The sequence below is a fragment of the Luteibacter sp. PvP120 genome (assembly GCF_054055715.1).
This window is the reverse complement of the sequence record NZ_JBSRXP010000003.1, coordinates 1-460,434: the sequence shown is the minus strand read 5'-3', so window position 1 is coordinate 460,434 and position 460,434 is coordinate 1. Positions and strand designations below refer to the sequence as shown.

Annotated in this window: 384 protein-coding genes, 1 tRNA gene, 1 other RNA gene, 5 pseudogenes and 1 riboswitch (1 of these 392 only partly in view); of the genes and pseudogenes, 241 read left to right on the top strand and 150 right to left on the bottom strand. The window is 64.0% G+C overall.

What is annotated here, in order from left to right; all coding sequences use genetic code 11:
- Window positions 1-1,167 carry the 3' portion of a porin gene (locus ACVKN3_RS09300; RefSeq protein ID WP_354514081.1) on the top strand. It extends 297 nt beyond the left edge of the window, so 1,167 of the gene's 1,464 nt are visible here — the last part of the coding sequence; its start codon lies off the left edge, out of view; its stop codon occupies window positions 1,165-1,167.
- A 156-nt stretch (window positions 1,168-1,323) separates the two neighbouring features.
- Here the strand turns inward: ACVKN3_RS09300 and ACVKN3_RS09295 are convergent, their stop codons facing one another.
- Window positions 1,324-3,054, bottom strand: a complete 1,731-nt coding sequence (locus ACVKN3_RS09295) for a M28 family metallopeptidase (RefSeq protein ID WP_354514083.1) — start codon at window positions 3,052-3,054, stop codon at window positions 1,324-1,326.
- Between the two features lie 116 nt (window positions 3,055-3,170).
- On the opposite strand from ACVKN3_RS09295, the gene ACVKN3_RS09290 reads away from it, so the two are divergent.
- The 3 genes from ACVKN3_RS09290 to ACVKN3_RS09280 all read left to right on the top strand — a co-directional run bounded on the left by ACVKN3_RS09290 (window position 3,171) and on the right by ACVKN3_RS09280 (window position 6,776).
- Window positions 3,171-4,547, top strand: coding sequence for an Hsp70 family protein (locus ACVKN3_RS09290; protein WP_354514085.1), 1,377 nt, complete (start codon window positions 3,171-3,173; stop codon window positions 4,545-4,547).
- Between the two features lie 198 nt (window positions 4,548-4,745).
- Entirely contained in the window at window positions 4,746-5,726 is a 981-nt protein-coding gene (locus tag ACVKN3_RS09285) for a helix-turn-helix domain-containing protein (protein WP_036142334.1), read from the top strand.
- Window positions 5,727-5,822: 96 nt separating this feature from the next.
- Window positions 5,823-6,776: an LD-carboxypeptidase gene (locus tag ACVKN3_RS09280; RefSeq protein ID WP_354514088.1), complete on the top strand. Its 954-nt coding sequence runs from the start codon at window positions 5,823-5,825 to the stop codon at window positions 6,774-6,776.
- On the opposite strand, the gene ACVKN3_RS09275 is transcribed toward ACVKN3_RS09280, so the two are convergent.
- Window positions 6,773-7,114: a hypothetical protein gene (locus tag ACVKN3_RS09275; protein ID WP_036142332.1), complete on the bottom strand. Its 342-nt coding sequence runs from the start codon at window positions 7,112-7,114 to the stop codon at window positions 6,773-6,775. The two genes, ACVKN3_RS09280 and ACVKN3_RS09275, sit on opposite strands and share 4 nt — an antisense overlap.
- 213 nt (window positions 7,115-7,327) lie before the next feature.
- Between ACVKN3_RS09275 and ACVKN3_RS09270 the strand changes: the two genes are divergently transcribed.
- The 3 genes from ACVKN3_RS09270 to ACVKN3_RS09260 are packed head-to-tail and all read left to right on the top strand — an operon-like array spanning window position 7,328 to window position 9,675.
- Window positions 7,328-8,566: a sensor histidine kinase gene (locus ACVKN3_RS09270; RefSeq protein ID WP_285402486.1), complete on the top strand. Its 1,239-nt coding sequence runs from the start codon at window positions 7,328-7,330 to the stop codon at window positions 8,564-8,566.
- Window positions 8,559-9,329 carry a LytR/AlgR family response regulator transcription factor gene (locus ACVKN3_RS09265; protein ID WP_354514090.1) on the top strand — a complete coding sequence of 257 codons (771 nt, stop codon included), beginning with the start codon at window positions 8,559-8,561 and terminating at the stop codon, window positions 9,327-9,329. Before ACVKN3_RS09270 ends, ACVKN3_RS09265 begins: the two co-directional genes overlap by 8 nt.
- A 16-nt stretch (window positions 9,330-9,345) precedes the next feature.
- Window positions 9,346-9,675 (top strand): hypothetical protein, encoded by a 330-nt coding sequence (locus ACVKN3_RS09260; protein WP_354514092.1) that lies wholly within the window; start codon window positions 9,346-9,348, stop codon window positions 9,673-9,675.
- Window positions 9,676-9,732: 57 nt separating this feature from the next.
- Here ACVKN3_RS09260 and ACVKN3_RS09255 read toward each other — a convergent pair whose 3' ends face one another.
- The 3 genes from ACVKN3_RS09255 to ACVKN3_RS09245 all read right to left on the bottom strand — a co-directional run bounded on the left by ACVKN3_RS09255 (window position 9,733) and on the right by ACVKN3_RS09245 (window position 12,731).
- The gene (locus tag ACVKN3_RS09255) at window positions 9,733-11,748 is read right to left on the bottom strand and encodes a CocE/NonD family hydrolase (protein ID WP_354514095.1); all 2,016 of its coding nucleotides are present in this window, start codon (window positions 11,746-11,748) and stop codon (window positions 9,733-9,735) included.
- 305 nt (window positions 11,749-12,053) lie between these two features.
- Complete coding sequence (locus ACVKN3_RS09250; RefSeq protein WP_285402481.1) at window positions 12,054-12,512, bottom strand: heme-degrading domain-containing protein; 459 nt, start codon at window positions 12,510-12,512, stop codon at window positions 12,054-12,056.
- A gap of 51 nt (window positions 12,513-12,563) precedes the next feature.
- Complete coding sequence (locus ACVKN3_RS09245; RefSeq protein ID WP_285402479.1) at window positions 12,564-12,731, bottom strand: hypothetical protein; 168 nt, start codon at window positions 12,729-12,731, stop codon at window positions 12,564-12,566.
- 200 nt (window positions 12,732-12,931) lie between these two features.
- Between ACVKN3_RS09245 and ACVKN3_RS09240 the strand changes: the two genes are divergently transcribed.
- A complete protein-coding gene (locus tag ACVKN3_RS09240) occupies window positions 12,932-13,384 on the top strand; it encodes a hypothetical protein (RefSeq protein ID WP_285402478.1) in 453 nt (150 codons plus the stop codon).
- Between the two features lie 28 nt (window positions 13,385-13,412).
- On the opposite strand, the gene ACVKN3_RS09235 is transcribed toward ACVKN3_RS09240, so the two are convergent.
- Both ACVKN3_RS09235 and ACVKN3_RS09230 read right to left on the bottom strand, forming a co-directional pair.
- Window positions 13,413-14,369, bottom strand: coding sequence for an MASE1 domain-containing protein (locus ACVKN3_RS09235; RefSeq protein ID WP_354514098.1), 957 nt, complete (start codon window positions 14,367-14,369; stop codon window positions 13,413-13,415).
- A 126-nt stretch (window positions 14,370-14,495) separates the two neighbouring features.
- Window positions 14,496-14,960, bottom strand: a complete 465-nt coding sequence (locus tag ACVKN3_RS09230; protein WP_354514100.1) for a MerC domain-containing protein — start codon at window positions 14,958-14,960, stop codon at window positions 14,496-14,498.
- A gap of 116 nt (window positions 14,961-15,076) precedes the next feature.
- Here ACVKN3_RS09230 and ACVKN3_RS09225 point away from each other — a divergent pair, with 116 nt between their 5' ends.
- The 5 genes from ACVKN3_RS09225 to ACVKN3_RS09205 are packed head-to-tail and all read left to right on the top strand — an operon-like array spanning window position 15,077 to window position 20,434.
- Window positions 15,077-15,703 carry an ABC transporter ATP-binding protein gene (locus ACVKN3_RS09225; RefSeq protein ID WP_285402573.1) on the top strand — a complete coding sequence of 209 codons (627 nt, stop codon included), beginning with the start codon at window positions 15,077-15,079 and terminating at the stop codon, window positions 15,701-15,703.
- Between the two features lie 5 nt (window positions 15,704-15,708).
- The gene (locus ACVKN3_RS09220) at window positions 15,709-16,959 is read left to right on the top strand and encodes an ABC transporter permease (protein WP_456991631.1); all 1,251 of its coding nucleotides are present in this window, start codon (window positions 15,709-15,711) and stop codon (window positions 16,957-16,959) included.
- Entirely contained in the window at window positions 16,956-17,681 is a 726-nt protein-coding gene (locus tag ACVKN3_RS09215) for a DUF3299 domain-containing protein (protein ID WP_285402471.1), read from the top strand. The genes ACVKN3_RS09220 and ACVKN3_RS09215 overlap by 4 nt, the downstream gene beginning before the upstream one ends.
- Window positions 17,678-18,460, top strand: coding sequence for a hypothetical protein (locus ACVKN3_RS09210; RefSeq protein WP_354514103.1), 783 nt, complete (start codon window positions 17,678-17,680; stop codon window positions 18,458-18,460). Before ACVKN3_RS09215 ends, ACVKN3_RS09210 begins: the two co-directional genes overlap by 4 nt.
- 27 nt (window positions 18,461-18,487) lie before the next feature.
- Window positions 18,488-20,434 (top strand): CocE/NonD family hydrolase, encoded by a 1,947-nt coding sequence (locus ACVKN3_RS09205; protein WP_354514105.1) that lies wholly within the window; start codon window positions 18,488-18,490, stop codon window positions 20,432-20,434.
- Window positions 20,435-20,535: 101 nt separating this feature from the next.
- Here the strand turns inward: ACVKN3_RS09205 and ACVKN3_RS09200 are convergent, their stop codons facing one another.
- On the bottom strand, window positions 20,536-21,240 hold the full coding sequence (locus ACVKN3_RS09200; protein WP_354514107.1) for a helix-turn-helix transcriptional regulator: 705 nt from the start codon (window positions 21,238-21,240) through the stop codon (window positions 20,536-20,538).
- A 2-nt stretch (window positions 21,241-21,242) separates the two neighbouring features.
- Complete coding sequence (locus tag ACVKN3_RS09195) at window positions 21,243-22,112, bottom strand: NAD(P)-dependent alcohol dehydrogenase (protein WP_354514109.1); 870 nt, start codon at window positions 22,110-22,112, stop codon at window positions 21,243-21,245.
- A gap of 499 nt (window positions 22,113-22,611) precedes the next feature.
- On the opposite strand from ACVKN3_RS09195, the gene ACVKN3_RS09190 reads away from it, so the two are divergent.
- Both ACVKN3_RS09190 and ACVKN3_RS09185 read left to right on the top strand, forming a co-directional pair.
- Window positions 22,612-23,619: a hypothetical protein gene (locus ACVKN3_RS09190; RefSeq protein ID WP_185754436.1), complete on the top strand. Its 1,008-nt coding sequence runs from the start codon at window positions 22,612-22,614 to the stop codon at window positions 23,617-23,619.
- Between the two features lie 678 nt (window positions 23,620-24,297).
- On the top strand, window positions 24,298-26,193 hold the full coding sequence (locus ACVKN3_RS09185; RefSeq protein WP_354514111.1) for a hypothetical protein: 1,896 nt from the start codon (window positions 24,298-24,300) through the stop codon (window positions 26,191-26,193).
- A gap of 47 nt (window positions 26,194-26,240) precedes the next feature.
- Here ACVKN3_RS09185 and ACVKN3_RS09180 read toward each other — a convergent pair whose 3' ends face one another.
- Window positions 26,241-26,612: a DUF3253 domain-containing protein gene (locus ACVKN3_RS09180; RefSeq protein WP_456991629.1), complete on the bottom strand. Its 372-nt coding sequence runs from the start codon at window positions 26,610-26,612 to the stop codon at window positions 26,241-26,243.
- Here ACVKN3_RS09180 and ACVKN3_RS09175 point away from each other — a divergent pair.
- Window positions 26,611-28,692, top strand: a complete 2,082-nt coding sequence (locus ACVKN3_RS09175) for a catalase (RefSeq protein ID WP_354514113.1) — start codon at window positions 26,611-26,613, stop codon at window positions 28,690-28,692. The two genes, ACVKN3_RS09180 and ACVKN3_RS09175, sit on opposite strands and share 2 nt — an antisense overlap.
- Before the next feature lie 210 nt (window positions 28,693-28,902).
- Here ACVKN3_RS09175 and ACVKN3_RS09170 read toward each other — a convergent pair whose 3' ends face one another.
- The gene (locus tag ACVKN3_RS09170; protein WP_285402460.1) at window positions 28,903-29,277 is read right to left on the bottom strand and encodes a response regulator; all 375 of its coding nucleotides are present in this window, start codon (window positions 29,275-29,277) and stop codon (window positions 28,903-28,905) included.
- Between the two features lie 313 nt (window positions 29,278-29,590).
- Here ACVKN3_RS09170 and ACVKN3_RS09165 point away from each other — a divergent pair, with 313 nt between their 5' ends.
- From ACVKN3_RS09165 to ACVKN3_RS09115, 11 genes are all read left to right on the top strand, one after another.
- On the top strand, window positions 29,591-31,420 hold the full coding sequence (locus ACVKN3_RS09165; protein ID WP_354514115.1) for a putative bifunctional diguanylate cyclase/phosphodiesterase: 1,830 nt from the start codon (window positions 29,591-29,593) through the stop codon (window positions 31,418-31,420).
- Between the two features lie 163 nt (window positions 31,421-31,583).
- Window positions 31,584-33,080 carry an ATPase domain-containing protein gene (locus tag ACVKN3_RS09160; RefSeq protein WP_354514117.1) on the top strand — a complete coding sequence of 499 codons (1,497 nt, stop codon included), beginning with the start codon at window positions 31,584-31,586 and terminating at the stop codon, window positions 33,078-33,080.
- On the top strand, window positions 33,043-35,115 hold the full coding sequence (locus ACVKN3_RS09155; protein WP_456991597.1) for an ATP-binding protein: 2,073 nt from the start codon (window positions 33,043-33,045) through the stop codon (window positions 35,113-35,115). Before ACVKN3_RS09160 ends, ACVKN3_RS09155 begins: the two co-directional genes overlap by 38 nt.
- A 129-nt stretch (window positions 35,116-35,244) precedes the next feature.
- Window positions 35,245-36,816: a methyl-accepting chemotaxis protein gene (locus ACVKN3_RS09150; protein ID WP_354514121.1), complete on the top strand. Its 1,572-nt coding sequence runs from the start codon at window positions 35,245-35,247 to the stop codon at window positions 36,814-36,816.
- A gap of 115 nt (window positions 36,817-36,931) precedes the next feature.
- Complete coding sequence (locus ACVKN3_RS09145) at window positions 36,932-37,783, top strand: hypothetical protein (protein WP_354514123.1); 852 nt, start codon at window positions 36,932-36,934, stop codon at window positions 37,781-37,783.
- A gap of 2 nt (window positions 37,784-37,785) precedes the next feature.
- Complete coding sequence (locus ACVKN3_RS09140; RefSeq protein ID WP_354514125.1) at window positions 37,786-39,174, top strand: M48 family metallopeptidase; 1,389 nt, start codon at window positions 37,786-37,788, stop codon at window positions 39,172-39,174.
- Window positions 39,171-40,049 (top strand): hypothetical protein, encoded by an 879-nt coding sequence (locus ACVKN3_RS09135; RefSeq protein WP_354514127.1) that lies wholly within the window; start codon window positions 39,171-39,173, stop codon window positions 40,047-40,049. The genes ACVKN3_RS09140 and ACVKN3_RS09135 overlap by 4 nt, the downstream gene beginning before the upstream one ends.
- A gap of 68 nt (window positions 40,050-40,117) precedes the next feature.
- Window positions 40,118-40,552: a pyridoxamine 5'-phosphate oxidase family protein gene (locus tag ACVKN3_RS09130; RefSeq protein WP_036142283.1), complete on the top strand. Its 435-nt coding sequence runs from the start codon at window positions 40,118-40,120 to the stop codon at window positions 40,550-40,552.
- Window positions 40,553-40,698: 146 nt separating this feature from the next.
- Window positions 40,699-40,827: a tryptorubin family RiPP precursor gene (locus ACVKN3_RS09125; protein WP_285402445.1), complete on the top strand. Its 129-nt coding sequence runs from the start codon at window positions 40,699-40,701 to the stop codon at window positions 40,825-40,827.
- A 114-nt stretch (window positions 40,828-40,941) separates the two neighbouring features.
- Window positions 40,942-41,997: a cytochrome P450 gene (locus ACVKN3_RS09120; RefSeq protein ID WP_354514130.1), complete on the top strand. Its 1,056-nt coding sequence runs from the start codon at window positions 40,942-40,944 to the stop codon at window positions 41,995-41,997.
- A gap of 34 nt (window positions 41,998-42,031) precedes the next feature.
- On the top strand, window positions 42,032-43,633 hold the full coding sequence (locus ACVKN3_RS09115; RefSeq protein ID WP_354514132.1) for a carboxylesterase/lipase family protein: 1,602 nt from the start codon (window positions 42,032-42,034) through the stop codon (window positions 43,631-43,633).
- Window positions 43,634-43,635: 2 nt separating this feature from the next.
- Here the strand turns inward: ACVKN3_RS09115 and ACVKN3_RS09110 are convergent, their stop codons facing one another.
- Complete coding sequence (locus ACVKN3_RS09110) at window positions 43,636-44,838, bottom strand: MFS transporter (protein WP_354514134.1); 1,203 nt, start codon at window positions 44,836-44,838, stop codon at window positions 43,636-43,638.
- Window positions 44,839-45,205: 367 nt separating this feature from the next.
- Here ACVKN3_RS09110 and ACVKN3_RS09105 point away from each other — a divergent pair, with 367 nt between their 5' ends.
- The 4 genes from ACVKN3_RS09105 to ACVKN3_RS09090 all read left to right on the top strand — a co-directional run bounded on the left by ACVKN3_RS09105 (window position 45,206) and on the right by ACVKN3_RS09090 (window position 50,775).
- On the top strand, window positions 45,206-46,906 hold the full coding sequence (locus ACVKN3_RS09105) for a methyl-accepting chemotaxis protein (RefSeq protein ID WP_354514136.1): 1,701 nt from the start codon (window positions 45,206-45,208) through the stop codon (window positions 46,904-46,906).
- Window positions 46,907-47,075: 169 nt separating this feature from the next.
- A complete protein-coding gene (locus ACVKN3_RS09100; RefSeq protein ID WP_354514138.1) occupies window positions 47,076-48,098 on the top strand; it encodes an alginate lyase family protein in 1,023 nt (340 codons plus the stop codon).
- A 135-nt stretch (window positions 48,099-48,233) separates the two neighbouring features.
- Window positions 48,234-49,901: a methyl-accepting chemotaxis protein gene (locus ACVKN3_RS09095; protein WP_354514140.1), complete on the top strand. Its 1,668-nt coding sequence runs from the start codon at window positions 48,234-48,236 to the stop codon at window positions 49,899-49,901.
- Between the two features lie 76 nt (window positions 49,902-49,977).
- Entirely contained in the window at window positions 49,978-50,775 is a 798-nt protein-coding gene (locus ACVKN3_RS09090) for an alpha/beta hydrolase (RefSeq protein WP_354514142.1), read from the top strand.
- A gap of 42 nt (window positions 50,776-50,817) precedes the next feature.
- Here the strand turns inward: ACVKN3_RS09090 and ACVKN3_RS09085 are convergent, their stop codons facing one another.
- From ACVKN3_RS09085 to ACVKN3_RS09065, 5 genes are all read right to left on the bottom strand, one after another.
- Window positions 50,818-51,105 carry a hypothetical protein gene (locus ACVKN3_RS09085; RefSeq protein ID WP_285402429.1) on the bottom strand — a complete coding sequence of 96 codons (288 nt, stop codon included), beginning with the start codon at window positions 51,103-51,105 and terminating at the stop codon, window positions 50,818-50,820.
- Between the two features lie 140 nt (window positions 51,106-51,245).
- Window positions 51,246-51,626, bottom strand: coding sequence for an ANTAR domain-containing protein (locus ACVKN3_RS09080; RefSeq protein ID WP_354514144.1), 381 nt, complete (start codon window positions 51,624-51,626; stop codon window positions 51,246-51,248).
- Between the two features lie 104 nt (window positions 51,627-51,730).
- Entirely contained in the window at window positions 51,731-52,075 is a 345-nt protein-coding gene (locus ACVKN3_RS09075; protein ID WP_354514146.1) for a hypothetical protein, read from the bottom strand.
- A gap of 53 nt (window positions 52,076-52,128) precedes the next feature.
- Window positions 52,129-52,935: a BPL-N domain-containing protein gene (locus ACVKN3_RS09070; RefSeq protein WP_354514148.1), complete on the bottom strand. Its 807-nt coding sequence runs from the start codon at window positions 52,933-52,935 to the stop codon at window positions 52,129-52,131.
- A gap of 44 nt (window positions 52,936-52,979) precedes the next feature.
- On the bottom strand, window positions 52,980-54,092 hold the full coding sequence (locus ACVKN3_RS09065) for an ATP-binding protein (RefSeq protein WP_354514150.1): 1,113 nt from the start codon (window positions 54,090-54,092) through the stop codon (window positions 52,980-52,982).
- Window positions 54,093-54,293: 201 nt separating this feature from the next.
- On the opposite strand from ACVKN3_RS09065, the gene ACVKN3_RS09060 reads away from it, so the two are divergent.
- Complete coding sequence (locus tag ACVKN3_RS09060; protein ID WP_354514152.1) at window positions 54,294-54,977, top strand: response regulator; 684 nt, start codon at window positions 54,294-54,296, stop codon at window positions 54,975-54,977.
- Window positions 54,978-54,981: 4 nt separating this feature from the next.
- Here ACVKN3_RS09060 and ACVKN3_RS09055 read toward each other — a convergent pair whose 3' ends face one another.
- Both ACVKN3_RS09055 and ACVKN3_RS09050 read right to left on the bottom strand, forming a co-directional pair.
- Window positions 54,982-55,518, bottom strand: coding sequence for a hypothetical protein (locus ACVKN3_RS09055; RefSeq protein ID WP_354514154.1), 537 nt, complete (start codon window positions 55,516-55,518; stop codon window positions 54,982-54,984).
- A 282-nt stretch (window positions 55,519-55,800) separates the two neighbouring features.
- On the bottom strand, window positions 55,801-56,025 hold the full coding sequence (locus ACVKN3_RS09050) for a hypothetical protein (protein ID WP_354514156.1): 225 nt from the start codon (window positions 56,023-56,025) through the stop codon (window positions 55,801-55,803).
- A gap of 377 nt (window positions 56,026-56,402) precedes the next feature.
- On the opposite strand from ACVKN3_RS09050, the gene ACVKN3_RS09045 reads away from it, so the two are divergent.
- Entirely contained in the window at window positions 56,403-59,621 is a 3,219-nt protein-coding gene (locus ACVKN3_RS09045) for an ATP-binding protein (RefSeq protein WP_354514158.1), read from the top strand.
- A gap of 1 nt (window position 59,622) precedes the next feature.
- Here the strand turns inward: ACVKN3_RS09045 and ACVKN3_RS09040 are convergent, their stop codons facing one another.
- Entirely contained in the window at window positions 59,623-60,261 is a 639-nt protein-coding gene (locus tag ACVKN3_RS09040) for a response regulator transcription factor (RefSeq protein ID WP_354514160.1), read from the bottom strand.
- Window positions 60,262-60,425: 164 nt separating this feature from the next.
- Between ACVKN3_RS09040 and ACVKN3_RS09035 the strand changes: the two genes are divergently transcribed.
- A complete protein-coding gene (locus tag ACVKN3_RS09035; RefSeq protein ID WP_354514161.1) occupies window positions 60,426-62,384 on the top strand; it encodes a YadA family autotransporter adhesin in 1,959 nt (652 codons plus the stop codon).
- Window positions 62,385-62,583: 199 nt separating this feature from the next.
- Entirely contained in the window at window positions 62,584-63,429 is an 846-nt protein-coding gene (locus ACVKN3_RS09030; protein ID WP_354514163.1) for an N-acetylmuramoyl-L-alanine amidase, read from the top strand.
- 245 nt (window positions 63,430-63,674) lie between these two features.
- Here ACVKN3_RS09030 and ACVKN3_RS09025 read toward each other — a convergent pair whose 3' ends face one another.
- The 3 genes from ACVKN3_RS09025 to ACVKN3_RS09015 form a co-directional block, all read right to left on the bottom strand.
- Entirely contained in the window at window positions 63,675-65,369 is a 1,695-nt protein-coding gene (locus ACVKN3_RS09025; protein ID WP_354514165.1) for a YadA family autotransporter adhesin, read from the bottom strand.
- 343 nt (window positions 65,370-65,712) lie between these two features.
- Window positions 65,713-67,383 carry a serine hydrolase gene (locus tag ACVKN3_RS09020; protein ID WP_354514167.1) on the bottom strand — a complete coding sequence of 557 codons (1,671 nt, stop codon included), beginning with the start codon at window positions 67,381-67,383 and terminating at the stop codon, window positions 65,713-65,715.
- A 399-nt stretch (window positions 67,384-67,782) separates the two neighbouring features.
- Window positions 67,783-68,043, bottom strand: coding sequence for a hypothetical protein (locus ACVKN3_RS09015; protein ID WP_285402418.1), 261 nt, complete (start codon window positions 68,041-68,043; stop codon window positions 67,783-67,785).
- Window positions 68,044-68,141: 98 nt separating this feature from the next.
- Between ACVKN3_RS09015 and ACVKN3_RS09010 the strand changes: the two genes are divergently transcribed.
- The gene (locus tag ACVKN3_RS09010) at window positions 68,142-68,585 is read left to right on the top strand and encodes a hypothetical protein (protein ID WP_354514169.1); all 444 of its coding nucleotides are present in this window, start codon (window positions 68,142-68,144) and stop codon (window positions 68,583-68,585) included.
- Window positions 68,586-68,618: 33 nt separating this feature from the next.
- Here the strand turns inward: ACVKN3_RS09010 and ACVKN3_RS09005 are convergent, their stop codons facing one another.
- The 3 genes from ACVKN3_RS09005 to ACVKN3_RS08995 form a co-directional block, all read right to left on the bottom strand.
- On the bottom strand, window positions 68,619-69,557 hold the full coding sequence (locus ACVKN3_RS09005) for an MASE1 domain-containing protein (RefSeq protein WP_354514171.1): 939 nt from the start codon (window positions 69,555-69,557) through the stop codon (window positions 68,619-68,621).
- A 401-nt stretch (window positions 69,558-69,958) separates the two neighbouring features.
- Window positions 69,959-70,633 (bottom strand): alpha/beta fold hydrolase, encoded by a 675-nt coding sequence (locus tag ACVKN3_RS09000; RefSeq protein ID WP_354514173.1) that lies wholly within the window; start codon window positions 70,631-70,633, stop codon window positions 69,959-69,961.
- 143 nt (window positions 70,634-70,776) lie between these two features.
- Complete coding sequence (locus ACVKN3_RS08995) at window positions 70,777-71,697, bottom strand: AraC family transcriptional regulator (protein ID WP_036144633.1); 921 nt, start codon at window positions 71,695-71,697, stop codon at window positions 70,777-70,779.
- Between the two features lie 122 nt (window positions 71,698-71,819).
- On the opposite strand from ACVKN3_RS08995, the gene ACVKN3_RS08990 reads away from it, so the two are divergent.
- Window positions 71,820-72,518: a DUF2306 domain-containing protein gene (locus ACVKN3_RS08990; protein ID WP_285402385.1), complete on the top strand. Its 699-nt coding sequence runs from the start codon at window positions 71,820-71,822 to the stop codon at window positions 72,516-72,518.
- A gap of 104 nt (window positions 72,519-72,622) precedes the next feature.
- On the opposite strand, the gene ACVKN3_RS08985 is transcribed toward ACVKN3_RS08990, so the two are convergent.
- Together ACVKN3_RS08985 and ACVKN3_RS08980 are read right to left on the bottom strand one after the other, a co-directional pair.
- On the bottom strand, window positions 72,623-73,210 hold the full coding sequence (locus ACVKN3_RS08985) for a hypothetical protein (RefSeq protein ID WP_285402383.1): 588 nt from the start codon (window positions 73,208-73,210) through the stop codon (window positions 72,623-72,625).
- Window positions 73,211-73,306: 96 nt separating this feature from the next.
- Window positions 73,307-73,637, bottom strand: a pseudogene (locus ACVKN3_RS08980) (hypothetical protein); the annotation flags it as partial.
- 115 nt (window positions 73,638-73,752) lie between these two features.
- On the opposite strand from ACVKN3_RS08980, the gene ACVKN3_RS08975 reads away from it, so the two are divergent.
- A complete protein-coding gene (locus tag ACVKN3_RS08975) occupies window positions 73,753-74,196 on the top strand; it encodes a GNAT family N-acetyltransferase (RefSeq protein WP_354514176.1) in 444 nt (147 codons plus the stop codon).
- Window positions 74,197-74,356: 160 nt separating this feature from the next.
- Here the strand turns inward: ACVKN3_RS08975 and ACVKN3_RS08970 are convergent, their stop codons facing one another.
- Entirely contained in the window at window positions 74,357-74,968 is a 612-nt protein-coding gene (locus ACVKN3_RS08970) for a TetR/AcrR family transcriptional regulator (RefSeq protein WP_354514178.1), read from the bottom strand.
- Window positions 74,969-75,443: 475 nt separating this feature from the next.
- Between ACVKN3_RS08970 and ACVKN3_RS08965 the strand changes: the two genes are divergently transcribed.
- Genes ACVKN3_RS08965 through ACVKN3_RS08945 form a run of 5 tightly spaced genes read left to right on the top strand, consistent with a single transcriptional unit; the run spans window position 75,444 to window position 79,175 of the window.
- Window positions 75,444-75,947, top strand: coding sequence for a paraquat-inducible protein A (locus tag ACVKN3_RS08965; protein ID WP_354514180.1), 504 nt, complete (start codon window positions 75,444-75,446; stop codon window positions 75,945-75,947).
- Window positions 75,947-76,567: a paraquat-inducible protein A gene (locus ACVKN3_RS08960; protein WP_456991627.1), complete on the top strand. Its 621-nt coding sequence runs from the start codon at window positions 75,947-75,949 to the stop codon at window positions 76,565-76,567. The genes ACVKN3_RS08965 and ACVKN3_RS08960 overlap by 1 nt, the downstream gene beginning before the upstream one ends.
- Window positions 76,564-78,231, top strand: coding sequence for a PqiB family protein (locus ACVKN3_RS08955; RefSeq protein ID WP_354514184.1), 1,668 nt, complete (start codon window positions 76,564-76,566; stop codon window positions 78,229-78,231). The genes ACVKN3_RS08960 and ACVKN3_RS08955 overlap by 4 nt, the downstream gene beginning before the upstream one ends.
- The gene (locus ACVKN3_RS08950) at window positions 78,228-78,863 is read left to right on the top strand and encodes a PqiC family protein (protein ID WP_354514186.1); all 636 of its coding nucleotides are present in this window, start codon (window positions 78,228-78,230) and stop codon (window positions 78,861-78,863) included. The genes ACVKN3_RS08955 and ACVKN3_RS08950 overlap by 4 nt, the downstream gene beginning before the upstream one ends.
- A gap of 36 nt (window positions 78,864-78,899) precedes the next feature.
- On the top strand, window positions 78,900-79,175 hold the full coding sequence (locus ACVKN3_RS08945) for a hypothetical protein (protein WP_354514188.1): 276 nt from the start codon (window positions 78,900-78,902) through the stop codon (window positions 79,173-79,175).
- A gap of 305 nt (window positions 79,176-79,480) precedes the next feature.
- On the opposite strand, the gene ACVKN3_RS08940 is transcribed toward ACVKN3_RS08945, so the two are convergent.
- Window positions 79,481-80,347 carry an NmrA family NAD(P)-binding protein gene (locus tag ACVKN3_RS08940; protein ID WP_354514190.1) on the bottom strand — a complete coding sequence of 289 codons (867 nt, stop codon included), beginning with the start codon at window positions 80,345-80,347 and terminating at the stop codon, window positions 79,481-79,483.
- A 159-nt stretch (window positions 80,348-80,506) separates the two neighbouring features.
- Here ACVKN3_RS08940 and ACVKN3_RS08935 point away from each other — a divergent pair, with 159 nt between their 5' ends.
- Entirely contained in the window at window positions 80,507-81,415 is a 909-nt protein-coding gene (locus ACVKN3_RS08935; protein WP_354514192.1) for a LysR family transcriptional regulator, read from the top strand.
- A gap of 52 nt (window positions 81,416-81,467) precedes the next feature.
- Here the strand turns inward: ACVKN3_RS08935 and ACVKN3_RS08930 are convergent, their stop codons facing one another.
- The 5 genes from ACVKN3_RS08930 to ACVKN3_RS08910 all read right to left on the bottom strand — a co-directional run bounded on the left by ACVKN3_RS08930 (window position 81,468) and on the right by ACVKN3_RS08910 (window position 85,632).
- Complete coding sequence (locus ACVKN3_RS08930) at window positions 81,468-81,683, bottom strand: hypothetical protein (protein WP_354514194.1); 216 nt, start codon at window positions 81,681-81,683, stop codon at window positions 81,468-81,470.
- Entirely contained in the window at window positions 81,680-81,991 is a 312-nt protein-coding gene (locus ACVKN3_RS08925) for an MFS transporter (RefSeq protein WP_354514196.1), read from the bottom strand. The genes ACVKN3_RS08930 and ACVKN3_RS08925 overlap by 4 nt, the downstream gene beginning before the upstream one ends.
- 198 nt (window positions 81,992-82,189) lie before the next feature.
- A complete protein-coding gene (locus tag ACVKN3_RS08920; protein ID WP_354514198.1) occupies window positions 82,190-82,867 on the bottom strand; it encodes a hypothetical protein in 678 nt (225 codons plus the stop codon).
- A 579-nt stretch (window positions 82,868-83,446) separates the two neighbouring features.
- Window positions 83,447-84,751 carry a peptidoglycan-binding domain-containing protein gene (locus ACVKN3_RS08915; protein ID WP_354514200.1) on the bottom strand — a complete coding sequence of 435 codons (1,305 nt, stop codon included), beginning with the start codon at window positions 84,749-84,751 and terminating at the stop codon, window positions 83,447-83,449.
- Window positions 84,752-84,792: 41 nt separating this feature from the next.
- Window positions 84,793-85,632 carry a DUF4189 domain-containing protein gene (locus ACVKN3_RS08910; protein WP_354514202.1) on the bottom strand — a complete coding sequence of 280 codons (840 nt, stop codon included), beginning with the start codon at window positions 85,630-85,632 and terminating at the stop codon, window positions 84,793-84,795.
- Between ACVKN3_RS08910 and ACVKN3_RS08905 the strand changes: the two genes are divergently transcribed.
- From ACVKN3_RS08905 to ACVKN3_RS08855, 11 genes are all read left to right on the top strand, one after another.
- Window positions 85,625-86,185 (top strand): hypothetical protein, encoded by a 561-nt coding sequence (locus ACVKN3_RS08905; protein ID WP_354514204.1) that lies wholly within the window; start codon window positions 85,625-85,627, stop codon window positions 86,183-86,185. The two genes, ACVKN3_RS08910 and ACVKN3_RS08905, sit on opposite strands and share 8 nt — an antisense overlap.
- Window positions 86,186-86,375: 190 nt before the next feature.
- The gene (locus tag ACVKN3_RS08900) at window positions 86,376-90,929 is read left to right on the top strand and encodes an RHS repeat-associated core domain-containing protein (protein WP_354514206.1); all 4,554 of its coding nucleotides are present in this window, start codon (window positions 86,376-86,378) and stop codon (window positions 90,927-90,929) included.
- A complete protein-coding gene (locus tag ACVKN3_RS08895) occupies window positions 90,929-91,357 on the top strand; it encodes a hypothetical protein (RefSeq protein ID WP_456991580.1) in 429 nt (142 codons plus the stop codon). The genes ACVKN3_RS08900 and ACVKN3_RS08895 overlap by 1 nt, the downstream gene beginning before the upstream one ends.
- Before the next feature lie 40 nt (window positions 91,358-91,397).
- Window positions 91,398-91,652, top strand: coding sequence for an RHS repeat-associated core domain-containing protein (locus tag ACVKN3_RS08890; RefSeq protein WP_354514210.1), 255 nt, complete (start codon window positions 91,398-91,400; stop codon window positions 91,650-91,652).
- A 392-nt stretch (window positions 91,653-92,044) separates the two neighbouring features.
- Window positions 92,045-92,644, top strand: a complete 600-nt coding sequence (locus ACVKN3_RS08885; RefSeq protein ID WP_354514212.1) for an ankyrin repeat domain-containing protein — start codon at window positions 92,045-92,047, stop codon at window positions 92,642-92,644.
- Between the two features lie 321 nt (window positions 92,645-92,965).
- Window positions 92,966-93,280, top strand: coding sequence for a hypothetical protein (locus ACVKN3_RS08880; protein WP_354514214.1), 315 nt, complete (start codon window positions 92,966-92,968; stop codon window positions 93,278-93,280).
- A gap of 160 nt (window positions 93,281-93,440) precedes the next feature.
- Window positions 93,441-94,376: an ADP-ribosylglycohydrolase family protein gene (locus ACVKN3_RS08875; protein WP_354514216.1), complete on the top strand. Its 936-nt coding sequence runs from the start codon at window positions 93,441-93,443 to the stop codon at window positions 94,374-94,376.
- Between the two features lie 660 nt (window positions 94,377-95,036).
- The gene (locus ACVKN3_RS08870; RefSeq protein WP_036142142.1) at window positions 95,037-95,948 is read left to right on the top strand and encodes a hypothetical protein; all 912 of its coding nucleotides are present in this window, start codon (window positions 95,037-95,039) and stop codon (window positions 95,946-95,948) included.
- A complete protein-coding gene (locus ACVKN3_RS08865) occupies window positions 95,941-96,399 on the top strand; it encodes a hypothetical protein (RefSeq protein ID WP_456991577.1) in 459 nt (152 codons plus the stop codon). Before ACVKN3_RS08870 ends, ACVKN3_RS08865 begins: the two co-directional genes overlap by 8 nt.
- Window positions 96,396-98,450 carry a hypothetical protein gene (locus ACVKN3_RS08860; protein ID WP_354514220.1) on the top strand — a complete coding sequence of 685 codons (2,055 nt, stop codon included), beginning with the start codon at window positions 96,396-96,398 and terminating at the stop codon, window positions 98,448-98,450. The genes ACVKN3_RS08865 and ACVKN3_RS08860 overlap by 4 nt, the downstream gene beginning before the upstream one ends.
- Window positions 98,451-98,917: 467 nt before the next feature.
- A complete protein-coding gene (locus ACVKN3_RS08855) occupies window positions 98,918-100,339 on the top strand; it encodes an SEFIR domain-containing protein (RefSeq protein WP_354514222.1) in 1,422 nt (473 codons plus the stop codon).
- 254 nt (window positions 100,340-100,593) lie between these two features.
- On the opposite strand, the gene ACVKN3_RS08850 is transcribed toward ACVKN3_RS08855, so the two are convergent.
- The gene (locus ACVKN3_RS08850) at window positions 100,594-101,505 is read right to left on the bottom strand and encodes a hypothetical protein (RefSeq protein WP_354514224.1); all 912 of its coding nucleotides are present in this window, start codon (window positions 101,503-101,505) and stop codon (window positions 100,594-100,596) included.
- Between the two features lie 1,066 nt (window positions 101,506-102,571).
- Between ACVKN3_RS08850 and ACVKN3_RS08845 the strand changes: the two genes are divergently transcribed.
- The 7 genes from ACVKN3_RS08845 to ACVKN3_RS08815 all read left to right on the top strand — a co-directional run bounded on the left by ACVKN3_RS08845 (window position 102,572) and on the right by ACVKN3_RS08815 (window position 111,973).
- Window positions 102,572-103,102 carry a hypothetical protein gene (locus ACVKN3_RS08845; protein ID WP_354514226.1) on the top strand — a complete coding sequence of 177 codons (531 nt, stop codon included), beginning with the start codon at window positions 102,572-102,574 and terminating at the stop codon, window positions 103,100-103,102.
- Window positions 103,103-103,140: 38 nt separating this feature from the next.
- The gene (locus tag ACVKN3_RS08840) at window positions 103,141-104,484 is read left to right on the top strand and encodes a hypothetical protein (protein WP_354514228.1); all 1,344 of its coding nucleotides are present in this window, start codon (window positions 103,141-103,143) and stop codon (window positions 104,482-104,484) included.
- Between the two features lie 50 nt (window positions 104,485-104,534).
- A complete protein-coding gene (locus ACVKN3_RS08835) occupies window positions 104,535-105,683 on the top strand; it encodes a hypothetical protein (RefSeq protein WP_354514230.1) in 1,149 nt (382 codons plus the stop codon).
- Window positions 105,684-105,828: 145 nt separating this feature from the next.
- Window positions 105,829-109,581 (top strand): NACHT domain-containing protein, encoded by a 3,753-nt coding sequence (locus ACVKN3_RS08830; protein ID WP_354514232.1) that lies wholly within the window; start codon window positions 105,829-105,831, stop codon window positions 109,579-109,581.
- Entirely contained in the window at window positions 109,578-110,738 is a 1,161-nt protein-coding gene (locus ACVKN3_RS08825; RefSeq protein ID WP_354514233.1) for a hypothetical protein, read from the top strand. Before ACVKN3_RS08830 ends, ACVKN3_RS08825 begins: the two co-directional genes overlap by 4 nt.
- Window positions 110,739-111,129: 391 nt before the next feature.
- Window positions 111,130-111,528 carry an ankyrin repeat domain-containing protein gene (locus tag ACVKN3_RS08820; protein ID WP_036142112.1) on the top strand — a complete coding sequence of 133 codons (399 nt, stop codon included), beginning with the start codon at window positions 111,130-111,132 and terminating at the stop codon, window positions 111,526-111,528.
- 190 nt (window positions 111,529-111,718) lie between these two features.
- Window positions 111,719-111,973 (top strand): hypothetical protein, encoded by a 255-nt coding sequence (locus ACVKN3_RS08815; protein ID WP_185754417.1) that lies wholly within the window; start codon window positions 111,719-111,721, stop codon window positions 111,971-111,973.
- Window positions 111,974-112,359: 386 nt separating this feature from the next.
- Here the strand turns inward: ACVKN3_RS08815 and ACVKN3_RS08810 are convergent, their stop codons facing one another.
- A complete protein-coding gene (locus ACVKN3_RS08810) occupies window positions 112,360-113,880 on the bottom strand; it encodes a site-specific integrase (RefSeq protein ID WP_354514236.1) in 1,521 nt (506 codons plus the stop codon).
- Between the two features lie 279 nt (window positions 113,881-114,159).
- Window positions 114,160-114,798 (bottom strand): DUF6988 family protein, encoded by a 639-nt coding sequence (locus ACVKN3_RS08805; RefSeq protein WP_354514238.1) that lies wholly within the window; start codon window positions 114,796-114,798, stop codon window positions 114,160-114,162.
- A 422-nt stretch (window positions 114,799-115,220) separates the two neighbouring features.
- Here ACVKN3_RS08805 and ACVKN3_RS08800 point away from each other — a divergent pair, with 422 nt between their 5' ends.
- Together ACVKN3_RS08800 and ACVKN3_RS08795 are read left to right on the top strand one after the other, a co-directional pair.
- On the top strand, window positions 115,221-119,885 hold the full coding sequence (locus ACVKN3_RS08800) for an RHS repeat-associated core domain-containing protein (protein WP_354514240.1): 4,665 nt from the start codon (window positions 115,221-115,223) through the stop codon (window positions 119,883-119,885).
- Window positions 119,885-120,337 (top strand): hypothetical protein, encoded by a 453-nt coding sequence (locus tag ACVKN3_RS08795; protein WP_354514242.1) that lies wholly within the window; start codon window positions 119,885-119,887, stop codon window positions 120,335-120,337. Before ACVKN3_RS08800 ends, ACVKN3_RS08795 begins: the two co-directional genes overlap by 1 nt.
- A gap of 444 nt (window positions 120,338-120,781) precedes the next feature.
- Here the strand turns inward: ACVKN3_RS08795 and ACVKN3_RS08790 are convergent, their stop codons facing one another.
- On the bottom strand, window positions 120,782-121,066 hold the full coding sequence (locus ACVKN3_RS08790; RefSeq protein WP_354514244.1) for a hypothetical protein: 285 nt from the start codon (window positions 121,064-121,066) through the stop codon (window positions 120,782-120,784).
- A gap of 111 nt (window positions 121,067-121,177) precedes the next feature.
- On the opposite strand from ACVKN3_RS08790, the gene ACVKN3_RS08785 reads away from it, so the two are divergent.
- The 5 genes from ACVKN3_RS08785 (at window position 121,178) to ACVKN3_RS08765 (ending at window position 126,631) form a co-directional block, all read left to right on the top strand.
- On the top strand, window positions 121,178-122,014 hold the full coding sequence (locus tag ACVKN3_RS08785; protein ID WP_354514246.1) for a hypothetical protein: 837 nt from the start codon (window positions 121,178-121,180) through the stop codon (window positions 122,012-122,014).
- Window positions 122,015-122,100: 86 nt separating this feature from the next.
- Complete coding sequence (locus ACVKN3_RS08780) at window positions 122,101-123,024, top strand: DUF2971 domain-containing protein (protein WP_456991570.1); 924 nt, start codon at window positions 122,101-122,103, stop codon at window positions 123,022-123,024.
- 211 nt (window positions 123,025-123,235) lie between these two features.
- Entirely contained in the window at window positions 123,236-124,249 is a 1,014-nt protein-coding gene (locus ACVKN3_RS08775) for a restriction endonuclease (RefSeq protein WP_354514250.1), read from the top strand.
- A gap of 78 nt (window positions 124,250-124,327) precedes the next feature.
- Complete coding sequence (locus ACVKN3_RS08770) at window positions 124,328-125,422, top strand: nucleotide-binding protein (RefSeq protein WP_354514252.1); 1,095 nt, start codon at window positions 124,328-124,330, stop codon at window positions 125,420-125,422.
- A 228-nt stretch (window positions 125,423-125,650) separates the two neighbouring features.
- Window positions 125,651-126,631 (top strand): phospholipase D family protein, encoded by a 981-nt coding sequence (locus ACVKN3_RS08765; RefSeq protein ID WP_354514254.1) that lies wholly within the window; start codon window positions 125,651-125,653, stop codon window positions 126,629-126,631.
- A 368-nt stretch (window positions 126,632-126,999) separates the two neighbouring features.
- On the opposite strand, the gene ACVKN3_RS08760 is transcribed toward ACVKN3_RS08765, so the two are convergent.
- Window positions 127,000-127,695: a hypothetical protein gene (locus tag ACVKN3_RS08760; RefSeq protein ID WP_354514256.1), complete on the bottom strand. Its 696-nt coding sequence runs from the start codon at window positions 127,693-127,695 to the stop codon at window positions 127,000-127,002.
- 416 nt (window positions 127,696-128,111) lie between these two features.
- On the opposite strand from ACVKN3_RS08760, the gene ACVKN3_RS08755 reads away from it, so the two are divergent.
- Together ACVKN3_RS08755 and ACVKN3_RS08750 are read left to right on the top strand one after the other, a co-directional pair.
- The gene (locus tag ACVKN3_RS08755) at window positions 128,112-128,747 is read left to right on the top strand and encodes a hypothetical protein (RefSeq protein WP_354514258.1); all 636 of its coding nucleotides are present in this window, start codon (window positions 128,112-128,114) and stop codon (window positions 128,745-128,747) included.
- A gap of 306 nt (window positions 128,748-129,053) precedes the next feature.
- Window positions 129,054-129,290 carry a hypothetical protein gene (locus tag ACVKN3_RS08750; RefSeq protein WP_354514260.1) on the top strand — a complete coding sequence of 79 codons (237 nt, stop codon included), beginning with the start codon at window positions 129,054-129,056 and terminating at the stop codon, window positions 129,288-129,290.
- A 314-nt stretch (window positions 129,291-129,604) separates the two neighbouring features.
- Here ACVKN3_RS08750 and ACVKN3_RS08745 read toward each other — a convergent pair whose 3' ends face one another.
- On the bottom strand, window positions 129,605-131,335 hold the full coding sequence (locus tag ACVKN3_RS08745; RefSeq protein WP_354514262.1) for an ATP-binding protein: 1,731 nt from the start codon (window positions 131,333-131,335) through the stop codon (window positions 129,605-129,607).
- Entirely contained in the window at window positions 131,332-132,567 is a 1,236-nt protein-coding gene (locus ACVKN3_RS08740; protein ID WP_354514264.1) for an SIR2 family protein, read from the bottom strand. The genes ACVKN3_RS08745 and ACVKN3_RS08740 overlap by 4 nt, the downstream gene beginning before the upstream one ends.
- Before the next feature lie 545 nt (window positions 132,568-133,112).
- On the opposite strand from ACVKN3_RS08740, the gene ACVKN3_RS08735 reads away from it, so the two are divergent.
- Entirely contained in the window at window positions 133,113-134,789 is a 1,677-nt protein-coding gene (locus ACVKN3_RS08735; protein WP_354514266.1) for a MobA/MobL family protein, read from the top strand.
- Window positions 134,790-135,531: 742 nt separating this feature from the next.
- A complete protein-coding gene (locus ACVKN3_RS08730; RefSeq protein WP_354514268.1) occupies window positions 135,532-136,485 on the top strand; it encodes a hypothetical protein in 954 nt (317 codons plus the stop codon).
- Between the two features lie 37 nt (window positions 136,486-136,522).
- Here the strand turns inward: ACVKN3_RS08730 and ACVKN3_RS08725 are convergent, their stop codons facing one another.
- Window positions 136,523-136,669 (bottom strand): hypothetical protein, encoded by a 147-nt coding sequence (locus tag ACVKN3_RS08725; RefSeq protein ID WP_354514270.1) that lies wholly within the window; start codon window positions 136,667-136,669, stop codon window positions 136,523-136,525.
- Window positions 136,670-137,534: 865 nt separating this feature from the next.
- Between ACVKN3_RS08725 and ACVKN3_RS08720 the strand changes: the two genes are divergently transcribed.
- Window positions 137,535-138,743: a hypothetical protein gene (locus tag ACVKN3_RS08720; RefSeq protein ID WP_354514272.1), complete on the top strand. Its 1,209-nt coding sequence runs from the start codon at window positions 137,535-137,537 to the stop codon at window positions 138,741-138,743.
- A 189-nt stretch (window positions 138,744-138,932) separates the two neighbouring features.
- Here ACVKN3_RS08720 and ACVKN3_RS08715 read toward each other — a convergent pair whose 3' ends face one another.
- Window positions 138,933-139,685, bottom strand: a complete 753-nt coding sequence (locus ACVKN3_RS08715; protein WP_354514274.1) for an ATP-binding protein — start codon at window positions 139,683-139,685, stop codon at window positions 138,933-138,935.
- Window positions 139,678-141,153, bottom strand: a complete 1,476-nt coding sequence (gene istA / locus ACVKN3_RS08710) for an IS21 family transposase (protein ID WP_354514276.1) — start codon at window positions 141,151-141,153, stop codon at window positions 139,678-139,680. The genes ACVKN3_RS08715 and istA (ACVKN3_RS08710) overlap by 8 nt, the downstream gene beginning before the upstream one ends.
- Window positions 141,154-141,585: 432 nt before the next feature.
- Between istA (ACVKN3_RS08710) and ACVKN3_RS08705 the strand changes: the two genes are divergently transcribed.
- Window positions 141,586-143,670 (top strand): hypothetical protein, encoded by a 2,085-nt coding sequence (locus tag ACVKN3_RS08705; RefSeq protein ID WP_354514278.1) that lies wholly within the window; start codon window positions 141,586-141,588, stop codon window positions 143,668-143,670.
- 200 nt (window positions 143,671-143,870) lie between these two features.
- Window positions 143,871-144,377, top strand: coding sequence for a hypothetical protein (locus ACVKN3_RS08700; RefSeq protein ID WP_354514280.1), 507 nt, complete (start codon window positions 143,871-143,873; stop codon window positions 144,375-144,377).
- Window positions 144,378-144,431: 54 nt separating this feature from the next.
- On the opposite strand, the gene ACVKN3_RS08695 is transcribed toward ACVKN3_RS08700, so the two are convergent.
- From ACVKN3_RS08695 to ACVKN3_RS08670, 6 genes are all read right to left on the bottom strand, one after another.
- Entirely contained in the window at window positions 144,432-145,061 is a 630-nt protein-coding gene (locus tag ACVKN3_RS08695) for a hypothetical protein (RefSeq protein ID WP_354514282.1), read from the bottom strand.
- A gap of 169 nt (window positions 145,062-145,230) precedes the next feature.
- On the bottom strand, window positions 145,231-146,430 hold the full coding sequence (locus tag ACVKN3_RS08690; RefSeq protein ID WP_354514284.1) for a hypothetical protein: 1,200 nt from the start codon (window positions 146,428-146,430) through the stop codon (window positions 145,231-145,233).
- 428 nt (window positions 146,431-146,858) lie between these two features.
- Window positions 146,859-148,238, bottom strand: a complete 1,380-nt coding sequence (locus tag ACVKN3_RS08685) for a peptidoglycan-binding domain-containing protein (RefSeq protein WP_354514286.1) — start codon at window positions 148,236-148,238, stop codon at window positions 146,859-146,861.
- Window positions 148,239-148,298: 60 nt separating this feature from the next.
- A complete protein-coding gene (locus ACVKN3_RS08680) occupies window positions 148,299-148,706 on the bottom strand; it encodes a lysozyme inhibitor LprI family protein (RefSeq protein WP_354514288.1) in 408 nt (135 codons plus the stop codon).
- A 239-nt stretch (window positions 148,707-148,945) separates the two neighbouring features.
- Window positions 148,946-149,605, bottom strand: a complete 660-nt coding sequence (locus ACVKN3_RS08675) for a hypothetical protein (protein ID WP_354514289.1) — start codon at window positions 149,603-149,605, stop codon at window positions 148,946-148,948.
- Window positions 149,602-150,384 carry a hypothetical protein gene (locus ACVKN3_RS08670; protein WP_354514291.1) on the bottom strand — a complete coding sequence of 261 codons (783 nt, stop codon included), beginning with the start codon at window positions 150,382-150,384 and terminating at the stop codon, window positions 149,602-149,604. Before ACVKN3_RS08670 ends, ACVKN3_RS08675 begins: the two co-directional genes overlap by 4 nt.
- A gap of 183 nt (window positions 150,385-150,567) precedes the next feature.
- Here ACVKN3_RS08670 and ACVKN3_RS08665 point away from each other — a divergent pair, with 183 nt between their 5' ends.
- A complete protein-coding gene (locus ACVKN3_RS08665) occupies window positions 150,568-150,870 on the top strand; it encodes a helix-turn-helix domain-containing protein (RefSeq protein WP_354514293.1) in 303 nt (100 codons plus the stop codon).
- A gap of 23 nt (window positions 150,871-150,893) precedes the next feature.
- Window positions 150,894-151,139, top strand: a complete 246-nt coding sequence (locus tag ACVKN3_RS08660) for a hypothetical protein (protein WP_354514295.1) — start codon at window positions 150,894-150,896, stop codon at window positions 151,137-151,139.
- Window positions 151,140-151,250: 111 nt separating this feature from the next.
- Here ACVKN3_RS08660 and ACVKN3_RS08655 read toward each other — a convergent pair whose 3' ends face one another.
- The 5 genes from ACVKN3_RS08655 to ACVKN3_RS08635 all read right to left on the bottom strand — a co-directional run bounded on the left by ACVKN3_RS08655 (window position 151,251) and on the right by ACVKN3_RS08635 (window position 155,900).
- Complete coding sequence (locus ACVKN3_RS08655) at window positions 151,251-152,063, bottom strand: hypothetical protein (protein WP_354514297.1); 813 nt, start codon at window positions 152,061-152,063, stop codon at window positions 151,251-151,253.
- A 185-nt stretch (window positions 152,064-152,248) separates the two neighbouring features.
- Window positions 152,249-153,829 carry a site-specific integrase gene (locus ACVKN3_RS08650; RefSeq protein WP_354514299.1) on the bottom strand — a complete coding sequence of 527 codons (1,581 nt, stop codon included), beginning with the start codon at window positions 153,827-153,829 and terminating at the stop codon, window positions 152,249-152,251.
- 192 nt (window positions 153,830-154,021) lie between these two features.
- Entirely contained in the window at window positions 154,022-154,549 is a 528-nt protein-coding gene (locus tag ACVKN3_RS08645; protein ID WP_354514301.1) for a hypothetical protein, read from the bottom strand.
- A 26-nt stretch (window positions 154,550-154,575) separates the two neighbouring features.
- A complete protein-coding gene (locus ACVKN3_RS08640) occupies window positions 154,576-155,742 on the bottom strand; it encodes an Arm DNA-binding domain-containing protein (protein ID WP_354514303.1) in 1,167 nt (388 codons plus the stop codon).
- Window positions 155,694-155,900 carry an excisionase gene (locus ACVKN3_RS08635; protein WP_354514304.1) on the bottom strand — a complete coding sequence of 69 codons (207 nt, stop codon included), beginning with the start codon at window positions 155,898-155,900 and terminating at the stop codon, window positions 155,694-155,696. Before ACVKN3_RS08635 ends, ACVKN3_RS08640 begins: the two co-directional genes overlap by 49 nt.
- Before the next feature lie 362 nt (window positions 155,901-156,262).
- On the opposite strand from ACVKN3_RS08635, the gene ACVKN3_RS08630 reads away from it, so the two are divergent.
- Window positions 156,263-156,799 carry a hypothetical protein gene (locus ACVKN3_RS08630; protein ID WP_354514306.1) on the top strand — a complete coding sequence of 179 codons (537 nt, stop codon included), beginning with the start codon at window positions 156,263-156,265 and terminating at the stop codon, window positions 156,797-156,799.
- Between the two features lie 112 nt (window positions 156,800-156,911).
- Here the strand turns inward: ACVKN3_RS08630 and ACVKN3_RS08625 are convergent, their stop codons facing one another.
- The 3 genes from ACVKN3_RS08625 to ACVKN3_RS08615 are packed head-to-tail and all read right to left on the bottom strand — an operon-like array spanning window position 156,912 to window position 158,241.
- Window positions 156,912-157,736, bottom strand: coding sequence for a hypothetical protein (locus tag ACVKN3_RS08625; protein WP_354514308.1), 825 nt, complete (start codon window positions 157,734-157,736; stop codon window positions 156,912-156,914).
- Window positions 157,733-157,978: a hypothetical protein gene (locus ACVKN3_RS08620; protein WP_354514310.1), complete on the bottom strand. Its 246-nt coding sequence runs from the start codon at window positions 157,976-157,978 to the stop codon at window positions 157,733-157,735. The genes ACVKN3_RS08625 and ACVKN3_RS08620 overlap by 4 nt, the downstream gene beginning before the upstream one ends.
- On the bottom strand, window positions 157,975-158,241 hold the full coding sequence (locus ACVKN3_RS08615) for a hypothetical protein (protein ID WP_354514312.1): 267 nt from the start codon (window positions 158,239-158,241) through the stop codon (window positions 157,975-157,977). The genes ACVKN3_RS08620 and ACVKN3_RS08615 overlap by 4 nt, the downstream gene beginning before the upstream one ends.
- Window positions 158,242-158,375: 134 nt before the next feature.
- Between ACVKN3_RS08615 and ACVKN3_RS08610 the strand changes: the two genes are divergently transcribed.
- The gene (locus tag ACVKN3_RS08610) at window positions 158,376-159,026 is read left to right on the top strand and encodes a hypothetical protein (protein ID WP_354514314.1); all 651 of its coding nucleotides are present in this window, start codon (window positions 158,376-158,378) and stop codon (window positions 159,024-159,026) included.
- Window positions 159,027-159,343: 317 nt separating this feature from the next.
- Here the strand turns inward: ACVKN3_RS08610 and ACVKN3_RS08605 are convergent, their stop codons facing one another.
- Genes ACVKN3_RS08605 through ACVKN3_RS08595 form a run of 3 tightly spaced genes read right to left on the bottom strand, consistent with a single transcriptional unit; the run spans window position 159,344 to window position 160,612 of the window.
- Complete coding sequence (locus ACVKN3_RS08605) at window positions 159,344-159,970, bottom strand: phosphoadenosine phosphosulfate reductase family protein (protein WP_354514316.1); 627 nt, start codon at window positions 159,968-159,970, stop codon at window positions 159,344-159,346.
- Window positions 159,967-160,188, bottom strand: a complete 222-nt coding sequence (locus tag ACVKN3_RS08600; protein WP_354514318.1) for a hypothetical protein — start codon at window positions 160,186-160,188, stop codon at window positions 159,967-159,969. The genes ACVKN3_RS08605 and ACVKN3_RS08600 overlap by 4 nt, the downstream gene beginning before the upstream one ends.
- A 1-nt stretch (window position 160,189) precedes the next feature.
- Window positions 160,190-160,612 (bottom strand): hypothetical protein, encoded by a 423-nt coding sequence (locus tag ACVKN3_RS08595; protein ID WP_354514320.1) that lies wholly within the window; start codon window positions 160,610-160,612, stop codon window positions 160,190-160,192.
- A gap of 39 nt (window positions 160,613-160,651) precedes the next feature.
- Between ACVKN3_RS08595 and ACVKN3_RS08590 the strand changes: the two genes are divergently transcribed.
- Genes ACVKN3_RS08590 through ACVKN3_RS08580 form a run of 3 tightly spaced genes read left to right on the top strand, consistent with a single transcriptional unit; the run spans window position 160,652 to window position 161,798 of the window.
- Window positions 160,652-161,002: a hypothetical protein gene (locus ACVKN3_RS08590; RefSeq protein WP_354514322.1), complete on the top strand. Its 351-nt coding sequence runs from the start codon at window positions 160,652-160,654 to the stop codon at window positions 161,000-161,002.
- Window positions 161,002-161,355, top strand: coding sequence for a helix-turn-helix domain-containing protein (locus ACVKN3_RS08585; protein WP_354514324.1), 354 nt, complete (start codon window positions 161,002-161,004; stop codon window positions 161,353-161,355). The genes ACVKN3_RS08590 and ACVKN3_RS08585 overlap by 1 nt, the downstream gene beginning before the upstream one ends.
- Window positions 161,352-161,798: a hypothetical protein gene (locus ACVKN3_RS08580; protein WP_354514326.1), complete on the top strand. Its 447-nt coding sequence runs from the start codon at window positions 161,352-161,354 to the stop codon at window positions 161,796-161,798. Before ACVKN3_RS08585 ends, ACVKN3_RS08580 begins: the two co-directional genes overlap by 4 nt.
- On the opposite strand, the gene ACVKN3_RS08575 is transcribed toward ACVKN3_RS08580, so the two are convergent.
- Complete coding sequence (locus ACVKN3_RS08575) at window positions 161,780-162,178, bottom strand: hypothetical protein (RefSeq protein ID WP_354514328.1); 399 nt, start codon at window positions 162,176-162,178, stop codon at window positions 161,780-161,782. The two genes, ACVKN3_RS08580 and ACVKN3_RS08575, sit on opposite strands and share 19 nt — an antisense overlap.
- A 95-nt stretch (window positions 162,179-162,273) precedes the next feature.
- Between ACVKN3_RS08575 and ACVKN3_RS08570 the strand changes: the two genes are divergently transcribed.
- Window positions 162,274-162,720, top strand: a complete 447-nt coding sequence (locus ACVKN3_RS08570) for a nuclease domain-containing protein (RefSeq protein WP_354514330.1) — start codon at window positions 162,274-162,276, stop codon at window positions 162,718-162,720.
- Window positions 162,721-162,728: 8 nt separating this feature from the next.
- Here the strand turns inward: ACVKN3_RS08570 and ACVKN3_RS08565 are convergent, their stop codons facing one another.
- Window positions 162,729-163,064, bottom strand: coding sequence for a hypothetical protein (locus ACVKN3_RS08565; RefSeq protein WP_354514332.1), 336 nt, complete (start codon window positions 163,062-163,064; stop codon window positions 162,729-162,731).
- Between the two features lie 68 nt (window positions 163,065-163,132).
- Here ACVKN3_RS08565 and ACVKN3_RS08560 point away from each other — a divergent pair, with 68 nt between their 5' ends.
- The 4 genes from ACVKN3_RS08560 to ACVKN3_RS08545 are packed head-to-tail and all read left to right on the top strand — an operon-like array spanning window position 163,133 to window position 164,430.
- Window positions 163,133-163,444, top strand: coding sequence for a hypothetical protein (locus ACVKN3_RS08560; RefSeq protein WP_354514334.1), 312 nt, complete (start codon window positions 163,133-163,135; stop codon window positions 163,442-163,444).
- A complete protein-coding gene (locus ACVKN3_RS08555; RefSeq protein ID WP_354514335.1) occupies window positions 163,441-163,668 on the top strand; it encodes a helix-turn-helix domain-containing protein in 228 nt (75 codons plus the stop codon). The genes ACVKN3_RS08560 and ACVKN3_RS08555 overlap by 4 nt, the downstream gene beginning before the upstream one ends.
- Window positions 163,665-163,919: a hypothetical protein gene (locus tag ACVKN3_RS08550; RefSeq protein ID WP_354514336.1), complete on the top strand. Its 255-nt coding sequence runs from the start codon at window positions 163,665-163,667 to the stop codon at window positions 163,917-163,919. Before ACVKN3_RS08555 ends, ACVKN3_RS08550 begins: the two co-directional genes overlap by 4 nt.
- Before the next feature lie 40 nt (window positions 163,920-163,959).
- Window positions 163,960-164,430, top strand: coding sequence for a hypothetical protein (locus ACVKN3_RS08545; protein WP_354514338.1), 471 nt, complete (start codon window positions 163,960-163,962; stop codon window positions 164,428-164,430).
- 75 nt (window positions 164,431-164,505) lie between these two features.
- Here ACVKN3_RS08545 and ACVKN3_RS08540 read toward each other — a convergent pair whose 3' ends face one another.
- Entirely contained in the window at window positions 164,506-164,838 is a 333-nt protein-coding gene (locus ACVKN3_RS08540) for a hypothetical protein (protein ID WP_354514340.1), read from the bottom strand.
- 178 nt (window positions 164,839-165,016) lie between these two features.
- Between ACVKN3_RS08540 and ACVKN3_RS08535 the strand changes: the two genes are divergently transcribed.
- From ACVKN3_RS08535 to ACVKN3_RS08470, 14 genes are all read left to right on the top strand, one after another.
- A complete protein-coding gene (locus ACVKN3_RS08535; RefSeq protein WP_354514342.1) occupies window positions 165,017-165,508 on the top strand; it encodes a glycoside hydrolase family 24 protein in 492 nt (163 codons plus the stop codon).
- The gene (locus ACVKN3_RS08530; RefSeq protein ID WP_354514344.1) at window positions 165,508-165,846 is read left to right on the top strand and encodes a phage holin family protein; all 339 of its coding nucleotides are present in this window, start codon (window positions 165,508-165,510) and stop codon (window positions 165,844-165,846) included. The genes ACVKN3_RS08535 and ACVKN3_RS08530 overlap by 1 nt, the downstream gene beginning before the upstream one ends.
- Complete coding sequence (locus ACVKN3_RS08525) at window positions 165,827-166,321, top strand: hypothetical protein (RefSeq protein WP_354514346.1); 495 nt, start codon at window positions 165,827-165,829, stop codon at window positions 166,319-166,321. Before ACVKN3_RS08530 ends, ACVKN3_RS08525 begins: the two co-directional genes overlap by 20 nt.
- The gene (locus tag ACVKN3_RS08520; protein ID WP_354514348.1) at window positions 166,281-166,511 is read left to right on the top strand and encodes a hypothetical protein; all 231 of its coding nucleotides are present in this window, start codon (window positions 166,281-166,283) and stop codon (window positions 166,509-166,511) included. Before ACVKN3_RS08525 ends, ACVKN3_RS08520 begins: the two co-directional genes overlap by 41 nt.
- Window positions 166,508-167,272 (top strand): hypothetical protein, encoded by a 765-nt coding sequence (locus ACVKN3_RS08515; RefSeq protein ID WP_354514350.1) that lies wholly within the window; start codon window positions 166,508-166,510, stop codon window positions 167,270-167,272. Before ACVKN3_RS08520 ends, ACVKN3_RS08515 begins: the two co-directional genes overlap by 4 nt.
- Complete coding sequence (locus ACVKN3_RS08510) at window positions 167,238-167,378, top strand: hypothetical protein (RefSeq protein WP_354514352.1); 141 nt, start codon at window positions 167,238-167,240, stop codon at window positions 167,376-167,378. Before ACVKN3_RS08515 ends, ACVKN3_RS08510 begins: the two co-directional genes overlap by 35 nt.
- Window positions 167,379-167,417: 39 nt before the next feature.
- Window positions 167,418-167,609 (top strand): DUF2158 domain-containing protein, encoded by a 192-nt coding sequence (locus ACVKN3_RS08505; RefSeq protein WP_456991552.1) that lies wholly within the window; start codon window positions 167,418-167,420, stop codon window positions 167,607-167,609.
- Between the two features lie 43 nt (window positions 167,610-167,652).
- Window positions 167,653-168,279, top strand: a complete 627-nt coding sequence (locus ACVKN3_RS08500; RefSeq protein ID WP_354514356.1) for a putative metallopeptidase — start codon at window positions 167,653-167,655, stop codon at window positions 168,277-168,279.
- 809 nt (window positions 168,280-169,088) lie between these two features.
- The gene (locus ACVKN3_RS08495; RefSeq protein ID WP_354514358.1) at window positions 169,089-170,222 is read left to right on the top strand and encodes a phospholipase D family protein; all 1,134 of its coding nucleotides are present in this window, start codon (window positions 169,089-169,091) and stop codon (window positions 170,220-170,222) included.
- Between the two features lie 117 nt (window positions 170,223-170,339).
- Complete coding sequence (locus ACVKN3_RS08490; protein ID WP_354514360.1) at window positions 170,340-171,713, top strand: hypothetical protein; 1,374 nt, start codon at window positions 170,340-170,342, stop codon at window positions 171,711-171,713.
- Window positions 171,714-171,987: 274 nt separating this feature from the next.
- Window positions 171,988-172,608, top strand: a complete 621-nt coding sequence (gene lexA, locus ACVKN3_RS08485) for a transcriptional repressor LexA (RefSeq protein WP_354514362.1) — start codon at window positions 171,988-171,990, stop codon at window positions 172,606-172,608.
- The gene (gene imuA / locus ACVKN3_RS08480; protein ID WP_354514364.1) at window positions 172,608-173,231 is read left to right on the top strand and encodes a translesion DNA synthesis-associated protein ImuA; all 624 of its coding nucleotides are present in this window, start codon (window positions 172,608-172,610) and stop codon (window positions 173,229-173,231) included. Before lexA (ACVKN3_RS08485) ends, imuA (ACVKN3_RS08480) begins: the two co-directional genes overlap by 1 nt.
- Before the next feature lie 12 nt (window positions 173,232-173,243).
- A complete protein-coding gene (locus tag ACVKN3_RS08475) occupies window positions 173,244-174,644 on the top strand; it encodes a Y-family DNA polymerase (RefSeq protein WP_354514366.1) in 1,401 nt (466 codons plus the stop codon).
- The gene (locus ACVKN3_RS08470) at window positions 174,641-177,724 is read left to right on the top strand and encodes an error-prone DNA polymerase (protein ID WP_354514368.1); all 3,084 of its coding nucleotides are present in this window, start codon (window positions 174,641-174,643) and stop codon (window positions 177,722-177,724) included. The genes ACVKN3_RS08475 and ACVKN3_RS08470 overlap by 4 nt, the downstream gene beginning before the upstream one ends.
- Before the next feature lie 202 nt (window positions 177,725-177,926).
- Here ACVKN3_RS08470 and ACVKN3_RS08465 read toward each other — a convergent pair whose 3' ends face one another.
- Entirely contained in the window at window positions 177,927-178,973 is a 1,047-nt protein-coding gene (locus ACVKN3_RS08465; protein WP_354514370.1) for a hypothetical protein, read from the bottom strand.
- Window positions 178,974-179,263: 290 nt separating this feature from the next.
- Here ACVKN3_RS08465 and ACVKN3_RS08460 point away from each other — a divergent pair, with 290 nt between their 5' ends.
- On the top strand, window positions 179,264-179,470 hold the full coding sequence (locus ACVKN3_RS08460) for a hypothetical protein (RefSeq protein ID WP_354514372.1): 207 nt from the start codon (window positions 179,264-179,266) through the stop codon (window positions 179,468-179,470).
- Here ACVKN3_RS08460 and ACVKN3_RS08455 read toward each other — a convergent pair.
- A complete protein-coding gene (locus tag ACVKN3_RS08455) occupies window positions 179,444-180,448 on the bottom strand; it encodes an SOS response-associated peptidase family protein (RefSeq protein WP_354514374.1) in 1,005 nt (334 codons plus the stop codon). The genes ACVKN3_RS08460 and ACVKN3_RS08455 overlap by 27 nt on opposite strands.
- A 295-nt stretch (window positions 180,449-180,743) precedes the next feature.
- On the opposite strand from ACVKN3_RS08455, the gene ACVKN3_RS08450 reads away from it, so the two are divergent.
- The 6 genes from ACVKN3_RS08450 to ACVKN3_RS08425 all read left to right on the top strand — a co-directional run bounded on the left by ACVKN3_RS08450 (window position 180,744) and on the right by ACVKN3_RS08425 (window position 185,433).
- A complete protein-coding gene (locus ACVKN3_RS08450; protein WP_354514376.1) occupies window positions 180,744-181,025 on the top strand; it encodes a hypothetical protein in 282 nt (93 codons plus the stop codon).
- A 213-nt stretch (window positions 181,026-181,238) separates the two neighbouring features.
- Window positions 181,239-181,937 carry a hypothetical protein gene (locus ACVKN3_RS08445; RefSeq protein ID WP_354514378.1) on the top strand — a complete coding sequence of 233 codons (699 nt, stop codon included), beginning with the start codon at window positions 181,239-181,241 and terminating at the stop codon, window positions 181,935-181,937.
- Between the two features lie 136 nt (window positions 181,938-182,073).
- Window positions 182,074-182,217, top strand: a complete 144-nt coding sequence (locus ACVKN3_RS08440; RefSeq protein WP_354514380.1) for a hypothetical protein — start codon at window positions 182,074-182,076, stop codon at window positions 182,215-182,217.
- Between the two features lie 353 nt (window positions 182,218-182,570).
- Window positions 182,571-183,827: an AAA family ATPase gene (locus tag ACVKN3_RS08435; protein ID WP_354514382.1), complete on the top strand. Its 1,257-nt coding sequence runs from the start codon at window positions 182,571-182,573 to the stop codon at window positions 183,825-183,827.
- Complete coding sequence (locus ACVKN3_RS08430; protein ID WP_354514384.1) at window positions 183,814-184,650, top strand: DUF4435 domain-containing protein; 837 nt, start codon at window positions 183,814-183,816, stop codon at window positions 184,648-184,650. Before ACVKN3_RS08435 ends, ACVKN3_RS08430 begins: the two co-directional genes overlap by 14 nt.
- 216 nt (window positions 184,651-184,866) lie before the next feature.
- Complete coding sequence (locus ACVKN3_RS08425; protein ID WP_354514386.1) at window positions 184,867-185,433, top strand: hypothetical protein; 567 nt, start codon at window positions 184,867-184,869, stop codon at window positions 185,431-185,433.
- A 280-nt stretch (window positions 185,434-185,713) separates the two neighbouring features.
- Here ACVKN3_RS08425 and ACVKN3_RS08420 read toward each other — a convergent pair whose 3' ends face one another.
- Window positions 185,714-186,235: a hypothetical protein gene (locus ACVKN3_RS08420; RefSeq protein ID WP_354514388.1), complete on the bottom strand. Its 522-nt coding sequence runs from the start codon at window positions 186,233-186,235 to the stop codon at window positions 185,714-185,716.
- A gap of 551 nt (window positions 186,236-186,786) precedes the next feature.
- Here ACVKN3_RS08420 and ACVKN3_RS08415 point away from each other — a divergent pair.
- Both ACVKN3_RS08415 and ACVKN3_RS08410 read left to right on the top strand, forming a co-directional pair.
- A complete protein-coding gene (locus tag ACVKN3_RS08415) occupies window positions 186,787-188,496 on the top strand; it encodes a MobA/MobL family protein (RefSeq protein WP_354514390.1) in 1,710 nt (569 codons plus the stop codon).
- Window positions 188,497-188,905: 409 nt separating this feature from the next.
- The gene (locus tag ACVKN3_RS08410; protein ID WP_354514392.1) at window positions 188,906-189,397 is read left to right on the top strand and encodes a hypothetical protein; all 492 of its coding nucleotides are present in this window, start codon (window positions 188,906-188,908) and stop codon (window positions 189,395-189,397) included.
- Between the two features lie 613 nt (window positions 189,398-190,010).
- Here ACVKN3_RS08410 and ACVKN3_RS08405 read toward each other — a convergent pair.
- The 4 genes from ACVKN3_RS08405 to ACVKN3_RS08390 all read right to left on the bottom strand — a co-directional run bounded on the left by ACVKN3_RS08405 (window position 190,011) and on the right by ACVKN3_RS08390 (window position 194,122).
- Window positions 190,011-190,817 (bottom strand): ATP-binding protein, encoded by an 807-nt coding sequence (locus tag ACVKN3_RS08405; RefSeq protein WP_354514394.1) that lies wholly within the window; start codon window positions 190,815-190,817, stop codon window positions 190,011-190,013.
- Window positions 190,792-192,336, bottom strand: a complete 1,545-nt coding sequence (gene istA / locus ACVKN3_RS08400) for an IS21 family transposase (protein WP_354514396.1) — start codon at window positions 192,334-192,336, stop codon at window positions 190,792-190,794. The genes ACVKN3_RS08405 and istA (ACVKN3_RS08400) overlap by 26 nt, the downstream gene beginning before the upstream one ends.
- A gap of 216 nt (window positions 192,337-192,552) precedes the next feature.
- Window positions 192,553-193,227, bottom strand: a complete 675-nt coding sequence (locus ACVKN3_RS08395; RefSeq protein WP_354514398.1) for a DNA N-6-adenine-methyltransferase — start codon at window positions 193,225-193,227, stop codon at window positions 192,553-192,555.
- A gap of 97 nt (window positions 193,228-193,324) precedes the next feature.
- Window positions 193,325-194,122 (bottom strand): hypothetical protein, encoded by a 798-nt coding sequence (locus tag ACVKN3_RS08390; protein WP_354514400.1) that lies wholly within the window; start codon window positions 194,120-194,122, stop codon window positions 193,325-193,327.
- Window positions 194,123-194,737: 615 nt separating this feature from the next.
- Between ACVKN3_RS08390 and ACVKN3_RS08385 the strand changes: the two genes are divergently transcribed.
- Window positions 194,738-195,151, top strand: coding sequence for a hypothetical protein (locus ACVKN3_RS08385; RefSeq protein ID WP_354514402.1), 414 nt, complete (start codon window positions 194,738-194,740; stop codon window positions 195,149-195,151).
- A gap of 150 nt (window positions 195,152-195,301) precedes the next feature.
- Here ACVKN3_RS08385 and ACVKN3_RS08380 read toward each other — a convergent pair whose 3' ends face one another.
- On the bottom strand, window positions 195,302-196,105 hold the full coding sequence (locus ACVKN3_RS08380; protein ID WP_354514404.1) for a hypothetical protein: 804 nt from the start codon (window positions 196,103-196,105) through the stop codon (window positions 195,302-195,304).
- Between the two features lie 1,302 nt (window positions 196,106-197,407).
- Between ACVKN3_RS08380 and ACVKN3_RS08375 the strand changes: the two genes are divergently transcribed.
- From ACVKN3_RS08375 to ACVKN3_RS08345, 7 genes are all read left to right on the top strand, one after another.
- A complete protein-coding gene (locus ACVKN3_RS08375; RefSeq protein ID WP_354514406.1) occupies window positions 197,408-202,081 on the top strand; it encodes an RHS repeat-associated core domain-containing protein in 4,674 nt (1,557 codons plus the stop codon).
- Entirely contained in the window at window positions 202,078-202,620 is a 543-nt protein-coding gene (locus tag ACVKN3_RS08370; protein WP_354514408.1) for a hypothetical protein, read from the top strand. The genes ACVKN3_RS08375 and ACVKN3_RS08370 overlap by 4 nt, the downstream gene beginning before the upstream one ends.
- Window positions 202,621-202,889: 269 nt before the next feature.
- A complete protein-coding gene (locus ACVKN3_RS08365; protein ID WP_354514410.1) occupies window positions 202,890-203,177 on the top strand; it encodes a hypothetical protein in 288 nt (95 codons plus the stop codon).
- A gap of 441 nt (window positions 203,178-203,618) precedes the next feature.
- Window positions 203,619-205,373: a bifunctional sulfate adenylyltransferase/adenylylsulfate kinase gene (locus ACVKN3_RS08360; RefSeq protein ID WP_354514412.1), complete on the top strand. Its 1,755-nt coding sequence runs from the start codon at window positions 203,619-203,621 to the stop codon at window positions 205,371-205,373.
- A 63-nt stretch (window positions 205,374-205,436) separates the two neighbouring features.
- A complete protein-coding gene (locus ACVKN3_RS08355; RefSeq protein ID WP_354514414.1) occupies window positions 205,437-206,195 on the top strand; it encodes a Fic family protein in 759 nt (252 codons plus the stop codon).
- A 1,323-nt stretch (window positions 206,196-207,518) separates the two neighbouring features.
- On the top strand, window positions 207,519-208,190 hold the full coding sequence (locus ACVKN3_RS08350) for a hypothetical protein (protein ID WP_354514416.1): 672 nt from the start codon (window positions 207,519-207,521) through the stop codon (window positions 208,188-208,190).
- Window positions 208,191-208,193: 3 nt separating this feature from the next.
- Window positions 208,194-208,991 carry a Stf0 family sulfotransferase gene (locus ACVKN3_RS08345; protein WP_354514418.1) on the top strand — a complete coding sequence of 266 codons (798 nt, stop codon included), beginning with the start codon at window positions 208,194-208,196 and terminating at the stop codon, window positions 208,989-208,991.
- Window positions 208,992-209,130: 139 nt separating this feature from the next.
- On the opposite strand, the gene ACVKN3_RS08340 is transcribed toward ACVKN3_RS08345, so the two are convergent.
- From ACVKN3_RS08340 to ACVKN3_RS08320, 5 genes are all read right to left on the bottom strand, one after another.
- Entirely contained in the window at window positions 209,131-209,427 is a 297-nt protein-coding gene (locus ACVKN3_RS08340) for a hypothetical protein (RefSeq protein ID WP_354514420.1), read from the bottom strand.
- A gap of 71 nt (window positions 209,428-209,498) precedes the next feature.
- Window positions 209,499-209,897, bottom strand: coding sequence for a hypothetical protein (locus tag ACVKN3_RS08335; protein WP_354514422.1), 399 nt, complete (start codon window positions 209,895-209,897; stop codon window positions 209,499-209,501).
- The gene (locus tag ACVKN3_RS08330) at window positions 209,894-210,490 is read right to left on the bottom strand and encodes a hypothetical protein (RefSeq protein ID WP_354514424.1); all 597 of its coding nucleotides are present in this window, start codon (window positions 210,488-210,490) and stop codon (window positions 209,894-209,896) included. The genes ACVKN3_RS08335 and ACVKN3_RS08330 overlap by 4 nt, the downstream gene beginning before the upstream one ends.
- A 55-nt stretch (window positions 210,491-210,545) precedes the next feature.
- On the bottom strand, window positions 210,546-211,325 hold the full coding sequence (locus ACVKN3_RS08325) for a hypothetical protein (protein ID WP_354514426.1): 780 nt from the start codon (window positions 211,323-211,325) through the stop codon (window positions 210,546-210,548).
- Window positions 211,322-211,615 (bottom strand): hypothetical protein, encoded by a 294-nt coding sequence (locus ACVKN3_RS08320; RefSeq protein WP_354514428.1) that lies wholly within the window; start codon window positions 211,613-211,615, stop codon window positions 211,322-211,324. The genes ACVKN3_RS08325 and ACVKN3_RS08320 overlap by 4 nt, the downstream gene beginning before the upstream one ends.
- Window positions 211,616-211,756: 141 nt before the next feature.
- On the opposite strand from ACVKN3_RS08320, the gene ACVKN3_RS08315 reads away from it, so the two are divergent.
- Window positions 211,757-212,077, top strand: coding sequence for a helix-turn-helix domain-containing protein (locus ACVKN3_RS08315; protein ID WP_354514430.1), 321 nt, complete (start codon window positions 211,757-211,759; stop codon window positions 212,075-212,077).
- 616 nt (window positions 212,078-212,693) lie between these two features.
- The gene (locus tag ACVKN3_RS08310; RefSeq protein ID WP_354514432.1) at window positions 212,694-212,876 is read left to right on the top strand and encodes a hypothetical protein; all 183 of its coding nucleotides are present in this window, start codon (window positions 212,694-212,696) and stop codon (window positions 212,874-212,876) included.
- On the opposite strand, the gene ACVKN3_RS08305 is transcribed toward ACVKN3_RS08310, so the two are convergent.
- The 7 genes and pseudogenes from ACVKN3_RS08305 to ACVKN3_RS08275 all read right to left on the bottom strand — a co-directional run bounded on the left by ACVKN3_RS08305 (window position 212,873) and on the right by ACVKN3_RS08275 (window position 220,569).
- Window positions 212,873-213,511 carry a hypothetical protein gene (locus ACVKN3_RS08305; RefSeq protein WP_354514434.1) on the bottom strand — a complete coding sequence of 213 codons (639 nt, stop codon included), beginning with the start codon at window positions 213,509-213,511 and terminating at the stop codon, window positions 212,873-212,875. The two genes, ACVKN3_RS08310 and ACVKN3_RS08305, sit on opposite strands and share 4 nt — an antisense overlap.
- An 85-nt stretch (window positions 213,512-213,596) precedes the next feature.
- A complete protein-coding gene (locus ACVKN3_RS08300; protein ID WP_354514436.1) occupies window positions 213,597-214,526 on the bottom strand; it encodes a TIR domain-containing protein in 930 nt (309 codons plus the stop codon).
- Window positions 214,523-215,059 carry a Mov34/MPN/PAD-1 family protein gene (locus tag ACVKN3_RS08295; protein WP_354514438.1) on the bottom strand — a complete coding sequence of 179 codons (537 nt, stop codon included), beginning with the start codon at window positions 215,057-215,059 and terminating at the stop codon, window positions 214,523-214,525. The genes ACVKN3_RS08300 and ACVKN3_RS08295 overlap by 4 nt, the downstream gene beginning before the upstream one ends.
- Window positions 215,056-216,774 (bottom strand): ThiF family adenylyltransferase, encoded by a 1,719-nt coding sequence (locus ACVKN3_RS08290; protein ID WP_354514440.1) that lies wholly within the window; start codon window positions 216,772-216,774, stop codon window positions 215,056-215,058. Before ACVKN3_RS08290 ends, ACVKN3_RS08295 begins: the two co-directional genes overlap by 4 nt.
- Window positions 216,761-218,320, bottom strand: coding sequence for an adenylate/guanylate cyclase domain-containing protein (locus ACVKN3_RS08285; RefSeq protein WP_354514441.1), 1,560 nt, complete (start codon window positions 218,318-218,320; stop codon window positions 216,761-216,763). Before ACVKN3_RS08285 ends, ACVKN3_RS08290 begins: the two co-directional genes overlap by 14 nt.
- 694 nt (window positions 218,321-219,014) lie before the next feature.
- Window positions 219,015-219,710, bottom strand: coding sequence for an adenylate/guanylate cyclase domain-containing protein (locus tag ACVKN3_RS08280; protein ID WP_354514444.1), 696 nt, complete (start codon window positions 219,708-219,710; stop codon window positions 219,015-219,017).
- A gap of 2 nt (window positions 219,711-219,712) precedes the next feature.
- Window positions 219,713-220,569: pseudogene (locus tag ACVKN3_RS08275) on the bottom strand (TIR domain-containing protein).
- 249 nt (window positions 220,570-220,818) lie between these two features.
- Here ACVKN3_RS08275 and ACVKN3_RS08270 point away from each other — a divergent pair.
- Entirely contained in the window at window positions 220,819-221,820 is a 1,002-nt protein-coding gene (locus ACVKN3_RS08270; RefSeq protein ID WP_354514446.1) for a hypothetical protein, read from the top strand.
- A 174-nt stretch (window positions 221,821-221,994) separates the two neighbouring features.
- On the opposite strand, the gene ACVKN3_RS08265 is transcribed toward ACVKN3_RS08270, so the two are convergent.
- The 3 genes from ACVKN3_RS08265 to smpB all read right to left on the bottom strand — a co-directional run bounded on the left by ACVKN3_RS08265 (window position 221,995) and on the right by smpB (window position 224,617).
- Window positions 221,995-223,539 (bottom strand): site-specific integrase, encoded by a 1,545-nt coding sequence (locus tag ACVKN3_RS08265; RefSeq protein ID WP_354514447.1) that lies wholly within the window; start codon window positions 223,537-223,539, stop codon window positions 221,995-221,997.
- 102 nt (window positions 223,540-223,641) lie between these two features.
- Window positions 223,642-224,034: a transfer-messenger RNA gene (gene ssrA / locus ACVKN3_RS08260) on the bottom strand.
- An 82-nt stretch (window positions 224,035-224,116) separates the two neighbouring features.
- Window positions 224,117-224,617, bottom strand: a complete 501-nt coding sequence (gene smpB, locus ACVKN3_RS08255) for an SsrA-binding protein SmpB (RefSeq protein WP_036112483.1) — start codon at window positions 224,615-224,617, stop codon at window positions 224,117-224,119.
- A 79-nt stretch (window positions 224,618-224,696) separates the two neighbouring features.
- Between smpB and ACVKN3_RS08250 the strand changes: the two genes are divergently transcribed.
- Both ACVKN3_RS08250 and ACVKN3_RS08245 read left to right on the top strand, forming a co-directional pair.
- Window positions 224,697-225,125, top strand: coding sequence for a type II toxin-antitoxin system RatA family toxin (locus ACVKN3_RS08250; RefSeq protein WP_285402292.1), 429 nt, complete (start codon window positions 224,697-224,699; stop codon window positions 225,123-225,125).
- On the top strand, window positions 225,118-225,396 hold the full coding sequence (locus tag ACVKN3_RS08245) for an RnfH family protein (protein WP_354514450.1): 279 nt from the start codon (window positions 225,118-225,120) through the stop codon (window positions 225,394-225,396). The genes ACVKN3_RS08250 and ACVKN3_RS08245 overlap by 8 nt, the downstream gene beginning before the upstream one ends.
- Before the next feature lie 26 nt (window positions 225,397-225,422).
- Here the strand turns inward: ACVKN3_RS08245 and ACVKN3_RS08240 are convergent, their stop codons facing one another.
- The gene (locus ACVKN3_RS08240) at window positions 225,423-225,890 is read right to left on the bottom strand and encodes an outer membrane protein assembly factor BamE (protein WP_036142103.1); all 468 of its coding nucleotides are present in this window, start codon (window positions 225,888-225,890) and stop codon (window positions 225,423-225,425) included.
- A 72-nt stretch (window positions 225,891-225,962) separates the two neighbouring features.
- Here ACVKN3_RS08240 and fur point away from each other — a divergent pair, with 72 nt between their 5' ends.
- On the top strand, window positions 225,963-226,376 hold the full coding sequence (fur, locus tag ACVKN3_RS08235; protein WP_036142099.1) for a ferric iron uptake transcriptional regulator: 414 nt from the start codon (window positions 225,963-225,965) through the stop codon (window positions 226,374-226,376).
- A 414-nt stretch (window positions 226,377-226,790) separates the two neighbouring features.
- On the opposite strand, the gene ACVKN3_RS08230 is transcribed toward fur, so the two are convergent.
- Complete coding sequence (locus tag ACVKN3_RS08230; protein WP_285402290.1) at window positions 226,791-228,410, bottom strand: MASE1 domain-containing sensor histidine kinase; 1,620 nt, start codon at window positions 228,408-228,410, stop codon at window positions 226,791-226,793.
- Between the two features lie 86 nt (window positions 228,411-228,496).
- Between ACVKN3_RS08230 and ACVKN3_RS08225 the strand changes: the two genes are divergently transcribed.
- Window positions 228,497-229,126, top strand: coding sequence for a response regulator transcription factor (locus ACVKN3_RS08225; protein WP_036142093.1), 630 nt, complete (start codon window positions 228,497-228,499; stop codon window positions 229,124-229,126).
- A gap of 50 nt (window positions 229,127-229,176) precedes the next feature.
- Here ACVKN3_RS08225 and recN read toward each other — a convergent pair whose 3' ends face one another.
- A complete protein-coding gene (recN, locus tag ACVKN3_RS08220) occupies window positions 229,177-230,847 on the bottom strand; it encodes a DNA repair protein RecN (protein ID WP_354514453.1) in 1,671 nt (556 codons plus the stop codon).
- Window positions 230,848-230,981: 134 nt separating this feature from the next.
- On the opposite strand from recN, the gene hrcA reads away from it, so the two are divergent.
- The 6 genes from hrcA (at window position 230,982) to ACVKN3_RS08190 (ending at window position 238,116) form a co-directional block, all read left to right on the top strand.
- On the top strand, window positions 230,982-232,043 hold the full coding sequence (gene hrcA / locus ACVKN3_RS08215; protein ID WP_285402288.1) for a heat-inducible transcriptional repressor HrcA: 1,062 nt from the start codon (window positions 230,982-230,984) through the stop codon (window positions 232,041-232,043).
- Between the two features lie 87 nt (window positions 232,044-232,130).
- A complete protein-coding gene (gene grpE, locus ACVKN3_RS08210) occupies window positions 232,131-232,667 on the top strand; it encodes a nucleotide exchange factor GrpE (protein ID WP_036142085.1) in 537 nt (178 codons plus the stop codon).
- Window positions 232,668-232,758: 91 nt separating this feature from the next.
- A complete protein-coding gene (gene dnaK, locus ACVKN3_RS08205) occupies window positions 232,759-234,687 on the top strand; it encodes a molecular chaperone DnaK (protein WP_036142082.1) in 1,929 nt (642 codons plus the stop codon).
- 127 nt (window positions 234,688-234,814) lie between these two features.
- Window positions 234,815-235,951 (top strand): molecular chaperone DnaJ, encoded by a 1,137-nt coding sequence (gene dnaJ / locus ACVKN3_RS08200; RefSeq protein WP_354514456.1) that lies wholly within the window; start codon window positions 234,815-234,817, stop codon window positions 235,949-235,951.
- Between the two features lie 54 nt (window positions 235,952-236,005).
- A complete protein-coding gene (gene dapB, locus ACVKN3_RS08195; RefSeq protein WP_354514458.1) occupies window positions 236,006-236,800 on the top strand; it encodes a 4-hydroxy-tetrahydrodipicolinate reductase in 795 nt (264 codons plus the stop codon).
- Window positions 236,801-236,895: 95 nt separating this feature from the next.
- Window positions 236,896-237,089, top strand: a riboswitch (yybP-ykoY riboswitch).
- A 19-nt stretch (window positions 237,090-237,108) separates the two neighbouring features.
- On the top strand, window positions 237,109-238,116 hold the full coding sequence (locus tag ACVKN3_RS08190; RefSeq protein ID WP_354514460.1) for a sodium:calcium antiporter: 1,008 nt from the start codon (window positions 237,109-237,111) through the stop codon (window positions 238,114-238,116).
- On the opposite strand, the gene ACVKN3_RS08185 is transcribed toward ACVKN3_RS08190, so the two are convergent.
- On the bottom strand, window positions 238,113-238,796 hold the full coding sequence (locus ACVKN3_RS08185) for a 2OG-Fe(II) oxygenase family protein (protein WP_354514462.1): 684 nt from the start codon (window positions 238,794-238,796) through the stop codon (window positions 238,113-238,115). The genes ACVKN3_RS08190 and ACVKN3_RS08185 overlap by 4 nt on opposite strands.
- Before the next feature lie 216 nt (window positions 238,797-239,012).
- Here ACVKN3_RS08185 and carA point away from each other — a divergent pair, with 216 nt between their 5' ends.
- The 3 genes from carA to greA are packed head-to-tail and all read left to right on the top strand — an operon-like array spanning window position 239,013 to window position 243,917.
- Window positions 239,013-240,152, top strand: coding sequence for a glutamine-hydrolyzing carbamoyl-phosphate synthase small subunit (gene carA / locus ACVKN3_RS08180; protein WP_354514464.1), 1,140 nt, complete (start codon window positions 239,013-239,015; stop codon window positions 240,150-240,152).
- A 58-nt stretch (window positions 240,153-240,210) separates the two neighbouring features.
- Window positions 240,211-243,438 (top strand): carbamoyl-phosphate synthase large subunit, encoded by a 3,228-nt coding sequence (gene carB / locus ACVKN3_RS08175; RefSeq protein ID WP_354514466.1) that lies wholly within the window; start codon window positions 240,211-240,213, stop codon window positions 243,436-243,438.
- Window positions 243,435-243,917, top strand: a complete 483-nt coding sequence (greA, locus tag ACVKN3_RS08170; RefSeq protein ID WP_285402281.1) for a transcription elongation factor GreA — start codon at window positions 243,435-243,437, stop codon at window positions 243,915-243,917. The genes carB and greA overlap by 4 nt, the downstream gene beginning before the upstream one ends.
- A 207-nt stretch (window positions 243,918-244,124) precedes the next feature.
- On the opposite strand, the gene ACVKN3_RS08165 is transcribed toward greA, so the two are convergent.
- Both ACVKN3_RS08165 and ACVKN3_RS08160 read right to left on the bottom strand, forming a co-directional pair.
- Window positions 244,125-246,566, bottom strand: coding sequence for a sulfite reductase flavoprotein subunit alpha (locus ACVKN3_RS08165; protein WP_354514468.1), 2,442 nt, complete (start codon window positions 246,564-246,566; stop codon window positions 244,125-244,127).
- Window positions 246,567-246,570: 4 nt separating this feature from the next.
- Window positions 246,571-248,676, bottom strand: coding sequence for a TonB-dependent receptor (locus ACVKN3_RS08160; protein WP_354514470.1), 2,106 nt, complete (start codon window positions 248,674-248,676; stop codon window positions 246,571-246,573).
- Between the two features lie 183 nt (window positions 248,677-248,859).
- On the opposite strand from ACVKN3_RS08160, the gene ACVKN3_RS08155 reads away from it, so the two are divergent.
- From ACVKN3_RS08155 to ACVKN3_RS08145, 3 genes are read left to right on the top strand one after another with little or no spacing between them, the layout of a single operon-like run.
- Window positions 248,860-250,470 carry an OFA family MFS transporter gene (locus tag ACVKN3_RS08155; RefSeq protein ID WP_354514472.1) on the top strand — a complete coding sequence of 537 codons (1,611 nt, stop codon included), beginning with the start codon at window positions 248,860-248,862 and terminating at the stop codon, window positions 250,468-250,470.
- A 15-nt stretch (window positions 250,471-250,485) separates the two neighbouring features.
- Window positions 250,486-250,923, top strand: coding sequence for a hypothetical protein (locus tag ACVKN3_RS08150; RefSeq protein ID WP_354514474.1), 438 nt, complete (start codon window positions 250,486-250,488; stop codon window positions 250,921-250,923).
- Entirely contained in the window at window positions 250,871-252,769 is a 1,899-nt protein-coding gene (locus ACVKN3_RS08145) for a tetratricopeptide repeat-containing diguanylate cyclase (RefSeq protein WP_354514476.1), read from the top strand. Before ACVKN3_RS08150 ends, ACVKN3_RS08145 begins: the two co-directional genes overlap by 53 nt.
- Before the next feature lie 306 nt (window positions 252,770-253,075).
- Here ACVKN3_RS08145 and ykgO read toward each other — a convergent pair whose 3' ends face one another.
- The 4 genes from ykgO to ACVKN3_RS08125 all read right to left on the bottom strand — a co-directional run bounded on the left by ykgO (window position 253,076) and on the right by ACVKN3_RS08125 (window position 255,916).
- Entirely contained in the window at window positions 253,076-253,201 is a 126-nt protein-coding gene (gene ykgO, locus ACVKN3_RS08140; RefSeq protein WP_029213509.1) for a type B 50S ribosomal protein L36, read from the bottom strand.
- An 88-nt stretch (window positions 253,202-253,289) separates the two neighbouring features.
- On the bottom strand, window positions 253,290-254,204 hold the full coding sequence (locus ACVKN3_RS08135) for a LysR family transcriptional regulator (RefSeq protein ID WP_354514479.1): 915 nt from the start codon (window positions 254,202-254,204) through the stop codon (window positions 253,290-253,292).
- Between the two features lie 346 nt (window positions 254,205-254,550).
- Window positions 254,551-255,186, bottom strand: coding sequence for a 3-oxoacid CoA-transferase subunit B (locus ACVKN3_RS08130; RefSeq protein ID WP_354514481.1), 636 nt, complete (start codon window positions 255,184-255,186; stop codon window positions 254,551-254,553).
- Window positions 255,187-255,196: 10 nt separating this feature from the next.
- On the bottom strand, window positions 255,197-255,916 hold the full coding sequence (locus ACVKN3_RS08125; RefSeq protein WP_036142040.1) for a CoA transferase subunit A: 720 nt from the start codon (window positions 255,914-255,916) through the stop codon (window positions 255,197-255,199).
- 188 nt (window positions 255,917-256,104) lie between these two features.
- Between ACVKN3_RS08125 and gspD (ACVKN3_RS08120) the strand changes: the two genes are divergently transcribed.
- A complete protein-coding gene (gspD, locus tag ACVKN3_RS08120; protein ID WP_354514484.1) occupies window positions 256,105-258,459 on the top strand; it encodes a type II secretion system secretin GspD in 2,355 nt (784 codons plus the stop codon).
- Window positions 258,460-258,486: 27 nt separating this feature from the next.
- Here gspD (ACVKN3_RS08120) and ACVKN3_RS08115 read toward each other — a convergent pair whose 3' ends face one another.
- Window positions 258,487-258,915, bottom strand: a complete 429-nt coding sequence (locus ACVKN3_RS08115; protein ID WP_354514486.1) for a hypothetical protein — start codon at window positions 258,913-258,915, stop codon at window positions 258,487-258,489.
- A gap of 188 nt (window positions 258,916-259,103) precedes the next feature.
- Here ACVKN3_RS08115 and ACVKN3_RS08110 point away from each other — a divergent pair, with 188 nt between their 5' ends.
- The 14 genes from ACVKN3_RS08110 to ACVKN3_RS08045 all read left to right on the top strand — a co-directional run bounded on the left by ACVKN3_RS08110 (window position 259,104) and on the right by ACVKN3_RS08045 (window position 288,800).
- Window positions 259,104-259,814, top strand: coding sequence for a secretin and TonB N-terminal domain-containing protein (locus tag ACVKN3_RS08110; protein WP_354514488.1), 711 nt, complete (start codon window positions 259,104-259,106; stop codon window positions 259,812-259,814).
- A 2-nt stretch (window positions 259,815-259,816) separates the two neighbouring features.
- Entirely contained in the window at window positions 259,817-260,353 is a 537-nt protein-coding gene (locus ACVKN3_RS08105) for an RNA polymerase sigma factor (RefSeq protein WP_285402260.1), read from the top strand.
- A gap of 5 nt (window positions 260,354-260,358) precedes the next feature.
- Entirely contained in the window at window positions 260,359-261,324 is a 966-nt protein-coding gene (locus ACVKN3_RS08100) for a FecR family protein (RefSeq protein WP_354514490.1), read from the top strand.
- Window positions 261,325-261,464: 140 nt separating this feature from the next.
- A complete protein-coding gene (locus ACVKN3_RS08095) occupies window positions 261,465-263,069 on the top strand; it encodes a ShlB/FhaC/HecB family hemolysin secretion/activation protein (RefSeq protein ID WP_285402258.1) in 1,605 nt (534 codons plus the stop codon).
- A gap of 37 nt (window positions 263,070-263,106) precedes the next feature.
- Window positions 263,107-264,882: a DUF2341 domain-containing protein gene (locus ACVKN3_RS08090; protein ID WP_354514492.1), complete on the top strand. Its 1,776-nt coding sequence runs from the start codon at window positions 263,107-263,109 to the stop codon at window positions 264,880-264,882.
- 9 nt (window positions 264,883-264,891) lie between these two features.
- Complete coding sequence (locus tag ACVKN3_RS08085) at window positions 264,892-265,299, top strand: ExbD/TolR family protein (protein ID WP_036142026.1); 408 nt, start codon at window positions 264,892-264,894, stop codon at window positions 265,297-265,299.
- A gap of 4 nt (window positions 265,300-265,303) precedes the next feature.
- Window positions 265,304-265,990: an energy transducer TonB family protein gene (locus ACVKN3_RS08080; RefSeq protein WP_354514495.1), complete on the top strand. Its 687-nt coding sequence runs from the start codon at window positions 265,304-265,306 to the stop codon at window positions 265,988-265,990.
- 56 nt (window positions 265,991-266,046) lie between these two features.
- Window positions 266,047-267,753 (top strand): putative porin, encoded by a 1,707-nt coding sequence (locus ACVKN3_RS08075; protein WP_354514497.1) that lies wholly within the window; start codon window positions 266,047-266,049, stop codon window positions 267,751-267,753.
- A gap of 9 nt (window positions 267,754-267,762) precedes the next feature.
- Entirely contained in the window at window positions 267,763-268,389 is a 627-nt protein-coding gene (locus ACVKN3_RS08070; RefSeq protein WP_354514499.1) for a hypothetical protein, read from the top strand.
- A gap of 102 nt (window positions 268,390-268,491) precedes the next feature.
- A complete protein-coding gene (locus ACVKN3_RS08065; protein WP_185754413.1) occupies window positions 268,492-268,869 on the top strand; it encodes a ribonuclease III domain-containing protein in 378 nt (125 codons plus the stop codon).
- Window positions 268,866-282,548 carry a filamentous haemagglutinin family protein gene (locus tag ACVKN3_RS08060; RefSeq protein WP_354514501.1) on the top strand — a complete coding sequence of 4,561 codons (13,683 nt, stop codon included), beginning with the start codon at window positions 268,866-268,868 and terminating at the stop codon, window positions 282,546-282,548. Before ACVKN3_RS08065 ends, ACVKN3_RS08060 begins: the two co-directional genes overlap by 4 nt.
- 270 nt (window positions 282,549-282,818) lie before the next feature.
- The gene (locus ACVKN3_RS08055; protein ID WP_285402242.1) at window positions 282,819-284,084 is read left to right on the top strand and encodes a substrate-binding domain-containing protein; all 1,266 of its coding nucleotides are present in this window, start codon (window positions 282,819-282,821) and stop codon (window positions 284,082-284,084) included.
- A 662-nt stretch (window positions 284,085-284,746) separates the two neighbouring features.
- A complete protein-coding gene (gene gspD / locus ACVKN3_RS08050) occupies window positions 284,747-287,053 on the top strand; it encodes a type II secretion system secretin GspD (protein ID WP_354514503.1) in 2,307 nt (768 codons plus the stop codon).
- A gap of 70 nt (window positions 287,054-287,123) precedes the next feature.
- The gene (locus ACVKN3_RS08045) at window positions 287,124-288,800 is read left to right on the top strand and encodes a putative bifunctional diguanylate cyclase/phosphodiesterase (RefSeq protein WP_354514505.1); all 1,677 of its coding nucleotides are present in this window, start codon (window positions 287,124-287,126) and stop codon (window positions 288,798-288,800) included.
- Here the strand turns inward: ACVKN3_RS08045 and ACVKN3_RS08040 are convergent.
- Entirely contained in the window at window positions 288,710-289,417 is a 708-nt protein-coding gene (locus ACVKN3_RS08040) for a hypothetical protein (RefSeq protein ID WP_285405335.1), read from the bottom strand. The two genes, ACVKN3_RS08045 and ACVKN3_RS08040, sit on opposite strands and share 91 nt — an antisense overlap.
- Window positions 289,418-289,566: 149 nt before the next feature.
- On the opposite strand from ACVKN3_RS08040, the gene ACVKN3_RS08035 reads away from it, so the two are divergent.
- From ACVKN3_RS08035 to sodC, 4 genes are all read left to right on the top strand, one after another.
- The gene (locus ACVKN3_RS08035; RefSeq protein ID WP_354514507.1) at window positions 289,567-291,120 is read left to right on the top strand and encodes a protein adenylyltransferase SelO; all 1,554 of its coding nucleotides are present in this window, start codon (window positions 289,567-289,569) and stop codon (window positions 291,118-291,120) included.
- A gap of 49 nt (window positions 291,121-291,169) precedes the next feature.
- Complete coding sequence (locus ACVKN3_RS08030) at window positions 291,170-292,234, top strand: class I SAM-dependent methyltransferase (protein ID WP_354514509.1); 1,065 nt, start codon at window positions 291,170-291,172, stop codon at window positions 292,232-292,234.
- Window positions 292,231-292,932, top strand: coding sequence for a pseudouridine synthase (locus ACVKN3_RS08025; protein ID WP_285405341.1), 702 nt, complete (start codon window positions 292,231-292,233; stop codon window positions 292,930-292,932). Before ACVKN3_RS08030 ends, ACVKN3_RS08025 begins: the two co-directional genes overlap by 4 nt.
- An 81-nt stretch (window positions 292,933-293,013) precedes the next feature.
- Window positions 293,014-293,541: a superoxide dismutase [Cu-Zn] SodC gene (sodC, locus tag ACVKN3_RS08020; protein ID WP_285405343.1), complete on the top strand. Its 528-nt coding sequence runs from the start codon at window positions 293,014-293,016 to the stop codon at window positions 293,539-293,541.
- Here the strand turns inward: sodC and ACVKN3_RS08015 are convergent, their stop codons facing one another.
- Both ACVKN3_RS08015 and ACVKN3_RS08010 read right to left on the bottom strand, forming a co-directional pair.
- Window positions 293,542-294,609, bottom strand: a complete 1,068-nt coding sequence (locus ACVKN3_RS08015) for a GGDEF domain-containing protein (RefSeq protein WP_285405345.1) — start codon at window positions 294,607-294,609, stop codon at window positions 293,542-293,544.
- 262 nt (window positions 294,610-294,871) lie between these two features.
- On the bottom strand, window positions 294,872-295,849 hold the full coding sequence (locus ACVKN3_RS08010; protein ID WP_354514512.1) for a CorA family divalent cation transporter: 978 nt from the start codon (window positions 295,847-295,849) through the stop codon (window positions 294,872-294,874).
- 103 nt (window positions 295,850-295,952) lie between these two features.
- Here ACVKN3_RS08010 and ACVKN3_RS08005 point away from each other — a divergent pair, with 103 nt between their 5' ends.
- The 4 genes from ACVKN3_RS08005 to ACVKN3_RS07990 all read left to right on the top strand — a co-directional run bounded on the left by ACVKN3_RS08005 (window position 295,953) and on the right by ACVKN3_RS07990 (window position 303,308).
- Entirely contained in the window at window positions 295,953-296,246 is a 294-nt protein-coding gene (locus tag ACVKN3_RS08005) for a GNAT family N-acetyltransferase (RefSeq protein WP_036142000.1), read from the top strand.
- A gap of 82 nt (window positions 296,247-296,328) precedes the next feature.
- On the top strand, window positions 296,329-298,407 hold the full coding sequence (locus ACVKN3_RS08000) for a S9 family peptidase (RefSeq protein ID WP_354514514.1): 2,079 nt from the start codon (window positions 296,329-296,331) through the stop codon (window positions 298,405-298,407).
- A gap of 256 nt (window positions 298,408-298,663) precedes the next feature.
- A complete protein-coding gene (locus ACVKN3_RS07995) occupies window positions 298,664-300,214 on the top strand; it encodes a putative bifunctional diguanylate cyclase/phosphodiesterase (RefSeq protein ID WP_285405352.1) in 1,551 nt (516 codons plus the stop codon).
- Window positions 300,204-303,308 (top strand): ligand-binding sensor domain-containing protein, encoded by a 3,105-nt coding sequence (locus ACVKN3_RS07990; RefSeq protein WP_354514517.1) that lies wholly within the window; start codon window positions 300,204-300,206, stop codon window positions 303,306-303,308. Before ACVKN3_RS07995 ends, ACVKN3_RS07990 begins: the two co-directional genes overlap by 11 nt.
- 1,001 nt (window positions 303,309-304,309) lie before the next feature.
- Here ACVKN3_RS07990 and ACVKN3_RS07985 read toward each other — a convergent pair.
- The gene (locus tag ACVKN3_RS07985; RefSeq protein WP_036141993.1) at window positions 304,310-304,792 is read right to left on the bottom strand and encodes a YajQ family cyclic di-GMP-binding protein; all 483 of its coding nucleotides are present in this window, start codon (window positions 304,790-304,792) and stop codon (window positions 304,310-304,312) included.
- Between the two features lie 80 nt (window positions 304,793-304,872).
- Between ACVKN3_RS07985 and ACVKN3_RS07980 the strand changes: the two genes are divergently transcribed.
- The 3 genes from ACVKN3_RS07980 (at window position 304,873) to ACVKN3_RS07970 (ending at window position 307,365) form a co-directional block, all read left to right on the top strand.
- Complete coding sequence (locus tag ACVKN3_RS07980; RefSeq protein ID WP_354516531.1) at window positions 304,873-306,048, top strand: BaiN/RdsA family NAD(P)/FAD-dependent oxidoreductase; 1,176 nt, start codon at window positions 304,873-304,875, stop codon at window positions 306,046-306,048.
- Window positions 306,049-306,060: 12 nt separating this feature from the next.
- The gene (locus ACVKN3_RS07975; protein WP_354516533.1) at window positions 306,061-306,942 is read left to right on the top strand and encodes an NAD(P)-dependent oxidoreductase; all 882 of its coding nucleotides are present in this window, start codon (window positions 306,061-306,063) and stop codon (window positions 306,940-306,942) included.
- A 141-nt stretch (window positions 306,943-307,083) separates the two neighbouring features.
- Window positions 307,084-307,365 (top strand): hypothetical protein, encoded by a 282-nt coding sequence (locus ACVKN3_RS07970; RefSeq protein WP_036141984.1) that lies wholly within the window; start codon window positions 307,084-307,086, stop codon window positions 307,363-307,365.
- Between the two features lie 87 nt (window positions 307,366-307,452).
- Here the strand turns inward: ACVKN3_RS07970 and ACVKN3_RS07965 are convergent, their stop codons facing one another.
- Together ACVKN3_RS07965 and ACVKN3_RS07960 are read right to left on the bottom strand one after the other, a co-directional pair.
- Window positions 307,453-307,905 carry a YaiI/YqxD family protein gene (locus ACVKN3_RS07965; RefSeq protein ID WP_456991520.1) on the bottom strand — a complete coding sequence of 151 codons (453 nt, stop codon included), beginning with the start codon at window positions 307,903-307,905 and terminating at the stop codon, window positions 307,453-307,455.
- 2 nt (window positions 307,906-307,907) lie between these two features.
- Window positions 307,908-308,783: a PhzF family phenazine biosynthesis protein gene (locus tag ACVKN3_RS07960; protein ID WP_354516535.1), complete on the bottom strand. Its 876-nt coding sequence runs from the start codon at window positions 308,781-308,783 to the stop codon at window positions 307,908-307,910.
- Window positions 308,784-308,920: 137 nt separating this feature from the next.
- Between ACVKN3_RS07960 and ACVKN3_RS07955 the strand changes: the two genes are divergently transcribed.
- From ACVKN3_RS07955 to ACVKN3_RS07935, 5 genes and pseudogenes are all read left to right on the top strand, one after another.
- Window positions 308,921-309,526, top strand: coding sequence for a rhomboid family intramembrane serine protease (locus tag ACVKN3_RS07955; RefSeq protein WP_036141978.1), 606 nt, complete (start codon window positions 308,921-308,923; stop codon window positions 309,524-309,526).
- 167 nt (window positions 309,527-309,693) lie between these two features.
- A pseudogene (locus ACVKN3_RS07950) lies at window positions 309,694-310,377 on the top strand (histone H1-like repetitive region-containing protein); the annotation flags it as partial.
- A gap of 189 nt (window positions 310,378-310,566) precedes the next feature.
- Window positions 310,567-311,004, top strand: coding sequence for a hypothetical protein (locus tag ACVKN3_RS07945; protein WP_354516716.1), 438 nt, complete (start codon window positions 310,567-310,569; stop codon window positions 311,002-311,004).
- A gap of 111 nt (window positions 311,005-311,115) precedes the next feature.
- A complete protein-coding gene (locus ACVKN3_RS07940; protein ID WP_285405367.1) occupies window positions 311,116-311,778 on the top strand; it encodes a hypothetical protein in 663 nt (220 codons plus the stop codon).
- A gap of 143 nt (window positions 311,779-311,921) precedes the next feature.
- Window positions 311,922-314,285, top strand: coding sequence for a DNA internalization-related competence protein ComEC/Rec2 (locus tag ACVKN3_RS07935; RefSeq protein WP_354516538.1), 2,364 nt, complete (start codon window positions 311,922-311,924; stop codon window positions 314,283-314,285).
- A gap of 20 nt (window positions 314,286-314,305) precedes the next feature.
- Here ACVKN3_RS07935 and ACVKN3_RS07930 read toward each other — a convergent pair whose 3' ends face one another.
- The 4 genes from ACVKN3_RS07930 to ACVKN3_RS07915 all read right to left on the bottom strand — a co-directional run bounded on the left by ACVKN3_RS07930 (window position 314,306) and on the right by ACVKN3_RS07915 (window position 317,203).
- On the bottom strand, window positions 314,306-315,070 hold the full coding sequence (locus tag ACVKN3_RS07930; RefSeq protein ID WP_354516540.1) for a hypothetical protein: 765 nt from the start codon (window positions 315,068-315,070) through the stop codon (window positions 314,306-314,308).
- Window positions 315,067-315,609 (bottom strand): hypothetical protein, encoded by a 543-nt coding sequence (locus ACVKN3_RS07925; protein WP_354516542.1) that lies wholly within the window; start codon window positions 315,607-315,609, stop codon window positions 315,067-315,069. Before ACVKN3_RS07925 ends, ACVKN3_RS07930 begins: the two co-directional genes overlap by 4 nt.
- A 329-nt stretch (window positions 315,610-315,938) precedes the next feature.
- The gene (locus ACVKN3_RS07920) at window positions 315,939-316,673 is read right to left on the bottom strand and encodes a hypothetical protein (RefSeq protein ID WP_354516544.1); all 735 of its coding nucleotides are present in this window, start codon (window positions 316,671-316,673) and stop codon (window positions 315,939-315,941) included.
- Complete coding sequence (locus tag ACVKN3_RS07915; protein WP_354516545.1) at window positions 316,670-317,203, bottom strand: hypothetical protein; 534 nt, start codon at window positions 317,201-317,203, stop codon at window positions 316,670-316,672. Before ACVKN3_RS07915 ends, ACVKN3_RS07920 begins: the two co-directional genes overlap by 4 nt.
- A 290-nt stretch (window positions 317,204-317,493) precedes the next feature.
- On the opposite strand from ACVKN3_RS07915, the gene ACVKN3_RS07910 reads away from it, so the two are divergent.
- The 5 genes from ACVKN3_RS07910 to lpxK all read left to right on the top strand — a co-directional run bounded on the left by ACVKN3_RS07910 (window position 317,494) and on the right by lpxK (window position 324,742).
- Window positions 317,494-320,814: a GH92 family glycosyl hydrolase gene (locus ACVKN3_RS07910; RefSeq protein ID WP_456991625.1), complete on the top strand. Its 3,321-nt coding sequence runs from the start codon at window positions 317,494-317,496 to the stop codon at window positions 320,812-320,814.
- 81 nt (window positions 320,815-320,895) lie between these two features.
- Entirely contained in the window at window positions 320,896-321,555 is a 660-nt protein-coding gene (locus ACVKN3_RS07905; RefSeq protein WP_285405381.1) for a MotA/TolQ/ExbB proton channel family protein, read from the top strand.
- Window positions 321,556-321,558: 3 nt separating this feature from the next.
- The gene (locus ACVKN3_RS07900; protein ID WP_036141963.1) at window positions 321,559-321,987 is read left to right on the top strand and encodes an ExbD/TolR family protein; all 429 of its coding nucleotides are present in this window, start codon (window positions 321,559-321,561) and stop codon (window positions 321,985-321,987) included.
- Window positions 321,984-323,759 (top strand): lipid A export permease/ATP-binding protein MsbA, encoded by a 1,776-nt coding sequence (msbA, locus tag ACVKN3_RS07895; RefSeq protein WP_285405384.1) that lies wholly within the window; start codon window positions 321,984-321,986, stop codon window positions 323,757-323,759. Before ACVKN3_RS07900 ends, msbA begins: the two co-directional genes overlap by 4 nt.
- 2 nt (window positions 323,760-323,761) lie before the next feature.
- Window positions 323,762-324,742, top strand: coding sequence for a tetraacyldisaccharide 4'-kinase (lpxK, locus tag ACVKN3_RS07890; protein ID WP_354516550.1), 981 nt, complete (start codon window positions 323,762-323,764; stop codon window positions 324,740-324,742).
- A 159-nt stretch (window positions 324,743-324,901) separates the two neighbouring features.
- Here lpxK and ACVKN3_RS07885 read toward each other — a convergent pair whose 3' ends face one another.
- On the bottom strand, window positions 324,902-325,351 hold the full coding sequence (locus tag ACVKN3_RS07885; protein WP_285405388.1) for a glycine zipper 2TM domain-containing protein: 450 nt from the start codon (window positions 325,349-325,351) through the stop codon (window positions 324,902-324,904).
- Between the two features lie 118 nt (window positions 325,352-325,469).
- Between ACVKN3_RS07885 and ACVKN3_RS07880 the strand changes: the two genes are divergently transcribed.
- The gene (locus ACVKN3_RS07880; RefSeq protein ID WP_354516552.1) at window positions 325,470-326,909 is read left to right on the top strand and encodes a cryptochrome/photolyase family protein; all 1,440 of its coding nucleotides are present in this window, start codon (window positions 325,470-325,472) and stop codon (window positions 326,907-326,909) included.
- Here the strand turns inward: ACVKN3_RS07880 and ACVKN3_RS07875 are convergent.
- The gene (locus ACVKN3_RS07875) at window positions 326,848-328,332 is read right to left on the bottom strand and encodes an MFS transporter (RefSeq protein ID WP_354516554.1); all 1,485 of its coding nucleotides are present in this window, start codon (window positions 328,330-328,332) and stop codon (window positions 326,848-326,850) included. The genes ACVKN3_RS07880 and ACVKN3_RS07875 overlap by 62 nt on opposite strands.
- A 102-nt stretch (window positions 328,333-328,434) precedes the next feature.
- Between ACVKN3_RS07875 and ligA the strand changes: the two genes are divergently transcribed.
- Both ligA and epmA read left to right on the top strand, forming a co-directional pair.
- Window positions 328,435-330,822, top strand: coding sequence for an NAD-dependent DNA ligase LigA (gene ligA, locus ACVKN3_RS07870; RefSeq protein ID WP_354516556.1), 2,388 nt, complete (start codon window positions 328,435-328,437; stop codon window positions 330,820-330,822).
- Window positions 330,819-331,772: an EF-P lysine aminoacylase EpmA gene (epmA, locus tag ACVKN3_RS07865; RefSeq protein WP_285405394.1), complete on the top strand. Its 954-nt coding sequence runs from the start codon at window positions 330,819-330,821 to the stop codon at window positions 331,770-331,772. The genes ligA and epmA overlap by 4 nt, the downstream gene beginning before the upstream one ends.
- A gap of 286 nt (window positions 331,773-332,058) precedes the next feature.
- On the opposite strand, the gene ACVKN3_RS07860 is transcribed toward epmA, so the two are convergent.
- Both ACVKN3_RS07860 and sbcB read right to left on the bottom strand, forming a co-directional pair.
- Window positions 332,059-332,745, bottom strand: coding sequence for a DUF2461 domain-containing protein (locus ACVKN3_RS07860; RefSeq protein WP_354516558.1), 687 nt, complete (start codon window positions 332,743-332,745; stop codon window positions 332,059-332,061).
- A 6-nt stretch (window positions 332,746-332,751) separates the two neighbouring features.
- Window positions 332,752-334,176, bottom strand: coding sequence for an exodeoxyribonuclease I (gene sbcB, locus ACVKN3_RS07855; protein ID WP_354516560.1), 1,425 nt, complete (start codon window positions 334,174-334,176; stop codon window positions 332,752-332,754).
- 76 nt (window positions 334,177-334,252) lie between these two features.
- On the opposite strand from sbcB, the gene orn reads away from it, so the two are divergent.
- From orn to ACVKN3_RS07830, 5 genes are all read left to right on the top strand, one after another.
- Complete coding sequence (gene orn, locus ACVKN3_RS07850) at window positions 334,253-334,825, top strand: oligoribonuclease (protein WP_285405397.1); 573 nt, start codon at window positions 334,253-334,255, stop codon at window positions 334,823-334,825.
- Window positions 334,822-335,721 (top strand): dihydropteroate synthase, encoded by a 900-nt coding sequence (gene folP, locus ACVKN3_RS07845; RefSeq protein ID WP_354516562.1) that lies wholly within the window; start codon window positions 334,822-334,824, stop codon window positions 335,719-335,721. The genes orn and folP overlap by 4 nt, the downstream gene beginning before the upstream one ends.
- A gap of 77 nt (window positions 335,722-335,798) precedes the next feature.
- Complete coding sequence (glmM, locus tag ACVKN3_RS07840) at window positions 335,799-337,202, top strand: phosphoglucosamine mutase (RefSeq protein ID WP_285405399.1); 1,404 nt, start codon at window positions 335,799-335,801, stop codon at window positions 337,200-337,202.
- 16 nt (window positions 337,203-337,218) lie between these two features.
- Window positions 337,219-338,154, top strand: a complete 936-nt coding sequence (locus tag ACVKN3_RS07835) for an isopenicillin N synthase family dioxygenase (protein ID WP_354516564.1) — start codon at window positions 337,219-337,221, stop codon at window positions 338,152-338,154.
- 71 nt (window positions 338,155-338,225) lie between these two features.
- Entirely contained in the window at window positions 338,226-338,408 is a 183-nt protein-coding gene (locus ACVKN3_RS07830) for a hypothetical protein (RefSeq protein WP_285405401.1), read from the top strand.
- A 107-nt stretch (window positions 338,409-338,515) separates the two neighbouring features.
- Here ACVKN3_RS07830 and ACVKN3_RS07825 read toward each other — a convergent pair whose 3' ends face one another.
- The 5 genes from ACVKN3_RS07825 to ACVKN3_RS07805 all read right to left on the bottom strand — a co-directional run bounded on the left by ACVKN3_RS07825 (window position 338,516) and on the right by ACVKN3_RS07805 (window position 344,554).
- Entirely contained in the window at window positions 338,516-339,412 is an 897-nt protein-coding gene (locus ACVKN3_RS07825; protein ID WP_285405402.1) for a DMT family transporter, read from the bottom strand.
- 71 nt (window positions 339,413-339,483) lie between these two features.
- Window positions 339,484-341,622 (bottom strand): AsmA family protein, encoded by a 2,139-nt coding sequence (locus ACVKN3_RS07820; protein ID WP_285405403.1) that lies wholly within the window; start codon window positions 341,620-341,622, stop codon window positions 339,484-339,486.
- 136 nt (window positions 341,623-341,758) lie between these two features.
- Entirely contained in the window at window positions 341,759-342,523 is a 765-nt protein-coding gene (locus tag ACVKN3_RS07815; protein ID WP_354516567.1) for a siderophore-interacting protein, read from the bottom strand.
- On the bottom strand, window positions 342,520-343,140 hold the full coding sequence (locus ACVKN3_RS07810; RefSeq protein WP_081916663.1) for a PadR family transcriptional regulator: 621 nt from the start codon (window positions 343,138-343,140) through the stop codon (window positions 342,520-342,522). Before ACVKN3_RS07810 ends, ACVKN3_RS07815 begins: the two co-directional genes overlap by 4 nt.
- A 448-nt stretch (window positions 343,141-343,588) precedes the next feature.
- Window positions 343,589-344,554 (bottom strand): thioredoxin family protein, encoded by a 966-nt coding sequence (locus ACVKN3_RS07805; protein ID WP_285405405.1) that lies wholly within the window; start codon window positions 344,552-344,554, stop codon window positions 343,589-343,591.
- A gap of 117 nt (window positions 344,555-344,671) precedes the next feature.
- On the opposite strand from ACVKN3_RS07805, the gene ACVKN3_RS07800 reads away from it, so the two are divergent.
- The gene (locus tag ACVKN3_RS07800; RefSeq protein WP_354516568.1) at window positions 344,672-346,189 is read left to right on the top strand and encodes a fumarate hydratase; all 1,518 of its coding nucleotides are present in this window, start codon (window positions 344,672-344,674) and stop codon (window positions 346,187-346,189) included.
- Window positions 346,190-346,370: 181 nt separating this feature from the next.
- On the opposite strand, the gene ACVKN3_RS07795 is transcribed toward ACVKN3_RS07800, so the two are convergent.
- The 4 genes from ACVKN3_RS07795 to ACVKN3_RS07780 all read right to left on the bottom strand — a co-directional run bounded on the left by ACVKN3_RS07795 (window position 346,371) and on the right by ACVKN3_RS07780 (window position 352,025).
- Complete coding sequence (locus tag ACVKN3_RS07795) at window positions 346,371-347,423, bottom strand: acetate/propionate family kinase (protein ID WP_354516570.1); 1,053 nt, start codon at window positions 347,421-347,423, stop codon at window positions 346,371-346,373.
- Window positions 347,420-349,789, bottom strand: coding sequence for a phosphoketolase family protein (locus ACVKN3_RS07790; protein ID WP_354516572.1), 2,370 nt, complete (start codon window positions 349,787-349,789; stop codon window positions 347,420-347,422). Before ACVKN3_RS07790 ends, ACVKN3_RS07795 begins: the two co-directional genes overlap by 4 nt.
- A gap of 124 nt (window positions 349,790-349,913) precedes the next feature.
- Entirely contained in the window at window positions 349,914-350,810 is an 897-nt protein-coding gene (locus tag ACVKN3_RS07785; RefSeq protein WP_354516574.1) for a restriction endonuclease, read from the bottom strand.
- Between the two features lie 171 nt (window positions 350,811-350,981).
- Entirely contained in the window at window positions 350,982-352,025 is a 1,044-nt protein-coding gene (locus ACVKN3_RS07780) for an HDOD domain-containing protein (RefSeq protein ID WP_354516576.1), read from the bottom strand.
- A gap of 80 nt (window positions 352,026-352,105) precedes the next feature.
- On the opposite strand from ACVKN3_RS07780, the gene ACVKN3_RS07775 reads away from it, so the two are divergent.
- Both ACVKN3_RS07775 and ACVKN3_RS07770 read left to right on the top strand, forming a co-directional pair.
- Window positions 352,106-352,972, top strand: a complete 867-nt coding sequence (locus ACVKN3_RS07775; protein ID WP_354516578.1) for a pseudouridine synthase — start codon at window positions 352,106-352,108, stop codon at window positions 352,970-352,972.
- Between the two features lie 42 nt (window positions 352,973-353,014).
- Window positions 353,015-354,412, top strand: coding sequence for an MFS transporter (locus ACVKN3_RS07770; RefSeq protein ID WP_354516580.1), 1,398 nt, complete (start codon window positions 353,015-353,017; stop codon window positions 354,410-354,412).
- Window positions 354,413-354,562: 150 nt separating this feature from the next.
- On the opposite strand, the gene aat is transcribed toward ACVKN3_RS07770, so the two are convergent.
- Genes aat through trxB form a run of 3 tightly spaced genes read right to left on the bottom strand, consistent with a single transcriptional unit; the run spans window position 354,563 to window position 357,406 of the window.
- Window positions 354,563-355,273: a leucyl/phenylalanyl-tRNA--protein transferase gene (gene aat, locus ACVKN3_RS07765; protein WP_354516582.1), complete on the bottom strand. Its 711-nt coding sequence runs from the start codon at window positions 355,271-355,273 to the stop codon at window positions 354,563-354,565.
- Complete coding sequence (locus ACVKN3_RS07760; protein ID WP_354516584.1) at window positions 355,270-356,403, bottom strand: GNAT family N-acetyltransferase; 1,134 nt, start codon at window positions 356,401-356,403, stop codon at window positions 355,270-355,272. The genes aat and ACVKN3_RS07760 overlap by 4 nt, the downstream gene beginning before the upstream one ends.
- 40 nt (window positions 356,404-356,443) lie before the next feature.
- On the bottom strand, window positions 356,444-357,406 hold the full coding sequence (trxB, locus tag ACVKN3_RS07755) for a thioredoxin-disulfide reductase (RefSeq protein ID WP_285405415.1): 963 nt from the start codon (window positions 357,404-357,406) through the stop codon (window positions 356,444-356,446).
- 228 nt (window positions 357,407-357,634) lie between these two features.
- Here trxB and ACVKN3_RS07750 point away from each other — a divergent pair, with 228 nt between their 5' ends.
- The 4 genes from ACVKN3_RS07750 to lolA all read left to right on the top strand — a co-directional run bounded on the left by ACVKN3_RS07750 (window position 357,635) and on the right by lolA (window position 362,316).
- A complete protein-coding gene (locus ACVKN3_RS07750) occupies window positions 357,635-358,699 on the top strand; it encodes an alanine dehydrogenase (RefSeq protein ID WP_354516586.1) in 1,065 nt (354 codons plus the stop codon).
- A gap of 32 nt (window positions 358,700-358,731) precedes the next feature.
- The gene (locus ACVKN3_RS07745; protein WP_081916661.1) at window positions 358,732-361,077 is read left to right on the top strand and encodes a DNA translocase FtsK; all 2,346 of its coding nucleotides are present in this window, start codon (window positions 358,732-358,734) and stop codon (window positions 361,075-361,077) included.
- A gap of 7 nt (window positions 361,078-361,084) precedes the next feature.
- Window positions 361,085-361,513, top strand: a complete 429-nt coding sequence (locus tag ACVKN3_RS07740) for a hypothetical protein (RefSeq protein WP_036141897.1) — start codon at window positions 361,085-361,087, stop codon at window positions 361,511-361,513.
- Between the two features lie 152 nt (window positions 361,514-361,665).
- On the top strand, window positions 361,666-362,316 hold the full coding sequence (lolA, locus tag ACVKN3_RS07735; protein WP_285405418.1) for an outer membrane lipoprotein chaperone LolA: 651 nt from the start codon (window positions 361,666-361,668) through the stop codon (window positions 362,314-362,316).
- Between the two features lie 642 nt (window positions 362,317-362,958).
- Here lolA and ACVKN3_RS07730 read toward each other — a convergent pair.
- Window positions 362,959-363,105 carry a hypothetical protein gene (locus ACVKN3_RS07730; protein ID WP_285405420.1) on the bottom strand — a complete coding sequence of 49 codons (147 nt, stop codon included), beginning with the start codon at window positions 363,103-363,105 and terminating at the stop codon, window positions 362,959-362,961.
- On the opposite strand from ACVKN3_RS07730, the gene ACVKN3_RS07725 reads away from it, so the two are divergent.
- The 19 genes and pseudogenes from ACVKN3_RS07725 to ACVKN3_RS07635 all read left to right on the top strand — a co-directional run bounded on the left by ACVKN3_RS07725 (window position 363,104) and on the right by ACVKN3_RS07635 (window position 380,288).
- Entirely contained in the window at window positions 363,104-365,578 is a 2,475-nt protein-coding gene (locus ACVKN3_RS07725; RefSeq protein WP_354516587.1) for a DUF2339 domain-containing protein, read from the top strand. The two genes, ACVKN3_RS07730 and ACVKN3_RS07725, sit on opposite strands and share 2 nt — an antisense overlap.
- Window positions 365,568-366,926, top strand: coding sequence for a DUF3999 family protein (locus ACVKN3_RS07720; protein WP_285405424.1), 1,359 nt, complete (start codon window positions 365,568-365,570; stop codon window positions 366,924-366,926). Before ACVKN3_RS07725 ends, ACVKN3_RS07720 begins: the two co-directional genes overlap by 11 nt.
- 56 nt (window positions 366,927-366,982) lie before the next feature.
- Window positions 366,983-368,311 carry a replication-associated recombination protein A gene (locus tag ACVKN3_RS07715; RefSeq protein WP_354516588.1) on the top strand — a complete coding sequence of 443 codons (1,329 nt, stop codon included), beginning with the start codon at window positions 366,983-366,985 and terminating at the stop codon, window positions 368,309-368,311.
- A gap of 231 nt (window positions 368,312-368,542) precedes the next feature.
- The gene (locus tag ACVKN3_RS07710; RefSeq protein ID WP_354516590.1) at window positions 368,543-369,196 is read left to right on the top strand and encodes a response regulator transcription factor; all 654 of its coding nucleotides are present in this window, start codon (window positions 368,543-368,545) and stop codon (window positions 369,194-369,196) included.
- Window positions 369,197-369,313: 117 nt separating this feature from the next.
- On the top strand, window positions 369,314-369,874 hold the full coding sequence (locus tag ACVKN3_RS07705) for a glycoside hydrolase family 108 protein (RefSeq protein WP_354516592.1): 561 nt from the start codon (window positions 369,314-369,316) through the stop codon (window positions 369,872-369,874).
- Window positions 369,875-369,877: 3 nt separating this feature from the next.
- Window positions 369,878-370,399 (top strand): DUF2589 domain-containing protein, encoded by a 522-nt coding sequence (locus ACVKN3_RS07700; protein WP_354516594.1) that lies wholly within the window; start codon window positions 369,878-369,880, stop codon window positions 370,397-370,399.
- 68 nt (window positions 370,400-370,467) lie between these two features.
- A pseudogene (locus ACVKN3_RS07695) lies at window positions 370,468-371,085 on the top strand (DUF2589 domain-containing protein); the annotation flags it as partial.
- Window positions 371,086-371,220: 135 nt separating this feature from the next.
- A complete protein-coding gene (locus ACVKN3_RS07690; RefSeq protein WP_285405434.1) occupies window positions 371,221-371,481 on the top strand; it encodes a hypothetical protein in 261 nt (86 codons plus the stop codon).
- Window positions 371,482-371,486: 5 nt separating this feature from the next.
- Window positions 371,487-371,927 carry a hypothetical protein gene (locus ACVKN3_RS07685; RefSeq protein WP_354516596.1) on the top strand — a complete coding sequence of 147 codons (441 nt, stop codon included), beginning with the start codon at window positions 371,487-371,489 and terminating at the stop codon, window positions 371,925-371,927.
- Entirely contained in the window at window positions 371,927-372,094 is a 168-nt protein-coding gene (locus tag ACVKN3_RS07680) for a hypothetical protein (protein ID WP_285405437.1), read from the top strand. The genes ACVKN3_RS07685 and ACVKN3_RS07680 overlap by 1 nt, the downstream gene beginning before the upstream one ends.
- 37 nt (window positions 372,095-372,131) lie before the next feature.
- Window positions 372,132-372,524, top strand: a complete 393-nt coding sequence (locus ACVKN3_RS07675; protein WP_285405439.1) for a hypothetical protein — start codon at window positions 372,132-372,134, stop codon at window positions 372,522-372,524.
- Window positions 372,525-372,543: 19 nt separating this feature from the next.
- Entirely contained in the window at window positions 372,544-372,873 is a 330-nt protein-coding gene (locus ACVKN3_RS07670; protein WP_036141873.1) for a hypothetical protein, read from the top strand.
- Window positions 372,870-373,187, top strand: a complete 318-nt coding sequence (locus ACVKN3_RS07665) for a hypothetical protein (protein ID WP_354516599.1) — start codon at window positions 372,870-372,872, stop codon at window positions 373,185-373,187. The genes ACVKN3_RS07670 and ACVKN3_RS07665 overlap by 4 nt, the downstream gene beginning before the upstream one ends.
- Before the next feature lie 321 nt (window positions 373,188-373,508).
- On the top strand, window positions 373,509-374,780 hold the full coding sequence (locus ACVKN3_RS07660) for a cation:proton antiporter (RefSeq protein WP_354516601.1): 1,272 nt from the start codon (window positions 373,509-373,511) through the stop codon (window positions 374,778-374,780).
- 86 nt (window positions 374,781-374,866) lie between these two features.
- The gene (serS, locus tag ACVKN3_RS07655) at window positions 374,867-376,147 is read left to right on the top strand and encodes a serine--tRNA ligase (RefSeq protein ID WP_354516603.1); all 1,281 of its coding nucleotides are present in this window, start codon (window positions 374,867-374,869) and stop codon (window positions 376,145-376,147) included.
- A 294-nt stretch (window positions 376,148-376,441) separates the two neighbouring features.
- Window positions 376,442-376,531, top strand: a tRNA-Ser gene (locus ACVKN3_RS07650).
- A gap of 83 nt (window positions 376,532-376,614) precedes the next feature.
- Window positions 376,615-378,102 carry a site-specific integrase gene (locus tag ACVKN3_RS07645; protein ID WP_354516605.1) on the top strand — a complete coding sequence of 496 codons (1,488 nt, stop codon included), beginning with the start codon at window positions 376,615-376,617 and terminating at the stop codon, window positions 378,100-378,102.
- Between the two features lie 24 nt (window positions 378,103-378,126).
- The gene (locus ACVKN3_RS07640; protein WP_354516607.1) at window positions 378,127-379,902 is read left to right on the top strand and encodes an ATP-dependent nuclease; all 1,776 of its coding nucleotides are present in this window, start codon (window positions 378,127-378,129) and stop codon (window positions 379,900-379,902) included.
- Window positions 379,903-379,913: 11 nt separating this feature from the next.
- Window positions 379,914-380,288 (top strand): hypothetical protein, encoded by a 375-nt coding sequence (locus tag ACVKN3_RS07635; RefSeq protein ID WP_354516609.1) that lies wholly within the window; start codon window positions 379,914-379,916, stop codon window positions 380,286-380,288.
- A gap of 33 nt (window positions 380,289-380,321) precedes the next feature.
- On the opposite strand, the gene ACVKN3_RS07630 is transcribed toward ACVKN3_RS07635, so the two are convergent.
- Entirely contained in the window at window positions 380,322-380,588 is a 267-nt protein-coding gene (locus tag ACVKN3_RS07630; RefSeq protein WP_354516611.1) for a hypothetical protein, read from the bottom strand.
- A gap of 85 nt (window positions 380,589-380,673) precedes the next feature.
- Between ACVKN3_RS07630 and ACVKN3_RS07625 the strand changes: the two genes are divergently transcribed.
- Both ACVKN3_RS07625 and ACVKN3_RS07620 read left to right on the top strand, forming a co-directional pair.
- Entirely contained in the window at window positions 380,674-382,056 is a 1,383-nt protein-coding gene (locus ACVKN3_RS07625; RefSeq protein ID WP_354516613.1) for an RES family NAD+ phosphorylase, read from the top strand.
- Between the two features lie 190 nt (window positions 382,057-382,246).
- Window positions 382,247-386,791 carry an AAA domain-containing protein gene (locus ACVKN3_RS07620; RefSeq protein ID WP_354516615.1) on the top strand — a complete coding sequence of 1,515 codons (4,545 nt, stop codon included), beginning with the start codon at window positions 382,247-382,249 and terminating at the stop codon, window positions 386,789-386,791.
- 103 nt (window positions 386,792-386,894) lie between these two features.
- Here ACVKN3_RS07620 and ACVKN3_RS07615 read toward each other — a convergent pair whose 3' ends face one another.
- A complete protein-coding gene (locus ACVKN3_RS07615; protein WP_354516617.1) occupies window positions 386,895-388,001 on the bottom strand; it encodes a hypothetical protein in 1,107 nt (368 codons plus the stop codon).
- 378 nt (window positions 388,002-388,379) lie between these two features.
- Here ACVKN3_RS07615 and lexA (ACVKN3_RS07610) point away from each other — a divergent pair, with 378 nt between their 5' ends.
- Genes lexA (ACVKN3_RS07610) through ACVKN3_RS07590 form a run of 5 tightly spaced genes read left to right on the top strand, consistent with a single transcriptional unit; the run spans window position 388,380 to window position 395,255 of the window.
- Window positions 388,380-389,000: a transcriptional repressor LexA gene (lexA, locus tag ACVKN3_RS07610; RefSeq protein ID WP_354516619.1), complete on the top strand. Its 621-nt coding sequence runs from the start codon at window positions 388,380-388,382 to the stop codon at window positions 388,998-389,000.
- Complete coding sequence (gene imuA, locus ACVKN3_RS07605; protein ID WP_354516621.1) at window positions 389,000-389,623, top strand: translesion DNA synthesis-associated protein ImuA; 624 nt, start codon at window positions 389,000-389,002, stop codon at window positions 389,621-389,623. Before lexA (ACVKN3_RS07610) ends, imuA (ACVKN3_RS07605) begins: the two co-directional genes overlap by 1 nt.
- A 12-nt stretch (window positions 389,624-389,635) precedes the next feature.
- Window positions 389,636-391,033 (top strand): Y-family DNA polymerase, encoded by a 1,398-nt coding sequence (locus ACVKN3_RS07600; protein WP_354516623.1) that lies wholly within the window; start codon window positions 389,636-389,638, stop codon window positions 391,031-391,033.
- The gene (locus ACVKN3_RS07595) at window positions 391,030-394,119 is read left to right on the top strand and encodes an error-prone DNA polymerase (protein WP_354516625.1); all 3,090 of its coding nucleotides are present in this window, start codon (window positions 391,030-391,032) and stop codon (window positions 394,117-394,119) included. The genes ACVKN3_RS07600 and ACVKN3_RS07595 overlap by 4 nt, the downstream gene beginning before the upstream one ends.
- Window positions 394,120-394,169: 50 nt before the next feature.
- Window positions 394,170-395,255 carry a DUF3800 domain-containing protein gene (locus ACVKN3_RS07590; protein WP_354516627.1) on the top strand — a complete coding sequence of 362 codons (1,086 nt, stop codon included), beginning with the start codon at window positions 394,170-394,172 and terminating at the stop codon, window positions 395,253-395,255.
- A 102-nt stretch (window positions 395,256-395,357) separates the two neighbouring features.
- On the opposite strand, the gene ACVKN3_RS07585 is transcribed toward ACVKN3_RS07590, so the two are convergent.
- The 3 genes from ACVKN3_RS07585 to ACVKN3_RS07575 form a co-directional block, all read right to left on the bottom strand.
- Window positions 395,358-395,660 (bottom strand): hypothetical protein, encoded by a 303-nt coding sequence (locus ACVKN3_RS07585; protein WP_354516629.1) that lies wholly within the window; start codon window positions 395,658-395,660, stop codon window positions 395,358-395,360.
- Window positions 395,661-395,817: 157 nt separating this feature from the next.
- Complete coding sequence (locus tag ACVKN3_RS07580) at window positions 395,818-396,810, bottom strand: SOS response-associated peptidase family protein (protein WP_354516631.1); 993 nt, start codon at window positions 396,808-396,810, stop codon at window positions 395,818-395,820.
- Between the two features lie 192 nt (window positions 396,811-397,002).
- The gene (locus ACVKN3_RS07575; protein WP_354516633.1) at window positions 397,003-398,022 is read right to left on the bottom strand and encodes a hypothetical protein; all 1,020 of its coding nucleotides are present in this window, start codon (window positions 398,020-398,022) and stop codon (window positions 397,003-397,005) included.
- Window positions 398,023-398,211: 189 nt separating this feature from the next.
- Between ACVKN3_RS07575 and ACVKN3_RS07570 the strand changes: the two genes are divergently transcribed.
- The 6 genes from ACVKN3_RS07570 to ACVKN3_RS07545 all read left to right on the top strand — a co-directional run bounded on the left by ACVKN3_RS07570 (window position 398,212) and on the right by ACVKN3_RS07545 (window position 405,552).
- Window positions 398,212-399,924: a MobA/MobL family protein gene (locus tag ACVKN3_RS07570; RefSeq protein WP_354516635.1), complete on the top strand. Its 1,713-nt coding sequence runs from the start codon at window positions 398,212-398,214 to the stop codon at window positions 399,922-399,924.
- 325 nt (window positions 399,925-400,249) lie between these two features.
- A complete protein-coding gene (locus ACVKN3_RS07565; RefSeq protein ID WP_354516637.1) occupies window positions 400,250-401,410 on the top strand; it encodes an HNH endonuclease in 1,161 nt (386 codons plus the stop codon).
- Window positions 401,407-402,654 (top strand): nucleotidyltransferase domain-containing protein, encoded by a 1,248-nt coding sequence (locus ACVKN3_RS07560; protein WP_354516639.1) that lies wholly within the window; start codon window positions 401,407-401,409, stop codon window positions 402,652-402,654. Before ACVKN3_RS07565 ends, ACVKN3_RS07560 begins: the two co-directional genes overlap by 4 nt.
- On the top strand, window positions 402,647-404,392 hold the full coding sequence (locus ACVKN3_RS07555; protein ID WP_354516641.1) for a ThiF family adenylyltransferase: 1,746 nt from the start codon (window positions 402,647-402,649) through the stop codon (window positions 404,390-404,392). The genes ACVKN3_RS07560 and ACVKN3_RS07555 overlap by 8 nt, the downstream gene beginning before the upstream one ends.
- A gap of 44 nt (window positions 404,393-404,436) precedes the next feature.
- Window positions 404,437-404,901 (top strand): Mov34/MPN/PAD-1 family protein, encoded by a 465-nt coding sequence (locus ACVKN3_RS07550; protein WP_456991623.1) that lies wholly within the window; start codon window positions 404,437-404,439, stop codon window positions 404,899-404,901.
- Between the two features lie 192 nt (window positions 404,902-405,093).
- A complete protein-coding gene (locus ACVKN3_RS07545; RefSeq protein WP_456991495.1) occupies window positions 405,094-405,552 on the top strand; it encodes a hypothetical protein in 459 nt (152 codons plus the stop codon).
- Window positions 405,553-405,750: 198 nt separating this feature from the next.
- On the opposite strand, the gene ACVKN3_RS07540 is transcribed toward ACVKN3_RS07545, so the two are convergent.
- Entirely contained in the window at window positions 405,751-406,134 is a 384-nt protein-coding gene (locus tag ACVKN3_RS07540; protein WP_354516645.1) for an abortive infection family protein, read from the bottom strand.
- On the opposite strand from ACVKN3_RS07540, the gene ACVKN3_RS07535 reads away from it, so the two are divergent.
- Window positions 406,129-406,485 carry a restriction endonuclease subunit S gene (locus tag ACVKN3_RS07535; protein WP_456991493.1) on the top strand — a complete coding sequence of 119 codons (357 nt, stop codon included), beginning with the start codon at window positions 406,129-406,131 and terminating at the stop codon, window positions 406,483-406,485. The two genes, ACVKN3_RS07540 and ACVKN3_RS07535, sit on opposite strands and share 6 nt — an antisense overlap.
- Window positions 406,486-406,839: 354 nt before the next feature.
- Here the strand turns inward: ACVKN3_RS07535 and ACVKN3_RS07530 are convergent, their stop codons facing one another.
- Both ACVKN3_RS07530 and ACVKN3_RS07525 read right to left on the bottom strand, forming a co-directional pair.
- Window positions 406,840-407,274: a hypothetical protein gene (locus ACVKN3_RS07530; protein ID WP_354516647.1), complete on the bottom strand. Its 435-nt coding sequence runs from the start codon at window positions 407,272-407,274 to the stop codon at window positions 406,840-406,842.
- Window positions 407,275-407,406: 132 nt separating this feature from the next.
- The gene (locus ACVKN3_RS07525; RefSeq protein WP_354516649.1) at window positions 407,407-407,562 is read right to left on the bottom strand and encodes a transposase; all 156 of its coding nucleotides are present in this window, start codon (window positions 407,560-407,562) and stop codon (window positions 407,407-407,409) included.
- A gap of 274 nt (window positions 407,563-407,836) precedes the next feature.
- Here ACVKN3_RS07525 and ACVKN3_RS07520 point away from each other — a divergent pair, with 274 nt between their 5' ends.
- Together ACVKN3_RS07520 and ACVKN3_RS07515 are read left to right on the top strand one after the other, a co-directional pair.
- Window positions 407,837-412,291 carry an RHS repeat-associated core domain-containing protein gene (locus ACVKN3_RS07520; protein ID WP_354516651.1) on the top strand — a complete coding sequence of 1,485 codons (4,455 nt, stop codon included), beginning with the start codon at window positions 407,837-407,839 and terminating at the stop codon, window positions 412,289-412,291.
- A 667-nt stretch (window positions 412,292-412,958) separates the two neighbouring features.
- On the top strand, window positions 412,959-413,411 hold the full coding sequence (locus ACVKN3_RS07515) for an SEL1-like repeat protein (protein WP_354516653.1): 453 nt from the start codon (window positions 412,959-412,961) through the stop codon (window positions 413,409-413,411).
- A 106-nt stretch (window positions 413,412-413,517) separates the two neighbouring features.
- On the opposite strand, the pseudogene ACVKN3_RS07510 reads toward ACVKN3_RS07515, so the two are convergent.
- The 5 genes and pseudogenes from ACVKN3_RS07510 to ACVKN3_RS07490 all read right to left on the bottom strand — a co-directional run.
- Window positions 413,518-413,958, bottom strand: a pseudogene (locus ACVKN3_RS07510) (integrase core domain-containing protein); the annotation flags it as partial.
- A gap of 230 nt (window positions 413,959-414,188) precedes the next feature.
- Window positions 414,189-414,398, bottom strand: a complete 210-nt coding sequence (locus tag ACVKN3_RS07505) for a hypothetical protein (protein WP_354516655.1) — start codon at window positions 414,396-414,398, stop codon at window positions 414,189-414,191.
- Between the two features lie 8 nt (window positions 414,399-414,406).
- Window positions 414,407-418,876 carry an RHS repeat-associated core domain-containing protein gene (locus tag ACVKN3_RS07500; RefSeq protein WP_354516657.1) on the bottom strand — a complete coding sequence of 1,490 codons (4,470 nt, stop codon included), beginning with the start codon at window positions 418,874-418,876 and terminating at the stop codon, window positions 414,407-414,409.
- Between the two features lie 753 nt (window positions 418,877-419,629).
- A complete protein-coding gene (locus ACVKN3_RS07495; protein WP_354516659.1) occupies window positions 419,630-420,532 on the bottom strand; it encodes an XVIPCD domain-containing protein in 903 nt (300 codons plus the stop codon).
- Window positions 420,533-420,643: 111 nt separating this feature from the next.
- Entirely contained in the window at window positions 420,644-421,210 is a 567-nt protein-coding gene (locus ACVKN3_RS07490; RefSeq protein ID WP_354516661.1) for a hypothetical protein, read from the bottom strand.
- Window positions 421,211-421,550: 340 nt separating this feature from the next.
- Here ACVKN3_RS07490 and ACVKN3_RS07485 point away from each other — a divergent pair, with 340 nt between their 5' ends.
- Window positions 421,551-421,688, top strand: coding sequence for a hypothetical protein (locus ACVKN3_RS07485; RefSeq protein WP_354516663.1), 138 nt, complete (start codon window positions 421,551-421,553; stop codon window positions 421,686-421,688).
- 225 nt (window positions 421,689-421,913) lie between these two features.
- On the opposite strand, the gene ACVKN3_RS07480 is transcribed toward ACVKN3_RS07485, so the two are convergent.
- The gene (locus ACVKN3_RS07480; RefSeq protein ID WP_354516665.1) at window positions 421,914-422,819 is read right to left on the bottom strand and encodes a LysR family transcriptional regulator; all 906 of its coding nucleotides are present in this window, start codon (window positions 422,817-422,819) and stop codon (window positions 421,914-421,916) included.
- 122 nt (window positions 422,820-422,941) lie between these two features.
- Between ACVKN3_RS07480 and ACVKN3_RS07475 the strand changes: the two genes are divergently transcribed.
- Window positions 422,942-423,355 (top strand): (R)-mandelonitrile lyase, encoded by a 414-nt coding sequence (locus tag ACVKN3_RS07475; RefSeq protein ID WP_354516667.1) that lies wholly within the window; start codon window positions 422,942-422,944, stop codon window positions 423,353-423,355.
- 44 nt (window positions 423,356-423,399) lie between these two features.
- Window positions 423,400-423,729 carry a carboxymuconolactone decarboxylase family protein gene (locus ACVKN3_RS07470; RefSeq protein WP_354516669.1) on the top strand — a complete coding sequence of 110 codons (330 nt, stop codon included), beginning with the start codon at window positions 423,400-423,402 and terminating at the stop codon, window positions 423,727-423,729.
- Window positions 423,730-423,971: 242 nt separating this feature from the next.
- Here ACVKN3_RS07470 and ACVKN3_RS07465 read toward each other — a convergent pair whose 3' ends face one another.
- A complete protein-coding gene (locus tag ACVKN3_RS07465; protein ID WP_354516671.1) occupies window positions 423,972-424,520 on the bottom strand; it encodes a TetR/AcrR family transcriptional regulator in 549 nt (182 codons plus the stop codon).
- A 154-nt stretch (window positions 424,521-424,674) separates the two neighbouring features.
- Between ACVKN3_RS07465 and ACVKN3_RS07460 the strand changes: the two genes are divergently transcribed.
- Window positions 424,675-425,907, top strand: coding sequence for an MFS transporter (locus ACVKN3_RS07460; RefSeq protein ID WP_354516673.1), 1,233 nt, complete (start codon window positions 424,675-424,677; stop codon window positions 425,905-425,907).
- Window positions 425,908-426,125: 218 nt separating this feature from the next.
- On the opposite strand, the gene ACVKN3_RS07455 is transcribed toward ACVKN3_RS07460, so the two are convergent.
- Complete coding sequence (locus tag ACVKN3_RS07455) at window positions 426,126-428,705, bottom strand: TonB-dependent receptor (protein ID WP_354516675.1); 2,580 nt, start codon at window positions 428,703-428,705, stop codon at window positions 426,126-426,128.
- Window positions 428,706-429,015: 310 nt separating this feature from the next.
- Between ACVKN3_RS07455 and ACVKN3_RS07450 the strand changes: the two genes are divergently transcribed.
- Window positions 429,016-429,297: a DUF3320 domain-containing protein gene (locus ACVKN3_RS07450; protein WP_354516712.1), complete on the top strand. Its 282-nt coding sequence runs from the start codon at window positions 429,016-429,018 to the stop codon at window positions 429,295-429,297.
- Here the strand turns inward: ACVKN3_RS07450 and ACVKN3_RS07445 are convergent.
- Together ACVKN3_RS07445 and ACVKN3_RS07440 are read right to left on the bottom strand one after the other, a co-directional pair.
- Window positions 429,265-429,675, bottom strand: a complete 411-nt coding sequence (locus tag ACVKN3_RS07445; protein ID WP_354516677.1) for an ester cyclase — start codon at window positions 429,673-429,675, stop codon at window positions 429,265-429,267. The two genes, ACVKN3_RS07450 and ACVKN3_RS07445, sit on opposite strands and share 33 nt — an antisense overlap.
- A 207-nt stretch (window positions 429,676-429,882) precedes the next feature.
- A complete protein-coding gene (locus ACVKN3_RS07440) occupies window positions 429,883-430,746 on the bottom strand; it encodes a class I SAM-dependent methyltransferase (RefSeq protein WP_354516679.1) in 864 nt (287 codons plus the stop codon).
- Window positions 430,747-431,404: 658 nt separating this feature from the next.
- Between ACVKN3_RS07440 and ACVKN3_RS07435 the strand changes: the two genes are divergently transcribed.
- Entirely contained in the window at window positions 431,405-431,857 is a 453-nt protein-coding gene (locus ACVKN3_RS07435) for a hypothetical protein (protein ID WP_354516681.1), read from the top strand.
- 177 nt (window positions 431,858-432,034) lie between these two features.
- Here ACVKN3_RS07435 and ACVKN3_RS07430 read toward each other — a convergent pair whose 3' ends face one another.
- Complete coding sequence (locus tag ACVKN3_RS07430; protein WP_456991486.1) at window positions 432,035-433,261, bottom strand: glycoside hydrolase family 30 beta sandwich domain-containing protein; 1,227 nt, start codon at window positions 433,259-433,261, stop codon at window positions 432,035-432,037.
- 323 nt (window positions 433,262-433,584) lie between these two features.
- Here ACVKN3_RS07430 and ACVKN3_RS07425 point away from each other — a divergent pair, with 323 nt between their 5' ends.
- Window positions 433,585-434,172 (top strand): hypothetical protein, encoded by a 588-nt coding sequence (locus tag ACVKN3_RS07425; RefSeq protein WP_354516683.1) that lies wholly within the window; start codon window positions 433,585-433,587, stop codon window positions 434,170-434,172.
- A 583-nt stretch (window positions 434,173-434,755) separates the two neighbouring features.
- Complete coding sequence (locus tag ACVKN3_RS07420; protein ID WP_354516685.1) at window positions 434,756-435,061, top strand: helix-turn-helix domain-containing protein; 306 nt, start codon at window positions 434,756-434,758, stop codon at window positions 435,059-435,061.
- 90 nt (window positions 435,062-435,151) lie between these two features.
- On the opposite strand, the gene ACVKN3_RS07415 is transcribed toward ACVKN3_RS07420, so the two are convergent.
- The gene (locus tag ACVKN3_RS07415; RefSeq protein ID WP_354516687.1) at window positions 435,152-437,905 is read right to left on the bottom strand and encodes a glycoside hydrolase family 3 C-terminal domain-containing protein; all 2,754 of its coding nucleotides are present in this window, start codon (window positions 437,903-437,905) and stop codon (window positions 435,152-435,154) included.
- Window positions 437,906-438,029: 124 nt separating this feature from the next.
- Here ACVKN3_RS07415 and ACVKN3_RS07410 point away from each other — a divergent pair, with 124 nt between their 5' ends.
- The gene (locus ACVKN3_RS07410) at window positions 438,030-439,055 is read left to right on the top strand and encodes a LysR family transcriptional regulator (protein ID WP_354516689.1); all 1,026 of its coding nucleotides are present in this window, start codon (window positions 438,030-438,032) and stop codon (window positions 439,053-439,055) included.
- A gap of 10 nt (window positions 439,056-439,065) precedes the next feature.
- Here ACVKN3_RS07410 and ACVKN3_RS07405 read toward each other — a convergent pair whose 3' ends face one another.
- Window positions 439,066-439,650, bottom strand: coding sequence for a fasciclin domain-containing protein (locus ACVKN3_RS07405; RefSeq protein ID WP_456991483.1), 585 nt, complete (start codon window positions 439,648-439,650; stop codon window positions 439,066-439,068).
- Between the two features lie 174 nt (window positions 439,651-439,824).
- Here ACVKN3_RS07405 and ACVKN3_RS07400 point away from each other — a divergent pair, with 174 nt between their 5' ends.
- Window positions 439,825-441,138: an acetamidase/formamidase family protein gene (locus ACVKN3_RS07400; RefSeq protein WP_354516691.1), complete on the top strand. Its 1,314-nt coding sequence runs from the start codon at window positions 439,825-439,827 to the stop codon at window positions 441,136-441,138.
- 40 nt (window positions 441,139-441,178) lie between these two features.
- On the opposite strand, the gene ACVKN3_RS07395 is transcribed toward ACVKN3_RS07400, so the two are convergent.
- Window positions 441,179-442,045, bottom strand: a complete 867-nt coding sequence (locus ACVKN3_RS07395) for a VOC family protein (protein WP_354516693.1) — start codon at window positions 442,043-442,045, stop codon at window positions 441,179-441,181.
- A gap of 57 nt (window positions 442,046-442,102) precedes the next feature.
- Complete coding sequence (locus ACVKN3_RS07390) at window positions 442,103-442,843, bottom strand: hypothetical protein (RefSeq protein WP_456991480.1); 741 nt, start codon at window positions 442,841-442,843, stop codon at window positions 442,103-442,105.
- Between the two features lie 331 nt (window positions 442,844-443,174).
- Between ACVKN3_RS07390 and ACVKN3_RS07385 the strand changes: the two genes are divergently transcribed.
- The 4 genes from ACVKN3_RS07385 to ACVKN3_RS07370 all read left to right on the top strand — a co-directional run bounded on the left by ACVKN3_RS07385 (window position 443,175) and on the right by ACVKN3_RS07370 (window position 455,407).
- The gene (locus ACVKN3_RS07385) at window positions 443,175-449,582 is read left to right on the top strand and encodes a beta-1,3-glucanase family protein (RefSeq protein WP_354516695.1); all 6,408 of its coding nucleotides are present in this window, start codon (window positions 443,175-443,177) and stop codon (window positions 449,580-449,582) included.
- 143 nt (window positions 449,583-449,725) lie between these two features.
- Window positions 449,726-452,611 (top strand): adhesin, encoded by a 2,886-nt coding sequence (locus tag ACVKN3_RS07380; protein WP_354516697.1) that lies wholly within the window; start codon window positions 449,726-449,728, stop codon window positions 452,609-452,611.
- Window positions 452,612-452,667: 56 nt separating this feature from the next.
- Window positions 452,668-454,599, top strand: coding sequence for a S8 family serine peptidase (locus tag ACVKN3_RS07375; RefSeq protein WP_354516699.1), 1,932 nt, complete (start codon window positions 452,668-452,670; stop codon window positions 454,597-454,599).
- A gap of 115 nt (window positions 454,600-454,714) precedes the next feature.
- Window positions 454,715-455,407 (top strand): response regulator transcription factor, encoded by a 693-nt coding sequence (locus ACVKN3_RS07370; protein WP_036141795.1) that lies wholly within the window; start codon window positions 454,715-454,717, stop codon window positions 455,405-455,407.
- Here ACVKN3_RS07370 and ACVKN3_RS07365 read toward each other — a convergent pair.
- On the bottom strand, window positions 455,386-456,714 hold the full coding sequence (locus ACVKN3_RS07365; protein WP_354516701.1) for a sensor histidine kinase: 1,329 nt from the start codon (window positions 456,712-456,714) through the stop codon (window positions 455,386-455,388). The two genes, ACVKN3_RS07370 and ACVKN3_RS07365, sit on opposite strands and share 22 nt — an antisense overlap.
- An 88-nt stretch (window positions 456,715-456,802) precedes the next feature.
- Between ACVKN3_RS07365 and ACVKN3_RS07360 the strand changes: the two genes are divergently transcribed.
- The 3 genes from ACVKN3_RS07360 (at window position 456,803) to ACVKN3_RS07350 (ending at window position 460,281) form a co-directional block, all read left to right on the top strand.
- Window positions 456,803-458,899 (top strand): phosphocholine-specific phospholipase C, encoded by a 2,097-nt coding sequence (locus tag ACVKN3_RS07360; protein WP_354516703.1) that lies wholly within the window; start codon window positions 456,803-456,805, stop codon window positions 458,897-458,899.
- Window positions 458,900-458,973: 74 nt separating this feature from the next.
- Window positions 458,974-459,492, top strand: a complete 519-nt coding sequence (locus tag ACVKN3_RS07355; RefSeq protein WP_354516705.1) for a hypothetical protein — start codon at window positions 458,974-458,976, stop codon at window positions 459,490-459,492.
- 36 nt (window positions 459,493-459,528) lie between these two features.
- Complete coding sequence (locus ACVKN3_RS07350; RefSeq protein ID WP_354516707.1) at window positions 459,529-460,281, top strand: DUF72 domain-containing protein; 753 nt, start codon at window positions 459,529-459,531, stop codon at window positions 460,279-460,281.
- Window positions 460,282-460,434: the final 153 nt, after the last annotated feature.

Here is a 460,434-nt window from a genome sequence, read left to right as displayed (position 1 = left end):
ACGGGCCACGCGAAAGCGCCTTCGTCCGCGAAGGCCTGGTACGACCGCATCGGCATCCGTGGCTACGTGCAGATGCGCTACAACCAGGAGCTCGGCGACGACGCGAAGGACCTGAAGTCACCCGGCGACCGTTACATCGGGCGTGAGCAGGGTTTCGGCATCCGTCGCGCCCGCGTGGTCATCAGCGGCGATGTCACCGACCGGATGTCGATCTACATCCAGCCCGACCTTGCCAGCACGCCGTCGGGTTCGAGCACCGGCAACTTCGCCCAGCTGCGCGATGCCTACGCGGATCTGTGGCTCGACAAGGACAAGACCTTCCGCATCCGCGCGGGCCAGTCGAAGATCCCCTACGGCTGGGAAGACCTGCAATCAAGCCAGAACCGCCTCGCCCTGGATCGCGCCGATGCGCTCAACTCCGGCGTCCGCGACGAGCGAGACCTGGGCGTGTTCTTCTACTGGACACCGAAAGAGATCAAGGAACGCTACGCCTACCTCGTGAAATCCGGCCTCAAGGGGTCGGGCGACTACGGCGTGTTCGGCGTCGGCGTGTACAACGGCCAGGGCGCCAATCGCCCGGATCGCAACGACCAGCTGCATTCGGTCATCCACGTGTCCTACCCGTTCAAGTTCGCCAACGGCCAGTTCCTCGAAGTGGGTGCGGATGCCTACACCGGCCGCTACAAGGTGAGCACCGCCGCGGCGACGATCGACGGTCGCACGTTCACGCCGTCGGTGGATGCACCGGTGGCGGGGTCCACCGATCGTCGTGTCGCCGCGCACGTCGTGTACTACCCGCAGCCGTTCGGCTTCCAGGCGGAATGGACGGTGGGCAAGGGACCGGAACTGGATGTCGCGCGGCGCACCGTGCGCACGAAGTCGCTGCGTGGCGGTTATGCGCAGGTGATGTACAAGTTCGACGGCGACGCGTATGGCTCGCTGATGCCCTACGTGAAGTGGCAGACCTACCGTGGCGCCGCCAAGTTCGACACCAACGCGCCGAGGATGTCGGTGGACGAGACCGAGGCCGGCGTCGAGTGGCAGCCGTCCAGCGCCGTGGAGCTGGCCGTGGCCTGGGCCAACATGCGCCGCACCGATGTCACGGCCGCTCCGTATCCGCGCATCGACGGGCAGTTGTTGCGGGTGCAGTTGCAGGTGAATTATTAGGCGGTAGGAGCGTGGAATCGCCCACATCGTGGGCTCCTGCATGATCGCCGGACCTGGGGGGGGGATCGCCCACATCGTTGGCTCCTACAAACGATGCGACGTGGCATGCGGTTGTAGGAGCCCACGATGTGGGCGATTTCTAACGCGGGCAATTCCTCATTTCTTCGCCTGCGAACGCTCCCGCGCCGCCTTGAATTCGCTCCCGTCCTTCCATTCCGGCCACAGGTCGCTGTCCGCCAGCTTCTCACCCAGCGCGTAGAACGCCTTGACGTTCTGGATCACGCCATCGAAGTTCCAGCGCATGTCGTAGACGTCGGTGGGCTGGTGGTAGCGGTGGGCGTTGTAGTCCTCTGCGGCAGCCTTACCGGCGGCCTTGCCGCCCTGGACCATGTCGATGCCGCCGCCGGCGGCCAGTGCCGGCACGCCGGCCTTGGCGAAGTTGAAGTGGTCGGAGCGGAAGTAGTGACCCTTCTCCGGCGTGTCGTCGCCGCTGATCACGCGGCCGTCGGCTTTCAGCACGTCGGCGAACAGGTCTTCCAGCGTGCCCTGGCCCAGGCCCGTCACTTCCATGTCCTTCGTGGGCCCGGTGATCGGCAGCGCATCCATGTTGATGTCGGCCACCGTCTTCGCCAGCGGGAAGGGCGGGTGCGCGACGTAATACTGCGAGCCGAGCAGGCCGGATTCCTCCATGGTCACCGCGGCGAACACCACGCTGCGCTTCGGCTTGTCCTGGGCGAACTTGCCCGCGATCTCCAGCAGGGCGGCCACCCCCGTGCCGTTGTCGATCGCGCCGTTGTAGATGGCGTGCCCGGGCAGCGCGGGGTCGTGGCCCAGGTGGTCCCAGTGCGCGGTGTAGACGATCGCCTCGCCGGGGGTGTCGGTGCCCTTCACCATGCCGATCACGTTGTTGCTCAGCGAGTGCGCGATGGTGCTGTCCAGGTGGATCGACGCCTTTGCCTCCAGCGGTACCGCCTTGAAGCCGCGTACATCGGCCTGGTGGGCCAGGTCGTCGAAGTTCTTTCCGGCCTTGGCAAACAGGCGCTGCGCCGCCTCGTGGGTCAGCCAGCCCGCCACCGGCAGGCGCGGGGCGGGCGACTCGTCCTCGGGCAGGTCAAGGCGCGGCATGGTCCAGCTGCTCTGCACCACGTTCCAGCCGTAGGCGGCCGGCTCGGTCTGGTGGACGATGAACGCCGCGGCGGCGCCCTGGCGGGCGGCCTCCTCGAACTTGTACGTCCAGCGGCCGTAGTAGGTCATCTCGCGCCCCTTGAACAGTTTCGGATCGTTGGCGTTCCAGCCCGGATCGTTGACCAGGATGATGACCGTCTTGCCCTTGACGTCCACGCCGTCGAAGTCGTTCCACTGGGCCTCGGGAGCGTCCACGCCGTAGCCGACGAAGACGATGTCGGAGTCTTTGAGGTCCACGTCGGATTTGGCTTGCAGGGTGCCGGCGACCATGTCCTTGCCGAAGGCGAAGGCTTCCTTGCCACCACCCTCGGCGATGTCGAGGGTCAGGGTGTCCTGATGGTTCAGCGTGGTGGACACGGCCGGCACGGTCTGCAGCCAGTCACCCTTGTTGCCCGGTTCCAGGCCCATCCGCTTGAACTGGCTGACGATGTAGTTGGTGGTCAGCCGCTCGCCCAGCGTGCCCGGCTTGCGCCCGTCGTACTCGTCTGATGACAGCGTGCGCAAGTGGGAGGCGAAATCGCCCGCCGTGATCTCGGGGCTGAACTCATGGTGTTCGTTGGCCACCGCCGGCAGCGGGGGCGGCGGCGACGTGGTGGCGCGAGCTGGCGCCGCCGGAGGCGTCGCGGCGGCCTTGTCCTCGTCGTGGGAGTGGCAGGCGGCCAGGGTGAGGGCGGTCAGGCAGGCAAGCGCGAGTCGACGCATCGTCGGGTATCCCCGGGTAGCGGAGGGTGGCCCCCGAGTGTAGCCGCATCCCCGGGCCTGTCGTCCCGGCGCCTACGTGGTCATAATGGAACGTTTGCCGTCACGGAAACCTCCTCATGCGCATCGGCATCGATTTCGGTACCAGTTATTCGGCCGCCGCCGCGGTGGTCGACGGCCAGCTCGAGCTGGTTCGCTTCGGCGACGCCCAGCAGTTCCGCACGGCGGTGTTCTTTCCCGAGGTGGTGCCGAACGTCGACGACTTCGTGCTGACGCCCCTGCTCGAAGTGCAGGTGGACGCCTTCGTGCGGGCTACCCGTGCTGACGAGCGCCAGGCCGGCCGCACGCCGCGCTCGGACCGCGACCTGCGCCGCGATGCGATCCGCGTGGTGCGCCGGCAGTGGATGGAGGAGCGCACGCGCGAGGCGTCCGCGTCGGTCGCCAGCTTCCAGGACGCCTTGTTCGGCGAGGAAGCGGTGGAGGCCTATCTGGAAGAGGGTTCGGGCAACCTGATCGAGTCGCCCAAGTCGATGTTCGGCTACAAGCTGGACCCACGCGTGCGCAAGACCATCGTCAGCATTGCCGCGCATATCCTCGAGCATGTGCGGCTGGTGGCGACCCGTCAGTTCGGCACGCCCGTGCGCGAGGCGGTGATTGGCCGGCCGGTGGAGTTTCGCAGCTCGATGGGCCCGGCCGGCGGCGACCAGGCCCTGTCGATCCTGCGCGAGGCGGCCGGCATCGCCGGTTTCGACGCGGTGGATTTCCTGGAGGAGCCGGCCGCGGCGGCCATGCACTACCACCTCTCCCTCGGCGAGCGGCAGCGCGCGATCATCGTCGATATCGGCGGCGGCACCACGGACGTGGCCTACGCGGAGCTTGGGGCAGGGCGGACACCGATCATGCATCGCAGCTGGGGCCTGCCCCGGGGCGGCACGGACCTGGACGTGGGCGTGAGCCTGCACAGCTTCATGCCCCTGTTCGGCAAGGACATCACGGGCGTGCCCGTGCACCATTTCGTGGAAGCCGCCAGCGTCCACAACCTGCCCAAGCAGCGCGAATTCCGCAAGCAGGACTACCGGTTCGTGGACGAACCGTTCCGGTCGCGCCTCCAGGCGCTGCAGGGCACCGGTTCGACCACGCGGCTGAACCAGTCCGCGGAGCGGGTCAAGATCGGTCTGTCGATGCAGGACGCGACCACCGCTTCACTGGATTTTATCGAGGCAGGTCTACAGATCCATGCCGTTTCAGCGGATTTCGACGCCGCGTCGGAAGATTTCCTCGACCGCATGGCGCGGTTGCTTCGCGATGCCGGCGCGGGTCTGGACGAGGCACCCGCGAGCGTCTTCCTGACCGGCGGTACGTCGCGCTCGCCCCAGGTACGCGCACGGGTCGGCGCCAGCTTTCCGGGGGTGCCCGTCGTGCATGGCGATCCGTCGCTCGGCGTGGTCGCGGGCCTGGCTCAAGCGGCGCTTTTGCCAATTTCATCAAAAGCTTGAGCGGTCGTTATGCCGATTCGGCAAATTCACACTTCACTGGCATTTTTTGCCTTACATGAGTAGTTATATGTCCTGACATCGTCATCCCCGGTATGGGTGAGCACGGGTCGAGGGGGATTCGGCGGGTGGGCAAAGTGCCTGCCCCTGGAACGTGGGGGTTGAACAGATGACTAAGAAAAATCACCCGGGAGAGCCGACATGAGTCGTCTCACGGATGCACAGGGGCTTGAAGATTACGACCTTGTCACGCTCGGCGCCGCGCTGGGCGTGTGCGATGTCGACCTGTTGACGTTGAGCCCGGCGCGCCCTCGCGCCGCGCTGTCCACGAAGACCCATGACGGGGTCACCTATGTCACGGCGCACATCGATTTCGACGTGCGCGGGGCACTGACCGTGCCCGAAGACGCCTGCATGCTGGTGTACCTGCACGAGGCCGGCGAACGCAGCTGGTGCCAGGGCATCAGCGTGGAATCGGAAATGGCGGTGACGCTGCTGCGCGGCACACCCACCGATTTCATGTTCGAGCGCGGTACCCGGTTCACTCTGGTGGTGGCGCCGTATGCCCGCTTCCGCTCGCGGTTCCTGGCGTCCGACCATGCCGACGTGGACATGGCCGCCCAGCGCTTGAGGCTTTTCTCAGTTACCTCGGATCATCTGAAGCGGGCCTACCGGCAGATCGCGGAACGCGTGCGCGAGCCGGTCGATACCGCGTTCGGCCCCGTGGAAGACCTGCTCGACGAGCACATCCGCGTGGCCCTGGGCTCGTCTTCGGAAGACCGTCCGGTGGCCTCGCGCGGTCGCCGTGCGCACTACCAGGTGATGCGCCGCGCGGAACGCTTCATGCGGGCCAACCTGCGCCGGGACATCTACTCCCAGGAGTTGTGCCAGGCCGCCGGCGCCAGCGAGCGTGGCCTGCGCTACGCCTTCGACGACCTGCTGGGCATCCCGCCCAACCGTTACCTGGCCATGCTGCGCCTGTGCACCGCGCATCGCAGCCTGGTCACGGCCGAAGCCGGGCGTCGGTCGGTCAAGTCGGTGGCGCTCAGCTGCGGCATGTGGGACCTCTCGCGGTTTGCGGAGAAATACCGCAGCGTCTTCGGCGAGCAACCGCGTGAGACGCTCACCCGCAGCGCACCGGCGGAAGAGCTCACTGCGGCCGAGGAATACGACGGCTGGTAGGGGCGCCACCGGCTTCCAGGAAGGCTTCCTGCCCATTTCGGGTTGCCTTCCTGACGGCGTAGCGGTATTGGTAAGGGCGTCCTTACCTTGCCTCCCATGCCGAAACGACTCGATATACGGCTCATCGCTCCCTCGGGATATGCGGAAGACCGCGCTGCCGGCCAGCGTGGGATCGAACGTCTCCAGGCCGCCGGCCACACCATTCTGGGCACCGACGTGCTCGACCGGGTCTGCCTGCGCTTCGCCGGCAGCGACACCGCACGCGCCGATGAAATCAACCGCCTCGCCGAGCCCGGCCGCCCCCTGCCGGACATCGTCATGGCCACCTGCGGTGGCTATGGGGCGATCGCGCTGCTGGACCGGCTCGACTACGCCGGACTGGCCGCGCGCTTTGCCGACGCGTCCTGCGCGCTGGTAGGCCACGGCGATTTCACCGTCGTGCAATGCGCCTTGCTGGCGCGCAGCGGGATTGGCTCGTTCCACGGGCCGATGCTGCTGCATGATTTCGGTGCGCCCTACCTGCGCGAAAGCACCTGGCGCGAGTTCTGGCAGACCGTGCTGGCGCCGCGGGCGGATTTCACCTGGAGCTGCCCGGACAGCCAGACCGACCTGCGGGCCAGCGGCGTGCTCTGGGGCGGCAACCTGTCGTCGCTGTGCAGCCTCACCGGCACCGGCTACCTGCCCGATATCGACGGCGGCATCCTCTACATCGAGGAAAGCGGCGAGCAGGCCTATCGCATCGAGAGGATGCTCTACGAGCTGAAGCTGGCCGGCGTCATCGATCGACAGTCGGCCATCCTGATCGGCAGCCTCGGCGGCCACCGGGTAAGCGAATACGATAACGGCTACGACATGGAACACGCGCTGGATCGCTTCGCCGCCGTGTCCGAGGCACCGCTGGTGCGCGGGCTCCGGTTCGGCCATGGGCCGGACAAGGTCACCTTGCCCTTCGGCGCGAGCGCCGAACTGCGTGTCGTCGATGGTGAAGCCACGCTCTCCGCCCGCGATTACCGCTACGCGGGCGAAGATGCGCGGGAAGGCGAGGCCTAGGACAACGCGGTGACCTGGGTGGCGCCGATCACGCCGATGAAGACGACGGACAGCATCCAGAACCGCGTGGGGTCGCGCCACACGCACACGCCCAGGCAGACCAGTCCCAGCACGCAGGACACGATGCCGGCAGCCGTGAGGCCCACCGCGACCAGTGACGGATCGCCGCCGCCGGAGGCGATCAGCATCGGGCGGAAGATGGCATACCAGGCAAGCACCAGGCAGGCGCCGCCGACGATGCCGAGCAGCCAGTTGGCGGGATGGTGTTTCGGCAGCATGTTGATGCCGAGGAAGATCGCGAGAACGGCGACAGCGAAAACGACGAGCAACAAGGCCATGCAGTAACCCCTTTGTCTTTGTCGTGGCCGGCGATCCCCATCGCCAGGCCGTTTCCCGAGCATGGCCCATTCCCACGCGCAGGTCATGCTGCGGCGCAGGAGGGGCATTTCGTCGGCCCAGCGGCCGTTTCGTCGGATTCGTCTTCGGCACGTGGCGTGCGCGTCGTATGCTCGCCCCACTTTCAGGACGGGGTACGCACGATGGGAAAGCGCATGAGCATCCGGTTTCTCGGTCGCATCGTGATGGCGTGGATCGCTGCGCTTTGCGTGCTGGAGGTGGTGTGGAGCAACGTGGGCTGGCACGACGACCTGCCGCTGCTGTTCTCCCTCGCGTGGTTCGTCGGCTTGTTGATCGCCCTGGGGCGCGGCGTCACGCATCTTTACCGTGTGCGTACCATCGCCGGACGGCTGGATACCGAGACGCTGTCCAATCGCCAGCGACGCCGTGTCGAGGTGCCTTACGCAGCCGATGAAGCTTACGAGATCGTCGAAAGCGTGGTGCGCGATCTGCTGCATGTCCACGATGTGTCGGCCACACGTGCCGGGCTGAGGGTACGGGCGATCATTCGCGAGCCCGATCACGAGCGGCCGCGCTTCCGTGGCCGCCGGCTTCCGCGGCTTCCGTTCGACCTGAATACGCGAATCACCGCCACCGTGACACCGGTCGATGGATCGTGCAGTGTCATGTTCGTGTGCGAGCCGGATGCGGGTGCCTGGACGGACTGGTTCAATCCCGACGGCGGCGCGTCGCTGGAATATGCGGAAACCCTGGTGCGTTCCACCACCCAGCGGCTGGCGGAACGACGCAACCGCGAGCGGGCCGACGTGCGCCAGACGACCATGGAGAAGGAGCTGACCGCGGCGCAACTCGGGCTGCTGCAGGCGCAGGTGGAACCGCATTTCCTCTACAACACGCTGGCCAGTGCACAGGAGCTGGTACGCACCGATCCGGCCCGTGCCGATCGCATGCTCGGTCACCTCATCGATTACCTGCGCCGCTCGCTGCCACGCACCGACGGCTCGCTGTCCACGGTAGGCCAGGAGCTGGAACGGTCCACCGCGTGGCTGGAGATCATGAAGCTGCGCATGGGCGAGCGCCTCCTCGTGCATGTGGATGTGGCAGACGACCTGCGGGATACGCCGATGCCGTCGATGATGTTGCAGACCCTGGTCGAGAACGCGATCAAGCATGGCCTCGAACCGAAGCCCGGTGGTGGTGGCATCTGGATTCGTGCCGGCGTCGACGGCGCGTCGCTGGTGCTTACGGTGGCCGACGACGGCCTGGGCTTCCGCAGCGAAGGGGCCGGCACGGGCATCGGCCTGCGCAACCTGCGCGAACGCCTGCGGCTGACCTATGGCGCCGCCGCCAGCTTCGCCATCGGCAACAATTTTCCCAACGGTGTGGCAGCGACCCTCACGCTGCCGGTGAAAGGAGCGTTCGATCATGCCTAAGTGCATCGTCGCCGAGGACGAGAAACTGCTTGCCACCGCGTTGCAGCGCGAACTGGCCGCGGCCTGGCCGGAACTGGAGGTGGTGGCGGTGTGCGAGGACGGCGGCGAGGCCCTGGAGGCCATCGCCACGCATCGCCCGGACGTGGCCTTCCTCGATATCCGCATGCCCGGCCTGACCGGCATGGAGGTGGCCGCGGCAGCCGCCGATGCCAGCCCCGCGACGCTGGTGGTGTTCGTCACGGCCTACGACCAGTACGCCGTGGATGCGTTCGAACGCGGCGCCGTGGACTACCTGCTCAAGCCGGTGGTCGGCCAGCGACTGGCACAGACCGTGGCCCGGCTGCGCAGCCGGCTGGCGGACGATGCGGAAAGACACGCCCGCCGCACCGGCGACGTGGCCCGCGACCTGATCGCGCGCTTCGAGGAGCCCGCGGCCGAACCGTTGACCTGGATCACCGCCGGCGCGGGCAAGGCCACGCGCCTGATCCTGGTGGACGACGTGATCTATTTCCGCGCCGACAACAAGTACACGCTGCTGGCCACGGCCGAGGGCGACGCGCTGGTGTCGCGTCCCATCCGCGACCTGCTGCGCCAGCTGGATTCGCGCACGTTCCGGCAGATCCACCGGTCCACCATCGTCAACCTGCGCCAGGTGGCTTCCGTGGAACGCGACGACAGCGGCAAGGGCTGCCTTCGCCTGCGCGGGCGACCGGAAACCCTCAGTGTCAGTCAGCCGTTCATGGCCATCTTCCGGGCCATGTGACCCAAGGAGTATCGCCATGCGACTGTTACTCGCCATCGTCTATTGCTTCATGAACCTGGCCGGCTGCACGGACGCGCAGAACCGCAGCCTGGTGATGACCGCCAGCGACAACGGCCACGTGACGCTCGACAGCCGCACGGACGTGCGCATGGGGCGGGCGCGTTTCGCCTGCGCGGCCAGCGACTCCGGGCAATGTCACTACACCGTCTTCGACGGTGCGAACGCGGTGCGTACGTTTGCCCTCGCCGTGCGCGAGGAACGGCTGGTGGATCGTTTGCCGGGCGGATTTTCCGTGTGCGTCACGCCACAACCGGGCGAGGTGACGCCCGCCTGCAAACCCGCCTGATCGTCTTTCCCCGCCGCGGGAGTCTGATGAACCGGCCCCCGCGGCCGGACGTGGGTATCAGGGCGAGCTACCCGGCGCGGTGACCGGCGTGCTACGCGGCACCACGGTGAAGGTGATCTTCGACGGGTGCGCGGCATCGTGGTGCACGGCGTTGTGCGCGATGACCCCGCTGGCCTCGTCGTAGTTGTTGCCGCCCGTGTTGAGGTTGCGGTCGAATCGCGGGAAGTTGCTGCTGGAGATCGCCACGCGCAGCTTGTGGCCCGGGTAGAACAGGTTGCTGGTGTCGATCGGCTGGAAGGTCACCTTGTACACCTCGCCATCCTTCATCCATACCGGCGGCTTGTCATAGCCCTCGCGATAACGCATGCGCTGGATGTTCTCGGTGAGGTTGAAGGCCTTGCCGTCGGTGCCCACGTCCATCACCTTGAAGGTGAAGTCGGTGTCCTTCGCATCGGAGGAGACATACAGCGTGACGGTGATCGGGCCGCTGACTTCCGTCGCCTCCTTGAACGGCTCGGAGTCGTACACCAGGATGTCGTTGCGGGCCAGCTGCGGGTTCTGGTCGAACGAGCCGAACTTCACGGCCGTGCCCTGGCAGCAACCGCCACCGCCGAGCGTGGTCACGGGGTTCATCGGGTCGTAGACGAAGCGGTCCGGCTGGTCCGTGCCGCCGGCCGCGGCCACTAGCTTGCCATCGCCGTAAAGCGTGTTGGCCTTGCCGCCGCTGGTGAGGAAGAGGTCGCGCGGGGTCGCGTTGGCCGGTGGCCACGTGGCCGAGTCGTGCCACTTGTTCTCGCCCATGACGTAGTACATCACCTTGGGCTGCTTATCGACGACGGGGCTGTCCACGCCCTTGAGGAACTTGTCGAACCAGCCGAACACCAGCGACTCGTAGTCGAAGCGCGCATCGCCCACGTCGAGGTCGCCGATCATCGTGTGCTCGCTGGCGCGGGTGAACCCGCAGTGCAGCGCCGGCGCGATGATCGCGTACTGCTGGTCGGCGACCTCCTTCGACGCCGTGGCACGCACGCGGTTGTACGCGGCCAGGTTGGGCGACACGGACACGTCGAACCAGCTCATGAACCACAAGCCCGGCCGGTCGATCTTCATGTTCTCGTGCCACAGGCCGCCCTTGTTCCAGGCCGGGCTGTTGGGCGTACGCGCGATCATGTTGCCGCCGGTCGGCACGTCCATGGCATCGGCGAAGATACCCTTGGGGCCATCGACCGCCTTGAGGATGTCTTTTTCGGGCAGGTGCCAGAACGCCTTGTCCCAGTCCACCGGCGGCATCTGCGGGTCCAGGTCGAACGCCTTGGACGCGCGGATCAGGTCCGCCTGCGAGGTGTTGGCGGGAAACATCGGCCGTACCTGGTTCTGTTCGCCGTAGATCCATGCCTGGAACAGCATCTGCACCGCGCCGCCGCGGAACCAGTTGCCTTGCTCGTAGAACGGGCCGACCCGGCCGACGCCGGCACCGAAGCCCTGCACGTTGAAGGCGGCCAGGCCCGGCTCGTTTTGCGCGACGACGGCCATCTGCCATTCCGCCGTGGACGAACATCCCGTGGTGCCCACCTTGCCGTTGGACCACGGCTGCGAGGTCATCCAGCGCACGGCGTCGACACCGTCGCTCACGGGTGCGCCGAGGATCTCGTAGTTGCCTTCGGAGAAGTAGTGGCCGCGCTCGTTCATGTCGACGTACGCGTAACCGTGCTTCACCGCCGTCAGCTCCCGGCTCATGTCGCTGGGCGCGCCGAGCTTCACGTCCCAGAAATTGAAGTTGTACGGGGTGCGCACGAAGATCGTCGGCACCTTACCCGCTGCGTTCTTCGGTCGGTAGACGTCGGCGGCCATGCGCTTGCCGTCGCGCATCTTCACCATCACCTTGCGATCCACCACGGCCACGGCCTCGAGCTGCCGCTCGATATCCTCGCGCTTGGCGATCGTCGCCTTCTGTTCCGGCGTCAGTACCTGCTGCGCGGCGACGGGACCGGCCACGAGGGCAAGGCAGCAAGCCGCCAGCACGACCGACGAGCCGGTCATGAGGGGACGAAGGGCAGGGCGCGTGGTCAGCATCAGGCAACATCTTTTTTCAGGGACGGTTCATCGAGTCTGACAAAACGCGCCCCCCGCGACAATGCCGCCGATAACCGCACGCAACACGTTCGCGCACGTGCGTGCGCTCCTACCCCCAAGCAACACGCCCACGTAGGAGCGCACGCACGTGCGCGAACCCTCAATGGCGCGATGGCGAAAGAGGCCGTCCCCACCCCCATGCCGGCGTTTCCGAGCGCAAAACGAAGGAAAGGTTTTGTACGAGGGATACGGCGACGGTGGATACCCCGAGGGATAGATACGTCGAGCGTTGGAAACCGCGAGGGTTAGATAAAGCGCGCCAGCACCTCGGTGACCAAACGATGGTCTTCCAGCGAGGGCAGGCCGGAGGCGGTGATCGCGCCGATGACACCCAGGCCGCGCAGGCGCAGCGGGAAACCGCCGCCGTCGTGGGCGTGGTCGGCGGCGGAAAGGCCGTAGCGTGCTTCCAGGGACTGGTTGGCCTTCGCCAGTTTCATGCCGACGGCCAGCGTGCTGGTGCCTAGGGCGAGCACGGTGTTGCGCTTGCGGCGTACCCATTGCCCGTTGGCGACGTCGGTGCCGGGCAGGGCGGCGTGGAACAGCGTGCGATCGCGCAGCGCGATCTCGATGGCCACCTTGCCGGAGCGGTGCAGGGCCGCTTCGCGCAGCGCGCAGCCGATGTCCCAGGCCTGCGCGAGGGTGAGCGTATCGAACTGCAGGCGCGCCTCTTCGGCGGCCAGTTCCTGGAGTGTCGGCTCGGTCACGTATCCCACCTCATGCATCAGCGTATGAGGTGGGATTCTAGCGTGGGGAAACTACGCCTGGCCGGCCGTCTTGCCCTTGCGGGCCTTGGCCGGCGCACGCGGCACCTCGGGCAGTGGCGCGCGGCGGGAGTGCGAATACACGTATGAAACGAAGGCGGCGGACGAACGGTCGGCCGGGGCTCCCTTGGGGAAGCGGTTGTCGGGTTTCAGAGGGGGCATGACATTCCAGAAGCGGCGTTGGGTCGACCAGGCGAAATCACGCGCGAGGGATGCCGCCCGGCGCGCCGGACGGTAACTGCACCATGCGCCTTCGATTGTTAGTTCGGTGTAAGGCGGCGCCCGGGACGATCTGCCGTATTCGCGCAATCGGGATTTTCGGCTGGGCTAGGCTAATCCCACCTCCACGGCCAGAGACTGCCATGCGCTCAGTTTTTCGTTTGCTTCCGCTGTGTTTTGCCACGGCGTTGTCGGTCGTCGCCGCACCGGTGTTCGCCCAGGGGTTCGCTTCCACCGGCCTGGGCCAGGCGTGGCCCAACGCGTCGGACGTGAGTGCCAGTTCGGCCTACCACGTCTTCGTTTTCGAGCGGCTGGGCACGCGCTATGTCCAGGTCAACGATCTGCACGGCAATGTGCGGGGCGCCTTCGCCTATGCAGGGAAGGACATCGTGGGCCTGCCGATCGGCCTGGATGCGGCCCGTGTGGCCACGCCCAGCGAACGGTCGGCAATGCGTCCCGCCGGTACGCGCACCATCGTGTATCGCGACGACACGATCACGATCACCGTCGTGACCAGCCCGGGCGGCATCGTGTATCTGCAGGCCGTGCCTTCCGACTGCAAGAATCCCGCGGAGTGCTCGAGCACCTTTCAGTAAACCGGAACCGGAACCTGGGCGGCGGGCGTCAGTCCGATACCGCCGTCCCACCGTGGGCCGGATCGTCGAGGGCGCGAGCGCGCGTGAGCCGCGCCATCTTGATCCGGGCAATGGGGATACCGATCAGCAAGGCGCCGGAGAGGACGAAGGCGAGGGCGATCTGCGCGTTGATCATCGGTGGGTCTAGCAGCGTCGTCGACGTGGTGGCCAGGACCACGCTGGCCACCAGGCCGGCCAGCGCACCGCCTTGCCAGCCGAAGCGCAGTGTGAGAGCCAGCACCGGTAGCGCAACGCTCAGGCGCAGCGCCATCAGCAGGCCGTCCTGTGTGTGACTTGCCAGCAGGCCGACCGCCAGCATGCCCGAGGCTGCCGCGACGATCAGTGCGGCCGTGCGCGGGCGGAGGCCACCGTGCAGCCATTTCAGGGACGCGGGCGCGTCGAAAGCCGTCTTCAGCGCCAGGATGGAGGGGGTGAGGGTCAGGGCGCCCAGGTAGGAGCCCAACAGGTAGGCGAAGAAGTAGGTGCGTGCATCCAGGTCGGGCCATGCACCGGGCGCGGCGGCCAGTGCCGCACGCAGCGCCAGATCGTTCAGGCCGGCGTTGAGCAGCGCGCACACCAGGGTGGTGGCCAGGATCAGGCCGATATTGAGCGAGCCGTCCGCGCGATGCAGGGCGAGCTTCCGGCGCACCAGCGCGACGACCGGCATGCATAGCGCGATCACCGGTATGCCCGTGACCAGCGCCCAGTTCAGGCCGAAGCGTGGCGCGAACAGCACGGCATGCTCGATGACCGGCAGCGTCTCGCCGAGCAGCAACGCTGGCCAGTAACGACGCGGCACCAGCATCAACGCGGACAGCCGAAGGCCGGACGACAGGTTCCAGTGGGAAAACGAGACATGTTGCGTCAGTTCGTAACAGGCGGCGTAGGCCGCGGCGATGGCCATCAGTGCGCCGATCGAGATCCGTTTCGGTTCCGCATCCTGCACGTTCGTCTCCTTACATGGTTCGCCAACGGCGTCGGCCTGCGGGCCAGCGCCCCCGTCGGTCGCCCCTGCCACGACCTGTACGGGCGATTGTGCGTGTGAAATCCTTTACGAACACACCGTGCGCCGTCAGTTTTTCAACGCTTGCCGTTTCCGCGCAGCGAACGGCCGCAAATGCCTGAGGTTCCAGGCGTGCGCCACCACGAGGGCGCTGGCGCCGCAGGCGACGCCCAGCGGATGCATCCAGCCGGCACCGACGCCCGCGACATACCACGAGCCGAACAACGCAAGGATGCCGGCCGCCGCCAGCAAGGCCGGGCCGACGCGTCGGTGGTACCAGGCGCCACGCGCCATCGCCAGCGCGCTGATGAGTGCGCCCGTGCCCACGAACCAGGGCTCCAGGCTGATCAACCGCAGTAACGCCATGGCGAGTGCCCGGTGCGGGGCATGGAAGGAATACAGCGCAAGATAAAGCGAAGGCACCGCGAATAGGAGCAGGGGCAGGGCCAGGCAATGGATGGCGCAGCCGATGGCCCAGAAAGAGGCAAAGCGATCGAATGAGCGGGAGGGCTGGCGCGGTACGAGGCAGGTCATGTAACTTATGTTATAACATAACAGATTGAGATGGCGTCATGAGCGAGCGGCAGTGGGATGGTGTATTGCGTTGCCGTGGGCTTCGATTCGCCTGGCCATCGTCGGATGCGGTGCTGATGCTGGACGACTTCGAGGTGGCGCGCGGCGAGCGGTTGTTCCTGTGCGGGCCCAGCGGAAGCGGCAAGAGCACGCTGCTCGGCCTGATCGCCGGTGTCCTCACGCCCAGCGCGGGCGAGGTCGAGGTGCTGGGCACACCGCTGTCGTCACTGGGCTCGTCGGCACGCGATCGTTTCCGGGCGGACCACCTCGGCTACATCTTCCAGCAGTTCAACCTGCTGCCGTTCCTGGACCCCATCGAAAACGTACTGCTCGGCTGCGCGTGGTCGCGCACGCGCACGGCGAGGGCTGGCGCGGTGCGTTTCGAGGCGGCGCGCCTGCTGGGTGCGCTGGGGCTGGACCAGCGCGCGCTCTCGCGACGCAAGACGGGGGAACTGAGCGTCGGGCAGCAACAGCGCGTCGCGGCGGCGCGTGCGCTGATCGGCGGCCCTGAACTGGTGGTGGCCGACGAGCCGACCTCGGCGCTGGATACCCAGGCCCGCGACACGTTCCTGCAGCTGCTGCTGAGCGAGTGCACGCGGCACGGCACCGGCGTGGTGTTCGTCAGCCACGACATGGCGCTGGCCACGCACTTCGATCGCGCGCTTGTCCTCGGCGACGCACCCTCCCACCGGATGGTCGCCTGATGAACATCCTTCGCCTTACGCTGAAAAGCCTGCGCCAGCGTCGCGCCGGCGTAGCCCTCACGGTGCTCACCATCGCGCTGAGTGTCTTCCTGCTGCTGGGTGTGGAGCGCGTGCGCACCGATGCACGGCAGGGGTTCGCCAGCACCGTGTCCGGTACCGACTTGCTGGTGGGCGCGCGGTCGGGCCCGGTCAACCTCTTGCTGTACGCCGTGTTCCATGTCGGCGAGGCTACCAACAACATTACCTGGAAAACGTACCAGGACATCCGCGCCATGCCCGAGGTGGCCTGGACGGTGCCGCTGTCGCTGGGCGATTCGCACCGTGGCTACCGGGTGACCGGCACCACCACCGATTTCTTCGTGCACTACCGCTACGGCGCGCGCAAGCCACTGGTGTTCGCATCCGGCCATCCGTTCAACGACCTGTATGACGCGGTGATCGGCGCGGAAGTGGCCCGGCGCCTGCATTACGCGGTCGGCGACTCGATCGTGCTGGCGCACGGCCTGGGCGGACCCGCCACGGCCATGCACTCCGATAAGCCGTTCCGTATCGCCGGCGTGCTCGCACCGACCGGCACGCCGGTGGATGCGACCATCGCGGTCAGCCTGGAAGCCATCGAGGCGATCCACGTGGACTGGCGTTCCGGCGTACGCCTGCCCGGCATGGCCTCCAGCGCCGAGCAGGCACGCCACATGGACCTGACCCCGCGTGCGATCACCGCCTGCCTGGTGGGGCTGCACTCGCGGCTGTCCGCCTTCGCCGTGCAGCGTGCCTTGAACGAGTACCCCGACGAAGCCTTGCTGGCCGTGCTGCCCGGCGTGGCGCTGGGTGAACTGTGGCACCTGCTGGGCACGGCGGAAAACGCGCTGCGCCTGGTCAGCGCCATGGTGGTGCTGGTCGGCATGTGCGGCATGCTCACGGCCTTGCTCGGCATGCTCAACGAACGTCGCCGCGAGATGGCCGTGCTGCGTGCGGTGGGCGCCTCCACCCGCACCGTGTTCGCACTGCTGGTGGCCGAGAGCACGTTGCTGACCCTGGCCGGCATGCTGGCCGGCTGCCTGCTGCTGTTCGTCGCCACGGGGTTTGCGCACGACTACGTGCTGGCCAACGCCGGCCTGGTGCTCGACGCCACGCCCGCGCCGCAGGAGGGATGGTTGCTGCTGGGCGTGCTGGTACTCGGCTCCCTCTCCGGATGCATACCCGGATGGATCGCCTACCGCCGCTCGCTGGCCGATGGCCTGCAGGTGCGCCTGTGATCGCGCGTGCGTGCGGCCTGGCCGTCACCGTGCTGTTGCTGACGGCGGCCTGCTCGCGCGGTGCCGACGACGCCGCATCCGCACCCGCCGGTACCGCCACCTCGGCCCTGGCCCAGGCGCAGGCCGCCGCGGACCAGGGGCGTCGGGAACGCGCGAAAGCGGGCGCCGAAGGTGTCGCCGCCGCCAATGCCTACGCCGCCGCCCATGGCGTGGCGAAGGCAAGCGCGCCGCCCGGCGCTGGCCTGCTCGGTCCCGTCGACGAAAACGGCTTTGCCGACCTCGACTGGAGCAAGATGGTGCCGCCGGAGGATTTCAAGGCGCTGGAAGACGCGCCACCGGTGCTGCACGTCGGCAACCAGCGGATGAAGCAGGTGGGCACGCTGCATACCGTGGCGGCGCTGGAAGGCAAGAAAATCCGCCTGCCGGGCTACGTGGTGCCGCTGGAGTCGGACGACGACGGCAAGATGATCGAGTTCTTCTTCGTGCCGTTCTACGGCGCGTGCATCCACGTGCCGCCCCCGCCGCCGAACATGCTGGTGCACGTGCGCCTGAGCAAGGGTATCGATACGCCCAGTCTGTACGACCCGGTCACCCTCAAGGGGGTCATGCGCACGCAGGTGACGCAGAACGCCATGGCCTCGTCCGCGTACACGATGGAGGACGCCACCCTCGAGCCGTACCGCAACGATGACGACGAGCGCCTGCGACGCGCGTTCGAATGACGGCGCTTCGCCGCGGTCGCGTGTGGATGCTGGTGGCGGGCGTCATGGCCACGGCGCTGGCCTTACTGCTGTCCTGGCAGGCGGACGAGCGGGGGACGGGCGAGCGGACACCACCGGCCACGACGGTCGAACCGTCGTCCGCGAGCCCGGCACCGCCCGATCCGCCGATGCCTCCGCCCGCGATCATCGCCCGCGGCACGGGGACGGAACAGCTGGGACCCCTGCTGCAGACGAACGCGGCGTTCGCCAACGACACGATCTTCCTCGTCGTCGCCTCGTTGCGCTCACGGTGCCAGCCTGCGCATGCGCACGAGCTGGCTGCCATGGCGGCCCAGGCGCGGTTGCCGATGCTCGCGGGCGTCACGGAAGCGATCGGCACGCAACCGACAGGGCGCACCTACCTGCTTGCGGCGGTGCGTGACGTGTCCGGTCGTGCGCCGTGCAGCGGGCCGTTCGACCTGACTATCGGCGACTTTACCCAGCGACTGGATACGGAGCGCTATGCCGCCGCGTTTCCGGACAGCTATTTCGACCCGACCATGGTCGTGATACCGCAGGAATTCACGAACCGTTCCCTGGCCGACCGCGCGCGCGACGAATGTGGCAAGGTGGCCTACGCCGTCCTGCCGCTGGATGCGCCCCGCGCGTGGCAATGCGCGGGCCTGCGCGCCCAGGGCCGCGAGCGCGTGCGTTCGCTGTGCGCGAAGGCCGGCGAGGCGGATGCCGCCGCCATGCAGATACGCGACGCGGTAGGCCGCATGCCCGCCACGTGCCAATAGTTCTCTAACCCACCAGGACCCGCCTTCTTGAAAGCCCTCCCGACGCAACGTTATTCCCTGCTGGCCGTGGCCCTGTCGATCGCGCTTGCCGCTCCCGCCATCGCCGGCGATACACCGCCGGCCAAGGGTACTTACGCGGCGTTGCCGAGCGAAACACCGGCCTCGTTCAAGCCGGTGCATGACGCCTTCGACTACGATTCGCGCGACGTGATGATTCCCATGCGCGACGGCGTGAAGCTGCACACCGTGATCCTGGTGCCGCGGGGCGCCACGCATGCGGGCATCCTGTTCACGCGCACGCCCTACGACGCCACCGAGATGACCAGCGCGGTGGAGAGCGGCCACCTGGGCGTGGCCGTCAGCCACGACGACGACGCCAGCGATGTGCTCGTGCAGGACGGCTATATCCGCGTCGTGCAGGATATCCGCGGCAAGTACGGTTCCGAAGGCGATTACGTGATGAACCGCCCCCTGCGCGGTCCGCTCAATCCCACGCCGGTGGACGACTCCACCGATGCCTACGACACCATCGACTGGCTGGTGAAACACGTGCCGGAAAGCAACGGGCGTGTCGCCATCCTGGGTATCTCCTACGACGGGTTCGAGCCGTTGATGGCCCTGGTGCACCCGCATCCTGCGCTCAAGGCCGCGGTGCCGATGAACCCGATGGTGGACGGCTGGATGGGCGACGACTGGTTCCACCACGGCGCCTTCCGACAGCAGAACCTCGAATACATCTACGAGCAGACCGCCTCGCGCAAGAATGCACACAAGTGGTGGTCCAACTACGCGGACGATTACCAGTTCTTCCTGGAGGGCGTCTCCGCCGGGGCGATCGCGAAGCAGTACGGCATGGAGCAGCTCGGCTTCTGGAACAAGCTGGCGGCCCATCCTGCGTACGATACGTTCTGGTCCGGGCAGGCGGTGGACAAGGCGCTGGCCCGCGAGCCGGTCAGCGTGCCGACCATGCTGGTCGCCAGCCTGTGGGACCAGGAAGACATCTACGGTGCGTTCGCCGTGTACAAGGCGATGAAGCCGCACGACGACGCGCACAAGCTGTTCCTCGTCGCCGGTCCGTGGTTCCACGGGCAGGAGGTCGGCGACGGCTCGAGCCTGGGTGCCGTGCGTTTCGGTTCCGACACGGGTCTGTATTTCCGCCAGAAGATCCTGCGGCCGTTCCTTGCGCAGTACCTGAAGGACGGCCCGGCCATCACCGCCCCGGTCAACGCCTATGTCACCGGTGACAACCGCTGGGAAACCGGGCCGTCGTGGCCGATGGACGGCAAGGGCGCCGCGACACCCACCCGCCTGCGCCCCGGCGCGAACGGCTCGCTGGTGCTCGGCCGCAGTGCGAGTGAGCCCGCCGGCACGGCCCAGTACGTCTCCGATCCGGCGCACCCGGTGCCGTACCGTCCGCGGCCCGTCGGCACGATGTCCGGCACGGGCTGGCAGCACTGGCTGACCAGCGACCAGCGCAACGCGTCGTCGCGCCCCGATGTGCTGACCTTCACCACACCCGTGCTGACCGCGCCCGTGCGCATCAGCGGCCAGCCGAAGGTGCACCTGGTGGCCAGCACCACCGGCACGGACAGCGACTGGGTGGTGAAGCTGATCGACGTGTATCCCGACCAGGTAGCGGCGCAGCCGGAGATGGGTGGCTATCAGCTGGGCATCGCCATGGATATCTTCCGTGGCCGTTACCGCGAAGGGTTCACCGTCGGCAAGGCGATCACGCCGAATGTGCCGCTGGCCTATGATTTCAGCCTGCCCAATGCCAACCACGCGTTCCTGCCCGGCCACCGCATCATGGTGCAGGTGCAGTCCAGCTGGTTCCCGTTGTACGACCGCAATCCGCAGACCTTCGTGCCGAACATCCTGTTCGCGCAGCCGACGGATTACCGCATGGCTACGCAGACCGTGTCGCTGGGCGGTGCGGACGGCACGTACATCGAGCTACCGGTGGTGGGGAACTGATCCGGGCTCACGGCGGGATGTCCCGGTAGTCCGGTGCCGCTACCGCACGTTGCCTCAGCGACGTGCGGTAGCGGCAATTTTGTGGGCTTTTTCAGGGTCGGTCAGCACACCTCGCCGCTGGCGTTGCATGGAAGCAGGCGCAGAGAACGCCACTCGCGCACGAGTTGTCGGCGGTTGCGCGGATAACGCTCGGTGAGCACGCTGGCTTCGGCCACGTCATGCAGTGAGATCACGCGGTATACGCTGTCGAATTCACACCAGGCGGCGATATAGCGCTTGCCGTCGATGAAGGCCAGCATGATCGGCCACACCACTTGTGGTGTCTTCGGTGCATTGTCCACGGACAATACGATGCGTAGCTTGCACTGGTCGCGCAACGCGCGGCGCAGGGCGCCCAGTTCGATGGCGGCGGTCGGCTTCTCGCGCACACCGACATAGAAGGCGTCATCGTCGACACGGGGCCGCGCCTGGGCGGGTAGTACGGCGGTGATCTTGGCCAGGGCATTTCGCATGGCGGCGGTGAGCGCGTCGTCCGACTGACGGCTGACCCATTGTCCGCCGATCACCAGCGCCTGGATTTCGTCGTCCGTGAACGACAAGGGCGGGAGCAGGAAGCCCGGCTTCATGACGTAGCCAATGCCGGGCTCGCCCGTGATATCGGCGCCCATGTCCTGGAGCGTGGCGATATCCCGGCGGATCGTTCGCAACGAGACGCCCATTTCATTCGCCAGCACTTCGCCGGCCACCGCCATGCGGTGGCGACGAAGTACCTGCATCAGGTCGAACAGGCGATGGCTTCTGGCCATGATCATTCCATCGCGACGACACCCTTGCCGCCGAGCCTGCGGCCTTTTTCCAGCTCGGTGATCAGGCGGATCGCGTTGTCGAGGGAAACGGTTTCCCCCACCCGGATGCGAAAGCGGCCTTGACTGGCGGCTTCGGCAATGGCGTCGAGGATATCAGCGCGAGGCGATGCGATGACCGGTTTCAGTCGACGATCCACCAGCGCGCGAAGGAACGTCGGCACTTTCGGGTTCAGGTCCATTAGCACGCCGCCGGGCCGAAGCATCGCCATGCCCGTGGACACGGAGAGCACCGCGGCGGCGTCCAGCACCGCGTCGAAGCCACCGGGAATATCGGCCGGTCGTGTCTTCCGGTAGTCGTAGACCTCGCGGAGGCCGAGCGCGGTCATGCGCGCGATGTCGCCGGCCCCGCAGCTACCCGATACGGCGACGCCGGCCACACGCGCCAGTTGTGCCACCGCTTCGCCGATCGCGCCCCCGCAGCCGGTGACGAACATATGCGCCCCGGGTCGCAACGCCGTTTTTCCCAGCAACACGTTCCAGGCGGTGATGCCGGGCGTGCCAAGGCAGGCCGCCTCCTCGAACGATAGGTTGTGCGGTTTCCGGGCCAGGAAGTCGCTCCGGGTCACCACCGACTGCGCCAGGGCGCCGCTCTCCTTGAATCGGGCCAGCCCGAAGACCGCATCGCCCGGCGCGAAACGCGTGACGCCGTGTCCAACGGCGATCACGGTCCCCGAGAGGTCCATGCCCAGTGCCCTCGGAAATCGCTTGCCGGTGACCATCTTCACTTCACCGTTGCGCTGTTTCCAGTCGATGGGGTTTATCGCCGCGAAGGCCGCGCCGGGTGCAGGCAGGTCGAAGTCGGCGAGGTACATGTTTTCCGGACCGCCGTAGCTGTCGTATTGGATTCTCTGCATGGGATCGCACGCACGCCATCGGGGAGGTGGCGGTCAACCTAGCGGCCCTTGGTGACAGTTATTGGCACCATCCTCGCAGCGCGCGCCTACCCCGAAAATAAGCGTTTCGTCGATGGTCGACCACATCCGAGGTCTCGACCATGTCTTGCAGGCATCTGCCGGGACAAGCAGAGGGGACTTGCGGGTCGTTCACTCGACTCGGTGGTGGCGTTCATGGCTGCGATTTGCGCGACTTGCGTCACAAGAATCGTTTGCCGATTAGTCATACTTCGTAGCTAATTGCGTGTTTTTCGTCGATCAATCGACGCTAGGGCCATTCGCATTCAAGCATCTATGATTGGACTAGCGACGCATTAAGTTTGTGGCGAGTATGTCGAAGATACTTGCGACTTCCTGACCCACACTCCAGAGGATTACGTTGCTTCTGGCAGGGGATGCAAACGCAAGGAATGGTTCGATGAAAATTCGCGTCCAAGTAGCGGTCGGTATGGCGCTCGCGTGCGTACTCACGTCACCCGTGTTTTCGATGCAGACACCGACGCATATCCAACCCAACCTGCTTCCGACGTGCGGGGACGGCGGAGATACAAACCCTTGGGGGGACCTTAAACACGCATCGCCCCGCGGCTTAAGCGCAAAAATATTGACCACTAAGTCATCAAAAGTAGCAGGAGTCGGGTCCGCTGCGCTGGTCATCGGAACTACTCCGGAGGCTATCCATAAGAACTTTGCGTCGGTTATCGAGGCAAACTTCGCTAACGGGCCCACCGAAACACTTCTCGGTCGACTATCGGACAAGGAGCTCGTCGCACTAGCCCGCCACTATCAGGACGTCGCCGGTACGCAATCCACTCCACTACTCAAAACGCTTGCAAGCCGTGTAAGCGACGAAGGCATGATTCGCGTAGCGCGAGCTTTCGATCAACAGGCAGTGCGTACGGCTGTGATTAACTACGCACCAGCCTCGGTGAGGGAATCATTTACCAACCGCATGGATGTTGTTCAGACGCCCCTTTTAGCTTCGGACATAAGAGCTGGGGGCATTTCCAAGATGGGCACAAGCCCTGCGCCGACGGTGGATATGACGCTCAATGAAATTTATCTCGACTATCGGACCGCGCCGGTGGGCAGTCTCAGTCCCGCAGGCGCACTGGCCGAGACGGCGATGTTTGCGGGAGGGCGACTGACAGCGGCTGCCGGAGCTGGTTACGAACTTGGTACGCAAATCAATGGACTGATCGACGAGTATGATCCGGACTTGGGCGATGCAATCGGAGGCACCATTGACGGCACTGTGACCGCATATCACGATGCAGTGAGTGAAATTGAGCAGGGTCACTATCAGTCCGCCTGGGACGACATGTTCGGCTTCGCGATTACCAATAGCGGCAACCCTAGCGGCGACTGGGATGTGTCTTCCCCTATGGAAGATTATTACGAAAGTGGCGGCGGTTGTGGCTGGTAGCGGAGGAGTGGCAAAAGATGGCAATGCCAAATAAGGTGCCACGTAAACAGCAAGTCTATGCTGCGTGCCTGGCGGTCATAGGCGTGATGGGAGTATGTCTTAAGCCGAACTATGCCAGTGCCCTTGGCATGTGCGGACTCTTCTTGCTCGCTTGGCGAGAGGCATTTGTGCCGTCTCCTTCCTCTCGACTGCGGATCAGCGAGATACATGGCGAATACGTAACCGGTAACTTCGGGACGTCGAGTACAGTAAAAGCCGTGACGATCGCAGGGATTTTGCTCATCTGCGTATCGATCGGTTTCGCCATTGCGGGTGCCGGCTGACATAGCGTTGTTCTAATGTCATTAGGTTGAAGACGTGAGGATTGCGACGCTGGATAATGCGTGATTATCCAGCGCTTCCTCGACTAAGCACCGTTTTGACTTGAACTGGTCGGCCTTAATCGCTGTTTAACCCAAGCCTGCATCCTCCCATCTTGCAGCTGCATGCTGGACTGATTGGTCGAAGTCCGATCTGCTTCTGCGTTGCGAAGCCGTGATGTAAGCGTTCGCCCAGAAGGGCGCCAGGGCATGATGTGCTCCTAGACTGAAAAAAATCAGCGTTTCGCCGATGGGCGACCACCGCGTGGTTGCCGACGATGGCTTGCCGGCATGTGCCGGGACAAGCGAGGCGAAAGACATGTCCGACAAGCTGATAGACGTCTACCTGGGTTTCATGGACGAAGAGGTCAATACGGTACTCAACGGGTTGCTCGACCGTGAGGTGAAGAAGGCCGACGCCACGACACGGCGGCCGGTGATCCTGGTCGAACGTGGTGAGGTCAGTCCCGACGGTCCGATCCTCGAATGGCCGCTGAGCCGTTACGCCGCGCGCGTGCGCCATATCGCGTACGCGCACGCGGAGGCGCTGCAGGGTGAAGGCCCGACGGGTGAGAACGCCCGTGTGGAAAGCATCCTGGCGCGCGCCATGTCCGTCTTCCTGGAGCGTGACGACGTGGGAGATGCGCAGCTGAGGGCGAGCAACATCGACGTGTTGCGCCGGATCGACGTGCATGCGCTGGCGACCATGACCAGCCCGGCGAAGCTGAAGGTTCCGCTCGCCGGGCGAGGGCCGTGCCTGTCCGTCGTGCGCTTCGACGTGGGTGAGGAGAAGAACAACCAGCCGCCCATCGTCGTCGTCCGCTCGCCGGAAATGGGCCTGCAGCCGAACCTGATGTCGCCGTACATCGAATTCATCTTCATGATGATCGGCACCCTTTCCAGCCAGCTGGCGCGTATCGCCGATCCGGGTGCGAAAAATGACTGGCCGGTGAGGATCAGCTGCTTCGGCGCCCAGGGCGGTGCCACCGCCGCGAACAACCCCGGCTCGCTGTCGCCGTTGTGTGCCAGTCTCTACGTCGGCTACGACTACGCCACCGGCGTGCGGGTTCCCTCTGTTGCCTTGTGCAGCCAGGGCGGGATCTATCGCTTCGGCTTGCCGGGCCTGGTCGAAGGCGCGTCCCTCAACGACTACTTCATTGCGGAATGCGAAAACCTGAAGGTCAGCGCGGTCGAGGTGGATCGGGCGTACACCCGCAAGGAGGAAGCCGGTATCGCCGTGGGGCAGACCCTTAAATCGGTGATCGCGACCCTGGTGACCAACTACGCCGTCGGCAGCGCGGTCAAACCGGAAGTCAGTGGTACCTCGCCGTGGTTCATCTCGCTGGCGCAGAAACAGGCGTTCGCCAAAGTCGGTGTTACCGGCTGCAACATGGAGGACTACTGGGTGCTGAAGTCCATGCGGGAGTGCAAGCTCAAAGGTGCGATCAGGGACCCGCGGTCGTCGTCGCTGTATCCCACGCTGGCGCAGGGCTTCCTGACCCGGGTCAATGCCGACCCGCTGAAGATCGAGCCCGAGGTGGATCTCGCTTTCCAGGGCGACGTGAAACGCAAGCTGCTGACGCGCGACGGCTACGTCAGCCTGTTGCTGTGGGGGTTGCTCGGCCTGCCGCTGGACGGCGATGGCGACAACGGCATGCCGTCGGTCGCCCGCTGGTCGTTTTCCGGTGATGTGGTGTTCGCCGACGGCACCGCCGGGGCCAGCAGGTTCAGTCGCCACCTCTACGGCATGCGGCTCAACGGCGGCCGGGACGTGGTCGTGCCCGATCCGTTCTTCGTCGAGATCGCAACCGACCTGCTCAACGAATGCAGCACGGTGGTGGCACGACCGGGCAATGTCTTCCTGGCCGCGCCATCCGCTCCCGTTCCGTCGGCGGATGCGCTGGCTGCCTTGGAGAAGGCGGCGGGCGATGCGTTGGCTGCCTGGAAAACGTACAGGCAGACGCCGACGGCCGAGGTCAAGAGAGCCCTGGCGACCGTCGTCGACGTGCTCGCCACGCGCTGCGGTTTCGCCATCGGCGGTACGGGCATGAAGGTATGGCTGCGGCCTAACAAATGGGAGGGCGTGGCGCAGACCGCGATCCAGGACATGCCGCAAGGCACGGCGTTCGCGCATGCCGCCGTGGATCGCGCGTTCTACAAGGCGTCCAACGTGATCGCCCTGCGCGACCGCACGGCACGCGTGCTGCGCGACTGATCGCGCGCACCAGGGGAGGGCGCCCGGGAGAGCCCGGGCGCCCATGGCTAGCTATGGGGAAACCGTTTGCCGCGGCGAAGGCGTATCGGCCCATGCCCAATATCGGCAGGATCGAGCGTGCTTTTTCCCTGGGTAACGATGATGACGCCGTGGCGGGCGAGCTCGGCGGCGACCTCGCGCACGGAGGGCATCAGGGCCCGCCAGGTCGTTTCGTCGTCGGCCAGTGCGCGGGCCACGTCCGAGGGGCAGATCGACGCCTCGGACGAACGGCGGGACAGCAGATCCGTGATCAAGGCAGCAATGTCCATTGCATCACAGTAGATGCATAGCGGTGACGAAGATGTCGTTGCGATCCGACCACCCGGTGTCCACACGAACCGGGGCATGTTTGGGAAGTCAACCAAGCAGAGGTCAGCCATGGTCAGCAAGAAAAATCCTTCGCCCACGTCGTCGCAAGACGCACGGGGTAACGGCGACGAACTCCATCAACATGCCGGCGGTTCGCATCCGCCGTTGACTACCAACCAGGGTCTGACGGTCGGCGACGACCAGAACTCGTTGAAGGTCGGGCAGCGCGGCCCGGTGCTGCTGGAGGATTTCATCCTCCGCGAGAAGATCACCCATTTCGATCACGAGCGCATTCCCGAGCGTATCGTGCACGCCCGTGGATCGGGCGCCCATGGTTTCTTCGAACTCACCGCCTCGCTGGCGGAGTACACCACCGCACGCGTGCTCACCGAAGTGGGGGAGAAGACGCCCCTGTTTACCCGGTTCTCGACCGTGGCCGGTGGTGCCGGCTCGGTCGATACGCCGCGTGACGTCCGCGGTTTCGCCGTGAAGCTGTACACGAAGGAAGGCAACTGGGATCTGGTGGGTAACAACATCCCGGTGTTCTTCATCCAGGATGCGATCAAGTTTCCCGATCTCATCCATGCGGTGAAGATGGAGCCGGACCGCGGTTTCCCCCAGGCGGCCAGTGCCCACGATACGTTCTGGGACTTCATCTCGCTCACTCCTGAGTCGCTGCACATGATCATGTGGGCGATGTCGGATCGGACGATCCCGCGGTCGCTGCGCATGATCGAGGGCTTCGGCATCCATTCGTTCCGCCTGGTCAACGCCGAAGGCAAGAGCACCTTCGTGAAGTTTCACTGGCGGCCGAAGCTGGGACTGCAGTCCACCGTGTGGGATGAAGCCGTGAAGCTGGCGGGCGCCGATCCCGATTTCCATCGGCGCGACCTGTTCGAGGCGATCCAGGCCGGCAATTTCCCGGAGTGGGAACTGGGCGTGCAGCTGTTCACCGAGGAAGAGGCCGATGCCTTCCCGTTCGACCACCTCGATGCGACCAAGCTGATTCCCGAGGAAACCGTGCCGCTGAAGATCATCGGCCGGATGGTGCTCGATCGCTGGCCCGACAATTTCTTCGCCGAGACCGAGCAGGTGGCCTTCTGCCCGTCGCACCTGGTCCCCGGCATCGATTTCAGCAACGATCCGCTATTGCAGGGTCGCCTGTTCTCGTACCTGGATACGCAGCTGTCGCGTCTGGGCTCGCCCAATTTCCACCAGCTGCCGATCAACGCACCCAAGTGCCCGTTCGCCAACCACCAGCGCGACGGTCACATGCAGCACCAAGTGCCCAAAGGCCGCGTCGCCTATGGCCCCAGCTCGCTGCAGGGCGACACGCCGCAGGAAGACCCGGCGCGCGGTTTCCGTTCGGCGGCCATCGAGGAATCGGGCGTCCGCGGCCGGATCAGGGCCGAGACCTTTGCCGACCATTACAGCCAGGCCCGCCTGTTTTACATCAGCCAGACGGCGTACGAGCAGGCGCACATCGCTTCGGCCCTCGTGTTCGAACTGTCCAAGGTCGAAACGCTGCACATTCGTGACGCGATGGTCGGTCATCTTCGCCACATCGACGAATCGCTGGCGAAGCGAGTTGCCGAAGGGCTTGCGCTGGACAGCCTGCCGCCGGCACCGCCGGCCCGGGTCGGCGTCGTCGAGATGCCCGCTTCGCCGGCTCTGCAGATCATCGGCAAGATGAAGAAAACGCTGAAAGGCCGCGTGGTAGGCGTGCTGGTCAACGATGGCTCCGACGCGAAGGTCGTGGCCGCCGTGACGAAGGCAGCCGAGAAGGCCGGCGCGACGGTCAAGTTGGTTGCACCGAAGGTCGGCGGGGCGAAGCTGTCCGATGGCAAGAAACTCGCCGCCGACGGTCAGCTGGCGGGTACGCCCTCGATCAACTTCGATGCGGTGGCCATCGTGCTCAGTGCCGACGGTGCGGCACAGCTGGTGAAGGAGTCGGCTGCCGTGGACTTCGTTCGCGACGCCTTCGGACATCTCAAGGCCATTGCGCTGGACGATGGCGGGCGTGCGCTGTTCAAGGCCGCCGGCTTGCAGCCGGATGAGGGTGTGCTGGCTGCCAGCGACACGGCGGGCTTCGTCGAGGCTGCGAAGGGTCGCTTCTTCGATCGTGAAGCGAAGGTGCGCATGCTGGCCTGACTGTTCGGTCGGCGCGTAGTCTGCGCAATCAGGGATGACTGGAAAGGCTCGCCGTTATTGGCGAGCTTTTTTTGTATCTTCAGGCACGGCCGGGGCCTGTCGCGAAGTTGCTAGGGGAACCGCCGTTATTCGCATGGTGTGGCGACGAGACGCCGGGTGACCATCCAACACCTCCTCCCCCACGCACCCTGCAAGCGACGGCAGCGTTCCCTACGTCCGAGTCTTTCGCAGCGTTTCCACCAAGTCCAGCAGCGCCCGGCGCGATACCGGCTTCTGCAGGAAGGGCAGCGACGAGAACGGCCGGGGCACATCGGCGTGCGCATGGCCCGAGACGAAGGCGACGGCGACATCCTTGGCGATCAACGTGGTGGCGACACCGAGCGAATCGCCACCGTGGATGTCGATGTCGAGCAGTGCCACGTCCGGACGGTCGGCCAGGATGGCGTCGAGCGCTTCCGGTTCCGATCCGACCGCCTGGCAGACCAGCATGCCGGCATCCTCGAGCACCATCTTGTAAGCGGCCGCTACGGAGTCGTCGTCTTCGACAAGCAGGCAGGTCGTACGGTCCGACAGGTCGTTTCGCATGATTTCGGGTCCACCGCGGGAAGGTTCGACCTTCCGCGAACCGGTGTGGAAACGGTGTGTGACAAATGTCGATTTTTGCCATGCGCGCGAGATCGCAGGAACTTGCGATGATCGGTTGCGCCGCTTGCCCGGCAGGATGGTCGTTCCTGAACAGGGGCGGCCAACGTGCGTCCGAGTGCTTCAGTTTGGCCCGAATCGGCCGATAGCCGAACAACCCCTCCCTGGAGCACACCATGGCAGCGAGTCCCGTGACCCGGGCACTGTCATGGAGTTATGAGCCATGCTCGATGACGATGGAAAGAAGGAACTGAGCATGTCATCCCCAACGGACGTCTTCGCGAACATGCCCGCGTACGGCACCTGCGGGTTGACCTTGCTCGATGGCGATGCACACGAAATCGCCCGCTTGGAGGCGTTGCGTAGCCTCAATATCTGGGATGCCCCAAGCACCCCGGAACTCGATCGCATCACGGCCCTGGTCGCGGAAGCCTTCGCGATGCCGACGGTACTCGTGTCCTTCGTCGGCCGAGAGGCGCAACGATTCGTCTCGTCGGTCGGCATCGATGTGGGTGGCACCGAGCGGGAGGCTTCCATCTGCTCGGTGGCGATCGAACAGCGCGAGGTGTTCGTCGTCGAAGACCTGAGCAGGGATACGCGGTTCATGCACAACCGCCTGGTCTGCCGCCATCCGGGCTTCCGTTTCTACGCGGGCGTGCCCCTGGTCACCTCGTCGGGCCATGCGGTGGGCACCTTGTGCGCCCTGGATGTGGTGCCGCGTCGCTTCGACGAGGCGGCACGCCAGCGCCTTGCCTCGTTCGCCGCCCTGGTGCTCGACCAGATCGCGCTGCGCCAGATGGTCGGGCGGCGCGATCCCGTCACCGGCCTGCTGAATCGCCAGCAGTTCTACGTGGACATGGCAGCCATCGCCGCGCGAGGTTTTGCCGGCCATCGCCAGCTGGCGATGGTGGACGTCATGGACCTTCCGATCGCGCACCAGTTGGCGCAAGCCGTGGGCCTGGGCCCCGTCGAGGCCGTCATCCGTCAAGTGGCGCTCCGTCTGGGCGACATCGTCCGGCCCCATGCGGAGCTCTATCACGTCGCCGTGGCACGCTTCGCGTTCCTGGTGCCCCCGCTCGATGCCGTGGCCGTGGCCGACCTTCTGGAGAGCGTGTCGTCCGAAGTGGGGCGTCCCGTGCTTGCGGAAGGCGTGCCGTTGCAGCCCAGCTGTCACGGCGGATTGGTGTCGTTCGACGAAGCCGGTACCCCGGATGCCCTGCGCCGCGCCCTGGCCGCCACCCAGGATGCCATCGACGGCCGTTCGACCTGGTGCACCTACGACATGGCGAAAGACGCGCGCATGCGCCGACAGTATCGCCTGGCCGCGGACGCCTCCACCGGGCTGCAGCGGGGCGAGTTCCACCTCGTCTACCAGCCTCGTGTCGACATGCAGAGCGGGAAGTTTTCGGGCGGTGAGGCACTGGTGCGCTGGCGCCACCCGCTGCTGGGCGACGTGCTGCCCGGCGAATTCATCCCGATCATGGCCCGGACCTCCACCATGCGCGCCCTGACCGACTGGGTGATCGAGCAGGCCTGCCGCCAACTTGCCGTGTGGCTGGCATCGGGGCTGGACCTGACGTTGTCGGTCAATGTCACGGCGGCCGACTTCGTCGATGGCGGCCTGCCCGGGCGCATCCTCGCTTGCTGCATGCGGCACGGCGTGGAACCTTCCCGTCTGGAAGTGGAGATCACCGAGGGCGAATGGCTCGAGGGAAGCGAGGCCGTATGCGACCAGCTGGCCCTGCTGCGAACCGCCGGCGTCCGCATCGCCATCGACGATTTCGGTGTCGGCTACAGCAATTTCTCGTACCTGTACACCCTTCCGTTCGATACGCTGAAGCTCGACCAGTCGCTGATCCACGGCTTCCTGCACAACCACCGGCAGCTGGCCATGCTGCGAGGCATCGTGCGGCTGTGCGGCCAGCTTGACCTGGACGTCGTGGCGGAAGGTGTTGAGACGAACGAGGAGCACACCGGCCTGCTCGCACTCGGCTGCGCGCGGGCCCAGGGCTACTTCTACGCCATTCCGCTTTCGCCGGCGGCCTTCGCCGATGCCGCTTACGCACATGTCGCGTTGACACGGTAAGGGCTCGAATTCGGTTACCGTGTGCGCTACGCCAGGTGCCGGTCCTGCCTCCGTGTCGGTCCTTTCCCGGCGACCCACCCGGCGCCTGGCACGCGGTTGCCGCAACCCTCGAGTGCCTGATTGAGGGCGCTTTCGGGCCCTTACTCTCATACGGCTCTTGTGCATGGCGCTGACACGCATTCCAACGGGTACGACTGGCCTGGATACCATCCTCAGGGGTGGCCTGCCCGCCAACCGGCTCTACCTTCTCGAAGGACAGCCCGGTTCCGGCAAGACCACCCTGTCGCTGAAGTACCTGCTGGAGGGCGCGGCCGGGGGCGAAAGCTGCCTTTACGTCACGCTATCCGAAACGGCAGACGAACTGCACGAAGTGGCGGAGTCGCATGGCTGGTCGCTGGATGCCCTGCACCTGTTCGAGCTTGCTTCCGCCGAGGAGGTGCTGGGGGACGGTCGCCAGCAGTCCATCCTGCATCCGTGGGAAATGGAACTCGACGGCACCGTGCGGTTGATCCAGGCCGAGGTGGAACGGGTCAAGCCCACCCGCATCGTCTTCGATTCGCTGTCCGAACTGCGCCTGCTGGCCCAGGACCCGCTGCGTTACCGGCGGCAGGTGCTGGCCCTCAAGCAGTTCTTCGCACCACGGAACATCACCGTGTTCCTGGTCGACGACCTGACGGGGGAGGGCGGTGAACGAGATGCGCACCTGCACAGCCTTTGCCACGGCGTGGTGTCGCTGGAACGGCTGACCCTCGATTTCGGCGCCGCGCGCCGTCGCATGCAGGTGCAGAAGCTGCGTGGGGTCAACTTCATCGCCGGCTACCACGACCTGGCCATCTGCACCGGTGGCATGGAGATCTATCCGCGCCTGGTCGCCTCCGAGCACAACGCGCCGTTCGTCGGCGAGCCGGTGCCCAGCGACGTCGTCGGCCTGGACGAATTGCTCGGCGGTGGTCCACTGCGCGGCACCAGCACGCTGCTGACCGGCCCCGCCGGCAGCGGCAAGACCAACGTGGCGCTGCAATACGTCTCCGCCGCGTGCCGGCGCGGCGAGCACTGCTGCGTCTTCGAATTCGACGAACGCACGGGCACGTTGCTGACCCGTGCCGACGCGCTCGGTTTCGACCTGCGCCCCCACATCGCCAGCGGCCTGCTGGACCTGCGCCAGATGGACCCGGCGGAGATCTCGCCCGGCGAGTTCGCGTGGACGGTGCGCCGGGCCGTGGAAGAAGACAACTGTCGCATCCTGGTGATCGACAGCCTCAACGGCTACCTGTCGTCCATGCCGCAGGAAAAGCAGCTGATGCTGCAGATGCACGAGCTGTTGTCGTTCCTCAACCAGAGCGGCGTCACCACCTTCCTGATCCATCCGCAGCATGGCCTGGTCGGCACGATGGCCACCGGCAACCTCAACGTCAGCTACATGGCCGATACGGTGATCCTGTTCCGTTTCTTCGAAGCGCAGGGCCGGATACGCAAGGCGCTGTCGGTGATCAAGAACCGCAGCGGCGCGCACGAAGACACCATCCGCGAGCTGCGCATCGATCGCTCGGGCCTGCGGCTCAGCGCACCGCTGGATGAATTCAGGGGCGTGCTGACCGGCACCCCGGAGTTCGTCGGCAATAATGCGCCGTTGCTGGAAGAGTCCGGTGCAGGACAGTAAGAACGTCCTGCTGCTGGCGCCTTACGGCAGGGATGCGGAAAGCCTCGCCGCCATCGTGCAGGAACTGGGTTACCGCGCCGAGATCGTCAGGTCGATGGCGGCACTCGCCAGTCGCCTAAATGACAGTACCGGCGTCGTCGTCCTCACCGAGGAGGCCATCGGGTCGATGGGCGGCTTGTTGGCCGACGCGCTGAGCAGGCAGGAACCCTGGTCGGATATCCCGTTCGTGCTGCTGCGTGCGCCTCGCTCGCCCGGTCTGGGCGGGCGCGCCGCGTTGCCGGAGGAAGTGCTCAACATCATCGAGCTGGAACGGCCGCTCAGTGCGTCCGTGCTGGCCAGTGCCGTCACCGCCGGCCAGCGCTCGCGGCAGAAGCAGTTCGTCATCCGCGACCAGGTGCTTCGCCTGGAAGTGAGCCAGGCGGCCCTCGCCGCCAGCGAAGCCGAGCTGCGACTGATCGCCGATGCGTTGCCGGTGCTGATCGCCTTCATCGACACGGGGCTGGTGTATCGCTTTGCCAATCTTGCCTACGAAGACTGGTTCGGCATGCCCATCGCCCGCATCATCGGGCGCACGGTCGACGAGGTGATGGGACCGCGCGCCTGGCACGAGCGACGCGAGGCCATGGGCGTGGCCCTGTCCGGCCGACCCGTTCGCATGGAATTGAGCTGGCCCCACCGGGATGGCCGGCGTCGCGACGCGGAGATCCGTTACCTGCCGCGTTTCGCGGTGGACGGCACGGTGGACGGGTTCCATGTCTTCGCCACCGACGTGACCGTGCGCAAGGTGGCGCTTGAAGCGACCCAGCAGCAGGCGGCCGTGCTAGAGGCACGCGTGGCCGAACGCACCGCCGAACTGGAACAACAGATGGTCGCCCGCGAAAGCAGCGAGGCGGCACTGCGCCAGGCGCAGAAGATGGAGGCGGTGGGGCAGTTGACCGGGGGCATCGCCCACGACTTCAACAACATGCTCACCGGCATCCTCGCCGCGATGGATCTCATGCGCATGCGCATCGACGAGGGGCGCTTCGACAACCTCGACCGGTTCATGAGCGTGGCCACCACCTCGGCCCAGCGTGCCGCGGGGCTGACCCAGCGGCTGCTCGCGTTCTCGCGGCGCCAGTCCCTCGACCCGCGGGCTGTGGAGGTCAACGCCATGGTTCGCTCGGTGGAAGACCTGCTGACGCGGACGCTGGGCGAGCGGGTCCGCCTGCGTACCGACCTGCACGAGGGCCTGCCGCCGGCCCTGGTCGATACCAACCAGCTGGAAAGCGCGCTGCTCAACCTCGCGATCAACGCACGGGATGCCATGCCCGACGGCGGCGAGCTTCGCATCACCACGGCCTTGGCGTCTCTTGCGCAGGAGCCGTCCGGCGCGACCGTGCCGGACGGTCCGTATGTTCGCCTGTCGGTCGGCGATACGGGCGTCGGCATGGCCGGCGACGTGCTGTCGCGCGTGTTCGAGCCATTCTACACCACCAAGCCGCTGGGCCAGGGTACGGGGCTGGGCATGTCGATGATCTACGGGTTCATCCAGCAGTCCGAGGGTCACATCCGCATCGACTCGACGCCGGGGCAGGGAACGACCGTCGAGCTCTACCTGCCCCTGGCGGCGGAGGGTGAGGGCGCACCCCTGGCGGAGGCCGATGGTGTCGTGGTCGGCGGTCACGGCCAGCGCATCGTGCTGGTCGAGGACGATGCCCAGGTCCGCGTGCTCACCTCGGAACTGCTGACGGAACTGGGTTACCACGTGGACGCGGCCGAGACGGCGGATGGCGCGCTCGGCATCCTCGCCTCGCTGGAGCCGGTGGACCTGCTGGTCACCGATGTCGGCCTGCCCGGGCTCAACGGCCGCCAGCTGGCGGAAATCGTGCGGCAGACGCGGCCCGCGCTACCGATCCTGTTCATGACCGGCTACGCCGAGGGCGCGGCCGTGCGCTCGGAGTTCCTCGAGGCCGGCATGACGATGATCGCCAAGCCGTTCAACGTCGACGTCTTCAGCCAGACCGTGGGACGCATCCTGGCAGGGGGCGAGTAAGCCCCGTCTAGCGGTCTGTCATGAATCTTTTATGCTATTGAAATATAAGTATAATTTTTGATTAATCGCTAAAGCGGAGCGGTTCGGTGCCGATAGGCAGGCACCCCCCCCCCATTCGTCGAGCGCATCATGTCCTCCCCCGCTTTTCGCTTGCCGACGCTCACCCTGCGCGCGCGTCTGTTGCTGCGCCTGGCCGGCACCATCCTCCTTCTGCTTGCGCTCTGGATCGTCGGTGGCGTGCAGCTGCGCACGGCCGACGCGCGCCTGCAGTCCGTCGTCGGCGATACCCTGGCGCCCGTGGCCGACGTCGGGCATATCCAGAACGACTACAACGACCTGCTGGACGCCGTGGTGCATGCCACGCTGATGCGGCTGCCCTCGGCCGTCGACGATGCGATGACCGCCATCGGCAGCAATCGCCACGACATCGACCGGCAGTGGGCCTCGCTGACCGCGAGCGGGCTGGGCAAGAGCCAGGCGAAGCTGGTGACCCTGGCGGCGGAGCATCGCAAGGCCGCCGACAAGGCGATCGACGACGTGGTGGCGCTGCTGAAGGCGGAGCAGTTCGATCTGGCCCAGCTGCAGCTGTCCAACGATGTGCAGTCGGCCGTCGGCCCCCTGAAAAGCGACTTCTCGAACCTCTTCGCCCTGGCCCTGGACAACGGCAAGACGGCAGCGGCCGCGCAGCATGCGGATATAGCACGCGGCGGCGTGTTCTCGGCGATGTTGCTGGGCCTCGCGCTGCTGATCGCGAGCGTGATGGATATCGCGATCATCCGCGCGCTGGGTCGCCGGCTCGGCCAGGCCGCCGAGGTCGCCGCGTCGATCGCTGGCGGCACCCTGGGCACGCCCATCGACATCGGCCGCGACGACGAGATCGGTGCCCTGCTGACCTCGCTCGCGGCCATGGATGCGCAGCTGGGCAACGTGGTGACCCAGGTGCGCGACCGTGCTGGCCATGTCGCGCAGGCCGCTTCCGGTATTGCCGACGGCAACGAGGCACTCAACGCGCAGACGCGTGTGCAGTCGGCCCATGTCGACCTGACCACGGCGTCCATGTCCGACATGGCGCAAGCCGTGACCCAGGGCATCGAGCATGCCACGGCGGCCAACCACGCCGTGGTCGACGCGCGCAGCATGACCGACGAGGGGCATCGCGTAGCACGGGCCGCGGTGGGCAACATGCGCGAGATCCAGCGCGCCGGCGAACGCATGGGCGAGATGCTGGATCTGGTCGACCAGATCGCGTTCCAGACCAACATGCTGGCGCTCAACGCCGCCGTGGAGGCCGCTCGGGCCGGCGAGCACGGGCGCGGTTTCGGCGTGGTGGCCGCGGAAGTGCGCGCGCTCGCGCAGCGGTGTGCATCGGCCGCTGGCGATATCCGTGGCCTGATCGCCGCGAGCGACGAGGCCGTGCAGGCGGGCGTGGCCTCCGTGGATCGCGCGGGCGAGGTGCTGCACGGCATCGCGGAGCGCGTGGCCCTGCTCAGCCACCTGGTCGCTTCCGTCATGGACGTGACGCGTGGTCAGAGCGAGGGCATCGCCCGTATCGACGGCGCGATACGCGGTATCGAACAGACCACGCGGGAGAACGCCGTGCTGGTCGAGCACGCCACGTCCGCCAGTCATGCCATGCGCGAGAGTGCGGATATCCTTCGCCGCGAAGTCGCCTATTTCGTGCTGGAAAGCGAAGCGGCGTGATGCACCATGTAACGCGCGTTACATGAGTTTTTGGCAACAGGCGGGGGATAAAAACTTACGATCCGTGCTAGCGTGCCGGCCTCGATAAATCGTCGTACCGAGGAAAGGACGCCAGATGACGCCACACACCGAACAGGCCACGCGAGACCTCGGACCGCTGGTCAGCCGCCATGGCCGCTCGCGGACGGCCATCGTGCCGCTGCTTTCCGCCATCGTCTTCCTGCTTTGCAGTGCAGTCATCCCGTTGGCGCTGATGAGCGGGGCCCGTGTCGATCCGACGAAGTTGCCCTTGCTGATCGGCGTGTCCGTCGGCATGGTGGTCGTCGGGGTGTTGATGCTGCTGGGCTGGAAGCTGACGGCGCTGAAGACGGAACTGGCCCTGCACGAGCACGGCGTGGCCGTCCACCGGCGCGGCACGGCGCAGGTCGAGTCCGTGCCGTTCGTCGACATGGCCGACGTCTACCTGTTCCGCACGGGCGGCTATGCGGGCGGCATCATCAACGCCCTGGCTTTCCGGCGCTCGTTGCAGGATCCCTGGGTCGACGTGCTGGACAATCGCCGCAACTCGTTCGCCTTGCGCGCCGCGATCGTCGAAGGCCAGGTCGTCGCGCGTCTGCCGGTGGCGCTCGCCGCCATCGATGCGGGCAAGGCCGTGCGGTTCCACGCGATCGATCGCAGCACCCGGCTGACCAAGCGCCTGATCGGCGGGATGCTGAAGGTCGATGCCCATGCGTTGGATCTCGACGCCACCCGTATCGAAGTGCAAGGCACGACCATTCCCCTCGAGCGTATCCATCGCATCGAGGGCGTCGGTTCCGACGGCAAGGTCAGGCTCCTCGACGAGCAGGGCAAGCTGGTCCACGCGTTCGATTACCTGTGCCTGTTCAGCGCCGACCTGTTCCTGGCCGTGCTGGCGGAACGGATCGATCGACGCACCCCTGCTTACCAGGGCCTCATGGCGCACTGACGATGTCCCATCCGGTGCTGCGCGCGCCCTGGCATGCCGTGGTGGGCGTTCCCCTCCTGCTGTGCCTTGCCGGGCTCGCCCAATATGGCCTTTTGCTGGGTTTCCCGCCGGCCGGCATGGCGTCGCTGGCGTGCATTGCGCTGGCGTTCCTCGGTGCGGTGCTGGGCGCGGTGGGCATCGTCATGACCCACCGCCTGGCGACGAAGGGCATGCAGTCCCGCGACATCCTGGTGCATGCCTTCGCCCAGTGGCACGCGCGCCTTCCGCGGTTGCTGACCTGGCAACTGCTGGCGGTGGGCTCGGCATTTGCCGCGGGCAGCTGTTCGATGCTGATCTGGGGATTCGTCAGCCACGACATCCGCTTCGGCGTCATCATGACGATGTTCACGGTGTTCACCGCCTTCATGATCTGGGTCGCGGTGTCCAGTGCCCGTGCGGAGGCGCTGCCCTTCGCGGCGCAGCCCATGCACCTTCTTGCACGTTGCCTCACGCGTGAAGATGCCCCCGCGTTCTGGGCCATGACCGACGACGTGGCCGCCACGCTGGGCGCTCCCCGCCTGGATCACATCGCCGTCGGATTACTGGATGGTTTTTTCGTGACCTCCGGAACCATCCGCGCCACGCATGCGGGCGAGTTGCACGGGCACACGCTCTATCTGTGCGCGGCGCACCTGCCGTGGCTGGCGGCCGACGAACTGCGCGGCATCGTCGCCCACGAAATGGCGCACTTCAGTGGCCAGGACCTGGCCTACAGCGAACGCTTCGCGCCGATCTACCACGGGTTCGAGCGGCGGGTGATGTTGCTGGCCGAGTACGAGCACGACAACTGGATCGGCAAGGTTTTTCTCAGGCCCGGACGCATGGTGGCCATGTATGCGCTGTATCGGTTTCGTGCCGTGGAGCGTCACTGGAGCCGGGTGAGGGAGCACGAGGCCGACAAGGCCGGTGCGGCGCTGGTGGGCGCGCCGGCCTTTGCCGTCGGCCTCACGCGCGCGATCCTGCTGGAAACCCGACTGCATGCGTTGTTGGCCACGATCGACCGCTCCGTCCAGGCCGGCGAGGACATCGTCGAGCAGCTGCGCCTCAGCATCCAGGGCTCGCCGCTGACCGATCTGGGCGACGAGCGCATGGCCCATCCCTTCGACGCGCACCCGGTGCTTGCCGAGCGACTCGATGCGCTCGACGTGTCCCTCGACGCCGCCCTACGAGAGGCGTCGGCCGGGCGATCACCCGTCGTGGCGGCCACCGATGCCTGTCACGGCATCCTGCCCTGGCAGGCATTGACCCGGGCGCTGACCGACGAACTGCACGAAGCCTTGCGGCACGCGAACCGTGCAACGCCTTCTTCTTCTCCTTCCCATTCCCCTGTAACGAGCGAGTCCGTCTCATGAAAAAACGCTACCTGCCCCTGGCCCTCGTGGCCCTGCTTGCCGGCTGCAGCGGCCGCAGTGCCGACTATGCCATCGACAACCCGACCGACAAGCCGCTGTCGCTCACCATCGACGGCAAGACCTACGAGGTGGCGCCGCACGAGGACAAGGAACTCTCGCTGGACGCTGGCGAGCACACGATGAAGGGTGATGTCGTGGGCGACATCAAGTTCATCTCCTATTACCGCGGCCGTGGCGGCATCATCAATCCCACGCTCAGCGATTACGTGATCTATCGCCAGAGCTTCGAGAAGGTGGGTTCGACCTCGCCGGGCTACACGGGCAAGCTGGACCAGGTGGTCCTGGAAGGCGTGACGTTCGAAGGCACGATGAGGCAGTCCAGCGACTTGTTCATCGACAAGGACTGGACCTACGGCGTGGACGAGGAACTGCCGGACAGCGTCGTGGAACATGAGAATGGCTCGAACAACACGGTGCACAACAAGGTGTTCCGCGCCAAGGATTTCATCGTCGCCTTCCTCGGGAAGAACCCCGATGCCAAGAAGGACTTCGAGGCAAACCGTCAGAAGGATGCCCCGCCGGTGGTGCGCAAGGTGACGATCCTGCCGTCCACGTTGCCGCCGATCGACAACGCGGAAGTGCAGCAGCTCAGCCTGCCGCTGCGCGAGAACTACGCGAAGTACCTGAAGGCCAAGGACGTCTCCGAGCAGGAAGCCCTGCAGAAGGAGAACTTCAAGCTGAGCATGGCCTACTCGCATGCATCCGTCGAGATCATGCAGAAGGGATCGCTTTCCAAGGAAGTGAACGAGCAGATGAACGCGTTCCAGGAGGCCATGAACCGGGCCTACGGATCGACCGCCCTGGTCGAGCCGTAAACCGCACATCCTTCACGTTCCCCTCCGGTGGGGTGACGCAGTCTGCCAGCTTCACCAGGAGACCCACCATGACGACGATGACGCTTCCCGAGCTTGCCAAGAAGATGGCCGACATCGACTTTGCGATGCTGCAGACCTTCACCTCATCCGGCGAGATCGCCGGCCGTCCCATGAGCAACAACGGTGACGTGGAGTACGACGGTGACAGCTGGTTCTTCGCCTATGAAGACACCCATGTGGTTCGCGAGATCGAAGCCAATGACCATGTCGCGCTGTCGTTCACCGGATCCAAGTCGCTGCTCGGCAAGCCGCCGCTGTTCGTCGCGGTCGAGGGCAGGGCACAGGTGATCCGTGAGAAGTCGGTGCTCCAGCAGCACTGGCAGGACAAGCTGGAACGCTGGTTCGAGCAGGGCGTGGACACGCCGGGCATCGTGCTGTTGAAGGTGCATGCCATTCGCATCACGTGGTGGAACGGCGAAGACGAAGGCGAGATCCTTCCGTAAGAACACACGAGCCCGTCTTGCGGCACGGCTGACGCTTCTGCAAACCGGGTCACATTTCGGACGTCCACACGCCGGGCCGGCCGCACACTGCGGATGGCCCGGCTAGTATGGAAACGGGACGGTGTTGCGGGGTCGGTCGATCCCGCATGCCTTCGATGGCCCACACGGGTCCCGAACGACCGGAGGTGATACCCATGAAAGCTCTCTTCGCGCTCAAGAACATCCTCACGCCGAACAAAAGCCTGAAGTCGTACGCCTGGTACATCTGGTACTGACCGTCCCACCGGCGTTCCGCTAGCGGAACGCCGTCGACGAGCGGGGCCGTACCGGGCACAGGCGTGTCATCCAGCCAAAGGTGCGGTCCTTCCTTGCGACATGTAGGGAGACGTATGCCCGCTATCGGCAAGCATGCCAGGACGACCGTCTTCGCACCGAGGCTGCAAGCCTTGTTGCAGGAGCATCGCGGCAGCGATGTGTTCCGGCTGGACGCGACCACCGTCGGCGTCGCCGGCCCCGAGATCATGGACCGCGTGCTCGCCGCGCGCTATGCCACCGAGTTCGAGCGACCCACCTTCAAGCCGTTGCACGGCCGCTCCATCCCCCGTACCGACGCGGCCAAGCTGATGCAGGCCGTGGGTCGCGACGTCCGCCTGGCCCTAAAGGAGCCCGTACCGACCGGCGTGGACTTCACCGGCGAGTGGCCGGGCGTCGGTCATGTCTACCTGCGGGACATGCTGCTGGGTCACGATCCGCTTCGCTTGCGCTTCCTCATGGACCGCGTGCTCGAGCTCACGCCGAAGCTGACGTGGGCGGTCATCGTCACGGGTGCGCTGTCGTCGCTCAAGCTGGGCCCCGAGGCCTCCGCGATCGCCTCGCTGACCGCGCAGGCGTCTACGTATGACGACCGTCGCTATGCCATGGGGCTTTACCGGCGCACCGTCGCGCCGGTCTGCTTCACCATCTCGACGCTGGTCGCCAATGCGATGTGGCTCGGCGCGCCCTTCGACGATGGCGATTCGAACGTGAATATCATCCACGAGTCCATGCGATTGCTCCCGCCATCGTGGAACATCCTGCGCAACGCTTCACCGGAGTACGCAGCACTGGATGCCCGCATCGGCGAGAAGGACGACGTGCTGGTGTTGCCGCTGGTGAGCCATCGCGATCCCGCCCTCTGGGACGATCCGGACGTCTTCCGTCCCGAGCGGTGGAACGACCTCGACCCCGATAACCATCCGGGCTACCTGCCGTTCGGGCATGCCTCGGAGCGCTGCTGGGGACGGCACATGGTGATGCCGCTGGCGGAGCGGTTGCTCGACATGCTGCGCAGCAACGGGCTGGGCGTGAGCCCGCGGCAGACCACGGCGAAGGTGCCGCTCGCCGGCTTGCTCGGCGTGGATGGGGTGAAGATCGTTCACATCGCGTCGCCGGGTCGTCGCGTATAGCTTCGCGCCCTTCGTTTTCCAGGAACGTACCGCGATGCCACGCTCCGGTTCATGGCTTCTTCCGCTGTTGGTGATGTTCGCCGTTGCCGGCTGCCGTGCGCCACCGGGTGCGGCAACGCATATCACCCGTGCGGACCGGCATGCCGCAGCGACGGTGATGACGGCGAGCGGGCCCGTGATTGGCGTGACCTCGGCGGAGGGGCAGGCTTATCTCGGCATCCCCTATGCGCGTGCGCCCGTCGGCGCCCTGCGTTGGCGTGAGCCGTTGCCGGCGGTGCCTTGGCAAACGCCGCGCGATGCCGCGACGCTTGGCCATCAGTGCGTGCAGAACCTCAGCCCCGGCGCACAGACCGGCAAGGCGAGCCACTGGCTGGTGATCGGCGACGAGGATTGCCTCAACCTCAATATCTATACGCCGTCGACCGCGAAGCCCGGCGATCGCAAGCCGGTGATGGTGTGGATCTATGGCGGTGCGCTCGTGCTCGGTGCCAACCGCCAATACGACCCCAGCGTGCTGGCACGCCGGCAGGATGTCGTCACAGTGGCGGTGAACTACCGGCTGGCGGCCCTGGGCTTCCTGGCCCATCCGGCGCTGCGTGCCGAGGCCGGCGGTGCGGCCAACCTCGGGTTGCTCGACCAGCAGGCCGCCTTGCGTTGGGTGCGCGACAACATTGCCCGGTTCGGCGGCGATCCCGGCAACGTCACCCTGTTCGGCGAATCCGCTGGCGCATGGAGCGTTTGCGCGCAGCTGGTGGCACCGGGCGCACGGGGCCTGTTCCAGCGCGCGATCGTACAGAGCGGCCCGTGCACGCTGAATGAGTCGACGGTGCCGGTGGCCGACGCCGACGCGGGCGGTGTGCGCTACGCGGCTGCGCTCGGCTGCACGGGGGCGGATGCCGTGGCCTGCCTGCGGCGCCTGTCACCGCGCGGCGTAAATGCCGCGCTGGCCCCCTCGCGCGGCGTGTTGGGACCGCACGCATGGAACTTCATCGCCGGCGACAGCGTGCTTCCGGAAGCACCGCGCGAGGCGTTCTCCCGGGGCCACTTCGCCCACGTGCCGGTGCTCATCGGCAACAACGCCGACGAGGGGCGGCTCTTCGGTTTCCTGCTCGGCAAGCTGGGCCAGCTCAGTGACCGCCGCGATTACGACGCACGCATGGCCAGCACGTTCGGCGCTCACGCCGACGCGGTGGCCAGGGCCTACCCGGCCGCGCGGTATCCCTCGTTGCGTGACGCGTATGCGGCGGCCGTGACCGATGGCGTCTTCGCCTGCCCGACGCTGTCGCTGTCGACCATGCTGGCCCGCGCCACGCCGACCTGGCGTTACGCGTTCACGGACCCGCAGGCGCCGTTCGCGCTGTCGCGCAAGGCCGACCTGGGCGCGTACCACGCGTCCGAGATCGTGTACCTGTTCCAGACCCGCTGGGCACTGGCGGACCCCGCCCGCTTCAGCCCGGCGCAGCAGGCGTTGTCCGACCGCATGCAGAAGGACTGGGCCACCTTCGCGCGCACCGGCCGCCTGGATGGCACGCCGGAGGGCGCGCCGGCCAACGTGCTCTACGGGCCGTCGCTAACCCCGGTGGACGAGGGCGTGCCGCGGGTGGGTTGCGCGTTCTGGGACACGATCGGCCTGTAGCGTCAGGCGCGGCCGATCGGTGTCATGAGGTGGGGGCGCAACCGCCGTACCAGCGGCAGGATGGCCAGGGCGGTGCCTGCCGCGGCGATCATGCCGACGACGCGGCTGCTGTGGTCGGCGATGAGGCCGTAAAGGATGGGTGCGATGCCGCCCGAGCCGATGACGCCGGTGTAGAAGAGGGCGAAGGCCCGACCGGTATCGCCGTCGGATAGCTCCGGTACCGTGCCATAGAGCACGGAAGAGGTACCGTTCAGTACGATGCCGAGCAGCGGCAGCAGCACGAGGGTAGCCCACAGGGGCGTGACCAGCGTCGCCACGATGAAACCCGCCGTCGCCGCTTCCGTCAGCATGACCGTGCCGACCACGCCCACGCGGTCGCCCAGCCAGCCGCACGTGGCCTTGCCGAGCGCACCACCGATGAAAACCAGCGCGAGACACAGGCCGACCATCGGGGAATCGCCGCCTTTCCCGTGGACGAGGAACGGCAGGAAGAGCAGGTAGCCCATGCGGGTCGCGGTATCCAGGACGCCGATCGCCATCAGTACGCCGAAGCCGTTGCGACGTTCGCCGTGACGTGCGGTGGATGACCTGTCCCTGTCCGCCCGCGCCCCGGGTGCCAGCGCGAACAACGCCATCGAGACGCCTGCACCGAGGATCGCCATGAGGACGAGCACGGGGCGCCACGCCACGAGGGGAATCAGCAGCGCGACGATGGCGGGCAGGATGGCCTTGCCCAGGTCGCCGGAGAAATTGTAGATCCCCAGCGGCTTGCGCGATCCCGCGCCATAGGCGTCGGTGATCAGCGTGGACGCCCGTGGGTGCTGGATGCTGGAGCCGATGCCGGCGATGACCAGCCCCAGACAAAGCCCGGCGAAGCCCGTCGGCGACGCCATCACCGCCATCCCGATGGCGGCAAGTACCGTGGCCAGCACCAGCGCCGTGCGTGGGGAGGCCGTCCGCAGAAGGCGGTCGGCCGGCATCTGCAGGCCACCCATGGTGGCGTAGTAAAGCGAACGGAGGAGAGCCAGGGCGGCATACGACAGGCCGAACTGGGCCTGCCAGACGGGGAGAAACGCGTAGAGGCCGTCGGTGTAGCCGTCGTGCAGCGCGTGCGCGAGACAGGCCGCCACGAGGCTGCGCGGGCGTGTGTCGGCCGGTGTCCCCGATGCGCGTGTCGTCGGGGCGAGGTCGGTGGAGGCGGGCATCCCGCATGGTACCCAGGTGGCCAAATCGTCGACAAGACGACGGCCCGATCACGGCCAGGGCAGCCGGTGCGCCCAGGGGGCTGGCCCCTGGACGGCCCGACCGCGACATCAGGCAATGGCAACCCACCCGTGGCAAGTCGGTGCGATCCGGGCGCGAAGCGCGCGGCCGAATGGACTTTTTCGGCAACCATAAATGGCGAATTTGCCGGTTATGCGTATTTATCGTCAAGGCGCGGTGAATTCTGCCGATAACGTTCATACGGCCGGTGGCGTCCCAGGGAACGGGCCAGGATTTGCTCACGCAATCCGCGTTTGTCGGCATTTCGGCCAGATCCGTGGCCTGCGCTCAGTCTGCCCAGGGGGCACCATGCAACTCTTCAAACTCGCATCACGAAACAAGCTGATCTTCGGCGGCTTTGCATCGATCGCCCTCGTGGTGATCGTGCTCGTCGGTATCGTCTACGGCGCGCTCCAGGCCATGGCCCAGAGCACGCGCATGGACCTGCACACGAACCAGGTGCTGCGCGTGGAGGGCTCCCTGCTCAACGCCCTGGTCAACATCGAGACCGGCGAACGGGGTTACCTCGTCACCGGCAAGGATGCGTCGCTGGAGCCGCTGCGAAATGGCCAGGCGGCCTACGCGGACGCGTTCGGCCAGCTCCGCAGCCTCACCGTCGACAATGCGGAGCAGCAGCGCCGTCTTACCGACCTCGACACGGGCTATCGCGCGTGGATCGCCGGCGCCATCGACCCGGTGATCGCCCTGCAGAAGCAGCAGGCCGCGTCGGGTGGGTCCAGCCCGGAAGCGCTCGCCTTCGAGCGTCAGGGCAAGGGCAAGGCGCACATGGACGAGATGCGCGACCTGCTGGGCAAGTTCGTGGGTGCCGAGACGGCCCTCCTCGATCAGCGTTCGGCGGAAGCCACGGCGACGCGTGCGCGTACCAACGTGATCCTGCTGGGCGGCGGCCTGCTCGCCATCCTGGCCATCATCGGTGTCGCCACCGTACTGGTGCGCAGCATCCTGACCCCGCTGGAAAGCGCCTCTTCCGTCACGACGCGCATCGCGGAAGGCCACCTGGGCGAGTCCTTCGCGGTCAGCCGCAGCGACGACCTGGGCCGCATGCTCAACGCGCTGCACACCATGGACGAAAACCTCGCGCGCATCGTGGGTTCCGTGCGTGAGAATGCCCTGCAGGTCGAACACGCGGCGCGTGACATCTCGGCCGGCAACGACGACCTGTCCAACCGCACCCAGGAGCAGGCGTCCTCGCTCGAGGAAACGGCAGCGTCGATGGAGGAGATGTCCTCCACGGTGAAGCAGAACGCGGAGGGCGCCGCGCTCGCCCGGCAGATTTCCCAGGGCCTGCGCAACGAAGCCAAGAGCGGCGGCGCGGTGGCCGAGGAAGCCGTGGAAGCGATGAAGCAGATCACCGAGGCCAGCCGGAACATCGGTGAGATCGCGGTGCTGATCGACGAAATCGCCTTCCAGACCAACCTTCTGGCCCTGAACGCGGCCGTGGAAGCGGCGCGTGCGGGCGAACAGGGCCGCGGCTTCGCGGTCGTGGCCGCGGAAGTGCGCAACCTTGCCCAGCGCAGCGCGTCGGCCGCCAAGGACATCAAGACCTTGATCGGCACGACGGTAGAGCGTGTGAGCACGGGCTCGGACCTGGTGAACCGTACCGGCAAGGCGCTGGTGGAGATCGGCAGCAGCGCGACCAAGGTCGCCGACATCGTCAACGAGATCTCCTCCGCCTCGCAGGAGCAGTCCGCCGGCGTGGAGCAGGTCAATGTCGCCGTGGCCTCCCTCGACGACGTGACCCAGCAGAACGCCGCCCTGGTCGAGGAAGCCAGTGCCGCCAGCCGCCAGGCGCTGGAACTGGCGCAGGAACTGACGCGCCAGGTGTCCTTCTTCAAGCTGGCGGATGCCGCTACGGTCCAGAGCTCCGCCCCCGCGGCGGTGACGACGGCCCGGCCGGTCAAGGCACCCGTGGCAAGCACCGTCCGGGAAGCCGCGCTGGTGGCGGTCGCCCAGCCCGCGCTTGCTGCCGGGCAGTGGCGCGAGTTTTGAGACAACGGATCCCTTCCGTTCTTGCATGAAGCCGCAGGCGCGTCTACTCGACGCGCCTGCGGCTTTTTGCGTGCCGCGCATGGTGCTGACGTAAGGGGGATGAAAGGGGCCGGCCGGTACTCCTTGCAGCTTCCGTGTTCCGTATCGATGACATGTAAGGTTTCCGGCCATGATCGCTGCCTTGTTGCTCGCTACCGCTACCGCTGCCACGTCCAGCCCCGCCCTGTGCCTTGCCGCGCCACCGCCATCCGCGGCATCCCTGGCGCACGCGGTTGCCGCCGCGCCGGCGGACAGGCCGCAGGCCATGCCGGTGATCCATACCGAGGGCACGCTGCCGCACACCGGCATCCACGACGCCTCCGCCGCCGCCGTGCGCGACTTCGGCTACATGCTCGATCTTGCCCTGGCGTGGCGTAACACGCGGGATCGTGCCTCGCTGGATCGATTGGCGACGTATCTCGACGCATGGACACGCGTGTACCGGCCATCGTTCGATCCCATCGACGAGACCGGCCTGGGTCATCTCATCGCCGCGTACCGATTGACCGCGCCCGATCTTCCCGCCGGTGTCGCCCGCCAAACCCGCGATTTCATTCGTCGCCTCGGCAGCGGCTACCTGGACCAGATGGATTCGCACGTGGGCGATCCGCATGGTATCTGGAGCAACAACTGGCAGAGCCATCGCGTGAAGCTGGCCGTGCTGGCGGCTGTGGCGGTAAACGACGATGCGCTTTTCGCGCGTGCGCGTGCGGCCTTCGTCCGGCAGCTGTCGATCAACATGAAGCCGGGCGGGGAAGTCATCGATTTCGCCGAGCGCGATGCGCTGCATTACGTCACCTATGACCTGGAGCCCTTGACCCTGGCAGCGGTGGCCGCGCGCTCGCGCGGTGAGGATTGGTTGCGCTTGCCCGGCCATGACGGACAGACGCTCGCGGCCGGACTCGACTGGCTGCTGCCGTATGCGGAAGGGAAGCGCAGCCACGAAGAGTTCGTGCATTCGTCAGTGAAGTTCGATGCCGCGCGCGCCAAGGCGGGGCTTCCGGGTTTCTCCGGGTCGTGGGATACAGGCAACGCTCGCGCGCTGTACTGGTCGGCCAGCTTGCTGGACACACGCTACGCGGATGTGGCGCAAAAACTTGCGCCAGAGCCGCCGCGATGGTTGTGGGCCTATGCGCTTCCCTGCCGACGGTAGGATGAACGATACCTTTCACCGGGCTTACGTTAGATTGAACTTCAAATAAATCGTTATTGCCAATTTAAACGAATTGTCTTCAGGGGTGCGCGGCGTCGCCGTTAAGGGGGAAACCTTTAGGAGCCGACCCTCTTCATGACCATTCGCCAGCGTATCGTCCTGCTCGTCAGCGTTGCCGTCCTCGTCGCTTTCGGGCTGGGTGCCGGCGGTCTCTATGCACTGCGCGAGACCGACCTCCAGCTCAACGCGATCTACCAGACCTCGCTTCTGCCCATTGTCGATGTGGCAACCGTCCGGAACCTGTTCAACGAAACGCGCACCGGGCTGAACCGTGCGCTGCTCAAAGGCACGGTCGAGGCGGTGACGGAAGAACAGGCGGCCAACGCGGAAGCGGTGCGAAAGATGGATGCGGCCTGGTCACACTACTACCCGGCCATGGTGAGCTCGCCCGCCGAGGACGTCGCTGCCAGGGCATTCATCGCGGCACGATCCCGGGCCCGTGTCCTCAAGGACAAGCTCGAACCGCTCATGGCCGCCGGACAACACACCGCCGCCGTCGACTTCATGCTGGGAACGATGGGGCCGGCGTTCGGAGAGGAGTCCAAGGCGATCGATGCCATCGTCAAGATCAACATCGACGCTGCGGCCGAAGCGTATGCGACGGCCGCTCGCAGGGAACACGAGGTCATGACGGCGGTGACCGTCGTGGTGATCGCCTCGCTCATCGTCCTGATCGTTGCCGGCGTGTTGCTTGCGCGGTCCGTCATGGGTCCCCTGGTCCGAGCCCGTGAGCTGGCCAGCCGCATCAGCGAGGGTGAGCTGGGCCACGAGCTGGACGTGCAGGGCAGGGACGAGGTCAGCGACACGCTGCGGTCGCTGGCTACCATGGACACGACCCTGGCCGGCATCGTCCGGACGGTCAGGGACAACGCCCAGCAGGTCAGTCACGCCGCCAGGGACATTGCCGCCGGTAACGACGAGCTTTCGTCGCGGACCCAGGAGCAGGCGTCGTCGCTCGAGGAAACGGCTGCGTCCATGGAGGAGATGACGGCCTCGGTGCGGCAGAACGCCACCAGCGCTTCGGCGGCGCGCAACCTTGCCCAGGTGCTGACGGAGAAAGCGGTGTCCACGCGCGTGCTGGCCGGCGAGACGAGCAGTGCGATGGATCGTGCGAGCGTCGCGAGCGGAAAGATCGAAGGGATCGTCGCCGTCATCGACGAGATCGCGTTCCAGACCAACCTGCTCGCGCTCAATGCCGCCGTCGAGGCAGCACGCGCCGGCGACCAAGGCCGGGGCTTCTCGGTCGTGGCGGCCGAAGTGCGTCGCCTTGCCCAGCAAAGCGCCGTGGCGGCCAAGGACATCAAGTCGCTGATCGCCACGAGTAGCGACCGGGTCAGTGAAGGCGTCGCCCTGGTGACGCGCACGGCGCAGGCACTGGCCGAGATGGAGTCGGGTGCCGTCAAGGTCGCTACCTTCATCGGTGAAATTGCTGCCGCCAACGCGGAGCAGGCAGCCGGTATCGACCAGGTCAACCAGGCCGTCACCGATCTCGACTCGGTCACGCAACAAAACGCGGCCCTGGTCGAAGAGGCGAGTGCGGCCAGCCAGCAGGCCAGTGAACTGGCCGACGCGTTGATGAAACAGGTGGCCGTCTTCCGCTTTGCCAACGAGACGACGCGGGCCAGCCAGGCGGAAGGCGAGGGCAAGCGGATCCCCGTCGCCGTCGCCATCGCACCGTCGCCGCAACGCGCGAGCGCAACCGTGGCCGCCCTGCCGGCGGATGCCATGTGGCGCGAGTTCTGAGCCCTGGGGCAGCAAGCCACGGGAAAGTCTCACGGGCGCAGAATGGGGGATGGCCCGTACACGGGTGGACCGAGACATGACCGACTTCAAGACTTCCACGGCATCGCTGCTAGCCGCGGCGTGCCTCGCCATCGCCGCCTTGTCCGGCCCCGTGCGGGCCGATGACATGGTGGCGAACCTGCGGCTGTCCACCGGTCAGACACAGCGCGTGTTGACCTCTAAGGCCGAGCACCCCAAGGGAACGATCGTCATGTTCCCCGGTGGCGCGGGTGACGTGGGTCTGGAGGGCGATGGCGACCTGCGTCACGACCACAACTTCGTCGTCCGCACGCGCGCGCTGTGGACGAGCCGTGGCTATTCGGTGGTCATTCCGGATACCGTGGATCGTGCCAACCTGCGCGGCATGCGCAGTTCGCCCCGATACGCTGGTCTGGTCGCCGACCTTGTCGCCTTCGCGCAGAAGAACCTGGGTGGGCCGGTGTTTCTCCTGGGCACCAGCCAGGGTTCGATCGCCGCCATGAACGGGGCGGCCCATGCGAAGCGCGGCAGCGTGTCAGGTGTCGTGCTGACCGAGTCCGTGTCCGTGATGGGCGGCAGTGGCGAAACGGTGTTCAGCGCCGATCCGCAGGATGTGCGGGTTCCCGCGCTGGTGGTCGCCAACCGTGACGATCGTTGCGACGTGGCGCCGCCCGATGCTGCCCCGCGGATTGCTGCGGCCATGTCCGCCAGCCCCGACGTTCGCGTGCTTAATGTGGCCGGTGGGACGGCTAAATCCGGCAAGGCGTGCGGTTCGCTGACGCCGCATGGTTACTACGGTATCGAGCAGGACGTGGTGTCACGTATTGTCGAATGGCTCGACATACACCAGGAATAACGGCGCATCCGGGACCGCGATGCGCGATGGCACCGCATAGCATCAGGCCACGTGTTCTGCCAGTCGGTCGCCCAGGCGGGTGCTCACGGCCAGCATCGCGGCGCCGCAACCCCAGCCCGGCGCGGAACCCGGCGGGCCGAGCAACCTGACGACCAGGCCCGTGGCGTTCTGTAGTGTCTCGTCCCCGCTGGCGACCGCCTGAAACTGGAGCAGCTTGGCCCGGAAGCGTGCTTCCTGGAGATCGGCATCCAGCAGGGCACGGTTCATGGCAATGGCGCCTTCGGCCATTTCGGTCGTTTCGAGTATCCAGTCGCCCACCATCCGCTCCATGTCTCGTTTCCTACGTTTCGACAGCCCATAGTTGACATGGCGATTGCGAAGCAGTCGTCAAATTTCGGCGTATGGCCGGAATTTGCGCATCGTTTCCTGTGGACTGCATCCCCTCCAGGGTCATCCCCTCCAGGGTCGACTCACAGGACGATGTTGATGGCCTGCTCGATGGCTTCTTCCAGTATGTTCACGGTGAATGGCTTGACGAGCTTGATGGCGCCCACGGGCGCGTCCGTAGCGTCCTCCAGCAGATCCGAGAGCATGACCACCGTTTTCAGTGCCGTGTTTCGAGCCCTCGCATCGGCAAGGTAGGCACCGCTGCGATCCTCACCCGGTGCCGGCACGGCGGCGATGAGGAAGTCCACCTGGGCATCGGCGATCACGGCCTTGGCGCCCCCGGAGTGCGTCGATGCCACATATACCTCGTAGCCGCGCTTCCGCAGGGCATCGGCGACGGTATCGGCCAGTGTGGCGCGCGGTTCGATCACTACCGCGATGGGAGGAAGGCTCTCGGTATTCATGATGCTCGGCAACGGGGAAGGGCGACGTTGTAACCCATCGTCAGGCGGATGGGAATGGTTCGGACACCCCTGCGCGGTGGCACGCTGGTGCACCGACCGTCCGCCTAGCGGGGTATATCGGTGCCGCCATGAACCGGTAGGGATGCCATATCCATGTACGATGCGGCTGCTTCGTCAAGGGTCTGCAGGGGGACCATGCGGGCAATCATGGACAGGCTCGCATCGAGATCCTGAAACACAGGGTCTTCCCACAGTCGGTCGACGTCCGTCCCGGATCGCAGGGTAACGATGTAAACGATTTCGCCATGCGTACCCTCGCCCAACAGCGGGCGAATGTCGTCCAGCAGGCCCAGCTCCCGGCCTCTTCGATGCTGTGCCGCCAGGAACGCCAGAAGTTCTTCCCGCTTGCCAGCGTTGGGTCGGTAGGCCACCACCAGTATGCGTTCCACGTCTGTCTCCTCGATGCAGAAGTGCATGGTATCGCCGTTCGTACTTCGGCGCTTCAGTAACCCAGTTCCTGCATCAGCACCTTGACGAGATCGTCCTGCGGCATGCGTTCGAGAGGAATGTCTGCCTCGTCGAACCAGGTCTCGTCGGCTTCCGGATGTGGACCGGTCAATACCACGCGTCCATGGCCGACGTCGTAGCGCGCGGCGGCGATGTCGCCGTTCGCGTAGGTCGCGATCGCTCGGAAGCCCGACGATGTACTGGTTGCGGGAAAATAGGGGCCGTCTTGATAGAAAACACTGTTACGACGACCGTGCCACCACGTGTCGACGGCATAGTCGTCGATGGTGTCGGCTTCAAATCCCGTCCTGCCGACTTCGGAGTCCAGATCGTCGTCGATCAGCCCGAGGTTCGACGAGTCGGCGAGGTACGCTCCCATGCACAGGCCCAGATAGCGTCCGCCACGGCGGACGAAGCTGCGTATCGCGTCCACCCGACGATGGCCCAGGCTGCGAAGCGCACCGGGAATATCCTGCCCACCGCCGGGCTGGACGTAGATGTCGTAGTGGCTAAGCGTTTCGGGAGAGATGTCCTGGCGCTCGCGTGCTCCCACGAAATCGACACGATATCGTCCGCCCAGTCGCTCGATCGATTCCTTGACGGTTTGTGCGCACCCCGAACATGCCGCGGGTCCACGATAAACCGCGACACGAACCACCTCCGCCGCGTGCACACCGGCGAGCCCCGGCGCGCCGAGGGCCAGCACCCATAGAACTGCGGCAAGCCAGGGTAGCCGCGTATGCCATGTCGTCTTGCCCCAAGCGTGGGTGGTGCAGGGGGCGTGCGCTGCGTCACGGTTCATGTGCATTCCTCAACGGGACGACCGAAGGTCCGTCAAGGATCGCCTCATGGCATCGAGGGTCCGTGGAGCGTCGATGGAGGAAGCGTGGAGGTAGCGGTGGTACCTGTCGGCAGCGTGAGGGTGAATGTGGCCGCGGCACCGTCGCCTCCGTGGTACGTCACGCTGCCATGGTGAGCGATCGCGATGCTCCTTACGACCGCCAAGCCCAGGCCACTGCCACCGCTGCGGCCCGGGTGTGACGTCTCGCCCCGGCTGAATGTCTGGAACATCCTGGTGAGTAGTTCGGGGGGGACTCCGGGGCCGGCGTCGTGTACACCGATATCGACCGATGTCGCGCGCAATGTCAACGAGAGGGTGATTTTTCCGGGATTCGAATGACGCCTGGCGTTGTCGATGAGCGCGATGAGGGCCTGCCGCACGCGCATGGCATCGCAGCGGACAATGACGGGTGTTTCGTCGGCATCCACGGAAAGGATGTGGTCGGGCATGGTGGGCGCGACGAACGCCACCACGTCCAGCAAGGCCTGGCGAAGATCCACATCGGCCGGATCGAGGCGCAGGTGGCCTCCCTCGGCCAGACTCACCACCCGCAAATCCTCGACCAGGCGAGACAAGGCCTCGACATGTCGCACCAGGTTGCGGAGCATGTCGGACGTAGGCTCGAAGACGCCGTCCGCCAGTCCCTGCAGGCGGCCGCGCAAGATGGTGACCGGCGTTCTTAATTCGTGGGCGATGACGGCGTTCCAGACGGTCATGTCCTTGTCGGCCTGCTGCCATCGCTCGGCCAGTGCGTTGTAGTCATCCAGAAGGCTAGCGATCTCGCCAAAGGGTCGTCCTTTCTTGATGGCGCGAGCGGATAGGTCGCCCTGGGCGGCGCAGCGGATGGCCGCGGCGAGTGAGTCGATGGGTTGCACGAATCGTCGCGAGAGCCGCAGCGCGGCCGGGCCTGCGAACGCAATGGCCAGGGTCGCGGTGAGTACCAGCCAGAGCAGTTCCGGTCGCGTGGGAATCCAGCTGTCGTTTTCGCAAATGGCCGTGGGATCGGGGAGCAAGGCGTAAAGCGCGTACGACGAAGCAAAGTCGAGCACCACCGCGGCGGCGACCAGGGCACATGCCCACAGGATCAGTCCGCGACCGATTTTGAGATGGTACGGCATGGATTTTGCCCTCGTTGAATCGCCGCCGGCGACCTGGTTCGCGTTTGTGGGGAAGTCTAGCGGATGCGCCCGCCGGCATAGGGACGGTTTTTATGGAGTTTCGATGGAGATAAGGCCATGGGCGCTGTCTCGGAGCTTGTGCTAAAAAGGCCGCTCGTAACGGAGGAGTCGACAATGGTCGGGGGTGGTCGTAGGGATTACATGGTGCTCGTTGCGGAAGACGACGCCGACATCGCCGATATCCTGATGTCGTATCTGAATCGAAACGGATTTCGTACGACCGTTGCGCGAGATGGCCATGAAGCGCTCATGCTGCACGCCACGCTGAAGCCCGACTTGCTGCTGCTGGATGTTTCCATGCCGCAGGTCGACGGATGGGCCGTGCTCGCCGAGGTGCGTCGGCGTGGCGATACCCCGGTGATCATGGTGACCGCGCGTGACGAGGACACCGACAAGATATCGGCGTTACGTATTGGCGCAGACGATTACGTCACCAAACCGTTCAACCCGTCCGAGGTGGTCGCACGTGTGGGAGCTGTCCTGCGTCGCGCGCTTCCCGCCGTGGGACAGGTCGCGATCATTCGGGTGGGCGATGTCGAAATCGACGAAGAGCAGCATGCGGTTTATGCCTGTCCTGGCGGAGCAAGACAGGCCATCGTCACCACCGCGACCGAGTTCCGCCTGTTGGTGCGGATGGCGCGATCACCGAGCCGCGTTTTCTCGCGTTCGGAGCTGCGCGTGGCTTGCCTGCCCGAAGGCGACGCCCTGGAACGAACCGTCGACAGTCACCTGAGCAAGTTGCGGAAGAAACTCGAGGACGTCGGCATCCAGGGCATGCTCTCGAGCGTGCGCGGCGTGGGGTATCGCCTGGCCGCCGTGGCGTAGGCGCTCAGGTCCGGGTCACGGGCGGGAAGAGCGAGGCGATGGTCCCAGCCAGGGCCAGAAGCACGCAGTCGACGGCAAGGGTTTCCATGAGGCTGGCATAGCGCAGCGCGATGATCGCAAGGGTGCCCAGGATGCCGGCTGCCGCGCCGGCCGTTGCCGCGCAGAGGCCGATGCGAAGACGGGCGGTTCTTGGCATGGCACGCTTTGCGAACATCAAACGCCGTGCGGCACCGACGACAGTCGCCCCTAAGGCCACGCCGGCCATGCCCGGGAGTACCAGCCAGGAGGCAGGTCGCTCGGACAGGTAGAGACCGAAACATGCACAGCCTGCGATCAGGTACCCCAGCGGCACCAGTTCGCGTCGCACCGTGGCAGGGGCGAGGCACCATGCGATGGGTCCTCCCAGCAGGGCTCCCCCCGCCAGGCTGGTCAGCCTGAGCAAGGGTGTGATGGAACCGGGGCCGTCGAGGGCGGGGTTTACCATGACAGTAAGGACCGAGATGGCGAGCAACGAGGCGCAGCTGACCAGCAAGGTGGCCACGGGGCGTCGTAAGGCCCAGCCGCCGACGATGGCGCCCTGCATCGCTCTGTAGGGTTTGCGGAATAGCCGCCATGGTCCCCCTGGCGAGGCCAGCAGCGACGCGGGGTTGAAGGACCATCGACGGTCGCTGGAAGACACGGTACGGATAGCAACGCTCCAGGAGTCGATTGCGCCAGGGACTATATGGCGTGAAAGGTCCATGATAAGCCGGGATTGTCCGGATTCGTTGGACGTTTCATGGAGATTCGATGGAGAGCCGGGACGTGCTTCACCAGGCTATGGTCAGGTCAAGCCGAGTTTCCTGGCCACGGCGAAGGTGGCGAACAGCAGGCCCGCCAGCAACACCATGAAGATGACGGCCACTGCGCCGACCTTGAGCAGCACCGCGCGCCTCTCGGCGTGCCGCCCCTTCTTTCCTTGTTCGTAATGCCACTTGACGGCCAGGAACATGCCCGTGCCAAAAACCAGCACCTTGAACGTAATGAAGAGTATGGGAACCCAGTCCATGATTTTTTTGTTTCCAGGCGGGGGTTGCCATGCAAGCAAGAGGCTGCACTCTCGAAGCCATACTACCTAAAAAAAAGTTCCGTACATTGAGGCAAATTGTCCCAGCTGCTAGGTCGTTCTCCGCGCGGCTGCGGTGCATGTCTATGTGCGCCAACATAGCTGCCGAGGGCACAACGCGATCTACGTGAACCTGTATTAGGGCTCGTCAACAGCCGAAGGCCGATGAGGTTCGATCGTCCTACCGATCGCTAACGGATTGCGCCTGAAACCACTAAGATGGCGCGATTGAAACAGCCTGGACTCCGACTATGCCTAAAGCGCTCATGGCTCGTACTGGTCGTCATGCTCGGAGGCTCATTTACGGGTCGGCCTCCGCTTTGACCGTTCTCATCGTCGTCGGAACCTATCTCTTCGTTCGCGGTGCGTTGGATCAATACCGTCAGCGTGAGATACCAGCATTTGTCGGCTTCACGCAGGAAGTCGGTAAATTCGTCGACCAACTGTCGGCTCAACTTATCCAGTTCGCGGACATCTACGAAGGAGTCCGTCAATACTCGACCATCCCGACCACCAGTCCGCGGGAGGAACCTGCCAAAAATTCTCCTACTGACGCAACTACAAGTGATGAAGAGATAGTTGCCGGCGGATCCGTGATCATCGCTCCCCGCCGATCAGGTGGACGAGCACGATTTGTTGAAGCGGTTGACTTCGCCAGGGAATTTTCTGCGGCACCTATCGTGAAGCGGTATCGTGCAGACGACAAGCAGTCTGCGTATATTTACGATATCGATCGGTCGTTTCTTGTCACGTTCCCTCCCTTGAGTAGTGCAAAACGGCTGCAGCTACAGTCGGGTACCGAGGCGTTTATCGACCGCCTCACTCAGGATGTCGAAATAGAGATGCGGGCCAGAGACAGCCACGCGCTTGAAAAGCGTCGCCCAGTCTGGCTGACCAGTTCCTTGCCGCAAAACGTAGTTGCGCAAGTCGTCATGCCTATCTTCAAATCAGGTCTCCGGCAGTTCATGGTTGTCATCGAACTCCTCCCGGGCTCATTGAGGCATCTCGGACCCGCGAATCCAAGTGACAATGCCGGAGACTTCCTCCTTCAGGGCGATACATATGCCGTGATAGGACTGCCGCCGACGACGGAACGATCGGCGCAACTGCTGGCCCAGGTTGAGGCCAACGCAAGTCGATTACGGACGGCTACGGCGATACCCTCGACGTTTCGAGTTGGCCAGTACTACTTTGTCACACAGCGAATCGACGGCCCGAACTGGATCGCTGTGCACGTGTACGGGTGGCGAGAGATCCTGGCTGCACTGAAGATGCAGGTTCTCCTTGGCCTCACGGCTTTGTTGGCCGTTGTGCTGGGTATTTGGTCGTCGGCCATATACATCGATAGAAAGGTAAGCCGACCGCTCTTTTCCACCGCGGAGCGTCTTATCGAGTCGCAATCTTTCGCCAAAGCGATCATCGATACGTTGCCTGTTGGAATAGCGGTTTTCGCCGACGAAACACACGAGAAGCTCCTGGAAAATGATCTTGCCTCTCGAATGACCCTGTCGGGACTAGGGGCCACGGGTGAGGATTTTTACCAAAAAGCCAGGGCCCTGATTATCCAGGTTCCTGAGCTGGAAGAAGCGCACGCCTATCATGAAGTGGAATGGCATCACAAAGACGGGCGTCCAAATTTTATCGGCGTGACTCTTGCATCGACGAGGTTTGCCGGTAGACAGGTCACGTTGATGGGCCTGATCGATATCAATGAGCGCAAGGAGAACGAGCGACTTCTACTTCAGGCAAAGATTCAGGCTGAGGAGTCCAGTCGCGCCAAATCGCTGTTTGTGGCGATCGTTGGCCATGAAATAAGGACGCCGCTCCATGGCGCGGTCGGCTATCTGGAGCTTTTGGCAGAGAGCGATCTGAATCACGATCAGTCGGAATGGCTGGCAATCGCACGTCATTCGTTCACATCCATGGCAACACTTGTCGACGATCTTCTCGACTACACCAAAATTGAAGCGGGTTCGCTTACCGTCCAGGCGATGCCGGGCTGTGTGAACGACATTTTGGAGCGGTGTGCCCAAGGATTCAGTGCCATTGTTGCAAAGTCGGGGTTAGGGCTGGTGTGTCGCACAGACGTCCTGTTGGATGGACTATGCGAAATCGACCCGCAGCGACTCTCGCAAGTCATCAACAACCTTATCGGCAACGCGTTGCGCTTCACGGCATCCGGATTCATATCCTTGAGCTGTTTCTTGACCAAGTCGGCCACGGGCGAAACGGTCTTCCAGATCGACGTGGTGGATACGGGTACCGGGATTCCTGTCGACCTCCAGGCATCGATTTTTCAGCCCATGTACCAGGGCGGAGACACCGTGGCAGATCGTCACCAGGGATCCGGGCTAGGCCTCTTTGTATGTTCCACTCTCTGTCGCCGAATGGGAGGATTCGTATCCGTCACTAGTGAGCTCGGGGTGGGCAGTACGTTTTCTTTAACCCTTCCATTCAAGCCTCTGCAAGATCGTCCTGAAATCACTCTTCGTAATATGCCTCCAGTTCGGATTGTCGGCGATGATGATGCCTTGGTCGAAGCGGTGTCCAAGAGAATATTTGGGTCCGGGGTTGCACGACGGGAGACTTCCGAGCCGACCGATCTGGTCGTTGTGGCCTTGAGCTCGTCGACTTCCAAAGAGGACTGGAGGTCACGGTTTGAACGTTCACGCGTGATTGTCTGGCTTCTACCTACAGGCCATTTGCAGCCTTCGGTTTTGGATAACGAAGTCGAAGCCAGTTCGTTGTCGCGCGAGAGTCTCTACAGTGCGCTGAGTGTTGCGACCGGACAAGTTGCCATGCTTTTTCAGTCTCGGGTAAGCCGCGATAAAAAGGTGCGTGTGTCAAGGACGCTAGAGGTTGGCGCGGTCGGTCTGGATATACTCATTGCGGAGGACGATGCCGTCAGTCGTGGGCTGCTCATACAGCAGTTAGGAGCGATGGGCCTGCGCCATTGTAGGGTCGCCAGCGACGGTGAGGAAGCGCTTAAGCTTTGGCTGGAGAGGCCCTCCAGCGTGGTGATCACCGATATCCAGATGCCGCGATTGAATGGGATAGAGCTCGCCGCGGCATTGCGTGCGGATGGGCGTCCTGTCGTGATCATCGGCGCCACGGCAGCCGCGGATACGCCAGAAGCCGCGGATCTTTTCGACGACATCCTGCGTAAGCCCGTGGTGCTTGATGACTTACGAATCGCCTTGCGCCGACTGAAGATCAACTCTCCTTCGACGCAATTCACATCGGACGTCGCCAACGAAGATTTTCGTCCGGAGACATCGCTCGTCGCTGTGATGAAGGAGACTTGGGTCAAGGACCGGACGAAGCTACTTTCTGCCTTGGAGAGCGGGGATCGTCCCGCATTGCGTCGCCAGGCCCATCGGCTCAAAGGCGCTTTCCTGTCTCTCGGTTGGATCGTGATGGCGGATGAATTACGCGTACTGGAAGCCAGTAGCTACACTCTTTCGCGTGATGACTTGACGGCAAGCTTCATGCGCTTTATCGCGCAGTTCGAAGATTGGCTGGTTTCGCGTGGTGCTTGATCTATTTTAAATCGTGAAGTACTGACGTCAGCTCGGCGTCATTTCTCACTCCCAGCTTTCTCATGGCAGAGATTTTCTGGTTACTTATGGTCTTGGGGCTACGTTTAAGGCGGACGGCAATCTCTTGAAGTGATAAGCCGCTCGCCGTTAGCCTGGCCACGGTCATTTCCTTATCCGTAAGCCGATTCGGGATGGGCTTCGCGCGGTTGAGCGTGATTTGGAGCAGCTCTTTTGCGACCGATTCCGGAACCGATAACTGACCCGCGTGAACCTCTCGTACGACCCGGGCGAGATTCGAAAACTCACTTCGATTTTTGCCGATGAATCCGGAAGCTCCGAGATTTATGACGGCGGATACGACAGACGGCGATGTGTGTGAGCTGAGAAGCAGCAACTTGACTTGCGGATACATTCGGGAAATTCGTGATACCAGTTGCAAGCCATCCGGCATCGGGTCATCAGCGAACTCGAAGTCGCATACAAGTACGTCGATCCGGAATGTTGAGAGATTGTTGAATAGTGTGTAGATGTCCCAACACACGAACTCGACTTCTATCCCCTGGTACTTTCGCAATTCGCTTTCAGCGCCAAGCGTCACCACCGGATGATCGTCAGCGATCCCCACCTTTATTCTAAGCATGAAGCACTCCTTTTTCTGGCGATCAAGAATAGCGTCTTCTCGCTTCGTGTAATCACGAAAGGTCGCGTTTGGGCCATGTCCCATCCTCTTTTGGGCCATCGCCCATGCGCGCCGTCGGCTCTGTTGTTCAGACTACTCGTCATCTTCCACGAGGTGACACAGGTATGAAGCGCAACTCATTCACAGACCCATCGACCGGCGCACAGGTCCCATCCCCTTACTCGAATGCCGCTTTTTACAAGGCTCGACCATTAGCCTCCGGCTTGATTGCGCTAGCTGTTCTGGGCGGAACGGCGCTACTCAGTCCAGTCCACGCCAAGGGCTATAACGCCGGCATTGTCCAAACGTTCGGTTATGGCTCGCAAGGAGCCTCGCCATATTGCAATGTGACAGCCTACAAGACGTCGGGGCAGACTAATTACGGTTATGGTGGCACTGGTGAGTCCCAGGACAATTTCAACGCGGGTGGAACCGGACGCGACTCGCGCAATTACTACGGTCAGTCCACGTTCTGCGGGTTTAGTGACGCGGCCAGCCAAACTAATCGTATCTTGACGTGGGCTAACGACGAAGACTCCAACGTTACCAATATGAGCGTGGGCGGCAAGCTCTACGCCAACGGCGGGGCGACGCTGAACAACGCTGATATTCACAACCTTTCCGTGAGCGGCAACTTCTCCATGCCCTACCTGTCCGTCACCAGTAAGGAGGCTTCGGGTACGGCAAGTGCCGACAACGCGGTAGCGCTGGGTATGGGAAGCACCAATGCGGCGGGGGAGCGTTCGGTCGCCGTCGGTTACTCAGCCTTGGCACAAGGCGATGATAGCCTCTCGTTCGGCGCGAGTAGTAGTGCTATCGGGCAAGGCGCTGTTGCTATCGGCAGCAAAGCCAAGGCCGTGAATGCTTATGACGTAGCACTTGGGGCGGGCGCTGTCAGCTCCGCGGTAGCAGGCGTGGCCGGCGCGGACATCGGCGGCACACGGTACACGTTTGCCGGTGCCAATCCCGTGGGTGCCTTGAGCATTGGCGCGCTTGGCTCTGAGCGACAACTCCAGAATGTGGCAGCTGGCCGTCTGACTGAGTCCAGTACCGACGGAGTCAATGGTTCCCAGCTCTATGCGACGAACCAAAAGGTCGCAGCTAACTCAAGCTCGATCACGACGATGGAAACCACCCTCAAGACGCTCAGTGGCAACAAGGGCGACAAGGGCGACAAGGGCGACAAGGGCGACAAGGGCGACACCGGTGGCACCGGCGACAAGGGTGGGGCCTCTGGTGGCGATTCAGGTGGCACGGGTGGAAATGCCGGCGGCAGTGGCGGCTCGGGTGGTGACGCAGGTGGCGCGGGCGGTGAAGCCGCAGGCACTGGCGCCGGAAAGGGTGACGCCGGTGGCAGTGGCGGTTCAGACGGCTCCAACACCGCGGCCGGTCCGAGTGACAATGGTAGCTCCGGTAGCTCCGGTAGCTCGGGTACCACGAGCAACGGTGACGTTGTGCACGTGGGTGACAATGGCACGTCAACGGCCGCTGGGTCAGGTGCCGTCGCTGACAACACCAATGCGACCGCGATTGGGTCCGGGTCCGACGCGAGTGGGTTGAACTCCACTGCCGTGGGAGCGGGTACATCCGCCACGGGGGCCGGGTCGGTGGCGATCGGCGCAGGTGCAAGCGCAAGCGCCTCCAACAGTGTGGCCATTGGTCAGGGGTCGGTTGCCGACCGCGAAAACACGGTCTCTGTCGGTTCAGCGTCTAACGCACGTCAAGTCACGAATGTCGCGGCGGGTACGCAAGATACCGATGCGGTGAATGTTGGCCAGATGCGTCAAGGGTTGGGGCAAGTGCAGGACTGGGCGCGTAGCTATACCGACGGGCGCATCCGGCAGGTCGACGAGCGAGCCAGTCGCGGTGTGGCAGCAGCTATGGCGATGGCGGGTCTCCCGCAGGCCTATCAGCCTGAGCAAAATGTCGTGGGCGTGGGCATGGGCGCGTTCCACGGGCAGGCCGCTATCGCGGTGGGCTTGTCGTCGGTCACCGCGAGTGGTCGCTACCTGTTCAAGGCTAGCCTCAGCCATAACGTCGGCGGCAATACCGGCGTATCGGTTGGCGCGGGTATGGTCTGGTAACTGCGCCGCCAGCCGCTGACCAGGTAGTCACCAGGAGTCGAAGCATAGCCATGAGAAGGTGGCGATGATGCCACGGCCTTGCTTCGACTTCATCTAACTGACGCAGCCGATGCGTCGATACTCCCAGCCAATATGCCGGTCGAATCGTGCGGGTATCTGAATAAAAGCATCAGATGACACCGGCGCATGAGAATCGAGAATGAACCTAAAAAAATGGCTCATGCTTTTTATCGTATCAGCGGCGACAGCCGCATGCGCAAGACTTCCTGCTGTAAAGGATCGCGGCACTTATTTCGCCGACGAGTCACATCCATCGCAAAGTCAAAATGAGCGAATTCGTTTTCTTATCCTGCACTATACCGCCGAGGACGATGCCGAGTCTTTGCGACTCCTCACTCAGGGTAACGTCAGTGCTCACTACCTGATACCCATAAAGCCCTCCTTGCTCGGGCGCAAGCCCGTCATTCTTCAGCTGGTCAAGGAGGATAAACGTGCCTGGCATGCGGGTATCAGCGCCTGGCATGGGCGAACCAATCTAAATGACAATTCCATTGGCGTTGAAATAGTCAACAAGGGCTTCCTTGAGGACAAGAATGGCCAGAAGCTGTGGTTTCCATTTAACGATGATCAGATCGCGGCTGTCGCGGCGCTCGCACGTGACATTATCGACCGATATCACATCCAGGCGGAAGACGTCCTGGGTCATAGCGATGTCTCGCCATTGCGTAAATTCGACCCCGGCCCGCTTTTCCCGTGGGGTAAGCTGGCTGAGTTGGGCATTGGCGCATGGCCTGATGCAGCAACGGTAAATCGCTATCTGGCAGAACGACCGCCTTCAGCGTGGGTCGATGTTCGATCACTGCAAGCGGCTCTTTTGAACTACGGATATACCGATATGCCGCAAACCGGTGTTCTAGACGACGCAACGCGACGGGTCATCAGCGCTTTCCAGATGCATTTTCGTCCGAGCGATATCAGCGGAGCGCCTGATGCTGAGACATACGCTCTGGTGCAAGCACTTCTGGAAAAATATCGAAAGACATGACGTGTGGCGGGGCGACCGCCATGCGCGACGACATAGAGTAGTGACAGTGGCGTGTGTGGCCGCGTCCTGCCTACTGGACACGCGTCGTATGGCAGCATTTACAACGTATTTCCAGCCTGAAGCGGTCAGGGGTAAATAGGTCGGTTCACCACGGCGGCCTGCGTCCCGATAATTTGTCGCGAATGCGACGGGTGTCGGTTGCAGCGTCGATTGACTGTGATCCGCCGTGGTGAAACCCTATACATCTACCAGCCGAAGCTCATGCCAACGGTAGCCGCACTATCGTGATCACCAGCGAGCGATCCACCTACCAGCATCGCGCCGCCCCCGGGAAGTCGTTGCGTGAATCCCATGGCGACAGCTCCTTTGCCGCGATACGAGCCGACGGCTGCACTTACACGGTGCTGTGTTGGGTCAGCTGCGGCGATCGCGCCGGCCATCCCGCCTAAGGCTGCGCCCATGGCGCCGACTCGAGACAGTCGGTCGTCGAGTTGAGACGTCCGCTGTGCTATCTCGTCCCTCAATTGAGTGACGTCACCTTGGGTGGCGAGGCCCAATGTCTTTCGATCGGTATAAGCCGTAGCAGCGCTCAAGGTCCTCTGGTCTGCCTGGTCCGCATAGGACTGCGCGGTCGCAATGGCCTGATGGGTTGAATCGTCGACCTGTCCAACCGTTGCCGCATCGCTGGCGCTTACACCTGCCGAGACATTGGTAATACGGCGTTGAACTCCATTTCCGCCAACGGAAACCACGTTCCTGTCCGTGGCTACTGAGCCAGCACCCAACGCTACCGAGCTATCAGCGCTAGCCTGCGCATTGGCCCCTACAGCGACACTCCCGTTGCCTGATGCGGCGCTTCCTGAACCGAGTGCCGTGGCCAAATTGCCCGCATGCGCGCCGTCTCCCAACACTGCCGAGGCGATTGTCCCTGAAGCACCTACTCCCAAGACCGCGCCAGAAGTCGACACCGCAGCCCCCTGGCCGATGACGACAGGATTCAGCGTTGAGGGGTCGTTCGTCCCGTTAGATGCAGATGCCTGCGCAGCCAGTGCGGTGAAGGCATCGTACACCGTGTTGTACGAGCGCCCGGACACATTGAAAGAGGGCGCACTGAGTCCACCACTTTGCGTGACAGCAGTGGCTCCTCCAAATACCTGTGCGATGGATCCCAGGCTGTCGTTCAACTGGCCGCCATTCACCGCCTGCATACTGCCTGCTACCAGGGACCCTGGGGCAACGTTGTTGAGGACCGCGCCGTTCGTTCCGGTGAAATCCACGCGCGGTGTACTACCGGGAGTGTACTGAACAGTCCTTGCGTCCAACTGTGTCACCTCGTTCGAAAGGGTGTTCAGTTGATGCATGTTCGTTGCATCTGTGTCCTGAACGCCATCGGCGACGTTGACCAGCTGCCGTTCGTTCCCTGCACTACCGAACGACACGGTGTTTGCTCGTACCGCCTGGGCATTGGCGCCAATCGCCACGGCATTTATAGCGGTCGATCGTGCTCCTGTTCCGAGAGCGATCGAGGCGGTCGCGGACGCTGCCGACCCAGCACCAACGGCAATTGACTGATAAACATTGGCGAGCGACGCACTGCCCAACGCTATGGCTTGCTGCGCATCGGCTATCGAGTTTGCGCCGATAGCTGTGGCACCGATGCCAACGGCGAACGAGTTAGCGCCGGACGCGGTTGTACCCTCACCAAGGGCTGTACTGGCGTAGCCATATACCGTACTGGCGTCGCCTGTCGCGCTGCTTAGATCGCCGCATGCCGTGGTGTAGGGCTCGGTAGCTGATCCAGCTCCTGTGAAGGTGCCCGAACGGCATACCACCTGCCCGAACGCAGCACTTGGGGATAGTGCCCATGCTAAGAATCCAGACAAACAGAAAGCAGCGGTCGGAAGGATTCTTGAACGGCGTGGTTCTCTCATGATTTTCATGATTTCTCCAAATTTATCAAACTTCCTCGGCGCCTCTACGGCATCCTTATCTTGATGATTTCGATCCGAGGAATCTTGCGGTCGGCAGATAAATGAGTTCCAAAATCAAAAAAATGATGACCAAAATCGGCACCAGCAAAGGAGGGCGCGTATGTGCTCGTATTGAGGCGGGCATCGGTTTGCTGTTGCTGCTCAACACCTCTAATCCATTGCTTCGGTCCGGCTCAAGTTACGGTCCAGCGGGTGCACACCATGACGACTTCGTGCTGAACTCGTAGCTCATGCCAACGCCGGAAACGACGGCGTTGGCAAATCCGACCGCAAAGAGACCCGACCCCGGATGTCAGTCGCCACCCAGTTTACGAAGATGCTCGGCTGCATTGCGGTTACCGGGATTCAGCTGCAACGAACGGCTATAGTTTTTAATAGCCCCGGCTCGATCTCCAGTTTCCTCAAGAATTTCGCCCAGACTGTCGTAAGCGTTCCAGCTATCAGCGAAAAGCACGGTATTCAGGCGAAGAATAGCGATTGATTGCTCGGGCTGTTTTTGCTCCAGGAGCTTGTATCCCCAAACATTCAGCTCGTCTTCTTTCGGCAGGAATGAAGGATCCTTTGCCTTGAGGTCGGCGACGACTTGTGGCGCACGCTCGAAGCCCCGTTCCAGCAAGGCGGCGCGCAACGTCTTGAGGGTCGGCGACAGTCCGAAACCATTGGACGCATGCATGTCTGGAATGTAGTAGGCGGCCACTTCATCGGCGAAGTTCTCGGGATCGGCGCCTTGTAGATTGGTCAGGATCACCACCGAGAGGTCGTCCTTGGGATAGACGAAGAAGGTCGAGCGCATGCCGCCAATGGGCCCTGCCGCGGGATGCTCAGCCCGCATCGTCACCGGCCAACCCAGGCCTGAACCGTTTAGCAACGCACTCATTCCGCCGGTGGTGCCATCGTTGAGAACCACGGAGGTCCATAGCGCATCGAGGCTCGATTTGTCCCTAAGCAGCTTGCCTGATTGAAGTGCGACCAACCACTTCGCAATATCGGTCGATGTCGACACGATCCCCGCGGCTGTCCTGAAGTAGGGGGCGAACGAGACGTAGATCGCCGAGAGCCTGTCGCTCTTCTTCCATACGCCATTGACGTTTTGAAGGTAGGAATAACCGCCAGCCGAATGCGGAATAACGTCGGACGAATCTCCAAAGCGGGTATGGATCATGCCGGCCGGTTTGAACTGCCCGTCCTCGATGAACTTGGCGAAGGGTTCGCCACTCAGCTTGTCGATGATCTTGCCAAGGATGACGTAGCCAGTCTGGTTATAGCGGAAGCGTTCGCCGGTTTTGAACTCCATGGGAAGCGTCTTCACGGTAGCCCATGCAGAAGCCTCGCTACCGTCGCCGATCAGATCTTCCTTCTCGTCGATGATGTTCGGCAATCCCGAAACGTGCGCGAGGACCTGCCTGACGGTGATTGCGCTCCAGGCAGGCGGCAAGTCGTCAAGGTATGTCGATATCGGATCGTCCAGCTTGAGTTTTCCGGCCTCCACCAGTTGCATGATCGCGACACCTGTAAACGCCTTGGTGCAGGAGTTGATCGAGAAGATGCTTTCATCCGAGGCGGGCACGCTGTTCTCGACATTCGCGATTCCGTAGGCGGCCGTCTTGACGATCTTTCCATGGCGGACAACAGCGACTTGAAGGGCGGGGATGCTCTCCTGGCGCATCTTGTCCTTGAGAAAGGTTTCCAAGCCGTTTCCGGGAGCGACACATTGCGCATGTGCTGGGAGTGAAAGGCACAGGCAGGCAAACAGAATCGTGCGTTTCATCGTGGACGATCGCCTCGAGAAAAATATCTCTTTCGGGTCTGGTGAACGTGCTGGCGAACGCCTGATAAAAGGGGACGCGGCGATGTGCTTGGCCACGGTGGTATCTGCCATCTTGCCGTAGTCCATCTTCAATAGCGGGTTGCCTCTGAAAGGTTGCCTCGATGGCGTGTGGCGAGACTGAAACGTCATTTCCATCTGCTGATTCCTGGGCGATACCCGGTGCGCTGTGCTCCGGGAGCCTCATCGTTTCAGCAAGCTCCATGCCAGGTTAAGAGGCGGCGTTTCCTTATGCGGGAAGCCGGCCATCTGTCCACGGTCCGTCCGTAGTCTGTACGCGGACAAAGATAGGCAGGCCGTCTGGCCTCGATGCGGCCTTGTAAATATCGGGCACCAGTCGCGAGAAGTGAGACGGACCAGCGGTTTACTGAGTTCCCCGCCTTCGTCGACGCAAACCCCTATGAAACCCATCATTTCCTTGGCGATCACTGCCCTCAGCCATCGGTGCAATCTCGCGACCGGTTTGTCGCCCAAGCATGGTGATCGGTGCCTCGATCAAGGGGTTGCATACAAAGACTCCGCCTCGAGAGTCGCACATCACTCAAGCGCTTGATCCAGCGCCAGGGACAACGTTTCCAACGCGCTTTTGAGTTGCTGTTCCGAGCTCCGGCCACCCAGATCCACCTCCAACCGATGGGCCGCGCTCCGAACGGCATCCAGATCGTAGATAGCGGCCAACGTTTCGATCATCCGTGCCCGGTGCCGAGCTTCTGCAAGGTCACGGTCTACCACGGCCTGGCGGAGAGCGTCCGCTTCGTGGAGCACTTCTGCCAACGGGGAGGCATCGGCGTCTTTCATGCGGCTTCCTTGCTGAAAGTGGGCCTCCCGTCCCCATGCACCGAGCACATCGCCCGGATGCGTTTTCTTCTCCCCAACCGCACCGCAAAGGAGTTCGTATGCGCTTGTTCCATCGACATGCCCTGGTGACCTTCGTTTCTACCCTTATGGCGGGCGCTGCCGCCGCTACAACGCCGCCTCCTGTTACGGGGCTAGGCCAAGCTTGGCCGAATGCGCCCGACGTCAGCGTCAGCCCTAGTTTTCATGCGTATCGGTTCGATAAGCAAGGGGTACGCTACGTCCAGATCAATGACGGCAACGGCACGGTGCGAGGTGCGGTGGCCTACATCGCCGGTCAGACGCTGGAGTTGCCGATCGGCACCGACGCCAGCCGGTGGAGCGTCGCAGCAGCGCCACTATCGGCTGCGTCGGGCGTAACCGTTTACAAGGACGATGGCATGACGATTCACGCGGCGCCGCAGCCGGACGGCACGATGCAGCTTATGCTGACGCCGTCCGAATGCCAGGCGCATCCGGAGAACTGCAGCAATAAGGGACAGTGAAGCGCGTAGGGCGTTCGTTGCGGCGCCTTGCCTTCAGTGCTTGACGAGGTTCGCGGTCGGTAGTGGCCGCGACACCTTGGCACCGATGGTCAACAAGCCGGACAGCACCAGTGCCAGGATGACCTGGGCGCGCAGCATGACCGGATCCACGAAGGCCGTGCCTGTCATGGCCAGGGCTACGCTGGCTGCGAAGCCGCCAAAGGCCGTCCCGTGCCAGCCGTGGCGCCACGCCAGGGCGACGGCCGGCCAGATGAGCCCGAACCGAGCGACCTGCAGCACCGTGTCGTCGCCGGTGGTGATGGCCAGGATGACGAGGGCCGCCAGCACCGGAACCCACAGCAGCACATCCCGCAGCAAGGGGCTCTGCCAGATCGTCGCCCAGGTGACACGGGGGAGTTGCCGTGCGCGTTCGTTCAGCGCCAGGATGATCGGGGTCAGCGTGAGCCCACCCAGAAAATGGCCCAGGGTGTAAGCCCAGAACATGTTCGTGAGCGACAGGTGCGGCCAGGCATCCGGGGTCCGGAGCATCGTGGTCGCCAACGTCGTGCAGGAGAGGGTGGCGCTGATCAGTGCACACGCCAGAGTCGCGCCCAACAGCAGCGGCATCCGCAACTGGCGTCGGTCGTCGTAAAGGCGCCAGCGTAGGCGGAACGGCTTCATGACGGCCATGAACGGCACGATCATCGGCACCGAAGCCGATACGGCCCACGGAATGCCGAGGTCGTCGGCAGCAAGCCACGCGTTCTCGATGGTGGGCAAGGCCTCTCCCAGTGCGAGCGCCGGCCAGTAGCGAAGGGGGAGCAGGAACAGGCAGGCCAGCCGCAAGCCGGTGGTGGGTGACCAGTGCGGGAACGTGACGTGGCGGACGACCTCATATACGGCCGCGTAGGCCGCGGCGATGGCGAGATGTTGGCCACCCTTCAACCAAAACGTCCGAGGCTCATCGGGTGGTTCGTTTGCGCTTCCCTTCACACCCATCCCCTAGGTCTGTCTGCCGTGGTCCATGTCCGCCTCACTGATTCGATCAAGGATGCCACGAGTTCAGGTAATAATTGGATCGTGGCAGCTCGCCGATGGAAGAGGTTTGCCGATTATGCGTGTGGATGATCGCATATTGCAGGTGTCAAGCCACGGCTGCCTTGGGACGCCAAGTTGATCCCGAGGCGATAGTTCCTCACCTCCGGCCACGCATCACGTGAGCCGGCCAAGGCGAGGGCGCGATGGGGTGGGCCATGTTCCAGGCACAAATACCGAGAGTTTGACACTGCGATCAGCCGGTGCCACATACGGACTGGTCCTTGATCATGGCTCGCAGCGCTTCATCGTCTTCAATGGCCTGGATGGCGTGCTGCGTGACGTGGCAGCCCGGGTGACTAATAACGACTACAAAAGGCACCGCGATGCCTGTCCAGATCAGCATCGGCGAATGGCAATCGGCGCCCGTCAAAAACGCCTTGATCGAAGTCGAAGAAGATGTCCTCGCGCCCCACCACGAGCTCTTCCGTCACGGCGCGCACGCGACAGAAGTTGTTGTGCCATAGAAAATCGTTGAGCGGGCGCTCGTCGGGGATGAGCGGCGGCGAGACGGCAACGCCAGGTATGATGGCCTCCCCCAACGCGATGCGCGCGATTCGTTCGGGTTGGTCCGCGGCCATGGCGTAGCCGACCCACATGCCGCAGTCATGCCCGACCATGGCGAACCGTTCCCACCCCAGTGCTGTCATCAAGCCGAAGAGGTCGCGACCGATCGTTCCCTTGTCGTAGCCCCGATCGGGCTTGTCGCAGATGCCGAGGCCGCGGGGATCGGGGACGACCAGCGTGAAACTCCTGGCCAGCGGCAGCATCACATCGCGCCATAGGTACCAGTTCTGCAGCCAGCCGCCCAGAAGCAACAGCGGCGGACCCTCGCTACCCACAACGGCGTGGAGTTCGACCTCGCCGGTGGGGATGCGGTAGCTCTCGAAGACATCGCCGAAACCATGGGGAAGCGTGGGAACGCCGTGCACGGAGCCGAAGCCGTCGATGCGCGGGAAGGGCAGGAGGGCCATCGAGCAAGCTCCCTATCTGTAGTGATCGATAAGGGCTATATAGCGAGCGCTTTGATCGCGTCGCGCGATCGCGCCATGTGTGGTTATCGGGATCGCATCGCTTCAGTCGTCACAGCCGCGGACGCCTCGTAACGTCGACAAGGTCATGGCTTGGCGGCTGCCGATCGCGCGCGGTATTGGCTGGGCGAAGCATCGTAAGTCCGTTTGAACGCAACCGCGAATGCACTTTCGGACGCGTAGCCGACAGACATGCCGATAGCCCCAACGGACAGGGTGGACGTCACCAGACGATGCGACGCCAGTGTCATGCGCCACCGGGTCAGATAGTCCATGGGCGTCTCGCCGGTCACTCGTTCGAAATGGGCGGCAAAGCTGGAGCGCGACATGCGCGCTGAGGAAGCCAGCTCTCCGACCGTCCACCGGTGGCAGATATTTCCGTGCATCGCCGTGAGGGCGCGGGCGAGCGGCGGCACGCCGAGTGCTGCCAGCCACCCCTTCTGCGTGTGCCCCGCCTCGAGGTGCGCGCGCAAGGCTTCGATCAAGAGCGCCTGCGCCAGGTGTCCAGCGAGCAGATCGCTTCCTGGTCGAGGTTCGCGCAGCTCGATGACGAGACGCCGTACGCTGGCCTGAAGCGCCGCCTTGTGGTCATGAGAGCCGATATGGACCACCGCTGGCACCGCCGAAAGCACGGCCGCGGCGTGTGGGCCGCGTATAGAAAAGAAGCCGCCGATGCCTCGACAGAAGCCGCCTCCATTCAGTTCGGCGACGTGGCCAGGTGGCACCTTCGTCAGGACCGGGATGGCGTCTTGCCAGATCATGGGAGCGCCTGCGTAGAGCTGCATGGCGGACCCCCCTTTCACCAGAACCACATCGCCTGGGCCCAGGGTAAGAGGGGGGCTGGCGTCGTGCAGGGCCAGTTGGCAGGTGCCCTCATCAATGGCGAAGCATCGAATGCCCTCTGCCGGCGGGAAATCAAGCCCCCAGTCGCGCCCTGCGTCCAACCCGCGAAATCCGTACGAGTTGATTTGAACGAGCGTGAGGATGTCGGAAAGCGGGTCGGTCATGTTTGGACGATCGCGATAGATGTTTCGACCATCTAGCATGGGTTTGGCCGCGTAGCAAAGGTACTGTTCCGTCTGGAAGACGTGGCAGACACGCCACGGCTTGGCGCACGGCCGAGGGCCGCATGTTCATCCCGGGAGACAGCTTCATGATGTTGGCGGATAGATCGCAGGCAAGCGCGTTGGCGACATCCACGCGATCGAAGTACGCATGGGGGATCCTGGCCGTAGTGAGCGGCGCCGTCGCTCTGGCATCCTATCGCTATCTGTTCGATCGAGGCCCGGTACCACCCGGGGTCGCAGCCAACCGGCATGTGCATCCATGGCTGATCGTGCACGCGACCGGTGCCGCCACGGCGCTGCTCTGCGGGCCGTTCCAGTTCATGCGCCGTCTTCGCCTGCGTCATCCAGGATGGCACCGCGCGACGGGACGCGTTTACGTCGCCGGTTGCATGGTCGGAGGTGTCTCCGCCTTGTTCCTGGCTGCCGGGATATCCACCGGGCCTGTCGCCGGCGCGGGGTTCGGCGCGCTAGGCAGCGCCTGGATGGCTACAACCGCGATCGCTTTGCGCAAGGTGCTGACAGGACAGTTGGCCGGGCATCGGCAATGGATGATTCGTTCGTTCGCCTTGGCCCTGTCTGCGGTTACGCTACGCCTCTACCTGCCTCTCTCGGCTGTTCTGGGCCTGGACTTTGTCATGGCATATCGGACGATCGCGTGGCTGTGCTGGCTACCCAACCTTGCCGTGGCCGAGTGGCTGATCAAAAGTCATCCGCCGGCCGTCGGGCACGAAGGTGATCTCGAGTTCCATCGACCCGCCTAGGCGCGCGCTTCGCGGGCACATTTGCCGTGCGTCACCCAGGCCACTGCGACGATCGCTGTCTTCGATGACATTTATGGCTATGGACATGGCGGCCATAGAAGGTATCAGCCAGGGGTTGGCAGCTCACCTTCGCGTCGGCAAATTTCCCGCACCAGGAGATCGGACAGCTCAGCCGGCTGGTCGCCATGGGCCTCGACAATCGGAACTGCCCAATCACAACCCGCAAGGCGGAAGTGCTGCCTCCAGTCGGACAACATCAGGAGCTCATCGGTTCTCATGCGCCTCGATCCACCCCTCTCACCGTGTCCGCCGCCAATTGACTCGCCGACATCGAATAGCGTGTCACTGAACGGAAAGAGGAAGACGCAGTAGACGTGATGCGTCGGATGGGTCGGCGTGGGTGCCTGGTTCTTGTAACTCAAACGAAGCACCTGGCGATCCAGGCCTTCCTGCGCAAGAGGCGTTGAGTTGCGGTAAAGGTAGCTGGCAGACAACTCACCGATCCCGGCCCAGCTGACGGCATGCGCCGTATAGGACAGGTTCTTGAGTCTGTTGGGATAGGCTAGTGCCGGCCAGTTCATGCTTTCGCGCGCCATACCGACGTCGAACAGTCTGTGTTCGGCGCCAGCAAACGCGATGACCAATTGCCAGGTTTCATTCGGAACGACGCGCTCGAGCCTGGGTGGTGTCATAAGGGGCGCCTTGTTAGGTATTCACCATCCGAGTGCAGAGGTGGCTGAGACCGAGTGCAGTCGACGACACACTGCGAGGCGCACGGATGTTGAGCCTCAACGCTTGGTCGCCGCGCGACGGTACACGCCGTTGAACGTGACGTTGGCGCCGCCGCACTCCTGGTTGTCCGATACCACCAGCAGTTCGCCGAGCAGGTGCAGGCTAACCTGGCAGGTGTCTTCCTTGACCTGTATCTTTTGGCCTTCCGGATAGCCGCGTGCGGTGACAGCCCCGAGGTGCGGGCCGCCGGGAGTCTGCTGCGGGTCCGGATTGGCGCTGTGCCAGCAGGACCACGTCGTCCTTGAGCACATAGCCGCGTTGCCGGCATACCGCCTCGCCCTTGGCTGGGCAACCGTCGTCGTCGTTGAGAAAAAACAGGCGCGGTACCTGAGCGGTCGGCCTACCATGGCTGTCAGTCGTGTTGATGGCAGAAGCCGCAACCCTCCGGGCTCTCGATTAGAATAGCTGCGGCATTGTTACTGCCACCTAGGAGCACGAAGTCATGCCATCTGACGTTGCCATCATCCTCACTGATTCCCCAGGCGCCGACGCTGTTCAGCTGATCTCGGAGGCCTTGGATCAGTTCAATACGGCGGTAACGCGTATCGCGGACCGGGAGCCGGTGGCCGTGCTCGCTATTGATCCCGAGACGAATGAAGTGAAGGGCGGTGTGATCGGGAGGACTTCGCTGGGGATGCTCTTTATTGATCTCTTTTTTCTACCCAACGAGTTGCGAGGAAGTGGTCTCGGAAGCCAGATGCTCCGCGCTATAGAGGATGAGGGCCGCAGACGCGGCTGCCGTTCTGCTGTGCTCTACACGATCACCTTCCAAGCGCCGGCATTCTATGTGCGTCATGGCTGGACCGTCTTCGGAGAGGTGCCATGCGACCCTGAGGGCACAGCGCGTGTATTCCTGAGCAAAGACTTATTGGCCGGTCATCCCTAGGGGGGCACTCGATACTGACCGAGCAGTGTGTGCATCGGCTACATCTAACCGCTTTTTGCATCGGATTTGCCAGATCAATCGCGCGGCTCCCGGCAGCATTGCTCGGCGCCATTTCGTCCGGTCACTCTGGGTTCGCCATCGCGAGCAGTCCTATGGACCGTTAACCTGACGTCTGCGTCTCAATGCTCTCAAGGTAAGCCAAAAGAGCGGATGGAATCGTCTTGAGGATGTATTGAGCATTGAGATGCTTGCGATCCTTTGCAAAGAGAAGGGTGCCTGAGGCCAGTGCATAGAGGACTTCAGCAACCTTTTTCCCCCTCAGGCTTCCGATCCTTGCTGCCATCACGTCTGTGAGAAGCAATTGGAATCGATCAGGCCCTTCCTGATCATGAAATCGAAGGGTGATCAGAGCGTCGGGATGGCGAGCGAAGTAGTGAAGCGGCTGACCGAAAAGCGCCTGGATCATTTCTTCCGCCGGCATCGATCGCCATCGCTCTTTGCTGATGCCATCGCACTGCTTGAAAATGTCTTCAAGGGCGTCCGCGTGACGCTGCGCCAATTCGTCGAGCAATTGCTCTCTGTTCCTGAAAAAGTGGTACATCGAACCCACTGATGAACTGGCCCGTTGAGCGACCGCTTGCATGGTCACACTGTCCACGCCTCCCTCTGCGATCAGCGCGGCGGTCGCATCGAGGATCGCCTCCTGTCGCTTGCGTCCGCGCTCTTGCTGCGGAGCCCGGCTTGCCCGGTCGTCGTGGAATTTTCTCGTCATCAAACTGGCCACTCGTAATTCAGCGCTTGCCCTCGAGCATCCAGTAATGCCGACGGCAGGAGGCGCAACTGTTGCAGACCGGCTTCGGTTTGTCTAGAATCCATAACTAGAGCAAAATATCTAGTTAAATGTCTCTAGTTAAGTTACTGGCTTTCAGTTTGGTGGCCCTTACCGGGTCAGCAGGCTAGCCGATATGGCTTTTGGCCAATCGAAATGCAGAAGAGGGATAGTGAGTCATGGCGCGAGCCGGGAATCGATCGCACACTTGCAATGCACTGGCTGCACCGTCGCTAGGCGATGGGCGGGTACGTCCCGCTCTGTCGTCACTTCGGAGTTCGCCTGTGTGACCGCCCAAACGCTGCCTTCGTTGGTGATCTGCGAGCATTGCGATAGCGTCTACCACCGCACGCGTCTCGTTCGGGGCCAACGCGCCCGTTGCGCTCTTTGCGGTGCTCCGCTTTACCGGCATTCGCGCGTGCGCCCTGAAACGATCCTGGCGCTCTCGATCGCGTCCGGCATCGTCTTTGTGATCGCTAATGTCTATCCCCTGGTCGAGATCAGCCTCCAGGGCATGGTCAACGGGGCCACTTTGTGGCAGGCCGTGATAGCGATGGCGTCGGGTGAGGCCGCTCCCATCGCGGTCCCTGTAGCGCTTTGCGTGATCATCGTGCCCGGGCTGCAGATCGCGTTGCTTGCATGGATGTCCGCATATGCCACGGCAGGCAGGTCTGCGCCCGCGGGCGCCGGCATCATGCGTTTGCTGGCCCTGCTGCGCCCGTGGAGCATGATCGAAGTCTGCGTCGTGGGCATCCTGGTGTCCATCATCAAGCTCTGGAGCTTGGCGCACGTGAGTCCAGGCGAGGGCATATGGGCGATCGGAGCGCTCATGGTGCTTCTCCCGCTCATCGCCGGGCGTGACCTGCGCGCGTTGTGGGAAACGCTTGACCCGCGGCAGTGCGAGGAATCGGTGCCTTCGTGATGCTTCCTCCGCAAGCCAGTCATATGGGGCTGACGCGTTGCCATATCTGTGGCATGACATGCGTGAATGATCGCCCAGGCATCGGCGATCTACGGTGTGGGAGATGCAGAGCACCTCTGCACGGCATGCGAGCGGACCGCATCGGAGCCTCTTGGGCGCTCCTACTGGCCGCACTGATCTGCTACATACCGGCCAACGTCATGCCGGTGATGTACACGCAACTGCTCGGCAATGGTAGCGAAAGCACCATCCTTCAGGGCGTCGCTGAATTCTGGCGTAGCGGTTCATACGGTATTGCCTTGGTCATTTTCATCGCCAGCGTGGTCGTGCCGTGCACGAAGTTCGTGACCTTGGGTCTGCTTCTCGTCAGTGCGCAACGCAAGACGCCGTGGAAGCGTCGGGAGCGCGCTGTCCTGTACCGGTTGGTCGAAGTGGTTGGCTACTGGTCGATGCTCGACGTGCTCGTGGTGGCGGTGGTCGCCGCTTTGGTCAAGTTCCGGGCGTTGGGCGATGTCGAGCCTCGCGTGGGGATTCTCTTCTTTGGTGCTGTGGTGATTTTGACGATGCTGTCCGCGATGCAATTCGATCCGCGTCTTAACTGGAGCGGGGAAGATTCATGAACCCGTCCTTTCCTAGTGAGCCTGGAACGCCCGTCGTTTCCACTCGGCGTCGCCTGCCGTCGCTGGTTTGGCTCGTGCCGACCGTGGCCGCCGTCATCGGCCTGTCGATGTTGATGCACGCGTGGCTTTCGTCCGGTCCGGTGATCACGATAGATTTCATGACCGCGGCCGGCCTGGAGGCTGGAAAAACGCCCGTCAAGTATAAGGACGTGACGGTCGGCATGGTGTCTGCTATTGACTTGAGCCCAGATGGCTCTCGTGTCGTGGCGACCGTGCAATTGGATCAGAGCGCGGCTAGCCTTGACCGGGTGGATTCCCGATTCTGGGTGGTTCGGCCGCGCATTGGCCTCGGCGGGGTCTCTGGTATCGACACGCTGTTGTCGGGGGCGTACATCGCTGTGGACAAGGGCAATGCTAATGCCTCGGGTAAGCGCTTCCTCGGACTGGAGACGCCGCCTACCGTGACGCACGGCTCGCAAGGACGCAGCTTCGTCCTTCGGGCCAGGGACCTTGGGTCGATCGACGTCGGTTCTCCCGTCTACTTTCGCCGGATCCAAGTCGGTCAGGTTGCGTCGTACCGGCTCGCTGAGGACGGCCGGCAGGTTGACCTGCAGGTCTTCATCAATGCGCCATACGATCGATTCGTCACGTCGGCGACGAGGTTCTGGAACGCGAGCGGGGTGGACGTGTCATTGGGCGCGGACGGCCTCAAGCTCAATACGCAGTCGCTCGCCACCGTGATGGCCGGTGGCATCGCCTTCGCGACGTTGGTGCACGGTGGCGCCGAGGTTCGGGCGGTGTCCGGGGCCGTCTACGACCTGGCAAAGGACGAAAAGGAGGCCATGGCGTCGACCGATGGACCCGCCCAGTTCTTCCAGTTGGTCTTTGCGCATTCGTTGCGGGGGCTGGTGGTGGGGGCGCCGGTGGAGTTCTTCGGCCAGTCGATCGGTGAAGTGGCTTCGGTCCGGTTGGACTACGCGCCAGGCAAGCAGAAATTCGTCACCGCAGTCGGCATCAACGTCTACCCGAGTCGATTGGGGAGTGTGTTGGAGAAGCTTCCAAAGTCCGCCGGAGATACCGAGCGGCGCACGGCGCAGTTTCTGGCCGGGATGGTGGCCCATGGCCTTCGCGCCCAAGCCCGCTCGGGCAATCTGCTGACCGGCCAGTTGTACATCTCGCTCGACTTCCTGCCCCGGTCACCGCCGGCGAACTTTGATGTCGACGCCCGGCCACTCGTACTGCCCACCGTGAACGGCGACTTGGACCAAATCCAGGAGCAGATCGCGTCCATCGTGGGTAAGCTGGACAAACTACCCTTGGAGTCCATCGGTCAACACGTTGATGCGAGCTTGAAGGATCTTGATGAGGTGCTTCGCCAGCTCCATGGTCAGGTGCTGCCTGAAGCGACCCAAAGCCTGAAGCAGGTTCGTTCGGCCCTGGGCGCCGCCCAGGGGCTGGTGGATCCGCAAGCGCCGTTGCAGCAGAACATCGGTCAGACCCTGGAGCAGGTCCAGCGGGCAGCACGCTCCATCCGTGAGTTCCTCGACATGCTCAAGCGCCATCCGGAATCCCTATTGAGGGGGCTGCCGAAGTCGTCCGCGCCGTCGGTCGCCGCTCCGACCGACGACACCCACCCATCGCAGATCTCGAGGACGGTGCCATGATTCGGATCGGACGACTGACCTGCGTCGGCGCGCTGGGGCTGATGCTCGGCGCGTGCGCTTCCGCACCGGTCCGTTACTACACCTTGCTCGGAAGCGCTCCCCCGGCGCGCTCGCCCACGGCAAGCAACCTCTGGGTGAACGTCGGCCCGGTAGGCGTGCCTTCGGATCTGGACCAGCAAGCGATGGTCGTTCGCCAGAGTGCAACGCGGGTGGATGTGCTGGACAGCGAGCAGTGGGCGAGTCCCCTTGGCGAGGAAGTGCGAAGCGCGGTTTCGGCGCAGATATCCAGCCGGCTCGGGGCGCCCGACCTGCACGGGCTGGCGGCCGCCGACGGCAAGCCCGGCGTCAGGGTGAGCATTCAGTTGCGGCGGTTTGAGGCCTGGCTGGGGTCACGCGTTCTGCTGCAGGCAGACTGGGCGCTCACATACGTTCGGGACGGCCGCAGCGATTCGGTCATGTGCAGCGGGCAGTTCGAGGCCGCCGCAACCGATACCTATCCCGGCTTGGTTCACGCCGGGCAGCAGGTCGTTGTGCAGATGGCCGACCGTATAGCGAATCGCATCGCCGATCTTGAGCGTCACGGCAACGTGAGCGCCGCGCCGTGCAACGGTGGAGGAAGGACACTTGAGTAATCGGCTCGGCGATCCTTCTAACCATCAGGAGGAGACATGATGACTGCGGTCAGTCGCCGTATCCTTGCGCTTGCCAGCCTCATCGAGCCCGATCCGACTGCTGCGTGGCAATGGTTCATGAGCACGCCCCTGATCACCGCTGGAGGAATGACGGCATGCGAATTGCTTTTTGCCGGGCAGGGCGATCGGGTGATCGCGTTCTTGCGCCACGCGCTGATCGATCAGTTCGCCGAAACCAAGATCGTGCCATTTCGACCAGCGCGGAGTCCCACGAATCGAATGGATTCGAGTCCGCGCTGTTCTGCTTTTTGACGGCGCCGGTCCACATCGCCCGAGCGGGCAGGACATCGCGAAGAGGTCCTTGCGTCGTCGTTGACGCAGTGCCCGGGCAGTGATGCGATTAAATCGCACCCCAAAATGTGCGCTAAGTCACGCGGGGTTGCGTCCGACTTGCCCGGCAGACTGCTCCGACGTCCGAGCGATCACGGGGAAGTCCATCAAATCCGGGCAAGCTCAACGGGCTATGAGCGTGAGAAGGATCTCGCCGATACCAGCCAGGTATTCCGTGCGCTAGATGGGTCAGCGAGGCTCGGCGAATGCAAATGGGTATGGCTCGTTCAACCTTTTTGGATGACGAGTTTGGTAATGGCTTCCTCCAGGCTAACCGCGCCTTTTCGAGCGTGTGCACCTTGATCTTTGAAGTCGATCCAGCCCTCGTTGAAGCCGTCAATCATTTGCATTCGGGGCAGGGGGTTATGCATCCCTTGCTCACGGAAGATGGATTCCCACTGATCGCACGGCACGGCAACGGCGCTTACGCTTCGTCCGAGTGCGTGGCTCAATGCCTTAGCCATCTGAACGGGTGTCACGCGGGACGACGCTTCAAGTTCAACTACCCGCTGTCCATTCCAATCTTCCAAGAGAAGCTCGGCTGCGGTGCGGCCAACGTCTGCTGTGGAAATCATGGGGATGGCACGGTCCAAGGGCTGCAGATACGAATGCAGGATTCCCTCATCCCGGGCTGCCGCCACATCCCACTCGGCGTTTTCGATGAACCACGCTGCACGCAAGTACGTGATCGGCAGGGCAACCTCAGCGAGGGCGGTTTCTACCTTCCCCAATGCGTTCAACAGGTTCGGCTGTTTCGCGTCGGCGCCGATCGTTGAGAGGACCACCACCTTCCGCGGCTGCGCTTGGACAAGCGCCCGACGAACCGCTTCGATGCGCGGTTGCAGCGCCGAGAAAGACAGATCAGTGTCATAAAGCGGCGGAAACAGGATGAACGCGCCCTCGACGCCGGTCAGCGCCTTTGTAAGATCCTCTGCGTCTTCGAGGCTGGCTACGGCAATTTCGCACCCTTTTGCCGCCCATGGGGCACCCCGGTCCTCGTTTCGCACGATGGCGCGGACGTCGTGCCCTTCGCCAAGCAAGGTATTGGCCAGTTCGCCGCCAACGCGACCGGTAATTGCTGTAATTGCAAACATTTGGAGCTTTCCTACGAGGTTGATGACATCGGGACACCGGTGCCAATGGGATGCCGCTTCAGGGGCGAGCCGAGCGTTCAACTGTAGGCGCCACAGCCTATTTGTGATTAGATGCACTTCAGTCAATCTTGCTTTGCGTTTTTTCACAAAAGGCCCCCCATGTCCATCGACGCACGCCTGCTTTCGGGGGTAACCGTTCTTGCTACCGTGGTCGAGCAGGGCAGCTTTACCCGGGCGGCCGCACTTCTGGGGCTTTCCCCTTCGGGCGTCAGTCGGGCCATTTCGCGGCTTGAAACCCGGATGGCGGTACGCCTCATTGCTCGGTCGACCCGTGCATTGCGCTTAACCGCAGAGGGTAGCCGCCTGTATGAATTGGCTGCGCCACACCTCGCCGCCATCGAAGAGGCGGCAACTGCGGCGTCTCGCGACGCTGCAGAGGTTGCTGGATTGCTGCGCGCGAGTGTGGCCGTCGCCTTCTCACGCCAAATTTTGACCGCAAAGCTTCCAGAGTTCGCTCAGCGCTTTCCCGCTCTCGAACTGCATATCAGCCAGCACTCGGATGCGGGAGACCTCAATGCGGATGGGCTTGATGTCGCTGTACGGTTTGGTGACCAACCTTCATCGAGCATGATCTCTCGGCGGCTGCTCGAGACGCGGGTGTTGACCGTAGCCTCACCGCACTATCTCGCGGCTCATGGGCGGCCGAGTCACCCGACGGACTTGGCAGGTCACAATTGCCTCCAGTTTCTGGATCCGCAGAACGGCCGACCGTTCGAGTGGGAGTTTCAACGGGCCGGAGAGACGATTTCAGTGAGTACCGCCGGTAATCTCACCTTGTCTGACGCCGGCACTCTGGTAGGCGCGTGCGTCGCCGGCAGCGGCATCGCACAGGTCCTGGCATTGAGCGTTGGTGATGAGTTACGAAGCGGCCTTCTCGTTGACCTTTTCCCTGATTGGCCAGGCGAGACATTTCCGCTTTACATCATTCGCCCATCGCGACGATTCACTCCACTGAAGGTGGAGAAATTCGTCGACTTTTGCCTCGAGATCGCTCAAACGGCAGAGTGAGGTCCGCCCTCCGCCTCATGCTGCCAGCTTATGCTAAGCACAGCGATCAATGTCAAAAAAACAACGGTAATTTAGTCGCTGTTTCTTCGGTCAGGCGGCCGCGCAGGAATCCATTAACCGACGTGCAGCCCAGGTTGAGAAGGTGAAGCCGCTGCCCATCCGTCTCCAGGCTTTCGGGTAACGTTTCGAGGCTCAGCCGATCGCCGAACATGACGGACGCTTCGGTGATGGCCGCTGCTGCGAGCGACGTAGCCGGGCGGCGAATCACGGCCGTCGGCGAGCCGAGAGCGCAACGAGCCAGACCACCAGCGCGGCCGAGGCGAAGCTTCCGCCCAGCAGCGTCGCGGCAAACCAACCGCCTCGGGCGAAACAGGCTGTGGCTCCAATCGCGCCAAGCCCGTTGCCAGCGGAGTAAAACACCATGTAGCCGCCGATCAGCCGACTGCCGATGTCCGGGTGGCGCGCCAGGTGCGTGATTTGGCTCGAGACATGGACGGCCTGTACCACGAGGTCGAGCAGCGCGACGCCTGCGACGAGCGAGGCAATGGAATAGGCAGCCGTGCGATCAGGATCCAAGACCCGGCGAGCATCACGAGGCCGACTCCGGTGCCGATTTGGTCGCGCAAAGCGTCTATCTCTGATGTCGAGGCACTGCGCCCATGCACGCCAGCAGTCCCCTGCGAGCCACAGCTGTATTTGCTTGACCACCTGAGTGCAGAGGTGGCTTGGACGGACTGCAGGGGGCGATCACGCTGTGAGGCGTGCGGATGCGCCTCAGCGCTTGGTCGCCGCGCGCCGATACACGCCGTTGAACGTGACATTGGCGCCGCCACACTCCTGGTTGTCCGATACCACCAGCAGCGCGCCGAGCAGGTGCAGGCGAACCTGGCAGGTGTCCTCCTTGACCTGCATCTTTTGGCCTTCCGGATAGCCGCGTGCGGTGACAGCCCCGAGGTGCGGGCCGCCGGGAGTCTGCTGCGGGTCCGGATCGGCGCTGGGCCAGTAGGCGTTGCCGTTGACGGTCACACTGCCGTCGCCATTGGCAAGCAGCTGCAGTTGGTTGTCGCCGTCATGCCATTGGCCATTCCAGTCCTGTGGCTTCGGGTCTGCAGCTGTCGGCAGCGGTTGCACGTTGGACGTCGCCACCCAGCCAGCGCTGCCGCCTACCTTGTTGGGGTAGAACGCGCAGACATAGGTGCCTTGGCGCTGTGCCAGCAGGACCACGTCGTCCTTGACCACATAGCCGCGTTGCCGGCATACCGCCTCGCCCTTGGCTGGGCAGCCGTCGTCGTCATTGAGGAAAAACAGGCGCGGTGCCGCGACCTTGGCAAGCGAGAACCCTGCCGTGCTCATGGGGAAGCTGCCGTTGCGGCACATTGCCGTGTCCTCGTCCGAAGCGGCATGCGCCGCTGCGGGAACCGCCAACAACGCCAACAGCAAGGTCTTGTGCATCACAGTGCTTCCAGAGGAGAGGATGTCAGTTTAGACCATGGTCGGTGAATCGGTGGCGAGCAACATCACAACGTGGGTCTTGCAGGTGGAGGTTGTCTTGGCCTATCGGACAATTACGTGGCCGTGCGGGCTGACGAACCTTGCGGTGCGACCATCGACGTACTTGTCAGTGACGTCGGCCTGCCCGGTACCATGAATGGTGATCAGACGGGCGACCTAGCTCACTTAAATCGGCCAGAAATCCGGGCGCTCTTCAGGATTCCGCACCGTCTGAAGCACGTTCTGGACAGCCGGATGTTGTCCGGGACGTGGCCCTTTCTGATCAAAGACGAAGTGTCTGTCTTGCAAGCGTTCCTCACCCCACGAGGCCTGGCATCCCTTCCTCCGCCAGGACCTGGCAAGGAATAAGCCGAAGTGCAGGATGAAACCAGTGTCGCCTGACAAGTCATGCCAAGCGCCGTCTCAGGTGACGCGGTCACGGCTTCACGTCCTCAGTCCGGTCATGAACAGCATCCCCTTTGAAATGTTCGAAGGCTGCCAAGGAGGGCGGAGCCAGCAACACCGGCCCCGCCGGACCGGTCACCTGACAATAGATGGGCCGGCCGCCTGCTGCGCCTGGTCCTGCTGTTGGCTTTGCTGCTGTTGCTGGGCCTGCAGCTGTTGCTGCGCGTTGTTTTGCAAATGCATCGCCGCTTCCTGACTACTCTGCGAAAGCGGGGTCTGGATGGCCTGCATCACATTGACTTCGGCCAGTTGCTTGAAGGGAGAGTTGAGCTGCCCCTGGACAGCCCATGCCCTGCTTGCATCGTCATTCAAGACGACATGGTCGATGCGCTGCATGCCCGACGCCAAGGCGGAGGTTGTGAGGTGGCCGGCGAAGTTCTGCGTGTGCGGACCGGGCGCGCGACCCTGGCTCTCGTCAATGCCGGCGACGCAGGCATGCGCCTGCTCATACATCCCGTTGGCGGGATGGCGGGCATCGAGAAGGCTCGGGACGGGAGGTGCTGCCTGGGCGTGCGCCTTGGCCTCGGCAATGGCCGCCATGGTCGTCGAACCGACCACGCCATCCGGGTTTAGATGGTGCGCCGTCTGGAAGGCCTCGACGGCTTCCTTGGTCTTTGCACCGAAGTGCTTGTCCGGGTGAATCGTGCTGCCGTCGTTTGCGGTAAAGCCAAGGGCTGCAAGGTCGGTCTGGAGCGCACCAACGGCAGCGCCGTGCCCGCCCTGTCTGAGGGCATGGGATGCTGCGGCATGACCGGGGGCGTGTGCGGGTGATTCGCGGTGGGCCGATGGATGGGAGGCCTTGAGTGCAGCGACCTGTTCATCCGTCATCACGGGCGTTGGTGTGACGGAGCCAGCTTTCCAGCCTTCGAAATGGGAGATGCCATCGACAAGTGCCCCGAGCTCCTTCTCGGTCATGTCCTTAATCTTCTTGCCATGCAGGTCCTGGCCTTCAGAGGCGGCGACCTTGTGGATGTCCTTTGCCTGTGCGTCGTAGTGAACCGGTCCGCTGTAATCCTGTGTCGAGTAGCCCCGAATCATTTCCTCAACGGTGTGTCCGGGGTGGGCTTTCAGGATATGGGCCATCTGCGCCGCACGACCGGCATCGTAGTTCTCGAAGACGACGTTCCCGTGCTGATCGAGGTCCACGACACCCTTGTAGGCATGTTTGGCTGTCTCGAGCGCTTCCTCCTTGGTACGGTGGGCGTGTGAGTTTTCCTCACTGCCAGCAAATTCGAGCTTCAGGTTTCCGGGGTTGTTATTGCGCCAGGACACCGTTCCTTGCTCGGCTGATAACCACGTCTTGTCTTCGAGCTCGTAAATCCGGGTGGCGCCATGGCTGGCGACCAGGCGATTTACTTTCTTATCCGAAATAACGTCCATATTCTCTCCGTTTCATAGGCCGGTCGGACATCAAGGGTTGTTCAGCGAATACCGGTCGAACAATCCGTCCGTACCTTCTCGCAACTCTTTCCGCCAGCGGCATTGCAAGCGCTCATCGCCTTGGCCGTTGCAGCGTCCTCGTCTTTCGGGTCGGGCGTAGCTGCACCGAACGGGCGCGAGGATGCATCCCGCACTAGGGAAATGCAGCCGTCCTGTGCTTGAACCAGGACGGTGCAGTCTTTGGGATTGCAGTCCCCGGACTCGCTCTTCCACATGGCGTCAGTCGAGGCGTTTCCATGCTCGAAGGAGAACTTGTTTCCTTTGCTGTGGTTGATAAGGATGGCGTTGAGAAACACCGGCACACTCCACTTTGCATCCAGGTCCTTGGCCAGGCCTGAAGCGGGCAGCTTCAACTTCTCGTTCCGGCCCTCTCCCTCACCGGCCACGAAGGTCTCCCGCGTTGCGCTCGCCACGTGCCAACCGTCGCTTTTGCGGACAAGGTCCATCAGGGTCTGGGATGACTTCTCACCAGCATCGAACTGCTCGATGAGGACGTGCCCGGGGGACACCTTGACGTGCGCGGGGTAGAACGGGTCATCGTGGAACTGGCTGCATTTTGAGCAGGCGATAATTTTGTCACTGGAAAAGTCCGGGACGAACTTGCCGCCTTTCTTGCCGAACATCACCAGTGTCCGGTGTCGGACATCGTCTTTGTCGGGTGTGGTCTCGAAGACGGCCACTGCGTCGGCATTGGGCTGGTCACCGCTGGTGGCAAAGGACAGCAACTTGGTGCCTTTGGGCGCTGCGGCAGCGACCTCGGCCGGGGCCGACGGCAGGGCTTTCGACGGTGAAGTGGCAAACGCCGGTGCAGTCGTGACCATCAGTGCCACCGCTGCCAATCGGAAAATCCTTGCCATTGCCAACTCCAGGTGGGAAAAAGGGGAGGATAAACCCAGCAAAAGCGCGATGGAACTGCGGAAAGGGAGAGCCAGGGTCGCGCTCATTGGCCACCGCCAGAAAGCCTTCCGTCTCGCAAAAAGTTACGACGCTGCTTGGCGCAGTGACGATGCCTTGGCTAACGCCGAGGTCGAATCACCGTCAGCCGAACTCTTGCGCATCGTCAATGGCGATGGACAGCCGCTCGATGGCTTGCCCGATGCCGAAGCCCGCTTTGCCGCCATGACCCATGCCTTTGTTGTCTTGCTCGCGGACAGCCGTGCCGTGCCCATGCTCGCCCGCCACGGCATTGACCGGGTGGCACTCGGCCGCTCGACAAGGCTGCCTGCCAACGGCCGTGCCGAGGGTCTGGCGGTGCTGGAGGGGGGCGTCCTCGCCGGCATCGCAAGGAGCTTGCTGGACGATACAGCCCTCGTCCGCTGGCTGTCGGGCCATCATCCGTCCGTGCTGGCCGCACTTCACCGCGCCAGTGGGTGAGCGCGGGATGGCTCGGCGGTAGGGACATGAATGCGGGACGGGGGAGGTAGCGCGAGGCCGGTCCAGACACATCGCTATTAGAGCAGGACTGCGTTCGATGGCGCTGCGTAGGATTTCCCCTACAGACAGGCCGGCCACCCTCATTTACGCTCGCGCCCGTCGGGGCGGTACGGCCCCTCAGGGGAACACCATGGACCACTCCACACGCCTGCGGGCACGTCTAGGCCGACTTTGCGTTGGCTTTCTCCTGCTGTGCCTTTGGGGCATCGCGGAAGCTGGGCACGCGCCCATCATTTTCTACAACGTCCCCAATTGGTACAACGGCGGGTTGAACGAGATTCGGTACCAGACGCCTTATGACGCGTTCGCTGTGGAGTGGGACGCCCACGCACCTAAGTGTCAAGACGGCACAAACGCATGGGTATTAAGTTCCGTAAAAGCGGTTACTGGCGACGATTATTACAAGGACGGTGATTACTACATAGCCACACAGGCCGACCATAATTACGACTGCTCGTTCTTCCAATATGACAGCTATCCATCACGCGCACGCCGTTGGGCGATGTGTCCTGGCTCATCCTCGGGACCGTACAACGCCGAAGCTTGGGGCGGTCGTTGCCCGGATGCAGCGCCGGATTCCGATAAAAGCCGGGGTACTCCCCAATGCCCGGTTTGCGCAGTTGGTGACCCGGTCAACCCCGCGACTGGGAACAAGTTCGAAACACTGACCCTGCTTTCCGGGCAGGGAACGTTTCCCGTCCGGTTGGAAATTACCTACAACAGTGGTCAGAGCGCGCCTATTCTCAGCCGTAACCAGCTTTCCATTGGCGCACGACGGGTGCACAACTATCAGATGCGGGTGGTTGTCGAAAGCAATTCCACCCTTACGTCTGCCTATGTGCTTCGTCCTGACGGAAAGGTCTATGGGTTTGACCAGAATGGTACGTCGTGGACCGGCGACCCGGACGTGGCCGACACACTCGAGTCGACCCGCGACGCTTCGGGGAACATCACGGGATGGACCTACACGCGTAGCGATAAGACGCGCGAAACCTATGATTCGACCGGTACACTCACAGCCATCATTCGTCAGGATGGAATGACGCAAACCCTTGCCTATGATTCGCAAGGACATCTGAGTTCCATCACGGACCCCCAGGGGAGGAGCATCGTTTTCACCTGGGACGCCAGAAACCACGTGGCAGGGGTGCAGGACACGGCTGGCGGAAACTACACGTTCGCATATGACGCCAGCAATAACCTTGTCACGGTCACTTACCCAGACAACGCCACGCACCAATACATCTACGGGGAAAACGACGGGCAGACGAACTACGCACAAGTCAATGACCTGTCCGGACAGCTTGATGAGTCCGGTGCCCGTGTAGATACGACAACCTACAGCTATTACTACTATTTGGTCACAAGCAATGTTGGGGCTGTAGGAACCAATCTGACGACAATTTCCACCGATTCTGGCAACGGGCATGGCACCACCCGTTACGTCGTCACCGACGGTCTTGGCGCGACTGAAACGACCACGGTGTCTTACATGTTCGGTGTCAGCAAGCCGATGACGGTCACGCGCACCTGTGATGGCTGCACGACCCAGACCACGACTTACACGTACGACGCCAATGGTCGCGTTGCCTCCAAAGTCGATGGCAACGGCAGCACGACGTCCACCACCTACGATGCGAACGGCTTGTTATTGTCGAAGGTTGATGCCAACGGTTCGTCGGACCAACGGACCACGGACACCACCTGGGACTCGACCCTCCGCCTTCCCCTGGTGCGCACAGTCAAGGACAACACCGGCAAGGTGGTCAGCAAGGAAGGTTGGGCGTACAACACGGCGGGACAACCCACCGCCCAATGCCTCATCGACCAGGCGGCTGCGCCGTCTTATACCTGTTCCCCGAGCAGCACTGCGCCGGCTGGTGTCCGCCGAACGGTGATGACCTTTTGTACGGCCGTCAACACCACGTCCTGTCCCTTGGTCGGCCTGCTGCTGAAAACCGACGGCCCGCGCACGGACGTCACCGACACCGTGTCCTATGCCTGGTACCCGACCACGGACGAGTCGGGCTGCGCCACAGTGGGTGGTTCCTGCCATCACCTCGGTGACCTCAAGTCGACGACGGGCGGGACAGGCCTTGTCACCACGTATGTATCGTATGACAAGGCAGGGCGGGTGACCCGCATGAAGGACCCGAATGGGGTCCTGACGGACTTTACCTACACCGCCCGTGGGTGGCTGGCGACCAAGACCCTTCGCGCCAACGCGTCTGGTGCAACTTCATCCCTCGACTCCACCACCACCATTGCTTACGACTCGACCGGCACGGTTCATTCGGTCACGGACGCGGATGGTGTGGTGACCACCTACACCTATGACGCCGCACACCGTCTGACCGATGTCACGGATGGCGTTGGCGCACGCGTTCACTACACCCTGGACAATGCCGGCAACCGCACGGCCGAGCAGGTCTTTGACCCGGCTGGCACCATCGTTCGCTCCCTTGGCCGGACGTTTAACACCCTCGGCCAGCTGACCGCCTTGACCGATGGTCTGAACCGGACGGTGTTCAACGCGGGCTTTACCGACAGCTATGACGCCAATGGCAACCTTGTTCACACCCAGGACGGTCTGTCCGTCCAGCAAAAGCAGGTCTACGACGGGCTCAACCGTCTCGTCAGTACGCTGCGGGACTATCAGGGCACGAACACCGCGACCTCCAACAGCCAGTCCGTGTCGAGTTACGACGCCCTCGACCGGTTGACCGGGTTCAGTGACCCGGATGGACTTAATACCACCTATGACTTCGATGCCCTGGGCAATGCCAAGGGCGTGCACAGCCCGGATACGGGTACGACTGCGCAGACGTTCGACATCAGTGGCAACCCGGTCAGCTCGGTCGACGCGGCCAATGTGTCGGCGGCCTCGACCTTCGACGCGCTTGGGCGGCTGACAGCCCGCACCTATGCCGACACCACGCTCAACATTTCCTACAAGTTCGACGAAACCGACTCCGTCACCGGTTGCACGGGCAATTTTGGCAAGGGTCACCTGACCCGGGTCATCGAAGGCAACGGCGGGCTGGTGTACTGCTACGACCGGCGCGGCAACGTGGTCAAGAAACAGCAGACCGTCGGCACCGACACCCGGACCACGGTTTACACCTGGACACTCGGCAACCGGCTCAAGTCCCTGACCACCGCCAACGGCACTGTCGTTGCCTACGGCCGCGATGGGGCGGGCCGCATCAGCTCGGTCACGGCTACGCCATCCGGTGGCACCGCGACAACGGTTGCCAGCAACGTCACCTACCAGCCGTTTGGGTTGGTGGCAAGCTACAAGCTCGGCAACAGCCAGACGGTCACCCGCACCTTTGACGCCACGGGTCAGCTCACCGATATCGCAAGTCCCGCCTTTTCCCTGCACCTCAAGCGAGACGCCATGGGCAATGTCATCGCCTTGGGTGATACGGCAGGGGTGGCAACGCCAGCGGAGATCTATGGCTACGACGCGCTTTATCGTCTGACCGACGTCAATGCTGCGGATAGCACGGCGGTCGAGGCGTACACGTACAACAAGACGGGCGACCGGTTGTCGAAAGTTGCGCCCGGCATGCTGACCGGCGGCTACACATACAAGACCGGTACGCATCAGTTGATTGGTGTGGGGACGACGACCCGCCAGGTCGACGCGCGCGGCAACACCACGGCGAACGTGCTCGCGTCGGGCACCTATGGCTTTGGCTACAACCAGCGCAACCGCCTGACCGTGGTCCAAAACGGTGGCACGACGGTTGGCAACTATGTCCTCAATGCACTGTGTCAACGCGTCCAAAAGGTGGCTGGCGGGGTTTCCACGCGATTTGACTACGACGAGGACAGTCAGCTGCTCGGTGAGAGCACCGGGACGACCACGCGGGATTACATCTGGATGGAGGGTCTGCCAGTGGGGGTGGTGGACCGCAATGGGACGGCCGTGACGGTCAACTTCATCCATGCCGACGGCCTAGGCTCCCCGCGCGTCGTCACCGATGCCAGCGGCGCCGTGCTTTGGCAGTGGGCGTACGCCGGCAACCCGTTTGGCGAGAAGGTGCCGGTGTCGACCAGCGGTTATGTGCTCAACCTGCGCTATCCCGGCCAGTACTTCGATTCAGAGTCGGGGTTGGCCTACAACGTCAACCGGGACTATGAGGCGACGACGGGGCGGTATACCCAGAGCGATCCGGTTGGGCTGGAAGATGGACCGTCTACCTACGGCTATGTCCACTCATCCCCTTTGCAGTCCGCTGATCCAACAGGACTACAAGCCAGTCCAGCACCAACACCTGTACCACGCTTTCCGAGCACCCCTGGTACCGGTCCTGTTCCGGGATTTGGGCCTCCAGCCAACGAACCATTCATTCCTCCGGGAGCGATTGGGGCAGTTTGTGGTCGTGTACTAGGGGTTGTTGGCGCGCTTTGGCCGAACACCACGAGCGCCTGCGATCAACCATACCCACCGGCTGAAAATGAATGCTCGGGAGGCCCCGACTGTCAATTGGCCACCAAGTTCCAGCTAGAGCGAGCCGGCATCGACAATGCACATAGATTCAAGACTGAACACGACGCAGAACCCAATTCCAGATTTGACATCTGTGCCTGTAAAGATGGATCAATCGTGATAAAAGCACACGGGATGTGCGGTAAACCAGGACCTTCAATACCTACTTACGCGACGTGGCGATGATGAAAAGCATCTTTTTAATCTGTCTTCGTATTGCCAGCGACAGGCATGAGCTTGACGCCTTTGCAGAGCAGGTGTCGTCTTTGCTTGGTGGACAGGTCAAGACTCGTCTGGCACGTGCCACGGAGTTTCATAAGGGGTCTGCGAGATACTGGACGTCTCGATACTTTGTTACTTCATTCGACAAGATTTCAGACGACGTGATGTCGCTCTTAGCCCTTGTTCCAGACGATGCATTGCGACCCTTCGCAGGAAGTATTTCAGTCTGCCTGATAGATCAATACAATTCTGACGACGATCGCAACGGACTTTATCTCTCGGTGGGCGCGCTACAAGCGATGGCAAGGATAGGTGCTGACTTCGATCTTGACATGGCAGAACAAGGCGGATTTGATGACGGTAAGTTCATGCCCGTTCCGAATGGTGGGTAAGCGCAACCGCATTTGACCAACATCCGTCGTAATCACCCAGATGCGCTGCATCAAGGCCAGCCACCGACGTGGGCGCAGGGGCGCGTCAAGGGTGTGGTTACTTGGCCAGTACTTCGATGTGGATTCGGGTTTGGCCTACAACGTCAACCGCGATTACGAAACGGCGACGGGGCGATACATCCAGGGTGACCCGTTGGGAATCGCTGCGGGGCCGTCCACCTACGCATACGTGGGTGGCTTACCGTTGGTCAGCAGCGACCTGCTGGGGCTTTCCTGGGAGCAATGGGGCAGGTAATCGGGTGTGGGGTTGGCGGCGGGGTCGGCAGTACGCTTGGTGGAGCTGGTGGCGGAGCGTTAGGTGCTGCTGGGGGGTCTCGCATGCGGTCCCGGGGCGCAGGCCTGTTCGACGGCTGGCGCGGTAGGGCTATGAACAGCCGGAGCGGTGGCCGGAGGCGTCGCTGGATGCGCTGGTGGGGCGCTTGGTGGAGCGATTGGGGGGGGCACGAGCACGCCGGAAGGAAAAAGGGCCGCGAATGCAGCCCTTTCTTATTTCTTCGATCTCTCGTCGCTGCCTACACGGCCCGGCCGTACACCTGCTCAATCCGCGCGAATCGTTCCTCGTCCTCGGCGGCGCGTTGGAAAGCGGCCTCATACTGGGCCGGCACATACGGAGCAAGTTTCAGGGGCTTGAACTTCATGCGGCCCGACTATGGCGACGACCCGTTGCCGCCATTGATGGTGCCGGAATCCCTTTGGCGGACCTTGGTCAATCCCAAACTGGTCCGCGCCATGGACCGGGCCGGTTATTTCCGGTCCGCCGATCGGGAGCAGGGACCGAAGGACGCTACGTGTGCCGGCAGCGGCCCGCCGCCGCTCGTGGCCCGGTTCAGCGCGTGGCACTGCCTACACGATGCGCTCATCAAAAAGAATGCCGAGCGCGTATCAAAACTAATCGGGATGGGCGCCGCTGACACCGTTCCCCGGTACGACTACAGCCTTCTTGAGCTCGACGGCGAGTACGTCTATACGGGACTGACAGTGCTGGGACTTGCAGTGTTGATTGACAGCGGTGTCCCGCCGGTCGTCGCTGAAGACGTGGAATGGAAAGTGGGTGCCGGCAAGCCACGTCTGGCGTTGCTCTTTGAAGGCGCAGTCCCATTTATGGGGCCCCAGGACGTCTACGGCAACACCCTGTTGCACCTGGCACGGTCGCCACGGGTGCTCGACTGGTTGCTTCAGGTCGGCCTGGACCCGGACGTCACCAACTGCAATGACCAACGGCAATGACCAACGGCCCGTCGACGTCCTGCCGGAAGGGTTGCGTGTTGTCATTGAAAGGTTCTCGCTTATGAGGATGCTCCCAACTCCGCACGCGGCGGTGCATGCTGGAACGGTGCAACGGCGCCTCTGATGATTCCACTATGATGCAGTCGACTCAGGTAGACCGATATGGGAAACGGACGTGCATCGCAGTGGGGCGGGCCGAGCTCAAAACCTGGTTAGTTTGTATTGCATCCCAATGGAGTGTCCCGTCATGGAGACAAACACAAGGTCCTGTTTTGGCAACTCATCTTCCGGCTGCCCGGACGGCTGGAGGATGGGTTGCTATTGAGCATCGTCCGTCGCGACGCTCATGATGCGCGCATGGTCCTCGGCAAAGGAGCCAATCCACATCTGGAGTTCGAGCGGATTGATCTTCTGGCCGAGCGGTCGGTGCGGTGCGGGACAGCCATGACCCTGGCCACCCTCAGTGACTCACATCGCGGGATGTCCCTGATGGTCAGGGTGCTCCTCGATACCGGGGCACGAGTAGATCAGGTGGATTCAAAAGGACGGGTTCTGCTCGACTTTGCGACAAGCCCGGCGGTCATCGATTTTCTGGACAAAAAGGGCGCGCCGCCGGCGACCGGCCTTGATGCGTGAGGTGGATGCAGTGCCCAGGACGATTGCCGGGGTGATTGGTCCTGGGCAGGTGAGCTTCTTGGTATCGTGCCTGACCGAGGCGAGGTGTCCGTTCTCTCACTTCACCTTGGCACTCGCATAGAATCCACGTTGATGCGCGCTCCCCATTGGAGGACGTTGGATGGTTTCCTTGCTTGACCGTTACCACGGCTGTCTTGTCGGGCTTGCCTGTGGGGACGCCGTGGGAACCACGGTGGAGTTCTCGCCCCGAGGATCATTCTCCACGGTGACCGACATGGTCGGTGGCGGGGTTTTCGATTTGAAACCCGGCGAGTGGACGGACGACACATCAATGGCGTTGTGCCTCGCGCAGAGCTTTCTCTGCCAGCGGAGGCATGACCCTGCCGACCAGTTGCGACGCTACATCAACTGGCGCGATCACGGCTACATGAGTTCGAACGGCGAATGCTTCGATATCGGTTCAACGGTGTCGACGGCGCTGAATTTCCATGAGAAGTACGGCAATCTGATTGCGGAGACATCGGATCCCATGATGGCTGGCAATGGCTCCATCATGCGGTTAGCTCCCGCTGTCCTGTGGAGTTTCCCTAATGTTGGGGACGCCGTGGATCTTGCCGCCGCCACCTCCCTGACGACGCATGCGGCACCGGAGGCTGTGGATGCTTGTCGCGTGCTCGCAGTGGTCCTCGCCAATGCGTTGCAAGGCAAGGCGCTGACCGGTTTGCTCGAAGGTGCCTCCGCAGTCGCCCGGGAGCCGAAGCTCCAGGCGTTGGCTGCACGGCGCATCACCGACCTCGAGGTTTCAGCCGTCCGAGGAAGCGGCTATTCGGTCGAGTCACTGGAAGCCGCGCTTTGGTGTGTGATGACCACCAACAACTTCCGGGATGCTGTGCTCGCGGCCGCAAACCTTGGCGATGACGCGGACACGACGGCGGCTATCGCCGGTCAGGTTGCGGGTGCGGTCTATGGCATCGATGGTATTCCTGGAGCGTGGAAGGCCACCTTGGCCCATGCGGCGATGATTGGAGACATCGCCACGCGTCTACATGCAGAGCGGCCGCACGATGTGCGTGACCAGGAAGGTGAAGCCGGCTAATCGTTGGTAAGGAGGTCTGAAGCGCATCTGGTGCGCGCCATTCTTTCCCGAGGGAATTTGGCCTAAGTATCGGAAGATGCGAACGCTCAACATCGCGATCAAGCGGAATGTGCCGGGATGCTAACTCGTCATGTCCGGGCAACCGGCTTATCATAGCTTGCGACTGTCTTCGCAAAGATTATTCTTCAAATCATAAGCCTCCACGTGACAGGCTCTGGCAACCAACAGCATGACCAGTGCAACAATGAGATCGGCACGGCGCCGCCAGAGCGCTATCGGTTGCCTAGATATGGTGACCTTGTTGGTCTTGAAGAGCTCGTGGTCTCGTAATTCTTTTACGCAGCAGCGCTCTGTCGTTACCTTCCTTTGGAAAAGGGACATGTCGACGGAGGCGAGGAGTGCCTGCTCGAAGGCGAGGGTGCGATGAGAACGACTTCGCTCTTAGGCTGAACGTGGCAGTCAGACGTGGATTTTCCCGACTGGTGAAAGTCGGCTGATGCGACATTAGCCGCCGTGGTCGATGACACAGTGCACTGCGACCTGCACGTTTTCGGCCAATTATACAGATTGCCGCGCAAAGTCCTTCTCCAACGGCTAAAGTTGACGGATCACAGGCCGTTATAGGGTCCAGACTGCTGTGCGGAAAGGGATCTTTCGTTAATGATTAGCACGCCCTACGGGCCTTTTGACGGAACGAGCTGGGAGTTGTTGTGCCAGCAGGTTTTCAAGCGCCGGTATCCCGGCTACCAGCCCATTCCGGCTTCCCCCGGGGACTTTGGCATCGAAGGCTTCACCAAGCCTGACGGTTGTGCCTTCCAGTGCTACTGTCCCGACAAGCACTACACGCAGGCGGAGCTCCACGAGCACCTGCGTGACAAGCTCACGCGTGACATCGCCAAGCTTAAGAAAAATGCGGCGCACCTGCCCACGTACCTTGGCACCACCAAAATCCGCCGGTGGATTTTTGTCATTCCCGAATTTGGCCATCACAACCTCGTGGCGCATGCGCAGGTCAAGGAAGCCGAGTTGCGCGGCTGGAAGCTCGGATTCGTCGACGAACTTGTGACGGTTGAAGTCCACGACGGACAATTTTACGGGCAGGAGATTTTCCAGATTCTCCAGGAAGGCGGTGGTCGTCCCGCTCTCGATGGCCTCCCCGTGGTCCTCGCACCGCTTGGCGATGACCTGAGCATTTACGAGGCCAACATCCTTCGCAAGACGCAAGTTCGGTTGCAAGACCGTCCCAATGCAGGTGCAGCGCAAGGCCGGCTCTACGCGTGGACTTTGAAGACTTTCCTCGAGTGCGATGACCACTTCCGGCGCATCGAAGAGGGCATGCCGTCGGTTCACCAGAGGCTGGTCCGGCACGTCAACGAGTTTGAAATCCGAATGGCGGAGACATGCATCTTGTTTACCGGCACAGCGGAGGAGATGACATCGATGCTGACGCAAGACCTGGAGAGCAGGCTGGTTCGTGACATGTCTGACGTTCTCGATGGCCCAGAGCTCTCCGCCATCACCCGGCGCATCGTCGCCCGCTGGCTTGCCATCTGCTCACTTGATTATGTCTGACGCTGCCCACCTCTCTTTCAACCGCCGCCCGGCACCGGTTCTTGCTGACCACCGCCCCCTGTACAAGATGGCCCAGGTCGTTCTCGTATTGTCGCTTGCCTCCCGGGGCGGCAAGTCGGGACTGCCCCGGCTGCATCTGTTCAACTGGTGTCTGAAAAACGCCGCCCGTGTCCGCGCCCTGTCGCAGGCGGTGACACTACGACGGCTGACCATGGTGACCTGGGGATTCGACCCGGCCCTGGCTGTGGCACTGCGTTTTCTGTTTGCCGAGGGGTTGGTGATTGACGAGTGCACGAAGGTATCACTGTCGGCCGATGGCGTGGCGTTTGCTGCTGCGATCATGGAAGACAAGGCGTTGCTTGCCCCTGAAAAACGCGACCTTGCCCTCATCGGCAAGGGTGTTACGGAAGCCATGGTGGACGCCATCGCAAAGGAATGGAGAAGGGCATGAGGTTCAAGGCAATCCGCCTGGTCGTCGACACCGCCAGGGGGCCACACGGGTACGAGTTCGCGTTCGGACCCATGTTGACCATCGTCCGGGCGAACAACTCGACCGGCAAGAGCACGTTTTTCCACACCCTGCTCTATGCGCTTGGCATGGAGGAGCTGGCCGGTGCGCGGGGCACGCGCGCGTTGCAGTCGGCTGTTCGTGAGTATTTCCTCGACGGCGAAGACAAGGTCGCGGTCGAGAGCTCGACCGTGATGCTCGAAATCGAAAACAAGGCCGGACGCGTTGTGACCCTGCGCCGCACCATCGTGTCGGGCTCGAGGTCGGAAAAGCTCGTCGAAGTGTTTGAGGGCGCGTGCCTGACGGGCCCGGCTGCGCCCGGTGAGCCGATACCGTATTACCTGCACGACGCGGGCAGCGCCCAGTACGCTGCCGGGTTCTTCCGGTTCCTGGAGCTGTTTCTACAGCTGGAGCTGCCCCAGGTGGCCAAGGCGACGGGCGGGGAAACCAAGCTTTACCTGCAGGATGTCTTTGCAGCACACGCTGTCGAGCAAAAACGTGGCTGGACCGATTACATCGGCAACGCGCCGTTCTTTGGCATCCGCGATGTGCGAACCCGCGTGGCCGAATACGTGCTTGGGCTCGATGTGTTCGAAACGGCGGTCAAGCGTTCGCGGCTTGAGCAGGCGGCGCAGGTCATCGAGCGCGAATGGGATTCAGAAGTGCGAACCTTGCGCCAGGAGGCCGCCGAACTCGGAGCTGTCCCCCGTGACCTGTCGTCCCGCGCGGTGCACCCGTTTGATGCTTCGGCGGTCTCGGTCGTCAAGCAGGTCGACTTGGGCGTGGTGACGTCCGACGAGTACCTGTCGCAGCTCAAGGGCGAGTATCTGGCATTGATGGCCGAAGCCGAACAGCAGGTCGCGCCGGCGAGCGAGGCCCTTTTGAAGGAATTGGCCGACACGGAAGCCGAAGCGCAGCGCCTGGTGCTTTTGCAAGGACGTGGTGCGCTGTCGACCCGCAACCAGTTGGGCGCCATCGAGGACTACCGCCGGCTGGTGGCCGAGCTCGATACCGACATCGAAAAAAACGAATCGGCCCATAAGCTTCGCGTCCTCGGCGCCCAGTTCGAGCTGGATGTGGCCTCCGGCATCTGTCCGACCTGCCACCAGGACATCGCTGACACCTTGTTGCTGGAATCGGTGTCAGGCCAGCAGATGGGCATTGAAGCGAACATCAGCTATCTCAAGGCCCAGCGCGGGATGCTTGAGCGGCAAATCGAGGGCCTGACCCTTGAGCACGACAAGGGTCAAACCCTGCTTGCCGGTATCGAACGTGAACTGGTCATCGTCCGTGGGAGGCTAACGGCGCTCCGGTCGGATCTCGGTGCCGGCAGCCTGCAGGCCAAGTCACATCTTCGGCGACTCGTTGCTACCGAATTCGAACTGGGGAGGGTGCAGCGCTTCGAAGAGCGGTTCGAAGCGCACCTGGACGTGTTCAATACCTTGGCTGAGCGGTTTGCGGCGAACCGGCAGCTGCTCTCGAAGCTGCCCAAGGAACACCTCTCCGGGCGGGATCTGCAAACCATCGACATCTTCTCGAAGTTCTTCCGGGGGAATGCGGGGTCTTTTGACTACAAAAGCGTCCAGCCGTCAGAAATCAATGTCAGCACGCAGACCTTGATGCCTACCCTCGACGATCTCGAGCTCCGCCAAATCAACGCGCGGACCAATTCGAGTGCCAGCGACTTCGTTCGCCTCATCTGGGCGTATCTCATTGCGTTATACCAGACCTCGGAATTCAAGGGTGTTGACGGCCACCATCTCGGCTGCCTGCTTCTTGACGAACCTGCGCAGCACTCGATGAGCGAGCTGAGCCTGCGGGCGCTCTTCCAGGCCCTCTCTGGACAAAAGGGCCTGCAGAGCATCGTGGCGGCCTCTTTCGAGGACCAGGAAACGAACTTCCGCTTTGTCACCGAAAACGTGGTCCACACGCTGGTGACCTGGGAAGGCAAGCTCATCCGGCCGCTCACGACACGATCGTTACTTGATGGGTGACATTGAAGCCGTGTGTGTTGCCCGGCGGCCGCTACAACAGACAGCCCATGGCCCAACGGGCGATTCATCGTTCGAGCGGCTGAGCGTGGACAGGGCCTGGGCGGGTGCCAGACCGGTGTCAGGTGCTTCGGATGGCGGGGAGTGGGCTTTCCCCGAACGCGGTGAACAATGCAGGAAAGCGGCCGTTCGACACCGTTCCCAAGGACGTCCGGGCAGTCATTGAGCGGTTCGTGCTTGAGCGCGCTGTGCGGGGTGCGGATGAGAGGGGAAATGAAGATGGCACCCCTGCGCGGAAACGCCTTTGACCGAAAGCCACGGCGGCCGCGTCGTCCCAGCTCATACAGTTTAGGTGCCTCGCGCGCATTCGTGGAGGAGAGTGCACTCGCGGTTCGGCGCCTAAGGGCGAATCTGCCCTTGAGTGCTGACGGTCATCCACTTACCCTTGGACGCATTTGCGGGAGGATGGGATGGACGCACCGAAACTTTTCATCTCCTACAGCTGGTCCTCCCCGGACCATGAGGCCTGGGTCATCAAGCTTGCCTCCGACCTTGTCGCCGAAGGCATTGATGTCATCCTCGACAAATGGGCACTGAAGGAGGGCCAAGACGCCAATGCGTTCATGGAACGCATGGTCAATGACCCTTCAGTCCACAAGGTCGCCATTATCTCCGACGAGACCTACGCAAAAAAAGCGGATGGCCGCAGTGGCGGCGTCGGGACCGAGACGCAGATCATCTCGGCAGAGGTCTATGGGGCCGTTGAGCAGACTAAGTTTGTCGTCGTCCTGCCTTCGCTCGATGAGGCGGGCAAGCCCTTTGTACCGACCTTCGCGCGTTCGCGCATCTACATCGACCTCAGTTCCAGCGAGCGCATGGCGGAGAACCTCGAGCAACTCGTGCGCTGGGTGTATGACAAACCCCTTCATGTCCGGCCGCCTCTGGGCAAGCGGCCAGCCTACCTCGATGGGGATACGGGCCCCCAGCTCGGTTCCCGCACCGTGTTTCGTCGTGCGACCGAGGCCATGCGCACGGGCCGCGAAGGGGGAGGCGGCGCCTTGGACGATGCACTCGGCCAGCTTGCCGAAGCACTCCCACAATTTGCGCTGACAAAGCCGGTGGAAGGGCCAGTGGATGACGCGATTGTCGCCACCATCGAGCGCATGGCAGGCGTGCGTGCCGAGTTCGAGGAGCTGGTCACGGTTGCCTGCCGGTTTTCGCCGACAGAGGAGAGTGGCACCCGCCTCCACCGCTTTTTTGAGCGCATCTTGCCGCTTTATGAGGCCCAATCGGGGTCAGGCTCTTACGGCAACAATGACTTCGACGCGTACCGCTTCCTTGGCTGGGAGCTGTTCCTCGCTGCCGTTGCCATTGCCCTGAAGTCCGGTGCGTTTGCGATCGCCCGCGAGCTCTTTGTGCGCCCGTACTACAACGCCTCGGTGAGTTACCGGGGCGGCACACCGATGCAAGGGGCACCGGCCTTCAACCGCGAGGTCGATTCCCTCGAATCCCGCAACCGCCGCTTGGATCTCAAGAAGGTGTCCCTGCAGGCTGAGATTGCAAAGGTGCGGACCGATGCATTGGGCCATGCCTTCGTCGACCTCATCCAGGCTGATCTGTTGCTCTTCCTGCGAAGCCAGGTGGTCCCCACGGGATACCACGCCGTCTGGTATCCGATGACCCTGGTCTATGCAAACCAGCACGGTCCGCTGGAGACCTTTGCCCGCTGTATCTCGCGCCAGCATCTCTCCCGCATTCTCGAGCTCATCGGAGGGCCGGAGGATGCCGTGCGCAGTGTCATCACGGAAAGCCAGCAGGGCAGTGGGTACGGATTCGGACGGCCGAAAATCCCGGTCCTTGCCGCCGTTGCTGATTGGGGAAAGATGCCCTAGCGGTGGCTGGCTCGTAGCTGGTTTTTGCCAGCCTTGCTGGACGGCATAGCGTGCGGGCGCGGCAGCGGGATTACACCCGTCTTCCATTGACCGATCGCCAGTCGGGAGCAGGCCCTTGACAGACCGCGGTTCCTCGCCACGATGGTTGTCCCGCCTCGGTCAGGTCCGTGCAGCACAATCCCGACGTTTCCCAACCCCCCGGCAGCGATGCCGATGCATGCCTTGCGGGGGTGGTCGCGGCAATGCAGTCCAGCTTATTTCCTTCTCCGGGATTTCGGCTTGCGCCGCGTCTGGAACGCGCGCTCCTGCGCAACACGCCAGTCCGGCCAGTTCTCCTTTGGCCCGGGTGAAAATCGCGACCGGACGCCTTGGCGGGCTTGGGCCGTATCAGGGAACAGCTCCACCAGGCGGTCGACTTCTTCTTGGAGGATTGCGGTACAGTTTTCCATCGCCATAGTCATGTAACCCCGGTCGGTGTCGTTCTCGACCCCGGTGCCCCGGCCGTCCGGTTCCATCCGGTAAAAAGACATCGTCAGGATATGGGTATGCTGGGAGAGCAGATCGAACCAGGCGTTGAAGGCCTTAGGGGCTCCCCCGGTCTCCTTGACGAGCGCATCGCGGTTGGAGATGTGCAGGTACTTGCCATTGAGGCACTGTTTGCGCACGGCTTCGGGCAGCGCAAGGAACCATGCATTGCCGGCAAGGCGGTTTTGGAGTTCGGTTTTCTGTCCTTCGAACCCTTTGACCGACGCCTCTTCGCCTAGGTTTGCAAACAGGCTGATGCGCCGCGCGCAGTCGCACAGGTGCATCACATTAAGCTTCGCCGACCACTCCTCCTGGCTCTCTGGCGTGGCCGAAAGGTAGGTAAACGTAAGATGACCCTCAAGAAGCGCCCGGGCGTGCCCGGCGACGGCCCCGAAATCCCAATGCGGGTCATTTGAGCGCACCCAGCGTGAATGGGGCAGGGCGCGAATCATCGATGTGGCATGCGCGCACACCCGTGTAAAAAAGATGGCGGCATAGCCGGCATGGGGCTCCGCCTGCCGCACGCCGATGGCCTGACTCACCGCACACGCTTCACACACAGCCGCGTCAAATGCGGCCAGCGCCGCGCGGTAATCCGGCCCGTGATTAGGGGCGGTGACGGGAGACGCGTTGTCAGTCATGGGAACCTCACAAGGAAGACGATGATGCGAGATATGACTTGGGCGAAGGGACAGGTTGCCGCGCACCGCTAGCATCGAGGGTGATTGTGGCGAGGATGACGAGACATCCCAGAGCTCGGCTTTTGCTCACCAGTTTTCTTTCACCGTTGGTCGCTGATGCCATACCGGATGCCTCCTGACTGGTCGGATGAGTTATCGACTTTAGTCCATCTTTGGCGCGCTTGGGCCGCAACACAGCACCGCCTCCTGCGGAAGGCCCGGTGTCTCGAACTCATCCGCGAACGCCTGACCGATGCACCGTTTGAGGAGCGACAGGAGGTCGCCCGCTGAATCCGGCTCGAGGGCATGCCTTTTGAGCTCTCGGGCACGGAGGTCTTGGAGGTCGACGAAACCCGCTGGCCATGGTCGGCAATCCGCCGGGTCGATGGGCAAATGGAGGGCATGGGGTGGCCGTGGTCGACCATTCCTGAGTCCCGGGCCGAGGGGCTTTCTGTGCAGCAGCGACACGGATGGGCGGACGAGGCGGTGGTGCTGCACTGGTTCGACATGCGGTACGACGCCTCGTACTTCCAGGCTGTGGCAGTGGTTCTGGAAGATACCCTGGCGAGAGCGAGGACAGGGGCGCCGATGATGGCGGTGATGAGGGCGGCAAGGGCACCCGCCACGGGACGCACGGAGCGGGAGGGGCGGCCATCGAGGCGGCAGGTGAGCACGCTGGGACCGGGCGGAGCACGGGCGGCACGGGTAATCCACCCGTCCTCCATTGACCGAGTGTCAGGCGGAAGCGGGGTCTTGACAGACCGGGGTTCCTCGCCAGGATGGTTTTCCCGCCCCGGTCATTTCCGTGCAACTCAATTCCGACGTTCGTCCACCCTCCGGCAGCGATGCCGATGCACGCCCTGCAGATTCGGTCGCGCCAATACAGTCGTCCGGGCCGCCTAACGCGTGTGTACGTCACCGTCCCCCGGCCAGGGTCATCGTGTGCCCGCTGCCCGGACCGGTGGGCCGTGAGAAAGCGAGGCGGCGCGGCCCTGGCCAGTGCGCGACCCAACCTGACGAGGCCGCCATGAAGGCATATTTCGCGGATTTCACATACATCGCGCTCAGACGGGGGGACGAGAAAGACGAATTTCACGGCCATGTTCCGTACTGGGTTATCGGGCTCGCCGACCGGTCGAAGTGGTCGACGTGGTATGGGGGCGCACTTGAAGAGATTTGGTCGGCCTGGCAGCGCCACGCGGCACGACACTTGTCCCGGGACCGTGTACACCGGGCAGTTCGCGCCCTTGCCATCTTCGGAACGCCGTCGCAGCGCAACGAGGCACCCGTTTGGTCATCCCGGGCCTACGATGGAATTGTCGCGCATAGGCTGCCAGGCGATGCGACGTTGCCCGAGATAGGCGTCGAAGACTTGCCCGGGGACTGGGCGCGGCGCGTCCGGTGGCTGGAGAACGAAAAGCACGACGCCTGGGAGAGGCCGCAGGACCGCCTCGCCCGTTTCTTTGCAGCGCATCGGCTCAATGAGCAGCGTCGCGCCCTTGACCGTGCAGTACCTGACGTAGGTTCGGCCGCCATAGGCGAACGTCATCGCCTCTAGCATGCTACAAAGCACGACCGATGATTCAGGGATGGGCCATGCTCGAGGAACTGCGAAAAAAGCTCTTGGGCTGCTATGCAGTTGAGTGGGGCGCTGACCACAGACGCGCCGGCCCCGCCGCACCGGTTGAGGCCACCTTCCGCCACGTGCTCAATCAGCTCACCGGCATTGGCATGCTCGCCTCCTGCGACGAGGAGACCATCACCGCAGCGCTCCTCGGTGGCTTCTCGGCAGCATTCCCGCTTTGCACCGCAATTTTTTCGGGAGGGCAATCGTCCGAGAGCAAGACCGACGCTTCAACAACGTGCGCGTGGGGGCAATACAGCAAGAGCAGAACCGGCGAGGCCCGGGACAATGAGGCGGACAGGGGAGCGGATTTTACGCTTGTCATGGCGACAGGCCCGGACTGTGCACGCGTTGCCTTGTTCCAGGCCAAGCGCGTCGTCGCTGGCAAGCCGAATTCTGCGCAGCGACGCGGCACGGTGCGGCCTGAACCGTTTGCGCGTCAGCTCGACGAGGCATCGGTGACTGCCTCGGTCGTGGTGCCCGATAACACTTACACCATCGACCTTGACCAGCAGCGTGCTGGGCGACTTTCGCAGTTGGAGGTCCTCAGGCGAACCGGTCAGCGTCTGCGGCGGGCGGAGTCGCTGGAGGAGGCCAGGGACCCGAAGAAACTGGCCCACTTTCTTCAGCAACTGGCCGTTGCCGACCGTGGTCCGCTTTTCCCGCCGCGACGACGCGCTGGCGAAACGGACGAGGCCTTTGAGAACCGTCGTACAAGCACGCAAAAGTCGTACGACAATGCTACCCAGGCCGCGCAACGGACTCTCGCGCTTGACGAGAAGAATTGGGCAACAATGGATTCGACGCCACCCATCGCAGGACTGTCTTTCGTCCACTATCTCGCCTATTTGCGCAGCATGCCCGCCGCCCCGACTGAGGCGGAGGAGAATGCGCTCCCCATTGACGGGGCCCCTGATGCCAGGATGCCGGGTGCACGGTTCACAGGGACCATTTGCGTGGCGCTGTCGCAACTCGACAACTTCTTCGTCCGTGCAGAGGCCGGTGGCGATAAGCGTCTGGACCTCGCCGAGATTGAGTGCATTCCGTTTGAAGACGTCATCCTCGAAGCATTCGGTCCACAAGCGCATCCTGAGGGCTGGATAACGCTGTCGACGTCAACCATCCGAGGACTTCTCCCGACGCTCCTCAACTTCGGAAGAGTTTTTGTCGGCACCGACAAGGGGGGCGATGGCTTGCTCCTGGTTCGGGAAGCGGATGCCCACATTGGGGTTGGCAGCGATGCGGCAGGAACGGTCGCAAATGCCGTCTTGTCAGGTATGCACCAGCCAACAGGCGGCAACGTCCCTACTATCTGACGTCAGGCCAATTGCCCGTCTGCGCCCGCTTTGCAACATAGGGACATTCCATGCTCTTTCGCCGGTTTGATCGCACCGACGCCACCACGAAGCGTTACAGGGAAACCCAGTTAGAATTCCTGGACCGGTCCGCCGATCTTGCCGTGGGCGCGGTGCGTGCATTGCTCGAAAATGCCTTCGATGCCTATATCGAATCGGAAAAATTCGAGATATCGCAGCGGCTCAAATCCCGACGTGCCCACGCGTTCAAGTCTGCCTGTTTCGAGCTCCTTCTGTACGGCATGCTGGTGCGGCAGGGCTACGCGCTCGTTGCACATCCCGACCCTGCCAACGGCACCGATAAACGTCCGGATTTCCTGGTCACTCCGCCTGACGGTGAGCCGTTCTTTCTCGAGGCCATCGTCGTCAACGAAGGACGGGACATCGACGGCGGTGCCGAGGCCATGAAGGAGGACGTCCTCGATGCGCTCGACCGTGCACCGCACCCGGCTTTTTATCTCGACATTGAGCAAGGTGGCCAGCCGGCCACGCAGCCATCAGCGCGGGCACTCATCCGTGACGTGCATGCATGGATCAACGGACTCGATGCTGGTGCAGTCGTCCGCGAGATTGCCATCCATGGGCATGGTGCCTATCCACGGCATGCATGGCACCATCAGGGTTGGACGCTGGCCTTCGGCGCCATTCCAAAAAACAACAACCGGGGAGAACTGGACCGCCTCATCGGCTTGCTCTCCATCGGTGGGGGTGCGGTCGACCTGAAAACGCCCATCCGCGAAGCCATCCGTAACAAAGGGCGCAGGTATGGAACCTTGCCCCATCCGTTGGTGGTGGCCATCAGCGTGACCGCCTTCCATCTGCGGGACCTCGACGAGACTGATGCCCTGTTCGGGTCGGAGGGGATGGCCATTGATGCTGACCGAAACGCACGGCTGGTGAGGGCACCGGATGGTGCCTGGCATGACGGGCGAGAGCCTCGCTCGGCCCGGGTCAGCGCCGCATGGCTGTTCAACGACCTCGATTTCTACAGTCTACCGGTGCGTCGCCAGACGCTCTACCTCAACCCCTGGGCGTCGGCCCCACTGCAAAACCCGCCCGAATGGTTGCCGTTGGTCTGTGTCGAAGAAGAACGGTTCGTGCGCACGGAGGGAATGACGCCGGGGCAAGCCTTTGGCCTCCCGGGGTCGATCAACCGCTGACAGTCAGGGCGACCGGCCCTCCCGCACGTTGGAGCGGGGGACGTTCTGACCAGATCCGAGCGCGGCCATGCGCTACCCTAGACAGGAAAGGGGTAGCCGTCGCCAGGACGCGGCGCCGGTGTGGCCACATCACCAAGGAGCGAGCATGGCGGGCAACGGCAGCAAGGACAAAACGGCCGCCCACCGGCCGGCGGGTGGCCGGGCAACAGAGGCGGGAATGGCGTTTCAGGCGGCGGTCGGGACATGGCTCGCTGCCCATCTCCTTGCAAAGGTCCCGGTCGGAGGGCGCTTTGGCACCGACAACGAGGTGGTCTCCGTGTCCATCCGCCTGGAAACCGGGGAGGGGCTCGATGATATCGAGGTGGTCCAGTCCAACGGTGGCATCCTGTCTATCCAGAGTAAGACGAACGCGAACCTGGGGAGCGGCCCGAAGGCTCCGCTGACCAAGACGGTCGGCCAGCTGGCGCGCTGGATTGCGGAAGCCAAGAAAGCAGGGCCACTGCCCGACCCGACGCACAACGCGGCGATTTTCGCGGTCTCCGATAAGGCCGCTTCTACGCTCAATGATCTCGAATCGGGCTGTCGCGCCATGGACATGGGCGGGTCGTTCCGCCTGGTTTCCCTGCAGCGAAACCAAGCGGAACGAGCCGCACTTTCCGTGTTCGAGACGCTGGCAACACCTGCCTGGACGGCGCACACCGGAGCGGCGCCCTCGGACGCCGACCTGACAAGTCTCGCCCGTCTTTTCCGCGTGCGGCGCTTTGCCATGAACGAAGGCGAGGTTGATTGGCGGGAAGCATCCCAGCTCATTGGCAGGCGCCTTTACGGGGACGAGACCAAGGGCGACTCACCGCTTCGCGACTTGCTCGACATCGTGCGCAAACTCATTGGGAGCGGTGCCCCGGCTGACCGAACGGGCTTGATCCGAGAGCTTCGTCGGCGGGGCCACACGGACATTGGCTCACCCCGCTTCGATGCTGACGTCTCAAAACTTCTTAAAGCGACTCGCACCGAGCTCACACGGCTTGCTGCTCACGCGTGCCTGCCCCTCAATGGCGGCCTCCCGGTCAGGCGGGCCGCCGACAACGTCCTCATCGGCGCCATCCGGGCCGGGTCACTGCTGGTCATCGGTGAGCCAGGGTGCGGAAAAACCGGCGCACTTTGGCATGCGGCGAGCGAGTTGGCGCAATCGGGCGCCTCGGTGGTGTTCCTCTCGGTCGACCGGTATCCCGGTGTCGCCCTGTCGGGTGACCTCGCCTCGGAACTTGAGCTCGAACACCCGCTCTTCGACGTGCTTGCCGCATGGCCGGGCGTTGGTCCGAAAATCCTCTTCATCGACGCCCTCGATGCGGCCCGTGGCGGGCCACCGGAAGCCGTGTTTGGCACGCTCATAGACAGGGTCATTGGTCAGACGTGCAACGAGTGGGCCGTGGTTGCCTCGATTCGCACGTTCGACCTGAAAAACGGCCAGCGTTTTCGCGAGGCTTTCCCCGGCGCACCGGTGGAGCCGGCCCATGCGGAGCTTGGCCTTGAACGTGTGCGCCACTTCCGCGTGCCAACGTTCTCCGACAGTGACCTCGACGCTGTCGGTGCGCTCGCGCCGACGCTTGGCGCGCTGCTGGGTGCGACGTCGCCCAAGGTCAAGGCTCTGTTGCGCAATGCCTTTAACCTCTCCTTGGCAGCAGGCCTCGTTGGGGAAGGCATGACGCCGGACGCCTTTGCCGGCGTCCGGTCGCAGTCGGGACTCATCGACCTATATGAGAACGCCCGCCTAAAGACGATGGCACTGAAGCGTGCGGTCGGTGCGGCCGCTGCAACAATGGTCAAGCGTCATCGCCTCACCGTCAGGAAGGTTGACGTGGACCACGACAGCCTCGATGACGTCATCGCGTCAGGCGTCCTGGTGGGCGACGGCGACCTCGTCTCTTTCGCGCACCACGTGCTGTTTGACCATGCGGTGGGCCGCTATTACCTTGACTGGACGGACGGAGGAGCGCTGCTTGTCCAACTCCAGGGCGAAACGTCTGTGGCGCTGAGGCTCGCTCCCGCCGTGACCTTTGCGGTCGACCGGATGTGGCGCATGGACGAAAATGGCCCGGCAGCCGTCTGGAACATGCTGCTTGCAGCCTTCTCCTCAACGACGGTCGACGCCGTTGCATCCAGTGTCGCCATCCGGGTTGCGGTGGAGTCGGTGTCATCGGAGTCCGACATTCTGGCACTCCGTGGCATTCTTGACCGGCAGCCCCATTCAAGCCATCTACCGCTCTTTTTCCAGAGGCTCGCAGGGTGTGTGGGCGTCGACGTCTCCGGCAAGATTGCCGGGGACAAGGCCTGCGTGTGGGCCTCTCTGGCCCACACGCTCATGGTCAACGGGGCGCCGATGGTCGAGCCCACACGGCATCTGCTCTTCAGCCTCTTCGAGCGCGCTCCCGTCGACGAGCCGGTCTTGCGCGCCGTGTTCGCAACAGCGGCGCGAACACTCCTTGCGCTTGCATGGTCGGAAGAGCCTGTGCGCCGCAATCTGGTGTCCGTGGCCATTCGCTTCGTCGGACGGAGCGCCGAGGCTGACCCTGAAGCCGCTGTTGCACTCCTCGACCGGGTTCTCCGTGAACCGCATTTTTCCAGATTCGCCGACGCGGAGGCGGGGTGGCTTGCGGAACAGATTGTTCCCGTCACGAGAGCGTCCCCCGCCTTCACCCTTGAGGTCTACACCGTGCTCTTCGGGCACCGGATCCTAGATGACTCGTCGTCGTGGATTGGCGGACAGCAAAGCCGCATCCTGCCCCTGTCGTCCAACCGAAAGCAGGACTACGGGCTCGTGCTGTGGCAGCTGGGAAGCGCGCTTGCAAAGGTTCTCACCATATCGCCGACGTCCGGAACCCGGGCGGTCATCGCAGCCCAACTCGGGAAGGCCATAACGAGCGGATTGTCCATCACCCCGACGACCATCCGGATGGATGACAACGGAACGGTACTTGAGCTGCGGGGGCGTTCATATCCTGCCTTCCAGCTCCGGAACGGCGGAGCGCGGCATGCCCACGACGACGACCCTCTCCACCAGTACAGCCTTTTCCTCAAGGGGTGCACCGTCGAGGCATTTGCCGCAAGCGTTGCAGCGGCCTCGGTGGACTATGCGACCCCAGGAGTGTGGGAGCGGATTTTCACGGTTGCAGTGACACGCGTGGACGTCGCGGACCTCGTCTGGCCCTTTGCACTGCGCTGCGACTTCTTCAGCCTCGACGAGACAGCGTTTGCAGCAGCCCGCTTTGTCGCAGCGACGTGGTTGACGCGCGGTGTCGGCGACCGGCGTGCGTTCGAGGAGAACGTTCTTCTGGCGACGCCGGGGTCGGGCGTCCATGAAGCGGCACGATGGGCGAGTGTGCAGGCCGCGATTCTCTCTTGCATCGGCGTTGAGACACTGCAGACGGCGTCGCGGGCCGTGCGAGATGACCTCGCTGTGCGCGGACTCCTTGCGAATGGGGCACCGGGTGGTCGGCACGAGGATCCGGCGGATGAAGGGTCGGACCCCAGGCGCATGATGCTTGTCCGCTTGGGCATCGACAGGGATGAGGGTGACAATGCCGCCGTTCACGCCGCATCCGAGGCCCTCTCTGCACGATTGACGGAATCCGCTGGCGATGACGGACAGATCGACCTCGCGTCCCTCTGGCTTTCGGCCCATGCGCTTGCTGACCAGGCGTCGACATTGGACGTCCACGACGAAGTGCGCAACATCGCATTCTCGGCTGTGTTTGATGTGGTCGAGCGCATGACCGGCAGCGATGGCTACAATCCCGGTGTTGATGGGCTGCCGAGCCTGACCGACTTGCTGGGGCTGATGGACCGCATCGCGCCGCCCCCCTCCCAAACGCCCGGGCCTTCCGGAGAGAGGCCGTGACGTTCATGTGGACCAATCACGACTTTCGCGTCCGCGCCGCAGGGGCCACAGGCGACCTTGCGGCGCGTTTTACCGGTGCAGAGCCGGGCCTCATCGACCGCATGGAGGATTTTCTTGCTGACCCGTCGCCGGTGGTACGGGCGGTCGTCGCCAGCAGGCTGCCCGTGGCTTACGCGACGGGACCGGCAAGGATGTGGGCGATGGCGGATCGGCTCATTAGGCAGGAGGGCGACCCGCATGTGATCGCCTTGGTCGCTTCTTCGGCGCTTCGCGTCGCTGGCATCGACACGGATGCCTGCGTCGCGCTTCTCGCCCCTCTTGCCACGGGTCCGAGGACCCCTGACGGGGTGTCCTCTGAGTCACCGCTCGCCGACGTCCTCGGCAGCGGGGCAGCATCGCTATACATCGGGCAGGACAATGTCGTGGCCAAGGCCTGGGTCGCGACCTGGACTGCGGACCTGGCCTCCTATGGGAGCGAGTTGACTGCATTTGCCAACGCCCTCCGCGAACCGCTCTTTTGGCGTTACGGACCAGGTGCGGGTAAGGAGAGCGCCGATGGGTGCGACAGGGCGCAGGATGCCGCACGGCTCGTCCTGACCGCTGCTGTTGAGGCGTCGACGTCCGCGCACGAGAAGGTGGCGCGCTTGGCAGGTGCACCCGCCGCTCCGGAAACGGTCGCAATCTACCGGACGGCAGAGCGGCTCATCGGGTGCGTCGTCAATCAGCTTTACTTCGGCTCAGGCGCGTACGAAAAAACCGTGCATGAGCACCAGCAGCTTGCCGACCCGAAAGAGCGCGGCCGGTTCCTCATTGACTACAAGACCGAACTTCACCTTGCGGCGCAGTCGCACGAGCCTAATACCCTGCATTACCTGCTGGAGCTCTACGCGTTCCTTATTCCCGGTGACCCCGTCGGCGTGTTCGAAGCCATCCATGGTTTGCTGACGGGCCGGGGCCGGGAGGAGGGGTATCACTTTGAGAGCTTGGGAGCAGCCGTTGTTGTACGCATCATCCGTCGTTACATCGCCGATTACCGCAGTATCTTCGACGACGGCCCAAGACAGGCGAGACTCGTGGAAGTTTTGCGCATCTTTGGCGAGACTGGATGGCCGGACGCGCTGGCGCTGCTCTACGAACTGCCTGACCTTCTACGCTGACCGGAAGTGTTACCCCCTTGCCACACAACGGGCTGCAGTATTGGCGCGAGGTTTCTTCAAAGGCTGTCGCCGACATGCAAGTTCGTGCAATAGGTTACGTTGCCGCGCTTAACAACTTCCGGGCACATGAAGGCTTGGGAAGAGGCCAGGTGCGGCATAGAAATTCGCTGGAAAGACGCTTAGTACGAGCACACGGTCGCCAACGGGTTCAAGCCAAACGGCGACGGAATCGACGAAATCATCAGCTTCGTCCGAGGCTGACATTGGACTGCGAGGTCCGGTTGGCCGCGTCGTTTGCTGGCTTCCAAGCGTCGAATGCCCCCCCCCCTTGACGGCGGCCGGATTCCTGCTTGACTGGGGCAGTCTAGGACGGACGGATCAAGGAGAAGGCATGTGGTATGGATTCGACAGGCGGTTGTGTGATGCCGCATGGGACGGGGACGCGGAGACAATCCGCGCGCTTCTGGCAGACCCCGGAGTACGGCGTGCCGGTGACCCAGATACCGCACTTATGCATGCCGCCCATCGGGGCCATTTGGCGGTTGTGTGTCTGCTCCTCGGTCTGGGCAACCCGCTGGCGCGAAACTCCGAGGCACTCTGGCGCGCGGCCCGCCATCGCCGTGGAACGTGCATCGACGTCCTCGTACCCGTCTGCCGGCCTGAGGTGTGGGAGCGGTGGCAGTGGGACGATCTGCCGGCCGCATCCATATGCCGCATCGGTCGCTTGCTGGCGCGCCTTGGCCGGCCGGCCACGCCCGTGAGCAGGATGCCAGAAGGCGGGGCAGCGTGACCCCGATCAAATGGCTGCGTTGAATTCAAGTCTTGCTCTAGTCGGCCGCTACACGAATGGACTGCCGGACTCACGGAAGGTGTAATGAAAAGCCGATGCTTATGGATGCGTGGCATCAGCGCGAATGTCGAAATCGCACTCACGGATTGCTTTGCCGCGTTGAACGGTCGCTGGTGAGATGGGACGAACCATGAGCCAGCACCGCAACATTGCAAACCCTTTGGAGGCAGGTGACCTTGTGCAAGGGCACGACGCACCTCGCGCGCGTGATGCGGGAGATATGCGGACTAGAGTTCGGGACCGTTGCCGACGGGGCGGCGTCATTCTCTCAGTCTGGCTTTTCGGCGATGTTGTCCGCCACCACATTGGTGGGCAGGACATCCCGGCGTTCCTGACAATGCTGGCGACTGTCACGCTCGCCAGTTTTGCCTTTATCGTCTATTGAGTGGTTCAACCAAGACTGGCCGAGTGGCAACCCGTCAGCGTTCTGCAAGGCAAACTTCAGCGAAAACCCCGAGCCTCGGCCTTAGTCCTGTGGGTGATTTCGGCAGATACCTCCGAAAACTCAGCAGCAAGTGTTCGGGGGTACGTGGCGGACTCGAGTTTTTCAGTGTCAGCCTCCCGCGCGGCAAACGCGGATCTCTGGTCGGGGTGAAGGCGACTTGAGGATGGGGCCTGTCTTGGAGGCCGCAAACAGGTTGTCCCCTCAGCCCGTCGGAGCAACAACGTCATGGAAAGCAAGCCTCGCGACACGTCCATTGGACATCGGAACTTCAACTGAGCAGCAATGTGCCTTCCGGACCCAGTAAACGGCCACGGCCGTAACTGCGGTCATTTCTGTTCCGCTTCCTCGGCCCTGCGCACCCGGTTGTCGAGTGCCCGCTGTCGGCGCAGGTACGGCTCAAAAAAGCCAGGCTTTCGCGGTTTGAGCTGCACCTCGGCGAAAACCACTTTGCTGATGTCTTCGAGTCTGCGGGGAAGTTCGGCGACCTTGATGTAGTGGTTGCGAAGAACGGTCCCACCGGTGCTATGACCCGTCAGCTGCGCAATGCGCCCGTCCGGCACACCGGCGCGCTCTGCAACTGTGGCAAAGGTGTGGCGGAAGGGGTGAAACACTTTCGTCGTGTCATCAATGCCGCAGGTCTTCCGAAGGTAGGTGCGATTGAACCAGTCACCGATGGCATCGCCTGGCCCATTGACTCCCCACGTCAGGCCGGGAAAAAGATGCTCAAAACGGGCCGCGCGCACGTCTCCGACGTACGAGAGAAAACCCAGCCGGATGAGTTCGGGGTGCAGAGGGATAAACCGCCTCGACGCCTTGTTCTTCGTCTTTCGTCGGATATGGATGCCCCAGATTCCATCGATCTCCTCGACGTCTTCAACATGGAGCTGGGCGAGTTCGTTGAGCCTCGCGCCGGTGTAGAGCCCAAGGATGGGCGTCCAGTACTTGTGGGGCTGCGTGTTAAGGACGCGGTCTGGAGCAAAGATTTTCTGCAGGTCGGCGCTCGAGAATGGCTCGCGGCTGCGCGCCTCATCCTGCGATTTGTTCGTGACATTAAACCCGTTGCAGGGATTTGATGTGCCAATCCCGCGCTCAAGCCAGGTCCCGAAAAACAGCCGCAAGCGGTCGAGGTGCTTTTCCCGTGTGCGAGGCGCAAGGCCCAAAGAGCTCTCTCTCTTCGCTTTCGCGACAATATCGGCGGGACTCAAGCCCTTGTAGGCGGGCTTTTTCGACGCGTTCGCCGGCCAGACCCGCATTGCACTCATGAACCGGCCGATGTCGTCAGCCCCAACACTCTGGACCGGCTTGTCACCCCCGAGTGCGAGGAACAGGCGCAGGATGTGGCCCGTGTCCATCAGGTTTTTTTCCGAGCGGTTCTTGCCGGCCATCTCCTCAAGGAACAGCTCGATACGGGAAGACAGCAAGTTGTCGGGGTTTGGCTCGGGGGCAGGAGAGGGGGCGGTGACCTGCGGCGTGGCTGACGCGAGGCGGAGCGCTTCGAGCTCCAGGGCCAGCGCCCGGGCTTCGCTGTTTTCCCTCTCGGACCCGTCGGTGACGATGCGAACCCCTCCTGGGAGCTCAATCGTCAGGTCCACATGAGGACCCCGCGCGGCGGCGAGTGCCGTTTCCAGGAGATTTTTGTGCTCTGCCACAGCCGCGCCCCGCATCCGTTCATAGGCCTGGCCCAGAACATACCCGATTTGCGCCGCCCGTAGCCGCGCAGCATCCGCGCGCTGGCCCCTCAGACTGAGCACAATATAGCGGCGTCCAAGGGAAGGCTGCAGAAAGGCAGGCACGAAAAAGCGGACATGGAGTCCGCTTGGTCGGTTCAGCAGCAAAGGCTTTGGCACGTGATACCTCGCGTGATACCCGAAGGAATCAGCCGAGGCGGGCCATTTTCCCCGATGGACTGGGGACATAGACCATATTGGTGGAGGTGGCGGGAATCAAAGTCCGGACACCACGTCAACACCTTGTTTCACAACGCGATTTTTTCGCGATGGTGCGGCAAAACAACAGTCGAAACGACAGCGGGCTGAGAATAGCATCGTCGAGGGCGAAGGAGTTCGCCATCGGCATCACCGTTGGCGTCCGCGATGAAGCGTGAAGACAAGAGGGGCAGAGAGGCGTCAAACCGCCAGGTCAGGGTCGATCGGCAGGCAGTGCCCATGCGCTTTCCAAAGATCCGTCACGGCGCTCATGGCGGCCGCGGACCCCGTCAGGGCGGCCAGCATCCGGTAAGCCACGTGGAGGATCGCGTTGGCACTTCGAAGGATCTGGCAGGCCAGGAGGACCTTGAAGCCTTCACTCTGCCGACGGAGGGGATGGATCCCTGCGTGCACGAATGAATTGAGTCCGTGCCAGGTCACGTCGTGGAACTGTTGAAGGGGAACCGTCAGCCCTTCGGGCGCTCGACCCGTCATCGCTTTCAGCATCGCCGTGGCGCCCGGCATCTTGCGCGCCAGGACTTCGCTTTCGCCGTCCAACGGTCGCCCGATCAGATCAACCTCCTCATCGGTGGCCACGTGAAGCAGCCACGCGGATCGAACCGTCGCTTCGTATTGAAGGCGGACCATGGCGGTCGCCGATGAGGCCAGCTCGCCGGCGAAGCACAGCCGGGCCGCGGCCGCGTGTTCGATGGACAGGGTCGCGCTGACCGCGCTGACGACGAAGCGAAGCTGTCCATCAGCAATGGGCGGTCCCGACTGCCGCAACGTTTCCATGGCCGCATGAAAGACATCGGACTCCTGCAGAAGCTTCTCCAGCATGGTCTTGTCCCCTGTGCCAGACGGATCACCTCGGTCCGTCGTGTGATTTCGGGAGTATGCGTTCCCGGCGCAAGAGCGAAAAGCAGCCCTCATGTTCGGCTAGGTTACCTCCGTTCGACCCATTTCAGAGTGGCTCTTCTTCAATTCGATCAACAAACGTCGAAGGCTTACCGCGTTCGGCAGCGGCGCCGATCCATGAGGTCTCTCTGCCGAAAATGTGTAGGTGCGCGCCTACAGCAAAGCGCTACGAAAATTCGTAGGATCTGCCGACTCCGCGTGGGCGGAAAAACCAGGGATGCGCCATGGACAGGTTGGGTGGGGACTTCGGTGGCGCGCGTCGCGCGCTCCTGGCGGGGATGCGTATCAAACGTCCGGCCGCCCGTTGGGCATGGCGCGGTCTGGCGCTCCTGGGATTTTTGTTCGTGGCCGGCGCCCACGCCCAGGTCGGCACCGAGCCGCCCGCATCAGCAGGGCGTAACGCGATCCGCCCGCAAAACGCAGCCATCCGCGCGGCCGCATCCCCTGCGGTGAATGTCACCGGCATCTGGTATGGAAACCTATCCGCCCCGGGGGATTCCAGTGCCGCGCAATGGGCCCAGGAGTTTGTTCTCAACCAGGATGCCACCGGCGCCATCACGGGGTCGCGCAAGACGGTGGCGCTCGGCGCGTCCAAGCAGTTCGTGTGGTCGCAAACCGGCACCGTCTCGGGCACCCAGCTGACGCTCAACGACACCACGCTCATCAGTCAGATGGGTTCGACCGACCCCTGCAAGTCGACGCTCACCCTGACGGTCTCGGCCGACGGGTCGAGCTTCTCGGGCACGTGGGCGGCCCCGACCCAATCGGGCTGCAATGGCGGCACGATCAGCGCCACCCGATATGGCGGTGCGTCCGCCAAGCGCCTGGGTAGCGGCGCCCCTTGTGACGGCGGCGAAGGGTCGGCCCTCCTGGCCGGCGGTGGCAGCGGCGGCACCGCCAGCGGTAACGCGAATGGCTCGTCCTGCGCGGAGAAAATGGGTGCGCCCCGCGTCGGCGATCCGATCGATGCCTCCACGGGTAATTTCTACCTGCAGGAAGACGACTTCGTCGGCGGCGAATGGCTTTCCTTCAGCCGCTTCTACAACAGTGCCGACGGTGTCGCGCCGGCCTCCCTGGGCTTCAACTGGCGGCACAGCTACGACCGCTCCCTCCAGTTTTTCGGCAGTCCCGTGTCCAGCATCGTCATGCTGCGGCCCGACGGGAAACAGGAGACGTTCACCAAGACCGCGAACGGCTGGTCCACGGATCTTCCGGTCGATGTGCTCTCGGAGATCACCAACGCGCAAGGTGCCGTGACCGGCTACCAGGTCTTCATCGGCGGCCGCCGGCATACCGAGACCTATGCTCTCGATGGCAAGCTCCTTTCCATCATGGGGCAGGATGGCCAGGGCGTCACCCTGACTTACACCGCGCCCAACCCTATTGCCCTTCTGAATGCCGTTACTGATTCGGCCGGACGGACACTGCTCTTCTATTACGACAACTACACCTACCGGTTGAGCCTGGTGAAGTTCCCGGACAACAGCTACGCCTCCTTTTCGTATGTCGCCAAGAACGGAACGTTGAGCGGCGTGGTGTATGCCAACGGCGCCATTCACAACTACGGCTACGGCGAAACCGGGTATGTCGGTGCGACGGCGTTGCCGCGCGCGCTGACCGGTCTGACCGATGGGACGACCAACCGCTACGAAAGCATCACCTACGACGACCTGGGCCGGGCCACGTCGTCCTCGTTCGTCGGCGGCGTGGGAGCGACGAAGATCGCCTACAACGCGGACGGCTCCTCGGACATCACCTACCCCTTGGGCAACACGGTCCACATGGGCTTTTCGAGCCCTGCCGGGCTCGGTCGGGTGAGCACCCTGAGCGCCGCGTGCGCGCCCGACTGCGGGCAGCCCTGGCGTTCGCGCACTTACGACGCGCTTGGCTTTCCGGAAACGGCAGTCGATTTCAAGGGCACCATCCAGCGCACGCGCTACAACGCGTATGGCCTGCTGGAACAGACGATCGAGGCGCAGGGCACCGCCAGCCAGCGCACAACCACCACCACGTGGGATACGTCGCTGCGTCAACCGCTGAAACAAACCCTCCTGGGCGCGACCGGCAATCCCATCAAGACCTCGACCTGGGCCTACAACGCCATGGGCCAGGTCGTCGCCCGCTGCGAAGCGGACCCGGCCATAGCGGGTGCCAACGCCTATGCCTGCACGGCCTCCGGCACCGCACCGGCGGGCGTGCGTCGCTGGACCTACACCTATTGCACGGCCGTAGACACGACGCAGTGCCCGCGGGTCGGCCTGCTGCTGTCGCAGACCGGGCCTCGCCGGGACCTCAACGAAACGACGACCTACCGCTATTACCTAAGCGCGGGGACCGCCTGGAAGGCCGGCGATCTTCAAACGATCACCGATGCGCTGGGTCATGTCACCACGTTCTCGTCTTACGACCTGGCCGGGCGCGTCAGCCGGATGGTGGATGCGAACGGCGTGATCACCGACTTCGCCTACGATTCGGTGGGTCATCCTGTCGCACGAACGGTGCGTGCCAACGCCGATGGCAGCGCGTCGTCGACCTTGGATGCCACCACCACGGTCGTTTTTGACCAGCGCGGTCTGATCTATCAAAGCACCGACCCCGACGGCACGCTTCTTAAATACACCTACGACACGGCGCATCGGCTGACCGAAGTGACCGACGCCAACGGTAACCGCATCCACTACACGCTCGATGTCGCGGGCAACCGCACCAGGGAGGAAACCTTCGACGCCGGCGGTGTGTCCCGCCGACTGTTGAGCCGCACCTTCAACACGCTTGGGCAACTGGTCAGCGTGACCGACGGCCTGGGCCATGTCGTTTTCGATGCGACGGCCACGGGCAGTTACGACGCCAACGGTAATTTAGTGGCGGTCAAGGATGCGCTGGGCGTGACGGGTCAAGACACCTACGATGCGCTCGACCGGCGGGTGACCCACATCACCAACGTCAACGGCACCGACGCGACCAAGGCCACGACCACCGCGCTCGCGCTCGATGCTCTGGATCGGATCACGTCGGTGTCCGATCCCGAAGGACTCGTGACGACCTACACCTTCGACGGTCTGGGTAACCTCAGCGGTCAGGTCAGTCCCGACACGGGCACGCAGTCGTCGACCTTCGATGCGGCGGGCAACACGGTCACCCATACTGATGCGAAGGGCACGGTGGTGACCCAGACATTCGATGCGCTGGGTAGGAAGACCGCCGACACCTACGCCGACGCCACGCTCAACGCGGCCTATCGCTACGACGAGACCAACAGCGTCACCGGGTGCGCGAGTTCGTTCCCGATCGGTCGGCTGACCCGCATGGTCGAGACGGCGGTTACCACCACCTACTGCTACGACAACGAGGGACGGGTCACCGAGAAGCGGCAGACGCAGGGTGGGACCACTGACACGACCGACTACGCCTACACGCGGGCAGGGCGGTTGGCCGGCACGGCGATGCCCAGCGGGGCCGTCGTGGCGTATACGCGCAATACCTTGGGCCAAATCACGTCCATCAGCGCCACGCCTGCGGGCGGCAAGGCCACATCGATCGTCAGCGCGGTGAGCTACCGGCCCTTTGGCCCCGTCACCGGCTACACCCTGGGCAGTGGCCAGGTGGTAACCCGCACCTACGATGCCAACGGCGCGGTCACCGATGTCAACAGTGCCCACTTCAACGCGCACTATCAGCGCGACGCGGCAGGTCAGATCGTCGGGTTCGGCAGCTCGCCCACCAGCGGCAACGTCGAAACGTATGCCTACGATCCGTTGCATCGCCTGACGGCCGTGCAGTCCGCGTCGTTCAACGAGTCGTATACCTACTCCAAGACCGGCGACCGGCTCAGCAAGGCGTCCAGCGACCCGGTGGCGGGGGCACAGGGCCCCTACACCTACCAGCCGGGCACCCATCGGCTCGTCGACGTCAACGGGGGGCCGTGGACGTTCGACGCCAACGGCTCGGTGACCCAGCGACAAGTCCCGGGCGCCACGATAAGTTACGTCTACGACGGTCGCGGACGGTTGGCTGAGCAAGACAATAGCGGCTACGCGCAGGCAACGTTCGCCTACAACGCGATGAGCCAGCGTGTCTCCCTCTACAGGTCGAGCTCGGGACAGGTGTCGCGCTTCGTCTACGACGAAGCGGGCCAGCTCTTGGGCAACTACGGATTCTTGCCGCGTGAATACATCTGGATGGACGGGTTGCCGGTCGGGGCTCTCAGCGTGCAGCAGGGCGCGGCGTATGTCATCGCCGACGGCATGGGCACCCCTCGCCGCGTCGATCTGGGCGATGGAAGCAGCCGCTACTGGCAATGGCTGCCCACCGGCAATCCCTTCGGTGAGCGATCCTTTACCGGCAACTACGTCTTCAACCTTCGCTTCCCAGGCCAATACTTCGATACGGAGACCGGTCTGCTCTACAACGTCCACCGTTACTACCACCCGGACACGGGGCGGTATCTCCAGAGCGACCCAATTGGGTTGGCGGGCGGGGTGGGCACGTATGGGTATGTAGGTGCGAATCCGCTGAATAGTGTGGATTCCAGTGGAACGCAAATTACGGTGCGTGTGGTTGAGACGGTCGCTGAAGAGGATAAGGCCGAATACGAGCGAGATCCAATAACCGAGATATTGAATCCACGACTGGGCGTCAATCAAGCAGAGCCTCTTCCCGAGATCAGCCTTCAAGAGCGTGAGCGCATTGAAGGCGAGTGCCCTAGCAATCCGCAATCGTGGTCCGCAGGCCGACGGTCTTATTGGAAGCAGGCCGCCCGCGATCGCCCTTACGATTACAGTGCAGAGGACCTTAGGCGCATGAGCTCAGGGCAACCACCCATGCATCCGGAGGTCGAGGTTCCTATGGAGCTTCACCACATCAAGGCTCAGCGCGACGGCGGTGGCCACGAGCCGGAAAATTTGATGGAGGTATGGCCTTGGGAGCATGCCGAGATAGATCCCTTCCGCTATTATAATGGGCCCTTCCCCAACGGTTACACGCCTCCAGCCAAGACGGGCCAAAAGTAATGAGCAGTAGTTTTTCCTTCCCGTCCAAGCCCGTTGCCAGCACTTTTTTTGCTGAACACGGCCTCATGGATGTAACGAAATGGGAGGTGGTGCCTGTAGCCCCGTTTCAGAAGTTCAAACTGGTAATCGAGCGCGTCACCGATTTGCGTCCGCAAGGACTTTGGCTTCGTTCGGATGAGGGTGTCGAGATCGAGGGTAAACGTCAGGAACAGGCCGTCCTGATATTTCACGACGCTCCGCACGAAATGGAGTTTGTCTGTTACTCAGCAGATGGCTTTCTGCAGCTCTATAACGTCTGGGAAGATGGAAAGCAGCGCCGATCGCAGATGCGGATGTCAGGCATGAAAAGGGAGCCCATTAAAGGGGGGCATCGCTATCACTGCACCGATACCGGGCCTGACTTCGATTTTGATCGATTCGTTTTTTCGTTGACTACGGACATCGCTGATTGACGCTTGCATGACTGGCTGGGCATCCCCGAACGGCCCTGGCCTTATCGGTTTTGCTGGCGAGCGACTGGATCATTCGACGTTGGGGGTCGGGTTCTCCCGCTCCTGCTTGTCGGAGCATTCATCTAATCAAGCCGTGGCAATAAGGATGCGCGCTTTACGACGCATTTGGCATGCCACCTGTCTAGCAGATTCGTCCACTACAGTTGACGATCTTGATGCTGACCCTGCCGCGAAGCTGTTGCTGGCGCGCCATGGCATCGATCGTGTCGCCCTGGGCCGATCGGCCAGGCTGCCTGCGAACGGCCGGGCGGAGGGGCTGGCGGTTCTGGAAGCCATCGTCCTGCGAGGGGTTGATCTCCGCACTCTTGGAGGATCCGACGCTGGTCCGGTGGCTGTCGCGCCACCACCCGGCTCAATTGGCGACCCTTCATGAGGTTGGTTCGGCTACAGCGGGGTGAACCCGATGCGGTCGAACTCATCCCCGAGCCGAAGCATGCTCGCCCCATAGCCTTCGCCAGGAAGCGACCCGGGTGGGCCGAGTGTGACGACCAGGTGCGCTGCCGCGATGGCCAGGTCCACATGGCCGCCGGTGTCGGCCTTGGCGGCGATGATCTGGGCCCGGAAGCGGGCTTCATCGAAGTCGCCGGCCAAGGTGGCATCACCCATGGCCGCCGCATCGCGGACCAGCGTGGCGACGCTGAAGATGAGCTCTTCGGTCGTGGTATCCATCAACAGAGTATATCCGCCGCAATCCAATCGCAGGTATTGAGACCGTGCGCCCGCAAGCTGCGCGCAAGAGCGCGCAGCGCGCTCCATAACCGGCCAAGATGAGGAGGTCACATGAGCCAGGCTGAAGAGCTATTCGACGATCTGCTAACCGTTCGTCCTTACCGATCCAGCGAGAAGTTGACCCAGTTGGAGAAGTGGTTCCAGCGCGCAAGCCGCTACAGCCTACTCGCCGCCCTCGTAGGGCTTGGGATTGTCTTGCTTTTTGGACTGGGAAAGTTCCTTACCGGGCCGCTGCCGCCTTGGGCTGTCACCATCGGGCTCGCCGTAGGCCTCCTGGATGTTCTTGCTTGGTATGGGATGTTGATCAGCGATGCGGTCGCCACCTTTCTACAGGTCGTCCATCGGAAGGTCCGTGACCACCACAGTCGGGGCAGCTTCAAACACGATATGGCGATTGCGGCTCGGCTTGCCACCTACCCGAAGCCGGCTGTTGCCCAGGCAGACGCCTGGTTTGAAGACGAGTCTGGGACGATCGACCGGCGTATCTCCTTATTCGTCGGGAAGGAGTTGGCGATTGTCGGTCTGGGGTTCACGCTGCTCACCGGGAAGGCGAATGAAGCATATGCGGGCTTAGTCGCCTTCCTAGCACCGACCTTCCGGACTTCTCCGACCCATGTAACGGAGGCGCTGATCCTGGCTTTTTTCTTGATGATCATGGGCGCGTTTGGGATCAAGGCGCGGGTGGCGCGTTATGCCTACGTTCGCTACCTGATTCGGTTGTCGGCATCGATTCGGGAGGAGCGAGAGGGCGATGGTTCTGAAACGCCCGTTGCTGCTTCGGCGCCGCCCGAGCAGCCCCCTGTTTCTGGGGCAGCGGTGGCATTGTCGGATCACCGAAGGGATGTCATCCCCGCTGCCGCACCGGGGCAAGCTCAGGCCACAATTTAAGGTCTAACGTCCGAGTGGCTCTCGTCGCTCTCCAGATGGGAGCGACGCGGGCAAACTGCTATGTGTCCTAACTATCCGGAACCGGCGTGAAACTAAAAGGACCGTCAGACACGGTGAAGGGCTACCTGGAATTCCATGGCCACGTGGAACGGGTGCTTCACATGCTGGATCGAATGTCGCCATGGGAGCGACGCTTGCAGATGCGCCGGACGAGCATTCCGCGCCATTTCTACAAATACCGGGGCATTCCTCCGGCATCGGACGTCAAAGGACGCGAGATGCTGGAGGCATTGCTTCTCGACAACCAACTATGGCTTGCGACACCCAATACTTTTAACGACCCGTTCGACGGAAAAGCGTCCTATCAAGTAAATCTCAGGGGGGCAGACCTTCGTCAGGCGCTAGAGCGCTGGCATCGGAGAGTGGCCAGAGAGGGAAGCCAAGCGGCGAAAGCATGGGTGAGGACCGAAGATGTCGCTGAACCCTCCCGGGTTGAGCGGCGCTACGCCAACATGAACGAGCGCATGCGCGAAAACCTAGGGGTTTGCTCGCTAAGCACCGATCCGGCAAATCCCCTCATGTGGGCTCATTACACCGGCGACCACCGGGGCGTTTGCGTCCAACTTCGACCGGCGAATGATCCCGCAACGCTGTTGGCCCATAAAATGGAATATAGCAGCGAGTATCCTGTGCTCTCCAACATGCTTGAGCCAGCGGATGCTCGGGCCGCCATCTTGCCGGTTCTCAGAAAATCTAAAGACTGGGAGTATGAGAAGGAGTGGCGCATTGTTGGCTTGAATGAGCCGAACGCTCTTCGTTCGTTCCGGCCACAGGCACTGACAGCCGTCATTTTTGGCATTCGTTCGACCGAAGATTCACGGGCTTACGTTAGGGATCTGATGGATGAACGGGAGCGCCGATACAGTTGCCGACCCCATCTTTTTCAAGCTGTAGCCGACGAACGGACCTATCGGATTCGCATGAAGACGATCGAAGTCGGAAGGTCATGAAGGCGAAGAAAATCTAAGGCGGATGGCATGCCGACGACTGACCCACATGATGCGCTGTTGTTGTGATACGACGAACGTTGGACGCGAGTTCACCCTATCTTCGATAGTTCGTCACCACTCGATCGGCGGATTCGGCCTGACCCAGTGAATATGGCATCGAAACTCCTCATAATCTTCGGCACGCCCGGCAATGGGTCACTCGGAGAGCGACATGGAACGGCTTTGGATGGTGCGCGGGGAGGGCGGTGCCCTTTATGAGCAGTTTCGGGATCGGGGCGTTGCTGCCATCGGTTGGCGAGAGATTGCAGAGCAGGCAAAACCGGGCGTCGACCGCAAGAAGCTCACCGAGCTCTACCGCCAGGCTCGACCCAACGCTAAGCCCGGCACAGCCATTTCGGGAGCCTCGCAGGTTTGGCGGTTCGTCAATGAGGTCCAGGTCGGGGACGGGGTGATCACCTATTCGCCTTCAAATCGGACATACCTGGTCGGGCGTGTGACCGGGGAATCGGTCTACCACCCAGAGTGGGCCGAGGAGAACATGACCCTTGCTCGGGCAGTCGAGTGGCAGGCCCGCGAGCTGGACCGCGACGAGCTGTCCTTGCCGACGAAGAACAGCCTGGGCAGCACGCTGACCGTCTTCTTGCTTCCGGCCCACGCCCAGGCGGAGCTGGTCAGCTGGATCAACGGGTCGCCAAAACCAGCCGCGGTCGCGCTTGAGGAGGTCGCGGGCGACCTTCCCGACGACGAGATCGCTGACCCGTATGCTGACATCCAGTCCGCTGCGATTGAGCGGATCAAAGACCTGGTCAGCGCCATTGGTCCCCGGGACATGGAGCAATTGGTCGCCGGCATCCTTCGGGCCATGGGTTACAAAACCCAGGTGTCGCCCGTTGGCGCCGATCGCGGCAAGGACATCATTGCCTCGCCGGATGGCTTCGGCTTCGAAAACCCCCGCATCGTGGTCGAGGTGAAGCATCGGGGTGGGCAGATGGGCAGCCCCCAAATACGCAGCTTTCTGGGCGGCCGCCACAAGGATGACCGCGGCCTCTACGTCAGCACCGGGGGCTTCACGAAGGATGCCCTGTATGAGGCGGAGCGAGCGGCGGTGCCGCTGACGCTGTGGAACCTAGACACGCTGGTGCGCACCCTCGTGGAGCACTACGAAGCCACCGACAGCGAGACGAAGCGGCTGGTGCCACTCAAACGGATGTATTGGCCAGCTTAATAAATTCAGGGCAGATTCTGTCCCGACAACGAGCTGTGGCGAAAAACTAAAGCTACGAACTATGAAGACGGACGAACCATGTATAGCTTGATAGTTTCTGGGGTAGATGAACGTTGGAACTCGTCTCCCGTTGAGTTTCCTCTGGAACGTTATATCACCCAATACACCAGTGCAGATCTGGTGGCTCGTTTCAAAATGACCAGCGCAATTGCTGATGAACTCCGTGGTATACCTGCCATTTTCGCCTACGAGATAGGCGCTGGATCAGAAGCCAGGGTCGGCTGGATAAACAACGTCAAATTTTCCGCAAAAACGATACGAATTGAATTTGTGTTTGAGGCATCAATTCCCGCCATCGAACTGAAAGCTTTCTACAACGCTTGTGAGCACTTTGGAATTGAGAAAGAGGAAGCTAGGCGGACTCATTGGGCCATTAAAGACGTAGACCTAGCTAATGCGCTTGAGTTGGCGGGATTCATTTCGTCTAATCAATCACTTGCCTTGACGCTGCCTCGATGGTTGACTGCAAACCTCAAGACTCCCATAAGGCCAGCGAATCAGACGGCTGATGGACCCAAGATTTCCTTGGTTGATTTGATAAGCCCCGCTACCGTCAATCTTGCGCCTCCGCCTACAGAGGTGCGTGCGCCGGTGACTCCATTAGCTGATGGAGTCAGCCAAGCGCTACACCCGGTGCTGCCTCGTGGTGATGGAAGTATCACAGGTGTTCAGCCGAAGGTATTTGTCGTTCACGGCCGCGACAAGTCACTTCAAGGTGACGTTCTGCTTTATCTAACACGCATTGGTATTGACCCTATCGTCCTTCACGAACAAGCTAACGGTGGACGAACGATCTTAGAGAAGTTTGAAGAAGAGGCCGCCTGCGCAAGCTACGCCATCGTTCTAATGACGCCGGATGACATCGGAGGTCTGGTTGGGGGTGAGTCGAAGCTTCGCGCTCGGCAAAATGTCGTGCTTGAACTCGGTTACTTCATCGGCAAGCTTGGTAAGAAGCGCGTTTGCGTGATGCGACTTGGCGAAATCGAAGATCCGTCAGACTTCTCGGGGGTCGCGTATATCGGAGTAGGCTCCAATGACTGGAAGCGCCAGCTCTTGCGGGAGTTGGATAAAGCAGGCATTTCCTTCGATCCTCTGCGGGCCTCATTGATGTAGGCACGTTATGCTCACTGAAATGCCGGTGGCTGCATCAGTACAACTGCGGCTGGGCTAGCGGCAGCTTTGGAGAACAGCGTGCAGCGCGTTCACCAAGTTGCTCTGAGCCCGGATAGGCAACGCGCACGGGTAGCGACGCATCTGCCAAGCGGACCCAGCACCCGTTCGACTTACAGGCCAGCGTGCTTACCTCATGCGATTGACCTCGGAACAAGGACTTCGGAAGCCATGCTTAGCTCCAATAGCAAAAGCGATCATCAGCTCATCGAGAACCAACAGGACTTGGCGAAATGGGTCAAGAACTCTTCGGGCCCGCTCGACCTGGCCGTCGCGTTCTGGGGGAAGGGCGCCGTCGAAGAACTGGGGCTTGAAAAGCCAAGGCCCATCCGGGTGTTGCTGGAACTCCGATCCGGAGGGACAAATCCTACAGAGGTGCGTCGCTTGATGGACCTGCCCCATGTTGAAGTGAAACAGTTCACGCGCCTGCATGCGAAGGCCTACATCGCAAAAGAGGGTGTGGTGATTGGCAGCACCAATGCGTCGGCCAATGGCTTGGGATCTGAGGGTTCACAAAGCACTTCCTGGCATGAGTTGGCGGTGCGCACCACAGACGCGTCTGTAGTGCAGGACACCAAGCGTTGGTTTAAGAATAAATGGTCCGCAGGTCAACCGATTAAGTCGCGCGATTTGACTCAGGCAGAGCTTAAATGGAAAGAGAGACAGAAGATCCGGCCGAAGGGTGTCAACAAAGCCAAGGACATTCTGGCCGCAGCCCTTGATGATCCAAACAACTATCGAAATCGTGATCTGTTTGTCGTCGTGACGACAATCCCTTGGGACAGCGAAGGCGATGCTGACGCCAAGGACTATAAGGAGAAGACCGGCCATCAGGCTCTGGGATGGCAGGATTGGCCAGCCATTCCAAAGAATGCCAAGCTGATTTGCTTCACCGATTATAACGGTGAAGACTTTCAATGGGACAGGCCCAAAGTTTGTTATTCACCAGGCAAACTATTTCGTCACAGAAGTTTGGTCTTGGTATCGGCTGACACGTTGGACGATAGCCTGAAGCCGGGCGATATCCGACAATGGACTAAAGTGCTGACGGCGGTGAAGGCCACGATCCCGAAGAAGCGCTGGAGTGCAGACAGTGGGATGTGCCTGGACCTGGGAGACTTTGCAGATCGATATCTCGGTCGCTCCGAATGACGGCGGCCGGTGCAGCGTCGGGTTTTTCTGGGTCATGAGAACCGTCCAGACGTTGGTTCGATGCAGACAGCGCGATCGCCAGCGGCCAGCATGCTACTGCAATGGGTGTTCACGCGCTTGGCCGAGACATCAATGCCAAGGCGCTCACCGGAACGATGGGGCCTTTACCGGAGAGGTCACCGTCCCACGCTGTTCGCCGCGACCTGTCCCTTGACACTTAGCCTGATCGCCCTAGGGTATGGCCAACTTCCAAATAAACCACGGCGATGAACCGCAACGAAGCTTCTGGATCGAAAGACGAGCGGGCGCTGCGCATAGCTCGCGGCTTCGTCATGTGTTCCTTGATCGTCATTGCTTTCATGATCGTCCTACTTGTCAGGGCGTAGCCGCATCACTGCTAGGTCTGCAACGGTAAGTGCGTAGGCCAGGAGCATCATCGCCTCGGCGACAAGAACACACAGGACCACAGCCATCAGTGCCTCTCCGAAACTGGCGATAAGTCCCCATCGTGCTCTCAGCGCTCCCTCTTTGGTGACCGCACTCTTACCCGCGTCCGCTTGGCCCGCCACTAGAAAGTGCTGGATGAGCAAAGTTTCTAGAGCAGCGAAGCCAGCGAGGCACACATAGAGGCCGCTGGCGAAGACCACGATGGGTCTTGGGTGGCGAGCAACATAGAAGGCGTAAGCAACGGCCAAGGCGACAGCGGAACCCAGATAAGCCCAGGCATTTCGGTCGCTCCTGTAGTCCTTTCCTCGCTCGCTGACCAATCCAAACCCGGCGACGATCCCAGCAAAGCATGGAAGGGAGAACGAAGCACAGTCGTAAAAAGCTTCGACCGCTTTCTCGTGGGCATGGGGTGAGGAATACGAGCACAGATATAGGAACGGGCAAAAAAGGAATAAGGCGCCCAATAGGATCAGCAGCGCAATGGCCCACGACACCACGCGGTCGGACGGAATCCTCCAAGCCTCCTTATCGTGTTGCCGAACAAACCAGCCGCATAAAGCGGCAACGACGACCGCGGCGATATGTGCGCCGGCAACCCACCAAAGAAATGATTCCACCGGCTGCCATCCCTGGATTCATGAGTGGGTCAATCCTGACCGAATCGTGTCTCATGAGCAAACCGGACCTACCGCATGCCGTTCGCTGTGACAGCGTCCGATCTCGGCCAACTACAAAGGTCAACGATCCGAGCTTCTCTCTCACCCGGCTCGGTGCACTCCAGGAAGGCGTTGCGGATGCCCTTGGGATCCGCCTGCGCTTAATCCGTGTTGCTTTGCGTTGCTCGTCGGCGAGGAAACGGCATGCCGGCGCCATGGACCGAGTTGGACGAAACAGTGTGATGAGGGTCGCAAATCCAATCGTGTCTTTGAACTGAGCGCAGATTTTCCTCAGGGGTTGCCTTGACATTCGTCGCGCTTCGACTTCGATGCTTCCTGTTGCACTCACCTCATCCCACCCGCGAAAAGGACCTTTGATGTATCTGCCACCTGAATTTTTGACTCATCGGCGCATCCACGACCAGTCTGTTTTCGAAACGCTTTCTCGATTGCAAAAGAGGATGGTTTTCGACGGTCGAATTGATGGCTTCCATGACTTCTCGGACGAAGATCCAGAGAGGACCATCTTGAAAACGTATGTTGTTGCGCCGAATGACGGGCCCGACTGGATCTTCGACTTCGAGGTCGTCTCGAATTCGGCAGATGCGGCCGAGCAAGGGGAGCGTGAGCCGATCGCGCATCACGCTTGGATTTCAATGCCTGAGGGATACGACGAGGACCAGGCGGCAACGCTGGCGTCGCGTGTCGCTTCCTATGTCGCGTGGCGGTTTTGCGTTCCGGTGTCGATGACGCTTTGCCACGAATGGGGGGAGGCCTCATCGGTTGAGGGCACATCGGAGTCGAAACGCTGCGCCGAGTTTACAGCGGACTTACTCTTTCCTGCGCGACAACTGGCGTTTCGGGATGGGGCCGAAGGGGAACGAACCGCGAAGGCAGACTTTTTCGAGAAGCCAGATAAGAAGATGAGCAAGAAGGTGCAAAAGGCGATTGAGATTCTTGTCGAGGAAGCAGACCATGCTTTCTGCATGAACATGCATGTCAAAGCCGCCTGAACCGGTTTCGTGCATGTTGAGGCGAACGGTGACGGCCATGCACCGGCATCTGAAGAGGTCGGCACGCTCTTGACGATCTGGGGTGGCGAAGATTGCCACCCCAGATCGTTCGGTCATCTGAGCCAGCTGCCGGGACAAGGCTAACAGCGGGCTGGGTTGCCAGCCGGCAGGTTCGGGCGCCATGCACCCGGTTTCTCAGTCGCACAAGGAGTGATGTCAGCCTGTTCTTGGCCAAGCGACCAAGGCCGGCCTTGGCCGTTGACATCTTGAAGCAAGCTGCTAGAAACAGGGTCCCGGAAGCCGCTCATGCACGTTCATCCAAGCAGCGCACCCGCTGAACTGTTCAAACGGAAGGATTTTTGGCTCGCCGCCTATCTCGCAGCGCTTCACCGGCTGTCCGCAGACGATGCGGTTGCGGAGGCTGACCAAGCCCTACGTCGTGCCGATCAACGCTGGGAAAATGCTCCCACCATCGGCTCATGGCGCTACGAGCACGAATACCCGGTGGGAAGCACCTTCGGCCATGCGGAAGAATCTCGGTAACGACAACGGCTTACGGTTGCCGACGTCGTCTACGTTGAGGCGCGGCCTTCCTGATGGCTTCGTCGGCAGCTTCGGCGGACGGGTGTTTTTCAGGCATGAACTCACCCGCTGGAGTGATACCAAAGAAAGGTCCCGGCATTGTCCACGTGGACACGGGTAACCCCTCGTCGTTCAACACGGTCATCTCGACTGAAGTTGCGAGAATTGAGTATCCCGGGGTGCTGGCGGGCTTCATTTCCGACCGCGCCGATGCCTTGGTTTCCATGATGTGTGGTAGTCCTGGTTGTTGATACTGAGGTTTGCAGTGCGATTCTTCAGACGGGCGGACCATGCGGAGGCGGAACATAGGGCTGCCAGTGATCGCCATAGTTCGCTCCGTTCGATTTCGGGGCGACGCGCGGGGCGTTGATCTGCACCGGCAACGGCATCGGGCTGTCCACACCCACGATGATGGCCTCGCCCTGGCCCAGGGTTGGCAAGAAGGCCGCCGCGCCCGCGTCCAGGTTTCCACAGGCTTTTTCCACAACGGCCCGATCACGCTCGTTGATCAGCCGGTGGACGATGAACATTCCCATTTGGCTGAGCACGTCTTCCGGGATGTCGCGCGGGCGCTGCGTGGCCAGGACGCAGGTCAGTCCATACTTCCGACCTTCCTTGGCGATAAGACCGAAGGCTTCTAGATCCGTGCGGGAGAACTCGTCGCCGAGGCTTTTGTCGAGAAACTGGTGGGCCTCGTCCAAGAGGACAACCAGCGGGAGCTTCTCGAATCGGCCGGCACGCGACAGGTTAAGGAGGTATCGGCCGACGGCATTGGCCACCAGCTCGCGGGCATTGTGCTCGAACGATAGGAATTCGAGGCTCACCCTGAGGATGCGTTGAGCTGGATCGGCTATAAATTGTTCGATCACATCCGGCAGGTTTTCGAGATCTTGTGTTTTGAAGATGCAAGCGAGGCTCGGCGAGGCTAAGTCGCTTTCAATTCGCGACATTAGCGTGACGCAGGCGCTGACTTCGTTCTGAGTGGGGCCGCCCCACGAAGTCACGTTGGCGCCGAAGCCTTGTGGGAATACGCATTCCTCGTTGATCTGGGCCGAGAGCAGGCTGATGTCGAACAGCGCTCCGTGTGCCGAAACCGCCTGGGCACTGGCCACGGCCGCTGCTTCGAAGGGCGCCCGAACCTTCCCCTGCTTCTTGATCAATCCGCCCTCGGCGAGTTCCGGATTAAGGTAGGCGAGCTTCAAACTTCGTAAGGCTTCTCTGAACTTCGGGGCTTGGACGCCAGGACTGGGGCGGAAGAGCACGAAGAGATCCGTGTCGGTCAACTCGGTATACGGAAACCCGACGAAGGTGCGAGGATCGTTGGCGTCTTCTTTCTCCCCGCCCAGGTGGACGTGTGTCACTCCGGCGGCTTGGTTCGCGTATTCGCCGGTGGCATCGAACAGGATGGCTTTACCGCCCAGGCGCGCGATCTCTTCGACCAAGTGTGCAGTTGTCCAGCTCTTGCCGCCGCCCGTGGCACCCAGGACGGCGCAGTGTCGGCCGAAAATGTGAGCGGGATCCATGGCCACACTGGTGTTTTGGGCGTGTGGGAACACGGCCAGCTGCACCTTCTTGGCGTCGGCCAAGGCGCTCGCCTCGATCGCCTGCTTCAACATCAAGGGGTGTGCGGAGTAAACGTATTGGCTCACCCGGGGCGAAACGGGGATGCCTTTGAGCGAGTTCCCGGTCCGCAGATCCACGGCAGTCAGCAGCTGGACCACGCCGATCGGATGCGGCGCTTGGTGCGTGTCGGCTTCGAACTCGACCGACAGCCGGTCGCGCTCGGGCAGTCGAACCTCGAAGATACGACCGAGCACGGCGTGCTCTTCCCCCTCGACCACGACAAACTCGCCGACCTGACCGCCCATGAGCGGAAAGCCGGCCACGTGGGAGCCATTTGGTGTGGACGCATGAGGGAGATTGATCTCGATGATGCCTGGCCGAACCCGGCACACGGTGCCGACATAGCGGCTGTGGTCAAAAGGGTCTACAACAAGGCCGCTCATACGACTTTGCCGAGGCTGCGAAGACGTGCGACGTGCTTTTCCCTGTCTGAATCCGCGACAAGGTCCGGCACATACTGCAGGAGTCCGTTGAAGCTTTCATTGATCAGGGATATCCGGGCATCTCCGGCCCGAGCAAGGCGCGCCAGCTGAATCAGGTGCTGGTTCGTGTTTGCCTCCCCTGGGGCAGGTGCCTCGCTGTCTGCAACCGCATAGGGGGCCAGGCGAGGCCCGACCACGACCAGTTTGAGACCAAGGTTTGAACGGACAGCCGAGAGAATGGGCTCAGCAAGGTGGTTGTCGTTGAAGCCGAAGCCGACGATCAGGACACCGACGTTCGACTGGCGAAGACTGTTCTGGAACGCGGCAATCATTTCCAGGTAGGGAGGCTCGAAGGCCATCTCATACTTAGAGTTCCTGGGGTAGATCAGGAGCGGGCGCTCGGACTTGGCGACTTTGTGCACTTCTTTGGAGTCTGGGTCCCGCTCCCAGTCAATGGATCCGTGAACTTTGTAGAGATGCAGAAGGTTGGGGATGTAGTCCTGCCGCTCGCCATCGGAGCCGCGGCTCACGATGTCGTAATTGAAGTTCGAGGCGTCGAAGGTGGCCGGAACGGAAAAGGAGAAGCCATCGTTGATGAACAATCGAGCTTGGCGGGCCGCCTCTTCAAAGCAGCGGTCATAGTTGGTTGTAAAGAGCTTCGCGCGCTGCTTTCGACTGGATCGGCGTGCCAGGCGGCGCAGAAACTGCTCATGCACAGGCAAATTCTGGTTCGTTGCGATGAAATCGGTGGCACTGGCGATAGTTCGCTCAGCGAAGGCCACGAACGTGGAGACGCGCGCTTTTTTTTCATCCAAGAAGAATGCTTCGGCAAGCCGGCACCGCGACAACAGCGCTTCAATATTTTTATCGTTGACCGGATGGCCGACAGATTGAAGGAAATCGGCGAAAGACATGCCGACTTCCACTTGCGTTTGAGCCTCGACCCTTGTCCACAAGTCTCCCATGGTGGGAGCTTTCGGTCCGCCGTCCTTCACAGGCTTTACGTCCAGCGAAGTGCCGAGGCCTGCGAGGACAATCAAATTGTCGCAGTGAAAGATTTCCGTCATCACCCTGTCCGCTTCTGCCTTCGCGGGATCGGCACGGGCGACAGTTACTTCGCCTGCTGCTGGTGGGGGAGGGGGCGGGAGATCCTTGAGCCATTTTCCGTCGGTTGTCGCGCTGAGCACCTGCATGATCTTCCTTCCCCTTGGTTGACTGTCCGTCGTCGGATGCTACCGCTTCGGCGATGAGGCACGCACCGAGCGTCAAGCAAGAGCTTTGCCAGGCCGATGCAACATCCAAAAGCCAAGCAAAAATCAAAAGCAAAGAGCGCGTCTATGAGTTGTTCCAACACGCCGCTAAGAGCCAAGTCAAAAGCAAAAATCACGAGCAAATGCCTGAAAAGCAGGTGCCAGAGCGAAACGCACGCCGAAACCTCGGATGTGTCGCTCTTGTCGCCGACTGATATTCCTTGATCGACATCTCGCGTGACGTTCCTGCTTCGGCTGCCGTCGGCGTTGTTGCCCGGTTCGGAAGACCTTGCGAGATTTGCCGAAAAGGCATGATTCTTTTGGGAGTGTGATGCGCGTCATGTCAAGTTCGATTGACAGTCATCGGCCGTCCGCTTTGATGATTTGCACGAGGCAACGCAGTGCCCTTGACGCTCTGCGCAGGCCATTTGACGGTTTTCGGACCGATGGAACAGACGCACCGCCTCACGCGGTAGAGAAGGAATCCCATGCGACATGCTCGACCCCACCTCGAAGTCCACTCTCGATCCAAAGACCATTCCGCGGTCGCCGGTGCAGCCTATCGGCTTGGCTTGAAACTTAAAGACGAACGCACCGGCCTTTGGCACGACTACACGCGTCGCGCCGCCGGCGAAGAAATTGTTTTTGCGACCACCGTCGCTCCCGAAGGCGCGCCTGACTGGGCGAGCGATCCTGCCCAGCTTTGGAACTGGGTGGAAAGCGTTGAGAAACGCAAAGACGCACAAGTCGCTCGCGACTATCGCATCCCCATTCCCTTGGGGTTGGATGATCGTCGAGCCGGCCAACTGGCCGAACGGTTGGCCCGGTTCATCATGGGCGAACTCAGCACGCCGGTTTCCGTGGGGTTGCACCGCGACGCCTCGGTCGATCTTTTCGGGGATGTGAAACCGCCAGAGAAGCAGGGATATCACGCCCATCTCTATTTCCCATCCCGTCCGCTGCTGGTGTCAGCTCCAGACGGCGAGGATCAGGACGCGGCGAGCACTGCAACGTTTGGTCCGCGTCACCCGATGCTGATCAGCAGAAAGCTCGGCCGGGGGATGGTCGAGATGTTCAACCGCACCTGGGCCGAGATGGCCACGGAAGCCGCAGCCGATGCCGGTCTCGACGCAGAGTATGACCACCGCAGCTACGTTCGGATGGGGCTGCCGATCGAGCCGCAGCCCACCCTGGGCGCCGAAGCCACCGCGCTCGAACGCAAGGGTTTCTTCACCCGACGGGGCGACGCCGTCCGCGAGATCGTCGTGATGAGCAAGGTCTACGAAGCCGCCCATGCCGAGGTCGTGGCGGCCCAGCAGGACCAGGCTCGGTCGGACGTGGCCAGAGAGCGTTTGGCGGGGGTGGAAGCGGAACGCCCGGCGCCGATGACGCCGACGGACGCTGTGCCAGGCAAATTCGATTTCGTGCCGCCAGAGCCAGCGAAGGGTTCGGCTTCTTCTCAGGTGGCCGACATGGGTGCCCGGCCTGCCTTGTCGTCGGACGCGTCGCTGGTTGAGCGCTTCAAGGCCATCGCTCCGCACCCGACGTCGCCAGAGGGCGACGCGCGGTGGGGAGCTTGGCTTCGGCTCGTGCGCACCCTGCAACGGGCACTGGCGGTCCTGCGCGAGCTCGGCGGACGTCGTGCCGAGCACGAGGGGCGGGCCGAGAGGGCCACCGCCGCGAAGTTGGAGGCCGAATACGAGCTGGATGAGGCCCGGCGGCGGCGCGCCGTGGCTTCCGAGCGTGCGGCCAGGTGGGCCCAGGACCATCGGTTCCGCATGTTCGCCGCCAAATGGGCGACCCGCGGCAAGCCAAAGGCTTGGCGCGAACTCGCCGCCGAGGTCACCCATCGACACCACGCCGTTCAGGAGATGAAGTCCGCAGTTCGATCTCGGTCAGTGAAGGCGGACGACCTGAAACGCCATGCGGCCGCGGTTGCCCAACGTGAGCAGCGGGCTGATGCCGTGTTCCGACGGACGGTTGAGGTGTTGGCCAACACGCCTGGTGAACTCCTGCCGCCATTGCTTGCCGCCATGAACCCGGTCGAACGTGACGCGTTCGAGCAGGTGTCCCCGTTGCCAGCAACGCCGCTGATTGTTCCAACCGCTCCCGTCATCCAGGAGCGTCTGGATCACCGGCCACCCGTTCAACGGGCCAGACCATGACGCAAGGCCAGTGCAGCGGTTTGTTTTGACCGCGGGGCGAACTGACATGGCCATCGAGCGGTTACCCGCATCGTCCGATGGCGTCGAAATGGCCATGTCCGCGGTGCATCCACACCAGGCACATGTCAGTTCCAACCCCCGACTTCTTTCCATTGTTTCATCGCACCCAGAGAGCCCGCCATTGGTCGGGCTCTCTCTTCGTTCGCGCGGTTTGGTCGCCTTCGCAAGATGCGAAGTCAAAAAATTATGCGGCGCGTCGCGCTTTGAACTGGCGCGCGAAGGGGACAGTATTCATCAGGTGTGTAACCCACAAGTTTCGCGCAGAAAAACTTTTTGGCTTCGCGCATGAGAAAAATCATCTCAATTTAATAGAGAGAAATCTCTCAACGATTTAGTTAAGGGAGCGGCCGCGGCGGGAGCAAAAAACCGGTGCATATTCCCCCCGAGCTGGAATACGCGCGAAACCATCGGCCGACATGGACGGCCGCCCAGGGCTCAGGCGCGGCCCTGATTCAGAGCACGGCGCAGACTGAATGGCTTGAGGCTTCGGTCGCGCGCAACTGCAATCCGCACCCCAGTCGCTTTGCGATGCCCAACACCGTCTGGTTGTCACTACAGGCCAAAATTGGCGCTGAGCTGGCCCGTGCCGATCGACTTGCACGTGTAATCGCGCTGTCCTGAGCGCTCAAGGACCCGGAAGCCCGGCCGATAAAGCGTCGTGGTGCTTCCTCCAAGGACGATCATGACCCATCACGACGACATTCTTGAACTCGCCTGCGCCGCGACAACGGAACCTCAACGCCTCCTTACGGGCCCTGGCCTTTCGAAGGCCATCCTCGTCGGGAAGTCACCGACCTGGCGGGGTCTGCTCGGAGCGGTCTCGAACGCTCTGGGCGCCATCAAGGATGCTGTCATCGTGACCGTCAAGGTTGTGCGGCGTTTTGTCTCCAGCCTCGATTCGCTCCAATGGTTTGTGGTCGCTACCATCCTCTTGATCGCTGGACTGTTATTCCTTGACCTCGCTCTCACCCTGAGGGCCGACAAACAGAAACACTCGGACGAGTTCTGGAAAACCTGGCGCGGAAGTCAGGTCGCTTCGTTGCGAAGCCTTGATTCAATCTGGGTGATGCTGGTCATCCTCCAGTGTCTCATCGTCGCGGCTTTTCTTGCTCTCCTATCTACGCAGGCGCCGGAGCATTGGGAGGCGGTTTTCGATTACGTTGGATTCGCCGCGCCGTGCTTTGCCGCGATCGTCGCGGGATTTGGCATCCTTCGCCGCGTCTGCGAGGAATACAAGAGATTGGCCAAAGCCAGGGACGTGCCGACGCAAGACCCAGATGCCATATTTTATGCTCTTTCGATTGGCTTTCTTTATGCCGCAGTCGCCGGCTACATCTGCGCCCACCTCACACTTCGTCTTCTCGCGCTGTTCTCGTCTTCCTTCGTGTCCCTTTGCGCATTTGCGCACCTTTGGCTAGCTGAGCGTGGAGCGCGGAACGTGCGACGACCGGCCGTTGCCATCCCTTCGCTCCTTGTAAGCTGGTTCTTGGTGGTGCTAACGATCGTCGCTTGGTTCGCAACAATCTCGGGCTATGGAGCCTTGCGAAAAATCGATCATTGCCACGAGATCGCTGAGGAGGACGCAAAAAGTGCTTCCGCGGCGGATAAGCCCTCCGAGTGCCTCGGGATCGAATGATTCCGACGACGTCCGCAAGCGCGCAGTCGAGAATTTATCAGCGGGAAAAGACTCCGAGCGCGACAAGAATCACTGCGGTAATGCAGACACACAGCAGTGTCACGTTGAGCCTGGCGAGGAACCGCGCACCGTCCACTGCGAGAATCTCGGGCGAAGCATCGTTGTGGGTTCGTTTGGTGGGCATGCCTGCTCCGGGTCTGTAACAGTCGTCAATAATTAGCACCAGATTTAGCAGCCCGTGAGCTTTCGTCAAGTGGTTGGCCGTTGCCTCCTTCGATTGACCCCGGAACCATCGCCGATACCGGTCCCCGTCCGGCCGTTCAGTGGCCCAAGCGACTCCTTCTTCTGTCGCTTACTCACGCCCGATCTGCGAGGGTCCGCCCGCCCGAGGATTTGATCCTCAGCTCGACCAACATCCAGGGCTCGACGTCTGCGTGAAGCTTGGCGAAAGCCTGCCGACACCGTTGCCGGTCGTGCCCAAACGTGCGTGGAAGTAGGCAGGAATGTGGAAGGCCAGTTGGTGACCTCGCATTCGCTCACGTTTTGGATCGAAAACCACCGCATTGGCGTGCTGGAGCCCATCAGACCCTTCGAGGCGCAGATGGGGGTGGGGGAGGGCTGACCGCGGCAGTCACCATATTGGTCACCGCCCATCGCCCCAAAGCCTCGGCCGAGTTCTGGCCTGACCGCGTGAGGTAACTCATCGGAACAAGGGGCGGTGTTATGGCGATAACAAAACAAAAAATGGGAATGAGCACATAGGTTCAACTCCACCAGAAGTAAACGATCGGTTGGGACGTTCGTTTCTTGACGGAGCGTCAAGATCTGCCCATCGAGATATGGTCGAGGTGGCATGCTGGAAGCCGGCAATGGCGTCGAATCGTTGGGAAGACGAATTTTTTGACTGATATGCGACCATGAAATTCCGGGTCGGAGCATGCCTTTCTCGATAGGCATTCCTGCCGTGAACGTCCTGTCCTGAAATGTAGGCCCGCTTTATAATGCCTCGGGGTGCGGCATGGCGCGGCGACCCATAGGGGAGAAAATCAATGACGGACGAAACGACGGCATCACCCGCTGACGACGAAGCGGGCGCTAAAACGACTGCGGAAGCCGCAGCCATTCTCGCTGCAGCGAAGGAGCACCTGGCGCGTGTGGCGGCCTTGGAAATCGAGGCTCAGGCCCACGCCGATGCTATGAGATTGTCGCGGGAAGCGTTGGCTGCGCTGGTGCAGACCGGAACGCAAGAGCTGGCGAGCGTTCAGGCCGTCGCCCAAACGGTCACGGTCGCGGGCGAGAAGGTGACCACCGAGCAAGCCCTCATTGCCACGAAGTCTGCGCACATCCAGGATGCTCAAGAGCACGGGGACAAGGTGCGCGCGCAGGTCGACAAGCTGCTCACAGCGATTGAGGGTCACGCGGCTAAAACTGAAGGTCTGCAGACCCGGGCGGAAGCGACCGTTGACGCAATCGCCACGGCGAACAAGGCCGCGTCGGCCAGTAAGGCCGCTGTCGACTTGGACGCTGCGGCAGTTAAGGAATCCCTGACGCAAGCCGCAGCGGCCACCAAGGAAAGCAGAGGGCTGGCCGATCGTGCAGCTAAGGTGGAGCAGACACTCACGGCCTACGAAGAGCGCTTGAAGGAGCTCAACGCCCAATCGGACGAGCAGCTCGAGACGATCAAGGCGCTGCTGCCGGGCGCGACCAGTGCGGGCCTGGCATCAGCGTTTGATGCTCGCGCGGGCACGTTCACAAAGCCCCAGCATCGCTGGCAGTGGATCTTCGTGGGGTCGCTGGTGGGTCTCATCCTGCTGGGTGTCACCGGGATTTGGCATGCCCTGACCGCAACGGCGGTCCTGACCTATGATGAGCTCTTCCGGCTCTGGCTCACCCGACTGCCGGTGGCCGGCGCCTTGCTGTGGCTGACCCTGCACGCCGCTCGTGAGAGCGCGCTCGCCAAACGGCTGGAAGAGGACTATGGCTACAAGTCCGCCATCGCTTCCTCGTTCGAGGGCTTCAACTTGCAAATGTCCAAGGTTGGAGAGTCGGCCCCGGTGGGAAGCCCGTTAGAGCGCTTGTGCACTGACACTCTGGCGACAATCGCCAATCCGCCGGGCCGCATCTACGATAAGCATCGCTTGACGGTGTCACCCAGCCACGAAGTGGCGACGCTGGCTGCGGCCTTAATTGCCGCCATCAAGGCTGAGTCGGTGACGTCAAGCCCGATCGAGAAAGCAGCGCCTTCGTCTGCAAAGTAACGGAGCGAGGCTTCGGCTAAAGTCCAGATTTTATCGTCTCGATAGCATCAGCTTCGGGCACGAATCCGGGACTGGGAGACGCCCTAGCTCTGCCGAAGCACACGGCGCTAGAGCGTGATCCCCTTTTCGACCGCAAATCGCAATGCTGGACGACCAAGACATGCGACGACCTGGTGGAACAACTGCCAGTCAGGGCGGGGTTGCGCGCCGCCCCGGTTTACGCATCCACGCCTTCAACTCGACGTCGTGGGCCGACGTGAGCAACCGACCGAAGATGCCGCTGGCCGCGGACGGGTCCGCGAAGAGACCGTCCCACTCATCCACCATCCGGGGTGAGATCACGATCACCGCGCCGTTCGCTCGCTCGCGGATGTCCACCACACGGCGCAGGAGGTAGGTGTCTTTGACCGAGGCACGCTCCAACGCGAAATCGTCCAACACCAGCAGGTCAAACCGCGCCAAGTGTTTGAGGAAGGGGGTCAGCGTCTTGGCCTCGCGGTGATCGTGAAGCACCGAAAGCAACTCAGGCACCCGGACGTAGTGAGCCGACCGGCCGCGATCCACCGCCATCTGGGTCAGTCCAGACGCCAGGTGCGTCTTTCCGCTCTGCGTGGGGCCCGTGATGATCAGGTTCTGGCGCCGGTCCAACCACGCCAACGTTTCCAAGTGCCGCAGTTTTGCGGCGGCCAGGCCCCGACTGGCGCTCGGTTCCCAGTTGGCCATCACCAGGCCGGCCGGCAGCACCGCCTTCTTCCGGAAGCGCTCCGCCCGCAGGCTGGCGGCGACGTTGCGTTGCTGGGCCACGAGTTCGGCCACGCATTCCAGGGAGCACCGATCAGCGTTGGCCGGGTCCGCGACCCAATTTTCCAGCGCCAGGGCCATGCCTGGCATCCGCAGACTCCGCAACGATCCGACGAGCTGATTGACGCTGATGTCAGTCATGACGGTTCTCCCGGATGGCGCGCGCGCTCAGGTCGAGCTTTGACCGCACGACATCGCGTTGGCGGCGTTCCGCGTTGGCCAGAACGCGTTTGATGGTCGAGATGTTGGGCGTGCCTTGTTCGTAAGCCCAGCCAATGGCCTGGTCCACAGCCTCGGCACCGTGGGCGCCGGCCAGACTCTTCACCGCCTCGCTGGGCTTCCACCCCAGCATGCGGCGCTCTTGGGCGAACTGGTCGGTCACGAACCGGACGATGTTGGGGCCAGCCTCCTTGGCCCATTCTTTCAACATGTCGGGCGTGCGTCCCGATTGCGCCCGATGGGCGACGGTCTGGTGGTCGGGCAGGGTGGTCGAGCCTCCCACGTCATTGCTGCGGAGATGCGTTGCGACCGTCTTCCGCTGGTGAACCATGGTGATTTGGTCGGCGGTGACGCGGACATCGACCGACTTGCCGACGAGCGTGTGCGGCACCGAATAGAAATGACCCTGCACCGGCACGTGGTAGTCGGGGGCCACCGCTTTGATGGTCATCCAGTCGGCATACTCGAACGGCGCCGCCGGCAGCGGCCGCAACGCGGAGCGCTCGATTTCTTCGAACCGTGCTCGACGGCTCGGCTCACCGCGTGTCATGGGACGGTTGTTGGCTTGCTCCAACAGTCGGGCGATCGCCTCATTGATCTCGTCCAGAGAATGGAACGTCTCTCTGTTCAAGCGAGACAGGATCTGCTGCTGGGCGTATTTCACGCCTGCTTCGGCCTTTGCCTTGTCCTTCGGTCGCCACGGCCGAGCATGCAAGGCGACGGCCCCGTAGTGCTTGGCCATGTCCTTGTAGGCTTGGGTGTGTGACGCTTTGAGATTGTCTGGCACCAGGATCTCGCTCACCCCTCCGAAATAGTCGAACATCCGCACATGGGAGAGGATGAAATCGTGCGTCTGCTGGGTGGCCGTGGCCGTGACGAACAGAAGCGAGCTGCCGCCGAGCACACCGATGAACACCTGAACGGCGACGAGCTCGCCGGTTTCTCGGTCCGCGTAATAGGCCAGCTTGCCTGAGTTATCGACAAAGACGCGTTCGCCGGGGATGTGGGTCTGCCGCATCACCGTGGGCTGACTGTCGCGGTAGCGTCGCAGTTCGGCCGAGAGGTAGGAATATGACGGTGTCGTCGCTGGATACTCCGACTTCTGGTCTTCCCACCAGACCTGCAACGGCATCCGGCAACGCAACAGTTCGGCATCGAGCTCAGCCAGGTTGGGAAGCAGATCCGATTTGTTTCGAGGAGAGGGTTTGTTGAACACCCGATGGAAGGCGTCAAAGTCCAAGTCTTTCAGCGCGTCCCAGGTGAGAGACTTGTCCGCCGCCAACTTGCGATAGCGGCGGACCGTCGACTCCGCCACGTCGGTGGCGGCGGCGATGTCGTAATTGGTCAGACGGGTGTTGAGGATCAGGCGGACGGTGTCGTATTGGCGCATGGGGAATGACCTTGAAAGGGGGGAGATTTGGGCCACAGCTGCCCGTGCCGAATTCGAATGAATCGGACGCTTGACAGGTATGGGGTTTGGCCCTAAAACGCTCCCCGCAGGGCCTAGAAAACACTGCGGGTAGCGGGACCGGGGAGTGGATGCTCTCCGGTCCTTTTCTATGGGCTGGACATGGTGTCAGGGGTGGGGACTGGGTCTACGGGGCTCTCCTTTTGCATCGACGGAAGACAGGCGCCGGTTGCATCGCAACGGCGTTCGGTTCGGATGCCGTTCCTTGTAGTCCAATCTCGAGGTCTGTCAATCGACCTCAGCTAAAAAGTTCTCCGGCTCGGCGAAGATGAAGTTAGGGATCTCCGGAATGAGCGACTTTCAGCCGTCCCTTCCTTCGTTTGAAAGTCGTCACTTCGGCATACGGACGGTCCCATGGCAGGCAAGCGCCAGCATTACATCCCAAAATTCCTCCAGCGCGGGTTCCTGGCGCGCAACCATCCGCCCGAAAAAGGCGAATGCACCTGGTGGCATTTCCGAGGCAACCCCGCCAAGCCTCTCCAGATCAGCAACATCGGCGTCGAGGAATACTTCTATTCACGGCTCCGCAAAGACGGTGTTCCCACGCTCGACGATCAGATCACCGAACAAGAATCGGACATCGGAATTGATCTGCGCACGGCGATGGACGCGCCCGCGGAGACATCTCTTGACTCGGCACTTTCGGCGCGTCTGGTGACGCACTTCGTGCTCCGAACTGCGTTCATCCGTTCGACGTTTACCGAAGCCGCCCTCAACGTTCTCGACGCGGTCATCGATGTGGTGGGCACCCCCAAAGGGGCACGTGCTCATTTGGGAATCGACGAAGCCTCACTGAGCCCACATGTATTGGGCATAGTCGAGACGGTCACCGCGCACTTGCATGCTTCCAACGTGGCCATTCCGCTCCGCTTGGCCGAGCGGATGCTGCCTTACATGCTGCGCGAGCGGTTCGATGAATTCATGGGCGATTTTGAATCGACCATCGCGCAGGTGCAGAGCGTATTTCTCGCCGAAATGCCGGCGACGGTGGCGGGTGTCCACAAGAAGGTGCTCGCTCAGGGAGAGCATCGCGCCTGGGAGGCCGGCTTGTCTCGCTTGACTTGGCGAACGCATGCGGTGGACGGCGCCGTCCTTCCCGATTGCATCGCGATTGCCCGGGGTAAGGGGCGCGAATGGGGCCCGCTGATGCTCGTGGGGGTCGATGCCATGGAAACGTGCGTTTTCCCCCTTGCCGATCATCGACTATTGGTCGGAACGCTTGATCCAGCCTTCGTGCCAGACTTGTCGGAGATCAACCGGGCGTGCGTTTCGTGCAGTGATGACTTTTTCATTGCCGCCGTGTGCATGGATCACCTGGGCGCGAAGCTTGGGATGCGCACGTCCAAGATCATCTTGGACGAAATCGATGAGGCGCTGCATGACCTTCGCCGTCACTCAACATCGGAGGGGGTCATTCCGACCGACCAGGTGCCGTTGGCTGCAGAAGAGCCCGCTCCGTTCGCTTACACTCTCCACTATCCGTTGCTTGACGATCCGGCACAGGGAACTGCACTTCAACGCTTGGTTACGATCGTCGTTTACGAGATGTCTAGAAAGCTGCCTCTGGAATCACTCGATGGCATCACTTTCGCGGTGGACTACCCAGCAGCGCTCGCCCAGCTCGACAGGGGTGAGCCTGCCCTGGCACCGGACTTGAGTGAGCCACGCGCATATGGAACTCCAGTGGCCAAGTGCGTATCTGTTCAGCGGGATGGCCACGCGAAGCAGCATCTGGTCTTCGGCTTGGCTATCGCGGGCGGTTTGTTGTCCGATGATGAGGCGATCCAACGCTCGTCGTTGCAGACCATTGTCTCAATGTTGGGCCACATTGCTCACGACACGCGGTATTCTTGGCCTCTGGCGGCGACCCATCCCACGTTCCCCGACGAATTCACCCAGGTGATCCATCGGGCAGCTGACTCGTGCCCTGGGTATTACTACACTTCACGGGTCGCGGCGTATACCGACCCCGCTGCTGGCCAGCGCTACGCCGAACTGTTTCGCGACTGCCTCCAACTGTCCCGCGAGGAGATGGCGGCCGCGCAGGACGAATACGCACGTTCGAACGATATCGATGCATTATTAAATACTGGCCTTTTGCACGCCCGGCACCTCATGGGCCACGCCGCTCAATGGTGCGGTCATATGGACGGTTTGAACTCGGAGGAGCTGGCTGACGAGATGGGAACTGGACAGGCGCTGATGCGCGACATCGTGATGTCCGCCGGTTTGGATGCTTGGCTAGCGCTGCTACGGCAGGACCTGCAAGACCTATACGACCCATCGCAATCTTTCTCGGCGGATCGTATCTTCGGACTCTTGCGGCACGCGGAGCGATTGCTGTGGACGTTTCGGGTGTGGCCGTGGCCGATGGCCGATGGTCGTATCTACGTGACCGTTCCAGTGCCCGATCCACGGGGCATTGGGCTTCTCGGGTGAAGGAACGGCGCCAGAGCTCTGCCCCAGCGGTCGACGACGCACCACCGATGGGCCACAAACCACATCGTGCATGACGGCTGGCAGGGGGCCGGCGTGTGGCTCAGGGGTGATCTGCCGTATATGTGTGGTGCGGGTGGCCAAACCGATCGACACTCCGTCGCGACACGCTGCGGGCTAGCCACCGGACACCCTCCAACGCTTTGGATCTGGCTATTTATCTCGCACTGGTGATCTCGGTTGCTGCCGTTACCGGATCTGTGATTCACATGTATTGCAGTGGAAACCCGACGGTGCCGTTCAGCTGGGGCGTCGGGCTGGTCGCCGTGGGGCTGCTCGCTTATCTTTGCAGCCACCTCGGCAGCCCTCGGTTGCTTCCCGAGGAAACAGATACGCTGCGTAAGCTCTTCATCATCATTGCAGACATTGGCGCCAACTTACTGGCAGGTGCTGCCGCCGCACAGAACGCCCATCACTCGGCGCCTGTCGGTCTCCCCGCCGCGCCCGCTTCGGACGCGACGCTGCCTCGGATCTTGCCGCAGCCCCGTCGTGTCCACTCCAGCCGCGGTCGCCTCGTCGAATATTGCGCGCTCGAACCAGAGCACGCCGAGTCCCATCGGGCCGACCACGGCCAGGCCGAGAGTGGTGGCGATGACGAAGCTAAGAGTGCTTATGATGGCAAAGGGAAAGAGGATGGTCTTTTAACATAGGGCGACCCCGCCGGTTGTCAACAAGCCGGCATGGTCATCACAAGTTAGAAGTTCTCAGCTCCACGGCGCCGGGCCGGAGCGCGGCCGGCGCATCCAATAGCGATCGTCAGCGGAGAAGAAGACCCCAGGCGTTCTCGGTCGGTCGGGGCGATCGATGTTGATCCACTCCTTCGTGCCGAGTTTCCACCTGTGGTCAATCGTGAAAAGCAAAGCGTGCTCTGCCTCTGCACCTAGCCCGATAATTTCTTGAAAATTACATTGGTGACCACGATGAAGATTGCCCGGAGTGTGGTCAAACATACCCAACGTGACACTCCAAAAATCGCCGGCGGCTTCGGTCAACGCTTCCACTCGTTTTGCATAGGCTTTTAGATCGATTTTTCGATAAGTTCGGGCAGCCAGGATGATGGTCAGAGTTCCTTTGTGTTCCCCGATGAATTGCACGCCGGGTAGCAGGCCCGCCATCAACATTTCTTCAAGCACAGGAATGATGCGAGTGTCGCGATCATCGTCCCAGATGACCGCAAAGTCATGGAGACGAGGCAACGGTGTGGGCTGCTGCTCGACGTCACGAGCGTCGATGGCGCGAAAGACCGAATACGTGCCCGAGGGACCGTCCGGCATCTCGGGCTGATCGTAGAGGCAGTGAAAAAAGGACGAATACGTCTGCACGGCATGAGCCATGTTTGATCTCCCATTTCGTTGGAGAACAGTGGATTCCTCCACAGGCGGCTGGGCTTTCGGCCCTACCGAATTCGCCCTCAGCGTAACGCTGTCATGCCCCGAAATCCAGGGGCTGGATTCCCGCATGCGCCGACGAGAAATGCCGCCGCGCCCCGTTCATGCGATCTTGTTAGCGCCCTGAGCCGCCATGATGTGTATGGGCTTTGGCTTTGGCTCTGGGCTTTTGCGTGTCCGCAACAGGTTGCGACGGCTCCGCCGCTTGTGAGGCTGCGGTCTCCGGAGCGGCCGGGATGGGGTCATCTGTCGGCCAAAAAAACATCGTCCCCGCATAGAGGGCTAGGACGAACAACAGCGCGATCAGGTATCTGAGGTGCAGGGACCATCGGACGCGTTCGTGCTCCTCTGCCGAAACCCGATGATTTTCCACGAGAACGTTGTGCTCGTTGGTCAGCTGGTAAAGGTCAGAACGCGACGTTTCCAAGCTGACCGCCAGGTCATGGTGAGCTGCTTGAAGTGCGGTCAAGTCAGCTTTCATACCATCCAGCGCTTCTTCGGCGCTGAGTTTGTCGATCGTAGCGCTCCGTAACGTCGACCTCGCGGAGTCGAGTTCGGCTTTGAGCTGATTGGTTTGTTGGATCTGCTGGGTGAGCAGTTTTTTGAGATAAGGGGCCGAGCTTGGATTGCTCAAAACGGTCGCCTTCAAGAAGCCATTGTTGTGTTCGAGCATGTGGCGCAGACGGCGAACGTGATCAGCCTCCAGTTCATCCGTCGTGTCTTCCTCATCCACGGGATAGGCATAGGGCGGTTCCCGAATGTCCACCTCGATGGTCGGCAATTCCAGACGCTTCAAGACCTTCTGTTTCTCAACGCCTACCGCATGGGTGTTGAAGACCTCTAAGTAAGCCTCCCCGCTCCATTTCTGCGCCAACCAGTGGTCCGATTCGAACTTGAAATAGACGTCGGCGAAGAGTGGGTGCGATCCGTCACCCTTTGAGATCATTTTTTCCAGGTCCCCTGGCGAACAGAGGGTGATGGGAACGTCGATCCAGAAGTCCGGAGCCTTATTCTTCCCGGGCTTGTAGAGAGAGAGGCGCGTGCGCTTCAAGCCCGCGATGGCCTCCTTGAAGAGCAGGTGATTCAGCGTTTCACCACCCGAAGCCGCCGATCCCCCAGAGCCATCGGGCGTAAATGCGAAAAAACCAGATCCCTTTCTGCTGTGATATACGCGCTTTCGATGACCCGGCGCATCTGTGCTGTAAAGGGGATAGGGGTAGGATCGATAGTTGTAACCAGCCCGAAAGGCTTTGACTTGCTCTGCTGAGATCGAATCCTTGCCGGTAGGAGAGGTGTAAGCCCGCTTTTTCGTCATTGCCGGGTGGATTCCGTCGTTGGCCTCTGGCGGAAGATTATGCCCGTGCCATCTCAAGGGACGATACTGGAGTGCGGCCGACGCATTCGAAGTTCCGCCCAGCTCGCGTCAGCAGTCATCGTCATGGTGCGACCGAGGGCTCAGCAATTCCGCCGTGGGTGTGACGGGAAGGCAGTCTCGGGTGGTGGAGCCATCGGAACCCCGGCAGTCGCTGGGTAATTTCGGCGCCACAGCGTGCGCCTCAGTTTCCGTCAGTTCGCCCACCAGCACCGTGGTGCGGCCGTGCCCACGCTGGTTGGATTTGGCCGCTGGGATTGAACGCACTGGCCCCTGCAGGTGAAACGCGGCAGTCGTCAATGGTCACCGATCACGGTCGCTCTTCGACGCACCTCAGGGTTTAAATGTCATGGACGGGATCATCAATACCCTCAACGCGTCAGCGTGTGAGCCGATTGCTGCTGTTGTTGCTGTTGTTGTTGGTCTTGCTGCGGTGCCTGCGCTGCCACCTGCTGCTGATGGGCGTGTGACCACTCCTGAGTGCTTTGACCGAGGGGTTGGACGACCGACTGAGCCACATCGACCGACGCATGCCGGTTGAACGGAGAGTTCAGGTCGCCCTGGATCGCGTAGGCGGTCCGAGCATCGTCGCTGAGAGCCAAGTGGTCAATGCCGGTCATGCCCTGAGCCCTTGATCGAGCCGCCAAGGCGCCGGCGAAGTTGACGCTCATCTGATCCGGCGTTCGACCGTGCTTCGCGTCCAACTCGTGCACGGCTTTCAGGGCTTGCTCGAACATGGGGTTGCCAGCATGGGCGCGATCCGTCAAGTCCGCCGTCGGATGCGGCTGGGCGCGATGCAACGCGTCGAGCGTCTTGGCACCCACCACGCCATCGGCTTGGAGGTGGTGGTCGCGTTGGAACGCCTCCACCGCCGCCTGGGTGTTCGGGCCAAAGTGGCGATCCGCTTGCAGGGGGTGACCCTCCCTGCCGGTGTAGCCCAGCGCCGTCAGCTGGGTTTGGACGGCAAGCACCGCGTCGGACCGATCGTTGAGGCGCAGGCTGCCGGCATGCTGCGTGTGGCTTGCGTGCGCACCGTGGTGAGGTGACGCCGGAGCAACGGCGAGCGTTCCTTTGTGCTCGACCCTCACGCCGTTGGCACTGAGCACCGCGTCGCTGTCCGCCAGTCGTTCCAACGATGCCTTTTCATCGGAAAATCGATCTTTCAACGATTCATGCAGCTTTGGCGACTTGCTGAACAAGGTTTGGACATGGGCGGTCTTGTAGTCCTGAACCGCGTCGACGATGTCCTTGTCGCTGAGTTTGGCCAATTCGTAGTGTTCGCCAAACTTTTCCTTCAAACCTTTGGAGAAAATGTTCGGGGTCAGTTCTCGGCATTGCACCGACGTGCTCCACAGCGCATCTTGCACGGCCATGCCGCGATCCGACAAATCCAGGCCGCGGTCCCGCAATGCGGCCGCCTGGGTGTCGTAGTGCGAGCGCCCCACAAACACGTGTTGGTCTTGGGCAAAGCCGGGATCGGTGTTCGCCAACTCCCGCCACTTGGCATCAAAGGCGGGGGTTGTGGGCGTGAGGTCCTTGAACTGGGCGCCGTAAGAGGACTGGTCCAGGTATTCCTTCAAGGTGCCCGTCTTGGTGGAGAGTTGGTAGGACCCATAGGACACCCCACCGTGGTCGTCCTTGCCCGAGGAAATGGCCGCCGGACCGGCGGCCCCGGATTCGTAGCCCGCCGAGGTCTGACCGAGGTGCCATTGCTCGGCGGCACGCTTCGCCTGTTCCAGCTCATCCGTCATGACCTTCCTTCCTGGTGTTCATCGCATTCTGGCTCGTGGTGGCCCGTCATCGGGCTTTCATCATTGGCCCGTGCGGGCTTCGAGAGCCGCCGCGCGCGCGGCGGTCTGGTCCAATTGACACTGATTGGAATCCAGCAGGCTGGCGGTGCCGCCACTGGCATCCGGGGCGCACGTCTTGTCGCGTCGGCCGATCCAGGCCCGCTCCTCATCGCGCAAGGCCGTGCGCTTCACGTCGGACAGCGACTTCCTGAGGTTTTGATAGGCGGTGTTGAGGCGCTTGTCCTGAAAGTCGTGCTCGTTGCCGATGCAGTCGTTCAGGGCCAAGGTGACGCCGCGGGACGCTTTGACACACGTGTAATAGGCGGGTCGAAGCGGCGTGTCCGCGGCTGCATTTTCCTGGCCGTGCGCAAGGCCGGCCGCTTGCATGGACAGTGCAACCAGCAACAAGCCCAGTGAGCGTCGAATCATGGGTGGAGTTCCGTGCCCGTGGGTTGAGGGATCGGTCCATTGAGCGCCGGACCGTTGATGATTTCACACGACTATACCGGCGTCTGATGAACACGGACACGACTCCATTCAAGGATCGAATCGCTTCTGGGATGAGCGCGTGCGACGCTTCTTTGATCGGTCGTGACGTTGCCGAATACGCACACACCCTCGGTCGTGCGATCGCGCTCACCAATGCGAGAGACGCCGGCACCGTGGGCTCAGCGGAACCCCGGCAACCGCTGCGTGATTTCCGAAGCCACCGCGTGCGCTTGCGTTTCCGTCAGACCGCCGGCCAGCACCGTCGCCCGACCCCCGTGGTCGACCTCCACGGTGTGGCTGACCCGAGCCAAGCGCTGGGACGACTCCGCGGCCATCTGGCTGACGCCGGCCACCATGCCGGCTCCGCCCATCACCACCTGGTCTCCAGCCTGAGTGTTGCCGCGCCGGATCCCGTAGATTTGCCCCGGGGCGAGCAAGGTCCCGTCGGACAGGCGGATGCCCAGGCGCGACACCTGGAACGGCTGGCGTTGAACCTTTCGAGTGACGTCGTGCGCCGCCTTGTGCAGCTTCGAGATCACGAGGCCGCCGCCGATCCACGCGGCCAGGCCGAAGATCACGGGCAGGGGGGAATCGGGATCGACGTGTGTGCCGAGCGCAGCGCCCGTCGCACCGACGGCCAAGGCCAGCAGCCACGACACCACGGCGACGCGGGCGGGCAACGGAGCCGGCGTGGTCATGATCGTGGTCCACCCATGCTCCTCGGTGACGATCAAGGGCGGATGCGCTTCCGCACGACGCGCGTCCCGCCCGGCGTTCATGTGCTGGACGATCAGGGCGACGACAAAGCCGACGGCGATGATGGCGAGAAGTTTGATCACGGGGTGGGCTCCTGTGCATTCGTGGCGCCGGAGTTGAGGCCGATCACCCACAGGATCTTGCCGCTGCGGACGTCGAGCACGGGATTGGCGTGGTTCATCCACCCCGTGAGCCACATCAGGCGAACCAAGATCTCGTGATACTGGTGTGCGAGCGGGCCGCTTTCGCTGCCTTGTCCGAGGTAGAACAGCATGTGGGGAGGCAGCGGGCCGGCGTTGCGAACGTCACCCGGGGCGGTGTCCGCGTGGCTCATCCCCTGAATGTTTTGCGCCGTGTTGATCGCCACCCGACCTTGGCCGCCGTTGAAGTCGTCTTCGGGCGCAGTCATGAACTGCTGCCTGCCCATCGCATCGGTGAAGGCGAGCGGGGCGTTGCAGACGTCGAACGTTTCAATGATGTGATTTGTCGCGGACCGCCAGATGGTGGCTTCCGCTCGCCAGCAGGCACGGTCGGCGCCGGCCTGGGTGAAACGCACGGCCACCCGCGGCCAGGCGTCGCCCATCCGGTGACCGTCGAAAATGCCAACGATCGCGCCGGGCGTGGATGGATGGAGCGGCCGGTAGTAAGCGCCCGTGGTTGTGGCGGGTCCGGCCACCTGTCCGGAGGTGGCCGATGGGTTGCCGCTCACGAAGACCGATGACGCCGCATGGGACACCGTTGCCCCAGCTTTTTGAAAGAAGCCTCGAAGGCCTCCGGTGGTCTGAGCTTGCGCGTGGGTGGTCAGGAGAAGGGCGGCTACGGCCATCCAAGTGGCGATCCGGTTGAACCGGCGGTTAGGCATATGAAATCCCTCTGATGCGGGGGAGACGGTCCTCAATCCCAGGGGCCCCGCGGCCCTCCCTGGCGCGGCCAGAGTAGCGTCGTCCATAGTTGCTTAGTTGAATAACAACTAACCGGGTATGTGCTACAGGCTTAACGCATTGACCGGTATAGCTTTATGGCCCGTCCGATCGGGAAATAGGCCATGGCCACGTCCAAAAAAGCAGCTGCTCAGCCGCCCAAGTCGCTGTATCGACCTGAAAATCAAATCGTGTTGGGCGTGCTTCGTGCGCTCCGGGAGCGGACGGGCCTGAATCAGACGGAGTTCGCCTCGAAGCTGGGCAGGTCCCAGACCTACGTGAGCGCGGCGGAGCGGGGGTCGCGGCTGGACACGTTGCAGATCCGAGACTGGTGCCTGGCGTGCGGGACCGACCTGGTGGGCTGGGCAACAGAGGTTGAGCAAGCCTTGGGCGCGAGACCCACGGCCAAGCGCAAGACGACGAAATAGAGCCTTTCCGCAGGAGCTACGAGATGAAGGTTAAAGAGCTGATCGCCCACCTCACCACATTTGATCCAAACCTTGAAGTGCTGTGCGCGACGGAAGATAAAGAATTGGTTGGCGCGGGTGAGCTCGTCCGGTTCCTCGATATCCAAGAGACGATCAGCGTTGTTGAGGGCAGGACGGGGCGCGACGACAGCGGCTCGTTCATGTTCTCATTCGAGAGTGGCCCGGGAACACGCAAGATCCTTATGATTGACGTGACGTCAGTTTTCTAAACTACAAACGATAAGGGCAGAGGACCGAATGATCATTCAATCAAAAGATTGAAAGATCACTGCTTCGCCGCAGCTCCTATTAATTGTGGTGCTGTATGGCCAGGACAGCTTTTAGACGTCGCCATTGGGCTTTGCCCGGTCTAGAAGGGCACGATATTCCTTGTCCGACAATTGTGGAAACAACTCTTTGTCGAACCGAAGCGTCATGTGGATGCCGCCCTCATCGGTGAGTTTGCTCTTGCTAAAATGGGTGTGGCTCAGCACATCATTTAGTCCTTCATCCATTGAAACAAGCACAGGCATAATCAGATGACCAGCATTCGTCGCCACGGCCTGAATGAGTGCCATGCGTGAGAGGACATGTAGGTCATTGAGCGGATTATAGGCGCTGTCAGATCGAAGCTTTAAGACATCTTGAGCGCTTGCTCCACCATGGAGGGCTGCGAGGAAAAGCAGGTGAATCGGATCGTCTGAAGGAAGTCCATTTGCGGTTGCCAACGCAACCAGTTCGTCTTCGACGCCACGACGCTTTTCCTTGGCGATGCCACCCTTGACCAGGGGAGCAGCTGATGCCCAGTAGCTCGAACGATTCTCCCAGCCAGTTTCACGGTAGGTGGTGAACACGCGAGCCACCGTCAGCGGATCACGAAGCAATTGGTCCGCATCTGTGGTGGCTTGATCGAAGAAATTGCGCACAGCTGTCGCTTCGGTGATGACGCATGCAGCCTTTTCGTCCACCGTATCCTCGCGGCCATGCTCCCCTTCAACAATGGACAGAAGGGGGCTGATGTGGTTGCCTGACTGATTGAGGTGTTCAAGGGTCGCCAGTAGAGCCAGCTTCTTGGGGTCAACGGGCGCCTTGTTAGCCAGTTTGTTTTTTATGACCGATATGGCGTTGCGGTCAAGGAGAAATAGAGGGGTCATTTCCTTATGGGCTCATGATTGGGAGAGGACACCTACCGTATATCGCAGCGGCCGACTTAATGTAAAAGACTTATGCTTCGCAAAGATTGCGCGGACACATGGAAGAGCTATAGCCCTCGCCCTTTGGTCAACTTTGGCGCTCAACTATCCCAGTGCGACGACCTATGCGGAGCAGAACTCGGTAATCATGCTGACGACTTCTGACGACGAGCCCGTGCCTGCACAGCTCCCTGTCGGCGCTTTATTCGGGCAATTCTGGCCAAAAATGCATTGAATTTCCCAGTGATATAGGTCGGGACGCTCGGCACTGGAAATTTTACTGCCGAAAGCGCCGCCGCTCGTTCGGCCAGCGTCGGCACATCGATGTAATGGCCGCGAAGCACGGACCCACCCTGACCATGCCCGGTGAGGCGTGCGATCCGAGCCTCGGGAATGCCGGCGCGGTCCGCCGCCGTGATGAAGCTGTGGCGGAAGCAGTGGTAGACCTGACCCTGGATGTGGCACTGGTTGCGAAGGTAGGTCCGGTTGAACCAGTCGCCGATGGCGTCGCCGGGTTTTGCGCCCAGTCCCGGAAAAAGCTGACCTTCGCCCAGCGTGCCCACGATGTCGTCGCGATAGGTCAGCAGGCCCGCATCGAGCAGGGCTGGGTGCAGCGGAACGAACCGGCGGGACTGCCTGTTCTTCAACTTCTGACCCGGGAAGCGCGCGGCGATGTGGAAGCCCCAGATGCCTGAGACCTCTTCGATGTCCTGAGTGTTCAACTGGGCGAGTTCCTGAGCGCGACCACCCGAATACAGCGCCAGCAGCGGCAGCCACCAACGGGCCGGAGTGTCGCAATGCACCTCACGCAGCGCCGGGTTGAAAATGGTGGCGAGCTCAGCCGCGGTGAAGGCCCGGCGGCTTTGCGTGTCTTCCTGCTCTCGGGTCATGACGTGGATGGACGCGCACGGGTTGCGGTCCACGTCGCGTCGTTCCATGGCCCAGTTGAAGAACACCCGGAGCCGGTCCAGGTGCTTCTCCCGCGTGCGCAAGCTGATGGGCGTTTCGCCCTTGCGCTTGGACACGATCACCACTTCTCGAGGGGAAAGGTCTTTGTAGGGCTCACGCTTTGTCGCGTTCGGAGGCCAGTGGGCGAGGGCGTCCAGCCAACGGTCCATGTCCTCAGCCCCAACACTTGCCAATGCCTTGTCGCCGATGATCCCGACGAACAGGCGCATGGTGAACGCGGTGTCCAGCTTGTTGGCCTCGGCCCGCTGCTTCTGGTTGAACTGCTCGAGGAACAGTTCGACGCGTTGCTCCAACATCGGCCCGGTGACCGGAGGAGGGGCCAAGCGGGTCCGGACGAAGGCAGGATCCGGCGGGATGCTTCGCAGCAGCCGCACCATGTCCATCGCGTTTTCGTGGTCCTCGGGTCCCTCGGCGATGATCACCCAGCTGCCGTCCAGACGTTCCTCGACCTGGTAGTTCGCATGAATGAACTTGCCCGGGTGCTCGGTGATCCGACGTCGAATGCGCCGTCCTTGCGCGTCCCGCTGCACCTTGACGAACAGTTCCGACCTCAGCGCCTTCCCCATGAGTTTCAGGTCGTCAAAAAAGACCGACAGAGCATAGCCGAGGCGAGCCGCAGCCAGACGGGCGGCATCCCCGCGCCGACCTCCCAGCGACTTCATGACAACGCGGGCGCCCCACACCTCGCGGGCGTGGACCGGCACCAGAAACCGAACGTGAAGTCCCGAAGGGCGTTGAACAAACAGCGGTTTGGGCATGGGAGACACCGAAAAACGACACCAAGAAAAGGGCGTTTCGGGCATGGCTTTGCCGCATAAAGAAACGGCGAAACAACGATTTACGTTGTTTCGCCGCAGGTGTTGGTGGAGGTGGCGGGAGTCGAACCCGCGCTTTGCGCTTGGGAATCAGTGGTATAGGCGATGTCTGTGACCAAATGCTGACCAAGCGCATTACTTCGCGTAACGGAGCAGGTCGCCGATTCTTTCATTGAGCTTCGAGAAAACTTGTATGGCTTCTGCCAGCTTCAAGTCTGAATCGTTTTCGTCGCTCGCCCTTGAGACGCTTGTGCAGCGATTGCTGAACTCGGCTGTCATGTTGCGGGTTTCATCATCCTCAACGCGAACACGAAGTCGTGTCACCTTTACCGCGAATTCTTGGAATTTCGCACTCGCATCTTCACTCAACCTCGTGCTTTGCCACTTCTTCGTAGCACGGTAGTTCATGATGTCCTCGAAATTTGTCCTCCCGGTCGCTCTGGCCATGCCTTGGAGCGCCTCCTGCAAATCAAGTAGTGTTTCGCGCTGGAAATCGACAGCACGGGCGCGCCGCGTTTCGGCATTCGACTCAAGCCGGGCTTGAATCTCTCTTTTAGCTTTCTGTCCTTCGAGAATAAAGTCACCCATACCTTTCAATGCCGCGCCAAGGATTAAGGTAATCACGGGAAACCATGTTTCTGGCTTGATGCCGAATACGTCCATATTTCCTCCTAGGTTCTGTCCGCCGCTCAAACACTCGTCTCGTTTGCCATGGTTGACGGTCGCCAAAGCTCTGCGACTTTAGCGCCCGCGTCGGGAGCAATGGATGGGATCCACCGCCCGTAGACCTTGATGATCATCGCCCAATCCTTGTGGCCCATCATAGAGGCGACCCACACCGGATTCTCGCCTGCGGACAGGAGCGTCGATGCGAAGGTATGCCGCGTCTGGTACGGGTAGCGGTAGCGGACGCTTGCTTTCTTCAGCGCCGGCTGCCAGGCAGTCTTCCGGATTGGGCCATCGTGTTCCCACGCCTCACCGGTTCGCGGGTTGTGGAACACTTCCGCGCCGGCCAGCTGCGTGTGCGCTCGCTGGGCCATCAAAGCCTCCCACGCTGGTTGGAGTAGCATGAGCGTGCGCCGCCCGGCGGCGGTCTTCGGCGCCTTGACCTGCTTCCGCACCTTCGCTCGCTTCACGGTGACGGTGCGGCCGACAAGGTCGACGTCGGTCCAGCGTAGGGCGATCAGCTCGCTAGTGCGCAGCCCCGTCCAGAAGGCGAACCGGAACAGGTTGCGGATCTGTCCGTCTGCCGCGCCGATGATGGCGTTCACCTCCGCCTGCGTGAAGGGGTCGATGTCGTCTTCCTCCTTCGGCGCGGCTGCCTTCTTCGGCGTCCATCCGACGAATGGGTTCACGGCGATCAGCTCGTCGTCGAAGGCCTGCGCATACATTCCGCGCATCGGCAGCAGCAGGTTGCTGATCCGCTTTATGCCGCTGGTCTGTGTGGCCACCCATGCCTTCAGATCGCTGCGGGTGAGTTCGGTCAGCCTCTTCGTGCCCATAGCCGGCTTCCATACCCGAGCGATCGCCAGCTCGTAGTCCCTTAGCGTCGAGTGCTGCAGCTCCGGGGCCTTTCCCCGGAGCCAGAGATCGAGGCCGTCGCCGACGGTGACCGCGGCGCCGGGAAGCTTGGCCAGCGACCGCGCGCGCTTGCTGTCTGGAAAATACTTCGCATAGTCGAACGTCCCACGGGCAATCTCGGCGAGGATCTGGGCCTTCAGGTTCTCCACGTACTTCTGATTCGCCTTCGTCGGCGGGAGCTTGACGCGCTCCCGGCAACGGACGCCCTGGAAGTAGAAGTCGATCGCTATGCTGCCTTGCGTTGCAGGTCGGATACCGTTTGTCCTTCGGCCCATCGCTCATACCCCTCTGGAATGATCAGAACGCGCCCGTCCGGCGCCTTCTTCCACACGAGGCCCTCAAGCCAGACCCCGTTCTTGATTTTTGCCCTGACCGCGTCCTCGCTGTATCCGGACTCGGCCGCGAATTTCGCGATCGTGATGTAGCGCATCATTGCTGGGTTACCTCATTCGGGCCGCCGGTTGCGACCAGCCGCGTCGGCGCGCACCATTGAGTTGTTCAAAAAGAGAGGAAGCTGACGCATGGTCCTGGCGCTCCTGCTCCGGCCGTACAGCTACGCGAGTTACATTTTCGGCCAGTGCGTCAATCTGATCTTCGGCGTAGTGATGGTCACCGGTCTGCTGTGCGCCGGCACTGCCTGGGCGGTAGGACGTTGGCGTACCAGGCATGAGTGCGGCGACCACGCGGCGCTGCACCGAGTGCGGGAGCGGGCCCGGCGCAGAACAGGCCGCTGACTTGCCTGACGCCCGAGCACCGCGCACCATGGCGCCATTCGTAAACATGGGGAGTTCACGCATGAACAGCTCCGAATGGGCAGCTTGGGTCCAGGCTGTGGGAGCAGTGGTCACGATTGGTGCCACTGTCGTTCTTGCGCGCAGCGATCGGCGCGCAAGTAAAGCAAAGGATCACGCTGTTGCTCGGTCTGCTGCGATCGCCCTCGTTCCCGAGATGGTGGAGGTGCTTGCTCAGCTTGAGTGGGGTATCACCCAGGTCGAATCCGGTGCCGCTCCGGAACGAATTGGCAATACGGGCCCGACTGACGAGGATTCCATACGTTTCTGGAATCTTCCGGTGCTCCCACCGAGCCTCGAGGCGCTTCGCCCCTATCTTCAGGACCTCGGCGAAGCATCGAAGCCAGCGCAGCACGCTTACTTTCTTCTCCAGCGTCTCCGCGATGTTTTTCGCGATTTTGGAGGTCGACGAGCATTTGATGGTCCGATCGAATTGTGGTCGTACGAAGAGGATGAATGGGCGAAAACACTCGCGCAGGCTAAACAGGCTAAATCCGCTGCGGAGAAGGCTCTGAAAGCCATTGGACGTCTTGTGGAATAGGACCTTTGCGGCCGCACCTCCCTGTGATCTGCCGTACCGCTGCGTGTCAGCCGGCATCTTGCACCCATAGCGGGTGGCGAGCACTATCGGCGCACTGAACAGGATGGGGATTTCACGCATGGCCAATGCCTCCGTGCACAGTGACATATTTGGTTCGCTCACAACTCTGTCGACCGAGGCGCTCAAGTTCTCCGGCTTGATCAATGCGGGTGCCGCAGTCATCGTGATCGCTAACCTGAAAGACCTCGCCCTGGTTGTGCCGGTACGCGCGCTCCTGCACAGCGTGGAAGCCTTTGCCGTAGGCGCGCTCTGCTGCGCCTTTGCATATGCAATGGCTTACTTGACGAACCTGAGACTTCTTCAGGAGGAAAACGATTTTGCTAAGAAGGGCGGCCACAAGCACTATCTGCGCGGCGCGATTTTTTCCTTCATGGTGAGCATTGCTGCCTTTGGTTACGGTTCGATCTCGCCACTGAGCGCTCTCGTGGACAGCTTGTAACTGGCCCGTCACGGCCGCAACCCCTTCGCCGGCCAGCGCGCCGCAGCCGCACATGTCCTCGGAGTCGTCCGGAAGACCCGTCGGCGTGCTGCAGGCGCGCGCCATCTTCAGGGTGACCATGAACAGCCATCCGTCCCGCTCGCTGAGCTGGTGCCCGGTCAGGGCGTTGAAGGCGCCGACCGTGCGGGCCATGCTGCGCTCGCCCTGCGCCTGGTCGCGCTGGGCGGCACGGGCCTCGATGTGTCCGGCCGCCCGCTGCAGGATCGCGACGGCGCCGGTCATGGGCGGCAGGTCGCGGAGGAACGACGGATGGCCGTTGATGTGCAGCCACAGGGCGTCGTCGGCCATGCTGCGGTGATCCAGGCCGAAGACGGCGGGGAACGAGCCGTCGAAGTCGGCCATGACGCCGTCGAGGTCGAGGTAGATGCGGCGCGTCATGCTGTCGGGCCCTCGACCATCGGGGCGTAGTCGCTGTAGTTCTCTGCCAGATTGCGCTGGTGAGATTCCGCACCATGCGTGTAGCGCTTCGCAGTTGCTTTGATGGTCACGCCGTGCTTCGCCTTTGAATCAGCGAAGTCGGCATTGATCTTCTTCGCGACGGTTTCTGCCGCTGCCCGGGACGGCATGGCGATGACGTCGTCGGGGCCTTCGATGTGTACGCACCAGAGTTCGTTGCTCATGCGTCGGTGTCCTTTGCCACTGGGAGGGCGTTGAGGTGGATCTCGTCACGGTCGCCGTTGGTGACCACGACGGCGTGTTCGAGAAGGCGGGCGACCCGAACCCGGGCCGCATCGACGTCGCCGATGACGATCGAGCAGAGATGCGTGCTGCCGGGATAGTCCTTGACCCAGGCCGACCGGCAGTTGTCTTCGCGCTGCTGGAGTACAGCGACGCGCTGCCGTAACGCCTGCGCCTCGCGCTGGGTGATTCGCTTCGTGGTCATGCTGCCTCCTGCGCCGGCGGAAGCGTGTCGAGAAGGTATTGCGTTGAGATCTCGACCTCGATGACTTGCAGGGGCTTGTCGGTGGCCGCACCTGGCGTCAAGATCTGCATGGGAGCCGAGCAGGGGATTTGCAGATGGACAAGTTCAATTTCGAGCGAATGCTCTCGCTTTGCGTGGCAGTCGTATGCGGTGTAGTCCTTGCGGTCATAACGAACGCGCCGAGCTGGGCGACGAGTGAGGTCGCTGCGGCATGGGCGCAGGCTATTTTCTCCGTCGCAGCAATCTTGGCGTCGGCTCGACTCTGGCAAGCGGACCGCGAACGCGTTGTACTGGAGAGACTTCAAGATCAGCAAATTGCCGACTTTCGAACTGCTGTACTGCACCTTCCGCTCATGGTGGATGCACTCATTGCGATCAAGCGGATATACGCATTGTGTGATCATGCGGACGCCATAGACCCGGAAGGTTACTGGCTTAGCTTCAATCCGGCCGCCCAAGCTCTGGAGCCTGTTGCCGGAATTGTGGAAGAGCTGAAGGGTTGCTCTCCGCTGCTGGCGGTCGATGCATTGGCTGCGGCAGCTTGCGCGCGCCAGTACGTCCATCAGGTTGGAATGACACTCGCTTACTCCATAGATGACGACTATGGAAGCCGGTCTCCCGGCATTACTCGGGAAGGATGGGCTGTCTGTGAGCCGGCTCTCGCCGGTGCGCGGCATCGCCTCACGCTGACAGTAGAGCGCCTGCAGCTGATCCTCGGAAGCCCGCCCGATCTTCGCGTGCAATAGGGTACTCACGCTGCTTCTCTCTCGCAGAGGCCCAGGTCGGACGTGCAGCCGCCGCCGGCCTGGTGCTGCATGAAGATGTCGTACTGGCGTCCGCCTCGGCCTGTGCGGGCCCACTCGACCAGCGTCCGGATGCGGGAATATGTGCCCGGCCGGTCCACGTCGGTAGGATCTGTAACGGCGGGGAAGAATGTGGCCGAACCGTGCTTGTTAGCCGCAGCTACAACCGCCTCCCATCGCTCGATTCGGTCAATGTGCTCTGGCGTCCTATCGGCGATCAGGCGAAGCTCGTCCTTACGACAGTTCACACACGGCCAGTATCAAACGCGCTTTGCGCCCATGGCGTAGAGCGGGTTGGGCAGGAGCCCATGGCGCCGATGGATGGCCCATGCGTCTTCGACTTTCCAGCTGAATATGGGGCGCCAGATCATCGACCCGGACTCATGGCGGTTCCAGATCGGTTGCTTCGCCCGGTTAGCACTCTCTTCCGCCCGGATGCCGAGCCATTGGAGTACCGGCCCTCTGCGCAGCATCGGACCAACGACCTGGAGCGTGATCGGAAGGGTCTTCAGCTCTTCGGTGCAGAACTGTGCCATGCGCGACGGAAACCGGCCCTTGCTGATGCAGAGGTCTAGGAACGGGTTTCCGGTCGGCTCATGGAGGCGAGCGGCCTCGTCCACGATTGCCTGGGAAATGCCTTGGGTCGGCCACACCCGCAGGATGTAGTCGCGATGCTTGGCCAGCTGCCGAGAGAAGTCGGCAATCTCGACCTTCGGACCGCCAGTACGCTCATGCAGGCGTGCCACGTATTCGTACGTCGCCTCATGCTCGTTTCCGGTGTCGGCCATCACTGCACGGAAAGGGCGCCCTGACTCGATAAGCTTGAGATACACCGCCGTGCTGTCCTTGCCGCCGGAAACGTTGCCGAGGTGCTGGATCGGTTTCAATTTTCTTCCTTCACGGCATCCGCCGGCAGGTCTGGGTTTGAGCCCCACGGCGCGCGGAGTTCGCGGTGGTGGGCGTGGGGAGCGATAGAGGTCCGAGGTGCGTACCGGCCGCAAACACCGTTGTTCCAGTGCTCGCGGCAGCTGGTGGCCTGGTTGTCGAACCAGCCCGTCCAGCCCGTCCAGCCCTGGAAGAGGTCGGCTTGCACCTCGGCGGCCATGTCAGGCAGCCTTAGCGGGTTCGGCAAGAAGGATCGACACGCCGCCGCGGTTCCACGCGCGGGCCTCGACCTCGCGCGTCACAGCGTTGAAGTCGCGACGCAGCAGGAGGTTCCTGATCTCGTGCCAGAAGGCAGCCTCGCTGCCGTCGGGCTGCTTGGCCGGAACGCGGTTGCCGAGCAGCGCTGACACGGAGGGGCGTCCCTCGTGCAAAACGCACTCGCAGCAGTCGTCGTCGCACCGGGCAGCCTCGCGCCAGGACTGTTGGCGCAGGATGTTCTCCCGCTCGATGTCGGCATCACGGAGAGACCGGAATAGACCGACTGTGGCGAGCTGTGAGTCGGTGAATTTCTCCACCAACTCCGCAACGTTGACTGCCACGTCGACTTTCACGTGTTCGTGCCTGGTGATCTTCATGTCCGACATGGTCAGGCCGCCTGCTGCACGTCGTTGGCCGCGTTCTTGATGAAGCTCCTCGCGCTCAGCTTGGACGGCCAGCCCGCGCATGACGTCACGAGCGGCACCGTTGCCGTCTGGGTGGAGGCGGTGTGCGGCGATCGCGTATGGGACGAGCAGCGCGACTTGCCGCGCTTCCGGAAGGCATTCCGAACGCTGATGACGACCTGCGACCGCTGGCCCAGCCCAAGGAAGTTTCTGGAAGCCATGCCCAGCACGGTCGTGCCCTTCCGCGCGGGACCGCGCCTGGAGCACGAAAGCACGCGTAAGGCGCGCATCCAGTCGTTCGCAGAGGTGCGCAGGACGCTCGGGATTCAGGTCCCTGGCGACGATGAACCCGAACCGCCGCAGGCTGCCTGATGAACACCATGCACGCTCAAGTCGGGAGCCGTTTCCACGCCGGGGAGCCCGCCGCCGCCATCGCCCAGGGCGTCGGTATCGCGCGCAACACCGTCTACCGCATCCTGCGGCGCAACGACGCCCCGGTGGCGGCGCCGAAGAAGCGTCACAAGTTCCAGAGCCGTCCGGATGGCGAGTACGTCGAGTGCAAGGGCTGCGTGCGCTTCGGCTACGGCGAGGATTCCTGGCATCCGGCTACGCGCGAGTTCTGGCGCGAGATCGACGGGACCGTGAACTTCGCCCGGTGTAAGGCCTGCCTGAGCGAGTCGATCGAGCGTAAGCATGGCGTCGTGCCGGGGAGGATGGCGGCGTGAGCCAGAAATACACGCTTAACGCAAACGGCCCCGAGCGCGGCGCGGTGCTGGCCAACGTGCATGCCTTCGTCGACCGGCTGCCGGTGTCGAAGTCCTGGCGCATCGAGATCAAGGAAGCCCGGAAGGAGCGCACCTGCCCGCAGAACGCGGCGCTCTGGGGTGTGGCCTACCCGAAGCTCACGGAAGCGACCGGCTACACCGCCGAGGAGCTGCACCACGAGTTCTGTGGCAGGTACTTCGGCTGGGAGGTGGTGGACATCTTCGGCGAGCGCCGCCGTCGCCCCCGCCGCACGACCACCTCCAACGAACAGGGCGAGCGCGACGTCTTGGGCACGGTCGAGTTCGCGGCGTTTTACGACATGGTGCAGCAGATAGGCGCCGAAGCCGTCGTTGACGTGCCGTCGCCGGACCCGTTCCACGGTTGTCAGCGGTGGGCGGCCTGATGATGATCTTGTTCCGCCGTGCTTTCTTCGCGGAGCGAATGTGCCTGCGCCCAGTCCGTATGGTTCGCGACGGCGATGAACGCGCCTTCGCTGAGAAGAAGGAGCAGGCAAAACCGCATAGTCCAGGCCAGTCCTCGCACCCAACGTTTCTCGGATGTAACCGGATATCGCAATTCGTACTGAAGTATCGAAAGTGCCACGTAGCCGACCCCAATGATTCCGACTATGCACCCGATGAGCGTCGCGTGCTGGTGCACGCCGATCGACTCCGGGTTATAGGCGACGGTGCCGAGGATAACCACGATGCCGCAAGCGAATGCGACGTTCCTGGTCAGTTCGAGGATTTCCTTGATGTGGTCCGAGACGGCTTTGCGGTCCATGGTGATATGTCCCTAATGCGGAGCATCGTTTATCGGCAAGGCGCGCAGGAGCTGAAGCTGTGAGGCCCTCAAAAGGACTCGTCCGGAAGACGCCGATGGCGCGCGGCAAAGCACTGGGCCGCGTGCCGCAGATGGGCAGTGCGGACGGCGCGAAGGCTGCGCCGGACGTGATGGCGCGACCGAAGCGCAAGGCACCCATGCGCGCGTCTCGCCCCGCGATGACGCCGCTGCGCAAGTCCGCCCAAGACGAGGGCTGCACCATCCGGAAGGCCGGTGTCTGTCTGTACGACCCGAAGACGGTCGTGCTTGCCCACCTTCGCTGGCTCGGCGACTGCGGCGGCTCGCTGAAGCCCATGGACTTGCAAGCCGTCTACGCGTGCAGCGAGTGCAACCGTTGGACCGACTCGCCGAGCGTTTCCGAAACCCGTGACCGTGCTGCCTACGAGGCGGAGCGAAACTTCTACTGCCTGCGGGCGCTGGTGCGCACGTGGATGCGCATGATCGCCAAGGGCCTCATTACCGTTAAAGGGATTGCTGCATGATGTCGCGATCAGCTTCCAAAGCCGGCGTGAAATGCTGCCACCAACACGAGCCCGAGGGTGAGAGCAAATGGCAGGACCGCTATACAGAGCAGGATGTAGCCGAGGTTGCCGACCTGCTGGCTGAGCCCTGCCACGTACTTCCAAATGCTGATGCAAGTTTGAATGACGGCAAGGACCATAAGGCCGATTCCGATATACATATTCCGCTTGAGCAAAGCGGCATCGACGAGGGCACCCAAGAACGCGCCGCTGGCAAGAGCCAAGCCGGACGCGCGCACCATTTCGGCGATAAGGTCGCTAATTTCTTTGAGGGTGTTGTACTTCGGTGTTGGCTGAGCGTTCATCCTTCGTCTCCTTCCGTGTGTAGTGACAGTTTTTCGGCGGCTGCGGAAAAACCTTTAGGACGGTGCCTGTGAGGTATGCATGTCGTGTCGACGACAACCAGGGCGAGATCGTCCGCGCTCTCCAGCGCATCGGTGGCTACGTGATTGACTGCTCCCATGTTGGTTCCGGCTTTCCAGACCTGCTGGTGGCGTTTCGCGGCCGCTGGACGCTGATTGAGATCAAGGACGGCGAGAAGCCGCCGTCGCGCCGGAAGCTGACGCCGGCACAGACGATCTTCCACGCCGAGGCGTTGGCGAAGGGCTGCAAGGTCCACGTCGTTGAGAACGTGGACCAGGCGCTACGTTTACTTGGATCGATCGGCACCGCGAGGGCTGCATGAACGCGACTGACGCCATCACCCAGACCGCCCGCGTCTTGGCCGTGCTTGCCGACGGCCCTGCCGTCACCGGCGAGGTCGCCGCGGAGATCGGGATCTCGCCGCAGCATGCCTCTGCCCACTTGCTCCACCTGATGCGGCACGGCCGCGTCTCTCGCGAGAGGTTCCCGGCGGGCAACCGCCGGGTCCGCTACCTGTGGTCGCTCACTGGAAAGGCGCATGAATGACCATCTACCACCATCTGGGCAAGGCGCTGGCGATCATTCGGCGGGAGCCGGACTTCATGAAGTGGGGGCCGCTGATCGACGCCCTGACGCCGGAGGAGCAGGCGGAGTGCCGGCCGTGGCTTCGCATGCAGGCCAGGCTCGCCAAGCGTCGTCGCGAACCGGCTTCGAGGGCATTCCCACCAGCATCCTCTCCCGCCAATTCGAAGAAGCCCGCGCCACGCTACGCGCCTCGCAGAGTCGCGCCGACCTGATCCGCCGCGAGCTGACACGCCGCAAGAAGAAAAATCGCACATGACTATCCAGGGGAAGCCGATGCGACGCTCCACGACACTCGAATCTCGCCTCAACGAATGGGCGAAGGAATATCGCGAAGGCAAGAGGGAGCACCTCGGCGGCAGTAGCGGGTCTTGGCTGGCCTCGCTGATTCGATGGGAGGGCAGGGCGCCGTCGGGGCTTGGCCACCAGCCCGAGCGCACGGCAGCTGACGAAGTGCACGAAGCGGTAGCGGCCCTCGAATGTCAGGCCACCGGCTACGGGCCGGCGATGGTGCTGCGCGCCGAGTACCTGAACCCGGATCAGCCGCGCATGGAGAAGATCCGTCGCCTACGCCGCATCGGCGTGGCGGTGGACACCACTCGTTTCAGCCAGCTGCTGCGCCTGGCGAAGATCCACGTCGCCGGATGGCTCCACATCCCGTTCAATGAGCCGCTGACCGATCACGAGCGGGTCCAGATGCTGGAAGCAATCGTAGAGCTTGATTGATCAACTTTTCTGTGGAAAATGGGCAACGTCACATCACGTCGACCTGAAAAGCCCTGGCATCCGCCGGGGCTTTTTTTACCAGCCTTCCGTCAGTCTGGCTTCCGTCAGCTTCTGCACGAGCACGCCACCCAACGCGAACATCGCCAGCGCAAGCAAGCGGGTGCGTGCGGGAGAGGCGTCCCAGTTCCGCATGTACAGGGTGATGACCATCGCGGTGAGAACCCCTCCAGCCAACGTAATCAGACATACACTGATCATGTTCGTCCACGGCGGGGATAAGCCATTGTGAGGAACCGTCAAGACCGTAGCTAGGATCTGGAACGTGTAGACGAACCCCAGATTCTTGGCGAAGTCGATCGTCTCTTTGAGTGGCAGTTTTCCAAACGGGGTGTGGAATTCATTGTCCATGTCACGTCCTCTGTTGAATGCCAAATTTAACTGTGGGGCCCGCTTTGTGCACGCGCCACTTGTAGCGCCGGCGCCGCGCCGTCGACCTGCGCGATCTGACGACTTTCTGCCGAGCCTTGTCTTTTTCCCCGGGGCCGCCGGCGCTTCGGCGCGGGCCCATTTATCCAGCAGGACCGATATGGCCAGAATCACTGCGAACGAGGCGGGCGGCAGCAACGTCGTCGCGTTCCTCGACATGATCGCGTGGTCTGAGCTGGGTTCCGGCCGCCTGCTCACGCCCGCCACCGATGACGGCTACCGCGTATGCGTGGGCTCGACGCCGGCGAAGCCGATCCTGTTTCAGAGCTATGCCGAGCACCCGCGCATCCGCAGCGTGTCGCTGAACTCCGACGCGGCCGGCCGTTACCAGTTCATGGGGCGGTACTGGGACGCGTACCGCCGGCAGCTTGGCCTGGCGGACTTCGGCCCGCTGAGCCAGGACCGATGGGCCATCCAGCTGCTGCGCGAGTGCAAGGCGGTACAGCAGATCCAGGCCGGCAACCTCTCTGCGGCCATCCGGCTGTGCGCGAGCCGCTGGGCCAGCCTTCCCGGTGCCAACTATGGCCAGCACGAGCACACCCTCGCCGACCTGACCCGCGCCTACCAGAAGGCCGGCGGCAAGGTGACCTGATGGTCCCCGAAGATCCGAACCATGGGTGGTTACAGGGTGTTGCCTTCGCAGCGTTCGCGACACTGGCCGGCGTGCTGGGCCGAGTGGTGCGCACGCTGGACTCGCACCAGCCTGTTCAATTCTGGCCGACGTGCGTGCAGGGGCTCGCGTCCGGCTTCGTCGGGCTGCTCGTGATGTGGCTATGCCAGATCGGCGGGCTGAGCCTTCAGTGGACGGCCGTAACGGTCGGCATCAGCGGATGGCTGGGCGCCGAGGCGTCTATCCAAGTCATCCAGCGTGTCGTCTGGAAGCAGCTCGGTCTTAACCGGAGTCAGGACAATGACAAGCCTCCTGCGTAGCGGATGGTCCCTAATCACCTCCAAGGCCCGCCTCATCATCGAGTACGGGTTGATCGCGGCTGTCGTCGCGCTCGCCGGCTGGACGCTCGCTACCTGGTGGACGAACAGACAGACGGTGGCGTCGCTGACCAGCAGCCTGACCGATGTGTCGGGTCGTGTAGGCGGCCTCACCCACGACCTGTCGCAGCAGGTCCAGGCCAACAAGGATCAGGACGACGCGATCGCCGAACTGAAGCGGCTACGCACGATCGACAGTCAAGCCCTGGGCGAACTGCAGGGCGAACTGGCCAAGGCCGACACGAAGGGCGACACGGTTCGCCGAAAGCTCGCCGAGCTGGAGAAGAGCAATGCGGATGCGAAAGCCCTACTGGATACTGCCGTGCCCCCTGCTCTTGGCTGCGTGCTCGATGGCACCCCGTGCCCCGGAGCCGGTGGTGACAAGCCGAACGGTCGTGCAGCAGGCCCGCCCCGCTGACGAGTTGCTGAAGCTCTGCGAGGGGCCCGCGCTGGTGCCCACACGCAACGTCCGGGACATCGCGGACAACAGCACAGCCAAGGGCGTGGCCTTCGAAAAGTGCGCCGCCCGGTTCCGCTGCCTTGTGTGGTGGATCACCACCGCCAACCACGAAATCGCGCCGGCCGAGTGCCGGAAGGACGACCCATGAACCTCACCCACCATCGAATCAACAGCAAGTGCGTCCTGGCTCGCTTCACCGAAAGTGAGATTCTCGATGTCCTGACCCGCGCCGTCGCCGCCGAGGCTGGCATCGACCTCAACGACCCCGCGGTCGAGGTGCGCACGCGCGACCTGGCCCGTGCGTTACCCAGCGCGGCCCATACGTTCGAGGCGGTGATCGACATCAACATCGACATGAGCGAACCCGAGAGCAGCACCGCTGCGTCCGAAGCCGACGCCGTGGCGACCCTCGACTATCTGAAAGGCGCCATCTGCAAGCCCATCCTGGCCGACGACTTGATCACCGGAATCAAGATCAATGGCGTACACGAGGTCCCCTGGAAGATGGCCAGCAACGGCTACGCCTACATGGACTTCGGTTCGCTGGACATCTCGGCGGTATCGGATCGCCGCGAAATGTTCGTCGACCACCAGAACATCCCGCCACCATCCGTTCGGTGGCGACGCTGGATGATGGCCGGCCGCAGTGGGAGATATCTAAGGATGGCCCCATGCGGGTGGGCAACACCACGCACCTTCCTGATGGCACCATTCGCCATGAAGGCGAGTACGCGTTCACCATCGGCCCGCTCTGATGGTTGCCCCCGCCCAGCTTCGAGTCTTTCTGATGGTCAGCAGCCTGAGCACCGACCGCGAGGGCGAGGTCATCCACTACCAGATAGGCGGCCCTGGCTGGCGCTTCCGGGGCAACCACGTGAAGCGGATCACCGACGAGCCCTACCGGGCTGAGGTCGGCCAGGTGCCCGAGTTCTGGAAGCCTGAGCTACAGACCCCCGACGCGCGGCTGACGCTGGTACTGGAGCCGATCGAGGCTGCGGGCGCGGTCGAGTCGTAGCATCGTATCCTTGGATCGCCGAATGGACGGCACGAGGAGATGGGAATGAGTGAATTCAAGGCGGGTGATGTCGTATTCCACAAGAGCGGTGGGCCAGCGCTGGTCGTGGTTAACCCAGCATGGAAGGCAAAGCCAGATGCAGCGTCTAAGTGCTGGTGTCGCTGGTGGGCCGGGAGCGCGTTCGCGCATGAGACGTTCAGTCCGGCCGAACTTACGCCTGGGAAGAGCTAATACTGAAGCCGCCTTCGGGCGGCTTTTTTCTTTGAGGTGCACCGTGGACCGCCCGCTCCCCCCTGCTGCTATGGGCCAGTTCGTTGATGGTGCCGGTTGGGCCGACAGCTTCATCCCTGCGCCAGAGGTGCACGATTGGGCGGTGGCCACCTTCGTCGACGAGGGCGGCTTCCTTGCCAATGAGGACCACGCGCATCTACGGGACGCCTCGTTCTCGTTCCTCTGGGCAGCGTCCGGCTTCGAGAAGCGCGGGCGCTATGTGCTGGGCCAGTGCGAGGAGGTGACCTTCCGCTCCGGTGCCTGGCAGAAGGGGCGACAGGAACAGCAAATGGTCGGGTGGTACGGACACGTCCCCGACTTCCTGATCACCCTGGTCGCTGACTACAGCGCCACATGTTCGGACGCAGAGTTCTGTGCCCTGGTGGAGCATGAGCTGTACCACATCGGCCACGCCCGGGACGAGTTCGGGGCGCCCAAGTTCACGAAGGATGGTCGCCTTAAGCTGAGCCTCCGCGGTCACGACGTGGAAGAGTTCGTCGGGGTGGTTCGTAGGTACGGTGCCAGCGAGGGCGTTATCGTCCCGCCATGCCCATCATCGACTGGTCCACACCCTCTACTCCCGGCGCCCCGTTCTTCGCGATCATCGACGAGGCGATTGTGGGTTACGTGAATACCACAGCTTTTCCGGATGGAAGATGGCTGGCGAAGGTGCTTCCGAGGGGGTCAGGCAAATCTGGGTATCACGGCTATGCGAGGAGCCAGGCCCGTGCACGCTCGTTCGTGGAAAGATGGTTGGGGCACCATGCGCTCGACACGAAGGGCTGGCGTCGTCGCATCTCACGGCCTTGGGAAGAGCCGTTCAAGCGCCGTAAGCCAAAAGGGGCCGATGATAGGTCTTAGAGAGCATGATCAAAAGTTGACCAAACCCAGGCCAAAACAGACCATTCCAGACCAAGCCAATAAAAAAGCCCCTAAGCGAATCAATCACTTAGGGGCCATAACTGGTGGAGGTGGCGGGACCCTCTCGGGAAACGCCATAACCATCTGACCAGCAACGTGTTTGAACTCAGGGATTGGCCGAAAAACCGTACCTCAGTCGATACCAAGACGTTACCTTAGCTGCTTTTGAGGCCCTATGGACCAGGGTGGAACGCCGGGACGGTGGCTGCAAGACGTTAGGACCCAAAAAATCTCCTGCCGTAAGTACACCGGCTGAGCAAATTTTGCGTAATGCCAACGCACCCATTTTCTCGCCGAAAGCGTAGGCGCGACTGACGTTGCGCTACGCATCAAATGCAGCAGACAGTGATTGAGGAAGTGCGCAGGCGAGGAGTGAGCGATCACGCGCGCTGAATTCGTCAGCGAGCGCCGATCGGCCTCGGTCTCTCGCTACCATCGTAGCGCTTTCCGCGCGACAATCTACGGCATCGTCGCGCTGCTTCAATAGTCGGCGCGCGTTCAACCAAGGGGCTTTTAGAGATGGATCTTGTCTTATTGCCAGATGCGACGGTGAGCGCGCTGTCGTCGCACTACCGACGTGCCTTCACCCAAGCTGTGGAGCTGTACGTGATCTCGGCTTACCTGACGCATTGGGAGCCGCCTGCGCTGCTGCCAGCTTCGTGCGAGACCTTTAGCATCATCGTCGGCAGCGATTTTGGCCTGACCAAGAAAGCCGCTTGCGAGGCCGTCATGGGATGGCTTCCTGCACGATTTCGTCATCGATTTTTGGTTGCGGACGATATCAGCGGATTTCATCCGAAGGCGGTGTTTTGGCGCGACGGCGACGGCGTCTTCCACGCTTTGGTCGGGTCCTCCAATCTCAGTCGGGCCGCGTTTTCCAAGAATCACGAGGCGAATCTGTACACCACACTGACTCGTTCTCAGTTTGATGCAGTACGCACGTGGGTGGCGGCCATCGAAAAGGACTCGGTGCCGTGCTCGCCGGAGTGGCTTGAGGACTACGAGGAGGCGCCGCCGCCAAAGCCGCGCAAGCGTACCAAATCGGCAAAATCACGCTCAGGCGTTCCGGTGTTGCCTAACGTTCCCGACGCAGCAATTCTGTTGAAGGCGCGGCGTGCGCAAATGAAGGCCTACGAGGCCAATCGTCCGGCATTGGAACGCTTGTTTCGCCAATGTGCCGCCAAAGCCCTTACCAGCAAACAGTTCTATGAGGCGCTGCGTGACGTTTGGGGCTACGAGCACGAAAATCGACTGCAAGGAAGCGGGTGGGAGCGCACAGGCAAGAGCGCTGATTTTCGTCAGCTGAGCATCTCGTTCGTGCGCATCCTGGACGCCGGGGGCTTTGAGCGCGACGACGTGGTGGTGCAAGAGATTGACCGACTCGAGCACCTGCGCGTACCCGCTCGCGGTGCGTTTTTGTCCGAGATGCTGTGTCTGCGCTTTCCGGAGCTGTACCCGGTGCTTAACAAACCGGTGGCCCTATTCAAGAAGGCCAATGGCTTTCGCGCCCCATGGGGCGCTAGCGCTGGCTCGAAATACCTCTCCTTTGCCCTCTGGCTGCGCACGTTCGTGGCCAAGAGTGACGATATTTCGGCCGAAAATATCGCTGAACTGGATTATCTGATTTGGGGCGCTTACGGTCGAAAGACCTGACTATCGCATAGTGGTATCCATGAAAGCGGACTGGGTCTTGCCTTAACGCTTGGTGATGCCCCAGCAGCCATACGCCGTCGCCCAATGACGCCGTGACGCGCAAAACAGGAGTGCCACATGACAGTGTTCGAGTACTACGTGCAAGCTAAGTCGCCGGCGATGCCAAAACACATGGTGCCGTTCAAGGTCTTAATTGCCAAGCATGCCCCGCTAGTGGGTCCGATCGGAGCCTTGCAGAAGGTGCGGCCGATGACCCCGGTGATGTTCGGGCAGGCCGCTTTGGATGTGGGATATGCGCTGGCGACTCCCTGGGGCAGCACTCTCCTGGCGGGTCCAACAGTCGTGCAAGCTCTAGGCGCCTACTTGGCCGCACGCTTGCAATCGGTGATGGCGTCGGTCGACGTGGTGGCTGGCGAAGTCGTGAGTCGCGACTTCTTGCCTCTGCTGGATTCGTCGGATATGGCCAAGCTTAGTTATCTCTATGGCCAAGTGGTCGCGAGGCTGGCAGCAAATGAATGGCTGGGCGCGGACCCAGGCATGGCGTTCTTGCACAAATCGGTCTATACCGATGCGCTGTTGACTGGCAATGCCTTGGTCGTGGTCGCCAATACCCATCCAGACTATCTGGTGTCGGTGCAGACGGGCGCTTGGCACGTGTTTGAAGCCAAGGGTGGCCGAGACCGAGGTCGGCAGATCCGGAAGGGCTTGTGGCAAGTCCGTGGGGTTACCTCAATCGGTACGGTTGCAGTTGCACCGCCAGTGACTAAAGTCGTGGCATCGCTGCACGTCAAGAAAAAATCGGTGCCGCAACTCCCTTGGCGGATCGATGTGGTGAGCATTCCGCCCTCGGCGATGGGCGCAGGTGCTTTGGACGACGGCGAGGCGACCCAAGTCCAGCAGGCACCAACAGAGTTGGTCTTTGACGCGGATGTGGCTGCCCTGATGGCCGCTGCCGCGCAGTGGGCCGTGTTGAGCCAGCTGCCTGAAGATCCTGTTGAGATGTCGTCCATGACCGAGCAGAGTGAGGGTGCGTCGACACGTCGGCTTATGGGTGAAGATGCCGCTGTCTGGCTGCCCAGTCGTGCCCACATCGACGCGTTCCTCTTTGAGTTGTTGGTTTATTTGCGATACCGGGAGCACCTGAGGGACTCGCCGCGTCAGGCCCTTGGCATCAGCGACGCGCAGACCATGGTGGATGAGGTGGTGCCGTTGATCGGCAGCGCCGTCTCCGGCGAACGAGTGACTGCCGCCGTCAAAGCTGTATCCGTGTCTCCGGAGGGTCAGGATAGCGTTTTTGCTTTGCGCGCAGCTTCAACGCAGTTGGGGCTGGCAAAGCGTCATGAGGGCATCCTCGAGCTGCGCAACGATTCCCAATCGCGCGTGCGAGCGCGACTGCGTGCCCGGGCTTTGGCATTGCCGGATCGCGCGATCCAAACGGACGACCTTCCTCCCACGGCATGCGGCGCTGTGGTGTACGTGCCTGTAAGGTAGCCGACAGAAGGGGTGCACCGCCCCGGTGGTTGCCCTCATCCGGCCGAGTCAGTCATCGGCTCGATACTGCGTCCGATACCCGCGGTCATGTCGTTCCAGTTAGCCGACCGCGCGTCTTTGGCGGCCGGTCTCACCTCTTGAGACCCCCTCCCGACATCCTCGTCCCTGAACCCACCTCACCCCCTTTGTGAGGATCAGCGGCTAGGCGGTTGATCCTGGGTTGGGCAAATTTTGACTCTTTCATTTTCACCTAAAAGGGTGAAAAGTGGCCGCCATGAGCCTGATTCTGACCAGTCGCCAACACAATGTCCTCGACTTCATCCGAGACCGCCTCCGACGGGACGGGGAAGCGCCAACGCTGGAAGAAATCGGCCAAGCGATGGGCATCGAGCACGTGAGCGCTGTCCTGAAGCATGTGCGCTCCCTTCAGGCCAAAGGCCGACTGGTCATTGAGCCCAATCGCCCCCGTGGCATCCGACTGATTGAGGAGGTGGATCCGCTGGCCGCCGACACCTTGGACTTGCCCATGGTGGGTCGCATTGCCGCTGGTGAGCCGCTGTTTTCGGCCGAGCGGGTCGAGCGGAGCCTCCGGGTGTCCCGGTGGCTGTTCAAGCTCAAGCCCGATTATCTCGTCGAGGTGGTCGGCGACTCGATGCGCGACGAGGGCATCCTCAACGGCGACCTGGTGGGGGTCCACGCCACACCGGTGGCCCGCCACGGCCAGGTCGTGGCCGCCCGCGTCGGCGGCGACCGCTTCACCATCAAGCGGCTGCACCACCAAGGCGAGGTGATCCGCCTGCTGCCGAACAGCCCGGGCTATCACCCGATTGACCCCGATCCCACGGACGACTTTGCCATCGAAGGACTGTTTGCAGGCTTGGTCCGGAGAAGCTGATGGGCGCCGTGGTTGCTCTTTCGGACCTCGTCGACGCCCGGCAGGTCTGGCGCGGTCGTGCCGCCCCGATCCCAGCCGGCGACCAACCCACGGGCTTAGCGGCGCTGGATGCCGTGCTGCCGACCGCCGGCTGGCCCGACGCTTCGGTCTCGGAAATCCTCATGCCGCTGGACGGCGTCGGCGAGCTGCGCCTGGTCCTGCCCACGCTGGCTCGCCTGACGCAAGGCCAGCGCCCCGTGGTGGTCATCGCGCCGCCGTATGTGCCTTGCGCCATGGGCTGGCGCCAACGCGGACTGCGGCTCAGCCAGGTCCACTTCGTCATGGCGGCCGAAGCTGACGTGCTCTGGGCGGCCGAACAGTGCCTGCGCTCCGGGGCGTGCGCCGCCGTCCTGGTCTGGCCGAAGCAGGCCGACGACCGGGCTCTGCGCCGGCTGCAGGTGGCCGCCGCAGACGGCCAGGCGCTGGGCTTCGTCTTCCGGGACCGCCGCTACCTGGTCAACAGCTCGCCGGCCCCGCTTCGTCTGGAACTGGCCGCCCATCCGTCGCCCGCCATCTGGGTGCGCAAATGCCGCGGCGGCAATCCGCCGGCCCAGCCGGTGCCGTTCCCGGCCACGGTCCATTGAGGGCCGCCGACGATGCTCTGGGCGTGTGTATTGCTGCCATCCCTAGCGCTGGATGGCGTCCTCCGGCGTCAGCCTGACTCAGGCCCCTTGGTGCTGGTCGATGGCCCGGTGCAGACCCGGACCGTGGTCGCGCTCAACGCGGAAGCTAAGGCGGCAGGGCTTCGGGTCGGCCAGCGCCTCACGGCAGCCCAAGCTCTGTTGGCCCAGTTCGCGGCGATGCCCTACGACCAAGCCGACGTCGACCGCTGGCAGACCTTTCTGGCCGGCGTGGCCTACCGCTACAGCTCCGAGGTCGCGCTGCTGCCGCACGCGCTCGTGCTCGAGGTGAGTCGCAGCCATGGCCTCTTTGGCGATTGGCCGGCCATCGAGCGCCGCTTGCGCGACGATCTGACCGCGCTCGGGTTTCGCCATCGGCTGGCCGCCGCGCCGACGCCGCACGCGGCCTATGTCCTGGCCGGCGTCGCCCATGGCATGGCCGTGCTGGCCCCCGATCACCTGCGCCGCGCGCTCGATGCGGTGCCGGTGGGCAAAGCCCGCTTGCCTGCGGCGGCGACGGCGGCCCTGCCACGCATGGGCGTGCGCACGCTTGGCCAGTTGCTGCGCCTGCCGCGCGACGGCTTGCGTCGCCGTTTTGGTGCAGAGCTGCTCGATAGCCTAGACCAGCTGGTGGGAGACCGCCCCGCGGGCCTGTCGCTGTATGTCCCGCCCGACATGGTGGACTGGCGCATCGAGCTGACGCACGAGGTGGAGAACAGCGCCGCGCTGGTGTTTCCGGTCCGACGGATGACCAGCGATTTGGCGGCCTATCTGGCCGGTCGCGACGGCGGGGTCCAGCGGTTTGTCCTGCATCTGGAGCACCGCGAGGGCGCCACGGTGGTCACCATCGGCTTGCTGTCGCCCGAGCGCGGCGCCGCCACCTTGTTCGAAGCGGCCCGCGGACGCCTGGAGCAGACCCGCTTGCCGGCCCCCGTGCTGGCGCTTCGGCTGCGCGCCGATGACTTGCCCCCGTTCGTGCCGGAGGGGCGCGATCTGTTCGACGAGCGGCCAGCCAACGCCTTGCCACTGGGCCAGCTGCGCGAGCGGTTGCGCGCGCGCTTGGGCGACGAGGCGGTCTACCAGCTCGCCACCACGATTGATCCGCGTCCCGAACGATCGCAGCGCATCGGGGCCCAAGATGAGGGCGACATCGATCCCTGGCCGCGGCCCAGTTGGCTGCTGGAGCGGCCCATCCCACTGCGGGGTCCAGCGCCGACCGTGCTGGCGGGCCCCGAACGGATGGAGACCGGGTGGTGGGACGGGCAGCCGGTCCGGCGGGACTACTACGTGGTCGAGACCGCCGAAGGGCAGCGCGCCTGGGCGTTTTTGCCGCCCGGCGAGCACGCCGGTTGGATGCTCCACGGTTGGTTCGCATGAGCGCGACCGATCCGCCCGCGTACGCCGAGCTGCATTGCCTTTCCAATTTCAGTTTTCAGCGGGGGGCGTCGACCGCGCGGGAGTTGTTCGAGCGGGCCAAGGCCTGCGGCTACACCGCACTGGCCATCACCGACGAATGCTCCATGGCCGGCATCGTTCGCGCACTGGAGGCCTCCCGGGCCACGGGGGTGCGTTTGGTGGTCGGCAGCGAGATTAACCTGGACGACGGGCCCACTTTGGTGCTGTTGGCCGAGAGCAAGGCCGGTTACGTGGCGCTCTGTCGCCTGATTACCCAAGGGCGGCGCGCCGCCGAGAAGGGCACCTACCGCTTGACGCAGGCGGATGTCGCGGATGGCCTGCCAGGCACGCTGGCCCTGTGGGTGCCGGGCCGGACGCCCAGTGTAGAGGAGGGTGCATGGGTGCGGGCCACGTTTGGCGATCGGGCATGGCTGGCCGTTGAACTCGTCAAAGAGGTGCACGACGGCCGACGCTGGGCCCAATTGGAGGCCCTGGGTCGGCAGTTGGGCCTGCCCTGCGTCGCGGCTGGGGATGTGCATATGCATGTACGTCGACGCTTGCCCTTGCAGCACACGATGACGGCCATCCGGCATCGGCTGACCATCGCCGAGGCGGGCGGCGTGCTCTTTCGCAACGGCGAGCGGCACTTGCGCACGCGCGCCGCGCTCGAGCGCATCTATCCGCCGCAACTGTTGGCCGAAACGCTGCGCGTGGCCGATCGGTGCCAATTTTCGCTCGATGAGCTGCATTACGAGTACCCGGCCGAACTGGTGCCGTCAGGGGTGACCGGTGCGCAATGGCTGCGCCAGTTGACCGAAGCGGGTGTGCGTTGGCGGTGGCCCGACGGGCCGCCCGCCAAAGTCCGAGCGCAGATTGAGCACGAACTGGGTCTCATTGCGGAGCTGCGCTACGAGTCGTATTTCTTGACCGTGCACGACATCGTGCGGTTTGCACGCAGCGAAGGTATTTTGTGCCAGGGCCGGGGATCAGCGGCCAATAGCGCCGTGTGCTTTGCGCTGGGCGTGACGGAAGTGGATCCGTCTCGCTTTAATCTTCTCATGGAGCGCTTCATCAGCAAGGAGCGCAACGAGCCGCCGGACATCGACATCGATTTTGAGCACGAGCGGCGCGAAGAAGTCATCCAATACATTTACCGGAAATACGGGCGTGAGCGCGCGGCCTTGGCTGCGACCGTCATCTGCTATCGCGGCAAGAGCGCGGTACGCGATGTGGCCAAAGCCATGGGCTTGCCACTGGAACAGGTGGAGTTGCTCAGCAAGGTCTTCGCTTGGTGGGACGGCTCGGTGTCCTTGTGGGACCTGCTGCGCGAGCGCGGATTTGACCCCGACAGTCCGGTGATTCGTCAGGTCGTGGCGCTCACCGCTGAACTGATGGACCAGCCACGGCACTTGTCGCAGCATGTCGGCGGGTTCGTCATCGCCGACGCGCCGCTGCACGAGTTGGTCCCGGTCGAGAACGCTGCCATGGCCGACCGGACCATCCTGCAATGGGACAAGGATGACCTCGACACCATGGGCCTGTTGAAAGTCGACTGCTTGGCCCTGGGCATGCTCACCTGCGTCCAGAAATGCTTGAACTTGCTGCGCCAGCACGACGGGCAGTCCCTGACCATGGCGACGCTGCCCACGGAAGACCCGGCGACCTACGCGATGATCCAGCGGGCCGACACCTTGGGCGTGTTTCAGATTGAATCGCGCGCCCAAATGGCCATGCTGCCTCGGCATCGTCCGGAGAACTTCTACGACCTGGTGATCCAAGTCGCCATCGTGCGCCCAGGGCCTATCCAAGGCGACATGATCCACCCGTATCTGCGCCGGCGGCGCAACGAAGAGCCGGTGGATTATCCATCCGAGGACTTGAAGGCCGTCTTTGAGCGCACCTTGGGCGTGCCGCTGTTCCAAGAACAGGTGATGAAGCTCGCCATCGTGGCCGCCGGCTACACGGCCGGCGAAGCCGACCAGCTGCGCCGTGCTATGGCCGCCTGGAAGCGGCACGGAGGGATGGAGCACCACCGGGAACGGATCATGGCGGGCATGCTCGAGCGCGGCTACACCACGGCGTTCGCGGAGCAGCTGTTCGAGCAGATCAAAGGATTCGGCTCCTATGGTTTCCCTGAAAGCCACGCGGCGAGTTTCGCCGGCATCGTCTACGCCTCGTGCTGGCTGAAGTGCCATCACCCGGCGGCGTTTGCATGCGCGCTCCTCAACAGCCAGCCCATGGGGTTCTATGCCCCGAGCCAAATCGTCCAGCACGCGCAACGCCACGGCATCGCCGTTCGTCCGGTCGATGTGCGTCACAGCGAGTGGGACTGCTCCTTGGAGCCGGACCCACGGGGCTACTGGGCCATCCGTCTAGGATTTCGCCAAATCCGCGGAGTCGCCGAAACGGTGGCCCAGACCATCGTGCGCGCGCGGTCACAGCAGAGGTTTGTCGACATCGCCGACCTCTGTGCCCGCGCCGGCTTGGACAAGCGGCATCAGGACCTCTTGGCCGAGGCCAGTGCGCTGCGCGGGTTGGCGGGCCATCGTCACCGCGCCCAGTGGGCCATCGCCGGGGTCGAGCCCCAATTGCCGCTGTTCGGGGAGAGTCCGGTGGAGCACGTGGTGGTCTTGCCGCCGCCTACTCAGGCCGAAGACACGCTGGCCGACTACGCGCGGACGGGCGTGAGCCTGGGCCCGCATCCGCTTCAACAGATCCGACACAAATTGCATGCCGCGCGATGGGTGGACAGCCGCACATTGCGCTCGTTTCCGGACGGCCGATGGGTGCGGGCCGCCGGCGTGGTCACCTTGCGTCAGCGGCCGCAGACCGCCAGCGGAGTGACCTTCCTCACGATGGAAGACGAACACGGCCTGCTCAATGTCATCGTCTGGCGCAAAATCGCGCAAGCGCAACGGCGAGAATTGCTGGAAACCCGTTTGCTCGGCATTGAGGGGCGCTGGCAAGTGGAGGAGGGGGTCTGCAATCTGGTGGCGCGACGGCTGGTCGACCTCACGCATTTGTTGGGCGGCCTGGACGCGCGTTCAAGAGACTTTCGATAACGTTGGTCGTGCGCCTCAGCGCGGGGCTAACACGCTGCTGCCTTGTAGTAGCTCATGATCGGACCCGTGGAGATTGGTGACGCGCGCCGCAGGCGCAATCCTAGCTGCATGTGCTCCGGATTTGGCTCCTGGCCCTTGACAGAAGGCAATCTGGCGTCAGGATGCGAAGCCGATCGATTACAGAAAAATCGATCGGCATCCTTCATTTTGGACAAGGATTAAAAGTTATGAGAGTTCCTTCATCCAACGACCAGTCGCGGGAGGATCCGCCTATTGCGCTATTGTTGATGTTGGGCGCCATTGTGGTGACATTTATTGTGGCGGGCGCCGTTGCCCTGAGTTGGCATTGAAGCGGTGGCGTATCGCGACGAAGCTGGGTGCAAAGGTAAATAGCCGAGGGCACGACAACTATCGCTGCTGACAGTAAAAAACTTCGATACACATTGAATTTGCTCTTTGGCAACCAGGAAAATCTGTAATCATCGACGACAAGCATGCCGATAAGCACAGACGCAAGTAAGAGAAGAAACGCAAACGGTAGGCGCGCGTCGATATGCTTGGATGCGAGGTAGCAGCAAATTCCCGCGCAGAGAAAGACCGCCGATGCCCAAAAGTACCCAGTTTGACACCGCGGATAAAAAAGCCCCATTCCCCCGACAATGGCGGCCATAGCCGGTAGGCTGTAGGCAAAAAAGTCAAAAATTAGATCCGGGTCCTTTCGAAAACTTAAAACGATAACGCACGCTACGATAAGGGGAACGATGAGCGCGGCGAGAAGAGCCGTGCCGCTGAAAATCGACGGCACAGGAGCCCAAAAGTGACGGACTTGGATTCGAAAGAGTTGTTTCGGTGAACCGTTGAATTCGACTTCATTAAGCGTTCCTGTCTTGGCTTCCTTTCCTACCATCGTCAGCGCGATGTCGCCAATCTTGTCGCTCTCCGGGTGGCTGTCAACGAAAACTTGAATGGCTGTGAGAATCTTTTCGAGGGCTCGCTTTGCATCTTTCTTGTTGTTGGGAACTGCCCAATATACCGGCGGAAGCACTGTCAGCCGGTCGGTGCGAGTTAGGTGAGCGCTGGTGTTGAATCCGTTTAAATTCGATTTGGCATAGCTGGCAAAGTCTTTCTCCATTTGTGTTGTCCAACTCGCCTGCGGATGCTGTTCAAATGACGGAGAAAGAAGGCCGATTCCTGTGGTGTTGACTGGGGTGATGTAGATCCCGGCCAAACGTCGCTTACGGATGTTCATGCCTGTGCTCGTTTGGGGATGCCTCTCAAGCTACGCCTCAGTGAGCACACTTTAGGCAAGTTTTTGGCAAGTTCTGGGTCGGCCTAGAGATCGTGGACGGCAAACGCAAGCGCGTGGATTGTCCGATCCGAGTGCCATAAACGGTAATGGGCGCGAGGATCCGGCGTCGCCATTTTCGACAAGCCAGAAAGGCCAATGAAAGTGCTTTTGCGAGTTAATGCATGGCAATCGCTGGCAGGCGTGGGCGCGCTTTGATGAATCCAGCTACCTACCATATGGTCCACTTGGTCTTGACCCTGGTCCTTGGGGTATCGGGCCTCGCCAGCTGGCGCATCTACTTCCGATATGCCCGCGCGCACCGGCCTGAGACCTCCGCGTGGGTCATGATGAAGCGGTTGCGCAGCGAGGGAAATCCCGACGGCACATGGATGTTGATCGAGTCCGTCGTCGGCATCGCGGCGGGCATCGGCTTACTCGTGCTCATCTACGTTCGGTAGTCCGCGCTCTGCGGGAGCGTAGGCATACGTCACCGCTGCGGGATCATCCAGAATGGCCACCATTGCTGCCAAGCCGCTGGCCTGCGGATTGAGCCAAGCGTCCAAGTGTTCGGGCTTGATGGCGATGACACTGCGGTCATGGCCGGCGGCAATGAAGTCGGGCAGGGGTGCGCCGGTGATGGCGGCCACGGTGTAAAAGCCTGACTCATCTCCTTCAGGTTCGACATACCGCCAAAGGCACGCCAACAGCAGATCCTGCTCTGGCTCTGGGCGAAACTCGACCTCCACCGGCACTTCCCGTTCGCCGGGCACCAGGGCGCGACGGTCGAGGCGGTGAAGCGCAACAGACTCGTAGATGCTTCGAGCCACCATCACCCCGTGGGTCGCTCCCCATAGTTCCCGCCAAGCCGTGCTCAGCTTGTCCCGACGCGCGTTATAGGTGCCGTCCCACTTCTTCTCATCGGCTTCGGTCCAACTGGGAAGCCGACACCGGTAGCGCATGGGCACGACTCGTCGTTCGCCGGTGGCAGGGTCCCGCATCACCACCAGGGTGATGCCGCCCGGCCAGATGCGGTCGTAGCCGTCGCCCACGGCATGGTTGTGAACCTCGAGCAGCTTGGCCCTTGCCGCAGCGATCTTCTTGGCGGCCACCCGCTGATCGGTCTCGGCCTTCTTGGTGGGCCTAGGGCCTGCCAGCACGGCCTTAGCCTTGGCCAAGCGAGCCCCCTGCGCGGCCAGCTCGTCCTCAAGGGCGAGCGCTGCAGCTTGGTAGGCGTCGAGCGCAGCCGCTTTGGCGTTCTGCTCGGCCGGGTCGCTTGAGTCGAGGAAAGCATTGCGCAGGCCCTTGGGCACCCGCTGGGTCCAGGTCCCGTGCTTCTTCGACCAGCCCGCCATCTGGATGTAAGCGTCCAGGTCCAGATCGCCGCCGAGCCGCTGGTAGGACCGAAAGTCGCTGGCGATTTGAGCGGAGTAGCACATGCGGAATGGTCCGAGACGGGGGCTGGGTTTGCGTCGTCAACCGTTATCACGATGGGGCAGGGCGACAGTCACCAAAAGCGTGAGCGACTCAGACCGGCTCAAGCCCTGTCACGGTACGCGGCAGGTATCGGTTGCCTTGAAGCGCCCCATCATAACGCTACGCCGTCGGGCTGCTGCCGAGTCAGACCAAAGCATTGCCATCCTCTGGCAACCTCCACTGCGACGGCTGAGGGGCTGATACCCCGGTGAACAAGCGCCTTCCGTTGGTGAGCGGTCACACGGTTACAATCCCCCAATGCGTCCTGACGAAGAACTTATCCTCGCTGTTGCTGAGATCGTGCGCGACTCGGTGGCCATGAATGACGCTACCCTGGCGGGCGACTTCGATGAGGCTCGATTCCGAGCCCAGTTGATCGTCGCCAAGGCTGACGCCGCAGGCCACCTGGATCTGGTGCTGGCCGCTGCTTACACATTGGACCGGTTGGGGGCCGCGGGCAGTAGACCCCGGGACGGCTACGGCGCAGGCATGCTTCGAGTCGCCAATGAACTCGACAAGATCGGGTTCGAGCCACTCTGATCAAGCCTTATCGTTCGGACGGTGGCTCAGCTGGCCTACGACGAGAGCATCCGGCAGGCATCGTTGCAAAGCGGGCCAACGCAGCAGTGAGAAAATCGAAGATAGCCACGCAGTAATCGACCCCTGCTAGCTCAAGCAGACGGCACGCGTCAGATCCGTCTCAAGGCGTGAGATTCCCGGCGTGCATGCTGCCATCCTCGCAAAGGGGGTGACATGGATAATCAAATTCTCTTGCAGCTCGCCAGCCTCTTTGGGTCGGCAACTGCAGTGTTTGCCTGGCAGAAGGTTTATACACGCATGGTGTTTACCCGGCTGAAGGCGAAGAACCTTCGACGAAAGCGTTGGAATAAGCTCTTACAGAACGATAATTGGCGAACGGCAAATCCGCTCGTGCTTGAGGACGCGTTCGTGGAAGCTCACGGCTACTCGCTATCCGACCGTGACATCCGCTTTGCCCTGGGACGGAGCAATACGCGATCCTTGCTGCGCGAATTGCGTCAGAGCAAGGGCATGGTTCGCCTCACGGCCGATGAATTGGGTTACGCGCCCTGGCGCGGACTCAAGTTCAAGCGGTGGAGCTATCACGCCCATAGTGTGGCAGCGTTTTTCCTGGGCTACCTTCCCTTCACCGTGCTTTTTCTCGGGGCGCCCCTCATTGGCAAGCATATGCCTGCCGGAGTGCAGATTGGGCTTCTCGTGATGACGTTCGCCGTGCTCATCATGGGCTTGCTCATGGCAAGCTGGTTCGAGGCGGCGCACCGTGTGGTCGAGGAAGTCGACGACCGCTACCCGCGTTGGACTGCGGTCTGTTTGTCCAAGCGCTTGGCCGTCAACGACGATAAGGCTGCTGTTGAGTCATCGGTCGGAGACCGAGGCAGTCGTGGCCCAGACGTTTGTGCCCCTGTTCGCTAGCGCCACGGCCACCCGGTCGGCCCAGCGGATGGGCGAGCCCAAGAAACGCGGAAGAGGGCCGGCCGGCGATGTGGCCACCACATACAAGTGCATGACCTAATGCACGGGCGCGTGGAACTGGGCCCCGGGCACCAAGGTGGCCGCCAACCCGTTCGCCCAGTGGCGCAACCAGAACCGGCGGAAATTGCCGAAGGTCGAGCGCCGCCAGACGGTGCTGCCGACCAAGCAGGCGGAAGGCGTGGCCTGGCTCAAGGGGCTCTTGGCGCTTCGCGACGCCTAGGACCACGCCTTGGCGGTGACGGCCGACTATGTGTTGATGGCGGCCCTTTGGGGAGTGTTGGAGCAGGCCGGGCTGAATGTTGTCGCGCTTACCGCGGAAACTCGCCAGAAGCTGTCTTGAAGAAAGCTTTAGGCCTAAAAAGTCACACGTGTATCATTCCCGGCCGAAAGGCGAAGGTCCAGAATTCTCTCAGTCAGCAGTGCCGATTTTGCTTACCGCGTTGATCGATTACGCTATTTTTGACCGTCGATGAGAAAGTACCTGCAAGGATGTCAGGTTTTTCCTACAGACAAGTGGTCCGGTCTGGGGCAACATCACGCCCATTTGCTGCCTACGCAGGCTTGGACAAGTACATGTACACAATTCAATCGATCGAGATCGGTGGCTTCTGGCACCAGCATAGAGTTGAAGCTCATTTCAACTCTGAGGTGAATGTAATCATTGGTCGCAATGGCACTGGTAAGACCACTTTCATGAACATCTTACATGGGGTGCTGGCGGTTGACCTAGAGGCGCTTGAGGGTAACCAGTTTGATAATGTTTTAGTTATCTTGAAAGACGAAGAAGGTCGTAAGCGGACAGTCAAAGTTGAGAAGACCGAGGATAAAGAACGCGGTTATTCCTACTTAGAGTACCGAATCTCTAGCCGCAAGTTCGTCATCGTAATGGCATGGGCTGAAGAGGGCCCGCGCCACATATTTGCCCGACGCAAAGCCAACGAACAGGCCTCCGAGGTAAGGGAGGTTCTTGCTGAACTCTTGTCTCTTGCATCGCTTTCGGTATATCGACTCCGGATCGACCCGGACACTGACCCCCGAAGCGCCGGCCGGAGGATCGCAGCACCTGTCGACTCGCGCCTGGCTGAATTGACCCAGCAGCTTACACATTACCAACTGGAGCTGTCGCAGCAAGCCCAGGATGTGTCAATCAACTTACAACGCCAAGTCCTGACATCTCTGCTCTACGAGAAAGAGGCTGATTCGCGCGCGATCTCGCTTTCCTTCAATGCTCAAGATGAGCGAAGCAAGTTGACCCAGGCATACGCCCAGCTTGGCGTCACCGGTAGTGGTGTAACTAAGCGCATTATTGATCACGTTGCTTCGATTGAGCAGGCGGTGAAAGCGCTGTCTGAAAAACGAGCGGGATCTGAAGTTGACTTCGCCACATTTGACGCGAAACGTCGTACTGAAAAAGTTGTGAAGCTTTCGCTCGAAGCTCGGAAAAAGACCACTGAGATCTATAAACAGATCAATCTCTTTCTCACGATGATAGGGACCTTTATAACTGACAAAAAGTTCAGTCTTATCGGTGGAGACCTTCGTGTTGAGGCGACATCGGGAACGCTCCCCTTGGAGCGTCTTTCTTCTGGTGAGAAGCAACTTCTTATTCTCTTGATTGAGGCGCTACTGCAGCGAGAGCGGCCGTTTGTATTTCTGGCTGACGAGCCAGAACTTTCCTTGCATATCGCATGGCAAAAAAGAATTGTGCCCGCAGTGCAGAAAATGAATCCTAACGCGCAAATCATTGTTGCGACCCACTCGCCAGAGGTTGCCGGTCGTTATGCGAATTCAACAATCGACATGGAAGATGTAATTCATGGCGCAGCTTGAGTATTCGCTTGAGGCACTCAACGTTCTAAGACGATTCTATCGTGCCGACGTACTGGTATATGTCGAGGGCGAAGACGACATTCCGTTCTGGTCCGCTGTGTTCAACGCAGCTGGTGGATCGACGGTGGTTGTTGAAGAAGTTGGGGGTGTAGCCGAACTTGATAAATTGATTGAGCGCATCGAAGCGGACGACGCATCGCTTGTGGTCGCAAGAGATGCGGACTACAGCTTACTCAGCGGTTCTCGTAGCAAGAGCCCGAGGGTTATTTACTCGATGGGGTATTCTATTGAAAACTCTCTTTATACGACGGCGGTTATAAAGCGGGTCGCGCATCTCGAGAATCGAAAGATGGCGCCGAGGGAAGAAGATATCAGGGCGTGGCTACGCGAAATCGCAAGTGCGCTCTTCCCGGTAGTCGTTAATGACATTGCGAGTTGCCTTGATCGACTAGGCGTCGTGGCACTTAGCGACAATTGTGAAAGTTTCATGGTCAATCGTAGCTCACCGCTCACCTCTCCATCGAAGATTGCAGCGAGACTTGCCACAATCGAGAAAAAAGTCTCATCTGCATCAAGAGCAAGGGCCGAGGCTGTATTAAAGAAACATGGCGGCTACCACGAACTTATGTTGCGAGGTCATGTGCTCGAATCCGCAGTTGTGCGTTTTGTGCAACAGCATGCAGGTAGGAATGTTGCTAGAAATACTGTTTACTCTACTGCGATGACGATGTTTGAGAGTTCTTTAGGTAGAGACCACCCTCACTCGGAATATTATGCTACTGCTGCGAAGGGTGCCTTGAATAATATTTCTCAAGCAGCGTAGTTTCGTCAGGAGACTGCAATCGATGGCTGGATGACTTGAAAAAAACGACCCTGCCAAGTCGCCACTCTAACGAAGCTGTTTCAAGGGCATTGCCATGCAGTTAGTCAGCTTGGCCGCATTCCAGCGACGAGCAGTGCGGTGATAAAGCGTTGCATGGCGCCCCATCAAAATCACTGCTTGTGGTTAAACTTGATCGCGATGACCCCAAGAGTGCCTATGATACCGCTGCGCTTTCGCCCTTGGACTTGGCTGCGGCAGGGGTTGTCACTGCTGTTCTCCGGCTCCGCGCGGGGCACTCAGCTGTCCTCCTTTCACGATGTGTACGACCTCATCGACACCGTGGCTCACGACGGCGTAGCACCCGACGCATTGATTAAGCCTTTCGTCAGCCACGGCATCAATCTGGTGGCCTTTGAAGGAGTGCCGTGGTCCCGCGATACGTCCGATGTCGTTTTGCTTGACGGCACGCGCCTGCCATCCATGAACCACTGGCTAGGGAATGGTGTTGTGCCGCCGAATTTCATGACCTTCATGGACACCAACACCTGCGTCAGCGCGTGGGCCATTGCAGGTCATTACGGACTCCACGAGGCACCGGTCTTCGTGACGACGCCGACTCCGCCTGCAAATCCTTCGGTCGTACCGTCGGCTCATCCAAAATCGCTGCGGAGTATGAGCGGCCCGGTCGATAAGCTGGTCTTGACGATCATGTATTGGACGCCTGACGATGCGCCTAGGTCCGATGCATGTGTGCATCAGCTCACGCTTGATGAGCCTAGATGAGAAGGTGCAGCGGCTCTCACTCATCTCAGGGGGCGACGTTGGAGCGTCGAGCGGTGATAGTGGGTGCCGTCGGTACCCTGAACGATGCGGGCTAGCCGGAAGCAGGAATCGTCAGAAGTGCCTCCACCCGTTGGGTGCATGCGCCGGAAGCACAGCTCATACGCCGCTCTAAGTCCTAACTGTCTCGTGTCTCCGCATGACATGGGTCACGCCCGCATGGCTGTGCCATGCAGGCGCATCATTATCCAGCGTTATGCCATCAGCGTAGGGACGAAGAACTCTAGAGTCGAGTGCGAACGACAGCTGGTGGAGCCTGCACCAACTCGTATTCAATCTGCCGCGCGCTTTGTTTTGCCAATTCCTCTCCGGCGACCTGGGCGTACCACTCGTCTTGGTTGGTGCTCATCAGCGCTTGCACGTCGGGCAGAGCTTGCTGCAAGTCCAACGAGCCTTGCGCTGGGTGCGCGCGCTTAGCTAACGTGTGGTGAAAGCGGTGTGCTGCCCGAGCGCTGTCCGATGGTCGCGGTTGATCGGCTTCGATCATATAGTGGAGGAGCGAGTGATCGCCGGAGGCAAAAGCGTAGCGCGCATCCCGGCGAATGACCCAGTTCAGCTGAAGATAGACCACGGCAAGCTTGCGCAGCTCAGCCATGAGTTGGCGCTGCCTTCGGAACAGCCTGCCGCGGTGTGCGCCGTCGCGAGGCGACCAGTACATGTAAATGCCGCTGGATTCCTCCAGGACTTTGAACTGCAACGCGCGAGCAAAAGCCAACCACTGATTCCATGTATTGCCGCTCATCATGAGCCCGACCTCCGTGTTGATGTGGTCACGCTAAAGCCAGTCGCGGCTTTGTCAACCCGAGCCAACTGACGCCGACCATCGGACCAGCTGAGCCGTCGGACCGTCAAGCGATCACGTTTCAATCGGAGGCCTTTCGCGTGGGATTTGCGCGGGACCTTGCCACAAAGTTGAAAGGTCATCCTTGCGGTATTTTTCGGCAACGAGCGAAACGCGCGTCTATTTATTCCGTTGGAATAACGCGTCGAGCGCAAAGCGATGCATATGCGTTGAGCTGGGATCTTGCAACGCGCCAAGCCGCCCATCGGGCGACTGTCTGTCGGGACGAAACGACCCGCGTGCGCGAAAAATTGCGAATGAGCAAAGATTGCTCGACAAACTTGACCAAGTTGGCAATACGCAGAATCGGCATCACAGATCGCTTGACGATTGTGAATTACACGCTTGAATGCAGGGCAGGGGGCGGCGCTGAGGAAGACCGGAGGCGCCTCTCACGGAGTAAGAGAAGTCGGTCAGGACGACCGGCGCCTATGGCTGTTTAGACAAGGAATGTCATGAATCAACATTTTAGCGCTCGCCCCCATTTGACTGTGCATACTCGGTCGAAGAATCACTCGGCGGTTGCCGGGTGCGCGTATCGACTGGGTCTGAAGCTTTACGACGAGCGAACCAAAACTTGGCACGACTATAGAAAACGGGCACTGAGCCGCGCAGTGGTGCATGCATTGACCGTCGCGCCGTCCGATGCGCCGCAGTGGGCGACGGACCCAGCAGCGCTGTGGAATGCGGCGGAGAGCGCGGAACGTCGACGCGACGGACAGGTGGCCCGGGACTACCGCGTCCCTGTGCCCTTGGGTTTCACCGACGAACAGGGTATTGATCTCGCCGAGGCCCTTGCCCGGTTCATCGCGGAGGAGTTTGGAACTGCTGTGTCGTTCGCATTGCATCGGGATGCGAAGCACGATGCATTCGGAAAGCCAAAACCTGAGGGCATGCGTGGCCTGCATGCTCACCTGTATTTCCCCACTCGCCCCGTCAAAACTGGGTCCATTGAAGGCGCGCCTGCATTCGGCAGAAAGATCGCCGAATTCCGGGACCAAGAGTCGGGCGCAGCGGCCATCGAACTCCTCAATAGCAAATGGGCGGAACTGAGCAATCTCATCGCGTCCTCCAGCGGGCTCAGCGTGCGGGTCGATCATCGGAGCTACAAGCGGCTTGGCATCGCCCGCGCACCGGAGCCGCAGTTGGGGCAGGCAGCCACCGCGCTCGAGCGCTCCGGCCAAACCACGCGGCTTGGCGATGCGCTGCGCGCACACCGCGCCGCCAGACATGGAGCTGACCCGAAGGACCAGGCGGTCACGGAAGGCGGTGAGCCGATGCCATTCAATGCGAGCCCTGTGAATGCACGGGCTGCTGCTCCAATCGCTCCGAGCCTTACGCCGGGACAGGTGCATACGACCCCAGCGAGCGCTGCGCTGGCCCGCCCCCCGGGCGCTCCGACCACGCCGCCAGTGGCACCCGCCAAGGCCCCGCCGGTCACGCTCCGCGCCCCGAGGCTGACCCGTGCAATGATCGCCGAGTCGCCTGCGGCCTGGGAGGTGCCCCGCGCCGTCCCGTCGTTGGCCGATCGCTTCGGTGAGGCCTACGCGGCGCGCACGAAAGCCGCCGGCGTGCCTATGGACACCGCCGTGCTGGTCATCGTCCAAGCCATCGGACGAGCGCTGGCCGGGCTGATGTTTGTCATGCGCGCACTCCTTCACCTCGATGCGGACTACAAGCGGTTCGCGACGGCCAAGCACGACAACGAGTGGGTAGCGGACCAGCAGCGCGGGGCGCTGGCCGATCTGCGGCAGGAGCACGCAATGGCGCGCAAACCGTATACGCCGCGGATGTCGGCGGCGCACCGGGGACGCTTAGCCAAGATTCGCACGCTTGAGGAAGAATTGGCGGACAAATACCGGTTGTCGCAAAGCATCGACGAACAGTTGCACGGCATCTCCAGACGCTCACAGCCCTGGCGATTACGCGGCCTCAATGAGCGCCGCTTGCTCAAGCTGAGCCTAACAGAGCTTCACGCGCGGGACGCGGAAGCGACGAATGACCTTTTGGGTGTGGCAGCCGAGGATGAATTGCCATGGCTGAAACTTCTCACTGCCAGGAGCGAACCGACCGTGTCGCTGCAGAAGCTGGCTGATGCCGCTGAAGCTGGAGAACGCAAGACCAACCAGGGTGCTAAGCACGCGTTCCGACCGCCGAAGCGCTGAGCGACTCCATGTGTCGACTGCAAGCGCCTCGCCTTCTAGCGAGGCGCTTGCATGCACTGACCGCACATCCGGACGCGGTAGCTAAGACGTGACGAGGGCGGGCAGGCAAGTTTGAGAGGGTGGGATAGAGTCTCAAACGATGAGAGCCACGGGCGTGAGACTGTGCTCACCCCCCACTGACGTGGGAGTAGGGTCGGAACTCATTACTCATGGCTTCCACTCGCTACGAATCGGCGTATAACCGTTCGATACCTAAGGCAGTCCAAGGGGACGCCTTGGAGATCGACAGGGAGTGCATCTTGGCCACACGTATTCCAACTCCGCCCACCCGATCGCCCGAGCCGAGTCACGTGCGGGGCAATCCACCGTCCCGGATGCCCTCTTCGCCGCCCCCTCCGCCGCCGAAGCGATGAGCGAAAGCTACGAGATTCCGACGGCACTGGAGCGCACGCTTTACGAGGTTGGTCTCAACCTCGAATATTCGATCCGGCTCCATTACTTGCATCGCCGCCTCTTTGAGCGAGTTCGTAAAATTGGCTCATTCCTCGCAGTGCTTTCGGGAACCGCGGTCGTAGGCTTATTAAAGTCTGAGTCTCCGGTGTTGTCGTTCGTTCTCGGACTGATCGTTACCTTGCTCGGGTTGGCGAACTTGGTGTGGGATTTCGGTGGCATCGCGCGGGCGCATGAGGGGCAACGCAAGGCTTACAACGCATTGCTCATCAGTCCACGCACGACGGTCGCGGAGGCAGATCGAGCGAGGGCAGAGATCGCCGCAGATGCGCCGCTGGAACTGGAGTCCCTGCGTTGCGTCGCCCTCAACGACACCTACCGGACCTTTGGACACACAGATATGCTCGAGCCTGAGGGATGGCTCTCGCGCTGGATGCGCCGAATCGCATGAGGAACCCAGCATGACTAAGCAGCGCGACAGTTCCGGTGCACCGAAAGCGGTGCGTGCCGTGGTTGGCGACAGCGCACCGCCCGTGCGCATGGCGCGTCAGCCGCCGTCTCCTAAGCCGGTCCAGCCCCCGCCGCAAAAGCCGGTTCGCAAATGACCGCATTCCACCGGTAACCCACGCGAGCGTGACGTGTGAGCCTGACTCGCAGGAGCCGGAGGCCCCCCATCGGACAGCCTGTTGAGTTATCCGGTGACTTGGTTGGAGATCGCCGGACAAGCGCTGTGAGCACGTACAACTGTTCATTCCTTCTTACTTGGCCTCTGGATCCCAAACAAGCTGGCCATGCGGTCTTAAGTGATTGATCTAGAACGATCGTCGCACCGACGGCGCTGGGGTTGCTTTCCCATATAAATATGGACGTGCTCATTCATGCCGGTCAGCGTTCTCCATCGGCATGGCCTGAGCCATGCCTTTGCGACCGCGCCAGCGCGGGGTTTTGCACGGTGACCGCCCATGCATTTTATAGGGAGCTTGACCGGTCAGATGAGTGGGAATGGCGCGTATCACGCAAAAGAAAGGCTCCGCCGAAGCGAGGCCTGACGCCGACCGCGGCCATCAGACCGACTTCTTCGCTTTCTTCGGCCTTTGCTGCGGATCCGTCACACGACTGATATGGTCACTGACGGCAGGACGATGGCGGCGACGCAACGCGATTCGGTGACACGCCCCGCCGAGCACCCGAGCGTAAATCCCTTCGCGGGTCGCGACCTCCGCGAACGCCTGGTCCCACTCCTCGGGGGAATGGATGGAGGTGACGACGAGCGGCAAGCCCCTGCGGGTGCGCTCATCGAGCAAGCGCCGGAACTGGACCGTCTCTTCGTCACCCGCCGGCTCGGTGGCGAAGTCATCGATGATGAGCAACTCAGCTCGACTGAGCTGCTTGAAGTGTCGCTTGCGCTCCACCGTGCTCAGGTCCGGGTCCAACAAGCGCTCGAGCATGGCAGGCGCCTGCACCATGGTCGTGCGCAAGCCATGCGCAATCGCTTCCCGCCCCATGGCAGCCGCCAGATGGGTCTTTCCCGACAGCGTGGGCCCCGTGATGACGACGGTCTGGCCCGCCCTGGCCCAACTCATTGCGCGGAGATGGGCCATGCAAAGGTCGTCGACCCCGACGCGCAGGCTATGGACGAAGGTGGTCAACGCAAAATGAGACGGCAAGCCGGCCTGGCGAAAAAACGCCTCGAGCTTCGTTTGGTCGCGCGCCTGCAAATGAGCGTCGAGCAAGAAGCGCAGGCAGGATTCCGGCCCCTGCTTGGCGTGTTTCGGGTCAGCCGTCCAGGCCTCCCATGCGTGAGCGAAGTGGGGAAGCCGAGCGACCCGCAGGTCGCTGGCAAGATCATTCGAACGGATCGGGGTGTTCATCGGGGCGTCCCATGGCAGAAGTGAAGGAGCCGGAGCCCAGCGCGTTCGTTGATCGCGCGGGTCGGCGTGGGGTGGCACCTTCCTTGGCCTGGATCGACAGCTTCCGTTTCAGCGCCGTCACGTTCGCTTGGTCCGGTGACAGAAAGTCTTTCAGCGCACGCTCGACAGCCGTTGCGCCGTAACGCGCGACCAAGGTTTTCACCTGGTCAGCTGGGCGCAGTCCCATGTAGGGACGGTCTTGCTCGAACAATCGATGGACAAAGCGCCCGATGGTGGCGCCTTGCGTGGCCGCCCATGCCTTGAGCGCCTCCGGATTGCGATCCGCTTGGGCCCGATGAGCAGGGATCTGGTGAGAAGGCTCCGTCGTGAGTCCGCCAATCACGCCGCTGCGCGCATGTTTGGCCACGAGCTTTTGCTCGTGAAACACCTCCACGCAGCCCGCCGTCAGGCGTACGTCCACGCGTTGACCTGTCAACGCATGCGGCACCGAGTAGCGGTGGTGTTCGACCAGGATGTGATAGCCGCCATCGACCTTCAGTCCGGTCTTGACCTCGGCGTATTCATACGGCAACGCGGGTAGGGGGCGCAGCGTTCGGCGTTCGAAGCTGTTGAAGCGATCGGTCCGGCTGGGCTCTCGGTTGCCCATCGGCGCGGCGTTGAGGCGAGGCAACAGGGCGATGATTCGGTCTCGAACTTCTTGCAGCGAGTAGAGCGTCACGGTATTGAGGCGCCGCAACACACGCCGCTGGACGCACTTGACGCCCGCCTCGACCTTGGCCTTATCCTTGGGATGGTAGACCCGCGTCGCGGCAATCGTGACGCCATAGTGCCGAGCCAAGTCCGCATAGTCGCGCTGCGGGGTGCCACTCGGGCCCGGTTTGCACATGAATGACTTGGCATTGTCCGGCACGACCATGTGCGGCACGCCTCCGAAGAAGTCGAACATGCGTGCGTGGGCCGCCATCACCTCGGGCACGCTTTGTGACGCGATCGCATCAACAAAAGTGTAGGAACTGCCTCCCAGAACGCCGACAAAGATCGTCACCGGCACGCGCTTGCGGGTGGTGACATCCAAGTAAGACGCCTGCAACCCCGAGAAGTCGACAAGGACTTGCTCGCCCGGCCGGTGCTCCATGTGCATGAAGGCCGGAAGGGTCTTTCGGTAGGCGTGCAGCTTGCGATGCACGCTGGAATACGAATAGGCCGTGCCCGGGCGCATCGCGCGGAGATAGTCTTCGTGCCAGTCCTGGAGCGTCAGGCCTGTTGCTGCCAGCTCGCTATGCAGCGCCGCCACATCCAAGGGGTCGCGGACCCTGTTGCCGCGACGCGCCTTGTTGAGATTCTTGTCGATCTGCGCCGGAGACCATTCTTTGACGTCGTCCCAGCTCAGTCGTTTATAGGCCAGGAGATCGCGATACCGTCCGACCGTAGTCTTGGATAAGCCGACGGCGGATGCGATTTCGCGCGCAGAGAGTTTGGTCTGCAGCAGCAGACGCAGGGTTTCGAGTTGTTTATGCATTGGGCGAGCCATCAGAACAAGTTCCTTTTGATTGAAAAGCCGCAATCCCGCGGCCAAAGCCATGCCTCGTCGGAAGGCAAGCATCCGAAGAAGCGTCGATGGATGTGTCGCACGTCACAGTGGGCCGGGCATCGTGCCAGGCACTGACCGGTCTTCTAGCTCGATTGACCGGTCAGCCTTGTACCCATACCCCATGTGCCGCGGCGGTCAAGAGGGCTAAGAGGGTCGCTTTCGCAGCGCTCGGTTGCTTGCCGGAAGGGGCCGGGGCTGCTTCCCCGTGGACGAAGGCAGTCGCCGTCGAGCGACCGGCGCAACGGGGTCGGCGCATCCGAGCCGATAGACGCGCTGCTGGGCGTCGTCCAGCAGCACAATGCGCCCGCGCACCCCTCCAGTGCCCACCACGGTGAGCAGTGCGTCCCGGGCCTTCAGACCATAGGCCACCAAAACGGAGGGTGCGCCTGCCGAGCCGGCCTCCTGACCCTCAATGGTCGCGAAGCGCAGTCTGCCCTCGAAGAACAAGACGGCGGTGGTGTGAGGATGGCGCCAGACGCACTCGTGGAACATCCGAGTCTCGGTGCGAGCGAATACGAGAGTCAACCCGTTGCCGTGATCCGCCGCCCGGCGCAGCCATTCGGCGCAAGCGGTGCCGTAAGGGGGATTCACGAAGTAGAAATGCTTGGAATCCCACACGTGCGCCAGGCCGTCCTCGGCCTTCGTGATGTGCCGCTTGGCGGTGGGCCAGGGACGCACGGGCGGTGAGCACGGGTCGACATCCGCGAGGTTGGGCATGTCAAACGCGTCGATGAGCGACTTGGGGGTGAGCCAGGTGTCGCTACCGGTCGTGCGGTCGTGCTGGAAGGCTGCGGTGTGCTTGCGAGCGATGGAAGGCATGGGCTTGTCCTCGTTGGGGTGAGGCCAAGCTAAAGGGATCACACAGGCCGATTTTGGCCGGGTGATCCCGAAGTTGTAGAGCAGAACGGGGGACGCTCTAGAGGCGACGGGGCGGGGGTGCCGGTCGGGTTGAGCCCACAGCCGCATCGATGCCTATGGCGCTCGTCTGAGCGCGTCCTTGCGCGATCACGCGCTCCATGTCCGCCAGAGCGCCGGCAACCGCGCGTTCCCAAGGTGCTCGAGCAGCCGGGTTGGCCCAGGGGTGCGCCAAGGCTTCCGGCGCCGTCAGTGCGACAAGGCGGCCGCCGGCATGCAGGATCTCAATGAGCCTCACCACGGTAATGCCGCCCTGTCCCCACGCCGCTTCGATACGCCCATCGCGATGCTTGAGGAAGCGAAAGTGGGCCTTCAGCAGTGCCATCAACTGCACCGCCAGCTTCTTCTTGCTTGTGTACACCGGTGCAACGCGTTTGCGCTCGGCGTCCCAGGCTTTGGCGAAGGCTTTGACGAAGCGCCAGCGGAAGTAGCCGCGAGCGTCGCATTGCGGCGGAGGGTCCTGCAACGCTTTCTTCCAAGACTGCACCTCTCCGTCCTTTACACGGTTGTGCTTGGCTTTGAGCCGGCGCTCGAGTGTAAGGGTTGAGCAATCGCAATACGCCGCGACCACCTCGCGCGAGACGAAGCGATTGGGATCGAGGGCGGAAAACAGCGCCTTGGTGGCTTCGGCGCTGAGCATGCAGTCCACCTGCGCTTGCACGCCAATCGCCTTAAGGGCCCGACTCTTTGCCGCTCTGGCTCCGTTAGCCACCGTTTGCGGGTCGGCAACCGGGCTCACGCGCAGCAGCTCGTCGATGGCGGTTGTGGTTTCGTCGAAGCGACTGGCGGCTCGAGACACGAGCGTCTTCCTTGAGGGGGTTCAAGGAGATCGGCCACAAGCCCATCCGCTGAATAGCGCTTTTCGGCAAGAACTTCGCGCTACGACCGCGTGAACAAGTGGAAGCTCGACGGGATTTTGCGTTCAAAAGTGCAGCGTTTGCGGCGCGGAGCTTCCTTTATCCCGTTGGCAACTTCGTCTCGACTGACTTCTTTGAAAATGCGCGAAGTCATCGTGGAGGTGCGAAGAGGGACCATCGGTTGTCATTAGACGCGCTGGATTGGAGTCAAGGTTTTCAACGGTCGTCGTTACAAGAGGGGTAAATGTCGTCTTTGCCTGCCCGGTATCCCGCGAAAGCCAAGGCTTCGTTGGCCTAAAAATGCATAGTCGTCAGTCAGTCTAGGCCGGAGGATGTGGTGACTTTCCTGCAGAGAATGCCTCTCATTCGATGGGCAAAAAAGGCAACAGTGAATGGTCGGAGGCAAATCGCGTCGGCTCGATGACGAAGCGTCGATACACTCTACGGCGCCATGAATAAGTCGGAAAGAGGGGACTAGAACTCGCCGTTGCTTACTCCATTGCGTTTGGAGGCCACTGTCTCGTGGCAATTGCAACCCTTCGCGCAGGACGTTGATTGTGACCCTTCTCTATACGTTTTTTTGGATCGATATCGTCATGCTGGGTGCCGCGCTTGCCCGGGTTAGTCAGGCTCGCGAAGATGTTTCGCTGCTGCGGTGGGGTCTTATCTTGATCGTTGTGGGACTGCTGTCGCTGGTCTTTAGTCACGATGACGATTGGCGGATCAGTGGGTTGCATGCTCAGCACAACGCGGAAATGATTCGCACCTTTTTCGTTCTGATCTCTGGGATCGGCGCCAACCTAGTAGCAAGTTCCGCGATTGCGAACTTCAACCAGCCGGCACCCAAGCCTGTTCGGACGAAGTGGTTAGGATCGATATGGATTGGGAGGAGGCGGCGTCTCTGCCTGGCCATCAAGATCAGACGCTCGGTCCAAAAACCTGAACCAACGGTCCAGGCACCAGACCAGTAGTAGCCCTAGCGGTACCCCAATTAGAAATCCTGCGAGCGAGTCAGACATGGCAAATTCCTCCAGCTGCATCCTCGCGGATCTTTGGGCATTGTCAACGTGCCCAAGCTAACGGGCTCATCGGCTTAAGCTGGCCGAGGAACACCGCTCCGGTTAAGTCCCGCATGGCAGCGCCGGTGGGCCGCCTTCCGGCGGCTGCTCCGGGACCGAAACCAGCAGCGACTCGATATCTGCCTGAACTGCTATACGAAAGCGAAATGTTCGGCGCTCGGTGGCCATCAGGAGAAAGTTGTCGCCCAAGGTGTGCGCCAGGCGCCAATGGCGGTGCGTATCGCCCTTTAGGCATACATCGGGGTGGCGGGCCCGTTCCGCCCCCGACAGAATGTCTTTAGCGTCTGCCGTGCCTAGGTAGGCGGGCAAGAACACAGTTGGGACCAACAGTACAAGGACAGTCACCATGAGCATCGCGTTGCTCTCGGTCACGGATTGGGTCTGACGAGCAATGAGAGCCGTCGAAGCCAATGCAATCAGATAGGCGACTGAAACGGTGGCTGCCAATGACACCCAGAAGGCGGCCTTCCCGATTTTTACGGCAGGCCATGCCAAGGGCAGCACGAAGTAAAGGGCCAGCATCAGTCCGCTGGCGGCGATGCCGTACCAGATCGAGCGCCAGGAGAGAACGCCTCCTACAGCCATCGCGTAGGTCATGACCATGGTCATGAGGAGCAGCTGCAAAGTGTGGGCGCCGGCGAAAACCATGGCTGCATAGCCGACGCTCTCAGTGGCCCAGTGGGCGTGGATCCCCTCGAGCAAACTCTGGTAGTAGGTGGCGCCGCACACCATCAAAAGGATGCCAGCTCCTACGGCACTGACCCCAACCGCCGCGAGCGCTCGGGCTGCAACACGAACTCGCTCGACTAAATGTTCGGGATTGGCGAGGCGCTGAGGGATAGTCATGGATCAGGGTACTTAGGCATCGTCGGGGTATGCCATCTTATGCGAGGGCGGGCAGCTGCGCGATCCTGATCGGCAAGCTCTCGACGGAGACGACTTAGCATGCCTGCCATTTCTCGACCTGCCTCGCTGACCGTGTGCCAGCCGTCTGCACATGATCTTTCTTTGGACCAGCTACTTCCGTTGACAGCAGGGTGGAGCGAGCTGGTCGCTGTGAAGGCCCTTGACAGGCTGCACCGTGGGTACAGGGTTAAACTTCGACAAGGAGATCAACGATGAAATGGAATTTATGGATTTCGTATGCACGCGCGTCCGGTCATCGGCTGCAGCGATGTGCCTCCGGCAGCCATCGTGATCATCTGGTAGCAAACCAACTCAGTCGGTGCTACATCAACCGCTTTGTGTCGCGAAGAACTGTGGTGGCGCACCTCAACGCCTTGGCCGCCCAGAGCCTGTGTCGAGACGCTTAAATGCGGTCGGACGTTGGCTACGCAGCACCAACCGGCGACTACACATTTATCCGGCGGCGGACCGGGAACGACGAGTCGTCGGCTGCCATGGGCCTCGGCCAAAACGCCGACGCAGCGCTGACGCATTCCGCTTCGCGGCGGAGCTGTCGGGCACCGCAGAGTGCGCGTGGCAGCAGTGCGGCGGCTTCTAAAGTCTTCTTGGCACTGCGCGAGACCCGGCATTTCGAAGCCTCATGGGCGCGCATCGAGGACTGCTCGACGAGCCTCCGGCATTGTTGGCGGCGGCAAAAGGGGAAGGGGGGGCGATCGGTACTCCACCTGCTTGTGTGATGGCCGTAGTCCTCCCCCGTGTCCAGGTGCTGGGATGGCTCGCTCATGCTCACCCCGAGGCGCTGGTGAGCTTGTTGGGAGTTGATATCACCGAGGGCGGCGCCGCCGTGACAGCGCATCGGAGTCTTTCTCGCTAGCTCGGGCCTTGGCGCCTATACCCCTTAAGAGATCGCCGGGTGAATCGTGTGCCCCCGTCGCGCTGCCATGACCGGAAGGGTTTCAACCAGTTTTTCTGAGGTCCAGGGGATCATGAATGCGGTGCGTGTCCACCCGGTGACGCGCGGATGGTCGCGCCACAGGTACGTGTGTATGAAAAGAGGCTCCTGAGACTGAGTGTCGGAGCACGCGACTCAGGCGAGCGGCTACCGGTATGACCGACCTCGTTATGCGGCATCGTCAATCGCAAGAAGCTGCGATTTTGTAGGGGAATGCCTACGCCATTATCGGCACACGCCTACAGCGGGCGGCCCGTATTCTTTCGCGAATCCTCAGAAGGCACCTCGGCATGAATTCGCTGCTCCGCACCGGCCTTCCTCGCCGCTTGGCACTCGTCACGTTCGGCGCATTCTTTTGGGCCGTGTTTGTCCCGACCGCCTACGCTGATACGTCCTACGGGCCACCTTACAGCTACAGCTCACCCGTGGGTGTGCGAGACGGTATTCCAAGCGTCAGCGAAGCCGTCCAAGACTATATCGCGGACGAGGAGGCGTTTTGCTCCACGCATACGTGTGGCACCTACACCTACTCGGTGACGTATGGCAATGGATATCAAGCGGCCTACGTTAAAATCAGTACGCATGGTGACACCGGTGTTGCCATCCTAGCCAGTGACGTGACGGGCATCGGCTTTACTCCGAAGAACGTGGGGGGCTGCCGGACCCTGTGCACGGGCGGCGAGGGGCAACAACAGGATACCAATGGGCCTCGGGGTAGTAGCGCCGACGGTCGTACCAAAGACGACACGGCAGATGTCGGGACGAGCTTAGTCGCCGATCCCATCAATGCGGTCAACGGCAATGCCTATCGACAGGACACCGATTTCTCCGGGTCTGCATGGCTCACATTTCGTCGCTTCTATAATTCGTCCACCTATGTGTCAAAGGCGAACCTAGGGCTGAAGTGGCGCCATTCGTTCGACCGATCCTTGACCATCATGCCCAACAACAACGGCACGAGCGGTGGATTGATCTACGCCGTCCGCCCCGATGGCATGACCGTGCGCTTCACGGGAAATGCTGGCGCGTGGACGGCCGATAAAGACGCCGCGGAGACGCTGACCGCGACGGTTGATCCGGTGAGCCTCAAGTTCTCGGGATTTGTGCTCCGGGTCGCGGCGACGAATGAAAACGAGCATTACGACCCCAATGGGAAACTGCTGAGTATCTCGGACGATAGCGGGCGAACGGTCACGCTCACCTACAGTGATGCGACGACGCCAGCGACGACGGCACCTGCAGCGGGCCTGTTGATCGCAGTGACCGACCCGCAGGGTCGCTCGCTGGGGCTCCGGTACGACGCTTCGAGCAGACTGAGCGCGCTGGTCAATCCCGCGGGCGATACGGTGACCTACAGCTACGCGACCTCGGGCGTGCTGAATAAGGTGACCTTTCCTGACGGGACCAGCCGCCAATATGTTTATGCCGAGGTCGCCTACAGCCCGTCCGGGACGAAATACCCCGGTGCGCTGACCGGCGTCATCGATGAGAAGGGGGTTCGCTTTGAGACCACGACCTTCAATGCGACGAACAGGGCTTTGGCGTCTGAGTTCGCCGGCGGGGCGGACAAAACCTCGATCTCCTACTACAACTTCAATCAAAATGGCGGCACGCCTGCGATCATCACGACCCCATTGGGTCTGCAGGTCACGCTTTATTTCGCGGACGATGGCTCAGCGCTCATCAAGCCTTCTGGTGCGGATGCTTTGTGCGGGACGCAATGCAATCAGCCTTGGCAGAACCAGACCTACGACACGCGGGGCTACCCCGCAAGTTACACTGATTTCCGAGGCGCGGTCACCAAGACGACCTATGATGCGAACGGCTTACTGCTCCAGACCATTGAAGCCTCAGGGACCAAGACGCAGCGCACGACCACGACCACTTGGGACGTGGCGCATCGCCAGCCGTTGACCAAAACGGTCGCCGATGCCAGTGGCGCGGTCGTGGCCAAGTCGGCGTGGGCATATAACGCTCGGGGTCAAGTCACGGCCGACTGTGCGGTGGACCCGGCCGTCACGGCAGCCTACGCCTGCGGCAGCCAGGCGAATGCGCCGTCCGGCATTCGGCAGACGACCTACACCTACTGTGACGCAGTGGACAGTACGCAGTGCCCGCAGGTGGGCCTGTTGCTCAGCATGGACGGCCCGCGCACGGATGTCATCGACCGCACGCAATACAGCTACTACCTCACGACCGATGAAAGCGGTTGCGGCACCGTTGGTGAGGCATGTCATCGGTCGGGCGACCCATATCAGGTGACGAATGCCCTGGGTCAGGTCACGACAGCGCTTGCTTACGACCGAAATGGCCGACTCACCCGAACTCGGGATGCCAACAGCGTTCTCACCGATGTGACCTATACGTCGCGGGGTTGGCTGGCTAGCCGCACCGTGCGCGCCAATGCGAGCGGGTCGCCCTCGGCCAGCGATGCCACGACCACCTTGACCTACGACGCCACTGGCGCACTTAAGTCAATGACCGATTCCGATGGGGTGGCGGTGACTTACAGCTACGACGACGCGCACCGTCTGGTTGATATGGCCAATGGACTGGGTGAGCACATCCACTACACGCTCGATGCCTCGGGCAATCGTACGAGGGTAGAAACCTTCGATCCCAAGGGCGTGTCCCGGCGCAGCGTATCTCGCAAATACAACACGCGCGGCCAGCTGCTCAGCGTGACCGATGGGCTCGGTCATGTGGTGTTCGATGCCGCCGCAAGCGGTAGCTACGACGCGAACGGCAACTTGGTCGCGGCGAAGGACGGGTTGGGTATTGCTCGCAACGACACCTACGACGCACTGAACCGCTTGGTGACCAGCGTTGCCAACGCAAACGGCGCAGATGCAACCACAAAAGCCACGTCGACGATGTTCACGTTCGACGCGCTCGACCAGCTCAAGTCCGTGGCTGACCCCAATGGCCTCACGACGACATACGCGTTCGACGGGCTACAGAATGCGATGGGCGTGACCAGTCCCGATTCCGGCACGCAAACCGGAACCTTCGATGCCGCGGGCAATCCTCTGACCCACGCGGATGCCAAGGGCACCGTCGTCACTCAGGGGTTTGACGCGCTAGGGCGCAAAACCTCCGCGGTCTACGCCGACGCGCAACTGAATGTGGCGTTGCATTATGACGAGGCCAACAGCGCCACGGGCTGTGTCAACTCGTTCTCGGTAGGTCGTCTGACGCGCCTGGTGGAAGCAGCCGTCACGACGGTGTATTGCTACGACAACCAAGGTCGCTTGACCGAGCAGCGGCAAACGCAAGGAACGGTCACCGACATCACGGATTACGTTTACACCAAGGCCGGGCGCGTGGCGGCGGTCGCCAGTCCGACCGGCTTGGTAACCGAGTACGCCCGCGATGCCGCCGGCCAGGCCATCAAGGTGACGGTGACCCCGGCAAAGGGCGCGGCGACGGTCGTCGTCAACGGCGCCAGCTACATGCCATTTGGGCCTCTGACTGCCTATACCTTGGGCAGCGGCCAGGTGGTCGGCCGCAGTTACGATGCGAACTACCAAGCAAGCGATGTCACCAGCCCCGTGCTCTCCATCCATTGGGCACGAAATGCCTCGGGCGATGTGACTGCGCTGGGCGACGTGGCCGGTGCCAACCCGGCAACGGAAACCTACACCTATGACCCGCTGTATCGTCTCACCTCGGTGAACGATGCCACCGGCAAGGCGCTTGAGGCCTACACCTACAACCGCACCGGCGACAGGCTGACCAAAGCAGCGCCTGGGCTGGCAACGGGTGCATACGGCTATCAGGCCAACAGCCATTGGCTGACCAGCATCGGCACCGGGTCACGCACTTACGATGCCAATGGGTCGACGACTGGCAACGCCAGTGCTGGCACGGCCTGGGGCTACGGGTACAACAGCCGTGGCCAAATGACGGTGGTGCAGCAGGGTGGCGGCACTGTGGCGACCTACGTTTACAACGCGCTGGACCAGCGCGTCGCAAAGTCAGTCGGTTCGGCCACCACCCGGTTTGCCTACGCAGCCGAAGGTCGCTTGCTCGCCGAGTTGGGCGCCACGCGCCGGGACTACATCTGGCTGGGCACCACGCCAGTCGGCGCGGTGGATGATGGAGCGGTGTGGTATGTGCATGCAGATGCCCACGACACGCCGAGGGCCCTGACCAACGCAGCTGGCGCTGTGCAGTGGGCGTGGCCGGTCAAGGCCAACCCCTTCGGGGAAGCGGCGCCTACGGGCACGCTTCGGTTCAATCTGCGCTTCCCGGGCCAATATTTCGATACCGAAAGCCAGTTGGTGCACAACGGGCACCGCGCTTATGACCCGGCGACCGGTCGATACCTTCAGAGTGACCCTGCGGGTCTCCGCGCGGGTGCCTCGACCTACGCCTACGTGGGCGGCAACCCCAGTCACGCGGTTGACCCATCAGGTCTGGAAGAAGAGGCGCGCGACGAAGACGAGTTGGAGCGCGAACGGTTCATGGAATTCTTGGCCCCGCGTCAGGGACCGAACTTGGCCGGCATGTCCCTGGCTCGCGCTAATTTCGACTACGAGATGCGCAACGGCGAGTGCGGCCGTGAGCCGGAGTTCCGCGAAAACAAGCCAGGCGAAAGCGACGCGCAGCGTCGCTTCGAGTATCAGCAGCGCTACTTGAACGGCAGTGGTGGGCGTTGGGGTGGGGCGGCAACCCGGGCGCAGAATGTTGACTTGCGATTGGAACTGGAGGGGCTTGGGTTCACACCGGTTGCTGGCGCGGGTTACGGGCCTGAAGAATATATTCCGACGGCAAACGGCGGACGCTACGCGGACATGACCTTGCAATACAATCAGCCAGGAGCTAGCCCAGTACGCTTGCGCGTACAGACCGTCTCGACCTACGCTGACGGGGTTACTCCGACGAGGGGTGAGGCAGCAGCCGCCGACGCGATTCGGCAAGCGGCACCGAGTGATGTCCTAATTTTGGTCCCCAAGCGATGAGCCAACTTCATTTTTATGCAATGGGTCGCGATCTACACCCTGTGCTCGAGGCCCTTGAGCACAGGGCTGGCGAGCCCGTGAAATATGTGCAGAACGGTTTCGGCCCCTCGCTCGACTTCACTGTTTACAGAAGCTATCGTGAGATTCCTGACTTGGGGCGGGCTTCGGCGCCCGATTGGCTCGCGGGTGCGTCGTATTTGGTGCTGGATGCTGCCGAGACGGTCGGATTCGAACACAAAGTGTTCCCCGACTTCGAGCGTTATGGCGTTTTTGAGGGCGTCAATCCAACCGGCATCAGTTTTTCGCCGTCGGGCGCATTCGATGGAGAGGTCGTTATCTACGGCCGATTCGCGACAATGGCACTCACTCAGCAATCGAAAGCGTTATACCGCCGCGCTACGACGGCAGTGAAGAAGCACTTCCGACGCGTGGACTATGCATGGGTGGGACCAGAGGCCTTTGAAGCACTGGAACGAGGTTGGAACCTCACGCAACGGGTGGATGCACCGCGAGACCTCTCGGTCAAGAAGCCAGCGTAGCGCGTACTAGGGCGCGCTGCGGCGTCGCAGCGGCGATTACCGATACCGGCCCACGGCGGATATCGCGTTGTCGCGACGATCTCGATGGCAGTGGAACAGTACGCCGTGCTTTCCGTAGCGAGATTTATGCAGTGCATCGCCGCGCTCTTCCAGGTGAGCTACGACGGCTGGGGTGCTCCCATCGTCAGCGAGGCATGATCATGCTTAATTGGGGCTAGCAAGGCCCTCCGCGGCGTTGCTGACCGAAGCGGCCCGGATTACGATGCCCCATGGACACTCATGATGACGCCATCGAGGCACTGGCTGCGCTGAGCCGGCAGGCTGCGCTCATGAGCCATGCCGTTCTCGAGAAGGACTTCGATAAAGCACGCGTGCATCTGGCTCGGATTGCTGCAGACGCTGCTGACGAAGGGCAAGAATCGATCGTCGTAGCGGCCCAGGGCTTGGCGAGGGTGTTGCGAGCGGAAGGGAGTATTCCAGCGCCCGGGTATGGCGGTGGAATCCTTGAGCTAGCGGAAGCCTTGGACGCGGCACAGGAAAACCTGCTGGCGCGTTGAAGCAGCATGAGGTATGGCTACCTTTCGATCTCACAAGTCCGCAGAGAGTTGCGAGATATCCGTGAGAGGTCGATAGAGTGGCGGGAAGCACTATTTTGCTCGTCTGCGAAAAGCGTGGGCGGTGCCGTATCAAGCACGCCCGCGACACGAATCGTTCCCGCACCGAGCCCGAGCGCTGGCACTGATCCTGGCGGCACAAAAACATCGGCTCGACCGATGGCTGCCACGACAACGCCCGCTTGCCCATTGGAATCCATTTTCGACACTGGGCGATGAGGGCAGAACCGGGCCTCGTCGGCGTCGCGAGCCATGGCGGCTCAACTTACGGAAGCCGCCAAAGTGCCAATAGCGTTCGCTTTTGCAATGGGGAAGCCGCAAGGGCTACAGTTGCACGAAGCGGTGTTTCTTGCGTTCAATCAAGTCACAGTCGAGAGGCTTTAGATGTCGTTCCGTGCAAAGCATACATCTCCGCTTCAAGCGCCCATTAACGATGGGCGACAAGTCCAAGAATGGTATGCATCGGATGCCGAAGCTGAGGTGTTGCGCCGTGAGACGGCCGGCCTTCTATCGGTCACACTGAATCCAAGGCAGCGCTGTGATTTGGAGCTGATTCTCAATGGAGGATTTTCTCCACTTTCAGGGTTTCTTGGGGAAAACGACTATGGATGCGTCGTCTCCCACATGCGTCTTGAAGAAGGCAGGCTTTGGCCCATTCCCGTGACGCTTGATGTGAGTGAAGTGGTTTCGACCTCAGTGAGCACCGGCGATCGGATCGTGTTGAAAGACCCAAAGGGGTCTCTGCTCGCGGTTATGACGGTCACCAGTAAGTTCCGACCCGACTACGCGCATGAGGCTCTTCAGGTGTTCGGCACGACCGATCAATTCCATCCCGGCGTGCGAGACACCGTCATGCGGCAACCGGTCTGCCTCGGCGGCCCTGTCAAAGGCCTGGAGCGGGATTATCATCACGATTTTACTGACCTGCGCCTTTCCCCCTTCCAGCTGCGAGCTTGGTTCCGTGAGCGCGGATGGGAACGCGTCGTCGCATTTCAGACGCGAAACCCGATGCACCGGGCACATGTCGAACTCACTCAACGCGCGCTTCAAGGGCAGGCCGGCGGATTGCTTCTGCACCCAGTGGTCGGCACCACAAAGCCTGGCGATGTTGATGTGCATACACGGGTTCGCTGCTATCGCGCGGTTCTTGATCGATATCCCGCCGACCGTGTGAAGCTTGCAGTTCTGCCGCTCGCGATGCGCATGGCGGGTCCGCGGGAAGCGCTGTGGCACGCCCTAATTCGCTCCAACTTCGGTGCAACCCACTTCATCGTCGGCCGCGACCACGCAGGACCTGGACAGGATGTCACCGGGAAACTGTTCTATGAGCCCTTGGCGGCTCAGCGTCTCTTGGAGTCGCTGAACGATGAGCTTCCGATTCAAATCCTGGCGTTTCCTCCCATGGTGTACTCGCCCGGTAGAGGTGTGTTTGTTTCCACCTCAGAATTGGAACCCGATGAGCCGTCCGTTGACATATCGGGAACTGAGCTGAGGCGTCTGCTCGGGTCGGGCGAGGACCTGCCCCCTTGGTACACCTACCCGGAGGTGGAGCGTCGGCTTCGGGAAGCTTCACGGGATGCACGACGAGGTTGCGTCGTGTTCCTGACAGGTCTGTCAGGAGCCGGAAAATCAACAATTGCTGAATCCCTTAAGGCACAGTTGATGGAGTTTGAAGGACGAGTCGTGACGATGCTTGATGGGGACGAGGTCAGGACCGTACTGTCCGCGGGGCTGGGTTTCTCCAAGCAGGATCGGGATGCGAATATCTTGCGAATTGCCTATGTCGCCACGGAGGTGGCGCGGCATGGCGGTATTGCGATTTGTGCGCCGATCGCACCCTATGCGGGGGCGCGTTTGGCGGCAAGAACACTGGTGTCGTCTGTTGCCGATTTTATTGAGGTATACGTCAGCACAGACATCGCCGTCTGCGAACGACGCGATGTCAAAGGGCTCTATGCGCAAGCGCGAGCAGGGCTGTTAAAACAGTTCACAGGCATTGATGACCCGTACGAGGTGCCGTTGAGCCCTGAGCTGCGGCTCGACAGCGAGTTGGCGTCACCAAGATTTTTGGCCAACGAAATCATCGAGCTACTTCGGAAGCGAGGAGTGCTTGACCGTCGTGATGCGCGCCATGGCTGATTTTTTGGATCAAGGGTCGCGCCGCAAGAGCAAGGCTTGGCAATGCTTGTAGCGATGCCCCTTATGGACTTGCCTGATCCGGAAAAACTGCCTCAGCGTGTATTAGATCTAGCTGAGCAGCTGGCCCTTGTGTTTTCGGTGGCGCATCCGTCCGAAGCGATGAAGCGGGTCGAAGTTTGGCTTCAGGGCCATCCCGTTGCCAGGGACGACCCCGCTCCCTTTGCTAGGGAGTCGCTGACTCATCCTCTTTCTTCTTTTGTCGTCGGTGCGGTGACAGAAATCCCGGTCCACGAAAAAACATCGACCGAGTTGCGCGCCCTTCGCGACGGCCCGATTCCAAGATTGAACCCAGGTGAATGTTTCAGCGTCGAACATCTGGAGTCTTACATCCTTGCAATTCAGTGCCATCTTTGCCCTGAAAGGCAGGGATACCGCAGTGGCCAGGTTCAATCACGGGCTGATGCGCGATCAGTGTCTGTGAAATACCCGGATCCAAAAGAAATTACCGGAAGAATGAGGGCAATTTGTCAGTATTGGTGTGTTTACCATCGAAAACACCCCGGGCTGGCGGCTACAGTGCTTATGCTCGCTTTAATGAATCTGCATCCATTCGACGATGGCAATGGTCGTGCCGCGCGCGCCATGTTCCATTGGTCCCTTAATACGGATGTTCGCGGCAGCCTGTATCTACCTCTCCATGAGCTGTCGGCGCTCTCGCGATGCGGCTATCTCATCCGGCTTCGACAAGCTCAGTACCATGGTGAGCTTGAACCAATCTTGTCTTATTTGCTGATGTGCGCCCGTGGTTTTGTCTTGCCGTAATTGATACGGAATCTCCTTCGGATAGTCTGCGCATCTTCGGCAAAATCGTAAGATATCGGTTATTAAAACTTGGCCAAGTAGGAAACTTGAAGTGGTAGGCTAAGGGTCAGGTTTAAAATCGGCACAGGCTAGCAGGGTAGGTGTGCTTGAACGTCAGCGTTCGACGCCCTTGTGCGGCAGAGGACGGTTGCATTCGAAGTGATGAGAATCTGCAAAAAGGAGTGGTGCATGCATCATCGAAATGTGTCAGTAGCTGTCAGCTTTGGCGCAACCTGTCTTAGTGCTGTCGCCTTGGCTTCGCCAGCGGTGGGGGATGTCACTCTTGCTAAGGCCGCCCCACCCACAGGAACGTCACGGGGCTGCGGCGCTGCTCCTGGGGAAAACAGCTGTGCTCCAGCTCCGAAGATGCGAGCGTTGACGCCCGCGGAAATTCAGCTCATCGCCGGTGCAAATCTCACCACGGAGTCGCACGGGTCCTGTGGTCCGGGGGGCTGTTCGGTAACAGCGACCGTTGGCCCTCCGTCAGGTGGCGGTGGCGGTGGCGGTGGCGGCGACGGTAATGGCGGCAGCGGCGGGGATGGTGGCAGTGGTGGCGGAGGCGGTGGCTCAACTCCAACGCCCGTGTATCCATCAAGTCAGCAGCAGGCTCGCCTTACCCATTGTGCTCAGGTGTATGGCGGGGCGTCCGCGGCTCCCGGCGGCATTACGGATTTCTCGCCGCTTTATGCCTTTGCCAGCTTGGATTCATCCGGGCGAGAAGTGGGTTTCCAGACGGCGGGGACTTATGACGCGCCGGGTACGCCGCCGGCTGGTGGGAATGCATGGATTTCCCTGAATGGGCGGACCTTGGTCAGTACGCCTCCTCATAGCACGCTGTACATGCGGGCGTTCGATTCCGATGCCCAGACGGTGGATACGTTGACACACGAGTGGTATCACCAACGCAACAACACAGCCTCGATGACCGCCGAACAAGCAGCAGCTGCAGAGGCTGGTGCAACTGCGGCGGGGCAGGCCGCCGAGCAGGCTTATCTGAGTGACAACGGCGCTCAGTGTGCTGAGTAGTCAGACAGTCTCGTGTTCATCCGGTGAGGTAACACTATGCGCTCCCATCATAAGTTGATCCTAGTATTACTGGCGGCAGGGGTGGTTGCGGTCGCCTATGCAGCCAATCGGCAACCCGCTAACGTGGCCCAAGCGGATTCAGATTCGCAAGCATTTGCTGAGTCGGTTAAGGAGGATGAGATTTCGCAGGCCAGCGCTCCGGTACAGGACGCGCCACTGAGTCAATCGGCGAGTAATTCTCGGAGCGCCGGATCAGGAATGGCTGAGCACGCGCAGTTCACGGCAACAAAGGCTTGCGTGTCCAGGGCAGACAAGGTTCGGACACTTGAGCTGAAACGTCAGCAATGCGCATCAGCTACTGGCGCGAATGCTGCACCTGCTGAGTGCCGGTCCTTGCCTGAAGAGTCAAGTGCAATGAACGCCGCGCTGAGCAAGTCCGATTGTGCGACTGACCCTGTTCGTTTGCAGGAGGATCTGACCCGTGCCACGGCGAGCGCCGCTCGTGCGGGGGACGCGGATGCACAGCTGTGCTTTATTGATGGTGGCTATTTTCCCACGGAGAAATCAGATATTGAGGCTTACGGCGCGGAAGCTGCATCGTATGTCAAGGCGCGCATGGCTGCGGGTGATTGGCGCATGGTTCAAACCCTTGCCACGCCACCCGATAGCCTATCGCACCGTGGGCAAAGCTTAGCGGGACAGGTCAACATAGGCTTGCCATTCACGGCATACCGTGCGACTCGGCTACTGCAATACGGGGCCGAAGGGAGTTATTCCCAGCTCCTCGATTTGAACGCTAAAACGCTGAGCCGGTCGCTGACCCCAGCTCAGGTTGCCAATGCCGACGAGTGGGCAAAAGAGGAGTTTAAGCGACATTTCTTCGGGAGCGGCAAGTTGGACAAGGCCCCTGCCACATGCCTGGCGGAGTGAGCAATGTCAGCGGATACAAGAGTAGCCGAACGGATGCATGTGATTCATCGTCTCTATAGCGCGCAGGCGGATTTCAATTGTTTTGGCGCGGAGCCGCTTGGCTCTTACATGTTAGCGACGGTCCCTCGCTCGGGTTCCACTTACTGCGCAATCCGACTGTGGCAAAGCGGCTTACTTGGCGCTCCGATGGAGTATCTGAATTTCCCGGTCATGGGGCAGGTCTTTCGCCGATTGGGGTATACCCCCGATGAGAAAGGTCTGATTCCGGCTGAGCGTATTCGAGACTATTGGCGCGACATTCGGCGACTCCGAACTTCGCTGAACGGCGTCTTTGGCTTCAAAATGTTTCCAGCGAATTACATCGAGATTGCGCGGTCTTACCCCCAGTTGTTGGAAGAGATCACCCCGAACTATGTCGTATATTTGACGCGACAGGACGAGATTGGTCAGGCGATGTCGTATTCCAGGGCGCGTCGAAGCAAGACGTGGTTTGCGGGAGTGGAGAACACGCGTGATGTGCCTTACGACTTTGATCACATCAAGTCATGTCTATACAGCGTCCAGCAACAAAAGAAGTCTTGGGAAGACATCTTCGAACGGACGGGAGTGGCGCCTATTCGTATCTTTTACGAAGATCTCCTCGACGATGGGAGTGGGGTTGTGGAGACCGTTCTGCATGCGATGGGCATAGAAGTAGATGAGAACGCGGCAATTGAAGTGCCGATGATTCTTCGTCAGTCGGATGGTATGAGCCGGGAGTGGCGAGAACGTTTTGCGCAAGACCAAGCGGCTACGGCTTAGCCCTACGGTGGTGGCATCTTGACGGTAAGCGTTGCGAGATTGTCCACAACTCTTGCGTGTGCTCACTACCTGGCAGTCAGTTCACCAACCGTCCTGAGTAATCCTTCTGTGCTGGCCGTTGGAAACTCGACGCTTCGCCTCACGATGCGCTCTCCACCGCCGAGGCATCTAGCGCTCGGTCGATGGCGAAATGGAGCTGGTCGAGCGATCGCACCCACACCTCACGCTCGGGACGAACCGCGTTGAGCGCGACCATCAGGCCTCGGGCACCTGAGGCCACCTCGGGGAAATCGTTGACGTCGGCGCGCAGCGCAATCACGCGCGCATGGTGCCGGGCTTGCGGAAAGTGCCCACGACCCAGCGCATCATCAAGCGCCACGGTGGCAGCGATGACGGTGGCGAGCGGTAGGGGAGCTGAAGAGTCGAGGTCGGGCACGGCGCGTCCTTGGCAAGTGCAGAGGGATGGAGTGTAGTGGTCCAGGGCGGGCGCGGACGCCCTCCGGTCCGTTAGTGATCGGCGTTTTCGGCAGGGGGCGCCGGGACGGCACTACCCGCTGGCAATCGGGCCAACCAATGCTCGCGTTCGTCGGGCGTCACCATCGGCGCAAGCGTGGCCCAAGCCGTCTGCAACCGCAGCAACTCGCCCAGCGCCTGCTGCATGGCCCGGTGGCTTGCCTCGTCCAGGTGCGCCCAAGCCTCCCGGCGCGGGCCCAAGAAGCCCGAGCGCCACGCGCGAAACGCGCGGCATTCCTCATCGATCTCGGCCTCTTTGCGCGCGGCGCGGGCCAGGGCGTCGCGTTGATACTGCTGATAGCCCAACGGATTCAACGCCAGCGAACGCTGGTTGCCTTGGCAATGGGCAAGCAGCTGTTTGGTGTTGTACCGGGCAAAGTCGAGATCAGTCATGCCAGCAAGTCCTTGAGGGAGGGAGGGCCCCGGTCCGCGGGGCGGGTCATCAGTGCCTCGACCTTGGCCATCGTCACGGGGGAGGCCGTCTTGGCACCGGCGGTGATCAGGTCCTCGGGCCGGACGCCTTGGGTCTGGGCCAGCTCGACCACCCGTGCGCGCAGCACCCGGTTGACCGAGTCGGCCCAGGTGGCCACTTGGAGGGCCTGTTCCCGGCGCAGGTCGTAAAGCCCGACCCGATCGCGCTTTTGCTCCAGCTCACGCAGCTCTGCGATGACCGCGATGCACTCGTCCTCAAGCCGACCGGCCAATTCCTCGGAGCGTTGGACATTGGCGCAAAAGGTGTCGGGCTCCCGCACATTCTGGTTCGCCGACAAAAGCCAGCCGTCGGCCATCTGACGAATCAGATCCGTGTGGCTGTGCATGGCGTCGACCGCCAAGCGCAGGGTTGGGCTTTCCGAGGCAGCGGCGCGCCAAGCGCCGAGGGGGCGGGGCCGAGCCGCTGCCGGACGTGCGGGTGGGCTCGGCGTTCGGCGCACCACGGCGAACACACCCGCGGCGCCAAGCGCGGCCAGGCCAAGCACAAGCATCATGGGGGTCTCCGATGTGGGAGTAACCGGCCACCGCAAGGCAGCGGCCATGGGGCGGTCAGGGCACCGTGGCGGTGAACAAGGGCTCGGGGTCTTTGCCGATGAGGTAGTTCTCAAGGACCACGCGGCTGGGCATGACCGTGAGTTGCGGCTCGCCGCCTCGGAGCGTCGCCGCCAGGACCTTCCCATAGACCGCCACTTGGACTTTTCGGCCCAGCGGATTGCTGCTGATGGCGTGTTCCAGTTGGCGGGCGTCGGCCTCGCTCGCGGGCGTGTAAGCGGCGACGCCTGGGCTGGGCGCAAAGCTGACGCTGGCGGCGCCGTCGGCGACCCTCACCCGGAGGTCCGGCCCGATGAGGGGCAACAGGTCGTAATGGCCGTGCTCGAGGTCGTAGGCGGGCAGGGTTCCCAACACCGGCGGCAGGCGCACATACGGGTTGGCTTTGGCCACTGCGATCGCGGCGTCGAGCTTGGCTTTGATGGCGGCCACCGCGTCGCGCCGGGCGAATGCATCGCTGGTCCGCTGGAACTCAGGATCCAGCCGAGCGGCCACGGCCGGGTAGTCCGGCGGTGTGCCGGCCACGGCGTAGTAGGTCGCAACCCAGGCTAGGGCGTCATCGGCCGGCGTCCGATAGTGGTCGAACGGCTTCTCGGCGGCGGTCACCGTTGCTGTCGGCGGTGCGGTTGCAGGCACAGAGGCGGGAGCGGGACCGGAGGCCGCGGTGGTCGTCGGCCCAGGGACGCTTTGGACCGACGGCGGCGCTGACCCGCCGTCATGGGAGCATCCGGCGAGCGTCAGGAGGACGAAGACGGCCGGGGTGGCGAAGCCGCGGATCATGGGGACCCCTTTTGAATGACCAGCATCCAAGCCGTTGCGCTCCGCGGCATGTGGGTGGCCGGGTCGGGGGAGTAGTCCACGACGACCGATTGCACCGAGGCGACCGACCAGCCGGCTTGGGCGAGCTGGGGCAGGGTATGGCGGCCGGCGGAAGGGCAGTCCAAGGCCGTCGAGGCGGTGAGCTTGTTGGGCGAATCGCCTGGAGCGCTGGCGGAATAGCAGACGTCTGCCTGGCCAGCGCTGGCGGCGGAAGAGGCGAAGATCAGAGCGAAAGCGGTCAGGCGACGCATGGTGATTTCCCGAGGTGGCCAATCATCTGGCGGGAAGAGGCTAACGTAATCTCAGGCCATATATCAAAACATTGGATAAACGAAGTCGTCGTACGCAAACCTTGGCTATAGCGTCAGGTCAGATTTTGCCTAGACGTGCCCATGCCCAAGACGCCGCGCCCCCGGAAGCCAATAGCCCAGAAGAGCCAAACCCGGCCTGAGAATCAGGCGGTCTTAGACGCGTTGCGGGCGATGCGGGAAGAGGCGGACCTATTGCAAGCCGAGCTGGCGGAGCGGCTGGGGCGCTCGCAATCCTATGTGTCGTCGGCGGAGCGGGGCGTGATCCGCTTGGATGCCGTGCAACTGGCAGACTGGGCGAAGGCCTGTGGGTCTACTCTGACGAAGCTGGCGCAGGCCATCGACGCGAAATGGCGCAAGTCGCCGACTGAATACGGATTGGCGGCTTGCTATCCAACGCGATAGCCATGCGCGATACGGCAGCTCCACGGTGCCGGCGGAAATGGAGGTGGCGACGCTCGGCGCAGGCGCCGGAAGGAAGGATGTCCACGCGCCTGAAGACCGGATGGATTCGAGGTGGCGACGTCGGCGCACCGAACCGTCAAAAGCTGGGGTAGTAGGCTATCGCGGACGCGTGTCAGCCTTTGGCCCTGTAAGCTGATGCGCACGATAGCAGCGCTGTTCGGATCACGGGATTGCCGGGCGGTCGAGCGAAGTGCCGATACTGCGCCGCTTGCTGACTGCTCTAGTGGTGGCGAACCGGCTCATGGTATCGGAGATTCCGATAGATCGTCTTTCTCGAGCGTCATTAACTGCGGCTGCACTCCGGATCCTTGCAGGGTTTTCGCGAAGCGACTGAACTTTCGCTCAACCTCCGCGAGCGTTTGGCCATGACTGCGATCAGCGCGAAGTCTGGTCTGAGTCGCTTGAAATGCTCGGCAGTGTCTTCCGGATCGGCGCGTAGTGAACGTCGCAGGCGCGAGCGGCTCAAACGGCCGTTCAAGGTCGTGCCGCTGGGCGATTGACGAAAGTTTAGGCCGTGCTAGTACTGTGGCTACTCTCCGCTACCGAGCATCGCAGCATGACCGCGCCCGCCATCGACCACGCGACCCTCGTGGGCACTTCCAAGCCCACCGTTGATTCCACCTCGAACGAGCCGGTGAAGCGACCCGTCGACTGGCATTGGCGCATCACTGCGGCGCTGGTGATCGGCTGCCTTGCAGCCGCTTTGGTGCCTGCCATCATCCACGCGTTGACGAGCTAAGTCAGGCCGAAGTTGACGAGATACCGCACGTAGAAGACCGTCAGACTCCCTATACTCATGAGGGTAAACAGCAGGCCTGTGTCGGACTCGCAATCGCGAGGGATAGGCACGCCGTAGTGCCAGACCCGGCGCACCACAAGGGGGACTGCGCTGGCGGTGATAAGCATGAACCACGCCCCGTGCGTGGCCAAGACACTCGTATTCTTCGCGAGGAAGCCACCGTAGCCCAGCAGCAGCAACGGGATGCCAGCAAAGTAATATCGAAAGTCTACCTCGGTCAGGGGCTGGCTCACATGCGGCTTCAACTTTAGAATGCCCAAACCCACAACCAATGCGGCCTCGCACGGCCCAGCAAACGAGACGTAGTTCCACATGGCGTTCAAGCCGCCGGCCTCCTTGTCCAACGCATACAAGGGTGCGGTCAGTCCAAATGCCACTATAACTATCCATATCGCGACGGTCAGGATCTCGCGATTGGTCGCGCTCCGTTTCTCAGCACTCCACCACTTCGCGTAGGCGGCCGGGCCTTTACGTTTTTGGCGTTTCACTAAGCGGCAATAGCTGTGTACCGGAAGAATGCCCCCGACGATCGCCAACCCGCACGTCACCCAGGTATGCACCAATTCAAACGTCATGAGTCCTTCCTGAAAAAGAGCTTTCTCATTACTAGGCCACGGAAAAATGCTCGGGGAGGCGAAAAGCGCCGCGTTCGCGTCGCAATTACTGGGCGACCTGATACGAAGCGCGCATACCGCGTTCTTTGATCACATTGATGATCTGGGTCACGGTCGGCTTTATGGCCGATGCGAGCTTCTGGTCATCGGACGCTTCTTTATAAGAAATGGGCACAATACCCTTATAGTCGCTTGGGATCTTAGTGTCTGGCGAGTTACGTGGGGTCAACAGCAGAGTGCGATGACGACCCAGCCGCGAGACGAAGAAGCCTAGTTCGAAAATGACATTATCGCGCGGCGCCGGCTGAGCCCTTTCGCGGGCCCGCACCAAATCATCCGGGCTCACAATGGCAATGCCAAAGTCAGCCGAAGCGACCTCCTTCTCGAGCGTTTCGAGCACATAAGCGCCCGGTGGAAAGATGTTGTGATCGTCCCACGCTTCGACGGCGATATCTTCGTACTCAAGCCCTTGCTGGATGGCACTGGCAATCTCCCTGCCTTCGAGCGAGCTGATGATGAACACTCGCGGGCGTCGATTTGTCGGGTTTACATACTGGTTGCGCTGTTCGATGCGCGCAGCAAGCTCAGACGCCAAGCGCGGCCATGCCTGCGGGTGTTTATTCAACAGGGCAACGAATCGCGGACCGTCGACCTTGAACGCGACGCTGACGCCTTCGGATTCCAGGGTGGCGGACCGAGCGATGGACGCGTTCAGCGCCGACATCTCGCCGATGGTATCGCCCTTGCTGCGGGTATGGTGACGCACGCCGTTGATAATGATGCGCACGGTGCCCGACAACAAGAAATACACGTCCCGGTCGAAGGTGCCTTGCGTGATGACCGTCTCGCCCGGTTGAAACTCGACCAACGAGCCTTCTGGAATCAGCGCATCTGCCAGAGCCTCTTCGCCCTGAATGATGCGCTGGCCCAGCAGGGCCTCTTTGAGTGCAGCCGGATCTTCGTAACGTCCTTTCATGGATTTCCTCGAGTGATCTGAGCCGATGGTGTGGTGGGGGTCGCCGGAACAGACGATGCGCTGCCTAAGTCGGTGACTGAAAGTGACACGGGGTGTGGGTGATGCCCGTTGCGGAACACGGTGGCCGACATCTCGAGCCGATGTAGTGGACCGAGCCTTGCGATCACTAAAACCGCCATAGCGGCGTTGACCGCTGGATCAGCCACGAGGGCCTGCATCGTGCTCACGTCGGTGCCGCTCGCCACGGCGGCGACGTGGATGTGCGAATGCCATTCGCCCAGGTAGTTGAACGTCGCGTAGTCGCGGCCTGTGCGCTCAAAAAACGCGTCCAAGAACGGCCGATGGAGGGCGGGATCTCGAACAAAGTGGTCCCGGGTCCCCTCGGTGGTCTGGACACTGAGGTCGAGCACCGCAAAGAGATCATCTCCCAGGTGTTGGCCCACCAATACGCCGCCCACCTCGCGGTCGGGCGTGTGTTGCAAGGCGGCGCGCAGCTTCTCGAGTGCCTGTGGGGTGATCGTGACCCGCATCATTGAACGACGTCCTGACCAAACATGTTGCCCAACATGGCCACCGCCTCGTCGTGCTCGGCCTTGGTGAGGACTTGCGTTTCGAGCGGTTCATCGACCGGCGGCAGTTCGATGGGACGGGTGTCAAACGCCTGCGTGAACGGCCCTTCAGGGGCCATCCCGATCAGATAGATGGAGTGGGGGAAGTGGGACGGCGATCGGCTCAGCAAGGTGTCCACGGCCAAGCGAGTCATGGCACTGGCGATGGTGCTTACATCGCCGTCGTCGGCGACAAAGACCTGTTCGCCGTCTTGGCGGGCGTAGGGCTCATCGGGGACGAAGATGTCCGGTGGGCGCACGTCGTGGTCGGCAAACCAGTTCTCGATGGCGCGGCGCATCAGGCCAATGCTTGGCTCGATGCCCGGGCGCTGCCGAGCGATCAAGCCGCCAATCCCGCCTGCGAACACCTCACCCCAGAGAATCGGCACGTGCACGCGTTCGCGCAAGACCCCCAGCAGATTGCCCGTCTCGGCCACACCCGTAGCGTCGATGACCAGGTCAGCACCCGCGATCGAGGCAATGATGCTTTCGGAGGTTATCCCCGATTCTTGGCCGCCCAGCTTGCTGCGCCGGGTTGTCACAGCCACTCGGGGATGGACCAGGCCCAAGCGGCTCGCCAGGGCATCCGCCTTGTGCAACCCGACCGAACGCCAATCCAGGTCGTGGCGAACCACGTTGTCGGGAGTGAAGATGTCATCGTCCACCAGGACGAAGCTGCGCACACCACAGCGGGCCAGCGAGGTGGCCACTTTGCTGCCGAGAGAGCCACATCCGACCACGGCCACTTGCTTGAGCGAGAGCGCGACATGGTCTGCCGTGAGCCGTGGCTGAAATGGCGAAGCAGCCATCACCGCCAGCGCATGAACCTCGTCGCCGAAAAGCCGATAGGCCTGGAAGCCCCTGTCCTTCAGAAGAACGATCACGCGGGCCGCGGCGGGTACCCCGAGTGTCGCCATCTGCGCATCGAAGGCCTCCTTGGCCAGGTCACTGGGATAGTCCTCCTCACTGCTCAGGTGACGGACATGCATCGGCTCGTCAAGCAGGTCACGGTAGTCCCCCACGGGCAGCGTCAGGTCTTCCCACTCGGCGCCATTCGGCAGCACCGCATGGCTGATCACGCGCACGGCGCCGGCGACGCTAAAGCTGAAGCGCTTGGCGATGGCATCGAAGCCTTCCCCCGGCGCCAGGTCGTTCAGGATGGCCTCCGATGAGCGGGTCAACAGGAAGCGTGAGTGCGAACCGCGAAGCCGCTGGCCTTCGCTGACCACATGCGCACTGGGCACCTCAGCGCGGACCCCTGGTGACGGGTTTTCCCCTGATAGGAGCCGATACGCGCTTTCAACGACTTGAGCCCCCAGAATCTCGGGAGTCCAGTTGTCAGCGCGGTACTCCAAGCAGAGATCACCGCTCTGATACTGATGTCTTGACCACGTCGCCGTGCCATCGCGGGAACCGACCGTGGGCGGTGACAGCGGAAAGGTCGTCGGGTAGCGCAGGCGGGCTTCATACACCCGCGTGCCCACCTCGATGGTGAAGTCGACAATGATGCGACCTTTCGTGTCGATGCGCTGCGGGCCAACCGCGAGCCAGTCGGCCCGCGCGGCCAGATCAGCCAGCGCGAGGCCTTCTTCGCGAAACCGCGCCAGGTTCTCGATGTACCAAAAATTAAGCGAAGCCATCGCGTTTCGCCGGACCTGCGGGGCTGTCACGAAAGCCATACCCGCCTGACGACGAGGTTGCACCTTGGAGCAAGGACGCGCCGGCCGCGCCGGTGCGCGCAGCCTTGGCCGTCTTGTCGCCCTTGTTGGCGAGCCCATCGACGGCGTCGGCATAGTCCATGTCTGCCCGGATGCGATTCGAGCCAAAGAGGTCGCGAACGGCTTGAGACCCACGCTTATAGGCCGTCTCCCCGATGGCCGTTTCGGCACCCTTGCACCGGCCTTGCTCTCGCTCGGCGGTGAGCACACCGCGGCTGACCGAGCAGCGGATGAGACTACCCTTCATGCCCAGGCGGGTGGCCGTCATCGGCCCATATTCAAACCCAATCTGGAGCCCCAGGCTCTTGGCATTGGTGCCGGCCGCGTCCAGCAACTTCAGGGCAAGACGAAAGCTGCTGCGCATGCCGCCGGCACACAAGACCATGTTGCTGACGGTGGTCTCCTCATCCGTGGTCGCGTAGGTGCCCTCGACCAAGAGGCCGTGCACACAATCGCCAATGAACCGCACCTTCCGGCCCCGGAATTCGGTATGGAGGACCGCATCCAGCTCGCTCCGAAGGACCCGGAGCGATCGGACGACGTGCTTTGCCTTCTCATCGTCCGTGATGTTGGCGCTGACATACTTGGTGAAGCCGTCGATGTCGGCGTAGACGGTGGCCGCGTCCTGCCGTCGGGTCGCTGTGACGGATAAAGACTCGAAGTCCAGGCCGGCGTAGGGTGGCGTGTGGGCGGTGAACTCGAAACGACCGATCGGATTGGCCTTGAGATCGGCTTTCCAATCGGCAACGACCTTATCAACGGTGCTCACCAGCGCGGCCTTACCCTGACTGATGCTGATTTCGTCCGCCGTGAGCGCCGAAGCGTCTTCGTCGCTGACGGTCTTCAGGCTAATCACCTTGCGCGCGGTGTTAGTGAGGTAAATACCCGCCTTCGTGCCGCCGCCCGAGCGCTTGGCCGCATGGTTGGCAGGCTCTCCAAGAAACAGTGGTTCCCGATGGCCGCGCCGACCGTTGTTAACGGCCAAAGCCAGGCCGCTGTCGATGCCCACCCGCACCTTCGCCGCGGGGTGATCGGCGTCTTCGCCCGTGCGCGCGAGCACATCGATGATCAGCTGGCCAATGGCGATGGCACGGTGAATCCGCTGCGCCTCGTCGTCGTAGGGCTTGGTCACGACCGTGTGCAGGCGCTGATTGTGAAAGTCGACCAGCACCGTGTCCTCGTTGTTCACGATGCGCTGGACGGCCCGGTAGTGCAGGTTCAGGAAACGAAGCGTGCGCCGGTGGCATGTTTCGCCTTCGGTCTCCGTGACATGCAACATGTCCTTCAAATTGAGAATGTCGGCATACAGATGCACACCGTCTACCCGGTAGGCAACTTTCTTACTCAAGTTGCTCAGGTCCGTTTCACGGACATATTTCTTGATCGTGATGTCGGAGAGCGGCACATCATCGATGCTGGCCTGAATGCGCTTTTCAGCACGGCTCTCACTCCAAGTCCTGGAACTCATGCGCTCTCCCCCGCGAGGCCGATGCGGCCCCGGTCGAATAGTTGGTCTGTAATCCCCAGAACTCAGCACACCCCACGCAATCCCCACGGGGCGTGCGCTCCTTCACCTAAATATCTTTGACGAAGGTCTCAAATTCAAGGGGCAAAGGAGGATCCGCGATATGCATATTCGGTGTCCCAACCATGCGCCATCCAGCGGACGATTGGATCGATTCATCGGACGCGAGGCGCGGTTTGCAGCGTGTCCGTCAGGGTGCAGCTCAGCTCATCGGCCTCGAGCGGGGACTTTCCCTCGATTCGGAAGGACTCTTCGACGTGACCAGTGCATCGAGCAAGACATCAAGACAACGGCTGATTTGATTGGGCTCCGCGACTTGCCTGCCGTGCGCCACCAACAAGTCCGCGCACGCGGTCTGAAACGCATGGCGAACCCGGTTTAGGTCCCTCTCAGAATATCGTGGCATTTCCCCGCTCCTTACCGAGTTGCAACATGCGTGGATGGAGCGATCACGTTGGTCTCAACCACCGGAGAGCGTGACCCGGTGGCCAAGGCTGGACAAGCTTCGAAAGAGTCGGTCTGCGCACCAACAGCGCCGGACCTCTATGCGACACCAGAGCGGAATCAGTGGGTCCTGCCAAACATGCCGAGGGGCGCGGAAGTTCGGCGGGTGAGGGCTGCATCGCGTCCACCCGAGTCAACCGATCGACCGAGTCCAGTTCGACCGATAGATCGTTTGATCGTTGAACGTCCACCTGCGCGCCTCCCACATGGTGGCTCCGTTGCTTCCTATCTTCGCGCTATCGTTCAATCGGTCATAGACCGCTTTGGTGATGTAGATAAAGTCCGAAGGCAGGGACGAGAGCTTTGCAGCATGGTTGGCCGCTCGGCCAACCCAGACCAGATCGTTGGCCCCACGCACCCCGGTCTTGGCGACGAACAGCGAGCTTGAATCGATGCCGGTGACGTGGCGAAGGACATAGTCGGTGGTTTGATACGTCCGCTTCATCTGCGGGGTGATGATGTGCAGGACGGCCCAGCGAATTTGTAAAGCCGCATTCACCGCATTGGTGTTTTTCTGATCTCCGATGAACACCGCCATGATGCGGTCACCATCGTAGGCGGTGATCGCGCCGCCGTAATCCTGGATGATTCGCGCGGCGCAGTGCAAAAACGTCTTATAAATCTCGGCGGCGAAGGACGCCTTCTTGGTGTCCACCAGTTTGGTCGAATCGGCCATGTCAGCGTAGAGCACCGTCGCTTCCAATTCGATGGCTTCGTTCATCAGGCTAAGCTTGGAGTCTTCGTCCGGCACTTTTGCGCCCTGCCGTGTCTCCCAGGCATCACGAAAGACGCTGTTGCACCATGACTCTAAGTCCGCTTTCCGTCCCATGACTACTCCTTCGCCATTGAGTCCAAGATCAAGCGGCGCAGAGCGGCGCAGGCTGGCGCCAGATAATCCGCCGCATTTTTACCCGGTACGTACCGATAAGGAATGGTCGTCAATCCCGTCAGATCGCTTGCGAGTTTGAGCTTAACGTCACGCGGCTCCATCAAGAAGGCGCGGCGTCGGCCGAGACGATCCATGAAGAGCCCCAGCTCAAACACCACATTGTCCCGCATGACGGGCCATCGTCGTCGCGAGTGATCACGACGTCATCTTGATACGCCAGGGCCACCGCGAAGTCGGAATCGTCGAGCATGGCCTCGAGATCATCGAGAGTGTAATGGGAGGCGTTGAAGACGCCGTTCTTCCAGGCGACCGCGAGAAACGGGTCGTGGGCAAATTGCTCGATCATCAGGTCGACGATGGGCAGGGCTTCTCGCGAGGACATGACGAACACTTTGATCACCTCTCGCTTGGCGGTCACTAAGTGATTGCGCTCGTTAAGACGTCGCGACAGCGTCGCTGCCACGTGCCGCCAGATGGCCGGGAAGGCTTCGGCGACGCCAGAGAACTGTTCTTCCGTGACCTTCAGGACCACGGTCGGTGCGGTCGCCGTGACAGTTGCCGATCGAGGTTGCGACGGCTCGACGGCTGCCATCTCGCCCACCGATTGGCCGGAAAAGCGGTTCGCGATGATGACGCCATTGACGGCGATGCTCACGGCACCGGCGACAATGAAGAACACGTCGTTGGTGTGATCCCCTTGGGAGATGAACACGTCGCCAGGTGCGAAAGCGACGAGTTGGCCGACGGCGGTTAAGCGTTCGGCCAATTCAGCTTGGTGCGCCACCAAACGATCCTCCATCAACGCAGCGATGAGCCGCCGTTGCCCCGCATTCCCTTCGTACCGTTCGATCATGCGTCCTGCCTCCCTTTGGTCGAGCACAAAGCTTGAACCCAAACGTCATCAAGTCAAGACGCCCCAGTTAGGTTCACTCGATTGAGGCGCTGGAGACGCAGTGTCGGGCGCGGCACACCTGGGCTGGCCTGCTGAAGCATTGAATATCTGCGCAACGAATGATCCCATGGCTAGAGCACAAGCCGGAGCAGGGACATGGCCAATAACATTCAACTGACGCCAGAGGCGAAGCAGTGGGCCGAAAAGGCGATGGAGCATTACGGTCCGCCCGTTTACGCCCAGGTGGCCTCGGCGGTCCTTTGGACCGACGAACGGGACGCCAGCGGCCGGCTGGCCGTGCCAGCTGACCCCGCAGCTTTGGTGGACAGCCATCGACGGGACCCCGCCGTGCTGCTGAACGGCCACGACCCTGGTCTTCCCTTGGGTCAGGTCCTCGAGGTGGAAGCCTTCGTTACCCCTGACGGCCAACACTTCGTGGCAGGCATCGTCGGCTACTACGGCCGAGGAGGCCTCGCAACGTTTGCTCAGTTGGATCTTGCGGACAGCGAGGTGCCGCACAGGGATGAGGCGCCTCAGGTCGCGTTCGATGGTCCGATTGAGCTGGCCACCGATCCTCGCGATCTACCGGATGGATGGTTGGACGACGTCCTGAGCGATGCGCCACCGCGGACCGTTCACGTACAGATGTCCTACAACGCGGCGAACACCACCCATGAGTTGATTCGGATCGCGTTGGCTTTTGGAATTCTGTGGAACCCGTTCGTCAAAGCCATTGCGACGGAAGCGGGAAAGGATGTATACGCCGCCGCGCGGAATTGGCTGAAGACGGTCCTTGATCGAAGCCGGCAGTTGGAGGCGCCGATCATCTGCCTGGAAGGACCTTATCGACAATGTCGGGTGTCTTTTCTCATCCGAGGGACCAACCCGGCGACGCACGCGGCCGCGTATGAGGGCCTGTCCGAGGCAGCAGCCCAAGCGGCCACCCTGGTCGATAGGTTGGACGCCAAGGGCATTTCGGTCGCTACCGTCGTATACGAGTTCAATGAGGCCTCGGGCCGCTGGTACCCGTCGTATGCGCGGTTGGCGAACGGACGGATGATCGTGGACAGCCCGATGCTGATTGCCACCCTTCAAGACCTACCGACCGGCCTGAGCTTGGGCATGCGCAAGACGGAAATGGACAGGCCCAAGCGGTAGGGTAGGCGGCCGAGCGGTGGGCAGGTTTGCAGCCTGGCGCAGGCTGGGGTGGCGATCGGGTACTGCTTAGGGTATCGTCTCGCCATCGACGGGGCGGCGCGAATTCGATCCGAATCAACGTGTTGCATCCGGGCGACGCGGTCTCCCTTCACCCGCTCCAAGCGGACTAGATACTCAGCGCGATTTGATAGACCGTTGCTTGCGGGCTTCTTTGGCCGCAGCGATCGTGACGCGTCGCTGCGTGAGTGCGATGAACGCAGCGAACTGCCCAGTCCGATAGGGCGCGATGGTCGGCAGCCCCTCGAACTGCACTTTGCCCATGTCGGCCGCGCGCTCGGCCAAGCTGGGCGGATCGATGTAGTGCTTGCGCAGCACCGAGCCGCCAGCGCTGTGTCCCGTCAGCCGACCTAGCCGGGCATCGGACAGTCCGCAACGCTCAGCACGACTGGCGAACGTGTGCCGGAACCCGTGGAAGACACCATCGACCTTCACCACCTTCCGATAGGTCCGGTTGAACCAGTCGCCGAGCGTGTCCCCGGGCTTGTTCTTGGACAGTCCCGGGAGCAATCGCGACGTGCCGAAGGTCCCGGCGACTTCGTCTCGATACGCCAGCAGCCCGGCCTCGCCCAGCGCCGGGTGCACGGGCACAAAGCGTCGAGACACGGCGTTCTTGATCCGCTGCCCACGCTCGGTGCGCGGTGCGAAATGAAAGCCCCAGATGCCGTCGACCTCTTCGAGATCATCGGTCCACAGCTGGGCGATTTCCGTGACCCGCGCACCGGTGTAGAGCGCCAGGAGCGGGCCCCACCAGCGATGCGGTTGGTCACACTCCGCCGCGCGAGTGGCCGGGTCGAATATGCGCGCCAGTTCGGCGGGCGTGAATGCCTCCCGGGTGGATGCATCCTCTTGCGCCCGAGTCATGACGTGCAAGGACCTGGCCGGATTCCGGACGATGTCGCCGCGCTCATGTGCCCAGCCAAAAAACACCCGTAAGCGGTCCAGGTGCTTCTCTTGAGTGCGATGGCTCAAGCCGGCGAGGCCTTCATGCCGGGCTTTGGCGAGCACCTCGCGCACGTTCAAGTTGGGCCAGCGCTTCGTGGCGTTGGGCGGTAGCGTCGCGATGGCATCCAGGAACAAATCCGTATCTTGGGCGTCGATCTCGGCGATCGGCTTGTCGTCGACCACGCCGGCCAGGATGCGCAACGTGTGGGTGGTGTCCAAAAGATTGCTCGCCGCGCGTTGCTTCTGAGTAAATTGGCGCAAGAAAAGCTCCATCGAAGCGCTCAGCAACGGGGAGGCCTTGGTCGGTGCTGCCGCTCCGGCAGGGGCAAGGGCAGGTGCGGTAGCCGTAGCGCCGACGTCGATCAGGGTCTGACGAAAAAACGCGAGGTCTGCCGGCGTATCGATTTGCACATGCTCGAAAGCCACGCCATTGGGTAGCCGCACGCCTTTGAGGGTCAGCTCGCTCGGGCGACCGCCGCGGAGCTGCTCCAACAGCTTTTCCACTTCATCTGGGGTCACCGGTTCTCCGCGTCGCTGAGCGTCAAACGCTTTTCCAAGAGCATAGCCGAGCTGAGCGGCCGACAGGCGTGCCGCGTCCCCACGCTCGCGCAAGGCCAGAACCACATATTGGCGGCCCCACTGAGCTTGTAGCGAGCGCGGCACCAAGAAGCGGGCGTAGACCCCGGTCGAGCGCGTCTGGAGAAACGCTTTGGGCATATCAGTACCTCAAACAGTACCTTTCAAAGGACCGATCAGAGGCTTTTCTCCCACCCAGAAAGCAAAACGGATCAACGTGTTACCGTTGATCCGCTGCCGAAGTGGTGGAGGTGGCGGGAGTCGAACCCGCGTCCGAAGGCGTTTAATCTCCAGATCTACATGCTTAGCTCACCGTTAGATCTCGTCCACCGACAGCACGGCGTGCTAAGCGCACCGGCGGACATATCTGATTGATCTAGCGTCAGACCCACAGATGGAGGGTCTTTCGGCGGTCTCATGATAGTGACCCTACACCGACGAGCATGAGCACAAGATCGGGTCGGGGGTTTGGCCTTTTTTAGGGGCCGGACAGCTTAGGCGGCGAGAGCCACCGAGTTGTCACCGTAGTAGTTGTCATTGGCAACTATATGTTTTGCGGCTGGTTTAACGAGGAAAGCTGCCCCCTCGGCATGCACCAGTAGATCGCACTACCCCCGTCGAAACCAGAACACCCCCGGGGAAAAACGTTGTGTGACTACATCCCACAGTATATGGGCGGGGAGGGGCACCCACAATGGGCGCCGCCCGACCGTTCAGGTCAGCCCATGCGATTGTGCGAGCGCATGACGCGCTGCTTGTCGATCGCCCATTCGCGTTCCTTGTCCGTGTTGCGCTTGTCGTGCTCCTGCTTGCCCTTGGCCAGGCCGATCTCGCACTTCACCTTGTTGTGCTTCCAGTACATCGCGGTGGGCACCAGGGTGTAGCCCTTGCGCTCGACGGCGCCGATCAGGCGGTCGATCTCCTCGCGGTGCAGCAGCAGCTTGCGCGTGCGCCGGTCGTTGGCGATCACGTGGGTGGAGGCGCTGATCAGCGGCGGGATCTGGGCGCCGACGAGGAACACCTCGCCGTGCTGGATGATCGCGTAGCAGCCTTCGCCGAAGTTGATCCGACCGGCGCGCAGCGATTTCAGCTCCCAGCCTTCCAGGGCCATGCCGCATTCGAAGCGCTGGTCGATGTGATATTCGTGGCGCGCGCGCTTGTTCAGCGCGATCGTGCCGCCGCCTTCTTTTTCCGTGTCCTTCGGTTTCGCTTTTGCCATGTCCGCTAAAATCGGTCTATCGGGTCCCTGATACAAGGCCGGCGGGTCCGTTTGCCGGCACATAAGACGAGGTCAGCTAATGATTGAAATCCGCCGCAGTGCGATCGTTCCTTTCACACCGGGGCAGATGTTCGACCTGGTCAACGATGTGGAAGCATACCCAAAGCGCTTCGGGTGGTGTGATGCGGCCACCGTGATCGAGCGCGAGCCCGATGTGCTGGTGGCCCGGCTGGATCTCAAGCTGGCTGGACTCAGGCAGAGCTTCACCACCCGTAACACCATGGTGCGTCCGGAAAGCCTCACCATGAAATTCGTGGAAGGCCCGTTCCGCTCGCTCGATGGCCTGTTCACCTTCCAGGCGCTGGGCGAGGTGGGTTGCAAGATCGCGCTGGCGCTGGACTTCGACTACGCGGGCCTGGGCGGCTCGGTCCTGAAGATGGGCTTCCAGCAGCTGGCCAACCGCATGGTGGACGATTTTTGCGACGAGGCCCGTCGCCAATATGGCTGAGCTTGCCGTGGAAGTGGCCTACGCCGGGCCGGAGGGGCAGGGCGTCGTGGCCATTATCGTGCCGGCTGGCACATCGGCCTGGGAAGCGGTGACGATGGCCCTGCCACGGCTACCCGTGGGTCTGGTGCCGGATCCGGCGCGCCTGGGCATCTTTGCGAAGAAGGTAGCGCCCGAACGGTCGCTGGAAGCGGGCGACCGCGTGGAAATCTACCGGCCGTTGATCCTGGACCCGATGGAGGCCCGACGGCGCCGCGCGAAACGCGGCGCCTGATCCGGCCAGCAGGGTGCAGCCAGGGCTTACTTCTTGCCGTCGCCCGACGAGCCGCCGCCGAACACGCCACCGTCGTCCTTCTTGCTGTCGTCGGCGCTGGTGTTCTTGTCGCCCTGGGCGCCGCCCACGGGGTTGGCCTTGTACTTCTCCGAGTCCTTCAGCAGCTGCTGGGCATCCTGGGCGAAGAAATCGCCTTCGGTGCGGACCAGCGTGTCGTTGTTGAAGGTCAGGGTGAGGGTGCGGGTGGTCATCTTCTTGCCGCGATGCGAGAAGGTGGACACGTAATCCCAGCGATCCTGGTCGAACGGCGAGGTGACCGAGGGGGTGCCCAGCAGCACCAGGACCTGACGCTTGGTCATGCCAGGCTGCAGCTGATCGACGTTTTTCTTGTCGAGCAGGTTGCCCTGCTGCACGTCGGGGGTATAGACGAGGCCACAGCCCGCGATGGCGACTGCCATCATGGCCAAACCCAGCGTGCGAATGAGCTTATGCATGCGTAGTAACGTCCGGATCGTGAAGCCTGCGATGATACACTAAGCGCCTGACGGCACCGCGAGGGGGTCTTTATGGACCAGGAAACCAGAGAGCTCCGCAAGGCGGGTCTCAAAGTCACACATCCGCGCATGCGGATACTGCAGATCTTCGAAGAGGCGGACGAGCGCCACCTCACGGCCGAAGACATCTACAAGCGTCTGCTTGCGCACCAGGAGGACATCGGGCTTGCCACGGTGTATCGGGTGCTCACCCAGTTCGAAGCGGCCGGCATCGTCATGAAGCACAACTTCGAGGGTGGGCAGGCCGTCTACGAGCTGGACCGCGGCAAGCATCATGACCACATGATCGACGTTGACAGCGGAAAAGTGATCGAGTTCATCAGCGAGGAGATCGAGCGCCTCCAGCACGAGATCGCCGAGCGGCACGGCTACGTCATCGAGGACCACAGCCTGGTGCTCTACGTCAGGCCCAAGAAGAAGCGCTGATCCCGCCTGCGTCATCCCCTCCCAGTCACCCCCGTCGCGCAAGCCACGGGGGTGATTGCGTTTGTGGGGCCTTGGGTGGTTCGGTGTGGCCTGGGTTGGTTTCGCGGACATCGTCCGCTCCTACCGAGCGGGTCGCGCAGTGTCGGGCAGGGTGTGCCACGAAGGGCGAGGGCATGGCGAAAAACAAGCGCCCATAAAAACGCCGCCGGAGGACTCCTGTCCACCGGCGGCTTGATCCGCTTCGTCGTAGCACGCTAACCGCGAGTTGCTCGCTGGGTTGGCGCTTATCCACTTCGAACCGGCGAGGCTGACATCCTGTCGCCTCTTCAGGTCGATCGTCCCCACGACCGACCTGGGCTTACCGTCTCTCGACGGCAGCTCCCCCACATCGATAAAGAGATCGTAACGAAGTGTTCACTGACGTGATATCGGAAAATTTCCTATGTCCATTCCGATACTTGTGCTGCGGAGCAGCACGCGCAGGTGCAATCCGACCGGTTCGGGACGGATGCGGAACAGGCCACCGAGCGCAGTGATGCGGTCGCTCATCCCTTGCAGGCCGCGGCCGCCGCCGTCCGTGCGTGCCGGCTGGGGCGTGGCGGGCAACCCGGTGCCGTCGTCGCGGATATCCAGGATGGCGACGGGGCCGTGGTCACGCAGCCCGATGCGCAGCCGAAGGGCCAGGCGGCTGGCGCCGGAGTGGCGTACGACATTGGTGGCGCTTTCCTGCACCACGCGGTAGATCGCGGTGAGGGTGTCTTCGTCGAGCAGCCGCGGCTCGCCACGCAGGTCGGTCACGTAGTGGATGCCGGCGGCGGTGAGCATGTCGCGGATGGGGCCTTCGTCCAGCGCGCGCAGCAGGCCGAATTCGTCCAGCACCGAGGGCCGCAGGCTGTCCAGCATCTTGTGCAGTGCCTTGCGCATGTGGCCGAGGATGCCGTTGATCGAGCGCCCGATGTCTTCCATGCCCGCGTTGCCCAGGCGGGCCTGGGCCAGCTTGAGGTGGGTCTGGATGGCGGTGAGGTTCTGCCCCAGTTCGTCGTGCAGCTCCGCGGCCATGTGACGGCGCAGGTTTTCTTCCGCCTGCAGGTTGCCGCGCGCCGCGTCGCGCAACTGGCGGGCCAACTGGTCCAGGCGCTGGTTGGCCGCGGCCAGGTGGGTGTTCTGCTGGGCCACGCGCTCGCTGCTGCGGCGCAGGGCATCGGTGGCGGCGCCGAGCATGAGCGTGCCCGTGCCGGCCACGGCCAGGAACAGGTGGGCTGCCGCCGTGGGCGCGCCGCGGCCGATCATGTCCTCGGTGACGTTGAGGCCCACGCTGGTGATCAGCATGGCCAGGCCGGCGCCGCGCCAGCCGTGCCGGAATGCGAAGAACAGCACGGGCGCCAGTGACAGGACCCGGGCGAACTGCGGCTGCGGCGAGTACTCGGCCAGTGTGATGAGGATGGCCAGCGACGGCAGCATGACCAGTAGGCCATCCAGCATCAGCTCCGCCATGGAGGCCTGCGTGGGACGCTCCCGGAAGATGAGGATCATGACCGGGACGACCAACAGCACGCCCAGGTAGTTGCCGAGCAGGTCGCTGCCGAAGGTGGTGCCGAGCATCTCGACCGGCGCGGCCGGATGCAGGGAGGCCATCATGGCGGCGTTGCCGGCGGTGGCCACCGTGGCGGTGACCATGGCGGAGAGCAGCAGGCGGGCGACGTCTTCCGGGGTGCCCAGGCTGGCGTGCAAGTGGGCGCGACGCAGCAGCCACAGGCAGGCGGCCACCATCAGCGGCTCGGGCGCGTCGCCGATGATGAAGCCGGCGCCACCGATCGGCAGGCCGCTGCGCCACTCGCAAAAGCTGCTGCCGGCGATCTCCGCGGGGAGTATCCAGAACCAGTTGCGGGTGCGGGTGAGCAGCAGCGCGCCGAAGCGGAGGCCGAAGGGCAGCACCCAGTAGGGCTGTTCGGTCGGCCAGAGCATGATCCACGCGGCCGCGTAGGCGAGCGCGATCAGGGGACCGATGAATCGGGAGGGTGCGTGTAATCGCATGGCCGAATGTTACACGGCGGATGCGGCTGCCCGACGCCCGGCGTCGCCCATACGCACGCGTCGGGTTTGCCTGTTACATTCTGCCCATGCCAAGAATCGCTCTTGTAGATGACCACGCCATCGTTCGTGAAGGTTTCAAGCGGCTCATCGAGCTCGAACCCGATCTGGATGTCGTTGCCGAAGCCCGCAACGCCGACGAGGCCGTGGATGCCGTGACCCAGCATCGCCCCGACCTGGTGGCGGTGGACCTGTCCCTGCCCGACGGCAGTGGCCTGCCCCTGATCGAGCACTTGGCCAGCATCGCGCCCACGATGAAGATCGTGGTGCTGAGCATGCACGACGGCGAGCCCTACGTGTCCGAGGCGCTGCGCCGTGGCGCGCGTGGGTACGTGACCAAGGGCGTGGCCCCGGAGGAACTGGTCGCCGCGGTGCGTTCGGTTTTGAGCGGCGAGCAATACCTCAGTTCGGACCTGCGTCAGCGCCGGTCGGGCCGGCCCTCGGCGGATCTGGACCCGTTCAGTCGGCTGACTGCCCGTGAGCGCGAAGTCTTCCTCCTGCTGGCAGCCGGACGCGCGCCGAAGCAGGTGGCGGCGGAGTTGGGTATCGGGCAGAAGACGATCTATATCCACCGCGCCGCGGTGATGAACAAGCTCAACGCCGGCTCGGAGCTCGATCTCTACCGCATGGCGCAGGAGCGCGGCCTGATCCGCGCCTGAGCCCGCCGAGCCTGAGCGCCTGAGCCTGACCGGCGGGCGGCGTACCGGGGTTACCCCTGGGCGCGGTCCAGCATCTTCTTCGCGGCGGCGCGGGTTTCCTTGGTGATTTCCACCCCGCCCAGCATGCGCGAAAGCTCGTCGCGGCGGCCGCCGGCGTCCAGGGCGTGGATGCGTGTGCGGGTGGAATCGCCGTCGCTTTCCTTCGCCACCCGCAGGTGGGCATGGCCCTGCGCGGCCACCTGGGGCAGGTGGGTCACGCACAGCACCTGGACGTTCTCGCCCAGGGCGCGCAGCTTCTGCCCGACCACCTCGGCCACCGCGCCACCGATGCCGGTGTCCACTTCATCGAAGATCATGCAGCCGATGTTGTCGTTGCCCAGCGTGGCGACCTCGATGGCCAGGCTGATGCGCGCCAGCTCGCCGCCGGAGGCCACCTTGCGCAGCGGGCGGGGCGGCTGGCCGGGGTTGGCGCTGACCAGCAGTTCGCAGCGTTCGCGGCCCTGCGGATCGGGCTCGTCGCCCTCGGCCGGCTCCAGCGACACCACAAGCCGGCCGCCGCCCATGCCCAGTTCACCCATCAGCGTGGCGACCGTGCCGCCCAGCCGACCGGCGGCTTCGCCGCGGGCGTCGGACAAGGCCCTGGCGGCGCTGTCCCAAGCGGTGCGCAGGCGGTCTCGCTCGTGGGCCAGGCGGTCCAGCGCGTCGCCGGCGCCTTCCAGTTCGGCCAGGCGCTCGCGGACCTCTTCCGCCTTGGCCGTCAGTTCCTCGATCGGCAGGCGGTAGCGGCGGGCCAGGTCGTGCAGGTGGGTGAGGTGGGTATCCACCTCGGCCAGGCGTTCCGGGTCGAGCTCCACATCCTGGGCGTAACGGCCAAGGCCGTCGACGGCTTCGCCGACCTGGATCTGCGCGCTGTCGAGCAATTCGAGCGTGGGCACCAGCGAGGCGTCCAGTTCCGCCAGCCGGGAAACCTCGGCATGGGCGCGGAGCAGGGCGCGCCCGACCGCGAACTCGCTTTCGCCATCGAGGATCTCGACCACGCCGTTGGCGCCCTCGGCCAGTCGGCCGGCGTTGGCGAGGCGGCGGTGCTGGGCTTCCAGGTCGTCCAGCGCGGCCGGCGCCAGGGCCCAGCGGTCCAGTTCTTCCAGCTCATGGGCCAGCAGTTCGATCTGGCGTTCACGGTCGTCGCCGCCGGACAGGGTGCGGATGCGTGCCACGGCGTCGCGCCAGGCATTGGCGGTGTCGCGCACGCTGGCCAGGCGGGCCTCGTTGCCCGCGTAGGCATCCAGCAGGGCCATCTGGTGCTGGCGCGAGAGCAGCGCCTGGTGCTCGTGCTGGCCGTGGATCTCCACGATCCGCGAGGCCAGCGCGGACATCTGCGCCAGGCTGGCCGGGCGGCCGTTGATCCAGCCGCGGGAGCTGCCCTCGGTGCGGATCACGCGACGCAGCTGGCAGGTCTCGCCGTCGTCCAGTTCCTCCTGGCGCAGCCACTCGGTGGCCTCGGGCAGGCCGGCCAGGTCGAACTCGGCGGCCAGTTCGGCGCGGTCGCTGCCGGCCCGGACCATGCCGCTGTCGGCGCGGGCGCCGGCCAGCAGCATCAGCGCGTCGACCAGCAGGGACTTGCCCGCGCCGGTTTCGCCGCTGACCACGGTGAGGCCGGGGCCGAAGGCGATCTCGGCTTCTTCGACGACGGCGAACTGGCGGACGTAGAGCGACGTGAGCATGGCGACCGGACGGCGGAGGGAATCGCACCGATTGTAGCGGCAGGCGCGTCGCAGAAGCCGAGACTTGCAAGCGGCGCGGCAAGACCTTATTGATAGCGCCACGTTCCATCCCCTTTCCCACACCAGCCAGGCGCATGAATCCGTTCTCCGGTCACGACATCGATGCTCGCGCGCGCCGGCTGCTGCGGACCCTCATCTCGCAATACCTGTCCGATGGGGAGCCGGTCGGCTCACGCACGCTGGCGCGTTCGTCCGGCCTGGAAGTCAGCCCGGCCACCATCCGCAACATCATGGCCGACCTGGAAGAGGCCGGGCTGGTGGCCTCGCCGCACACCTCGGCAGGGCGTATTCCGACGCCGCGTGGCCTCCGCCTGTTCGTCGACAGCCTGCTGGAGCTGAAACCGCTGCCGCGCGACGACATGGCCCGCCTGCAGGGCGGCCTGCCGCCCCACCAGACCACCACGCGCGACCTGCTGGGCAACGTGTCCAACCTGCTTTCCGCGATGACCCGGTTCGCCGGCGTGGTCACCGTGCCGCGGCAGGGCGACTTCCCGCTGCGCCACATCGATTTCGTCAGCCTGCCCGACGCGCGCGTCCTGGTGATCCTGGTCTTCTCGGACAACCAGGTGCAGAACCGGGTGGTCCAGCTGGCCAAGCCGCTGGATGCCGGCGAGCTGGAGCAGGCGGCCAACTACCTCAATGCGCAGTTCGCCGGCTTCCGCCTGGCCGACATACGCGCCCACCTCGCCACCGAACTGCGCGAGGCCGGGGGGGAACTGAACCGCCTGCTGTCCGGTGTGGTCGAACTGGCCACGGCCTCCTTTACCCCCGTGGACGACGCCGACGACGTGCTGGTCAGCGGCCAGACCAACCTCATGGGCTACTCGGAGCTGGCCGACATCGAACGGCTCCGCGACCTCTTCGACGCCTTCCAGCAAAAGCGCGACCTGCTCCAGCTGATGGAAATGTGCGTCCAGGCCCCCGGCGTGCGCCTTTTCATCGGCGAGGAATCGGGCTTCTCGGCCCTGGACGGTTGCAGCATCGTCACCGCCACCTACGGCACCCCCGGCCGCATGCTGGGCGCGATCGGCGTCATCGGACCGACCCGCATGGCCTACGAGCGGGTGATCCCCGTGGTACAGGCCACGGCCGCGCTGCTCAGTGACGCCTTGAATCGCGCCGCGGCGACCTCATAAACCGGCACGGGAGGCGGGTTTGGTAATTCCCGCGAATGTTCGGCCCCGCGTCACCGCGGGGCCGGTGAGCTGACATTTGGAGTAATCATGCAGAACAACGATCCCCACGCGCCCGATCCGGCGCAGGACGGCGGTGTCGCCGAGAACGGCGCACAGGCCGAGCTCGATGCGCTGAACGCCCAGCTTTCCGCGATGGAAGTCGAGCTGGCCCAGGCCCGCGAGACGGTCCTGCGCGAAAAGGCGGAGATCGAGAACCAGCGCCGGCGCATGCAGCGCGACCTCGACCAGGCGCGTCGCTTCGCCAACGAGAAGCTGCTGGGCGACCTGCTGCCGGTCTACGACGGCATCGCGCTCGGCCTGGCCAACCAGTCGGCCGATGCGAAGACACTGCGCGAGGGACTGGAAATGTCGCTCAAGCAGCTGGAAAAGGTGACTCAGGCCAACGGCCTGTCGGTGGTCGATCCGCTGCACCAGCCGTTCAACCCGGAGCACCACCAGGCGATCAGCTCGGTCGAGTCGAACGAGCACGCGCCCAACACGGTGGTGGCGGTGGTCCAGAAGGGGTTCGTGCTGAACGATCGCCTGCTGCGCCCGGCGCTGGTCGCCGTGGTTCGCGATAACTGATACCGAAGATATTGAATCGATGGGGGTTACCCCCATTTTCCACACCAGTCGCGGCCGCGGGGGCCGCTTAGATATAAACGGAGCAACTTCAATGGCCAAGATCATCGGCATCGACCTCGGTACGACCAACTCCTGCGTGGCAGTGATGGAAGGGTCGACCGCGCGTGTCATCGAGAACGCCGAGGGCGATCGCACCACGCCGTCCATCGTCGCCTTCACCAAGGACAACGAAGTCCTGGTGGGTGCGCCGGCCAAGCGTCAGAGCGTCACCAATCCCAAGAACACCTTCTACGCGGTGAAGCGCCTCATCGGCCGCAAGTTCACCGACGCGGAAGTGCAGAAGGACCTCAAGCTGGTCCCCTACGGCATCGTCGCGCATGACAACGGCGACGCCTGGGTGCAGACCGCCGACGGCAAGAAGATGGCCCCGCAGGAAGTGTCCGCGAAGGTCCTGATGAAGATGAAGAAGACCGCCGAGGACTTCCTGGGCGAGGCCGTCACCGAGGCCGTCATCACCGTGCCGGCCTACTTCAACGACAGCCAGCGCCAGGCCACCAAGGACGCGGGCAAGATCGCGGGCCTCGAGGTCAAGCGCATCATCAACGAGCCGACCGCGGCCGCGCTGGCCTACGGCCTGGACAAGACGTCCGCGAAGGATCGCAAGATCGCCGTGTACGACCTGGGCGGCGGCACGTTCGACGTCTCGATCATCGAGATCGCCAACGTCGACGGCGAGAAGCAGTTCGAAGTGCTCTCGACCAACGGCAACACGTTCCTGGGCGGCGAAGACTTCGACAACCGCGTCATCGACTACCTGGTGGAAGAGTTCAAGAAGGAGCAGGGCATCGACCTGCGCCAGGACCAGCTGGCCCTGCAGCGCCTGAAGGACGCCGCCGAGCGCGCCAAGATCGAACTGTCCTCGGCTCACCAGACCGACGTGAACCTGCCGTACGTCACCGCCGACGCTACCGGCCCGAAGCACCTGAACATCAAGCTGACCCGTGCCAAGCTGGAGTCGCTGGTGGAAGACCTGGTCAAGGGCACCATCGACCCCTGCCGCACCGCGCTGAACGACGCCGGCCTGAAGATCTCCGACATCGACGAAGTGATCCTCGTCGGCGGCCAGACCCGTATGCCCAAGGTCCAGGAAGCCGTGAAGGACTTCTTCGGCAAGGAAGCGCGCAAGGACGTCAACCCGGATGAGGCCGTCGCCGTCGGCGCCGCCATCCAGGGCGGCGTGCTGGGCGGTACCGTCAAGGACGTGCTGCTGCTCGACGTCACCCCGCTGTCGCTCGGTATCGAGACGATGGGCGGCGTGATGACCAAGCTGATCGAGAAGAACACCACGGTGCCGACCAAGGCCTCGCAGACCTTCTCCACCGCCGAGGACAACCAGAACGCCGTGACCGTGCACGTGCTGCAGGGCGAGCGCGAGCGGGCCAACGCGAACAAGTCGCTGGGCAAGTTCGATCTTTCCGGCATCCGCTCGGCGCCGCGCGGCACCCCGCAGATCGAAGTGACCTTCGACATCGACGCCAACGGCATCCTGCACGTGTCCGCCAAGGACAAGGACACCGGCAAGGAACAGAAGATCGAGATCAAGGCCGGTTCGGGCCTGTCCGACGAGGAAGTGGCACGCATGGTCGCCGACGCGGAAGCCAACCGCGAAGAGGACCGCAAGTTCCACGACCTGGTGCAGGTGCGCAACAAGGGCGACCAGCTCGTCCACGCCACGCGCAGCCAGCTGAAGGAGCACGGCGGCAAGATCCCGGCCGAGCAGCTGGCCAGCATCGACGGTGCGGTCTCCGAGCTGGAGAAGGCGCTGTCGGGTGAGGACAAGGACGCTATCGAGTCGAAGATCGCCAACCTCGAGCAGGTCGCGCAGGCCCTGGCCGCCGCGGCGCAGTCGTCGGGTGGCACGCAGGACACCGCGCAGCAGTCGGCACCGGGCGGCGGTTCGGCCCAGCCGGACGACGTGGTGGACGCCGAGTTCACCGAGGTCAAGGACGAGAAGAAGTAATTCGTCCCGACAAGGCAACGGCGTGCCGCGGGTTCCATACCCGCGGCACGCTATCGGTTAACCGGCACGATCGCGTCGAAGGGCAACCTCTCGGCGCGTTCGTCCGTCCAGGGAAAGCAAGCGTGCCATGAGCAGCAAGCGCGACTACTACGAAATTCTCGGTGTCGAACGCACCGTCACTGACGGCGAACTCAAGACGACCTTTCGTCGCGTCGCGATGAAGTACCACCCCGACCGCAATCCGGACGATCCGGCGGCGATCGACAAATTCAAGGAAGCCAAGGAAGCCTACGACGTGCTGTCGGATGCGCAGAAGCGCGCCGCGTACGATCAGTACGGCCATGCCGCCTTCGAGGGCGGCGGCTTCGGTCGTGGCGGCGGAGGCGGTGGCGGCTTCGGTGACGTCGGCGATATCTTCGGTGACATCTTCGGCGACATCTTCGGTGGTGGCGGTGGCCGCCAGCGCGCGCGCCGCGGTGCCGACCTGCGCTACATGATGGACCTGGATCTCGAAGAGGCCGTGTTCGGCGTCGAGAAGAAGATCGAGATCCCGACTCAGGTCAATTGCCACCACTGCAACGGCAGCGGCTCGGAAGACGGCAAGGTGTCCAAGTGCGGTACCTGCGCCGGCCACGGCCGCGTGCGCATGCAGAACGGCATCTTCTCCATCCAGCAGGCCTGCCCGACCTGCCACGGTACCGGACAGAAGATCGACAAGCCCTGCAAGAAGTGCCACGGGGAAGGGCGGCTGGAGGAACAGCGCGCGCTGTCCGTGCAGATTCCGGCGGGCGTCGACAACGGCGACCGCATCCGCCTGACCGGCCAGGGCGAAGCCGGTCCCGCCGGTTCGCCGGCCGGCGACCTGTACGTGGAAGTGCGGGTGCGCGAGCACGCCATATTCCAGCGCGACGGCAGCGACCTTTACTGCGAGGTGCCGATCCGCTTCGCGCAGGCCGCGCTGGGCACGGAGCTGATGGTGCCGACGCTGGAGGGCGAGATCGCAGTGAGCGTGCCCCCCGAGACCCAGACCGGGCACCAGTTCCGCATGCGCGGCCGTGGCGTGAAGTCGGTTCGCGGCGGGCGCACGGGCGACCTGGTCTGCACCGTCGTGGTGGAGACCCCGGTACGCCTGACCAAGGAACAGCGCGAACTGCTCACGCAGCTCGAGGCCACGTTCGTGGGCGAGGAAGCCGCCAAGCACACGCCGCGTTCCACCACCTTCATCGACGGCGTCAAGGACTTCTGGTCGAAGGTCACCTCGTAAGCCGGACGGCCATCCACTAGCATGGCCGTCCGTTCATCGCCGAGGTTCCACCCCATGACCCGTCCCGTCCGTCTCGCCATCAGCGGCGCCTCCGGCCGTATGGGCTCCGCCTTGCTCGGCCTGGTGCGCGAGGATGCGCGTTTCGACGCGGTGCGGGCGGTGGTGTCGTCGGCCTCGCCGCGCCTGGGCAAGGCCGCCTACGGCGACGTCTCCGCCCTGCGGTTCAGCGACTGGACCGATGCCGCCGACATCGACGTGGTGGTCGATTTCAGCGGCCCGGAAGGCCTGGCCGCTGCGTTGGACTACTGCGAGGCGAGCGGCGCCTCGCTGGTCACCGGCAGCACCGGCCTCGGGCCGGCCCTCAGCGAGCGCCTTATCCGTGCCACCGAGCGCATCGCCGTGCTGCATGCGGCCAACTTCAGCCTGGGCGTGGCGGTGCTGACGCGCCTGCTGCGCGAAGCCGCGGCCGCCTTGCCCGGCTGGGACCTGGACATCGTCGAGGCGCACCACAACCGCAAGGAAGACGCACCGTCCGGTACGGCGCTGGCGCTCGGCCACGCCGCGGCCGCCGGTCGCGGCGCCACGCTGGATGAATTGGCCGTCTATACGCGCGAGGGGCGTCCGGGTGCGCGTCAGGCCGGCACGATCGGGTTCGCGGTGGTGCGTGGCGGTGACATCGTCGGCGAGCACCAGGCGTTGCTGATGGGGCAGGGCGAGCGTATCGAGCTCGCGCATCGGGCGACGGATCGGTCGATCTTCGCACGCGGGGCGCTGGAAGCCGCGGCGTGGATGGCGGGGCGTGCGCCGGGTGGGTGGACGATCGAGGATGTGATCGGGACGCGGGTTTGATGGGGGAAGGGTGAGGCGATCTGGTTTTTTCGCCCACATCGTGGGCTCCTACGGCGGTGGGGTTGGGGGTGGCTGCGGGGCGTGATAGGATTCCGCCCGAAGTCATTGGGGAGTAGCCATCTCCGTACCCAGGAGAGTTCGCGTCAACACACTTGGTGGCCTCGGCCCCATGGCGCGAACGGCAGCAGCGTAGGAGAGTACGCTGCCCGCCCGGCGAGACCTTTGGCCAGCGACATGCTTACCCGGGCCGGGCGAGCGGTGTCGTTGAGCCATCGGTATTTTCTCGCTCGCTCGGCCTTAGACTATCCATGCTGCTGACATGCTTCCTGTTCCTGGTTTCCGCCGGGGCCATCTATTTCGCGTGCGAATACTTCGTCAACGGCGTCGAGTGGTTCGGGCGCAAGCTCAACCTCGGCGCCACCGCCACCGGCACCGTGCTTGCCGCCTTCGGCACGGCGCTTCCCGAAAGCGCGGTCACCTTCGTCGCCGTGATGTTCGGCAAGACACCCGAAGCGAAGGATATCGGCGTGGGCGCGGCGCTCGGCGGCCCCCTGGTCCTGGCCACCATCGCCTATGCCGTCGTCGGCTTCGCGCTGTATGCGGGTCGCAAGCGGCTGAACCGGCCGGACCTGCGGGTACGCGTCGACAACCAGCGCCTGGCGCGCGACCAGTCCTGGTTCCTTGCCATCTTCATCGTCAAGGTGGGGCTGGGCCTCGTGGCCTTCGCCTGGAAGCCGTGGCTGGGCGTGCTGTTCCTGCTGGCCTACGTGGCCTACGTGTGGCGCGAGATGCGCGACGACACCACGGCACCGGAAGAGGAGGCGCTGGAACCGCTGACCTTCCGCCCGCGTGACGCCAATCCGTCGATGGGCTGGGTGGCATTGCAGACCGGCCTGGCCCTGCTCGTCATCGCTATCGCCTCGCGCACCTTCGTCTGGCAGCTGGAGGCCTTCGGTGACTTCTTCCAGCTGTCGCCGCACATCGTCGCGCTGGTGCTCAGTCCGGTAGCGACCGAACTGCCCGAGACCGTCAACGCGCTGATCTGGGTGCGCCAGGGCAAGGAGCGGCTGGCCCTGGCCAACATCTCCGGGGCCATGATGATCCAGGCGACCATTCCCAGTTCGCTGGCGCTGTTCGCCACCCCGTGGCTGTTCGATACGCCGCTGATCGTGGCCGGTGCGATCACCATGGTCGCGGTGGTGGCGCTGTGGGCGATGTTCCGGCGCGGGTCGGTGGAGGCGCGCTGGCTGATGCCGATCGGCGCGCTCTACGGCGTGTTCGCCGTCTTCGTCGGCTGGTGGTTCGGGGTGCGCTAGTCCGGGTGCGAGGCGTTGCGATCCCGGTCAGCGCCCATCTTGCGGTCCAGCTTGCCGAAGATCTTCTTGAACACCCGCGAGAACTTGCCACGCTTGGTCTTGCGGGCCTTCTCTTCCTCCGAGGTGAGCCAGGCCACCTGGATCACCCGGCGCTCGCCCTCGTAGGGCAGGTGGCCGTGGAAGGAATTCTCCGCCCGGCGAAACACCGCGAACTCGCCGTAGAGCGGCTTCAGCTCGGGCGCCACGAGGTCGTCGATGTCGTTGATCGAGCGCAGGAAGCGCAGGCAGCCGTCGCTGGTGTCCGGCCATAGCGGGTTGAGGTAGATCAGCGCGGTGGCGACCTTCGACTTGCTGTCGGTGTGGATGGTGCCGTGCCGGCGGTTGAGCAGGCGGCAGAGGGTGACCAGGGTGGGGTAGTTCTCCAGCCCGGGAATGCCCAGGTGGCGGCCGATGGCGGCCGAGAACGCGCGCGAGGTCATCTGTTCGACCAGTTCGTTCACCGACGGGCCGCAATCGCTGGCGTCGTACGGGAAAAACCCCGCGCTGGTGTACTGCGGAAAATCGCGCTCCAGTTCCGCCCGGCACTCGTCCGGCAGCTGGCCGTGCGCGATCATGAACGAAAAGGGCTCGTGCCGGATGTCGGTGTCCGGACGTTCCAGGCGGGCGGGATCGAGCAGCATGCGACGGTTCTCGGGTGGTCTGGCTCGCCGCCATTGTATCGCGTCGGACCGGCGTCCCAGCGATATTCCGCCGCACCGCCGTTCATGCATCGCGGGTGGACAAAAGCGGCCTTCACACCTATCATTCTTACCCGCCCAGCGATCCCTTATCCCCAAGGCCCACGAGCCGCTCAATGCAGGCTTGCGGGCTTTGCTGCACCCGAAGGCGGCCATCCCATGCGTACACCTGCTCTGCTTGCTCTCGAAGACGGCAGCATTTTTCACGGCCATGCGGTCGGTGCCCGCGGTGAGACGATTGGTGAGGTGGTGTTCAACACCGCCATGACCGGTTATCAGGAAATCCTGACCGACCCCTCGTACTCCCGCCAGATCGTCACGCTGACCTATCCGCACATCGGCAACACCGGCACCAACGACGTCGACGTCGAGGCCGACCGCGTCCACGCCGCCGGCCTTATCGTGCGCGACGTGCCGCGCCTGGCCAGCAACTGGCGCAGCGTCGAGCCCCTGCCGCAGTATCTTGCGCGCCATGGCATCGTCGCCATCGCCGGCATCGACACGCGTCGCCTCACCCGCATCCTTCGCGAGAAGGGCGCGCTGGGCGGCTGCATCGTCGCCGGCGACGCGATCGACGCCGACGCGGCGGTGGCCAAGGCACGCGGCTTCGAAGGCCTGAACGGCATGGACCTGGCCAGGGTGGTCAGCACAAAGCAGACCTACCAGTGGTCCGAGGGCATCTACGACCTCGACAAGCAGGCCTTCCAGAACGTGCCCAAGACGTTCAAGGTCGTGGCCTACGACTTCGGCGTGAAGCAGAACATCCTGCGCCTGCTCGCCGGTCGCGGTGTCGACATCACGGTGGTGCCGGCGCAGACGCCCGCGTCGGACGTGCTGGCGATGAATCCGGACGGCGTGTTCCTGGCCAACGGTCCGGGCGATCCGGCCGCGTGCGACTACGCGATCGAAGCGACGCGGCAGATCCTCGACACGAAGATCCCGCTGTTCGGCATCTGCCTGGGCCACCAGATCCTGGCCCTGGCGGTGGGCGCGAAGACGCTGAAGATGAAGTTCGGCCACCACGGTGCCAACCACCCGGTGAAGGACCACGACACCGGCCGCGTGCTGATCAGCTCGCAGAACCACGGCTTCGCGGTGGACCCCGCCACGCTGCCGGCCAACGTGCGGATCACGCACACCTCGCTGTTCGACGGGTCGCTGCAGGGCTTCGCCCTGACCGACCGGCCGGCCTTCTGTTTCCAGGGCCATCCGGAAGCCAGCCCGGGCCCCGAAGACGTCGGCTACCTGTTCGACACGTTCATCGCCTCGATGGAAGAGCACCGGGCCAAGCGCGCGTAACCACGCGCCGCGCTGTCCCCGACCCCCTCATCCATCCGCTTCGTTTGCGAGAGATACCATGCCCAAGCGCACAGACATCAAGACCATCCTCGTCATCGGCGCCGGCCCGATCGTCATCGGCCAGGCCTGCGAGTTCGACTACTCCGGTGCCCAGGCCTGCAAGGCGCTGAAGGAAGAGGGCTACCGCGTCGTCCTGGTCAACTCCAACCCCGCCACGATCATGACCGACCCCGATACGGCCCACGCGGTCTACATCGAGCCGATCAACTGGCAGACGGTGGAGCGCATCATCGCCAAGGAGCGTCCCGACGCCATCCTGCCGACGATGGGTGGCCAGACCGGCCTCAACTGCGCGCTCGACCTCGCCGACCACGGCGTGCTCGAGAAGTACAACGTCGAGCTGATCGGCGCGTCGCGCGAAGCCATCCGCATGGCGGAAGACCGCAACCTGTTCCGCATCGCCATGGCCGAGATCGGCCTGGAATGCCCGAAGGCCGAAGTGGCCCGCTCGATGGAACAGGCGCTGGAGATCCAGCAGACCGTGGGCTTCCCGACCATCATCCGGCCCAGCTTCACGCTGGGCGGTTCGGGCGGCGGCATCGCGTACAACAAGGAAGAGTTCGTCGAGATCGTCGGTCGCGGCCTCGAGCTCTCGCCCGTGCACGAGGTGCTGGTCGAGGAATCGGTGCTGGGCTGGAAGGAATTCGAGATGGAAGTGGTCCGCGACAAGGCGGACAACTGCATCATCGTGTGCTCGATCGAGAACTTCGACCCGATGGGCGTGCACACCGGCGACTCGATCACCGTCGCGCCGGCGCAGACCCTCACGGACAAGGAATACCAGCGCCTGCGCAACGCCTCCATCGCGGTGCTGCGCAAGATCGGCGTGGACACCGGCGGTTCCAACGTGCAGTTCGGCATCAATGCCGAGGACGGCCGCGTTGTCGTCATCGAGATGAACCCGCGCGTGTCGCGTTCCTCGGCGCTGGCCTCCAAGGCCACCGGCTTCCCGATCGCCAAGGTGGCCGCCAAGCTGGCCGTCGGCTACACGCTGGACGAACTGAAGAACGACATCACCGGTGGCCTCACCCCGGCCTCGTTCGAGCCGTCCATCGACTACGTGGTCACCAAGATCCCGCGCTTCGCCTTCGAGAAGTTCCCGGCCGCGGATGCGCGCCTGACCACCCAGATGAAGTCGGTGGGCGAGGTGATGGCGATGGGCCGCACCTTTACCGAATCGATGCAGAAAGCCCTGCGCGGCCTGGAGATCGGCAAGACCGGCCTCAACCCGACCGGCCTGGACATCGGCAGCGAAGAGGGCTTCCTGACGCTCAAGCGCGAGCTGCGCGAGCCGCGCCCGGACCGTGTGTTCCACGTCGCCGATGCTTTCCGCGCCGGCCTGTCGCTGGAAGAAGTGCACGCGCTGACCCGCATCGACCCGTGGTTCCTCGCCGCGTTCGAGGACATCGTGATGACCGAGGGCGAGGTGCAGCGCCAGGGCCTGACCGCGCTGGACGAGCCGCGCATGCGCGAGCTCAAGCGCATGGGCTTCTCCGATGCGCGCCTGGCCGAGCTGGTCGACACCAACGAAGCCGCCGTGCGCCACGTGCGTCGCACGCTGGGTGTGCGCCCCGTGTACAAGCGCGTGGACTCCTGCGCCGCCGAGTTCGCCACCACCACCGCGTACATGTACTCCACGTACGAGGAAGAGTGCGAGGCCAACCCGACCGACCGCGAGAAGATCATCGTGCTCGGCGGCGGCCCCAACCGCATCGGCCAGGGCATCGAGTTCGACTACTGCTGCGTGCACGCGGCGCTGGCGCTGCGCGATGACGGGTTCGAGACCATCATGGTCAACTGCAACCCGGAAACCGTCTCCACCGATTACGACACCTCCGACCGCCTGTACTTCGAGCCGCTGACGCTGGAAGACGTGCTGGAGATCGTCGACCTCGAAAAGCCCAAGGGCGTGATCGTGCAGTACGGCGGGCAGACCCCGCTGAAGCTGGCGCGTGCGCTCGAAGCCGCCGGCGTGCCGGTGATCGGCACCAACGCGGAGTCGATCGACCTGGCCGAGGATCGCGAGCGCTTCCAGAAACTGATCGAGAAGCTCAAGCTCAAGCAGCCGCCGAACCGCACCGCGCGCAACGCCGACGAGGCGCTGGCGCTGGCGCGCGAGATCGGTTACCCGCTGGTGGTCCGCCCGAGCTACGTGCTTGGCGGCCGCGCCATGGAAATCGTCTATGCCGATGCGGATCTCTCGCGCTACATCCGTGAGGCCGTGCAGGTGTCCAACGAATCGCCGGTGCTGCTGGACCGCTTCCTCGACCACGCCGTGGAAGTGGACGTGGACATCGTGGCCGACGCCGAGGGCAACGTGCTGATCGGCGGCATCATGGAGCACATCGAGGAAGCGGGCGTGCACTCGGGCGATTCCTCGTGCTCGCTGCCGCCGTATTCGCTGTCGCAGGAAGTGCAGGACGAGATGCGCCGGCAGGTCACCGAACTGGCGCGCGAGCTCAAGGTCATCGGCCTGATGAACACGCAGTTCGCGATCCAGGGCGACGAGGTGTTCATCCTCGAGGTGAATCCGCGCGCTTCGCGTACGGTGCCCTTCGTCTGCAAGGCCACCGGCATGTCGCTGGCCAAGATCGCCGCGCGGGCCATGGCCGGCCGCTCGCTGGTCGACCAGGGTGCCACGAAGGAGATCATCCCCTCGTACTACTCGGTCAAGGAGGCGATCTTCCCGTTCCTGAAGTTCCAGAACGTCGACCCGATCCTCGGGCCGGAAATGCGCTCCACCGGTGAAGTGATGGGCGTGGGCCGCACCTTCGGCGCCGCCTTCGCGCGTGGTCACGAGGCTGCGGGCATCAATGCGCCGCCCAAGGGCAAGGTGTTCATGTCGGTGCGCGATGCCGACAAGGACCGCCTGCTGCCGATCGCGCAGGATGTCACGGCGCGCGGTTACGTCGTGGTCGCCACGTCCGGTACGGCGTCGTTCCTCGAAAGCCACGGCGTGAAGTGCGAGCGCATCAACAAGGTGCTCGAAGGTCGCCCGCATATCGTCGACCTGATCAAGAACGGCGAAGTGGTCTATATCGTCAACACGACGGAAGGCAAGCAGGCTATTTCGGATTCGTTCTCCATCCGTCGCGAGGCGCTGCAGCAGCGCGTGACGTACTCCACCACCGTGGCCGGCGCGCGCGCCCTCGTGCATTCGCTGGATTTCCACGCCAATGGTGAAGTGAACAGCCTGCAGGACCTGCACAAGGAGCTGAACGCATGAGCGCCACCCGTCCTCCCATGACCGCCGTCGGTGCCGACCGTCTTCGTGACGAGCTGGACTACCTCAAGCGCGTGAAGCGCCCCGAGATCGTCGCGGCCGTAGCGGAAGCCCGTGCGCACGGCGACCTGAAGGAAAACGCCGAGTACCACGCGGCGCGCGAAATGCACGGCTTCAACGAAGGCCGCATCAACGAGCTGGAAGCGGCGCTGTCGAACTCGGAAGTGATCGACACCGAGCGCCTGACCGTCGGCAAACGCATCGTGTTCGGCGCCATCGTCGAGCTGATCGACCTGGACAACGACGCGGAAGTGACCTACCAGATCGTTGGCGATATCGAGGCCGACATCAAGAAGGGTCTCATCGCGGTGTCGTCGCCGATCGCGCGCGCCCTTATCGGCAAGAACGAGGGCGACGAGTTCGATTTCGTCGCACCCAACGGCACCAAGACCTACGAGATCAAGGGCGTCCGCTACCGGTAGGAGCCCACGATGTGGGCGATGGGGTGTGTGGGCGCACGTCCATCGCGCCTATCGCGTTGCTGGTATCGCGCACATCGTGCGCTCCTACCGGGGGGTGAGGCGATCTTGATCGCGCACATCGTGCGCTCCTACGCGGGTTTCGTTGCGTTGTAGGAGCGCACGATGTGCGCGATACGGGATGCCCGAGGCTCACGGCCGCGCAGCGGCTCAATAAACATCTCGCCGATAACGCCCCTCGGCCACCAGGTCATCCACGGCATCCTCACCCAGGATGCCGCGCAGCGCCGCATCGACGCCGGATGCCATGCCGACGACGGAGCCGCACACGTAGAGGGTCGCGCCGCGCGCCATCCATGCGATGAGTTCGTCGCTGGCGGCCAGCAGCTTGTGCTGGACATACACGCGTTCGGCCTGGTCGCGGGAGAAGGCGAGGTCGATCCGGGCAAGGTGCCCCTCCGCTTGCCACGCGTCCAACTCGTCCGCGAACAGGTGGTCGTGCCGGCGCGTACGTTCGCCGTAGATCAGCCAGTGACCGTGCGAGCCTTCTGCCTTCGCTTCGCGCAGCAGGCTGCGCAGACCGGCGATGCCCGTGCCGTTGCCGATCAGGATCATCGGCGCGGCGGGCGCGTGGCGGTGGAAGTTGTCGTTGTGGCGCACGCGCGCCTTGATGGGCTGGCCGGCTGGGGCGTGGACGCACAGCCACCCGGAACCGAGGCCGTGCCCTCCGTCCGGCGCCGTGGTCAGGCGGACGACAAGCTCGACGTTGCCGTCGGCGGCGATCGACGCGATGGAATACTCGCGGATCGGCGGTGGCTCATGGGCGGGGTGATGTGCCGGGTCATCGAGCAGCATGGGTTGCGCGTGAGCCACGGGTAGCGACGGTGCCTGGAGCGGTGCAGGCCCGTGCCCGGGATGAACCTCGAGGATATCGCCGGCCCGCCAGTGCGCACCGGCGGGCGGCAGGAGGCTCACCTTCCATACCTCGCCGGCGGCCGAGCCGGGATTGAGCCGTGTCCGCCCGCCGAGTACCCAGTCCTGCATGGCGGGCGTCTCCACCCGTGGCGCGCCGATGGGACGGCCGGTCACGCTGGCGAGGTGGTGTTGCCAGGTAGCCAGGGCCTGCGGGTCGGCACGGTCCACGTCCACCGTGGGGAAAAGGGCCGTGGCGCCGATGTTCGCAAGCCAGGTTTCCACGCGACGCGCAAAGCCGCAGAACTGCGCGTACTGCCGATCGCCGAGCGCGAGCACCGCATAGGCCAGGTCGGGCAGGTGGCTGGCGCGGGTGAGCGTCTTTCGCTCGAAGGCACGCGCCGCGTCCGGCGCCTCACCCTCGCCGAAGGTGCTTAGGACGAACAGGGCGTGGCGGGCGTCCGCGAGCATGCCGCTGTCCACGCGAGCCACCGGATGCACCTGTACCGGCAGGCCCGCCGCCTGCAGTTGTCCGGCGGTACGCCAGGCCAGCTGTTCGGCGAAGCCGCTCTGGCTGGCGAAGGCGATCAGCCACGGACGTCCATCAGCGAGGTCGGGATGGGCGACGGGTGAAAGTTGCAGGCGCGACGCGCGCGCTTCCCGTTTCTTCCGCCGTCGATCCAGGTAAAGCATCCAGCCCGTCACGAAGAACAGCGACATGCCGCCCGCCGAAACCATGACGACCACGCGGCCGGGCAGGCCGAAGAAGCTGCCGGAGTGCAGCGCGAAGACGCTCGCCAGCGCCTTGCGGCCCGCAGGCATGTCCGCGTACCTCTCCTGCGAGAGCACGGCGCCCGTGGCCGGGTCCAGCGCCAGGCTGTCGTAGGCGCGGTCATGCGGGCCTTCGCCCACCTGCACGCGCGCACTCGCTGACTGGCCCGGTTTCCCGGGCAGACGCAGGTCCAGGTAGCCGCTGTCGAGCCCGGGCACGGCCTGTGACAGGCCGGCCTGCAGGCGTGCGAGGTCGAGGGTGCCGAAGCGCTGCTTCGGTGCGCCGGCCGCCCGCTCGGGGGTGCCCCCCAGCAGGCTGGTCACGGCGGTGCGGTACCAGCCGTACGACCACCACAGGCCGGTCAGGGCGATCATGAGATACACCACCATCACCCAGGTGCCGACAACCGAGTGCAGGCTCCACAGGAAGCTGCGGCCGTCGCGACGCCACGCTACGGCGAACCAGGTGCGCAGGCTCCACCAGCGCCGTGGCCAGCGCATGTAAAGGCCCGAGAGGCAGAAGAACACCAGCGTGACGGCGCATGCGCCGGTGACCGCGCGGCCGGTGTCGCCCGCGGCCAGTCGCCGGTGCAGGTTCTCCACGAACGCGAAGAACGGTTCGCCCTTCAGTTCCGCCAGCCGTTGTCCCGTGTACGGATCGAAGTAGCGCCAGTGCTTCCGGCCGCCTTCGTAACGGGCCATCGAGACGCGCACGCCTGTGGCGTCCACGCGCAGGCGTTGCAACGCTCCTGTCTCGCCTTCGCCTGTGCGGGCCACGATCTCGGTGAGGGGCAGCACGTGCTCGCCGGCTTCGTGACGATGGACGACCTGCTCGAGCGACGGATTCATGCTCAGCAGGATCTCGTCCTGGAAGGCCAGCGTCGCACCGGTGATGCCCATGATCGCGAGCACCGTGCCGGCCGTGATGCCCAGGAACCAGTGGAGCTGGAAGAGCACGTTTTTCAACATCGGGTCAGAAATCCAGGCTGTAACCGACGGTGAGGGTGCGGCCCCGTCCCGCGAAATAGCGGGCCGGTTCGACCAGGGCGCTCTGGGAGTAATAGGTGATGTATTGGCGGTCGAACAGGTTGGCCACGCCGAGGTTCAGGCTGCCGCGGGGCAGGGCATAGTCCACGCCCAGGTCGAACAGCGCGTAGCCGCTGAAATCCTTGGCGGCTTCATCGAAATGCCGGTCGAACGCGTACTGGCCCTGGACGAAGGTCGACAGCTGGGGCGTCCACTGTGCCGACCAGGTGGCGATGACCCGGTTCGGCGCGATGTTGAGGCCATCCAGGCGTGCGTCCAGGCGTCCGTCGCCGTCGCTGTCGTACCGGCCACGCGTCCAGGCATACGACACGCCCAAACGATGCGTGTCGTCGACGCGATAGCGCAGCGCGGCATCGAGGCCCTCGATGGCGGTCTTCTCGCGCGCCATCTGGAAGGCGCCGTCCACGGCGATCACGCGCGTGCCGTAGGCCGAACGTGACTGGAACACGCTGACATCGGCTTCCCAGTCGTGCGTGCGCAGGCGCGCACCGAGCTCGGTGTTGCGGGTGAGCACCGGTTGCAGCGCGCGCAGGTCGGCCACCGAGGTGCCGACGGTGTTGATCGAGCGCAGCACGCGGCCCACATCGGGCATGCCGAAGCCTTCGGAGTAGCTGGTGTACACGTTGAACGTGTCGCTTGGTGCGTAGACCAGCCCCGCGTTGAACAGGTTCTGCTTGAACGACAGCGAGCCGCCCTGCACGTTCACGCGGTTGTAGCGGTAGAGGGTCCGGTAGCTGTCGATGCGCAGCCGGGAGTCCTCATGGCGCCACCCGCCCTGCAGGGTCAGTGCGGGAAGGAGTTTCACATCGGCCTGGACGAATCCCGCGAGGCTGCGGAACGAGGATTCCGGTACATAGGTGCGCCCGGTGCCGTACAGGTCCTGCTTGCCGCTGTCCCACAGCGTGTCGATGCCGGCGGTCAGCTTCAGGTGGTCGTCGAACAGGTCGTCCCGACCCAGGCTGGTCTTCGATCCCCATTTCGACGCCACGGAGCGCGACTGGTCGTACAGCGTGCCTATCGGTGCGATGCGTGGATCCTGGAAGGTCGACGAGTTGTCGGCGCCGAACAGGCCTTCGAATCGCTGGTTGAAGACCATGGCCTTCAGTTCCATGCCGGCCAGGTCGTGATGGGTGTAGCTGAGTCCGGTCGTCCAGACGTCGTTCCGCGGCGGCGTGCCTGGCGGGGTGCCGCGCGCGGACGTCGTGGGAACGCCGGCGTCGCGATCGCCCGGCACCGTGACGTACTCGGCCTTGGACGTGATGCGGTAGCGGTTGGTGCTGAATTGCAGTTCCTGGTTGTCGTCGATCCAGTAACCGAGCTTCGCGTGCAGGTCGTAGGCGCGCGTGGCCATGAGGTCGCCTTGCGTCACGTCGGTGCCGATGGCCTTGCCGTTGCCGTCGCGCCACAAGCCCTGGTCCTCGTACCCGGCACCCAGCAGGTAATCCCAGCGACCGCGGTTGCCGCTGATGCGGTAGTCCGCGCGGTAACCGGCCGTTTCGCTGTTGGCGCCGCTTGTCGGGAGGGTCGTCTGCACGCCCAGGTGCTGGTTCACGGCGCCGGGTTCCGGACGACGCGTGATCAGGTTGATCGTGCCGCCCGTGGCACCCAGGCCGTTCATGGCGTTCGCACCCTGGATCACCTCGATGCGCTCCACCATCGCGTAATCGATGGTGTGTGCTTCGCGACCGGTAGGGCGCAGCGGGTTGGACTGCGGAATGCCGTCGACGAGGATCAGTGGCGTCCGTCCCCGCAAGGTCTCGCCACTGCCGTTCATCTTGCCGCGGCTTGGGGTATACGAAGGAATCAGGTTCGACAGCACATCGGAGGTGTTACTGCTGAGCCGCAGTTGTTGTTCGATGGCTTCGCGGTCGATCACCACGACGGTCTGCGGTGCCGTGTGGGCGTCCTGGTCGGTGCGCGAGGCGGTGACCACGACCTTGTCGAGCGTCTGCGGCGGGCGGGCGTCGTCGGCCAGGGCAAGCGACGGGACGAGAAACGGGGCGGCAGCGAGCAGCCGGGAAGAGAGGGGCACCAGAGGTCCTCACGAGAGGGGAGGGCGTGGCGATCTGGCTGGCCCGGATGAACCGCAGATTATTGCGACCGCACATCGATACGTCAACGCGCGCCGTCATACCAACGTAGGGTGGCATTGCCCGTCAACCTGCCTAAGATGCGATCCGGGGCACGACGATTTTCACAGGCAGGGGGACATCACATGGCGGCAGGCTTGCTGGCACGGGAACGCACGATCGCGGGTCCGGGATTCAATCGCTGGCTGGTGCCCCCCGCGGCACTGGCCATTCACCTGTGCATCGGCATGGCCTACGGTTTTTCCGTGTTCTGGCTGCCGATGACGAAGCTGGTACCCGGCGCCGACGCCGCCCTGTGCGCGAGCCAGGGTTTCCTCGACCAGCTGACCACGACCACCTGCAACTGGACGGTGCCTTCGGTCAACCACATCTTCGAGACCTTCATCGCCATGCTCGGCCTGGCGGCGGCGATCTGGGGCGGCTGGCTGGAACATGCCGGCCCGCGCAAGGCGGGCTTCATCGCCGCATGCTGCTGGGGCGGTGGCCTGGTGCTGGGCGGCATCGGCGTCGCCATCCACCAGCTGTGGCTGGTCTACCTCGGCTGTGGCCTGCTGGGCGGTGTCGGGCAGGGGCTCGGCTACATCACGCCGGTATCGACGTTGATCAAGTGGTTTCCGGACCGGCGCGGACTGGCCACCGGCTTCGCCATCATGGGCTACGGCGGCGGCGCGATGATCGGTGCGCCTGTCGCAGTCAAGCTGATGGACGTGTTCCGGGACGGGGACATCGCCGGTGTGTCGCGGACGCTCATCGTCATGGGCGTGCTGTATTTCGTGGTGATGTCGCTGGGTGCCTTCGGTTTCCGCGTGACCCCCAGCGGGTGGAAACCGGTCGGTTACCAGCCGGTCGCAACGAAGGCCGCGATGATTTCGCAGGGTCATGTCCATCTCGATCGCGCGTGGAAGACGCCGCAGTTCTGGCTGATCTGGGGCGTGCTGTGCATGAACGTCACCGCCGGCATCGGCGTGCTGTCCATGGCCAGCCCGATGCTGCAGGACGTGTTCGGTGGCCGCCTGCTCGGCGTCGGATCGGATGTCGCGTTCAGCACGGTGCAGAAGGCGTCGATCGCCGCCGCCGCGGCCGGTCTGGTCGGCCTGATCAGCCTGTTCAACTCGCTGGGCCGACTGGCCTGGGCCTCGGCATCGGACATCCTTGGCCGCAGGACCACCTACACCGTGTTCTTCCTGCTCGGTATCGTCCTGTACTGCCTGCTGCCGAGCCTGGGTCACATGGGGCTGGCGGCGCTGTTCGTGCTGACCGTCTGCCTGATCCTTTCGATGTACGGCGGTGGGTTCGCCACGGTGCCCGCGTACCTGGCCGACATCTTCGGCACGCAGATGGTCGGTGCCATCCACGGGCGCCTGCTGACCGCGTGGTCGGTGGCGGGCGTCGCCGGTCCGGTGCTGATCGCCGGCATCCGCGAGGCCCAGCTGGGCGCGGGCGTGGCAAAGAACCTGGTCTACGACCGCACCCTGTACCTGCTGGCCGGCCTGTTGCTGGTGGGGCTGGTCTGCAACCTGCTGGTGCGCCCCGTCGATCCGCGCCTGCACATGACCGACGCCGAGCTGCAACGCGAACGCGCCTTGCAGCACGAAGTCCACACCACCGACGCGAGCGTATCGGCGGCCGCGCGTGGCCCCTTCGGCATGACGGGCGTGCTGGCCTGGCTGGCGGTCGGTATTCCGTTCCTGATCGGTGTGTGGATCGCCCTGCAGAAAGCCGCGGCCCTGCTGTAACGCAGGGACAGGGCGATGCATACCGGCCAGTTGGCCTACTTCAACCCGAAAGCCCTTGCGGATATGATCCGCCCACGGCGCCTCGAGGGGAGGCACGACATCGGCCAGGGGTACGGCCTCTGCGCCCAAGGGACGAAGATGGGCACTGTAGTGGACTGGCTGGCGCGCGTCGGGGGCGATGCGTCGCTGAGGTACGCGTCGGCGGAATCGCTGGCGAAGGCCCTGGGGGATCACGATATCGAGGATGTCGTTCGCGCGCCCCTGGTGGCACGCGACGCGGAAGCCTTGCGGGCGGTCATGGACGGGCAGGGCATCTGGTTTTCCAGCCAGATGCCGGTGCACCCCGATCACGAGGAAGACCGGCCCCTCGATGACGAGGACGACGAGGACGACGACGAGGGTGAAGGCAAACCTCGTCGTTCCCCTCTGGTCCACCCCGACCCGTTGTCCTGACCCGGTGCGCGCGTTCGGCCAGCGCTGGATCGCGGCCCTGTTCGTACTCGGCATGGCTGCCACCGCGGCGTGCGCAGCGGCGTCCGCTGCGGGGGCAGGCCAGGCAGCGACCACCGCCACCGGCGCGGGCGAAGCGATATCGCCGGCCGCTGTCGACGCCACGCTGCGCGAAGCCGACGCGCTGAAGATCACCGACTTCGCCCGTTATTCGCGGCTGGTCGACGCCATGACGCCGATGGAGCCGCGGCTGGATACCGACCAGCGCGCCATGCTCCATTTCCTGCGCGGGTGGCGCGCCACCTGGCTGGGCGATTACGACACCGGCCGCGGCGAGCTGGAAAAGGTCATCGATCCCTCGGTGAACTCGGTGCTGCGCGTGCGGGCACTCGCCACCCTGATCAATCTTCTCGGCGTCGGGCACCGCTACCAGGAAGCCTTCCAGCGGCTGGCCGAACTGCAGGAGCTGCTGCCTTCCGTGCGTGATCGCAAGGCGCGTTTCCAGGCACTGGGCGAAGCGTCTCAGCTGCTCAGCACGGCGGGCCAGTTCGACCAGGCCGAGGCGTATGCCCGCGAGATGATGGCGCAGCCGCCACCGGGCGAGACGATCTGCAAGGGCGCCCAGCACCTGTTGCGGGCGCGGCGCGAAGCCAATCGGCTGTCGTCCATCGAGCCGGTGTTCGAGCAGGCCATCGAGACCTGCATGGCCCGGCATGAGGACGTCTTCGCCGAGAGCATGCGCGCGGATATCGCGGCGTTCTATCTCGACCACGGCCGCGCCGCCGATGCGGTGGCGCTGCTGATCGCGCATCGCGACAACCTGCGCGCGCTGGATTACCCGCAGTTGCTGAGCGAGTTCGATGCGTACCTGGCCCGCGCCTATCTCGCCCTGGGCGATCTGGCCAATGCGCGGCGTTTCGGTCTGCTGGCGGTCGCCGGGGCCATCCACGACGAGTTCACCGATCCGCGGCGCACGGGTTACCTGGTGCTGTACCAGGTCGAGGAGCGGCTGGGGCACGCGCCGCAGGCGCTGGCGTACCACGAGCAGTACATGGCGGCGGACAAGGCCTATCTGGACGACATCGGCGCCCGCAGCCTGGCCTTCCAGATCGTCGACCAGCAGCTGCTGGCCCGCAAGGCGGAAGTCGACACACTGAACAAGCAGAACGAGATCCTGCGCCTGAGCGGCGCGCTGGACCGCAAGCAGGTCGAGACCGGCCGCTTGTATATCTTCATTCTCGGACTGGCCCTGGTGGCCATCGTCTGGCTGCTGCTGTGGCTGCGGCGTTCGCAGCTGCGCTTCATGAAGCTGGCGCGCCGCGACGGGCTCACCGGCATCTGCAACCGCGAGCACTTCGTCGAGCAGGCCGAGCGCGTGCTGGCTTACGGCGCGCGGTCCGATCGCGGGCTATGCCTCATCCTGTTCGACCTGGACCACTTCAAGAACGTCAACGACACCTTCGGCCACGCCGTGGGCGACGAGGTGCTCAAGCGCGCCGTGAACGTGTGCCGTCGCTCGTTGCACGCGTGCGACGTGTTCGGGCGGCTGGGGGGCGAGGAGTTCGCCGTGTTGCTGCCGGACTGCAGCCCCGCCCAGGCGCGCGCCCGTGCCGAACAGCTGCGCCTGTCCATCGCCGCCACCTCGGCCACGCCATCGCACCCGGAACTGCATGTCACCGCCAGCTTCGGCGTAGGCAGCACGCTGCAATGCGGCTACGAACTGCACCGCCTGCTGGTGGTTGCCGACGCCGCCCTTTATCGCGCCAAGCGCGCCGGCCGCAACGGCGTCTTCATGGGCGACACCGGCGACATTCCCGATTCGCCGTATCTCACCGAGTCTGGGGCGTAAGCCGGGTAGGGGGCGTAAATCGCCCACATCGTGGGCTCCTACAGGGGTGCCGCGATTCCGGCAGGTGCATTAGATCGCCCACATCGTGGGCTCCTACAGAAGCGCGGCGATCCCGGCCCGTGGCGATTCCGAAACGTGACGATTCTGAAACGTGGCGATTCCGGCAGGTGTAGGAGCGCACGCACGTGCGCGAACCCTCACCGCGACAAAAGCGATCGATGCCTTACCCCCAACGGCGCGCGAGGGTGTAACGAACAAAAAAAAAGACCGCTTTCGCGGTCTTTTTTCTGAACCCGTCGCAGCCGATTAGCGCTGACGAGCCTTGAAACGCGGGTTGCTCTTGCAGATCACGAACACTTTGCCGCGACGGCGTACGACTTTGCAGTCACGGTGACGCGACTTCGCGGACTTCAAAGAGGAAAGCACCTTCACGGCCAGCTCCTGAAACTTTAAGGACAAGGAAAAACGGAATTGTAGCCATCCGCCTCCCGTTACGCAAGCGCTGGGAAAGATTCGCTTTTCAGGCAAGACCGAGCTTGACGCGCGCCTGGCGGACCGTACGCAGGAAACTGTCCAGCACGGGCGAGGTATTGTCCACGCGCGAGGCCACCGCAAGCAACAGGTAGGCTTCCGGATCGTCCACGCGGACGAAAGCGACCCCGTCCAGGTGCACCGCCCGCAGCGACGCGGGCACCAGCGCGAGGCCCAGGCCCGCGGCCACCAGCGGCAGCAGGGACGGGATCTGCTGGGCTTCCTGGCGGATATTGGGACGGAAGCGTGCCTTGTCGGCCAGCAGGCTGAGCCGGTCGATCAGGGTCGCGGCGTGCGCCCTCGGCGGGGCTACCCATCGCTCCGTGGCCAGTTCCTCCATGCGTACCGCGTCCCGCCGGGCGAGGCGATGATCGACGGGCAGGGCGATCACCAGCGGCTCGTGGTCGATCGTCTCGACGTTCAGCTGGCGCGCGTTGGCCACGCCTTCGGGGTGCGCGCGCAGCAGGCCGACGTCGATCTGTCCGCTGAGCAGCGCATCGTATTGCGCGCCGGTCAGCATCTCGCCGAGGTGCAGGCTGACGTTGGGCGCCTCATGGGAAAACCGCAGCAGGGTCTCGGGCAGGGCGGGGTGGAAGGAGACGGAAACGGCATAGGCCAGCTTCAGCTGGCCCGTGAACCCTGCGGCCGCCTCGCTGACCACGGTACGCGCGCTTTCGGCACGGGCCAGGATCGCCTTGGCCTCGATGAGGAACAGCCGCCCCGGCTCGGTCAGCGCCACACGCCGCCGATTCCGGTCGAGCAGGCGAACGCCCAGGTCCGCTTCCAGCGACTGGATCTGCTGCGACAGCGGCGGCTGCGAGATATGCAGTCGTTGCGCGGCTTGGGTGAAGCTGAGGGTTTCGGCCACTTCAACGAAGTAGCGCAATTGCCGAAGATCGAACATAGTCGCATTTCGTATAAGTGATCGCTGAAATATATATTGGCGAGAATTTCCTAGGAAATCTATGCTTCGCCTCGACCTGCCACCAACCCTCCCCCTGGGTCGGCAGGTCCCTCGCCCCGCAGCGACGCTAACTACCGGTATCTGGCCTACCTCCCCCCCCGAGGCCCATACCGAGGCGTTTGCTCCGGGGCGACTTTATTTCCGGTGTCCGGTCATTGTGCGCACGGCGGAATCGCGCACATCGTGCGCTCCTACGGCGGGAACGCGACGACGTGACAACCTGGTGTGTGTAGGAGCGCACGCACGTGCGCGATCCCCCTCACCGCCCATCACGCCTCACGGCCCGTCAGCCGGCCCGTGCAAAATCGCAGGCGGTGCTGGCGCGCAGGTGCGCCTCGTCCACGTTCGGGGCCATCTCGATCAGCACCAGGCCCTGGGGCGTGACATCGAACACGGCCAGGTCGGTGATGATGCGGTCGACCACGCCCTTGCCGGTGAGGGGCAGGCTGCATTCGGTCAGGATCTTCGGCGTGCCGTCCTTCGCGGTGTGCTCCATGACCACGACTACGCGTTTGACGCCGGCCACGAGGTCCATCGCGCCGCCCATGCCCTTGACCATCTTGCCGGGCACCATCCAGTTGGCGATGTCGCCGCCGGCGGTGACCTGCATGGCGCCGAGGATGGAAATGTCCACGTGGCCGCCGCGGATCATGGCGAAGGAATCGGCGCTGGAGAAGAACGACGCGCCTTGGCGGGCGGTGACGGTCTGCTTGCCGGCGTTGATGAGGTCGGCGTCCACTTCGTCCTCGGTGGGGAACGGGCCGATGCCGAGCAGGCCGTTCTCGGACTGCAGCCACACGTCCACGCCCTCGGGCAGGTGGTTGGCCACGAGCGTAGGCAAGCCGATGCCGAGGTTGACGTAATCGCCGTCGGAGAGCTCCAGGGCGGCGCGTTGCGCCATCTGTTCACGGGTCCAGGCCATGGTGTTCTCCTCAGGCGCGCACGGTGCGCTGTTCGATGCGCTTGGACGGCGCGGGATTGTGCACGATGCGATCGACGTAGATGCCGGGCGTGTGGATCTGGTCCGGGTCCAGCTCGCCCACCTCGACCATGATCTCCACCTCGGCGACGCATACCTTGCCCGCCGTGGCGGCCATCGGATTGAAGTTGCGCGCGGTCTTGCGATAGACCAGGTTGCCCGAGGGGTCGGCCTTCCACGCCTTGACCAGGGCCACGTCGGCCACGATGGATCGCTCCATCACGTACATGTGGCCGTCGAACTCGCGGGTTTCCTTGCCCTCGGCGACCTGCGTGCCGTAACCGGTGCGGGTGAAGAAGGCGGGGATGCCCGCGCCGCCGGCGCGCAGCTTCTCGGCCAGCGTGCCCTGCGGCGTGAAATCGACCTCCAGCTCGCCGGCGAGGTACTGGCGCTCGAATTCCTTGTTCTCGCCCACGTAGGACGAGACCATCTTGCGGATCTGGCGGGTTTCCAGCAGCAGGCCCAGGCCGACGCCGTCGATGCCCGCGTTGTTGGACACGGCGGTGAGGCCCTTGACCCCGGAATCGCGCAGCGCCTGGATCAGCAGTTCGGGGATGCCGCAGAGCCCGAAGCCCCCCACGGCGATGATCTGTCCATCGGCCACGAGGCCGGCCAGCGCCTCGTCGGCGGTGGCGACGCGTTTGTCGCGGGAAGGCGACTTCACCTGGTTCATGCGTGTCCAGTCCATCCGGTCGGACCCGCCGCCGGTTCGCCGGCCATCATAGCCGAGGGCCGCCCGGGGATGCCGCAACGGCGCGTAAGGCTGGCGCTTTGTGTGAGGCTCCCTTTAGAGTTAGCGAAATAGGCGAACACCAGGGGTCGGTGTATCGTGCCGCGTCCAACGAGGGAGTACGTTGTTCCATGCTCAAAAGTCCCCTGATCGGCGCCACGGCGCTCGCGGTCGCACTTGCCGGATGCCAGTCGCTGCCGCAACCGCGTGACGATGGATCGTTGCAGCGCGAAGCCATGGCCGGTACGGAACTGCCTGCCCCCCGGCCGCGCATTGCCCCGTCGACCAACCCTTCCTCGTCGGCGACCACCCAGCCGCAGATCACCACCGGCACCGGCCAGTTCGTCCGCCCCGTGGGTCTGGCCAAGCCCCGGCCGGTCGCGGCGGGCACCGGCACGGTGACCTTCAATTTCGAAAACCAGCCGGTCGAGGCGGTGGTCAAGGCCATCCTGGGCGACCTGCTGCACGAGAACTACTCGATCACCCCGGGCGTGCAGGGCAACGTGTCCTTCTCGACCTCGCAGCCGGTGACGGCCGAGCAGGCCCTGCCGATCCTGGAAACGCTGCTGTCCTGGACCAACAACGCGCTGGTGCACAGCAACGGCCGCTACGTGGTGGTGCCGGCGAAGGATGCCGTGGCGGGAAACCTCGTCCCCAGCCTGGGCGCCAATGCGCCGGCCGGCGGCCTGCAGGCGCGGCTGTTCCCGCTGCACTACATCTCGGCCACCGAGATGCAGAAGCTGATCAAGCCGTTCGCGCGGCCGGACGCCACGTTGCTGGCCGATCCGACGCGCAATGTCATCGTCATGGCCGGCACGCCTTCCGAGCTGGACAACTATCAGCGCACCGTGGCCACGTTCGACGTGGACTGGCTGCGTGGCATGTCGGTGGGCGTGTTCAGCCTGCAACGCGCGGAGGTCAAGGACCTCACGCCCATGCTCGACAAGCTGTTCGGCGACAAGGGCAATACGCCCATGGCCGGCCTGCTGCGCTTCATCCCGATCGAACGGACCAACTCGCTGGTGGTGATCAGCCCGCAGCCGGCGTACCTCGAGGAAGTCCGCAGCTGGATCGACCGCATCGACCATGGCGGCGGTAACGAGCCGCAGCTGTACGTCTACGACGTGCGCAACGTGCAGGCCTCCGACCTGGCCGATTACCTCTCCGACATCTACGGCGGCGGCTCCGGTGGCGGCGGTTCGAGCGACCGCGGCGGCAAGGTAGGCCCCGGCCTGACCTCCGGCTCGCTGGGCGGCGGAGATAACGACCTGGGCAACCGCGGCGGCTCGGGCCTGGGCAGCAACACCGGCTCGTTCGGCAACAGCTCGGGTTCGTCGTCGGGCTCGTCGGGCCTGATCAATACCACCGGCGGCCTGGGCGGCGGCTCGTACGGATCGAATGGCGGTTCCAGCTTCGGCGGCGGCAGTTCGATGGGTTCGGGCGGCGGCAGCGGCCTCGGCGACGACGACAACACCTCGTCGCGCCGCCAGCGCAACGGACCGATCACCACGGACGAAGGCGTGCGCATCACGTCGGTGGATTCGAACAACCAGCTGATGGTCCGTTGCCGTCCGGCCCAGTGGGCCGAGATCGAGCAGGCGATCAAGCGCCTGGACGCGGTGCCGCTGCAGGTGCAGATCGAGACGCGCATCCTCGAGGTGGCGCTGACCGGCGAGTTCCAGTTCGGCGTGCAGTGGTACCTGGAAGGCCTGGTCGGGTCGACCAACGGCCAGCCGACGCAGCCGGGCAACAAGCAGCAGTGGGCGCTGGGCAACGGTGGCGCCAGCTACGGCGGCGAGAGTTTCTTCTACTCCTTCGTCAACAACAATATCTCCGTGGCGCTTCGTGCGATGGAAACCAGCGGCAACACCAAGACGCTTTCCGCGCCGTCGCTGGTGGTGCTGAACAACCAGAAGGCGCATATCCAGGTCGGCGACCAGATTCCCATCACGCAGACCTACATCAACACCAACGCCAATTCGGACAACACCATCGGACAGCTGGAGTACAAGGACACCGGCGTGATCCTCAACGTGCGTCCGCGCGTGAATCCCGGTGGCCTGGTGTACCTCAACATCAACCAGGTGGTGAGCGCGCCCGGCCAGAAGGACACCGCCACGGGCAACTTCCCGATCCAGCAGCGCGAGGTGGCCACCCAGGTGGCCGTACAGAGCGGGCAGACGGTGTTGCTGGGTGGCCTGATCAAGCAGGACGAGGGCGTGACCGACACCGGCATTCCCGGCCTGAATCGCATTCCCGTCTTCGGCCGTCTGTTTGGCTCCACCACGCGCAGCCGCAACCGCACCGAGCTGATCGTGCTGATCACGCCGCGCGTCATCACCAATGGCGACGAAGCCAAGCAGGTGACGGACGAATACCAGCGCAAGTTCGAATCGCTGCGCCCGTATCGGAGTGATACGCCCACGTCGGGAACGACCCGGACCGGTAACGGCGAGCCGACGGTGACCGTGCCTCTGCATCCGTAGAGGCACCATGGATAGTCCCGCGCTGCGCTAGTGCGCGGGCACCAGCGGGGTAGGGTAGGCAAGCCGCGGCCGGTAGGGTTGCACCGAGGTTCCGAGGTTCGGTCCCATGCGGTGTCCCAGGGCGGCGGCGTTGTAGAGGCCCAGCTGGTTGGTGGCGCGATGGCCGACGTCGGTACCTTGCTGCACCGGTAGGGCGGGCGTGTTCGTGGGGGCGACAGCGCGGTTCAGGCACTCGAACGAAAGCGCCGCGATGCCCGCGCCGTTGGCCTCGGCGCAACCCGGAGCATCGGCTGACGCATTGACGCCGGGCAACGTGACGACCGCCCCGTGGTCGGCCACGGTCTGTGCGCTGCACCAGCCGCCGTCCAGCGCAGCGATGCACAACGCGATGGCAACAACACATCGCTTCGAGGCGTTCGCTGCGACGCCTTTCAGTCCACCTTGCCGAATATGCATCGTTCTCTTCCCCGCGATATCCGGTGATGGATAACACGCAAGTTCTCGCGGGTAAACGTCATTCCCCCGCTGTCATGGTCGTGTCATCGAGCCTGTCATCGAAACAGAGCCTGACTGTCATTCCGCGCGCCTAGCCTTCGGCCCGAAGACGAGCTTCCGTCCCGTCCGCCAGAGCGCGAGGAATGACCGTGGCACGCAGCGTTTTCGCGCTCGTCGCGTGCATGGTCCTGCTCGCGTCGTCCGGTGCGGTCGCGCAGGCGGGCAGGCCGTCCGAATCACCCCAGGGGACGGCAGAAACGCATGCGTCAGCGCGCTTCGACATCGACGAACAGTCCCTCGCCAGTGCCCTGCGCGCCTTCGGCGAACAGAGCGGCATTGCCGTGCTGTTCGACGACGCGCTGGTCGCGGGCCGCCTCAGTCGGGGTGTGCACGGGACGGCGAGCCCGCACGATGCGTTACGTATCCTCCTGCTCGGAACCGGCCTGGGTGCACGTTTCTCATCGACGAATGCCTTCACCGTGACCGCCGACGCGACAGCCCCGACGCCTGGCGTGCCCGATGCGCCCGCGATGGCACGGGACGGCTCGCCCTCGCTCGGCCAGGGCGATGCCTTCCTGATCCAGGCGAGCATCGCCCAGGCCTTGTGCGCAAGGCAGGACACCCGCCCGGGTGGCTTTCGCCTCGCCTTGCAGCTGTGGATCGACGGCTCGGGCACCGTGGAACGGGCATCCGCGCTCGCGCCTTCCGACGATCCCGCGCGAGATCGCCGGGTACTGGCCGCGGTGCGCTCGGTGCGTCTACCGCCCCGGTTGTCCGGCATGAGCCCGGTGACCGTGCTGCTCGTGCCTTCCCCCGCGTCGAGCGATCCCTGCCGCGGCGTCCGCGCGGGGGAGGATTGACCGTGGATACGTCGATGCTCGGCCTGTTCCTCGACAATTACGAGGACTTCCGCCGTCGCCTGCGTCGCCGACTGCGCTCGGACGACCTGGTCGACGACGTGCTGCAGGAAACCTACCTGCGCGTGCGCCGGCTCGACCCGAGCGAGGAACGTGCCCGGCATCCCACCGGCTACCTCTTCCGCATGGCCCTCAACATGGCGGCCGATCATCATCGTGCGTCGGGGCGCCTGCTCACGGGTGACGAGGTGGACGACCTGATCAACGGCGTCCACGATGGCCTGGACCCCTCCGCGGTGCTGTCGTCGCGGCAGGAGGTGCTGGCGCTGTCCGAGGCACTGGACACGTTGACCCGTCGCCAGCGCGACATCCTCATCGCGGCCCGTGTCGACGAACAACCCCAGGCAGACATCGCCGCGCGGCATGGCATATCCGTGCGCATGGTGGGCAAGGAACTGAAGAAGGCGCTTGAGACCTGCGCCACAAAAGTGGGACGAAAATCGTTCCAGCGGTTCGGTCCCGGTGCGGGCGAATCGTCTTGACCGATATGGACACCCTTCTCCTGCAACGCAGCGACCGCGAGGCACACGCCTGGCTGCTCCACCTCACCTCGGGCACGGCGACCCGCGAGGACGGTGAGGCGTTCCGGCGCTGGTGCATGGCCGACGAACGGCATGCGGAGGCCTTCGCACGCACGCGGCGCCTGTGGGAGCACCTGGGGCCGGCGATCGCCGAACACCGCGCGGGCGCGTCACGCGGGGATCGGGTCGCCCCGCGCCACGGCCTGCGCATGGACCGAAGGCGTTTCCTCACCGCGGCCGTCGCCGCGTCGGTGGCCGCCGTCCTCATCGGACGTCATGGGCTCGACCTGATCGCCACCGCCGATGCCTCGACCCTGCACACCGCGGTGGGCGAGCAGCGCCGGGTCGACGTGGCGCCGGGCATCCGGGTGGAAATGAACACGGCCAGCGACATCCACCTGCTTACCGACGGGCGGCGGGTCACCGGCATGCGGCTGCGCTCGGGTGAGGCGGTAGTCCACGTCGACCCGAGCCGCCGTGCGCCGTTCGTGGTGCAGGTGGCCGATGCCACCCTGGCCTCGGCGCCGGGCAGTGCGTTCGCCTTGCGCTGCCACGACGCGGCGACCAGCGTCACCTGCCTGGACGGGCAGACCGAACTGACCTGGGCATCGACGACGACGCGGGTCAAGCCGTCGCAGCAGGTGGACGTGGATGCGAACGGCCTGTCCGCACCGGTCGCGGTGAATCCGGATACCGCACTGGCGTGGCGCCGTCGTGTGCTCATCTACGACAACCAGCGGCTGGCCGACGTGGTCGCCGACATCAACCGCTACCGGCCCGGGCGCATCGTGATTACCGATCGTGCCCTTGCCGAGCGTCGCGTGCATGCGCGTTTCACCCTCGCCCAGATGGCCGACGTGACGACCCTCATCCAGGACGCGTATGGCGCCCACGCCACGCATCTCCCGGGGGGATGGGTGCTGCTCAGCTGAGCACGCGCCCGGGCGGCGCTTGGCCGGCCCATGAATCTTTCGTGACAGCGGTTCAGTGCCACCCGTGTTCCCGCGTCTAGGGGACAAACGGAACGACAGGGGACAGTCCGCGTGGCTACACGAGTAATACGGGTGAACGCATGAGTCGTGCCACGACGTCACGCCACGCGCTTGCGTTGGCGCTTGCGCTCGGCCTCGCCGTGAACGCGTCGGCCCAGGATGCGCCGACCGCGTTCGACGTCAACGAGTATGTGGTCGACGGCAACACGACCTTGCCGGCGCTGGATATCGAAACGGCGGTCTATCCGTTTCTCGGTCCCGGCAAGTCGATGAACGACGTGAGCGCGGCCAGGGACGCCTTGCAGAAGGCCTACCAGGCGCACGGCTACCAGTCGGTCGTGGTGGACCTGCCGCCGCAGCAGGTCAAGGGCGGGATCATCCGCTTCCAGGTCACCGAGAACACGATCGGCCGCGTGCGCGTGGAAGGCGCGACGTATCGCTCGCCGAAGGACATCCGCGACGCGGTGCCGGCGCTGCATGAAGGAGACGTGCCCGATTTCACCCGGGCCCAGCAGCAGCTCACGGACGTGAACCGGCGCAGTGGCGCGCAGGTGGTGCCGGTACTGACGCCCGGCAAGCTGCCGCAGACGATGGACGTGACGCTTAAGGTCACCGATGCCTCGCCGCTGCACGCCAGCCTCGAGGTCAACAACGACCACAGCGTGAATACGCCGGAACTGCGCACCGTTGCCAGCGTGCGCGACGACAACCTGTTCCAGGCAGGCCATGCGGCCTCGCTCACCTATATCGTCGCCCCGCAGCATCGCAATGCGGCGGAAGTCTGGGCCGGTTCCTACCTGGTGCCGCTCGACAGCGACTGGAGCGTGCTGGCCTCCGGTTATAAGTCCAACAGCAACGCCAATGCCGTGGGTGGCACCACCGTGCTCGGCAAGGGCAATGCCTTCGGCTTCACGCTCCTGCGTACCTTGCCGGCCCATGGGTCGTACAGCCAGTCGCTGTCGCTGGCGGTCAACCGCAAGCACTTCGACCAGAACATCACCCTGGGCGGTGCCACCTCGAAGGCGCCGATCACCTATATCCCGTTGACCGCCGGTTACCAGGGCCAGTCGGTGGACGAGAAGACGGTGCAGACGATCTCGCTGAGCGCCACGGCGGGCTTTCGCGCCGGCAGCAGCAGTTCGGCCGAGTTCGACTACCAGCGCTACCGCGCGCGGCAGAACTTCTTCTACGTGAAGGCCGACACCAGCCGTACCCATGTCCTCGACAACGGGTTCAGCCTGTTTGGCCGCCTCGGCGCGCAGGTGTCCACCTCGTCGCTGATTTCCAGCGAGCAATACGCCGCCGGCGGCGAGAGCAGCGTGCGCGGTTACCTGGAAGCCGAACAAACCGCGGACCGCGGCGCCATCGGCTCCATCGAGTTCCGCTCACCGTCGATCGCCGCACACCTGGGCGCATGGGTGAACGACTGGCGCTTCCATGCCTTCCTCGACGGCGCGCACCTGGCCCTGATGAACGCCTTGCCGTCGCTGGTCGATCCGTCCCGCCCCGAGGCCGGCAGCAAGACGGTGAAGAGTTACGACCTCTCCAGCGTGGGCCTGGGCACGCGCTTCCAGATCTTCAACATCGCCACCGGTGCGTTCGAGGTGGCCTATCCGTTCAACGACGGGCAGGCCACGCGCGCCCACGACACCCGCATCCATTTCTCGCTCAAGGCGGACCTCTGACCCTCGGGTCGGGTCCACGCATCCAGGGGACATCACCGTGAAACGACTTCTCATCCTGACCGGCCTGCTGTTGCTGACGCTGGTGCCGGCCGCGCATGCCGACACCTCCTGGTGGAACCAGGACTTCGCCTTCCGCAAGGCCATCACCATCGACAGCACGGCCAAGGGCGGCAACCTCACCACGGCGGTCGGCCGCGTGCCCCTGCTGGTCCGGTTGCACTCGGGCAACTTCACGTTCGACGGTGTGTCCGAAAGCGGCGCCGACGTGCGTTTCGTCGCCGCGGACGACAAGACCCCGCTGAACTACCAGGTCGAAAGCTTCGATCCGGTGCTCGGCGTCGCCCTGGTCTGGGTGGACGTGCCGCAGCTGGCGGCCGATGCCCAGCAGCCGATCTGGATGTACTACGGCAACCCGAAGGCGCAGGGCGGCGAGAAGGCCGGTGCCGTGTTCGACGCCGACTACGCGGCCGTGTATCACTTCGAGGAACCCGCCGGCACGCCGCCGCGCGACGCCACGGCGTACGCCAACAACGCCACCGGCAACGACATCCCCACTGTCGACGGCGTGATCGGCAAGGCCGCGCGCTTCGACGGCAGCAAGGTGGTGACGCTGCCGGGCAGCGTGTCGATGAACGTCGCCGACGGCGGCACCTTCACGGTCAGTGCCTGGGTCAAGGTCGATGCCGTGGCCGCGGGTCGTTCGCTGCTCTACGCGCGTCGCCAGGGCACGCAGAAGGTCTTCGTGGGCCTCGACAACGGCGTGCCCTTCGTACAGGTGGGCGACGCGGTGAGCCCCGTCGGCGAGCCGATCAAGGCCGGTGCCTGGACCCATGTCGCCGTGACCGCCGCGGGCAACGACATCGCCCTGTATGTCGACGGCAAGCCGTACGCAAAGCTGGATGCCCGGCTGCCCGCGATGAGCGGCCCGGCCACGCTCGGCGGCGATGTCGCCGGCCAGGCCGATACGCTGGTGCCGTTTGTCGGAACGATGGACGAGGTGCGTATCTCGCGCATCGCCCGTCCGGCCGCGCTGATCGCCGTGGACGCGCAGACCCAGGGCGCGGAGTCGAAGCTGCTGGCCTATGGCCCGGACGAGAAGCAGGCCGGCGTCGGCTTCGGCTACTTCGGCATCATCGTCAAGTCGGTGACGGCGGATGCCTGGTCCATCATCGGCATCCTGATGATCATGGCCGTCCTGTCCTGGGTGGTGATGTGGCAGCGCGCCACCTACGTGAACCGGGTCAGCCGCGCCAACGAGGATTTCCTCGACGCGTTCCGCCAGCAGGGGCGCAACATCCTCGCGCTGTCGCGCGATCCGGCCGCGGACCGGCTGGAGGCGTCGTCGCTGTATCGCCTGTACAAGGTGGGCGCCGGCGAAGTCTGGGGACGCCGTGACGCGGACGGCCGCGACCACATCGCGCCGGAATCCATCGAGGCCATCCGCGCCACGATGGATTCGGTGCTGGTGCGCGAGAACCAGCGCCTCGCCAAATCGATGGTGCTGCTGACCATCGCCATTTCCGGCGGTCCCTTCCTCGGGCTGCTCGGTACGGTGGTCGGCGTGATGATCACCTTCGCCGCCATCGCCGCGGCGGGCGACGTCAACGTCAACGCCATCGCCCCCGGCATCGCGGCGGCCCTGCTGGCCACGGTGGCCGGCCTGTTCGTCGCCATCCCGGCGCTGTTCGGCTACAACTACCTGCTGATCCGCAACAAGAACGTCACCGCGAACATGCAGGTGTTCGTCGACGAGTTCGTGACGCGCCTGGCGGAACAGCAGCGCAGCACCCACCCGACCGCCGTCGCGGCCTGAGGAGCGGACATGCGCGCCCAAGACGACGACAAACCGTACGACGACATCAACATCACGCCGATGCTGGACCTGGCGTACGTGCTGCTGGTGATCTTCATCATTATGACCACCGCGTCGGTGCAGGGCATCAAGGTCAACCTGCCCAAGGCGAGCTCCGCGGTGAGCATGGCCAAGCCGCAGACCAAGGCGATCACCATCTCCGACACCGGGCAGATCTTCCTCGACGCCTACCCGGTGACGATCGCCGAGCTGGAGCAGCGTCTGCGCTCGCTCAAGGCGCTGAACCCGGATTTCCCGGTGGTGGTCAAGGGCGACTCGACCGTCCAGTACCAGAAGGTGATGGACATCCTGGACCTGCTGCGCCGCGTGGACCTGCCGCAGGTCGGTCTGGTCACCGGCAAGGCACCGAAGGGTTGATCGCGTGAGCCCACACGACATCCCCCGTCGCAGGCAACGCCGCTGGCTCGGTCCGGCGATCGGCGCCATCGCGGTCGTTTTGCTCGGTGTGCTGATCTGGCATTTCGCCGGCAGCACCGTGGGCGTGCGCCGGGAAGCGCCGCGCATCGCCACCATCACGCCGCTGCCGCCCCCGCCCCCGCCCCCGCCGCCGAAGGAAAAACCGCCGGAGCCGAAGAAGGTGGAAGAAGACATCAAGCCGGTCGACAAGCCGCAGGACGTTCCGCAGAAGCCGGTGGACGCGCCCAAGCCGAGCAACGACGTAGCCCGCAACGTCACCATGAATGCCGACGCACAGGCCGGGTCCGACGCGTTCAACATCGGCGCGGGCGACGGCGGCGGCATGGTCGGTTCCGGTGGCGGCACCGGCAGCGGCACGGGCAGTTACGACCAGTACCTGGGTTACGCCATCCAGCAGGCCGTGCAGCGCGACGGCCGGGTCAACCGCCTGGCCTTCGACGTGCGCGCGGATATCTGGCTGGATGCCGACGGCAAGCTCACCCGCGCCGAACTGGTCGGCTCCAGCGGCAACCCGGACACCGACCAGGCGTTGCTCGACGCCCTGCGCACGATGCCCCACATCGACGTCGCGCCGCCGTCGTCGCTGCATTTTCCCCTGCGCGTGGCCATTCGCGGGAAGCGCCCCGCATGAGCCACGCCACCTGTTTCCCTTCGAAAGACACGACCCTGGATAGCCGGAGAGTTCGCATGACCATCGGAAAGGCCCGCCATCGCCCCGCGCGCGCCATGTTGGCCGCCGCCATCGGCCTGGCGATCTTCGCAGGCTCGGTGCACGCGCAAAACGCACCCTCGGACAACGCCACGATCAACCTGGTTCGCCTGCTGGTGAAGCGTGGCGTGCTGACCCAGTCCGATGCCGACGGACTCGTCGCCCAGGCCGCCGCCGAGGCGGCCCAGGCGCAGAAACTGGCCGGTACCGCGAATGCCGCGCCGGCCACGCCGGGCCAGGTGCGGGTCACCTACGTGCCGGAGGTGGTGCGCAACCAGATCAAGGATGAACTGCGCCAGGAAGTGGTCGCCCAGGCCAAACAGGAACACTGGGCCGAGCCCGGCAAGCTGCCGGAGTGGCTGGACCGCATCCAGTGGACCGGCGACATGCGCGTGCGCGACGAGTTCCATTACTACGACAAGGGCAACGTGCCTACGATGGTCGACTTCGCGCAGCTCAACCGTACCGGGCCGTACGACCTCAACAGCGGCAACCTGCCGCCCTTGCTCAACACCCTGCAGAACCGCACCAACTCGCTGCGCATCCGCGCGCGCCTGGGCGTGAACGTGGACCTGGGGCAGGGCGTCACCGCGGGTATCCGCATCGGCACGGGTAACGACAACAACCCGGTCTCGACGACGCAGACGCTGGGTGGCGGCCTGGCCAAGAAGGACCTGTGGCTCGACCAGGCCTGGCTGGCCTGGAAGCCGACCGCGTGGGCGCAGTTCATCGGCGGGCGCATGCCCAACCCCTTCATGAGCACCGACCTGCTGTATTCGAACGACCTGAACTTCGACGGTGTGGCCGGGCGGTTCGACGTACCCGTGAGCGATGACGTCACCACGTTCGCCACGGTCGGCATGTTCCCCATCGAATACCAGGCCGACGACTTCCCCTCCAACGGACCGGCCAAGGACGCCAGCCGCGACAAGTGGATGACCGGCGCGCAGATCGGCGGCACCTGGTCGTTCAGCGAGGATACGCGCTGGAAACTCGGCCTGGCCTATTACCGCTTCGATCACATGCGCGGCGAGTTGTCGTCGCCGTGCTCGATCTACCTGGGCGTGAACTACTGCGACACGGACGATACCCGTTCGGCCTTCATGCAGAAGGGCAACTCGCTGTTCCTGATCCGCAACATCGTCCCGGACCCGGCCTCGCCGTCGCGCTATGCGCAGCCGCAGTTCGCCGGCCTGGTCTACGACTACCACGTCGCCAACGCCACCACCCAGTTCGACACCAAGGTGGCGGACACGCCGCTGCGGCTGGAAGCGGATTACCTGCGCAACCTGGCCTACCACCGTCGCGACGCGTTCCGGCCGGACGTGGGCGTCAACCGGCTGGTGAACAACTTCGGTGCCGGCGACGTCAGCGAAGCGACGTACAAGAGCGGCCCGGTGGGCTGGATGCTGCGCGCCACCCTGGGCGACGTGAATCCGCATGCCGCGGGCGACTGGAACGTCAGCCTGGCCTACAAGTACCTGCAACCGGACGCCGTGCTCGATGGCCTGACCGACACCGACTTCCACCTGGGCGGCACCAACGCCAAGGGCTTCATCCTCGGCGGCAGCTACGGCGTGTCCACCTACGCATGGCTGACCCTGCATTACTTCAATGCCCGGGAAGTGTTCGGGCCGCCGCTGTCGATCGATGTCTTCCAGCTCGAAATGAATGCCCGGTTCTGAGGAGACGACATGAAACGAACCCTCATCGTCCTCGCGCTGCTCGTCGTGTGCCCCACGGCGTTCGCGCAGACCGCCAGCCTGGAAAGCCGGTTGCGCGACCAGCTGCGCGACACCCGGACGCAACTGCAGGACCTGCAGGCCCAGCAATCGCAGTGGGCCGTGCAGAAGGCGGCGCTGGAGAAAGAGCGCGACGAGGCCAGGCATAGCGCCGACGTGGCGCACACAGCATCGCAGCGGCCGGCCGGTCCGTCACCGGATGCCGTCCGCGCCCTCGCCGACGAGCGCCGCCGCCGCGAAGCGGCCGAGACGGACGTGCAACGTGGCAAGGCCGACAGGGAGTCGTCGGGGGTGGCGCTGCGCACGGCGGAAGCCGAGCGCGCGCGCCTGGCGAGGGAGCTGGATGTCGTCCGTGGCCAGGTCGATGCCTGCACCGCGCGCAACGTCCGCATGTACCAGGTGGGCAGGGATGTGATCGCGGCTTACGAGAACATAGACATGGGCGACATCGTGTCGTCGCGGCAGCCGTTTGCCGCGAAGTCGCGGGTGAAGCTGGAAGCCGCTGCGCAGTCGTTCGGCGACCGGCTCTACGAACAGCGGTTCGACCCCCGGGCCGGCCAGGCATCGGCGACACCGTGAGGCGGGGGGTAGCCCATGTATCCGGATCATGACGTCGCCTCGCAGACGGAGCGCGCCCCGCGGCTGTGGTCGCGTGCCCGGATCGATGCGGGGAGCCGCGACATGAGCTGTCCCTACGCCCTGGCCGAGATGCTGCGTCAGCTTTACTCGGCCGGACAGGCCAAGGCCGCCGATGTCTTGCTGGCGCGCTGTTCGCTCGACGGGCTGCAGCGATTGCTGGACGAGTCGTCCGCCTTCCTGGGCGCACGCGTGCGATATGCCGTGGTCGAGCACCTGCGCCACCGCAAGCCATCGCTGGAGGAAACCGCGCTGTCCACCATGCGCGCGATCGCCAGCGTGCTCAACGCCTGGCTGCATGACGGTCGCCGCCTGGCGATCCGCGCCGTACTGCGCGAATTCAGCGGGGAGGAGCTCAGGGAGCTCGCCGCGCTGCCCGAACTCAACGATGAAGTGGCAACGATGACTGGTGATTTCTCATGAGCGCGCGTATCCGGACTCCTGCCGCCACCCTCCGCCCGCTTCCGCCCGCGTCGCGACCGCCGTTCCGTCGCAAGGCGATGTGCCGGCTGATCGCCCTGGCGCTGTTCGGCGGCGGTGTCGCCCATGCGGCGACGACGCCTCCGACGTTCAGCGCGGCGTGGCTGGCGGCCAGGCAGCCGGGCGCGACGCCTTCATCGTCCGATGCCGTGCCACGCGCGGATGGCAGGCCTGCCAGCCTCACCCCGGGTAACGCGCTGCAGCAGCAACGTGTGCAGCAGTCGATCCAGAACCTCAACCATGCCGCAGCGGCGCTTGCCACGCAGATGCAGCAGCAGGCCACCGCCGCGGCCACCGCACCGCGTGTGTCCGGCGTGCCCGACGGCCTGGCCGAGGGTGGCCTGAAGCCGGCGGCCGGCCTCGCCGCCGATCCCACGCTGTGGCAGAACGCGCGCCAGCCCACCGACACGGTGGCAGCCAACGCCAGGCACACGGTGGAAGTGAAGCAGACGGCGAAGAAGGCGATCCTGACCTGGGACAGCTTCAATGTCGGCCGCGACACCACGCTGTATGTCAACCAGAGCGCAGGCAACCTCACCTCGGGCGGGAACGACTGGGTGGCGCTCAACCGCATCACCGATCCCACCGCGAAACCCAGCACGATCCTCGGCCAGATCAAGGCCGAAGGCACGGTGTACCTGCTCAACCGCAACGGCATGATCTTCGGTAGCGGCTCGCAGGTGAACGTGCATTCGCTGATCGCCAGCTCGCTGGATATCTACAGTCCCGACCGGGCCGCCAGCAACGCACGGTTCCTCGCGGAAGGCTTCGCCTCGACCGCCTCGGGCGGCCCGCAAATGAGTGTGTTGCAGTCCGCCTTCGCCCCGGGCGCGGGGCACGACGTCACGATCGAGAAGGGCGCCGGCATCACCACCGGCGCGCAGGGTTTCGCGATCGTCGCCGCGCCGAACGTCGTCAACGAAGGCGCGGTGGTCGCGGACGACGGCCAGGCGATCCTCGCCGCGGGCACGGTGTTCGATGCATCGCTGGCGGGCACGTCCGGGCGCATCCTGTTGTCGGAGACATCCAGCGGCGCCTATACGGAAGGGCGCGGCACGGTCAGCAACCGCGGCCTGGTGCAGGCGCGTCGCGGTGAAATCGACCTCACCGGTTACGGGGTGGCGCAGGACGGGGTCGTCATGGCCTCGACCAGTATCGCCGCACCCGGAACGATCAACATCACCGGTCAGTCGGGACGGGGCAGCCGCTCGGGTCCGGTGACCTTCGGTGCCCAGTCGGTCACGACCATCCTGCCGGAGAAGGACGGCGCCACGACCTCCTCGACCGCCGCCGCCGACAAGGTGTTCACGCCCGGCAAGGTCACGGTGACGGGCGGCAACGTGAGCCTCGCCTCCGGGGCGCTCATCGAAGCGCCGGGCTCGACGGTGGCGCTCACCGCGATCCGCGACAGCTCGCTCACCGGTGAAGGGGTGGTGGCGAACGCGGGCCGCGTCTACGTGGATGCGAACGCGACGATCGACGTGTCGGGCCTGGCCGATGTCGATCTGCCGATGTCCGCACTGCTGGTGAACGTGCCGCGCATCGGCCAGAACGAACTGGCCGACTCCCCGCTGCTGCGCAACGGTTTCCTGTACACGCAGAAGAATGTGCTGATCGACAGCAGCCAGTCTGGCACGCGCGCGGACGGCCTCGACTGGATCGGCAGCCCCATCCTGAACGTGAAGGGCTACGTGGAGAACGTGCCCCGCGATATTTCGCAGATGCTCACACGGGGCGGGTCGATCACGCTCGACGGCAACGAGGTGATCACCCGCTCGGGTTCCAGCCTGCGTCTCGACGGGGGCTATCTCGCCTACCAGGCGGGCTGGATCACCACGCCGAACCTGCTGGGTGCCGACGGTCGCATCTACGACATTTCCTCCGCCGACCCGGACGTGGCGTACATCGGCTTCGCCGGGCAGTACACCGCGACGCACGCCCGCTGGGGCGTGTCGCAGACCTATAACTCGCCGCTGCTGGGCGGCTCGCGCCGCTGGGCCGAGGGCTTCGTCTCCGGCAGCGACGCGGGCGATCTGGTGGTGCACGCGCGCAGCGGGCTGGCCCTGGACGGCGAGATGACGGCGCAGGCTACGGTCGGTGCGCGGCAGGCCGCCAACGGGACGCCGCCGGACGGCGGCACCTTCGTTTTCGATACCACCCCGGTGTCCATCGCGCCGCGCCAGGTCATTCCCGGCGTACGCCTGCAGCAGTCCTCGCAGACGCTGGAGTCGCTGATGCCGGGCTTCAACGGCGGCGACGACCTTGCCGATGTGCAGGCGCCGTCGGACGACGGCCAGACATGGTTGCTCCTTTCCGCGGACACGCTGGGCAAGGGCGGTTTTTCCGCGCTCACCATCAACAACCGCGACGGGGCGATCGAAGAGACGGCAGGCACCCAGGTCACCGTGTCACCCGGCGGCAGCGTATCGATGGCCGCTGGCCGCATCGACATCCATGGCAGCATCGTCGCGCCGTCCGGCGCCATAACGCTAACGACGCAGACGCTGGCGCAGTTCGCCGACCATGCGAATCCCGCGCCGGACATCACCCTGACCGACGGCGCGCTGCTCAGCACGCGCGGCCTGTGGGTGAACGATACGAATCGCGCAGGCACGGACGTGGCAGGAAGCCGCTTCGTCGATGGCGGAAACATCACCCTCGCCACCCGCCAGAGCTACCAGGGCGACGTCGAGGCGCAGGTCGACCAGACCGGCTCCATCCGCTTGGCCCGCGGCAGCACGATCGATGTCTCCAGCGGGGGTTACGTGGGCGTCGACGGTCGCGTGGCGACGGCGAACGGCGTTCCCCTGGGGCGTGGCGGCAACGTGTCGCTGCTGCTTTACGACGTGCCGTCCACCCTGGCGTTCGGCGACCAGAAGCCGCCCACGGCGCTGGACAGCGGCTACCTCGTCATGGATGGCGCGATCAACGCGTATGGATTCGCCGGCGGCGGCACGCTTGCCCTGCACGCGGCGCAGGTCCAGGTGGGTGGGGATCCCGCCGCCATGACCCAGCCAAACGGGCTTTACCTCACGCCGTCGTTCTTCCAGGGGCAGGGCTTCGACAACTACGTGCTGCACGCGGTCACCGACGCGACGGTCGCGCCCGGCACACAGGTCCAGGTGCGGCGCGCCAATCGCGTCGCCGACCTGGATGCCTTGCGCTTCCTTGGCAGCGGAACGGATACCGATGCGTCCAACGGTGCGTCGGTCATCGGTTACCTCGATCCGTACCAGCGCTGGGCCACCCGTGGCACCGGAACCGGACAGGGGCCGGGCTTCACCCTGGTCGCCGGCGATTACCTCGGATGGCCCTCGCGCGGTTCCGCGGGCGGGCAGTCGGCCGCGCCGGTCTATGCCGGCGTCAGCGGATCGGCGGACATCGGCGCGGGTGCGCAGGTGGTGGTGGACGCCGGCGGCACGATCGCGCTCGCTTCCCCGGGTGCGGTGGTCGTCGACGGCACGTTGCGCGCGCCAGGCGGCAACATCTCGCTGACGAACAGCAAGGCCGGCAACACGGTGCAGGTGCAGCCTTCGCGGGTCTGGCTGGGTGCCACGGGTGTACTGGACGCCAGCGGCGTCTCGCTGATCGACACCCAGGCCACGCCGGCGACGCTGACGGGCGCGGGCGCAGGTGTGTCGGTGCGCGCCACGCCACGTACCGGCACGGTGCTCGACGGTGGCCGTGTCACGCTCGACTCGCCCTATACGGGCTACGTGGTCGCGGCGAACGGGTCGGTCATCGATGTCTCCGGCGCCAGCGACACCTACGACCTGCCGACGGGAACGCGTCGGCTCAACGGCACGACGGTGGACGACGCCCCCACCGCGGTATGGAGCGACGCCGGCACTATCACGATCGGCGCCGTCTCGGGCCTGTACCTGGGCGCCGCACTGAGCGCGCATGCCGGCGACACGCGTGGCGAGGGCGGTTCGCTGGCCATCGTGCCGCGCGACGAGGTGGGCGGCGACGCCTGGGCGCCCGTCACGATGCTCGTCCGCGCCCGGGTGGAAAACGCGCCTGGCTACGCCTCCGCCGTCACCGATACCGGTGCCTCCGCGCAGGGTGTGCTCGCCTTCGGGGTGGACCGTCTGCAGGGATCGGGCATCGCGAGCCTGTCGCTGGGTGCCGACCCTGCGGGCGGCGTCGCGAACACGATCGTACCGGTGACCTTCGCCGGCGACGTCGATCTCGATCTCGCACGGTCGTTCTCGGCGTATGCGCTGGCCTATCGGGCCGTCGGCAACGACGCGACCGGCACGCAGCCGGTGAACGGATTCCGCAGCGGTAACGGCCAGGTCCATCTCCGCGCGCCCTACGTTCACCTGGCGGGCGGCGCACCCAGCGTGACGGCAGCGGAGGCCGGCGACGGCACCCTGCTTGTGCAGGCGAACGCGATCGACCTTGGCGGCGCCCTCAACCTGCAAGGCTGGAGCGGTGCGTCATTCAACGCCACGGGCGATCTCCGCTTCGCCCAGGACGCGCAGCTTGCCTACGACACGGCGGGTGCGCGTGTGCCGGGCATGCTCTTCAGCACCGGCGATCTCACCTTCCGCGCCGCGCAGGTCTATCCCGCCACCGACTACCGGTTCGTCATCGACGCGAACGCCTCGGGGATCGCCGATGCGCAGGGCAACGCCCGCGAAACCACGGTCACCTTCCTTCCCGGCGGACCGTCGTCCGCACCCTTGTCCGCGGGCGGCGCGCTGCTGGTCAGCGCGGATCACATCGAGCAGCAGGGCACGCTGCGCGCGCCGGCGGGCTCGTTGATTCTCGGCGTGAGCGATCCGCAGGCCGCCGCGTCCGCCTTCGGCCTGGGCGCCGCCTACGCGCCGCTCGTGGCCACGACCTCGGTGCACCTCGCTCCGGGAAGCATCACCTCGGTGTCGCTGGGTGGCGCGACGGTGCCATACGGCAGCACCGTCGACGGCGTGGACTGGCGCTATAACGGCGCGGCCAACGTGGCCTCGGCCTCGCTGACGGCACCGCCGTCGAAGCAGGTGGAACTGCACGGAACCGCGCTGGCGCTGGACAGCGGTGCATCGATCGATCTTGCCGGCGGTGGCCAGCTGCAGGCGGCCGAGTTCGTCGCCGGCGTGGGTGGCACACGCGACGTGCTCGCGTCGTCGGCAACGGGCACGGGCGCGGCCGTGTACGCGATCCTCCCCGGGTTCACCGGCCCGGTCGCGGCGCAGGACAGCGCTTTCTCCAGTGCGGGCGGTACCCAGCCCCGCGTGGGACAGTCCGTCTACCTTTCCGGCATGCCTGGCTTGCCCGCAGGGATGTATACCTTGTTGCCTGCGCAGTACGCGCAGCTCAGCGGCGCCTACCGCATCGTGCAGGACACCACGGCGCAGGACAGCGTGCTGGGCCGTTCCTCGCGCATGGCCGACGGCACCTATGCCGTGTCCGGTTACTTCGGCGATGCCCTCAGTGGTGCGCGCGATGCGCGCAACACCCGCTTCCTCGTGCAGTCGGCACCGGTGTGGCAGCAGTACTCGCAGTATCGCTTTACCGATGCGGATACCTTCTTCACCAGCCTGGCGAGCAAGAAAGGCCAGGTCGCCACGCAGCGTCCGATGGACGCCGGCCGCCTGATGATCGACGCGGGCCAGCGGCTGGACCTGGGTGCCACGCTGGCCACCACGCCGGGCAAGGGCGGGCGTACCTCGCAGGTGGACATCGCGGGGCAGGCCATCCAGATCCTCGGCGCCGGCGATGTGGCACGCGACGGCTACCTCGGCATCGCCGCCGACGGCCTGACCACCCTGGGTGCGGGAAGCCTGCTCATCGGCGGCACCCGCAGCGCGGCGGCCGATGGCGACCACGTGGACGTGAAGGCGAGCAGCGTCCTGCTGTCGAACGATGCGGCGCATCCGCTGTCGGGCCAGGAAATCCTCCTGGTGGCCGCGGGTTCGGCGGATGGCGAAGGCGTGGTGCTCGACGATGGCAGTGTCATCCAGGGGCGCGGCGACGCGAACACGGGTGGCAACAACGCCCTGGTGTTCGGTCGGAACGCAGCGATCGACGCCAGCGGTGCGCCGGTCGCTGCGATCAGCGGCGACGGCTCACTGCTGCGTGTGTCGCAGAACGGCGCGTCGTCGGTGACCCGCCTGGGCCTGCCCGTCGACGGGACGGCGCAGGGGCGCCTCACCATCGGCGCCGGCGCCAGTGTGGACGGCGGCAACGCATTGACCCTGGACGCCACCGGCCGCATGCGCGTGGACGACAGCGCCTCGCTGTCGGGCAAGTCGATCGATGCCACCGCGAACCGCGTGAGCTTCGTGGCGGACGGTGCGGTCGGCGCGGATGACGGCCTTTCCATCGGCTCGCGAACCGTCGCGCAGCTGCGTGGCGCGGACAGCGTGGTGCTGCGAAGCCGTGGCGAGATCGACTTCGTCGGTCCGCTCGATATCGCGTTCGATCGGGCGCTGACACTCAGTGCGGGTGCGCTGGTCGGCGACGGCAGCGACGTGCGCCTGCGCGCGGGCACGCTGACATTCGCCAACGTGCTCGGCGCCGCCGCGGGTGCGGCGCTGGCAGGGTCCGGCACGTTCGACGCCCAGGCCAGCGAGGTGGATTTCGGTGCCGGCACGCTCGCCCTGCATGGATTCGATGCCTTCAACGCCACCGCCGCGCAAGGCTTTGTCGCCCAGGGGCAGGGCGGGGTCGACTTCGGCGCCGCCGCCGTGGCGCTCAGCGCGCCGGTATTCGTCGCCGACGGCGGTGGTGCGACGACGCTCGGCACGACGGGAACGATGTCGCTGCGTGGCGCCGCCGGGAGCGCCCTGACCCGCGACGGGCTCGGCGGTTCACTGACCCTGCAGGCGGCGTCCCTCGACGATGCCATGAACCTCACTGCTACCTCGGGAACGCTGCGGCTGCGTGCGACGGACGGCGACCTGACGGTCGCCCCCGGCACGGTGCTCGACGCCTCCGGCGCGGTCCGCACCTTCTTCGACACCGCCGCGTATTCCGCCGGCGGCAATGTCACGCTCGACGCCGGCAAGGGGAACATCGTCATCGGCGACGGCGCGGCGATGCGTTTCGCGGGCACGACCCAGGGCGGTGACGCCGGTACGTTCCATGCGGTGGCCGGCGGCAATCTCCTGCTCGGTGGCAGCTACGACGGCCATGCGCTCGCCGGTAACCGTGGCGGTTACTTCACGGTCGGCTCGGGTGGCACGCTGGACCTGGATGCCCTCTCGGCACTCGCCGCTTCGGCAGGTGCGACGGGCCTCGTCGACATCAGCAGCGGGCAGGGCGACCTCACGCTGTCTGCCGGCCATGCGTTGACGGCGCAGAAGGTGTACCTGTACGCCAACGGCGGCACGGCGCGCGTGGACGGTCGTATCGACGCGAGTGCCCCGGCAGGCAGCCGTATCGAGGTGTGGGGCCGCCAGGGCGTGGATATCGAAGGCCAGCTGGATGCGCACACGTCCATTCCCGCCCAGCGCGGTGGCGACGTGGTGCTGGGCACCACGGGCACGCCCAACGGCCAGCTGGACCCGACCCGAGGCTACGAGCAGGTGGACCGCCAGGACGCCGGTTACATCCATATCGGCGCGAACGCGGGCATCGACGTCTCCGGCGGCTCCGGCGATGCGTTCTCCGGCGGTCGCGTCAGCATGCGCGCGCCGCTGCTTGCCGACGGCGACGTGCCGATCACCGTCGACGCCGCTTCGGCGATCAAGGGCGCGCGCGACGTCACCCTCGAGCCCTATGCCGTGTGGAGCACGAAGGACGCCTCCACGGGCGCGCAGCATTTCGACGGTATCGTCGACCCCGCCGGCTGGTACGCGAATGGCGGCGCCACGATGGTGGCGGGCAAGTGGACCGATGCATCCGGCAAGGTCCTGGCCGCGCCGGTCGGCGACGACCAGATCGCGACCTACCTGTCGAAGTACTTCTTCTTCCCGGATGCCGTGAACGCCGACCATGCCGGCTTCTACGGTTACCTGGGTGGCGACATCGCGAACGGCCCGGGCACGCTGATGGGCTTCGTGCAGCAGCCGGGCTTCAGCTTCGGCTCGCGCTTCGCGGACATCCGGAACGTGAACGTGCGACCGGGCATCGAGCTGCGCAATCCTTCCGACGGCCCATCGCAGGGCGACATCGCCGTGCTCACCAACTGGAACCTGGGCGCGGGCGTCACCGGTAGCGACGGCAGAATCCAGCTCGCCTATCGCTATGGCAGCGAGGCGCCGATCCTGACGGTGCGCGCGGCCGGCCATCTCGACCTCAAGGCCAGCATCACGGATGGTTTCTACCAGCAGAACGACGGTGCTGCCTTCAACAACCCGGGCAAGGCCACGTCGCCGACCAACCCGACGGACCCCACCAACCCCACGGACCCGACGAACCCTACCGATCCGACCGATCCGACCGATCCGGGTACGCCTCCGGACAATGGCTATACCGATTCCGTGGCCGCGTACCAGACCGCCGACCAGTACCTCGTCGACAACGGCAACCTGTGGAACGGCAGCATCAACCTGCGCGACGGCGACCCCGATAACGCGATGACGCCCGGCGGTGGCACCGCCGATATCAGCAAGGACCCGTACTACCAGCCGTTGCAGGCTCCGCTCCAGGGCCAGAGCACGGCTTACTACACGAATTACCGGCAGTACCTCGTCGAGTACGGCGACGGCGACAACCCGGCCTGGGCGGCGGCCTTCTCACGCGCGAACAACGTGGTCGGCTTCCTGGTCTACAACCCGACCACACTGGCGGCGCCGCAGCCGGGTTCGTATACGAACTATGCCGACTACGCCACCGACTACGAGAGCTGGCTGGAAGGCCATTTCGACGTCGACAACCGTGGCGTCACCCCGTCGCCGATCCTGTTGCCGGTGGATGGCGAGTACGCGGTCTGGTCGCAGAACTACACCGCCTATATCGGCGGGCACGATACGTATTTCCGCTACGTGAACGGGCGCGTCGGCAACCGGCTCAGCGGTAGCCAGCTGTTCTATGCGCCCTTCGCGCCGAAGTCCGACGGCGCCGGCGGTGGCTCGGGTTCGGGCTCGGGGTCGGGGGCGAATCCGAGCTCGGGGACGAGCCCGGCGTATGACCAGTCTGTCGCGTCCTACCAGACCATCCAGAGCTACTTCGACCAGAACGGCATCTGGAACGGCAGCATCAACCTGCGCGACGGGGACCCCGATAACGCGATGACGCCCGGTGGCGGTACCGCCGATATCAGCAAGGACCCGTACTACCAGCCCTTGCAAGCGCCGTTGAAGACGCAGACCGACGCCTACTATGCGAACTACAAGCAGTACCTGACCGAGATGGGCGACGGGGACAACCCGGCCTGGGCGGCAGCATTTACCCGCGCGAACAACGTGGTCGGTTTCCTGGTCTACAACCCGACCACCCTGGCGGCGCCGCAGCCGGGTTCGTATGCGAACTATGCCGACTATGCGACCGACTACGAGACCTGGCTGGAAGGCAATTTCAGCGTCGACAACCGCGGCGTCACCCCATCGCCGATCCTGCTGCCGGTGGATGGCGACTATGCGACCTGGTCGACGAACTACACCACCTATATCGGCGGTCACGACACCTACTTCCGCTACGTGAACGGGCGCGTCGGCAACCGGCTCTCCGGCAGCCAGCTGTTCTATGCGCCCTTTGCACCGAAGTCGGACGCGGTGCCTTCGGACTCGAATCCTGCCTATGACCAGTCGGTGGCTTCCTACCAGACGATCCAGAGCTACTTCGACCAGAATGGCATCTGGAACCGCAGCATCAACCTGCGCGACGGGGACCCCGATAACGCGATGACGCCCGGCGGCGGTACCGCCGATATCAGCAAGGACCCGTACTACCAGCCCTTGCAGGCGCCGCTGAAGACGCAGACCGACGCCTACTATGCGAACTACCAGCAGTACCTGACCGAGATGGGCGACGGGGACAACCCGGCCTGGGCGGCGGCGTTTACGCGTGCGAACAACGTGGTCGGCTTCCTGGTCTACAACCCCACCACACTGGCCGCGCCCCAGCCGGGTTCGTATGCGAACTATGCCGACTACGCGACCGATTACGAGACCTGGCTGGAAGGCAATTTCAGCGTCGACAACCGTGGCGTCACCCCATCGCCGATCCTTCTGCCGGTGGATAACGAATACACGACCTGGTCGACGAACTACACCACGTATATCGGTGGTCACGACACCTATTTCCGCTACGTGAACGGGCGCGTCGGCAACCGGCTCTCCGGCAGCCAGCTGTTCTATGCCCCCTTTGCGCCGAAGTCCGACGCGGTCGCCACCGGGCCGGGCGATGGTGGTGGTGGCAGTGGTGGCGGTGGCGGTGGTGGTGGCAGTGGTGGTGGCAGTACGACGCCCGTCGTCGTGCCGCCGCCGGCTCCGAACAATTCGCCTTCGAACATGCCGTCGCTGGGTAATCCCGCGTCGTTCGCGTCGGCGACCCTGCTGGGTGGTTCCAGCACGTCGTACCGTCTCATCGCCGGGGCGGACACCGGCGCCACCGATCCGCTGGCGACGTTGGCCACGGGTACTGGCGACGTGCGCCTGGCCGGTCACTTCGCCGTGCAGGACACGGTCACGGATGCCACCGTCGTGACGCCTCGCAGTCCGTACGCCGGCAAGACCTGGCTGATGCCCACCACGATACGCACCGGCACCGGTTCGATCGACGTCGCTTCGGCCGGCGATATCGCGTGGCTGGACACCGCGGCACCGGCGACGATCTACACGGCGGGTGAACCGGCGGAAGGAACCACCGCCGGTACCGACGTCAGCGTGCTGCGGCCATCCGAGCGTGCGCCGGGAGCGGCGGACACGCAGCCGAACATGGTCGTCAACGGACTGGTGAATCCCGATCGCGCCGGCGACCTCTCGTTGCATGCCGCCGGCAATATTCAGGGCATCCAGTCGGTAACCGACACCGATGGCAGCCTCACCAAGGCTACGGCGGGGACGCCCATCTCGCAGTACTGGTGGCAATGGATGCAGGTGGGCAACGCCGCCGACGGCAGTCGCTCGTCGATCGACTTTTCCAACTTCCGCCAGGGCGTCATGAGCCTGGGCGGCAACGTGGACGTACAGGCGGGCGGCACCATCGGCGAGTTGTCCGTATCGCTTCCCACCACGTGGTACGCCAACGATGCCCGCGATGCGATCACGACGGTGGGCGGGGGTGACCTCGCCGTGCATGCGGGCGGCGATATCCTCAGCGGCGCCTATTTCGTGGCGCGCGGCAAGGCGGACATCCGCGCGGACGGTCGCATCGGCGCCTCGGAAGCGTTGTCGGCCGTCAACGTCGGCAACGTCACCGGGCTGGGCGACACCATCACACCCGTGTCGACGCTGATCGGCATGCAGGACACGGTGGCTACCGTAAGCGGCCGGCAAGGCGTCGACCTGGGTGGCGTGTACAACCCGTCGTACTACAACTCGACCGGCGTGTTCACGGCCCTGTTGCCTGCGACGCACCCCGATGCCCAGTCGTACTCGGCGCGGTCGGCGCTCACGGTGAGTGCCCTGGCCGGCGACCTGGTCTTCGGCAGCCTGTCGGCACCGGGGCTGGTCTTCGGTGCCGGCGGCGTGGCTGGCCCCATCCTGCCAGCCTCCCTGGCCATGAACGCCTTCGGTGGCGATATCGACATCCGGGTCAACGGGGAACTGTTCCCATCGGCATCCGGCAACCTGTCGCTGCTGGCCAGCGGCGGGATCGCGTTCTCGCGGCAGACGATCCTGGATTCGCTGGGCACGGGCTTCGGCCTGATCGACAGCGATCCGGCAGGCATGCCCAACCCGCTCGCGCCGGTGGCCAGCCAGTCGATCTACCTGGGTGTCGACGATCGCACCGCGCAGAATGCGGTTTACCACGATGCGGACGGCCTGCATCGCGACGACGTGCAGCCCGTCCGGATCTATGCGCTGGGTGGTGACATCACCGACGGCCTGGACGCGCCCAACGGCTTCAACTACCTGTCGCTGGTCATCTACCCGGCCAAGCAGGCCTTCATCCAGGCGGGCAGGGATATCGTGAACCTGTCGCTGGTGGGGCAACACACCCGCCGCGCCGACATCACGCGTGTGCGGGCCGGACGTGACATCTACGACACGCCCTATCTCGCCAACGTGAGCTTCTACGGGCCCATTCCGAATGCCTATCATCTCGCGCCCTCGCTGCTGCTGGGAGGACCGGGCGCGTTCCTCGTCGATGCCGGTCGCGACATCGGGCCATTCACCAGCCAGACCGACGTGGCGGCGGAGACGCAGGTCGGTCAGGTGAGCAAGCCGACGGGCATCCAGGCCGTGGGCAATCTGTACAACCCCTACCTGCCGCACGAAAGCGCCGAGATCCTGGTGAACTTCGGCGTCGGTCCGGGCATGGACACGGCGGGCTTCCTGGCCCATTACCTCGATGGCGCCGACGGCCTGCCGAGCCTCGTGCCCGACCTCGTCGATTTCATGCAGCGGCGGCTCGCGGGTACGGTAACGGACACGGGCCACGTGGGCGACGAGGTCGCGGTGACGTTGACGGCGGCGCAGGCGCGGTCACTGTTCGCCCGGCAGCCGGACGATGTGCAGCGGCTGTTCGCGCAGAAAGCGCTGTTCAAGCTGTTGGCACAGGTCGGTGCCGACTACAACAGCCCGGAAAGCAAGTACTTCAGTCAGTACGCCCGTGGCTATGCCGCCGTGGAGGCCATGTTCCCCGCCAGTGACGGCTATACCGCCAACGGTACCGGCCAGGGTGGCCTCAACGGGGCGACGAAGCCGGTGGACACCGGCAACCTGGACGTGCGCAGCTCCACGATCCAGACGCAGCAGGGCGGTGACGTGACGATCCTCGGTCCGGGCGGCCAGGCACTCATCGGCAGCACGGGAGCGCCATCGCAGATCGTCGACATCAACGGTCGCGTTCTTGCGGGACCGAACACCATGGGTGTGCTCACCCTCGAGACGGGCAGCGTCAACCTGTTCACCGACAAGAGCGTGCTGCTGGCCCAGAGCCGCATCTTTACCGAGCGCGGCGGCAACGTCACGATCTGGAGCTCGAACGGGGACATCAACGCCGGCCTGGGCGCCAAGACCACGGCGGAGGTGCCGCCGCCGGTCTACGTGTGCGACGTCGATGCGTGGTGTCGTATCGATGCGCGCGGGCAGGTCGCCGGCGCGGGCATTGCCACCTTGCAGACCGTGGAAGGTGCGCCGGCCGGCAACGCCTATCTCATCGCGCCGCGCGGTACGGTGGATGCGGGCGACGCGGGTATTCGTGTGGCAGGCAACCTCGTCATTGCCGCGGCGCGTGTCGCCAACGCCGACAACATCCAGGTCACCGGTGAGTCGGTGGGTGTTCCGGTCACGGCATCGGTGAACATCGGTGCGCTCAATGCGGCGAGTACGGCGGCGACCGCGGCGACGCAGGCCGCGGAAGATGTCGTCAGGAAGCAGCAGGCCGACACGCGCGACAAGCTGCCTTCCGAGATATCGGTGCAGGTGCTGCGCGACGGCGACACGACCTCGAGCATCGCGCCTGCCCGCGGATACGACGCGGGCAGTCCGGTCCAGGTACTGGGCCATCAGGCGGCAGGCGATGCGCGACTGACGGAGGATGAGCGACGCGCGCTGCGACAGCTGTGAGAAGGTTGCAGATGCGGCAATATCGGGATAATCATGCGCTATTTAGGCACAACGTCAGCGGGCGATGACAACGCATATGTACGTTCAATACGAGGTGTGATCGCCACGTTATGTGGAGTGAACGAAGTCATCGTTGCATCACAATCCGCGACACCGAAACACCATCAACACGTCACCGCAAGATGCCACCTTTGTCGTCGCCCCCGATCGGGGGGCTTCTATGCAAGGGGATACACCATGCGTTTCAAGAACTCGATGGGAAACACCCGCATGAAGTTGATCGCGGGCGCTGTTCTGATGAGCGTTGCGTCGCTTGCCGTCGCGCAGAGCGCCACCATCCGTGGCGGTGGCGCCACGCTGCCGGCCGTCGGTTATGGCCTCGACGTGTCGAGCCGTCAGGTCGTCCCGGCCAACGGTTCCATGCTCTGGGCTTACTCGCAGATCTCCGGTAACAAGCCGACCACCTACTGCCAGACCGGCAGCGGCACCGGCAAGAAGATCCTGGCCGGTAACGATCCGTCGGTCGCGAACGTCAACGCCGCCTGCTCGGCCACCGCCGTGCCGACCGGTTTCGGCGCGACGGGCCTTGCCCAGCCGCACTTCATCGGCTCGGACTCGCCGCTGTCTTCGTCTGACTACACCGCCTACACCTCCGGCCACAGCAGCGGCCAGCCGGTGCAGATTCCGGCCGTCGCCGGCGCCATCGCGGTGGCGTTCAAGAAGACGGGCGTGACCTCGCTCAAGCTCACGGAAACGCAGGTCTGCAAGATCTTCTCCGGCCAGATCAAGACCTGGAACGACGCCGGCCTCGCCGGTGCCGGTATCCCGTCGGGTACCACGGGCAACATCACGATCGTTTCGCGTGCCGACGGTAGCGGCACGTCGTTCGCGTTCTCGAACCACCTGTCGGCCAAGTGCGGTGCCACCTCGATCGGCGGCAACAACACGGCGACGGCGTTCAAGACCGACCAGTCCTATGCGACCGCCGCCGCGGCCTACATCCCGTCCTATGCCGCTTCGGTCACGGCCTCGGGTAACCCGGCCGTCGTCTCGACGGTTGCCGCCACGGAAGGTTCGATCGGTTACGCGGAAGCGGCCAACGCCGTGTCCAGCAACGTTCGCTTCGCCAGCGTGTCGAACGACGCCGCGCCGTCCACCTTCATCAATCCGTCGAACTTCGGTGGCCCGCTCGCCGTCGCCGTGACCTACGACAAGGCGATCGGTGCGGTCGACAGCAACGGTCGTCCGACGATCGCCGCGCTGCCGCTCACCACGCAGTGCGTCGCCCTGGTCGATCCGGCCAACTACGCCAAGCCGGCCAGCGGCTATCCGATCCTCGCCGTGTCCTACCTGCTCGGCAACTCGAGCGGCAACGGCGCCGACCTGTCGGCGGTGCAAGGCGTGCTCTTCTCGCCGTACAACACCACGGTGCGCAACAACACCGTCACCATCGGTGCGGGCGCCGGCACGGGCCTGGCGTTCCTGACCAACGCCGACATGACCCAGGCCAAGATCAACGGCTGCGTGGTCAACTAAGGTTCTGCGTGCTGACAGGGATGTCCGGTGACGAACGAGGGGCCTTCGGGCCCCTTTTTCTTGTTCTTCGCGCATGGGCGGCTAATGCCGCGAGTTCGAGGCCGAAGCCAGAGCCGGAGCCGGAGCCCGTCGCTCGTAGGGCACGGCGAGGAGGTACTGGGTGGTCACACTCTGCGCTCGGGCAGCGGCCGCAAGCGGCCGAACTCGCTCAGAGCGTAACCACCCAGCACCTCTGCGACCACAGAGGCAATCGTGGGTGGAGAGCAGAGCGGTGGCGACCTTGGATGCGCCACGCTGGCGATGCCGATCGGTGCAAAGCCGCCCGTGGCGAAGTCGCGAGCGTTGCTCTCCCCACAATGCACCTCTGTCGTCAGGGAGGTGTCGGGTGGTCATCCTCTGAGCGAGTTCGGCCGCTTGCGGCCGCTGCCCGAGCGCAGAGGGTGACCACCCGACGCCTCATCGCCGCGCCCTGCGAGCGACGACAGCTTCGGCTTCGGGACAGACCTCGGTCATGCATGCAGCAACGCTTCGCGGTTTCTTGCGACAGGCGCTCTACACCGTGCTTCCCGGGCGTCATGGAGTAGATCGCGTGTGGGATCGGTAGCCTCGTGTCACGTCATCGTGCTATCTCTCGGTCTCCAACCGTTCGGGTGCCTGTGTTCATGAAGTTGTTTCCCGCCCTTTCCACCGCCATCGTGGTTGCCCTTGCCGGATGCCAGTCGCTGCCGCAGCCGCGTGACGATGGATCGTTGCAGCGCGAAGCCATGGCCGGTACGGAACTGCCTGCCCCGCGGCCGCGCATCGCGCCGTCGACCAATCCCTCCACGCCGACCACCACCCAGCCGCAGATCACCACCGGTACCGGCCAGTTCGTCCGCCCCGTGGGTCTCGCCAGGCCAAAGCCGGTCGCCGCGGGCACGGGTACGGTGACCTTCAATTTCGAGAACCAGCCGGTCGAGGCGGTGGTCAAGGCCATCCTGGGCGACCTGCTGCACGAGAACTACTCGATCACCCCGGGCGTGCAGGGCAACATTTCCTTTTCCACCTCGCAGCCGGTGACGGCCGAGCAGGCGCTGCCGATCCTGGAGACGCTGTTGTCGTGGACGGATAACTCGCTGGTGCACAGCAACGGCCGTTACGTGGTGGTGCCGTCGAAGGATGCCGTGGCGGGCAACCTGGTGCCCAGCCTGGGCGCCAATGCGCCGGCCGGTGGCCTGCAGGCGCGGCTGTTCCCGTTGCACTACATCTCGGCCACCGAGATGCAGAAGCTGATCAAGCCGTTCGCGCGGCCGGACGCCACGCTGCTGGCCGATTCCACGCGCAACGTCATCGTCATGGCCGGTACGCCCTCGGAGCTGGATAACTACCAGCGCACGGTGGCCACGTTCGACGTGGACTGGCTGCGTGGCATGTCGGTGGGCGTGTTCAGCCTGCAGCGTGCGCAGGTGAAGGACTTGCAGCCGCAGCTGGATGCGATCTTCGGCGAGAAGGGCAACACGCCGATGGCCGGCGTGCTGCGTTTCATCCCGATCGAGCGGACCAACTCGCTGGTGGTGATCAGCCCGCAGCCGGCGTACCTCGACGAGGTACGCAGCTGGATCGACCGCATCGATCATGGCGGCGGCAACGAGCCTCAGCTGTACGTCTACGACGTGCGTAACGTGCAGGCCTCGGACATGGCCGATTATCTTTCCGACATCTACGGCAGCGGATCGAAAGGCGGCGCCACCGACCGCGGCGGCAAGGTGGGCCCCGGCCTGACCTCGGGTACGCTGGGCGGTGGCGACAGCGACCTGGGCAATCGCGGCGGTTCGGGTCTCGGCAGCACCACGGGTGCCTTTGGCAGCACCGGCGGCGGTTCGACCACGGGCGGGCTGGCGTCGGGCACGGCGGGCAGCACCGGGTCGACGGGATCGACCGGTTCGACTGCAAGCGGCGGCCTGGGCGGTGCTGGCGCGGGTGACGCGTCGTCGGGCGACGGTGGCGGCACGGGCAAGAGCCATTCCGCCACCACCACGGACGACGGCGTGCGGATCACCTCGGTGGACAGCAACAACCAGATCATGGTGCGCTGCCGTCCCGCGCAATGGGCCGAGATCGAGCAGGCGATCAAGCGCCTGGACGCGGTGCCGCTGCAGGTGCAGATCGAGACACGCATCCTCGAGGTCAGCCTCACCGGCGAATTCCAGTTCGGCGTGCAGTGGTACCTCGAAGGATTGACCGGCACCACCAACGGCCAGCCGACGCAGCCGGGCAACAAGCACCAGTACGCGCTGGGCAATGGTGGCGCCACGTACAACTCGGCGAACGACAGCTTCTTCTATTCGTTCGTCAACAACCATATCTCGGTCGCCCTGCACGCGATGGAGCAGAACGGCAATACCAAGGTGCTGTCGGCGCCGTCGCTGGTGGTGCTGAACAACCAGAAGGCGCACATCCAGGTCGGCGACCAGATTCCCATCACGCAGACCTACATCAACACCAACGCCAATTCGGACAACACCATCGGCCAGCTGGAGTACAAGGACACCGGCGTGATCCTCAACGTGCGTCCGCGCGTGAATCCCGGTGGCCTGGTGTACCTCAACGTGAACCAGGTGGTGAGCGCGGCCGGGCAGAAGGACACCGCCACGGGTAACTTCCCGATCCAGCAGCGCGAAGTGGCCACCCAGGTGGCCGTGCAGAGCGGGCAGACGGTGTTGCTGGGCGGCCTGATCAAGCAGAACGACACCACCACCGACACCGGTATTCCCGGGCTCAACCGGATACCCGTTTTCGGCCGTTTGTTCGGAACGACCAACCGCAGCCGCGCCCGCACGGAGCTGATCGTGCTGATCACGCCGCGGGTGATCACCAACGGCGACGAGGCCAAGCAGGTTACCGACGAATACCAGCGCAAATTCGAATCGCTGCGGCCCCTGACCCGCAACCCGTCGGTCGCACCGTCCACCGGCGCGGCCTACCCGTAGCTTTTCGCACACACGCGCGTCACACGGGGCGTTCCAACGTCGTCTGACGTGTTCTGGGAAGGGGGAACGGGTGGAATACGATCTGCAGGGCTGGTCGACCGTGCTGGAACTGATGCCCACGGCCATGTTCGTGCGCGACGCACGGCACCGCTGGGTGCTGGTCAATCGCATGGGTTATGCGTATTTCGGCCTTGGCCCGGACGATGTCCTCGGGCGTACCGACGACGAACTGTTCCCGCCGGAGCAGGCCGCGCGCATGGCCGCCGGGGACGAAGCCGTGTTGCGCAGCCATGAGGTGGTGGAATCCGAGGAATCGATGACCGATCCGCAGGGCCGCGTGCGTACGCTGATCACCCGCAAGACCTGCATCGAACTGGACCAGCAGCCGCACGTGCTGGCCTCGATCACCGACATCACCGAGTTGCGCGAATCGGAAGCCTATGTCCGCTGGCTGGCCTGCCACGACGCGCTGACCGGGTTGTCCAACCGCACGGCGCTGTTCGGCCGCATCGAGGCCGCCATCGCCAAGGCGGCCGCGGGCGGGGAGCGTTCGGCCCTGTTCTACCTGGACCTGGACGGCTTCAAGAAGGTCAACGACACCTGGGGCCATCTGGCCGGCGACGAATTGCTGATGCAGTTCGCCGTCCGCCTGCGTGACGCGGTGGACGCGAGCGATACGGTGGCGCGGATCGGCGGCGACGAATTCGCGGTGCTGGTGGAGGAACGCGACGGCTTCGACGCCGCGGCCCTGGCCGCCGCCTTCCTCGCCCTGGCCGGGAAGCCGTTCGGGGTGCTTTCTACCACCGCGTTTGTCGGCACGTCGGTGGGCGTGATCACCATCGACCGTGAGGCGGTGGCCGCCGGCGAGCTGGCACGCAAGGCGGACAGTGCGCTCTACGAGGCGAAGAAGAAGCGCAACCGCTACGTGCTCTACAACGACGAACTGGACGCTGCGCTGGAACACCGCCGCGATGTGGAACGCCTGCTGGACGATGCCCTGGTCAGCGGCGAAGGCCTGAGTTGCCATTACCAGCCGATGGTTCGTGCCAGCGACGGCAAGCTGATCGGCCTGGAAGCGCTGGCGCGGTGGCAGCATCCGCGACTCGGGGAGATACCGCCGGTGCAGTTCATCCCCGTGGCGGAGGAAACTGGGTTGATCGATCGCCTGGGCGAGTGGATGCTGCGCACGGCCTGTGCGCGCGTGGCCCGTCTGCCCGACCTGTTCGTGGCCGTGAACGTCAGTGCGGTGCAATTGCGCGACGACAACTTCGCCGCGATGGTGCTGCGCGTGCTGCGCGAATCAGGGTTGCCGGCGCAGCGCCTGGAGCTGGAAATCACCGAGAGCGCGATCGTCCACGCCGACGGCCTCGCGGTCAGCCTGCTCCGGCAGCTGCGTGGCGTGGGCGTGCGCGTGTCGCTGGACGACTTCGGAACCGGCTATTCCAGCCTCACCCTGCTGAAAGACCTCGATGTGGACAAGGTCAAGATCGACCGTTCATTCGTGCAGATGGCGCCGACGGCGGGCGACTCCGCGGCGATCGTACGTGCCGTGTCCAACCTGGGTGCGGCCCTGGGCCTGTGCGTGGTGGCCGAGGGCGTCGAGACCGAGCAGCAGCGCGCGTTCCTTTGCGAAGCCGGATGCGACGAACTGCAGGGTTACCTGTTCTCGCCGGCCGTGCCCGAGGACGGCATCGAGCACATGGCGCAGTCGTTTCCGGCACCCGCCGCGGTGCTTTCGCTGGAATAGGCGTCCGCGGGCATCGGCCAGGTCCGGCGCAGGTCCGGCATGCCGGGCACGCTGGTCGGCTGGGGCAAGGGCAGCGGCATGCGCGCGCCGGATACGCCCCCGGTAGCATCGCCGACGATGGCGATGACGCAGCCGCCGCTTTCCTGCGAACTGCCGAACGACAGCCGCCCCCAGGGCATCTGCAGCACCGTGTAACGGTTGGGCAGCATGGACGGCGCCGTCGGCAGGGTGGTTTCCGAGGCGGTGGCGTGGAAGGCCTCCGCCAGGTCCGCGCGCGGGAAGCACGGCCGCTGTTCGAGTTGGATGGACGTGAAGCGGGCCATCGCCACGTCGCCGCCCTCGTTGAAACCGCGCGCCTCGAACGCGCTGACCCGGTAACCGTCGCGTGTGACGAACGGCTGGCTGCGGACGATCTGGGGCGGCGCGTCCGCCGTCGCGTGCAGGCCGCCGGGCAGCTTGCGCGACAGGGCATCCACGGCGTTCGGCAGCGTGCCCATGGTCGCATTGACGATTTCCACCAGCGTCTTGTCGCTGCGCGGCACAGCCAACGGCCCGGCCCAGGCGGCGGAGGCCAGGGAGGCGGCGAGCAGGCTGGCCAGGGCGCGGGTCGGACGCATGGAATCCAGGACGGGGAGGGCGGGGCGCTAGTGTGCACGAGTCGGTCGGCTCGTGCGGCATCGGGCCCTCGTGCGGACCCTACGCCTTGTAACGCGCCCTGCCGACCGGATATTGAAGTGACCCTCCAACGCGCCAGCCCCCCTCGCCGATGACAGCCCTCCGTTTCGACAACGCCTTCGTCCGCGACCTGCCGGCCGACCCGGACACCCACAACGCGCCGCGCCAGGTGGAAGGCGCGGCGTATTCCTGGGTGGACCCCACCCCGGTGGCCGCGCCCCGCGTGGTCGCCGTGGCCGACGACGTGGCCGCCATGCTCGGCATCGATCCAGCCACGCCGGACTTTGCCCAGGTGTTCGCCGGCAACGCGACCTGGCCGGGCATGCGTGGCTACGCCATGGCCTACGGCGGTCACCAGTTCGGCCACTGGGCCGGCCAACTGGGCGATGGGCGGGCGATCGGGCTGGGCGAAGTGCTGACGGCGCATCACGGCCGGCAGGAGCTGCAGCTCAAGGGGGCCGGCCGCACGCCGTATTCGCGTGGCGCCGACGGGCGGGCCGTGCTGCGTTCCTCCATCCGCGAGTTCCTGTGCAGCGAGGCCATGCACCACCTGGGCGTGCCGACGACGCGGGCCCTGTGCCTGCTGGCCACCGGTGACCAGGTGCTGCGCGATGTCATGTACGACGGCCACCCGGCCCTGGAGCCGGGCGCCATCGTCTGCCGCGTGGCACCGTCGTTCCTGCGCTTCGGCTCGTACGAGCTGCCGTCGTCGCGTAACGACACGGGCCTGTTGCGGCAGCTGGTGGACTTCACCGTGCGCACGCATTTCCCGGCGATCGCCGCGTTGCCGGAGGCCGATCGCCATGGCGCGTTCTTCGCCGAGGTGTGCGAGCGCACCGCACGGCTGGTCGCGCACTGGATGCGCGTGGGCTTCGTCCATGGCGTGATGAACACCGACAACCTGTCCATCCTCGGCCTGACCATCGACTACGGCCCGTACGGGTGGGTGGACAACTTCGATCCGGACTGGACGCCCAACACCACCGACCGCGCGCATCGGCGCTACCGGTTCGGCCAGCAGCCGCAGGTGGCGTACTGGAACCTGCAACGCCTGGCCCAGGCGTTGGCGCCGCTGTTCGCGGACACCGACGCCTTGCAGGCCGGGCTGGCGCGCTATGTGGAGGTGTTCGAGGCCACCGACGCGGCCTTCTCGCGCGCCAAGCTCGGCCTGGCGCAGGCGCGGGAGGATGACGACAGCCTGGTCGCGGACCTGCGTGGCCTGCTGGCCGCGGGCGAGATGGACATGACGATCTTCTACCGCGCGTTGGCGGCGCTGGACCTCGAAGCACCGTCCGTCGACACGGTGGCGGAGGCGTTCTACGACGACGCCCGCCGCGACGCCGTCGAGCCGGCCATGCTGCTTTGGTTGCGTCGCTATGCCGCCCGCCTTCGCGACGACGGCGCGTCACCGGCCGAGCGCATGGCGCTGATGCACGCGAGCAACCCGCGCTATGTGCTGCGCAATTACCTCGCCCAGGAGGCGATTGATCGTGCGGAGCAAGGCGACGACAGCGGCGTGCACGCGTTGCTCGACACGCTGCGTCGTCCCTACGACGAGCAGCCGGGGCGCGAGCACTTTGCGGCCCGTCGTCCTGACTGGGCGCGCGACCGGGTCGGTTGCTCGATGCTCTCCTGCAGCAGCTGAGCGCGGCCGCTCGCGCTAGAATCGGCGGTCGTCCACTCTGCCGAGGTCCATGGCGTTGTCCGCCGGAACCGCATCCGAAGCCGCCCTGGAGGCACTTTTCGTCCCGTTCGCCACGGGCGCGTTGCGCTGGCCGGACGACGGGCGCCTGTTGATGCTGCGCGCCCGCGACGGCTTCGCCCTGCGTGAGCACCGCCGTCCCGGGTGGGTCATGCAGCAGTCGTTCAAGCCGGCCGCCGACGCGCTGGCGCGCTCCGGCTTCGAGGTCGTGGCCGAACCGCCCGCAGGGCGTTTCCGCGTCGTCATGGTGCTGCCCACCCGGCAACGCGAGGAAACCCGCGCGTTGTTCGCCCAGGCGCTGGCGTGCGCCGGCAGCGACGGCATCGTGGTGGCCGCCGTGCCCAACAGCGAAGGCGCGAAGACGGCCGAAGGCGACCTGACGGCCCTGGCCGGCCTCGATGGCCAGCTGTCGAAGCACAAGTGCCGGGTGTTCTGGACCCGGCCCGGCAGCACGCCCGACCCGGTGCTGCACGAGGCGTGGCTGGCGCTGGACGCACCCACGGCCATCGAGGGCGGGCGTTTCCTCAGCCGGCGCGGGCTGTTCGCGTGGGACCGCGTCGACACCGCCTCGGCGCTGCTGGCCGCGGCCTTGCCGGTGGACCTGCGCGGGCGGCTGGCCGATCTGGGTGCCGGCTTCGGCTATCTCGCGTGCGCCGCCATCGAGCGCTGCCCGGGCATCGTCGCCGCGGATCTCTACGAAGCCGAAGGCCGGGCGCTTGCGCCGGCCAGTGCCAACCTTGCCGCGGCCGTGGGCCACGCGGGGCGTGACGTCGCCACGTCCGTGCAGTGGGCCGACGTGACCCACGGCATCGCGCCCGGTTACGACGTGATCGTGTCCAACCCGCCGTTCCACCAGGGACGCGCGGACCAGCCGGAACTCGGCCGGGCATTCATCGCGGCCGCCGCGCGGGGCCTCGCGCCCACCGGCCGGTTCTGGATGGTCGCCAATCGCCACCTCGCTTACGAGACGGCACTCGACGCGGCGTTCGCCCGCGTCCACAGGGTCGTCGACAGCGACGGCTTCAAAGTCATCGAAGCACAGGAGCCCCGTCGATGAAACTCGTCCGCCTGTTGGCGAATCTTGGTTATGGCAGTCGCAAGCAGGTCGCCGCCCTGTTCCGGGAAGGCGCGGTCACCGACGCCGACGGCGAGGTGCTGTACGCCGACGACAAGGTGGAACACGGCCAGATCCGTTTCGAGGGCCAGCCCCTGGATCCGCCGCAGGGCCTGCTGCTGATGCTCAACAAGCCCACCGGCTATACCTGCTCGCGCAAGGACGTCGGGCGCCTGGTCTACGACCTGCTGCCGCCGCGCTTCGCGCTGCGCAACCCGGTGTTGTCGACGGTGGGGCGGCTGGATCGCGACACCTCGGGGCTGCTGCTGTTCACCGACGACGGCCCGTTGCTGCACCGGATCATCTCGCCCAAGGCCTCGCTGGCGAAGGTCTACGAGGCCACGCTGGCCGAGGACCTGCGCGGCGACGAAGCCGCGATCTTCGCGGCCGGTACCCTGATGCTGGAGGGTGAGACCGACCCCTTGCTGCCGGCGACGCTGGACGTGCTCGGCCCGCGGCGGGCCCGCCTGACGCTCACGGAAGGCCGTTACCACCAGGTGCGCCGCATGTTCGCGGCAGTCGGCAACCATGTCGCGGCCCTGGAACGGACCACGCTCGGTGGCTTGTCGCTCGACGACCTGCCGGTGGGCGAGTGGCGCGCGCTCGACGACGCGGACCGCGCACGGATGTTCGGCGGCTGAGCGACACGGGTGCCGGCGTGGACGCTCCGTCCACGCCGCATGCACTATCCCTTGGAAGGTCCCGAACCCAAGGAGTGCGCCATGAAGAAGATCGCTATCGTTGTTGCCGGCCTGGTCGCGTGTGCCGCCGCGCATGCCGCGGACAAGAGCCTCGTGGTGCCGCTGGCCGCCGTCACGGCGCAGGGTGCCGGTGCGTCGGTCGGCACGGTGACCGTGACCGAAAGCGCGAAGGGCCTGGTATTCACGCCGAACCTGAAGGGCCTGCCGCCGGGTCAGCACGGGTTCCACCTGCACGAGAAGCCGAGCTGCGATCCGGGCGAGAAGGATGGCAAGAAGGGCGCCGCGCTGGCCGCCGGCGGCCATTACGATCCGGCGAAGACCGGCAAGCACGCGGGCCCGGAGGCCATGGGCCATGAGGGCGACCTGCCGCGCATCGACGTGGGCGCCGATGGCACCGACACCACGCCGGTCACCGCGCCGCACCTGACCTCGCTTGCCACGCTCAAGGGCCATGCCCTGATGATCCACGCCGGGGGCGACAACTACGCCGACCAGCCCGAAGCGCTGGGCGGCGGCGGTGCGCGTATCGCCTGCGGTGTGGTGCCCTAGTCAGAACAGGTCGATACTGCCCAGCGCCACCGGCGGGGCCAGCTGGCCCCGTTCGGCCAGGCTTTCGTAGCCGTGCACGCCGTTGCGGCCGTTTTCCTTGGCGAAGTAGAGCGCCTTGTCGGCCCGGTCGAGCACGATCTCGGGGTAGTCGTTCTCGGTGATGCGCGCGTAGCCGATGCTGACGGTGACATGGCCGACCTGCGGGAACGCGTGGTCGGCGATGAACTGGCGGAAACGATCCAGCGCGTAGTGCGCCACGTTTTCGTTTTCCGCGGCGATCAGCATCACGAATTCCTCGCCGCCGAAGCGGAACAGCACGTCGCTCTGGCGGAAGCTGGCTCGCATCAGCTGGGCCAGCATCAGGATGACTTCGTCACCGTAGACATGGCCGTAGGTGTCGTTGATCCGCTTGAAGTGGTCGATGTCCAGGATCGCGAGGTAGATCTTGCTATCGTCGTCGCGGCCGCGACGCTCGTCCTCGCCACCCACCGCGGCACGGGCCCGCTGGCGGCTGAGCTTGAGCAGGCGGCGCAGGCGCTGTTCGAAGCTGCGACGGTTGTATAGCCCGGTGAGCTTGTCGCGCTCGCTCTCGTTGAGCAGGGCGATGTAGTTGCCGTAGATACGGGCGAAGCCTTCGATCATGACGCGCACGGCGTCGAGTGAATCGTTCGCCTCCAGCATCAGCGCACCGATGGCCGAGGATTCACGCTGGATGGGAATCACCAGGCGGCAGTCGCCGGTGTCGGTCACGTCGCTGACGACTTCCAGCGTTTCCATGGCGCACACGATGCTGTCGACCGGGTCGCCCTCGCGCGGGGGCTCCAGGGCGTCGACGACGAAACCGCCTTCAGTCTTCCGCGAGCACACCACCATCGATTCGATCGGCTGTTGCAGGCTTTCGCCGCGCTTGCACAGCGTCACGCTGTTGACCGGCACCAGTTCGGCCAGGGAAAGCACCAGGCTGTGGTCCAGTGCGTCGATGTCGCGATGGTGGGTGAACTCCGCCACCGAAGCCAGCAGGCGCGTCTCGGGAAAGCCGCCCGCGAGGGCGTGCCAGGGTGTCCTCATGGGGTATCCCGCGGCGCGACATGGTGTCCGCGATGGTGGTTACTGACTAGCACCGAGCACATCCTCCCCCGAGTCGGGCGGCCTGGCGGCGCCCCGTGTCGTTCGACCGGCTGATACCGGGCTTATCCTCAGGGAGGGATAACGGCACCCAAGCCGGAAACTTTAGGGTAAAAACAGGCCCGATGCGTGAAAGTGTGACGAGGGTCCGTCTTGACGTCTTCACATGCAGGGCGGCGTGGGTTAAGGGCGGGGTGTGTCGGGTTCAATCGCCCTCGAGCCACCCGCGCCATTTGAAGAACAGCACCGGCAGCAGCATGCTGAGCAGGATGATCCCGATGGCCATGGGATAGCCGAACGTCCAGTCCAGTTCCGGCATGTGCTTGAAATTCATGCCCCACACGCCGGCCAGGATCACCGGCGGAATGGTCGCCACCGAGGTCACGGTCAGCACCTTCATCACGTGGTTCTGGTCGGTGCTGATGAAACCCAGGCTGGCGTCCAGCAGGAACTGCAGCTTGTTGGTCAGCTGGTCGTCGAACTCGTCCAGCGTGCGCAGGTCGTGGTCGACCACGCGCAGCCGCACTTCGACCTGGTCGGATATCCATTCCGGCTGCTTGGCCCGCACGAACGACACGATGCGTTGCACGCCCAGCATCGAGGAACGATTGCGCGCCTGCTCGCCCTCCAGCCGTCCCACTTCCAGCATGCAGTCGCGCAGGGCCGGGGTGCCCAGCCGCTCGGTGGTGAAGACGCGGTCGGAGAGTTTCTTCAGGTCGGCCGAGACGTCTTCCATCCGCTTGGCCGCCAGGTTCACGATGGCTTCGATCAACGTGGCCAGCACGTCGCCGCTGGATTCCCAGCGCTGCTCGTCGCAACTGCGGCTGGCCAGGTCGAAGGCGGGGGAATCGTGGAAACGCAGGGTCATCAGCAGGCGACCGGTTACCACGATGCCGAGCGGCGACGGCCGATGTCCCCCACCGTCGTGCACGGCGTGATCCACGTCGGCGAAGTAGGGGATGGACAGGTACATGGCGTCGTCGTCGGTACGGATGCGGCTGGACAGGGCCAGGTTGTCCACATCGCCGCGATCGGGCACGCGCAGGCCGGATATCGCCCCGGCGCATCGGCGTTCGTCGTCGCTGGGGTCGAGCAGGTCGATCCACAGCGGCGCCCGGGGCACGTCCATGCCGGTTGTCCAGTGGATGGCCGCCTTGCGGCCGTGTTCATGAATGATGAGCACGCGCGTGTCGATCCTGTGGCCTGACCAGTGGGGCGCGACCTTAACGCCGCGCCCATCCACGGAGTGCGAAAGTGTCGGCACCTTGTTCCGTCCGGAGTATGCAATGAGCGACACCGCCCAGCCACTGGCCATTACCCACGATGCCGCCAACCAGGTCTTCACCGCCGTGGTCGACGGGCACACCTGCGAGGTGGAATACCGCCTGGAAGGCGACGCCATGACCATCACCCATACGGGCGTTCCCTCGCCGGTGGGCGGGCGCGGCATCGCGGCGGCGTTGACGCTGTTCGCGGTGCGCTTTGCCGAGGGCAGGCACTGGAAGATCGTTCCCGCATGTTCTTACGCCGACACCTGGTTCAAGCGTCATCCCGAGTACGCCCATCTGCTGCGCGGTTGAGCACGTCACGTAGGCGCATGCCTACCCCGGTGGATGGGTGTCGTGATAGTTTTCACGTTTAACTCACAGACCGGGTAATCGCATGCGCACGAAGTGGATCGCCGCCGCCCTGGCACTTGCCATCGTCCATGCCGGTTCCGCCGCCGCCGATACCGCCTCCGCGCCGGGCAAGAAGGCGGCGTCGCCCACCGATGCGCGGATCGCCGGCATCCTGGACGCGCTGGGCAAGGTCCGCACCATCGAGTCCGTCGCGCTGTCGCCCGACGGCAAGCAGCTGGCCTGGGCGGTCAAGACCGACGGCAAGCCGGTGGTGGAGATCGCCGACGCCCAAGGCCACCATGCGCACCGGATCACCGCGTCGAAGGGGTGCAGCGAGGTCGGCGTGACCTGGGCCGCCGACTCGCGCCACCTGGCCTTCCTTTCCGACTGCGCCGGCAAGGGCCCGGGCGTGGGGGAGGGCAAGCAGAACGACATCTACGTCGTCGATACCTCGCGCAAGGCCGCACCGCAGCGGCTGACCCACCTTACCGGTTACGTCGATAGCCTGACCTGGCGTCCCGATGGCAGGCAGCTCGGCTTCCTCTACGTGCCCAACGCCACGCGCCAGGCCAGCGCCACGGCCGCGGCCAAGCCGCAGCTGGGTGAGGTCGGCGTCGAGGGCATCGAGATCCAGCAGGTGGCCAGCGTGGACGCCACGGGAGGCGACGTCCACGTGCTGACGCCCGCGGGCCTGCACGTCTACGAGTTCGCGTTTTCCGCCGCGGGCGACCGCCTGGCGTATGTCGCGGCGGAGCCGCCGGGCGACAACAACTGGTGGGTGGCGAAGCTGTATGTCCAGCCCAGCCGCGCAGGCGCCAAGGCCGACGTGGTGGTGGACACCACGAAACTCACCGGTGCGCTCAAGGGCTTGCAGATCGCCGTGCCGCGCTTCTCGCCGGACGGCTCGCGCCTCGCCTTCATCGGCGGCCTCATGAGCGACCAGGGCTCGACCGGCGGCGACATCTGGACCGTACCGTCCGCCGGGGGCGCGGCGCCCGTGGATGTCACCCCGGATATCCATACCACGCCGGCCTGGTTTGCCTGGACGGCGAACGACCAGCTGCTGGTCGACGAGGTGGCCGCCGGGTCGGCCCGGCTGTCGCGCTATGCCCTGCCAGCCACCGGCGCGGCATCGGCCACCCGCCTGTTCGATCTGCCGATGTCGATCGGCGATGGCCGTCTGTCGATGTCCGTGTCGCTGGATGCGGCGGCCACGCATGCGGCCTTCATTGCCAGCTCGTTCGAGCAACCCTACGAAGTGCACGTGGCCGACCTGGCCGGCGGCCAGGCGCCGGTGGCGGTGACCACGTTCAACGCCGGGCTGAAGCCGTCCTGGGGCAAGGCCGAGTCGATCTCCTGGACCTTCGAGGGCCACGACGTGCAGGGCTGGCTGCTGTATCCGGCGCATTACGATCCGGCCAAGCGCTACGGCATGATCGTCGCGGTGCACGGTGGCCCGGCCGCATCGGTCATGCCGCGCTGGCCCGGCGTAGGCTACGGCGGCGCGCCGCTGTCGGCCCTGGGCTATTTCGTCTTCATGCCCAACCCGCGCGGCAGCTACGGCCAGGGCGAGGCCTTCGTCCAGGCCAACCGCAAGGACTTCGGCTACGGCGACCTGCGCGACATCCTTGCCGGGGTCGATGCGATCGAGAAGGACCACCCGGTGGACGACAAGCGCCTGGGCCTCACCGGCTGGAGCTACGGCGGCTTCATGACGATGTTCGGCGTGACCCAGACCAACCGCTTCCGTGCGGCGGTGGCCGGCGCCGGTATCTCCAACTGGCAGAGCTACTACGGGCAGAACCTGATCGACCAGTGGATGACGCCTTACTTCGGTGCCTCGGTGTACGACGACCCCGGCGTCTATGCAAAGAGTTCCGCGATCAACTTCATCAAGCAGGTGAAGACGCCCACGCTGATCGTCGTGGGCGAACGCGACGCCGAAACGCCGGCACCGCAGTCATTCGAGTTCTGGCACGCGCTGCGCGCGCAGGGCGTGCCCACCTCGCTGGTGGTCTACCCGGGTGAAGGGCATGGCTTCGCGCGCGAGGAAAACCGGCGTGACGTGGTCGCCCGGGCGCTGTCGTGGTTCGACCGCTACCTGTCGGCCAAGGGGCAATAAATCGCGATCGTGCGCGTTTTCGGAAGCGCACGCCTAATGGTGCATTGCGTTTTTTCGCCGGTCCATCATCATTCGGCAGATCGGGGCTAAAGGCGGGGGCGTTGGTGGCCGTTACACCTAGGGAGAAGTCGTTTTGCGCCTGGTGTCTCTCCGGGTACCCGGGCGTACTTGTTTCGTATTCGAAGAACATCCCCGGCCCGGCGCGTCTTGCGTCGGTCACCGGGACATCCCGGCGATGTCCGGGCCGGAGCAAAGTGTGCTGAGCCATCGTAGTGTCGAGGGCGGCCTTCACGGGGCCGCTTCGCGGTGTGCCCGCTGGACCCTCACGGGTTCGGGCGAGGGTGGTCACTGCACCGGTTTTGGCACCGCCGGCGCGGGTCTGGGCTGGCTCGTCTCGCTGGTTGTCGTGGTTGTCCTGGCCACCGTCGTCATCGCCTGGCTGGCCAGCCAGCGCGTGCGGTTGCGCAGCCGGCTGGGCGATCCCCGCGAGCAGGCGCGCCGCGCACTGGCGTTCCGCGCCTACCACGACACCCTGACCGGGCTGCCCAATCGCGCCTACCTGCTGCAGACGCTTGAGCGAGCCCTGGCGACGTCCTCCGACGAGGCGCTCGCCGTGATGTTCATCGACCTGGACGGCTTCAAGTCCATCAACGACACGCTCGGCCACGAGGCCGGCGACGCCTTCCTGCAGGCCGTCGCCAGCAGCCTGCGCAGCAGCGTGCGCGAACGCGACACGGTGTCGCGCTTCGGCGGCGACGAGTTCGTGGTGGTGGTGCAGGCCTATGGCGGTATGGAAAACCTCGTGCGGGTCTGTCGCAAGGTGCTCGACCTGGTCTCGCAGCCAGTCAGCGTCGCCGGCCAGTTCGTTGCGGTCAGCCCCAGCATCGGCGTCGCCGTGGCGCCCAAGGACGGCACCGTCGCCCAGATGCTGATCCGCAACGCGGATGCCGCGATGTATGCGGTGAAGGAAACCGGCAAGGCCGACTTCCGTTTCTACGAGGAAGGCATGCTCGAGCAGGCCCGCGAACGCGTCGCGCTGACGGTGGAACTGCGTGAGGCCCTGCAACAGGGCAACCTCAGCCTGGAGTACCAGCCCAAGCGTCACCTGCGCGACGGCACGCTGGCCGGCGTGGAAGCGCTGGCGCGCTGGAAGCACCCCGTGCGGGGGCAGGTGCCACCGGCCGTGTTCGTGGCGGTGGCGGAGCGCTCGGGCTTGATCCACGCCCTGGGCGAATACGTGCTGCGCGCAGTGCTGACCCAGGTGAAGGCCTGGGACGCGGCGGGCATCGTGGTGGATTACGTGGCGATCAACCTCTCCATGCACGAGCTGACCCGACCGGCCTTCGTCGAGACGCTGCACCGTGTCGTACGTTCCTACGGCGTGGATCCGGGCCGGATCCGCTTCGAGCTCACCGAATCCACGGCCATGCGCCAGCCGGAAGAAACCCTGCGCCAGCTGGTCAAGCTGCGCTCCCACGGTTTCGACCTGCTGATCGACGACTTCGGCGCGGGCTACTGGAACCTGGGCCACCTGCGCGAGCTGCCCGTGGGCACCATCAAGATCGACCAGTCGTTCGTGCGTGGCAGCACCCTCAACCTGGCCGACCGCGAGATCACCGAGGCGATCGTCGGGCTGGCCCGTAAGCTCAACATGCGCACCATCGCCGAAGGCGTGGAAACCGAGGCACAGGCCGACTGGCTGCGCGAACTCGGGTGCGACATCGGCCAGGGCTACTTCTTCGCCCGTCCGATGACTGCCGACGCCTTCAGTCACTACCTCGATCCGACGATGGCCCATGCCGGCTGAGCACGCTTCCCGGCCCGTGCGCCCCTCGCGCCTTCGAGCCCGCCTTGCGGTCCTCGCGGCCGGGCTGGTGTTGTTCGTCGCCACGGCCGTGGCTGCGGAGGTGGCGCCGGCCGTGCCCCCCGCCGCAGTCGATCCCTGGGCGGTGTACGAGACCGCATGGTTCGACACCGTCGGCGTCGCCGACGGCCTGCCGCACTCGACCACCACGGCCATCGTGCAGGACAAGCGCGGCCTGATCTGGATCGGTACGTTCGGTGGCCTGGTGCGCTACGACGGTTACCGCATGCAGGTGTTCGGTCAGGAGCCCGATGCGTATGCGGGCGCCGTGCTGCCGGATGCCTACGTCCGCGCCCTGATGCCGCTGGACGACGGCGGCCTGCTGATCGGCACCAACACCGGTGGCCTGGTGCGGTTCGATCCGCAGACCATGCGCTTCCATGTGTATCCCGTGGGCCCCGGCGGCACGTCGCACGCGAAGATTTTCTCGATCGCCCCGGCGCGCGAGCACGGTGTGTACTGGGTGGCCACCGAGGGCGGCATCGACCGCATCGACGTCGCCCGGGGCCGCATCGAACACGTCTCGGGACAACCCGGCGACGAGAAGGACATGCGGCCGCGTACCTTCGTGGTGGCCGAGGACGCCGTGGGCAACCTCTGGGCTGGTGCGGACAATGGCCTTTTCGTGCGTCGTCCCGGCGGCCACTTCGAGCGGGTCGTGTCGACCGATCCGGCCATCGACGAGATCCTCCGCGACCAGGTCTGGGCGCTGCTGCCCGATGCCAGGCGCAACCTCTGGATAGGCACGGGGCAGTCCGGCGCCATCTACATCGACGCGGACGGCAAGGCGCACCGCGTGCCCGGCCTCTCGGGCAAGGACAGCGTGGCCCGCCGGCGCACCGTGCGCGCCTTCCACGAGACACCGCAGGGCGTGCTCTGGGCAGCGACGGACGGCGCGGGTGTCGTCACCTACGACACGGTGACGGGACGCGTGCGTCCGCTGGCCCACGATGCCGCCATGCCCTCGTCGTTGCCCGGTGACATCACGCGCGACATCCTGCAGGACGCCTCGGGAAACATCTGGGTCGCGACCGAGCTCGGCGCGGCGCGCTACGACCCCCACGGTCGCGCGGTGTTCTCCGTGCTGCCCTCGCCGCTGGAAACCCACACGCTCTCCAACGCCAACGTGCATTCGGTGTTCGTCGACCCGCGCGGCCGGGTCTGGCTGGGGCTGGGCATGGGGCGTATCGACGTGCTCGACCTGGGCAAGGGCGGCATGCGCCACCTGCAACTGGGCGGCGAACAGGCGGAGCGCGACGTGCAGGCCTTCGTCGTGGCGCCCGACGGCACCATCTGGGCGGGCGCGCAAGGCATTTCGCGGATCGATCCGGAGACCTTCGCCATGACCAGCTCGGTGATCCCGAGCCTGGACGGCAAGCTGATCCTGTCGATGCAGCGCGACGGCAACGACATCCTGATCGGCGGTTACGACGGCCTGTTCCGTTACGACACGGTCAAGGGCACCCTGGTGCAGATGCGCCACGACGACGGCGATCCGACCAGCCTGGTCGGCGACCAGGTGCGCTACATCACGCGCATGCCCGGGGCGTGGTGGTTCTCGACCATCAGCGGCATCAGCATCGCCTACGACGGCAAGCCGGGCTTCGTGAACCTGCACCACGATCCGGCGGACCCCACCAGCCTGCCGCACGATTACACCGGCTCGGTGGCGTTCGACTCGCATCACCGGCTGTGGCTGGGCACCTTCGGCGGCATCGCCTATGTCGACGATTTCAAGCCGGGCGGCCCGTTCCGCTTCGGCGTGATCGGCGCGCGCGAGGGACTGGTCAACACCAAGATCAACGCCTTGCTGATCGACCACGACGACCGGGTCTGGGCGTCGATGGCCAATGGCGTGGCCATGGTGGATGCCCATACCCACCGGGTGGCCGACCTGGGTATCCGCGACGGCCTGCGCATTCCCAGCTACATCCACCGTGCCGCCGCGGAGGCGCCGGGCGGCGAGCTGATGTTCGGCGGCCTGGGCGGCCTTACGGTGATCCGTCCCTACTGGGTGGCGCCGCGGGTGGCACCGCCGCGCCTGGCGATCACCCAGGTGACGGTCAACGACAAGTCGCTGCCCCTGGCCGACCTCCCGGGTGACGGCGGCAGCGTCAGCCTCGACGGCGATGGCCGCAACCTGCGCGTGGACTTCGCCTTGCTCGATTTCCGCGCACCCGCGGAGACCCACTACGCCTACCGCATGGACGACGCGGACAACGGCTGGAACGAGGTGGCCCGCGGGCTGCCGCCCAGCGCGATCTACACCAACCTCGCCAGCGGCAACTACACGCTGCGCCTGCGCGCGACGATGCGCGGGCTGGACGCCCGCACGGTGGAATCCTCCATCCACGTGACCGTGGTGCCGCGCTGGTACGAAAGCCTGTGGACTCTGGCGTTCGGGGTGGCGCTGGGCGTGGTGGCATTCTTCGGCCTGGTCCACCTGCGCACGCTCTACCTGCGTCGTCGTGCCGAGCTGTTACAGGTGCAGGTCGATGCGCGCACGCGCGACCTCAAGGCCGCGAACGAACGGCTCGACCACCTCGCCGGTACCGACGAGCTGACCGGCTCGCTCAACCGCCGCCGCTTCCTCGAACAGGCCGAGCGCGTGCGCCAGGGCGCGGCGAGCGACGGCATCCCGTTCAGCATGGTGTTGCTGGACATCGACGACTTCAAGACGGTGAACGACACGTTCGGCCATCTGGCCGGCGACACGGTGATCCGCGAGACGATGCGGGTGATCTCGTCGATGTGCCGCGCCGACGACCTGGCCGGCCGCTTCGGCGGCGAGGAGTTCATCCTCTGCCTGCCGGGCGCCCTGGCCGAGCACGCACTGGACATCACCGAGCGCGTGCGCCACGCACTGGGCGCGATGACCATCGTGCACGGCGACTACCGCATCCGCATCACGGTGAGCGCGGGCGTCGCCATGTGGCGTGCACCCGAGTCGCTCAATTCCCTGCTGGGCCGCGCCGACGAGGCGCTGTACGAGGCAAAGAACGACGGCCGCAACCGCAGTCGCATCGCCAGCCTCTAAACCCGTTAGGACCGCAGAATGTACCGGTAGAAACGCACGATGTGCCGGTAGGAGCGCACGACGTGCCGGTAGGAGCGCACGATGTGCGCGAAAAGCCAACAAGGCGGTAAAGCGGTAAAGCCGAATTCCTCGAGCAAGAGCCGGCGGGTAGCCCCCTCGGGGCCACGCCTGCGGCGACCCGTCAAGGAAGGGCCGCTGGCGCGGCCGTATTCTTATTGCCCTTCGGGCCCGGGTCGGGCTTCGAACGGGGATTTTCGATTCGCCATCCATGGCTCAGCGAAAATGGCCGGCCGTCCGGGCCGGCCCCCTTCGGGCCTTATCCGTTCGAACCCCTCGCCTGCGGCTACCGGCCCCGAGGGGGCTACCCGCCGGCTCTTTCCAAGACTGAGGTGGGTTGTGACCAGAGCGGCTGCAGACGTGCAGGGTATGGCGTCGCCGCTTTGTTGGCTTTTCGCCCACATCGTGGGCTCCTACGCCAAGGGTAGGTAGGTCGCAGGTGTAGGCAGGTTGTGGCATATCCAACGCGTGATCTGCCGTCTGGGGGTAGGAGCGCACGCACGTGCGCGAACCCTCGCCACACCTAGGGCGACCGATGCCATGCACACCAGGCAAGCGAGCGTTCCCACCCACGAAGCGAAACCCAGCTCTTCGCTCTCCCCACACGCAACCTCAGTGCTGGAAAGAGCCGGCGGGTGCCACCCTCGGGGCCGGTAGCCGCAGGCGAGGGATTCGAACGGACAAGGCCCGAAGGGGGCCGGCCAGGACGGCCGGCCGTTTTCGCTGAGCCATGGATGGCGAATCGGAAACCCCCGTTCGAAGCCCGACCCGGATGTGGCGCGGGTAGGAGCGCACGATGTGCGCGAATCGGGTACACGGCCGCGGAGCGGCCCTTCCCTGGCGGGTCGCCGCAGGCGTGGCCCCGAGGGTGGCACCCGCCGGCTCTTGCTCCACGGCCCAAGGCCAAACGCGACGCCGAAGGCGAGCCCACACAACCCCCGCCATCAATCCCGAAAATTGTCGAACTGCAACGGCACTTCCACATCCGCCTTGCGCAGCAGCGCCATGGCCGCCTGCAAATCGTCGCGCTTCTTGCCGGTGACACGGATCTTCTCCGCGTTGATCTGCGCCTCGACCTTCAGCTTGGCTTCCTTGATCTTCGCGATGATCGTCTTGGCGACCTTCTGCTCGAGGCCCTGCTTGATGGTCACCTTCTGGCGCGCCTCGGCGAGGTTGGTCTCGACCTTGCCGACGTCCATGGCGCGTACGTCGATCTGGCGGGCGGAGAGACGGGCGCGGAGGATGTCCATCACCTGGCTGATCTGGAATTCGTTGTCGGCGCGCAGGGTCAGGACGTTTTCTTCCTGCTCGATCTTCGCGGAGGTGCCTTTCAGGTCGAAGCGGGTGGTGACCTCGCGGTTGGCCTGGTCCAGGGCGTTGACGAGTTCGTGTTTGTCGACTTCCGAGATGATGTCGAAGGAGGGCATGGCGGGGTCCTTGTCGAAGGGGGCGATGCCCCAGTTTACGCGAGGGCGCTACCATGTGCGTTTGCACGACGGGAAGCACCATGGAATACGACGTCCTCGTCATCGGGGCGGGCGCGGCGGGACTGATGACGGGCATCGTCGCCGGTGGCCGTGGCCGGCGCGTGCTGGTGGTGGATCACGCCAACCGCGCGGGCAAGAAGATCCTGATGTCCGGAGGCGGGCGCTGCAATTTCACCAACACCGCCACCACGCCCACCAACTTCCTCTCGGCCAACCCGCATTTCTGCAAGTCCGCGCTGGCGCGCTATACGCCGTGGGATTTTATCGCGATGGTCGACCGGCATCGCATCGCCTGGCACGAGAAATCGCCGGGGCAGCTGTTCTGCGACGAGTCGTCCAAGCTGATCGTGCGCATGCTGCTGGACGAATGCGCGGCGGCGGGTGTACGCGTGGAGACCGGCTGCGGGGTGTCGCGCCTGCGCGCGGTGGAGGGTGGCTTCGCCTGCGACACGCCGCTGGGGGCGGTGCGCGCGGCATCGCTGGTGGTCGCCACCGGCGGCTTGTCCATCCCCAGCCTGGGCGCCACGGGTTTCGGCTACGAGGTGGCGAAGCAGTTCGGCCACCGGGTGCTGCCGGTGCGTGCGGGGCTGGTGCCGCTCACCCTCAGCGGCAAGCACCAGGAGCGTTTCGATGGCCTGGCCGGCGTGGCGCTACCGGTAGAGGCGCGGGTGGGCGATGCCGCGTTCCGCGATGCGCTGCTGTTCACCCATCGGGGTCTGAGCGGCCCGGCGATCCTGCAGGTGTCCTCGTACTGGGAGCCGGGGGCAGACCTGCGCGTCGACCTGTTGCCCGGCATCGATGCGGCTGAGGCGCTGCGCCAGGGACAGGCCGAGCGCCCGGCGGCCGAGCTGAAGACCGTGCTGGCGTCGTTGCTGCCGCGGCGACTGGCGGAGCGGCTGTGCGAGATATGGCTGCCCAGCCGGCCCATGCGGCAATACCGCGCCGCCGAACTGAACGACATCGGTGCGCAACTGGCCGACTGGCCCGTCGTGGCCAGCGGCACGGAGGGCTATCGCACCGCCGAGGTCACGCTGGGCGGCGTGGATACCGACGAGATCTCTTCGTCCACCATGATGTCGAAAAGACATCCGGGGCTGTATTTCGTAGGAGAGGTTCTCGACGTGACCGGCCATCTGGGCGGTTACAACTTCCAATGGGCCTGGGCCTGCGGCCATGCCGCCGGCCTGGCCGTCTGACAGGAGCGCGACATGCGTATCGGATTTATCGGCCTGGGTGCCATGGGCGCCGCCATGGCCGCCAACCTCGTCAAGGGTGGCCATGAGGTCACCGTATGGAACCGCTCGCCCGAGGCGGCCCGGCCGCTGGCGGAGCAGGGCGCCCGCGTGGCATCCAATCCGGCGGAGGTGGCCGAGGGTGCCGACGTCATCCACGGCATGCTCGCCAACGATGCCGCCGTGCGCCAGGTGCTGTTCGACGGCGGTGTGCTGGATGCGTTGCCGCGCGGGGCCGTCCATGTGAACCATGCGACGATTTCGGTGGCGCTGGCGCGCGAGCTGGTGGAGGCGCACGAGGCGCGTGGCCTGGGCTTCGTGGCCGCGCCCGTGTTCGGCCGGCCGGAGGTCGCTGCCGCGGGCGGACTGAACATCGTCGTGTCGGGCAGGCCCGAGGCCGTGGCCACCGTGCAGCCGCTGCTGGCGCTGCTGGCGGCGAAGGTCTGGCCGATGGGCGACGATCCGATCCGCGCGACCATCGTCAAGATCGGCGGCAACTTCATGATCGGCGCCGCCATCGAGAGCATGGCCGAGGCCACGGCGCTCACCCGCGCACATGGTGTGAGCGCCGCCGACTTCCTCGATGTCATGTCCAATTCGCTGTTCGCCGCGCCGGTGTTCAAGAATTACGGCGGCCAGATCGCTCGTGACACCTACACCCCGGCCGGCTTCAAGCTCAGCCTGGGCTTCAAGGACGTGGGCCTGGCACGCTCGGCCGCGGAAGCGGAGCGGGTGCCGATGCCGCTGGCCAGCGTGCTGCACGACACCTTGCTCGAATCCCTGGCGCAGGGCGACGGTGACATCGACTGGGCCGGCATGGCCCGCGTGGCGGCGGCTCGCGCCCACCTCAAGGACTGAGCGGCGACCCGGCAAGTGGCGGCTGGCTGGTCAGGCATGGAACGGCAGGTGCGCCGGGGAAGGGCGCCTTCACACTCTCCAGTCCGGTCGGTTCGCCACAATGTCTACCGCACGCTGTTGTGCAGTCCTGGGAACGAACTCATGTCGGCAACCTGGAAAACGGTTTACGAAGGCGATCACGAAGGCCGCTCGGTCTCGGTCAAGGAATCCAACGACCATACGTACAAGGTCCTGACGACGCAGAACTTCAAAGATGAAGGCACGGCGTACCAGGATGGCGAACGCTACGTGCACGTGTCGCCCGCCAGCCCCGGCGAGCAGGTGGAGAGTGAGGCCAACTCCCGCGACTCGCTGGAAGAAGCCCTGAAGGAACTCCATTTCTCCAGCGAGACGGTCAGCGCGATTCTCCAAAAGCTCCCGTAGAAGCGAACCAGGCATCCCGTAGGAGCGCACGCTGTGCGCGAAACCAGACGCCCCGTAGGAGCGCACGTTCGTGCGCGAACCAGGCCTCTAACCCTTCCCCCGACGGGCAAGCCATGTATCCAGCTCATTGGCGAAGTTCTGCCGGTCGCGCGGATGCATGGCTGCCGGCCCGCCGGTGTTCACCCCCGCGCCGCGCAGTTCCTCCATGAAGTTGCGCATCGATAGCCGTGCCGCGATGGTGTCGCGGGTGAACATCTCGCCACGCGGGTGCAGCGCCAGGGCGCCCTTCTCGATGGCGAAGGCCGCCAGCGGAATGTCCTGCGTCACGACCAGATCGCCCGGCTGCACGCGGCGGACGATCTCGTCGTCGGCGACATCGAAGCCGCCGGGCACCTGGATTGAATGTACGAACTTCGACGGTGGCGTGCGGATCCACTGGTTGGCAACCAGGGTCACCATCACTTTTTCACGTTCGGCCGCCCGGAACAGGATGTCCTTGATGACATTGGGGCAGGCGTCGGCGTCGACCCAGATCTGCACGATCAGGCGTCCGTCCAGTCCACGTGACCGTCGACGATGGTGTTGGTGCGCCCGCCGACCCAGATGGCCTCCCCGTCGATGCGGATGATGAGGCGGGCGTCGTGGCCGATCTCCCGACCCTGGCTCACGATGTAGCCCTGGGCGAGCTGGCCGGTCCGGTCGCGTTCCGCCACGTAGGCCGCAATCAACCCGTTGGCGGCGCCGGAGGCGGGGTCTTCCACGATGCCCACGCCGGCGGGAAAGGCACGCACCGCCAGTCCTTCGGCCGATCGGGCGAAGACGCACAACCCGAGCGTGTCCGTGGCCAGGGCCAGCGCCCGGATGGCCGCGTGGTCGGGGCGCCAGGCGCGCAGCGTCGTCTCGTCGGCGAATTCGGCGACCCACCAGCGGCGGCCGCCTTCGACACAGGCTGGCGGCAGTACGCCCGGCTGTATGCCGTAAAGCACGCTGGAGAGGGCTTCGCCGCCGTGCGAGGCATCGCCGACGATGCGCGCCTTGGGCGACTGTACGAACAGTTCGCGATCCGCGCCCTGGCCCTCGACGCGGATGGGCAGGACGCCCGCTCCGCATTCCTGCCAGATCACCCCGGCGGCATCCGGCGTCACCAGCCCGGCATCCAGGGCGGCGTGGGCGCTGCCGATCGTCGGATGTCCGGCGAAGGGGATTTCCTTCGTAGGCGTGAAGATACGCGCCCGGTAGTCGGCCCCGGCCGCGCGAGCGGGTAGCAGGAAGGTGGTCTCGACGAGGTTGGTCCAGTGGGCGAAGCGCTGCATCGCCGCGTCGGACCAGTCCTGTGCGTCGACGACGACACCGAGGGGATTACCACCGCCACGGCGGGCGGCGAAGACATCCAGCTGCTTGTAGCGAATCGAGGGCATGGGTGGAACCGGAGCGGTGGGGAAGGCCTGCATGATACCGGCCAGAGCGACGACGGGGCGGGGTACGATTCGACATCGGCGTCGGCACGCGCCAAGATGCGCGCTGGTTCGACCTGACGAAGGACGCGGTACCCCGCATGATCACGCTGCTCATCATCCTCGTGACCTGTGTGGTCTCGATCGTCGCCTTCCGTAACCAGCGCCTGCTGGACGATCTCATCCTCTGGCCGCCGGCCCTGTCGCGCAGCCGCGAGTACTACCGGCTGGTGACCTACGGCCTGGTCCATGGGGACATGGGCCACCTGTTCTTCAACATGTTCTCGCTGTACTTCGTCGGGCGTGGCATGGAACAGCTGTTCACCCAGGAGATGGGCCCGCTGGGCTTTGTCACCTTCTACATCGGCGCGCTGATCTTCTCGATCCTGCCGTCGTATATCGCCAACCGGCGCAACGCCGGTTACCGCAGCCTCGGTGCATCGGGCGCGGTGTCGGCGATCCTGTTCGCCTTCATCCTGGTCCAGCCCTGGGCACGGATCATCGTGTTCGTGGTGCCCATGCCGGCGATCCTGTACGCCGTGCTTTTCGTGGCCTATTCGGTCTACATGGACAAGCGTGGCGGCGACAATGTCAACCACAGCGCCCATCTGTGGGGAGCGGCCTACGGCGTCATCTTCACCGTGGCGCTGGAGCCGCGCATCCTGCCGTACTTTCTCCAGGCCCTGATGAATCCGCGCTTCTTCTGAGTGCGAACCTGAATTCTTCCCGCGCCGCGATGTGACTTCGGCCGACAGCTGTTACATCATGCAGTTGTCCGCGACGAACAGTTTTCTCCTTCCAGTCGTCCGGCACGTACGCGGGTTTCCCCGGTGGGGTAGTTCGCGTCGGCTTCTACCGCACGAGGAATGAACGCATGGCTACGATTCGAAAGTCCGCTGCGAAGACATCCGCGGCCAAGAAAAAGACGGCAACGAAGAAAACCGCGGTCAGGAAGGCCGGTGCCGGCGCTGCCACGAAGACCCCACGCACCGCCGCCACGCGGCCGGCTTCCCGGAAGGCCGCCCCCGCCCGATCGGCCGGTAAGTCCACGGCCCGGAAGGCTACGGTGAAGAAGGCTGCCGTGAAAAAGGCTGCCGTGAAAAAGGCCGCGGGGACAAAAAGTGCCACCAGGAAGACGGCGGCGACGAAGCCCACGGTGACGAAGACGGCTTCCAGGAAAGCCGTTGTCAAGAAGACAGCCGTCAAGAAAGCAGCCGTCAAGAAAGCGCCCGTGAAAAAGGCGGCTGTGAAGAAGACGGCCGTGAAGAAGACGGCTGTCAAGAAGACAGCGGTGAAAAAGGCGGCCGTGAAGAAAACAGCCACGAAGAAGGTTGCTTCACGGAAGGTACCTGCGACGAAGGTTGCCGCCAGCAAGGGTGCTGCCGGAAAGGTCGCCACGAAGAAAACGGCAACGAAGAAAACCGCTACTAAGAAAACCGCCGTGACGAAAACCGTCGCCACGCGGGGCGTCGCCAGGAAAACGGCCGCCAGTAAGGCGCCGGAGCGCAAGCCGGCCGGTCGGAAGACGACGGTAGCAAGACCCGTTGCCAGCACGACGACAGGCAGGGGCACGACCACCCGTACGGCATCGAAGCAGGCCTCGCCCGCGAAGACTGCGCCGACGAAGTCCGCGACGACGTCCACGGTCAGCCGCAAGACGACGGCAACGCCCCCGCCGAGCCGGAACGTCCCCGCTGCGAAGGCCCCGGCACGTACCGACGCCACGGACCGTTCCGCCGCGGCGCACGTGGTCGAGCACAAGCCCGTGCAGCGTGCGTCCGAAACGAAGGTGGCACGTCAGCCGGCACCGGTGGCTGCGAAGCCTCGCGCCGTCGTCGCCAAGCCGGATCCGGCCGTGTCGAAACCGGCCCCGGTGGCCAATAAGCCTGAGCCGACGGTGTCGAAGCCTGCCCCTGCCCCTGCCCCTGCCCCTGCCGCGACCGACCACGAGCCGGTGCAGCACATCAGTCAGGAGGAAGCCGTTGCGCACATCCAGGCCCTGCTGGACGCCAAGCGTGAACGCGACCGGCAAGCGCCGACGTGGCCGACGGGTGATGCGGGACATGGCACGACGTCGTCCCCTTCGTCGGGCGACAATGGCCAGGCATCAACGGCGCCCTCGCCCGAGGCGACCCACGCCAGCACCGCTCACGAGCGTGGCGATCAGCAGAAAAGCAAGGACTGACACCCAGTCTGAATGAAGCCGAAGGGTCGCCATGTGCGGCCCTTCGTGTTTTCTCGCCGTTCAATCGCAAGGGTGCAGTGTCGGTATCGTCGATGACCGAGGGGAAGTGCCATGCGAACCGTGCGAGCCACCGTACTTGCCCTGGTCATCTGTGCGCCACTTTCCGGCTGCTACTACGACCCTGGCTACGGTTACGTGCGTAATGGAACGGGTGGCGATGCCTACTACGGACAGGAAACAACGACCACGATCGTCGATCCGGGCTACGGCTACTACGACAATGGCTACGGCTACGGTCCCGGCTGCTGTTACTCCGGCGTAACCGTCGGCGCCGTCTGGTACGACTACGGCGGTCGCCGCTACTACCGCGGACGCGATGGCAATTACTGGGATCGCTCGGGCCACCGAGGCCCGCCCCCGGGTCGCGGCGGACCGCCCGGCGACCGTCCGGGCGGCTGGCAGGGGCATCGACCGGATCATGATCGTCCGGGTGGCGATCGTCCCGGTGGCTGGCAGGGCGGCCGCCCCGGCGGCGACCGCCCTGGTGGCTGGCAAGGGGGGCGTCCCGGCGGCGATCACCCCGGTGGCTCGCAGGGCGGTCGCCCTGGCGGTGACCGTCCCGGTGGTTGGCAAGGCGGTCGTCCGTCCCGCGACCCCAACGGCCAGGGGCCAGGTAACCGCCCGAGCAACGGCAACCCCGACGCGCGACCGTCGCAGAACCGACGGGACACGAACGGGCCACGCCGCATCGATCGCGACCACGACTCGCGTTAGGCCGCCCGCAACGTCGGGCCGCCGCAAGGCACGCATCACTCACGTCGGCACTCACATGATGAAGGCCAGCCTCCCGCGATACATGCGCGATCACGCGCAGCGCTGATGTTTTTGCAGCGAAAGCCCACAGAAGATAGTGGGCCATGTCTTTCGAATGGGCGCCTAGGCTGCAGGCTGACTCGTATCGGCAGGCCGCCTTGTCTCGGTATCCCCGTTTTTCCCTGGTTACCCTGGCCATAGCCGCGCTGCTCGGCTGCACGCTGGTACAAGCCGCACCGTGGCTGCCGTCATCGTCGCTGTGTCTCGCCGTCGTCATGGCGCTGCTCGTAGTGCTCATGCGCGTGCGAAACGATGTCGCTCGGCATGCCGTCACCGTGGCGCTATTTGCCGCATGGGCCGCGCTGCACGGAGCGCGCGGTGTCAGCGAGCGGTTGCCGCGCGAGAGCGAAGGAGAGGACGTCACCCTGGTGGGCCGGGTCGTCGATTTGCCCCGGCGCGTCGATGCCGACACGAGCTTTCTCTTCGTCCCGGACGCTATCGGTGACGCCACCGTCGTGCTTCGGGGCAGGGTGCGTCTGACCTGGTACCGGTCGGCATCGCCGCCGCGCCCCTGCGAACGCTGGCGATTGCGGGTTCGCCTGCGCCGTCCTCGCGGGTCAGTCAATCCCGGCGGTAGCGACGCCGAGCGGGTGGCCTTGCAGCGGGGCATCGTGGCAACCGGCTACGTTCGTCCATCGCGGGACAATCGCAAGGTATCCGACAGCGAATGCGTCGACGGATGGCGTTCCGCTATCGCCGATGCCTTGGATCGTCAGCTGGGGGCGCGACGTGCCCGCGTGATCAAGGCCTTGTCCGTGGGCGACATGCGTGGGCTCGATGGCGCCGACTGGGACATCGCCCGCGCCACGGGGGTGTCCCACCTCATTGCGATCTCGGGGTTCCACGTGGGCGTGGCCGCCAGTGGCGGCGTGCTTCTCGTGCGCCTGATCTACGCCGCGTTCCCCTGGCTGGCGCTACGGCTTCCCCGGCCGGTGGTCCAGTCCATCGCCGGCCTGCTTGTCGCCACGGGCTACGGCCTGCTGGCGGGCATGGGACTGCCGACAGTGCGCACCTTGCTGATGATTGCCGTCATGGCCGCTGCCCATTGCCTGCGTCGTGGCGTCCACGGCGTGACCATGCTCGCCCTTGCCCTGGTTGCCGTGCTGGTCGCGTCGCCGCTTTCGGTGCTCTCCGCAGGCTTCTGGCTGTCCTTCGCAGGCGTCGGTTTCCTGATGGCATGCGTCGCGCCGCGGGCCGAGGGCTGGCGCGGCTGGATCGGCGAGCTGCTGCCCGCACAGGCGGCCATGAGTCTCCTTCTCCTGCCGATGTCCCTGTGGTGGTTCGGCAGTGCCTCGCTTGCCGGTTTCGCCGCGAACCTGGTGGCGGCACCGCTGGTGAGCTTCCTGGTGGTGCCGCTTTGCCTGGCCGGTAGCGTGTTGCTGCCGTGGCCCGTGCTTGCCGCGCCCCTGCTGTCCACCGCAAGCGGACTGCTCGACGCCCTGTGGCATGGCCTCGCCCTGGTCGCGGCGTGGCCGGCCGCGCGACTGGGCGTGGCGGAAGCGGGTCTGGTTCCCGTCGTGCTCGCCAGCTTCGGTGCGGCCTGGCTTTTCCTGCCGCGCGGCGTGCCACTGCGTGGCTATGGAAGTCTGCTCTGCCTGCCGCTGCTGATGCCGCCGAAGGCAGTCCCGACGCACGGTGCCTTTCACGCCTGGGTACTGGACGTGGGGCAGGGCCTGGCGGTGCTGGTGCGCACGCGCTCGCATACGCTGGTGTACGACACCGGACCGGCGTATGCGGGCGGCCGCGACGCCGGCGCGGGCGTCGTGTTGCCGTCCATCACGGCACTGGGGCTGGGCCCCGTGGATATGCTGGTCGTCAGCCACGGCGACCGCGACCATGCCGGCGGTGCCTCGTCGATCGCGGCACGTTATCCGCAGGCCCTGCGCCTGTCGGGTGAGCCACGCCGCCTTGCCTTCCCGGCACAGCGCTGCACGGCGCAGACCTCGTGGTCGTGGGACGGCGTGGTGTTCCGCTTCATCGACGTGCCGCGCGAGCGTTCGGGAAAGACCCCTGGCAACGACCGCTCGTGCGTCCTCTCGATCGAAGGCGCAGGCGGCCGCTTCCTCCTGACCGGCGACATCAGCGAACGCGCCGAGCGCCGCGTGGACGAGGATGCATGGTTATCCGAGCTGCCCACGGTGAGCACCGTGGCCCACCACGGCAGCCGTCACTCTTCGGGTGCGGGTTGGCTGGCTGCCGTCGAGCCCGTTCTCGCCGTGGCCTCCGCGGGCTACCGCAACCGGTTCGGGCATCCGCACCCGACGGTGGTGCGTCGTTTCGAAGCGGTGGGTGCGCGGATGCTGGTGACGGCGGGTAGCGGGGCGGTGCGTATCGATTTTCCGCTCCGCGGCGGGCCGAGGGTGGCCCGCGAATGGCGACTGGGCGAACGCCGCTACTGGCGGGACTAGCGGCGTCGCGATCGCGGGCTTCAGATGACGTAGTCCTCTTGCCGGTAGGATCCCCGTTCGACCTTCAGTTCGACGCTGCCGTCGGCTAGCCTGACATAGTATGAAACGTCGCCCTGAAGGTAGTTCTGCACGAGGTAGCCGCCGAGTCGGTATCGCGAGGCTTCATCCCAATAAGGGGGAAGCTTGACGTTCGCAGTTTCCTTGTAGAGCGACATCAGTTTGACCGATCCGTTGACCGTGTTACCAAGACCGGCATAGTTGATGCGTCTGAATCTACTGGCATTGACCGGGTCGCTGACCTCGAATCCATCGGCATTGAGCGACTCGCTGCCGTGAAAATTTCCCTGGATATCCCAGGAACCGTTGTCTTCATCGTAGGTTCGTGCGACCTGCCGATTGAATGCATCGGCAAGCCGAGGCAGGCTACCGTCGAAGTTGAGTTGGTCCTCGACCCAGGCCCGCTCGTCGATCGTCATCTCGGTGTCGACGACTTTGAGCCGGCCGTCATCGTAGATCGTGTCGAAAGGCTTCTCCATGATGGTCGGCCGCAGCATCTTCATGGTCTGAAGCCTCGGCTCCAGTGCGTTCGCGAAATCGACGAAGCGATACTCGACGGCCTGCTGGTTGAGCCATCGGGTGTCATAGGTGCGCTGGCGATCTTCGTCGGATAACGGATGCTTGACGCAACCCCTGGCGCATAGTGTTTCCGGTGTCGTGGCCGGTGGCGGTTTAACCTTTGGCAACGAAGGTTGCGACCATGCAGGCAGTGCGCTCAATGCGTTCATGGCTGGTTCCCCCTGAAGCGCTCACGACACACATGCTGGAAGTTTGCCCCTTCGGGCGGCTGGCGGTCGTCGGCTGTTGTCGCCGTAACGGTTGCCCCGGGAACATAGGTGATATCCCAATACGCCGGCTTGTTGGATCGGCGGTGCACGCTGAGCGGACCCACGATACCTGGACCTCGACACTCGCCGATCGGCAAGCGCACGGTCGCCATGCCGCGGGAATCGGTGATGGCATCGACCGCCGCGAGTTCCACTGCTTTCTTCGTCGTGCCATCACGATCGAAGGCAACGATTCGGATGCGTTCTCCAGGCGCTGGGGTCTTGCCATCGGCCTTGAACGCCGCCGCCGTGACATCAAGGAATCGGGCGGCATTGGCGCCGCCCGGCATGCCGCCAGTGCGCAGGCCGGGCGCGAGATGCGTGATGTTCTCGCGGCTACCCGCGCGGGTGATGACGGCGTGGGTGCTCGTCGGCGCCGTGGCGGCGGCAGTGGTGCATGCTATGCCCAGTACACATGCCATCGTCAATGTGTTTCGCATGTCGGTTTCCTCGCTGATAAGTGACGTTTCAACGTAGGTGGAAACCTTGCGGCCATCTGTCGGGCACGACCCTCGCGTCGCTTCGTTCCGTCACCCGTCGGACAGGGCGTTTAGTCGCCTTCGTCGTGGCCTTGCCCGCATCCCGCTCGCCCGAAACCCTGGCCGAGGCGGTGCGTACGGCCAAGGCCGATGTCGGTTTCACCGGGACGCTTCCTCCTGACCGGCGACATCAGCGAACGCGCCGAACGCCGCATCGATCAGGATGCATGGTTGCTGGTGAAGGCGGGTAGCGGGGAGGCATATCAATTTCCCTTTCCACGGCGTGCCGATCATATCCAGAGACCCTTGTGCTGAAACGAACCCCGTTCGGTCTGCAGCTCAACGGTGCCGTCGGGACGTTTCACATAGCGCGACAGTTCACCATCCAGGTATTTCTGCACCAGATGCCCGCCCATGCGGTCACGATCCGACTCGTCCATGTAGCAAGGCAGCTTGTAGTCGCGCACATCGTTGCAAAGGGAAATCAACTTGACGGACGCATTGACCGTGCGATCCAGCCCCAGGTAACTGATGCTTTCGTTGAAGGCGTCGCCGTTCAGCGGGACGTGCCCGTGGAAAACGCCGGCCTCGTCCCAAGCGCCATTGTCTTCATCGTAGGTCCGGACAACTTGTCGGTTGAAAGCGTCTGCCAGCCGAGCTAACACCCCGTCGATATTCAGCTGCTCCTCTACCCATGCTTTTTCTTCATGGGTCATGTCAGTGTCCACGACCTCGAGTCGCCCGTTGTCGTAGATCGTGTCGAAGGGCTTTTCCATCAGATCAGGCCTGAGCATCTGCATGGTTTGCAGCCTGGGTCGCAGCGTATTGACGAAATCGACGAAGCGGTCCTGCACAGCTTTTATGTTGGCTATCTCGGTTTCAAACGTACGCTTCGAGTCGATCCGCGTGTTGAGTGAGTCCAGGCATTCCTTTGAGCCATCATGAGTACGCGAAGGTCTGGTTGGCGGTGAGGGGGGGATGGGTGCGACGTACTGCAGCGAATCGAGCGAAGCAGGCAGGGTCATGGACGTGCTCCGAGATACTGCTCACGACACACATGCTGAAAATTGGCCTCACGAACCGTAGTGTCGGGCGATGTCCTCGCTCTCACGATAGCTCCTGGAACATAGGTGATCGACCACCATGCCGGTCGGTTCGATGGGCGACGGGCCGTCACGGGTCCCACGATGCCCGGTCCCCGACATACGCCGATATCGAGGCGGGTGCGGGCCACACCCTGGGAGTTGGCTACGGCGACGGTCGTGGCCAGTGGGGTCCTGCGTTCAGCGCTCGCATCGCCATCGAAGGCCTCGAACGTGACGGACACGCCGGGTGCGGGTGTCGTGCCATCGGCCTGGAAGACCATCGCCGTGACATCGAGGAATCGCGCGGCATTGGCTCCGCCCGGCATGCTGCCGCCGTATAGGCCCGGGGCGAGATGCGTGATGTTTTCGCGGCTGCTCGCGTTGGTGATGACGGCATGGGTGCTCGCCGATGCCATGGCGGCGGTGCATGCCATGGCCAGTGCGCATGCCATCGTTGACGTATTTCGCATGTCGGGTGCCTCGCTGGTGGGTGAGGTCTCAACGTAGGTAGAAACCTTGCCGCCATCTGTCGGGCATGACCCCCGCGTCGCTGCGTTCCGTCACTCGTCGGAAGGGATGTTCATGCGCGTTCGTCGTGGCCTCGCCCGCGTCCTGCCGACCCGGAACACAGCCCCGGTTGTTGCACCGCGGTTTGACTTTCGAAATTTAGAACGATTTAAATGGCGATTACGCACTTCCAGGGGCAACGCGCGTGACGCAAACGAAACAGGGTTGGAGCAGGACGGCGTGGGTCGTCGGCATGATGGCGGCCGTGGCCGGTCCGGCGGGTGCCACGACGGCGGCGCAGCGCTTCGACACCTCGTTCGAGCCCGGCGATCCCGCCCTGGTGACCCGGACTGCGGGTGGCCTGGACATCAGCCTGGTCGGCGGGCCGCCGGCCGAGGCGGTACTCACCGCCAAGGCCGATGTCGGCTTTACGGGCACGCATTCCCTGCGTTACGCCGGCAATTCCACGGGCGCGCCCAACGCCGCCCGCTTGTTCGATACCGATATCCGCGTGGGCGACGGCACAACGCTGTCCTGGCTGGTCTTTCCGCGGTCGAACAAGGACGACCTCGCCAATCCGGCGAACTATGTCGCGGTGGACCTGGTGTTCGACGACGGCTCGCGGCTGTCCACCATGGCGGCACGCGACCAGCATCGGGTGCGCGCGACCGCGAAGGGGCAGGGCGAAGGACGCGTGCTCTATCCCGACCAGTGGAACTACGTCAGCGTGGACCTGGGTGCGGTGGCGCGGGGACGTCGCGTCAAGGCGATCGAGCTGGTTGCCGATGCGCCGCCGGGCAAGGCCTTCGAGGGCTATGTGGACGACATCCGCATCGGCACCGTCACGCCGGTGAACAGCACACACCCCACCGACTATGTGGACACGCGCCGCGGCTCGAACGCGAACGCCAATTTCTCGCGTGGCAACAATTTCCCTGCCGTGGCCCTGCCGCACGGGTTCAATTTCTGGACGCCCGTCACCAACGCTGGGTCCAACTGGCTCTACCAGTACCAGGAGCGCAACGGGCCCGACAACCGGCCGCGGATCGAGGCCTTCGCCCTGTCTCACGAGCCCAGCCCATGGATGGGCGAGCGCCAGACCTTCCAGGTGATGCCGGCCCAGGCGACCACGGGTGTCCCGACGTTGAAACGCGAGACGCGCGCGTTGTCGTTCGGTCACGACGCCGAGGTGGCTCACCCCGATTATTACCGGGTGCGTTTCGACAACGGCCTGACCACCGAGATCACGCCCACCGACCATGCCGCGATGTTCCGCTTTACCTTTACCGGCAAGCGATCGCAGCTGGTGTTCGACAACCTCAACGAGAAGGCGGAAGTCACGCTCGATCCGGGACATCGTGCCATCCAGGGCTGGTCGGACGTCCGCAGCGGCTTGTCCACCGGCGCCACGCGCCTGTTCTTCTATGCCGAGTTCGACCTGGACGTGGCCGACAGCGGTCGTCTCACGGGTGAGAAGCGCGATGCCGCCTCCGCCTGGTTCGGCTTCGACACCGCGAAGAAGGGCGATCGTACGGTCACGATGCGTATCGCCACCTCGCTGATTTCCGTCGACCAGGCCAAGGCCAACCTCGCGCAGGAAATCGCCACGACGGATACGTTCGACGGCGTGCGCGAGCGGGCCCGCAAGGCGTGGGATGAGCGCCTGGGCATGATTCAGGTGGAAGGCGCGACGCCGGACGAGCGGACCATCCTCTACTCGAACCTCTATCGGCTGTTCCTCTATCCGAACCACGCCTATGAAAACACCGGTACGAAGGACCAGCCCGTCTGGCGCTACGCCAGTCCGTTCTCCGCTGCGGCGGGCGTGAACACCGCCACGCAGACCGGCGCGCGCGTGGTGGACGGCCAGCCCTACGTGAACAACGGCTTCTGGGACACCTACCGCACCGCCTGGCCGGCGTACGTGCTGCTGACGCCGACCGAGGCGGGCAGGATGATCGACGGCTTCGTGCAGCAGTACCGCGACGGCGGCTGGATCGCCCGCTGGTCGTCGCCCGGTTACGCCGATCTGATGGTGGGCACCAGCTCCGACGTGGCGTTCGCGGATGCGTGGCTGAAGGGCGTGCGCAACTTCGACGTCGCGTCGTTCTACCAGTCCGCCATCCGCAACGCGTCCACCGTCAGTGACGTGAAGGGTGCGGGCCGCAAGGGCATCCAGCGTTCGTTGTTCAACGGTTACACCGACGACACGGTGAACGAAGGGCTGTCCTGGTCGATGGACGGCTACATCAACGATTTTGCCATCGGCAACCTAGCCGCGGCGCTGGCGAAGGACACCCGCTCGTCCGGCGGTTATGCCGCGTATGCGGACGATGCCGCCTGGTATCGCTCGCGGGCGCTGGGCTACGCGAACCTGTTCGACCCGGCGGTGGGCTTCTTCGTCGCACGCGATCCCGCCGGCAAGTGGCGCTGGAACGACAAGGACTTCAACCCGACGCGCTGGGGTGGCGACTACACTGAGACCAATGCCTGGAATATGGCCTTCCATGCGCCGCAGGATGGCGCCGGGCTGGCCGCGCTCTATGGCGGCCGTGCCGCGCTGGCCGCCAAGCTGGACCAGTTCTTCAGCACGCCCGGTACGTTCGATGTGGGCGATTACGGCGACGTGATCCACGAGATGCTGGAAGCGCGCGACGTGCGGATGGGCCAATACGGCCACTCCAACCAGCCCTCGCACCACATCATCTGGATGTACGACGAGGCCGGCCAGCCGTGGAAGACCCAGGACAAGCTGCGCGACGCCGTGTCACGGCTGTACGTGGGCAGCGAGATCGGCCAGGGCTATCCTGGCGACGAAGATAACGGAGAGATGTCGGCGTGGTGGCTGTTCGGTGCCGCGGGTTTCTATCCGCTGCGCATGGGCACGCCGGAGTACGTGATCGGCGCGCCGCACTTCCCGCACATGACCATCCGCCTGGAAAACGGCGCGGCCATCGACATCCGCGCGCCGGGCGTCAGCGACACCAACCGCTACGTGCAGTCGCTTACGGTCAACGGCCAGCCCTGGAACAGCGTGACGCTGCCGCACGAGCTGCTGGCCCGTGGCGCCACCCTGGACTTCACCATGGGCTCTAGCCCGTCTACGTGGGGCACGGGCGCCGACGCGCTGCCGGCATCGATCAGCGCCGAAGGCAGCAAGCCCGCACCGCTGGTCGACCTGACCGCGGCGGGCGGCAAGGCCTTCGGTTCGGCGACGGCGGGCGAGCTGGCCAAGCTGTTCGACAACACTTCGGACACCACGGCCCACCTCGACGGCAAGGGGGCCAGCCTGGGCTGGCACTTCGATGCGCCGGTGACGGTGCGGATGCTCACCCTGACCTCGGCCACCACGGCGGCGGATGCCTCGGGCTGGGTGCTGGAAGGTTCCAGCGACGGCAAGCACTACACCACCGTGGACCAGCGCCAGGGGCAGGCCTGGTCCTGGCGTCGGCAGACGCGGGCCTTCGCCGTGGCGACACCCGGGGCGTACGCCTGGTACCGCCTGCGGCTGGTGGCCGCGAACCCGGGCGCGGGTATCGACCTGGGCGAGGTGGAGTTCCTCGGCCATCGGTGAGCGGACGGGCGGGGGCGTCCAGCCCCCGCCACGTGCCCTGCTATGATGTCGCCCTGACTCAAACGTACCTCCGGGGTTCACGTGCTCGAGATCCTTCTCGCTGGCGGCTGGGCATTGCTGCCGATCCTGATCTGCTCGCTGGTCGCCATGGCGATCGTGTTCGAACGCTTCTGGGCACTGCGCCGCGCGGCGGTACTGCCGCCAGGACTGGGCGACGAAGTGCGCCAGTGGGCGCGTTCCGCCCAGCTGGATGCCGGCCACCTCGCGGCGCTGGAGAAGGGCTCGCCCCTGGGTGAACTGTTCGCCGGCGCGCTGGCCGTGCGCGATCGCCCCCGCGAGATCATCAAGGAGCGGATCGAGGACAGCGGTCGCCATGTGGTCCATCGCATGGAGCGTTACCTCAACACGCTGGGCACCATCGCCCTCATCGGGCCGCTGCTGGGCCTGCTGGGCACGGTCATCGGCCTGATCCGCATGTTCATGGGCGTGATGGCCGGCGGCATCGGCGATCCCACGCGCATGGCCGGCGGCATCGGCGAAGCCCTGATCTGCACGGCGTTCGGCCTGATCGTCTCGATCCCGGCGTATGTCCTGCATCGTTATTTCCGCTCGAAGGTGGGCGGCTACGTGGTGCAGATGGAAAAGGAAGCCACCGCGCTGCTCGACGATCTTTCCGCCGCGCGTCCGGCCGCGCGCCGTCGTCCTGCTGCGGCGGATGCCGTCGCACCGCAGGCGGGTTGATCCATGCGCATCGGCTCCCGTCGCGAGGACGACTTCGAGATCAACGTGATCTCGCTGATCGACGTCCTGCTCACCCTGCTGATGTTCTTCGTGCTCAGTACCACTTTCGTCCAGCACTCCCGGCTCAAGGTCGACCTGCCCAAGGCGGATGGCGAGGCGCGCGAGGGCACGGACAACGCACTCAACGTGGTCATCGACCGTGACGGCCATTACGCCGTGGGCAGCGACGAAGTGATGGGCGAGGGCATCGAGCCCCTGAAGACGGCCATCCAGCGCGCCGCCGGCGACGACCGCAACCGCCTGGTGGTGATCCGTGCCGATGCGATGACGCCCCACCAGAATGTCGTGCGCGCCATGGATGCGCTAGGCCAGGTCGGCTTCACGCGGCTGTCCATCGCCACGACGCCTTCCGAAGGGACTGCCAAGCCGTGAACAGCTCCCGCACGTCGGTCTGGGATGCCCGGACCTGGCAGACCTACAAGCGCCTGCTCGGCTACACCCGGCGCTATCGCGCGGCGGGTATCGTCGCCATCGTCGGCATGATCATCGATCCGGCCTGCCTGTCGTTGTTCACCAACCTGTTGCAGCCGCTGATCGACAACCTGTTCATCGCACGCGATGCGCACACGATTTTCTGGATGCCCATCTGGATCATCGGCATCTTCGCGGTGCGCGGCGTGGCGTCTTATTGCACCGACTACGGCATCGCCTACGTCGGTCGCAACGTGGTGCAGGCCATCCGCATCGACGTGTTCGCGGCGTACCTGCGCCTGCCGTCCACGTTCTTCGCCAAGGAGCCGTCGGGCCAGCAGATCTCGCGCATCACCTACACCAGCGAGCAGGTGGCAGCGGCGTCGTCGGATTCGCTCAAGGTGGCGGTCACCGAGGGCCTCACCGTGGTCGGCCTGCTGTCGGTCATGCTCTACCAGAGCGCCTACCTGGCCATGGCGCTGCTGGTGCTGGTGCCGTGCGTCGTAGTGATCGTCACCGTGATCAGCCGCCGCTACCGCAAGATCAGCAAGCGCATCCAGGGCAACATGGGTACGGTGACCAGCGCCGTGGAAGAAGCCGTCGCGGCCAATCGCGAAGTGCGCATCTACGGCGGCCAGGCGCGCGAGGGCGATCGCTTCGCGTCCATCGCCGATCGCCAGCGCCGGCTCAACCTCAAGGTGTCGGCCACCAGTGCGGCGTCCAGCGCCACGATCCAGACCGTTGGCGCCATGGCGCTGGCCACGCTGGTGTTCCTGGGCACGCGGCCGGGTGTCATCGAGACCATCACCCCCGGCGTGTTCACGGCGGTGCTCACGGCCATGGGCGGCATGCTGCCGTCGCTCAAGCGCCTGGCCGGCATCCAGTCCAACCTGCAGAAGGGCGTCAGCGCTGCGGAAGACCTGTTCGCCATCATCGACGAGCCGGCGGAAGTCGATAACGGCACCGAGCCCCTCGTGCGCACCCGTGGCGATCTCCGCTTCGAGAACGTCCGGCTGGTCTACGAGCGCAACAACCATATGGCGTTACGTGGCGTCGACCTGGTCTGCGCCCCCGGCACCGTCACGGCACTCGTGGGACGCTCCGGCAGCGGCAAGTCCAGCCTGGTCAGCCTGTTGCCGCGCTTCTACGAGCCGACCGAAGGGCACATCCTGCTCGACGGCCGCGACTACGCGCAGTACACCCTGGCCTCGCTGCGCCGGCAGATCGCCTGGGTCGGCCAGCACGTCGTGCTGTTCGACGACACGGTGGCCGCCAACATCGCCTATGGCGAAATGGCCGGCGCCTCCGAGGACGACATCGTGGCGGCAGCCCGCGCGGCCAACGCGATGGAGTTCATCGAGCGGCTGCCCGAGGGGCTGCACACGCAGATCGGGCAGGGCGGCAACTCGCTGTCCGGCGGCCAGCGCCAGCGCATAGCCATCGCGCGCGCCATCCTGAAGAACGCACCGATACTCGTGCTTGACGAAGCCACCAGCGCGCTGGATACCGAATCCGAGCGACTGATCCAGGACGCCTTGACCCGTCTCATGCGCGATCGCACCACGCTGGTGATCGCGCATCGCCTGTCCACCATCGAGCACGCCGACCAGATCGCCGTGATGGAACAGGGCCGCATCATCGAACTGGGCACGCACCGGCAATTGCTGGACAAGCAGGGCCAGTACGCCGCGCTGCACCGGATGCAGTTCCACGAGCAGCCGTCCGAGGGCTGACCGTGGCCCTTGGCGATTCCCTGCAGCAACGGTGGTACGGCGGTGGGTCACCCCCGCTGTGGACACGTCCGCTGGAGGCGCTGTACCGCGCCGTGGTGCGCCAGCGCGCGCGGCGCTTTCGTCGGGATCCCTCGGCCGTGGTCAGGCTGTCGGTGCCCGTGGTGGTGGTGGGCAACATCACCCTAGGTGGCACCGGCAAGACACCGCTGATCGTTGCGCTGGCCCACGCCATGCGCGAGCGCGGTTTCCACCCGGGCATCGTCAGCCGCGGGTACGGTGGCAGTGAACGCGGCCCATGGCTGCTCGGCCCGGAGGATGCGCCGGCGAAGGTCGGCGACGAGCCTGCGCTGATCCGTCAGAGCGGCTTTCCCGTCGCCATCGGCCGCGAGCGCCCCGAAGCCGCGCAGCTGCTGATCGACGCGGGGTGCAACCTGATCCTCGCCGACGACGGCTTGCAGCACCATCGGCTGGGCCGTGACGTGGAGATCTGCGTCATCGACGGTGAGCGCCGCCTGGGTAACGGCCACCTTTTGCCCGCGGGCCCGCTGCGTGAGCCCGCCAGCCGGCTGGCGCGGGTGGATTTCATCGTGGTCAACGGCCATGCCGTGCAGCCCGGCGAGATCGCGATGAGCCTGCAAGGTGGCATCGCCGTCAACCTGGCCGACCCGTCGCGTAGCGTGCCGCTGGCGGAATTCGCCGGGCGACCCGCGCACGCGGTCGCCGGCATCGGTCACCCGGCGCGCTTCTTCGCCAGCCTGGCAGCGCAGGGGATCACGGTGGATGGACATCCGTTCGCCGACCACCACGCGTTCACCCGTGACGACTTCACCTTCGCCGATGGGTGTCCGGTGCTGATGACCGACAAGGACGCGGTGAAGTGCCGGGATTTCGCGCGTGACAACTGGTGGCGCGTGCCGGTGAGGGCGGTGTTGCCGGCGTCGTTTTACGATGCGGTGGCGGCGAGGGTGGCGGGTCGGTCTTGATATGAAAAAACCCCAGAGCGGATGGGATCCGGCTCTGGGGTTTTCGGTGCTAGCGTGGTGTTGTCGCCTTGAGGCTGGCGTGGCGTAGACCGGGGTCGCGCACATCGTGCGCTCCTACACCACTTATGCGCGATCCTGGATCTCGCACATCGTGCGCTCCTACTGGACGCGGGAGACGTTGCCGTTTTCGTCGACGACCACGATGTCGCCCTGGCGGATGGCGCTGGCGTCCTTGACCTGCACGTTGCTGTAGCCGCCGGCGCCCATCTTCAGGCGGAGGGTGTAGCTCTCGCTGCCGCCGCCCTTGCCGATGGCGTTGCCGGCGAAGCCGCCGCCGACAGCGCCGCCGACCGTGGCCAGCTTGCGGCCGTTGCCGCGACCGACCTGGTTGCCGAGCACGCCGCCGGCGATGGCGCCGATGACGGCACCCGCGGTGCCGTGGTCACGGCCCTGGACGACGTTGTGCTCAATGCTCTGCACCACGCCGCACTGGTCGCAGCGGACATAGATGCCGTCGCTGCGGGTCAGCGTGGCGGCCGACGCGGGAGCGACTACCGCCGTGGCGAGAAGGGCGGCCAGGGGAAGGCCTAGGATCGTCTTGATATGCATGGAGTCACTCCTCAATCGACGGCGGAAACAGGGGCCGTAGTGGCTCCAGTCTAAGCATTGCTGCTGAATGGATGGCGAGCGCGATCCGCGCTTCACGCAAACCTTGGATACTAGGTCGATGACTATCGCCCTCATGTGGTTCCGCCGCGACCTGCGGCTTGCCGACAATCCCGCCCTGGTGCAGGCACTCGCGGCGCACGACCAGGTCGTGCCGCTCTACATCCACGCGCCGGACGAGGAGGGCGAATGGGCGCCGGGTGCGGCCGGGCGCTGGTGGCTGCACCATTCGCTGGCGGCGCTGGATGCCTCGCTGGGCAAGCACAGGGGCGCCCTGCAGATCGGCCACGGGCCGAGCCTCGATGCGCTGCGTGCGGCGATCGAGTCCACCGGCTCGACGGCCGTCTACTTCAACCGGCTGTACGAACCGCGGGTGATCCGGCGTGACAAGGCCGTGCGCAAGGCCCTCGAAGCCGACGGCATCGACGTCGCCTCGTTCAACGCCTCGCTGTGGTGCGAACCCTGGGAGGTCGCGACGAAGCAGGACGAACCCTATCGGGTGTTCACCCCCTTCTGGCGCAACCTGCGCACGCGCATCGATGCCGTGGCTGCCGTGGAGGCGCCCGCGTCGATGCACCTGGGCGCGCTGCCGGGGTCCGTCGCGCTGGACGACCTGGGCTTGCTGCCCACGCGCGACTGGGCCAGGGGCTTCGACGCATGGACGCCCGGCGAGCAGGGCGCGCAGGACATGCTCCAGCTCTTCGCCGACGATGCCGTCGGGCACTACGTCGAGGGGCGCGACCTGCCGGCGCGCCACGGCACCTCGCGCCTGTCGCCGCACCTGCACTGGGGCGAGATATCGCCGCTGCAGATCGCCGCGGGCCTGCGCGCCCACGCGGCACGACACAAGAAGGCGCCGGACATCGAGCCCTACCTGCGCCAGCTGGGCTGGCGGGAATTCGCCCACCACCTGCTGTTCCATTTTCCGAAAACGCCCAGGGAAAACTTCAACCCGAAGTTCGACACCTTCCGCTGGGCCCCGCGCGACGCCCATGCGTTGCGCCGCTGGAAGCGAGGCATGACCGGCATTCCCATCGTGGATGCGGGCATGCGCGAGCTGTGGGCCACGGGCTGGATGCACAACCGCGTGCGCATGCTGGTGGCCAGCCTGCTGACCAAGAACATGCGCCAACACTGGGTGCTGGGTTCGAAGTGGTTCTGGGACACGCTGGTCGACGCGGACCTGGCCAACAACTCGCTGGGCTGGCAGTGGGTGGCCGGCAGCGGTGCGGACGCGGCGCCGTACTTCCGTATCTTCAATCCCGTGACCCAGTCCGAACGGTTCGACAAGGACGGCGCGTACATCCGGCGCTGGGTGCCCGAGTTGCGCGACGCGCCAGGCCGGCTGGTGCACGCGCCATGGGAAGACCAGGCGTTCCTCAAGGCCTCGGGTTACCCCAGCCCGCTGGTGGACCTCAAGGCCACCCGCGAGGACGCACTCACGGCGTACCAGGCGTCGCGGGGCGGTCGGATGCCGTCCGCGGATCGTGCAGGCGACTGAAGATCCAGCTGGCCGCCAGCGTGATCAGGCCCAGGACGATCACGGTCCAACGGAAGGCCCAGACATAGCCCTGCGCGTTGTGCGAACCGAGGAACGCCGCCATGAGCAACGACGCCAGGGCGATACCGAAGCTCATCGACAGGTATTGCGCGGTCGAGGCCATCGACGAGGCCTGCGATGCATCGCGGACGTCCAGGTCCACGTAGGCCAAGGTGTTCATCGACGTGTACTGCAGCGACATCACCGCGCCGTAGACATACACGAAGATGACGGTGATCCAGGGCGGCGTATCCGCCGAGAGCAGGGCGAACGAACACAGCACCGCCGACACGGCAAACGTGTTGCCCAGCAGCAGGCGCCGGTAACCGAACCGGGTCAGTAGCCGGTTGATGAACGGCTTGACCGTGATCGAGCCGATGGCCTGCGGCACCATCATCATGCCGGCCACCAGCGGCGACCAGCCGCAACCGATCTGCAGGAACAGCACCAGCAGCAGGTACATGCCCGACACGCCCAGCCGGGTGAACAGGTTGCCGGCCAGCGAGACCCACACGCTGCGCACCTTAAGCAAGGACAGGTCGCTGACCGGGAACGCGGTGCGCCGGCTGTGCCGGACGTAAAGCACGGCGCTGGCCACCGCCGCCGCCGCGTAGCCGGCCACCTCGGGCCAGTGTCCGCGGCTGCCGGCCGTCTCCGCCGCCATCAACAGCAGCGCGGACGCACCGGCGAACAGGATGAAACCGGTGGTGTCGAAGCGATGGGCCTGCTCGAGCCGGTATTCGGGCATCTCTCGCCGGTTCAGCAGCAGCCCGACGATGCCCACCGGCACGTTGATCAGGAAGATCAGGCGCCAGCTGGTGAACTCCACCAGCGCGCCGCCGATCAGCGGGCCGACGACGGAACCGAGCAGGCCGAACGTGGCCACGGTGGTCATGGCGCTGACGAACTGGCGGCGGTCGATGCTGCGTACCAGCACGTAGCGTCCCACCGGCATCAGCGCAGCACCGCCCAGGCCCTGGACGATGCGCGCGGCCACCAGCTGCGGCAGGCTCTGCGCCACGCCGCACAGCAGCGAACCGATGGCGAACACCAGGATGGCGCCACCGAACACCCGCCGCGTGCCGAAGCGATCGCACAGCCAGGGGCTCATCGGGATGAAGATCGCGAGGGTGAGCACGTAGCTGGTGAGCGCCGTGCGCATGCTCAGCGGGGTCACCTCGAGCGCCTGCGAGATGGCGGGCACGGCGGTGTTGACGATCGTCGCGTCCAGCGCCTGCATGAAGAATGCGGCCGACACGAGCCAGATCAGGCCGCGATAGCGGGCCTTGCTGGAGGGCTCCGCCGGGGCGAGGGCCGGTCGGTCGGTGGGCAGGGCGTGGACGTCGGTGGACGCGGTACTGTCTATGACGTCGTAAGGGGGCATGGTTTGCACGATTATAGCCGATGGCCTTCTTGCATTTGCGGCAGCTTCAGCCGACAGTTCAGGGTCGTGTCTGCCCCGCACCCGCCCTCACGGACCCTGCACATGCCGCAACCCACCGCCCCCGAGACCGAAGCTGCGCGTGCCGCCGAACTGCGCCGCCGCATCGAGGATGCGAACTATCGCTACCACGTGCTCGACGAGCCCGACCTGTCGGACGCCGAGTACGACCGCATGATGCGCGAGCTGGAAGCGCTGGAAGCCGAGTACACGGACCTGGCCGCGCTCGACTCGCCCACCCGTCGCGTCGGTGCCCGTGCACAGGGTGGCTTCGCGGAGGTGGCTCATGCGCTGCCCATGCTGTCGCTGGGCAACGCGTTCGAGCAGGACGGGGACGACGATCGCACGCGTTACCGCGAGGTGGCCGATTTCGAGCGCCGCATCGAACAGACCCTGGGGCGTCGCCAGCCCGTGTTCTCGGTGGAGCCCAAGCTGGATGGCCTGGCCATCAGCCTGCGTTACGAAGGAGGCGTGTTCGTGCAGGGCGCCACGCGCGGCGACGGCGCGGTGGGTGAGGATGTAACGGCCAACCTGCGCACGGTCAAGGCCATTCCGCTGCGCCTGCGTGGCGAAGGCTGGCCGCGCCTGCTGGAAGTGCGTGGCGAGGTGATCATGCCGCGTGCCGGTTTCGAGGCCTTTAACGCGCGGGCGCGCGAAGCGGGCGAGAAGCCGCTGGCCAACCCGCGCAACGGCGCGGCGGGCTCGCTGCGCCAGCTCGATCCGGCGGTGACCGCCCGGCGCCCGCTCGCGTTCTTCGCCTATGCCATTGGCCGTGTCGATGGCGGCGAGCTGCCCGATACGCATTCGGCCACGCTGGCGAAACTGCGCGAATGGGGTTTTCCCGTGTCGCCGGAAGTGTCCACGGCAAAGGGCTTCGACGGGCTGATCGCCTATTTCCGCACCATCGGCGACAAGCGCGACCGCCTGCCGTACGACATCGACGGCGTGGTCTACAAGCTGGACGATTACGAAGGCCAGCGCGAGATGGGCTTCGTCTCGCGTGCACCGCGCTGGGCCATCGCGCACAAGTATCCCGCGCAGGAACAGATGACCACCGTGGAGGCGATCGAGATCCAGATCGGCCGTACCGGTGCGGCCACTCCGGTGGCGCGTCTCACGCCCGTGCAGGTCGGCGGTGTCACCGTGACCAACGCCACGCTGCACAACGCCGACCAGGTGGCACGCCTGGACGTGCGCATCGGCGACACCGTGATCGTTCGCCGCGCGGGCGACGTGATTCCCGAGGTGGCCCGCGTGGTCGAAGAGCGCCGGCCGGCGAAGACGGTGGCATGGCGAATGCCGGCCACCTGTCCGGTGTGCGGCTCCGAATTACTGCGGGAAGAGGGCGCGGCGGCGTTCCGCTGTTCGGGCGGGCTTGTCTGTGCCGCGCAGCGCAAGGAGGCGCTGATCCACTTCGCCTCGCGCCGCGCGATGGATATCGACGGCCTGGGCGATCGCTTCGTCGACGCCCTGGTCGAGTTCGACATGGTGAAGACGCCGGCCGACCTGTACGCGCTGACCATCGACGACTTCATCCGGATGAAGACCCTCGCCGACGAGCGCGACGGATCGACGCCCGAGACGGTGAAGCAGGGCAAGGTGGCGACGAAGTGGGCCGACAACCTCGTTGCGGCCATTGAGAAGAGCAGGACCACCACGCTGCCCAGGTTCCTGTTCGGCCTGGGCATCATGCATATCGGCGAAAGCACGGCCAAGACACTGGCGACCTGGCTCGGCTCGATCGAACACGTCCGCAAGGCTCCCGCGCCGGTGCTGCGCGTGTTGCCCGATATCGGTGACGAGGTCGCGACGTCGATCGAGGCCTTCTTCGGCCAGGACGGTAACAACGACGTCGTCGACGCGCTGCTCGGCTACATCACCTTCACCGACGAGGGCGAGCCGTCGCCGAAGCTGCGCGAGCGGCTGGGCCTGGACGTGCTGCTGGATGCCGCCAAGGTGTCCAAGCTGGGCCCGAAGAGCACGGCCACCCTGGCCAGGCACTACGCCAACCTCGACGACATGATCAAGGCCGGCGAGCACCAGTGGATCGTGGCCGGCGTGCCGCAGGCCGCCGCGTCCAACCTCATGGCGTACCTGGGCGACAAGGCCAACGCCACCGCCATCCGTGCGCATGCCGCGGCCATGCAGGCGCTGGCCGCCGCGCTGCCGGCCAAGGCCGCCGCGGCGTTGCCGCTCGAAGGCATGACCTACGTGATCACCGGCACCATGGAAACGCTCAAGCGCGATGACGCCACCGAGCGTCTGGAAAGTCTCGGCGCCAAGGTGGCCGGCTCGGTCTCGAAGAAGACCACCACCGTTTTCGCCGGTGAAGCCGCGGGTTCCAAACTGGACAAGGCAAAGGAACTGGGCGTGCCGGTGGCGACGGAGGCCGACCTGATCGCGTTGCTCGCCAAGCATGGGGTGGCTCCGTGAGCGAACTGGCGGCACTGCGCCTGCGCGCGGACACCTACGCGCACATCCGTGCCTTCTTTGCCGAGCGCGGCGTGCTGGAGGTGGAAACGCCCATCCTTTCCGCCGCGGGCAACACCGATCCGAACATCCGCAGCTTCACCACCCGGTTCAGCGGCCACGTGGATGCCGGCGCGCGCGAACGCTGGCTACGCACCTCGCCCGAGTTTCCGCTGAAGCGGCTGCTGGCTGCCGGTGCGCCGGATATCTACGAACTGGGCCGCGTGTTCCGCGACGGCGAAGCGGGCGGCCGGCACAATCCCGAGTTCACCATGCTGGAGTGGTACCGCGTGGGCTGGGACGACACGCGGCTGGCGCGCGAGGTGATCGACCTGCTGCAGCGCGTGCTGGTGCAGGCCGGCAGGACCGTCGCTATCGTGGAAACGACCTACCGGGGCCTGTTCCACGATGCGTTGGGTATCGACCCGCTCGTGGACCCGGTCGATGTGCTGCAGGGCGCGTTGCAAGGCACCACCGTGATCGACGGCGACGGCCTGGAGCGCGACGACTGGCTCGACCTGCTACTGACCCACCGCCTGCAGCCCGCGTTCCCGCGCGACCGGGTGACCGTGGTGCGAGATTTTCCGGCGAGCCAGTGCGCCCTGGCGCGCATACGCCCCGGTGAGCCGCCGGTAGCGGAGCGCTTCGAGGTGTATATCGGGCCGTACGAGGTCGCCAACGGTTACCACGAACTCAACGCCGCCGCCGAGCAACGTTCGCGCTTCGTGCGCGACAACGAAAAGCGGCGCGCACGCGGCGATCGCGAGGTGCCGCTCGACGAACCGCTGCTGGCGGTGCTGGATGCGATGCCCGCCTGCGCGGGCGTGGCGCTGGGCATCGAACGCCTGCTGATGGTGCTGGCCGGCACCGATGCGATCGCCGATGTGCTGGCGTTTCCGTTTGCGCATGCATGAAATGGTAACTGTAGGAGCGCACGCACGTGCGCGATACGGCTCCGCGTCGATCCACGGGATTTACGGGCTTCACCGGGTTCATGCGCCAGGATGGGGGCATGGCCTCAACACATGTCGCGCACGTGCGTGCGCTCCTACATTTCAGGCCGCGGCCATTTCAGGCCGCGGCACCCTGGTAGGAGCGCACGCACGTGCGCGACATGTGTTGGGGCCGGGCAGCCGGATTCACGTGCAAGGCCCGATGCTGCCGCGAGACGATGTCGCGCACATGCGTGCGCTCCTGCCCTCAGAATTCCAGTTCCTGCGCCGCGCACAGGTAATCGACCATCGGCGCCAGTCGTTTGAAGTTGTCGACGATGAAGGGCAGCAGCTCCGGCGAACAGGCCATGGCCTCGTCGAAATTTTGCCCCGCGGCGAAGTTCTTCCGCTTCAGGTCGGCAATCAACTCGTGGTTGGGATCGAACCCGCGGGGCGGCCGGGTCAGGCTTTCGCCCCAGAAGCTGAAGCGTTCCTGGAAGGCCTTGCCGTGCGTGGCGCGCTTCCATGCATCCGGGTTGTCGGCCAGGAAGTCGCGTAGCTTTTTCAGCACCGGCGGCTCCGGGTGCCACATGCCGCCACCGACGAAGCACTCGCCCGGCTGGATGTGCACGTAGAAGCCCGGCGCCTGGATCTCGTGGCGGCGCTCGTGGAAGAAGCGCGAGCCCTGCCAGCCCTTGTACGGCTGCTTGTCGTTGGCGAAACGCGTGTCGCGGTGGATGCGATACAGCGAGCCGCCCACCTTGCGGGTGTCGGCACGGTAGTGCGGGCTGATCTTCTTCAGCGGTGCGTCCAGGTCGCCGATCAGGCGCAGGAACGGTTCGCGCACGTGGCGCTCGTAGTCCGGCTTGTGGTCCTGGAACCACTCGCGGTTGTTGTTGCGCATCAGCGACTTGAAGAAGCGGAACGTGGCGGGTGTGAAGTAGGTCTGCGGCATGGGTCTTCAGAGCAGTTCGTGGCCCCACGCTTCCAGCTGGTCGAGCAGCGGCAGCGGGGCACCGGGTTGGGCACGGAGCGTGGCGAGTTCGAGGCGGTAGTCGTCGAGCGTAAGCGTGGTCAGCGGGCCGTGGCGCGTGAGCCGGTCGATGCGGAAGGCCTCCCAGCGTGCGTGTTCCTGGACGGTCAGGCTTTCCGGCCAGTTGCGCGCGCGGTAGCGGAACAGCAGCTCCGGGTAGCGTGGATCGCGGAACGGGAACGTGCGGGTGCCCAGCTGCTCCGGCGGCGTGGCTCGCACGTCGGCCAGCAGGCGGCGGTCCGCATCCGGCAGGAATGCACCATAGAGAGCCAGTTCGGGGTCTTCCGCCGGGGCGTGCGTGGCGGCATGGCCGTAGACACGCCGCAGCTTCTCGGCCAGGCCGTCGGCGTGGCGCAGCGCCTCCAGGTGGCGCGTCACCGCCTCCATGTCCAGGCCCAGCCGCGCGTGGTCGGCGCCCTTGAGCACCGACAGCGGCGCCAGGGCGGGGGCGTGGTTGGCCTTGATCGTGCGCAGGGCGATACGCTCCACGCCCTCGGGCAGGTCGGCGCGCGAGGTGAACACGCGGTCGGCGATGTCGCCGTCGTCCAGTGCCAGCAGGTCGGCCGGGTCGGCGCCGAGGTCGTACACGATGATCTCGCCCGCGCGCTCCGGATGCATGGCCAGGGGGGCGATGACAGTCAGGCACTGGCGGCTGGCCGGATAGCGCGAGGACACGTGCACCACCGGCGTCATCGTCGCCACGTCGAGCAGTTCGAACACGCGCTGCTTGCGGCGCAGGGCGAAATACCAGTCCCACAGCTTCGGCTGCCGCTGGCGGATCAGGCGGGCCAGGGCGATCAGCGCCTCCACGTCCGACAGGGCGTCGTGTGCGCGGTCCTGTTTCAGGCCGTTGGCGGCGGCCAGGTGCTCCAGCTTGAAGCTGGGCGTGCCGTCGTCGCGGGTGGGCCAGACGATGCCCTCCGGGCGCAGCGCCTGGCACAGGCGCACCAGGTCGATCAGGTCCCAGCGTGAATTGCCGTTTTCCCACTCGCGGCCATACGGATCGTAGAAATTGCGGTAAAGAAGGTGGCGGGTGAATTCGTCGTCGAAACGCAGCGAGTTATAGCCGACCGTGCAGGTGCCCGGCAGGGCCAGCTGCTCATGGACGGCCGCGGCGAATTCGGCCTCGCGCAGGCCTTCGCGCTCGGCCAGCTGCGGCGCGATGCCGGTGACCAGGCAGGCGCCGGGTTGGGGCGGGGTATCTCGTGGCGGCCGGCAGTAGATCATCAGTGGCTCGCCGACGATCTGCAGGTTGGCGTCGGTGCGGATGCCGGCGAACTGGCTGGGACGGTCCCGGCGCGGATCGATGCCGAAGGTTTCGTAGTCGTGCCAGAAGAAGGTCGGTTCGGCCATCGCAATATCATCGCATGGGTCGACCTCCTTTCCACGCGCGCTGCCGCTAGACTGCGCGATACCCGAAGGAGCTCCCATGACGCCAGCGCACGAAGACAACCTCATCTGGATCGACCTGGAAATGACCGGTCTGGACACGGACAACGATTCCATCCTGGAGATCGCCACGATCGTGACGGACAAGGACCTGAACGTCCTCGCCGAGGGCCCCGTCTTCGCCATCTCGCATGCGGACGCGCGCCTCCAGCAGATGGACGCGTGGAATCGCAACCAGCACATGCGCTCGGGCCTGTGGGGCCGCGCGGTGGAGTCGGACGCGGTGCCCGGCGAGGCGGAGACCGCCACCATCGAGTTTCTTCGCCAGTGGGTGCCGGCGGGCAAATCGCCCATGTGCGGCAACTCCATCTGCCAGGACCGTCGTTTCCTGCATCGCGAGATGCCGCGGCTGGAGCGTTTCTTCCACTACCGCAACCTCGACGTATCTACCCTGAAGGAGCTATCGCGCCGCTGGTCGCCGGAGATCGCGCGCGGCTTCAACAAGGATTCCGCACACACCGCGCTGTCCGACATCCGCGATTCCATCGAGGAACTGCGTCATTACCGCCGCTTCATGGGCCCGCTGGGCGGCCCGCAGCAGGCCGGCGGATGAACCCCTTCGCCACCTCGCTGGACTGCAACGGGCGCGCGCTGCTCCTGGACCGCGCACGCGTGGTCGGCATCGTCAACGCCACGCCGGATTCCTTCTCCGATGGCGGCAGCCACGCCACCCTCGACGCCGCCTATGCGCACGCGCTGCGGCTGGTGGAGGAGGGCGCCGACATGCTGGACATCGGCGGTGAATCCACGCGGCCGGGCGCCGCGGACGTCGACGCGGCCGAGGAAATCCGCCGCATCGTGCCGTTGATCGAGCGGCTGGCCGCGGCGACCACGGTACCGCTGTCCGTCGACACGTCCAAGCCGGAGGTGATGCGCGCCGCCGTGGGTGCGGGTGCGGGCATGATCAACGACGTGTTCGCGCTGCGCCGCGAGGGCGCGCTGGACACCGCCGCCGAACTCGGCGTGCCGGTGTGCCTGGTGCACATGCAGGGCGAGCCGCGGGGCATGCAGGACGCCCCGGACTACGACGACGTGGTGGGCGAGGTGCACCGCTTCCTTACCGACCGGCTGTTCTCCTGCGAGCTGGCCGGTATCGACCGCCGCCGCGTACTGGTCGACCCGGGCTTCGGCTTCGGCAAGACCCTCGAACACAACCTCGCCCTGTTGCGGGCCACCGCCCGTTTCGGCGAACTGGGCGCGGGGGCCTATGTCGGGGTGTCGCGCAAATCCATGATCGGCCACCTGACCGGCCGGGACGACCCGCTCAAGCGTGTCTCCGGCTCGGTCGCGGCGGCCCTGGTCGCGGTGCAGCGTGGCGCGCTGCTGGTCCGCGTCCACGACGTGGCCGCCACGGTGGACGCCCTGGCCGTCTGGCAGGCCGTGAGCGCCGGCGACAGCGCCCCCCGGCCCGCGGCGCCGTCCATGCCGCGCTGGCCGGATGACGACTAAGGCCTAGTCCGTCCGGCCGGGCCAACCGTGGCCGCGCCGAGGAGTATCCTTTCGGTCCACGAAAGGAAGTGCCACCCATGAGCGAACGCAAATACTTCGGCACCGACGGCATCCGCGGCCGTGTGGGCACCTACCCGATCAGTGCGGATTTCATCCTGCGCCTGGGTCGTGCCGCCGGCGCCGTGCTGGCGCGCCGCCGTGGCACCGAGCGCCGCGTGCCTGGCGCCGCCGCGGACCGGCGCGACCCCAACCGCAAGGTGATGGTGGTGATCGGCAAGGACACCCGCGTGTCCGGCTACATGTTCGAAGCAGCGCTGGAAGCCGGCCTGGTCGCCTCGGGCGCCGACGTGCGCCTGCTCGGGCCCATGCCCACGCCCGGCGTGGCCTACCTGACGCGCTCGCTGCGTGCCGACGCCGGCATCGTCATCAGCGCCTCGCACAACCCGCACCAGGACAACGGGATCAAGTTCTTTTCCGCCCAGGGCGAGAAACTGGACGACGAGCTGGAAGCCGAGATCGAGGCCGAGCTGGAAGCCGACTTCGCCACCGTGCCCTCCGAGGCCCTGGGCAAGGCCAGCCGCGTGGACGACGCGGTGACCAAGTACGCGGAATTCTGCAAGGCCACCGTGGCCGACGAGTTCTCGCTGCGCGGGTTGCGCATCGTGCTGGACTGCGCCCACGGCGCCACCTACCACGCGGCGCCCAAGGTGTTCCGCGAGCTGGGCGCCGAGGTGTCCACCATCGGCGCGGAGCCGGACGGCCTGAACATCAACCGCGGCGTGGGCTCCACCGCGCCGGCGGCGCTGGCCCAGGCGGTGATCGAGCGCGGCGCGGACCTCGGCATCGCCTTCGACGGCGACGGCGATCGCGTGCGCATCGTGGATGCCGACGGCACCGTGACCGACGGCGACGACATGCTCTACGTCATCGCGCGCCACTGGCAGCGCAAGGGCGCGCTGCCCGGTCCCGTGGTCGGCACGTCCATGAGCAACTACGGCCTGCAACGCGCGTTCCGCGCCATGGACATCCCGTTCCTGCGCGCCAACGTGGGCGATCGTTACGTGCTGCGCCAGCTCAAGGAGCACGGCGGCATCCTGGGCGGCGAGACCTCCGGCCACGTGCTGTGCCTGGACCGCTTCACCACCGGCGACGGCATCGTGGCCGCGCTGGCCCTGCTGGAGTGCCTGGTCGAGGCCGGCGAGACCTTCGCCGAGGCCCGTGCCGGCCTGGTCAAGTTGCCGCAGACGATGGTCAACGTACGCATGCCGGGCGCCAAGGAGGCCCTGGGCAGCGAGACGGTGCGGCAGGCGCTGGCCGAGGTGGAAGGCGTGCTGGAAGGTCGCGGGCGCGTGGTGCTGCGTGCCTCGGGTACCGAGCCGCTGGTGCGCGTCACCATCGAGGCCGCCGATGCGGCGGAAGTGGAACGGCTGGCGGCGCGACTGGCCGAGGCCGTAAAATCGGCGGCCCAGGCAGCCGCCTGAACCACCCGGAAGCCGTATGAAGAAGGTCCCCACCCTCGATATCCGCCGCTACGACACCGACCGCGAGGCGTTCGTCGCCGAGCTGGGCGCGGCGTACCGTGAATACGGCTTCTGCGGCATCAGCGGCCACGGCATCCCCAAGGAAGCGATCGACGGGGCGTACGACGCATTCGTCCGCTTCTTCGCGCTGCCCGACGACGTCAAGCGCCAGTACCACATTCCCGGCGGCGGTGGCGCGCGCGGCTACACCCCGTTCAAGGTGGAAACCGCCAAGGACAGCCAGTTCGCCGACCTCAAGGAGTTCTGGCACATCGGGCGCGAGATCCCCCGCGATTCCGTCTTCGCCGACGTCATGCCGCCCAATGTCTGGCCAGCGGAAGTGCCCGATTTCAAGGAAAAGGGATACGTGCTGTACGACGCGCTGGACCAGCTCGGCGCGCGCGTGCTGCGCGCCCTGGCCCTGCACATCGATCTGCCGGAACATTTCTTCGACGACAAAATCGATTCGGGCAACGCCATCCTGCGCCCGATCCACTACCCGCCGATCGTGGCCGACGACGTGCCCAACGAGCGCGCCGGCGCGCACGAGGACATCAACTTCATCACGCTGTTGGTGGGCGCGAGCGCCGAGGGCCTGGAGGTCCTCACGCGCGAAGGCGAGTGGCTGCCGATCACCACCGAGGGCGACGCCATCGTCGTCAACATCGGCGACATGCTGCAGCGCCTGACCAACCACGTGTACCCCTCGACCACCCACCGCGTGGTCAATCCGAAGAACGCCAACGCGCGCAAGCCGCGCTATTCGGTGCCGTTCTTCCTGCACCCCAATCCGGACGTGGTGCTCGACGTGCTGCCGTCCTGCGTGACGCCCGACAACCCGAAGCGTTACCCCGAGCCGATCACGGCGCACGAGTATCTTCAGGAACGTCTGCGCCAGATCAAGCTGATCTGATCACTTCTTAGCGGGTTTTTCACCGGGAGGTCCCCAGCATGGGAACCTCCCGGTCCCGTTCCGGAGTACCCATGAAGATGTCCCGCGCCCCGAAGATGTCCATCGCTCCGAAGATGTCCAGCGCCCTGAAAACGAACCGACCCAAGACTCGCGGCAACGCAGCGGCCTCACCGTCCCGCAAGCGCGAAACCATCCGCACCTCCGGCAAACGCGTCCGCCGCCAACGCACCATGCGCGCCCGCGGCCGCGCCTGACCGCCACCCAATTCCCGCTCCGCTGCCTATGTGTATGTAGGAGCCGACGATGTCGGCGATCGAGGTCGGCCATCCCGATCCCCTCAGGGCAAGGGCTCAAAGCCCCCTCAAGGCACCACCAGATCTGACGCCCCCGCCACCTCTCCCCGGTGCAGGAACGGATGCGCAAACACCGCGCCCAGGATGATCGCCACCCCCACGTAGAAGGCCCAGCCCAGCTCCCGCTGCTCCCCCAGCAACGGAATCGCCAGCAGGATCGCGTACACCGGCTCCAGGTTCGTCACCATCTGGGTCGCAAACGCCGTGAGATGCCGTAAGGCCGTCAGCGCCAACACGAACGGCAGCAGCGTGCACCCGTACGCCAGCAAGACGATCAGGACGCCGTCATGCAGATCCGGCACGGGAAACAGCGGGCCTGCCATGAACGGCGCCAGCAGGGTGAGGAACAGGGTGCCGCTGCCCAGCTCGATACAGGTCACGGTCAGCGCATCCGCCTTGTCCACCAGCCGCTTGTTCAGTGCGCTGAAAAACGCCACAAAGATCGCCGACAACACGCCCACCGCCAGGCCAATCCGCATCTCGCCCGGCACGCCGCCGGCCACCAGGGCCACACCGGGCACCACGGCCGCGCCGATCAACAGTTCACGCGCGTCGAAGCGCTTACCGGCAACCCAGGGCTCGACGATGGCCAGGAACGCCGGGCACAAGGCGATGCAGGTGGCGGCAACGGAGGCGTTGGCCAGCTTGATGGCGCCGTAAAAGGTCAGCCAGTGCAGCGAGACGATCACGCCGATGCCGGCGTAGGACAGCAACAGTCGAGGGGGCAGGGCACGCAGCGACCGCCACACGCGCGGAAGACACAGCAGCGTGACCGAGACCAGCAGCATGCGCCACCAGACCAGCGGCAGCGCCGCCAGGGTGATCAGCTTGCCGAGGATGGCGGTGACGCCCCAGAGCAGGACACAGAAGTGGATCTGTAGATGGGCTTTGCGGGCAGGGGTCATGGGGGAAGCTTGCCCGAAGCCTGGGGGACATCGCCAGCAGGACCCTGCGGTCGGCAGGGTCCTGGCTTATCTTATTTGCGGACGGCGGGTGCCTTCGGCGGGGTGCTGCGGATGTCGTCCAGCAGCGGCTTGCACTGGGTGGCATCGGCCTTGCCGCTTTCGGGAACGGCCAGCGCGGCCAGGGCGGCGACCGGGGCCGCGAACACGGCTAGCGCGGCGGCGCCGCCGGCGCGCAGGATCAGCGGGCCCGCATGCACGCCCACCGAGGGGTTCTTCATCGTGCCGTGCACGTACAGCGGCGAGCGCAGCGAGAACAGGCGGAAGCCCTTGGTATGCGGCACGATGTCGAGGTTGAGCTTCTCGGTCTTGAAGTCGATGTCGCCGGTAACGTTGATCAGCGCCTTTTCCGTATCGAACGCGAACAGCTTCGACTCCATGTCACCGTGCGTGGTCACCAGGTCCGCGGCCATGCAGTTGATCTTGACCACCTCGTCGCCGAACAGCTTGTTGACGGCATAGCTGCCCACGTTGAGGCCCGCCAGCTCCAGCAGCGAACTGCTGATGGCGCCATCGTTGATCAGCAGCTTGACCTCACCGTTGGAGCTGCCCAGCAGGGCGGCCGGGGAATTGCCGGTGGCCGTGAGCGAGGCATCGCCGTTGAGTTCACCGAAGCTGGTCTTCATCGGCTCGAAGCTCGGGAACAGCTCCTTCAGCTTCATGTGGCGGGCGCCGAGATTGAAACCGCCGGTCATCGGCGTCTTCGAACCGTCCAGCTTGATGTTGCTGCCCACGGTGCCGCCGGCCACGCCGAACTTCAGCGGGTCGAGGGTCAGCACGGCATTCTTCAGGACCAGGTGCGTGTACAGGTTGTCGATCGGCAGGCGCTCGCCGTGGACGATCTTCACCCCGGTGAATTCCACATCGGCATCCATCGCGTTCCAGCGGTCCGTCTTGAACGGTTCCACCGGCAACACCTTGTCGTCGGGCTGCCTGACCGCATCGCCACGCTCGGTCTTTTCCTTGTTGGAGCCGCCGCCGATCAGCGGTGCCAGGTCGCTGAAGAGCAGCTGGTTGGACTTCAGCGCGCCGGTGAGGCTGGGGCGGGCGCCGCCGGTGTTGAAGGTGAGGCTGCCGCCGAGGTCGCTGCCGCCGACACGGCCGGTGAAATGGTCGTAGGTGAAAACACTGGCACCCTTTTTCAGGTTCGCCGTGAGGTGGCCTTCGGTGGCGTAAGGCGGGGTGTCCGGCAGGGTGACGCCGGTCAGGTCGTACAGGTGCGACATGCTCGTGCCCGACAACCACAGGCGGATATCCAGCGCGCCCATGTTGACCGGATCGGTCAGCGTGCCGACGAAGGCGATATGCGTGTCGCCGAAGCGGGCATCGGCGGCCACGGGGAAGGGCCGGGTCGCGTCGCGCAGGGCCAGCACGCCGCCGGTCTTCGCCGTGGCGGTCACCGTGGCCTTCTTGTAGGTGCCCTTGGCATCCCAGGCGAACAGGTAGACCTGCTTCTTCTTGGTCTCGTCGTTGCGGTCCTTTTCGTCCGCATCGCTCTTGGCCATCGTCTTCGCGCTGGCACCGGTGGTCTTCTTCGCCTGCGTGCGCGAGTCGGTCTCCTGCTGCGCCATGATCTGGTCGAACGGGATGCCCTTGGCCAGGGGGGTCACGTCGATGCCCATGACGATCTGGGTCTGCGCATCGTTGAAGTCGATGTGGCCCTTGTCGAACACGATGGCGTTGAGTTCCAGCTGCCATTCCGACGGGCCGGAGCTCTCGGGCAGCTTGAACGTCCAGGTGTCGTCGCCGTTCTTCACGCGCTGAAGGTCGATCTTCGGCTGGCCCAGGCGGATCTCCGGCACCACGATGCGGTGGGAGATGAGCGGGAAGGGCGACAGGCGGAATTGCAGGGAGTCCAGCGTGGCGAACTGCTTCGTCTTCGCCCAGTCCGGATTGGCCACGGTGATGTCACGCGCTTCGAAGTGCGGCCACGGGACGAGGCTGGTCAACCCGCTTTCGCCGGGCTCACGCGACCAGTGCGCGGAGAGGTCGCCGTTGATGGCGAAGGGGCGGCCGATGGCCTCGGACACCTTGGCGTTGATGGTCGGCTTCAGCCGGTTCCAGTCGAAGAACGCGATGAACAGGATGATCGCCACGATGAGCAGGATGACGATCCCGAGCACCCACGCCAGTATTTTCCTTCCACGCCGCATCGTTCAGCCTCCACTCCCATAACAGCGACAGAGTTAACGTGAAGGCCGACAAGGTTATGTGTTCATGACAGGGTGCGATTAAGGTTCAGGGGCCCGGCGTGGCCCCCGAGCACGATGGCGTCGCGCCGGTGCGGCCTCACTCGGCCTGCCAGTAGCCGGTCGCCTTGACCCAGTCCTTGTCGATGCCGCGCGTCTCCACCAGCAGGGTTCGGAGCTTGCGCGCCCGAGCGGATTCGACCGCCACCCACCAGAAGGTATCGCCGGCGGGGATGGGCAACACGGCCAGCATCTCGTCGAGCGACGGCGTGGACGCGCCACGGATGAACCAGTGCACGTCGCGGGCCAGTACCTGGCGTTCCTCGCCGGCCGCCACTTCCACCAGCACCGTGACCGGCGTGGTGGCCGGCATCTCTTCGAGCCAGCGGCCGATGGCCGGCAGGGCCGTTTCGTCGCCGACCAACACGTAGTGGTCGAAGTCGTCGGGGACGATCATGGAACCGCGTGGCCCGCCCAGGCCGATCGTGTCGCCGACCCGCACCTGCTCGGCCCAGGTGGACGCCGGACCCTCGCCATGCAGGACGAAATCGATGTCCAGCTCGTTACGGGCCGCGTCGTAGCGCCGTGGCGTGTAATCGCGGGCGGGCGAGGGGGTGACGCCCTCCGGGTAGACGGGACCTTCCGGCGTCATCGTCGGCGCGTTGATCACGCCGCCTTCCACGGGGAAGAACAGTTTCACGTGATCATCGGGCGAGGCGGTGACGAAGCCCTCCAGGTCGTCGCCGGTGAGGGTGACCCGGACCATGCGCGGGGAGAGGTTCTGCACGCGCGAGACCGTCAGGCGGCGTGCCTTGAGCGTATGGCGGACACGGGTGATGGCGTGGCGCGCGACGGTTCCGTTCATGCGTTGCGCTCCGCGATGGCCCGGGCCGTGGCCTCGATCAGCTGAGCGACCCGCTTGAGCTCGGCGTCGTCCCAGCCCTTGTGATGGTTGACGAGCTGGTGCTTCAGCGTATGCATGGCCTCGCGCACCTCGTTGGGTACGCTCATCCGGCGCATGTGCCGGGACATCACCTGCAGGCGCTCGGTCAGGGCTTCCAGCGTGTCGCGGTTGTCGCGAAGGAAGGCGCTACCGGTCTCGGTGATGGCATAGAGCTTCTTGCCGCCGGTTTCCGCCTCGACCCGCGCATAGCCCAGTTCCTCGAGCATGGTCAGGGTCGGGTAGATGGCGCCCGGGCTGGGGCTGTACTGGCCTTCGAACATCTCCTCGATGGTGCGGATCAGCTCGTAGCCATGGCGCGGCTGTTCCTCGATCAGGGCCAGCAGCAGGAGGCGCAGGTCACCGTGGCCGAACATGCGCCCGCCGAAGCGACCGCCACCGCGGCCACCGCGCATGCCGTCACCGCGATCGTCGAAACCGAACGGGCCGCCGCCGAAGCGACCGCCCGGACCCCCGCGGCCCATGGCCATGGCGGCCATCGTGTCGTGGAAGTGGTGTTTGGCGTGATGGAAGAAGTGCATGGGCTGCTCCAGATATATCGTAAGTAGTGGTCGTACGATATATCTTAAGAAACACTCGCGCAACCCACCGCCTCCCCCAAAGATGAAAGAGATGTAGGAGCGCACGCTGTGCGCGAAAAGCCAACAAGGCGGCGACGCGGCACCGCACGTCCCCCCGCGTAAGAGCGCACGATGTGCGCGACGGTTGTTGCCTTCCCGGCTCCATCATCCGAAGGGTTGAGAGGTTCGACGGCGTCGAATCGTCTCAACTAGCAGCGGTGCGGCGTCTTCGCGCTGTTGGCTTTTCGCGCACATCGTGCGCTCCTACGCGCGCGCGGAAGGTCGTGAATTGCCGCGTCTTCGCGCTGTTGGCTTTTCGCGCACATCGTGCGCTCCTACGCCCTCGCCCTGGGGGGCGGCGAGACGCCCCCCAGGGCGAGGGGTTGGCGGGTGGGCCTAGGCGTCTGGCTCAGCCGAAGGTGAAGGTGAAGGCGTGGAAATTGGCCTTGTCGATCTTGATGGTCAGCACGTGGTCCTTGTAGCCGTCACCGTCGAACAACGTGTAGAGCTGGCTCTTCTGCACGGTCACCGGGGCCATGGGCTTGCCGTCGACGGCGATCTGAAGGGTGACCGGGTCGTTGGCGCTGGCGACCATGTGAACCTTCTTCGCCTTGAAATGCAGGCGGATCTCGCCTGTCGGGCCGACCAGGGAGGCATTCTGGCGGCCGATTTCCCACTTGCCGACCAGGGCGAACTGGTTGAGCTCCAGGCGGGACGGGGCGGTGAAGTCGCGCGTGCCGGTGCTGTCGCCGCCGGCGCTGGCGTTGTTCTTGCTGCGCTCGCTGCCGAAGTACATCTCCGGGGAGCCCAGCTGGCTGAAATCCGGGGCGTCCTTGTCGTTTTCGGTGCTGGCGGCCAGACGCGGCAAGCCGAGCAGCGTGCGGATGGCGTTCTCCATCTCGGCGTAGTTGCCCTCGCCGAAATGATGGGCGACCACGTTGCCGCGCTGGTCCACCAGGTACTCGGCCGGCCAGTACTGGTTGTCCCAGGCGTCCCAGGTTTCCAGGTCGTTGTCCTGGGCCACGGGATACTTGATGTTGTATTTGGCGATGGCGTCGCGGACGTTGGCGTCCTGCTTCTCGAAGGCGAATTCCGGCGAATGCACTCCGACGATCACCAGGCCCTTGTCCTTGTACTGGTCGTACCAGCGGGTGACGTGGGGCAGGGTGCGCAGGCAGTTGATGCACGAATAGGCCCAGAAATCGATCAGCACGACCTTGCCGCGCAGGCCCTTCATCGTCAGCGGCCTGGAATTCTGCCAGTTGGCGATGCCGGCGAACTCCGGCGCGGTCTGCGCCGCCAGGGCGGGCGTCGCGGCGGCCAGGGTGGTCACGGCCACCAGCAGGGCGAGGAAAACGGTACGTAGCTGACGCATGCAAACTCCGTTGTGCTTGGGGTACCCGGAACAGACCGGCCCATGGGCCGGCACCTTACACCGCCGGGTGCGCTAAAATCGCCGCTTTGCCAGCCGCCGCGAGCCAGCCGAAGCGCCATGACCTCGATCAAGCAGGACGACCTCATCACCAGCGTCGCCGACGCCCTCCAGTACATCTCGTACTACCACCCGGTCGACTACATCAGAAACCTCTCCGCAGCGTACGAGCGTGAAGAGTCGCCGGCGGCCAAGGACGCCATCGCCCAGATCCTCATCAACTCGCGCATGTGCGCCGAGGGCCACCGGCCGATCTGCCAGGACACCGGCATCGTCACGGTTTTCCTCAAGGTGGGCATGAACGTGCGCTGGGACGACGCCACGATGGGTGTCGAGGACATGGTCAACGAAGGCGTGCGCCGCGCCTACAACCACCCGGACAACAAGCTGCGCGCCTCCGTGCTGGCCGATCCGGCGGGCAAGCGCATGAACACCCGCGACAACACGCCGGCCGTGGTCAACGTGTCGATCGTGCCGGGTAACACGCTCGACGTGATCGTCGCCGCCAAGGGCGGCGGCTCGGAAGCCAAGTCGAAGTTCGCCATGCTCAACCCGTCCGATTCCATCGTCGACTGGGTGCTGAAGACCGTGCCGACCATGGGCGCCGGCTGGTGCCCGCCGGGCATGCTCGGTATCGGCATCGGCGGCACCGCCGAGAAGGCCATGCTGCTGGCGAAGGAGGCGCTGATGGAGCCGATCGATATCGTCGACCTCATCGCCCGTGGCCCGTCCAACCGGGCAGAAGAACTGCGCCTGGAGCTGTACGAGAAGGTCAACGCGCTGGGCATCGGCGCGCAGGGCCTCGGTGGCCTGACCACCGTGCTCGACATCAAGGTGAAGGATTACCCCACCCACGCGGCCAACCTGCCGGTGGCGATGATCCCCAACTGTGCCGCTACCCGCCATGCGCATTTCGTGCTGGACGGTTCCGGCCCGGTGGCGCTGGATCCGCCGTCGCTGGAAGACTGGCCGAAGCTCACCTACGACGCATCCAAGGGTCGCCGGGTGAACCTCGACACGATCACCCGCGAGGACGTGCTCGACTGGAAGCCGGGCGAGACCATCCTGCTCAACGGCAAGCTGCTGACGGGGCGTGACGCCGCGCACAAGCGCATGATCGACATGTTGAACCGCGGCGAGACGCTGCCGGTGGACTTCACCAACCGCTTCATCTACTACGTGGGCCCCGTGGACCCCGTGCGTGACGAAGTGGTCGGCCCCGCCGGCCCGACCACGGCCACGCGCATGGACAAGTTCACCCGGCAGATGCTCGAGACCACCGGCCTGCTCGGCATGGTGGGCAAGAGCGAGCGCGGGCCCGCCGCGATCGAGGCCATTCGCGACAACAAGGCCGTGTACCTGATGGCCGTCGGTGGTTCGGCGTACCTGGTATCCAAGGCGATCAAGGCCTCGCGCGTGCTGGCCTTCGAGGACCTTGGCATGGAAGCGATCTACGAGTTCGAGGTCAAGGACATGCCCGTCACCGTCGCCGTCGACAGCGCCGGCACGTCGGTGCACGAGACCGGCCCGAAGGAATGGCGCTCGAAGATCGGCAAGATCCCCGTGGTGGTGGTGTAACAACGCCCGCCCCGAACGCCCGCCGCGGCTGCACGCCAACACCGCGGTTGTTAGGAGCGCACGATGTGCGCGAAAAGCCAACAAGGCGAAGACGCGGCAATGCGTCGACTGCAACGCGTCTACGATGACGCGTTTAACGCAACGACGAGGCGAGCACCCTTTTCGCGCACATCGTGCGCTCCTACGTGGTGGGGGTGCGGGTGGGGGTGCGGGTCAGGTGGTGGGTGTGGCGGGCGATTTGTTCGTCTTCCTGCGTGACGACGGTGCGTGAGGCGAAGTCGCCGATCCAGCGCAGGCCGGCGAGGATCGCGTCGCGGGTCACTTCGTCGTGTTCGCCGATGCCGCCGGTGAAGACGAGCAGGTCGATGCCGCCCAGCGACGCGACCATGGCGGCGACATGCTTGCGGGCGACATGGACGAACACGTCCTGGGCCAGCTTCGAGGCTGCACTGTCCGTGGCGTGCAGCTTGCGCATGTCGCTGGTGCCGCCGGAGAGTCCTTTCAGGCCGGCCTCGCGATCGACCAGCGTCTCCAGCGCATCGGCGTCGTAACCGCGCTCGCGCATCAGGTACAGCAGCACGCCCGGGTCCAGGTCGCCCGGGCGCGTACCCATCACCAGGCCGCCGGTCGGAGTGAGGCCCATCGTGGTGTCGACGGAGCGACCGTCGCGGACGGCGCACAGGCTGGCACCGTTGCCCAGGTGCGCGATGACCACGCGCGAGGGCAGGTCGTCGCCGAGCTGCCGCACGATGGATTCGTACGACAGCCCATGGAAACCGTAGCGTTCGATGCCGCCCTCGCGCAGGTCCGCCGGCAACGGCAGGGTTTTCGCCACCGCCGGCATCGATGCGTGGAAGGCCGTATCGAAGCAGGCCACCTGGGACAGGCCCGGGAAACGCATCGTGCATTGCTTCACCAGCGCCAGTGCTGGCGGCACGTGCAGCGGTGCGAAGGCACACGCCTGTTCCAGGTGTTCCATCATCGCCGCGTCGATCCGCGCGTGCTTACGCACGTTCGGACCGCCGTGCACGATGCGATGGCCGATGGCATCGGGCGCGGGCAGGTCGTGTTCGCGCAGCGCCGCAAGCACGGCGGACAGGGGATCGTTATCCGCCGCGCCCTCGGTCTGCCCCGTCAACAGCGCCTCGCACCGATCGCCGTCGACACGATAGAGGCCGTATTTCAGCGACGACGATCCGGTATTGAGCGCCAGCACGTGCCCGGGCCGGCTCACGCGGCGGTCTCCTCGGCCTTCCATTGCCAGTCGCGGACCTCGGGAAGATCCTGCCCGTGCTCGCTGACGTAGAGCTTGTGCCGCTGGATGTCGGACCAGTAGCGCTGCTCGGCCTTTTCGCGCTCGCCGGCCAGGCGGGGAATGCGCTTGATCGCATCCAGGGCCAGCTGGAAGCGGTCCATGTTGTTCAGCACCATCATGTCCAGCGCGGTCGTGGTGGTGCCTTCTTCCTTGTAGCCGCGCACGTGGATGTTGTCGTGGTTGTGCCGGCGATAGGTCAGCTTGTGGATGATGCCGGGGTAGCCGTGGAAGGCGAAGATCACCGGCGTGTCCTTGGTGAACAGGTCGTCGAACACGTCGTCGTCCATGCCGTGCGGGTGCTCGTCGGGCTGTTCCAGCGACATCAGGTCCACCACGTTGACCACGCGGATGCGGATGTCCGGCACGTACTCGCGCAGTAGCATCACGGCCGCCAGCACTTCGACGGTGGGAGCGTCGCCTGCGCAGGCCATCACCACGTCGGGGTTATCCACGCCGCGGCTGGCCCACTTCCAGATGCCGGCGCCGGCCGCGCAATGGCGGATCGCGCTTTCGATGTCCAGCCACTGCCAGTCGGGCTGCTTGCCGGCGATGATGACGTTGACGTAATGGCGGCTGCGCAGGCAATGGTCGGCCACGGACAACAGGCAGTTGGCATCCGGTGGCAGGTAGATGCGCACGATCTCGGACTTCTTGTTGGCCACGTGGTCGATGAAACCCGGGTCCTGGTGCGAGAAGCCGTTGTGGTCCTGGTGCCACACGTGCGAACTGAGCAGGTAGTTGAGTGACGCGATCGGCGGCCGCCACGACATGGTGCGGGTGACCTTCAGCCACTTCGCGTGCTGGTTCATCATCGAATCGATGATGTGGATGAAGGCCTCGTAGCACGAGAACAGCCCGTGTCGCCCCGTCAACAGGTAGCCCTCCAGCCAGCCCTGGCACTGGTGCTCGCTCAGCACCTCCATCACGCGACCGGCTGGCGACAGGTCTTCGTCCACGGCCTCGCGCCCGGCCATCCAGGTCTTGCCGCTGGCCTCGTACACGGCCTGCAGGCGGTTGGACGCGGTTTCGTCGGGGCCGAACAGGCGGAAGGTCTGCATGTTCTGGCGCATCACTTCACGCAGGAAGGCGCCCAGCACCGCGGTGGCGCCGGCCTTGTGGTCGCCGGGTGTGCGGACGTCCTCGGCGAACGTGTGGAAGTGCGGCATGTGCAGCTGCTTCAGCAGCAGGCCGCCGTTGGCATGCGGGTTCATGCCCATGCGGCGCCGGCCGGTCGGCGCCAGCGAGGCGAACTCCTCGCGGAAACGGCCGCGCTCGTCGAACAGCTCGTGCGCGTCGTAGCTCTTCATCCAGTCTTCGAGAATCTTCAGGTGCTCATCCGAGGTGAAGTCGGCGATGGGCACCTGATGGGCACGCCAGGTGGCTTCCACCGGCTTGCCGTCCACGTTCTTCGGACCGGTCCAGCCCTTGGGGCTGCGCAGCACGATCATCGGCCAGCGCGGCCGCACGGCGTCCGCCGCATCGTCCTTGCGCGCGTCGTCCTGGATGCGCTTGATCTCGTCCAGGCACGTATCCAGCGCCGCCGCGAACGCCTGGTGCATCGGCTCGGGCTCATGGCCCTCGACGAAGTGCGGCTCGTAGCCGTAGCCGCGCATGAGGTCGCGCAGTTCGTCCGGATGGATGCGCGCCAGCACCGTGGGGTTGGCGATCTTGTAGCCGTTGAGGTGCAGGATGGGCAGCACGGCGCCGTCGCGGGCCGGGTTGAGGAACTTGTTCGCGTGCCAGCCGGTGGCGAGCGCGCCGGTTTCCGCCTCGCCATCGCCCACCACGCAGGCCACTACCAGGTCGGGATTGTCGAACGCCGCGCCGAACGCGTGCGACAGCGAATAGCCCAGCTCGCCGCCTTCGTGGATGGACCCCGGCGTTTCCGGTGCGACGTGGCTGGGAATACCGTAAGGCCACGAAAACTGGCGGAACAGTTCGCGCATGCCCGCTTCGCTGCGGTCGATATGCGGGTAGACCTCGGTGTACGAGCCTTCCAGGTAGGTGTGCGCCACCACGCCGGGGCCGCCGTGACCCGGACCCATCACGTAGATCATGTCCAGGTCGCGTTCGACGATCACGCGGTTCAAGTGGGTGTAGATGAAGTTGAGGCCGCTGGTGGTGCCCCAGTGGCCGAGCAGGCGGTGCTTGATGTGCTCGCGCCGGAGAGGCTGCTCCAGCATCGGATTGTCGCGGAGGTAGATCTGGCCCACGGTGAGGTAGTTGGCAGCGCGCCAGTAGGCGTGCATGCGGCGTAGCAGATCGGGCGCAAGCGTCTCGGTCATGGAGGCTTCCAGGCGACGGGGGTCTCCCGGAAGGCTAGGCGCGTGGGGATTGCCCCGGCGTGAAATGAACCGCCTTCAGGAGCTTGCGGGCCGCGACCAAACGCCGCTCACGCCCGGCGGGCGATCAATCGTGCGAGCCCAGTTCGCGGGTGCTGCGTTCGAGCACCGTCATGCCGTCCTCATGCAGGCGTGCATGGCGCGCGTCTTCGGATGGCTGACGCAGCCGCTCGCGCTCGGCGATCTCCTGCGAGACGGAGGGCCGGCCGGGCGAGACGGCTTTCTGGACGATGCCGGACGCGCCACTCAGCGGTGGCAGGGCCGGTGGGGCGGTGGGCTGCACGGCCACCGGCGATAGGGCGTGCACGACACCGGCGGCGGATGCCGAGCCATAGGCGGATGGCGTCGCGTTGGCCTGGGGCGGGCCTTCCGCCGCGCCGCCCGGCGGCGCGGGGGGGGCGTCGTGGCGCGTGACCGTGCGCCAGACGAACAGGGCGAGCAGACCGGCGATGGCGAATGCCAGCAGTGCTGGTCCGAGCCAGGAGGGCACGCCCGTCGCACTGCGGCGTGGGGCGGCGGATAGCCGCTCGCCGCGCGCCGCCAGCGCCGTATCGGCGCGCTCGGGCAGCTTGAGCATCACGCGGAGCATGTCGCCGTCGACCAGTTGCAGCCGGGGCTGGCGGCGCATGAACGCCATGGCCTCGCGGCTGTAGCGGCCACGGGTGACGAACACGCCGCGGCTGGCGGCTTCGTTGAGCATGTTGCCGAGCAGTCCGTTGACGTCGGCCAGTTGCACTTCCTCGGCGTCCCAGTGCTTGCACTGGACGAGCACGGTCTCGCTGCCGCGGCGCAGGCGCAGGTCGATGCCGCCTTTCGGGACCTGCAAGGGGCGGAAGGCGTTATGGCGCTCGACGTGGTAACCCTGGCCACGGTAGTACTCGGCAAGCAGGTGCTCGAAATCCTGCCAGATGAGGCGCGCGAGGGCATCGCCTCCGGTGGACGGAGTCTGTCGTGCCGCAAACATCGTTCTGGAGCGTCCTGCCGGGGGAATCAGACCGATATTATACCCGGTCGGCGATGGCGGTATCCGCGTCCATCAGGCGGTCCACCGCGCGTGCGACCTCTGCGTCGCAGGCGTCCGGGTGCACCACGACGCACACGGCGTGGGTCATGTCCACGTGCACGGTGACGAGGATCAGGCCTCGGCCGTATGCGCGGTGCGCACGAACGCCTGACAGTCGACGAGCCGGGCCTGCGTGAAGGTCGGATCCGGGCCGGCCAGGAGGACGGCGTCGGCCTCGGCAAGGCCGTTCTCCGCCAGTACGTCCAGCATCGCCACGCGGCTGGCGGCGAGCAGTGCACGGCCCAGGGGCGTGCGTGCGCCCGCGTCGGCCGGGTCGGCGCGTTCGGCCAGCGCCTGGACCACCCGTGAGGGGAAATCCCAGTGGCGTGCCGCGTGCAGCGACAGGCGCTCCATCTGCTGGGCCAGCGCCGCGACGAAACGGCGGCTGTAGGCAGGCGCGGCCGGGCCATGTTTGTCCAGTTCGGCCAGGATGGCCTGGGCGCCGGTATGGCTGACCAGCCCCGCGAGGAAGGATTCGAACGGATCGCAAGTGCCTTCACCCAGGTGGGCGCAGGCGCGGGCACAGCGCTCGGCGTGCTCCCACAGACGATCGCCCGCCTGCTGCGCGGCGCCTTCGCCGGTGCGCAGGATGGGGCGCATCACCAGTTGCATGACCACGCGGCGAAGGCCGTCGTGGCCGAGCAGGGTGATCGCCTGGGGCAGCCCGGTCACCGCCTTGGCCGGCCGGAAGAACGCGCTGTTGGCTACGCGGATGACTTCGCCGACCAGCACGGTATCGCGGGCCACCTGCTCGGCCAGCATGCGGCTGTCGCTGGCGTCGTTGCGCAGCGCGCGCATCAGCTGCGGCACCACGGCAGGCAGGCGCGGCAGCAGGGTCACGTCGAAGCGCTCGCCGCCGAAGGCCTCGCGCAGTCGACGCAGGAGCGTCTGCTCATGGGCACTCATGCCCGGGTCCGGCGAGCATGCTGCGCCCAGTACCAGGCGGTAGAAGCGGTCTTCCACCTCGTCGGCCGGGAGCGCGCCGGCCGGGGCATCGACGGGCGCGACCGGGGTGCCGACGGCGACGGGCGCCACGGGCATGGACAAGGCGCGCGCGTCCATCGCGGGAGCGACGCCACGGTTGCCGAACAGCTTGCGGAAGAACCGGCCGATCACGGATGCCTCTGGGGAGGGGAGGTAAGACGTACAGTATATGGCGGCCGCGTCACGAAGGACTTGAGCGATACACTCTTGCGATGGAAGCGCTGCCACCCAGCCGTATCGTCCTGCCGCGCGGTGCCTGGCCGTCCGTGCTGGATTTCCTGTGCGAACGGTTTCCGGCGATCGGTCGCGAGGCATGGATCGAACGCATGGCGCGCGGGGCGGTCGCGTTGGACGGTGTGCCCCTGGACCGGCTGACGCCTTACCGGCCCGGCGGCGTACTGACCTACCACCGCGAGGTGGCCGACGAGCCGGTCATCCCGTTCGTCGAAGGCATCGTCTACGCCGACGACGATATCGTGGTGGCCGATAAACCGCATTTCCTGCCCACCATGCCCGCCGGCCGTTTCGTCGAGCAGAGCCTTTCCGTGCGGCTGATGCGTCGCCTGGGCAATCCCGCGCTGGTGGCGCTGCACCGCCTGGACCGGGGCACGGCGGGGCTGGTGGTGTTCTCGGCGCGGCCGGACACGCGCGATGCCTACACCCGGCTGTTCCGCGAGCGGCGCATCGTGAAGACCTACGAGGCGCTGGCGCCGCCGTTGCCGGGCGTGGCCATGCCGCATGTGCGGGAAAGCCGGATCGAGCGGGGCGAGCCGTTCTTCCGCGTGGCCGAAGTGCCGGGCACGGCGAACGCGTGCACGCGGATCGAGGTGCTGGCGCGTGGCGCAACGGTCTGGCGCTACCGCCTGCAACCGGTCACCGGTCGCAAGCACCAGTTGCGCGTGCACATGGCGGCCTTGGGGGCGCCCATCCTGGGCGATCACGTCTACCCGGACCTGCGCGACGAGCCCGCCGGTTTCGACCAGCCGCTGCGCCTGCTGGCCCGGGAACTCCGCTTCGTCGATCCGCTGACGGGGCAGGAGCGGGCGTTTCTAAGCAACCTTTCACTCGATCTTCCGTAGCGGCGGGCGCAGACTTACGCCTTCTTCGTTACCTCCACCCGGATGACTTCCGCTCCCGGCTTTCGCACCGTCGCCCTCATCATCGCCAGCGCGATGTTCATGGAGCAACTGGACGGCACCATTCTCGCCACCGCGTTGCCGGCCATGGCCGAGTCGTTCGGCGTGTCGCCGTTGCACATGAGCGTGGCGCTCACCTCGTACATGCTCAGCCTGGCGGTGTTCATTCCGGCCAGCGGGGCCATCGCCGACCGCTACGGCTCGCGCAACGTGTTCCGCGCCGCCATCGCCATCTTCACCATCGGCTCCATCCTGTGCGGTATCTCCGGCAGCCTGCCGCTGCTGGTGCTCTCGCGCCTGTTGCAGGGTATCGGCGGCGCCATGATGGTGCCGGTGGGACGCCTGGTGCTGCTGCGCTCGGTGGCGAAATCGGAACTGGTCAGTGCCATGTCGTGGCTGCTGGTGCCGGCGCTGATCGGCCCGGTGATCGGGCCACCGCTGGGCGGGTTCATCGTCACCTGGGTGTCGTGGCGCTGGATCTTCTACATCAACGTGCCGATCGGCCTGGTCGGCATGTGGCTGGCGTCTCGGTACATTCCCGATATCCGCATCCCGGACAAGATGCGCTTCGACAAGCTGGGTTTCGTGCTGTCGGGCGTGTCGCTGTCCTGCCTGGTGTTCGGCCTGGAAATGGCCAGTCGCGGGGTGACGTCCGTGCTCGGTTCCACCGGGCTGATCGTGGCCGGTATCGTGGTCGGTGCGGTCTACGTATGGCATGCACAGCGCGTGACCCATCCCATCCTCGACCTGTCGCTGATGCGTTTTCCCACGTTCCGCCTGTCGGTGATCGCGGGGTCGCTCACGCGCATTACCGCGGGCTCGGTGCCGTTCCTGCTGCCGCTGATGATGCAGCTGGGTTTCGGCATGTCGGCGGCGCACAGCGGCGTCATCACCTTCGTCTCCGCGCTGGGCGCCATGCTGATGAAGGCGACCGCCGCACCGGTGCTGCGCCGCTGGGGGTTCCGCGCCACGCTGGTCTGGAACGGCGTTTTCTCGATGTGCTGTGTGGCGTTGTGCGCCGCATTCCGGCCCGACTGGCCGCTGTGGATCATCTACGCCGTGCTGCTGATGAGCGGGTTCTTCCAGTCGTTGCAGTTCACCGGGTACAACACGGTGGCGTATGCGGACATCCCCAGCGAACGGTTCTCCAGCGCCACCAGTTTCTACACCACGTTCCAGCAGCTGATGCTGTCGCTGGGCATCTGCGTCGCCGCCGCGGCGCTGCATGCGTCGGTCACCTGGCACGGCCGCGAACATGCGTTGCTGCCGGATTTCAGCGTGGCGTTCCTGGTGGTCACGTTCGTTTCGGTGCTCGCCGCGCCGGTGTGCCTGCTGCTGCCGAAGAATGCCGGTGCGGAAATGAGCGGTCACCGCGCGCGGTGACGTTATCCTGGATCGCGGCTTCGTCGATGGGTTAGGTCTTCTTCGCGTGGTTGGTTTTTCGCGCACATCGTGCGCTCCTACATCCGGGGTTTACGGAGCCTTGTAGGAGCGCACGATGTGCGCGATCCACGATCCCCCGCACGATCGACGTTACGGCAACGCCACCGGATGGCTCACCCAAGACCCCACCATCCCCGGCATCGCCGCCAGCTTCCGCGCCTGCGCGACAAACGGCCGGCGGGCGATTTCCACGGCGCCCATGCTCAGCAGGTGGTCGTTGGTCACCTGCGCGTCCAGGAGCGGAAATCCCCAGCCGTGCAGCAGCTGGCACAATCCGGCCAGGGCGACCTTCGATCCACCGCTGCGGGCGCTGAACATCGATTCGCCGCAGAACAGACGGCCCACGGCCACGCCGTAGATGCCGCCGACCAGCGAGCCGCGGTCCCATACCTCCACGCTGTGCGCGTGGCCGCGGCGGTGCAGTTCCTCGTAGGCGGCGATCATCGCCGGTCCGATCCACGTGCCGGGCTGGCCATTGCGCGGGGCCGCGCAGGCGCGCATCACGCGCGAGAACGAGGTGTCGGCGGTCAGCCGCCAGTGGGACGTGTCGAGCTGCTTGCGCAGGCTGCGGCTGATGTGGATGGCGTCGGTGTGGAATACGCACCGCGGGTCCGGCGACCACCACAGGATCGGCTCTTCCTCGTTGTACCAGGGAAACACGCCCTGGGCATACGCGGCCAGCAGGCGTTCCGCCGACAGATCGCCGCCCCAGGCCAGCAGGCCGTTCGGCTCCGTCAGCGCGGTTTCCGGCGCGGGAAACAGGGCGGGGCGCAGGGGATGCAGCTGGGGCAGATTGATCATCGGTCCGCGTACGGCGAATGGGCCATGAGTTCGTCCCTGTAGGCCTCGCGATGCGTCGCCTCCTGGACCAGCGCCGCGGCCACCGCCTGGCGGAAGCCCTCGTGCGCGATGTAGTGGCGCGAGTGGGTCAGCGTGGGCAGGAAGCCGCGCGCCAGCTTGTGCTCGCCTTGTGCGCCGGGCTCGAAACGCGCGATGCCTTCACGGATCGCGTACTCGATGCCACGGTAGTAGCACAGCTCGAAATGCAGCCCGGAAAGCTCGACACTGGCGCCCCAGTAGCGCCCGTACAGCGCGTCGGCACTGCGCAGGAACAGCGCCATCGCCACGATGTCCGTGCCGTCACGTGCCAGGGCCACCTGCACGCTGGCGCCCATCGTATGCCCCAGGTACTGGAAGAAGCGGGCGGTGAGCGCGGCGTGGTTGCCCTTCATGTCGAAGGTCAGTTCGTAGAGCGCGTGGATCTGCCGCCACTCGGCGTCGCCCAGCGTGTCGCCGCCGCGCATCTCCAGCGTGAGCCCCGAAGCGGCCGCGTGCGCGCGTTCCTGGCGGATGTTCTTGCGTTTCTTCCGGGCCAGGGCGGCGAGGAACTCGTCGAAATCCGTGTAGCCGCGGTTGTGCCAGTGGAACTGGTAGTCGGCACGGGCCAGCCAGCGGTCGTCGAAGGCGGGCAGGTCGGCCTCGGCGAGGAAGTTGGCGTGGATCGAGGACAGGCCCAGGCGGTCGGCTTCATCGACCAGCGCGGCGGTCAGCCGGTTGCGATTGATCTCGGCGTCGAGGCCCTCGCGCACCAGCAGGCGCGGCCCGGGCACGGGCGAGTAGGGCGCGGCGACCAGCAGCTTGGGGTAGTAATCGCCGCCGGCCCGCTCCCAGGCCGCCGCCCAGCTGAAGTCGAAGACGAACTCGCCGTGCGAGTTGCCCTTGAGGTAGGTCGGGGCCGCCGCGACCAGCCGCCCGCCGTCGAGAATGGCCAGGTGGTAAGGCCGCCACCCATAGTCTTCACGCAGGCAGCCCTTGGCCTCCATGCCGCTCAGGAACGCGTGCGACACGAACGGGTTGCCGTCGGGTACGAGCGCGTCCCAGTCGGCGGCCGGGATGCCGCCGAGCCCGTCGAGGAAACGGATCTCGCTCATGCGGGGCAACGCCCCGCGCCGGCCGCGCGGGGCGACTCCATCACGTCAGCAGGTGCTGCTGGTCGAGCCAGCGTTCCGCATCCAGGGCGGCCATGCAGCCGAAACCGGCCGAGGTGATCGCCTGGCGGTAGACGTGGTCGGCCACGTCGCCGGCGGCGAACACGCCGGGCACCGAGGTGGCCGTAGCCATGCCCTGGGTACCGGACTGGATCTGGATGTAACCGTCCTTCATCTCCAGCTGGCCTTCGAAGATGCCCGTGGCCGGGGTGTGGCCGATGGCGACGAAGAAGCCCTGGACGGCCAGGTCGCGCGTGGCGCCGGAGTTCACGTCCTTCACGCGCACGCCGTTCACGCCCGAATCGTCGCCCAGCACCTCGTCCACCTGGTGGTTCCACAGCAGTTCGATCTTGCCGGCGGCCGCTTTCTCGAACACCTTGTCCTGCATGATCTTTTCCGCGCGGAACTTGTCCCGGCGATGGACCAGGTAGACCTTGCGGGCGATGTTGGCCAGGTATAGGGCTTCTTCCACGGCCGTGTTGCCGCCGCCGACCACCACCACGTCCTGGTCGCGGAAGAAGAAGCCGTCGCAGGTGGCGCAGGCGGACACGCCGCGGCCCTTGAACTTCTCTTCCGAGGCGATACCCAGGTACTTGGCCGTGGCGCCGGTGGTGATGATCAGGGCGTCGGCGGTGTACTCGCCGCTGTCGCCCTTGAGCCGGAACGGGCGGTTGCCCAGGTCCACGCTGTGGATGTGGTCGAAGACCATCTCGGTCTCGAAGCGCTCGGCGTGCTCGGCCATGCGCCGCATCAGTTCCGGACCCTGCACGCCCTTCTCGTCGCCGGGCCAGTTGTCCACCTCGGTGGTGGTCATCAGCTGGCCGCCCTGCTGCAGGCCGGTGACCATCGTCGGCTTGAGGTTGGCGCGCGCCGCGTAGACGGCGGCCGTGTAGCCGGCGGGGCCGGAGCCGAGGATCAGCAGGCGGCTGTGCTTGGGGGTGCTCATGTATAATCCTTGAGGTTTGCTGCGGCGTGTTTCAGTCGTACCGCTGGCCTCTTGCGGCAGGTTGCTCAGGCCGTGTCGAGGTTGCGCGAGATCGTTGTCGACCCGGAAGAATGGGGAAGACGGGGGTGCGATTCAAGACGTTCGCTTCATTGATGCTGCCGGCGTGTCCCCACACGGCGGCTTTTGTTCCGTCACGACTTCCTTCGGTTCATTCAGGATCATCCTCAGATGCGCATCGGTATCCCTTCCGAAACCAAGACCCTCGAAGGCCGCGTGGCCCTCATCCCGGCCGCCGCCGCCGACCTGGCCCGCCGTGGCCATGAGGTGTTCATCCAGTCCGGTGCCGGCACCAAGTCCGGCTACTCGGACGCCGACTACTCGGCCCTGGGCGTCACCGTCCTGCCGGACGCCGCCGCCGTCTACGAGAAGGGCGAGCTGATCGTCAAGGTGAAGGAGCCGATCGAGGGCGACCTCAAGCTGCTGAAGAAGCACCACCTGCTGTTCTGCTACCTGCACCTGGCCGCCGAGCCGGCGCTGACCCGCGGCCTGCTGGACATCGGCCTCACCGGCATCGCCTTCGAGTCGGTGGACGAGAACGGCGTGCTGCCGCTGCTGCTGCCGATGTCCGTCATCGCCGGTCGCATCGCCACCCAGATCGGCACCACCCTCCTGCACCAGCCCAACGGCGGCAAGGGCAAGCTGCTGGGCGGCATGGCCTCCACCCCGCGCGGCAAGGTCGTGGTGCTGGGCGCCGGCGCGGCCGGCGGCAACGCCGCGGCCCTGGCGGCCCAGGCCGGTGCCAACGTGGTGGTGTTCGACAAGCGCCAGGACCGCCTGGCCGAGATGATGGCCATGGGCCCCAACGTCACCGCGCTGTATGCCTATGAGTCGTCGGTGGCCGAGGAAGTCCGCAACGCCGACATCGTCGTCGGTGCCGTGCTGATCCCCAGCGCCAAGGCCCCGCGCGTGGTCACCGAGGACATGGTCAAGACGATGGAGAAGGGCTCGGTGCTCGTCGACATCTCGATCGACCAGGGCGGCTGCTTCGAGACCTCGCGTCCGACCACCTGGAAGGAGCCCACCTACGACGTCCACGGCGTGACGCATTTCTGCGTGACCAACATGCCGGGCGCGGTGCCGCAGACCTCGTCCACCGCCATTTCCGCCGCCATCCTGCCGTACGTGCAGCGCCTGGCCGCCGGAAATGCCTGGCGCGACTACGCCCCGCTGGCCGCGGGCATCAACATCGAGGGCGGCAAGCTCGTCCATCCCGCCCTCCAGGGCATGGCATGATGCCCAAAACCCGATCCGAGGTCGTCTGCTAAGTGGCGCGTAGCGCGAAAGTCGTCAAGAAACAGGCCAGGACGCAGATCAAGGCCCAGCGCGAGGGCTTGAGCGACGAGCTCAAGCGCCGCCTGCGTGAAGCGGGAGCCCTGCTGGTGCTCCCGCTCGCGCTGTACCTGCTCGTCTGCCTGATCAGCTACAACGACCAGGACCCGAGCTGGGGCCACATGGGGGTTGCCGAGCACGCCACCAATTTCGGTGGCGCGGTCGGCGCCAACATCGCCAACCTGCTGCGTTACATCTTCGGCCTGGTCTCGTACTGCTTTCCGCTGCTGCTGCTGGCCCTGGGCGTGCAGGTGATCCGCCAGCGGGGCGAGCGCCACGTCGCCCCGTGGGAGCCCTCGCTGCGCCTGATCGGGTTCGTGTTCTTCTTCATCACCGGCCCCGCGCTGGTCTACCTGAACGTCGATTCCCCCGTGCTGCCGGAAGGCGCGGGTGGCATCGTCGGCAAGTGGGTCGGTCGCGGCGTGCATGCCGCGTTCGGCGACAAGGGCGCGCCGCTGTTGTTGCTGGCCGTGTTCCTGATCGCCGTCACCCTGGCCACCGGCCTGTCCTGGTTCCGCCTGATGGACGTGACGGGGCAGGGTGTGGTGCGGCTGGGCGGCTGGTTCGGCGGCAAGATGCGTCGTGCGCCCGATGTGATGGCCGCCCGTACCGCCCGTGCCGAGCGCGAGGTGGTCAAGAAGGCGGAAGCGGTCAAGCAGGCCAAACGCGAGCCGGTGCGCATCGAGACGCCCACGCCGATGGTCGTCAAGAGCGAGCGGGCCACCCGCGAAAACCAGATTCCCCTGTTCACCGGCGCGTCCATCGAGGGCGAGATTCCGCCGTTGTCGCTGCTGGACGAAGCCCCGCCGCAGGGCCCCGGGTACTCCGAGGAAACCCTGGAGGTGCTGTCGCGCCAGGTCGAACTGAAACTCAAGGACTTCAAGGTCGAGGCACGCGTGGTCGGGGTCTATCCCGGTCCCGTCATTACCCGCTTCGAGCTGGAGCCCGCCGCCGGCGTGCGCGGCAGCCAGGTATCCAGCCTGGACAAGGACATCGCCCGCGGGTTGTCCGTGGTCAGCGTGCGCGTGGTGGATGTGATTCCCGGCAAGAACGTCATCGGCCTGGAAATCCCCAATACCAAGAAGCAGATCGTCTACCTGTCGGAGATCCTCCGTTCGGAGCGCTACGACCAGGTGAAGTCGCCCCTGGCGCTGGCGCTGGGCAAGGACATCGGCGGCAAGGCCGTGGTTACCGACCTGGCCAAGATGCCCCACCTGCTGGTGGCCGGCACCACCGGCTCCGGTAAATCCGTGGCGGTGAACGCCATGGTGCTCAGCCTGCTGTACAAGTCCAGCGCCAAGGACGTGCGCATGATCATGATCGACCCGAAGATGCTGGAGCTCTCGGTCTACGAGGGCATCCCGCACCTGCTGGCGCCCGTGGTCACCGACATGAAGGAAGCCGCCAACGCGCTACGCTGGTGCGTGGCCGAGATGGAGCGCCGCTACAAGCTCATGGCGGCGGTGGGCGTGCGCAACCTGGGCGGTTTCAACAAGAAGGTGAAGGACGCCGAGAGCAGCGGGCAGCCGTTGCTCGACCCGCTGTTCCGCGCCAACCCGGACATGCCCTCGATGAAGGCCGATCCGCTGGAGCCGCTGCCGCACATCGTCATCATCATCGACGAGTTCGCCGACATGATGATGATCGTCGGCAAGAAGGTGGAAGAGTTGATCGCCCGCCTGGCGCAGAAGGCGCGTGCCGCGGGCGTGCACCTGATCCTGGCCACGCAGCGCCCCTCGGTGGACGTCATCACCGGCCTGATCAAGGCCAACATCCCCACGCGCATCGCGTTCCAGGTCTCGTCCAAGATCGATTCGCGCACCATCCTCGACCAGTCCGGCGCGGAGGCCCTGCTGGGCCACGGCGACATGCTCTACCTGCCGCCGGGCACGGCCACGCCCGAGCGCGTGCACGGCGCCTTCGTCGACGACCACGAGGTGCACAACGTCGTGGAATGGCTGCGCGCGCAGGGCGCCCCGAACTACATCGAGGGCGTGCTGGAAGAAGTGCAGTCCACCGCCGACGGCAAGATCATCAACGACGCCGGCCTGCCGCAGGATGCCGACGGCGATGGCGACAGCGACAACGCCCTCTACGACCGCGCCGTGCGCGTGGTGACGGAAACGCGCCGCGCGTCCATCTCCGGCGTGCAGCGCCACCTGCGCATCGGCTACAACCGCGCCGCCCGCCTCGTCGAACAGATGGAGCAGGACGGCATCGTCAGCGCGCCCCAGCACAACGGCAACCGTGAAGTGCTGGCGCCGCCGCCGCCCAAGGATTGATCCCACCATGAACACCATGAAGCCGGGTGTGCTGCGCCAGCGCCCCTGGAGCCTCCTCGTCACCGGCGATCTCGTGCCCACCGCCGAGGTGCTCGACGAGGTGACCAGTGTCTTCGAGCTCAACCCGTCCATTCCGGGGCTGGAACTGCGCGCCGACGACGGCCGCGCCTGCTTCGTCACCCGTGACTATCCGGCCGGGCACACCGGCGAGATCGACGACGCGCTTGAAGTGATCTTCGCCGAGCAGTCGGATATCGCCGAGATCGTGGTGCTGGGCCAGGAAACGCGCCCGGCACACACCGCCACCCGCGCGGCGCCGTTCTGGCATCGCGACGGCAAGGCCATCGCCGAGATCAGCGAGAAGATGGAGGCCGGCGAGATTTCCCCCGGTGAAGCCATCGATATGCTCAAGTCGCTGTTTGAAACGGACCGGTAGAGCGTTGGTCGTCCAGCGTCCCGTGTTAAGCGTTGGCGATGTAGATTGACGTGCAACTGGTTGGTGCGCCATGTGTGCGTGCTCGACTGGCGCTTTACCCTTTACGCCTAACCCTCGCCACCATGCCTGCTTCCCCAGGATATCCCCGCCCTATGAAACGCCTGCTGCTCGCCGCAACGCTGTCCCTCCTCAGCCTGCCGACCTTCGCCGCCACCGGCGCGGCCCGCGAGCGCCTGAATGCGTTCTCCACGGGGCTGCATGCGCTCACCGGGCGTTTCAGCCAGACGCTGGCCAATGCCAATGGCGACCAGGGCAAGGTCAGCTCGGGCACGCTGGCGCTGCAGGCGCCGCGCCAGTTCCGCTGGGAAACCACGGCCCCGTACAAGCAGACCATCGTCGCCGACGGCAGCCGCGTCTGGCTGTACGACCCCGACCTGGAACAGGTCACCGTTCGCCGGCAGAGCAGCGAGGAAGCGCAGAGCCCGCTCACCGTGCTGACCGACCTCTCGCAGATGGACAAGGATTTCAAGGTCACCGAACAGGGCGAGCATGATGGCCTGGTCTGGTTGCGCCTGCAGTCCACCAGCAAGGACCCGCAGTTCGACTATGCCGACCTGGGGTTCGACGCGGGTGGGCTGGCACGGATGGCGTTCAAGGATCAGCTGGGGAATACCACGCAGATCTCGTTTGCCGGGTGGCAGAAGAATGCCGCCATTCCCGCGGGCACGTTCGAGTTCGTGCCGCCGAAGGGCACCGACGTGATCGGCGATGCCCCGGTGTTGCAGACGCAGCCGGTTAAATAAAACCGTCCATAGCCCTATCGTCGAGCCTCGCCCGGCCTTCGTAGGAGCGCACGATGTGCGCGAACCCTCACGGTAGGACTGAGGCGAGAGAAGCCACCCGCTCGCACTGGCCAGCGTTTCCGTGCATCCAGCATGCGCTTTTCAAACGCCCGGAACCGCCCGAATGGTTGCAACGGGCGGCATCATTCGCCGTATTCGTGGTGAGGGATCGCGCACATCGTGCGCTCCTACCGCCTCGGTCCTGGGGTGAGGGATCGCGCACATCGTGCGCTCCTACCGCCTCGGTCCTGGGGTGAGGGATTGCGCACATCGTGCGCTCCTACCGCCTCGGTCCTAGGCCTAGGGATCGCGCACATCGTGCGTTCCTACGGAGTCTGGCATTTCATGCCAGACTCCCTGCCTATACGGATATGTGAGTGAGGGGCGGAGCATGGTGGTGGTCTGGATTCTGGTGTGCGCGGTCGTCGGTGGCCTGGTGGATCAAGGGTGGACCGGCGGGGTCGCGGGCGCTGCCATCGGATGGCTGCTGGCGCGGACGTCGCAGCTGCGCAGTGACCTCGATGCCATGCACGCGCGGGTGGAAGCGCTGACGGTTGCCGCGAGGCAGCGGGGCGCGGAGCACGCGTCGGCGATATCGCCGGATCATGCGTCTTCGATAGCGCCGGCGGTGCCCTCGAATAGGTCGCCCGATGTATCGGATGCACCTGTGCCGGCCCAGTGGCCGGACAGCGCGGCGCCTTCGGCGTCATCCGTTCCGTCCAACGCGTCGATGCCGTCGATGCCGCCCATGCCTGCCATGCCGCCGCTACCGGGCACGACACGGGCGGCCACCGCCGACGCCGTGTCTGGCCCTGTCGCCAGCGACGCGTCGGCCGCCTCTACCGCAGCCGCAGGCGACGACCCCGGCGGTCCCTCCTGGATCGATCGCGGCATCACGGCAGCCAAGCGCTGGTTCACCGAAGGCAACGTGCCGGTGAAGGTGGGCATGCTGGTGCTGTTCGCGGGCGTGGCGGCGTTCCTCAAGTACGCGTCGGACACGGGCATGCTGCGCGTGCCGGTGTCGGTGCGGCTGAGCCTCGTGGCGCTGGCCGCGATCGCGGGCGTGGCGTTCGGCTGGGTGCAGCGCGACCGGCGCCGTGCGTTCGCGCTGGCCTTGCAGGGTGGTGGGCTGGGCGTGCTGGTGATGACGGTGTTCGCCGCGTACCGGCTCTACGGTCTGCTGGACGCGGCGCCGACCTTCGCGCTGCTGGTGGTCTTCGTCGCGGGCATGGGCGTGCTGGCGGTGCTGCAGGATGCGCTGGTGCTGGCCGTGCTGGGCCTGATCGCCGGGTTCGCCGCGCCGATCATCGCGTCGTCGGGGCAGGGCAACCATGTCGCCCTGTTCGGTTACTACGCGCTGCTCAACCTGGGCATCCTCGGTATCGCCTGGAAGAAGGCATGGCGGGTGCTCAACGTGCTCGGCTTCGTGGCGACGTTCGGCGTGGGTACGGCGTGGGGCGTGTTGCGCTACAACCCCTCACTGTTCGCCAGCACCGAACCCTTCCTCATCCTGCATTTCCTGCTGTACCTCATCGTGCCGTGGCTGCACGTACTGCGCTCGCCCCGGCGTGGCCGCGCCATCCTCGACGGCTGCCTGATGTTCGGCAACCCGATCGCCAGCCTGTTGTTGCAGGGTGCGCTGCTGGACTGGGAGCCGATGCCGCTGGCGATCTCGGCACTCATCGCCGCGGCCATCTATATCGCCATCGCCTTCGCGATCCGCAAGCGCGACGACATGGGCCTGCTGCGCGAGACCTGGGCCGTGCTGGCCGTCGCCTTCGCCACCATCGCCGTGCCGTTGGCGTTGAGCGCGAGCGTCACCGCCTGCGTCTTTGCACTGGAAGGCGCGGGCCTGATCTGGCTCGGCTTCCGCCAGGGACGGCGCCTGCCGCGCTGGTCGGGCGTGTTCCTGCAGCTGGTGGCGGGCGCGGCGTGGTTCCTCGCGCTGGCTTTCGGTGTGCACTCGTTCGACACGCCGCTGCTCAACGCGCCTTTCGTGGGCTGCCTGCTCCTGGTCGTCGGTGCGGGCGTGGGCGTGTGGCAGTTCGATCGCCATGGCGCGTCGCGCGGTATCTCCGGCCTGGCGCGTATCGGGCTGCTGTTCTGGGCGGTGCTCTGGTGGTACGTCGGCTTCGGGCGCGAGATCGATCGTTCGTCTTTCGGGGCGACCGACGAGAACGCCGCATGGCTGGCGCTGGTGTCCTCCACCGGCTGGTTGCTGTCGCTGGCCTGCCCGCGCGTGCGCAAGCTGGACCTGGGCGTCGTGCTCGCGTTTGCCGTACCGGTGTCCTTCCTGGCCACGCTGTTGCTCGTGCTGCAGGCGAGCAGCGCCGGCATGCAATGGCTGGTGGGCTGGCCGCTCGCGGCGGCGGCGGTGATGGCCGTGACCGGCTGGCTGTCGATGCGTGGCGAAAGCCAGCACCGGGTGGCGGCCGTCGCCAGCGGCACGCTGTGGTGGCTGCGCTGGCTGGCGCTGTTCACCACCGCCATCGGCCTCGCGCTGGATGGTGCGGAGCGCGTGGGGCAGGGCTGGCAGATCCTCGCCTGCGCAGTGCCGACTCTGCTCGTCGCGGCGCTCGTCGTCTGGCGACCGCGCGTCATCGCTTCGCCGCTGGTGGCTTACGTACGCGATCTGCGCCTGAGTGTCGGCGCGTTCATGCTGATAGCGATGGCGGCGGTCGGCCTCGTCGCGCTGGGCGCGGCGGGCGGTGCTCACCCGCTGCCCTTCATCCCGCTGCTCAATCCGATCGACCTGCTGCTGGTGGCGGTGGGGTTGTTCCTCGCCCGCGTCATGGCGGACGCGGTGATGCCCCCCGGCGTGGTGCGCGCGCGTCCGGCGGTGCTCGCCATCGCGTTCTTCGTCGTCGCCACCAGCATGACGTTGCGCACCGTCCACCACCTGGGCGGCGTGCCCTGGAACGGCGACATGCCGTCGTCCAGCCTGGCCGAGCTGTCCCTCACCGTGGTGTGGAGCATCATCGGCGTCGTCGCCTGGGTGCTCGGCTCGCGTCGCGGGCAGCGGCTGCTCTGGATGGCCGGCGCCGGCAGCATGGGCGTGGTGCTGCTCAAGCTGCTGCTGGTAGACCGCGGCCACCTGGGCAACCTGTTCGGCATCGCCTCCTTCATCGCCTATGGCCTGCTCTGCACGGTCATCGGTTACCTCGCCCCCGCGCCGCCCAAAGACGGTGCGGCCATCGTTCCGGAGCCGCCGCATGCGTCGTGACGTGGTTTGCCTGCTCATCGCCAGTCTGTTCACCCTGGGCGCCCGCGCTGAAACGCCCGAGGCGTTCGCCTATGCCTGGCCGATCGTCGCGCCGCCCGGCGGCAAGGCCTATCTGGTCGAGCTGCCGCAGGACGCCTATGCCTGGGCCGTGCGCGATGCGGGCCTGGGCGACGTGGTGGTGGTCGATGCGCAGGGTCGCCAGGTGGCGACCGGCCCTTATCGCGCCGCCGACCCGACGTCGCATCCGGTGACCCTGGATGCGCCGCTGCGCGCGGTGCCTTCCGCGGTGGACGGCGTGCCGGGCGCGCGCATCCAGCGCAGCACCAACGGCGACATCGTGATCGAGCCGGGCAGCGCGCCGGCCAGCGGCACGCCGCGCACGTGGCTGTTCGACGCGCACGACGAGGTCGCGCCGGAACGGCTGGAGTTTCCCCGGCCGGACCACGACGTGAACCTCACCGTGGACATCGACGTCAGCCGCGACCTGCAGGACTGGACACCACGCGTGCGCGGTGCGTCCGTGGTCACGCTGGGCAAGGACGCCGACGCGGTGGACGCGCGTGTGGTCAAGCTGGCGGGCCCGGCGGCCCGGTATTTCCGGGTGCGGGTGACCGGCGGCGACGCGCCCTGGCCGACCGACGGCACCGCCGCGGTGACGCTGTCCGGCACGGTCGAAGACGCCTCGGCCAGGGACGAGCCCGTGCTGCACTGGCTGGACGTGCCCGTGGCAGACACGCGCAGCAGCGGGCAGGGCGTCGATTACGACTACCGCCTGCCGGCCGCGCTGCCCGTGAGCGCCGTGCGTGTGACGCTGGGCAAGAGCGACAGCGTGGCCCGGCTGGATGCCTCCGCCGTCGAGGACAGCCTGAGCAGCGAGGCGCTGGGTACGCTCGTGGTCACGCCGGACGGCACCGAGGGCCACCGTCCCCTGGAGGTGACGCCGCGTCGCCGCGACCTGATCCGCCTGCACTCGGCCACGCCGCTGCGCGAGCCGCCGCATTTCTCGGTGGGCTGGCGCGCGGACCGCTTCGTCTTCCTGCCCGAGGGCAACGGCCCCTGGCGCCTGCTGGTGGGCAGCGCGCGTGCGCGGCGGCCGGCCTGGCCGGTGGACGACGCCATCGCCGCGCTGCGCAAGAGCGAAGGGGCCGCCTGGCGTCCCGACCGCACCACGCTGGGCCCGTCGCAGGAGCAGGGCGGTCGCCAGGCCCTCGCGGCCCCCGCGGTGCCGCTGGACTGGACCCGTCCGCTGCTGTGGATCGTGCTGCTGCTGGGCGCGGCGGTGATCGTCGGCATGGCGGCCAGCCTGCTGCGCAAGCCGAAGCCGGGATCGCCGCCGCCCGAGGATTGAGGGACTGTGCACGGTGAACGCGCGATAATGCGCGTTCACCCCCGTCCGCGAGTGCCATGTCCTTCTCCTCCCCCGGCCTGTTCGCCGAACCCGAAGCGCTGAAGCCCCTGGCCGAGCGCATGCGCCCGCGCGCCCTCGACGAGATCGTGGGCCAGCAGCGCGTGGCCGGCGAGGGCAAGCCGCTGCGCCGCGCGCTGGAAGCGGGCAAGGTGCACTCGATGATCCTGTGGGGGCCGCCCGGCTGCGGCAAGACCACCCTGGCCCTGTTGGTGGCGCGTTACGCCGATGCGGATTTCCGGGCGATCTCCGCGGTGATGAGCGGCCTGCCGGACGTGCGCAAGGCGCTGGCCGAAGCCGAAGGCAACTTCGCGCAGGGCCGCCGCACCGTGCTGTTCGTGGACGAGGTGCATCGCTTCAACAAGGCCCAGCAGGACGCGTTCCTGCCGCACATCGAACGCGGCGTGATCATCTTCGTCGGCGCCACCACGGAGAATCCGTCGTTCGAGCTCAACTCCGCGTTGCTGTCGCGCTGCCGTGTGCACGTGCTGGACGCCGTGGGCCCCGACGATATCGTGGCCGCGCTGCATCGCGCACTCGCCGACACCGAGCGTGGCCTCGGCGAACTGGCGCTGGATGTGGACGAGGCTTCGCTGAAACTGATCGCCAGTGCCGCCGACGGCGACGTACGCCGCGCGCTCACGCTGCTGGAAATCGCCGCGGAACTGGCCGAAGACGGCCGCATCGACGACACCACGTTGGAGCAGGTGCTGGCCGACCGCACCCGCCGCTTCGACAAGAGCGGCGAGCAGTTCTACGACCAGATATCTGCGCTGCACAAATCCGTGCGCTCGTCCGATCCGGATGCCGCCGTCTATTGGTTGACCCGCATGCTCGACGGCGGTTGCGATCCGTTGTACCTGGCACGGAGGATGACCCGCATGGCCGTGGAAGACGTGGGCCTGGCCGAGCCGCGCGCCTGGCGCATGGCCCTGGACGCCTGGGACACCTACGAGCGCCTGGGCAGCCCCGAGGGCGAGCTGGGCCTGGCGCAACTGGCCATCTGGCTGGCCATCTCGCCCAAGAGCAACGCCGCGTACATGGCCTATAACAAGGCCAAGGCGACCGTGAAGCAGATGGGCACGCTGGACGTGCCGATGCACCTGCGCAACGCGCCGACCAAACTGATGAAGGGCCTGGGTTACGGCACCGGCTACCAGTACGACCACGACGTGGAGGGCGGCATCGCCCTCGACCAGCAGTGCCTGCCCGACGCCCTGGTCGGCACGACCTTCTACGAGCCGGTGGATCGCGGGCTCGAGACCAAGCTGCGGGAAAAGCTCGAGGCACTGCGTGCCGCGCGGGCGGCGGCTCGCAAGAGCCCGTAACCGGCAGGACGGCGCCGAAAAATCAGCATTTGGCCGATACGGCCGGTGGGCGCCACGACATACCTTGGCGGCAGCCGCGGAACGTTGCGCGGCTGTCACGTCCGGCCGGCCACGGGGGCCGGCACGACGTCCACCGAGGGGGTCGAGGATGGATTCGCATCACTGCAGCACCGTCAGTCATGGCGGTGTTTTCATGTGCGTTCGCGCCGGCGTGCGGGCGAGGTGGGGCGCATGATGCCCATCACCGTCCTGCTGGCGGACGAACAGGCGTTGCTGCGCGAGGGCGTGTCCGCTCTGCTGGCAGGCTCGCCGCGCTACCAGGTGACCGGCAGCACGGCCGATGGCCGCGAGTGCGTGCGTCATGCGCTGCGTAACCAGCCGGGCCTGATCGTCTTCGATTGCGCCATGCGTGGGCTCAGCGGACTGGAAGCGATCCGCCGCATCGCGCCGCGCTGTCCGCAGACCCGCTTGCTGTGCCTGTCCGCATACGACGATTCGCGCTGGGTACGCGCCGCGTTCGACGCCGGCGCCCACGGCTACGTGCTCAAGCGCGACGGCTTCGACGTGCTGCGCGAGGCGATCGACAGTGTGATGCGCCTGCGCTATTTCATCAGCCCCGATATCGCGCACCTGCTGGTGGACGGCCTTCGCCGCCACGACGGCCCCGCGTTCGCGCCGCGTGAGGCATTGAGCGCGCGCGAGCGCGAGATCACCCAGTTGTTTGCCGAAGGCCTCAGCGCGCGTGACATTGCCGAACGCCTGCATGTCAGCGTCAAGACGGTGGGCACGCACCGCGAACACATCATGGCCAAGCTGGGCATCAACGGCATTGCGCTGCTCACGCGCTATGCCCTGCGCGAAGGCCTGACCACGCTGGAGCCGTAATGCGCGCCGATCAGCACGCGCAGGCGCGGCAATCAGGCTTTTCCCGATCCCACGCATCGGTCCGCGAACGGATAGTGAACCCACCGACGCCACCGCGTCGAACCGGGAGATCACAGCATGGCCGACTTCAGTCTTTTCTTTCCCACACTGCTGCGGCACGAGGGCGGTTTCGTCAACGACCCGGCCGACCCGGGCGGCGCCACCAACAAGGGCATCACGCTGGCCACGTTCCAGCGCTATGCAAAAAGCCTGCTGGGCATCGAGCCCTCGCTGGACAACCTGCGCGCGCTGAGCGATGCGGACGCGGGGCGGATCTACAAGGCGCAGTACTGGGACAAGGTGCACGGCGACGAGATCGCGTTGCAACCGCTGGCCAACATCGTCTTCGACTTCCAGGTCAATGCGGGCGCCAACGCCTCCAAGCTGCTGCAGCGCGTGCTGAACGCGCAGGGCGCGACGCCGCCGCTCACGGTGGACGGCGTGATCGGCGCCGGCACGATGGCCGCCCTGGGCCGCCTGAACGCGGTGGCGGTCTATACGGCCTATAAGCAGGGCCGCAAGGATTACTACAACACCCTGGTGGCGCAGCGCCCGTCGCTGGCCAAGTTCCTCAAGGGCTGGCTGGCGCGCGTGGATTCGTTCTCCGACCTGCCGCCCACCGCGGCCGGAGGTCGCTGAGCCATGGCCGCGCAGACCTCGCTCAACACGCTGATCGAAGCCATCGCCGGCGCGGTGGTCGATGCGCAGGACCGCATCGAGCAACACCAGATGTCGCACCTGAGCGACTTTTTCGACGAAGACAACCGGCCCAAGAGCGTCGTCATCCGCATGCCCTCGCTGCATCCCAAGGCCGGCGAAGACGACGAGGACCTGTACCGCGCACCGATCCTGCCGCTGGTCTCGACCAACGTGCTGCGGATCAAGGACGTGGAGATCACCTTCGACGCGGACATCGGCCCGATCGTGGAAGGCAACCCGCCCAGCGACCACGATCCGCACGAGCCCGGCTGGAAAGGCAAGAGCGCCGTGGCCCGCCCGCACCTGCGCGTGGACCCGGCGGCCGGCGGCAACGACCGCCGTGGCGGCTCGGTGCACGTGAAGCTTCGTGTCGAAGGCAGCGAGCCCACTGACGGTGCCGCGCGGCTGATGAACCACCTCTCACAGACCCAGGGGGTCTTCAAGACGTTCACGCCGGACGACTGACCCGTCGGCCGGGATGAACCGCGCCGCGCATCCCGTGCGTCGCGTCAACCATTGCAAGGAGTCACACCATGGCTGACGAACTCGTCAACATGTCCAGTCAGTTCAAGGGTCTGCCCATGGGCGACCTGATCGGTTCGCCGCTCAGCGCCGCCTGCGAAGCCCAGGTCAAGCTGGCCCAGGCCACCGCGGATTTCATCAAGGTCATCGGCTTCCTGCCGCCGCCCGCGAACGATCCGACCGGCGTGGGCGCCACGCGCACCGCCACGTTCCGTTTCAAGCGCCCCGTGGACGATCCCACCAACGCCGGTGGCATCGCCGAGGAAGACGTCGAGCTGGAAGTGCCGCTGCTGGCCATCGTCAAGGTGCCCAACCTCAGCGTCACCCGCGTCGACATCACCTTCGACATGGAAGTGAAGTCGTCCTTCAGCCAGACCGAAAGCGAAGACAAGAAGGGCGAGTTCAGCGCCGAGATGTCGATCGGCTGGGGCGTGTTCAAGGCCTCGGCGAAGGTGTCCGGTTCGGTCGCCACGCACAAGGAAAACACCCGCAAGTCCGACAACTCGGCGCGTTACCACGTCGAGGTGCACGCCGAAGACGGGGGCATGCCGGAAGGCCTGGCACGCGTCATGGACATCCTGCAGACCGCTTGCGCGCCGCGCAAGGTCGGTGCGCCGGTGGCCGTGCCGGGTACCGCGCCGGCCGCAGTGACCGGTCCGGCCACCACGCCGGCGGCCGGCGCCGGCACCGGTCCGTAAGCCGTTCGATCCAACCATGGATCGCGACGCCCGCAAGGTCGTCGCGATTCCTTCCGGAGATACAGGATGTTCGACCTGACCGACGTGAAGTTCGTCAAACGCGTGGTTGTCGGCAGCGACAACCCCAACCAGATGCAGACCGAGGCGCAGGTGGAAGACGCCCGCGCCTTGCTCAACCGCTGTCTCAGCGACTCGCCCAAGGGGTCCATCATCGGCGTGGAAAAGAGTTTCACCATCCTGCAGGTCGGCGAGCACCAGGTGGTGCTGCAGTGGCTGTGCTACCACGTCGGCTTTCCACGCAAGCCCGCGTGGCTGGGCGAGGGGTAGGGCGCATGGCCACCTGCACGTTCGACCAGTTGCTGTTCGCCCTGCGCGTGTCCGTGGAAGCGGCCAACGAAGCCCTGCGGCGACGCCGACTCGCGCATTACGCGGCCGGCGACGCCAGCGGCGATGCGCTGCACGTGGACGTGCCGCGGGATGCCGGTGTGGACGCCCCACTGGAATCCGTGGTGTTGCCGCTGCGCTGGTTTCGCGATCCGCGTATGCCGCAGGTCACCGAGTTGTCCGTGGAATTCGACTGCCGCCTGCGCTACGAGCGCGGCAGCGACGGCGCGACGGCCCTGGTGGTCGACCTGCACCCGGCGCCGCCGCGCCGATGGCGCCGCCGCCCCCTGCATCGCCTGCGCATCGGTTACCGCGCGGCGGATGCCTGGCAGCCGAGCGTCTCGCTGGATGGACGGCCGGTGGCCGTGCCGTTGCCGGAGGTGGGCTGATGGACAAGCTCACCGTGATGCGGCTGTCCGCCGACTGGGAGGCCGCACTGGTCGCCGCCTTGCCGGGACCGCCACCGCGCAAGCCGCGCCATCGCGTCCTGTGGCTGCTTGCCGGCTTCATCGTTCTTGCCGGAATCACCGGCGTCACCGTGTGGTTCGCCCGCTAGGTTGGGCCACCTACCATCACCTCCAGAGGAAAACCCGATGTATTCCACCTCCGTCAAAACCCTGGCCGGCATCGCGCTGTTCGGCCTGTTTCCCGCCATCGCCCTGGCCGCACAGCCGCAAGGCACCTGGCGCGGCCTGGTCCAGCAAGCCAATGCCGATGTCGCGGTGCAGATGACCTTCGTGCCGAACCTGGTGAAGGTGCACTTCAACGAGCCGCTGTCGTGCGATGTCTCCGCCGCGTTCCTCAAGGAGGACGGCGCCACGTCGATCTACCGCTTCAAGCCGTCGATCAACGGCGGCCGGTTCTGCGACAGCGTGCTCAATCGCGATCTCCGTTTCACCGTCGCGGCCGACCAGACGCTGGACGTGATGTTCGAAACGCCCCGCAATCCCTGGCGCGGCAAGCTGAAGCCCGTTCCCTCACCCTGAGTCCCACGAGGTCGTCATCATGGATACCGTCGTTCTGTTCACCCGCTTCTGGCTGCTGTTGGCGGCCGTGGGCGGCGCCGTCCTTCCCGTCGCCCTGGGCAACGAGGCCTCGCGCAAGCGTGCCGTCGTGCAGGTGGTGTGCGGTGCCATGATGGCGATCTTCCTGGGTCCCGCGGTTGAGCGGCGTTTCCTCACCGATTCGCCGGCGGAGATCCATGCCGGCGTGTCCTTCCTGATCGGCTGCTTCGGCCTGCGCGTGACGATGATCGCCCAGCGGCTGATCGACTCGCGCGGCGAGACGCTGGCCAATCGCATGATCGACCGTATCGCGGGAGGCGACCCGCAATGAATCCGGTCGTATTCCTCTACGGCGACCTGGCCTGCAGCAGCGTCATGCTGGTGGCCGGGTGCTGGTTGCTCACCGATCGCACGCTGCGCCGGGTGAACCGCGTCAGCCACGCCTTCATCGCCGCGGGTGCGCTGGCCAACATCCTTGGCATCATTGCCGACCGCGTCGGCTTCGAAGACATCAGCTACGGCAAGGTGTGGCCGGGCGAGGTGGTGGTCAACATCGGCCTGGCGATGATGATGGCGACCTGGTTCTGGCGATCGCTGAGCGGTGCGCGGCATCGGCGTCGCTCCGAGGTAACCGCCGGTGCTTGAGCACGGCCGGTCCGGCGGGTAGCCTGCATCGACCTGCCGCCCGGACCGCCGCTGACGTGACGCTTTTCGAAAGCCTCCTGCTGCTCCTGCTCGCGGCCATCGTCCTGCTGCAGGTGGCACGACGCCTCGCGCTTCCGTACCCGTCCATGCTGGCCCTGGCCGGTGTCGGCGTGGCACTGCTGCCGGGCGCGCCGGATTTCCCGATCGATCCACGCACGGCGCTGCCGCTGTTCATCGCCCCCGCGCTGATGGATGCGGCGTTCGATTTCCCGCTCACCACGGCGAAGCGCTTCTGGGTACCGCTGGTGATCTTCGCGCTGGGTGGCGTGCTGGACCGCGCTGCTGGTGGCCTGGGCCGGTTGGGCGTACGCGGGCCTTCCGTTCGCCGCGGCGCTGGTGCTCGGCGCCATCGTCGCGCCACCGGATGCCGCCGCAGCCACGGCGATCCTCTCGGGCATGGCCATCCCGCGCGCCACCGACGCGATCCTGCGTGGCGAAAGCCTGTTCAACGACGCGGCGGCGCTGTTGCTGTTCGGTGCCGCCTTGATGGCGCAGACCTCGGGTGGCCTCACCGTCACCCAACTCGGCGGCTTCGCACTGGCCGCGCCCGGCGGCGTGGCGTTCGGCATGCTGGCGGCGTGGCTGATGCCGAAGATCACCCGCTTCGTCACGGGTGCGCTGGACAGCAACCTGCTGCAGTTCGTCAACACCTTCCTGGTCTGGATCGTGGCCGAGCACCTGCACCTGTCGCCCGTGCTGGCCGTGGTCGCCTTGGCGATGACCATCGCCTCGCGGCCATCCCCGACCTCGCCGCGCCTGCGCGTGCAGTCGTACGCGGTGTGGAACGTGGTGGTGTTCGTCCTCAACGTGCTCGCCTTCCTGCTGATGGGCCTGCAGGCCCGGCGGATCATCGGCGACATGAGCGGCGATCACCTGCGCCATGCGCTGGGTTTCGCCGGCCTGGTCATCGCCATCGTGGTGCTGGCACGCCTCGCCGTGGCGCTGAGCTTCAACCGCGGCGTGGCGTGGTGCCGCCGTCGACAGGGTCGCCCGGAGCCCGCCACCTGGCGCCAGGCCACGCTGGCCGGCTGGTGCGGCATGCGCGGCCTGGTGACGCTGGCTACCGCGTTCATCCTGCCCGCCGACTTCCCGCAGCGCGACACCGTGGTGCTGGCCGCCTTCGGCGTGGTGCTGGCCACGCTGGTGGTGCAGGGGCTGACCCTGGCACCGATGATCCGATTGCTCGGGCTGGATCACCGCGCGGTGACCGAGCGCGAGTTGCTGTCCGTGCGGCGCGGACTGGCGCATGCTGCGCTGGGCCGGCTGGCGAACGAGGACAGCGAGGAGGGCAGGCGGCTGGCCGCGCTGTTCCAGGTTGAGGCCGACGCGCTGGACGAACCGCCGCGCGGCGACGCGATGGAGCGGCATTGCCAGCTGTCGCTGGCCGCCCTGGCGGCGCAGCGCGCCGAGCTGGAACGCTGCCGTCTCGCGTTCCAGCTGAGCGACGAGGACTACAATTTCCTGCTCGAACAGCTCGACTGGCGCGAGTTGACCGTGCTGCCGTCCGAGGCCACGCGCATCGGCAGCGGCTGAGCATCCTGTCGATCCGTTCGGCCGGCGGACATGCCACCCGCCGAATTTGCGATAATCCCCGTTCGAACACCCACGGAACCCGACCCATGCTGGATCCTGCCCTCCTGCGCGGCAAACTCGCCGAAACGGCCGAGCGCCTGCGCGCCGCCCGGAACTTCGACCTCGACGTCGCCACGATCGAGCGCCTCGAATCCGAGCGCAAGGCGCTCGCCACCGAGACCCAGGAGCTGCAGAACCTGCGTAACACGCGTTCCAAGGCGATCGGCCAGGCCAAGGGCAAGGGCGAAGACGTCGCCCCGCTGATGGCCGAGGTGGCCGGCATCGGCGACAAGCTGAAAGCCAACGAGCAGGCCCTGGCCGAGGTGCAGGCGATCATCGCCGATATCGCCCTGGGCATCCCCAACCTGCCGGACGAGAGCGTGCCGTACGGCAAGGACGAGAGCGACAACCTCGAGATCCTGCGCTGGGGCCACGCCCTCGCGTTCGACTTCAAGGTGCAGGACCACGTGGACCTGGGCGCCCGCCACGGCTGGCTGGACGCCGAAGCGGGTTCGAAGCTGTCCGGCGCGCGTTTCACCGTGCTGCGCGGCCAGCTGGCCCACCTGCACCGTGCGCTCGCCCAGTTCATGCTCGACCTGCACACCACGAAGCACGGTTACCTCGAGCACAACGTGCCGCTGATCGTGAACCCGGCCGCGATGGAGGGCACCAGCCAGCTGCCGAAGTTCGAGGACGATCTGTTCGCCACGCAGGTGGGCGACGCCAAGCGTTACCTCATCCCCACGTCCGAAGTGACGCTGACCAACCTGGTGCGCGAGAGCATCGTCGAAGCCGACGAACTGCCGATGCGCATGACGGCACACTCGATGTGCTTCCGTGCGGAAGCGGGCAGCTACGGCCGCGACACCCGCGGCATGATCCGGCAGCACCAGTTCGAGAAGGTCGAGATGGTGCAGATCGCCACGGCCGAGACGAGCATGCAGCAGCTGGAGGAGATGGTCGGCCACGCCGAGGCGGTGTTGCAGGCGCTGGAACTGCCGTACCGGAAGGTGCAGCTGTGCACTGGGGATATGGGTTTCGCCGCGGCGAAGACGTATGACCTGGAGGTGTGGTTGCCGTCGCAGAATACGTATCGGGAGATCAGCAGCTGTTCCAACTGCACGGATTTCCAGGCCCGGCGGATGCAGGCGCGGTGGCGGAACCCGGCGACGGGGAAGCCGGAGCTGGTGCATACGCTCAACGGGTCGGGCTTGGCCGTGGGCCGGACGCTGGTGGCCGTGATGGAGAATTTCCAGCGGAAGGATGGGGCGATTGAGGTGCCGGCGGTGTTGCGGCCATATATGGCAGGGGTTGAGGTGATTGCCTGATCGTCGGGTAGAATGACGCGCTGGCGGGGTGCAAGGCCTTGCCGGTGCGGTTGAAAAAATGTGGAGAGATGGCCGAGTGGTTTAAGGCAGCAGTCTTGAAAACTGCCGTAGGTGTGAGCCTACCGTGGGTTCGACAAGGCGGCGCAGCCGCCGCAGGACGCCCGAAAGGGCGGTCCCGACCGAAGGGAGGGATTCGTCGCGAAGCGGCGAACAATCCCACTCGGGGTTTGGGTTACCTCTGCGGTGATCGGAGCTAGCGTAGAATGCGGACGCGCAAGGCGTTTTAGACAATCCGGAGAGATGGCCGAGTGGTTTAAGGCAGCAGTCTTGAAAACTGCCGTAGGTGTGAGCCTACCGTGGGTTCGAATCCCACTCTCTCCGCCAGAGTCTAAGTACCTATAAATACTAAGGTTTTTCTCGGATTTTCGGCTTTGCGGCACTGGTGTTTCTGGGTAGGTCAACTATCCATGCGTCTCGCCCATCATCTGCTGCGCCGCCCGAGTGGCATGTGGTATTTCCGCATCTACATTCCGAAAGACCTTCGCCCAGTCTTCGGCATGACCATTTTCAAACGTTCTCTTGGGACCCACGATCCGGTCTCGGCGCGCACCTGCGCCTACGCTTTGGGTGCTCGATGTGCTCAAATCTTCGCCAGTGCCAGGATTGGGACGAAGGACTTGGGGATGGATTGGGACGACTTGCTTAGCAAGATCGAGCGGTTCGAGATCAAGGCGGGCCCTGAAGGGGTGTCCGTCAAAACGAACGGCACCGACGCGGACAACGCGGCCGGCTTGAAGGCGCTGCAAATGGCGTTGGAGAAGCCGCTTTGGCCGGCGCCCGCGCCCGGGTCAGATGTGCCTCAGCCTAAGCTCACCCGAACTTTGCCGAAGCCACGCAGCGACGCGCCGACGTTGGCGCAGGCGCTGAGGCAATACGAGGACGTCGAAGCCAAGAACATCAAGCCAAACACCTGGGTTCAACGGCAGCGCAGTTCCGCTTCCTTTCTGAAATACATCGGGTCAGGCGTCAAGGTGGACGAGGTCACCCGGCCGATGGCGGCCGCATGGGCCAACCAGCTGCAACGGGACGGGCTCACCAAGCGCTACGTGGCGAACATGGTCTCGCACGTGGCGCAAATCTTCCAGAAGCAGGTTCAGGCCGGGCACCTGGCTACCAACGTCGTGAAGGGCGTGGTGGTCATGAAAGCTGCGGACAAGGCTGCTCGTCGGAACCAGGGGCACGCATGGGAGGCGTTCGAGCTGGCTGATCTGCCGAAGATCTTCAATCCCGTTGCGATGCAGCGGATGCGGCAGCCGCACGTTCGCTGGGGCGCATTGATCGGTCTTTACAGCGGCGCCCGCGTCTCGGAGGTGGCCCAGCTCTATTTGCGGGACTTTGAGGAGGTCGACGGCGTCCCATGCGTTCGCATCACGAACGACAACGACGGCCAATCGTTGAAGACGGAGGCGAGCCGGCGTCTCGTGCCGCTGCATCCCGACCTGATCCGGCTTGGTTTGTGGAAGAGGGTGGAGGCTTTGAGGGAGCGCGGAGAGGAACGGCTCTTCCCGACCATCCCGATCAAACCCAGCGTCAGCCCCGGCAACGCAATCTCGAAGGGCTTCTCCTACCAGCTGAAAGGGGTCGGCATCAAAGCGCGCCGGGCTGCCGGAACGGTGGGTTTCCACAGCCTGCGCAAGAATATGATTCAGACCCTCCAAGGGGCGAGCCTGCCCGCAGAGCGGCGCCGGGCTTTCGTGGGGCACGAGGCGGGAGAGGACGTGCACGAGGCCGATTACATGCGTCCCTGGACGCCCAGAGAGCTTGCGCAATGTTTCCCTGGGATCGGCTGGGGCACGTGGCTCAACTTTGACGGCCTGCTGCCCTTGCTGGAACTGGAAAAGCCTCTGCCGGTCCGAACGCGGTTGAAGCAGGGTGCAAAAAAGAAGGTTGCTTGATCTGGACGACGCGAGGGAAAGGGAATGCACGGCCTCAGCCACATCTACATCGAAAACTTCCGCGCGTGTCGTCGGGTCTTGCTCACGCTCGGCGATTACACACCGCTGGTCGGCCAGAACAACACGGGCAAATCCACGATCCTCGACGCGATCAAGCTTCTTTTGGCGCCGAAGGCGGTTCCCAGGGCGGAGGCATGTGATCCGGAGCAACCCATCATCGTCGCGGCCTGCGTCGAAGGGATTTCGCCCGAACTGATCGGACTAATTCCCGCACAGAATCACCGTGCGGCGATCGAACCCTATTGCGTGGACGGCAACCTGTGGATCCGGATCGTCGCGGCAACCGGGCGACCACGGGCGGAAGTGTGGGAACCCACCGGCGAGCTGGATGAGCTGGGGGTGCCCACCGTCTGGCGGCCCTATCCCACCGGGTTGCCGGACGCGGTCAAGGCCCTGCTTCCGGAGGCCCTGCACGTCGCGGCCATGGACGACGTCGGCGACGATCTGGCGAAAGGTAAAGCGGGGAGCACCATCCGCGGTCTGCTCGATGAGATCATGGCCCCGGTGCTCGAAGCGCATGCGGAGATCCAGCACGCGCTGCAAGCAGTCCGAGACATCCTCGGTGCCGAGGGGGCACAGCGGTCGCCACTCCTTGCGAAGTTCGACACCGATGCCAGCAGCGCGTTGGGTGAACTGTTTCCGGGATTGTCGCTGGGCATGGACATGCCGGAAGTCGAGGTCAAGGAGTTCTTTCGGACCGGCGATCTGTATGTCACCGATCACGTCAGCGGCGAACGTCGTCGCTTCGATCAGATGGGGACCGGCGCCCAGCGGGCAATCCAAATGGCCTTGATCCGGCTGCTTGCCGACATGCGCCACGGCGCTGCCAGGGGCATTGCGCGTCGGCTTCTGTTGATTGACGAGCCCGAACTGTTCCTTCATCCGCAGGCGGTCCGCACGGTCCGCGAAGCCCTGAAAACGTTGTCCGCCGGGGGCTTTCAGGTCGTCCTCTCGACGCACTCGCCGTTGATGATCAGCCGGGACAACGCGCCTGACACCGTGATCGTGCATCGCGCGCAGGCGGGAACGGCCGTCAAACGTCCATTGCGCGAAGCGGTGGTGGAGGCCGTTGAGGCGGGCCCCGATCAGGCGCGCACTCTTTTCATGCTCGGCAACGTCGCCGATATCTATTTCGCGGACAAAGTCATCGTGTGCGAAGGGAAGACCGACCAGCGCCTGATCCCTTTGATCTATGAGAAGGTCCACGGTCGCCGCCCTGAATTGGATCACGTCTGCTTAGTGTCGCTGGGCGGCGCGTCGGGCATCATCAAAGGCATGGCGGTGTTGAGGGCCATGGGCATCAAGTGCGCTGCCATCGCCGATCTCGATTTTGCGTTCGTGGATGCGCGGAAGGGTGCTGGGGCGCTGTTGGATAAGGACGGTGGTGACGTCACCAAGGCCAAGGCCGTGCTTGCACGGCTCCAAGAGCTGCTCGGCTTCAAATTGGGAGGTAACGGCCTCCCTACGAATTCGAACCCATTTACGGCTGCACAGGTCTGGGCTGCCATGGCCGCCGACGAATACGGCGCGATCATTTCAGAGGAGGTTCACGAAGCACTTCTGGCGCATGACATCTGGATCTGGAAGCAAGGATGCATCGAGGACGTAATAGGCGTCCCTGATAAGGGAGAGCATGCGATACAAGCACAAGAAGAACGCATCTTGGCTTTCAGCCCGGAAGATTTGGATCATCAGCTTTCACAGGCGAAGTGCTGTGTAGACTGGATTGTTGCAAGATGACAGGAGCAATCGTGAAAAAGAACACGTCTAGCAAGACGCAGACCGGCAAACTTGATGGCCCTTTTCAGGTTTTTCGCGTGGTTGAGACGGATGTAAATGATGCAGGATCAGTCACTGAATCTGAGCATTTTATCGTCTGTCTGGAAAATTTCGGATTTATCTCTGGTTTCATTGTGGAACGTTTCGCACTTGCGGACGCAGCGGCATTCAACGCAGATTTTTTTTCAAGGATACGCGAAGGCAAGCCGCAAGAACGCATCAACCAGATCTACGAAGCGCTCCCTGCAATGCGGAAGGACCAATTGAAAAAAGCTATGGACGCCGCCACCAAAAAGTTCAGCGAACTTTTTGATCCATCAATTCGGCGTCGGCGCAGGTCAAGTTGAAAACCCCCAAGCGATCGTTACGGACAGGCATCATCAACGGTCAATGCCGGATCCAAGCCCCTCTGCCGCGTTAAATCCGTTTAGTTCAAAGTGATACCCGACAGGATAGTTGTGCTTGTATTGCCACGTCGTCACCGTAACCGGATTCTGCCAATGCTCATTGCAGAGTTCCAGCGCGCGATCGGCGGCTTTGATGGCCTCCTCGGGCTGCATGTGGCAAAGCAGTGACGTAAACGATGCGAGCCAAAGCTGCTTCATCGTGGGTTCGTGGGGAGCGATGTGGTGAGCGTAGGTGTCCATGGGTCCTCCTGATCGAAGAAACCTAGCCGAACGAGCGTCGCTGTCAATGCCAGTGCGCGATCCAAAATAGCCTCAGGTGAGCGTGATGGTTCAAGAAAAGCGGGTATGTGCCCAGTGCGTGGTCGAGCCATACCTGGCTGGGGTCATCACGGCGTCGGGCGATGTCCAAGAGTGCGACTATTGCGGCAATGAGTTGCCGACCATGTCCATTGGCGAGGTTGTGGACCGGTTCGACGTGGTAATTGAGAACTTCTTCGAAGTCACAAGCCTTTCGGACGCCGTGACAATCTATGGGAAAGATCCCACCGGTGATCCTATTGCTGACGTTGTAGAAACTCAGCTTAGTGCGGCGGGACAGGTCGTCGATGATGTTTTAGAGGCACTCACAGATATCTGGTCCGATCACAGCTCCACGGAAAGCAAGTATGGCGACGATCCCTATTTCTCTGAGAATTCGCATCTCGGGGGATCGTATAGTGTTGAATGGCGTGCAATGGTGGAAAGTCTTCGCTCAGAGGCAAGGCTTTTCAACCCGAAGACTAGCGCAGTCCTCGAACGCGTCTTCGGGCCTATCCTCAGCGACAAGACCCGCAAAGGCTCTGGAGTCATCGTCGATGCTGGGCCGAGCACCGCATGCACGACGCTTTTTCGGGCGCGTGTATTCCAGTCGCTCGAAGCCCTGGAACGGGCATTGCATCATCCAGCTCGTGAGATCGGGGCGCCCCCGCCGGGAGTTGGGCGGGCAGGGCGCATGAACGCTAAGGGTATTTCAGTCTTCTACGGCGCGACATCGGCGAACACGGCTGTTGCCGAGGTTCGACCGCCGGTCGGAAGCCATGTCGTTGTCGGGCAGTTCACGATAAGTCGACCGCTCAGGCTGCTAGATCTCAACGCCCTTGCTGACATCGTGCCAGCTGGTGTTCGCAGCTATTTTGATCCGTCGACCAAGGATGTCGTGGCTCGCCACGATTTCCTTCGATCATTGTGCGACCAGTTGGTCATGCCCGTGATGCCTGAGTTTGAAGACGATGGCTACCTAATTACGCAACTGATCGCTGACTTTTTGGCGACGCACCCTAATCTCGCGCTCGACGGAATCCAATTTCAGTCAGTTCAATATGGCGACGCATCGTCGGAGCGCGGGCAGAATGTCGTGTTGTTCAATAAGGCTTCGCGGGCCGAGGGGGCAGGGCCAACCGCGGCCGATCGCGTTGCCTATGTCAGCCTCTACGAACGGGAAGAGGAGAGTGAATACTGGTGGCCTCAGATAACTTTTGTTGATCCTGCCGACTGGAAGGATCCGCCTTATTGGCACCATGATCGAGATGAGCGGAAGGCTGCTCTAACCCTCGATACTCAGTCCTTGGTTATCCTGAAGATTGACGGTGTGAGCTACAAATCGAACACGTCAAAGATCCACACTGATTTTGCTCCATCGAAGGCTGAAATGCAGAAGGTGGAATACTGAGGTCTCTTCACGCTCGGATCGCTCCAAGATAGCCAATGGGTTGTTTGTAGGCATTGCCGTTTTTCTCGCCGAATACGTCTCCGCACCAGCGGTCCTAACCGACGCTAAGTTAAGAAGCGGAACGGACAGCCCCTATTGGCATAGTGCGTGCTAGGGTATTTTGATCAAGAACGCCGGGAAGACTGTAAGGATGAAAGAGGCCAAGCAACTGCTGGTGGGACTCCTGGAATACATCGGTGAGCAAGCAAAGCTTGTGAAGCCGGAAGGCTTTCAGCTATCCAAGCTCGCCGGTCCGAAATTTGGCCCCCTAGATCTGGCGGGTCTCCCGGCGCTGCGATTCAACGTGGCGGAGGCCAGCGGGGCCGCTTGGCTCCGTATGGATCGGCTCGAAGCCATTCAGGCCCCTGAGGTCCCGGCGCCACTACTTCCATTTGCTTCTACATCGCAGGATCCGAGCGGTCAGCCGCCCGCTATCACCGGCACAGCCCTGGAAGCACATCTTGCTGCCAATCCTGAGGTAGACGGCGAGGAGTTCCGCGCAGCCGTAGCCGCCGACTTCGAGCTCTACGCCAGCGAGTGGTGGGGATGGTCCGAACAGGAGAAGCCTCGCCGTCGCTCCATCGACCTCTACACGTCGTTCTTTGCCCTCAAACAACAGATCGAGGCGGAGGAAACGGCTAAACCTCTGGAACTGGTCTGGGGAGTCGGGGTGGCGTCCTGGAAGCTGGCCTCCGAGGAGGGCTCGCTCAGCTACGAATACCCGCTGATGACGCAATCGGTCGAAATTGTCATGGATGAGGAGACCATGGCCATCGAGATCCGGCCTCGTGACATCGAGGCCCGGTTGGAGCTGGATGCCCTGGTGGCCGCCTCTGTGATTGGAGCAGCGGAGGTGGAGCTGACTGCCAAGAAACTGCTGGGCCGAGAAGGGGCGGCCGACCTGTCGCCGTTCGATCCCAGTTCCTACGCTCACATTTTGAAGTTGGTGGCTTCCAACTTGGACGCCAAAGGTTCCTATCACGAGATATTGGCGGCTGGCGAACCTTGGCCGGCGCCCGGGCCGCACTTCGTGGTGACCGATGCGTGGGTTCTCCTGGCACGGCCACGGCAACACAATTTTCTTTTGGAAGATCTGAAACGCCTCAAAACAAAGGTCGAGCAGGCAACCGAGTTGCCCAGTGGTCCTCTATCTCTTGTCACTCCGCCATCTGACCAAACAACGCCTGTTGAGCCAATACGTTTTCGTGGCTTGTCCACGAATGCTGTGTCAGACGGTGTCAGCGATAACAGGATTGAAGAACTTTACTTTCCTCTGCCGAGCAACGAAGAGCAGATCACGATCATTGAACGGTTGGAGCGTGCACCTGGCGTAACCGTTCAGGGGCCGCCCGGGACCGGGAAAACGCACACCATCGCCAACGTCATCTGCCACTACCTGGCAACTGGGCGCCGTGTCCTCGTCACGTCACGGGGAGAGCCGGCCTTGCAGGTGCTTCAAGAGAAGTTGCCGGCAGAGGTCCGGCCGCTGACTGTCGCGCTTTTGTCGAGCGATCGGGACGGCACCCGTCAGTTCCAGGCATCCATTGAGGCCATCCAGCACAGCGTTTCACAGCTCAATCCACGCGAAACCCAACGACAGATTGAAACTCTCAAAGCAGGTATAGATCGCACCCATCATGAATTGTCAGGTATCGAGCGCCGACTGGACGCCATCGCGGCAGACCAATTGGGCGACATCGAGGTGGACGGCGAGAACATCCGCGCGCAGAAAGCCGCCGAGCTGTTGCTGAGCGGATCGGATACACATGGGTGGCTGCAAGACGGCCTGACGCTTTCGTCGGAGCACCAGCCTCCGCTGGGCGAGGATGAGATGGCGGCCCTACGGTTGGCGCGCCGTCTCGTGGGTGACGATCTTGTGTATCTCGGGACGACGCTTGCTGATGCCGACGGCTTGCCGTCCGCGGAGCAAGTGGGAGAGTTGCACGAGACTCTAATTAGCCTGAAAACGCTCGATCGAGATATCGCCGAGGTTCCCGATCTTGCAGTGCGGGGAAACACGCCTGAGGTGCATCAGGCCGTCCAAGAATTGCTGAAAAGCGTGGAACTGGCCCAGCGAGAAGTCGAAATCTTCGAAACAGCAGCGGCTTCGTGGGGTCCGGTGTTTCGGGAGAGGTGCCGCAACTCGTCTTACGGAGCGGAACGGGCTGCTTTCGAAGCCATTTTCGGCGACATTGATCGGCTGGTTGCAGCCCGTGCTGAATTTCTCCGGCGGCCGGTTGTGTTCCCACCCGAGGGATTGAACTCGCCAAAAGCAATCGAAGGTGTCGCGCGGGCTGCCCAGACAGGCAAGCCCTTCGGTTTAATGGCTGTGGGCGCTGGCGACGCAAAGAAGTGTTTGGCGGCCGTCAAGGTTTCGGGCTTGCCGCCGCAAGATGCGGACGGTTGGCAACATGTTCAGCGCTATGTGCTTCTCCATCAGGAGTTGGCTTCATTCGTGGCCAGGTGGAACACTTTCGCCGAACCGCTGTCTTTGCCAACGCTGTCGGAAGGGACGCTCGATCTGAGGAATATCGAGACTTTGGCCACGGCAGCCCGGAAGGTCCACCGGCTCAGCACGCATCTCGACCGTGTCTTGGTCAATCAGGCCTCTTCGGTGTATGCAGACGCGCCGACGTCAAAGTTGCATGGTGGCTCGGATGGTCTTAAAGAAGTCGCCCAGAGTTTGAGGAAATATCTGCAACGGGCGACGTTGGCTCGTGCGGCGCAGGGTGTCACCGCCTTCCAGGAGCGCTTGGCGGGTCGAACAGGAGATATATCCGAAAACCTGCGTCAGTTCGGCCATCATCTGCTCGGCCAATCCCACTGCACGATCGAACAGGTCAGCTCCGAATACGTGAAATTGGTCGCGGAGCTCAGGCGTGTCTCCGGCCTCGGATCGCACCTGGCCCTCATTGCTGCCTCCGCCGATCGGTTGCGAACCGCGGGGGCTGTTTTGTGGGCAGAACGCATCGAACGGGAGCCATGCGGTCATTCCGGCGACGACAAGGTGACGCCGGCCCAATGGCGCAAGAGCTGGACGTGGGCACGGTTACGGGGTCATTTGGATCAGATCGAGGCGCGTCACGAGTTACGGGCGCTCGCGACACGACGATCGGAACTTACCAATGGGCTTCAACGTCTTTATTCTGATCTGGTGGCGAAGTCGGCTTGGTTGGCGACAAAGAACAACGCCACCGGGAAGATCATGTCTGCCCTTAACGGGTATGCGACGGCTATACGGCGCATCGGCCAAGGAACCGGTGCGAATGCGCCGCGCTATCGTCGGGATGCCCGTGACGCGATGAATGATGCTGCGGGAGCCGTGCCGTGCTGGATCATGCCGCATGCACGGATTTCGGAAGCGATGCCGGCAGATATCGGGGCTTTTGATCTCGTGGTGGTGGATGAGGCCAGCCAGTCAGACCTTTGGGCGCTTCCAGCCATATTGCGGGGCAAGAAGATCTTGGTGGTCGGTGACGATAAGCAGGTGTCACCAGATGGCGGTTTCATAGCGGCCCAGCAAATTGAACTTCTGCGCCAACGCTTCTTGGGCGATCAGCCTTTCGCGGCGGACATGACGCCGGAAAAATCGCTTTATGATCTGGCTGCACGCGTTTTCGCCAGTCATCAGGTGATGTTGCGTGAGCATTTCCGGTGTGTGTCCCCGATCATCGCGTATTCGAACCGGTTCTACGGAGGCGCCATCCGGCCGCTTCGCATCCCACTTGCGTCGGAGCGAATTGACCCGCCGCTGGTGGATATCTTTGTTCCCACCGGCCGGCGCGACACTAAGGACTTCAACCGGGACGAGGCCGAGGCGATCGCTGACGAGATCGGAGCAATTATCGCGAACCCGGCTTGGTGCGACCGGACCCTTGGAGTGGTGTCGCTTCTCGGGATCGAGCAAGCAAAATACATTGATGAGGTGGTGCGGGCACGTTTCCCAGCGGCGGAGTTGCTGCGGCGTAAGTTCACGAGTGGTGAGCCACGTGCCTTCCAGGGCAGCGAGCGCGACATCGTGTTCTTGTCCATGGTTGCAGACCGGGACCGCCACCATGCTCTGTCGCGGCTGGGGCACGAACAGCGGTTCAATGTGGCCGCCAGCCGAGCCAGGGATCGAATGTATCTGGTGCGTTCCGTCGAGCTCAGTGACCTTTCTGAGGTTGACCTTCGCCGAGGTCTCATCGAGCATTTCAGCCAGCCGGCGGTGCAGCAGGAGATCGAGGGCGAAAGTCCCATTGATCTGTGTGAGTCAGGTTTCGAGCGGGAGGTTTTCACGAAGCTCACCGAACGGGGGTATCGCGTGATCCCGCAGGTGAAGGTGGGCGGCTTCCGAATTGACATGGTGGTGGAAGGGGCCGACGACCGCCGCCTGGCCATCGAGCTTGATGGCGATGAGTTCCACGGTCCGGACCGCTGGGCTCATGACATGAACCGCCAACGTATCTTGGAACGCGCCGGTTGGACATTCTGGCGGTGCTTTGCCTCGACGTGGTCGCTACACAAGGATGAAGTGCTGGCCGAACTGCTATCGCGGCTGCATCAGATGCAGATCGCTCCCATTGGCGCGCTGGGTCAGTTGGCGACTTTGGTGGAGAGGCGGGTTTGGGAGCCGCGGAATAATCCCATGGGTGAAGACGAAGTAGACTTGGTGATCCAGCAGGCCATTGATGACGCTCGAACGGGGCCGGTCTGACTGCGAAGTGTGCGGTATGCCTAGGCCATCAAGCGATGGTCAATCAAAGCGCGCATGCAGGCGCGAAGGTCGGCGAAAAGACAATTGCGAATGGTCTTGCCGGCTATCTGCCCCATGGACGCAAGGAAACCCAATCGTTTTCCATCCGTGTGCGATCTGGGATAACTTTTTCCAATATTTCCTGCATTTCGTCCAGCCTGAGGACGGCCTCTTCCGGCCTAATTGTTTCGGCTGCGATCATGTCTGCCGTCATTTCGCCGAGTTGCTCGTCAAGCCACCGCACTGCACCAGGGTCCTTGCTGCAACTCTTTAAGAGCGAGCCTAGCACCACGTAGGCCCGGATCGGTCCACTGTAATAGTCAGTGGTTCTCGCGCCAAATGTTAGAAAGAGACTGCTTACGCCGGCAGCGACGAACAGAAAGCGTCGCATTCCGTCCTCGCTTTCCAGTAGATTTCGCGCCTCCATGAAATCGCGGAAAAGAAAGCCCGCTAGAAACTTGCCGGCATAGTCGTCCGCGTCGAACTCCATGACGCGACGGACGCTGTTCCCCTTTGAAATTGGGGCCGGGACGACCTCGTCTATTCTTTTTTCTGACATATGCTTTTTCGAGAAAAAAGTGTGTCCTCGAAGAACGTGTGCAAGCTCATGGCTAAATACGGCAAGCATGCCGTAGCTGGCTCCAAGCACAACTTGTTGCGTGATATTTCGATTGATCGCTATTTGGAATGGTTTGTTTTCGTAATAACGCGAAGTTGCTGTGCGGCTGAATTCTGGGCCGAGCAGTTGTAGTCCTTGATGACCATATAATCTGTGGAGTGAAACAAGACCTTGCAGCAACGATCCCACAGTTACATTGATGAAATGCTTTGGCCATAGGCCACCAAGAATTCCTGCTCGACCATTTGCCGACATGCGATCGCTCATCACGCCAATGATGGGAGAGCTATTCAAAAGTTTTAGTGCATCAGAATTAGAGAATATCGATTTGACGAATCCGAACACCTGTTCGGCAGGAATTCGAACGTTGGCTGGATGCCCGTCGATAACAAGCACATCGTCGGGAATGGTTTGCGAGTGCAGCGGTTTCCCTTGTCTTAACAATGATCGATTGATCCTAAATCGGTCATATGGCGACATAGGTCCGAATTCGAAAGCACGATTATCGAGTTTCTTGTTTTGCTTACGCGCTGTTGCTTTGGAAGCGCTCATGTGAACTCGTTCCCCTATCATCCCTGCTAGTTTGTCGATGCTATCCCGCTGGGTCACTTTAAGCACGATCAAACGATGCGCATTTTAAGCCCGTCTCACTTTGCTTATGGCTAGCGATGTTTGCCTAGGCGTGGCTTTTGCCCGGCGCCACGAGGGATCCGGAGGGAGGATCAACCGCTTCTTCGGTTTAGCTGCCGCTTCCAGCGACAAAGCCTGCGATCGTGCGCGTCAGTCTCGCTCGATGCGACGCCCTCCCGGCATCTTCGCCGCTGAACCTACCTCATCCCCTTTCTGAGGTTAAGCGGCCATCCCGTTGATCTCGGCACTGGGAAATTTTGACCCTTTCATTTTCACCTAAAAGGGTGAAAAGTGGACGCCATGACGCTCCTTCTGACCCACCGCCAGCGCAACGTCCTCGACTTCATCCGAGCCCGCCTCCAGCGGGAAGGGGAGGCCCCCACGTTGGAAGAGATCGGCCAGGCCTTGGGCATCGAGCACGTCAGCGCCGTGCTGAAACACGTGCGCTCGCTCCAAGCGAAGGGGCGCCTGGTGATTGAGCCCAACCGTCCCCGCGGCATCCGCCTGATCGCGGAAACCGACCCCATGGCGGCGGACACCCTGGACCTTCCCTTGGTGGGGCGCATCGCCGCTGGCGAGCCGCTGTTCTCGTCCGAGCGGGTCGAGCGTTCGCTTCGGGTGTCCACCTGGCTCTTCAAGCTGAAACCCGACTACCTGGTCGAGGTGGTCGGTGACTCCATGCGGGAGGAGGGGATCCTCGACGGCGACCTGGTCGGGGTGCACGCCACCCCGGTCGCCCGGCATGGTCAGATCGTGGCTGCCCGCGTCGGTGGAGACCGCTTCACCATCAAGCGCTTGCACCACCAGGGCGACGTGATCCGCCTGCTGCCCAACAGCCCGGGCTACCACCCGATTGATCCCGATCCCACGGACGACTTTGCCATCGAAGGACTGTTTGCAGGCTTGGTCCGGAGAAGCTGATGGGTGCCGTCGTTGCCTTATCGGACCTCGTCGAAGCCCGGCAGGTCTGGCGCGGTCGTGCCGCGCCCGTGCCTGCCGGCGACCAGCCGACGGGCTTGGCCGGCCTGGATGCCGCGCTGCCGACCGCCGGCTGGCCCGATGCTTCGGTCTCCGAAATCCTCATGCCCTTGGACGGGGTCGGCGAGTTGCGCTTGGTGCTGCCTACCTTGGCTCGCCTGACCCAGGGGAAGCGTCCCGTTGTTGTCATCGCGCCGCCCTACGTGCCGTTCGCCCAGGGCTGGCGCCAGCGGGGCCTTCGCCTCGCCCAGGTCCACTTCGTCCGCGCCCCCGACGCCGAGGTGTTGTGGGCGGCGGAGCAATGCCTGCGGTCCGGAGCGTGCGGCGCCGTCCTGGTCTGGCCGAAGCAGGCCGACGACCGTGCCTTGCGTCGGTTGCAGGTGGCCGCTGCGGATGGCCAGGCCTTGGGCTTCGTCTTCCGCGACCGCCGCCACCTGTCGAACAGTTCGCCCGCGCCCCTGCGCCTTGAACTCGCCACCCAGCCCACTTCCGCCATCTGGATCCGGAAGTGCCGCGGCGGCAACCCGCCGGCGCACCCGGTTCCGTTCCCGGACACGGTGCATTGAGGGCCGCCGGCGATGCTCTGGGCCTGCCTGTTGCTGCCATCCCTGGCGCTGGATGGGGTTCTCCGCCGCCAGGCTGATCCTGGACCGTTGGTCTTGGTGGATGGCCCGGTGCAGACCCGGACCGTGGTCGCCGCCAACCGCGAAGCGAAGGCGGCCGGCCTGCGGGTAGGCCAGCGCCTCAGCGCCGCCCAGGCGCTCCTGGCGCAGTTCACGGCGTTGCCCCACGACCCGGCCGAGGTCGAGCGGTGGCAAACGTTCTTGGCCGGGGTGGCTTATCGCTATTCATCGGAGGTGGCTCTCCTTCCGCACGCGCTGGTCCTGGAAGTCAGCCGGAGCCGGGGCCTGTTTGGCGACTGGCCGGCCATCGAGCGCCGGCTCCGGGCCGACCTGACCGACCTGGGGTTCCGGCACCGCTTGGCCGCCGCGCCCACCCCGCATGGGGCCTATGTGTTGGCCGGCATCCGGGATGGGCTGGCGGTGGCTTCCCCGGCTCACCTGCGACGCGCCTTGGAGCCGGTCCCTCTCGGGAAAGCTCGGTTGCCGGTCGAGGCCGAGCGGTTGCCGGGCATGGGCATTCGGACCTTGGGCCAACTTCTGCGCATGCCCCGCGATGGGCTCCGCCGCCGGTTCGGCGGGGCGTTACTCGACACGGTGGATCAGCTGCTGGGCGACCGTCCCGCCGGTCTGGATCTGTTCGTGCCGCCGGACACCGTGGATTGGCGCATTGAGCTGTCGCACGAAGTCGAGAACGTCGCCGCGCTGATCTTTCCAGTCCGGCGCATGACGGCGGACCTGGCTGCCTACCTGGCCTGCCGGGCCGGCGGGGTCCAACGCTTCACCCTTCATCTTGAACACCGGGAAGGGGCCACCGAGGTCACCATCGGCTTGCTCGCGCCTGAGCGCGCGGCCACCACGCTGTTCGAAGCCGCGCGCGGTCGTCTGGAACAGGTGCGCTTGCCGGCGCCGGTGCTGGCGCTCCGTCTGCGCGCCGATCAGTTGCCTTCCTTCGTCCCTGAGGGAAGGGACCTCTTCGATGAGCGTCCGGCGAACGCGCTGCCGTTCGGACAACTGCGCGAACGCCTTCGCGCGCGACTGGGCGACGAGGCCGTCTACCAGCTGGCGACCACGATCGACCCCCGACCGGAACGGTCGCAATGCGTGGGCGCGCGGGACGAGGGCGAGGCCGAAGTGCTGCCGCGGCCGACCTGGTTGCTGGAACGGCCCATTCCGCTACGCGGACCCACGCCCACCGTGTTGGCCGGTCCCGAGCGCATGGAGACCGGTTGGTGGGATGGGGATGTGGTGCGCCGGGACTATTACGTGATCGAGACCGCGCAAGGCCAACGCGCGTGGGCCTTTCTGCCACCGGACGAAGCGCAAGGCTGGATGCTCCACGGCTGGTTCGCATGAGCGAATCGGACGCATCTGCTTACGCCGAACTTCATTGCCTGTCCAACTTCTCGTTTCAACGGGGGGCTTCGACCGCGCGCGAGCTGTTCGAACGGGCCAAGGTCTGCGGCTACACCGCGTTGGCGATCACCGACGAATGCTCGATGGCGGGGATCGTGCGTGCGCTGGAAGCCTCTCGGCTCACCGGGGTCCGGCTCATCGTCGGCACGGAAATCCAGTTGGCCGACGGGCCCAAGCTCGTGTTGCTGGCCGAAACCAAAGCGGGCTACGTCGCCTTGTGTCGGATCATCACCCTGGGTCGCCGCGCTGCGGAGAAGGGCACTTACCACCTGACACGCGCGGACCTGGCGGACGGATTGCCCGGAACGCTCGCGTTGTGGGTGCCGGGAAGAGAACCGGAAGCGGAGCAGGGCCTGTGGGTGGCGAAGACGTTCGGCGACCGTGCCTGGCTGGCGGTTGAGCTTGTCAAAGAGTTCAACGACCCGCGCCGCTGCGCCCAGCTCGAAGCCCTGGGCCGTGACGTGGGATTGCCATGCGTCGCCGCGGGTGACGTGCACATGCACGTGCGGCGACGGCTGGCGCTGCAACACACGATGACCGCCATTCGACACCGGCTGACCATCGCCGAAGCCGGCGCCGTGCTGTTTCGAAACGGGGAGCGGCATCTGCGCCATCGAGCAGTGCTGGATACTTTGTATCCGCCACACCTGCTTGCCGAGACTGTGCGCATCGCAGAACGGTGTCGGTTCTCCCTCGATGAGTTGAGCTACGAATACCCCGCCGAGTTGGTGCCCTCCGGCTACACGGCGACCCGTTGGCTGCGGGAACTGACGGACGCGGGAGTGCGCTGGCGCTGGCCGGAGGGACCGCCGGCTAAAGTGCGCGAGCAGATCGAACACGAGCTGGCCCTCATCGCGGACCTGAGCTATGAGTCTTACTTCCTCACGGTCCACGACATCGTGCGCTTTGCGCGCGGCGAGGGCATCTTGTGCCAGGGTCGCGGGTCGGCCGCGAACAGCGCGGTGTGCTTTGCCCTGGGCGTGACCGAGGTGGACCCGTCCCGGTTCAACCTGCTGATGGAGCGGTTCATCAGCAAGGAGCGCAACGAACCGCCCGACATTGACATTGACTTCGAGCACGAGCGGCGCGAAGAGGTCATTCAATACATCTACCGGAAGTATGGCCGGGAGCGGGCGGCGCTGGCGGCCACGGTGATCTGCTACCGCGGCAAGAGCGCCGTGCGGGACGTGGCCAAGGCCATGGGCTTGCCACTGGAACAGGTGGATCTGCTCAGTAAGGTGTTCGCCTGGTGGGATGGGTCCGTTCCCTTGGATCAGCTGTTGCGAGAGCGCGGCTTCGATCCGAGCAGCCCGGTGATCCGCAAAGTCGTGGTGCTGACCGCCGAACTCATGGACCAGCCCCGGCATCTCTCGCAGCACGTGGGTGGCTTCGTCATCGCCGATGCCCCGTTGCACGAACTGGTGCCTGTGGAAAACGCCGCGATGGCCGATCGCACCATCCTCCAATGGGACAAGGACGACCTGGACACCATGGGGTTGTTGAAGGTGGATTGTTTGGCGCTGGGGATGCTCACCTGCGTCCAGAAGTGTTTGAACCTGCTGCGCCGGCACGAGGGCCAGGCGCTGACGATGGCGACGTTGCCGCCCGAGGATCCGGCGACCTACGCGATGATCCAGAGGGCGGACACGCTGGGCGTGTTCCAGATCGAGAGCCGGGCGCAGATGGCAATGCTGCCGCGGCACCGGCCGGAGAACTTCTACGACCTGGTGATCCAGGTGGCCATCGTGCGTCCGGGACCCATCCAGGGCGACATGATCCACCCGTATCTGCGGCGCCGGCGGAACGAGGAGCCGGTGGACTACCCGTCCGAAGACCTGAAAGCGGTCTTTGAACGCACCTTGGGCGTGCCGCTGTTCCAGGAACAGGTGATGAAACTGGCGATCGTCGCCGCCGGATACACCGCGGGCGAGGCCGACCAGCTGCGCCGGGCGATGGCCGCCTGGAAGCGGCATGGGGGCATGGAGCACCACCGAGAACGGATCATGAAAGGCATGTTGGAGCGGGGCTACACCACGGCCTTCGCCGAGCAGCTGTTCGAACAGATCAAGGGGTTCGGCTCCTACGGGTTTCCCGAAAGTCATGCGGCCAGTTTCGCCGGCATCGTCTATGCGTCGTGCTGGTTGAAGTGCCACCACCCGGCGATGTTCGCGTGCGCGTTGCTCAACAGCCAACCGATGGGGTTCTACGCGCCCAGCCAGATCGTCCAGCACGCGCAGCGCAGTGGCATCGCGGTGCGTCCCGTGGATGTGCGTTACAGCGATTGGGATTGTTCGCTCGAACCCGACCCGACCGGTCGCAGCGCGTGGGCGATCCGATTGGGCTTCCGCCAGGTGCGTGGGTTTACCGAAGGCGTGGCGCAGACGATCGAGCGGGCACGGGAACAGCGCGCTTTCGTGGACATCCCGGATTTGTGCGCGCGGACTGAGCTGGACAAACGCCATCAAGACCTGCTGGCGGAGGCGAGTGCGTTGCGCGGGTTGGCTGGGCATCGGCATCGGGCTCAGTGGGCGATCGCCGGCGTTGAAGCGCAGCTGCCGCTGTTTGGGGAGAGCCCGGCGGAACAGCCCGTGGTGTTGCCTCCACCCACGCAGGCTGAGGACACCTTGGCCGATTACGCGCGCACCGGGGTGAGCTTGGGACCGCACCCGCTTCGGCAGATCCGACACAAGCTGCGCAGCGCGCGGTGGCTGGACAGCCGAACCCTGCGCACCTTTCCCGACGGTCGCTGGGTGCGGGCCGCCGGCATGGTCACTCTGCGGCAGCGGCCGCAAACCGCGTCGGGCGTTACCTTCCTGACGATGGAAGACGAGCACGGCATGCTCAACGTGATCGTCTGGCGGAAGATCGCCGAAGCCCAGCGGCGGGAGCTATTGGAAACCCGGTTGCTCGGCATCGAGGGGCGGTGGCAGGTGGAGGAGGGCGTGTGCAACGTGGTGGCGAGGCGACTGGTGGATTTGAGCCATTTGCTCGGAACGTTGGATGCCCGTTCGAGGGATTTTCGGTAGGCTAAATCACCATCATTGGCTGCCAGGTTAGTGCCCTGCATCGAGGGACCATGAAATTATATTTTGACGAAGCGGGAAATACTGGAACGGACCTTCACAGCAAGGATCAGCCCATCGCAGTGTTGGCATCAACCTGCTTGGACGCCGACGCCTGCGCTTCTTTGATTAGTCCGCTCCTTCGACAGGGGCAAGTAGAGGCGAAATACAGCCGATTGAAAGGATCGAACAAAGGTCAACAGGACCTCTTACGGTTCTTCTCATCCGAGATTTTGACGCCAGAAGTCGTGAAAGCAGAGGTGGCTGACAAGCAGTTCTCGCTCGTGGCCCATCTCGTTGACAAGCTTATCGAACCCGGCTTCGATGCGATGGGTATCGACCTAACAGATGGCGACGGCCAGATGGCTTACGCCAACATGTTGTATTTCGCTGGCCCTGGTATGTTGCCGGCGGGTGGATGGGACTACTTACTGGAACGCTTCGGGCAAGCTATCCACCGTCCCAGCGAAGAGGCGTTTGATGCATTGAAGAAAACGCTTGCGCAGACTGCTCAATATGCCTTTGAACACAGAGATACGAGTGAGCCCTTGCTTGGGTTAACGATGGCTCCTGTTTTCGTGGATCAATACATTGGCGGTCTTGTCGCGACGACTGCGTTTGATCCGATGCCGAATATTTTCACTTCATTAGTGAACTACTGGATGCGGCAAACTCCAGATTGGCTAGAAGTGGTCCACGACAAGTCGAAGCCTATGAAGAGGGCCGAAGATCATTTGCGCGAGCTGATGACCCCTTTGCCAACTCAAAAAGTCGGCCATGGTGATCGTGTTTTTGAACTTCCTCTCAGGATCTCCTCATTGAGCTTCGAGGATTCAAAAGATCATCCTGCGCTGCAAGTCGCCGACTTGGTCGCGGGGGGAGTGATGGATTTCTTCTCGGCCTTGGCTGGATACAAAGAATTCACCCCATTCCATGAAGCTCTTCGTGAAACCAAACTGATAGATTTGATCGTTGATGGCATCGTCCCTTCCCAGGATCTAACGCCAGAAAACGAAGCCAAGGAGGGTGAGACGAGCATCACGGATGGTGTCTTCGATTTTTTAATGCAAGCACGTGCAATGAACAGTCAGCGCGTTTAGCCCATCGAAGCAGTGCGTAAAAATAAGTTGGCGCCGGGGTTTCCCAGCGCCAGAAGGTATTTGAAGCGACGGTGGTCTTGCGAGCAGCCCTAAGCTGCGAATTTACGTGTTGCGATCTTCCGGCGGCAACGCTTGTTCTATCTCGGCCATTACCGCGCGAATGTCGCCCAGTGTTTCGGCCTTATCGAGACTAGACCGAAGATCGTCAACGACCTCCTGGCCATTCAAGTGGGTTTCGATGAAGATGTCCAAGATCATCTCCACTTTTCCGATCAACTTCTGCGAGACGGGTTCGCTATCGAAGCCGTTGAACATGGCCTGATTGGCGATCCGACGTGCGTATGCTTTCGGAGCTTCCCGGAGGGCTCGGCCGAACAGATTTTCCTGAGGACTCGACATGTCCATGGAACGTTCTCATTGATGCCGCCAGCGGGTGCTGCGGGTGCTGCGCCTGCGCCGACGACACGATCACCATACGCCAGGCATTCAGCGACTTACAACCACGCTTTCGCGATGGACGAATAATCGGGCGAGGCCACCAAACACTCATAGATGGATCAGATCAATCCACAGGTTTATGACGATCTACATGCCCGAACTGATAGGTGACGTCAATGGGATCATCCAGGATCGCCACCATGTCCATCAGCCCGCCGGCCTGCGGATCGAGCCAGGCATCCAGGTGCTCGGGCTTGATCGCGATGACGCTACGATCGTGGCCGGCGGCGACAAAGTCGGGCAGGGGATCGCCGGTGATAGCGGCCACCGTGTAAAACCCCGGTTCGTCGCCCTCGGGCTCGACATAGCGCCACAGACAAGCCAGCAACAGGTCCTGATCCGGCTCCGGGCGAAACTCCACCTCAACCGAAATCCCTCGTTCGCCTGGGACCAAGGACCGGTGTTCCAGATCGTGGAGAGCCACCGACTCATAGATGCGGCGTGCCAGCATGATGCCGTGGGTTTTGCCCCAGAGCTCGCGCCAGGCGGTGGTGAGTTTGTCCCTTCGGGCGTTGTAGGTTCCGTCCCACTTCTTCTCATCGGCCGCTGTCCAGCTGGGCAGCCGGCACCGGTAGCGCATCGGCACCACGTGGCGCTCCCCGGTGGCCGGATCTCGAATCAGCACCGGGGTGATGCCGCCGGGCCAGATGCGGGCATAGCCGTCACCCTTGGCGTGATCGTGGACTTCGGCCAGTTTGGCTTTGGCCGCGGCGATCTTCTTGGTCGCAACGCGCTGGTCGGTCTCGGCCTTCTTGGTGGGTTTGGGACCGGCCAAGACCGTCTGTGCCTTCGCCAGCCGGGCGGTCTGCTCGGCCAACTCCTGTTCCAAGACAAGCGTGGCGGCCTGGTAAGCGTCAAGCGCGGCCGCGCGGGCTTCCTGTTCGTCCGGTTTGTCGGAGTCCAGGAAGGCGTTGCGGATGGTCTTGGGGACACTCTGCATCCAGCTGCCGTTCCGCTTCGACCAGCCCGCCATTTTTACGTAGGCATCCAGGTCGAGGTCGCCCCCGAAGCGTTGGTAGGCCTTGAAGTCGGCTTGGATTTGAGCGGAGTAGCACATGGGATGAGGATAACCGCGGCCTCGTCAGAGAATGTCGAGGCTCTGGCCTACGGCAAGCTCGAATTTGCCGGCGCCGCCAGTTCCGCGGTGGCGGATAGCGAATCCGCCGGACTGCAGCCCGACATAAGTAGGCGGCAGGTATTTAGGTGGTGAGATCGTTTAAGCCCGCGGTCTCATAAGCAAGTCGACAGGTCAGAAGGGGATATCGCCAAATATTCGATCTGCCTTATCTGGTTTTCTCAGGGAGAATTTTGACTTGTTCGCCATAAGCCAATCCCATCCGCTTTCTGTGAAACTGTAAACGGTGACTTGATCGCCATCCCGATCCAACTCTTCAACTTGTGAAATAAGACCGTGGTTCACAAGGGCCTTGGCTGCAAGAGCAGCTGCAAACGGTGTGAAGCCCGCCTTCTCCATATCTTTCCGGATAACGTAGAGGCTAACTTTGTCATGCAGCGAATAAATGTTTTCGCCTATGGTAGCGAGCGCTACCATTTCGTGATGTTCAATACCTTCAATCTTCGTCAGTTTTGACAGTCCGTTGGCCGCGTCCCTTAGAGTGATTTCTTTACTAAGAAGAGCGTTTACTCTTTCCGTAATCTTGACCTCTAGATTTTTGAAGTCTTGAGGAGTTCCGGTTCTGTATTTGAGAATATTTCGATGTTGAACGTCGAAAGGATATTTGGTTGGTCGCTGCTCTGAGCAAATCATGACCACCGGCCGATCCGCCGCAAAGGCGAAGCCAAGTTCAAACCACACGTTCGGATTGTCCATGGTGATGTCGGCTAGGCAAATCCTCGCACCCCTTATCTGATCCTCAATTTCCTGGATGGGGATGGACGCCCCAGGATCTCGATCAACCCGGTAAGGTTCCAAGTCAGCCGCAAGGATGGCAGGCGCAAGCACTTGGTCGTAGCGGGCATCGAAATCGCCGCCGTCAAATGGCTGGATAACGAAACATCGTTCCATCGTTTTTGTTCCTAACTTGCTTGTGATTGTCAGTTCATCATAAGGATACTTCGCTCGTCGTCCGTTTATACCGATCAGAATGTTTCCCTGCCAGAGGCTGGCGAACGGCAACACAAAATCACAACGAAGAGCGCGTCTTCCGTGTTGTGCCAACACGACGCTCACAGCCAGATCCAACGTTAAGGCATCGAGCAAAGCCCATGCGCAGAGCGCCACGACTACCCCGGTCCCCGGTTTGCTCATCCCAGCCACCCCGCGTGACGTCGGTCACGTAACGAGCGAAGCGCCATGTCAAGGATGCTTGACATGCCTAAGCGTTCTGGTTGGATGGTTCGCAGGGGCGGGCTGCATTGGTTTGGCCGCCGCTGCATGTTTTTGGTCATGGCTGACCGATCCGTCGCCTGCGCTCAGGCGACTTCATCAGGAGGATGAATGTCTCTGCACGCCCGCCCCCATCTTGAAACCCACCGGCGTTCGTCGGGCCACTCCGCGGTCGCCGGAGTTGCTTACCGCCTCGGACTTCGGCTGCTCGACCGGCAAACGGGCGTCTGGCACGACTATCGCAAACGAAAAATCGGCGAAGAGATCGTCCGTGCGCTCACCATTGCGCCCGAGGGCGCTCCGGAGTGGGCGACGGATCCCGACGAGCTGTGGAACCGAGTGGAGGCCGCTGAAAAGCGGAAGGACAGCCAGGTGGCGAGGGATTACAGGATCCCGATCCCTTTCGGGCTGACCGACCAGCAGGCCGGTGACATGGCGGAAGAGATGGCTCGATTCATTAGTTGCCAGCTGCACACCGCAGTGTCCCTAGGTTTGCACCGTGACAGCCACATGGATGCACTGGGTGCAGAGAAGCCCGAGGGAAAGATTGGCTTTCATGCCCACTTGTATTTCCCGACCCGACGTCTGGAAGAGATCGTTGGTGCGGACGGCACGTCGGAGTGGAGGCCCGGTGCCAAGCTGGTGCTGCTTTCGAACAAAAACACGGCGGGTGCGTTTGTCGAGCAGTTGAACGAGCGCTGGGCCGAGCTGGCGAACACATACACGGCCGCGGTCGGTCTGACGGCCGACTTCGACCATCGCAGCTACGTCCGGCAGGAACTGCCCGTCACGCCGCAACCAACTCTCGGGCCAGCCGTGACTGCCATGGAACGCCGCGGCTTCTTCACCCGTCGGGGCGATGCCCTGCGCGGCGACATCATGGTGCCGTCCCTCGTCTATGAAGCGGCGCATGCCGTGGACCTGGCGGACCAGCGCGCCCGGGCGGCGGACGATGCAGTGAGGGAGGCGATGGCACGGGTGCTTCCGCCGCCACAGGTGATGCCGTCTGCGGCGGATCAGCCTGACGCAGCGACGGTCGCCGATACCCCCGTGGCTGGGCCGGCCGAGCCGGAGCGCGTGCCAGATCCGGCTCCGGTGCCACCGCCACTGGGGCCTCGGCCGGCAGCTTGGGAGCAGGTGGACACCGGTTCCTTCACATCGCGCTTCATGCAGATGGTGCCGCCTGCGGCGACGGCCGAGGAGGAGGAAGTCCGGAGCCGGCTGGAAAAGGTGGTCCGCGCCATTGAGCGGGTGCTGTCTGGCCTCGTGATCTTGGGCAGGAAGCTGCGAGGGCTTGGGGAAGATCGCGAACGCCGGATGGCGGCGAAGCTCGCGGTCGACTATGAGCTCGACGGCGCCCGACAGAGCCGCGCGGCGGCCGAAGGGGGCGTGCGTGCATGGGAGGCCGGCCATCCTTGGCAGATGAAAGCGGCACGAGCGATGCAGGGAGCCGATGGCAAGCCCAAGGAATGGGCCGGCCTTGACGATCAGGTGCGCGTGGCGGACGGGCACGTGCAACGCCTGAAAGCGGCGGTGCGTCGTCACCAAGCCGTGCTGGACGACCTTTCCGGGGACATCACCCTGACGACCGCCGAGCGGGCCCGGCAGATCGCCGCGTTAGGCGAGGGGGTTGGTGCATTCGTGGCGGTCCGGCCGGACTTGGCGCCGCAACTGATGGCGGCGGCTTACGATGATGAGCGGGAATGGCTGGACGACGCGCTGAAGGTCTCGGTTCCCGGCGTAAGTCCAGCGAACGAGGGCCGCAACCCCGAGGAACCAGCTCTTCGGATGCGGGCCGATGTGCCCGTGCGGAGAATGGCATGACGTGCCGCTCTTGCAGCGCGGTCCTGCATGTGTTTCTTCCGCTCGAATGGTGGTGGGGCAACCCCCGCTGCTTCATTGGTCCGGTAAATCCGGCTCACTCTCAAAGCATCCAGGCTGCAAATCAGGGCATGGTGCGCGGACGCTCGACTGCCCTATCTCCTCCCGGAACGGTCTCAGACGATGAGACCGGAAAGCCCTAGTGTGGATTTGAGAACTGTGCCCTTGATTTCTTGCGGTTAGCCTTCATGTGCCGAGACAAGGGGCTGTCCATGGGAATTGCCTGGGATGCGTTCCTTTTCACCAACGGATGGAAATGGGGAGAGTCATGGCGGGATCGAACCGATCGAACACGGGAAAGAAGGCACTGGATGCGGTCTGGATCCGTGCCGCTGGTCATTGTGAACTGTGCAGCAAAGACCTCACGCAGGACCGGATCACGCTGACCCCGGCCAAATTGGGGCAGGTGGCACATATCCTCCCAGCCAGTCCGGACGGTCCGCGGTCGACGGACGGTCATACGGTCGATACCGCAGAAGCGCTGACGAACGATCCTGGCAACTTGATGCTGCTGTGCGCCTCTTGTCATGTAGACATTGACAAGACTCCGCGAGGGTATCCGGCCCAAGACCTGACCTTTCAGCATGAAGCGTTTTTGGCGGCTGTGAAATTTGCAGTAAGTAGCGCGCACTCAAACCCGGGCACTGGATTGATCGTGCTGGGGCGACACTTCCAGACAAAGGTGAGGATCGATCCCAGCCAGCTGCAAGCGGCGATGTGGCGAGATTGCATCAGGCCCTTGGGCGATCCCCTTGTTGTTGAACTGCCTGAGCCTGATGACGAGGGCAGGGATGACCGCTATTACCGATCCGTGCGCAGCCAACTAGGCAAACATATCCGTCGAGATCTCAGCCCGGCCCGTAGCTTGCTAGGCGACGAGCCTTGGGTGGGAGTGGCAGCTATCGCGGACATCCCGAGCTTGGTGATATTGGGCCACATGTTGGGTGATAGGCGGCGGCGAAAAATATATTCGTCTGACCGAGCAACTGGGCTTGTTTGGCTGGATAGTAGTGCGGTCCCGCAGCCGTTCTCATTCGAGTTCAGTGGCGATGGGGATCAGGCACGGCCCGTTGCCCTCGTCATGTCCATCTCCGCGCTCATTCCAAATCGTGATGTCAACGCCGTCCTTCCGGACGCCAACATTGCACGCTTCACCGCTGGTGATCCCGCGTATTCATATGTCCAAAATGCTGATTTTATCGGCCACTTTCGCGATCAACTGCAACGTCGACTGAGCGAGTTAGAAGCGCACTCGTCACAGCCAATCCATGTGTTCCCGGCGATTCCTGCTGCGCTTGCCATCGAATTTGGAGCACTGCTCTCGACCAATCATCAGCATGGCTACTGGATCTACGACCGCGATGGCCCAACCGATGCCTTTCGGCGTCATGTGTCCCTTGATCACCTTTCTAAGGAAAACGCTGCATGAATCCTCGGTTCGATGATACTCAGTTGAAGAGCTGGGAAGCCACACTGTTTGAGGCCGCGCACGCTATATCGCTGCCAGAAAGCCTTTACAACACTATTTCGGAGCGCTACGGCACACTGGAAGGGATACTGCAGGCTGCCGATGACCCGATTCTTCGGCGGGCGCATGTGTTTCCCCAAGGGTCGATTCGGCTGCGCACCGCTATCAAGCCGGCACCGGGCGCGACGGGTGATTTGGGAACCGTGGATGCGGACGCCGTGGTTTGGCTGGAGCATGCGAATGACGCAGACCACAACCATGTTCTCAAAGCGATAACCGAGCGGTTCGAAGAAGGTGCGCGTGTGAACGCGCCAATCGAGCCGCTGCGCCGAGGCATTCGTGTCGTTTACGCAGATGAAAATCCGGGGTTTCACATCGATGTGACTCCCGCCCGGAACGTTCGTGCCAATAGTGAAAAGCACGGCCACGGGGCTCTTCAAGTTCCTGATCGGACAGTAGGCTGGAAGGCGAGCAGCCCGATTGCTTATTGTGACTGGCTGGACGAAGTGGCCAACATGACGCTGCCCGTGCTTGCGATGGAGTCGCTCACCGCTCGAACGATGACGTTCGACGCCTCCCAGGAAGACATGCCAGCTTATGGCGAATATGTGGATGCGAACGTCCTGCGAGCCACCATCAAATTGTTGAAGCGCCACCGGGATATGTGGGCTCTGGAAAACCCGCTGCGAGACTATCGGCCGATTTCCGCAGTTCTCACGACGCTCGCGGGACGCGCCTACGAGCACATGTCGCACGGATCCGCTGTGATCGTTCGCCGTCCGATCGAAGCGATCATGGAACTGGTGGAAATCATGCCTCAATTCATCAACGGCAATTTAGGCCATTGGCAGGTCTGTAATCCTGTGGATGACGGGGAAAATTTCGCCGAGAAATGGAATAGGCCCGACGGCCATAAATACCGGACTGCTTTCTTCGATTGGCACCAGAGCGCGAAAGCATCGTTCCATTTGGGTCTTCGTGAGACTGCGTCGCTCGAATCGTTCCAGGAAGACATGAGCCGATCGTTCGGGACTAGCCGAACCTTGCTTGACAGTGTGTTGAAGGACCTTCCCGCGAATTGGAGCATTCCTGGTTTGGCCCCTGGAGTAACGCGCGCATCGCTTGCATTGCGCGCGCTGAGTGGGGAGGCCGTGGCCAGTCGCGCCTCTCAGCGCCACGTGGGTTCGGTCGATCGCCTTGGCTGAGACGGCGGCGGGCTCGACAATTCAGCGCGGCGTCCAACAACTTAGGCGCTGCTTCGGTGACGCCGCGCTTTATCTCGAAGAAACGAAGACAGCGGGCAGTGAAGCCGCTGCCTTCTATTTTGCTTTGCCACCAGATTACCTTGGGATAAAACGTCGTCTCAGAATTGGATTTCCGACAGCATTTCCCTATCTTCCGTTAGATTTTTCGATTACGCCTTCCCCGCGTGTGGATTGGCCGCATTGCATGGAGGACGGGCTCTGCCTTTACACCGACGGTGAGCAACCCGTTACATCGACACCCGAAGCGGCGGTCGATGAGGCGATCGAAAAGGCTTTCGCGCTGATTCGCTTTTCCCTCGCCGAAGCTGACCAAGGCCGACGCGATGAGGAATTTGCCAGGGAAATTCGATCTTACTGGATGATGCAGCAGGCAGTCACGCCATACCGCTTGACGTTGGTAGGGGTGCCGGCATGCAGCGGACCCCTCTATGTGGTGAGTGATCGATCGGACTTGCAGCGACGAAATTTTCGATACATCGCCGCATCACATTACGAGGAAATCTCTTCTTTCGAGCAGCGATTTGATAGGCGCGCTCTGCCTCAGCGTTCGACGGCCAAGGCGGGTTTTTTCGCGCGACTGAACAGTTCACCGCCGCCTCGGCTTCCGACAGCTGATTTCATTACGTGGTTGATCCCTCACCTCGTCGAGGAAGACATCCCAGCATTCATGCAGTGGACGAAGGACAGCGCCGATCTCGCCTCTCGTTGGCTCGTCGTGAGTCTTCCCGTGGAAGGCCTCGCGCTTCATACGTTTCACCTTCGTAGCTTGGAAATTGACCGCGGACGGGCCCGCGTATACGGGCGTCGGGCAGCCCGCCGAGCATCAATTCGGGCGTCAAATAGGCGTTACGCTGCGGAGTTCACGCCGACTGACGTCATGGATCCGACCGTCATTCATCATCGAGCCGGTCCCGGTGTCCAAGCCCTCATGGGAAGGCGTGCAGTATTGGTAGGCGCCGGCTCCTTGGGAGGGGAGATTGCAGTGCTTTTGGCGCGGTCAGGCGTGGGCCGTTTGACGCTTGTGGATGCGGACCGGTTTGAAGACGTCAACATAGGTCGGCACGTTCTGGGCACGCAGGCGCTCGGCGAAGTCAAAGTGCATGCCTTGCGTGCCCGTATTCTTAGGGACGTGCCCAGTGTCTCAGTGACGGCTATTCCGTGCCCCGTTCAGGCCGGCGGCGCTGCGCTTAAATCAGAACTTGAAAAGGCGGACGTGGTTATCGTCACCACTGCGAACTGGCCATCGGAAGAATATCTGTGGAGTTTGAAGTCGGCCGGGGCAAATTGGTCGTTGATTCATGCGTGGAGCGAACCGCATGGTTTTGTTGGCCACGCGCTGCTGGCCCCGTCGGGCATCTACGATGCCCGTGGGTTGTTTGACCGAGGGAGGTTCACCTCTCGGTTCTCGAATTGGCCGAACAATGGCGTGTATGCCTTGCCCGCGTGCGGGGCAAGTTACATTCCGGGGGCGCCGGTTGCGCTGGCCCGCATCGCGGGAATGACGGCTCAGTTGGCATTAGCTACGTTGACTGGGCAACCTGCGAGTCCCAGGTGGCACTCGACGGTAGGAAATCTGGATCAGTTACTCAAACATGGAGGCTCTTACGAAGGTCCCAGTTTGCCTGAGGGAGCCTATTTTCTTGAACGTGAGATGCCTTGGCCCGAGGCAGTGGTTTGAACGAGTCACCGGTTTCGTGGATTTGGTCATGGCCAGCCTTCGGCGTGGATCTCCTCGTGAGCGCTGCGGCGCGTGACGTATTGCATGCTAACCGTCAAACTCCCGGCGGTATCGAGCGGGGAGGGCTTCTCTTCGTTGATAGCGGCGACGTTCGGGGCCTGATCTTATCCTTAGTGACGCCTTCGCACCCAGATGATAAAGCTGACTCACACGCGCTCCTGCTCAGCGATACTCGCTGCCGGGTAGAGATTGAGACAGCCAATGAGCGCGGGCTGAGGTTGATCGGCTTTTGGCATTCGCATCCCGAGACAGTTCCTCATCTTTCTGGAAAAGACATCGCAAGCTTCAAATCATTCGGTCGTCGAAACCACGTGGACATGCCCTGGCCGGTCGCAGTCATCGTCGGGCGCAGCACCTCGGTCGACGGTCTAAAGGCGTGGTCTATACGACCTTCCGGCATATATGCTGCGCAGTTAGTCGCTCCTGTTTACACGTGCGTGTCAGATTAGAAAGCGACTAGGCTTGGCCGTTAAAATTCTTGCGGCCAGATAGTCTCAGACTGGCGGACCACCCTGACAAGATTATCCACATGTCCAGCATTCCAGAAGTTGGGTCTAGTATCCCTTTCGCCCCGATAAACCACCGCTTCTTGCGGACGTGTTTTAATTCCGTTTCAGCATCGTCGTTCGGACATAGATACCATGAGTAACTCAGAGGATGACCACGGCCTCATTTTCTCGACACACCATTGGGTCGTCGCACACCGACGGGATGCCAGATACCCGGGATATCTGATCGCATCGTCCCTGCATGAGGCGTCGGAGGTTTTTTCCTTGCCGAGTGAGGCGTTGGCTGAATTGGGCCCCGCCCTCGCTCGGACGGAACGATTGCTCAGGAAGGCCTATGCGCCGATGAGAGTGATCTTCTATAAGTTGGGTTTTTCGCCAGGATTTAGCTGTCACTTCCATATAGCACCTATCACCCGCGACCTCATGCATGAGGTGGCTCGTCACCCCGACTATGACAGCGACCCAGACGGGAATGACGCGATCCTTTTTCTCAGTCGTGTCTACTGCGAGCGCGAACTTTCCACGGATGAACATGCAGCCCAGCGGGAGACCGTCCAACGCCTTCGAGCGATCGAGATATTGATGCGTTGATGGCTCGGACTGCTGGTTAGGCGGTTGCTCGACCGTGCAAGATAGTTCTCGCAACTTGGATCTGTTGATCGCCTTGAATTGTGTTTGAGGTGCCCTGGTAACGGCTAAGAACTAGGCCTCAAGGTCATGACTTGCCTATGGAAGGGCTGCCAGCATCAGTGAAGCAACATTACCCATGCTTTCGATCGCGAAACGCGCCTAGGCGTCGGTCACCACACTCAGCCATGGCCGACCGTGCCCGGTGCCTTGTTTGTTGCGCAATCCGTTGATGGCACAAGCCAGTTCGTATGCGGCTCGCTCGGTGCGTTGCAACTCAGGCTTTCCGTTAGTGGGAGGGCCGTCGGGTATAGCAAGATCGATCGCCATGAAAGCCTGAGCCAGCAGGGTGGGAAAGTTGGTGACCTGCGGAGGCCTCCCGAACTTTTGTTCGATCACGTGGCCCGCTGTTGCTTCGAGCAGGTCTTTGGCCGTGCCTGTCAGCAGCGGATTGTCGAGCGCCCCACGTCGGGCTCGATCGGCGTAGGTTCTCAATGCAGCCGTCAGTGCTTTGCCGGTCAGTCCATCCAGGAGGCGAGGTTGCAAAATGCCGTCGTTTGTCAGCTCCCACCCCTCGACGTCGAAGGCTGCGGCCAAGTTGCCGATGGCGTCGGCGATGTCCGAGCTCTGCAGATACCTCTTCCTTCGAGAGACGAGCAAACCGAAATCGTCCGCCGCGTCGAACAGCTCTTCGCCTTCGCCGACCAGCTCGAAGCCAAAATCGCCACCGCCAAACAGCGCATCGACACGCTGACGCAGAGCATTCTCGCCAAGGCATTCCGCGGCGAGCTGGTGCCGCAGGATCCGAACGACGAACCGGCCAGCGTGCTGTTAGAACGCATCCGTGCAGAGACATGTAAGACACATTCCAAGCGAACCAAAAAGAGTTCCGCATGAAGCTGATATTTATCGAGCTTTTTGGCGAGTACAAAGGCTTGCGAGACCAAGCTTTTGACTTTTCATTGTCACGGGAACATGTCGCCGTTCTGATTGGCGTCAATGGTTCAGGCAAGTCCCAATTGATGGAGCTGATCGCCGAAGTCTTTGCCTATCTGGAGCGGAAGCAACGCGCCGACTTCCGCGTTAGAGACCGGCTTGGGTATGACTTCCGCGTCATTTACCAACTCACGTCGTCGACGCTCGAAACGCCTCGCCGTTTTGAGATCGATTCCCGCGGTGGCGACATTCCCCCAAATTTGAGTAGCTGTCCGGTTTTGAGTCCAATTTCCCTGGGACCTTGGACTTTCTTGGTTACGGTTCTTCCGTATCTTCGCCGGGGTAGATGTCAAAGGAGAGGTCTAGACCGAGGTTGGCCACCTCAAGAAGGAGGGAAGAAGGTAGCGTGTCTCCCCCACTTCGAGAGAGAAACCAGCCAATGAAGAACTCCGCACGTCCACCCTCATCGTTCTTCAGTTGATGGAAAAAGTTCCGGTGTATTCTGAGTCTTTCCACGCTTTCACTGAGCATTTCGGGCAGCCAACGGTCATCGTTCTCAAAAAGTCTGAAACTAGCGTAAGAGTTTTCCTTAACACTATTCAATTCTTTTCCATAAGGCAGGAGCCGAGATTCCCCTTTGTTCCATGCAAACAACGGAGTCATGCCTACGGTGGAAATCATGAAATCCGCGGGAATAATGAAGCTCGTCAGCCGGAGGCTGATCGAGGAACGATAAAGTTCATTGGTCATGGCAAGTAACTATCCTTTGGGCCGTTGTTGACAGCATTTCCCTCGTGATCACCGGTGATGGCATCGCCGCTCGGCGCAAGTCCGGTCCAATCTGCTGTACCGGCCGAGACACCGTCCTCTATTTTATGCACGTCACCTCTTGGCCTTCTCGTTCCAGCGCCTGAACGCGCTATCGACAAGGTCCAGCTCGCGGGCAACCTGGGAAACGGACTGTCCTTTTTCCAGCACCAGCGCGACCGCATTGGCCTTGAATTCCGGGGTGAATTGACGACGAACTTTTGATGACATGGGACACCTCTAGGCGAACCTTACGGCTCAGGATGGGTGTCCATCAAATCCGGGCAAGCTCAGCCAGCCCACGTGTGTGGGAGGCTCCCGCAGGACCGGTTTGTAGGGGAAACCCTACAAGCTGTGTAGGTCTGCGCTGACACGCCGCTGACGCAAGATGTTTCGATAATGCGTCACCTCACCTGAGATTGCCGCGATGCCCACGACAAGGACCTGGTCCGCTCGCTCCGTCGCTCGGTTGATGGTCCAGTGTTCGCTCTCGATACTGCTTTTCGTGAGCGGTTCGGCCTGGGCCACATCCACCTATGGCGCACCCTATTACCTTACCAGCGGCTACAACGGCACCTTTTCATCCCTCGACGCCGGCGTTTCATCGCTCGCGGCGCAGATGCGCGGCAATTGCACGACCAATTGCCCCACGCTGTATTACTACTATTACGACAATGATGCTCGTGACTCGGCGGTTTCCGCCACGGTGACCACCCAGCCCAATACGGCGGGTTACGGCGTTTGGGCTACCGAGTATGTTGCGCAGAGTCCCGAGAAAAACTTGGGTGGCTGCGCCGCCGCCAACGGCGGCAAAGGTGGAGCGCTGGGCGGGTCGAGTCCGTTGCGAAGCTCTGGAGACGCTGCGAAAGAGTCGGGGACCATGTGTCCGGGCTCGAATTTTATCGGCGACCCGATCAACGCCTCCAACGGCAATAAGTATCAGCAAGACACGGACTTTCGAGACAACGAGGCGCTGACCTTTCGCCGCTTCTATAACAGCAGCTCCACAGTCACCTCAACTGCCATGGGTGCCCACTGGCGCCACAGCTTTGACCGCTCGTTGTCGCTTCACGATGCCACCGGCGCCGACAATGCCGCAGTGAAGACAGCGGCGGTATATCGCCCCGATGGCTCCGTAGAGCGCTTCTCCAAGAAAATAGGCGCCTGGGTAGGCGCGGCCAATACGGCTAATACCCTGAGCGACGAGACCGATGGCACCGGGCACGTGGTCGGTTACGCCTTGTTCCTTGGCGCAGCGCGCGAGACGGAACACTACGCGCTGGATGGGACGCTCCAGTCTGTCGTGGACCTCTCTGGCGCAGTCACCACGCTTGCCTACAGCACGTCTAGCACCCCGACACAGACGGCGCCCCGTGCGGGTCTGCTGCTGACCGTGACGGGGCCGGATGGACGTGCCTTGAATTTCACCTACAGCAGCGCAGGACGCGTGGCGACGGTGACGCTGCCGGATGGTGCTGCACTTTCGTATGGCTATGACGGCCAAGGCAACCTGGCGTCGGTGACTTACCCGGACAATCACTCGCGCACGTACGTCTACAACGAGAGCACCCTGACGGGCGGCAAGGCCCAGCCCAACGCGATGACTGGTCTCGTCGACGAGAAAGGGGTGCGGTTCGAGACGACTGCTTACGACAGCAGCGGTCGAGCTATTTCGGCGAGCTTCGCCGGCAGTGTTGACACCTATCAGGTCACCTATGGGCAGTTGCGTAATACGGCGACCACGCCACTGGGTGCGACGACAGCACTAAATTTCCAGAGCTTCAAGGCGCAATCGCACGTCACCGGGGGCTCGGCGCCCTGCGGCCCCGATTGCGCGCAACCCTATTCGACCATCAATTACGACGCGAATGGGTGGCCGTCGAGCTTTGTCGCCTTCGCCAATCACGTTACGTCGGTCGTCACGACGCCGGCTGGATTGGAGACCCAGCGCATCGAGGCGAAGAACACCAACGATCAGCGCACCACGATAACGACGTGGGAGCCGGTCTGGCGCAATCCGCTGACGCGTACCATCAGCAATGCTTCGGGCACCGTCGTCGCCAAAATGGGCTGGGCTTACAACGCACGGGGCCAAGTGACGGCCCAGTGCGACATGGATCCGACCGTCTCCACAGCCGCCGGTTATACGTGCTTGGCTACGGGTGCCGCGCCCGCCGGCGTGCGGCGCTCGACCATGACCTACTGCGATGCGGTCGACGCCACCCAGTGCCCGCGGGTCGGACTATTGCTGTCGGTCGATGGCCCGCGTGCCGATGTCGGTGATGTCACCCAGCTTGGCTATTACCTCACCACGGATGAGTCCGGTTGCGGGACGCTGGGCGGGGCATGCCACCGGGCGGGCGACCTGGCCCAAGTAACGAATGCGCTGGGCCAGGTGACCCGAGTGCTTGCCTATGACAAGGCGGGGCGGCCGGTGCGCCGCCAGGACCCCAGCGGGGTTGTGACCGATCTCAGCTACAGCGCCCGCGGCTGGCTGACCAGCCAAACGGTGCGAGCCAATACGAACGGTACGGCCTCGGCCGGCGACGCCACGACCACCTTGGCCTATGACGCTAACGGCGCGTTGACCTCGGTGACGGACGCGGACGGCGTGACGGTCACCTACAGCTACGATGACGCGCATCGCCTGGTCGATGTGGCCGATGGCTTGGGCGAGCACATCTACTACACCCTGGATGCCTCAGGCAATCGGATCAAGGAAGAGACCTTCGACGCCAAGGGCGTTTCGCGGCAGAGCCTCGCGCGGGGCTACAACACGCTGGGTCAGTTGGTCAGTGTCACCGATGGATTGGGCCATGTCGTCTTCGACGCGACGGCCAGCGGCAGTTACGATGCCAACGGCAACCTGGTGTCGGCCAAGGATGCACTGGGTACGGTCCAGAAGAGCGGCTATGACGGCCTGGACCGCGTGGTCAGCAGTGTGGCTAATGCGAACGGCACCGATGCCTCCAGTTCGAGCACGACCAAACTCTCGCTGGACGCCCTGGACCAGGTCAAGTCGGTAACCGATCCCGATGGCTTGGTGACTAGTTACGGCTTCGATGGCCTGAGCAACCCCGTTTCCCTGACCAGCCCTGATACGGGTGCGCAGTCGTCCACCTTCGACACGGCGGGTAACGCGCTGACGCAGACCGATGCCAAATCCACCGTGGCGAGTCAGTCGTTCGATGCATTGGGTCGCAAGACTTCGGTCAGCTATACCGACGCCAAGCCCAATGCCGCCTTTCATTACGATGAGGCCATGAGTGTCACGGGGTGTGTCAGCTCGTTCCCCATCGGCCACCTGACGCGAGTCGTGGAGAACACGGTGACCACCGTGTACTGCTACGACAACCAGGGACGCGTGACCGAGGAGCGCCAGACGCAGGGCACGGTGACTGACACCACTGACTATGTCTACACCAAGGCTGGTCGTCTGGCCGCGATCGCTTCGCCGAGCGGCTTGGTGACCGAATACGGACGGGATGCTGTGGGTCAGGTCACCAAGGTCACGGTTACGCCGTCCAAGGGCGTGGCTACTACCGTCGTCAGTGCAGCCACCTACCTGCCGTTCGGCCCGGTCGCGAGTTACACGCTGGGCAACGGTCAGACCGTCGCCCGCAGCTACGATGCCAACTACCGGTTCACCGATATCGTCAGCCCGGCGCTGAACCTGCATGTGGCACGGGATGCGGTGGGTAACATCGTGGCCTTGGGCAACGCTGCAGGCGCATCGCCGGCCAGTGAGACCTACACCTACGATCCGCTCTATCGGCTCACCGGTGTCAAGAACGCCAGCGGCACTCTCATCGAGGCTTACACCTACTCGAAGACCGGCGACCGCCTGACCAAAACCGCACCGGGTCTGGCCACCGGCACCTACGGATATCAAAGCGGCACGCATCGGCTCACGACCATCGGTACCGGTTCCCGGACCTATGATGCGAATGGGTCGACGACTGGCAACGCCAGCGCCGGCACGGCGTGGGGCTATGGCTATAGCGGGCGCGGCCAGTTGACCGTGCTCCAGCAAGCCGGCTCGACGGTCGCGACCTACACCTACGACGCCTCAGCGCATCGGATTGCCAAGACGGTGGGTTCTGCCACCACCCGGTTCGCCTATGGCCCCGGTGGGCTGCTGGGCGAATATGGCGCCGCGTCCCGGGACTACGTGTGGATGGACGGCACCCCCGTGGCGGTGGTGGACGGCACCACCACGGTGGCCTTCGTGCACGCCGATGGCCTGAACACGCCCCGGGCGGTGACCGACGCTTCCGGCACGGTGCTGTGGACATGGGCCTACCAAGGCAACCCATTTGGTGAGCAGGCACCGACATCGACGAGCGGGTATGTGTTGAATCTCCGGTTCGCGGGTCAGTACTGGGACCGGGAAAGCGGGTTCCTCTACAACATTCATCGTTACTACGACAGCACAACCGGGCGATACATCCAGAGCGATCCCATCGGCTTGACCGGCGGCATCAGCACCTACGCCTATGTCAACAGTAATCCTTTCAATTATGCTGATCCGCTGGCATTGTGCGGCGAGTGCGAGGACATGATGCCGCCTAAGCCTCCTGGCAATAACCTGTCCGCAGACATTTACACCATGCAAGGCCTGCGGCAGCTCACGATCATCAGTGGTGGCACGGCAATGGGCAGGGAATACCTGACCTTTTACGAGAACGAACGCTTACACGGCCCATGGGACTTCAAACAGCAGGGTCGTCAGTATGCGGATTACGGCAACTTCCATTACGGCGCTGTTGGTGCTGCCGGAGGCATCCCTGATACAGTTCTTCTCAGAGCTGCAGGTTGGGCCCAGACGAGGTCTGGAAACGGTAATCCTGCGTTTGGATCACCTTTTGGCAGTGCTCCATACGGGGATGATCCGGCGGATCAGATGCAGATTCGCAATGGAATATGGTGGTACCGCAATTGCTATGGCGTTACGAAGTAACCTCTTTGACCTTCTTGATGACAGCATTTCGCCGACATCCTCTGACGAAACATAGCCTGGATCCACTATGCCCCCCTTTCCACGTAAGTATCTCTGCGCGGCGTGTCTAATATCCTGCTGGATATTGAGTGGATGTACGCCAGATGCTCTTGAGGCCGCTCGGCTAACAAGCCCCGATGGCTCCAAAGATGCAGTCGTGCTCGAAGGGGGGGTAGACGCAACGTCACCATACAATTACATAGTTTGCGTTGTTCCTGTCCGGAAAACTTGCGACAAAGACCACGCGGTGGCTGAAATTTATGGCGCCACGAGAAACGCCGAAGCGTACGGCGTGGATGTGCGTTGGGCCTCACCGGGTCAGTTGGATGTGCGTTATCTGCACGCGAACAAGGCCCAAGTGCTTCAGCCTAGTGGGTCTAATTCTTCGGGCGTTACCTTATCGTTGAAAGATGGCGTTGAAAACGCACAAGCGCCTCCGGGGTCTATGGCGAAGGGCAATTAAGAGCATCATTGCGTGGCTTCGGAACCGAGCGGCGATTTCCATCGTGGATAGGGAGCAAGAAAAGCTAGTGCAATCGCATCAATGGAGTGCGGGCTTATCTGGAACACATCGTGCAATGCTTACGCGGGTCCGGGTCAGCAAGCAGATGCTTTATCGGATTAAGCCGTGACAGATCTATTTATTGAGCGCACGTTGTTCTTGATTCTATGTTTTTCGGCTGCATCTCCTGTGTTAGCGACGACCGATAAACATGACGCACCCGTTCGTCTCTCTGGAGATTTAGATCTCAGCTCTACTCAGCAGGCGACACTGGGTCGTGAGGCCATCCAGGGATCAGTCGACGCTGCTCGCAGGTTGGCCAGCTATCACTCAATTGTGAGGGGTGATCGTGCAGCTATGATCAAGTGGTACACCATTGGTGCCGAAAACGGTGATGCGGGCTGTGCCTATGGACTTTTTGGTTTACTTCACAACAGTGAGGATGAAGAAGAGCGTGGTCGTGCTCTATTTTGGCTGCATAAGGCTGCGGATGCCGGGCTTCAATACGCAAAAGACGAACTAAAGGCGATCGACAAGCAGCCGAAACGTCCATCGGAAGCTCAGCCGGAACATCCGTAGATTTCCAAGCGAGAATGTCGCTGATGCGCAGAAAAGCTAAATCGTGTCGAGCCGGACGGGAAAAATGCGGCGAAGGATCCGCGTCCTTTTGTCGACTCCCCGCAAATTAGTGCCACCCATAACCCAAGGTTGCCGGGTCGTGTTGTTGCCTGAACTCGGCGGGCGTCGGCCCGCTCAAGCTGTCGTGGGGGATTTCGCGGTTGTAGTCGGCTAGCCAGTGTTCCGCCTGTTCACGTACTTCGCTTAGGTTGCGAAAAACGTGCATGTCCAGGACGCCGCGACGGAAGCTGCCGTTGAAGCGTTCAATGAATCCGTTCTGCATGGGTCGGCCCGGCTCGATAAAGTCGAGCTTGATGCCCTTTCGCTCGGCCCACTCGGCAACGGCCAAAGCGACAAATTCCGGGCCGTTGTCCAGGCGAAGCTTCGCCGGATATCCGCGCCAGGCGGCTACGCGCTCCAGCGTGCGGATGACGCGGGAGGCCGGAAGGTTCAGATCGATCTCCACCGCCAATGCCTCTCGGGTGAAGTCGTCGATGACATTGAACGTGTCGCGACCCAGTGCTCGTGGGCGAGACCGGGAAACACCATCGTGAGCTTTGCGCGGTCCGTGTCCTGGAATGGCACGCGGTTGACGGGCGTCAGCAGCCTCTGCGAACGTCTCGGTGCATTTGAGGACAGCGAGAATTTCGGGGTGCGGGTCAGGCTTGGTCATGGCTTACGGTCGCAGACAGCGATTGCACAGGCAAGCCGAAGCGCTGTTGCGCTCCGGCTGAAGGCTTACTTCCGACGGTTTACGTGCGAAAAGTTGATGACGATGCCTGTAAATGCAGTCGACAGGCCGACGGCGAACACCGATATGCCCAGATACATGAATCCGCACATCGCGGTGACGAACGCGACGAATCCCATGGCTACTCCGATCATCGTGATGCGAAAACCGATGTATTGAGGGCCATGGAGGATGACTGCCCAATCAATGTTTTTCACCTTTGTCCTCATTTGCACGTTGGTTGGGGGTCTGGCTTGTTGTCCCTGGCGCAATAGTATTGCGTCCTGCACATCAGTGCTCCGCCCCAGACGCCACCTCCGATACCAGCAAATCCCTTCGCCATCGACATCGTCTGGCTGGACGGGTCGTACTGGACAGAGGCGCCCCCTACTGCACCGTCACCTGTGTCAAATCCAAATTGAGCGGTGTCGGTTTGCCCGCTGGTCAGTGCTCCCGTACCGATGGAAGCTGTTCCCCCAACCGCGCCGCCCGCGCCCACGGCCGTTCCTGCGGATCCGCACACAGTAGCGTAGAAGCAAATATTGGGTGTTGTGTCACCAGCAAAGCCAAACTCCGTCGATTCGACAAAATTTGCGGCTCCGCCCGTTTCACCTATGCCGAGTGAACCATTGGTGGGTGTGTTCGCTGGTGGGAGCCAGCCACACCATGACGGGTCGCGCATGCAGCCTGAGTCGTCACGCCCAAGCCGGTCGACCCGCGCGAGTGGCGAGGAGCGAACGTATCCATATGTAGAGGCGCCTCCCGCAAGTCCAATCGGATCACTCTGGGCGTACCGACCCGTGGCCGCTTCATAGTCCCGGTTGACGTTGTAGCTCAGGCCCGACTCGGCGTCGAAGTATTGTCCGGGGAATCGCAGGTTGAGTGCATAGCCGGACGATGACGTCGGCGCATTCTCACCGAACGGATTGCTGGCGTACGCCCACTGCCAAAGCACCGTACCCGTCGGATTGGTCACGGCGCGCGGCGAGCCCAGACCATCGGCATGGACAAAACTGACAGTGGGCGTTGTCCCCGTCCCGTCGACAATACCCACGAGCAGGTTGTCCATGAACACGTAATCGCGCGTGGCTGTCCCTGTGCTCTCAGACAGAAGCCGGCTGTTCTCGTCATAGTCGAACCGGGTGGCAACGGTGCCTGCGGTCTTCTGCACCCGCTGGCCAAAGGCGTTCAGCACATAGCTACCGACCGTCACCCCAGTGTTCTGGACCACGGTGAGGCGGTTTCGGCCGTTGTAGCCGTACCCATAGGCGCCAGACGCCAGGACATCGGCTGTCGTGTTGCCGCGTGCGTCGACTTGGCGCGTCGTCGTGCCGACACCCATGAGGTGGTGCGTTCCGGAAGCGTAGTTATACGTGCCCGTCAAAAGCCCCGGTGCGGCCTTGCTCAACCGATCCCCGGTCTTGTTGTACGTGTAAGCCTCGATGCTCGTGCCGGTGGCTGCCTTCACGCCGGTGAGGCGGTAAAGGGCGTCGTAGCCGTAGGTCTCCATCGGTGTGGGCACGCCGGCCGCGTTGCCGATGGCGACGATGTCGCCCATCACATCCCGCTTGACGTGCAAAGTAAACGCCGTGCTCGCAATGTCGGTCAGGGCTCCCGTGGCGTCATAAGTCAGCGTCACCGTCTGCCCGTCGCCAAGCTTGTAAGTGGCCACCGGACCGAAGGACTTGTAGGTGACCGCACTGGCTATGGTTGTCGCTGCGCCGCCCGGGGGCGTGGCTTTCACCGTGGTGATTTGGCCGAGGGTGTTGCGCGTGTAGGCAATCAGGGTGCCATTGGGTGTCGTCGTTGACTTGAGCCGATTGGCGAGCGTCCAAGTGTACGCAGTCGTACGGTTAACGATGCCGACCGTCTGTTGCTTTTTGATGACATTGCCACGGTTGTCGTAGCAGAAAACAATGCCACCGTTGCCTTCAATGACGCGGGTCAGTCGCCCCTTGCCGTGGCTGCCCGTGCAACCGGTGACAGAATCGGCCTCGTCGTACTTGTACTGTGCGTTTAAGGTGGTATCGGCATAGGTGGCGGTCAGCAGGCGGCTGTCAGCATCATAAGTGGACGCATGGCTGACGCTGGTCGCATCGGTCGAGCTGGCGATGTTGCCAGCGATATCGAACGTGCGGGCGGTCAGCCCGGTATCCGGGCTATGGAGGCCCTTGACGTTGCCAAGGGCGTCGATGTCGTAGGTGGTGTTCAAGCCATCGGGATCACTGAAGCCCGTGACCCGGTCGAGCGCATCGAATGTCTTCACCGACTGGCTGTTGGCGGTCGCCGTGTTGCCGCCTTGATAATCCCGGAGGATGCTCACCAGCCGGTCAAGGCCGTCGAAGACGTGCTTTTGCTGGACGCCGAGCCCGTCGGCGCTGTGAACCAGATTGCCATTGCCGTCATAGCTGTCGGCAGCCGATGCCGAAAACACGGTCCGTCCGAGGCCATCGGTAACGGTGGTGAGCTGGCCGAGGGCGTTGAACGACTGGGCAGTGGCGCGAACTACGGTGCCGGCTTCGGTAATGACCTGTTCTTTGGTTTTGTTTCCAGAAGCATCGAGCGTGTAGTGGTACCGGCGGTTGCCTGCGTCGGTGACGTCGGTCAGGCGATGGGCCGCATCATACGTGTAGGTGGTTACGACGCCATCCGGATCCGTCACCGAATGAACCGTGCCGTCGGGGTTGTAGGCAACCGTCGTGGTGGCGTCGCTGGTCGACGGCGTCCCAGCCGTGGAAGCGCGCACGGTTTTCGATGCCAGCCAGCCACGCGGGGTGTAACCCAGGTCTGTCAGGACCCCATCCGGCGCCTTCACCCGGGTCGGCCGACCCGCCTTGTCGTAGGCGACATAGGTGGTGACGAGACCGGCACCGTCGGTGACGGTCTTGACGTCGCCGAGATGGTGGCATGCACCGCCGGCCGTGGCACAGCCGGATTCGTCCGTGGTCGGGTAGTAGGCATAAGACACCGTGTCGGTCACGTCCGCGCGCGGTCCGTCGACTTTGAGCAGGAGGCCGAGGAGCGGGCAGGTGGTGCCGTTTACGCTCGTGCAGTAAGTCATCACGGAGCGGCGGACGCCGGCAGGGGCTGTGCCCGTTGCACCGCAGGTGTAAGACGGTGCTGCAACCGGGTCGATAAGACAGGCAGCGGTGGTTAAACCAGAGGTGTTATAGGCCCAGCCGGACTTGCTGACGACCTTGCCCGTGTTGTCTTCGACCGTAGTAAGCACCGGGACACGGAGAGCTGTGTTCCAGGTGGTGTCCGTGATTCGCTGGTCTGCGCTACCTTGCGCGTCGACTTCTTCCGTCAGCAATCCGTTGGCGTCATAGGTGACGGCACGGACACTGCCGTTGAAGTCGGTGTAGGTCGCAGGATATGAATTAGCGTCATAAGTCCGGGATGCATAAGGCTGTCCGCACTCACCACAGGGCTTGTCGAACGTCGCCACGCGGACGAGGCCTTGGACTGTGGTGTAGCCCTGGTGTGAGGTGCCGCCGAGAGGGTAGGTAACATCGGATGACCCGTCGGTATTATAGGCAATCGAAACCTTGCCTGCGCCACCACTGAACTGCGTCGAGGTCGCCCGGCCCGTTCCGTCAAATGCAGTGTCTTCGAAACGCACGCCATTCTCGTCAATGAGCCCGGTCATGGCGGCAGGCAGATCGGATCCACCTGTCAGGGTCGACTCGTTGTAGACATACTGGCGGGTCTTGCCGTCCGGGTACTGGACCGAGGTGAGGTTGCCGGTCGCGTCATAGCCGTAGATCAGCGTGCCACCATCGGGCAGGGTGACCTGATGAATGCGAGCATTGGCATCGTAGGTAAACGAGAGCAAGCGGCCGTCGGGTGCCGTCACGGTGAGTAGCAGGCCCGCCTTGGGCGCAATGGCGGGGTCCGTGAGCGTGCTGCTGTAAGCAAGTGTCGCGCTCTGCCCAGTAGCGTCAGAGATGGCTAGCAGCGTCCCATCCGCGCCATAGGTTTCCGTATGGCGGAGGGCAGCAATCCACAGGGTGTAGCCTGTCGGATTGCCGGACGTGTCATCGGCTTCGGTAAGGCGGTCAGGGTTGTCCGGCGTGGTGGTCCATACGCCGCCCGTCTTGTTGAACGATTCGCCCATACCCGACGGACGGTTGGCAGTTGCCAATGCGGTTCCGTCGCTTTTTGGGAATATGGAGAGCATCCGCTGGAATGAATGACTCCATTTTGTGCCCATAGCGCTTGAACGTGCCGAAGGATGACTGTTGTAAAAGCGGCGGAAGGTCAGCCATCGTTGCGCATTGAAGTCCGTTTCCTGGACGTACTTGTTGCCGGTCGCCGTGTTGATGGGGTCGCCGGCACTTGGCACAGAATCATCCTGAGCATCACCCTTATCGTCTTGGCATGTGGGCCCACTATCTCCGCCACTACCGCTATCGCCTCCATCACCATCATGGCCTTCTCCGCCGTCACAACCGGCACCTGTGCCGTTGTTCTTACCGGCGTCATAGGTGTATGGCGTACCTACAATCTCGTTACCGCCCCCACAGTCGCCGTGCCAGGAGATGACGCCAAACTGGCCTGTGTCTTCACCATCGCCGTTGGGGTCGAATTCGTAATTGCAGTGAAGACTTCCGTATGGTGCAACGCCCCAGCGGCGAGAGTAGTAATCCCAATCGTTGGCAATCTGCTCCTCGATGCTTTGGGTCGGCTCGTACACGTACCAGCCGTCTGTCCAGTACGGTGCCCCGTAGTAAGTGACCGACGACGTGTCGGCTGAGCGCAATGCCGACCGAGTGGCCCTCGGTAACGCCGCGTTTGCGATGGCGGTTGGTGCGCTAGCAGAAGTGGCTCGTGCTGGCCCATCGCTGGCGGTGGCCGACGAAAGCGAAGCGGCGGCAAGGCCAAAGACGACCAGAATGGTCCGAAGGTGTCGAAGCAACATGTCAGCGTCCAGGCACGAGTGGCGGGGCGGTGTTCTTCATTGCAGGTCGGCCCGGTTCCCCAATCGCCGGGCGCTCGCGGCGGATAGTAATCGGGTCATGTCGGGGTGTCTGTCAGGGAAAACTGACAAGAGAAAAATCCGTGAACCCGTTGGCATTGCGCAAGTAATTGCGTTTGGCGTCGACTGAGGTCGGTCTATTGGCTCTGAGGGGTATCTATAAGCTTGCGCACCTGGACAATGAAGGATCGGGACGCTTCGTTGCATTGGCATAGGCGCCGTACCTTATGGCATACGGACAACGCCGGTTTGATTTCGCACCTAGCGTGGATCAGGCGTTTGAAGCGGTGACGATGGAGGCCTCGCTCCGCGAATACGCGAAGTGCGTACCGGGCACGTCCGGCGCAAGTGGCGGAGGTAAGCGGCCGGGTGTCGTCCGTCTGGCGCGGATTAGGCGTTGGTGAGGTGGTAGTTGTGAGTCTCCGCCCAGCCTGGCTGGCGGACTGATTCGCAACAACCGTACCGTAGTAGTCAGCCCATCCGCATTGACTGCGCCGCCTGTTGTTGGCTCTGCTGCATATCGTTCTGCGTTTGAGCCTGCGCCTGCTGCTGACTGGCAACCAGCTCAGCTTGTGCAGCGTGCTGCGACCACGCCTGGCTACTTTGAGCTAGCGGCGTATTGAGCGCCTCAGTGGTTTGCATCTGCGCGATCTGCCGGTCAAGCCCATGAGAGCTCTGCAGGCTTCCCTGTACGGCAAAGGTCTTGCTGCCGTCGTCACTTAGCATGACGTGGTCCACCCGATCCAGGCCCTGGGCCTTGGCGTTCGCGGCAATGAAACCTGCAAAATCCATGTCCCGGTCTGATGCTGCTACACCATGCTTTGCGTTCAGCGACTCGACGCCGCTGTACGCCTGACGATACATGCCGTTGCCCGGATGGAGCGGATCATCCATGCCGCGGTTTTCCTCACTCAGTATCCGCTGAAGGGTACTCTGGTTCTTCGGCATAGGATTGCTGTGCTGGGAATTGAGTTCGCTGCCCGGCACGGGATCCTTGATGCTTTTTAGCCCATCCACGTTGTGGGATGGTCTCAGGGCATCCGGACCGTCCTTCTCCACCGGCTGCTTGTCCCTGCCGACCTCGGTACGCTTGATATTCGCGTGGTTCAGCGCCGACCAGGCGAAGTCGACGCAATTGTGTCGGGCATCCTTGTAGTAAGTATCGAAGCCGTTCTCCTTTGGACGATTGCCATAGTCGTTCAGCTTCTCGTATTGATCCTTCGATACCTCCATGGTTCTCGAATACAGCGGATCCTTGTAGTTGACTACGTCGTCCCGTACGACATGTCCTGGACCATCGATGGACCCGTGCTTGACGGGGGCGAAGCCGTAGCTCTGCGGAGTCTCCCCGTTTTTTTGCGTGGTGTAGTACATGTGCCCAGGCGTGGATGTGGCGCCTGGATCCTTCTCTTGCGTAAGAGGTGTTCCGGGGGCGGCTGCGTAAACCGTAACGGTGTACCTATCCTTGTCCATGTCCGCCCTCCGTTATTCGCCGGTGTTGTAATAGTTGTCTACACGTACGGTGGTGGCAACGCCCTTGAATGCGGGCATCGGCTCGATCGTCGATATCTCCGCGATGTAATGCCCATCGCGCCTGGCGTAGAAGCCGCAGATCGAGAGGTTCGATACGTCATCGAGTCCCGCATAAAGATGGAGACGGCACGCCGTCGGGTCCGCACGGGGGCGTGGCTTACCTGTGTTGCCGGCGATGATCGTCTCGGTGTCTTCGGTTTCGATCGGTATATGGGTGCCATGGTCGTCGTACACGATCCGGACACGGAGCAGTCGGGTGTGGAGTCGCACGTCTTCCACCGCCGGGAAGTCTGCTGCATGGGGTACATCCACCCCAACCATAAGGTGCCGCTTGGCATCCACACTGCCGCTGTGGACGTCGAAGGGGATGGTGATGCTGTTCCCTGCGGCATCGAGCGCGAAAGGGGCTGACACGGGAAATGTGCCCGGTGCGCTGCGAGATTCAGACATGGCGTAGGCTCCCGCTCCGATGGTCATGGCGCAGACGAATAGCAGGCCGATCGTGGCTCTGTTACGCATATCCGTCACCTCTCTCCTGTGGTTCTGAGCGGATAATCTCACACTCGGGCGCTGTGCGTGGTCGCAGGCATCCGTCGTCAATTCCAGAAGCTGATCGAGTCAGCAGGGCATCGACCATTTTCAGCTCTTGCGCGCCATAGAGCTGAACTTGCGCCACGGTCATGCCGCGGGCAAGTCAGCCACGCTTGATCCCGCCGCGCGTTTTCATCGGCAGCCAGGACCGACCGACTGAAGGGATGGCAACGACGCAAGAAGGTGTGGCCTTCGGCACCTTGCGGCATAGGCCTGATAAGGAGCATCTTCAGGTGCCGCGATGGGCGGCGTGTTTCGGGAACAGGTCATGGCCAAGAACGAAACCACGGGTAAGAAGGCTGGCACCGCCGCGAGCAAGACGCTGAAGAGTTCCGCAGCATCGAAGGATGCCAAGACCGCAGCAGCGTCAGCGATGACACAGCGACCAGATAAAAAGAAAAAATGACCGCAGGGGCTCGGGAAACCGGGCCCTTTTCAGTTTGGTCGAGTGAGCTGCCCGCAACCGAGGCAGCGACTCAAATGGCCGCCCCGCCCAACAGCCCGGCCGTCACGCATGGCACGCCCCGGCGGACATACATCATCGTTTCGTTCGTCATTGGTTTGTTCCTCCCTGACTTGGCATTGCACTGGCTGATCTCGAATCGTGAGACCTCCGTCCTGTGGCCGGATGCTAACCAGAGGAACTTTCAGAGTGCCGCAGGGCATCCACTACCAGCCGGAATGCCGGCGTCAACTGGCGCCGGCTGGGGTAATACAGGTGATAGCCTGAGAACGGCGGAAGCCACTCGGAGAGCACCGAAACCAACCGCCCTTGATCCAAAAGGGGTTGAACCATCGTGGCGGTGAGGTAGGCCAATCCGAAGCCACCCAGCGCGGCTTCCAGCATGGGATGGACGCTGTTGAAGGTGACCTGGCCGGCCACACGCACCTGGACGTCTCGGCCGCCCTCATCGAACTCCCAGGCATACAGCCCCCCGTGGGTGGGAAGGCGCAGGTTGATACACCGGTGCTGGGTCAGTTCGCTGGGCGCGTTGGGCATGCCGTACATCTCGATATAGCCGGGCGAGGCAACGACGGCCATGCGCATAGGCGGACCGATCGGGATCGCAATCATGTCCTTGGCCACCATTCCGCCCAAGCGCACGCCAGCGTCGTAACGTTCGGCCACGATGTCGGACAGGCCGTAATCGGTGATCAACTCCAAATGGATGTCGGGATGATCCCGGAGCAGGGCGCGAAGCCTTGGCCAGAGCAAGGTTTCCTGTGCATGCTCGTCGGCTGTGATCCGCACCGTCCCGGAAGGCCGTTCGCGCAGGTCGCTCAGGGCGGCAATCTGAGCCTGGATCTCATCGAGCATAGGCGCCAGCGACGTCAGGAGCCGCTCCCCGGCTTCGGTAGGAGTCACGGAGCGCGTAGTCCGAGCCAGGAGGCGTATGCCGAGGCGTTCCTCCAGACCCCGCAGGGTGTGGCTGAGGGCCGACGGCGTTACCCCTAACTTGGCGGCCGCACGGGTGAAACTTTGCTCGGTGCCCACCGCGACGAAAGCCGCCAGGTCGTTGAGGTTGGGAAGCGGCATAGCGCATGGCCCGATCAGGAATTGCTGAGCGTAGCTCAATATTCCATGAAGTAAAGTCAGGCTTATTCAAGGATGGGTGGCGGCCTATAGTCATGATTCAAACGCCAGAGCGCCCCCCAGCCATGCAGCAGATCATCCGAAACGGGTCCCAAGCCGCGGTCCAGGGCTCAGCCGATTTCTTCACCGGACAGGTTCGGATTGACGCCATCGCGCAAGTCCCGGAGCCGAGCCGTGCGAGCGTCGGCGTCGTGAACTTCGCCCCCGGCGCGCGGAGCAACTGGCATACCCACCCCTTGGGGCAGGCCCTGGTGGTCATCGCGGGACTGGGATGGACCCAGTGTGAGGGCGGACCGAAGAAGGAAATTCGCGCGGGAGACATCGTGGTATGCGGTTGTAACAAGCGCCACTGGCATGGAGCGACCGAGACAACGGCCATGACCCACCTCGCCATCACCGAGGCGCTGGATGGTTCCAACGTAACGTGGCTGGAGCCGGTCAGCGAGGCCGACTACACCGCGCCGGTCGAAGCCGACTGAGCCGCGCAGCCGCTCTCCTCCGATCTACCTACCTGAGGTTCGCAATGACTCCGAAAACACCCACGACCGCTGCGCGCACCGGATTCGGTGATGTCGCCCCCAAACTCGCGCAGGTGAGCGACGAGGTTCTTTTCGACGACGTGTGGGAGCGTCCCGAACTCTCCAAGCGAGATCGCAGCCTGATCACATGCGCTGCGCTGATCGTCACGGGTAAGTCCGAGCAACTCGGCTTTCATTTTCCTCGTGCGGTCGAGAACGGGGTGACCTCCGAGGAACTGGTGGAAGTGATTACGCACATGGCGTTTTACGGTGGCTGGCCCAATGCGATGTCGGCAATCGCCAAGGCTCGGGAGACCTTCCTAAAGGCACCTTGACATCGGTAAGGCTGTGGTTACCTTCCAAAAAAACCAATATCACATGGCTGTGGTGGGCAATCTGTTTCGACCTAAGGGTCAAGGGCCTGACGCTCATAGCGCCGCCATCATCGTCTGTCACCCCATGGGCGCGGTAAAGGAGCAAAGCGCGAACCGAGTGATTGCCAAGCCCCGGCCCTTTGATGCTGCTGGTAGCCGAGTAGCACCGGCTCGTATGGACGTAAAGATCCTGCGCGGCACGATCACTTGCTCGGCGATACAGCCGAAAAGCTCCGCAACACCAAATCGACCACCCCCTGCAACTGCTCGCGGCTAGCGCCGGCGGCAGCCTGTACAGCTATGCCATTCGACGTAGTCGTAACAAGCTTTGCCACCTGCTCAGGCAAAAGATCCGGCGGCAGATCGCCTTCATCCCTGGCTCGCTCGAAGCGAGCGCGCAGACGGACCTCGGCCGCGGCGAGGCGATCGATCAGGGACTGGCGAATCGGTAGCGCATCATCGCTGCATGCGAGTGCACCATTGATCACCATGCAGCCACGTGGCGTGGCTTCTCCCGTCAAGGTATGCGCATTACCGCGCAACAGATGCTCCACCACGCCGCGCGCCGTGGGTTCCTCGAGCGCGGCGTCAAGCAGGGGATCGTGGATGACGCCGTACCGTTCGAGCGCGAGCCGGAAAAGGTTTTCCTTGTTGCCGAACACGGCGTACATGCTGGGCCGGTTCATGCCCATGGCTTCGGTCAACTCGGGTAGCGAACTACCTTCGTAGCCCTTCTGCCAGAACACCTTCATGGCGTTATCGAGGGCGGTATCCGCATCGAAGGTTCGCGGCCGTCCCGTTTTTCGAGTGGGATCTTTCATACCGACCGATAAAAAATGATTGACAGGAGGGGTTGAGGTCTAGATTATTACCGATCAGTAAGAAATTCAACTTCCTAAGAATCCCATGAAAAATCATACCGATATGCCTCGTCCGGTGGGCGAGGCGCAGCCGTCCTCCGCTGTCCATCACTCCCCCTGGCCAGGCGTGATTTCGATCGCGATCGGCGCGTTTGCGCTAGTGACGACGGAATTCCTCCCTGTCGGCCTGCTACCGGCCATCGCCGCCGAACTGGGTGTGACGGAAGGCGTGGCCGGCATGATGGTCACCGGGCCGGGCCTGGTCGCGGCACTGGCGGCTGTCCTGGTGACCGTGGGCATCGGCAAGACCGACCGCCGCTACGTGCTGTGGGGTCTGACCGCCACGATGCTCGTGTCGAACCTGGTTGTAGCGCTTTCGCATTCGTTCCCATGGGTGCTCGCCGGCCGCGCGCTGCTCGGCATCGGTGTGGGTGGATTCTGGGCACTTGGACCGGCGCTGAGCACGCGACTCGCGCCGGGATCGGAGGCGAGGGCACTGTCGATCGTCTTCGCGGGTGTCTCCCTCGGAACGGTGGCAGGCGTTCCCGCGGGCGCGCTGCTTGGCGATCTCTTCGGGTGGCGTAGCGCCTTCCAGGCCGGCGGTGTGGTTGCCGTGCTGGTGCTGCTGACGCAAATGCGGTTGCTGCCCTCGCTACCGGCGAAGCAAAGCGTGACCTTCAACCATCTGCCTCAGCTACTGCGTGTGCCGAAAGCACGGCTGGGCATCTACATCACGGTGCTCGTCTTCACCGGCCAGTTCGCCGCGTACACGTACATCACGCCGTTCCTTGCCCAGGTAACCCTGCTCAACCCGAAGACCATCAGCACGCTGCTTCTGGTCTATGGCGCGGCTGGCCTGGCGGGCAACGTCATCGGCGGCAAGATCCTTTCCCGCAGCGTACGGGCTGGCCTGATCACCACCGGCGTTCTGCTGGGCGTGTCGATGCTGGGCCTGCCGTTACTGGGTTACGGCTTGCCTGGTGCGTCGCTGTCGATCGCGGTGTGGGGCGTGGCCTTCGGCATGATGCCGATGTCGGTACAGACCTGGATCTTCCAGGCGGCGCCGGATGCCATGGAAAGCGGTGGCGCCGTGTTTGTCTCGACCGTGCAGATTGCACTGGCCAGCGGCGCGCTCATCGGCGGCGTGGCCGTCGATCACCTGGGCGTGTCGAGCGCCATGGTGGTTGGCGGCATACTGGCGCTGCTCATGGCCGCGACAGCGGCACGCTGGGCGCATGACGGTACCCAGCCTGTGGGCAAGCTGCAGGCGATGCATTGACCGAACCGCGTCTACGCTTGCGTGCAACCCGCTCAAGTTACGCATCAGTGCATCGATTTCGTCCGGTGACGGGCGTAGAGTCAAATGCCAGGCGGACCGCCTGCATGGAAGGCGTCACTACGAAAACCATGCAATACAGTTATCCAGAGGAGGGGGCGGCTGGTCGCCCCCTCCTTTTTTTTCTGAAAGCACGCGTGGCGCGCGCACTGAGCCTCGCTTCAGAATTGGGCCGACACCGTCAGCACGGCGGTGCGAGGGGCGCCGATGTAATAGTAGCCGGGCGTGGAGTCGTCGCCGAGCGTTGCCAGGTAACGCTTGTCGGTGAAGTTGGTGACGGCGAGGCTGAAGTCCATCGATTTCAGCCAGGAGCCCAAGGCGTACTTTCCGGCAAGATCCCAGTGGTAGCCGACGTTTGCATCGAAGACGGTGTAGGGATTCATCTTCTCGCTGTTATCCAGGGTGCCGTACCGATCACCTACGTACTTGGCGGAAAGTCCGGCGTGAAAGTTATCGTTGTGATAAGTCAGGCCCACGCCGAGCATGCGTCCCGGCTGGCCCGTGACCTTGTTGCCCTTTTCTGTGCCGTTGATACTTTGCAGGTAGGTGGAATGGTTGAGCGTCGCCGACACGTAAAGATCGAGCGCCTTGGGGACGATGCTCCAGTTGAGCAGTCCTTCAATGCCCTTGGATTCGATGCCGCCGACGTTGATGTAGGTCCCCTCGGTGCCCACGGTGTAATTGATGCGGGTGTACTCGGACTCAGGCGTGATCTCGTTGATCTGATTGGCGAAGCGGACGTGGTAGAGGGCGATGCTGGCCTGCAACCTATCGGTCTGGTAGCGATAACCGAGGTCGATGTTTGACGACGTCTCCGGCTTCACTGAGCGGATGTCGGTGCCGTCGTCGGCCGCCTGTACGACGCTGTCCGAGGGAGGTGCGTAGTTCTTGGTATAGCTGGCATAGACCTGCGAATGCGGATCGATGTGCCAGACGGCGCCGGCCGACGGCAGGATGTCGGAATTGAAATCCTTCTCGGCAAAACGGTTGCCAGCGATGAGGTCGTCGCCGGAGATGTTCACGAGGTACTTGCTCACGCCGAGGGACACGTCGATCGGACCCAGGGTCAGGTTGTCTTGAAGAAAGAGCTTGCGCGTATCCGTCTTCAGTTTGTCGTCGAACTGCAGGAAATAGGGCTTTCCCGCGTAACGCCATGAGGCCGCCGTATCGAGCACGGCGTACCACTTGCGTCCGGCCTGGCGGTCCTGGTCTTCCAGCCAGGTACCGGCATACAGATGGTTGCCGCCGATATCCCAATGGCCGTTCAGCAGGAACCCGTATCGGTTGTTCTTGTAGGTGCTCGCACGGAAGCTGTTGATCGGGTTTGAACCGGCGGGATAGCAACTGGCGTCGTAGGGATTGGCGCAACCTTTGGGCTGGGCCAGGGCGGTGCCATCCGGGGAACGATAATACGCGTCCACGAAGTCGGCGCCCTCGGCGGGATACCGATTTACCAGCCCGCCGTCCGCATCGCTCGCATAGAGCTGATAGGGAGGCATCCATCCGCCGTAGCCTTCCTGAAAATGGTAGTACGGATAGAAGCTGACATCTGCATCGTCATTGACCTGGTAGTCGAACTTGACGCCCGCTAGCCCATTCTTGCGCTTGGTGTTCCATGCATTGACGTATTGCTGATCGGTGTTGGGGTCTCCCGTCCAGCGGGTCGTCAAGAAGTCGTAATTCGGATCGTCGTTAAACTGCGCCTTGGTGACGCTGTTGTAGTTGTTTTCGTAACTGTTGTCCCACGACACACGCGAAGTGATCGTCAGGCGATCGGTGGCGTATGTGACCAGCTTGGCGTCCACGTGGTCGCGGCTGGTATGCCCATTGTCCGCCTGGCCATGCCCGATCCAGCGGTTGTTATGCGTGTTGGAGTAGCTGATGTAGCCATAGGTACTGCCGCCGAACAGAGCGCCCGTGTCATAGCGCGCGAACGTGCGCTTCGCATTCCACTGACCGATCGACTCATCGACCCGTACGCCGGCTACCTTGGCGGGGTCGTTGGACACGTAACTCAGGGTGCCTCCCAGCGCCTGCAGGGACGGCGAGCCGATGTCGGCCGTGCCTTGCGACACGCTTGCCGCGCCCAGATTCTCGCTGTCCAGGAAGCGGTTCGGCTTCGAGCCACCGCCATAGCCGGCGGATCCGTTCGGCAGGCCGTCGATGGTGAAGCCCAACTGGTCCTGGGTAAAACCGCGCAACGTGATGCCCGTGGAGTAGTCGTCGCTGTCGAACACGCCGCCCTGGGTAATGTTTACGCCAGGTGCCATGTTGACCGCGTCGGTGACGCTGCTGAGCGGTGGCTCGAACTTCAGGACATCCTTCGGGATCTGGGTGTTGGTGAAACCTACGGCCTTGCCCGTGACCTGGACGGCGTCCAACTGGCTGGCCTTCGGTCCTTCGTGGTCGTTCGCCGGCTTCGGCGGGGCGGCATCGCCGTGATCTTCCTGCGACACCTGCGGTGTGACGTCGCTGCTCGACGGCTCGGTAGCCATGGCGAGCGTCGGCGTGGTCGTGGCGAGCAAAAGGAGACCGATGTGTCCTCGATGGATGAATTTCATGCGTGAGGCCTTTGGTATGTCTAAACGACCGGTGCGATCGGCCTGAAACAAGTGATGGACGGGCGGCGGCCGCTCGGACGAGGGGCCGCGGCGCGAACTATGACGGCCCGATGTGTCAATTCGTGGACATTGGGCAAGTTGGGTAGTCAAGCGGGGCCGCGGCGTCATGGGCATGCGCATGGCGTGGACTTAACCCGTGAAAAGTGCCTTGCGGATCTGTCGTGCTCCAGGCCAGCGGACACATCCGTCCGCCATGCGGCCGGCTCGGTCCACACCGGGCGGTCAAGAGGTGTTCGGAACGTCGGGTCTTCCGACAGATCGATGCGGCACGAGCCGCGTTCGACGAGCGTGTCGCCGAAGAGGTCCTATCAAGGGAGCAGGCAGACGCGGCCGCGGCCATCGAACGTGAGGCGAGGGCGGAAGAGGGTGACTTCGCTTTTGACCGTTATGCGGAAGCGAATGCGCACGGCCAGCGCATCGGACCGAGGACATCCACGAGACCCCGACCGGCATCCTCACCCAACTCGCAGTGGATGTCGTGGGCATCGAGGGACCCGTGCACACCGATGAGATCATTTCTCGCATCCGCGACGCATGGGGTGCCAAGCGCGCTGGCAGCCGCATTCAGGAAGCGGTGGAAAAAAATATTGATGTGGCGGTACGCCAGAACTACGTGATGCAGGATGGTGTGTGGCTCACCATGCCCGGTGTACCGATGGACGACGGCACCGACTGTTTTTCAGTGGCCTGGATTCCTTATATCCGCATGTAGCTGAGCCTCAATGGCGTCCTTGTCAATGACGGACCAGACCTCACGGATCCTTCCGTTCTCGAAGGCGTAGATGACGTTCTCCGCGAAGGCGACGCGCTTCCCATGGATGGGTAGGCCAAGAAAGTCGCCGACGGGCGTGCAGTTAAATGCCAGTCGGGCTGCCAGCATGGGAGGCTCGGCGACGCGCAATTCGGACACGAATTGCAGGTCGGGAATGTCCCTGAAATTCTCCTCCAGCATCCGTCTATAGCCAGCCAATCCCAAGGGTCGGCCGTTGTGAACGACGTCAGGGGCCACGAATTGAGCGAGGTTGTCCCAATCCTGCGTATTGAGGCAAGCGAGGTAGTCGGTATATAGCTCGGAAAGCGGGGCAGTCATGACCAAATCCTTCGATGATTCGCATGCTGCAGACGGTATCATTGGCCGGATACCCCTGCTGTGAACCGGGCTGCTTCCGTCTTCGTGGCAACAAGCCGCGTTGGTTTTCTCCAGGTCCTCGGGACACTGACGTTTATCGATCGATCACTTGCTTACGGACGTCGCGTTGGCCGGTGTCGTAGCGTCGGCCGTCGAAGGGAGAGAGGCCTAAGCGTGGCCGGGCCGCGCCGTGATGCCCACAGCCGGGGCCCAGCTGTAGTCATGGATGTGCTCAATGACAATATCCTTAAAACCGCACGATGCCAGTTCATCTACCCAGGCGCCGACTGTTTGCTCCCAGTTCGACTGTGTGGTGGCACTGAGTTGACCCAAGAGCATGGGGCCGAGAAAACCGGCGGCAACAAGGTTGGCGTCTTCTCCGCATTCCTGGGCGGCCTGTTCGTAGCGGTGCGCCAGTGATCGGTAGAGTTCTTCACTCCGTGCCTCATGCACGGGAAGATCGAACTCGACAACCACCAACACGCCAACGTGGGTCGCCAGACGCCGCAGCGCGTCTTTGCGGACGTCCGGGGAAACCGACTGCAGGGCAAACGTGGACTGCGCCATGTCCCACCGGTCATCGTCTGACAGGTCTTCCGCGAATGCTTCAAAGCCCATCGCATGATTCCCGTGCAGCTCAACGCGTTTGGAAAGACTGCGAAGTAGCTCGGCATTGGGTTCTACGACATCAATGACTTTCGGTGCGTTGGTCGTCTGTGCGAGGGCAGGGATGAGTGCCAACCCGTCGCCGACCCCGATATCCAGGAGCGAGACGGGGCCGTGGCGATCGTAGGCCCGGGCGAGGAAGCAACTCACAGCTTTGTACAGCGCAACATTGCCGCCGCTTCGAATGAATGCTTCAAATGCTTTGGCGTGGTCGTAGGCGCCGGTAGACGTGTCCGAACCTACGAGAGCCAGCAGGGCACGGGCCATGTGCAGCCCGTGCGCGTCTTTGAGCAATGTGGAAGCTTCGGTGCGGCGACCAAGAGCAAGTGCATGGAGCGCCGCCCCCAAGGTTTCTTCGCTTGACATGTCTGGGTGGCCTTCTGCGTTGACAGGCGAGCCATCTTCACTGGCTAAGTACCGTATATCAAGCCGCCTGCGATTGAATCGCATCTATCGTCGGATCCTTTTCTTCAAAGACATTTAGTCGATTAGACTCCGCAGCTCCAGAGCTGGCGTGCCCACACCTATCGCATGATCGCTCACCGTCACGAAGAATCATGCGGTGAGGCTGGTCGTGTCGCAAAGACCTGCGCATTGACGGATGACCATATCAGGCTGTCAAGATATGCTCAGAAACTGGGTTAGGGTGTTGTGTTAGGTGCTATCCGTTCCGACGCCAATCGGCTGCTAATGAAACCAGTCCACGGCTCACGCGTGATGCGGTGGACCGGCGGTTTATGAAGCTTTGGCACCCATGCTCCGAACATGCCGCCAGGGATTCCAGCGTACAGTGCTACACGCGGGGATGATCCATGCAGGAGCGTGAAACACTCGAGTCGACAACGTTGACGGATAGGATTGATGCGACGAGCCGGCTGCTATGTATTTCGTATGTATTTCGCGACCGCTGTGGTGGCCAAGGTAGCGCTAACGAATTGCCATCAATAACGATGACTTGCTACCACTGTTTCGAAGATTTCGGCGATCTTCTCGATGTCGGTCTAGTGGACGAGGCCACGTCATCATGAATAAAAGGGAAGGCGACATGGTATTAAGAATCACAGGTGCCGTAGTACTGGTCGTCGGCTTCGTCTTTTTTGCCGGCGCCACCTATGGCCTGCACGGCATGGAGAGTGTAAGTCGAACCGCGGCACAGTTCGTACCGGCTGCGGACAGCGGCGCGGTTACGTCGGAGGGTTGGAGGACGCACATGGGGATTTACTGGGGGACGTGGATGTTTGCTGCTGCGTTAGCTGCCCTGGGCGGGCTGCTCTTATTGACGAAACGAGTTGCCGGCTTGTCTTTTTGCATGATGGCGGCAGGCATCATTTTGCTCTATCCCCTGATGGTTGTTGTCTTCCCCGGCCGGGTTTACTCATTCGAATATCTTAATGGCGCAACCGGCCTTACTGCACTCCTGTTCTTGTGTCTTCTCATAACCCTGCGGATCCACCTGTTTCGATCCAGGATGCGTTAACGGGCTGTCCGACTAAGGAATGCAAGCCTTCATTCGACGGGAAGCATTAGATGAAGATACGGGCTGAGACAAGGAGGTTTTTCGTTTGACAGCACCGCAGGGGGAGACGACGATGGCCCAGGCGGCCATCGAATGTCTGGTCGGGCGTCGAGGGTGCCGAAGAATTGCCCCTCCCCATCACTCCTGCACAAACGTCGTAACACTCTGCGGTTCGACATAAAACGAAGCCTGCCCGCCACTTAGAGCGTACTTGCCACCATACCCCACGTTGACGCTCGACGACGTCGAATACTTGACGAAATCACCATTCCTGTCGTCTTTAACGTCGACCTTCAACTGGCGCTGATGCGTTCCCGTGTTTACCGCGATCAACACGATCTTCCCATCCGCCGACTTGTAAGCGCTGGTAACGATGTCGGCATAGGGTTGAGCGGTAGCACCAATGCGTACGGCACCGGGACGAACGAAGCGAGCGTACTGGGCCATCACATAGCCGCGCTTGCTGACCATGCCATTCTCACCAATCAAACCGTAGCTTCTCCGTATGTACCACCAGATATAACCGCTGTAATTGGACAGCATGCTTTCGTGTAACTCGGTGGCTACATCCAGCGCATCCGGCCAGGCGTTACCGTCGATATTGTCGACGTAATGCTCGGTCATCCAGAGCTGTTTTCCCTTGCTTCGCGCAAGCGGATACTCCTTCGGATGCGTCCCATACAAATGCCCGCCAATGATGGAAACATAGCGACCCGCCGTCGCGCTGTTGAGCAGCGGGTCGGTGATCGTGGTGTTGAAACCCAACGATTCACCAGCCACCAGCTTCAGGTTGCTGAAGTTGGAACCCTGATCATTGAGGAAGTTGACGAAGTCATCGCCGTTCCAGTCGGCTGATTCATAATCGGGATGCCAGTCCGGCTCGTTCTGCAGGGAGATGGCGTAAAGCGGTGCTCCCTGGGTGGACATGTAGTTCGAAAAATCCAACAAGTGCTTGGTATAAGCCGCGTAGTACTGCTTCAGCAGCTTGCCCCCGTTCCCGAGACTGTTGTTCGACTTCATATAAGCCGGTGGGGACCAGGGCGTCGCCAGAAGCTTCGCGCCAAGCGCGTGAGCGCGCACGGCGGACGGCACCTGCTGGTTCCAGTCAGCGTTGGATGGGGCGATACGCATGCGCATGATCGACAGCCCGATCTGGCCAGCACCGCTGCCGTAAGCCAGGTCGACCTGCGCCGGACTGAGATCCGATATCCATCCCGCCCCGTTCATGCCGCCGAACCCGTCGATGGTCTGGTAGGTCTGGCTCGGTTCGATGGTGACGTTCTGGGCCCGGACGGGTGCGATGGAAAGCATGGCAGCGGCTATGGCCGCTAGCGTACCCGCCAGTTTGGGTAGCGTCATATTCATCTCCGTTGGCGTGTTGCACGCTTAAAAATAGGGTTCCGCGTGAAGCTACACGGTCGCCATGACGTGTACAACCGCGTTTCTCGCATTGTGCGACGCGTGACTCAGATGGATCGTGTACTTGCAAACGTTGTTGGCCGTGCACAAGCGTCAACGCGTGATTTCGCAATATTTCGCTACCTCACGCCTTGCGTGAGGTAGCACGGCGGTAGTTTGGCTATGCTCCGGCCACGTAGAAGCAGCTGAAAGGATGCTTTGGACTGCGCATTCAAGAACAGTCCGTCGAGACGCTTCCACGTGGGCACCTTTCCATGAAGCGATCACGTATGTATCCGCTCGACTTCGAATCGTTACCTGGACAAGAAGCGCATGTGCTGGCTTCGCTGTGTGGGTTCGGCGAGTCGTCGGACATCGGCGTCGCTGATAAGGTCTTCGAAAGCTTATCGAGAAAGGGGCTGGTTGCCGGCTATGGCTATGGTGTATGGATACCTACGCAGCTCGGCAGAACAATCGTTCAACAAGCGAAGGCACATCACGGTACGGGCAATTGGCCTGATTTCTTGCGATTCATGTCGGGTGGGCTTCAATCCGGAGGCCTTCAACGGGACCAGGACGCAAAGGATAGTGAGGCCCACACCCCGGCGCGTGATCTTGACGAGTGTCAAGATCGAATTCAAACCAACCGCCTTCGTAACTTCATGTCCATTCTCAATGAGCTGGGCGATAGAGATCTTCAGCTGCTTTTCCAAAAGCCAGGATTCTTGAGCCTGCCGCGAGAAGCCGTCATCAACGCGTTGGCTGGGGGTGGTCTATCGGACGCCCAGGCTCGCGAAATTGAGTGGGCTGCCAACCGTCCTCGTGGATGGCTGGACGGCGACCATGTCCTGGCTCCATGGATGGCAAGGGACGAATAGGCAATATCGGTTCTACCGCCAGGGCCACGTCCCGGCCTCACCTTGAAAGTATGTATGGAAAGACTCGATAACCTGATCGGTTCCGTCGAGCCCATCCCCTGCCTGTGGTGCCACCGACCCACGGCGCCCACGTTCCCTGGCGTCAGTACCGCCAAAAATTGAAAGATTGAATATCGCCGAGGGGCGAGTAAAGAATCGTTGCGAAACGGCCATGGAAGAAACGAGGGGGACGAGTGCATGGAGCCGTATCGAATTCTTGCCAGGCCAAACCCTACCGTGCTGGAAGTGAGCTGGAGTGACCGGAACCTTGGGGTCGCTGTCCTCCGGTATGCACAGGCCTTCGCACTGGTAGAGACGCCGGAAGTCGAGCGTCTAGGTGTCGGGACCCTGGTGAGCGCAACGCTCGCCGCTCGCGGGCGAATGGTCGCGATGGTTCTGCCTGCCTCACGGCCGATTCGGGTGACGGTCGAGGCCGTCGGCATGACCCGAGCGGAGGCTGACGAACTTATCCGTATCTTGCAATGCTGTGGCCAATCGCTGCAGTGCGCCAATCGTAAGAGCTGACAGGCGGAAGAACAGCCTGATGGGCGTGAAGCACCTACAAACAACGCTGCCCCGCGCCCGGAGGGCACAGAAATCGCTATACCGTCCGGAAAACAAGGCACTGAGTGCGAGTTTTCGGCAAATTCGCCTGGCAACCGGCTTGTCACAGCAGGAATTCGGTAGCCTGCTCGGGCGCAATCAATCCTTCGTTTCGGCGGTCGAGACCGGTGCGATCCGATTGGACGCCTTGCAGATTCGTGACTGGTGCGATGCCGCTGACGTCAGCATGTCTGCATGGCTGCAATTGTTTGAGACCTTGCTTTTTCGACAGGCCGGAGACGAGTGATCAATGGAGTGAAGGCATCTGCCTCCCGATGAAAAGACAACGCCCGCATGTGCGGGCGTTGCTCCAAGCAGTCCCTATCGAGGGGGCGTCTTAGTTCGCAAACCCCGGATCAAAGATAGGCAAGCTATCCCGTTCCGTAAGCACTACCGGTTTCTGGAAGTTGTAACTCGCGTGCAACGTCAGGTCAGCCGACGAAGCCCCGACGGTGATGTCGTAACGCCCCGCATCCACCCTCCACCGCGCATTCCGGCTCACGTAATACGCAAAGGCACGCTGCGGAAGATGAACCACGTAATGCTGCGTGGCACCCGCCTTGATCACCTTCTTGTCGAAACCCTTCAGTTCGCGCACCGGCCGATCCACGGAAGGATTCGTGGCGCCTACGTACACCTGCGCAGCCTCGGCGCCGTCCACCTTGCCGGTGTTCGTTACATCGAAGGCCACATCGACGGAAGGCTGCCCGTCGACGTAACCGTCGGAAACGGTCAGGTTGCCGTACTTGAAGGTGGTATACGACAGGCCGAAGCCGAACGGATACGACGGTTCGACACCGATCCGGTCGTAGCCGCGGTAGCCGAAGTAGGGGCCTTCGTCATACCCGAGTTCATAGGTGACCGCCACCTCGTGGTGGTTGATGGGCATGGGAAAGTTCTCGGCGGCGATGTTGTCGGCCACGTCCTTGTCGATCGTCAAGGGCAGCTTGCCGGACGGATTGATGGTGCCCAGCAGGATATCGGCGAGCGCCGTGCCGCCGTTCTGGCCCGGATACCACGCAAAGAGCAGGGAGGCCACCTTCGACTTGAACGGCCGGAGGTCCACGGCGGAGCTGGAATAGATGACCGCGGTGGTTTTCGCGTTCACGTCGGCGACGTTGGCGATGAGATCGCCCTGGAAGTCCGGCAGGGCGAACTCATGGTCGATACCTTCGCCCTCATACTCGCTGCCAAGACCTGCCGACACGATGACGGCGTCGTAATCCTTCAGCGAAGCATCGGGGGTCAACGACGCAAACGAGAAGTGCGCGCCCTTGATGCCGCCCAGGAACGAGACCCAGGTCGGCTCATTGGTGTATGTGACGGTGATGTCGTAGCGCTGGCCGGCTTCCAGTCGCACCTTGGCCGAGGCGGGTACCGGGAAGCCGATGGCGCCCGAGCCCGTGGCCAGCGTGCTGTTGGTGCGCACCACCAGCTTGCCGTCGATCACCACCTGCATCTGGCCATTGCCATGGACCTTGAACACGTAGTCGCCGGTGACCTTCGGCGTCAGGTGGTTTGTCCATACCGCCGAGCCGCAGCTGCCGGTGCCCGTGGCACACGCCGGTTCGTCGCTTGCCGCCCAGTCGAAGTCGATATGGCTATCCGTGCGCATGACTTCGGGGCTGCCCTGCCAGTTGGGCGTGGCGAAGTAATAACTCTGCCACGGCTCGTCCAGTGCGGCGGTCGCCGGATCAAGGGAGTTCGTCGTGATGTAATCGATCTTCGTGCCCGCGGGAAGCGCCGCCTTGAGACCGGCCAGCTCGGACACGTAATGCGCATACGGCGCCCAGCCGCTGCCGACGGGGCGGGCCGGAGGGCCATCGACAAAGCTGCCGAGCACGGCGACGGATCGAACGGTGGTGCCAAGGGGCAAGTTCCCCTGCCTGTTCTTCAGGAGCACCATGCCGTCTGCCGCCGCCTGCGTGGCAAGCGCTTCGCCCTCCGGGCGGGGTGCCACGGTGCGTGTGGCGGGCGAGCCGACGTTCGGGCCCATCTTGTAATAGAGCAGCTGGCGGATGACCTCGGTCACGCGCTGGTCGAGGTCCGCTTCCGTAAGGGTGCCGGCGTCGATCGCGGCACGGATGGCGCTCTCCGTGTAGGCGGCGCCACCTGACGAGTCGATGGCGATGCCCGCCTTCATGGCCTTGCCCACGTCGTGGATGGCGCCCCAGTCGGACTGCAGGAAGCCGTCGAAGCCCCATTTACCGACGATGAGGTCGTGATCGATGGCGCCGTTTTCGCAGCTGTAGATGCCGTTGACCGACGTGAAGCCGCACATGATGGCGCTGGGTCGCGCAAGCTTGACCACGGCTTCGAACGGCAACAGGTACATCTCGTGCAACGTACGCTCGTCGATCGTCTCGTTGATATTGGTGCGGTTGGATTCCTGGTCGTTGGCGACGATGTGTTTCAGTTCCGCCATGACGCCCGCCGATTGCTGGCCTTGTACGTAGGACGTGCCCAGCACCGCGCCCAGGATCGGGTCTTCGCCGCTGAGGTATTCGGCCTCGCGCCCACCGTAGGGCGTGCGATACATGTTGAGCCCCGGGCCGTTGACCAGCTGGACGCCGCCCATCTTCGCGTCGAGCGCGAGCTGCCGTCCGCGTTCGGCCGCCATGGAGGGATCCCAGGTCGCGGCGAGCGAGGCGGCCGACGGGTACACGATGGAGGGTGTCGCTGTCGCGGCGACGGCGTCGGTACCTTCCGCCGTCGTAAGGGCCGGGAGGTTGAATTGGGGTTGGGCGCCGAAATGGTCGCTGCCGAGGTAGGCCACTTTCTGGGCAAAGCTGAGGTTTGCCACCATGCGGCGGGCGAGCTGGTTGGCCTGCTGCTCTTCCGCGTCCGTCATGCGGTAGATGGACGTGCCTTCCGGTGCCTGCCAGGGGTCTTGCGGCACCTTCGCCTGCCTGGTGGCCTTGGCGAACGGATGCGTTGACGATGCGTGGGTCTTGAACGCCATCCGGCCCTGGAGGAGGGCGGCATCCTGGGCGGAAGCGCTCGTGCAGGTCAGGAGCACGGCGAGGGCGAGCGCGCTGAGCGGCAGGCGGCACGAGTGGGCGCGTGCCACAGGGGAGGGGATTAAACGCATGGGGATTCTCGTTGGATGGGTCTGGCTTGGGCTGGCATGGCTTGCATCGCATCGAGGAGCCCCTGTTCTCCATCGATCCGCAAGGAATCGTCGCAGACATGCGCTAAATTGAGAAATTCGTTGTTTGGATACCAACTATCCACGGCGCGCCAGCGATAGCGGCGGCGCCGGCTTTCAAGAGGTTGCACCCATGCGTTACGACGGACTCGACCTGAACCTGCTGGTCGCGCTGGATGCGCTGTTGACGGAGCGTAGTGTCTCGGGAGCGGCCGCACGCCTGCATCGAAGCCAACCCGCCACCAGCGCGGCCCTGAACAGGCTCAGGGACTATTTCAACGATGAGCTGCTGGTGGTTGAAGGCAGACGGATGCGCCCGACGCTGCGCGGGGAGCAACTGGTCGAGCCCGTCAGGCACATCCTTGCCCAGATCGAATCGACGGTGGTATCGCCACCCGTGTTCGATCCGGCCACGTGCATGCGCCGATTCACCATCGAGGCATCGGATTATGTGAGCGAGGTCTTGTTGGCCGATGTTTTCGACGACGTGATGTCCCGTGCCCCTGGCGTGACGCTTCATGTCATGGCACGCGCGGACGGCGTGTCCACCGAACCGTCGCTGGCCGATCTTGTCATTGCGCCGGACGTTTTTCCCGCACCCGGACAGACGGCGGCACGGCTGTTCTCTGATGACTTCGTCGTGGTGGGATGGAAGGATAACCCCGCCATGCAAACGCGGATGACGCAGGAGTCGTTCCTGGAACTGGATCATGTCGCGGTGGCTTTCGGGCGCTCCCGCTACGTGTCGTTCCCCGATGCCGCCCTCGCATCGCTCGCTGCAACACGCCGGATCGTCCTGTTCGTACCGCGGTTCACCGGCGTTTGCAGCTTTATCGCCGGATCGCAGCGGGTCGCGGTGATGCACCGCCATCTGGCGCACAAGATGGCCCGGCTCTGGCCGTTGAGCATCGCGGAGGTGCCGTTCCGGATACCTGCTTTTCGGGAAGTGATCCTGCATCGCCCGGATCGTGAGGGGGACGAAGGACTGATGTGGCTACGTAGCGTGATCTTGCGCCACGCCTCGCGGCTTCCGCAGCCGAACAGGAAAGGGGCGACTCGTCGCCGCCCCGGTGAACTGTCAGCAGATGTCTGATGCGGTGCCGTTACGGCATCAGCACCTTATCCACCACGTGGATCACGCCGTTGGACTGCAGCACATCGCCGATCGTGACGTGCGCCACGCCGCCCTTCGCATCGGTCACCGTAAGCGCATTACCCGCCTGCATCACCGTCAGCGGCTCGCCCTCGACGGACGTGAGAGAGGCCTTCCCGCCGCCCTTCGACACCAGCGCCATCAGGTCCTTGGCGGTGTAGCGCCCGGAGACGACATGGTAGGTAAGGATCTTGGTCAGGGTGGCCTTGTTTTCCGGCTTCACCAGGGTGTCCACGGTACCCTTCGGCAGGGCATCGAATGCTTCGTTGGTCGGTGCGAACACCGTGAACGGGCCCGGGCCGGACAGCGTATCGACCAGGCCGGCGGCCTTTACCGCAGCTACCAGCGTGGTGTGGTCCTTGGAGTTCACCGCGTTCTGCACGATGTTCTTGCTCGGATACATCGCCGCGCCGCCGACCATCACGGTCTGATCCTTGCTCATGGCGTTCTGGGCGAAGCCCGGTGCCGAGACGGCCAGGCCGAGGGCCAGGGTCAGTGCAGCGATCGATGCGGTCTTCATGCGATTCGTCTTCATGGCAGATTCTCCGTGGGCCCGTCATTGGGTCGTTAGTGATACGCGGGGAACGGAAGCGCGGATGCACGCCGAAGTGTGACGACGCCTTCACGGCGGTCACTGGTCCATTCGCCACATGCCCTGCGCCGAGATGCGCTGCTAGGGTGCCGGCATTACCAGCGTCGAAGGGTAGCCATGTCGTCTCGTCTTGCCTTGCTCGGCTTTTGCCTCTGCCTCCCGCTTGCCGTGGGCGCTTCCGAACCGACTAAAGAGGCCTGGCTGGTAAAGACGGACCTGTGGGGTAACACGTCGTATCAGACCCTGACCTTCGCACAGGAGGGCCAAACCCTGACCGGCGTATTCGACGGCGACAAACTCGTCGGAACCCGGCGCGGTGACGCGTTGGATGTCACCGTTACCGATGCGAGCAACGCGATCCACCACCTCAAGGCCACGATCACGGGCGCGGCTATGACCGGTGTGGCCGATGACCCCGACACCAACAGCCCCGGCAAACGCGTGAGTCACCCGTTCATCGGACATCGGTTGCCGCAGCGTCCGGATGGGCCGCCCAGGGTGTACTCATTCACACCCAGGGATTATTCGAACGAGTTCTCCGCGACACGCGCGCCCGTGCTCACCGTATGGCCGGGCGATGGCATCCGCACCCAAACGATCGACTCCGGCGGCGTCGACCGGTACGGCAGCACGGTGGCGTTGTTCGGCAATCCCCAGGTCGGTCCGTTCTACGTGGTCGGCGCCGAGCCCGGCGATACGCTGGCCGTGCACATACGGCAGCTGCGATTGAACAGGGACTATGCCGACAGCCTGGACAGCATCGTGGGCCCGGCGCTCGGCCGATCGGTCGCCGCCGAGGCGCAAGCGCTGGGCAAGCCGGTGCGGTGGAAGCTGGATCGTGAGAAGGGCCTGGCCTCTCCAATGAATCCCACGCTGGCGCTCTCGCACTACAGCGTACCCGTAAGGCCCATGCTGGGTGGGATGGCGGTGGCGCCCGGTTTTGGCTCTCCGGCAATGTCTACAGGCGATACGGGTCGCTCCGGCGGCAACATGGACTTCAACCAGGTGGTCGAGGGCAACACCGTCTTCCTGCCTGTGTACCAGCCCGGCGCATTGCTGTACTTCGGCGATGCCCATGCGCTCCAGGGCGACGGTGAGACATCCCAGTACGCCCTGGAAACGTCCATGGACGTGGAGGTCTCGGTCGATGTGATCCACGGCAAGACCGTACCGATGCCGCGCGTGGAATCACCCACGCAGATCATGGTGCTGGGGCAGGCCGGATCCGTCGACGAGGCCACGCGCGCGGCCACGACCGGCCTGATCAAGTGGCTGGCCCAGGACTACGGCCTGACGCTGTCCGAGGCGGCGCAGGTGCTGGGCAGCTCGGTGCATTATTCGGTCGCCAATCTGGCCGGCCGCAGCGTCGGCGTGGCGGCCAGCCTCGACAAGGCGTTGCTGGCAAATCTACAGAAGCGCGCCGGCAAGTAGGCCGGTCGGCTGGACCAGGCCGCTCGTTCTATTCAGCGGCTCACTGTCCCGCGGTATGCACCTCAGCCACATACCCACCGGGAAACTGGATCATCGCCGCCCGGCGCTTGCCTTCCGCGTGCGCATCGACCACGACCTTGGCCCCTGAGTCCCGTGCCCGCTGCAGCGTGGCATCCAGGTCGCCGACCTCATACCCCGTCATCTCCGCCCCATACGGCCAGGCGATCTGCCCGTGGGTGATCAGCACAGCGGCTTTGCCAAACCGCGACGACAGCCGCACGCGACGGTACGTGCCGTCCTTCTGCCCGACCTCGCTCCCCGGTGCCGTCTCGTCGGCGTCGACCTTGCCGTGCGCGAACGCCACGAAGGCCTTGATGAAGGCGTCCGCACTCTGCGGTGGCAGGTAGATACGATTCTCCGGAACATGCTCCAGCGCCGGGTAGTTCGGTTTGTTCGTGTGCCAGTACAACTGCATGTTGACGCCGCCGGGCCAGGTAACCACCGCGTCCCGTCCGATCGGATCGTCGAAGGGTGCGACGAGGGTGGCCGCGCCGTGTGCGTTGGCCGCCGACACGGCTTTGTCGACATCGGTGACCAGGTACCCCGTGCGCTCCTGCCCGAACGGGTAGGGCACCGGCGTGCGGAAGCCGAACACGGAGATCGAACCGACCGGGGTCTGCACCAGCTGGGTCGAGGTGCTCGACGCGGTTGGGGTCACCGTAGCGATGCCTTGCCGGGTCGACTTGCCGCCGAAGGTGGTCGCGAAGCTTTGCACGAATGCATCGACATCCGCCGGGGCCACATAGACATGGGTGGTGTCGTACTGCGGGCCGACGGAGACATCCTCCGTTGCGAACGCTGAAGGCGCCGCGAGGGCCAGGCCGAGGATCAGGGTGAGCTTGCGCATGAAGAATCCTTGGTCATGATGGGGAAGGGTGGTCAGCGTTACTTTCTGCTCGTACGGTTAGCGACCTGCCGGAGGAGCGCCCTCCAGCGAGGCGCGCAACGCGACGACGTGCTGCGCGATGGCGCGGGCCTCATTACGCTGTGCATCGGTTGGTACGTCGTCGGCGGTTTCCGGCGCTTCGAACTCGACCAGGGCGGCCCCCTGGTCGCCAAGGTCGAGAGCCATCGAGCAGCCGTAACCGAAGGGATAACCGTCGTATCGCTTCCAGCAACCCACCCAGTAAGCGTGCTCGCCCAGGCGATCTTGCAGGCGGCTTCGCACCGCGCCCTGGTACGGGGTGCTCTGGCTGGGATCCGGGCCCGTGCTTTCCTTCCACTGGTCCGAATGCCCGCGGGCCATGGCAAAGATGCCGGGGTAAGAGGTCGGATCGAGCTCCAGCTGCACTCTCAAACGATCAGGGTGGTAGCCCTCCCCGGAGAGCGTCTTGCCGCTTGTTCGATCGATTTCATAGAGGCACGTCGGCCATGTGGGCGGGCTTTCCATCGAGCAGCCGAGGACGCCATCCACCGGCCAGGCCACGATGTGTCCGTTCGGCAACGTCGTGTGCCTGGCATCGACGTTCGTCTGCCGCCATTGCGCCAACGGCACGTCAGCCAGGGGATCCCGTTTGCCGCTGGTGCAGGCGGCGATAAGCGCAACGACGATGACGAGCGAACGATGAGGTGACGGCATGAAGACACTCGGGCGATAACGGTTGGGCAGGCATGGGACCGCGATGAGGCAGGCCGTGTTCGACACATGCCTGGACCACCTTGGGAGTCCGCTTCGCGACAATCTAGCAGACGGTGCTGCCACGGCATGGCGAGCGGGCCCGTGGTCGCCCTGACGGGGACGCTCCGTTCCCGCCGGGCACCTTAGCGTCGTGCGTCGGGATCGGGCCGGCCGGCGGTATGCCCTTGTGTGACGCAGTTCGCGTCTGAAGCATATTCGTCGAAATAAGCGCTACGTGGACCGCTGTGCCGTATTGAGCACCCCGTTTCATTGGTGCCATCATATTTGTCAGACAACACGCGCAAGGTCACGGCCGTCGCCATGATCCGCCTGGGGTCGACCACAGGGGATCCCAGGCATGACGACTCATACCGTAGCGGCGTGCACGCGTGCGCGGCATCGACGGCTGGCCGCGCTCGTCACCGCGCTCTGCCTTGTAACGACGGTCAACGCGGCCATGGTCGTGCCCTCCGACCGGCTCGACCTGGACCTCGGCGCGCAGCCGTGGAAATACATCAAGCAATACGCGAACCAGAGTGGGCATGCCCCGGTCCCGGCGGGCGATGCCGGTGCCGCACCCACCTTCGACGATACGGCATGGGAGACGGTGGGTATCCCGCATGCCGCCAACGACTTCACCACGTTCATCAACCAGGAGTCCGGCGGTGGCCAGGGCAGCCTCGATGGTGAGACCAGCTGGTACCGCACCACGTTGAAGGACAGTGCGTCTTACCGCGGCCGCAAGGTCATGGTCGAGTTCGAGGGCGCGCACACGGGCGACCGCGTGTACGTCAACGGGCAGTTCGTCCCGGGCACCGGCGTGCTCAACCAGGCGGGGCAGATCGACGCCAACGCGACGCACGTCGTCGGCTTCGTGCCGCACATCGTCGACCTGACGGGGTTGCTCCGGTACGACGGCACCGACGTCATCGCGGTGAAGGTGAGCCGCGGTGGCGGCGGGTTCTTCCAGGATCCCGGCTTCTCCGGGGCGTTCCGCTTCGGTCAGTCGGAAGCGGGCCTGTTCCGGCCGGTCCGGCTGCATGTCACCAACCTCGTGCATATCCCGGAGAACGTCTACGCGGGGCAGAACACCTGGGGCACGTACGTCGGCACGCAGTCGCTCAGTGCCGACCACAAGACCGCCTTGATACGCGTGCAGACCAATGTGGTCAACGATCGCGACGCGCCGGCCACGGTGACGCTCACGACGCAGATCGTGGACGCGAGCGGCAACGTGATCGTCAGCGAGCAGCAGGACAAGACGCTGGCCGCGCACGTGGTGCCGGGCGACGCCACGCCGGTGTTCGACGAGACGTTGATGATCGCCAACCCGACGCTGTGGTTCCCGAACAACTCGCCCGATGGCCGGCCCTACCTCTACAAGGTGGTGCATACGGTGAGCATCGACGGCGCCGTGGTGGATTCGAAGCAAAGCTCGCTGGGTATCCGCATCATCACCTGGGACAAGGATTTCCCGTACGTCAACGGCAAGAAGCAATACACCTGGGGCGCGTCGGGCCGCTACGACTATCCGGCCCTGGGATCGTCCGTGCCCGAGGAGCAGCAATGGCGTGACCTCCAGCAGCTGGCGGCGGCCGGCGGCAACCTGTGGCGTCCGGGCCATTCGCCGTCCAGCCCCGAGTTCGTCGAGGCCGCCGATGCGCTCGGCGTGTTCATCGTGCAGCCCAGTGGCGATGGCGAGAACGGTTTTTCCGACCCCTGCGCGGCCGGCAACACCCCGTGCACGAACATGTGGATGCTGAAACGCGAGCTCCACCGCGACATCGTCATCCGCGACCGCAGCCATCCGTCGATCCTGGCCTGGGAGTCGAACAACGGCAAGATGTACACGCCGTTCGCCCAGGAGCTGCGCACGCTGGCGCGCACGTGGGACGCCATCGCGCCGCGTGCCGCGGCCGACCGCTCGCCCGACGCCAACAACGGCGACATCCTGAGTTGCTCGAAGGCTGGTTGCGAGACCTACCTGCACGCGACCCAGTTTCCGAACAAGCCCGCGTGGGGCGCCGAGTACTGGGGCTATGGCTCCCAGCGCCATGCGTTCGACCACGAGCTGGCCTTTGCGCTGAATTACCTGGTGCCGTATTCGCAGGCCCGCAAGGCTGGTACGTTCGGCATGGCGCAGTGGTACTTCGCCGATACGCCCGGGGAGACGATCGAGTTTTCCGAAGGCACGGAAGACGCCACGCACTTCACCCTCGACGCGAACGGCAGGAAAGCGTTCGTACACAACGTGCGCTCCATCGGCAGCTCGATGGTCGACCAGAACCGCTACCCGCGCCTGCTCTACTACATCTACCAGTCCGTATGGGTGCCGTACGCGATCAGGCCGGTGGTCAAGCTCGCCCATCACTGGAACCGCTCGGGCGATGTGCAGGTCAACGCGTTTTCCAACTGCCCGGCCGTGCGGCTGCTGGTCAACGGCGTGCCGCAGGGCGCGGACCAGAAGCCCAACGCCTGGGACAGCATCGACGAGCAGAGCTACAACGTCGAGAACACCGGCACCGATCCGCGGACCGGCCACATTATCGGCACGGCGCAGGCACAGGGCACCACCAAGCTTCCCGGGCAGGTGCACTGGAACATCCCGTGGCAGTCCGGCACGGCCACCGCGCAGTGCATCGATGCGCTGGGCAACACGGTGGCCGATGCCCAGGGCGCGCCGGTGGAAGACAGCCTGACGACCGCCGGCAAGGCGGACCACATCGCGCTGCGCGTCGTGCCGGAGCTGGTACGCCCCGACGGCACCGCGTTCGCCATCACAGCCAACGGTTCGGATGCGGCCTTCATCGAGGCGCGAGTGGTCGACAAGGATGGGGTGGTGGTGCCGGAGGGTGCCGACGTCAATGTCACGTTCGACGTCACCGGTGGGGCGTCGCTGGTGTCCTACCAGGGCGGCACGCAGCAGCTGGTGGACTGGGCCGGCGGCCACACCACCAACGCCGACGGCAGCCAGGAGCCGGTGCACGGCTACCACGCGCCCGGCGATCACGAGCTGAAGTTCGAGGGTGGCTTGCAGAAAATCGCGCTGCGCACGCGGTTCGCTACCGGCACCGTCACGGTCACCGCGAGCGCGGCAGGCCTGGCGGCGGGTTCCGCCTCGTTCGACATCGTCGGCGTGCCGCAGCCGTCGTCGGGCGCCTCCGGACCGCCGTCGATCATCGCCAACCCCGTCGAGGACCAGGTGACCGTGGGCTTTGCCGGGCATTTCTCGGTAACCGCCACCGGCGCGCCGCCGCTGACCTTCACATGGAAGAAGAACGGACAGGTGATGCCGTCCGCGAACGCGGCGATCCTGGACACGCCGGCCACCACGCAGGCCGATGACGCCACGACGTACACCGTCGTCGTCCACAACGCGCAAGGGGATAGCGAGTCCACGCCGGCCGCCCTGCGCGTGTTCCCGGCACGTCAGGTCAGCATCACCCAGCAGCCGTCGGCCCAGTCGGCGGACGTGGGCCAGCAGGCGCACTTCAGCGTGGCGGCAGTGGGCTCGCCGAAGGTCACCTACCAGTGGATGAAGGGCAGCGCCGCCATCCCGGGGGCCACTGCGTCCACCTACGACACCCCGGTACTCACCGCGGCCGACGGCAACGTGGACTACGCCGTGGTGGTGACCAATCCGCTGGGCAGCGTGCCGAGCGCTCCGGCGACGTTGACCGTCAACGCGGCGCGTCCGCCGGTGATCACGGCGCAGCCGGGCAACGTGCGTGCCAACCCGGGTCAGCCTGCCCAATTCACCGTGGCCGTCGCGGGCACCGCGCCGTTCCACTACACGTGGATGCACGACGGATCGCCGGTGGGTGACGATGCCGCCACGCTTACCCTCGCCGCCGTGGGCCAGGCCGACGTGGGTCGCTACACCGTCGTCGTCAGCAACATCACGGGTGATGCCGCGGCGGTGACCAGCCAGGCGGCGGTACTGACACTGGCGCCGCCGGGCGCTAACCTCGCCCGCGAGAAGGTCACCTATGCCAGCGGCGTGGAGAATGCCCAGGGCACGCCGAGCGCCGGCGCCGTCGACGGTAACGAGACCAGCCGCTGGGCGTCGGAGCAGGGCAACGACGCGGCCTGGCTCACGGTGGACCTCGGGGCCGTGCGCTCCTTCAACCGCGTGGTCTTGAAGTGGGAAGCGGCCCACGCGTCGCAGTATCGCGTGCAGTACTCCAACGACAAGGACAGCGGGTTCAAGGACGCCCTGGTCGTCGATACCAGCCTCGGCGGCACCGAAGACAACACCTTCGCCCGCGTGTCGGCACGCTACGTGCGCATGCAGGGCGTCAAGCGTTCCAGCGCCTACGGTTACTCGCTCTACGAGTTCGAGGTGTACGACTCGCCGACGTGCTGCAGCGTCGATAACAACGACCGCTATACGCTGCAGGACACCAACCATGTGCTCGACCGCCTGAGCGGGCTGGTGTGGGAGCGTGCCCAGCGTGGCTTTGCCGACCAGGGCGCGCAGTACAAGCAGTCCAACGCGATGGCCGACTGCAAGGCGGCCGGCGCGCGGTTGCCGACGCTCGACGAGGCCCTGGCCGTCGCCGGCCCGAACCTGTCCAGCGGTGCTTTCCCCACGGCGTGGACCATCTGGACCTCGACCAACGATCGCACCGACCCGACCTTCGCCTGGCAGGTGGCGTCGGACGGCACGCCGAACCGTCTGGTGGCCGAGAACAATCCCTCCCACGCGCTTTGCGTGACGGGTGCGACCGTCTTGGCGCCAGCTGTGACGGCCGCGCCTGTGGCCCAGAAGGCCGGGGTGGGCCGTTCGGCGCATTTCGCCGTCACTGCCACAGGTGTGGGTCCGCTGTCCTACCAGTGGTACCGCCGCACCACGGCGGCCGACGGCACGCCCACGGACGACTTCGTGGCGTCCACCGCCGATGGCACGTATGCGACGCCCGCCCTGTCGCTGGCCGACAACGGCGTGGCCTACAATGTGCGAGTGATCAGCGCGCAGGGGCTGGCCACCGAGACGACGCTGGCCTTGCTCACCGTCGCGGGCTCCACGGACGGGTTCGATCCGCCGGCATGGCAAAACGGCGGCACCACCGGCGGCACCACGCCCCAGCCGCCCACGACGCCGGACAACCCGGACGGCCCTGGCACGCCGGGCGACGGGCAGGGTGGCGTCAACCTGGCGGTAGGCGCGAAGGTCACCGCCAGCGGTAACGAGAACGACGGCTACCTCGCGCCCGCGGGCGCCGTGGATGGCGACTTCACCACGCGGTGGGGCTCGAGTTTCACGGACCCGGCGTGGATTCGTCTCGACCTCGGCGCGGCAAAAAGCTTCGATCACGTGATCCTCCGCTGGGAGCGTGCGCACTCGACGTCGTACGAGGTGCAGGTGTCGAACGACGACCAGACATGGACGTCGACCACCGCCACGCCGGTCACGGGCAAGGGTGGCGTGGAGCGGGTGAACTTCAGCGCGGTCACGGCGCGTTACGTGCGGGTCTACAGCACGGCGCGCAGCACGGACTACGGCATCTCGCTGTGGGAGTTCGAAGTCTATGCGGCGCCGCCGCCGGTCGTCGTCCAGCCGCAGCCGCAGTCACCGGTCACGACGCCGGCCGACGATCCGTCGCAGGGCTTCAACTACGACGTGTACCCCGGCTTCATCGGCACGCAGCTGCGCAACACCACCCACGGGCGATGGACCGACGACAAGGTGTTCGTGGCCATCATCGGCCGCGACCCGAAGACGCAGGTGTTCTCATGGGTCACGCCCGATGGCACGGTGGTGCCGGTACGGGTTGAAGACAACGATGGCGCGGGTCACCTGAGCAAGAACGGCCAGAACTATCCCGATTACTTCTTCACGCTGGCACAGACGAAGCTGCTCAAGCTCCCCAGGCTCGATTCGGCACGGATCTTCGTGTCGGTCGGTGAGCCGATGTACATCAAGATCGTCAAGGCGGCGGACGGCTCCCTCGGATTTGCCGGGCCCAATCCACTCAACGCGACCGATCCGAACCTCGGGGTGTATTACGACTGGTACGAACTGACCTGGAACGACGACGCCATCTTCATCAACACGACGCAGGTGGACCAGTTCTCGCTTCCGCTGTCGCTCGATGTCTACGGTGGCAAGAAGACCCGCCACGTCGCTTCGGGTATCACCCAGACCCGCGCGCAGATCTTCGCCGCGTACAACCAGGAAGTGCCCGCCGAGTTCCAGCTGACCGAGGCCGATCCGATCCGCCTGCTGGCGCCCGGCAAGGCCGCGTTCGACGTGGGCAAGCCGCAGCAGCACTACTTCGACGGCTACATCGACGAGACGTGGGCGTACTACGAAAACCACGTCCTCACGATGAGCATCGGCGCGAAGCAGTTCGAGGGATCGGTGGTCGACGGCGTGCTCAGCTTCCGTCATACCAACTGGGCGCAGACGCACGAGCCGGACGAAGCCGAGGGCAGGGTGTTCACCGTCGGCAAGCCGACCACGCAGGACGTACTGGAAGGCAAGGGTGCCCTGGCGCACTCGACCGACCCGTGGGGTGTCGAGGGCCAACTGGAAGCGCAGATCTGCGCGGCCTTCAATCGGCACGTGATGGAAGACACCTCGCGCTGGAAGGATGCTTCATCGTTCTACCAGGCGTCGCCGGCCAACTATTACTCGCGGTTCTGGCACGTGCACGCGATCGATGGCAAGGCTTATGGTTTCGCTTACGACGATGTGTCGGACCAGAGCTCCACGCTGATCGAGACGGATCCGGAGCATCTGGAGCTGGGGATCGGCTGGTAACGGCTTGCAACGTCCTGGTCATGGGCATGCATCGCGTGCCCATGACCTTCCGTGAGGTTCCGAGAGCTTCCGTGCGTGACATTCCTATGTCGGTTCTGTGAACGTTGGCCCTTCTTCAAGGGCGAACTTCGCGGGGGCGAGAAATGACAGGTACTGGTAACGATACTGGCCGCAACGCGGCCGGTCAGGGCAACCACACCCGTGCATCGGGCAACACGCTGCGACTGAGCGTGATGGCGTTGTCCCTGGCACTGGCGATGGGGCAGCATGCCGTCGCGAATGCACAGACGGCATGCACGGCCAACGCGTCGGGATCGAACAATGCCGACGCCACGATCTGCGGGCAGGGTTCCGCGGCCACGGGGGAGCAAGCGACCGCGTACGGCAACAGCTCGCTCGCCAGTGGCGACCGCGCCACGGCCATCGGCGGCAGCGCGATCGCGAACGGGCAGGACGCCACGGCGCTGGGTGGCAACGCACTGGCCCGCGGGCAGGGTGCGCTGGCGCTGGGGGCCTCGGCGGTCGCGGGCGTCATGAATTCGGTGGCCGTCGGCGTGGGTGCCCAGGTCACGGCGGTCAACGCCGTGGCGATCGGCGCATCGTCGGTCGCCTCGCGGGAGAACACCGTATCGGTGGGCGATGTCGGCGCGGAGCGCCAGCTCGTCAACGTCGCCGCCGGTACGGAAACGACCGATGCGGTGAACGTCGGCCAGCTCCAGCAGGCCACGCATGTCGCCGGTACGTATCTCAGTGTGGGTGCGGCCGCCGACGATACGTCGCAAGCCGTTACGGGCGGCGATGGCGCGGTGGCGCTGGGTCGCTCGGCGTTCGCATCCGGTAGCGAAGCGTCCGCGCTCGGCTCCTCGTCATTGGCCTTGGGAAACGGGGCGGTTGCCGTCGGCGCGCAGGCATCGTCGATCGGCCAGATGGCCTTCGCAGGCGGTTACGGCGCCTCGGCGTCGAATGCGAATGCGGTGGCCGTGGGCGGTAACGCCAGCGCGGCAGGAATGGCCTCGGTGGCGCTGGGCGGCCGAAACGAGACGGCCGATGGCGCTCCCGTCTTCGGCACGGCCACCACCACGCAGGCCAACGGACTCGCATCGACCGCGCTGGGCGCAGGCGCGCAGGCCAACGGCATCTTCAACACGGCGGTCGGCTCCGGTTCGTATGCGAACGACCGCTCCGCGGTGGCCGTCGGCGGCGTGGTCGACGTGCTGGTGGACCAGCTGGGCGAAGACTTCGCGGGCATCCAGCTGCAGAACACGCAGGCTACCGCTCGGCTCTCCAGCGCGTTCGGCGGCGGCGCGCAGGCCACCGAATACGGCTCGACCGCCATCGGCGCCATGTCGGCGGCCTCGGGCGTCCGCTCGATCGCCATGGGCTACTACACCACTGCCACGGGCTACGACTCGTTCGCCGCCGGCGACCGGACCGAGGCCAACGCGGACTGGGCGACCGCGCTGGGTTCGGGTAACAGGGTCCATGGCCAGGGCTCGACCGCGGTGGGCTCCTTCAACACCGTGTATGGAACAAACGCGACGGCCGTCGGCAACGGTAGCTACGCGACCGGTAACTATGCTGCCGCGCTGGGCAACGCCGCCTGGGCGCAGGCGGACTACAGCGTGGCCATCGGCTCCAACGTGATGGTGTGGCGCCAGAACATTCCCGAAGGCGACGAGGCACCCGTGGCGTTCTCCCGCGATGTCGCCATTGGAACCGATAGCGAGATCAACGGCAGTCGTTCCGTCGCCATCGGGTCGGGAGCGAAGGTCGGCGACAGCAGCCAGCCGGTCGGTACGGCAGGCATCGTCGACGACGCCGTGGCACTGGGATCCAACGCGATTGCGAACCGCAACAATACGATCTCGGTCGGCAGCGCGGGCCACGAGCGCCAGATCGTGAACGTGGCGGCCGGTACGCAGGATACGGACGCGGTCAACCTGGCGCAGCTGCGCACCGTGGTGGGAAACCAGCAGGCGACCAGCGGCGGGCAGCTCACCCAGTCGCTGAACTCGGTGGCGGGCATGGTCGGCGGCGGCGCCGTCCTCGACTCCGCGGGGCAGTTGGGCGGATTCCATGTCTCGGTGCTGGGACAGGACTTCACGACGATCGCCGGTGCCATCGGCGCACTGGACACGGCCTTGGGTTCGATGGGCGCCGGTCCGGCGGGCACGGCCTCGGGCGTGGCGATGGGCAACGGCGCGTCGGTGGCGACATCGACCGGCGTGGCGGTGGGCAATACGGCCAGCGCCGGTGGCGACAAGGCGACGGCGATCGGCGCGGGTTCGAAGGCCGTCGGTCCGTCGGATACAGCGATCGGCGGCGGTGCCGTCGTCGGCGCGGACCAGAGCACGGCGGTGGGCGCCAACGCGACCATTGCGGCTGCGGCAACCCGCTCGGTCGCCGTCGGCGAAGGCAGCTCGGTGCAGAGCCCGTCGGGCACGGCGCTGGGGCAGGGCGCGCAAGTCACCGCGGCCAATGCCGTGGCACTCGGCGCGGGGTCGGTGGCCGACCAGGCCGACACGGTCTCGGTGGGTAGTGCCGGGGCGACGCGGCGGGTGACCAACGTGGCCGCGGGGCAGGGCAGCACGGATGCGGTGAACCGCGGTCAGCTCGACACGGCCACCAGCCAGGCGATCCAGGCGGCGCAGACCTATGCGGATCGCGGCGACGCGCAGACGCTGGGTTCGGCCAAGGCCTATACCGACACGCGTGCCGCGGACATGGTGAGCCGCAGCGACTTCAACGGCTTCGCCAACAGCGTGCAGCAACGCCTGGGCACGTTGGACACGCGCGTTTCCCGGGTCGGTGCGATGGGCGCGGCGATGAGCGGCATGGCCGGCGCGATTGCCGCGGCGGCGGGAACCGAAAACCGGGTCAGTGCGGCGGCGGGTGGCTACCACGGCCAGAGCGCGCTGGCCGTGGGTTACGCGCACCAGCTGCCCGGCAGCGGCGCGATCCTGGTGGGCGGTTCGCTCGCGGGCGGCGGTGAAAGCAGCGGCACCGTGGGCGTCAGCTTCGGCTGGTAACGGGCATCGGGGGAAACGACATGAATCATTCAAAGAACGGCAAACGGGGAAATCACGTGAAAACATCGGTATCCATGGGGTGGATTTGCGGCGTCGCGCTGTCCTTGGTCGCAGCGAACGTGTCCGCACAGGCGGTCGATACGACGCTGAAGGTGGCCAGCCTTCCGCTGGCCGCGAGCGACCGGATCGACGGCTTCATCGTCCGTTTCAAGCCGGGCACGCCCGTGCAGGGGGCGACGGCCGTACGCACGTTCACCGCCGCGCGATCGGCGATGAATGCCAAGGCGAGTTCGGTCATGACCAGCGCCATGCGCTCGGCCGATTTCCGTTATGCCCGCACCACCGCCTCGGGCGGCACGGTGGTACGCACCGGCAAGGCGCTCGACGGCAAGAGCGCGCTGGAACTCATGAAGCAGGTGGCCGCCGATCCGTCGGTCCTGTCCATCGAGCCGGACGTGCGCATGCACGTCTTCCGCGACCTGCGTCCCACGGACGCGACCACCGGCACGCCCAACGATCCCAGCTTTTCCTACCAGTGGCACTTCCGCGCCGGCGACGGCACGATGGAGACGATCGGCAAGGACACCCAGGCATTCGCCAACTACGGCGGTTCGAACGCGGTCAAGGCCTGGTCGCTCGCGCAGGGCGACGGCGTCGTGGTGGCCGTCATCGACACGGGCGCGACGCAGCATCCGGATCTGGATACCAGCCTGACCGACGACAGCTACGATTTTATCTCCGAGGCGTTCGTCTCCGGCCGGTCGGCCGACGGCCGCGCCAAGGGGGCGTGGGATCTGGGCGACTGGACGACGGGCTCGACGTACCTGGCCAGCAACGGTGGTTGCGTCGACAACGTGAACGTGATGCCCGAAGACAGCACCTGGCATGGCACGCACGTGATGGGCAACGTGGCGGAGCTGACCGATAACGGCGTGGGCATGGCCGGCGTGGCCTATAAGGCACGTGTCCTGCCGCTGCGCGCACTCGGCCATTGCGGTGGCAGCACCTCGGATATCGCCGATGCGATCGTCTGGGCGGCGGGTGGCCACGTGGACGGGCTGGATGACAATACGCACCCTGCGCAGGTCATCAGCATGAGCCTGGGCGGCGGCGGTGTGTGCAACACGACCACCGACATGGGCAAGGCGGTCGCCGATGCGATCAGCCGCGGCGTCACCGTCGTGGTGGCGGCAGGCAACAGTTCGCAGGATGCATCGACCACCAGCCCCGCCAACTGCCCCGGGGTCATCACCGTGGCGTCCAACGGCATCACCGGCAAGCCCGCGTTCTACTCGAACTACGGATCGGTCGTGACCTTGTCGGCCCCGGGTGGCGGTGGCTATGCGAACGATGCATCGTCGGGCACGCTGGTCGCCGCGGGTTTTGCGTGGTCGGCGATCAATGCGGGTAAAACCGTGCCGACGACGCCGACCTACGGCAGCATGGCGGGCACCTCCCAGGCCACGCCGGAAGTGTCCGGTGCGGTTGCCCTGATGATAAGCGCCCGCGCCAAGGCCGGGTTGACCGCACTGAGCCCCGGGCAGGTGAAGACGTATCTGGCCCGCACCGCGCGTTCCTTCCCGCAGCAGCCCACGCTCGCCTACGGTGCAGGCATCCTCGACACCTATGCGGCCGTCAGTCGCGCCATGGTGCAGAGCGACCCGGCGGCGGATGCGTTGCCGCTGTCCAACGGGGTCACGACGAAGTTCCAGGCCGACGGCACCGTCTCTGAAGTGTTGTTCAAGCTGGTCGTGCCGTCCAAGGCACGCGCCCTGACCCTGCGCACCCTGGGCGGCAGCGGCGACGTGACGCTGCTGGTCAGCAAGGATACGGCGCCGGCGGTGGGCTCGGCCCAGTACACCTCGGCACACGTGGGCAACAACGAATCGGTCACGTTGACCAACGCCGCCGCCGGCACGTACTACCTGCTGGTCTCGGGCATGGCGGCCGGCACGTCGTTCTCGGCCATGGGGCTTTACACGCTGTAATCAGCCCCGCGGCCTGTTACCGCGCCTCAGGCCACCGTCACCCATTCGGGTGGCGGTGGCTTTCTACCCCTCGTGCGGGTAGCTTAAAGGCACATATTCGGTAACTTGGGGTTCGATGGTGCTGGCACGGGTTGCATTGATCGAGGACGACGAGGAATTACGCGAGAAATTGCTCGGTCCCGGCCTGGAATGCTACGGGTTCGCCACGAGCACGTTTCCCGATGCCACCGAGTTCTACGAGCAATGGACAGCCGACGCCTTCGACCTGCTGGTGGTGGACGTCAACCTGCCCAGCGGTAGCGGATTACGGGTAATCCAGCACCTGCGGGCGAGCGGATCGCAGATCGGCATGGTGGCGCTCAGTGCGCTCCCCATCGAGTCCGCCGGCCTGTCGGCCTTCCAGCTGGGGGGTGACCTCTACCTCATGAAGCCGGTGACCGTGGGATTGCTGGCCTCGGCGCTGCACGCCGTGCTGAGGCGCACGTGGTCCGCGACGTCCGCCGGTGGCGGCACCGTGGTCAGCGACGCGTCCGATCGGGAGGGCTGGTACCTCCATGGCCCCGATGGCGAGTTGATCGCCCTGACCGAGGCCGAGCGCACCATCATCCAGCGGCTGCGCCGGGAGCAGGGGCGGCCGGTGGAACGCGAGGCGCTGATCGAATCCCTCACCGGCAATACCGCCGACTTCGACCCGCACCGCCTGGACGTGCTCATCCATCGCCTGCGTCGCAAGGTGGTCCGCACCACCGAACCGAAGCTGGAGATCGTCACCATCCGCGGCAGCGGTTACGGGCTGCTGGAGTCGTAGGCGACCCCGGCGCGACGCATGCGCAATTCGAAGCGCGCACCCGCGTCCGGCGAGGGCGCCAGGACCAGCTGGCCACCCAGCGATTCCGCCATCTGGCGTGCACTGAACAAACCGAGCCCCGTGCCGCGCTCCGGGCCTTTCGTCGTCCAGAACGGTTCGAAGGCCGTGTGCCGCTGGGATTCCGGGATGCCCTTGCCGTTGTCGGTGAAGATCAGCACGGACTGGCCGTTGTCGGCGCGGCAGGCCAGGTCGACGACCCCGCGACCGTCGATCGCGTCGCGCGCGTTGGTGGCCAGGTTCAGCAGGATCAGGGCCAAGCACGGTTCGTCGAACGCCACCCGGTGATCGCCGGGCCCGATATCGACGCGCAGTTCGATGGCCTGCCCCAGGGTCATGGCGAGCAGGGGCACGATCCCCGGTAGCACCGTGGCCAGGTCGATGGGCGTGGCCTGGCGCGGCGCGGCACGTGCCAGCGAGGTGATGCGCCGGTTGAGGTCCACGGCGCGATCCGCGGCGGCCTCGATACCGTTCAACGAATCGGCCAGCACGCCCTCCGTATGGCGTACGTGGCTCCATGCCTTTTCGACGTAGGCGACGATGACGTTGAGCAGGTTGCCCAGGTCGTGCGACACCGCCGTCGCCAGGGATGCGGCGGCCTCGGACTGGGCGGTCCGGCTCACCTGGCGCTGCAGGCTGATGGTGATTTCCGCTTGTTCGCCGAGGCGTACGAAAAGCTGTTCCGCCTTGCGCCGCTGCTGATCGGAAAAATCCAGGGCATTGCTCAGCACCACGACCGTGCGGTCGACCAGCACGGCGACGAGGGCGATCTGGAAGACCTGGCGAAGGAACGCGACAATGAAGGCGGGATCGATGTCCAGCGGCGCCTCCGCGCCGGCCAGTTCGACGACGGCGGAGAGGAGCACGACCACCTCGGTGGCGGCCATGAAGATCCACAGTGCCCTGCGTCCCGCCACATAGGCGGCGATGATCATGATGACCAGGGGCAACAGCGCCGAGGGCAGGCTGACGACCGGTGTGAGCGCGTAATACCAGGCAAGGTACACGAGTAGCGACGCCGACAACGTCCAGCCGGCTGTACGGACGCTGCGAAAAGTGAGGCCAAAGGCCGCGAACGCCGCAAAACCGGTGAACAGGTCCTTGGCAAACCGCAGGAAGGTGAGGTCCGCGTGGGTTTGCAGGTTGACGACGAAGGCATACGAACCCACGCCGATCACGGCGACGCCGACCAGCAGTCCCAGCACGCGCACCAGGACGCGCCGATGCGCGTCCAGTCCTTGCACCACCATGTTGCCCCCGTGAGGATGAGAAAACTGTAACAACCCGCCGCGACAATACCCGACGCAAGGGCTCCCTTCCCAGCGCACGGGTATACGCATGACTGATCGCCGGCATTTCCTCAAGCTCTCCCTCGGTGCCGCAAGCGCCGCCCTGGCGGCGACGGCACTGCCGATGTCGATCCAGAAAGCCCTGGCCGTGCCCGCCGCACGGCGTACCGGCACGCTGAAGGACATCGAGCACGTGGTGATCCTCATGCAGGAAAACCGTTCGTTCGACCATTATTTCGGCAGCCTGCGCGGTGTGCGCGGCTTCGGCGACCCGCGAACGACGACGCTGGCTTCCGGCCGCACCGTCTGGCACCAGCCGCTCACTGCCGGCAGCGACGACTACGTGCTGCCGTTCCGCCCGCAGGCGGACAACCTGGGCCTGCAATTCATCGAAGACCTGCCGCACGGCTGGAACGACACGCACGCCGCTTTCAACGCAGGCCGGTACGACCAGTGGGTGCCCTCGAAAGGCACCACCACCATGGCCTACCTCACCCGGGAAGACATTCCGTTCCACTACGCCCTGGCGGATGCCTTCACTCTCTGCGACGCCTATCACTGCTCGCTCCTGTCCTCCACCGACCCCAATCGCTATTACATGTGGACCGGGTACGTCGGCAACGACGGGCAGGGCGGCGGCCCCGTCCTGGCCAACGACGAGAAGGGCTACGGCTGGACCACCTACCCGGAACGCCTCGAGGCGGCAGGGGTTTCCTGGAAAATCTACCAGGACATCGGCACCGGGCTGGACGCGGCAGGCAAGTGGGGGTGGGGCAAGAATCCGTACATCGGCAACTACGGCGACAACTCGCTGCTGTATTTCAACCGGTTCCGTGACGCGGAGCCGGGCAACCCGCTCTACGACAAGGCCCGCACCGGGACACAGACCACCACCGGCCAGTCGCTGTTCGACATCCTGCACAAGGACGTCATGGCCGACACGCTGCCGCAGGTCTCCTGGATCGCCGCGCCGGAAGCCTATACCGAGCACCCGAGCTGGCCGGCCAACTACGGCGCCTGGTACATCGATGGCGTGCTGGACGCCTTGACGTCCAATCCCGAGGTGTGGAGCAAGACGGCGCTGTTCATCACCTACGACGAGAACGACGGCTTCTTCGACCATGTGGTGCCCGCCTATCCGCCGACCTCGCGCGACCGTGGCCTGTCCACCGTGAATGCGGACAACGAGGTGTATCCCGGGGGCAAGGGTTTCGATCCCGGCGTGTACGGCCTCGGCGTGCGCGTGCCGATGCTGGTCATTTCGCCGTGGAGCAAGGGCGGCTGGGTGTGTTCCGAGACCTACGACCACACGTCGATCCTGCGTTTCCTCGAGCAGCGGTTCGGCGTGGCCGAGCCCAACATCTCGGCGTGGCGGCGTGCGGTCTGCGGCGACCTGACGCGTGCCTTCGACTTCGATGGCCACGATGGCCGCGTGCCGTCGCTGCCCCCGACCAAGGCCTACGAGCCCGATCAGGCCACCCATGCCGACTACCATCCGGTACCGCCCGGCGAGCAGCGGCTGCCGCGGCAGGAACGCGGCCAGCGCCCGGCGCGTGCGCTGGCCTACGACCTGGAGGTGACCGGGCGCGTCGATCGCGAACAGGGTCGTTATCTCCTTGACTTCGGCAACCGCGGCGCGATGGGCGCGTGCTTCCACGTCACCTCGTCGCTGCGCAAGGACGGGCCGTGGACCTACACCGTGGAAGCCGGAAAGAAGCTGTCGGATCACTGGACCAGCGCATACAGCGGCGATGCCTATGACCTCGTCGTGCACGGCCCCAACGGCTTCCTCCGCCAGTTCAGCGGCAAGCAGCCCGACAAGGGCAGCGACCACCCCGGCATCGCGCTGCCCGAGGTCACGCTGGTCCGCGGGCGGCGCGCTGGCGAACTGCACCTGGTCGTCAGCAACGACGGCGGCCGCCCCTGCGCGGTCACCATCGCCCCCAACGACTATCTGGACGAAGTGCCCCGACGGTACTGGTTGCTGCCGGGCCAGCGCGTGGAGAGCCACTGGGACATCGGCGGCTGCGACCACTGGTACGACCTGACCGCCACCAGCGACGCCGACCCGCTGTTCCTGCGGCGGTTCGCCGGGCATCGGGAGGATGGGCGCCCGTCCGTGTCGGACCCTGCGCTGGGGCGCTGAGCGGGCGCGCCAAAACGGGCGTAAGTGTCTGATACATTGCGGTCCTGGTTCCACGTCAGTGACAGGAGAGCGACATGTATCCACGATGGTCAGTGATCGCAGCGGCTTTTCTGATGTCCACACTCGGCCCGATGGCAAGGGCCGGCACGCCAGTCACCGCACACGCGGTGGTGACAGGAAGCGCTCAGTCACCGCTGGCCGGTACATGGTCGCTCGATACGTCGCGTATGGCGATGCCGCCCGGCCAGCGACCGAAAAGCGTCACCTTCTCGTTCGCCGACAAGAGTGACGGAACATGGGCCATCCATGTCGATATCCTGTACGCCACCGGCGAGCAGGTCCATTCGGACTCCAGGGTCTCGCCGGACGGCACGTATGCCCCGGTAACCAACAGCCCGGAAGCCGATCAGGTGGCCCTGTCACACCCCGTTCCCGGTGTACTGGTCATGGCGCTACGCAAAGGCGACATCCTGGTTTCCACACGCGTCTATGCCGTCACGTCGGATCGGAATCACCTCGTCGAGACGGCGGTCTATCCGGGATCGGACAACCAGCAGGTCATGCGGACCAACTACTTCGAACGTAGTCATTGAGTCGGACGCCATGATCCTCGACAGCGATGCATCCGCGTGACCGAGCGCCGAGGGAATCGGGGAGCCGCCGTGCGCGTGGGCTGCGCCGGCTGGGCCCTCTCCTCGAAAGTCGCGTCGGTGTTTCCCGGGGAAGGCAGCCACCTCGAGCGCTACGCCAAGGTGTTTCCCTGCGTCGAGATCAACTCGTCGTTCTATCGCCCGCACCAGGAAAAAACTTACCGCCGCTGGGCAGAGAGCGTGCCTGAGGCCTTCCGCTTCAGCGTAAAAATGCCCCGCACGATCACGCACGAGCGGCGTTTGCAGGCGGTCGAAGAGCCCCTCGAAGCGTTTCTCCAGCAGGCCGGCGGGCTGGGAAACCACCTCGGCTGCCTCCTCATCCAGCTTCCGCCCAGTCTTGCACTGGACGTGAAAATAGCCACGGGCTTCTTCTCGGCCCTGCGTCGAGCGACACGCATGCCGGTGGCGTGCGAACCGCGCCATGCGTCATGGTTCACCGATCGGGGTGCCGCCGTTTTCGACGAGGCGGGGGTCTCTTGTGTATGGGCCCACCCGTCGCCGGTCGCGGATGCCGAACCCCCCGACGACGGGCGCCTGTTGTATCTACGACTGCACGGTACGCCGCAGGTTTATTACTCCGCCTACGACGAGCCCTTCATCCGGAGCATCGCTCAGCGGATGGAGCAGGCCCGTCACAGTGGTAAGGACGTCTGGTGCATTTTCGACAACACCGCGCGGGGTGAGGCGGTACCGAACGCGCTCTCGTTGTTGGGCATGCCTGGCCTCACATAACATCTTTGGTGCGTGACCACGGCCCGTACTGAAACCGGAGCCGCTGTCTCTCATAGGGTGCGGGGAGGTGGGGGGGGGGGGGGCCGGGGGGCCCCCCCGGGGGGGGGACGGGCGCCGGGGGTGGGCCGGCGCGCGCGCCCACCGACCGGCGCC

What these genes read in the sequence shown, in the direction of transcription:
- ACVKN3_RS09295 (WP_354514083.1), bottom strand. Translation starts at nt 3,054, where the DNA reads ATGCGTCGACTCGCGCTTGCCTGCCTGACCGCCCTCACCCTGGCCGCC.
- ACVKN3_RS09290 (WP_354514085.1), top strand. Translation starts at nt 3,171, where the DNA reads ATGCGCATCGGCATCGATTTCGGTACCAGTTATTCGGCCGCCGCCGCG.
- ACVKN3_RS09285 (WP_036142334.1), top strand. Translation starts at nt 4,746, where the DNA reads ATGAGTCGTCTCACGGATGCACAGGGGCTTGAAGATTACGACCTTGTC.
- ACVKN3_RS09280 (WP_354514088.1), top strand. Translation starts at nt 5,823, where the DNA reads ATGCCGAAACGACTCGATATACGGCTCATCGCTCCCTCGGGATATGCG.
- ACVKN3_RS09275 (WP_036142332.1), bottom strand. Translation starts at nt 7,114, where the DNA reads ATGGCCTTGTTGCTCGTCGTTTTCGCTGTCGCCGTTCTCGCGATCTTC.
- ACVKN3_RS09270 (WP_285402486.1), top strand. Translation starts at nt 7,328, where the DNA reads ATGAGCATCCGGTTTCTCGGTCGCATCGTGATGGCGTGGATCGCTGCG.
- ACVKN3_RS09265 (WP_354514090.1), top strand. Translation starts at nt 8,559, where the DNA reads ATGCCTAAGTGCATCGTCGCCGAGGACGAGAAACTGCTTGCCACCGCG.
- ACVKN3_RS09260 (WP_354514092.1), top strand. Translation starts at nt 9,346, where the DNA reads ATGCGACTGTTACTCGCCATCGTCTATTGCTTCATGAACCTGGCCGGC.
- ACVKN3_RS09255 (WP_354514095.1), bottom strand. Translation starts at nt 11,748, where the DNA reads ATGCTGACCACGCGCCCTGCCCTTCGTCCCCTCATGACCGGCTCGTCG.
- ACVKN3_RS09245 (WP_285402479.1), bottom strand. Translation starts at nt 12,731, where the DNA reads ATGCCCCCTCTGAAACCCGACAACCGCTTCCCCAAGGGAGCCCCGGCC.
- ACVKN3_RS09240 (WP_285402478.1), top strand. Translation starts at nt 12,932, where the DNA reads ATGCGCTCAGTTTTTCGTTTGCTTCCGCTGTGTTTTGCCACGGCGTTG.
- ACVKN3_RS09230 (WP_354514100.1), bottom strand. Translation starts at nt 14,960, where the DNA reads ATGACCTGCCTCGTACCGCGCCAGCCCTCCCGCTCATTCGATCGCTTT.
- ACVKN3_RS09225 (WP_285402573.1), top strand. Translation starts at nt 15,077, where the DNA reads ATGCTGGACGACTTCGAGGTGGCGCGCGGCGAGCGGTTGTTCCTGTGC.
- ACVKN3_RS09210 (WP_354514103.1), top strand. Translation starts at nt 17,678, where the DNA reads ATGACGGCGCTTCGCCGCGGTCGCGTGTGGATGCTGGTGGCGGGCGTC.
- ACVKN3_RS09200 (WP_354514107.1), bottom strand. Translation starts at nt 21,240, where the DNA reads ATGGCCAGAAGCCATCGCCTGTTCGACCTGATGCAGGTACTTCGTCGC.
- ACVKN3_RS09195 (WP_354514109.1), bottom strand. Translation starts at nt 22,112, where the DNA reads ATGTACCTCGCCGACTTCGACCTGCCTGCACCCGGCGCGGCCTTCGCG.
- ACVKN3_RS09190 (WP_185754436.1), top strand. Translation starts at nt 22,612, where the DNA reads ATGAAAATTCGCGTCCAAGTAGCGGTCGGTATGGCGCTCGCGTGCGTA.
- ACVKN3_RS09185 (WP_354514111.1), top strand. Translation starts at nt 24,298, where the DNA reads ATGTCCGACAAGCTGATAGACGTCTACCTGGGTTTCATGGACGAAGAG.
- ACVKN3_RS09175 (WP_354514113.1), top strand. Translation starts at nt 26,611, where the DNA reads ATGGTCAGCAAGAAAAATCCTTCGCCCACGTCGTCGCAAGACGCACGG.
- ACVKN3_RS09180 (WP_456991629.1), bottom strand. Translation starts at nt 26,612, where the DNA reads ATGGCTGACCTCTGCTTGGTTGACTTCCCAAACATGCCCCGGTTCGTG.
- ACVKN3_RS09170 (WP_285402460.1), bottom strand. Translation starts at nt 29,277, where the DNA reads ATGCGAAACGACCTGTCGGACCGTACGACCTGCCTGCTTGTCGAAGAC.
- ACVKN3_RS09165 (WP_354514115.1), top strand. Translation starts at nt 29,591, where the DNA reads ATGTCATCCCCAACGGACGTCTTCGCGAACATGCCCGCGTACGGCACC.
- ACVKN3_RS09160 (WP_354514117.1), top strand. Translation starts at nt 31,584, where the DNA reads ATGGCGCTGACACGCATTCCAACGGGTACGACTGGCCTGGATACCATC.
- ACVKN3_RS09155 (WP_456991597.1), top strand. Translation starts at nt 33,043, where the DNA reads ATGCGCCGTTGCTGGAAGAGTCCGGTGCAGGACAGTAAGAACGTCCTG.
- ACVKN3_RS09150 (WP_354514121.1), top strand. Translation starts at nt 35,245, where the DNA reads ATGTCCTCCCCCGCTTTTCGCTTGCCGACGCTCACCCTGCGCGCGCGT.
- ACVKN3_RS09145 (WP_354514123.1), top strand. Translation starts at nt 36,932, where the DNA reads ATGACGCCACACACCGAACAGGCCACGCGAGACCTCGGACCGCTGGTC.
- ACVKN3_RS09140 (WP_354514125.1), top strand. Translation starts at nt 37,786, where the DNA reads ATGTCCCATCCGGTGCTGCGCGCGCCCTGGCATGCCGTGGTGGGCGTT.
- ACVKN3_RS09135 (WP_354514127.1), top strand. Translation starts at nt 39,171, where the DNA reads ATGAAAAAACGCTACCTGCCCCTGGCCCTCGTGGCCCTGCTTGCCGGC.
- ACVKN3_RS09130 (WP_036142283.1), top strand. Translation starts at nt 40,118, where the DNA reads ATGACGACGATGACGCTTCCCGAGCTTGCCAAGAAGATGGCCGACATC.
- ACVKN3_RS09125 (WP_285402445.1), top strand. Translation starts at nt 40,699, where the DNA reads ATGCCTTCGATGGCCCACACGGGTCCCGAACGACCGGAGGTGATACCC.
- ACVKN3_RS09120 (WP_354514130.1), top strand. Translation starts at nt 40,942, where the DNA reads ATGCCCGCTATCGGCAAGCATGCCAGGACGACCGTCTTCGCACCGAGG.
- ACVKN3_RS09115 (WP_354514132.1), top strand. Translation starts at nt 42,032, where the DNA reads ATGCCACGCTCCGGTTCATGGCTTCTTCCGCTGTTGGTGATGTTCGCC.
- ACVKN3_RS09110 (WP_354514134.1), bottom strand. Translation starts at nt 44,838, where the DNA reads ATGCCCGCCTCCACCGACCTCGCCCCGACGACACGCGCATCGGGGACA.
- ACVKN3_RS09105 (WP_354514136.1), top strand. Translation starts at nt 45,206, where the DNA reads ATGCAACTCTTCAAACTCGCATCACGAAACAAGCTGATCTTCGGCGGC.
- ACVKN3_RS09100 (WP_354514138.1), top strand. Translation starts at nt 47,076, where the DNA reads ATGATCGCTGCCTTGTTGCTCGCTACCGCTACCGCTGCCACGTCCAGC.
- ACVKN3_RS09095 (WP_354514140.1), top strand. Translation starts at nt 48,234, where the DNA reads ATGACCATTCGCCAGCGTATCGTCCTGCTCGTCAGCGTTGCCGTCCTC.
- ACVKN3_RS09090 (WP_354514142.1), top strand. Translation starts at nt 49,978, where the DNA reads ATGACCGACTTCAAGACTTCCACGGCATCGCTGCTAGCCGCGGCGTGC.
- ACVKN3_RS09085 (WP_285402429.1), bottom strand. Translation starts at nt 51,105, where the DNA reads ATGGAGCGGATGGTGGGCGACTGGATACTCGAAACGACCGAAATGGCC.
- ACVKN3_RS09080 (WP_354514144.1), bottom strand. Translation starts at nt 51,626, where the DNA reads ATGAATACCGAGAGCCTTCCTCCCATCGCGGTAGTGATCGAACCGCGC.
- ACVKN3_RS09070 (WP_354514148.1), bottom strand. Translation starts at nt 52,935, where the DNA reads ATGAACCGTGACGCAGCGCACGCCCCCTGCACCACCCACGCTTGGGGC.
- ACVKN3_RS09065 (WP_354514150.1), bottom strand. Translation starts at nt 54,092, where the DNA reads ATGCCGTACCATCTCAAAATCGGTCGCGGACTGATCCTGTGGGCATGT.
- ACVKN3_RS09060 (WP_354514152.1), top strand. Translation starts at nt 54,294, where the DNA reads ATGGTGCTCGTTGCGGAAGACGACGCCGACATCGCCGATATCCTGATG.
- ACVKN3_RS09050 (WP_354514156.1), bottom strand. Translation starts at nt 56,025, where the DNA reads ATGGACTGGGTTCCCATACTCTTCATTACGTTCAAGGTGCTGGTTTTT.
- ACVKN3_RS09040 (WP_354514160.1), bottom strand. Translation starts at nt 60,261, where the DNA reads ATGCTTAGAATAAAGGTGGGGATCGCTGACGATCATCCGGTGGTGACG.
- ACVKN3_RS09035 (WP_354514161.1), top strand. Translation starts at nt 60,426, where the DNA reads ATGAAGCGCAACTCATTCACAGACCCATCGACCGGCGCACAGGTCCCA.
- ACVKN3_RS09030 (WP_354514163.1), top strand. Translation starts at nt 62,584, where the DNA reads ATGAACCTAAAAAAATGGCTCATGCTTTTTATCGTATCAGCGGCGACA.
- ACVKN3_RS09025 (WP_354514165.1), bottom strand. Translation starts at nt 65,369, where the DNA reads ATGAAAATCATGAGAGAACCACGCCGTTCAAGAATCCTTCCGACCGCT.
- ACVKN3_RS09020 (WP_354514167.1), bottom strand. Translation starts at nt 67,383, where the DNA reads ATGGAAATGACGTTTCAGTCTCGCCACACGCCATCGAGGCAACCTTTC.
- ACVKN3_RS09015 (WP_285402418.1), bottom strand. Translation starts at nt 68,043, where the DNA reads ATGAAAGACGCCGATGCCTCCCCGTTGGCAGAAGTGCTCCACGAAGCG.
- ACVKN3_RS09010 (WP_354514169.1), top strand. Translation starts at nt 68,142, where the DNA reads ATGCGCTTGTTCCATCGACATGCCCTGGTGACCTTCGTTTCTACCCTT.
- ACVKN3_RS09000 (WP_354514173.1), bottom strand. Translation starts at nt 70,633, where the DNA reads ATGGCCCTCCTGCCCTTCCCGCGCATCGACGGCTTCGGCTCCGTGCAC.
- ACVKN3_RS08995 (WP_036144633.1), bottom strand. Translation starts at nt 71,697, where the DNA reads ATGACCGACCCGCTTTCCGACATCCTCACGCTCGTTCAAATCAACTCG.
- ACVKN3_RS08990 (WP_285402385.1), top strand. Translation starts at nt 71,820, where the DNA reads ATGTTCATCCCGGGAGACAGCTTCATGATGTTGGCGGATAGATCGCAG.
- ACVKN3_RS08985 (WP_285402383.1), bottom strand. Translation starts at nt 73,210, where the DNA reads ATGACACCACCCAGGCTCGAGCGCGTCGTTCCGAATGAAACCTGGCAA.
- ACVKN3_RS08975 (WP_354514176.1), top strand. Translation starts at nt 73,753, where the DNA reads ATGCCATCTGACGTTGCCATCATCCTCACTGATTCCCCAGGCGCCGAC.
- ACVKN3_RS08970 (WP_354514178.1), bottom strand. Translation starts at nt 74,968, where the DNA reads ATGACGAGAAAATTCCACGACGACCGGGCAAGCCGGGCTCCGCAGCAA.
- ACVKN3_RS08960 (WP_456991627.1), top strand. Translation starts at nt 75,947, where the DNA reads ATGCTTCCTCCGCAAGCCAGTCATATGGGGCTGACGCGTTGCCATATC.
- ACVKN3_RS08955 (WP_354514184.1), top strand. Translation starts at nt 76,564, where the DNA reads ATGAACCCGTCCTTTCCTAGTGAGCCTGGAACGCCCGTCGTTTCCACT.
- ACVKN3_RS08950 (WP_354514186.1), top strand. Translation starts at nt 78,228, where the DNA reads ATGATTCGGATCGGACGACTGACCTGCGTCGGCGCGCTGGGGCTGATG.
- ACVKN3_RS08945 (WP_354514188.1), top strand. Translation starts at nt 78,900, where the DNA reads ATGATGACTGCGGTCAGTCGCCGTATCCTTGCGCTTGCCAGCCTCATC.
- ACVKN3_RS08940 (WP_354514190.1), bottom strand. Translation starts at nt 80,347, where the DNA reads ATGTTTGCAATTACAGCAATTACCGGTCGCGTTGGCGGCGAACTGGCC.
- ACVKN3_RS08935 (WP_354514192.1), top strand. Translation starts at nt 80,507, where the DNA reads ATGTCCATCGACGCACGCCTGCTTTCGGGGGTAACCGTTCTTGCTACC.
- ACVKN3_RS08920 (WP_354514198.1), bottom strand. Translation starts at nt 82,867, where the DNA reads ATGCACAAGACCTTGCTGTTGGCGTTGTTGGCGGTTCCCGCAGCGGCG.
- ACVKN3_RS08915 (WP_354514200.1), bottom strand. Translation starts at nt 84,751, where the DNA reads ATGGACGTTATTTCGGATAAGAAAGTAAATCGCCTGGTCGCCAGCCAT.
- ACVKN3_RS08910 (WP_354514202.1), bottom strand. Translation starts at nt 85,632, where the DNA reads ATGGTCACGACTGCACCGGCGTTTGCCACTTCACCGTCGAAAGCCCTG.
- ACVKN3_RS08900 (WP_354514206.1), top strand. Translation starts at nt 86,376, where the DNA reads ATGGACCACTCCACACGCCTGCGGGCACGTCTAGGCCGACTTTGCGTT.
- ACVKN3_RS08895 (WP_456991580.1), top strand. Translation starts at nt 90,929, where the DNA reads ATGAAAAGCATCTTTTTAATCTGTCTTCGTATTGCCAGCGACAGGCAT.
- ACVKN3_RS08890 (WP_354514210.1), top strand. Translation starts at nt 91,398, where the DNA reads ATGCGCTGCATCAAGGCCAGCCACCGACGTGGGCGCAGGGGCGCGTCA.
- ACVKN3_RS08875 (WP_354514216.1), top strand. Translation starts at nt 93,441, where the DNA reads ATGGTTTCCTTGCTTGACCGTTACCACGGCTGTCTTGTCGGGCTTGCC.
- ACVKN3_RS08870 (WP_036142142.1), top strand. Translation starts at nt 95,037, where the DNA reads ATGATTAGCACGCCCTACGGGCCTTTTGACGGAACGAGCTGGGAGTTG.
- ACVKN3_RS08865 (WP_456991577.1), top strand. Translation starts at nt 95,941, where the DNA reads ATGTCTGACGCTGCCCACCTCTCTTTCAACCGCCGCCCGGCACCGGTT.
- ACVKN3_RS08860 (WP_354514220.1), top strand. Translation starts at nt 96,396, where the DNA reads ATGAGGTTCAAGGCAATCCGCCTGGTCGTCGACACCGCCAGGGGGCCA.
- ACVKN3_RS08855 (WP_354514222.1), top strand. Translation starts at nt 98,918, where the DNA reads ATGGACGCACCGAAACTTTTCATCTCCTACAGCTGGTCCTCCCCGGAC.
- ACVKN3_RS08850 (WP_354514224.1), bottom strand. Translation starts at nt 101,505, where the DNA reads ATGACTGACAACGCGTCTCCCGTCACCGCCCCTAATCACGGGCCGGAT.
- ACVKN3_RS08845 (WP_354514226.1), top strand. Translation starts at nt 102,572, where the DNA reads ATGAAGGCATATTTCGCGGATTTCACATACATCGCGCTCAGACGGGGG.
- ACVKN3_RS08840 (WP_354514228.1), top strand. Translation starts at nt 103,141, where the DNA reads ATGCTCGAGGAACTGCGAAAAAAGCTCTTGGGCTGCTATGCAGTTGAG.
- ACVKN3_RS08835 (WP_354514230.1), top strand. Translation starts at nt 104,535, where the DNA reads ATGCTCTTTCGCCGGTTTGATCGCACCGACGCCACCACGAAGCGTTAC.
- ACVKN3_RS08830 (WP_354514232.1), top strand. Translation starts at nt 105,829, where the DNA reads ATGGCGGGCAACGGCAGCAAGGACAAAACGGCCGCCCACCGGCCGGCG.
- ACVKN3_RS08820 (WP_036142112.1), top strand. Translation starts at nt 111,130, where the DNA reads ATGTGGTATGGATTCGACAGGCGGTTGTGTGATGCCGCATGGGACGGG.
- ACVKN3_RS08815 (WP_185754417.1), top strand. Translation starts at nt 111,719, where the DNA reads ATGAGCCAGCACCGCAACATTGCAAACCCTTTGGAGGCAGGTGACCTT.
- ACVKN3_RS08805 (WP_354514238.1), bottom strand. Translation starts at nt 114,798, where the DNA reads ATGCTGGAGAAGCTTCTGCAGGAGTCCGATGTCTTTCATGCGGCCATG.
- ACVKN3_RS08795 (WP_354514242.1), top strand. Translation starts at nt 119,885, where the DNA reads ATGAGCAGTAGTTTTTCCTTCCCGTCCAAGCCCGTTGCCAGCACTTTT.
- ACVKN3_RS08790 (WP_354514244.1), bottom strand. Translation starts at nt 121,066, where the DNA reads ATGGATACCACGACCGAAGAGCTCATCTTCAGCGTCGCCACGCTGGTC.
- ACVKN3_RS08785 (WP_354514246.1), top strand. Translation starts at nt 121,178, where the DNA reads ATGAGCCAGGCTGAAGAGCTATTCGACGATCTGCTAACCGTTCGTCCT.
- ACVKN3_RS08775 (WP_354514250.1), top strand. Translation starts at nt 123,236, where the DNA reads ATGGAACGGCTTTGGATGGTGCGCGGGGAGGGCGGTGCCCTTTATGAG.
- ACVKN3_RS08770 (WP_354514252.1), top strand. Translation starts at nt 124,328, where the DNA reads ATGTATAGCTTGATAGTTTCTGGGGTAGATGAACGTTGGAACTCGTCT.
- ACVKN3_RS08765 (WP_354514254.1), top strand. Translation starts at nt 125,651, where the DNA reads ATGCTTAGCTCCAATAGCAAAAGCGATCATCAGCTCATCGAGAACCAA.
- ACVKN3_RS08755 (WP_354514258.1), top strand. Translation starts at nt 128,112, where the DNA reads ATGTATCTGCCACCTGAATTTTTGACTCATCGGCGCATCCACGACCAG.
- ACVKN3_RS08750 (WP_354514260.1), top strand. Translation starts at nt 129,054, where the DNA reads ATGCACGTTCATCCAAGCAGCGCACCCGCTGAACTGTTCAAACGGAAG.
- ACVKN3_RS08745 (WP_354514262.1), bottom strand. Translation starts at nt 131,335, where the DNA reads ATGAGCGGCCTTGTTGTAGACCCTTTTGACCACAGCCGCTATGTCGGC.
- ACVKN3_RS08740 (WP_354514264.1), bottom strand. Translation starts at nt 132,567, where the DNA reads ATGCAGGTGCTCAGCGCGACAACCGACGGAAAATGGCTCAAGGATCTC.
- ACVKN3_RS08735 (WP_354514266.1), top strand. Translation starts at nt 133,113, where the DNA reads ATGCGACATGCTCGACCCCACCTCGAAGTCCACTCTCGATCCAAAGAC.
- ACVKN3_RS08730 (WP_354514268.1), top strand. Translation starts at nt 135,532, where the DNA reads ATGACCCATCACGACGACATTCTTGAACTCGCCTGCGCCGCGACAACG.
- ACVKN3_RS08725 (WP_354514270.1), bottom strand. Translation starts at nt 136,669, where the DNA reads ATGCCCACCAAACGAACCCACAACGATGCTTCGCCCGAGATTCTCGCA.
- ACVKN3_RS08720 (WP_354514272.1), top strand. Translation starts at nt 137,535, where the DNA reads ATGACGGACGAAACGACGGCATCACCCGCTGACGACGAAGCGGGCGCT.
- ACVKN3_RS08715 (WP_354514274.1), bottom strand. Translation starts at nt 139,685, where the DNA reads ATGACTGACATCAGCGTCAATCAGCTCGTCGGATCGTTGCGGAGTCTG.
- istA (WP_354514276.1), bottom strand. Translation starts at nt 141,153, where the DNA reads ATGCGCCAATACGACACCGTCCGCCTGATCCTCAACACCCGTCTGACC.
- ACVKN3_RS08705 (WP_354514278.1), top strand. Translation starts at nt 141,586, where the DNA reads ATGGCAGGCAAGCGCCAGCATTACATCCCAAAATTCCTCCAGCGCGGG.
- ACVKN3_RS08695 (WP_354514282.1), bottom strand. Translation starts at nt 145,061, where the DNA reads ATGGCTCATGCCGTGCAGACGTATTCGTCCTTTTTTCACTGCCTCTAC.
- ACVKN3_RS08690 (WP_354514284.1), bottom strand. Translation starts at nt 146,430, where the DNA reads ATGACGAAAAAGCGGGCTTACACCTCTCCTACCGGCAAGGATTCGATC.
- ACVKN3_RS08685 (WP_354514286.1), bottom strand. Translation starts at nt 148,238, where the DNA reads ATGACGGATGAGCTGGAACAGGCGAAGCGTGCCGCCGAGCAATGGCAC.
- ACVKN3_RS08680 (WP_354514288.1), bottom strand. Translation starts at nt 148,706, where the DNA reads ATGATTCGACGCTCACTGGGCTTGTTGCTGGTTGCACTGTCCATGCAA.
- ACVKN3_RS08670 (WP_354514291.1), bottom strand. Translation starts at nt 150,384, where the DNA reads ATGCCTAACCGCCGGTTCAACCGGATCGCCACTTGGATGGCCGTAGCC.
- ACVKN3_RS08665 (WP_354514293.1), top strand. Translation starts at nt 150,568, where the DNA reads ATGGCCACGTCCAAAAAAGCAGCTGCTCAGCCGCCCAAGTCGCTGTAT.
- ACVKN3_RS08660 (WP_354514295.1), top strand. Translation starts at nt 150,894, where the DNA reads ATGAAGGTTAAAGAGCTGATCGCCCACCTCACCACATTTGATCCAAAC.
- ACVKN3_RS08655 (WP_354514297.1), bottom strand. Translation starts at nt 152,063, where the DNA reads ATGACCCCTCTATTTCTCCTTGACCGCAACGCCATATCGGTCATAAAA.
- ACVKN3_RS08650 (WP_354514299.1), bottom strand. Translation starts at nt 153,829, where the DNA reads ATGCCCAAACCGCTGTTTGTTCAACGCCCTTCGGGACTTCACGTTCGG.
- ACVKN3_RS08645 (WP_354514301.1), bottom strand. Translation starts at nt 154,549, where the DNA reads ATGGACGTATTCGGCATCAAGCCAGAAACATGGTTTCCCGTGATTACC.
- ACVKN3_RS08640 (WP_354514303.1), bottom strand. Translation starts at nt 155,742, where the DNA reads ATGGGCCGAAGGACAAACGGTATCCGACCTGCAACGCAAGGCAGCATA.
- ACVKN3_RS08635 (WP_354514304.1), bottom strand. Translation starts at nt 155,900, where the DNA reads ATGATGCGCTACATCACGATCGCGAAATTCGCGGCCGAGTCCGGATAC.
- ACVKN3_RS08630 (WP_354514306.1), top strand. Translation starts at nt 156,263, where the DNA reads ATGAACAGCTCCGAATGGGCAGCTTGGGTCCAGGCTGTGGGAGCAGTG.
- ACVKN3_RS08625 (WP_354514308.1), bottom strand. Translation starts at nt 157,736, where the DNA reads ATGACGCGCCGCATCTACCTCGACCTCGACGGCGTCATGGCCGACTTC.
- ACVKN3_RS08620 (WP_354514310.1), bottom strand. Translation starts at nt 157,978, where the DNA reads ATGAGCAACGAACTCTGGTGCGTACACATCGAAGGCCCCGACGACGTC.
- ACVKN3_RS08615 (WP_354514312.1), bottom strand. Translation starts at nt 158,241, where the DNA reads ATGACCACGAAGCGAATCACCCAGCGCGAGGCGCAGGCGTTACGGCAG.
- ACVKN3_RS08610 (WP_354514314.1), top strand. Translation starts at nt 158,376, where the DNA reads ATGGACAAGTTCAATTTCGAGCGAATGCTCTCGCTTTGCGTGGCAGTC.
- ACVKN3_RS08600 (WP_354514318.1), bottom strand. Translation starts at nt 160,188, where the DNA reads ATGGCCGCCGAGGTGCAAGCCGACCTCTTCCAGGGCTGGACGGGCTGG.
- ACVKN3_RS08595 (WP_354514320.1), bottom strand. Translation starts at nt 160,612, where the DNA reads ATGTCGGACATGAAGATCACCAGGCACGAACACGTGAAAGTCGACGTG.
- ACVKN3_RS08590 (WP_354514322.1), top strand. Translation starts at nt 160,652, where the DNA reads ATGAAGCTCCTCGCGCTCAGCTTGGACGGCCAGCCCGCGCATGACGTC.
- ACVKN3_RS08585 (WP_354514324.1), top strand. Translation starts at nt 161,002, where the DNA reads ATGAACACCATGCACGCTCAAGTCGGGAGCCGTTTCCACGCCGGGGAG.
- ACVKN3_RS08575 (WP_354514328.1), bottom strand. Translation starts at nt 162,178, where the DNA reads ATGGACCGCAAAGCCGTCTCGGACCACATCAAGGAAATCCTCGAACTG.
- ACVKN3_RS08570 (WP_354514330.1), top strand. Translation starts at nt 162,274, where the DNA reads ATGGCGCGCGGCAAAGCACTGGGCCGCGTGCCGCAGATGGGCAGTGCG.
- ACVKN3_RS08565 (WP_354514332.1), bottom strand. Translation starts at nt 163,064, where the DNA reads ATGAACGCTCAGCCAACACCGAAGTACAACACCCTCAAAGAAATTAGC.
- ACVKN3_RS08555 (WP_354514335.1), top strand. Translation starts at nt 163,441, where the DNA reads ATGAACGCGACTGACGCCATCACCCAGACCGCCCGCGTCTTGGCCGTG.
- ACVKN3_RS08550 (WP_354514336.1), top strand. Translation starts at nt 163,665, where the DNA reads ATGACCATCTACCACCATCTGGGCAAGGCGCTGGCGATCATTCGGCGG.
- ACVKN3_RS08545 (WP_354514338.1), top strand. Translation starts at nt 163,960, where the DNA reads ATGACTATCCAGGGGAAGCCGATGCGACGCTCCACGACACTCGAATCT.
- ACVKN3_RS08540 (WP_354514340.1), bottom strand. Translation starts at nt 164,838, where the DNA reads ATGGACAATGAATTCCACACCCCGTTTGGAAAACTGCCACTCAAAGAG.
- ACVKN3_RS08535 (WP_354514342.1), top strand. Translation starts at nt 165,017, where the DNA reads ATGGCCAGAATCACTGCGAACGAGGCGGGCGGCAGCAACGTCGTCGCG.
- ACVKN3_RS08530 (WP_354514344.1), top strand. Translation starts at nt 165,508, where the DNA reads ATGGTCCCCGAAGATCCGAACCATGGGTGGTTACAGGGTGTTGCCTTC.
- ACVKN3_RS08525 (WP_354514346.1), top strand. Translation starts at nt 165,827, where the DNA reads ATGACAAGCCTCCTGCGTAGCGGATGGTCCCTAATCACCTCCAAGGCC.
- ACVKN3_RS08515 (WP_354514350.1), top strand. Translation starts at nt 166,508, where the DNA reads ATGAACCTCACCCACCATCGAATCAACAGCAAGTGCGTCCTGGCTCGC.
- ACVKN3_RS08505 (WP_456991552.1), top strand. Translation starts at nt 167,418, where the DNA reads ATGGGAATGAGTGAATTCAAGGCGGGTGATGTCGTATTCCACAAGAGC.
- ACVKN3_RS08495 (WP_354514358.1), top strand. Translation starts at nt 169,089, where the DNA reads ATGGATCTTGTCTTATTGCCAGATGCGACGGTGAGCGCGCTGTCGTCG.
- ACVKN3_RS08490 (WP_354514360.1), top strand. Translation starts at nt 170,340, where the DNA reads ATGACAGTGTTCGAGTACTACGTGCAAGCTAAGTCGCCGGCGATGCCA.
- lexA (WP_354514362.1), top strand. Translation starts at nt 171,988, where the DNA reads ATGAGCCTGATTCTGACCAGTCGCCAACACAATGTCCTCGACTTCATC.
- imuA (WP_354514364.1), top strand. Translation starts at nt 172,608, where the DNA reads ATGGGCGCCGTGGTTGCTCTTTCGGACCTCGTCGACGCCCGGCAGGTC.
- ACVKN3_RS08475 (WP_354514366.1), top strand. Translation starts at nt 173,244, where the DNA reads ATGCTCTGGGCGTGTGTATTGCTGCCATCCCTAGCGCTGGATGGCGTC.
- ACVKN3_RS08470 (WP_354514368.1), top strand. Translation starts at nt 174,641, where the DNA reads ATGAGCGCGACCGATCCGCCCGCGTACGCCGAGCTGCATTGCCTTTCC.
- ACVKN3_RS08465 (WP_354514370.1), bottom strand. Translation starts at nt 178,973, where the DNA reads ATGAACATCCGTAAGCGACGTTTGGCCGGGATCTACATCACCCCAGTC.
- ACVKN3_RS08455 (WP_354514374.1), bottom strand. Translation starts at nt 180,448, where the DNA reads ATGTGCTACTCCGCTCAAATCGCCAGCGACTTTCGGTCCTACCAGCGG.
- ACVKN3_RS08450 (WP_354514376.1), top strand. Translation starts at nt 180,744, where the DNA reads ATGCGTCCTGACGAAGAACTTATCCTCGCTGTTGCTGAGATCGTGCGC.
- ACVKN3_RS08445 (WP_354514378.1), top strand. Translation starts at nt 181,239, where the DNA reads ATGGATAATCAAATTCTCTTGCAGCTCGCCAGCCTCTTTGGGTCGGCA.
- ACVKN3_RS08435 (WP_354514382.1), top strand. Translation starts at nt 182,571, where the DNA reads ATGTACACAATTCAATCGATCGAGATCGGTGGCTTCTGGCACCAGCAT.
- ACVKN3_RS08430 (WP_354514384.1), top strand. Translation starts at nt 183,814, where the DNA reads ATGGCGCAGCTTGAGTATTCGCTTGAGGCACTCAACGTTCTAAGACGA.
- ACVKN3_RS08425 (WP_354514386.1), top strand. Translation starts at nt 184,867, where the DNA reads ATGATACCGCTGCGCTTTCGCCCTTGGACTTGGCTGCGGCAGGGGTTG.
- ACVKN3_RS08420 (WP_354514388.1), bottom strand. Translation starts at nt 186,235, where the DNA reads ATGATGAGCGGCAATACATGGAATCAGTGGTTGGCTTTTGCTCGCGCG.
- ACVKN3_RS08415 (WP_354514390.1), top strand. Translation starts at nt 186,787, where the DNA reads ATGAATCAACATTTTAGCGCTCGCCCCCATTTGACTGTGCATACTCGG.
- ACVKN3_RS08410 (WP_354514392.1), top strand. Translation starts at nt 188,906, where the DNA reads ATGAGCGAAAGCTACGAGATTCCGACGGCACTGGAGCGCACGCTTTAC.
- ACVKN3_RS08405 (WP_354514394.1), bottom strand. Translation starts at nt 190,817, where the DNA reads ATGAACACCCCGATCCGTTCGAATGATCTTGCCAGCGACCTGCGGGTC.
- istA (WP_354514396.1), bottom strand. Translation starts at nt 192,336, where the DNA reads ATGCATAAACAACTCGAAACCCTGCGTCTGCTGCTGCAGACCAAACTC.
- ACVKN3_RS08395 (WP_354514398.1), bottom strand. Translation starts at nt 193,227, where the DNA reads ATGCCTTCCATCGCTCGCAAGCACACCGCAGCCTTCCAGCACGACCGC.
- ACVKN3_RS08380 (WP_354514404.1), bottom strand. Translation starts at nt 196,105, where the DNA reads ATGACTATCCCTCAGCGCCTCGCCAATCCCGAACATTTAGTCGAGCGA.
- ACVKN3_RS08375 (WP_354514406.1), top strand. Translation starts at nt 197,408, where the DNA reads ATGAATTCGCTGCTCCGCACCGGCCTTCCTCGCCGCTTGGCACTCGTC.
- ACVKN3_RS08370 (WP_354514408.1), top strand. Translation starts at nt 202,078, where the DNA reads ATGAGCCAACTTCATTTTTATGCAATGGGTCGCGATCTACACCCTGTG.
- ACVKN3_RS08365 (WP_354514410.1), top strand. Translation starts at nt 202,890, where the DNA reads ATGGACACTCATGATGACGCCATCGAGGCACTGGCTGCGCTGAGCCGG.
- ACVKN3_RS08360 (WP_354514412.1), top strand. Translation starts at nt 203,619, where the DNA reads ATGTCGTTCCGTGCAAAGCATACATCTCCGCTTCAAGCGCCCATTAAC.
- ACVKN3_RS08355 (WP_354514414.1), top strand. Translation starts at nt 205,437, where the DNA reads ATGGACTTGCCTGATCCGGAAAAACTGCCTCAGCGTGTATTAGATCTA.
- ACVKN3_RS08350 (WP_354514416.1), top strand. Translation starts at nt 207,519, where the DNA reads ATGGCTGAGCACGCGCAGTTCACGGCAACAAAGGCTTGCGTGTCCAGG.
- ACVKN3_RS08345 (WP_354514418.1), top strand. Translation starts at nt 208,194, where the DNA reads ATGTCAGCGGATACAAGAGTAGCCGAACGGATGCATGTGATTCATCGT.
- ACVKN3_RS08335 (WP_354514422.1), bottom strand. Translation starts at nt 209,897, where the DNA reads ATGACTGATCTCGACTTTGCCCGGTACAACACCAAACAGCTGCTTGCC.
- ACVKN3_RS08330 (WP_354514424.1), bottom strand. Translation starts at nt 210,490, where the DNA reads ATGATGCTTGTGCTTGGCCTGGCCGCGCTTGGCGCCGCGGGTGTGTTC.
- ACVKN3_RS08325 (WP_354514426.1), bottom strand. Translation starts at nt 211,325, where the DNA reads ATGATCCGCGGCTTCGCCACCCCGGCCGTCTTCGTCCTCCTGACGCTC.
- ACVKN3_RS08320 (WP_354514428.1), bottom strand. Translation starts at nt 211,615, where the DNA reads ATGCGTCGCCTGACCGCTTTCGCTCTGATCTTCGCCTCTTCCGCCGCC.
- ACVKN3_RS08315 (WP_354514430.1), top strand. Translation starts at nt 211,757, where the DNA reads ATGCCCAAGACGCCGCGCCCCCGGAAGCCAATAGCCCAGAAGAGCCAA.
- ACVKN3_RS08310 (WP_354514432.1), top strand. Translation starts at nt 212,694, where the DNA reads ATGACCGCGCCCGCCATCGACCACGCGACCCTCGTGGGCACTTCCAAG.
- ACVKN3_RS08305 (WP_354514434.1), bottom strand. Translation starts at nt 213,511, where the DNA reads ATGACGTTTGAATTGGTGCATACCTGGGTGACGTGCGGGTTGGCGATC.
- ACVKN3_RS08300 (WP_354514436.1), bottom strand. Translation starts at nt 214,526, where the DNA reads ATGAAAGGACGTTACGAAGATCCGGCTGCACTCAAAGAGGCCCTGCTG.
- ACVKN3_RS08295 (WP_354514438.1), bottom strand. Translation starts at nt 215,059, where the DNA reads ATGATGCGGGTCACGATCACCCCACAGGCACTCGAGAAGCTGCGCGCC.
- ACVKN3_RS08290 (WP_354514440.1), bottom strand. Translation starts at nt 216,774, where the DNA reads ATGGCTTCGCTTAATTTTTGGTACATCGAGAACCTGGCGCGGTTTCGC.
- ACVKN3_RS08285 (WP_354514441.1), bottom strand. Translation starts at nt 218,320, where the DNA reads ATGAGTTCCAGGACTTGGAGTGAGAGCCGTGCTGAAAAGCGCATTCAG.
- ACVKN3_RS08280 (WP_354514444.1), bottom strand. Translation starts at nt 219,710, where the DNA reads ATGGGACGGAAAGCGGACTTAGAGTCATGGTGCAACAGCGTCTTTCGT.
- ACVKN3_RS08270 (WP_354514446.1), top strand. Translation starts at nt 220,819, where the DNA reads ATGGCCAATAACATTCAACTGACGCCAGAGGCGAAGCAGTGGGCCGAA.
- ACVKN3_RS08265 (WP_354514447.1), bottom strand. Translation starts at nt 223,539, where the DNA reads ATGCCCAAAGCGTTTCTCCAGACGCGCTCGACCGGGGTCTACGCCCGC.
- smpB (WP_036112483.1), bottom strand. Translation starts at nt 224,617, where the DNA reads ATGGCAAAAGCGAAACCGAAGGACACGGAAAAAGAAGGCGGCGGCACG.
- ACVKN3_RS08250 (WP_285402292.1), top strand. Translation starts at nt 224,697, where the DNA reads ATGATTGAAATCCGCCGCAGTGCGATCGTTCCTTTCACACCGGGGCAG.
- ACVKN3_RS08245 (WP_354514450.1), top strand. Translation starts at nt 225,118, where the DNA reads ATGGCTGAGCTTGCCGTGGAAGTGGCCTACGCCGGGCCGGAGGGGCAG.
- ACVKN3_RS08240 (WP_036142103.1), bottom strand. Translation starts at nt 225,890, where the DNA reads ATGCATAAGCTCATTCGCACGCTGGGTTTGGCCATGATGGCAGTCGCC.
- fur (WP_036142099.1), top strand. Translation starts at nt 225,963, where the DNA reads ATGGACCAGGAAACCAGAGAGCTCCGCAAGGCGGGTCTCAAAGTCACA.
- ACVKN3_RS08230 (WP_285402290.1), bottom strand. Translation starts at nt 228,410, where the DNA reads ATGCGATTACACGCACCCTCCCGATTCATCGGTCCCCTGATCGCGCTC.
- ACVKN3_RS08225 (WP_036142093.1), top strand. Translation starts at nt 228,497, where the DNA reads ATGCCAAGAATCGCTCTTGTAGATGACCACGCCATCGTTCGTGAAGGT.
- recN (WP_354514453.1), bottom strand. Translation starts at nt 230,847, where the DNA reads ATGCTCACGTCGCTCTACGTCCGCCAGTTCGCCGTCGTCGAAGAAGCC.
- hrcA (WP_285402288.1), top strand. Translation starts at nt 230,982, where the DNA reads ATGAATCCGTTCTCCGGTCACGACATCGATGCTCGCGCGCGCCGGCTG.
- grpE (WP_036142085.1), top strand. Translation starts at nt 232,131, where the DNA reads ATGCAGAACAACGATCCCCACGCGCCCGATCCGGCGCAGGACGGCGGT.
- dnaK (WP_036142082.1), top strand. Translation starts at nt 232,759, where the DNA reads ATGGCCAAGATCATCGGCATCGACCTCGGTACGACCAACTCCTGCGTG.
- dnaJ (WP_354514456.1), top strand. Translation starts at nt 234,815, where the DNA reads ATGAGCAGCAAGCGCGACTACTACGAAATTCTCGGTGTCGAACGCACC.
- dapB (WP_354514458.1), top strand. Translation starts at nt 236,006, where the DNA reads ATGACCCGTCCCGTCCGTCTCGCCATCAGCGGCGCCTCCGGCCGTATG.
- ACVKN3_RS08190 (WP_354514460.1), top strand. Translation starts at nt 237,109, where the DNA reads ATGCTGCTGACATGCTTCCTGTTCCTGGTTTCCGCCGGGGCCATCTAT.
- ACVKN3_RS08185 (WP_354514462.1), bottom strand. Translation starts at nt 238,796, where the DNA reads ATGCTGCTCGATCCCGCCCGCCTGGAACGTCCGGACACCGACATCCGG.
- carA (WP_354514464.1), top strand. Translation starts at nt 239,013, where the DNA reads ATGCGTACACCTGCTCTGCTTGCTCTCGAAGACGGCAGCATTTTTCAC.
- carB (WP_354514466.1), top strand. Translation starts at nt 240,211, where the DNA reads ATGCCCAAGCGCACAGACATCAAGACCATCCTCGTCATCGGCGCCGGC.
- greA (WP_285402281.1), top strand. Translation starts at nt 243,435, where the DNA reads ATGAGCGCCACCCGTCCTCCCATGACCGCCGTCGGTGCCGACCGTCTT.
- ACVKN3_RS08165 (WP_354514468.1), bottom strand. Translation starts at nt 246,566, where the DNA reads ATGTTGAAAAACGTGCTCTTCCAGCTCCACTGGTTCCTGGGCATCACG.
- ACVKN3_RS08155 (WP_354514472.1), top strand. Translation starts at nt 248,860, where the DNA reads ATGGCGGCAGGCTTGCTGGCACGGGAACGCACGATCGCGGGTCCGGGA.
- ACVKN3_RS08150 (WP_354514474.1), top strand. Translation starts at nt 250,486, where the DNA reads ATGCATACCGGCCAGTTGGCCTACTTCAACCCGAAAGCCCTTGCGGAT.
- ACVKN3_RS08135 (WP_354514479.1), bottom strand. Translation starts at nt 254,204, where the DNA reads ATGTTCGATCTTCGGCAATTGCGCTACTTCGTTGAAGTGGCCGAAACC.
- ACVKN3_RS08130 (WP_354514481.1), bottom strand. Translation starts at nt 255,186, where the DNA reads ATGGCCTGGACCCGTGAACAGATGGCGCAACGCGCCGCCCTGGAGCTC.
- ACVKN3_RS08125 (WP_036142040.1), bottom strand. Translation starts at nt 255,916, where the DNA reads ATGAACCAGGTGAAGTCGCCTTCCCGCGACAAACGCGTCGCCACCGCC.
- gspD (WP_354514484.1), top strand. Translation starts at nt 256,105, where the DNA reads ATGCTCAAAAGTCCCCTGATCGGCGCCACGGCGCTCGCGGTCGCACTT.
- ACVKN3_RS08115 (WP_354514486.1), bottom strand. Translation starts at nt 258,915, where the DNA reads ATGCATATTCGGCAAGGTGGACTGAAAGGCGTCGCAGCGAACGCCTCG.
- ACVKN3_RS08100 (WP_354514490.1), top strand. Translation starts at nt 260,359, where the DNA reads ATGGACACCCTTCTCCTGCAACGCAGCGACCGCGAGGCACACGCCTGG.
- ACVKN3_RS08095 (WP_285402258.1), top strand. Translation starts at nt 261,465, where the DNA reads ATGAGTCGTGCCACGACGTCACGCCACGCGCTTGCGTTGGCGCTTGCG.
- ACVKN3_RS08085 (WP_036142026.1), top strand. Translation starts at nt 264,892, where the DNA reads ATGCGCGCCCAAGACGACGACAAACCGTACGACGACATCAACATCACG.
- ACVKN3_RS08075 (WP_354514497.1), top strand. Translation starts at nt 266,047, where the DNA reads ATGACCATCGGAAAGGCCCGCCATCGCCCCGCGCGCGCCATGTTGGCC.
- ACVKN3_RS08070 (WP_354514499.1), top strand. Translation starts at nt 267,763, where the DNA reads ATGAAACGAACCCTCATCGTCCTCGCGCTGCTCGTCGTGTGCCCCACG.
- ACVKN3_RS08065 (WP_185754413.1), top strand. Translation starts at nt 268,492, where the DNA reads ATGAGCTGTCCCTACGCCCTGGCCGAGATGCTGCGTCAGCTTTACTCG.
- ACVKN3_RS08060 (WP_354514501.1), top strand. Translation starts at nt 268,866, where the DNA reads ATGAGCGCGCGTATCCGGACTCCTGCCGCCACCCTCCGCCCGCTTCCG.
- ACVKN3_RS08055 (WP_285402242.1), top strand. Translation starts at nt 282,819, where the DNA reads ATGAAGTTGATCGCGGGCGCTGTTCTGATGAGCGTTGCGTCGCTTGCC.
- gspD (WP_354514503.1), top strand. Translation starts at nt 284,747, where the DNA reads ATGAAGTTGTTTCCCGCCCTTTCCACCGCCATCGTGGTTGCCCTTGCC.
- ACVKN3_RS08040 (WP_285405335.1), bottom strand. Translation starts at nt 289,417, where the DNA reads ATGCGTCCGACCCGCGCCCTGGCCAGCCTGCTCGCCGCCTCCCTGGCC.
- ACVKN3_RS08035 (WP_354514507.1), top strand. Translation starts at nt 289,567, where the DNA reads ATGACAGCCCTCCGTTTCGACAACGCCTTCGTCCGCGACCTGCCGGCC.
- ACVKN3_RS08030 (WP_354514509.1), top strand. Translation starts at nt 291,170, where the DNA reads ATGGCGTTGTCCGCCGGAACCGCATCCGAAGCCGCCCTGGAGGCACTT.
- ACVKN3_RS08025 (WP_285405341.1), top strand. Translation starts at nt 292,231, where the DNA reads ATGAAACTCGTCCGCCTGTTGGCGAATCTTGGTTATGGCAGTCGCAAG.
- sodC (WP_285405343.1), top strand. Translation starts at nt 293,014, where the DNA reads ATGAAGAAGATCGCTATCGTTGTTGCCGGCCTGGTCGCGTGTGCCGCC.
- ACVKN3_RS08015 (WP_285405345.1), bottom strand. Translation starts at nt 294,609, where the DNA reads ATGAGGACACCCTGGCACGCCCTCGCGGGCGGCTTTCCCGAGACGCGC.
- ACVKN3_RS08005 (WP_036142000.1), top strand. Translation starts at nt 295,953, where the DNA reads ATGAGCGACACCGCCCAGCCACTGGCCATTACCCACGATGCCGCCAAC.
- ACVKN3_RS08000 (WP_354514514.1), top strand. Translation starts at nt 296,329, where the DNA reads ATGCGCACGAAGTGGATCGCCGCCGCCCTGGCACTTGCCATCGTCCAT.
- ACVKN3_RS07990 (WP_354514517.1), top strand. Translation starts at nt 300,204, where the DNA reads ATGCCGGCTGAGCACGCTTCCCGGCCCGTGCGCCCCTCGCGCCTTCGA.
- ACVKN3_RS07985 (WP_036141993.1), bottom strand. Translation starts at nt 304,792, where the DNA reads ATGCCCTCCTTCGACATCATCTCGGAAGTCGACAAACACGAACTCGTC.
- ACVKN3_RS07980 (WP_354516531.1), top strand. Translation starts at nt 304,873, where the DNA reads ATGGAATACGACGTCCTCGTCATCGGGGCGGGCGCGGCGGGACTGATG.
- ACVKN3_RS07975 (WP_354516533.1), top strand. Translation starts at nt 306,061, where the DNA reads ATGCGTATCGGATTTATCGGCCTGGGTGCCATGGGCGCCGCCATGGCC.
- ACVKN3_RS07970 (WP_036141984.1), top strand. Translation starts at nt 307,084, where the DNA reads ATGTCGGCAACCTGGAAAACGGTTTACGAAGGCGATCACGAAGGCCGC.
- ACVKN3_RS07960 (WP_354516535.1), bottom strand. Translation starts at nt 308,783, where the DNA reads ATGCCCTCGATTCGCTACAAGCAGCTGGATGTCTTCGCCGCCCGCCGT.
- ACVKN3_RS07955 (WP_036141978.1), top strand. Translation starts at nt 308,921, where the DNA reads ATGATCACGCTGCTCATCATCCTCGTGACCTGTGTGGTCTCGATCGTC.
- ACVKN3_RS07940 (WP_285405367.1), top strand. Translation starts at nt 311,116, where the DNA reads ATGCGAACCGTGCGAGCCACCGTACTTGCCCTGGTCATCTGTGCGCCA.
- ACVKN3_RS07935 (WP_354516538.1), top strand. Translation starts at nt 311,922, where the DNA reads ATGTCTTTCGAATGGGCGCCTAGGCTGCAGGCTGACTCGTATCGGCAG.
- ACVKN3_RS07930 (WP_354516540.1), bottom strand. Translation starts at nt 315,070, where the DNA reads ATGAACGCATTGAGCGCACTGCCTGCATGGTCGCAACCTTCGTTGCCA.
- ACVKN3_RS07925 (WP_354516542.1), bottom strand. Translation starts at nt 315,609, where the DNA reads ATGCGAAACACATTGACGATGGCATGTGTACTGGGCATAGCATGCACC.
- ACVKN3_RS07920 (WP_354516544.1), bottom strand. Translation starts at nt 316,673, where the DNA reads ATGACCCTGCCTGCTTCGCTCGATTCGCTGCAGTACGTCGCACCCATC.
- ACVKN3_RS07915 (WP_354516545.1), bottom strand. Translation starts at nt 317,203, where the DNA reads ATGCGAAATACGTCAACGATGGCATGCGCACTGGCCATGGCATGCACC.
- ACVKN3_RS07910 (WP_456991625.1), top strand. Translation starts at nt 317,494, where the DNA reads ATGATGGCGGCCGTGGCCGGTCCGGCGGGTGCCACGACGGCGGCGCAG.
- ACVKN3_RS07900 (WP_036141963.1), top strand. Translation starts at nt 321,559, where the DNA reads ATGCGCATCGGCTCCCGTCGCGAGGACGACTTCGAGATCAACGTGATC.
- ACVKN3_RS07885 (WP_285405388.1), bottom strand. Translation starts at nt 325,351, where the DNA reads ATGCATATCAAGACGATCCTAGGCCTTCCCCTGGCCGCCCTTCTCGCC.
- ACVKN3_RS07880 (WP_354516552.1), top strand. Translation starts at nt 325,470, where the DNA reads ATGACTATCGCCCTCATGTGGTTCCGCCGCGACCTGCGGCTTGCCGAC.
- ACVKN3_RS07875 (WP_354516554.1), bottom strand. Translation starts at nt 328,332, where the DNA reads ATGCCCCCTTACGACGTCATAGACAGTACCGCGTCCACCGACGTCCAC.
- ligA (WP_354516556.1), top strand. Translation starts at nt 328,435, where the DNA reads ATGCCGCAACCCACCGCCCCCGAGACCGAAGCTGCGCGTGCCGCCGAA.
- ACVKN3_RS07860 (WP_354516558.1), bottom strand. Translation starts at nt 332,745, where the DNA reads ATGCCGCAGACCTACTTCACACCCGCCACGTTCCGCTTCTTCAAGTCG.
- sbcB (WP_354516560.1), bottom strand. Translation starts at nt 334,176, where the DNA reads ATGGCCGAACCGACCTTCTTCTGGCACGACTACGAAACCTTCGGCATC.
- orn (WP_285405397.1), top strand. Translation starts at nt 334,253, where the DNA reads ATGACGCCAGCGCACGAAGACAACCTCATCTGGATCGACCTGGAAATG.
- folP (WP_354516562.1), top strand. Translation starts at nt 334,822, where the DNA reads ATGAACCCCTTCGCCACCTCGCTGGACTGCAACGGGCGCGCGCTGCTC.
- glmM (WP_285405399.1), top strand. Translation starts at nt 335,799, where the DNA reads ATGAGCGAACGCAAATACTTCGGCACCGACGGCATCCGCGGCCGTGTG.
- ACVKN3_RS07835 (WP_354516564.1), top strand. Translation starts at nt 337,219, where the DNA reads ATGAAGAAGGTCCCCACCCTCGATATCCGCCGCTACGACACCGACCGC.
- ACVKN3_RS07830 (WP_285405401.1), top strand. Translation starts at nt 338,226, where the DNA reads ATGAAGATGTCCCGCGCCCCGAAGATGTCCATCGCTCCGAAGATGTCC.
- ACVKN3_RS07825 (WP_285405402.1), bottom strand. Translation starts at nt 339,412, where the DNA reads ATGACCCCTGCCCGCAAAGCCCATCTACAGATCCACTTCTGTGTCCTG.
- ACVKN3_RS07820 (WP_285405403.1), bottom strand. Translation starts at nt 341,622, where the DNA reads ATGCGGCGTGGAAGGAAAATACTGGCGTGGGTGCTCGGGATCGTCATC.
- ACVKN3_RS07815 (WP_354516567.1), bottom strand. Translation starts at nt 342,523, where the DNA reads ATGAACGGAACCGTCGCGCGCCACGCCATCACCCGTGTCCGCCATACG.
- ACVKN3_RS07810 (WP_081916663.1), bottom strand. Translation starts at nt 343,140, where the DNA reads ATGCACTTCTTCCATCACGCCAAACACCACTTCCACGACACGATGGCC.
- ACVKN3_RS07805 (WP_285405405.1), bottom strand. Translation starts at nt 344,554, where the DNA reads ATGCGTCAGCTACGTACCGTTTTCCTCGCCCTGCTGGTGGCCGTGACC.
- ACVKN3_RS07800 (WP_354516568.1), top strand. Translation starts at nt 344,672, where the DNA reads ATGACCTCGATCAAGCAGGACGACCTCATCACCAGCGTCGCCGACGCC.
- ACVKN3_RS07790 (WP_354516572.1), bottom strand. Translation starts at nt 349,789, where the DNA reads ATGACCGAGACGCTTGCGCCCGATCTGCTACGCCGCATGCACGCCTAC.
- ACVKN3_RS07785 (WP_354516574.1), bottom strand. Translation starts at nt 350,810, where the DNA reads ATGTTTGCGGCACGACAGACTCCGTCCACCGGAGGCGATGCCCTCGCG.
- ACVKN3_RS07775 (WP_354516578.1), top strand. Translation starts at nt 352,106, where the DNA reads ATGGAAGCGCTGCCACCCAGCCGTATCGTCCTGCCGCGCGGTGCCTGG.
- ACVKN3_RS07770 (WP_354516580.1), top strand. Translation starts at nt 353,015, where the DNA reads ATGACTTCCGCTCCCGGCTTTCGCACCGTCGCCCTCATCATCGCCAGC.
- aat (WP_354516582.1), bottom strand. Translation starts at nt 355,273, where the DNA reads ATGATCAATCTGCCCCAGCTGCATCCCCTGCGCCCCGCCCTGTTTCCC.
- ACVKN3_RS07760 (WP_354516584.1), bottom strand. Translation starts at nt 356,403, where the DNA reads ATGAGCGAGATCCGTTTCCTCGACGGGCTCGGCGGCATCCCGGCCGCC.
- trxB (WP_285405415.1), bottom strand. Translation starts at nt 357,406, where the DNA reads ATGAGCACCCCCAAGCACAGCCGCCTGCTGATCCTCGGCTCCGGCCCC.
- ACVKN3_RS07750 (WP_354516586.1), top strand. Translation starts at nt 357,635, where the DNA reads ATGCGCATCGGTATCCCTTCCGAAACCAAGACCCTCGAAGGCCGCGTG.
- ACVKN3_RS07740 (WP_036141897.1), top strand. Translation starts at nt 361,085, where the DNA reads ATGAACACCATGAAGCCGGGTGTGCTGCGCCAGCGCCCCTGGAGCCTC.
- lolA (WP_285405418.1), top strand. Translation starts at nt 361,666, where the DNA reads ATGAAACGCCTGCTGCTCGCCGCAACGCTGTCCCTCCTCAGCCTGCCG.
- ACVKN3_RS07725 (WP_354516587.1), top strand. Translation starts at nt 363,104, where the DNA reads ATGCCTGCCATGCCGCCGCTACCGGGCACGACACGGGCGGCCACCGCC.
- ACVKN3_RS07730 (WP_285405420.1), bottom strand. Translation starts at nt 363,105, where the DNA reads ATGGGCGGCATCGACGGCATCGACGCGTTGGACGGAACGGATGACGCC.
- ACVKN3_RS07720 (WP_285405424.1), top strand. Translation starts at nt 365,568, where the DNA reads ATGCGTCGTGACGTGGTTTGCCTGCTCATCGCCAGTCTGTTCACCCTG.
- ACVKN3_RS07715 (WP_354516588.1), top strand. Translation starts at nt 366,983, where the DNA reads ATGTCCTTCTCCTCCCCCGGCCTGTTCGCCGAACCCGAAGCGCTGAAG.
- ACVKN3_RS07710 (WP_354516590.1), top strand. Translation starts at nt 368,543, where the DNA reads ATGATGCCCATCACCGTCCTGCTGGCGGACGAACAGGCGTTGCTGCGC.
- ACVKN3_RS07705 (WP_354516592.1), top strand. Translation starts at nt 369,314, where the DNA reads ATGGCCGACTTCAGTCTTTTCTTTCCCACACTGCTGCGGCACGAGGGC.
- ACVKN3_RS07700 (WP_354516594.1), top strand. Translation starts at nt 369,878, where the DNA reads ATGGCCGCGCAGACCTCGCTCAACACGCTGATCGAAGCCATCGCCGGC.
- ACVKN3_RS07690 (WP_285405434.1), top strand. Translation starts at nt 371,221, where the DNA reads ATGTTCGACCTGACCGACGTGAAGTTCGTCAAACGCGTGGTTGTCGGC.
- ACVKN3_RS07685 (WP_354516596.1), top strand. Translation starts at nt 371,487, where the DNA reads ATGGCCACCTGCACGTTCGACCAGTTGCTGTTCGCCCTGCGCGTGTCC.
- ACVKN3_RS07680 (WP_285405437.1), top strand. Translation starts at nt 371,927, where the DNA reads ATGGACAAGCTCACCGTGATGCGGCTGTCCGCCGACTGGGAGGCCGCA.
- ACVKN3_RS07675 (WP_285405439.1), top strand. Translation starts at nt 372,132, where the DNA reads ATGTATTCCACCTCCGTCAAAACCCTGGCCGGCATCGCGCTGTTCGGC.
- ACVKN3_RS07670 (WP_036141873.1), top strand. Translation starts at nt 372,544, where the DNA reads ATGGATACCGTCGTTCTGTTCACCCGCTTCTGGCTGCTGTTGGCGGCC.
- ACVKN3_RS07665 (WP_354516599.1), top strand. Translation starts at nt 372,870, where the DNA reads ATGAATCCGGTCGTATTCCTCTACGGCGACCTGGCCTGCAGCAGCGTC.
- serS (WP_354516603.1), top strand. Translation starts at nt 374,867, where the DNA reads ATGCTGGATCCTGCCCTCCTGCGCGGCAAACTCGCCGAAACGGCCGAG.
- ACVKN3_RS07645 (WP_354516605.1), top strand. Translation starts at nt 376,615, where the DNA reads ATGCGTCTCGCCCATCATCTGCTGCGCCGCCCGAGTGGCATGTGGTAT.
- ACVKN3_RS07640 (WP_354516607.1), top strand. Translation starts at nt 378,127, where the DNA reads ATGCACGGCCTCAGCCACATCTACATCGAAAACTTCCGCGCGTGTCGT.
- ACVKN3_RS07630 (WP_354516611.1), bottom strand. Translation starts at nt 380,588, where the DNA reads ATGGACACCTACGCTCACCACATCGCTCCCCACGAACCCACGATGAAG.
- ACVKN3_RS07625 (WP_354516613.1), top strand. Translation starts at nt 380,674, where the DNA reads ATGGTTCAAGAAAAGCGGGTATGTGCCCAGTGCGTGGTCGAGCCATAC.
- ACVKN3_RS07620 (WP_354516615.1), top strand. Translation starts at nt 382,247, where the DNA reads ATGAAAGAGGCCAAGCAACTGCTGGTGGGACTCCTGGAATACATCGGT.
- ACVKN3_RS07615 (WP_354516617.1), bottom strand. Translation starts at nt 388,001, where the DNA reads ATGAGCGCTTCCAAAGCAACAGCGCGTAAGCAAAACAAGAAACTCGAT.
- lexA (WP_354516619.1), top strand. Translation starts at nt 388,380, where the DNA reads ATGACGCTCCTTCTGACCCACCGCCAGCGCAACGTCCTCGACTTCATC.
- imuA (WP_354516621.1), top strand. Translation starts at nt 389,000, where the DNA reads ATGGGTGCCGTCGTTGCCTTATCGGACCTCGTCGAAGCCCGGCAGGTC.
- ACVKN3_RS07600 (WP_354516623.1), top strand. Translation starts at nt 389,636, where the DNA reads ATGCTCTGGGCCTGCCTGTTGCTGCCATCCCTGGCGCTGGATGGGGTT.
- ACVKN3_RS07595 (WP_354516625.1), top strand. Translation starts at nt 391,030, where the DNA reads ATGAGCGAATCGGACGCATCTGCTTACGCCGAACTTCATTGCCTGTCC.
- ACVKN3_RS07590 (WP_354516627.1), top strand. Translation starts at nt 394,170, where the DNA reads ATGAAATTATATTTTGACGAAGCGGGAAATACTGGAACGGACCTTCAC.
- ACVKN3_RS07585 (WP_354516629.1), bottom strand. Translation starts at nt 395,660, where the DNA reads ATGGACATGTCGAGTCCTCAGGAAAATCTGTTCGGCCGAGCCCTCCGG.
- ACVKN3_RS07580 (WP_354516631.1), bottom strand. Translation starts at nt 396,810, where the DNA reads ATGTGCTACTCCGCTCAAATCCAAGCCGACTTCAAGGCCTACCAACGC.
- ACVKN3_RS07575 (WP_354516633.1), bottom strand. Translation starts at nt 398,022, where the DNA reads ATGAGCAAACCGGGGACCGGGGTAGTCGTGGCGCTCTGCGCATGGGCT.
- ACVKN3_RS07570 (WP_354516635.1), top strand. Translation starts at nt 398,212, where the DNA reads ATGTCTCTGCACGCCCGCCCCCATCTTGAAACCCACCGGCGTTCGTCG.
- ACVKN3_RS07565 (WP_354516637.1), top strand. Translation starts at nt 400,250, where the DNA reads ATGGCGGGATCGAACCGATCGAACACGGGAAAGAAGGCACTGGATGCG.
- ACVKN3_RS07560 (WP_354516639.1), top strand. Translation starts at nt 401,407, where the DNA reads ATGAATCCTCGGTTCGATGATACTCAGTTGAAGAGCTGGGAAGCCACA.
- ACVKN3_RS07545 (WP_456991495.1), top strand. Translation starts at nt 405,094, where the DNA reads ATGAGTAACTCAGAGGATGACCACGGCCTCATTTTCTCGACACACCAT.
- ACVKN3_RS07530 (WP_354516647.1), bottom strand. Translation starts at nt 407,274, where the DNA reads ATGACCAATGAACTTTATCGTTCCTCGATCAGCCTCCGGCTGACGAGC.
- ACVKN3_RS07525 (WP_354516649.1), bottom strand. Translation starts at nt 407,562, where the DNA reads ATGTCATCAAAAGTTCGTCGTCAATTCACCCCGGAATTCAAGGCCAAT.
- ACVKN3_RS07495 (WP_354516659.1), bottom strand. Translation starts at nt 420,532, where the DNA reads ATGTACTACACCACGCAAAAAAACGGGGAGACTCCGCAGAGCTACGGC.
- ACVKN3_RS07490 (WP_354516661.1), bottom strand. Translation starts at nt 421,210, where the DNA reads ATGCGTAACAGAGCCACGATCGGCCTGCTATTCGTCTGCGCCATGACC.
- ACVKN3_RS07485 (WP_354516663.1), top strand. Translation starts at nt 421,551, where the DNA reads ATGGCCAAGAACGAAACCACGGGTAAGAAGGCTGGCACCGCCGCGAGC.
- ACVKN3_RS07480 (WP_354516665.1), bottom strand. Translation starts at nt 422,819, where the DNA reads ATGCCGCTTCCCAACCTCAACGACCTGGCGGCTTTCGTCGCGGTGGGC.
- ACVKN3_RS07475 (WP_354516667.1), top strand. Translation starts at nt 422,942, where the DNA reads ATGCAGCAGATCATCCGAAACGGGTCCCAAGCCGCGGTCCAGGGCTCA.
- ACVKN3_RS07470 (WP_354516669.1), top strand. Translation starts at nt 423,400, where the DNA reads ATGACTCCGAAAACACCCACGACCGCTGCGCGCACCGGATTCGGTGAT.
- ACVKN3_RS07465 (WP_354516671.1), bottom strand. Translation starts at nt 424,520, where the DNA reads ATGAAGGTGTTCTGGCAGAAGGGCTACGAAGGTAGTTCGCTACCCGAG.
- ACVKN3_RS07460 (WP_354516673.1), top strand. Translation starts at nt 424,675, where the DNA reads ATGAAAAATCATACCGATATGCCTCGTCCGGTGGGCGAGGCGCAGCCG.
- ACVKN3_RS07455 (WP_354516675.1), bottom strand. Translation starts at nt 428,705, where the DNA reads ATGCGCATGCCCATGACGCCGCGGCCCCGCTTGACTACCCAACTTGCC.
- ACVKN3_RS07445 (WP_354516677.1), bottom strand. Translation starts at nt 429,675, where the DNA reads ATGACTGCCCCGCTTTCCGAGCTATATACCGACTACCTCGCTTGCCTC.
- ACVKN3_RS07440 (WP_354516679.1), bottom strand. Translation starts at nt 430,746, where the DNA reads ATGTCAAGCGAAGAAACCTTGGGGGCGGCGCTCCATGCACTTGCTCTT.
- ACVKN3_RS07435 (WP_354516681.1), top strand. Translation starts at nt 431,405, where the DNA reads ATGAATAAAAGGGAAGGCGACATGGTATTAAGAATCACAGGTGCCGTA.
- ACVKN3_RS07430 (WP_456991486.1), bottom strand. Translation starts at nt 433,261, where the DNA reads ATGAATATGACGCTACCCAAACTGGCGGGTACGCTAGCGGCCATAGCC.
- ACVKN3_RS07425 (WP_354516683.1), top strand. Translation starts at nt 433,585, where the DNA reads ATGTATCCGCTCGACTTCGAATCGTTACCTGGACAAGAAGCGCATGTG.
- ACVKN3_RS07420 (WP_354516685.1), top strand. Translation starts at nt 434,756, where the DNA reads ATGGGCGTGAAGCACCTACAAACAACGCTGCCCCGCGCCCGGAGGGCA.
- ACVKN3_RS07415 (WP_354516687.1), bottom strand. Translation starts at nt 437,905, where the DNA reads ATGCGTTTAATCCCCTCCCCTGTGGCACGCGCCCACTCGTGCCGCCTG.
- ACVKN3_RS07405 (WP_456991483.1), bottom strand. Translation starts at nt 439,650, where the DNA reads ATGAAGACGAATCGCATGAAGACCGCATCGATCGCTGCACTGACCCTG.
- ACVKN3_RS07400 (WP_354516691.1), top strand. Translation starts at nt 439,825, where the DNA reads ATGTCGTCTCGTCTTGCCTTGCTCGGCTTTTGCCTCTGCCTCCCGCTT.
- ACVKN3_RS07395 (WP_354516693.1), bottom strand. Translation starts at nt 442,045, where the DNA reads ATGCGCAAGCTCACCCTGATCCTCGGCCTGGCCCTCGCGGCGCCTTCA.
- ACVKN3_RS07385 (WP_354516695.1), top strand. Translation starts at nt 443,175, where the DNA reads ATGACGACTCATACCGTAGCGGCGTGCACGCGTGCGCGGCATCGACGG.
- ACVKN3_RS07380 (WP_354516697.1), top strand. Translation starts at nt 449,726, where the DNA reads ATGACAGGTACTGGTAACGATACTGGCCGCAACGCGGCCGGTCAGGGC.
- ACVKN3_RS07370 (WP_036141795.1), top strand. Translation starts at nt 454,715, where the DNA reads ATGGTGCTGGCACGGGTTGCATTGATCGAGGACGACGAGGAATTACGC.
- ACVKN3_RS07365 (WP_354516701.1), bottom strand. Translation starts at nt 456,714, where the DNA reads ATGGTGGTGCAAGGACTGGACGCGCATCGGCGCGTCCTGGTGCGCGTG.
- ACVKN3_RS07360 (WP_354516703.1), top strand. Translation starts at nt 456,803, where the DNA reads ATGACTGATCGCCGGCATTTCCTCAAGCTCTCCCTCGGTGCCGCAAGC.
- ACVKN3_RS07355 (WP_354516705.1), top strand. Translation starts at nt 458,974, where the DNA reads ATGTATCCACGATGGTCAGTGATCGCAGCGGCTTTTCTGATGTCCACA.